This window comes from Yersinia aleksiciae, from assembly GCF_001047675.1.
Classification (GTDB): Bacteria; Pseudomonadota; Gammaproteobacteria; order Enterobacterales; family Enterobacteriaceae; genus Yersinia; species Yersinia aleksiciae.
The window spans coordinates 2,129,882-2,591,254 of the sequence record NZ_CP011975.1 but is presented as its reverse complement, the minus strand read 5'-3'; the positions used below and the strand labels follow the sequence as shown (position 1 = coordinate 2,591,254).

Sequence of the window (461,373 nt, the reverse complement as noted above, 5' to 3'; positions counted from 1 at the left end):
TTCATCAGCAGTCTGATTACACGCTAATGAGATCCCCGCTAACAACCCTGCAGCTTCAGGGTCAAAGGGGATTCCCCAAAGTCATTGGAGTTGCAGGTAGGCAGCAAGTAAACAAATCCCGATGAGCTTACATCAGTAAGTGACTCGGGTGAGTGAACGTAGCTAACAACCCTGCAGCTTCAGGGTCAAAGGGGATTCCCCAAAGTCATTGGAGTTGCAGGTAGGCAGCAAGTAAACAAATCCCGATGAGCTTACATCAGTAAGTGATTCGGGTGAGTGAACGTAGCTAACAACCCTGCAGCTTCAAGGACAAAGGGGAATTAGTGACGCTTACCGTCGTCATCCTCATCCACCAACTCTTCATCGTCCAACTCACCATCTTCATCATCTTCTGCGTCAGGATCTTCGTAGTAAGTACCCCAACCGTCGTAATTTACGCCGCACTTTTCAGCCAGTGCGATTAACTGTTCAACCTGTGCATCAATAATTTCAGCATTCAGCGCCACTTCACTGATCACATCACAGCACATCACCATAGAGCCATCTTCCACTTCCAGCTCTTCAGCATCTGTCACTTCATAACCCAGCTTGAATGCTTCAACAGCGGCTTTCTCCAACACGTCGAACTTTTCAGCAGAGAGGTGGTGCTCAATTGTGTACAGCGCATCGGGATCGCTACCATCGTCTAGCAGTTCTTCGATGATTAGGCGGGTTTCGTCACGTTGTTCGTCCAGCATTTCGCGGTTTGCCATGCCTTTATCCTCAGTCAATGGGCTTAGTATGGTGCTATTTTCCCACACCCACGCAGTTGCCTCCACTATAAACGAGAAAGATTTATTGATGGGGGTTGTAATTGCATATTTATACGTATAAATTGAATTTAAATTCAAATAAGCCATTTGAGTTATATGGAGATGAACAGATGAATCAGTTCTATAAACGTCACTTTTTAAGGTTACTGGATTTTACCCCCACCGAGATTACCGCCCTGCTGGATTTGGCAGCTGAGTTAAAGCAAGCCAAGAAATCCGGCTGTGAACTGCAAAAACTGGCAGGTAAGAATATCGCGCTCATCTTCGAAAAAGACTCGACCCGTACTCGATGCTCTTTCGAAGTTGCCGCATATGATCAAGGTGCGCGCGTGACTTACCTCGGCCCAGGCGGGAGCCAGATTGGGCATAAAGAGTCAATTAAGGATACCGCTCGGGTATTAGGCCGCATGTATGACGGTATCCAGTATCGCGGTCACGGCCAGCAAGTGGTTGAAACATTGGCCGAATATGCGGGAGTTCCGGTGTGGAATGGCCTGACCAATGAGTTCCACCCGACTCAATTACTGGCGGATTTATTGACCATGCAGGAGCACCTGCCGGGTAAGCCATTGAGTGAAATGAAATTTGCCTATCTCGGCGATGCGCGTAACAACATGGGCAACACCATGTTAGAAGCCGCCGCACTGGTAGGGATGGATTTACGTCTGGTCGCACCAAAAGCGTGCTGGCCGGAGGCCAAACTGGTGGCTGATTGTCAGGTGCAGGCGCAAAAAACGGGCGGTAAAATCACGCTGACAGAAGATATTGCCGAAGGCGTGAAAGGCGCTGATTTCCTGTATACCGATGTTTGGGTCTCAATGGGTGAGCCAAAAGAGGTGTGGCACGAACGTGTAGCACTGCTGAAACCCTATCAGGTCAATATGGATGTGGTGAAGCTGACCGGTAACCCGCAGGTTAAGTTTCTGCACTGCCTACCCGCATTCCATGATGATCAAACCACGCTGGGCAAGCAGATGGCAGAGCAGTACCACTTGCCGGGCGGAATGGAAGTCACCGATGAAGTGTTTGAATCCGCGCACAGCATCGTGTTTGATCAGGCCGAAAACCGCCTGCACACCATCAAAGCAGTGATGGTCGCCACACTCAGCCAGGCATAAAAATTGGGGCCGATGCGTTATCGGCCCTAAATCATTTCACACCCAACCAATAGGCGTTATTGGCGCAGGCAGATTGAGTGCGGACAGCGCACTGCCCGAAGCTCAAACTGGCAAGCAAAATAGCCTATTTCACCGCCATCTTCACGACGGCCTTGCGCACGTTAGCCGGCTCACCTACGGCACATAGTGGCTTATGCACTTCACCGGGGTAAAACACCACAAAATCGCCGATTTGCATGACAAATTGCTTCTCATCGACACCCGCCGGTAAAAAAGCAATATCTTTGTCCGCCAACCAGTCGGTATCTGGCTTACCGGCAGGCTGATTACTGAAGGTCATCCCCTCAACGCCCGCCAAAACAATCTGGATATCCAGATACTTGGCATGATATTCCGCTCGGCGATTTTCCAGATAGTCAGTGCTGTCATTAGAAATCAGCACGAACAGATTATTGCCATCAATATCATGCTTACCCAAAGGGGTTTCTGCGGTGATATGACTTTTCACATATTCGATGGCGTCTTTCAATGGCGTAGGCAGATAAGGCAACAATTCCAAATGATGAATATTTCCGGTAATCATGGCTTTCCCTTTCGTGAAGGTAAAATGAAATAACGTTCCATTATAACCAATTCATCGTTCATGGCGTCGGAAGATTTGCGATAAATAAGGGGTTTTATTGTCAGCGCGAAATCCCCTCATAATCATTACTTTTCTGTAATATTTACTTATCACTTATTGTTATAACAAATAACTGTTGAGACTTTGACCACAGACAGCAAAGCCACTATCGTGAGAAACTGCGATTAAATATTCGAAAAAACAATAATTTCTTCGCGAAGTTAACGGGCGCTACTTGCTATCAATGCAAAAAGCATTGGTGGTCGAATCCATGTCAGGGAGTCTCAATGAAAGCTAAAATTCTGTCATTACTGGTTTTGACAGCACTATCTGGCAGTGTACTGGCCGCAACGCCAGCAGATACGTTGGTGGTTGTACAATCCCTGGATGATATTGTCAGTCTGGATCCGGCAGAAAGTAATGAACTGTCCAGTATTCAGACCGTACCAAGTCTCTATCAGCGCCTGATACAAGCGGATCGTGATAATCCGGAAAAGATTGTGCCGATTCTGGCTGAGAGCTGGCAAGGTGACGCCGCAGCCAAAACCCTGACCGTGAAATTGCGCCCAGACGCCGTTTTTGCATCCGGTAATCCGGTGCAAGCTGATGACGTGATTTACTCCTTCACCCGCGCAATCAAGATGAACCGTTCACCGGCCTTTATTCTTAACGTTCTGGGCTGGGACGCGAGCAACATCGATCAACATCTGAAAAAGATCGACAAAAATACCCTGCAGCTGAGCTGGAGCGCAGATGTCAGCCCAGCGGTTGCCTTGAATATCTTATCAACGCCGATCGCCTCGATTGTTGATAAAAAGGTGGTCACCGCCAATGTAAAAGACAACGACTACGGCAATGCTTGGCTGAAAATGCATTCAGCCGGTAGTGGCCCATTCAAAATGCGTGTTTATCAGCCGCATCAGGCTATCGTGTTGGATGCCAACCCAACATCGCCGGGTGACAAGCCGCTGATTAAAAACATCATTATCAAAAACGTACCGGACCCAAGTGCTCGCCGTCTGCTGATTCAGCAAGGTGATGCCGATATCGCCCGCGAATTAGGGCCAGACCAAACCGCCGCGCTGAAAACACAAGCTGGCGTCAAAGTGGTTGAGATCCCATCAGCAGAGCAAAACTATTTGGTCTTTAATACCGCTAACCCAGCCAACCCGCTGCTGAGCAAACCAGAGTTCTGGCAGGCCGCACGCTATTTGGTTGATTATCAGGGCATTACCAAAGACCTGCTGAAAGGCCAATATTTCGTGCATCAAAGCTTCCTGCCTGTTGGTTTGCCGGGTGCGCTGGAAAGCAATCCGTTTACCTTTGATCCGGCTAAAGCTAAAGAAATTCTGACCAAAGCGGGCATTAAGGACGCAACCTTAACGCTGGACGTTGAGAACAAACCGCCGTTTATCACCATCGCCCAATCGTTACAGGCCAGCTTCGCCCAAGGTGGCGTGAAACTGGTGTTGCTACCCGCCGCCGGCAGCCAGGTGTATGGCCGAGTGCGCGCCAAGCAGCATCAGTCCGCTATCCGCTTGTGGATCCCGGATTATTTCGATGCACACTCCAATGCCAGCGCCTTTGCCTATAATGATGGTAAGAGCAGCACTGTTGCCGGTTTAAACGGCTGGGTTATTCCTGAGCTAAATAAACAGACACTGGCAGCGGTGGCAGAAGCCGATCCAGCTAAGCGCACTGCGCTCTACACCCAGTTGCAACAAGAGCTGCAACAGAACTCGCCTTACATCTTTATTGATCAAGCCAAAGCACAAGTTGTGCTGCGAGATAATGTTAAGGGCTACCAACAGGGCCTGAATGCAGATATGGTCTATTATGACCGTGTCAGCAAATAGTCTCTGTTAGCTGACTTATCAATAAAGTTTTTATGAAATATAAGTAGGTTGATAGTCGATGTCTGTCGCACTAAATCAAACGCCGGGAACCCAATCCCGGCGTCGTCTTTGGGGGGTTTTACAGGGATTATTGACCCTGGCCCTAACCCTATTCGGTCTGCTGGTGATCACCTTTTTCCTGTCGGCAATGTCGCCAGTGGATCGGGTGCTACAAATTGTGGGCGACCACGCCAGTGAGGCCACATATCAGCAGGTCAAGCACCAGCTCGGGCTGGATCAGCCATTAGTCGTACAGTTCTGGCACTATTTGGTGCGGTTGGCCCATGGTGATTTGGGGCTTGCCAGTGCCAGCGGTCAGCCGGTATTGCAAGATTTGCTCACCGTTTTCCCTGCATCACTGGAACTGGCGACGCTATCGCTGATCATTGGTGCCACACTCGGGGTTATCCTCGGTTTATTGTGCGCCCGCTGGGCTGGTAGCAAGCTGGATGCCGCGATTCGCTTTATCACTTTGCTGGGTAACTCAGTACCCATCTTCTGGCTTGGCTTGCTGATGCTACTGCTGTTTTATGCCCGCCTGCAATGGAGCCCCGGCCCCGGTCGCCTCGATGACATTTATCAATATACCGTGGAAGCGAAAACCGGTTTTGCCCTGATCGACACTTGGCGTTCTGGCGATGCTGGCGCCTTTGGCAATGCCATCGCCCACCTGATTCTGCCGGTTGCCCTGCTCTCTTACTATGCGCTCGCCAGTATCACCCGCCTGACCCGTTCGGCCTGCCTGAGTGAACTGAATAAAGAGTACATCACGCTGGCGAGGGCCAAAGGTGCCGGTGAGATGCGCATTCTGTTGATGCACGTGCTGCCGAATATCCGTGGCACCTTGCTCACGGTGATTGCGCTGGCGTATACCAGCATGCTGGAAGGTGCGGTGTTAACCGAAACCGTCTTTGCCTGGCCGGGGATTGGCCGCTACCTGACCAGCGCTCTATTTGCCGGGGATACCACCGCCATTATGGGCGGAACCCTGCTGCTCGGTGTGTGCTTTATTTTGATTAACAATGTAACGGATCTACTGGTCCGCTTGCTGGACCCGAGAACACGCTGATATGTCGATGATACTAATATGCAAATAGCAAAAGTCTGCTACGCGCTGAAGCGTTCCCCCTCCACCAGCATTGGGCTGTTTATTCTCTCCCTGCTGGTGATTATTGCGATTTTTGCCCCGTGGCTCGCACCACAAGATCCTAACTGGCAAAACGCTGCTGATCGGCTGCTACCGCCCGGTGCCGCAGGGCACTGGTTAGGGACTGACAGCTATGGCCGCGATATGCTGTCGCGCCTGATTTATGGCACTCGCCCAACGCTGGGCTTGGTGCTGCTGGTCACGGTGATCACGCTGCCGCTAGGGCTGCTGGTTGGGGTACTTTCCGGCTATTACGGCGGCTGGCTCGAACGTGTTCTGATGCGCGTCACTGATGTGGTGATGTCGATGCCACGGCTGATTTTGGCTTTTGCTTTTGTGGCGATGCTCGGCCCCGGTTTGATTAATGGCGCACTGGCGTTGGCGCTGACCACTTGGCCCGCCTATGCCCGTCAGGCGCGCGCCGAGATTCAATTACTACGTCAAAGTGACTATCTGGCGGCGGCTGAAATGATGGGTATCAAGGGGCTGCGTCTGCTGTGGGGCCATATTTTACCCATGTGCCTCCCCTCGGCGGTGGTGCGACTGGCGCTGGATCTGGCCGGGATTATCCTGGCAGCCGCCGGGTTAGGTTTCCTCGGCTTGGGGGCTCGCCCACCCATGTCTGAATGGGGATCGATGGTCGCTGACGGTATGCAGGTTATCTTCGATCAGTGGTGGATCGCCGCCATTCCGGGCTGCGCTATCTTGCTCAGCAGCATGGCATTTAATCTGTTAGGCGATGGCCTGCGCGATATTTTGGACCCTCACCATGACTGATAAAATTTTCGCCGTAGAGAATTTGTGTGTCGATTTTCAGCAACAGCGGGTGGTGGATAACATCTCCTTCCAACTGGGTCACGAGCGCGTCGCGTTAGTGGGCGAATCGGGCTCCGGCAAATCCATTACCGCCAGAGCGCTGATGGGATTGGTCCGCTCACCGGGAAAAGTCAGCGCCCAAAAACTGAGTTATTACGCGGATAATACCGATGACCACGGGGGATCCGGCCAGGTCATTGAACACGATTTATTGCAGTTGAAGCCCAAACAATGGGGCGCGTTACGTGGCAAAGAGATCGCCATGGTGCTACAAGATCCTCGCTATGCGCTGAATCCAGTGCGCACTGTGGGCAAGCAAATTGAAGAGTCCCTGCTGCTACACAATGCCCTGTCCGGTGCTGATACCCGTGAACGCGTGTTAAATGCGCTGGCATCAGTCGGGTTAAATGAAAGCGCCTACCACCAATACCCCGGCCAACTTTCTGGCGGTATGGGGCAACGGGCCATGTTAGCTATCGCTTTGGTGAATAACCCGAGAGTATTAATTGCTGACGAACCCACCTCAGCCTTAGACGCCAAACTGCGTAACCAGATCCTAGAGTTGATCGTCGAGCAGACTGAGCAGCGCAATATGAGTTTACTGCTGATCAGTCATGATCTGCCGTTGGTATCGGAGCATTGCCACCGCGTGTTGGTGATGTATCAGGGGAAACTGGTGGATCAGGGGCTGGCCGCCGAGTTACCGCACTCGACCCACCCTTATACCCACACTTTATGGGCTTGCCGCCCAAATGCCAGCACTTATGGTACTGATCTGCCGGTATTGGATCGCAGCGCAGATTTTTCAGGAGGCTCCCGTGGCACTGATTGAAGTCAATAACCTACGGGTCAGTTTCGCCCAGAAAAATCAGGTAAAAACGGCAGTGGAGTCGGTGAGCTTTGCCGTTGAGGAGGGCGAGACTTTCAGCCTGATCGGCGCATCCGGCTGTGGTAAATCCACCGTGTTACGGACACTGGCCGGTTTACAACGGGAGTGGCAGGGCGAGATAACCTTGTTGGGCCAGCCGTTGCGGCCGGGGCAGCGCTTCACCGGCCAGCTGCGCAAAGAGGTGCAGATGGTGTTTCAAGACCCTTATGCCTCACTCCACCCACAGCATAATATTCAGCGCACGCTGGGTGAGCCGCTAAAGATTCACGGCGAGCAGCATATTCAGCAACGGATTGACCAAGCTTTGGCGCAAGTGGGCCTGCCTGCTTCTGCGGCGCAACGTTATCCCCATCAATTCTCCGGCGGCCAACGCCAGCGCATTGCCATTGCTCGCGCCCTACTCTTGCGACCAAAACTGCTGCTGCTAGATGAACCCACCTCGGCGTTGGACATGTCGGTTCAGGCCGAGATCCTCAATCTGCTCAATCAGTTAAAACACGAACACGGCATGACCTATCTGCTGGTGAGCCACGATAGCGATGTGGTGGCACACATGTCCGAGCGCGCGGCCATGATGGAGAGTGGCAAGATAGTGAGGGAGTTCTCGCGGCGAGATTTGGAGTTGGCGGAACATTTTATGGGGTAAGGGGTCGGGTTCGGTTGCTAGGAGGATCGGCGCTGCTTTCGGTTGATAGCCGTTCTGTGTTCACTTGATCTTCGTCTCCCAACTGAGTCGGGCCGCAGAGCGGCGGCCCAACACCCGCGCCTTTATAGGCAAAACCAGTCGTGATGGCCGTCGACCCACGCTATCGAAACATAAGATATCGGTACAGAACCCTTTCCAAATCTTGTTTCATACTGACAAAAGCCAGTATTTCCAAGGTTTGACCATCATAGTCATATATGACGCGATACTCACTTTCGGGATCCAGCCGCTCACGAAATTGTACGCCGCTATCTGATAGCATTGAGTTAAAACGATAGCGGATTGGATCTTCACTGATCGCCGTTATTGATGATATCAATAAATTATCGACGAATTCTCCAGCCTTAACGGATCCCATCGTGCCGCTTTTAAAGGATTCAATATCCTTAAGAGTCCATTCTGCTGCTGGTGATATAATTATTTGGGGCATTCCTAACCTCAATATTACTTGCGCGCTTCGCGCAGCTTCCTTAGCGTCTCTTCAGGCGACATACCTTGCTGGTTTTTAATATCCTGCTTAGCCAACATGACTAGCTTCAGCAGGGCATTTGATTGGCGTTCAAGATTACGTTCCCTAATTTCAGCCTCCCTTTCCGCTGCTGGCTGGACAAACAACTCAGCAACGCCATTTTTTGTGACAAAAACACCGCCATCAAAAAGGTCAGGCGATCCCAGTCCTTCCCTCGCTGCTTTTTGAGACATTGTGGTGGTCATAGTCATTTCTCCTTTAATTGCCGCTCATACTCTAGGCAAGCTATCATCCACGCAGTGAAATATCAAATTTATACTAAATTTGTACACGCTCTCTTCCACAGAAAATTCCCATTTTGTCGGCCACTGAGCAGCAAATAACCCTAACGCCAATTTCCTTGCTCTACGTCAATTTAGTTTACCGCCACCTATATATAGTGCTTGTAGGAACACAAACACCTATATGTAGTAGTTATCCACAAAAGCATCCACACCCCCTCGCAGCCCTTATGTGCTGCGGGTCGGCTTGTGGATAACCCTACGCGGCAGGATACAGGAGCGACATTGTGAAAACAGTAGTGATTAAACGGGACGGTTGTCAGGTACCTTTTGATGAGGTGCGTATCAAGGAAGCCGTCGAGCGCGCAGCTTTGGCTGTTGGCGTTGTGGACGCAGATTATTGTGCAACTGTTGCCCGTGTGGTCGCTCAGACGATGGAAAACCAGCCGAAGGTTGATATCCGCGATATCCAAAATGCGGTCGAAAACCAACTGATGGCCGGTCAATACAAGCAGTTAGCCCGAGCTTATATCGAGTATCGTCATGACAGAGATATCTCGCGGGAACTGCGTGGTCGCCTGAATCAGGAAATCCGGGGCTTGGTAGAGCAAAGTAACAAAGCGCTACTGAACGAAAATGCCAATAAAGACAGCAAAGTGATCCCGACGCAGCGCGATTTGCTGGCCGGTATTGTCGCCAAACACTACGCCAAACAGCATATCTTGCCGCGCGATGTGGTACTGGCCCATGAGCGCGGTGAGATCCACTATCACGATCTGGATTACGCGCCATTCTTCCCGATGTTCAACTGCATGTTGATTGATCTCGATGGCATGCTGACGCAGGGTTTTAAAATGGGTAACGCGGAGATTGAACCGCCTAAATCCATCTCGACTGCCACTGCCGTCACGGCACAAATTATCGCGCAGGTCGCCAGCCATATCTATGGCGGCACAACCATCAACCGTATCGATGAAATTCTGGCTCCGTTTGTCACCGAAAGCTTCAATAAGCATAAGTCTGTGGCGCAAGAGTGGCAGATCCCTGATGCCGCCGGCTATGCCATGTCGCGCACCGAAAAAGAGTGTTATGACGCCTTCCAGTCACTGGAATATGAAGTGAATACCCTGCACACCGCCAATGGTCAGACACCTTTTGTCACCTTCGGTTTCGGACTGGGCACCTGTTGGCAGTCGCGCATGATCCAGCAGGCTATTCTGCGTAACCGCATTGCCGGCTTGGGCAAAAACCGTAAAACCGCCGTCTTCCCGAAATTGGTATTTGCTATCCGCGACGGTCTGAATCACAAATTTGGCGATCCTAACTACGATATCAAACAGTTAGCGCTGGAGTGCGCCACCAAGCGCATGTACCCCGATATTCTGAATTATGACCAAGTGGTGAAAGTTACGGGCTCCTTTAAAACGCCAATGGGCTGCCGCAGCTTCCTCGGCGTTTATGAAGAAGAGGGCAAACAGATCCACGATGGCCGTAATAATCTGGGGGTCATCAGCCTTAACCTGCCGCGCATCGCGCTGGAAGCCCAAGGCGACGAAGAGAAATTCTGGCATTTGCTGGATGAGCGCCTGCTGTTAGCCAAGAAAGCGCTAATGACCCGCATTGCCCGTCTGGAAGGGATCAAAGCACGAGTCGCGCCTATTTTGTATATGGAAGGGGCTTGCGGCGTGCGCTTACAGGCGGACGACAATATCTCTGAGATCTTTAAAAATGGCCGCGCATCCATCTCACTGGGCTTTATCGGTATCCATGAAACCGTTAATGCGCTATTTGGCCATCAGACTCATGTCTTTGATGATGAAAAGTTACGTGAAAAAGCTGTAGCGATCGTCGAGCGCATGAGACAAGCAACGGATAACTGGAAAGATGAAACCGGTTACGCCTTCAGTCTGTACAGCACGCCAAGTGAAAATTTGTGCGACCGCTTCTGCCGCCTTGATACCGCTGAGTTTGGTGTGGTCGAGGGGGTGACAGACAAAGGTTACTACACCAATAGTTTCCATCTGGATGTCGAGAAGAAAGTGAATCCCTACGACAAACTGGACTTCGAAGCGCCATACCCGCCATTGGCGAACGGGGGTTTCATCTGTTACGGCGAATACCCTAACTTGCAGCATAACCTTCGCGCACTGGAAGATGTGTGGGACTACAGCTACAGTCGAGTGCCTTATTACGGCACCAACACGCCGATTGATGAGTGCTACGAATGCGGCTTTACTGGCGAGTTCTCCTGTACCAGCAAGGGCTTTACCTGCCCGAAATGCGGTAATCACGAGCCATCGAAAGTGTCGGTCACCCGCCGGGTGTGCGGCTATCTGGGTAGCCCCGATGCGCGGCCATTCAACGCCGGTAAGCAAGAGGAAGTTAAGCGCCGAGTGAAACATTTGGCTAATGGGCAGTTGGGCTGATTGAGATAAGGGGCGGTCTTACACCGCCCATGAATGGAGCTAATACGATCAATTTTCATCAATACTACCCAGTCGACGTCATCAACGGCCCCGGCACGCGTTGCACGCTGTTCGTCTCCGGCTGCGTGCACGAATGTGTGGGCTGTTATAACAAAAGTACCTGGCGGCTTAATTCGGGTAAGCCGTTTACCGCCGAAATGGAGGATCAGATTATTGCTGATCTGAATGACTCTCGCATTCCGCGTCAGGGGCTATCCCTCTCTGGCGGTGATCCACTGCATCCGCAAAATTTGTCCGCTATCCTGCAATTGGTAAAACGGGTACGTGACGAGTGCGACGGCAAAGATATCTGGGTCTGGACTGGCTACACCCTCGCCGAGCTCACCCACGAGCAAAAACAAGTGGTTGATTTAATTAACGTTCTTGTCGACGGAAAATTCGTGCAAGATCTGAAAGATCCCTCACTTATCTGGCGCGGCAGCGGTAATCAGGTGATTCACCACCTGCGTTAGATGGCCCAATCTCTCTGTTGGGCCATAAACTAATTCGCAAAGTTATAGGTCAAGGTCGCATTAAACCGCCAATCCCGACGGTGACTATCACTGGGCAGGTCGCCAATCGGCCTCGCCCCTTCCAGTGATAGCGAATAGTGTTTGTTGTCGCCAAAAGTCACGCCCACCGCGTAAGAAGCCAGTTTTTGTGCACGGAATATCGGCGAGTTGTACCAGGTATGTGCAGTATCTACCACCACATAGGGCTGGATTGATTTCAGCCAGACGCCATTTTCTCGCGTGTGCATGTAACGCATTTCAACCTGTCCACCGTAGCCATAATCCCCCGTCGCTTCACTGTCTGGATAACCACGGCCAAAGCGTAGACCACCGAAGGTGACATGCTCGGCTTCCGGCAAATCATTGTCAGACCAATCACCTTCTGCTGCCGCACTTAACCGCCATTTTTCGTCCATCAGATATGCGCCATCGCCAGTGAGCTTCCAGCGGGTAAAGTCCAAATTGCCCCAAGGAACCGAGCTGGATGCGAGACCGCCGTTGATGCCTTTGCGCACACTGGCGCGGGTGCTCCAGTAGGCTTGCTTATATTCACGGTAACCGCTCAGCGCCAATTCAGCCGCTGGATAACGCATACGTTGATTATTATCCTCCAGATCGACCAATAAGTTATTTTGGCTATTCAGTCTGGCGCGTTGTTTGAGGGTATAGCTTTTTTCCAAATAATCGAGGCCACCACTGACTGTCCATTGGCGCTTGCGGGTTAATTCCAACGGATAGCTTAACACCACGCCACCGGTATATTGCGTCTGCTCAGTGCGGCCTGCCAAAGTTATATTTTGGGGGTAGATAGTCAGTAAATCGGTATAATCTTTCGGGTCCTGTTTATAATAGCTGCCGCGAGTTTGCAGCAATAATCCATTACTGCCTAAATATTGCTGATAGTTTACGCCCAGATATTGATCTCTATTTTTATTATTGAGCGGCAACAGTGTTGCGATGCCAAATTGCTCGGCATAGGGGGTAAAACCACTTAAAGTCGCATTAAGCACCCCGCTATATACCCCTTTACGACTATCCAGTGCGGTACTGACATTCCAGTTGCGCGGATGATCCGCTTTAATATCCATCAGCGTCGCGCCATAAATATTGTCCGGATTTTTTGCCGTAGCGATCACTTTGGTGTCCGGCGTGCGACTCATCAAAATATTGTAGTGCTCGAAGGTATCCTGCGTCAGCGGCTTCTCGGCCATGATGCGCTGGGAGAGTTTGGTCAGCCAGCGGCCGATCATCGCATTGTCACTTTGAATACGGGTATTCGCGATATAGCCCTCAACCAATCCTATTTTTAATGTTCCATTGGCGAAATTATCGGAGGGCAAATAAGCATAAGAGAGTACATAACCCTCTTGCTGATAGCGCTGAGTAATAGACTGCGTTGCCACCAGCAGACGCTTTAACGGGACTTTTTTGCCAATATAAGCGTTAAATGGCTCGCTCAGCAGTTTAATATCGTAACGGGTGCCGCCAATAAACTGAATATGTCGCACATCAATGAGTGTATCTAGGGTCAATTTAGGGCCGCGTGCGGGAGTTGAAATAGCCGGTGGGGTTGTTCGTGCTGGTTGTGGCTTGGTAATATCACGGGATATTCTGGAGGGGTTATTTTGATCGATTAACATCGGCACGGTATTGGCCCACGCGCTGTATTGCCATCCAAAAAACAATAATAGCCACGCTCTATTCGTCATAGAATATTCCTTCTGCGCACACAAAATTATAATTTTAATAATCTATTTTTATTATCTTTAGATTAGGTGCTCCCCTCAGGAGTGGGAGGGGAGCGAATTTTGCTTTCAATTAGTTTTAGGTTTCAACAACCCGCCGACTAAGCTCCCCCCTGTGCTGGCATTCGTATTGGCAGAAACCCCTGCCGTCAGCCCGCCGGTGACCCCACCCACAGTGTTATTCACTCCAGCCAATAAGCCATTGGAGCCACTGGTGGACGTGGGTGATGCCACCAAGCCACCCGCACTGGAAACCGCTTGCCCGGTGCCTTGCAGCACTTGGCCTACTCCCGCTAAAGCGGGTGCATTGGTACCCACCTGTGTACCCGTGGCCGAAACGGTGCCACCCACCGCTGTCAACAAATTATTCACTGGCGCACCAATACCGGTGGTGGCACCCACTGATTGAGTCACATCTTGTACCTGACCCACCACCGGCGTCACGATCCCAGTCGCTGCCGTCGTCAGCTTACTGGTGGTGCCAGTTTGCAGATCTTGCGCCAATCCATTGCCGATAGCACTGACTGTCCCGCCAGTCTTATCGACCAATCCACCCGCAGTACCGGTCACGCCCGCTAATGGCGTATTGGTGCCAATACCTGAAACTGTGCCACCTAATCCTGAAACACCGGTACCCACATCCGCCACCGCTTTCGGTACACTGGCCGCTGTCGTGCCTAAAGCATTAGGATTATTTCCTAATTGACCGACGCCGGTCTGTAATCCGGTCCCAACTTCGCTGACCGCATTACCGGCGCTATCGACCACCGTGACCAGACCCGAGCCAACAACGGGCAAGCTGCCAACTGGGGTTTGACTGACCACATCACTGACCGTATTACCCACACCATCTACTGCGGTGCCTACGCCACTGACTACATTGCCAGTGGCGGAATTATTGGTCGTCGTTCCACCACCCGTTCCACCGCCGCCCGTCCCGTCGTCAGAGCCACCTCCAGAACCTCCGCCAGTACCGCCGTCAGTCCCTGAACCACCCGTAGTTTGGCCTGAATTATTCTTCGCCGCATTGTAAGAACCGCCGCCACTTCCGCTGCAGGCGGCAAGGGAGCAAGCAAGCAATATTGCCAAACTTATCTTGCTCAGATGGCTGATATTATTAGGGCGCATAGTATAAACCCTCAGAGAGAACGCCACAGCGGCGTAAAATAACTATAAGAGACACTTATGTTTCCCTCAAGTTGCAATAATGTTTATTTTTTGTTTTAAATGATTAGTTATTGGCTGTAGATGTATCGAATTGATAATGCGATAAATCTTTTTCGTATAAACAGTTCACTTTTACCGATAAAAAAACCGTTTTATCATCATAAAAGTTCACCGTACCGCCATCTCAGCTTAACCCTACTGTCATGAAAAAAAGCCAGCATAGCGGTGAGATCACTTACCGGTTATCGCCATGACAATCACCCCGCTGTCCGACCGTTTGACGCTTTCTGCTGCTGCATTTTGTGCGTCCATCAAGGGGGGTTGTGTTGAGAGAGGTATATCTGCCATGCACTTATCTAGACCACCGACCAGCTTCCCCACCCGCTATCAACAAATTGCGGCCCAGTTAGAACAGGAGCTACGCGGTCACTATCGCTGTGGTGATTACCTGCCTCCCGAGCAGCAATTGGCGGATCGTTATCAGGTCAACCGCCATACCCTGCGCCGTGCCGTGGATGAACTGGTTGAGCGCGGCTGGCTACAACGCCGCCAGGGTATCGGCACTCTGGTGTTGATGCGCCCCTATGACTACCCGCTACATGCCAATGCACGCTTTAGCCAAAACTTGCTGGATCAGGGCAGTGACCCCACCAGTGAGCGCTTACTAGCGGTCTTACGCCCTTGTGTAGAGCATGTCGCCAAAGCACTCTCCCTGGAAGAGGGTGCGCCAGTGATCCACTTACGCACCTTGAGGCGGGTCAATGGCGTGCCGGTCTGCCTGATCAATCACTACCTACCCGACCTCAATTGGTGGCCCGCACTGCAACAGTTCAACTCCGGCTCGCTGCATCAATTCATCACGCAGCATCTGCAACAGCCACTCAGCCGTAGCCAGACGCGCATCAGCGCACGCCGCGCACAGGCCAAAGAGAGCCGCTTGCTGGAGATTGCCACCCATGCGCCGCTGCTGTGTGTGCGCACCTTAAATATCTGTGTCGATAGCCAACAGGTGGCGGAATACTCCGTCAGCCTGACCCGCGCTGACATGATTGAACTGACCATGGAGCACTGAATGGAAAGCACCTCGACCACTCGGCAGAGCTGGATGTCAGTGTTGGCACATAGCCAACCGGCTGAACTCCTCGCCCACTGGCAGCCACTGAACTTGTCACCGACCTATCAAGTGATCCGCGCGCCGGAGATTGGCTTAAACCAATTGCAGGCCAGAATGGGGGCCACTGGCCGCCGCTTTATTCTCGGCGATATGACCCTCACCCGTGCGGTCATTATGCTGAATGATAACCCCGATATTTACGGCTACAGCTACATTGCCGGGCGCAATAAACCCCACGCCGAACTTTGTGCACTGCTGGATGCCTTGCTGCAACTCTCGACTCTCAACAGAGATCCGGCCACCGCCCACGGCAAGCCCGCCGGACTGAATAAACTGCTACTGAGCGCGGTGATTTACCCACTGGCAGCGGCACAGCAAGAGCGGCGGCAGCTACGCGCCCGCGCTATCGCCTCCAGCAAAGTGGATTTCTTTACCCTAGTGCGAGGTGAGGACTGATGCGCTTACTCACCCATTTTGACCAGCCCGTTGATGATGCTCAGCACAGTTTTCGCCGCATTCTCAAAGCGTTGAGCGAACCCGGTGTGCTGGTCACGCTACCTCTTGTCACCGGTTGGCAACCGCTGAACCCCGCCACTACCGCTCTCTTGCTGACATTGGCGGATCAGGAAACCCCGCTCTATCTGGCTGCTGCGTTAAGCAGTGACGAGGTGCAACAGAATCTGCGCTTCCATACTGGCACCCCCTTGGCAGCAAGCAGTGCTGCGTCCAGCTTTGCGCTATTTAGTGATGCCGTCACGGCAGAGCAACTGGCCGCCTGCCCAGCCGGTGACGAGCTATCGCCGGAGCACTCCACCACGGTCGTGATTCAAACCGACAGTCTGCACCACGGCATAGCATTACGTCTGCGCGGGCCGGGCATTGAACACCACCGCAGAGTCGCGCCGCAACTGCCCGCCGCCGTACTGGACTACCTGCTTAACCGCCCCGTCGCATTCCCTGCGGGTATCGATTTTCTGTTGACCTGTGGTGAGAAGCTGATGGCGATCCCACGCACTACCCATGTGGAGGTGTGCTGATGTACGTTGCAGTCAAAGGGGGCGAAAAAGCCATTGCGGCAGCCCATCAATTGCTGGAGCACCAGCGGCGCGGCGACACCCAGATCCCAGCGATCGATTGCGAGCAGATCGAGCAACAACTGGGGCTGGCGGTGGATCGGGTGATGACCGAAGGGGGTATCTACGATCGCGAACTGGCTGCCCTGGCGATTAAGCAAGCCAGCGGTGATCTGGTTGAAGCTATTTTCTTGCTGCGCGCCTATCGCACCACCTTGCCGCGCCTCGCGGTTAGCCTGCCACTGGCGACGGAGAATATGCGGCTAGAGCGGCGCATCTCCGCTATTTACAAAGATTTGCCCGGCGGGCAGGTGCTCGGCCCGACCTACGATTACACCCATCGGCTACTGGATTTCACCCTGTTGGCCTCCGGTGACGCCCCCGCAGCCCCTGATGGCCGCGCAGTACCGCCGGATGACCTATTGCGGGATCGCTGCGCCCATGTGTTTGATTTACTGACACAAGAGCAGTTAGCGCACGCCGAGCAAGATGACGGCACTGCACCGGAAGATATCACTCGTCATCCACCCGTATACCCCTGCCATCGTTCGGCGCGGCTGCAACAATTGGTGCGGGGCGACGAAGGTTTTCTACTGGCGTTGAGTTACTCCACTCAGCGCGGCTATGGCCGCACCCACCCATTTGCCGCCGAAATTCGTACCGGTGACCTGACCATCTCCATCCAGCCGGAAGAGTTGGGCTTTGCTATCGATATCGGCGAGATCCTGCTGACCGAATGTGAAATGGTGAATGGCTTTGTCGATCCGGCATCAGAACCGCCACACTTTACCCGTGGCTACGGTTTGGTTTTTGGTCGCGGCGAGCGCAAGGCGATGTCGATGGCGCTGATGGATCGCGCCCTGCAAAGCCGCGAATATGACGAGAACGTCACCAGTCCGGCGCAGGATGAAGAGTTCGTGCTCGCCCATGCGGATAACGTTGAGGCCGCCGGTTTTGTCTCGCACCTCAAACTACCCCATTACGTCGATTTTCAAGCTGAGCTGGAGTTGCTCAAGCGCCTGCGCCGTGAGCACCTCTCCTGCGCAGCACAATCCTCGGTAACACCATCCTCGGTAGCACCATCCTCCGCTGAACCCACCCCAACACAGGAGCCGCACCATGACTGAGGTTCTCACCGGTTACAATCTGGGGTATCTGGATGAACAGACCAAGCGGACATTACGCCGCGCGCTGCTGAAAGCCGTGGCGATCCCCGGTTATCAGGTGCCGTTTGCTGGGCGGGAGATGCCGATGCCTTATGGTTGGGGCACGGGCGGTATTCAACTGACCGCCTGTTTGATTGGCCGTGCAGACGTGCTGAAAGTGATTGATCAAGGGGCGGATGACACCACCAATGCGGTGTCGATCCGCCGCTTCTTCCAGCGGGTCAGCGGCGTGACGACCACCGAAAAGACCGCCGACGCCACACTGATCCAGACTCGCCACCGCATTCCGGAGACGCCACTGGGCGCAGATCAGATCCTGATCTATCAAGTGCCGATCCCAGAGCCGCTGCGCTTTATCGAGCCACGGGAGACCGAAACCCGCAAAATGCATGCGCTGGAGGAGTACGGCGTAATGCAGGTGAAGCTGTACGAAGATATCGCCCGCTACGGCCATATCGCCACCACCTACGCCTATCCGGTTAAAGTGAATGATCGCTACGTGATGGACCCCTCGCCGATCCCGAAATTTGATAATCCCAAAATGCACATGATGCCCGCCCTGCAACTGTTCGGCGCTGGCCGCGAGAAGCGCCTGTATGCCCTGCCGCCGTTTACCAAGGTGGAGAGTCTGGATTTCGACGATCACCCCTTCACCGTGCAGCAGTGGGATCACCCCTGCGCCCTCTGTGGATCCCGTCACAGTTATCTCGATGAGGTGGTGATAGATGATCAAGGCAGTCGGATGTTTGTTTGCTCGGATACCGATTTCTGCCAGCAGCAACTGGCGCAGATAGCCGCACAAGATAGCCTGACGCACGAGGTAAACACCCGATGATTTCTGCATGCTCAGTTTCCACCTCCGCCGCCCACCCGCTGCTGTCGGTGGAGAATCTCACCCACCTCTATGCGCCGGGCAAGGGATTCAGTGATGTCTCTTTCCAGCTCTATCCCGGCGAAGTCTTGGGGATCGTCGGTGAGTCTGGTTCGGGGAAAACCACACTGCTGAAATCCATTTCGGCGCGACTCGCGCCGCAACAGGGGCAGATTATTTACCACCCTGACACACAGCAACCGGTTGATTTATATCAGATGGCTGAGAGTCAGCGCCGCCGTTTACTGCGCACAGAATGGGGCGTGGTGCATCAGCATCCGCTAGAGGGTTTGCGGCCGCAAGTCTCGGCGGGCGGCAATATCGGCGAGCGCTTAATGGCGATCGGCCAGCGCCATTACGGCGAGATACGCCAACAAGCCGGCCGCTGGCTGGAGGATGTCGAGATCCCCCTGTCCCGTTTGGATGATCTCCCCACCACCTTCTCCGGTGGCATGCAGCAGCGGCTACAAATTGCCCGTAATTTGGTGACCCATCCGAAGCTGGTGTTTATGGACGAACCCACTGGCGGACTGGACGTCTCGGTACAAGCGCGGCTGTTGGATCTCCTGCGCAATCTGGTCGTAGAGATGCAGCTCGCGGTGGTGATTGTCACCCACGACCTCGGTGTCGCCCGCCTACTGGCACACCGCCTGCTGGTGATGAAAGAGGGCCAAGTCATCGAAAGCGGCCTCACCGACCGAGTCTTGGACGACCCCCATCACCCCTACACCCAGCTACTCGTCTCATCAGTACTGCAAAACTGACTTTTTAGATTTTAGCCGTTGTTTTTGCTATTTATTTTTACCCTGGTTTTGATTTTGACCTTAACCAGCGAATCGGCCAACGCCGACGGAAGAACGCAGGCAGGGTGAACCGACAGGACGTCGGCGAAAGGCGTCAACCTACAGGGATGTAGGTTAAAGCCGTCCCGTTAAGCCGAAGAGATGAAAGAGGGAACCCACGCAGTGGGCGATGGATGTTGAGCGAAGCCGCAGGTGCAGGAGGGCCGGCCTGCCCTCCTGCTCGATTGCTAACACTGAAGTCACATGGATCACCGCAGCCCTAGCAAGCGAAATCATTTAAGCGAAACCAGCACAGCAGCACCGAAACCACGGCAGCAGCACACAAAAAAACAACCACGAGAACTCACCATGAACCACCTGCAACTCAAAGTCGAAAACCTCAGTAAAACCTTCGTGCTACACCACCAGCACGGGATTCGCCTGCCAGTACTGCATCACACCTCCCTCGAGGTTAGCGGTGGCGAATGTGTGGTGCTGCACGGCCATTCCGGCAGCGGCAAATCCACTCTGCTACGCTCTTTATATGCCAACTATCTGCCTGACAGCGGCCATATCTGGGTCAAGCATCAGGGGGAGTGGCTGGATATGGTGGCCGCCGAAGCGCGGCAGATCATGGCAGTGCGCCGTCATACGGTGGGTTGGGTTAGCCAGTTCTTGCGGGTGATCCCACGGATCAGTGCCTTGAATGTGGTGATGCAACCGCTGCTAGAGTTGGGTGTCGATCGCGCAACCTGCCAGCAGCGGGCGCAGGATCTGCTGACGCGCCTGAATGTCCCGCCAAGACTGTGGGATCTGGCCCCCTCGACCTTTTCCGGTGGGGAGCAGCAACGCGTCAATATCGCCCGGGGTTTTATCGTCGATTACCCCATTTTGTTGCTGGATGAGCCAACGGCATCACTGGACAGCACCAATAGCGCCGCCGTGGTCAGCCTAATCGATGAAGCCAAGCAGCGAGGGGCCGCCATTGTGGGGATTTTCCACGATGAAAACGTGCGCCATCATGTCAGCGACCGCTTACTGGTCATGACGCCACCCCCCTCTCATGTCAGCACGGAGATCTCAGCATGATCCTTAATAACATCCATCTTATTTTGGAAGATCAGGTGATCAATGGATCGCTGGAAATCAAAAATGGTGAGATCAATAGTTACAGTGATCGCCCAACCCAACTTTCAGCCGCAATAGATGGACAAAATGGCTGGCTGTTACCGGGGTTGATCGAGCTGCATACCGATAATTTGGACAAATTCTTCACCCCACGGCCCAATGTTGATTGGCCCGCCCATTCAGCCATGAGCAGCCACGACGCACTGATGATCTCCTGCGGGATCACCACGGTGCTGGATGCTGTGGCCGTTGGAGATGTACGCGATGGCGGCCATCGGCTGGATAATCTACAAAAAATGATTAATGCGGTGGTGGATAGCCAGCGGGCGGGGCTAAATCGCGCGGAACACCGGATCCATTTGCGCTGTGAGCTCCCCCATCAAAGCACCCTGCCGCTGTTTGAAGAATTGATGATGCAGCCGGAGCTGTCATTGGTGTCGCTGATGGATCACTCACCGGGTCAGCGCCAGTTTGCCTCTCGGGCCAAGTATCGTGAATATTATCAGGGAAAATATCACCTTAACGATCAGCAAATGGCTGAATTCGAGGAGGAGCAAGTCACGCTGTCGGCCCGTTGGTCAGCGCCGAATCGAACCGCCATTGCAGCGCAGTGTCGTCAGTTGGGCATCCCGCTTGCCAGCCACGATGATGCGACCACCGAGCATGTGGCGGAATCGCGAGCGCTGGGCAGTGTGATCGCCGAGTTCCCGACCACCGAGGCGGCTGCCAGCGCCTCCCATCAGCAGGGTTTGCAAGTCTTGATGGGCGCGCCAAATATCGTCCGTGGCGGCTCCCATTCAGGAAATGTCGCCGCGCACCAACTGGCCTCACTGGGGGTATTGGATATTTTATCGTCTGATTATTACCCAGCCAGCTTGCTGGATGCGGCATTTCGCATCGCGCAGGATGCCAGCAATGACTTTAGCTTGCCACAGGCGGTCAATCTGGTGACGCGCAACCCCGCCCGCGCTCTGGGGCTGGAAGATCGCGGCGTGATTGCGGAAGGTAAACGAGCTGATTTGATTTTGGCCCGTGAGCATCAGGGTTTGCAGGCTAAGCATATTTACGTGCAAAACGTCTGGCGTCAGGGAAAACAGGTGTTCTGATGGCGCGTTTAATTTATCTAATGGGCGCGTCTGGCGCAGGGAAGGATTGCCTGTTGTCGGCGCTGCGAGCGGAGAAACCGACAAATATTATCGTGGCTCACCGCTATATCACCCGCGCGGCCCATGCAGGGGCGGAAAATCATGTCGCGCTGAGTGAGCAGGAGTTTTTCCAGCGGGTAGCGCAGGGATTGTTCGCCCTACACTGGCAGGCGCATCAGCACCTCTATGGGGTGGGCATCGAGATCGATCTCTGGTTGCAGCGTGGGTTAGATGTGATGGTCAATGGCTCCAGAGCTTATCTACCCGAGGTCGAGCGGCGCTATTCAGGCCAATTGCTGCCACTGTGTCTGACCGTCTCACCCGCCATTCTGGCGCAACGATTGCAGCAGCGCGGGCGAGAAAACAGTGAGCAAATTAGTGAGCGCTTACAACGGGCGCAGCACTATCAGCAGCAGTTGCCAGCTCACTGTTTGCAACTTTGCAATGATGGCGAGTTGCACCACACGCTGGGGCAGTTGCAACAATTACTGGCCACTCACTCCGCCTCAGCCAACGATATTGGGGGTCAAAAATGGAGCTGACATTGTTAGGCACAGGATGCGCCCAGCAGGTGCCGGTCTTTGGTTGTGACTGTGTGATTTGCGCCAACGCCAGAGTGCAACCCGCATTGGGCCGTAAACCTTGCAGTGCCATGTTGCGTTATCAGGGGGAGACGACCTTAATTGATGCGGGGTTGCCGACACTGGATCAGCAGTTTGCTGCGGGGGAAATTCAGCGTTTTTTGCTTACACATTACCACATGGATCACGTTCAGGGGTTATTTCCGTTGCGCTGGGGGTGCGGAAATTCGATCCCGGTCTACGGACCGCCGGATCCAGATGGCTGTGACGATCTCTATAAGCACCCCGGAATACTGGCCTTTCAGCCGCCATTGCGGGCATTTCATGAGGTTAGATTTGGTCAACTGCGAGTGACTCCGGTGCCGTTGAATCACTCCAAAATCACCTTCGGCTACTTGCTGCAAAGCCACAACCGCACCATCGCCTACCTGACTGACACTATCGGGCTACCTGCTGATAGCGCCCTGTTTCTTACCAGCAAAAACATTGATTTACTGGTGATAGATTGTAGCCATCCGCCACAGGTTCCGCTCCCACGTAATCACAATGACGTGACCATGGCACTGGCTATCGGCGATTTGCTAATGCCAACCACGATGCTATTGACCCACATTAGCCATCAGCTTGACCAATGGTCACTCGACAACGATCTCCCCGCTGGAGTCGCGATCGCCCATGATAATCAGACGATCGTCCTGTAATAATTTATCCCGATGAGCTGACTCAAGTCAGTGATTCGGGTGTGGAAACGCAGCTACCCCCTGCAACTTCAAGAACGACGGGTATTCTGCATTTCAGCTGATGACAGGATGGTCACCCCCTCTTTCGGCGGCGCGAAAGCCTGATCCAACATCGCCTGCGCCACATCTTTGCCCTTAATCAACCGCCACTTATCGGGCAATAGCGCAAATAATGGCGCGCTGAGACTCTCCATTAACCGAGGTGTAGCGCGCTGCCCTGCCAGCATGGAGGGGCGAGCAAAGGTGAGTTGTGGCCAGCCCTGAGCCTGTAAATCCCGCTCGGCTTCACCTTTGGTGCGATTATAAAACAGCCATGAGCTAGGGTTAGCCCCCATCGCGCTGACCAGCAGGAAATGCCGCGCCCCCAAGCGCAGACCGGTTTCACCCGCCGTCAGTACCAGTCGGTAATCTACCTGTCGAAATGCCGCCTGACTGCCCGCTTGCTTGCGAGTGGTACCCAGGCAGCAAAAGACCAGATCTACCGGTTCATGCAGTGTTTTCAGCAGTTCGCCGATATTTTCGCCCTGCGGGTTGATCAATTTATTCATGGTAGGCAATGGCTTGCGGGTGGGTGCAATGATGGATGTCACTCTGGCATCCAAACGGAGCAGGCGCAGTAATTCGCCCCCCACCAAGCCACTTGCCCCCAGTAATAATACCTTCGCCATCTGACCTCCCGATAAAAGCGCTAACGCCTCCCAACCTCAGGAAGCAATCATTCAATCAATTGTTACGAATAATGCATACCAGAAACACTATGACATAACACCGAAAAACAGCCAGTTATAATCAAAACGGATTGCCCCATGCCCAACGTCATTGGCGTTATAGATTCGGGTGGTGAGCGAAGCTAACACCCCTGTAGCTTCAAGGACGAAACCATGCCCAAAGTCATTGGAGTGACAGGTAGGCAGCAAGCGAACTCATCCCGATGAGCTTACTCAAGTCAGTGATTCGGGTGAGTGAGCGAAGCTAACACCCCTGTAGCTTCAAGGACGCAGGGCATGCCAATAGAGTTTCTTGCCAAAACCGAGGGTATTGTTAGTCATTTTAATTTCTAGCAGATTCAACTGCCAAATAGGGGCAGAAGCGAGCTTAGCCACAGGGAAACGGCGGCAATAGCGTTGGCGGGCGGTCTGTTCGGCATCACCACTTAACGCGACGATTTCACCGCGATATTGGATGCCTTTGATCAGGGTAACAGTGCGCGGCTGGGTGGCAATCGTCCCGACAACCTGCGGGTTAACGTGCATCAGTTCGCCATGGCGGGTGTGCTTTTCGGTCATAAGATAGAGCGCCATCTGCTTATCATCAAAGACGTAAAAACAGTTGGCGCACCACATATCCATACCGCTGCCAGCGCACAGCGTCAGCACATGCTGCTGGCGTAAGAAGCGGATAATTATCGACAGATCATCAGGCGAGTTCAGGACACTCATGAGTCACAACACCTTACGGCTTAAAAATAGCCTTGAGTGTACATCAACTCTGCCACAACAGACGATCGCGGGATGTCAGGGTTTCTGTTGGGAAGGTCGCGAGCACCGCTTGATAGCGTTTGGCATCATTTGGGTAGCCCCGCGCTGCCTGTAACAGCAGCCGCAATGCGCTGTCATAGTCGATGCCGCGCAAGTCACGGTAAGGCCAGAGTTCAGGTTCAGCAATAAATGGCAGCAGATAATCAATCCCTTGCTGCACATTACGGCCATCTTGCACTCGCTCCCAACGTTCAATGTCGACATGTTCGCCATAGCGGCACAGCAACAGATGCGCCTCCAGATTGAACAGCGAGTAGTGGAACGGCACAGTGCGTTCCAGCTCCATCCACTGCTTGCCGTCTTGGGCTATCTGAGCCGCCAATCGCTGGGTAATACCTTGCTGGATAATGGTGGAAACCAACCCACGATCGCCGTAAAACATCGCATTGACTGCGCGCTGTACGTCATACCAAGTGCCGTGGTTGTTATGCCAGACATACTCGGAGTGGCCCACTTCGCTGTGGAACATCCAGTGGTTAAAGTCGCGGAACCACTGCTGCAATACTGCCGTATCTTCGGTATCCAGTAGCTTGGCGGGCAAGATCAAACCGATGGTATCAATCACCATCCACATCAGCCGGGTATCAATCAGCCCCGTCCCACGGCCAGAGACAATACCGGGGATCGCCTGACCATAATTAAGGTGTGGATTCATTCGGGTTTTGGCATCTAAGAACCAGCAGCGGATCTGTTCTGCTGCCACCTGTGCATAACGGCTGTTACCGGTGAAATAGTAGGCTAATCCTAGGGTTAGGCAGCGATCACACATCCGCACAATGCGCTGTGTGTCGGTGTCATCATTCTGGCTTTGCGGGTTGGTATGGCCGTCGCGGCGCACATAGGGCAACCCGTTGGGCTTGCGCGGATTCGGCCACCAGTAAGTGCCAAAACTGTAGTAATCGTGAATATCGCCACTGACCGGCAGCAAGGTTTTGTGGGTGACACTCTCCGGCTGTTGGTCACGCAAAGCATCAGCTTCACTTAATAACCGGCGTAATGCCGGTTGCAAAGGTGAAAAAGGTTGCTGTAATACCGCTTTTGCCTTAATCAGGCACTCCACATCCAGCGTGTATAATTTCATTGGCGTCAAAGACGTCTTCATGGGCGTCATAAATGTGGCTTCCTTATGCGGCCTGACAGGCAACCCGCACACCGGTGGTGGCATCAAAAATGTGGATACCGGCGAGTTTAGGTTGCAGGTAGACGGTTTCTCCGGCATTTACCGCCAGCCGCTGTTTAAACACCGAGGTAAAGCGCCCGCCACCGGTACTGCAAAACAGCTGCATATCTGAGCCGGTATTCTCAATGGCGGTAATGGTGGCTTTCAGGGCGCTGGCACTGTGAGTGACATCCACCACATTGACCTGCTCTGGACGAATGGCGTAGACCACACTTTGCCCGTCGGTGACCTCCAACCCAGCGGGCAGTGTCAGCAAGGAGCCATCCTCCAATCGCAGCAGGAACTCACTGCCCTGTTGCACTACCGTGCCTTTCAACTGATTGATCTCCGGCGATCCGATAAATCCGGCGACAAACAGATTGGCGGGGCGATCGTAGAGATCGAGCGGTGAACCAACCTGCTCAATCCGCCCATCACGCAGCACCACGATCATCTGCCCCATGGTCATGGCTTCTATCTGATCGTGGGTCACATAGACTGAGGTGGTTTTCAGTCGCTGATGCAGCTCGCGGATCTCACCACGTACCTGAGTACGCAATTTGGCATCCAGGTTGGATAAGGGCTCGTCGAACAAAAACACTTGCGGGTTGCGCACGATGGCGCGGCCCATAGCAACCCGCTGGCGCTGCCCGCCAGAGAGATCTTTTGGCAGGCGTTCCAGCAAAGCCTGCAAGCCCAATAGCTCGGCGGTGGATTCAACCTTTTTGCTGATCTCCGCTTTGGACATTTTGGCCATTTTCAACGCAAAGCCCATGTTCTCACGCACCGTCATTTGCGGATAAAGGGCATAGCTTTGGAACACCATGGCGATGTCGCGCATCTTGGGTTCAACGTCAGTGACATCGATATCATTGATGCCAACCGTGCCGCCAGAGATCTCCTCTAGCCCGGCAATCATGCGCAGTAAGGTGGATTTTCCACAGCCGCTCGGGCCGACCAGCACACAGAATTCACCGTCAGGGATCTCCAGCGATACATCGCGGATCACATGGGTGTCACCGTAAGATTTACAGACATTTTTAAGTACAACCGATCCCATTTTGTTTCTCCCTAGCCTTTAACCGCGCCAGACATGATCCCGCGATTGAAATGTTTTTGCAGACCCAGATACACGATGATGCTCGGCAACATCGCCAACAGGGTGATGGCAATAAAGATGTTTGGTGTGATGCTCTCGTCAGTACGTAGTGTGCCGAGGATCACCGGAATGGTATTTAGACTGTCCTGATTCACCACAATCAGTGGCAACAGGTATTGGTCCCAAATCATGATGAAGCCGAAAGTCACGACGGTACCCAGTGCGGGCTTAACCAGCGGCAGAATCACATGGAAGAAGATTTGCCATTCACTGGCACCATCAATACGTGCCGCCTCTTCCAGCTCTTTCGGGATAGCCGCCATAAATTCGGTCAGCACAAAGATGGAAAAAGCCCAGCCCACCACCGGCAGAATCATGCCCAGATAGCTGTTGTAGAGCGAAGCGTCGATCACCGGCAGTCGCCAATTGATGATCATATAGAGCGGGATAGCGATCACCTCTTCCGGCAGCATCATGGTCGACAGAATAACCAGGCTGGTGAGAGAGACCCCGACAAACTTTTTACGCGCCAGCGCATAGGCCGCCAGCGCACTGACGGAGACCTGCAACACCGTGCCAAAGAACACCACGATGATCGAGTTCAGCAGATATTGCCAGACGCCAATATCCATCCAGGCGAAGATAAAGTTATCCCATGAGAACTGATTGGGCCACGCCAGCAACTCGCCTGGCTTGACTGGCGCACCGCTGAATGCGGTCGCAATAATGCCCCAGTACGGGCCAACGAACACCACCAGTAGCAGACCATAAATTATCCAGCGGCCGATGCTGTTCCAACTTTTACTTTTCATTACCAGTCTCCGGCTCGGGTTAGTAACGGGCGATGCGTTTTTTCAAGGTGAGATGACAAATCGTCAAGACCACCGTGAAGGCGAATAACAGGAAGGAGACCGCTGACGCATAGCCATAGTCAAACTGTTCAAAGCCCAGTTTGTAGATATGGGTCATGATCATCTCCGTCGCATTAGACGGGCCGCCGCCAGTGGTGGCATACACTTCGGCAAACACGCGGAAGCCACGGATAAAGGAGAGCATCAACACCACAGAAAGTGCGGGGATCATGCCCGGCAAGGTCACATAACGCAGGCGGTTCCACCAGTTGGCCCCATCCACATTCGACGCGTCATATAAATCGCGGCTAATCCCGACCAATCCGGCGATAAAGATCACCATGTTGTAGGGCACCGCTTTCCAGATATGCAGCAGCATGACCGTCCACAGCGCTTGATCGGTATCCGCCAGAAACCCCTGAGCTTCGATACTGAACCACGACAGAATGTGGTTCACCACGCCATTGCTGGTCGGGTTAAACAGAATTCGCCACATTTCGGCGACGATCGCCGCACTGGTGACCGCAGGCAGGAAGATAGCGGTACGGATAAAGCGGAGATGCCGCGCTGGCCCTTCCAGCAACATTGCCAGAAAGAAGGCGATAAAAGCGGCCACCACCATGGTGACCACCACATATAACAGAGTATTGAAAACCGCCGAGTGCAGCGCTTCATCGCCCATGGCGCGGGAAAAGTTGTCAAACCCGACCCACTCATTTGGCTGGTTAAAGTTGACCTTGTAAAAACTCATCACCAACCCTTGTAGCATCGGGATGAATTTAAACCAGGTGAAGATGACCAGTGCCGGGGCCAGGAACAGCCACGGAACCAGATTACGTTTTAGTCGGGGGGTTAGCGTTATCATGGTTTACTCACTGCCCTAAGACATTCTGTTTAGCCAGCTCATCATTCACCTTCTGATTCACGGCTTTTAATTCAGCAGGGATATCACTGTCACAATTGGCCAGGATGCGGTTGAAGCCTTCAGCCGTCACTTGACGAATTGGTGTCCAGTTAGGCACTTGCGGAATATAGCGGCCATGTTCGGCATACAGATCAGCAAACATCGCCCAGCGCGGGTCGTTATAAACCGCTTTGGTATCCACTTGCTTGTTAATCGATAAGCGCACGACCGGCATATTATTGCTGCCCATCCCCATGCCAATTTGCTGCCCTTCTGGTGAGATCATAAATTCGATGAATTTCTGTGCCGCTTCTTTTTTCTTGCTGCTCTTCATCATAAATACCGTGGTGCCTTCAGCCAGAGTTGCCTGCCCTTTGGGTCCCGTTGGTGGCGGGATCACTTCAAAAGCGTCTTTACCGGGATCTTTATCGAATAGAGCAATGTGATACGGGCCGGAGAAGAACATGCCGCTTTGGCCAGAACGGAATGAAGGGATGGCATCCGCCGTGGTGGCGTTAATAGCACCCGGCTGTACCGTTTTGTCACACACCATGCCACGCATGAAACTCAGGGTTTCAGTGGCGGCTGGCTCCTCCAGTGAGGCTTTAAATTTGCCCTCACCCGCTGGACGAATGAAGTCACCACCGGCTTGCCAGAGATAGGAACTGATAAACCAACTGGCATAGCCGCGAGTGGTTGAACCCGGCAGAATAAAGCCATAGGTGTCACTCTTGCCGTTACCATCGGGGTCATTAAAGGTAAAAGCTTTTGCCAGTGTGGCGATATCTTGCCAATTTTTCGGCTGATCTAGGCCCAGCTTTTCCCGCCAATCTTTGCGCACGAACAGGGCAAAGGTTTGGGCTGAGGTCGGTACACCATAATATTTACCATCAATATATTGGGCGCTCTTCCAAGCGGTATCGAAGATATCCTCTCCACCAATGATATTTTTCGGCTCAATCTGTTCAACAATATCCAGTTGGACAAACTGCCCAATGGCCACTGCATCATTGAAAATGAGGTCCGGCAGCGCATTACCCGCGGCGGCTCGTGCCAGGCGCTGCTCAAAATCGGTCGTCGCATTGAAATATTCAATTTTGATACCGGTTTTCTTCTCAAAAGTTTCAGCTTCTGTTTTATAAATATTCTTGGAATCATTACTGGCGCGAATCCATACCTGTAATGTTTCTGCTGCGTGGAGAGACGGGACTCCCATGGCTAAATAAGTTAACAACAGCAAAGATTTTATTTTTACTTTTGACATTATCATTTTTTTCTTCATCTCAGCGTCCTCGTTGAAATCTAATTTTTACGGATTTACCCAGAAGGTTAAATAGCAGAATAAAATCACGAAACACTCGATAACATTAGAACTCAGAGCAAAGCAAAAAACCACACCATAAAAAATAAAACTTAATTCCATTTTTAAATTTCTGCTTGAGATCACACTTGGAAAATGATTGAAAAAAACGTAAAAGCAATATTTTTTATATAAAACAATAAGTTAAAATATTCATTTTAAAAATTAAAAAAATGACACAATGATTAAAATTGACTAAAAATCGTCTAAAACAGAGTTTTAATTTGATGGCGCTCACAATTTAAGTCATTTATTCATAGAGAATTTATAATATAGACTTGAGTCACAAAAACCCCGAAACTTTACCCTAGAATTCAAATCCATCTGAAATGGAACCGCGTACTTTTTATAAAACAAGTGGGCTACAGATTGCATAACCTTTTTATTATTAGGTGTAATTCTATTTTTAAAAAATAGGGGGATACATCTCCCCAACTCCGTGACTTTATTTTTATTAATGTAAACCATCAAGAATAAGGAAAGTAATGATGAACATACCGGGGAAGAAAAATCTATTATTGGCTATTCTCATGGGGGCTTCACCTTTTATTTATGCCGCTGAGAGCCATCCACTATTATTGAAAATGGATGATATCAATTACAGCATTGCCCAGGTTAAGCAAAACAACCCTCTATATGAAAAATCTTATAAAAATCTTATAGCTAAGGCTGACAAAGCGCTGGGAAAACCCCTGTACTCGGTGATGGATAAAAACTTGCTGGCCGCCAGTGGTGATAAACACGACTATTACAGCTTCCCGCCTTATTGGTGGCCAGACCCAAGCAAGAAAGATGGCATGCCTTATTTGCGTAAAGACGGGGAAACAAATCCGGATGCCAATAGTGACGCAACAGATAAAAAACGCATGAACAGCTTCAGTGACGACGTCTATTATCTGGCATTAGCCTATAGCTTTACTGGCAAGCCTGAGTATGCCGAAAAAGCGCGCGACCAATTGGTCAATTGGTTCGTCAATCCCGATACCCGAATGAACCCGAATCTACAATATGCCCAAGCTATTCCGGGCATCAATGAAGGTCGTGGCATTGGCTTAATCGACAGTCGGGCGCTGGTAGATGTCATTGACGCGGTTGAATTGATAAGACCAGCGAATGTACTTAAGGATACCGATTACCAGGCAATTAAGGGCTGGTATAAAGATTTTTATCAATGGATGACCACCAGCCAAAACGGGTTCGAAGAGGACAATTGGCACAATAATCACGGCACCTATTTTGATATGCAGGCCGCCTCTTTTGCCCTGTTTAGCGAGCAAAAAGCAGCAGCTCAAAAACGACTGGAGATCACGCAACTGCGCCGCATCCCATCACATTTTGATATGCAGGGGCGACAAAATGCCGAGCTGGAGCGCACTCGTCCGTGGCACTACAGTAATTTCCATCTGGAAGCCTACAACAAACTGGGTCGACTAGGTGAAGTCGCCGACAAAGATATCTGGAACTTCACTCTCGACGAACATAGCCTCAAAAAAGGCTATCAATATGTCGCGGGCTTTATCAATACCGACCAAGTTTGGCCATACAAAGATCTGGATGGTGTTCAGGACAAAAAAGCACTGGTCAATATGATCACCGCCGCTCGTGCCTACCCGACAGACCCTGATTTCCAACAGAAAGCGCAATATCTGATGGCCAAATACCCGGATGCTGTTGAAATCCTGCTCTACCCGATAACACAGCCCCTGAACGCAAAAAAATAAGCATCGTCGAGGACACATCAGCTATGAAGCAGTTTACGGATCGGCAGATGGTTAAAATCCGCCAGCGGGTCGTGCAGCAGCCGGAGATTATCACCACGCTGATTGCAGGTAATCAGGTTGTTTTGAACTCAAAAACCCTGGTTCCTGTCACCGGTATTGCCACCTGGAACCACTACTATTATTGCCCCGATCACGGTGTGCAGTTGGAGTGGGATCGCGACTCGCCCACCCAGCACCACTGCCCGGTAGATGCACATCTCTTTAGCGGCGAACCCTATGATGGCGCTTGGTGGCGGGCGCTTAACGGCCTGAACGCCAAAGCCTGCAATCAGCTCGGCTTGCTGTGGCAACTGACCGGAGAGATAGGCTACTTCAATAAAGTGCGGGATATTTTGATCGATTATGCCCGCTACTATCCTGACTATGAAGTGCACGGCGGTATTCCGTACAACGGACCGGGCAAAGCCAATGCACAGACATTGTGTGAAGCGAATTGCCTACTCGATTTCGCGCTGGGATATGATTTTATTGCCGATGCCCTCAGTCAGGAGCAACGCGACTGCATCGCCGGGCGGTTATTGCGGGAGGGCGCGGATTTTCTGATGCAACACCGTACCCGCCAGTTACATAACCATGAAGTGAAAATCAACAGTGCTATCGCCGTCATTGGCTTAATCCTCGACGATGAGCACTATATTGAGTCTGCGGTGAATGCCGATTATGGTCTGCGCTATCAGTTAGAGCACGGGCTATTCAGTGAAGGAATGTGGTTTGAAGGCTCGGTGCATTACCATTTTTATGCGTTACAAGGCTTCTGGTCATTTGAAAAACTGGCCGCAGGCAGTCGCTACAGCTTGTTGGCTCTCCCCTATTACCGCGACATGCTCAGCTTCCCACTCAAACTGTTGATGCCAGATGGTACATTCCCCCGAATAAATGATTGCACCGCCGGACAGGAGCAGCTCAACCATACACATTTATATGAATTTGCTTTCAAGATTTATGGCTATGATGAATATGCCGCAGCCCTGCAACATATTTATCGCCAACAACCGCGCCTAAATCTGGATGCGCTGCTGTATGGCGTTGACCAGTTACCACCACAGATCATTGATGTCATCCCGACGGATACACTCCATGCACCGGACTGCGGATTAACCATCTTGCGTCAGCCACAATCCGGTCGGGCACTGCTGGTAAAACACAGCCCCTATGGTGGTGAGCATGATCACTATGATCGGCTGAACTTAATCCTGTTTGAGCAAGGGCAAGAGATCCTGCCCGATTTAGGCACCACGGGCTATGGTGCACAGTTGCATTATGGCTACTACAAAAATAGCTCAACCCACAATACGCTCAGTATCAACCAGACGAATCAACCTCCAGCGGTACCGATTATTCATAACTGGCATCAATCGGCGGTTTTCAGTTGGCTGGACACCGAGGTGGATTGGAGTCAAAAAGCGCCAGAGCTGGATAGCCATACCCGCATCCAATGGGATTGCGAAGCTTATCGTGATGTCAAATTCCGCCGCCGTATTTTGTGGCTGGATGATGCCATCATCGATCTCAGCAGCATTATCAATCCACATCAACAGCAGTGGGACTGGGCACTGCATCTTGATGGTATGGCAACAGAGCGCTTGGGTGAACCTGTGACTTTGAGTGACCACGGGCCAATGCAATACTTGCATCAAGTCACTGCCCAACCATTGAACGGCGTGCTCCAGTGTCAGTATCAGACGGCCGCTCGCCCACTCTCACTTTGGTTAGCCGCCGATGCTATGCTTTTCCAAGGATTGGCACCGGCAAATCCATCAGTGCGTGATATCAGCTACCTGATTTTGCGTAACTGCCAGCTGGAAGCACAGGTGGCGTGCGTCTTTGATTTGAATGATCACGACCCACTATTGCAGGTCAGGGTGGAGAATGATGGCGAGATATTCTCTCTCGAATTAACCCGTCAGCAGCAGGTTATACAGGTGAAAATTCCTTTTACCCGCAATAGCCTACCGCTATTCAGTTAACGTTATCCATGTCGGGGCAGCCATTGCCCCACTTTCCCCGTACTTATCGCTAATGAGGGGAGCATTCCCAGCATATCCTCCCTAAGAATAGGGTCACTGGCGAGAAAGTGCCTGATAACGTGATTTAGCTAACATTTACTGCATAAGATGATTATGAATTTATATGCAAAATTTGCGTATAACTGAGTCTGTAACAAATAATTATGGATTAACAAATAAAATACAAAATATATTAAGAACCCGCTCTCATTACGTATGTTGGATAATAATAAGCCAGCCAATGTATCCTGCGTGTTAAATATAGCCCTACTGTTTTGCATAACATACAGTACAGTTTTGAATAAAAACCGTTTAAAACGAATAAAATCGATTATTTATTCATTTTTTAGTCAAAGTGCATTTTAAAATAGAATAAAAACATGACGTGCGTCACAGAATGAATAAGTGTTATGACTAAAATAGCCGCCATCAGCTCGTTTTTTGTCAATCTTACTTAAAACGAAAACCTTGTTTAAAACCAAAATTTGTTTAAAAAAACAGAGATCTTACGCAAATGGAAAATAACAACAAGAAAATGGCGCATATAAGGCGGACCACGCATTTAATGATGCCGGCACACCGTAGTTATTTTAGCTTTTCCTATTTCCATTTTAGATAATACCCCTCTTGCGATGACATCCGTTTTTATTGGATAGTCATTGTCTATGCGCAATATTTGACAGATACGAAAAGTGATTTTCTGAACTTTGCGTAATGTTAACTATTGTCTGCGTTCTCAGAAGATGCTAATGCTCGGTTTTATTCTTATTGCTATCAGCGCAAGTGATGCTATTACTTAGCCGATAGAGACCCAGTGTTAATTATCTTCCAGCAGAAACATAGCTATCCCGTGAAAATTTAATGTCACCTCTGTCATTAATGCCAAATGACATAAGGATCACTGCGCCTGAGATTCAGCCGTTGTGTTTCGCAGAAAAGAGCTAAAGCAGAAAAAATATCAATGAACATTATTTCATTGATACGGCCTGCTATACATCGAATTTATTAAACGACTGAATCCAATTTGCAAAAATGTTGGACGGGTTTATATACCCTAAATAAAATAAAAGAGAATCTATAATGAAAAAATTAAATATTGCGGCAAGTACTTCGGCTATACCCTGCTTTGAATCTCAGCGCGAAGTTGTGGATGTTTTACACACAGATTTTACCGATGTTGCGGCGGTCGTGCTTTCAGTCCAAGACATTAATAATGGTGTCATTGATAGCATTCATGCCTTAGGACTAGAAATCCCGATTTTTGCGGCGGTTTGCTGTGAAGAAGAACTCAATTCCGATGTATTACCCTCATTAAATGGGGTATTTGAACTCTGCGGTGACAACACTGATTTTTATGGTAAACAACTGGAATCAGCGGCAGAAAAATATGAAAAAGATCTGCTGCCCCCATTCTTCAGTACATTAAAAAAATATGTTGAAATGGGGAACTCGACCTTTGCTTGCCCAGGGCATCAGGGGGGGCAATTCTTCCGTAAACATCCAGCGGGTCGCCAATTCTTTGACTTCTACGGAGAAACTATTTTCCGCTCTGACATGTGTAATGCTGACGTCAAATTAGGTGACTTGCTTATTCACGAAGGCGCACCTTGTGATGCACAAAAACATGCAGCGAAAGTCTTTAATGCCGACAAAACTTATTTCGTCCTGAATGGGACATCTGCCTCAAATAAAGTGGCAACCAATGCGCTGTTGGCACGTGGCGATCTGGTACTGTTTGACCGTAATAACCATAAATCCAACCACCATGGCGCCCTGATTCAAGCGGGTGCAACACCGGTATATCTGGAAACTGCCCGTAACCCGTTTGGTTTTATCGGTGGGATTGACGCCCACTGTTTTGAAGAGAAATACCTGCGCGAACAAATACGTAGCGTAGCGCCTGAACGCGCTAACGAAGCACGTCCATTCCGCCTGGCAATTATCCAACTGGGCACCTATGACGGCACCATTTATAACGCTCGTCAGGTCGTGGATAAGATTGGTCACCTTTGCGACTATATTCTGTTTGACTCCGCTTGGGTGGGCTACGAACAATTTATTCCGATGATGAAGGATTGTTCACCATTATTACTTGAACTGAATGAAAACGATCCCGGTATTATCGTTACCCAGTCAGTCCATAAACAACAAGCGGGCTTCTCACAAACCTCGCAGATTCATAAGAAAGATAAACACATTAAAGGCCAGGATCGCTACTGCAACCACAAACGCTTTAATAACGCTTTTATGCTGCACGCCTCCACCAGCCCATTCTATCCGTTATTTGCTGCATTAGATGTCAACGCAAAAATGCATGAAGGGAAAAGTGGTCAACGTATGTGGCTGGATTGTGTTAAGACCGGTATTGAAGCACGTAAAATGATTTTAAATACCTGCAACATGATTAAGCCTTTTGTTCCGGTCGAAGTTGACGGCAAGCCTTGGCAGCAATATGACACCGAAGCTATGGCACAGGATTTGCGTTTCTTTAACTTTATTCCCGGCGAAAAATGGCATGCGTTTGAAGGTTATGAAGCGTCACAATACTTTGTCGATCCATGCAAACTGCTATTAACTACACCAGGGATTGATACTAATACTGGCGAATATACTGCATCAGGTATTCCTGCCACTATTCTGGCTAATTTCTTGCGCGAAAATGGTATCGTGCCTGAAAAATGCGATTTGAATTCAATTTTGTTCTTATTAACGCCAGCAGAAGACTTGGCGAAAATGCAACATCTGGTCGCGCAAATTGCTCGATTCGAACGTTTCATTGAAGAAGACGCCATGTTAAGCGATGTATTACCGACCGTGTATCGCAATAATGAAACTCGCTACAAAGGTTATACCATCGGTAAATTATGTCAGGAAATGCATGATCTTTATGTCAGCTATGATGTTAAGCAGCTGCAAAAAGAGATGTTCCGTAAACAGTATTTCCCTAAAGTCATGATGAATCCACAAGATGCCAATATTGAATTCGTCCGTGGTCATGCTGAATTAGTGCCACTGTGTAAAGCAGAAGGTCGAATTGCCGCTGAAGGTGCGCTTCCTTACCCACCGGGAGTATTGTGTGTGGTCCCTGGTGAAGTTTGGGGCGGCGCAGCCCAACGTTATTTCCTGGCATTAGAAGAGAGTATTAACTTGCTGCCAGGTTTCGCACCTGAATTACAAGGTGTTTATTTGCAAGTCGATGAAGACGGATGGAACCGCGCATACGGTTATATGATGAAACAATCAATAAAATGAGATGATTTTTTATTTCTACAACACCAACTATCGCTCAATCTGCGGGGATAACTTATTCCCGCAGTCTCTGAAATTAAAAAAGAGATAATAAAAATGAGTAAAACAAATAATAAGATGGGAGTCGTACAGCTGACTATTCTGACCGCCGTCAATATGATGGGGTCTGGCATAATTATGCTGCCAACCAAACTCGCCGAAGTTGGGACGATTTCTATCGTTTCATGGTTAGTCACCGCAGTAGGTTCTATGGCGCTGGCCTATGCCTTCGCCCAGTGCGGTATGTTCAGTCGTAAATCAGGTGGGATGGGGGGTTATGCAGAGTATGCTTTCGGTAAGTCCGGCAACTTTATGGCTAACTATACCTATGGTGCTTCACTGCTGATTGCCAATATCGCCATTGCCATTTCAGCCGTGGGTTATGGGACCGAATTACTGGGTGCAACGCTGACACCACTGGGTATCTGTATCGCGACCATCGGTGTTCTGTGGCTGGCTACCGTGGCTAACTTTGGTGGCGCACGTATTACCGGTCAAATCAGTAGTGTGACTATCTGGGGGGTAATTATCCCAGTAGTGGGTATCTCTATTGTTGGCTGGTTCTGGTTTAGCGGCTCAGCCTATATGGCGGCGTGGAATCCACATGGCGTGCCAACCTTTGAAGCTATTGGATCTTCTATCTCAATGACACTGTGGGCTTTCTTGGGCCTGGAATCTGCTTGTGCGAATACCGATGCAGTAGAAAACCCTGAACGTAATGTTCCGATCGCCGTATTGGGTGGGACTTTAGGTGCAGCGGTTATCTATATCATCTCAACCAACGTGATTGCCGGTATTGTGCCGAATATGGATCTGGCTAACTCTACCGCGCCGTTTGGTCTGGCGTTCGCTTATATGTTCACCCCAGCAGTCGGGAAAATCATCATGGCATTGATGATTATGTCCTGTGTGGGTTCACTGCTCGGCTGGCAGTTCACCATCGCTCAGGTGTTCAAATCCTCTGCCGATGAAGGCTTCTTCCCGAAAATCTTCTCTAAAGTCAGTAAAGCAGATGCACCAGTCAAAGGGATGTTGACCATTGTTATCATCCAGAGTGTGTTGTCGCTGATGACCATTAGCCCGTCGCTGAACAAGCAGTTCAACGTGCTGGTCAATCTGGCGGTAGTCACCAATATTATCCCTTATATTCTGTCGATGGCCGCACTGGTGATTATTCAGAAAACCGCCAATGTCGCACCGGCGAAGGCCCGCAAAGCAAATATCATTGCCTTTATCGGCGCGATGTACAGCTTCTATGCACTCTATAGCTCAGGTCAGGAAGCCATGACGTGGGGGGCGATTGTGACCTTCCTCGGCTGGACACTGTACGGTTTGGTTTCACCACGCTTTGAATTTGCAGCAAAGACTAAATAATCAGTAAAAACAAAATAATCAGTACGTTGATTTAGCAGGATCAGGTGCCAGCAGATAAAAAAGTCAGGATACGGCCCGCAATTCCGGTAATAATGTTCCAAACCGCTACCCCCGGACTGGAAGAAGATTATGACGGATAGCCTTTGGTATCTCTATCTGCTGCGCACCGCCTCCGGCATGCTGTATACCGGCATTACCACCGATGTTGCACGGCGGTTGGCACAACATCAGAGCGGGAAAGGGGCAAAAGCGCTGCGAGGGAAAGGCGAGTTAACGCTGGTATTTCAATGTGAAGCAGGGGATCGCTCGACAGCATTGAAGCTGGAATATCGGGTGAAACAGCTCAGTAAACCGCAAAAAGAGAAGCTGGTGATGAGCCAGCCTCCTTCACTGATAGCCATGCTTAGCGATAACAGCGTGGGCGATCAGGCGTTAACGGTTAGAACCGACTGAACGGGGCAGAGAATACCACTTCGCCATCAGCATCAGCCAGGGCATCTTCCGCCAAAGCATAAACCTGAAAAGCCTCTTCGGTGCCAGGCCAGCGGCAAGTCAATTGGTGACGGGCAGCCGGAACAAAACCGAAGCGCTGATAGTAGGCAGGATCACCCAACACCACGACAGCGGCATAGCCGAACTCATTAAGCGAATCGAGTCCCTCATATACCAGCTTTTCAGCCAAACCTTGCCGACGCAGACTCTCATCCACTGCCAGTGGTGCCAGCGCGACCCATTGACGATCTTCACCGCCAACTTCGACCGGGCTGAATGCCGCATAACCGACCACTCCGCCTTCGTCATCCGTCGCCACAATCCCCAGCGTCAGCAAGCCATCTTCGCGCAGTTGCTGCACCAGCTCTGCTTCGTCATTGCTCTCAAATGAGTGGCGTAATAGCGTGTCGATCCCCGGTGCATCCACCGGAATTTCTACCCTGATCAACATGATGCTAATGTGCGGGAAGCACTTGCCGCACCCTCTTGCTGACCCGCCTCAATAAATTCTGCCAGTTGTTGCAGGCCCACTCGCAGCAGGGTTGGCATGGATTCCAACTCAATGGCATCCATCAGATTTTTCACATACAAGCCCAATTCGGTATCCCCTTCAATTCGTAACCGGCGCTGGAAAAATAGCGTATCCGGATCTTCTTTACGGGCAGCGATCAAAATCAGATCGTTGGCATCACCACTAAAGCTCACATCCGCTTCAGCCTGTTGGCTCACCACCAGCCTACCGTTTTCTACCGTCATAAACCATTGCAACGCGAGATCGCGCACTTCAATTTTTAACCAGCGGGACTCCAGAAACGCCAGATCGCCGTCCAACAATGCCTGGCGGAATTGCCACCCCAGAACTTGCTCTATGACCTGCCGCTGTAAGGCAAATGGTGTCAACTTTAGCGGCCCCCGCAACAGCGCAGGCCCTTGACGCACAAGACGTGCTCGTAGTTCTCCCAACACAGGCTGGACTCCTTATTTGGTGATATACCCTCGTCCTTGACGCCGCAGGGATGTTAGCTGCAACACCAATGACTTTGGTTTTAGATCTCGATAATGACGTTTATTTTGCCACATTGGCAAAATCGGAAAGCGCGTTAAATCAATAAAATTGGCATCAGAACTTGGCTAAATATCAGAAGAATGCCACCAATGCGAAAGAAACTGCCTTACATCAAGGTCAGTTCAAAGTAGGTTAACTAAAATCGCCACTCGATAAAATACGAATATCATCTTCGGATGGGGAAAATTCTATGGAGCTGCTTTGTCCTGCCGGCAATTTACCCGCATTAAAAGCCGCAATCGATAATGGTGCCGACGCGGTGTATATCGGCTTGAAAGATGATACTAACGCCCGCCATTTTGCTGGCCTTAATTTCACCGATAAAAAGCTACAGGAAGCCGTTAACTACGTTCATAGCCGTAAGCGTAAATTGCATATCGCCATCAACACTTTTGCTCACCCTGACGGCTACTCCCGTTGGCAGCGGGCCGTGGATATGGCGGCGCAACTTGGGGCTGACGCCCTGATTTTAGCGGATCTCGCCATGTTGGAGTATGCCGCCGAACGTTATCCCAACGTGGAGCGTCATGTCTCGGTGCAAGCCTCGGCGACTAACGATGAGGCCATCCGCTTTTATCAGCGCCATTTCGATGTGGCGCGGGTGGTTCTACCGCGCGTACTGTCAATGCATCAGGTGAAACAGCTATCACGTACCAGCCCGGTGCCGCTGGAAGTCTTCGCCTTTGGTAGCCTGTGCATTATGGCGGAAGGCCGCTGTTATCTCTCGTCCTATTTGACGGGTGAATCACCCAATACCGTCGGTGCCTGCTCACCCGCGCGCTTTGTCCGTTGGCAGCAGACGCCACAAGGGATGGAGTCACGCCTCAATGAGGTGCTGATCGACCGTTATGACGACAATGAAAACGCCGGTTATCCCACGCTGTGCAAAGGGCGCTATCGGGTGGATGGTCAGCGCTACCATGCGCTGGAGGAGCCGACCAGCCTGAATACCCTTGAGCTGTTGCCAGAATTATTTGCCGCGAATATTGCCTCGGTGAAAATTGAAGGCCGCCAGCGCAGCCCCGCTTATGTCAGTCAGGTTGCCAAAGTCTGGCGACAAGCGATTGACCGCTATCAGGCCAATCCAGCGCAATTTACCGCTAAAGCGGAGTGGATGGAACAACTGGGCGCAATGTCCGAAGGGACCCAGACCACGCTGGGCGCTTATCATCGCAAGTGGCAGTAGCCGGAGGAAATATGAAGTACGCCTTAGGCGCAGTGCTCTATTACTGGCCAAAAACGGATATTGAAACCTTCTATCAGGCAGCAACCAATAGCAGCGCCGACATTATTTATCTGGGCGAGAATGTTTGTACCAAGCGCCGTGAAATGAGAGTGGGCGACTGGCTGGCCTTAGCCAAGGAGGTCGCCGCCAGCGGCAAGCAGGTGGTGATTTCCACATTGGCGCTGTTACAGGCCCCGTCCGAACTGAATGAATTGAAGCGCTATGTGGAGAACGGCGAGTTCCTGCTGGAAGCGAATGATTTGGGTGCGGTGAATATGGCAGCTGAACGCGGCCTGCCTTTTGTCGCGGGTCACGCCCTGAACTGCTACAACGCCTATACTCTGCGGATTTTGCATCGTCAGGGCATGATGCGCTGGTGTATGCCGGTGGAGCTTTCCCGCGACTGGCTGAGCAATGTTTTGCAGCAGTGCGAAGAGCTGGGTTTTCGTCATCAGTTTGAGGTGGAGGTGTTGAGTTATGGCCATCTGCCGCTGGCGTACTCTGCCCGCTGCTTTACCGCCCGCTCAGAAGACCGCGCCAAAGATGAGTGCGAAACCTGCTGCATTAAGTACCCACAGGGGCGCAAGGTGTTGTCGCAGGAGGACCAGCAGGTCTTCATCCTAAACGGTATTCAGACGCAGAGTGGTTACTGCTATAACCTCGGTAATGATCTGATCTCTATGCAGGGGTTGGTGGATATCATTCGTCTTTCGCCACAAGGTATTGAGACACTGGATGTTATCGATCAATTCCGGGCTAACGAGCAGGGTCTGGTACCGCTGACGTTGACGAATAAAGCGGATTGCAACGGCTATTGGCGGCGGCTTGCCGGGCTGGAACTGGTCTCCTAGCCCCTTAAGTGCCTATAAATGGGGAGCACACTGGCTCCCCCTGTTATTTAGGCTATTTGTTTTTGATCACCACAGCTGATACTCAATCACAACGGCATTTTTGGGCCATGATCTCAATGATCTGACGATCTGTTTGCCGCATCGCGCCACAAGCTAATGCACACAGATTGGCAATCGACTGATCAACATCATGCGCTACGATCCCCTCATTTCCAGTAACACCACTGCTGTCTAACGCCATCAGCACCGCTTTATAAGCCGCACTGACACTGGTGGAGACTTTCATTGCGCAGCTGTTGGCGGCACCATCACAGATAATCCCGCTGATATCGCCAATCATGCTGCCAATCGCCAGTGCTATCGGCTCATAGCGCGGCTCAAATAACCAGGCCATCCCTGCCGCCGCGCCCATGGCCGCCGTGGTAGCAGCACATAAAGCAGAGAGTGTCGGTAACTGGCTGTGGATATAAATCGCCATCAAATGGGAGAGGATCAGCGCCCGCGCCAACGCCTCCTCATCAGCCCCCAAATACTCGGCCACCACTAGCACCGGCAGGGTGGCAGCAATACCCTGATTACCAGAACCGGAGTTACTCATGGCGGGCAGCATCGCTCCGCCCATGCGAGCATCCGACGCCGCCGCTGAACGGATCATAATATCCGACAGTAAATCCTTCACTAACAGGCCTCGTTCGCGCTGGCGCATCAGTGAGGTGCCGATATGTAGCCCATAGTTGCCGCTCAGCCCCTCTTGGGATAATGCGCCGTTCAGCTTGGCGGCCTGCAAAATAAAGGCAATCTGCTCAAACGGCACTTCGGTGGCAAACTGGTAGACCTGCCGAGCAGTGGCCTGCTTCAGACACTCATGAGGGCCGCAAGCCACTTGCTCCTGCGAGCTATCCTGTGCAACTTCAAACAGAATATTGCCATTGACGACGACCTTCATCACTTGGGTATGCCCCCCGGCGATGGTCACACATGCCCATTGAGAGCCCTGATGCACCTTAGCTTCGGCAAACAGAATCTCATTACCAGAGTGCATCTCTACCCGCACATCCCCCCTTGCCAGCATAGATTTAGCTTCTGCCACCTGCTGTTGACTCAGGTTTTTCAACACCGCCAATCCCCCCTCAGGATCCCCCCCTAACGCCCCCACGGCAGCGGCGATAGGCAGGCCAACCATACCGGTGCCGGGCACGGTCACACCCATCCCATTTTTCATTAAGTTAGGTGAAACCCGCGCTTCAATGCGCTCAGCTTGACCGGGCAGATAAGAGGCCGCTATTGCCGAAGCCAGTGCCAGCGCGATCGGTTCAGTACAGCCTACCGCGGGTTGCACATCTCGTTGAACGACGCGGATAAACGCGCCCCATACAGCAGAATCAGTTGTGCTATTCATAATAATACCTTCAAACATTTACAGCAGGTAATGTCAGATGCCGTTATTTCAGGAGAATGCCAGGAATGGGGAGATACAGAGTAAAACACCGGTAATGATAATAATTGTCAGGGAGAGTCCTTTATATTTATGTAGCGCTGGCACTTTGTAGACTAAATAAGCTGGAATCAAACAGCCCACCATGCCGAATATTGGGCTACAAATAGAGGTGAAACTTAATACCGGCGCGTTTAATATAATCGCTCCCCAAGCTAATAATACGGCAAACACCATAATACCGTTTTGCACCCAGCGCTCATTGATATTTTCGACTGGCATCATGCGGCGCAGAATATTAAGCACAATTCCTTGTGTGGCCTCACGAAAGCCTAAATAAACACCAAAGAAGGCGGTCATCACGGCAAAGATATTTAAAATAACACTGACCACTGTCGCCCAGCCGCCGGGGAAAAATTTCGCCGCAATCGCCAGAGCGGAAATATTCTGCTCATAGGCTTTAACCGCTTCATCGTGACCCATTGCCAGCGTAAAGGAGACGGCATAGAAAAAGACCGTACAGAATAAGATACCAAAGGCGATATTCATCGCCCGTAAGGCTTTATGGCGGGCAACTTCCAGTGATTTCTCTTTTGCTCGGTATGAAATAACCATCGGACTGAGTGTCTGAATAAACAGAATTGACGTTAGGGTAAACGGCAGTGTGATTATCGCATTTTTGATTAGCAAGCCCGCTGGTGGCAGCATGCCAACATTGTACAAGTGCCACATCCCGACCATCGACACCCCTAGGGCAGCCACCACTAACAGCTTGGTTATCACCATAAAGCTCGACAGTTTGAACAGCAATTTCTCACCACGGGAGGATATCGCCACCAATACACAAATCAGTACTAAACCATAGAATGGATTATCCGATAGCAACCCTTCAGTCACGCCAAAGGTTTGTAAATAGGAGGCACTGTCATTGGTGATGGCGGTGGAATAAACAAACATCCAGATCACCAGCATAATAAAATAGAGTGCGCCTAACACGATCCCCCAGTTTTTGCCTAAATAACCACTAATAACACTCGGGTAATCTTTACACTCTGGTGATTCTGCCAATGTATTAATGAAGAGGCGCTGAAAAAGATACATGGCGGGATAGCCAATAATAGAGGAGAGTAAAAACACCCATAATCCCATTAAGCCCACCTGCACAGGTAAAAAAACAATACCCGCGCCGATAGCCATGCCAATACTCATTATTACCCAGCCAAAATCTGTACTGTCGAATTTAATGGCTTCACGCCACTCTCTTTCGCTCATATTGGCATTCTTTGCTGCTGGAGAGTCAATTAATATGACACTCTCACTTATTTTTGCCGTTTCCATAATAGGTCTCGCCTTAATCGCTGATAAGTAGGTTTTATTGTTATAAAAATGTACAGAGCGAGTTATCCGCTATTTATCTTATTGCCAATAAATAGCAGGGGCAGGTGTTCTTATTTTTCGGCTATATTACGCTGAGAAATAGAGAATGTTTTTTTAACTTTACTGTTTTTGGTGGGTCGCAATAGAAATTTATTCTACCAAAAGAGTCTTATCCTGAATTTTCATCTACAAAAATAATCACATTGCAGTATATTATTTCGAAAAACATCAAGTGACAAAATAACATATTGATAAATAACAAATATATTAATAAGGCCAGCATTTCAGCACAGTTATTTCTTACTCTTCCGACAGGAAATGCGTGACGGCCATCAATATTGATTAACCACTTAAATTAAAAGGTTAATAGAAGATTTGCCGATACCGTCACATCCACCTCAGTAAAAAGGGCTTGAAACAGCATTAAATGTTTTATAAATAAGTTATTAAGCTAAAAAGCAGAGTAATCAACTAGACAAATGAGTGAAGAGTGACCGACTGGCTCCGCACTTTCAGTGTCACTTCCGCCAGCGCCAATTGATTCTGGTCAGCCGCCAGTGTCACCCACGCCGTCGCCGTGTCGGCAATCAGCGTAATGCGGGTAGTTTTCGCCGCCTCTTCGGTGGCCAGATAGGTTTCAAACTCTGCATGAGACAAACTGCGTTTCTTGCCGAATAAATCCTGCTCAAAGGCGCTGATAATCCGGATCGAGGGAAATACCCCCAGCAAACAGCGCGGGAAGTAGCACAATCAAAATACGGCTGAAATAGCGAGTCAATCTGCGCTCAGTGTGGGTCAGTTCTACCGCTACTTCCCCAGTAAAAATGCCATCCCCCTTGGGCCGCATTTATTCCCCTTCTTAAAGCCGCTATTTCGATTATGCTCTTATGCGTGTGTGACGTGTATTCCACGCCATCTATTCGGAAAATGAATACCAGTCACACTGGCTTATTTCTTAAAATCAATGCGTTTGTTGATAAACGCACTCGCCCTTCAAGCGACTCGACACAAGGTTAAGATGGACGATTCTATGATTGATAATAATGTTTCTATCACTGATAAAAATACAACTCCCCTGTCGGTGCTCGATTTATCACCGATAGCACAGGGTAAAACCCCACGGGATGCCTTCCATGCTTCATTGGATTTGGCGCAACATGCCGAGAAATGGGGATATCACCGCTACTGGCTTGCCGAACACCACAATATGACGGGCATTGCCAGTGCGGCAACCTCGGTCCTGATTGGCTATATTGCCGGCGGTACCAACACCATCCGCGTAGGCTCTGGTGGTGTCATGCTGCCAAACCATTCACCACTGGTGATTGCCGAGCAGTTTGGTACCCTCGCCTCCCTCTACCCTGATCGTATCGATCTCGGTCTTGGCCGTGCGCCCGGCAGTGATCAGCGCACTATGATAGCACTGCGTCGCCATCTGTCCGGTGAAGTTGATAATTTCCCATCTGATGTACGCGAGCTGCAAAACTACTTTGCTGAAGTGCAACCAGGACAGGGGGTGCAAGCGGTGCCGGGTCAGGGCTTACATGTGCCGCTGTGGCTGTTAGGTTCAAGCCTGTACAGTGCGCAACTCGCCGCCGCCATGGGCCTGCCGTTTGCCTTCGCCTCACACTTCGCACCGGACATGCTGTTCCAGGCACTCTCCCTGTATCGGGAAAACTTTAAGCCGTCAGCACAGCTGTCAAAACCTTACGCCATCGTCTGCGTCAATGTGGTAGCTGCGGATACGGAGCGTGATGCACGCTTCCTGTTTACCTCGATGCAGCAGCAGTTTGTCAGTCTGCGCCGTGGCACACCGGGTCAGTTGCCACCGCCAGTGGAAGATATGGAGAAGATTTGTTCGCCAGCGGAACAGTTTGGGGTCGATCAGGCGCTGCGTTTATCCATCGTTGGCGACAAAAGCAAAGTACGCCATGGGCTACAGTCACTGTTGCGAGAAACTCAGGCCGATGAGTTGATGATCAATGGCCAGATATTTGATCATCAGGCACGATTGCACTCCTTTGAGATAATTGCCAGTTTGCAGCAAGAGCTGATACACAACTCAGCGTTATAATAACGTTAGCAATTCATAAACCGCAGACTAAAAAAACCAGCCCGAGGGCTGGTTTTACTTTTAACCATCAAAATAACCCAGCAAATATTTTATATTAGTCTAGCCACGAAATTAAACCGTACCAGTTTTCTGCTGGTCTCACTCCACTCTAATTTTTTACCCATAGGATTAAATGGATAGAAAATGAGATGACCAACGTCACCGATAATAAAATAGAGAGCGGACAGCCGGATTTATTATTGGGCTATCCTGCTAGCTTGAGTATTTATTTTGTTTTATAGCGTGATCGTTAATCACCCTCGCAATATAAGTAGGATTTCCCTTTAATCATCCAGGCTTCGGCACAGCGATCTGTGGCCAGTCACTAAAGACTGGGCAGGCTAGTCAGACTGTACTTCCGCTTCGGCATCTTTTTGCGCAAAGGCAGCCATATTCTTTGCCCTTACCGCGTCACACTGTTCTACTGAGATAGTCCCTTTCTGTTTTCTCACTTGGTACTCTTTAAAGGTAGGATCCCAAATCCAGTTATTTTTAAAGTATTCACCTTCGGCTAATTTGGCACAAAGTGCTTCATCATCCAGAGCGGTGACAGGGGTTGAACATGCGGTAAGAATAAAAGAGAGGAGAGGAATAATAATATAAACTTTCATTTTGAAGTCCTTACAATAAACAAATCATTGTTTTTTTCGTTTCAAAACAAATCTATCACAGCAGACTGTAATTATTCTTAGCACAAAATAAAATATATGTAAACTCGCTATCAATTGTGGAGAAATTATGATGCGCAGTAATATACAACCAAAATATCTAATTACAATTAAATGATATAAGCAGGGGTATTTTACCGCACTAATTAATACATATTGGTAGCTGCCAAAAATACTATGTCATAGTTGATAATACTTATTATAAAAATAAGCTTTTCACGATGTTAGCACTGACATAGCCCGATATCCGACAAATAGCAGACATAAAAAAACCAGCCCGAAGGCTGGTTTTTTACGTTTAATCATCAGAGATGACTAAGACTTATGCATCACCGAAACGACGACGCGCTGGCGCTGCTGCTGCTGCTGGTGCAGCGGCATCATCACGACGTGGTGCAGCTGAACGCTGACCATCACGGCTACCACGACGTTCGCCACCGCCATTACCGGCTGGAGCACGATCGCTGCCGAATGAACGACGAGGAGGAGCACCTGCGCCATCACGACGTTCGCCACCGGCGGAACGAGGACCGCCACGACGCTGCTCACCACCGTTACCGCCAGCTGGACGCTCACGACGTTCGTGTGGCTGTGCATCACCCAACAGCTGCATGTTCAGCGGCTTATTCAGGATACGGGTACGGGTGAAGTGAGATAGCATTTCGCCCGGCATACCTTTTGGCAGCTCGATAGTGGAGTGAGAAGCAAACAGCTTGATGTTACCGATATAACGGCTGCTGATATCGCCTTCGTTAGCGATAGCGCCAACGATATGACGAACTTCAACACCATCATCACGGCCCACTTCAATGCGGTACAGCTCCATCTCACCAACATCACGACGTTCGCGACGTGCTGGACGCTCGCCACCATCACGGCTGTCAGCACGAGGCTCACGACGGCTATCACCACGATCACGGCCACGATCATTACCACGATCGCTACCACGGTCATCACGGGAATTGAATTCACGTTGCGGACGACGCGGTGCTTCTGGTGGCAGAATCAGAGGACGTTCGCCCTGTGCCATTTTCAGCAGCGCAGCAGCCAGAGTTTCGAGATCAAACTCTTCTTCTGGTTGAAGCTTAGCCAGCAATGCACGGTACAGATCTAAATCACTGCTTTCCAGCTGTTGGCCGACTTTAGCAGCAAACTGCGCTAAGCGACGTTCGCCCAGCAATTCTGCATTTGGCAACTGAACTTCTGGAATGGTCAGCTTCATGGTGCGTTCAATGTTCTGCAACAAGCGACGTTCACGGTTCTCAACGAACAGCAACGCACGACCGGCACGGCCAGCACGGCCAGTACGGCCGATACGGTGAACGTAAGACTCTGAATCCATAGGGATATCATAGTTTACAACCAGGCTGATACGCTCAACGTCCAAACCACGTGCAGCAACGTCAGTTGCGATCAGAATATCCAGACGGCCATCTTTCAGGCGATCCAGTGTCTGCTCACGTAAAGACTGGTTCATATCGCCGTTCAGTGCAGCGCTGCTATAACCACTGCGCTCCAAGGCTTCTGCAACTTCCAGCGTCGCGTTTTTGGTACGCACGAAGATGATGGCTGCGTCGAAATCTTCAGATTCCAAGAAACGAACCAAAGCTTCTTTTTTGTTGTAACCGCCACCCACTCTCCAGAAACTCTGGCTGATGTCAGGACGAGTTGTCACGCTAGACTGAATGCGCACTTCCTGCGGGTCTTTCATGAAGCGACGGGTAATGCGACGAATCGCTTCTGGCATGGTTGCAGAGAACAGCGCGGTCTGATGTTCAGCCGGGATCTGCGCCATGATAGTTTCAACGTCTTCGATAAAGCCCATGCGCAGCATTTCATCTGCTTCATCCAACACTAAACCGCTCAGGTTGGACAAGTTAAGGGTGCCACGTTTCAGGTGATCTAACAGACGACCTGGGGTACCAACAACAATTTGTGGACCTTGGCGCAAAGCGCGTAATTGAACGTCATAACGCTGGCCGCCGTACAGGGCCACGACGTTGACGCCATTAATGTCTTTAGAGAAGCTAGACAGTGCTTCAGCGACCTGAATAGCCAACTCACGGGTCGGTGCTAATACCAGAACCTGTGGCGCTTTCAGCTCAGCTTTAATATTGTGTAACAGCGGCAGACCAAACGCGGCTGTTTTGCCACTGCCTGTTTGCGCCATGCCGAGAACATCACGGCCGTTTAACAGGTGTGGGATACATTCTAACTGGATTGGCGATGGTTTTTCATAACCAAGGCTAGTTAGAGCGGAAAGAATAGGAGCGGACAGCCCCAGATCAGCAAAAGAGGTTTCAAGCTCAGTAGTCATGTACACGTGCCTCATTAATAATGGCAGCCAGTCTACATAACTCGTCGAGAAAATTTTCAGTCATTTTCATTGAAAAGTGTGAACCGGCTCAAATTAGATTATAAAACGAACAAAAAGGCCATCACCTGTTAGGGTGATTAACGTTGGTAAAAACCAAGGTATACAGGCTGATAGTTGTTCGTCAGCTATTGCTGGTCCGATTCCGATAGGTCGTCTTGTTCTTGGCCCAAAAGCGCCAATTCCAACAATGCATAGCGGTGCTCAACAAAGTTATGAACGTTGTTAGCTACCGTCAGTTTGAACAGCGCCGAAGCGGTGTTCTTGTCCCCCAGACTTAGGTAATGTTTACCTAAATAGAAGTCAGTTTCACTGAGATGCTCAGCGAGCGAAGTGTTATCCGTTGCATCTGCCTTGAGCCTTTCCATCAGCGTTTTTTCGCTGATCGTGCCCAGGTAGAATTCGACAATATTCCATCCCCATTGCCCTCTGTCCGATTTCTCATAGCGCTGTTGTAACGCTACTGCCGCTGTCTTGGGATCGATTTCTCTTTCCACCAGATACAGCCACAACGAACGGAAGGGATCATTTGGATCGTCTTGATAAAACGCCTGCAGATCATCCTGCGCCAACGGGAGTCGACCGCCATAATACAGAGCGATACCCCGGTTTAAACGCGCGTAATTGTAAGTTGGATCAAGCTCTAGTACAGAATCAAACGCTTCATAGGCAGCATCAAAATTGCCTGCCTGCGTTAAATAAATGCCCAGATAGTTAAAAACTTCTGGCATATCAGGACGAATAGCTAACGCTTGCGAAAAATCATTTCGCGCTAGTGCCCGTAGCCCGAGGCTATCATACAGCACTCCGCGCTCATATAAAAGCTGTGCGCGCTCATCATCCGTAAGTGCCCGACTTGCAAGGATTTGTTCCATGCGAGCCAGAATCACTTCCTGCTGCAACGTCGGTTGCAACGGGATAGCCAACACCTCGTCTTTACGCCAATCATGGTTGCTGCATCCTGCCAGCATGAGTGCTGTCGCAACGTAACACCAGCGCAAGAAAGGCTTCATTTCCTACTCCCGAAGACAAACATTGGATAAATATCCTTTCATCCATTTGTTTAACACAAGAGCATCCTGCCCTCGAGATAACATAGCCCCTCACTCATAAGTCAGGGGCTATGGAATACTTTATTACTCTGCTGCTTCTGGTGCCGGAGCTTCTGCGTCAGGAGTCGTGGCTTCTTTGATGCTCAGGCGGATACGGCCCTGGCGATCAACTTCCATTACTTTAACTGGCACTTCTTGGCCCATTTGCAGGTAGTCTGTCACTTTCTCTACGCGCTTGTCAGCGATTTGAGAAATATGAACCAGACCTTCTTTACCGCCGCCGATTGCCACAAATGCACCGAAATCAACGATACGAGTCACTTTACCCGCATAGATACGGTTCACTTCGATTTCAGCAGTAATTTCTTCGATGCGACGAATAGCGTGTTTTGCTTTGTCGCCATCGGTAGCTGCAATCTTAATGGTACCATCATCTTCGATTTCGATCGTGGTGCCCGTTTCATCAGTCAGCGCACGAATCACAGAACCGCCTTTACCGATCACATCCTTGATTTTCTCAGGATTGATTTTCATGGTGTAGATACGTGGAGCAAACTCAGAGATATCACCACGAGGTGTGCTGATAGCCTGTTCCATAACACCCAGAATGTGCAGACGCGCACCCTTGGCCTGGTTCAGAGCCACCTGCATGATTTCGCGGGTGATACCTTCAATTTTAATGTCCATCTGCAATGCGGTGATACCGTCACGGCTACCGGCCACTTTAAAGTCCATGTCGCCCAAGTGATCTTCGTCACCCAGAATGTCGGACAGAACCACAAAGTTTTCGTTTTCTTTAACCAGACCCATCGCGATACCCGCAACAGCGGCTTTAATTGGCACGCCAGCATCCATCAGGGCCAAGGAAGCACCACAAACAGAAGCCATTGAGGAAGAACCGTTAGATTCGGTGATTTCAGAAACCACACGAACAGTGTAAGGGAACTCGCTCGGGCTTGGCATAACTGCCAACACACCACGTTTCGCCAGACGGCCATGGCCAATCTCACGACGTTTAGGTGAGCCAACCATACCAGTTTCACCAACGCAATATGGAGGGAAATTATAGTGTAGCAGGAATGAGTCAGTACGCTCACCCATCAGCTCATCAATATTTTGCGCGTCACGTGCAGTACCCAGTGTGGCAGTAACCAGTGCCTGAGTTTCACCACGGGTGAACAACGCAGAACCATGGGTACGTGGCAATACGCCAGTACGCACATCCAGACCACGGATCATGTCTTTTTCGCGACCATCGATACGCGGTTCGCCACGCAATACGCGGCTACGAACGACGTTTTTCTCAACATCGCCCAGAATGTCCTGAATTTCAGACGCATTCAAAGATTCGTCTTGTGCCAGCAACGCCTCAGTCACGTCTGCTTTGATAGCATCAACTTGAGTATAGCGCTCTTGTTTCTCAGTGATGCGATATGCGTCACCCAGACGAGCTTCAGCCAGCTCAGCAACGCGCGCGTGCAGCGCTTCGTTAACTGGCTCAGCATGCCAATCCCACTTCGGTTTGCCCGCTTCGGCAACCAGAGCGTTGATATTTTCAATCACAACTTGTTGTTGCTCGTGGCCGAAGACCACCGCGCCCAACATTTGATCTTCAGACAGAATGTCTGCTTCAGATTCAACCATCAGTACTGCGCCCGCAGTACCAGCAACAACCAAGTCCAGACGGCTCTCTTTCAGTTCGTCCGTTGTTGGGTTCAGCACATACTGGTCGTTGATGAAACCAACGCGAGCAGCGCCGATTGGGCCGTTGAATGGAATGCCTGACAGGCTCAGCGCAGCTGATGCACCAATCAGTGCCACGATGTCTGGGTTAACTTGTGGGTTAACAGAAACAACAGTCGCAATCACCTGAACTTCATTCAGGAAGCTATCTGGGAACAATGGGCGAATCGGACGGTCAATCAGACGTGAGGTCAGTGTTTCGCCTTCACTTGGGCGGCCTTCACGACGGAAGAAGCTGCCTGGGATACGGCCAGCAGCGTAAGTACGCTCCTGATAGTTAACCGTCAGCGGGAAGAAGCTCTGACCTGGTTTAGCTTTCTTTTGGCCAACAACAGTCACGAATACTGCGGTGTCGTCCATGCTTACCATAACAGCAGCAGTTGCCTGGCGAGCCATCATGCCCGTTTCGATGGTTACGGTATGTTGGCCGTACTGGAATTTACGAATAATCGGAGTCAGCAAAATAGTATCCTTATACTATGCGGTGCCGGATCGTATTGACGACCTCATCCACCTGTCACTATTACCTTCACACTGCATCCTCGCGACTAATGACAATCCTTAACCCTCATTGAGTTAAAGTCTCTCATTAGCCGCGCGAACCTCTGCACCGGAAGATCCTATTTTAAAAATTTACTTTTCTTACTTTTTACTTTTCTTACTTAAGTAATAAGCAACAACAATATACTAGCGTATTTTATCATTGCGTCTTAGAAAAAAGGGGCCTATTGGCCCCTTTTTCCCGAAACTCGCAGACTTAGCGACGCAGACCCAGACGCTCGATCAGGGAAGCATAACGCGCTACATCTTCACGCTTCAGGTAGTCCAGCAGCTTACGACGCGTGGATACCATACGCAGCAGACCACGACGGCTATGGTGGTCTTTTTTGTGCTCGGAGAAGTGACCTTGCAAATGGTTAATTTGAGCAGTCAACAGAGCAACCTGAACTTCGCTTGAACCGGTGTCATTTTCACCGCGACCGAAGTCAGCAACAATTTTAGCTTTCGCTTCAACACTTAGAGACATGATACAACTCCAAATATATAGATAAATTAAGACAGGCGCCGATCTCTAATTCAGCAACCCAATATGTAAGCCGCACTATTCTACTCTTTGAGCCGAGGGATCGCAAGGAAGGCCGCTAGGCCCTACTCGGCGTATTCCACAACCAAACGTTTCGGTGCGACTCGACCATCCTCAGCAATGATGCCGATACCAATGAAGTTACGCTCTTCGCCTTCAGTGATACGGACCATTCCTTCATCCGGTGCACCAGATACATGCACCGGTTGCCCCTGCTTAACATAGGCAGCCACTGCGGGTAACAGATTAACTTCAGGGAAGTTTAATACCGCACTGTCCATCGGGAGCAGCAGGAGATCCAGTTCTGGATTTGGCGAGCGCTCTTCAGTTTGCGCCGTTTCAACCATGGTTTTCAACTGTTCTAAAGTCACCATGCGGTCACTTGGGTAAGTGGCTACCTGTAACCGGCGCAGATAACTCACATGCGCACCGCAACCTAACAATTCACCCAAATCATCAATGATAGTGCGAATATAAGTGCCTTTGGAACAGTGGATTTCCAGCTCGAGATCGTTGCCTTCCCAGCGGATAAAGAGCAACTCGTACACTGTAATGCTGCGGGCTTCACGCTCTACTTCAATCCCCTGACGGGCATATTCATACAGCGGTTTACCTTGGTGCTTCAGCGCAGAATACATAGACGGAATTTGCTGGCTATCGCCACGGAAACTCTCCAGAGCGGCATCCATCTGAGCCTGAGTCACCTTGACCTCCCGCTCGCTGATTAATGCACCTTCGGCATCCGAAGTATCAGTACGTTGCCCTAAACGAGCAACGACACGATAGCGTTTATCTGAATCCAGCAAAAATTGAGAAAACTTGGTCGCTTCGCCCAGACAGATAGGCAGCATACCGGTCGCCAGTGGATCAAGCGCCCCCGTATGCCCTGCGCGGTTAGCGCTAAAGAGGCGTTTTACTTTTTGTAAAACGTCATTAGAGGAGAGGCCCAGCGGCTTATCCAATAACAGAACGCCGTTAATGTCACGGCCGCGACGACGTGGACGACCCATTACTTCTCCTCGTCGCTACCTGGATTAACCTGACGTTCTGCATCATTTTTGATGACATTTGTCACCAGGTTAGACATCCGCATCCCTTCAATCAGAGAGTTATCATAAGCGAAGGTCAGTTCTGGCACGATACGCAGACGCATCGCTTTACCCAGCAAAGTGCGGATATAACCGGAGGCATCTTGCAGTGCTTTAATGCCATTTTTTACCGTATCCGGATCTGCGTTATCGGTTAATACGTTCAAAAAGGTCACAAAAACTTTAGCGTAAGCCAAATCACGGGATAGCTCGATACCGGATACGGTAGCCATGCCAACACGGGGATCTTTGATTTCACGCTGTAAGATGAGTGCGATCTCTTTCTGCATTTCCTGCGAAACACGCTGAGAACGGCTGAATTCTTTTGCCATTTGGATTCTCCAGACAAGTTGGGGGGCCAAGGCCCCCCAAATGGATATAAGCAGATCTGAGGCGATTAATCGATAGTACGTTTGATTTCGATAATTTCGAAGACTTCGATTACATCACCAGCACGGACGTCGTTGTAGTTCTTAACGCCGATACCACATTCCATGCCGTTACGAACTTCGTTAACGTCATCTTTGAAGCGGCGCAGAGATTCCAGCTCGCCTTCATAGATAACCACGTTGTCACGTAGAACACGGATTGGATTATTACGCTTAATCACACCTTCAGTAACCATACAGCCTGCAATGGCACCAAATTTCGGTGATTTAAACACATCACGCACTTCAGCCAAGCCAATGATTTGCTGTTTGTACTCAGGCGCCAACATACCGCTCATCGCCTGTTTGACTTCATCGATCAGGCTATAAATTACTGAGTAGTAACGCAGATCCAAACCTTCGGTTTCTACCACACGACGCGCTGAAGCATCAGCACGAACGTTAAAGCCAAGGATGATCGCGCCAGAAGCAGCAGCCAGTGTTGCATCAGTTTCGGTGATACCACCAACGCCTGAACCCACAATGCGGACTTTCACTTCATCGGTAGACAGTTTTTCCAGTGAATCACAGATGGCTTCACAAGAACCCTGAACGTCAGATTTGATAACGATATTCAGTTCAGAAACTTCGCCTTCGGTCATGTTAGCAAACATGTTTTCCAGCTTGGATTTCTGCTGACGAGCCAGCTTAACTTCACGGAATTTGCCCTGACGGTACAGTGCAACTTCACGGGCTTTTTTCTCGTCACGAACAACGGTAACTTCATCACCAGCAGCAGGAACACTGGACAGACCCAGAATCTCAACCGGAATAGATGGACCAGCAGACGTGATATCACGGCCTAACTCGTCACGCATCGCACGCACACGGCCATACTCAAAGCCACACAGTACGATATCACCTTTGTTCAAGGTACCTTGTTGAACCAGCACGGTAGCGACAGGGCCACGGCCTTTATCCAAGAAGGATTCGATAACAACACCGCTTGCCATGCCAGTACGAACCGCTTTCAGTTCCAGTACTTCAGCTTGCAGCAGAATAGCGTTCAGCAATTCATCAATACCGATACCGGCTTTCGCAGATACGTTGATGAACTGAGAGTCACCGCCCCACTCTTCTGGCTGGATACCGTACTGAGACAGTTCGGTTTTAACGCGATCTGGATCAGCTTCTGGCTTATCGATTTTATTTACTGCAACCACAACCGGCACTTTCGCCGCTTTGGCATGCTGAATAGCTTCGATAGTCTGTGGCATCACGCCATCGTCAGCTGCAACAACCAGTACCACGATGTCCGTTGCCTGAGCACCACGAGCACGCATTGAAGTAAACGCGGCGTGTCCTGGGGTGTCCAGGAAGGTAATCATGCCGTTTTCAGTTTCAACGTGATAAGCACCGATGTGCTGAGTAATGCCGCCTGCTTCACCTGACGCCACTTTCGTGGAGCGGATGTAGTCCAGCAGAGAGGTTTTACCGTGGTCAACGTGACCCATGATGGTCACAACAGGTGCGCGGTGCTCGGCAGCAGCTTCAGCGCCAGTATCACGGTCGCTCATCAGTGCTTCTTCCAGTTCGTTTTCACGACGCAGGATGACTTTGTGGCCCATCTCTTCAGCAACCATCTGTGCTGTTTCTTGATCGATAACCTGGTTAATGGTTGCCATTGCGCCCAGTTTCATCATCGCTTTGATGACCTGAGAGCCTTTAACAGCCATTTTGTTCGCCAATTCAGCGACAGTTACGGTCTCGCCAATCACTACATCGCGGTTAACCGCAACAACAGGCTTGTTGAAGCTCTGCTGTAATGTGCTTGGTTTACGTTTGCCTTTACGACCAACGGCACGTGCTTCTTCGCGATCAGCTTTAGACTCAGAGAGTTTATTGCCTTTCTTCTGCTTGGTTGCCTTTCCACCACGAGTGCGGCTACGGCGATCACCTTCAACTTTGGCGTCGTTTTCATCTTCCGCGGCGCGTGCATGTTGTGAAGTGGTGACATGGTAGTCAGCAGATTCGGTTTGTTCTGCCACAGGTTCTGGCCATTTACCTTCGTTTTCGGCTGCCATCTTACGGGCTTCCTCAGCAACGCGTTTAGCGTCTTCCTCGACCTTACGGCGTGTTTCTTCTTCTACTGAGCGTTTCAGCTCGGCAGCTTCAGCTTCACGGCGTGCTTTATCAGTCTGAGCTGGCTTGGTTTTTTCGTCGGTTTGTTGATTCGTCACTTTTTCTTTTTCCGCTGCTTGGCGTTTAGCTTTTTCAGCGGCCTCACGTTTGGCTTGTTCTTCGGCCGCACGTTTAGCTTTTTCTTCAGCGATTTTCTGCGCTGCGGCTTCCGCTTCACGTTGTGCCTGCTCTTCCGCTTCACGCTGTGCCTGCTCTTCCGCTTTCGCTTGTTCAGCTTCCGGCGTATTTACATAAGTGCGTTTCTTGCGGACCTCGATTTGCACCGATTTACTTTTTCCGCCGGTGCTCGGAATATTCAAGGTGCTACGCGTTTTGCGTTGCAACGTGAGTTTATTAGGCGCGCTACCGTGTTCACGGTTTAAGTGCGCCAGCAATGTTTCTTTTTCTTGCTGGGTAACTGAGTCTACTTCAGATTTGTTGATCCCTGCATCAGCAAATTGCTGTACCAGGCGATCAACTGGTGTCTGAATCTCAGCGGCCAGTGATTTTACGGTTACATCTGTCATGCTGTTCCTTCCTGCTACAGTTTATTACGCGTTATCGCCAAACCAACAGATATTACGTGCGGCCATAATCAGCTCGCCGGCTTGCTCATCGCTAAGCCCTTCAATATCTGCCAGATCGTCGATACCCTGCTCGGCAAGATCTTCCAGCGTACACACACCGCGCGCAGCTAATTTGAATGCCATGCTACGTTCCAGACCCGCTAGGTTCAGCAGGTCATCAGCGGGTTTTTGGTCGCCAAGACTTTCTTCTTGTGCCAGGGCCAGCGTGGTCAATGCAGCTTTGGCGCGATCACGCAGCGCTTCAACCGTATCTTCGTCAAGACCATCGATTTCCAGAAGTTCTTTCATTGGCACGTAAGCCAATTCTTCCAGAGAAGAGAAACCTTCCTCTACCAATACAGTGGCAAAGTCCTCATCGATATCAAGATATTTGGTGAAGGTATCAATAGCGGCATGAGCCTCGGCCTGATGCTTCGCCTGAAGATCGTCCGCCGTCATTACGTTCAGTTCCCAGCCACTCAATTGTGCTGCTAAACGTACGTTCTGACCGTTACGGCCAATTGCCTGTGCCAGGTTACTGGCTTCAACGGCAACATCCATCGTGTGTCTGTCTTCATCAACCACAATAGACGCAACATCAGCTGGCGCCATAGCGTTAATAACAAACTGGGCTGGATTATCATCCCACAATACAATATCAATGCGCTCACCACCAAGTTCGCTGGAAACAGCCTGAACACGGGCACCACGCATCCCAACGCAAGCACCGACGGGGTCGATACGTTTGTCGTTGGTTTTAACCGCAATTTTAGCACGCGAACCCGGATCACGGGCAGCTGCTTTAATTTCGATCAATTCTTCGCCGATTTCCGGCACTTCAATCCGGAACAGTTCAATCAGCATTTCAGGACGTGAACGGCTGACAAATAACTGTGCACCGCGAGCTTCTGGACGCACATCATACAGAACGCCACGGATACGGTCGCCTGGACGGAAGTTTTCACGCGGTAGCATGTCTTCACGGCCAATCACGGCTTCAGCGTTGTTGCCAAGATCCAACGCAATACTGTCACGGTTAACTTTTTTCACGATACCAGTGACAATTTCGCCCAAGTACTGGCGGAACTGTTCAACAACCATTGCCCGCTCAGCTTCACGCACTTTTTGTACGATAACTTGCTTGGCCGTTTGAGTAGTAATACGGTCAAAAGTAACAGACTCAATCTGGTCTTCGACATAATCGCCCAACTGGAGCGAAGGGTCTTCATACTGAGCCGCTTCTAACGTAATTTCACGTGTTGGCATCGTAACTTCGTTAACGGCGACCCAACGACGGAAAGTGTCGAAATCACCGGTTTTACGGTCAATGCTGACGCGAACTTCAATTTCTTGTTCGTATTTTTTCTTGGTCGCTGTCGCTAGAGCGGTTTCCAACGCCTCAAAAATCTTTTCGCGCGGAAGGGATTTCTCATTGGAAACTGCTTCTACAACAGCCAGAATCTCTTTGTTCATCCTAGTTGCCTCATCCAAACTTTAAAAGTGGGGTACCAGGTTCGCTTTCTGGATGTTGCTCAGCGCGAACACTTCATCTTTTCCATCCACAGTAACCGTGATCATTTCACCATCAACGGCTTTGATAATGCCCTGCCATTTACGGCGGTTCTGCATTGCCATACGCAAAACCAGAGTGACTTCTTCACCGAGGTAACGAGTATAGTGTTCAGCGGTGAACATAGGGCGATCAAGGCCCGGAGAGGAAACTTCTAAGTTGTAAGCTACTGTAATTGGATCTTCTACGTCCAATACAGCGCTGACCTGGTGGCTGACATCAGCACAAGCATCAACAGTGATTCCGTCGTCACTATCAATATAGATTCGTAGCGTCGATTGGCGCCCCCGGATGAACTCGATGCCGACTAATTCGTAGCCCAAGGCCTCAACCGGTGCTGAAATTATCTCTGTTAACTTTTGTTCTAATGTGGACAAGCCCACCCCCAAGACATAAAAAAAGGGCCTAATAGCCCAGTGATTCTGCTGTCAAATAACAAAAAACCCCGAAATTCGGGGCTTTATGCAACTGGACCCTGTTTGCCGCAAAGCGGCTTCGGTACAACTTTCTGACAAGTATTTTTTTCAAATTGAAATCGAAAGTATCTGAGGTCTACCGAATACAACATTTGAAAAAAAACACTTTAGGAAAGTGGTTGCGGGGGCCGGATTTGAACCGACGACCTTCGGGTTATGAGCCCGACGAGCTACCAGGCTGCTCCACCCCGCGTCCGAAAACGTGGCAAATATTACGTTGATCAAGACAAAAAAGCAAGTTATCTGACTTATTTGGTACCGAGGACGGGACTTGAACCCGTAAGCCCAATCGGGCACTACCACCTCAAGGTAGCGTGTCTACCAATTCCACCACCCCGGCACTGATTTAAATGGTTGTTTTTACTGTTTAAGTCGTTGCAACCATTTTAAAACTTTCTTCTTGTCTTTTACTACTAACTACTTTTAAAACATTATTTCGGGATATCACTACTCGGCGTCACTGGTGCTGCCGGAGCTGTAGTCTGCTCAGTTTTTGCTGGCTGACCCAGGTTTTCCCACTCGCTGCCTTTATGGCCCTGGTTGGTGCTCATGTTGCCCAGAATCAAGCTAATGACGAAGAACAGTGCCGCCAATACAGCCGTCATGCGGGTCATAAAGTTACCGGAACCATTCGAACCGAACAGAGTTGCAGATGCACCTGCTCCGAATGAGGCTCCCATATCCGCGCCTTTACCTTGCTGTAACATGATTAGAGCGACTAGCCCAATCGAAATCAGCAAGAAAAATACCAGAAGAGCTTCGTACATAGTTGTACCTGTATCCTTGCGGGTTCACCGCATGCTAAATGCTTCTCACCCATCAGCGGGGGACTTATTCACCCACTTAAGCGGGTGTGAATACTAACCAAAGCGTCTAGTACACGCAAGGGCAATTTCATTACGCCGTTCTATTTGCAGAAAAAATCGTCAAGTTACTCAACCTCGACGTATTTTTCAGGGGGAGAGTGACCCCTCCCCCACAAAACTGATTAACCTGCTGCTTTCACCGCATCAGCAATTCGGTTAGCCATTTCAGCAATCAGTGACTCTTCGGCATCGCCTTCAACCATGACTCGGATTAATGGCTCGGTCCCTGATTTGCGCAACAGCACTCGGCCACGATCACCCAGTTCTTTTTCAACTTGGCGGGTAATATCTTCAACGCTATCTGATTTTAGTGGGTTATGCTCACCAGAGAAGCGTACGTTCACCAAGATTTGTGGCAATAACTTCATGCCACTGCATAGATCATGCAAACTCATATGGTTGCGTACCATCGCGGTGAGTACTTGCAAACCAGCCACAATACCGTCACCGGTGGTGGTTTTATCCAACAGGATCACATGGCCGGAGTTTTCAGCGCCAATGCGCCAGCCTTTTTCCTGCATCGCTTCCAATACATAGCGGTCGCCCACTTTGGCACGAACAAAAGGAATACCTAGCTCTTTCAGCGCCAGTTGGAGGCCCATGTTGCTCATCAACGTGCCAACAGCACCACCTTTAAGTTGCCCTTGGCGTAACCCTTCACGGGCAATGATATAAAGAATTTGGTCGCCATCAACTTTGTTACCCAGGTGATCGACCATCATCAACCGGTCACCGTCACCGTCGAATGCCAAACCAACATGTGCACCTTCGGCAAGTACCCGCTCTTGTAGCAAGCGGACATCCGTAGCACCACACTCTTCATTGATATTCATACCATCCGGCTCACAGCCGATGGCGATCACTGTTGCACCGAGTTCACGTAAGACACTTGGTGCGATGTGGTAAGTTGCCCCATTAGCGCAATCGACCACAATTTTCAGCTCATTCAAACTGAGTTCACTCGGGAATGTTCCCTTACAAAACTCGATGTAACGGCCAGCCGCATCAACGATACGGTTGGCTTTACCCAATTCAGCAGATTCTACGCAGGTTAATGGTTTTTCCATCTCTGCTTCAATCGCCTCTTCAACATCATCAGGCAGTTTGGTGCCATCAATGGAGAAGAATTTGATGCCATTGTCATAGAAAGGGTTGTGGGACGCTGAAATGACGATCCCCGCCTCAGCACGGAAGGTTCGGGTCAGATAAGCAACAGCAGGCGTTGGCATCGGGCCGGTGAATGATGCTGATAGGCCAGCGGCCGCCAGACCAGCTTCAAGCGCTGATTCCAACATATAGCCTGAAATACGTGTATCTTTACCGATAATAATCTTACGAGAACCATGTCGAGCCAGCACCTTACCGGCAGCCCAGCCGAGCTTTAATACAAAATCAGGCGTAATCGGACTCTCACCCACTTTGCCGCGAATGCCATCTGTACCAAAGTATTTACGGTCGCTCATAATTTATCTCTATTCCTTCGCTGAAAGTGTTGCCTCGACGATACGCATCGCCTCGACGGTTTCTTTGACATCATGCACTCTGACAATCTGCGCGCCTTGCATTGCTGCAATGACAGCGCAAGCGACACTCCCGATAACCCGCTGTTGTGGCGGAACATTTAGTATCTGACCAACCATCGTTTTTCGCGACATCCCCACCAACAGTGGCAACTCAAAATGGTGAAGTTCGGCCAAACGTGCCAAGAGCTGATAATTATGCGCCAGATTTTTACCGAAACCGAAGCCTGGGTCGAGTAACAATTTGTTTTTTGCGATACCGGCCGTAACACAACGTTCAATATGGTGCTCAAAGAACTGGTTTATATCGGCCAGTAGGTCGTCGTAATGAGGTGATTGCTGCATGCTTTTCGGTTGCCCTTGCATATGCATTAGGCATACTGGTAACCCGGTCAATGCCGCTGCTTCAAGTGCACCAGGCTCTTGCAATGAACGAATATCATTGATCAAGTGGGCACCAGCACGGGCTGATTCTGCTATTACCGCGGCTTTCGATGTATCGACAGAGAGCCAAACATCAAAACGGTTTGCCAGCGCTTCAACTACCGGCACAACCCGGTCAAGCTCTTCTTGCTCGCTAACTTCCTTAGCACCTGGGCGCGTAGACTCACCACCGATATCAATCAGCGTAGCACCTGCTGATAACATCAGTTGAGCATGTTGCAATGCTTTATCGAGATTGTTGTGATGTCCGCCGTCCGAAAACGAATCCGGAGTGACATTCAAGATACCCATAACTTGTGGGTGAGAGAGATCCAAAACTTGATCTCTAGCGGTTAAATGCATGCGTTCACGCCTTAAAAGTGGCAATTCACTTTGGTGCTATATCGATAGAAAAAGAAAAACCCCGGGCAAGCCCGAGGTTTATATTAATCACAACGCTTTTAGATGCCAACTGTTGACTTACTTATCGCCCAACTGCTCTGGCATGCTATTTGTGTTGCCTGGTGTTGTATTGCCCGACGTTGGCGTATGTGGTTCTTCAACCGCCGTAGGTGCCTTTGGCGTGCTGTCATTATCAGATGATTTAGCTTTGGTCGCATTGTCCCAACCCGCTGGCGGGCGAACTTCTTTGCGATTCATCAAGTCATCAATCTGTGGCGCATCAATCGTTTCATACTTCATCAGCGCATCTTTCATGGAATGCAGAACATCCATGTTTTCTAACAGTAACTTACGTGCACGTTGATAGTTACGCTCGATGAGTAATTTAACTTCCTGATCGATAATACGCGCTGTTTCATCGGACATATGCTTAGCTTTTGCGACAGAACGGCCAAGGAATATTTCGCCCTCTTCTTCAGCATACAGCAATGGCCCTAACTTCTCGGAGAAACCCCACTGTGTCACCATGTTACGCGCGATAGACGTAGCAACCTTGATATCATTCGATGCACCGGTAGAGACTTTTTCCGGGCCATAAATGATCTCTTCAGCAAGACGGCCACCATACAAGGTAGAGATCTGGCTTTCCAGTTTCTGGCGGCTAGCGCTAATCGCATCACCTTCTGGTAAGAAGAAGGTCACACCCAGCGCACGACCACGTGGAATAATGGTCACTTTATGTACTGGATCATGCTCAGGTACCAGACGACCAATGATCGCGTGCCCTGCTTCATGGTATGCCGTAGATTCTTTCTGTGCTTCTGTCATTACCATGGAGCGACGTTCCGCACCCATCATAATTTTGTCTTTCGCTTTCTCAAACTCAACCATTGAAACAACACGTTTGTTACCGCGAGCGGCAAACAATGCGGCTTCGTTGACCAAGTTCGCCAGGTCTGCACCAGAGAAACCAGGTGTACCACGAGCGATCACAGAAGCATCAATATCCGTATCTAATGGTACGCGGCGCATGTGGACTTTCAGAATCTGTTCACGACCACGAACATCCGGTAAACCTACCACAACCTGACGGTCGAAACGGCCTGGACGCAGTAACGCTGGGTCAAGAACGTCTGGACGGTTAGTTGCCGCGATGACGATGATGCCTTCGTTACCTTCAAAGCCATCCATCTCAACCAGCATTTGGTTCAGCGTTTGTTCACGTTCATCATGACCACCACCCAGACCAGCGCCACGCTGACGGCCTACCGCATCGATTTCATCAATAAAGATGATACAAGGCGCGGCTTTCTTAGCCTGTTCAAACATGTCACGGACACGGGATGCACCCACACCAACAAACATTTCTACAAAGTCAGAACCGGAAATGGTGAAGAATGGCACTTTGGCTTCACCTGCAATGGCTTTCGCCAGCAAGGTTTTACCTGTCCCTGGAGGACCAACCATCAACACGCCTTTCGGAATCTTACCGCCCAGTTTCTGGAAACGGCTTGGTTCACGCAGATATTCAACCAATTCACTGACTTCTTCTTTTGCTTCGTCACAGCCAGCAACGTCAGCAAAAGATGTTTTTATCTGATCTTCGGTCAGCATTCGGGCCTTGCTCTTGCCAAAGGACATTGCCCCTTTGCCACCGCCGCCCTGCATTTGACGCATAAAGAAGATCCAGACCCCAATCAACAACAGCATTGGGAACCAAGAAATAAAGATAGAGGCCAGCAAGCTCGGCTCTTCCGGTGGCTCACCAACAACTTTCACATTTTTAGTCAATAATGTATCTAACAGCTTCGGATCGTTGACCGGAATGAAAGTCGTGTATTTGCTGTTATCTTTCTTACTGACGTTGATTTCACGTCCGTTGATACGTGCTTCACGAACCTGCTCTTGGGTTACGTCGGACATGAAAGTAGAGTAATCCACTTTACGGCCATTCGATTCGCTGGGTCCAAAGCTCTGGAATACAGACATCAGTACGACTGCAATAACTAACCAGAGAATTAGGTTTTTCGCCATGTCACTCAAGGGATTAACCTCATATTACAACTGTGTTAACAAACAGCGTTAGGGTACTACAGTTTCCGCCCTGTCGCTACAATGTACACTTCACGCGATCGCGCACGAGAAGCGTCTGGCTTACGAATCTTAACTTTCGTAAACAGGGAGCGAATTTCCCGTAGGTATTCATCAAAGCCATCTCCCTGGAACACCTTCACCAGGAAACTTCCGCCTGGTGCAAGTACATCACGACACATTTCTAAAGCTAATTCAACCAGATACATTGATTTAGGTATATCGACTGCCGGAGTACCACTCATATTCGGGGCCATATCAGACATGACCACCTGAACTTTTTTATCCCCAACTCGCTCAAGTAAAGCTTTCAGGACCAGTTCATCACGAAAATCGCCCTGAAGGAAATCGACACCAACGATAGGATCCATTGGCAGAAGATCACATGCGATGACCCGCCCTTTACCACCGATCTGGGTTACAACATACTGGGACCAACCACCGGGTGCAGCGCCTAAATCGACAACTGTCATGCCGGGCTTAAAAAGTTTATCGTTCTGTTGTATTTCATCAAGTTTAAACCAGGCACGGGAGCGTAGCCCCTTTTTCTGTGCCTGAATGACATATTTATCGCTAAAGTGTTCTTGCAACCAGCGACTGGAGCTACCCGAACGCTTTTTATTAGACATCTCTTTTTCCAACTATCTTAATTAAGAGCCCGCGCATCTGTTGCTTAGCTCGCGTAAACTCCCCCATCGACGTAGACCGATTTGGTGATACACATGAGATGGCGGTAGAATGAACCGTTTTCAATCCCAACTTAAGCAAAAAAGACGATGAATCTGAATAACAAACAAAAACAGCACCTGAAAAGCTTGGCCCATCCGTTAAAACCAGTAGTGATGCTGGGCAATAACGGATTAACCGAAGGGGTGCTGGCTGAAATCGAACAAACGCTGGAACATCATGAACTTATCAAGGTGAAGATCACTGCTGAAGAGCGTGAAACCAAAGCCCTAATTGCTGATGCCATCGTGCGTGAAACCGGTGCCGTTAACGTCCAAATCATCGGTAATATTTTAGTGCTTTATCGCCCAGCGAAAGAGCGCAAAATTATTTTACCGCGTTAATGACGCTTGTTTTAGAGAAAAGGTGCCATGCACTTTGTTCTGATAAAAGGCCGCATGCGGCCTTTTACTTTTCTTTACAACTTCATTTTTGAGAAATAATGCGTAATGCCTGCTCAGATGAACAAGTATTACACATAATCCACGCTAAGAATTTCATATTCTACTTCGCCGCCTGGAGTTCGAATGACAACAACGTCATCGACTTCTTTACCAATCAGGCCACGAGCGATAGGTGAGTTAACTGAAATAAGATTTTGTTTAAAATCAGCTTCGTCATCACCCACAATCCGGTACTGCTGCTCTTCTTCAACATCCACATTTAATACACGCACGGTGGCACCAAAAATTACGCGGCCATTATTTGGCATTTTGGTGATATCAATCACCTGCGCATTAGAGAGCTTCGCTTCAATCTCTTGAATACGGCCTTCACAGAACCCTTGCTGCTCGCGGGCTGCGTGATATTCCGCATTCTCTTTCAAATCGCCATGCTCACGGGCGGTGGCAATATCAGAAATAATTTTAGGGCGACGAACGCCTTTTAAAAAATCCAGTTCTTCACGCAGCTTATCTGCGCCACGTACCGTCATCGGAATCTGTTTCATCTTTTAAATACCTCTAAATCTATCCTGTTCAAAAAACCGTCATCCTAACGTCATCGAATGAAAATACGGTTAGCTTGATATCCTACCCGTCTCCTGGTGATAAACAAAAATAGTCACCCTTGGAGCAAAAAACCCAAGTCAGGATCAATTTTGCATTTTGATATGCATTTTAACGTAGAGTTCCTTTAGGGTCATCGTTTACTTTCGCCCTCGTTGCACCGTAGTATGGCAACACATTATCCAGCAGTTATACCGAAATTATGCATTTTTCACGAATTGTCAGTGGATTGGCCTGTGCTGTTGCACTCAATATCAGCATATCTAACGCCAATGCGGCTCAGGTCGAAAATTACACACAGTATCTGCCTGATGGGGCAAATCTTGCATTAGTTGTACAAAAAATTGGTGCGACAAGCCCAGCAATAGACTATCACGCCCAGCAGATGGCGTTACCCGCCAGTACGCAAAAAGTACTGACGGCATTAGCTGCATTATTGCAGCTCGGCCCAGACTTTCGCTTTGTGACTACGTTGGAAAGCCATGGCACTATAACTGATGGTGTCTTGCAGGGTAACTTGATTGCCCGTTTTGATGGTGATCCCACGTTAACACGCCAACAGTTGCGAAACATGGTCGCCACCTTAAGAAAAGCGGGTGTTAAGCAAGTTGCCGGTGATTTGATCATCGATACCTCCGTTTTCGCCAGCCATGACAAAGCGCCAGGCTGGCCATGGAACGATATGACGCAATGCTTTAGTGCGCCTCCTGCTGCGGCCATCGTCGATCGTAACTGCTTCTCCGTCTCTCTTTACAGCGCGCCGAACCCAGGCGATATGGCATTTATCCGAGTCGCCTCCTATTATCCGGTGCAGATGTTCAGTGAAGTTCGCACCTTAGCCAAAGGCTCACCTGATGCGCAATATTGCGAATTGGACGTCGTTCCTGGCGAGTTAAACCGCTTCACCCTTACTGGCTGCCTAACTCAGCGTAGCGAGCCGCTACCGCTGGCTTTCGCCGTGCAAAATGGGGCCAGCTATGCTGGTGCTATTTTGAAAGACGAGTTAAAGAAAGCGGATATCCAGATTGATGGCAACCTACGCCGCCAGACAACACCGAGTCCAGTGGGAAATGTGTTGGCACAAACCCAATCAGCGCCGCTGCATGATTTGCTGAAAATTATGCTAAAAAAATCGGACAATATGATTGCCGATACTGTTTTCAGGACAATTGGCCATCAGCGCTTTGGGGTACCCGGCACATGGCGTGCGGGTGCTGATGCAGTACGACAGGTTTTACGTCAGAAAGCAGGAGTCGATCTGGGCAACAGCATTGTCGTGGATGGATCTGGCTTATCACGCCATAATCTGATTTCACCAGCAACCATGATGCAGGCTTTGCAGTATATCGCTCAGCATGATCAAGAGCTTAATTTTATTTCGATGCTGCCACTGTCTGGCTATGACGGCACGTTGCGCTATCGTGGAGGGCTGCATGAAGCAGGTGTTGACGGTAAAGTGTCGGCGAAGACGGGGGCATTGCAAGGCGTGTATAATCTGGCCGGATTTATTACCACAGCCAGTGGGCAACGCATGGCATTTGTACAATTTTTGTCTGGCTACGCGGTCCCACCAGAAGATCAAAAAAATCGTCGGGCGCCATTGGTTCGCTTCGAAAGTCGCCTGTATAAAGATATTTATCAGAATAACTGAGAACCATGAAACTACTGATTGTTGAAGATGATGAATTGCTGCAACGCGGCATCGCGATGGCACTGACCAGCGAGGGCTACGCCTGTGACTGTGCCGGTACCGCAGCAGAAGCGCAGGGTTTGTTACAAAGCAGTCAGTACAGCATGATTATTCTTGATCTCGGCTTGCCCGATCAAGATGGCACCGTATTGTTGCGCCAATGGCGTCGCCAGCATGTCACGCTGCCGGTGCTGATACTCACCGCCCGTGATGCACTCGAAGATAGGGTTGACGGGCTGGATGCCGGTGCGGACGATTATCTGATCAAGCCATTCGCGCTCGCTGAGTTACTGGCCCGTGTCCGCGCATTAATCCGCCGCTATCAAGGGCAGAGTGACAATCTGGTGCAACAAGATGATCTGAGCCTCAACTTGTCCACCCAACAAGTATGTTTGCAGGATCAACCGCTGGAGATCACACCCAAAGAGTTTGCGATCCTCTCGCGCTTAATTATGCGAGCTGGCCAAACTGTTAATCGTGAATTATTGCAGCAGGATCTCTACACTTGGAATGATGATCTCGGCTCCAATACGCTGGAAGTGCATATCCATAATCTGCGCCGTAAATTAGGCAAAGATCGTATCCGAACCGTCCGGGGTATCGGCTATCGCCTGGAATCACAATCATGATCAGTATGCGCCGCCGCCTGATCCTAATGCTGGCGCTAATATTGCTGGTGACCCAGTTGATCAGCGCCTTCTGGCTATGGCATGAAAGTCAGGAGCAAATTAGCTTTCTGGTTGATGAAACCCTGAGTGCCAAAGTGCGTAATGAGCGAGTTGATACTGAGATAGCGGAAGCCATTGCTTCACTCCTTGCCCCCTCACTCATCATGATGACCATCACTTTATTGCTCTCTTTCTGGGCGATCAGTTGGATTATCCGCCCGCTCGATCAGTTACAGCAAAAATTGGCGGAACGTTCAGCTGATAATCTCACCCCAGTGGTGGTTAACAGTGATATGCAAGAAATTGTCTCTGTGACTTCGACACTGAATCAGTTGTTATCCCGCCTCGCGAATACCATCCAGCAGGAGCGCCTGTTCACCGCAGATGCGGCCCATGAGCTGCGCACGCCACTTGCCGGGATCCGCCTGCACCTTGAGTTAATGGAACAACAGGGAATTGCGGAAAGTAAGTCGCTCATTAACCGCATTGATTTGTTAATGCATACCATCGAACAATTACTGATGTTATCCAGAGCGGGACAGAATTTTGCCAGCGGCCTGTATCAGACACTGGATTGGGTTGAAAATGTGGTGCAACCGCTGCAAGAGGAGTTGGAGGAGATGTGTGCGCTTCGCCAACAAGCCATCATGTGGGAGCTTCCCTCTCGCGCCCAGACACAGGGGGACGCCACCTTGCTGCGTTTGATGCTGCGTAATCTGGTTGAAAATGCGCATCGTTATAGCCCACCAGGTAGCCAAATTTGGGTCAAACTCTCCACTGAAACTCAGGGCGCACTGTTACAAGTCATTGATGAAGGACCGGGAATAAAGCAAGAACAAGCCGGTGAACTGACTCAGGCTTTCCGTCGCATGGATCAACGTTACGGAGGCAGTGGTTTAGGATTGAATATCGTAATCCGCACCGTTCAGTTGCACCAAGGCAGGCTAACGCTGGAGAATCGTACTGACCGCTCTGGGTTGAAAGCGCAATGCTGGATACCTGCAACCACGCACAGCACGGTTTTGCCTAAATTTAGCTGATATCAGCTCAAACAAAAGGGCCACCATAAATGGCAGCCCTTGTTCAAATCATACGGTATAACCGACTAATGATGGGGGAACTTAACGTTCGTAGATGAACTCTACGCCGTCATCGTCCTCTTCGTCCCAATCATCATCATCATCGTCTTCTGCTGTCGCTTCTGCTTCCACTTCAGCCAGTTGTTCACGGTGATAATCATCCCACATGAATTCAACTTTTTCTGGCGCGCTTTCAGCAATCGCCATCTCTTTGGGTTGTGAATTGATGAAGTTCATTACATCCCAGCACAGCGCATTCACGTTTTCGCGATTCGCGGCAGAGATCATATAATACTTATCTTCCCAGCCCAGTGCTTCTACAATGGCTTTAGCGCGGGTTTCAGCTTCTTCTGGGTCTATCAGGTCAATCTTATTGAAAACGAGCCAGCGTGGCTTCTTAGCGAGGTTCTCGCTGTATTGCTGCAACTCATTGATAATGACTTTGGCATTATTGACCGGGTTAGATTCATCAACCGGTGCCAAATCCACTAAATGCAGCAGTACGCGGCAACGTTCTAAATGCTTCAGGAAGCGAATACCCAGACCCGCACCTTCGGAAGCGCCTTCAATCAAACCAGGAATATCGGCAACCACAAAGCTCTGCTCGTAATCCATACGCACCACACCCAAGCTTGGGATCAGGGTAGTAAATGGATAATCAGCAACTTTTGGTTTAGCGGCAGAAACAGCGCGGATAAAGGTAGATTTACCCGCATTAGGTAGCCCCAGCATCCCGACATCAGCCAGCAACAATAGCTCTAACGTCAGATCACGAGTCTCGCCTTCAGTACCCATCGTTTTCTGGCGCGGGGCACGGTTAACTGAGGATTTGAAACGAGCATTACCTAATCCGTGGAAACCCCCTTTTGCTACCATCAGGCGCTGACCATGGCGGGTCATATCACCCACAATCTCACCGGTTCCCTGATCCAGTATGCGTGTACCGACTGGGACTTTAATGGTGATATCTTTACCACGTTTGCCCGTGCAGTCACGGCTCTGGCCATTCTGCCCACGTTCAGCACGGAAAGATTTCACAAAATGGTAATCAATCAGTGTGTTGAGGTTTTCATCGGCCAGCAGATAAATGTCGCCACCGTCGCCACCGTCGCCGCCATCAGGGCCACCATTCGGGATATATTTTTCACGGCGGAAGCTAACACAACCGTTACCACCGTCACCGGCTACAACTAAAATTGTAGCTTCATCTACAAACTTCATTCACTTTCTCCGTAAAAAACCAATAGATTTTATCTACTTGTTTTACATTAACTTTATCGGTTCTTTTCGGCGTATTTTCTAGCTCTCGTGATACACCAAGCTTATACGGTATATCGAAAAAACACGAACGCACCAGAACCGGCACGAACAAGGGCGCGTATTATACTCGCTTCTATGGGAAATTTCATCTGTATTAAAAGTAGACAATCAATCCGAAAAAAGCGCCCTTTTGGCTGGAATGGCTGCAAGCAGCCTGCCGATACCTCGGCAGACAGCGCAAACCGGTGGCGTTTTACAGCAACATTCGGCGTTTACTTATGGATTGCGTAGGAAATGTCACAAGGGATACGATGGTAGCTACCTTCTTCAAGACGCAGTGTCTCGAAATGATCTTCGCTATATTGCAGTGCCAGCCAGATGCGGCCATCTTCATCAATATAGTCGACAGGCCAGACAAGACCTGAGTCAACAAAGAAGCTGTAGCAACGCTCATCATCACCAAAAATTCCCGACGGTCGAGCAGTAACTTTTACCTTATAATCCAGCCAGCGTAAGGGTTGGCTGGTATCTTCAAAACTCTGTGTCATTTGTTATTCACTCGTCATTGGCTGCATTAATCCTGCGATGCTAGCCAGTTAAGATGAGCACAATATACATGCAAAGGTGACATTTCTGAATTGGAAATCCGGCACCACCAGCGATACTTTTTGGCAGAATCACAATTAAATTGATGCCACAAAAACCGTCAGAAAATGAGACGCCATAACTCATTCACTGAACTACTATTTTTGCGGTGTAACCAAGGTGATTTCTGCCCGACGTGGCCACCAACGATGTCCAATGGCAGAGAACATGGCTCCTGCCACCACGACAAATGCACCTACATATCCCACAAGGTTGAGGGGCGGTGCGACAAAGTTATCGGGCCAAATCAGCGCCAATAAAATTGAAAAGAACAAGGTAAACAGCGGCGTTAACGTGACAAGTGCGCTCACCTGTGCGGCCTGCCAGCGCGCCATAGCCTCAGCTAAAGCGCCATAACCGACCAGAGTATTAACCCCACAAAACAGTAAACAGGCGAACTGCCACCCATTTAGCTGGAAAATAACGGCGGGCTTCGCCATCGGGAACAGTGCAATCGCACACAAAACGTACAGTAATAATAGTATTTGTTGCGATGCCATACGTCTTAATAGCACTTTCTGGGCAACGCCATAACTCACCCAGACGGTGGCTGCACAGACGCCCAATACCACGCCAAGTGTGTAATCAGTCAAGCGGGTAAAAATTTCGTGCAAACTGGTATTAAAAAACAGTAACAGACCGCAAATCAGCATAACCGCGCCAATAACCTGAGTGACACGCATCCGCTCTTTTAGAATCAGTACACTGGCAATCATCATCCCTACAGGTGAGAGCTGTCCAATAACCTGAGATGTCGTCGGGCTAAGGTATTGTAAAGATGAGCTGAAAAAGATGAAGTTCCCCAGCAGGCCGCAGGTCGCAACTATCAGTAATAGCAGCCAGCGACGTTGGCGAAAAAGTTTAAGGGAGGGCAATTGACGACGCGAAGCCAGAATGACCCCTAAGCCAATAGCCGCCATCGAAAAGCGGTACCAGACAATAGTGAAAGGCTCCATAACTTCGAGCACTTGCTTCATTGCGATCGGCAGCGCACCCCAGAATACGGCAGTGGTTAGTGCCAGAAAAATACCTAAACCAGCCTGCTGTTTCGTATCCATTTTTTACCGGGTGGGGAGAACTAGAAATGTAAAAAGCCCCGCAACAAAATTGCAGGGCTTATATCTATTTACAAGACGCGAAAGGCTTATTCAGCTTCGATGCTGATAAACTTACGGTTTTTCGGGCCTTTAATTTCGAACTTGACTTTACCGTCAGACAAAGCAAACAGAGTATGGTCTTTGCCGCAACCTACGTTGGTGCCTGGGTGGAATTTAGTTCCACGCTGACGAACGATGATGCTGCCTGCCAATACTGCTTCGCCGCCAAAACGTTTTACGCCAAGACGTTTACTTTCGGAGTCACGACCGTTACGGGTCGAGCCACCAGCCTTTTTATGTGCCATTTGTCCGCTCTCCTAAATCTTAAGCGCTGATGCCGGTGATTTTAACATCAGTGAACCACTGACGATGACCTTGCTGCTTACGGTAATGCTTACGACGACGGAATTTAACAATCTTAATCTTCTCGCCACGACCGTGAGCTACCACTTCAGCTTTGATCTTGCCACCATCGACTAAAGGAGCGCCGATATTGATTTCTTCACCGTTAGCAATCATCAGAACTTGGTCAAACTCAACAGTTTCACCAGTTGCGATGTCCAGCTTTTCCAGGCGAATGGTTTGACCTTCGCTTACTCGGTGTTGTTTACCACCACTTTGGAAAACCGCGTACATATAAAACTCCGCTTTCCGCACACTCCACTTTTGTAGTCCAGAGCGCACTATAAATATTCACAATAGGGCGCGAATTCTACGCAAAAACGTAGTGAATGACAAGTATATAATCAGTCCAAGAGAAGAAAAAAAGCACAGTTTATTACATCTCATTTATTTGATGGATTTTTCAAGTACAATCATGGCCTCAGGGAGCGTCATGTAATAATGTGGGCGGTAATCTCATCGCAGTTAAAGAGAAAAACAGCTGAATATAACAATGAACCTAGAAAAGATTATCGAGTTAACCGCGCCAGATATGGCGGCAGTAAACACAACAATTCTCGAGCAATTGAACTCTGATGTCGTCCTCATCAATCAATTGGGCCATTACATTATCAGTGGTGGCGGAAAACGCATTCGCCCCATGATCGCCGTTTTGGTTGCCAGAGCACTGCGCTATCAGGGCAGTAAACATATCACCGTCGCAGCATTGATTGAATTTATCCACACCGCAACGCTGCTACACGATGATGTGGTTGATGAGTCCGATATGCGCCGAGGTAAAGCGACGGCAAACGCGGCATTTGGTAATGCTGCTAGTGTATTGGTGGGTGATTATATCTATACCCGCTCATTCCAGATGATGACTGGCCTGGAGTCACTGCGCGTTCTTACATTGATGTCAGAAGCAACGAATGTCATTGCTGAAGGTGAAGTATTGCAGTTAATGAACTGTAATAACCCTGATATCACTGAAGAAAACTATATGCAGGTCATTTACAGCAAAACTGCCCGCTTATTCGAAGCCGCTTCACAATCAGCAGCAGTATTAGCGAATGCCAGTGAAGAGCAAGAGTTGGCGTTGCAGAATTATGGCCGCTATCTGGGAACCGCTTTCCAGTTGATTGATGATCTGCTGGATTACAGTTCTGATGGCACCACTTTGGGCAAAAATACCGGTGATGACCTGAACGAGGGCAAACCGACACTCCCATTACTGCATGCGATGCGTAATGGTACCCCAGAGCAAGAGGCGATGATTCGGCAAGCTATCGAGCAGGGGAATGGCCGCCATCTACTTGAGCCCGTCCTGGCAGCCATGCAGCAGTGTGGTTCATTGGACTATACACGTCAGCGTGCTGAAGAAGAGGCGGATAAAGCCATTGCCGCGTTACAGATTCTGCCAGAAAGTGAGTATCGACTGGCGCTCGAAGGGTTGGCTCATATCTCTGTACAACGCGCATTTTAAGAAACCATTAAGAAACTCGGGGCATAACTTCCCGAGTTTATCTTTGCTCCCCGATTTCACCATTCAAACCAAGCGTTTCATTAGCGCCCCAACCCCTTCACGCAGTAAAAATGCAATGACCTGTGCACGTTCAGCTTCGGTGAGTTGGTAATAGGCTTCTATCCATATGTTCACTGGATCTTGCCGTACCGGCATGTATTGTGCTGGTTCTTCCCTTAGCTGCAATGAATTCAGTATCGTACTGGGCAAGCTTTCAACATGATACTCCACAGCCTTTCCCTGAACACCACGGCGGCGACGCTGTTCCCATCCCTCACGTTTGGCCATGAGGTTTATTCCTTGTGGTGATGACGGTAACCCCTCAAGACCTGCCAATTCCTTAGCGGCAAACCACTCTTTTTTCATGGCGTTGCTTCCTAGTATGCGTTGTGACACAAAAAAGGAATATTTAGAAAACATTTAAAATTTTTCAGAAAATAAATGATATGATCTTTCTAAATGGTTACTTTGTGTTCACGTTCCGATTAACAATGTACCGTTATTTATATCACTAACGCGCCAACTGCTTAGAAAAAAAAAGGATTAAAGATGATTTTAAGGAAATCTGATTGGCACCCAGCCGACATCATTGCCGCACTACGTAAGGAGGGGACAACTCTGGCCGCACTTTCTCGCAAAGCGGGATTAAGTTCATCTACATTGGCCAATGCATTGACTCGCCCCTGGCCAAAGGGGGAATGGTTGATTGCAGAATGTCTGAACATTCATCCTTCTGAAATCTGGCCAACACGCTATTTTGATGCCAAAACAGGGGCACTTATTGACCGAAAGGTGAGGATACGGCAGCCTATTGTTTCGGCATAAAAAAACCGCCGATGAGTCGCTTCGGCGGTTGATCATGTCATTTTAGGGGCAGTGCTACCCCAACTTCCACACAGTGTTACTTATACCTAAAATCATTGGCGTTGCAGTAAGGCAGTAAACGAACAAAACCCAACAAGCTAACTCGAATCAGAGAGTCGGTGAGCGGGTGTCGCTTGCACCTTTGCAACGCCATGTAAAAGGTATATTACTTATTGACGAACTTCTCGCCCAACTCGATATCTTGGTGCAATACATCAAGCATACTTTCCAGCGCTTTCTGCTCAAAAGCACTCAGTTTGCCGATATCTTTACGTTCTGCAACGCCATTTTTGCCCAGCAGAATTGGTTGAGCAAAGAAGCGGGCATATTTGCCATCGCCTTCAACGTAAGAACATTCAACAACATTGCTTTCGCCTTGTAGAGCACGAACCAGAGAAAGGCCAAAACGTGCCGCAGCCTGACCCATAGAGAGTGTTGCTGACCCGCCACCGGCTTTTGCTTCAACAACTTCAGTCCCTGCGTTCTGAATGCGCTTAGTCAGAGAGGCAACTTCCTGCTCTGTAAAGCTAACACCTGGAATTTGTGACAGCAATGGCAGGATGGTTACCCCAGAGTGACCGCCGATAACAGGCACTTCGATATCCTGAGGCTGCTTACCTTTTAATTCAGCAACGAAGGTGTTTGAGCGAATGGTATCCAGTGTCGTAATACCAAATAATTTGTTTTTGTCGTAAACACCGGCTTTTTTCAGTACTTCTGCTGCGATCGCGACAGTCGTGTTAACTGGGTTGGTAATGATGCCAATTAAAGCGTTAGGGCAAGTACGCGCAATTTGCTCAACCAGATTACGAACGATACCGGCATTAACATTGAACAGATCTGAACGATCCATGCCTGGCTTACGAGCAACACCAGCAGAAATCAGAACAATATCGGCCCCTTGTAGTGCTGGGGTAGCATCTTCGCCGCTGAAGCCTTTGATATTAACAGCGGTCGGGATATGGCTCAGATCAACCGCAACACCAGGGGTTACCGGTGCGATATCATATAAAGAAAGATCTGAACCTGAAGGAAGCTGGGTCTTGAGAAGAAGAGCGAGGGCCTGGCCGATACCACCAGCGGCACCGAGAACTGCAACTTTCATCCTATACTCCTTGTTATATTTAATTTAAATTTGCCGTGAATTCATCTAGTTACGCACCTTAATTTATTGCCATTTTAAACACAATCTATTAACAGTCAGATTGAGATATCACGCATCAAAAAGGCGCATAGGGCCTATGTATTTTAGATTAAATCGCTTATTCGTTAATGATATAGCGCACATTATTCTAAAATTTACTGGCGTATTCATGACAGGTTAATCCGCGGTTACATTACACCCTTCCGCAACACCAAAACAACATCATTTTAATAACATTTTGGTTACTCAAACCGGATATCAACAAATACTGATTTAGCATAACTGTAACAGTATGATGATGTTAAAATTTCGCCATACCTTGATATCAATGCTTTTATCACCAATACTCCACAGCCATGTTGAATAAAAATTCATTTATATGCATAATAATCCTATTCACTGTAGACCACTCAGGGCATAACAAATGCGTAATCCCGCAAAGCAAGAAGATCTTATCAAGGCGTTCAAAGCGTTATTGAAAGAAGAGAAATTCAGTTCTCAAGGTGAGATCGTTTTGGCCTTGCAGGAAGAGGGTTTTGAAAATATTAACCAATCCAAAGTTTCACGCATGCTGACCAAGTTCGGCGCAGTTAGAACGCGTAATGCAAAAATGGAGATGGTTTACTGCTTACCCGCAGAGTTAGGCGTGCCGACAACCAGCAGCCCGCTAAAGAACCTGGTACTTGATGTTGATTATAATGATTCAGTGGTTGTGATTAATACCAGCCCTGGTGCAGCCCAACTGATCGCCCGCCTGCTGGACTCATTAGGCAAGGCTGAAGGTATTCTGGGAAGTATTGCCGGTGACGATACCATCTTCACCACACCGGCCAGAGGTTTTACCGTTAAACAGCTGCATGAAGCCATCCTCGGGCTATTCGATCAAGAACTTTAATTCCACTTTTTAATATTATGCGGCCATATGTGCCGCATAATTTCTATTTAACACCTATCGTCCCTGCCCCCTCATCCTGACTTTTCATAGTCAAATAGGGCATATCACTATCCATTACCTCTAAAACCGCAAGATAACACTGATTTTTATCTCTCAATGGTCAAACTCACCGCATCCGTTCGCACTTTTAGTCAAAAACACTTATCCATTTGAAAATATTAACTTTTAACTAAAACCTGTTGTTTTTTAGTCATTTTTTATTCCTTTTTGTTCTTAAAAAGTAGTAACCATCGATAAAGTGACGTTAAATATTATTAGCGCGCTATTAATATTCTCAGTTACTAGATGTATACTCATTTTCGTGACGTAAATCACACTTCCTTTGAAGTGATAAAAGAATAAATAGAGGTAATAACATGAATATTAAAACTACTATCGCAACCATGAGCATTCTATCTGCACTGTCATTTGGTGTGTTTGCAGCTGATTCTATCAATGACACTCAAGCCGCTAGCATGCAGCCAATTGGCACTATTACCGTTAGTGGCCTGAATGGTGCACCATCTGATATTCGTCAGGCACTGTCTGATAAAGCAGATGCCATGGGCGCTAAAGCTTATAAAGTCATCGAAGTGCGTGAAGAAAATAACTGGCACGCCACGGCTAAAGCTTACAAATAAGATTATGTGCTAAGAATGAAAGTATATGCCCCGTTCGAAGGGGCATACTTTCGAGTTTGATGGTTTACTCAATCGGTTGAAAATAGAGAGAAAAGTCATTTTCAGCCTATTGAATAGAGTATTAATTGAATCGGTGAGCTAAGTGAACATCGCAACTGAATAATCCCTCGTCGTCTATCCGACGACCCCTTTACCCCCGCTATGCGGGGGATTTTTTTATCCTGCTTAATCCTGAGACTCAGCCTCTAACTCCGCTTTTTTACTCAGTGAACTCAATAGCTTGTCATGAATACCACCAAAACCGCCGTTACTCATTACCAAGATGTGATCACCGGGTTGGGCTGTCTTCACAATCATATCGACTAGAGTATCGATATCAGCACTCCAATGCGCAGGCTGAATACAGGCTTCCGCTACTTCCACCACCTGCCAAGGAATATGCTGCGGTTGGAACAGGAACACTTCATCCGCACGACCCAATGAAGGGGCCAGTTCGTTCTTGCATAACCCCAATTTCATGGTGTTAGAACGCGGCTCTAAAACAGCTAAAATCCGTGCGGTGCCACCAACTTTACTGCGCAGTGCCGCCAAAGTCGCGAGTATGGCGGTTGGATGGTGAGCAAAATCATCATATACCGTGACACCATGGGCTTCGCCGCGTAACTCCAGCCGACGGCGAGCATTAATAAAATCACCCAGCGCCCGGCAAGCATCTGCTGGCAAGACCCCCACATGACGAGCAGCGGCAATAGCCATCAGCCCGTTATGCATATTGTGTTCACCCACCAGTGACCAACTGACTTCGCCCACTAATTCATTATCGAGAAACACTTCATAAACGCTGGCATCGGTCGACACTTTACGTGCAAACCAACTGCCCGTTTCCCCCACCAACTCTTGCTCGCTCCAGCACCCCATAGCCATCACTTGCTTCAGATGATTATCATTATCTGGCACGATGATTTTGCCTTTTCCAGGGACTAAGCGCACCAGATGGTGGAATTGCTTCTGAATCGCTTTAAGATCATCAAAGATATCCGCATGATCGAACTCAAGATTATTCATCACCAGCGTTCTTGGGCTGTAGTGAACGAATTTAGAGCGCTTATCAAAGAAGGCGCAATCATATTCATCAGCTTCTATTACAAAGAATGGGCTGTTACCTAAACGCGCTGAGACATCAAAATTGCCCGGCACTCCACCAATCACAAAACCTGGCTCATAGCCGCACGCTTCCAGTATCCATGCAACCATTCCGGCCGTGGTGGTCTTGCCATGAGTGCCGGCTATCGCCAAGACCCAGCGCTCTGGCAACACATGGTCATGCAGCCATTGTGGCCCCGAAACATAAGGAATTCCTTGCTCTAATACCGCCTCGACACAAGGGTTACCACGGGTCATGGCATTGCCGATGATGACCAAATCTGGTGCGGGATTCAGTTGAGCCGGATCATATCCCTGGATCAGGTCAATCCCTTGACTCTCCAGCAGTGTGCTCATCGGTGGATACACGTTAGCATCCGCTCCCGTCACTTCGTGACCTAATGAACGGGCAAGCATTGCCAGGCCGCCCATAAAAGTGCCGCAGATACCTAATATGTGAATGCGCATAAATTTTCCGTATTAATAAGCTTCGAGTTTGTAGCCATTCTACCGCTCAGAATCAAAGAGAAGAAATGGAATTGCCTATGAATCATTCTTATCTTTGGGCTACACTGCTGCCATCAGGTGAGTTGTTCGTTAATAAATCGATATTTAACCGTAGATCCAGGGATTGAGTCATGAAAACGTTAGGCGAATTCATCGTTGAGAAACAGCTAGACTTCTCTCACGCCACCGGCGAATTAACTGCATTACTTTCAGCAATCAAACTCGGCGCAAAGATTATTCATCGCGATATCAACAAAGCAGGTTTGGTTGATATTTTAGGTGCCAGCGGTGTTTCCAATATTCAGGGCGAAGACCAGATGAAACTGGATCTGTTTGCCAATGAAAAATTGAAAGCGGCCCTGAAAGCACGCGGTGAAGTTGCCGGTATCGCCTCAGAAGAAGAAGATGACATTGTTATCTTTGATGGCGGGCGGGCAGAAAATGCCAAATATGTGGTTCTGATGGATCCGCTGGATGGCTCATCAAATATTGACGTGAATGTGTCCGTCGGTACTATTTTCTCTATCTATCGTCGCATCACCCCATTTGGTACACCGATTACTGAAGCTGACTTCTTGCAACCGGGCACCAAGCAGGTGGCGGCAGGTTATGTGGTTTATGGCTCTTCAACTATGTTGGTGTATACCACAGGTTATGGCGTTCATACTTTCACTTATGATCCATCTCTGGGTGTTTTCTGTTTATCCGGCGAAAAAGTGCGTTATCCCGCAACCGGTTGCATGTACTCCATCAATGAAGGGAACTACATTAAATTCCCGCTAGGTGTGAAGAAATACATCAAGTATTGCCAAGAGCAAGATGAAGCGACCCAACGGCCATATACCTCGCGCTATATTGGGTCACTGGTTGCCGACTTCCATCGTAACCTTTTGAAAGGCGGCATCTATATTTATCCAAGCACTGCCAGCCATCCTCAGGGGAAACTGCGTTTACTGTACGAATGCAACCCAATGGCATTCCTGGCAGAGCAAGCCGGTGGTAAAGCAACTGATGGGGTTAACCGCATTCTGGAGATCGTGCCGGAGAAACTGCACCAGCGCGCTCCCTTCTTCGTGGGAACTAAATCCATGGTTGAAGACGCGGAAGGCTTTATAGCCAAATTCCCGGATGAAGAAGCCAAGTAATTAGCGAATAACAATGAAAAACAGCGGCTTAGGGGCCGCTGTTTTTTTATGCTTCAAGCGCCAATTTATCTCCCTGTAATTTAAATACCGCCATACTGGCTGATAAGGCATCGGCTTGTTCCTCTAATGAGCGCGTTGCTGCCGCAGCTTGTTCAACCAATGTCGCATTCTGCTGGGCAACCTGATCCATTTGCGCGATAGCCACATTCACTTGCTCAATACCGCTACTTTGTTCATAACTTGCAGCTGATATTTCGCGCATTAATGCCGTCACCCGACTCACTTCGCTGGCGATCTCATGCATGGTTTTACCCGCAGACTCCGCCATATCCGCGCCTTCTCGCACTCGATTTTGTGATTCCACGATGAGATCTTTGATCTCTTTAGCCGATTGCGCGCTGCGCTGGGCCAGATTACGGACCTCGCCAGCGACCACAGCAAAACCACGTCCCTGCTCACCGGCTCGGGCCGCTTCAACCGCAGCATTCAACGCCAGAATATTGGTCTGAAATGCGATACCGTCGATCACGGCAATGATGTCGGAAATACGTCGTGAACTGGAAGTAATGGCCTGCATCTTATCAACCACATGGCTGACAGCTTCACTGCCCTTATTGGCAATGTCCGAGACACTCATCGCCAAGCGATTCGCCTGATCGGAGTTTTCAGCATTCATTTTTACCGTCGAGGTCAACTGCTCCATACTGGCCGCCGTTTGCTCCAGTGATGACGCCGACTCCTCTGTGCGTTCAGCCAAATGCGTATTTCCCGCCGCTAACTCCCGTGAACCAATACCGATCTGCCCACCAACATCACGTACATTGCTGACTGACGCCACCAGCGATTGCTGCATGATCTGCAACGCTTTGGCTAGCCGCGCCAGCTCCGTATTGCCCTCACTGTTGATGCTGTGGGTCAAATCACCAGAGGCTATAAATTCCAGCTGATGAATTGATTGCTCCAAAGGCTGCAAAATAATGTATTTGAGTGCAAACCATGTCAGTACTGCGGAGATCAAAGTGATCACACCCGCCGCAATAATGATCGCCAACTTAATTTTGGCGGCACTGTTAGCTTGATCGATTTGCAATTGACCGGCATTCAGTGCATAGCTGCGAAAGGTTGCAACATCATTATTAAATGCTTTGCTGATATCAGTGATACTCTTTTCCAGCACATCGTAATACTCATCAGCATAACCCGCCTTGATGGCAGCCAGCATCGGCACTACGCCTTTATCCACATAATTTTTATAACTTTTCTGAATGTTAATCGCCAGTTCCTGTCCGTCTCCTCGGTCAGATACCGCGCTGACAAAACGTGCCATCTCTTTTTGCGATAATGCCAGTAAACCTTCTGCCTGCTTTGCTGTTTGCAACGACTCATCAATCAGACCAATCTCTAGTTGATGGATTGCCAGTGCTGCTTCAGTTCTGGCGCTCAATGTGGCATTGAAGCTATTCGATAAAGACCCCAGTTCCTCCCCCTGGATTTGATTGATGATTTGTAATGAGCGTGAGCTTTCCTGAATTGAATTAATTCCGATCACACTGACAACTAATAGAATCAATGACATAAGGCATAGCTGGGCAATAAGCCCATTCTTAATGGTAATCTTTTTTAACATCGGTTTTTTTCCGGTTGTGTGCAAATGGTTAAGATTACAAAGCGTTAGCAGTACAGCGGACTCTCTTATTATTTGATTAAGTTATCGGCTATACGTGGGTCGGCTTGAACTATCACCGGAAAAACAGCTTAAAATAGATACATTTAGCTAATGACGGGATTTTATCTCAATGAAATGGCCCTGATTCAGGCAATCTCACCGTGGTATGACAGTGAAAAGGGCGGGAATTCACATAAGACTTGGCTATAATAGCCAGCACTCCATTTCTGGTTTGATAAAAGGAAACCGACATGAGCTTGAACAACGTACCCGCAGGTAAAGACCTGCCAGAAGATATTTATGTTGTGATCGAAATCCCTGCTAACGCTGACCCGATCAAATATGAAATCGATAAAGAGACTGGCTCTCTGTTTGTAGACCGTTTCATGTCTACCGCCATGTTCTACCCATGCAACTATGGCTACATCAACAACACCTTGTCATTAGATGGGGACCCGGTTGATGTGCTAGTGCCAACACCGTATCCATTGCAGCCTGGTGCAGTGATTCGTTGCCGCCCAGTTGGCGTGTTGAAAATGACGGATGAAGCGGGTGAAGATGCTAAGTTGGTGGCTGTTCCGCACAGCAAACTGACCAAAGAATATGATCACGTTAAAGACGTACAAGACCTGCCAGAACTGCTGAAAGCACAGATTAAGCACTTCTTTGAGCATTACAAAGATCTGGAAACTGGCAAGTGGGTGAAAGTTGACGGTTGGGAAGATGCCGCAGCGGCTAAAGCCGAAATCTTGTCTTCTTTCGAGCGTGCGAAGAAGTAATTCTTTGTTTTGCTGATAAAAAAATACAGAGCCTGTACATAGATTTGTGTAATTACCTAATTTTGATATGTTCAATTAAGCATCAAAAACAGGTGAATTTATGGATCAAAAACAGTTGCAGGCTCTGGCTAATGAAATGACGACCCGTGATATCGTCGCTGTATTTAAGGAAATGTATGATGCGGACGTCTCATCGGTGCTGATATCGAAAGTCACGGACGCAGTAAAAGAGCATTAATATTGATTGTGCTGAAGATGAAAGCATCATTCAGCACAATTAAATAACCGAAAGTTAGTTGTCACCAAACAAATCACGGGTATAAACTTTATCTTTTACATCATTTAATACATCAATCATCCGGTTACTGATGATTATATCGGACTCTTTCTTAAATTTATCTAAGTCAGTCAATACTCGTGAGTTAAAAAACTCAGATTCTTTTAGTGTTGGTTCATAGATAATAACTTCAATACCTTTCGCTTTAATGCGTTTCATAATCCCTTGAATACTAGATGCCCGAAAATTATCAGATCCACTTTTCATTATGAGGCGATAGACACCAACAATCTTTGGTTTACGTTGCAGAATTTCTGCTGCTATAAAATCTTTTCGTGTCGTATTGGATTCTACAATGGCATTAATAAGGTTTTGTGGGACATGACGATAATTTGCCAAGAGTTGCTTAGTATCTTTAGGTAAACAATAGCCACCGTAGCCGAACGATGGATTGTTATAGTGCTCCCCAATTCTAGGGTCAAGACATACGCCATCAATAATTTGGCGTGTATTCAAACTATGGGAGGCCGCATAAGTGTCAAGCTCATTAAAATAGGAAACACGCATAGCTAAATAGGTATTTGCAAAGAGTTTGATCGCCTCAGCTTCAGTGGGATCAGTAAACAGAGTTGATATATTCTCTTTAATTGCGCCTTCTTTTAATAAGTTAGCAAATACTTCAGCACGCTGGGAGCGCTCACCCACGACAATACGAGAAGGGTGTAAGTTATCGTAGAGAGCACTCCCCTCACGTAGGAATTCAGGCGAGAAAATAAGATTATCACAACCAAGATTTTTTTTGGTTTTAGCAGTGTAACCTACTGGCACAGTTGATTTTATAATCATCACAGCGTTAGGATTAATCGCCATAACATCCTGAATAACGGCCTCAATAGATGTTGTACTGAAATAATTAGTTTCAGGATCGTAGTCGGTAGGGGTAGCAATAATAACATAACTTGCCCCCTCATAAGCTTCATGCTTATCTAGCGTGGCCCGAAAATTAAGCGGTTTATTTTTTAAAAAGTCTTGTAACTCAGTATCAACAATTATAGATTCTTTGCGGTTAAGCATCGCAACTTTTTCTGGAATAATATCCAATGCTACGACTTCATGGTGTTGCGAAAGCAAAACACCATTAGATAAACCTACATAACCTATACCCGCTATTGCAATTTTCACAGTCAATACTCTCAGTTACAAAATATATTAATGATTAAATTAAAAACATAATTCTATGTTCTTTTGCCGCTTAAATTATTTAAAGTAACTACGATACCAGTCAACGAAATATCCAATACCCTCTTCAATTTCCACCTTCGGTGTATAGTGAAAATTTTCAACTAGATCATCAATGTTTGCATAAGTGTCAGTTACATCTCCAGGCTGTAATGGTAGAAATTCTTGTTTGGCTTTTTTACCCAGTGTTTTTTCTAATGCAGTAATATAGTCCATTAATTCCTCAGGCTTTTTATTGCCAATGTTATAAACGCGCCAAGGTGCTTTACTTGTGGCTGGGTCTGGAGTATCGCTATTCCACCCCTCATCCTTTTGGGCTGGTTTATCTAATACACGAACAATGCCTTCGATAATATCGTCGATATAAGTAAAGTCACGCCGGTGTTTTCCGTGATTAAATATCTGTATAGACTCACCTGCCAAAATCGCTTTGGTAAATTTAAATAGGGCCATGTCAGGACGACCCCATGGACCATATACTGTAAAGAAACGAAGCCCAGTGGTTGGTAGCCCATAAAGATGGCTATATGTATGCGCCATTAATTCGTTCGATTTTTTTGTCGCCGCATAAAGACTTAGTGGATGGTTTACACTTTGATGAACGGAGAAAGGTACTGATGTATTTGCACCGTAAACACTTGAGCTGCTGGCATAAACAAGATGCTCTACCGCATTGTGGCGGCATCCTTCTAGAATATGCGCAAAACCGAGAATATTGCTATCAATATAGGCGAGTGGGTTATCGATGGAGTAGCGAACACCGGCTTGCGCTGCTAAATTGACGACTCCTTGTGGTTTATGCGCGACGAAACAATCCTGGATGGCTAACCGATCAGCAAGATCAACTCGCAGATGAGTATAGTTTGGATGATTGATGTGTCTTGCAAGGCGAGCTTCTTTAATTGCTGGATCGTAATAATTATTATGATTATCTACCCCAATAACAGTATCACCCCGCTCTAGCAGTCTAAGAACAAGAGCAGAACCGATAAAGCCAGCAGATCCGGTTACAAGTACTTTCATTTATTCATTCCTAAAGCATTAATCCCAAGTATCTCAATGACGGTGCCGGGAACATGGCATCCCTTCCATGATCAGAGTGAAGCATAATGTATTACCCCGCATTCCATAGAATTTGGGGTATTATATCATTCTAAACTCATCGATCTTTCGAAATAAATTCAAGTTAGTTAATGCTATTAACTAACCGCGTTCTTAAGCCGTCTCAATCGATTTTTGATCTTGTGTGTAATATTTGGTTTCTGGATCACTATGGCAGGTGCTTTTGCCTTTACGGTAGATACCAATAACGGTATTAAGGGTGCTTCTTTCTGCTGAATAAGACTTGCGCTCCGAACATGTATACCCAGCAAACGCCAATCATTCACGCCAAATTGCGAAGGAGACTTAGGATTCTCTATCCTGAGTTCAACCTTTAAATTACGGGATGATTGCAGAACTGATAATGGTATTGGAGCTAAGAGATCAGAAGCGACGCCATCAACAATCCATTTTGCGACTATTACACCATTAACCAGTACGGTCACATTGATCGCTTCCCCTGCCGGAGAGTAGCCGAACGCAGAAAAGCACAAAGCTAACGTGCTAATATGGGCTTGATCAAACTGGAATCCTAGTATTGCTTGATTACCGACAGTCCAAGTCCCTCCATTTTCATTGTTAGACCAACCCTTGAGAGTGAACTTGTTACTTTTGAGTGAGCGAGGTTCAGCATTCAGCATAAAGCTAATTTCATCACCAATACTTAACGAAGACATTCGCTCAGTTGTATGAATATCATCTATTGATTCAATTACTTGCTTAGCAGTTAATTGCCAGTCTGTTGGTTTATAACTTTTCGCTAGTTGAGTTTTTTCTGCCAATAACTCAGGGTTAAAACAATATTTCTGCAATGCTTTATACCAAGCAATACAATCTAAGGGGTCAATGTATTCAACATGGTCAGGTGCGACTTCGGGTAATGAACCTGCATTTGAAGAAATACAAAACTTACCATATCGGCAACTTTCAGCGACAGGTAATCCCCAGCCTTCATAGCTAGAAGGAAAAACAGTGAAGAGACAATGGGTATAAAGCCAGTCTAAAGTCGCATCTTCAATGCCATGCAGCATCAGGACCTTATCTTTGAGGATTGGATTGTGATTAAGGATACTTACTGTTTCTTCACCACGCCAGCCTACGCCACCAACCAAGACTAGTTTAGGTACTGCATCACCATATTCACTGATCAACCCTTTCCATAACATCAGTAAAAGAGAGTGGTTTTTTCGCACATCAATAGTACTGACAAACATAACAAATTTATCATCGCTCGCTAAATCTGTTAGCCCTTCTCTCTGAAGTTCAACATCTGCTTCAGGGTTAGAATAAACAGCTTCATCTCCTAATCTGAAAACAGAAATTGGGCATAATGGTGTTTGAGTTTCAAGGCAGAAGTCCACAATATCTTGGCGACTTTGGTTGGAGCAAGTCAGTACCATGTCAGAAATCGTTAATATTTGACGGCAATTTACGGCAAATTGATCACCAACCCCTTCAGGGAATAAGAATTTCAGTTTATGTTGAATAACATCGTAAACTGTAGTGACAAGTGTTATGCCAAACATCAGTTTTAATGCCCGTAGATCTTTTAGATAGTGAGTGTTTCTTATCCATGCACCACCGAAGACGAGTAGTATGTCATCTTTTTGGAAGTTGCAGATAGAGCGTGGAATACTATCGTTAGTACTGGCATTTTTTTTGCCAGCAAAACTTCGTATATTACCATTTTCAAATTCAGAGAAACTAACTTTGATAAACTTACGATAGAATGAGTTCCAGACAATATAATGTATTTCTGACTTATAATATTTATGCAATTCATTTGCTAGCCGACTTTCAACACGTGCAATACCTGTTGGTGTCGCGTTATGGTGTGCCATTGTTGTTAAATCAACAAAAACACGTTTCTTTCTTTGTCCAATGATCGGTAATGATAATAGCTTCTCAGCTTCTACTTTTAATGCTGATTCATAAGCGTCTTTAGTCTGAATAGCATAATTTTCCCAACTATGCTGGGTACGCATTTTTTCTTTAAGTTGTTCTGAACGCTCAGATTTGAGTGTGTTGGAATCATTCCACGCATCTAAAATTTTGGCTCGTATGTCATCAGGATTCGCCGGGTCAATATACCGAGCTAAATCGCCGAAATACTCTGACTCTGATGATCGGTTACTCAGAACCATATTACAACCTGCAGCGGCAGCTTCCAGAGCAACTAAGGGCGCACCTTCACTCCAAGATGGTAGACAGAAGACTTTTGCACCGGCAAATGCCGAAGCCAGCATTGGGCTGTTAGCTTCAACCCGGCCAGCAAAAATAACATTATCACCGCCCCATTTTCTTATTAAATCTGCATATTTAGAATCAGCTTCGTGTCCGATAAGGACCAGTGGAACATTAGTATCTCGTAGCGCGAGTGCAAGAAGTGCCTGGTTCTTTCTAGATTCAATTCTACCGACACAAAGTACATAATCCTCAACCCCGATGAGTTCTCTGAATAATTTGGGATCACCGTGATTAAATACCGAAGCATCAACTGGATTTTTGACAATGCTTATTGAGGGATGCGAAACACCAATTTGCTCAAGGAGGGTTTTCTCAAGATCACTTAACAGAATTAAATGATTGGCATAAGAGGCTAAACGGCGGACAGATGCAAAATAATTGGGAAGAGGTTCACGTTCGAGCATCGGTTTCTTTCGGTGAGCTGTGATTTCACGCCGTAAGGCGGAAAGCTCTTTGTTAACATCGACAATATCTTCATTGTTTGACAGGATTTGTCTAACTTTGATGTTATAAAAATTCAACTCAGAAAGATCAAGGAATATTGGCGATAGTACAGAGGGGCGATTATTTTTTTCTATTTGTCTTAGTAATACTTCACATTCAGTAGGATGCCAAACATTCAAAACATGAACGAGATCGACATTGTCTACAGAGAAATTACGGTTTGAGATAAAATCAGCCGTTAAACCAATATTGCGCAAAGCTGCGACTGTTTTCGGTGCCCGTATTGAAGGGCCCCCCAACGAAGCCGTCATTTCTTGACCATGAACCGCAACAAGTGCGCTGAGCTTATTAGTTGTATTAACAGTTTTCATTTTAGTATCTAGTATCTGTAGTTGATTTTCTTTGTTACCTAAACAGGGATCGCGTCCTAGCAATTGACTAAAAAGGTTATGATGGTTTTTGGCCCATGATTCCCAAGTATAATCTTCAACACTTCTTCTTAATACCAGTTTTTCTTCAACGACTTGCAGTAGCACCCGGCGCAAATCTGCAGCATCGCCCAGTTTAAATCCGATATGTGGAAATTGAGGAACCCAGCCTACGGGTGAAGCAATTACTTTACAGCCACTTGCCAGAGCTTCAAGTACACACATAGGCCCGCCCTCAATTAAAGCGGGCACGAGTATATAATCTAGTGAGCGATAAAATTCAGGCAGTTTATCTTCGTCAATAAAACTGGCGGGACCTGGCCAACCTGTACCTGTGAAGTGCCATTCAATACCAGGAATATCCATTACTTGAGCAACAAGTTTTTCGCCTTTGCGCCCAGTATGATATGTCCGTCCAACGACCCCAATGCGAACTGTTGGAGAGAAGCGATTTAAATCAACACCAGGAGAAATAGTCTGGACGTTTGTCAGACCAATTTTACGGATAATATCTTCTGTTTTCAGCGATTGTGCTATGCAAAAATCGACCTCTGATGCAACAGAATCAAATTTCGCGGCCGCGGCTGCCACTTCCTCTTTATGGGTAAATAAAGCGAGTTCAATAGGGGAAACTCTTTCCTGCCGACATCCGTATGTCATGTAATATTGAATTTCAGCAGAGCTGTTTGTGTCAAGACCAAAACTAACGTAAGGCAATCGATTGGTTATCTCACTTGCTAGTTTTTCAAGGATCCAACCTGAATCAGAAATCTTGATATGTACTATTTTTTTCATAATATCCCGACTTAATTATCAAAAATAAGTATATCCAAATGTTACTATTGAACTTTAATGACATAATGTAATTATTTCTTGTGCATACAGTATATTTATTTAGATATTCCCGAGAGGTGCTCGACGATCGTTGTTAGTTTGAAAGACGTTGAAGCAGCTTTTCAAAATCAGAATTATTGGATGTTAATTGATTAGCTCTGCGCGCAGAGCTAATTGCTTCATTTAAAAGCCCGGATTTTTCGCACATAAGTGCCAGCCTATAGTGAAAAATAGAAACATCATCCTGCAATAGAATGGCTTTACGTAAATATTCACCCGCCTGTATTAAATTATCTGAAGCTAGATATAACTCCCCAAGAAAGGAAATATAATGGGCATTTGTTTCGAGTAGGTTAATGGATTGTAACGATGAAGTTAATGCCTCTTCAATGTTTCCTGCTCGATATTGTAATACAGATAAATGGTGGAACAGTTTAGCTGATTCAGGGAAAACAAAAGTAGCAGAATGTAGCATTTCTAAATGAGCGGGAGAATTTGGATGGCGGGAAACAATGCGGATAAGCTCCTCGATAAAATCTTGATGACTACTGCTTTTTGTGAAGTTGGTTGTAGTCAAATTCATTTGATCAAAAGCTCGCTGAAACTTTCTCCCCCAACTAGAGCCATACTCATTGCCTATAGAAGAAGCTATCTTCACAAGGATTGAAGGAGTAATCTTTGCTTCCCAAGGTGTATAGGTCGTATTTAGTAGGAGCGTAAGAAATTCCTCATCGATCCTTTGGGGCATTCTAACAGCGCCAATCATGGGTAGGTATTGCGAAGAATGAAGTTTTTCAAAAGGCCAACATTCATATAAATATTTCGGACCTCTATTAGCTTGATTATGCCGCTCATAGGTAGAAAGATTTAAATCGTGTATCAGTACATATGCAGATGGACTAAGCGTAGGCATTAACGACAAAAAATCTAATATCGCCCAAGGATGCATATGATTACCATCGATAAACGCTAAATCGACATCGTTACCAATCTCTTTTTGTAGATCAATAGCAAAAGAACCAAGCAAGAGTTTAGCGTTAATTGGGGAGCTAGGAAATAACTCTGAAATGGCTGCCCCAGTTTTTCTTGAAGGGTCGATATAATAAGTTGGAGAAAGGTCGATGCCAATGTATTCAGCTGGCTGACCATTCGCCTCAAGAATATCCATAAAGAGGCACCCACTCCAACCACTGGCGACCCCGATTTCAACAACCTTTTTGGGGCGCGTTAATTTGGTGAGCCCCATCAGTAGTGGTTGGTCAAACTCCGAGATATTTCCGCTAACCCATAAAGGTTTCTTCTCTAACATTACTCGTGAAGCTGTTTTTGCAACAAACTCACATAACTCGGATGTAATGGTCATACTAACCTTCCCAACTATTATATTTTTCTAACCAAAATAGCTAGAACATACTGATTCGACATCTCCATCCATGAAAATTTTCCCGTGTTCTAACCATATTGCCCTATTGCATGTTTTCATCACTAGACTTCTGGAGTGAGATGCAATAACTAAAATATTGGTCGCTTGCACCATTTCACTTAGTCGGGTTTCAGCTTTTTGTTTAAACCCTTCATCACCAACAGAAAGCCACTCATCCATCAACAGAATTTCTGGGCGAACAATAGTGGAAACAGCAAAAGCAAGACGCAGATGCATACCAGTAGAGTATGTGCGTACGGGCATATCAACGAAATCACCTAATTCTGAAAATTCTATAATTTCATCTAGCCGAGCTGTAATTTCTGCACGAGTACGGCCTAATAGGCCACCGCGTAGATATATATTTTCTCTACCAGTCGCTTCAGCATCGATACCGAGAGAAATATCAATCAGTGACCCAATTTCACCAGATGTTTTTGCCGTTCCTGATGAAGGTTCATATGCACCACTTAGTAGGCGGAGAAGTGTACTTTTACCGGCACCATTATGCCCCAAAAGACCGACTCTATCGCCGTCTTTAAGCGTAAATGATAAGTTATCAATTGCACGGACAACAACTCTTCCTTGTTGGTCCGAACCTAACTGCCCACCCGTAGCCACTTGCAGTAGCCGCTTTTTCAATGATCGACCATCTGCATTGTAAATAGGGAAATCTACGCAAACGTTATTAAACTCAACAAAAGCCATATATAAGTCTTCTTATAACCAGTAAGCGATTCGACGCTTATAGCGCCCATAAACTATAAGTGCGAATGACCATCCAAGCACAGCAAGTGCAAGTGCCATACCCCAACTAGCCATTCCGGGTAATTGGCCAAGTAATGGGGCTCGTACAATATTGATCAAATGAAAAACAGGGTTAAAACCTAGAATATATACCCCGACTCTCTCTGGTACTAAATGTGGCATCCACATTATCGGTGTGAAATAAAATATTACATTTAGTAGGCTGGCAATAATTTGGGGAAGATCTCTATATCTTGCGCACAATATACCCAGTACAAGTGCTACCCATGTTAAATTTAGTACGGTTAGCATAAATCCGGGAATAGCAAGAAAGGCATAAAGAGTTAATGGTTTACCGACAGCCAAAAATACTAACGGAAGGATAACGATATTATGCCCCAATATAAGAATATTACGCCAAAGAATCCTTAATATATGCACAAATAAAGGTATTGGAAGTTGCTTAATTACACGTTCTGCACTTATAAACCCAGCACAGCCTTCATTGATGACTGTGGTGAAAAAAGTCCAAAGAATCATGCCGCAAGCGAGGAATGGCAAAAACTCGGCAAGTGGTGCTCTAAAGATAGAACCAAACACTATACCAATAGTACCAATTATTACCCCCATACTGATAGTCAACCAGAAGGGTCCTAATGTTGAGCGGCGATACCGTTGTCTCACGTCCTGCCAACCCAGCATTCCCACTAATGAGAAACGTCTTATTGCAGCAATAATATCTTTTAGGGCGACTTGTATAGAACTACCTTGCATTAGTTTAATCCAGCGATGAAAGTCAGGTATTTTAAACTGTAGCGTAGTGTAGTCAACTTCTTTATATTCCGCATTGATGCGTCTCAAAAATACAAAAAATAAAAATATTGTCACTAAATAAAGCATTATAGTGAGCTCAGTCATAATTTTAGTTTTTGTGATAACTAAAAGCATAATGACATAATAAAGGTAATGCCAGTCAGTTAAGCATCTGACTGGCTGTTTTTCATGGCTTTTTCCCGTATTTATGCGGCCTTTCTTTGACCTATCTCGGGAAGGCCCTTTCTCTTCGCTCTGGCAGCTTCACCATCTTGCTTCTCAGTGTCAGTCTGCTCAACTGCATTGTTTGCATGCTCTCACGGTAAACCAGTTCTATTTCCCACCGGTGACTGTACAGCTCTGCCATTTCGGCCCCGGGATAGCGCATAGCATCAGTCATGGATATCAGCAGATGACAGACTTTGTGTTTGCAGATAAATGTCTGCGTGTTATCTCCCGTCTGCTCTATCAGTTGCTCTGCCAGCGTGCACTCACTTTCTTTCATCGTTCCGAAGGCAGCAGCCGTCAGCAGATGGCTACTCAGCTCCATCTGTCAGACCATTTTTACCTGAGGATAAAGCCCGGGGTTCCCTGCATAAGTCTGGCGCGGGAAAGCGACATCATTCTCTGGCCAGGAGCGTCAGCCCACACCAATTGGGGTGCGTGACAGAGTTGTGCCATAACTGTGCTGTTTGTGAAAACACCCGGCGGACAACATTGCTTCCCAGTCGCTGACGAGCCTGGATAACGGCGCTCGGGGCAACAAAAGGACGATGACCCGGTAGCATGATATCCAGGCGATTAACGATTTGATGAAGCAGCTCTTTGCGTTCAAGAACCATGCCGACAATACACCAGACCATCATTTCCAGCGGAAGGCGGCGCTTGCGCAGTGTCACGGTTCCGGACTCAGCAAGGCAGCGGGAAATGAGTTCAGGGTAAAGAAAATTACCGAGTGAAGTCAGAGGATTACGTGTAGAGTCGTAGCAGGAAACAAGGTCGAGAGCCTGAGCAGTGCGCATAAAAAAATCCGGAAACGAACAACATTTCCGGATTCTTACACAGCCACTGGATCGGTTAACTGATCGGCATTACGCTCATTGGGCGGTGTTTTTTTATTTCAAACTTGTGGTTATTTCACACTCGTATTAGTGACAATCAAAGGTTACGGCTTATCGTCTTCTTCATGGCGTTTGAGCCAATCGCCACTGTAGATACGTGGCACCCCTTCGATCGGCAAACGATAAAGATATATCCACGCACTGCCATAAGGCGTCTGAATCAATTCGCGCCGATAATCTTTGGTATTACTTTTAAGCTCATCTAACTCATTCATAATCGACGAGTTAATTCGATAAACTTCACAATGCACAGTGCCGTCTCCGGGGATAACCGCCGGATAGTGGCCTAAATTGTACATTTCATAGCCTTCGAGATCATGTTCGCCCAGCAACTGAGCGTCCGTCATCCAATGACTATTACCTTGTTTGCGCCGTAAACTACCGTAGACAATAATTCGCATTGTTAGAACTCAAACTGATAAAGCACATCTAATGCCTGATCAATACCAGACACCGCTTCCAGATACAACCTTGGCATCAACCGATAACGTAATGTTAACGTTGCCAGCGAGTCAAATATACCCACACCGTATTTTACTTGCAGGTCTTTGGTGACATAGCCACTCACCACCACTTGCGAGCTATCGCCAACCCCCTGAGTATCTAGAGCTAGGTTGCTAACACCAAATGCCTCGCCGATTTTACCCACAAGTTTACCACTTTGCGCAACCCCCATGCCGACCAGCATTGAGGTCATCAGGCCGCTGTCAGCCCCTGAATTGCCCAGCCCCTGCCCACGTAGCAGATAAGATAGCGCCTCTTGCTGTGACATTGATGGGTCTGAGAATATCTCCAGCCGTGGTGAGTCCGCCATCCCTGTCACCCGCACACCTGCGGTCACACCGTCAGCGGTCGCATCAGGATTTCGTATCGCTTCAATATTAAGTAACGGCTGGTCCGGCGGGCCAGAGAACAGCAATACCCCTTTATTGACGATCAAATCCTGCCCATAAGCCCGGAAGCTACCGGATGGGATGTTAATTTGCCCGTTCAGACCTAATCCGCGCTGATCTTGAACCATTTTCAAATCGCCCTGCAAGCGGGCTTTCAGGCCAAAGGCGTTCAGGCGCACATCGTTACCCACCCGAATAACCAGATTGCTGTTGATAGGGATGCTGGTTGAGCGCGGCGAGATTGGCTGCAGATCGTTATTGAGCATCACTTCGTCTGACGAGACACCGACCGCCGTTTCGGGCACTTCCTGCACGGTGATACGCGCCCACGGGATATCCACCGAACCATTAAGAGTAAACAGCTGTGGTGTGGCTTCAAAAACAATGTCTGGAGAGACATCTATTCGTACCATCGGTGGGATCGTGACACGCAACTTGTTGCCTTTGGCCGCGATCCGGGCGCGCCAGGCATTGATATCACGCCAATCGGCATCGCCAGACAGATTGAGCTGCCCCTGAGAAGTCCGAATTAAGCCATCCAAGGTTGAGGTCATACCGTCGAAATTCATCGCCAGCCGCCCTTCGGTAATATCAAATGGCATAAAACTGCCATCGACATCCACATTATCTAGCGCTAAGCGACCGAAAACTAACGGACTTTTGGCATTACCCCCCAGACGTAGATTGGCATTTAATAGGCCAGCGGCTTTTTCGCCATCACTGAGAATCGGGTTAATCATTGCCAACGAGATATTATTGATAGCAATGTTACCGGATAAATTACGCCGCCCTTCCGGGTCTGCGACCTGCACCTGCCCCGAGAACTGACCGTTATTTACCAGCTTGATAAGCCAGTCGGCTCGCACTTGCCCATTAGCCAATCCGCCATTTAAATTCAACGTTTCAAATGCGATTGGCAGCGGATTACCCTGCACCACCTGCTGTACTTTAACACCGTTGCCACTGAGTGATACCCGCACATCCGGCAGGCTGCTCCCCGCTTTCCAGCTCACATCTGCCCGCCCAGTGAACACCCCACTCATGGTGGTATCTGGGCCAAGGAAAGGTTTTATCATCGCTAAATCAAAACGGTTGAGCACTACACTCGCCTGCCCGCTAGGGCCAGCTTCGATCGCCCTTGGCACACACAACTCCGCATTCGGGTTCAGCCAGCAATGCGGCCCGATGGTGACCCGTTGTAACGTATTTTGGTAATCCAAGGCGATGGCACGACTTAAACGCCATTCACCGACCGGCGTGTCGAAACGCGTATTATTGAGGGTGCCGCGCCAACGCTCTTGCTGACGGTCAAAACTGCCCTCCAACGCCAGTTGCCCGGACACCGGTTCACCCTGCATGTTCAGCCGTAACTGATGCTGTTTTTCACTGCCACGGGCATCCAACGTCAATAGGCTGACCACTAAATCAGCTTGCTTGAGCTGCTCAACCCTGACGGCTAGCTGGCCCTGAATTTGGTCGGCTGAGCGAACATCGCCCTCGACCCTCACCCGATTGATGCTCAACTCTTGCCATTGCAGACGGTTGGCGGTGAGGTCCGCCAGCAGTTGCGGCGCTTTAAGGTTGCCGCGCAATCTCAACGTCCCTTTTACCACACCGGCTAGCCCCGGCAAGGCACCGTCTAGCTGTGGTGCATCGACATTGGCATCAAGCTGCCATTGATCGTTAAGATCACCTCTCACATCCAGCTTATTACGCCCCAATGCCAGATTAATGCCCGGAATATGCCACTGACCCGCAGCATTCCCGGTCAATGAACCACGAGCCGTCACCCGGTTTTGTTTCACATTACCGTCCAGTGTCAGCTCCGGCACCTGTAACTGCCAGCTACCGCCGTGGATACTGCCGCGCGTCACAATCTTGCCACTCAGTTTTGCTGGCCACTCCGGCCACTGTTTCGCGGTGTTAATGCCCGACAGAGTCAATACCGAGTTCCAACTGACCGCCTTGCTCCAGTCCACCACACCGCTCAGGTCAGTGTTGCCTTGCAGCGCCGCCAGACGTAAACGTGTCAGATTGAATTGCTCGACATTGCCTTTACCATCGAACGTCAATACCGCAGGTGGCAAGTCAATGCCTTTCAAATCAGCGCGAATCGAGAGCGCGTAATCCGTCGCCTCCCCGTTGAGGCGCATTCGGAGATTATCGATTTGATACTCAGCTTCACCCGCTAGCGGCCAGCGCAGTTGCTTGCTTTGCAGGGTTAACGCCAATGGTAAACCTGCCTGCGCCAGTGAGGTCTCCGCATCCAATTGCGCACTGACTGGGCCAGATAAATTCAGCGCCACCTTGAGTTGCTCGCGTAGTGCGCCGCCGATGGTTAGCTTCACTTTTTCGCCTTTCAGCGGCTCCACATTCAACGTGCTGTTGACGACCATACTCAGCGGCCACTTATCGGCCAGCATCGCCTCACCCTGGGCTGATAGCCCACCCTGTGGCGACTTAATCTCCAGCGTATCCAGTGTGATGCGCTGATCCTGAGTGCTGGCTTGCAACAAGAGGCTGCTGATCAGCACATCGGTATCACCCGTTAGTCTAAGCTGCTGCCCAGTGATCGATTTAATCTGCAAATCCAGTGGCAAACGGAAGTCTGGCAGCTCGGGTAATAACGGCTTGGCAAACAGGGCTTTTAAGCTTTCACCGAGCGGGGTTTCCGGCGCGGCAGGAACGGGCGCTGCGGCTTGCTGCTCAGCCGCTTCTTTTACCGCGATGGCGGTTTCCACCGCGGGTTTGGCGGCATCAGGAACAATGGCGGGTACGGTTTTCGGCAACGCAATTAACAAGCCACTGATCTTCGTCGGCATTAAGTCCAGCGCCCGCTGCTGCCAGTGTGCGCCAGTGCGGAATTCATCCAACGAAATCGCGGTGTCATCAATGGTGACTTTGACATTATTCAGCGACAACATGCGCAAAGTGATGGGATACGGGGTGCTCAACTCGCCCATCGGCTCAGTGCTGGCGGGGGTTTCTACCGCCGGAGGCATAGCTTGGGTATCCACTACCACATCCACATCTTGCGCGGTCAGGGCATTAACGCATAGCTCGCTACGCTTAAGGCAAGAGAGCTGCAATGAGAGATGAAATTGACCCGCTTTGACGGTGACACCCGGCATTTGGTACTGAATGCCTTTTAGGGTGAGGTCACGCCAGCCGCCACTGACACTGGCAATATCCAGGCCCGGCACCCAACGCGCAGCGCTGTTGATCAGGAAATGCAAACCACTGGTGGTGCCAAGCAGGCCCGCTAGCGTTCCCACCAGCAGCAGGATAATGAGCAAAAATGCGATGCTGAGTCTCTTTACCCACCTCATAGTTCAGGCCCCAAACCGATGTAAAATTGCACGCCATGTGCGGTGTTGTCACCAATAGGTTTCGCGATATCCAGCTTGATCGGGCCGACCGGAGAGGCCCAACGTACCCCGACCCCAGCACCGGTTTTGAAATCACTCTTGCGAATGTCATTAACGGCTTCACCTGAATCGACGAATACCGCGCCCCACCAGCGGCCCGTCACATTGTATTGATATTCCAGTGTACCGGTGGCCAGTTTAGAGGCCCCAGTCAATTTACCTTCACTGTCACGTGGTGAGATATCACGGAATTTATAGCCACGAATACTGCGGTCCCCACCAGCGAAGAAGCGCAGTGAGGGCGGTACGCGGTCAAAGTTATTAGTTTCGATCCAGCCCAAATTGCCACGCACCACAAAGCGGTTTTTCTCACCCAAAGTCCGAATCCAGACGTTTTGCGCCTGGAATATGCCGAAATCGACATCAGACCCCCATGTGGTATCAGACCAGTCGATGGAGTAGTTTTGGCTGTCCCCCCAGACTGGCATCGCCCCACCTCGCTGGCGGGTACGGCTGATACTCACCCCCGGATACAGCAGCATGGTGGTGTCTGTAACACTACCTTGGGTAAAGTGGTCCAGACTCCAACGCAGGTTAACCGAGCGCTTCCAACCACTGGACATATCCCAGAATCGGGCCACGTTCAGCGTGGTGGTATCAGAGTTTGTGTCATTGAGGTCAGTGCGCTTAAACCCGCCCTGTAGCAGGTAATACTGTTCCAGCGGACTTTTCAGCAGCGGGATTCGATAGCTGAAATCCAACGTCTGCTCAGGTGCGGAGAGCGTGGTGCTGGTGGTCAGACTGTGCCCATAGGAGTTCATCCACGGCTTACGCCAGCTGCCGGTCAGGCGTGGCCCCACATCCGTAGCGTAACCGCCCCCCAGTTCGATGGTGTTTTCTGTTCGCGGGGTGACGACCGCATCAAGCGGCAGGACTTTGGTTTTTCTCGCATCACGAAAATCTGGCGAGACCACCACAGAGTTAAACCAGTTCGTCGCCGCCAGACGGCGATTTAGCTCGGCCAGCTCATCAGAGGTGTAGTATTCACCCTCATGAAAAGGCACTAAATTTTGCAGAAAATCCTCGCGGATCTGCGATCCCTGGAAGACAACTTTACCGAAGCGGTAGCGCTCTCCGCTGTCAAAATCGATATCCCAAAATGCTTTGCGCAGCTCGGCAGCCACGCCCAACTGGCTTTTAATCATATTGGCATCGAAGTAACCACGGCGTAGCGCCAAACCGGTCAGCGAACTTTTGAAATTATCAAAATCGCCATGATTGAGGATCGAGCCTATTTTTGGGGTATCGCGGCGCACCAGTGCCAAATAGTCGGGGTCCGTTTTCGCTCCGCCTTGCAGGACAATATCGACGCCAGCAATCAAAACCGGCTCGCCGGGAACCACTTTGGCAATTAATACAGAACGGGCAGGCGCTGGACGCGCTTGCAACTCAAAGGTGATGGTGGGGTCGTAATAGCCTAAAGCGCGTAGCCCCTGACGAATAGCCTCATCCACCCGCGAGCGGAAACGGCCATCGGACGTGACTTCATCAGTCCCAATGGTGGATAAACGCGCCCTGACGTTTCTCTCCAAATCCCCGCTAAGACCTTCAACCTGCAACCGCACATTAGCAGCGTAGGCGAGAGGTGTGGCGAGCAATACACACAAAAAACACAAGATTGGGTATCGTGGCACGCGCGCTCCTAATTAATTTTATCCCTTTCATATTTCAGGCTGCTGGTGTTTGGCTGCGTTCGCGCACCACCTTCCGCATCTTGAAACCTATTGGGTATACTTTCCTGTAAAAAAACATCTCACGGGCGTTTCATCACTGACACAATCATCCCGCACTTAAAGCCCGATTTAAGCGCGTTATGCCTAAAATTCTACTTTAAACCGCTACATTATCGCAGGGCGGCTCTTATTGTGTGCAAACTCGTAGTCAGATACAACTGTCTATCGCCATTCACTGTAAACATCTTGTTAGCAATTTACTGTAAACTTAGGATTCACTGTACACATCGGAGACTATTTTGGTGCAAAATTTTGATAAATCTGCCGTCATTGATGCGGCGAATGCTTTGCCGGGACGACTGACACCAATGCCGGTCGCAACTCTCCATGTAGTGAATGGTCACTCAATGACGCATATCCCTGAGGGGATGGATGTTGCCATTTTCGCCATGGGTTGTTTTTGGGGTGTCGAGCGCCTGTTTTGGCAACAACCGGGCGTCTATAGCACCGGAGTCGGTTACAGCGGTGGCTACACGCCGAATCCAACCTATCATGAAGTTTGCAGTGGTCGTACAGCCCATGCAGAGGTGGTTCGTGTGGTCTTTGATCCCGCGATTATCAGCTATAAGCAACTATTGCAGATCTTCTGGGAAAATCACGATCCGGCCCAGGGAATGCGTCAGGGGGGTGATATCGGCACACAATATCGTTCAGCGATTTACGTTTTGACGCCTGAGCAGGAAGCACAAGCTAACGAGAGCAAAGCCCAGTTCCAGCAAGCCATGGCGCAAGCCGGTGATCATCGTGCGATTACCAGTGAGATTGCCGTTGCCCTGCCGTTTTACTATGCCGAGGACGACCACCAGCAATATTTGTACAAAAATCCACATGGATATTGTGGACTAGGTGGCATTGGCGTTTGTATGCCGCCCAATTTGTAAGGCTGGCGGCGCTCTTATCGCTGCTGCTATACTCTTTTCGGGTTGTTCACTCAGCCCGAAAACGGTTTTCTACCGTTATCTTGAATTCAACAATGAACCAATTGAATTAACCCAATTAAACAGTATGGCCCTTCCTTACGATCGCCGGCGCATCGTCGGTACGACACGGATAGATTATGTTAAACAGTATTTTACTGATTCTTTTTTTAATCGCGGTGAGCGCCTTTTTCTCGTTATCAGAGATTTCATTGGCTGCTTCGCGCAAAATTAAGTTAAAACTTCTGGCCGACGACGGTGATATCAACGCCGCGCGGGTACTAAAATTGCAAGAGACGCCGGGGATTTTCTTTACCGTCGTGCAGATTGGCCTGAATGCCGTCGCAATCCTCGGGGGTATCGTCGGTGATGCTGCGTTTTCACCCTCTTTCAGAGTGGTGTTTGAACGCTTTATGTCACCTGAACTTGCCGACCAGGTCAGCTTTATTTGCTCGTTCGTTTTGGTCACCAGCTTATTTATCCTGTTTGCCGACTTAACCCCGAAACGCATCGGTATGATTTCACCGGAAGCGGTTGCCGTTCGGATCGTCAACCCGATGCGCTTCTGTCTGATGATTTGTCGCCCATTAGTTTGGTTCTTCAATGGGATGGCCAACCTGATCTTCCGCTTATTCAAGCTACCAATGGTCCGCAATGATGACATCACCTCGGATGATATCTATGCCGTGGTGGAAGCGGGGGCATTGGCGGGCGTGTTACGCAAGCAAGAGCACGAGCTGATTGAAAACGTCTTTGAACTGGAGTCACGTACCGTTCCCTCCTCCATGACTTCGCGCGAGAGTGTGATCTATTTCGATCTGCGGGAGAGTGAAGACAGTATAAAAGAGAAGATTTCCACCCATCCACACTCAAAGTTCTTGGTCTGCGATGGTCATATCGACCAAGTAGTGGGCTACGTTGACTCCAAAGACCTGCTGAACCGAGTCTTGGGTAACCAGAGTCTGGTATTGAGCAGCGGAGTGCAAATCCGCTCAGCACTAATTGTTCCGGACACCTTGACACTCTCTGAGGCACTTGAGAGCTTTAAAACTGCCGGTGAAGATTTTGCCGTTATTCTCAATGAATATGCATTGGTGGTTGGGATAATCACCCTGAATGACGTGATGACCACGTTGATGGGGGATTTGGTGGGGCAAGGGCAGGAAGAACAGATTGTCGCTCGTGATGAAAGCTCATGGTTGATTGAGGGCGGCACCCCAATTGAAGACGTCATGCGCGTACTGCATATCGATGAATTCCCGCAATCGGGCAACTATGAAACCATCGGTGGCTTTATGATGTACATGCTGCGCAAAATTCCAAAGCGCACTGATTTCGTCAAGTATGCGGGCTACAAGTTTGAAGTGGTGGATATTGATAGCTACAAAATTGATCAGCTACTGGTAACCAAACTCAGTGACCTGCCCGCGCCGATCCTGCCAAAAGCCCCACACGAAAGCAGTGATGCGTAAATTCATTGTTTGAATGAGTGAGCCTTTAAAACATTAGCGGCCCCATATTAGGGGCCGCAATTAATTTGTTCAGGATAATGTCATACCCTAATTCATTGGAGTTACAGCTAGACAGCACCTGTGCCGCTAACCACGCCGCCACTCCAATTAAGAAGGGTGTCAGCCCATTTCAGACTGCAAACGCATCACTTGTCGATTGACTTCCGACATCACTTCAAAGTGGCGCTTATCCCTAACTTTCGGGATTAAGATCTTACCTTTATCGAACTCAAAAGCCCCCATATCCTTGATGTACAGACGGCCACGGAATAACGTTTTAACATACATCGCGACTTTTGCCGGATTGTAACGTGGGAAGATCCTCATTGTTTTACTTTCCTCCATAACACCAATACACACCTTCTGTCGCCTTAGCGACCAAGATCACAGGTAGCGTAAGATAATTGCAGAGTAATAGACTTATGGTATGGGCTTAAGTTCCCTCAAATTCAGTCATTGATGCTGTATTTACATAAAATTACAGTCTCAGGCGGGGATAATTACAGTTATTAACAGAATAACCATCTAGTTACTGTCGGAAATAATTTTTTTCAACTAACAGGACAGACCACTGATCAGCACCTATTATTGGAAAACTTACCTGTGACCTACATTCAAGGATAAGTCGAGTCTACCCATAAGATCCCCAAGGACATTACATGATAAAAAATAGCCTGCTTATACTGTCGCTACTATTCACACCGCTACTGGTCAGCGCCCATTCCATTCAGAATAACCAGCGAGTGCCACCGGTTGGCGTCAGCGATAAAGGTGAACTGGATTATGATAAGGCTACTGATCAGTTTAGCTATAAAAACTGGAATAGCTCGCAATTGCCCGGCAAAGTGCGAGTGATCCAACATATTGCTGGGCGTACCTCGGCAAAAGAGCTGAATGCACCCTTAGTGGAAGCCATCAAGCACGCTAATCTGCCACACGAACATTACCAAACGACGACAATCGTCAATACTGATGACGCCATTATCGGAACCGCCATGTTTGTGCGTAATAGCATTGAAAGCAATAAGCGCGAATTCCCTTGGTCGCAGTTTGTGGTCGACAGCAACGGGAATGTCAAAAAGGCTTGGGGCTTGGCGGATAAAAGCTCCACCATCGTGGTGCTGGATCAGCAAGGAAATGTCAATTTTGTCAAAGATGGTGCACTGACACCGGAGGAGGTGCAGCAGGTCGTCAACCAACTGCACCAGCTTGTTAAGCAGTAGACTAGAATAGCGACACTCTAAAGCCGGGGTTCAGGAATGATTCACGTGGGGTATAAGAGAGCGGTCTACCCTGCCAATCGTGAACCTGTGCTCCGGCTGCAAGAGCGATGGCATGACCCGCTGCAGTGTCCCACACATTGGTTGGCCCAAAGCGGGGATACAGCTGGGCCTTTCCTTCTGCCACCAAACAAAATTTGAGTGACGAACCGACTGATATCGTCTGATGCTCGCCCAGTTGCGCCAGATAATCCTCCAGCTCAGCATCACTGTGGGAGCGGCTCACGACGACCAGCGGCGGCAGTGCATCACGCACCTGAATTTGCATACGCCGACCACACTCCTCTTTCCATGCTTGGCCATTTTCTGCGCTATACATCACTTCGGTCACTGGGGTATATACCACGCCCAGTACCGGCTCACCTTTATCAATCAACGCGATATTGACGGTGAACTCGCCATTACGATTCAGAAACTCTTTGGTGCCATCCAGCGGATCAACCAACCAATAGCGCTGCCAATGCTGACGTACCTCCCAAGCAGGCGGGTCCTCTTCAGATAACAGCGGAATATTGGGGGTCAATGTGGCTAATCCGGCCTTGATAATCTGGTGAGCCGCGAGATCAGCGGCGGTCACAGGCGAATCATCTTTTTTATGGGTCACATCAAGGGGCTTTTCACCCTGATAGACCGCCATAATCGCCACGCCTGCCTCGCGGGCTAACTGGCAAATTTGCTCTAACATCATCCACCCCTTGGAATTGAATATTGATAGTCAGAATACACTTTATCGATTGTGGCTCCTGATCGTTTTCACTTGTCTTATATCTATTTTAGAACCTAAAGCATTAATCATCTCAAGAGTTACTACCCAACCTGAAGACTAATAATATTCCCGGTAAATAGCCATGTCCGTGAGAAAACTCCTTATAAAATCAGTGGTATTAACCTGCTACAACTGTGAACTTCTGCGCGGTATCCGGTGCTATTTTCTGCCAAACTTCACACTTTGTTTTAGCAATTATTTAAAGTTACATATTCTTTTGCGATACATGTCTAATAGTTCTTAATGGAGAAAGCCATGATCAAGCGTCCGCTAACGTTATCCCTCCTTGCCAGCCTGATTGCTGTTGCGACATCTGTGTCGGTGACCACGGCACAGGCCGCCACCCTTGACCTGCGAGTTTTGGAAACCACCGACCTGCACAGCAATATGATGGATTTCGATTACTACAAAGATAAGCCTACCGAGAAGTTCGGCCTGGTGCGCACCGCAAGTCTGATTGAGGCAGCTCGCCAACAAGCAACCAACAGCGTACTGGTGGATAACGGCGATCTGATTCAGGGCAGCCCGCTTGGCGACTATATGGCTGCAAAGGGATTGAAGGCGGGTGAGATTCATCCCGTTTATAAGGCAATGAATACGCTGGATTATGCGGTAGGTAACATCGGTAATCACGAGTTTAACTACGGTTTGGATTACCTAAAAAAATCACTGGCGGGCGCAAAATTCCCCTATGTGAATGCCAACGTGATTGATGTTAAGACCGGTAAGCCGCTATTCCAGCCCTATTTGATTGTCGACACGCCAGTGAAAGATCGTGAAGGGAAAAACCATAACCTGCGTATCGGCTATATCGGTTTTGTGCCTCCGCAAGTGATGATTTGGGATAAAGCGAATCTAAGTGGCAAAGTCACCGTCAACGACATCACCGAAACCGCTAAAAAGTGGGTACCGGAGATGCGCAAGCAAGGGGCTGATTTGGTGGTGGCGATCCCACACTCAGGCCTCTCCAGCGATCCCTATAAAACCATGGCTGAGAATTCGGTTTATTATCTCAGCCAAGTGCCAGGCATTGACGCCATCATGTTCGGCCATGCCCATGCCGTCTTCCCAAGCAAAGATTTTGCTGCCATTAAAGGTGCTGATATCACTCAGGGCACGTTAAACGGTGTTCCGGCGGTGATGCCGGGCCAGTGGGGTGACCATCTGGGGGTGGTCGATTTTGTACTGAATAACGACAAAGGCCAGTGGCAGGTGATTCAGGCCAAAGCGGAAGCGCGCCCTATTTACGATAAAGCCGCGCAAAAATCGCTGGCGGCAGAAAATGCGAGTTTGGTAAAAGTGCTGGCGGCTGATCATCAGGGGACGCGGGATTTTGTTAGCCAGCCGATCGGCAAAGCCTCAGACAATATGTACAGCTATCTGGCGCTGATCCAGGACGACCCAACGGTTCAGATCGTGAATAATGCTCAACGTGCCTATACCGAACACTTTATCCAAGGCGATCCTGATTTAGCTGAACTGCCAGTACTCTCTGCTGCCGCGCCATTTAAAGCCGGTGGCCGTAAAAATGATCCCGCCAGCTTTGTCGAAGTCGAAAAAGGAGAATTAACCTTCCGCAATGCCGCTGATCTCTACCTTTACCCGAATACGCTGGTGGTGGTGAAAGCCAGTGGTGACGAGGTAAAACAGTGGCTGGAGTGCTCGGCTGCGCAATTTAATCAAATTGATGTGAATAGCAGCAAGCCACAATCACTGATTAATTGGGATGGCTTCCGCACCTATAATTTCGATGTCATTGATGGTGTCAAATATGAGATCGATGTCAGCCAACCTGCGCGCTATGACGGCGAATGTGCGCTGATCAACGCTAAAGCTGAGCGTATTAAAAATCTGACATTTAATGGCAAACCTATTGATCCCAAAGCCACGTTCCTGATCGCCACTAATAATTACCGTGCTTACAGCGGTAAGTTTGCGGGAACGGGTGATAGACATATTGCTTTCGCGTCACCGGATGAAAACCGAGCCGTACTGTCCGCTTATATCAGCGCGGAAACCAAAAAACATGGGCAGGTGACCCCACAAGCTGATAACAACTGGCGTCTGGCAACACTGGAGAGTAAACAGCCACTGGATATCCGCTTTGAAACCTCGCCAAGTGCCAAGGCCGCTGAATTTATTAAGCAAAAAGCACAGTACCCAATGACAGCACAGGGGACTGATGAGATTGGTTTTGAGGTTTATCGTATCGATTTGCAACACAAATAATCACTGACCACAGCGCTTTAACGGGCGCTGTGGTCCCCTCTAATACCTCTTTAGAGTTATATCACATTCTATAACATGTATTTACTATGCATGTTATAGATATTTAATTACTCAATGAGGTGTCATTATGGATTACCGCAATCAATCTCTGGGTGCGCTGGCTATCGCCATTCCACGGGCTACAACGCTATTTCGTCATTATCAACTCGATTTCTGCTGTGGGGGTAAGCAAACACTATTACGCGCAGCGAATAAGTTAGAGCTAGATATTGATGAACTGGAAGTGCAGTTGCGTGCATTACAAACCGAGCCGCAATCATCTGAAGATTGGCAACAGCAACCGCTGACAAAACTCATTGATTTCATTATTAGCCGCTACCATGACCGCCATCGCGAGCAGCTACCGGAATTGATTCTGATGGCTGAGAAAGTTGAACGGGTACACGGCGAAAAACCGGCATGTCCACGGGGGTTAGCCACCGAACTCACCGCTATTTTAGAAGAGCTGACCCAGCATATGTACAAAGAGGAACAGGTCTTGTTCCCGATGATCCGGCGAGGCATGGGCTCTCAGGCGGGTGGCCCGATATTTGTGATGGAAGCTGAACACGATGCAGTTGGACTACAGTTGGAAGTGGTAAAGCAGCTCACGCAAAATGTGACCCCACCAGAAGGCGCCTGCAATACCTGGCGCGCGCTTTACACCGGTATCAATGAATTCATCACTGATCTGATGGAGCATATTCATCTGGAAAACAATTTGCTGTTCCCTCGTGCGCTAAAGGGAGAATAATTTAGCGGGCAGTGATTATCATCGAAAATAAAAGCCAAAGGGCGACATCGCGTCGCCCTTTGTCATCACACTGCACGTAGAATTCTCAGAACTTACAGAATTTCCAGCAGTTCCACTTCAAACATCAATGCGCTGAATGGCGGGATAGTTGCACCTGCACCACGCTCGCCATAGGCCAGATTGTGTGGGATGTATAACTTCCATTTAGAGCCAACCGGCATCATGGACAGCGCTTCAATCCAGCCAGGGATAACACCGCTGACCGGGAACTCGGCTGGCTGACCACGCTCAACAGAGCTATCAAATACCGTACCGTCAACCAAACGACCAGTATAGTGCACACGGACACGATCCTGGCGGGATGGGATTGGACCATCGCCAGCCTGTAACACAGAGAACTGCAAGCCAGATTCTGTGGTGGTAACGTCATCACGCTTGGCATTCTCTTCCAGGAAGGTTTTCCCTTCTTCTACCAATGCTTGTTGGCGCTCAACACGCACTTTATCAGCCTTTTCATGCACTTCTTGTAACGCGCGATGTATCACATCAACAGGGACAGTCGGTGTATTCCCTTCCATCGCGTCACGCAAACCTGCCAACAGTGCTTCTGGCAATAAACCTTCCAGCCCGGACTCTTGCAATTGCTGCCCGATTTGTAAACCAATCCCGTAGCTCGCTTGCGCTTCAACGCTATCAAAAGAAGGGGTTGTCATGGATTTTCCTTTAGTCGCTTATTCATCTCGAAGCCGCAAGCATAACAGCAGCAGGGGAGCGCGGTAAAATCTTGCGTTGTGAATGATGACTTTTGTCGAAGAAAAAGAAACAATGGCAGCAGGCTAATGGGAAATACCCCTTTTAGGTATGATAATCTTCTGCCTTTTGCCATCAAGCAGTTAGCAACGCGGCAAATTCAGGTAGGAAGGGTATATACTTAGAAGACTATAGGACTCACCGCCATATTATTATTTATGTCGTTTTACGCCGTTGAAGAGAGGTCACCATGGGCAGAATCGCGCCCAGGAGAAGGAAGAGTAATCGGGTTTATCAGCCATTGCTGCACACTTGGCTGACGATCAGGCAGAAGATCCTACCGGATCAGAAAGTGGCCGATAATCAAAACCTGATGTCCGAAGTGAGTGCATCCGAACACATCTCCCCTGTTGAGGATATTGCCGCTGCAGAAAATAGTGTCGCCCCTGAAGCTGTGACTACAGCCACACCGGAAACCGGCATCAAAGGGCTACTGCTGAAAATCTGGCATTTGCCGGACAATTTTCAGTGGATGGAGCCATTACCGCTCTTTCACCGTCGCTGGATCATTATCGTCACCGCTGTATTGCTGCTGGCACTGCTGTGGCCCGTGTCACGCGATAATACTGACCGTTCCTTCCCTATTAGCGCGCCATCCACTGACGTGCCACTACAGGCCCAATTACAGGACAATCTTGATGCGCCACCACCCCCAACGGTGGCTCCCCCAGTAACGCCGAATACTTTGCAAGGAAACTGGCAGAGTTATCAGATTCAATCGGGGAAAACACTGGCGCAGCTATTCCGTGATAATAATCTGCCAGTCAATGAAGTCTTTGCCATGGCACAGGTTGAAGGCAGCGATAAGCCACTGAGTAATCTAAAAGCGGGGCAAGAGGTCAAAATCATGCTGGATGCTCAAGGCGTGGTCGCCGCGCTAGCCATTGAAACCACCGCTAACACAGAAGTGCTGTTTACTCGACAGAGCGATGGCAGTTATCGCCGCGACCGTTAATCACCGCACCCTTAGCCACTTCTAGCTCACCCCTTATCTTCTTTGATATTGTCACTCAGTCCCTCCCGAATTAGGTTGTTTTCTGGGTGGTTAACGCCATCCACTGACAGAGAGCCGTATTCATAAATAAAGGGAGTGATTATGATATGAAATATCATTTATCTTTTGTATTACTACTGACACCATTTAGTGTGTTCGCAACACTACATTGCCCGGAGATTGATTCCATCTCACAGAGAGGGGGAATCTATTTGGCGGCAACCACAGAGGGGGGGCAATGGGTTGGCACCTTGCAGGGCGCGGTTTCCCCACCCATTCCGGTTAAAGATTTCAACGAAGCTCTTTTAATTCTGAATAGTGATAAAAGCAGTTTCGTTGATCAGGGGAATTTCCAAAAGTGTACTTATAATTTGGAGGCCGAAGATAAGCAGATAGACATGTACTACGAAAATAGAAGTTGGTTGGCATCCATTAGTGGAAAACCTCACTGGGTGCATCAAAAGACGCCGCTGTTTGAATTTTACCGCTGTTCAGGCGTGGCTGCCGAGGAGTGCGAATTTGAAATTTTACCGCAGGACCCTCTCCCCTGATACCGCTGCGTAGTTAATGATGAAATTCCTATTTACCAAAAAGCAAAACGCCAGCACGAGGCTGGCGTTTTAGCAGGTTAACAGCAGCGTAACTTACGCTTCTGCAACCACGTTCACGTTCAGTTTTGCGAATACGTCGCTGTGTACCTGGAAGTGAACTTCATGCTCACCAGTGGTACGCAGAACGCCATTCGGCAAACGAACTTCGCTCTTGGCCACGGCAACACCAGCTGCTGTTACAGCATCAGCGATGTCACGAGTACCGATAGAGCCGAACAGCTTGCCTTCATCGCCAGATTTAGAAGCGATGGTGACACTGACCAGTTCGTTAATTTTAGTTGCGCGAGCTTCAGCGGCAGCCAGAACGTCAGCCAATTTGGCTTCCAGTTCTGCACGACGTGCTTCAAAGAACTCTACGTTTTTCTTAGTTGCCGGAACAGCTTTAGCTTGTGGAACCAGGAAGTTACGAGCGTAGCCCGCTTTAACGTTCACTTGGTCACCCAGGCTGCCCAGGTTTGCTACTTTATCAAGCAGAATAACTTGCATTACCTTATCCTCTCAAAGTCGTTAATGGACAGTGGCCGATTACTGATGACGATCAGTGTACGGCAACAAAGACAGGTAGCGAGCGCGCTTGATACAACGAGCGAGCTGACGCTGGAATTTTGCACGAGTACCGGTAATACGGCTCGGGACAATTTTACCACTTTCAGTAACATAGTTTTTCAGCGTAGCGATGTCTTTATAATCAATCTCTACAACGCCTTCCGCGGTGAAACGGCAGAACTTGCGACGACGGAAATAACGTGCCATTAGGCTAGTCTCCAGAATCTATAAATTCAATCTGCTCGGCATGCAGAACCAGTTTATTCAGCCCATTGCGACCTTGATGGCAGCTAATGAAGCCTTCAACGGTTAACTGACTGCCGACCGTTATACTGTGAGTTAATGCTTGTGACGTTTGTCCGCTAACAACAATGGGCATTCTGCACCATGTTTGTCGGCTAAATCCGGCTTCCTGCTGTGTTGATCGATGCTCAAGCACAAATTGACAATGCGGGATACCAGAAGGACTTACTTTTCGAACCGGGGTCTTGCACACAGTGCCAGAGAGTACCAGACGATTAGTGGTCACCACGGCAATTACTCTTCAGAATCCCCAGCTTCGGAATCATCATTGGCTTCTGACGCGAAGTCGTGACGCTCACGGCGTTCGTCTTTCGCTTTAACCATTGGTGATGCTTCAGTTACCGCGTGTTTAACGCGCATAACCATGCTACGGATAACGGCGTCGTTGAAGCGGAAGTTTGTTTCCAGCTCATCGATCGCTTCCTGCGGGGCTTCAACGTTCAGCAGAACGTAGTGAGCTTTGTGCAGTTTGTTGATCGGGTAAGCCAGTTGACGGCGGCCCCAGTCTTCCAGACGGTGGATCGTACCAGCAGCATTAGTGATAGTTGCACTATAGCGCTCGATCATGCCCGGAACCTGTTCGCTTTGGTCAGGATGGACCATAAAAACGATTTCGTAATGACGCATCGATTATTGCTCCTTACGGATTATTCAGCCTCCTGATAGGGTCAACCGCGGCCCATGGAGGCAAGGAACGTGTTTGTGTGCGGCTGAAAAATGACGCGTAACTATACTTGCGGGCCGCTGGAAACTCAAGGACTGACGGGGATTTATTCTTATTCTGACCATTACTCAGCTAAAAGCGCACTTTTTGTTCGTTAATTAACCAATGGTTATCGATCCATTAGTCTGCTAAATCTTCCAATAAAATCATTAGCTCAACATAAATATTGTTCACTTTTTTTGACCAAGTGAATCAATCTTCGTGTATTTTTTAATTAACAAAAGCGACTAGAATTATTTACATCCACCGCATAACAAGCGGCGAAGCAAACTGAAAGTTATTCAAAGTAAGTAAATAAGATATTGGAGTCACCTATGAAATCAACACTCATCATCGCAGCCACACTGAGTTTACTACTCTCCGCCAACACCTTTGCAGCCACAGAGATCAGTCGTCAGGAAGCTATGCAGCAGCAACGTGTCAGCATTGGCGAAATTTCCCTTAACCACAATGTGGTTTCACCGGACGATGCCGTGGCACAAATCAGCAAAATGGCTGATGAGCGCGGCGCAACCGCCTACCACATAACCCAAATGCATGAGCCGGGTAGCAATACCTCCATTCGGGTGAATGCCGAGATTTATCGTTAGACCTAGCAGTAAAAATACAACACCAGTGAATACGACGACCAATAACCAAAATAGCCTGTTATATGCCCTTCCCCCCGGTTTACCGGGGGGCTTTTATCCCCTTAGTTATTGAAAATACAGGGGGACTCCTCAAGATTTATAAATGTTTAGCGAAGAATCTAACCCCAGCACTGAGTGCCGTCGGGGTGATTTTATGACCAATCCCCGCTTCGGTCAGATAGGTTAGATGCTGAGCTCGCCCACTGGCCCTCAACGCCTGCACCAATCGCTCACTCTCTGCGGCGGGCACCACATCATCCGCTTCCCCATGCCAAACCAATAATGGCCGCTCGGCAATGACTTCCAACTGATGAGTAAGATCATAATCTGCCAGCGGTGCTAAACGGCGCTCAAATGCCGCCGTGCTGACCACCTGCCCCGCCTCCAGAGGAGGAAACAGGCTGTGCGCCAGTGAGGTGAAGTAACCTGACCCCATAAAGTCTGCGGCGACACTCACCCACGGATAGCGGGCAAACGCTCCCAATGTGGTCATCCCCCCCATTGATGCGCCCGCCACACCGATGCGATCGCCATCAATCAATCCAGCCTGCTGATAATGCTGTTTAAGTGCTGGCAGCTCATCAATATTTGATTTTAGAATCTCCCAAAAGTGGGATAAGCGCTGGGTCTCATTGCCGTTAAAGCGCGCACCGTGCATATCGGCATCGGGTGCTATAGTGCGAAAACCGGCTTGTGCGAAGGCATAGGCGAAATAGGAATAGACCTCTTTTGACGAGGTGTAGCCATGATAGAAGAAAATGGTGGGTAGCGGTTGCTGGCGTTGACCCGCAGGGGCAGAATGTATCACCTCAATACCATTAATGTTTTCCAGCGACATCTCAATCATGGCGACAATCCTTTCTTTATCAGGCGGAGTATTTATCAGGCGCAATGTAAGCAGGGAAACAGGCTTATACTGGATAAATGCAGTGTGCCTAAATAGGGTTATAAAGTCTTAAATCAATTTCTTTCAAGATATTACCCTTTATACACAGCACGGCACCCAAATCAGTAACGAAGAGGCAAAGATGACAATAAAACGTGCGATGGTGTTTTTACTGCTCACTTTGGGGCTATCGGCTTGCAGTGCTTTTCATGTCACGCCTGTTCCCCCACCTGCGATTCAGCCTTATGCACAAGAAATCACCCGAGCCCAGAGCCTCAACTTACAAAAAGTGGGGAGTGTCTCAGCTCAAGTATTTGGCAGCCCAATGGATGTAGAAGCAGAAATTAAGCGTAGGGCCAACGCCAGCGGCGCGCCCTACTATTTAATTATCATGATGTCTGACAGTATTTATCCCGGCACTTGGTATGCCAATGCACTGTTATACAAGTAGCGATAATATCGGTAAATGTTATATCGATAGCCCCGTTGCGCGGCTCAATAGCGGCGCACAAATAGCCTCAGGTAACATATATTGGTCACGGTGATCGAGTGTCATGCGGCACCAGGCATCGGCCAGTGGCGGCGAAGCAAAGCGCAGTAATTGGGCAGCGCAACACAGATCAAAGAGTTGCTGAGTGAGCGCTCGCCCCTGCTCTTCCTTAGGGTTTTTCAGCCGCTGTTGCAACTGCCGCCATGCACGATCAAACAACCGATTCTGCCCACGTACCGGGTAAAACTCTTGCTGTAGCATGTCGATAGCGGTAGGCAGCTTGCGAAATGTCCGCAGCACATCAAGGCACATAATGTTGCCGGAGCCTTCCCAAATGCTGTTGACCGGCATTTCCCGATACAGCCGTGGCAGCTCACTCTGCTCGCAATAACCGATCCCACCCAGCACCTCCATCGCCTCGGCGACAAAGGCACTGCCCTGCCCGCAAACCCGATATTTTGCCGCAGGTGTTAGCAGACGGCTGAATATCTGCTCATGGGCCTCATGGGGTTTCTCCCATGCGCGGGCTAAGCGCATCAGTAATGCGGTATGCCCTTCCAGACGTAATGCCATGCGACTCAGCACTTGGCGCATTAAGGGTTGATCGACCAATGCCTTACCAAAAGCCTGCCGCTGCCAGGCATGGTACAGCGCGACAGAGAAGGCGCGGCGCATCAGGCCATGGCTGCCCAGCGCACAATCAAAACGGGTATATCCGCCCATTTTCAGGATTTGTCGAATGCCTTCGCCCTCATCCCCCAAGAGCCAAGCGGTGGCCTGATCAAATTCAACTTCACTACTGGCATTGGACCTGTTGCCAAGTTTATCTTTCAGCCGCTCTAATCGAATGGCGTTATAAGTGCCATCAGGTAATATTTTGGGCAAGAAGAAGCAGGATAACCCTCCCTCGGTCTGCGCTAACACAAGGTGCGCATCACTTTGCGGCACGGAGAAAAACCACTTGTGGCCCACCAAGCGATAAGCCTCACCATTGCCGCGTGCTGCCAGCGGCTCAGCGCGGGTGGTATTGCTGAGCACATCAGAGCCCCCTTGTTTTTCCGTCATACCCATGCCAATCAGTAAGCCCCGCTTCTGACTACCGACGGTCTGATGGGAGTCATAGCGATCTGAAAGCAACGGCGGCAGCCAGTTTTGAAATAATGGTGGGAGAGATTGTTGCAACAACGGAATGGCACCAAATGTCATGGTGATGGGGCATAGTGATCCTGCTTCTACCTGTGCATGTAGGATAAAACGTGCTGCCCGTGCCACAAAGGAACCAATGCGTGCATCTTCTTGCCAAGGCAGATTGTGCACCCGATGCTTGACCAACTCCTGCATCAACACATACCACGCAGGGTGAAATCTTACCTGATCCAAGCGTTGACCCGCGGCGTCGTAACGTAATAATTCAGGCGGATTATTGTTTGCCAGCCGTCCTAACTCCAGTGACTCCTGCGAACCAAGTTGTAACCCAATCAGAGAGAGTTCCTCTCCATCCCAACCCGCATGCTCCCGCTTCACGGCTTCCCGCAATGCCATATCAGACAGAAATAAATTACTGTTCGATAATGGTTCAGGCTGATTGAAAACCAAGTGAGTCTGCCACTCCATACCTTCCTCCATTCCGGTACTCATTGCGAAATCGGCATTCATAAATCAGGGTTAAGTATGGTGTAGGCGGGGTTTTTTGCTGACAGACTCATCACAAACAGGAATCAAACAACGATATATCGCTGATAATTTGGATTAATTCCCGCGATTAAAAATACAAAAAAAGCCAACATCGGTGAATGTTGACTCTTGAAGCGGCGTGGAGAAAGAAGAGTTAAGCTTTCAGCGCTCGCTGGCGCACTGCTTCAAATAAGCAGACCCCAGTAGCAACCGACACGTTCAGCGAAGAAACGGTTCCCGCCATCGGAATGCTGATTAACTCATCGCAGTGTTCGCGCGTCAAACGACGCATACCTTCGCCTTCAGCCCCCATCACCAGCGCCATCGGACCCGTCATTTTGCTCTGATACAGCGTGTGGTCAGCTTCGCCCGCCGTGCCGACAATCCAGACATTGTGCTCTTGCAGCACTCGCAGGGTACGCGCCAGATTGGTCACTTTAATCAATGGCACATTTTCGGCAGCACCACTGGCCACTTTTTTGGCAATGGCATTGAGCTGTGCGGAACGATCCCGTGGCACGATAACCGCGTGGACACCAGCGGCATCCGCGCTACGTAAGCAAGCGCCTAGATTATGTGGATCAGTGACGCCATCCAGCACCAGCAGGAAAGGCATCTCCACGCTTTTCAGCAACGCCGGCAGATCATTTTCCTGATACTGACGCCCTTCACGTACTCGCGCCACGATCCCCTGATGGACTCCGCCCTCAACCTGCGCATCCAACCATTGGCGGTTGGCAACCTGAATCACTAAACCGGCAGCTTCCAGTTCCGCGACCAGCGGCTGTAGGCGACGATCGTCACGGCCTTTCAGGATAAAAACTTCCAGAAAACGTTGTGGATCGTTGTCTAGCAGGGCTTTGACGGCGTGAATGCCGTAAATAATTTCGCTCATGATGCTCTTTTATAAATGATTAAGTATTAATGAATAAACGAATGCGGGCGACCGGGGCCGCCCGACAATCAACAGGCCATTACTGATCGCTGCTGGTTTTCTTCTTCGCGCGCTTGGCCTTGGTGGCAGCGGCAATTTTTTTCGTTTTCGCAGAGGCTCTTTTCGCTTTCGCTTTGGCTTTTTTCTCAGCGATTGCTTTGTCATCCAACGTTACTGCGGCCTCTAGCGGACGGAAAGCACTGTCCGGCTCGAAGTTCGCTGGTTTTTTAGCGCGACGAGGCCGTTTTTGCCCAGCCCCTGCTGCGGCACGATCACCCGTTGGCGCACGTTCACGGCGCGGTGCACCGGATGAGCTACCACGACCGCCACGGCTTGAGGAGGTGTCGCGCATGCTACGTTGACCATCGGCTTTCTTCGCCTTATCACGGGCGGTTTTGCCTTCGCCACGCGGCTTACGCGCACTGGAAACCAGAGCAAAATCAATTTTGCGCTCATCCATATGCACCGCTTCCACGCGGATTTCCACGGTATCACCTAAGCGGTAAACCATACCGGAAGATTCGCCGATCAGACGTTGGCCGATATTGTCATAACGGTAGTAGTCATTGTCCAGGCTGGAAACATGCACCAAACCATCAATAAACAGATCGTCAAGGCGCACGAAGAAGCCAAAACCAGTGACACTGGCGATAATACCAGTGAACTCTTTACCCACCTGATCCTGCATGAAGTCGCACTTCAGCCAATCCGCCACATTGCGAGTGGCTTCATCCGCACGACGTTCAGTCATTGAGCAGTGTTCGCCCAATTGCAGCATCTCTTCGTACTCACTGTGCCAGCCACCCGTCGGTGTCCAGCGCTCTTTCACATTACCCTGCTCTTTGGCGAGCTGGTACTTGATAGCCCGATGCATCGCCAAGTCCGGATAGCGGCGAATTGGCGAGGTAAAGTGACCATAGGAGGCTAGCGCTAAGCCAAAGTGACCTCGATTTTCTGGATCGTAAATCGCTTGTTTCATCGAGCGCAGCAACATGGTTTGCAGCATCTCATGATCCGGACGGTCGGCCACTTCATCCATCAGCACCGCATAGTCTTTCGGCTCGGGTTTTAGACCTCCCCCCAGTGTCAGGCCCAACTCATTGAGCACGCTACGCAGCGCTGAGATATGGTCGTCGCTTGGGCGGTCATGCACGCGGAACAGGGCCGGCTCGTTATGTTTTTCCACAAAACGCGCAGCGGCGATGTTCGCCAAAATCATGCACTCTTCAATCAGTTTATGTGCGTCATTACGCACCGTCGATTCGATGCGTTCAATGCGTCGTTCAGCATTGAAAATAAATTTGGCTTCTTCGGTTTCAAACGCAATACCGCCACGTTCGGCACGCGCCTGATCCAGCGCCTTGTACATGGAGTGCAGCTCTAACAGATGCGGCACCAGCGGTTTATACTGCTCACGCAGCGACTCTTCGCCATCAATGATGCGCCACACTTTGGTGTAAGTCAGACGCGCATGGGAACTCATCACCGCTTCGTAGAACTTAGAGGACGAAAGCTTGCCCTGTGAGGAGATGGTCATCTCGCACACCATACACAGGCGGTCTACCTGCGGATTCAGGGAGCAAAGGCCGTTGGACAGCACTTCCGGCAGCATCGGGACCACTTGCGATGGGAAGTAGACTGAGTTACCCCGGCTGCGGGCTTCATCATCCAGTGCCGTGCGCGGACGTACGTAGTAGCTAACATCCGCAATGGCAACCCATAAGCGCCAGCCGCCACCACGTTTTTTCTCGCAATACACGGCATCATCGAAGTCACGGGCGTCTTCGCCATCAATAGTGACCAATGGCAGGTTACGTAAATCCACCCGCCCTTTTTTCGCCTCTTCCGGCACTTGTTCTTTCAGGTCTGCGACCTGTTTTTCCACCTGAGGCGGCCAAGTGTGGGGGATTTCATGGGTGCGCAGTGCAATATCCACCGCCATGCTGGTGCCCATATTCTCGCCAAGAACTTCAACGATTTTACCTACCGCTTTGGTGCGACGAGTCGGGCGCTGGGTCAACTCGACCACCACCATATAACCCATTCGTGCACCGTTGATCGCCTCTGGCGGGATCAGAATATCGAAACTCAAACGACCATCATCAGGCACCACAAAACCCGTGCCCGCATCGGTAAAGTAGCGGCCAACGATTTGGCTGGTTTTCGGCACCAGTACCCGCACGATACGCGCTTCACGGCGGCCTTTGCGATCAGCGCCAACGGCTTGGGCCAATACTACATCGCCATGAATCGCAGTTTTCATCTGCTCTGCGGAGAGATAGAGATCGTCTTTGCTACCTTCAACCCGTAAAAAGCCAAAACCATCACGGTGACCAATAACAGTACCGCGTAGTAAGTCCAGGCGCTCCGGCAAGGCGTAGCACTGGCGACGGGTGAAGATTAACTGCCCATCACGCTCCATCGCGCGCAGGCGGCGACGCAGAGCTTCTAGAGCCTCTTCGCCGGTGAGATTAAGTTCATTGGCCAGCTCTTCACGGCTGGCAGGTGTTTCGCGCTTGGCGAGATGAGCCAGAATGAACTCCCTGCTAGGGATCGGTGACTCATATTTCTCTGCTTCTCGTTCCAAGAATGGATCTTGTGACATTGCGGTTCCTCCGTTGTCAGCAGCAGGCTGTACACCCTACGGACTTAAAGTTGCAGGGGGTTGGCTGCACCTTGCAAACCTATTAGGCATACACATGTTTTATTATAAAAACTACTCAACAAGTAATAGCTTATAGAGCGGGGCATTATCTTGGACCATGTCAGCCAAAGTATAGTTATCCAGCTCGTTAAGGAAACTCTGTACCGCCTGATTAAGCACCTGCTTTAGGCGGCAAGCGGGTGTTATGTGGCAAAAATCACTACTGCAATTCACCAAAGAGAGTGGCTCAAGTTGGCGTACAACGTCACCAATTCGAATCTGCTCGGCAGGTTTACCCAACCGTATTCCACCGTTTTTACCCCGCACCGCCGTTACCAACCCAACACGGCTCAACTGATTGATTATTTTAACCATATGATTGCGAGACACGCCATAGACCTCAGTAACCTGAGAAATGTTAGTCATTTGGCCTTCAGGTAGCGAGGCCATATAAGTAAGCGCTCGCAAACCATAATCAGTAAAACTTGTTAACTGCACGTATACCCCTGAGTATCAGTTTACCCGGCTTGAACCCATCTAAGATGACACATTTTTGATCGGTCATAAGTGTGATTCTAGGTGCTATTTAGAAAACTTATACTTGGGATGATAAACCAGCCATAAAGCTTGCGACTAATCATTTAGGTGATGGGTGAGTTTTTTGATGTAAAACGGCTTGTCGGGGCAATTTCAGCATACATTTTATACCCAAATTCATTGGCGTTGCCGATAAGCAGCAAATGCAAGAGGGGGAGAAACAATAAAGCCGGACGCAAGCCCGGCTATGACTTCAAACACGCACATCTGAATGCTGATTTTTGGCGGTAAGCCAATTAATCATAAATTATGCATCAAATGGGTCGCGCAGGATCATGGTTTCGTCACGATCAGGACCGGTAGAGATGATATCAACCGGAACGCCTGTCAGCTCTTCTACACGCGCGATGTAGTTAAGGGCTGCCTGTGGCAACTTGCTGTGTTCTTTCACGCCAAAGGTGGTCTCTGACCAGCCTGGCATGGTTTCGTAGATTGGCTCAATACCTTCCCAACCTTCAGCAGCCAGTGGGGTCGTATCCACTTCGCGGCCATCTGGCATGCGGTAGCCAACACAGAGTTTCACTTCTTTCAGGCCATCCAGCACGTCCAGTTTGGTCATGCAGAAGCCAGACAAGGAGTTGATCTGCACAGCACGGCGCACTGCAACGATATCTAACCAGCCAGTACGACGGCTACGGCCAGTGGTCGCGCCATATTCGTTACCTTGCTTACGCAGGAATTCGCCGGTTTCGTCGTTCAGTTCAGTCGGGAATGGACCTGCACCTACACGAGTCGAGTAAGCTTTAACGATACCCAGCACATAATCAACATAACGTGGACCCAGGCCAGAACCTGTCGCTACGCCACCAGCAGTGGTGTTAGATGAGGTCACGTACGGATAAGTACCGTGGTCGATGTCCAGCAAGGTGCCTTGTGCGCCTTCGAACATCATGAAATCGCCACGTTTGCGGGCACTGTCCAGCAATTCAGAAACGTCAACCACCATGGCGGTCAGAATATCGGCGATAGCCAATACTTCATCCAGCACAGTTTGGTAGTCTACCGCGTCTTCTTTGTAGTAATGCACCAACTGGAAGTTGTGGTAATCCACAATTTCTTTCAGCTTGATCGCGAAGGTTTCTTTGTTGAACAAATCACCTACACGCAGGCCGCGGCGGGCAACTTTATCTTCATAGGCAGGACCGATACCACGACCGGTAGTACCGATAGCTTTTGCACCACGTGCTTTTTCACGCGCATTATCCAGAGCCACATGATAAGGCAGGATTAATGGGCATGCTTCGGAGAGTAACAGTCGCTCACGAACAGGCACACCACGCGCTTCAAGTTCTGTCATCTCTTTCATTAAAGCGTCAGGTGCCAGGACAACACCGTTGCCGATGATGCTGGTTACGTTTTCACGCAGAATACCTGAGGGAATTAAATGAAGAACGGTTTTCTCACCGTTGATAACCAAAGTATGGCCAGCGTTGTGACCACCTTGATAGCGCACAACATATTTAGCCCGTTCAGTCAGCAGGTCAACGACCTTGCCCTTACCTTCGTCACCCCATTGGGTGCCCAGTACGACGACGTTCTTACCCATCTCAAAAATCACCAGGTTGCTTAAAAAAGGATTCTAACATCTCATCCGGCGGCTTTCAGTACTTTTTAACACATAACTGAACAATTTTTGTGCTTACATTTAGCCACCCATGCGGCTACGCAACATGTAGTAGATAACAACGCCTGCAACCACTAATCCACCGCCAAAACGGCGCAAAGTGGTATCAGGTAATTGAGTCATCGCCTGAATCATTTTGCGCCAGGCTTTGGGATAAAGCATCGGACCAAGTCCTTCCAGCACCAAAACCAGTGCCAATGCTAACAAAATGGTTGAATTCATCATCTGTCTCAAAAGGTAAAAATGGCTCAAATAGAAAAGGCCCGCGTGAACGGGCCTTGCTGTTTCGGTCAAAACGCGCTGTAACGACAGCCGTTATGGACGTTTACTGGAGTTATCCGGTGATCTCATGTAGCGGAAGAAATCACTGTCTGGGCTAAGCACCATCACATCGTTACCGCTGTTGAAGCTGTTTTCATACGCACGTAAGCTACGGATGAAGGCATAGAAGTCGGGATCTTTGCTGAATGCATCAGCAAATAGACGGGCCGCTTCTGCATCACCGCCACCGCGAGTAATACGCGCCTGACGTTCTGCTTCTGCCAGTGTACGAGTTACTTCATAGTCAGCCGTTGCACGCAACTTCTCTGCTTCTTCCTGACCTTGTGAACGGTGACGACGGGCTACCGCTTCACGTTCAGCACGCATACGCTGGAAGATGGCATCTGACACTTCAGCCGGTAAGTTGATTTGCTTGATTCGCACGTCAACCACTTCGATACCCAACGCCGCCATACTGTTCGGGTTAACCGCTGGCTGTTTGCCACGGGTTTCCTGTTCAACACGGGCCGCTGCCGAAGCAATCGCATCATCCGCTTCCGTTGTGACAGCTTCATCACCAACGCTACCGGTATTCAGCGCATCACGCACATCTGAAGTCAGACGTCCACGTGAGTCGGTTACGATGTCGCGAACATTCAGGCGACCAATTTCAGAACGCAAACGGTCACTGAATTTACGTTTCAACAGCACTTCAGCCTGAGATACATCACCACCACCGGTGGCCAGATAGTAACGGCTGAAATCACTGATACGCCATTTCAGGTAGGAGTCAACAATCAGGTCTTTCTTCTCGTTAGTCACGAAACGGTCAGCCTGGTTATCCATGGTCTGAATACGAGCATCCAACGTCTTCACTGTTTCGATAAACGGTATCTTAAAGTGCAGGCCCGGTGCATACACCAGTGGCTTGTTATCACTATCACGCAATACCTTACCAAAGCGCAGCACGATCCCGCGCTGACCTTCTTGTACCACAAACAGCGAAGCGTAGAGTGCGACTAACACCACAACGACGATAAGTAAAATAGACTTACGCATTGGTTATTCTCTCCCTACGCGAGTGGAAGTATCACGCTGAGCATTCGCTCGGCGCTGATCCATGATAGAGCCACTGGTTGAGCTTGAATTACTTGCACCAGACTCTTGGCTGCTATTAGCAGAGGAAGGAGGATTCAAACGAAGCAGACTGGTGTCTTTGTTGCCATCCGCTTTATCTACCCCTTGACCGCGCAGCATTTGATCCAATGGCAGCACCATCAGACTATTGCCTTTGTCATTAGCCAGCACTTTGCGCGTTTTGCCCAAGACCTTCTCCATGGTTTCTATATATAGACGCTCACGGGTAATTTCTGGTGCAGCCTTATACTCAGGCAGCAACTTGGCAAAACCAGCTACCTCACCTTGCGCTTCCAACACTTTACGTGCGGCATAAGCACGAGCATCTTCTAACAGACGCTGCGCCTGACCATTAGCACGTGGCTGGACTTCGTTGGTGTAGGCTTCCGCTTCACGAATATATTGCTGTTCGTTTTCGCGGGCTGCAATCGCATCATCAAATGCCGCTTTAACTTCTTCCGGCGGACGAGCTGCCTGGAAGTTAACGTCCAGCAGCGTTATCCCCATGTTGTACGGACGAATAGTCTCTTCCAGTACACGCTGAGTATCGCTACGAACGATGGTACGGCCTTCGGTGAGAATTTTGTCCATGGTGTATTTACCAATAACACCACGCACTGCGCTGTCTGTTGCCTGACGCAGACTATCATCCGGATTCGTCACGCTAAACAGATAAGCGGCCGGGTCTGTCACGCGATACTGCACGTTCATTTCGATGCGAACTACGTTCTCATCGGAGGTCAGCATGACACCAGAAGCGGCCAATTCACGTACGGATTCCACGTTAACCGGGGTCACTTCATCGATAAAGGTGGGTTTCCAGTTCAAACCAGGCTGCACGATATGGCTTAATTTACCCAAGCGAGTCACAACACCGCGCTCAGCTTCTTTAATTGTATAGAAACCACTTGCTGCCCAGATAACCACAACCGCAACTACTGCGATACCCACAATACGACCACTGAAACCAGGGCCTTGTGTCGCGCCGTTGTTGCCATTACCACTTCCGCCACCTTTGCCACCGAGACTACTCAGTTTTTTGCTCAGTTTACGGAAGATATCATCCAGATCAGGCGGCCCTTGGTCACGGCCACCTTTATTATTGTTATTTCCGCCAGAGTTGCCGCCATTATTATTGCTGCTCCCCCACGGATCGCGGTCCTGTCCGTTATTACCGGGCTGATTCCACGCCATGTTTTAGCTCCATTCTTCTATGATTGGTTTTCTTCAGGCCAAGAGCACATGCCAAAAACGCTGGCTCTTAATTTCACAAGAAAGATCTGATAATCAATGACTTTGAATATAACTGATCAATTCTTGCTCTTGTTTACAGAGACGACGCCAATCCACGATAGGCATTCTTACCACCATACCGACGTTCCCGTCCTCGTCTATCCACTCTTTTTCAATTGCCTGAAGCTGGTAAAAACGGCTACGTAGACGACCTGCCTGAGGCGGCAAACGCAATTCATAGTGTGCGATCTCACCTGAAAGGCGCTCCGTCAACGCTTGAAAGAGCAACGGGATCCCTGCGCCGGTTTGAGCTGAAAGCCAAACTCTGACTGGCAGATTGTCTTCGTTGCGATCAATTCGCGGGACAAAATCATCCAACAAATCAATTTTATTCATTACTAATAATGTAGGTATTTCATCGGCTTCGATTTCTGCCAAAACAGTATCGACGGCGGCCATATTCTCAGTTACCCGAGGATCAGCTGCATCAATAATGTGTAACAGTAATGAAGCCTGCCGCGTTTCTTGTAATGTCGCTTTAAAAGCAGCAACCAGATCGTGCGGCAGATGCCGGATAAAACCTACCGTATCCGCCAATACTGTATCACCCACATCAGCCACATTAATGCGGCGTAATGTTGGATCCAGCGTGGCAAATAATTGGTCAGCCGCATAAACATCAGCTGCCGTAATTTTGTTAAATAGGCTGGATTTACCGGCGTTGGTATATCCCACCAAGGATACTGTCGGAATATCAGCACGGGTACGCGCACGCCGCCCTTGCTCACGCTGCTTAGCCACACGCTCTAAACGACTTAAAATCAAAGTGATACGGTCGCGTAACAGGCGGCGGTCAGTCTCCAACTGGGTTTCACCTGGCCCTCTTAGGCCAATCCCCCCCTTTTGACGCTCAAGATGCGTCCAGCCACGTACCAAACGGGTCGCGATATGGCGCAATTGCGCTAACTCGACCTGTAATTTACCTTCATGGGTACGGGCCCGTTGGGCAAAAATATCTAAAATTAGCCCAGTACGATCAATGACTCGACACTCACACAAACGCTCAAGATTTCGCTCTTGCGCTGCGGATAGAGCATGATCGAACAAGACAACAGACGCGCCACTGGCTTTTACCGCGTCAGCAATTTCTACGGCCTTTCCTTCGCCAACAAAGTACTTAGGGTGCGGTGCTTTGCGACTACCCGTCACAATTTGCAAAGCCTCTACGCCCGCAGAAGATACCAACGCTTCAAATTCACGCAGATCTTCTGAGTTTTTGTCTTGCGAGAAATAGATATGGACCAGTACGGCCTGCTCACCGGCTTCATAGCGGTCAAACAAACGTGCAACCTCTCAAACGGATCAAAACCGCTAGTGCGGAGAACATAAGCCCGAATCCGTTGCTTATGTTCCCCGTCATGGTCGACCAACAATGCGCTTTATTCAGCGTCATCGCTATCCTGCTGCGGCTGTTGCGGCGCAGACGGATTACTACCATGATAATTATTGGTGCTACCACTCGGATTATTGCTGTGATGCGAAACCGGGCGGGAAGGCACTACAGTAGAGATGGCATGTTTATAAACCATCTGGCTGACTGTGTTTTTTAACAGAATGACAACCTGATCAAAAGACTCAACTTGGCCCTGCAGTTTAATGCCATTCACTAAATAAATAGAAACCGGAACACGTTCACGACGCAATGCGTTCAGGAACGGATCTTGCAAAGATTGCCCCTTAGCCATTCTATGTTTTCCTTATTTGCTTGTTGTTTTTAACTAAGAACCTATCGGCTCAAAAATAAACTGCGTAAAAAAAAAATCCGCGCGTTGAGTACTAATCAATTGTACACAATCATTCAACCTATGCACTAACAACCTGTATTACAGAGTCTAAAGCCTCTCCCGGCTTATCACTGTCGAGCCACTGAACTGAACTCCAGCCCCGTAACCAGGTCATTTGGCGCTTTGCCAGTTGACGTGTCGCACAAACTCCGCGGTAAACCATTTCGTTGTAATCAATCTCACCGGACAGATAAGACCACATCTGCCGGTATCCCACACAACGAATGGCAGGCAAATCCGTATGCAAGTCACCGCGGTCAAAAAGCGCCCTAGCCTCTGCTTCAAACCCTGCCGCCAACATCTGATGAAAACGTAATTCAATCCGCTGGTGCAGAAGCTCCCGGCTAACAGGCGCAATCGCAAATTGGTGAACCCGATAAGGTAAGGTTTCACCCGAAATTTTAGTCAGTTCCGTTAAAGTTTTACCTGAAATAAAAAAAACTTCCAGTGCTCTAGAGAGCCGTTGGGGATCATTAGGATGAATTCGCGCCGCCGAGACAGGATCAATGTCAGCCAATTGCTGGTGCAATGCCTCCCAACCCAGCTCCGCTGCCTGCTCTTCAATACGCTGGCGTATTTGCGGATCGGCAGAGGGCAACGGCGATAAACCGTCCAATAGCGCTTTAAAGTACAACATCGTCCCCCCCACCAGCAGCGGAATTCGCCCGGCAGCGGTAATGTCGGCCATCTCTTTGAGAGCATCTTTACGAAAATCAGCGGCTGAGTAGGATTCAGCCGGGTCGCGGATGTCAATCAGGCGATGTGGTGCTAACGCCAGCTCTTCTGCGCTGGGCTTAGCCGTGCCGATATCCATACCTCGATAGATCAGGGCAGAATCGACGCTGATTAACTCCACAGGTAGCCGCTGTCTCAGCGCAATTGAGAGCGCTGTTTTACCTGAAGCGGTTGGCCCCATGACAAAGATTGCCGGTGGCCGGTCTCTATTTTCAATATCATTCATGAGTCAGGGTTGCCAATGCAGCCTTTATATCAATAGGTTGTAATAGCCCAGCAGGGGGTGATTGCACCAACTGCGGACAAAGACGCTCAACGTCCGTCAATAACTGTATCGCTTGAGACACATTCCAAACCTCATGTTCACTGCCAAGGTGGCGGGCAATCCATGTGGCCAAAGCATCTGGCGATATCTCTTCATGCTGCGACAGATAGCCTAACAGTTCCGGTATCAGTTTTTGTAAATTTTGTTGGCGTAATGGTAAAGATACGGCACGTAAGGTCGCTTTTCCGTGTTCGACAGCCAGCTCTATCCCCATAGTCACCAACAATTTCTGATGGCGCTGGCAAGCCGCGGCCTCATTTTTATCCAGTGTCAGTTTTAATGGGATGAGTAACGGCTGAGGGCGTAACCCCTCTGGTGGCGGATTCAACTGAGCTTGTTTTAACCAACGCTCGGCAACCTTCAGTGCAAGTAATGCGACGCCTTGCTTATATTCAATTAGAGCATAGCAAGGTGGGAATACGGTTAACACCCGACCAAAACTGTAATGATCTCCCTGAAGAGGTGCGTCAGCGGGCGTTTGCCGTGGTAGCGGTGGTGCGGCTGCGGGTGGGCGCGGTTCTGCGGAATGACTCACGGCAGCCGGTTGTACCAGTTGGCGATATAACTCGCCTTGTTGTTTTTGGTAAGGCTGGCCTGTGCTATAAGCTGTGGCCGCCTGTTCGCGGACCGGTGATACCCGTTCAGGGGCCGCGTTTCGCTCTGCCGGAAGGGGTTTAGCCGGTTCCGGTTGCGCATATTTATTCACCCCTGCCGCCACGCGGTTTTCTGGCTGCCAGCGTGGTGCCTCGATCTCTTCGCCATCTTCATTGACGTTCAGAACTGGGGTGGCGGTTTGTTGTAAAACCGTGGTCACGGCTTGATAGATAAAGTCATGCACCAGACGCGCCTGATGGAAGCGCACCTCATGTTTCGCCGGATGCACATTGACATCTACCTGATGGGGGTCGATATCCAGATACAAAACGTAAGCGGGCTGCTGGTCATCCTTGAGTAAATCCTGATAAGCCTGACGGATCGCATGGTTGATCAGTCGGTCGCGCATCATACGGTTGTTTACGTAGCAATACTGCATTTCACCGAGTGTGCGACTCGCCGCGGGGTCCGCCACCCAACCACGGATGGTCAAATCACCATGCTGCCAAGAGATCGCCAGTGCATGCTGCAAAAACGCCGGACCACAGATACCGGCCAAACGGCGCTCATGTTGAGAAGGGTCGGTTGCCGCGCGGTACTGGCGCATTAATTTACCGTTATGACTCAAGTTGATAGCCACATCGAAGCGCGCCAACGCAATGCGCCGCACCACTTCATCAATATGGCCAAACTCGGTTTTTTCGGTTCGCATAAATTTGCGGCGGGCGGGCGTATTGTAAAACAGATCCAGCACTTCAAGGGTGCTACCCACGGGATGCGCAGCCGGTTTGATAGTCACCGCCATATCGCGACCTTCCGCATAAGCCTGCCAGGCTTCATTTTGCTCGGCAGTCCGTGACGTCAGAATCAGACGCGAGACGGAGCTGATACTGGCCAGTGCTTCACCACGAAACCCCATACTGAGGATGGCTTCCAGATCCTCCAGCGAGCTTATTTTACTGGTGGCATGGCGTGCCAATGCCAGCGCCAAGTCCTCTTTGTTAATCCCGCAACCGTTATCACGGATACGAATAAGTTTCGCCCCACCGCGCTCAATATCAATATCAATCCGCATCGCACCCGCGTCCAGACTGTTTTCTACCAACTCTTTCACTACCGATGCAGGCCGCTCTACCACTTCACCGGCGGCAATTTGGTTAGCGAGCTGTGGTGGCAGAATCTGAATCGGCATAGCAGTTCCTTTCGCTTATGACTGTGGAATCGTCAGGGTTTGCCCCAGTTGGACATTACCTGATTTTATCTTATTCGCCCGCTCAATCTCGCTCATCGACACACCGTATCTGGCGGCAATGGCGGACAGCGTATCGCCACGTTTTACCTGATGCTTAACGGGCTGGCTTTTACTCGGTTTCGCTCTAACTGACGCTGTTGCTTTTGGCGTGACTGCCGCAGCCGCACTGCCCGAAGCAGGGACTTTCAGCCGCTGTCCGACCCAGACCACATCATTTTTCAGCGTATTATTCTGCCGCAACACCGCCATGCTGACACCGTATTGACTGGCGATACCGGATAAGGTTTCACCACGCTGCACTTTATGGACATGGCTTTTACCCGTCACGATCGGTTTGGCGGCAGATCCCCTGCTGCTTTGCGCATTGCTGATAACCGGATCGGGTTGATTAACACTTGAACGCTGTGAGGATGAATCAACCGCCGCGGTTTCGATTCGCGGACGGTTTTCGACCTTTGGGTCGGCTTGTAGCGGATGCGCAAGGAAATAACTGCGCAAGCCTTTATAAATGGCCTGAGCAATCTTCTCCTGATACGCGCTACTGCCAAGCAGCCGCTCCTCCGTACTATTACTGATAAAGCCGGTTTCCACTAACAACGACGGAATATCCGGTGAACGTAACACCCCAAGACTGGCGTGTTCAGGGAGGCGTTTATGGATGTCGCCAATGGTTTGCAACTCACGCAGCACTTTGGTAGCAACGTCATACCCTACCCGCTGGGAGTGACCAAATTGCAGATCCAGCACCGCCTGACTCAAATAGGGGTCCGACGCCGTGTTGGCTAACACATCACCCGCGCCGCCCAGCAGTTCGGATTGCTTCTCATGTTGCTCCAGCCAACTCCCCATTTCACTGTTAGCACGGCGGTTAGAGAGTACCCAGACCGAGGCCCCAGTGGCACTGCGGTTAGGTGCCGCATCGGCATGAATGGAAACCAGTACGTTAGCACTCTGTTTACGTGCCACGTCAGAGCGACCCATCACTGAAATGAAGTAATCGCCATTGCGGGTTAACACCGGTTTAAACATCGGATCGCTGTTAAGCAGCGCCTCAAGCCGACGCGCAATGGCGATAGTGACATTCTTCTCTTTCAGGCCATTTTGCCCGATAGCACCAGGGTCCTGACCCCCGTGCCCCGCATCAATAGCCACCACCACACGATCGCTGTTGGCGACACTGGCGGTTTTAATCGGGCGAGCAGTATTCGTCGTCGTGCTTTCGCTGCTCACCACCACTGTGGGCTTATTGTTAAACGGGTTCTTCGCCACCGAAGTGGTGTTGGAATGGGTTATCCGTGCGGCGCTAGTCGGATTCGTCGCCTGTGACGCCAATCGCCCCGCATTAGGGCTAGGTGTATTAGTCTGACTTAAGACCTGTGTCTGACGAGCAGGGGCGCTATCGGTGGCGGTCATGGTAATGACTACCGTGTAATTGTTACCCGACTGCTGAGTGACCGCACGAGTTTTCACTTTTTGCGTCAGTTCCAGCACCAGACGGGTGCTTTGCTCATCTTTAGGGGTACTGGAGCGAATTCTTTTCAGCAGATTCTGTCCGCTAAATTCAAGCGGTAAACCTGAAAGATTGCCACTTTGGCGGACATCCAACACCACACGTTCTGGCCCGTTTAAGGAGAAAAAGGCGTAGATCGGTTTGCCATCAAAACTGAGCGTAACCCTGCTCTCAGTTGGGCCATTGTTGACTTTAATATCGGTCAGTTTCATCGCCAATGCTGAAGGCAGGGTGAACAACCCCACCATCACCAGCACTACAGCGGTCAATGCACGTTTCCAGTGATTCAGTCGCGCTATGCCATTCAATTTTATTAAGCCATGCATCATTATCAAATTATCCTTGCACAGCCGCTAAACGGCGCAACACATCAGCACCCGCATCAGAAATAGCCATCAGGCGAGCTTCACGCCCTTCGTCCTGATAAGCCAAATGCAGCTCAACATCCGCCTGAGGCAGGAAGCCAGCCCCTTGCTGCGGCCACTCCACCAGACAAATTGCCTGTTTATCGAAATAATCGCGAATCCCCATAAACTCCAGCTCTTCAGGATCAGCCAGACGATAGAGGTCAAAATGGTAAACCGGCCTTGGGGTCAACGCATAAGGTTCAACCAAGGTATAAGTGGGGCTTTTAACATGCCCAAGGTGGCCAAGGGCCTGAAGGAAGCCACGGCTAAAGGTCGTTTTTCCGGCACCTAAGTCGCCGAAGAGATAAATAACGCTGGCGCCATTGAAGGCATGGGCCAAAGTGGCCCCTAATGCAACGGTCGCTGCCTCATCAGGCAAAGGTAAAACGAGTTCTTTCATTCTGTGATATCTATCTTGCTAACTCAGGATTAACGTACTTCGGAATAACTGGCAGCAAATCTGTGGCCAGTAAACCCCGGGTGCCTTGAACTTCAGCCAGTTTGTCTGCGGCAACGCCATGCACAACACAACCCGCGCAGGCAGCATCATACAGCACCAGCTTTTGTGCTATCAAACTACCAATAATGCCGGACAGAATATCCCCCATGCCGCCGGAGGCCATACCCGCATTACCGACATCCGCAATCGCCATCTCACCCTGCTCACTGGCAATCAGGGTACCAGCCCCTTTCAGAACCACCACACCACCATATTGTTTAACGATGTTACGGGCGGAAAGTAAGCGGTCACTCTCAATATCAGCGACGCGGCACCCAAGCAGACGAGCGGCTTCCCCCGGATGCGGGGTCAATACTCGATTCTGACGCTTCAGCGGATTTAATGCCAGTAAGTTGAGTGCATCTGCGTCCCATAATGCTGGTTTATCACTTTGTTGCAATAAATTCAGCGCATTCCTGCCCCAGTCCGATTGCCCCAGCCCCGGACCGACCACTAATACATCAGCCCAGCGAATACTTTGCTCAAGGGTTTCATCGGTTAATTCCTGCACCATCAACTCTGGACGAGCGGCCAGAATCGGTGCCACATGCTCAATGTGAGTGAGCACTCGCACCAGCCCAGCGCCGCTACGCAACGCAGCCTCACCTGCCATCCGAATCGCGCCCCCCAGTCCTTTGTCACCACCGACCAATAACAATCGTCCATGTTCTCCTTTATGGGCGCAGGGGCGGCGCGGTCTGAGCCATTGCGGCAGATGCTCAGCGGTCATGCGCTCAATTTGCACCGGTTGAGCGGCCAGCCATTGCGTCAGCCCCAAGTCATTGCAGTGTAAATGGCCCACCCAGTCACGGGCCTGCCCAGTGAGTAAACCAGGCTTCAGCGCAACAAACGTCAAGGTGTGGTCCGCGCGAATGACAGAACCGGGGGCGGCACCACTGTCAGCGCTGAGTCCGGAAGGAATATCCAAGGCAATCTTCGCCGCCCGATGGCGGTTCGCGGTATCAATGAGGGTCGCATAAACGCCTTGCGGCGCGGCACGCAGGCCAATACCCAACAGGCCATCGATAATCAAATCGACATGTGACGGCCATGGTATATCAGGCGGATTAATAACTCCCCCTGCCGCTAGCCACTGGGATTGTGCCTGATGCGCTTCGGCAGGCAGTGGACGGTTGCCCGGACAGGCGATGAGTGTCACATTCAACCCTGCCGCCAATGCCCGATTAGCCACGATATAACCATCGCCGCCGTTATTACCGTGACCGCATAAAATGAGCCAATGACGTGCAGTTGGGTACTGTTTACGTGCCAATTCAAACGCCGCATCACCGGCTCTGACCATCAGATCAAATAGGTTCAGGGAGAAGTGTGCCGCCGCGATAGCCTCGTTCTGACGCACCCAGTCCGCAGAAAAAACAGAGTGTGGTAAACTAACCCCGATTTGTTTCTTACTATGGTCCGTCATGACACACCCCCTCGATTTGAATCAATTAGCCCAACATATCAAGCAATGGGGGCAATCGCTAGGTTTCCAGCAAGTTGGTATTTGCGATACTGATTTGTCTGCGGAAGAACCGCGTTTGCAGGCTTGGCTTGATAAACAATATCATGGTGAAATGGCTTGGATGGCCCGCCACGGTATGTTGCGCGCCCGGCCCCATGAGTTATTGCCAGGGACGTTACGGGTGATCAGTGTGCGGATGAATTATCTGCCAGCCAAGGCGGCATTTGCCAGCACATTGAAAGATTCATCTTTAGGTTATGTGAGCCGTTACGCATTGGGCCGTGACTACCATAAATTATTGCGCCAGCGGCTGAAAAAATTGGGTGACCAGATCCAAAGCTATTGCCTTGAGCAGCAAGCGATCAATTTCCGTCCGTTCGTCGACTCTGCGCCAATTATGGAGCGCTCATTGGCAGCCAAAGCGGGAATTGGCTGGGTTGGTAAGCACTCACTGATTTTAAATCGTGATGCTGGCTCCTGGTTCTTCCTGGGTGAGTTGCTAATTGATCTGCCGCTACCCGTCGATAAACCGCAAGAAGAGCAATGTGGCCGCTGTGTCGCCTGCATCACCACCTGCCCGACGGGGGCCATCGTTGCCCCCTACACCGTTGATGCGCGCCGCTGTATCTCCTATCTGACCATTGAGTTAGAAGGGGCGATACCTGAAGAATTTCGTCCACTGATGGGCAATCGCATTTATGGCTGTGATGATTGCCAGCTCATCTGCCCTTGGAACCGCTTCTCCCAATTAACGGATGAAGAAGATTTCAGCCCGCGCGCCGTGCTGCATACGCCAGAGTTACTGGATCTATTTGCCTGGAATGAAGAGAAATTTTTGCGAGTAACAGAAGGTTCTGCCATCAGGCGTATTGGTCACCTACGCTGGCTACGCAATATATCAGTCGCGCTGGGGAATGCGCCCTATCTCGATACTATTGTGTTGGCACTGGAAGCGCGCCGAGGTATGCACCCGATGCTGGATGAACATATTGATTGGGCAATATCACAACAATTGAAAAGACGGTCTACACTGATTGTGGATGTCCAATCACCACAGAAAAAACGGCTGGTGAGGGCCATTGAAAAGGGCCTGCCACGCGACGCCTGAGATCCCCCCTTAATAACCTGAAACTAAATGCGGTTAGGTATCACTTTTTCTATTATTTCGGTCATGAATAAGCTCGGACTTTTCCTGTGCATAAAAATAAAAACGCCTTGGCAATCAAGCGCAAAAAAAAGCACAAGTGATCAGCATAACGTTTTCACATAAAAATATATTTCGTTAAATCAAACAGATAAAAAACAGGAAATAGAATCGTTCAAATTATGAGCTGAATACAAAAAGAACAGAAATTGTGGATAACTCTGTTGAAGAAGTTAATACATTGTGTGTAGAACGCGGTACAGCACATGACATGGCTGTGGATAATTAAGTTAGGATTGAATAAAAAATTTGGAGCGGGAAACGAGACTCGAACTCGCGACCCCGACCTTGGCAAGGTCGTGCTCTACCAACTGAGCTATTCCCGCATTGAGATGCTGTTGCACCCTGCTGTCATCCGACGGCATTTGGTATTCATGGCTGAAGATTGGAGCGGGAAACGAGACTCGAACTCGCGACCCCGACCTTGGCAAGGTCGTGCTCTACCAACTGAGCTATTCCCGCATCACATGTATTAGTGAGGGTTCACTGATACTGTTAGCTTCTGCCACTACTTTTAAATATTTGGAGCGGGAAACGAGACTCGAACTCGCGACCCCGACCTTGGCAAGGTCGTGCTCTACCAACTGAGCTATTCCCGCTCGGGATACTATTTTCCTGTACTGAATCGGTCCGCGCATGCTTGCGAATTCTTCATCGGTACGGGGTGCGCATTATACGAGAAATCCGTTTTGCCGCAAGCCCCTGAAAGCAAAAAAATCATTTTTTAGTTCAAGTGCTGATTAAAACAGCAATACGATGTTTTTACCAGCACCGTCTGATTAAGGTTGAATGAAATGCTCGCGATAATAGGCCAGCTCTGCCACCGACTCACGAATGTCATCCAGTGCTTGATGGGTGTTCTGCTTCTTGAAACCGGCCAAAATTTCAGGTTTCCAGCGGCGTGCCAGCTCTTTTAAGGTGCTGACATCGAGATAGCGGTAATGGAAATAGGCTTCAAGCTCCGGCATGTAGCGGAACAGGAAGCGGCGGTCTTGACCCACGCTGTTACCACAAATCGGTGAAACACCTGCCGGTACCCACTGTTGCAGGAACTCAATGGTTTGCAGCTCAGCATCATGGTCACTGAATGGGCTGACTTTTACCCGCTCAACCAAACCACTGCCGGTGTGAGTACGTACATTCCACTCATCCATTAGCCCAAGCTGCTCATCCGACTGATGAACCGCCATCACTGGGCCTTCTGCCAAGATATTAAGATTAGCATCGGTGACCAGCGTTGCGATCTCGATGATCCGATCTCGTTCAGGATCAAGACCGGTCATTTCCAGATCAATCCAGATCAAATTATTTTGGTTCTCTGCCATTTTATTTCCTGCCTGTTAGCGGGTGAGTCAACCGAACAAAGGGTTAATTGATAAAATTATGTGTATCATAGCCCTTTTGGTCGCAACCAGCGATATATGCGAAATCAAGTGAGGCACAGTGAGTAAGAATAAACTGTCCAAAGGTCAACAACGCCGTGTGCAGGCGAACCATCAGCGCCGGCTACGCACTGATAGAAAACCTGAGTTAGATGACTCTCAGCTTGGCGATGCGCAAGAAGGTATCGTAATCAGTCGTTTCGGTCAGCATGCCGATGTTGAAGCCGCTGATGGCGTTCAGCACCGTTGTAATATCCGCCGCACCATCAAGTCACTGGTGACGGGTGACCGTGTGGTCTGGCGTCCCGGCCTGCAAGCGCAGGAAGGTGTGCGGGTTAAAGGTATCGTCGAAGCGGTTCATGAGCGGACCTCCGTTCTGACGCGCCCTGATCTTTATGATGGCGTGAAACCGATCGCCGCCAATATCAATCAGATCGTGATCGTATCGGCGATTTTACCTGAACTTTCCCTTAATATTATCGATCGCTATCTGGTGGCCTGCGAAACACTGGATGTCGAGCCATTAATCGTGCTGAACAAAATCGATTTACTGGATGCCGATGGCCGTAAATTCGTTGATGGCATGATGGATATCTATCGTCGCATTGGCTACAACGTGCTCGAAGTCTCTAGCCAAACCCGTGAAGGTATGGAGGCCTTTGAGCAGGCACTGGCTGGGCGAATCAGTATCTTCGCCGGTCAGTCTGGCGTGGGTAAATCCAGCCTGTTAAATGCCCTGTTACCACCAACGGATAACGAAATTCTAGTGAATACCGTTTCGGATAACTCCGGCCTAGGCCAACACACCACGACCGCTGCTCGCTTGTATCATTTCCAGCATGGCGGCGATGTGATTGATTCACCGGGGGTGCGTGAATTTGGCCTCTGGCATCTGGCTCCGGAACAAATCACCCAAGGATTTGTCGAATTCCGTGATTATCTCGGTCATTGCAAGTTCCGTGATTGCAGCCATACCAATGATCCTGGCTGTGCTCTGCGTGAAGCGGTGGAACAAGGCAAAATTGCCGAAGAGCGCTTTGATAATTACCATCGAATTCTGGAAAGTATGGAGCAGGCGAAACCTCGCAAGACATCAGATAGCGACGAGAAATGATGTTTTAATCGCGGGCTTCCTCTGAGATACCCATAACCCAAAATACTTGGCGTTACCGCTAGCAACCGGTAACGCCAAGTAAAAGCGTACTTACCTAATGAGGTCGACGTGCTAGACAGTATCAAAATCAGATTACAATATTTGCTCCCAAAACAGGGCCTGACCCGTTTGGCTGGCTGGGGTGCAGATAAACAAGGCGGCTGGTTGACTCAACTGGTTATCAAAGCCTTTGCCCGTTATTACAAAGTCAATATGACAGAAGCTCAGGACCCTGAATTCTCCGCTTATCGCAGCTTTAACGAATTCTTTGTGCGCCCGCTACGCGCAGGTGTACGCCCGATCGCGGCAGAAGATAACCTCCTGGCCCAACCCGCTGATGGTGCAATCAGCCAATTAGGCGCGATTCGTGAGGGGCAGATTTTGCAGGCCAAGGGCCACAACTACAGTCTGGAGGCTCTGCTGGCAGGTAACTATATGCTGGCCGCCGAGTTCCAGAATGGTCAGTTTATAACAACCTATCTGGCCCCGAGTGACTACCATCGCGTACATATGCCGTGTGACGGTATGTTGCGTGAAATGATTTATGTGCCAGGCGACTTGTTCTCGGTCAATCCATTGACTGCGGCGAATGTGCCGAATCTGTTTGCCCGTAATGAACGCGTGATCTGCATCTTCGATACTGATTTTGGCCCAATGGCACAAATTCTGGTCGGTGCCACTATTGTTGGCAGCATTGAGACCGTCTGGGCAGGCACCATTACTCCACCGCGCGAGGGTGTTATTCGCCGCTGGACATACCCGCAAGCAGGCACTGAAGGCGCGGTTGTACTGGAGAAAGGGCAGGAAATGGGCCGCTTTAAGTTAGGTTCTACGGTGATTAACCTGTTCGCTGAAGGTAAAGTGTATTTAGCGCCACAGCTAAACAGCGGCACTATCACCCGCATGGGTGAAGTCTTAGCCGAAGCCGTCCCTACCACTCCGCCGTGCTAGTTTTCTGCTGATGTTAAGGAACCCTTACGTGCGACCCATAATTTCTCGGCCTTTTGCCAAGCTCATGTCGTTCAGTAAATTCATGATTTCTGGCGTATTACTGTCATTTGTCATGGTGCTCTCCCTGCCGCTTTATGCGGCAACCCAGCCCAATGAAGATCAGCTCCGGCAGGAGCTAAAGCAGGCTGAAGCTAATAAAGGGATGGCCAATCAGGCAGAAATTATTCAGGCGTTACAAGGGGCCTTAAGCTGGCTGGCGGATGCCAAAGAGTCTGATATCCGCGCCCAGCAGTATCAAAAAGCGATTGATGACTTCCCCAAGCTGACCCGCGAATTACGCCAAGAACTGGCGCAGGAAGGGGATAAACCCCTGCCTGTACCCAGCAATTTGTCCACGTCCGAGCTAGAGCAGCAAGTGTTGCAAGTCAGCAGCCAGTTGCTGGAGTTGAACCGCCTATCGCAGCAAGAGCAGGATCGTGCACGCGAGATCAGCGAGTCCCTCAACCAACTGCCACAGCAGCAATCAGAAGCACGACGTATTCTGACCGAAATCAGTACGCGGCTTCAGGCGCAAAGTAACCCAGCAAACCCTGTCGCACAGGCGCAGTTGGCGTTATTGCAGGCGGAAGCCGTGGCCCGCAAAGCAAAAGCCAATGAGTTAGAGCTTTCTCAGCTTTCAGCCAATAACCGGCAGGAGCTGTCACGGCTACGGGCTGAGTTGTACAAAAAACGCCAAGAGCGGGTGGATATCCAGCTTCAAGCTTTACGTAATACATTGAATAATCAGCGCCAACAGGCGGCGGAACAGGCGCTGGAACGCACCGAACTGCTGGCCGAGCAAGGCGGTGATTTACCTGAATCCATTATCCAGCAGTTGCAGATAAACCGTGAGTTGTCTCAGGCACTGAACCAGCAAGCGCAGCGCATTGACCTAATCTCTTCACAGCAACGTCAGGCGGTATCGCAGACGCAGCAAGTCCGGCAAGCACTCAGTACCATTCGTGAGCAAGCCCAGTGGCTGGGTGTTTCCACCGCTTTGGGAGAGACACTACGTGCGCAGGTCGCCAGATTGCCCGATGTGCCGAAATCACAACAGTTAGATCGCGATATGGCGCAGTTGCGGGTTCAGCGCCTGCAATACGATGACATGCTGGATAAGTTGCAGCAGCAAAATACTAAATTAAAACAAAATGATGGGACACCACTGACCACTGAGCAACAACGTATTCTGGATGCCCAGTGGCGCACGCAGCGCGAGTTGCTCAATTCTCTGATCTCCGGTTATGACACCCAAATTCTCGAGCTAACCAAGCTGAAAGTCGCGAACAGTCAGTTGGTCGATGCGCTGAGTGAAGTCCGCGAGGCCACCCACCGTTACCTGTTCTGGGTTGCGGATGTCAGCCCGATATCACTCTCCTACCCGATTAACGTCGCCCATGACCTCACCCGCTTGCTATCGCTGGATACCCTTTCACAGCTGAGCGGCGCATTCGTCATGATGATGACCAGCCAGGAGACATTGCTGCCAATTATTGCCGCCCTGCTGTTTGTTGGCTTCAGTATCAGTTCACGCCGCCACTATCATGCCTTCCTTGAGCGCGCCAGCAGCCGAGTGGGTAAAGTGACACAAGACCATTTTTCGCTGACATTACGTACCGTATTTTGGTCGATTCTGATGGCCCTGCCGCTGCCTGTTTTATGGGCGGCTCTCGGTTATGGCCTGCAAAATGCCTGGTCCTACCCAATGGCAATTGCCATTGGTAATGGGGTCACCGCTACCGTGCCAGTGCTGTGGGTGTTTATGATCAGCGCCTCATTTGCCCATCCCCATGGCCTGTTTATCACCCATTTCCGCTGGTCACCGGCGCAAGTCGGGCGAGCAATGCGCTTCTATCGCATGTCGGTGTGGCTGATTATTCCATTGATGATGGCCCTGATCACTTTTGAGAATTATAACGACCGTGAATTTGCCGGCACCCTTGGTCGGTTATGCTTTATTTTGCTGTGTATCGCCTTAAGTCTGGTGACCAACAGCCTGAAACGGGCTGGCATCCCGCTCTATCTGGATAAAAAAGGGTCAGGGGAAAATATTGTTAACTCGGCGCTGTGGGGGCTGTTGCTCTCCGCGCCGTTGATTGCCGCGCTGGCATCAGCACTGGGTTATCTCACCACCTCGCAGGCACTGCTGGCGCGTCTGGAGACCTCGGTCGCCATCTGGTTCTTCCTGCTGGTGGTTTACCATATTATCCGCCGTTGGATGCTAATTCAGCGCCGCCGTATTGCCTTTGACCGCGCGAAACAACGGCGAGCCGATATTTTGGCGCAACGTGCGCGAGGCGAAGATGATTCGCCGCACAATAACAGCACCGAAGGTTCCATTGATGTCGAAGAGCCGGTCATTGATCTGGACGTGATCAGCGCCCAGTCGCTGCGGCTAGTACGATCAATCCTCACCATGATCGCCTTGGTTTCGGTGATCGCCCTGTGGTCTGAGATCCACTCCGCGTTTGGTTTCTTGGAAAACATTCGCCTGTGGGATGTTTCATCCACCATTAATGGGATTGAGTCGGTACAAGCGATCACCATGGGATCACTGTTGATCGCCATTTTGGTGATGATAGTCACCACTCAGTTAGTGCGCAATCTGCCCGCCCTGCTGGAACTGGCACTGTTGCAGCATTTGGATCTAACGCCGGGGACAGGTTATGCCATCTCCACCATCACCAAATATCTGTTGATCCTGTTTGGCGGTTTGCTCGGCTTCTCGATGCTGGGGATCGAGTGGGCGAAATTCCAATGGCTGGTTGCCGCACTGGGTTTAGGGTTGGGCTTCGGTTTGCAGGAGATTTTTGCCAACTTCGTCTCTGGCCTGATCATTTTGTTCGAAAAGCCGATCCGTATTGGCGATACCGTGACTATCCGTGATCTCACCGGTAGCGTGACCAAAATCAATACCCGCGCCACCACCATCTCTGACTGGGACCGCAAAGAGATCATCGTGCCAAATAAGGCATTTATCACTGAGCAATTTATTAACTGGTCGCTGTCGGACTCGATTACCCGTGTGGTACTGACAGTGCCAGCACCGGCTGAAACCAGCAGCGAGGAGGTGACGGAAGTGTTACTGACCGCCGCCCGCCGCTGTACGCTGGTATTGGATAACCCGCCACCGGAGGTCTATTTGGTTGACCTCCAGCAAGGGATTCAGATTTTCGAACTGCGAATTTACGCCGCCGAAATGGGCCATCGTATGCCGCTGCGCCATGAGATCCACCAGCTGATTCTGGCCGGTTACCGCGAGCACGGCATTACTCTGCCATTCCCGCCATTCCAGGCGCGTCTGGAAACACTGGGGCGTGGCCGTGTGGTTTCGTCAAACCGTACCCGTACTCCGGGCAGTTTGTAATATCAATCAGTGAGTAAGAAACAAAAATGCCCTGACCTGTGAAGGTTCAGGGCATTTCTTTTCACAACGCTGCGGCGCCAGGGATACCCGCATTCCTCAAAGTCATTGGTGTTGCAGCAAGGCAGCAAGTGAGCGCATCCCGATGAGCTTACTGTAGTAAGTGATTCGGGTGAGCGAGTGCAGCGAACACCGCTGCGGCGCCAAGGACACTCGCATTCCTCAAAGTCATTGGTGTTGCAGCAAGGCAGCAAGTGAGCGCATCCCGATGAGCTTACTGTAGTAAGTGATTCGGGTGAGCGAGTGCAGCGAACACCGCTGCGGCGCCAAGGACGAAGAGGAATTAGGCAATATCGACTGGGAAGGCAATAACATCACTCAACCTTTCTGCACCCAACGCCAACATCACCAAACGATCAACCCCTAGCGCTACGCCAGAACAATCCGGCAAGCCATGTTTCAGGGCGGCAATGAGATTCATGTCTATTGGGTTCTGCGGTAAACCGCGTTTAGCGCGACTGCGATTATCTTGCTCAAAACGTTGCAGCTGCTCATCACCATCAGTCAGCTCATGGAAGCCATTCGCCAGCTCAATGCCTTTGAAGTAAACCTCGAAACGCTCGGCTACACGGTGATCTTCAGTGCTGATCACGGCGAGAGATGCCTGTGATGCAGGGAAATGATAAACAAAAGCGGGTTTATCACGGCCAATGTGTGGCTCGACCCCGACAGTAAACAGCAGTTGCAGCAGCGTATCGCGATCTTCTTCGGTATCCGCGATATTGCCTAAATCCAATTTTGCTGCCGCTTCACGTAATTGCGTTTTTTCTGCCGATAGTGGGTCAATCCCCAGATGACGCTGGAAAGCCTGCTGATAAGAGAGTGTTTCCGCACTATTGCAATCCAGAATTTGCTGCAACAGGTCATCAACCTCATTCATTAAGCGATACATATCATAATGCGGGCGATACCATTCAAGCATGGTGAATTCAGGATTGTGATGACGGCCCGCTTCTTCATTACGGAAACTGCGGCCCAACTGATAGATAGAGCCACTGCCCGCCGCCAGCAGGCGCTTCATGTGGTATTCCGGACTGGTCATCATGTATAGCGTCATACCATCGGCAGCGCCCGGGCCAACAAACCGGGTTTGGAATGGGACTAAATGAATGTCCGTCACTGTCGCTTGGCTCATGGTGGGCGTTTCAACTTCTAATACGCCACGATCGGCAAAAAAGCGCCGGATCTCTGCCATTATTGCTGCGCGCTTCAACAAATTGGCGATAGGTGCACTCGGCTGCCAGCTTGCCGTTTCGCTCATGGTGGTTAACTCCGAAATCAAACAGGGGATGCAGTCTACTCGCATCTACTCCCTCAGACAAATCTGTCCCCCTTCCCGGCAGTTTCTCCGACGAATTCAGCATTTCACTCTGCGAAAAATGAATATACCCAGCAGATCCTGTTTGGGATCACGTTTTTGGCAGTAATGCCCTTGAGGCGGTTCAAATAAAACAAAACAATCGATCACATCAAATTTCTGCCACTTAGCATTGGGTATAATTATTCCCATACAAAAAGTAAGAAATAGCTATTCTTAATACCATGATTCTCGTTACCGGCTAATAAGTTAGCCAGATAATAATACTAAAAAGCCTATTAAGAATAGAGATTCACTTTATATAGCCGAAGTCGCTGACGTCGCAGCTAACTCGCTGTGGCATCAAGGACGAAGGGTATAAGATTTTCACTTGAACAATGGAGAAGCGCAGTGCAAACCTTTAACGCCGATCTTGCCATTATCGGGGCCGGGGGCGCTGGTTTACGTGCAGCAATAGCCGCAGCGGAAGCCAACCCTCAGCTGAAGATTGCTCTGATCTCGAAAGTATACCCGATGCGTAGCCATACCGTGGCTGCCGAAGGGGGATCAGCCGCCGTCACGCAGGACCACGATACCTTTGACTATCATTTCCACGACACCGTAGCCGGTGGTGACTGGTTATGCGAACAAGATGTTGTTGACCATTTTGTCCACAGCTGCCCGGAAGAGATGGCGCAGTTGGAAATTTGGGGCTGTCCGTGGAGCCGCAAACCTGATGGCTCAGTTAACGTTCGCCGCTTTGGTGGGATGAAAATTGAACGTACGTGGTTCGCCGCTGATAAAACCGGCTTCCACATGTTACATACCCTGTTCCAAACCTCGTTGAAATACCCGCAAATTCAGCGATTTGATGAGCATTTCGTCCTAGATATTTTGGTCGATGATGGTCAAGCGCGTGGCGTTGTTGCCATGAATATGATGGAAGGCACCCGAGTACAAATCAGAGCGAATGCCGTGGTCATGGCTACCGGCGGTGCGGGCCGTGTTTATCGTTATAACACCAACGGCGGTATTGTTACCGGTGATGGTATGGGGATGGCATTCCACCACGGCGTTCCGCTGCGGGATATGGAATTTGTGCAATATCACCCAACCGGCCTGCCGGGTTCTGGCATCTTGATGACCGAAGGTTGTCGTGGTGAAGGCGGTATTTTGGTCAATAAAGATGGCTACCGCTATTTGCAGGATTACGGCATGGGGCCAGAAACCCCGCTTGGCGAGCCAAAAAACAAATACATGGAATTAGGCCCACGCGATAAAGTTTCGCAAGCCTTCTGGCATGAATGGCGGGCTGGCCGCACTATCGCCACGCCACGTGGTGATGTGGTCTATCTGGATCTGCGCCATTTGGGCGAGAAGAAACTGCTTGAGCGCCTGCCGTTCATCTGTGAACTGGCAAAAGCCTATGTCGGCGTCGATCCGGTAAAAGAACCGATCCCAGTGCGGCCAACCGCGCATTACACCATGGGCGGTATCGAAACCAACCAGCAGTGTGAAACCCGCATCAAAGGGCTGTTTGCCGTCGGCGAATGTTCTTCTGTTGGTCTGCACGGTGCTAACCGCTTAGGTTCCAACTCACTGGCTGAATTAGTGGTCTTTGGCCGTGTGGCAGGCGAACAAGCCGCACTGCGCGCCATGGAAACTGGCCCAGCAAATGGCAGCGCGCTGGATGCCCAGACTCGAGACGTCGAAACTCGCCTGAGCAACCTGATGAAACAGGAAGGGACGGAGAATTGGTCCAAAATCCGCGATGAAATGGGTCTGTCGATGGAGGAAGGTTGCGGCATTTACCGCACACCGGAACTGATGCAGAAAACCGTGGATAAACTGGCCGAGTTGAAAGAGCGCTTCAAACGCGTGAAAATCACCGATAACTCCAGTGTTTTCAATACAGACCTGCTGTACACCATTGAACTAGGTTACGGCTTGGATGTGGCTGAATGTATGGCTCACTCAGCACTGAACCGCAGAGAGTCTCGCGGTGCTCATCAACGTCTGGATGAAGGCTGTACCGAGCGTGATGACGTTAATTTCCTTAAACACACGCTGGCCTTCCATACCCCAGGCGGCGCACCACGCCTTGAATACAGCGACGTAAAAATTACCAAGCTGGCACCGGCAAAACGTGTTTATGGTGGTGAAGCCACAGCACAAGATGCGAAAGATGCAAAAGATGCAAAAGATTTGAAGGATAAGGAGCAGGCGAATGACTGATATGAAAGTCCTGAAAATGGAGGTCATGCGCTACAACCCAGAACGTGATAGCGAACCTCACTTCGAAACCTTTGAAGTGCCTTACGATGAGCAAACTTCTCTGCTGGATGCGTTGGGCTATATCAAAGATAACCTGGCACCGGATCTCTCTTATCGCTGGTCTTGTCGAATGGCGATTTGTGGTTCGTGCGGCATGATGGTCAACAAAGTACCGAAGCTGGCCTGTAAAACCTTCCTGCGCGAATATACTGCCGGGATGAAGGTCGAGGCGTTGGGTAACTTCCCAATCGAACGCGATTTAGTGGTTGATATGACTCACTTTATCGAAAGTTTGGAAGCCATCAAACCGTACATTATTGGCAACGAGCGGAAACCGAAAGACGGCCCGAATAAGCAGACGCCAGCTCAGATGGCAAAATACCATCAGTTCTCCGGCTGCATTAACTGTGGTCTGTGCTACGCCGCTTGCCCGCAGTTTGGCTTGAATCCAGAGTTTATCGGCCCGGCCGCCATTACGCTGGCTCACCGTTACAATCTGGATAACCGTGACCACGGCAAGAAAGAGCGTATGCCTCAGCTTAACGGTAAAAATGGTGTCTGGAGCTGTACCTTCGTCGGTTACTGTTCTGAAGTTTGTCCGAAACACGTTGATCCGGCTGCTGCTATCCAGCAAGGCAAGGTCGAGAGTGCCAAAGACTTCATGATCGCCATGTTGAAACCACAATAAGGGAGGGGAGACAAAAATGACGACTAAACGTAAAGCTTATGTCCGCACCATGGCCCCCAACTGGTGGCAAAAGCTCGGTTTCTATCGCTTTTATATGTTGCGTGAAGGGACATCGGTACCGACAGTCTGGTTCAGTGTTCTGATGATTTACGGCGTATTCGCGCTGAAAAGTGGCCCTGCTGGGTGGGAAGGTTTTGTCGGCTTCCTGCAAAACCCATTGGTGCTACTGATCAATATCGTTACTTTATTGGCCGCAGTGTTACATACCAAAACGTGGTTTGAACTGGCACCCAAAGCCGCCAATATTATCGTGAATAGCGAAAAAATGGGTCCAGAGCCAGTTATCAAGGCGCTGTGGGTTGTGACGGTCGTGGCTACCGCGATTATTTTAGCCGTTGCCTTACTCTAACCCGGAGGAAAATAAGATGAATCAAGTCCCTAAGCGCTCCGATGAACCTATCTTCTGGGGTCTGTTTGGTGCTGGCGGTATGTGGAGTGCCATTATTGCACCTGCGGTTATTCTGCTGGTCGCCATCCTGCTACCACTGGGCGCCTTTCCAGGTGATGCGTTGAGTTATGAGCGCATTCTGGCGTTTTGTCAGAGTTTTATTGGCCGGATATTCCTGCTGCTGATGATTATTCTGCCACTGTGGTGCGGTTTACACCGTATCCATCACGCTATGCATGATTTGAGAATCCACGTCCCAGCTGGGAAATGGGTGTTCTATGGCTTAGCCGCCATTCTGAGTGTGGTTGCTATCATCGGTGTCCTGACGCTGTAATCACCCATGCCCTATCAACGGCCCGCGCCTCTGCCGGGCCATTTTTTTGCTCATCGCCAATAACTCAGATTCATCCATTTGCTTCTTCCATAGATGATAGCTATTCTCAGTTGCAAGTTAACAACTGAAACATTGAGGAATACCAATGCGTCTGTGGTCAAAATTATCTGTGTTGACGGCAACACTGCTCTCTGTCGCTTGCAATATCACACCACCAAAAGACGTGAAAATCGTCGATAATTTCCAATTACCACGCTATCTCGGTACATGGTATGAGATTGCTCGACTAGACCACTCTTTTGAACGCGGCCTAGATCACGTCACCGCCAATTACACGCTCCGCGATGATGGTGGCGTAAAAGTGATTAACCGAGGTTATAACGCGAAGAAACAGCAATGGCAGGAGAGTGTCGGCAAAGCCTATTTTATTGGCTCCCCACAACAAGCCTCACTTAAGGTTTCATTCTTCGGGCCTTTCTATGGCGGCTACAACGTCATTGATTTGGATGATGAATATCAGCATGCCTTAATTGCCGGCCCTAACCGAGATTACCTGTGGATCCTGTCTCGCACGCCAACCATTGATAGCCAAACACGCGATCGTCTGGTCGCCGTAGCGAAGAATTATGGATTCCCGGTGGAGGATTTGATCTGGGTTAAGCAGACGCCAGCTTCAACCCAATAATCCCCGCCAAAATCAGCCCCAAACTAAACACGCGTGCCAGACTGGCGGACTCCCCTAGCAGCGCAATGCCTAAAATGGCGGTACCTATCGCGCCGATACCCGTCCAGACCGCATATGCCGTACCAGCCGGTAGCGTTTTCATGGCATAGGCCAAAAGAAAAACACTCGCCGCCATCGCCACAAGAGTGATGACACTGGGTGTCAGCCGCGTAAAACCATGGGAATACTTCAGGCCAATAGCCCAAATAACTTCTAACAAACCCGCAATAACCAGAATAATCCAAGCCATGGTAACCACCTCGCTCAGGCGGGGTCGTCCCCGGAAAACAGATGCGTGTTCAGGTCGTCCCGAACAGCAGAAAGATTAGAGGGATAAATTATCACGCCCAATAATAAGCAGCAATACATTCAATGTAGGGATTGGAGATGCGAAGAGTCGTTTGCGGCAAAAAATTCGGCGGCGATTACCGCCGATGACAGCATAAAAAACGGCTTATTCAGCGCTGCGTTCAATAGCACTGCCAGCACTTTGAACATCTTTACCAACACCCTTCGTGGTGTTACAGGCACTCAATGAAGAGATAACTAACAATGAGAAAATAATCGCGATGCTTTTCTTTACCATTATGAAAGTTCCTTATAGAGCTTTGAGTATATTCGCTTTATAAGCATAGTCATAAAAACAGTATTACGCTTTCCTCAGGCTGAAGCGACGGCAAAACCGAGTGATGCCAGTCGGCTCCAATCAACCCAGCCCAGATAGCAGAAAACCGCTTTTAAGCGGTTTTCTTTAATTCTCAGCACAGCTTGTTTATCAAGCTTACTTCACGCGAGAAACATATTCGCCAGAGCGGGTATCAACTTTGATGACTTCGCCAACCTGTACGAATAATGGCACTTTGACCACTGCACCGGTGCTCAGTGTCGCAGGTTTGCCACCAGTACCGGCAGTATCACCTTTCAGACCTGGGTCAGTATCAACGATTTCGAGTTCAACAAAGTTTGGTGGGGTGACCGCGATAGGCAGGCCATTCCATAGAGTTACGATACATTCAGCCTGATCAACCAGCCATTTGCCGTTGTCGCCAATCGCTTTTGCATCAGCTTGCAGCTGTTCGTAAGTCTCGTTATTCATGAAGTGCCAGAACTCACCGTCGTTGTACAGGTAAGTCAGGTTCAGGTCGTTAACGTCAGCGCCTTCCAGAGAATCTGTTGATTTGAAGGTCTTCTCAACGCGCCCGCCGGTCAGCAAACGACGCATCTTAACACGAGCAAAAGCTTGGCCTTTGCCTGGTTTTACGAACTCGCTGGACTCAACTGAATAAGGCTCGCCCTCGAACATGATTTTAAGACCGGGACGAAAATCGTTGCTATAATAACTGGCCATGATGGTCCTCAAGAAACTGGTAGTAAGCCTAAAAAATGGCAAGTATTGTAACCCGAAACATGCCAATTAGAGAAGATTGGTTGCAACAACTCGCCGATGTAATTACCGATCCGGACGAATTGCTAAGAATTCTGCTATTAAATGAACACCCTAACCTGCAACAAGGCACTGCGGCACGTCGTTTATTCCCGCTTAGAGTACCACGTGCGTTCGTCGCACGTATGCAGCCAGGCGATCCATTAGACCCTTTATTGCTTCAGGTGCTCACCGCACGTGAAGAGTTTATCGCTGCCCCCGGTTTTACCAACGACCCGCTGGATGAACAGCGCAGTGTCGTACCCGGATTGTTGCATAAGTATCGCAACCGCGCGCTATTACTGGTCAAAGGTGGTTGTGCCGTCAATTGCCGCTACTGTTTCCGCCGCCATTTCCCTTATCAGGATAACCAAGGCAATAAAGCCAATTGGCATCAGGCGCTGAATTATATCCGCCAACATCCTGAGTTGGATGAGATCATCTTTTCGGGCGGCGATCCATTGATGGCCAAAGACAGCGAGCTGAGCTGGTTATTAGATGAACTAGAAAGCATCAGCCACATCAAACGGTTACGTATCCATACCCGTTTGCCAGTGGTGATCCCTGACCGAATCACTGCGGCTCTGTGCCAGCGGTTAAGTGATTCACGATTGCAGGTGTTGATGGTCACACATATAAACCATGCCAATGAAATCGATCAGCCCTTGCGAGACAGTATGGCGCAGCTGAAACGGGCGGGTGTGACGCTATTAAACCAGAGTGTGCTGCTACGTGGCGTCAATGATGATGCAGATGTACTGGCAACATTAAGTAATGCTTTGTTTGATGCAGGGATTTTGCCTTACTACATTCATGTTTTAGATAAAGTGCAAGGCGCTGCTCACTTTATGGTCGATGACGATGAAGCGCGGCAATTAATGAAAGGCTTGCTCAGCCGCGTTTCCGGTTATTTGGTCCCACGTCTAGCCCGAGAAATCGGCGGGCAACCCAGTAAAACACCACTGGACCTGCGATTAATGCAGAATGAGTAATTCGGGTGATTGAATCCAGCCAACACTGCTGCAATTCAAAAGATGACAGGTATAAAGGGGATGCCATGGCATCCCCTTATTTCAACTTGTGCCTAAGCTTTAGCTATCAAGGGCACTTATAAACTTCGCCAACCATTTTACTGTCTAGTGGCGCAAAGCTTGATAAGAAGGTTTCGCTCGGGCTGGTCGCACCATAAATCACGTTGCCGCCCATGGCTGCTGCTTTATTACGCAGGTCATTTGCTGCACCGCGCATAGAGCTGCTTTCACCGCCGCCACCTGAGAACCAGTTGCTCTGAACCCCAGTCACCTGGCCGACCAACTGACATTCACTACCCGGTTTGGTATCGGAGAACTTCACTTGCTCGCCTGCCGAACTCAATTGGTTAGTGGAGCTACAACCTGCCAGCAACAGTGCCGCTGAAAGACCGAGTAACACTTTAATCCGCATTTTTTTCCCCATTCGAAGTTGAGAATCACGCTAAAGATTACCAGAAAGCACCGCCGCCGCTTAAGCATCCGTTGCCGAAATCATCCAGATACCCGATATCGAGACTGATAGCCAATAGTTTACACATTAAATTAGCGCAGAAGCTAAAAAAAGTCCTGCAATCATCACACTGAATGAAATAAAACCGCTTTTATGGCGTTAGGTTGCAAAATTTGAATCAGATAATACTGAGTATAATGCTCTATTGGGACGGGGTTATGACAGGTTTGGGAATAGCAGGTTTAGTATCATAAATAAAAGCGAGCAGGTCACCCCACTCGCTTTTATCAACAGCTTTACCTTCCGTTACCGTTATCTCAACGGCGACCGAAAGATTGGGAGCATTACATCATGCCGCCCATGCCGCCCATACCACCCATGCCGCCAGCGCCCATATCGCCGCCTTTGTCATCACGTGGCAGGTCAGTGATCATGCACTCAGTGGTGATCATCAGACCAGCAATAGAGGCTGCGTACTGCAGAGCAGAACGAGTCACTTTAGTTGGATCCAAGATACCCATCGCGATCATGTCGCCGTATTCTTCGCTGTATGCGTTGTAACCGTAGCTACCTGAACCCGCTTTTACGTTGTTCGCGATAACTGAGGCTTCTTCACCGGCGTTAACCACGATCTGACGCAGTGGAGATTCCATCGCACGCAGAGCAACTTTGATACCCACGTTCTGGTCTTCGTTGTCGCCTTTCAGGCCAGAAGCAGTGATAGCAGATGCCGCACGAATCAGCGCAACACCACCACCAGCAACCACGCCTTCTTCTACTGCTGCGCGGGTTGCGTGCAGAGCATCTTCAACGCGTGCTTTCTTCTCTTTCATTTCAACTTCAGTTGCGGCGCCCACTTTGATAACGGCAACGCCGCCAGCCAGTTTAGCAACACGCTCTTGCAGTTTTTCTTTGTCGTAGTCAGAAGTCGCATCTTCAATTTGCTGACGGATCTGAGTAACACGGCCCTGAATTGCAGCTTCGTCACCTACGCCATCGATGATGATGGTAGTGTCTTTGTTGATAACAACACGTTTCGCCTGACCCAGATCTTCCAGAGTGGTTTTTTCCAGTTCCAGACCGATCTCTTCAGAAATAACAGTACCGCCAGTCAGAGTTGCGATGTCTTGCAGCATGGCTTTACGACGATCACCGAAACCAGGTGCTTTAACCGCAGCCACTTTTACGATGCCGCGCATGGTGTTAACAACCAGAGTCGCCAAGGCTTCGCCTTCAACGTCTTCTGCAATGATCAGCAGTGGTTTACCGGCTTTCGCGACGGCTTCCAGTACTGGCAGCATTTCACGGATGTTAGAGATTTTCTTGTCAGCCAACAGGATGAATGGGCTTTCAAGTTCAATCGAACCCGTTTCTGGCTTATTGATGAAGTAAGGAGACAGATAGCCACGGTCGAACTGCATACCTTCTACAACGTCCAGCTCGTCTTGCAGGCCAGAGCCTTCTTCAACGGTGATAACGCCTTCTTTACCGACTTTCTCCATCGCTTGTGCGATCAGCTCACCCACGGTTGAGTCGGAGTTCGCAGAGATGGTACCTACCTGAGCGATGGCTTTAGAGTCAGAGCAAGGTACAGACAGTTTTTTCAGTTCTTCAACCGCAGCGATAACGGCTTTGTCGATACCGCGCTTCAGGTCCATTGGGTTCATGCCGGCCGCAACTGCTTTCAGACCTTCAGTGATAATGGATTGAGCCAATACAGTTGCAGTAGTGGTACCGTCACCCGCCGCGTCATTCGCTTTAGAGGCAACTTCTTTAACCATCTGTGCGCCCATGTTCTCGAACTTGTCTTCCAGTTCGATCTCACGTGCAACTGATACACCGTCTTTGGTGATAGTTGGAGAGCCGAAAGACTTATCCAGAACTACGTTACGGCCTTTCGGGCCCAGGGTCACTTTCACTGCATCAGCAAGGATGTTTACGCCGCGTAGCATTTTGATGCGTGCGTCGTTACCGAATTTTACGTCTTTAGCTGCCATTGGTATTTCCCTTAACTCGTTCAGTTCAGAAGATTAGAGAGCGTGATTACGCTTCAACAATTGCCAGGATGTCGCTTTCGGACATGATCAACACTTCTTCATGGTCGATCTTCTCTGACTTCACGCCGTAACCATCGTTGAAAATAACGACGTCGCCTACTTTCACATCCAGCGGCTTGATCTCACCGTTATCCAGGATGCGACCATTGCCGACTGCCAGAACTTCACCACGGGTAGATTTACCCGCTGCAGTGCCAGTCAGAACGATGCCGCCAGCAGATTTGGATTCAACTTCTTTGCGCTTGACGATAACGCGGTCATGCAATGGACGAATTTTCATTGATAGCTCTCCTATGAGAAGGTCCGTATCAGATTTAGGATTAATATCGGTCTGCCTTCATAACCGATACCGTGGCTTTCTTAATGGGGGCGATATCTTATCGCTTCAAGGGAGACGACAAAAAAAATTTCATTTTTTTGTCGCCTGAAAGCGGGTTGTTTTATCCACTTCATCACCCTTACCCCAAAGAAAAGCCTGTCATTTACATGATTAATTTATGATTAATAAACAACCAATTAGAAAAAATCACCGCTTACCTATCATCTTTAAAACGATTATCTGTAGGTTTATCATCCTCATCCGGGCGATGCTCTACGGTGTAGCGATCATCAGCTTTACGCTGAAACTCGCCGTCAAAGGTATTTCCGCCGCCCATTGGACCACTGCCGGTACCAAAACCGCCGCCACGATAAATGTTCAGATGTGGCATCAGCTTTAGCGTTAACGATTTTTGAATCGGTGGTAATAGCAGCAGCAAACCGAGGAAGTCGGTGAAGAAGCCGGGGATCAGCAACAAGAAGCCAGCTAAGATCAGCGAGACGCTCTTGACCATTTCTGCCGCTGGGCTTTCACCTGCCGCCAGTTTTTGCTGCATCTGCATAAAGGTTTTGATCCCTTGGTTACGCACCAGAGATATCCCTACGCAGGAGCTGAAGATCACCAGCAGCAGGGTCACTAAGACCCCCAATACAGCTGCGACCTTGATAAATATCGATATTTCTATGTATGCCAATAAAAATATCAGCGCTAACGGTAACCAACGCACCGCGTTCTCCTTATTCCAATCATTCAGTACCCCTCATCAGGTCACCCTGCCTGACAGATACCATGAAAACCTTAACCCAACTGATGCTGGCTCTGCTCTTATTTCCCCTTACTTGCGGATTTAGGCGTCAGCTCCCCCTTTCAACTTGGGTCGACACTTATGAAATGGTGGTAGTTGACAGACTTTTCAAGCTGGGTAGATACTTTTATTACTAATTAGTCTAACTGTGAGTGAAATCACAGATATCAGATCATCTCAATTAATTACGACCATATAGTGATCCTAGTTCAAGGCTTTTTATTATTAGGCAGCATATGATCCTGTCAGCAAGAAGATGAATGGTTAATCTTTCCGCACGAGAGGTTCATCACGGCATCATATTGCGTCCACGGCGGCATAATTTAGTTAACAAATACAAAACAAGACAGCACATTAGAGAAGGTTCTCATGTCAAATAACATTCGTATTGAAGAAGACCTGTTAGGTACACGAGAAGTCCCCGCAGAGGCTTACTACGGTGTTCATACCCTGCGTGCGATTGAAAACTTCTATATAAGTAACAGCAAAATCAGTGATGTTCCGGAATTTGTTCGCGGCATGGTTATGGTTAAAAAAGCGGCGGCAATGGCGAACAAAGAGCTGCACACTATCCCGCGTAAAATTGCTGACATCATTATTCAGGCATGTGACGAAGTCCTGGATAAAGGGAAGTGTATGGATCAGTTCCCGGTAGACGTGTTCCAAGGCGGCGCCGGTACTTCTTTAAACATGAATACCAACGAAGTTCTGGCCAATATCGGTCTGGAGCTGATGGGTCACCAGAAGGGGGAGTATCAATACCTTAACCCTAACGACCATCTGAACAAATGTCAGTCCACCAACGATGCCTACCCAACCGGCTTCCGCATTGCGGTCTACGCCTCCATTATGAAGTTGATCGACGCGATCAATGAATTAGGCGAAGGTTTCGGTAGAAAATCCAAAGAATTCGAGAAAATTCTGAAAATGGGGCGCACCCAATTACAGGATGCAGTGCCGATGACATTGGGTCAGGAGTTCCGTGCTTTCCAAGTGCTGTTGAACGAAGAGACCAAAAACCTGCAACGCACCGCCGAGTTGCTGCTGGAAGTTAACCTAGGTGCAACCGCTATCGGTACTGCGCTGAACACACCAGAAGGCTACTCAGAGCTGGCAATTAAGAAACTTTCTGAAATCAGTGGCTTGCCATGTGTTCCAGCAGAGGATTTGATTGAAGCGACCTCCGACTGCGGTGCTTATGTGATGGTGCATAGTGCCCTGAAACGTCTGGCCGTGAAGATGTCAAAAATCTGTAATGACTTGCGTCTGCTGTCATCAGGTCCACGTACCGGTTTGAATGAAATCAACCTGCCAGAGTTGCAGGCCGGTTCTTCTATCATGCCAGCTAAAGTGAATCCGGTGATTCCAGAAGTCGTTAACCAGGTTTGTTTTAAGGTGATCGGTAACGACACTTGCATTACTATGGCGGCCGAAGCAGGTCAGCTCCAGTTGAACGTCATGGAGCCCGTGATTGGCCAGGCAATGTTTGAGTCCATCCACATCCTGACAAATGCTTGTTACAACTTGTTGGAAAAATGCATTAACGGCATTACTGCCAACAAAGAGGTTTGCGAGCGTTACGTCTTTAACTCTATCGGTATCGTCACCTATCTCAACCCATTCATTGGCCACCATAACGGTGACATTGTGGGCAAGATCTGTGCGGAAACCGGTAAAAATGTACGGGAAGTGGTTCTGGAACGCGGCTTATTAACTGAAGCCGAGCTGGACGACATTTTCTCTGTTGAGAACCTGATGCATCCGGCCTATAAAGCGAAACGTTATACCGATGAAAATGAACAATAAAATAATCATCCGGTAGCCCGATAAGGCACGCATGCTCCTCTGGACAGCGTGCCTTTTTACTTTCTGGCAAATACAATTTTTTAACTTTAATTTTTCATTTGGATCAAGGAGTAAACACTATGATAGCCGTAGAATTAGTCATCGTTCTGCTGGCCATTTTTTTAGGGGCCAGGTTAGGCGGTATCGGTATCGGCTTTGCGGGTGGGATTGGTGTTCTGGTATTGGCGATTATTGGCGTCAAACCCGGCAGCATTCCCTTCGACGTTATTTCAATCATCATGGCCGTTATTGCGGCAATCTCTGCGATGCAGGTCGCAGGCGGTATGGATTATCTGGTGCAGCAAACTGAAAAGTTACTGCGCAAGAACCCAAAACACATCACTATCCTTGCACCGCTGGTCACCTATTTTCTGACCATCTTTGCTGGGACAGGTAATATCTCTCTCTCAGCCCTGCCGGTGATTGCAGAAGTGGCAAAAGAACAAGGCATCAAACCTTGCCGCCCGCTCTCTACCGCAGTAGTTTCCGCGCAAATCGCCATCACCGCCTCACCGATTTCTGCGGCAGTGGTCTACATGTCTTCTGTCATGGAAGGTCACGGCGTCAGCTACTTGCATCTGCTGATGATTGTCATTCCATCCACCCTGTGTGCGGTGCTGGTGATGTCGTTTATCGTCTCCTTGTGCTTTAACTCCAAACTGTCAGATGACCCAATCTACTGTCAGATGACCCAATCTATCTGAAACGTTTGGAAGAGGGCTTAGTGACGTTACGTGGCGACACCGTAAAAGTGATCAAACCACGGGCTAAAACCTCAGTGCTGCTGTTCCTGGCAGGCGTATTGTGTGTCGTGGCTTATGCCATCATCAACAGTCCAAGTGTCGGTCTGGTGGCAACACCGCTGATGAACACCACCAATGCTATCCTGATCATCATGCTGAGTGTGGCAACCATCACCACGCTGGTCTGCTCGGTTGATACCGATTCAATCCTGAATTCCAGTACTTTCAAAGCCGGTATGAGTGCTTGTATCTGTATCCTTGGTGTCGCCTGGTTGGGTGATACCTTTGTGCAGCACAATCTGGAGTGGATTAAAGAGACCGCAGGTAGCTTGATTCAAGCTCACTCATGGTTGCTGGCGGTTATCTTCTTCTTCTGTTCAGCACTGCTTTATTCCCAGGCGGCAACGGCCAAGGCATTGATGCCAATGGCGATGGCGCTGAACGTTTCACCACTGGCAGCCATTGCGTCCTTCGCAGCGGTTTCTGGTCTGTTCATTCTGCCGACCTACCCAACACTGGTCGCCGCAGTACAAATGGATGACACTGGCACCACCCGTATTGGTCGCTTCGTGTTTAACCATCCGTTCTTCATCCCAGGCACCATCGGGGTGGCACTGGCCGTCTGTTTTGGCTTTGTGATGGGCGGTTTGGTACTGTAATTTGTGATCTATCAATGGGGCGCGTCATGCGCCCTGTTTTCTCCGCTCTATCCCGCCGTGACATAAATCATCTTCTGGCCTGCCCCCACTCGCGTTATAGTGTTCACTTCTTCAGCTAAGTCACACAACCCACGAGGTTAAGATGTCTGATTGTGATGCAATTATTTGTGATGCAATTGTGGTATTGTGCACCGCCCCTGATGAAGCCAGCGCGCAAGATTTAGCCGCGCAGGTTCTGGGTGAAAAACTGGCCGCCTGCGCGACTTTGTTGCCCGGTGCGACCTCGATTTACTACTGGGAAGGCAAGCTCCAGCAAGAGTATGAAGTCCAGCTATTGTTCAAAAGCAATGTGGATCATCAACACGCACTTCTCAGTTTTATCAAACAGCATCACCCCTACCAAACGCCGGAATTGCTGGTGTTACCGGTACGGGACGGAGATAAAGATTACCTGTCATGGCTCAACGCTTCCTTACTCTGATTCTGCTGCTGTGCAGCATTTTACTCACGCCGCACAGCGCGCAGGCCTCCCTGTTTGGTGACAATGCCGCTTTCGACCAAAAAAGCAGCCAGAGCCGATTTATTCCGGTTGATCAAGCATTTGCCTTTGATTTTCGCCAGCAAGGCGACCAACTCACGCTGAGTTGGCAGATTCACCCCGACTATTATCTCTATCGCCAGCAAATTAAAATCGTGCCGCAAAATGCCACTCTTGGCGCGTTTACCCTGCCGGAAGGCATCGCGCATCATGATGAATTTTATGGTGAAGTAGCGATTTTCAAGCAGCAATTAACACTGAGTATCCCCATCACCCAAGCGGGTGATGGCGCGAGCGTCAGCGTGACCTATCAGGGCTGCGCCGAAGCGGGCTTCTGCTATCCGCCGGAAACACGGATCGTGCCGCTGGCGGCGGTCCTCGCCGGAGCCCCCCCCGCAGCCGCAGCCACGGCATCGACTGTAAATGATGTGGCACCCGCTCCGGCTGAACTGCCCTTCTCACCATTGTGGGCGCTGCTGATTGGTATCGGCATCGCCTTCACCCCCTGCGTGTTGCCGATGTACCCCCTGATTTCAGCCATCATTCTTGGCCGCGAGAAGCCCCACAGTCAGCGGCGGATCTTGCTGTTGGCGGTGGTTTATGTGCAAGGGATGGCGCTGACCTACACCTTGCTCGGCTTGGTGGTGGCAGCGGCGGGGTTACAGTTCCAGGCTGCGCTACAGCACCCTTATGTGTTGATTGGGCTATCGGCGCTGTTCGTGCTGCTGGCGTTATCGATGTTTGGCCTCTATTCGCTGCAACTCCCCTCGTCACTGCAAACCCGGCTGGTACAGTGGAGCAGCAGCCAACGTGGCGGCTCACTGGCGGGAGTTTTTGCCATGGGCGCACTGGCGGGCCTGATATGCTCGCCATGCACTACCGCCCCGCTCAGCGCCATCCTGCTGTATATCGCGCAAAGCGGTAATATGCTGGCCGGTGGCGGCACGCTTTATTTGTATGCGTTAGGGATGGGCATTCCTCTGGTGATTGTGACACTGTTCGGCAACAAACTGATCCCACGCAGCGGCCCATGGATGCAGTATGTTAAAGAGGCTTTCGGCTTCGTGATCCTGGCACTACCAGTCTTCTTGCTTGAGCGGGTGCTCGGGGATCTCTGGGGCCTGCGCTTATGGAGCCTGCTGGCGGTCGCCTTCTTCGGCTGGGCCTTTGTCTTGAGCCTAAAAGCGCACTCGGGTTGGGCGCGGGCTTGCCAGCTATTACTGCTAGCCGCCTTGCTGATCGCCGCCCGTCCGCTACAGGATTGGGCCTTTAACGGCAACACCTCGCAAAATGAGATTAAGCACTTGGCGTTTCAACCGATCGCTAATTTGCCGCAGTTGCAAGCCGCATTGGCCCAAGCACAGGGCAAGCCCGTGATGCTGGATCTGTACGCCGACTGGTGTGTCGCCTGCAAAGAGTTTGAAAAATATACCTTCAGTGATGAGCAAGTGCAGCGTCAGTTAGCCGATACCGTCCTCATTCAGGCTGATGTGACGGCTAACAGCACCGAACATGCGCAGATGTTGAAAAAATTGAAGGTGTTGGGCCTCCCAACCATCCTATTTTTCGATGCGCAAGGGAATGAAGTGAGCGCCGCCAGAGTGACCGGTTTTATGGATGCCGCTGAGTTTTTGCAGCATTTAAAAACTCAGCGGTAGTAACATATCAGTTCATCTTCTCGCCGACCGCCTGCTACAAGACATTAAGATAATACGCAATACTTTCGGCCGCTTTGCGCCCCTCGGCAATGGCGGTCACAATCAGGTCAGCGCCGCGCACGATGTCACCCCCGGCGAAGATCTTGGGATTACTGGTTTGATAGGGATAACCGGAAATGGTCGGCGCGACCACTCGCCCCTGTTTATCCAGCACCACATTGTGCTCGGCCAGCCACGACATACGATGCGGGCTGAAACCAAATGCCATGATCACGGCATCGGCAGGAATGATATGTTCGGAACCGGCGATTGGCCGGGCTTGCTGCCGCCCTTTGGCATCGACCTGCCCCATGCCGGTTCGCACCATTTTGATGCCTATCACCTGCCCCTGCTCATCCACCTCAATCCGTTGTGGCTGGAGATTGAACATAAATTCCGCCCCCTCCTCGCGCGCATTTTTGACCTCGCGTTTGGAGCCAGGCATGTTCTTTTCGTCACGACGATAGGCGCAAATGACGTTAGCGGCCCCATGGCGCAGCGAGGTGCGCACACAATCCATCGCCGTATCGCCGCCGCCTAACACCACCACTCGCTGATTTTCCATGCTGACATAGGGGTGAGCGCTGCTGGCGGAATAACCCATCAAATGTTGGGTATTACCAATCAGGAAGGGTAAAGCATCGTAAACCCCTGAAGCCTCTTCGTTTTCCAATCCAGAGCGCATTGAACGGTAGGTGCCGACGCCGAGGAACAGTGCGTCAAAATCACTAAGCAGGCTCTCCATGGTGATATCGCGGCCAATTTCGGTATTCAGGCAAAACTCGACCCCCATCTCGCTGAAAATCTCGCGCCGACGAGTCATTACCCCTTTTTCCAGTTTGAACGCCGGGATACCAAAGGTCAGTAAGCCGCCGATTTCGGGATAGCGATCAAACACCACAGGGGTGATGCCATTACGCACCAGAATATCCGCGCAGCCTAAGCCCGCTGGCCCTGCGCCAATAATCGCTACCCGTTTGCCGGTCGGTTTAACCTGCGACATATCGGGCCGCCAGCCCGTTGCCAATGCGGTTTCCGTGATATGTCGCTCAATCTGACCAATGGTGACCGCGCCGTCATGGTCATTCAGTGTACAAGCCTGTTCACACAGACGATCTTGTGGGCATACGCGGCCACAGATCTCCGGCAAGCTGCTGGTTTGATGGGATAATTCTGCCGCCTCATGAATGCGTCCTTGATGGACCAAGGCGATCCATTTCGGAATCGCGTTATGCAGCGGGCAAGTCCACTGGCAGATCGTTTTATCGCCACAATTCAGGCAGCGCTCAGCCTGCTCATTGATCTGACCGTCAGTGAACGGCAGATAGATCTCAGCAAAACTGCTCTTCCGCTCCGCCAGAGGGATCTTTTTTGGCTCCAGCCGTGGAGTCCGAGGGCGCTGCAACCCATTGACCGGGGCAGTATCGCGGATATTTTTGCTTAACGGGCTGAGAGTATGAGTCACGCCAGCAGGAGTGGCGCTGCTAAACAGGCGGCCATTGTGCTCATTCAGTGCCGCACGCTGGCGTTTTAGCTGCTGTTGGTTCAGCAGATAATGTTGATCGACCAGTGTCAGCGCCTGAGTTGGGCAAGTTTTGATGCAGGCGGGGCCATCCGGTTGGTCAACACAGAGGTCGCATTTCTGTGCCTCAGTGCGCTGATAAACATCGGCCAGACGATGGCTGGCAGGCTGAACAGTCTCTGTTACCACCGTCATCATGCCAAATGGGCAGGCGATCATGCAGGTTTTACAACCGATACATTTTTCCTGAATAACCTGAATGCTGTTATTCATTTCAACAATGGCCCCATTGGGGCAAGTACTGGCACAGGGAGCATCTTCACAGTGATGGCAAAAAACCACCGTCGCACTTAACCTGTCATGAGAAACTTGTTTGTCATTAACACGTTGCTGGCCTTTAAATACCTTAAGCCGTGGCATGAAATATTCAGGCTTATCAGGGAATTTGCCCTCATGATGTGCCACCACACAAGCCACTTCACAACTCCGACACCCAATGCAGCTTTCGGCGTCAGCAATAATAAATGGATTCATCTTATTTCTTCCCAGAAGTCATACCATTGCTGGATAAATAATTATTATTTGCAATAACGCTTCACAACTCTATCAATTCATTAACCACACAAATATAGTGGCCATAATACTCTATTATTACAATTAATTTTTAATGCAAAAGAATCTGACTATTGCCGAGATTTTTTGGCTAATTAAATTGGCAGATGTACAAATGAAAAAAGTATTAAACTGAGGGGGAATAGATTCAGAATAGGGAATTACCCCATTTACAGCTAATTATAAAGGAGATTAATTTGTTTAGTGTGAACTGATTACCTAATAAACCGCTGAGTTTTACCGAATAAAGAGTGATCTGGATCACTTTAATTTCCAAGTTCAAACACATTTTATTAAAAACAAGATGAATTGTGATGTTAACCCCATTGCGCTGTACAGCCACACAACAATTAAATAATTTACCCGCAATTTTTTGGGCCGATGCACAATGCGATTTATGCCCCTACTCCATATAATGTCTACAGCGCTAACGAAGACATTTTTGAGAGTTAAAATTTGCATTTATATAACACCAAATAAAAAATAGGTTATTGCATCTTATTCATAACGAACTTAAATGCGGCAACCTTAAAAAATGATTTATAGAGGGTATTAATATGAGTCTGGAAGCCGCTGTAACTGAGAAACGGACCCACGTCCGATATATAATATTATTTATTATCTTTATTGTGACTGCAATTAACTATGCTGACCGGGCAACATTATCAATTGCGGGCACTGAAGTTGCAAAAGAGCTGCAATTAGATGCAGTTGCCATGGGATACATCTTCTCTGCATTTGGTTGGGCTTACCTGCTGATGCAAATACCGGGTGGCTGGCTGCTGGACCGCTACGGTTCTAAACGTGTCTACACCTACAGTTTATTTTTCTGGTCTCTCTTTACCTTTACCCAAGGCTTTGTTGACATGTTCCCGATAGCTTATGCCGCTATCTCGATGTTTATCATGCGCTTTATGTTAGGTTTCTCTGAGGCACCTTCTTTCCCAGCTAACGCCAGAATTGTCGCGGCCTGGTTCCCGACCAAAGAGAGGGGCACAGCATCCGCAATATTTAACTCCGCACAATACTTCTCACTGGCGCTCTTCTCTCCACTGCTAGGTTATTTAACCTTTGCCTGGGGCTGGCAGCATGTATTTACCGTCATGGGCGGGTTAGGTTTTGTATTAACCATCGCTTGGGTTAAATTTATTCATAACCCAACCGACCACCCTGATATGTCTGCTGCTGAGCTTGAATACATAAAACAAGGCGGTGCCGTTGTTGATATGGATCACAAAAAACCTGATGGTCATAGAAGTGGTCCTAAATTAGCTTACATGAAACAATTGTTATCCAGTCGAATGATGCTGGGCGTATTCTTCGGGCAATACTTCATTAATACCATCACCTGGTTCTTCCTGACGTGGTTCCCTATTTATCTGGTGCAAGATAAAGGGATGTCTATTCTAAAAGTGGGGATGGTGGCGTCTATTCCAGCCTTATGCGGATTTGCCGGTGGGGTATTAGGCGGCGTATTTTCTGACTCACTCATTAAACGTGGTCATTCACTGACCTTCGCACGTAAAGTGCCGATCGTATTAGGCATGTTATTAGCATCCAGCATTATTTTGTGTAACTACGTCGACAGCGACTTTGTGGTCGTGGCACTGATGGCATTGGCCTTCTTCGGTAAAGGTTTCGGTGCCTTGGGCTGGCCAGTGATTGCCGATACCGCACCAAAAGAGATTGTCGGCCTGTGCGGAGGGATGTTTAACGTCTTTGGTAACGTCGCTTCCATCGTCACACCTTTGGTGATCGGCTATCTGGTGAAAGAGTTACACTCCTTTAATGCCGCGTTAATCTTTGTCGGTTGCTCTGCCATTATGGCGATGTTCTGCTACTTATTTGTCGTCGGTGATATCAAACGCTTGGAATTGAAAACATCTTAATAGAATAAAAATCCATATTTTTAGCAAGGATAATATGATGAGCACTTGTAATAGCCCTGTAGACAACCCGCTTTATATTAAAGTACAGGACGCGGATAACGTTGCCATTGTGGTGAATAACAATGGGCTTTGTGCTGGCACCCGGTTTAAATGTGGTCTCGAGCTGATTGAGCATGTCCCGCAAGGCCATAAAGTCGCCTTGGTTGATATCCCTCAAGGCGCGGCGATTATTCGCTATGCTGAGGTGATTGGTTTGGCGGTCCGTGATATTGCCCGTGGTGGCTGGATAGATGAATCACTGGTCGAGTTGCCCGCCGCACCTGCGCTGGAGACATTGCCCCTTGCCACCGCTGTCCCTGAGCCGCTGCCGCCACTGGATGGTTACACTTTTGAGGGCTACCGTAACGCAGACGGCAGTGTCGGCACCAAAAATCTGCTCGCCATTACCACCAGCGTACATTGCGTCGCGGGCGTGGTGGATTATGTGGTCAATATCATTGAGCGCACGCTGCTACCGAAATACCCCAATGTCGATGGCGTGGTCGCACTCAATCACCTCTATGGCTGCGGCGTGGCAATCAATGCACCGGCGGCGGTGGTACCCATCCGCACTATTCACAATCTGGCACTCAATCCCAATTTTGGTGGTGAAGTGATGGTGGTGGGCCTCGGTTGTGAAAAACTGCAACCTGAGCGTCTCTTAGAAGGGACGCCGGATGTGCAGGTTATCTCACTGGATGAGAGCAATATTGTGCGCCTACAGGATGAGAAACACGTTGGCTTCCGCTCCATGGTCGATGACATCCTGCAAGTGGCCGAAAAGCACCTACAACGCCTGAACTTGCGCCAGCGTGAAACCTGCCCAGCTTCTGAACTGGTGGTGGGTATGCAGTGTGGCGGCAGTGATGCTTTCTCCGGTGTGACCGCTAATCCTGCGGTAGGCTACGCCTCTGACTTGCTGGTGCGTTGCGGAGCGACCGTGATGTTCTCGGAAGTGACCGAAGTCCGCGATGCCATCCACTTGTTAACGCCACGGGCCATTAACGAGGAAGTGGGTAGAAGGCTGCTCGAAGAGATGAAATGGTACGATGACTATCTCGAAACCGGTAAAACTGACCGCAGCGCCAACCCTTCGCCGGGTAACAAAAAGGGCGGGCTGGCTAACGTGGTTGAAAAAGCGCTGGGTTCGATTGCCAAATCTGGCCGCAGCGCCATTGCGGAAGTGCTCTCCCCAGGCCAGCGCCCAACCCAGCGGGGGTTGATTTTTGCTGCTACGCCAGCCAGTGATTTCGTCTGCGGCACACAACAACTGGCATCTGGCATTACCGTGCAGGTGTTTACCACCGGACGCGGTACCCCATATGGTTTAGCGGCGGTGCCTGTAATCAAAATGGCCACGCGCACCGATCTGGCCAATCGCTGGCATGATTTGATGGATATCGATGCCGGAACCATTGCTACCGGTGATGCGACAATCGAAGAGGTCGGTCAGCAATTGTTTGAATTGATTCTGGATATTGCCAGTGACCGCAAACGCACATGGTCAGATCAATGGGGGTTACGCAATGCTCTGGCGGTGTTTAACCCCGCACCCGTGACCTAAAACCTTCTGCATCCCACTCTGGCCGGGTCACCTCCCCGGCCACTTTTTGTTCACTCGCGGTTTTACCTCACGTCACCCTACGACTCCTGTTCACCCAACTACTCCTGCTCACCCAACTGCAAGGCGACATACAGCAATAGGCGGTCATCGAAATTCGCCAAATCCAACCCCGTCAGCTCCGAAATACGGTTCAGCCGATACTCCAAGGTGTTGCGGTGAATAAACAGCGCTTTTGCCGTGGCCGTCGGTTGCACGTTATTGCGGAACCAGCAGGCCAAAGTGCGGCGCAGCAGGCCATTGCTGTCCATGGCCCGCAATTTGGCTAACGGCAGGGCCAGCTCATTGGCTTGCCAGCCACCGCGCAAACTGTCCAGCAGAACGGGTAGCACCAAATCCTGATAGTAGTAGCTGCGTTGCTCCGGCATCCGCTGTTTACCCACCGCCATTGTGGTGCGGGCGGTACGATATGAGCGAGCAATGCTGCCGGGGCCGGTGAAGAAGTTCCCCAATGAGAGCCGCACCCGCAGGCGCCCTCGTTCTGTCATGCGAGAGAGCAGTGACTCCATCCGCCGCCGATGGTCGATGGCATCCCAGCGGCCATGGCTGTTCAGCGCCGGTTTCAGCACCACCATTTCGGTCAGGGACACAATCGCAATCAAGTTGTTACGCTCCGGCGTTGTCAGCAGGGTTTGTAGCTCCTGCAATTCTGACATTGCACCGTCAACACTCAACTGGCCACTGTCCACATCCACCACCGCCACCACACGCGGCTCATTGATATCAACCCCAAGGCGCTGCGCCCATTCAATAAGCGCGGGTGATATCTCTTCAGTACGGATTAGGTTGAGTACCAGCTCTTCACGCAAGCGGCTATCCTGCGCCAGCAAATGCACTAACCGCGCCTGCTCCATCATCATTTCTGCGGCCATGCACACCAGTTCGCCATACTGACGCAATTGACCCGGATTGCCGGTCAAACCAATCACACCGACGATCTCACCCTCAAGGCGCAGCGGCAGGTTGATCCCCGGCCTCACACCATGTAACTGGCGAGCAACAGCATCATCAATATCGACGATACGGCCATGAGAGAGCGATAATAGCGCCCCCTCATGCAGCTCGCCGAGGCGCTCTTCATCGCCGCTGCCAATGATCCGCCCTTTACCATCCATCACATTGATATTGGTATCAATGATCTTCATGGTACGGGTGACGATCTCCTGGGCTAGCCGGGGGTCAAGATTATATACACTCATGAAAGGGCCTCAGTCTGGGCTGATGCACCAGCTTATGCGGTCTGATGGGGGATGACATTGGACAAATGCCCAACTTACATCACAAAGCGAGAGAGTTGTGGTGAGGGTCACAAAAAAGGCGAATGCTGGCGAAGTGTTGCAGGAAAATATTGAGCGATCCGGCGGTCAGGGCTAATCATTCGTCAACCCTGATCGACAGAAAATTAAGCTTTGCCCGCCGCCATGCCAATCGCCAGTGTCGCGGCAATGTTCCGCGCCGTCCTGAACACATTATCGGCGGCATTATCTAGCGCCTGCTCTAAAGTACAAATACTGTAGATCACACTAAATACCGCATCCAGACCATGCTCATACACCACATCCACATCGTCGGTCAGGCTACCAGCAATACCAATCACGGGTTTGTTATAACGCTTGGCGACTCTTGCCACCCCAATAGGTACCTTGCCATGAATGGTTTGGCTATCGATACGCCCCTCACCGGTAATCACAAAAGTTGCGTCCCGAACCAGCGCGTCCAGACCGAGAGCGTCAGTCACAATATCGATGCCGGGGCTTAACGTCGCCCCACAAAATGCGAGCAGTCCCGCACCTAATCCCCCCGCAGCCCCTGCTCCTTCGACCTGATCAACGTCAATATCCAGATAACGTTTAATCACGCCAGCGTAATGCAACAGCCCCGCATCCAGCAGGGTGATCATCTCAAGTGTCGCGCCTTTCTGTGGCCCGAAAACAGCCGAGGCCCCTTCGCTGCCTGTCAGCGGATTAGTGACATCACAGGCAACATCGATTTGGCACTGCTGAATACGTGGGTCGAGGGCGGTAATATCAATCACATCCAGTTCTGCCAGTTTCTCGCCACCAAACCCCAGTTGTTGGCCCTGCTTATTCAGCAGTTTGACCCCTAGCGCTTGCACCATACCTGCGCCGCCATCATTGGTTGCGCTGCCACCGATACCGATAATGATATGTTTCACCCCTTGATTCAGCGCATGAAGAATCAGTTCACCGGTGCCATAGGAGGTGGTTTTCAGTGGATTACGCTGCGCCAATGGCACCAGCTCTAGCCCACTGGCGGCAGCCATTTCAATAAATGCGCACTGTTCATCACCAGATATCCCGTAAAAAGCATCAACGTTATCACCTAACGGGCCAGTCACATCGACCTTGATAATCCTACCGGAGGTCGCCGCGACCATGGCTTCTACCGTGCCTTCGCCACCATCAGCAACTGGCAACTTGATATATTGCGCGTCAGGAAACTGGGTGCGAAAACCCGCTTCAATCTGCACCGCAACGTCTAGCGCGGATAAACTTTCTTTATAAGAGTCCGGGGCGATGACTATTTTCATAAATGATTCAATCTCATGAGCTATCCGACGTCATGCAGGCGCCAACTTTATCAACCAGCCGCTCAGGATATCGGGATGCTTATCAGTATCGTTATGCTACCCAAGGCCGACACCGACGGGTGCCGGCACCACTGACTAACGTGTCACTTCAACTTTAGCTAATTTCTCGTAGTAGCAGGCCAGCGCACTGTGATCGGCGCTACCCAATCCATCTGCTTTCAATGCCTGCATCATCTCCATGACGGCCGCAGTCAATGGCAATTGCGCCCCCACGCCGTGGGAGGTGTCGAGGGCATTTGCCAAGTCTTTGATATGCAAATCAATGCGGAAGCCCGGTTTGAAGTTACGATCCATCACCATGGGCGCCTTGGCTTCCAGTACAGTGCTGCCCGCCAACCCACCACGAATGGCTTGGAAGACCAGATCCGGATCCACGCCCGCCTTGGCCGCCAATACCAGCGCTTCAGACATCGCCGCAATATTCAGCGCCACCACCACCTGATTCGCCAGTTTAGTCACATTACCGGCACCGATACCACCGGTATGCACCACGGAGCCGCCCATCGCCTTCATGATGTCGAAGCACTTGTCGAACACCGTTTTATCGCCGCCAACCATCACTGACAAGGTGCCATCAATGGCTTTGGGTTCGCCACCACTGACCGGTGCATCTAACATGGCGATCTGTTTTATCGCCAGCGCTTCGCTAATTTCACGACTGACCAGCGGGGCAATCGAGCTCATATCAATCAGCACAGCGCCCGGTTTGGCACCGTCAATCACGCCGTTTTCACCCAATACCACCTCCTTCACATGGGGTGAGTTAGGCAGCATGGTGATGATAATGTCACACTCTGCTGCCAGCGCTTTTGGCGTCGCCGCCGCAGTGGCACCGGCACTGAGCAGCTCATCCAGTGCAGCAGCATTCCGATCAAGGACAATTAATGAGTAACCTGCTTTCAGCAGATTTTTACTCATTGGCTTTCCCATAATCCCTAATCCAATAAAGCCGATTTTCATTTGTTACTCCTCAATTAAGTCGCAAGGCCGTCAATACGGCAGCGCTGAATGTTTGAAACAGACCAACACTATTTTTTAAATTTGTCGCACAGCGCCTGAGTGGCACTGCGGAAGATGCCCAAATCACTGCCGACCGCCACAAAGGTTGCGCCCCACTCCAGATAACGACGGGCATCGGCATCCACTGGTGCCAGAATACCGCTCGGCTTACCCTGCGCTTTTGCACGGTCAAAAATATGGCGGATCACTTTTTGTACTTCGGGATGGTTGGGTTGTCCCAAATAGCCCAGCGCAGCCGAGAGATCCCCCGGCCCGACGAATATGCCATCCACCCCCTCTACAGCGGCGATAGCATCCAGATTATCGACCCCAAGCTGACTTTCGATTTGCACCAGCACGGTAATGTTGTCGTTGATGGTCGCGAAGTAGTCCGGCACGGTGCCGTAATTATTGCCACGGTGAGACACGGAAACGCCACGTATACCGGCTGGCGGATAACGGGTTGAAGCCACCGCACGGATCGCCTCTTCCTCACTCTCAACGAAAGGAATCAGGAAGTTGTAGAAACCGATATCCAATAATCGCTTGATAATAATTGGTTCATTGCAAGGTGCACGCACCACTGGAGCGCTGTGACTGCCTTTTAGTGCCATAAGCTGCGGAATAAATGTCGTGACATCGTTCGGGGCGTGCTCACCGTCCAAGACCAACCAGTCAAAGCCCGCCAGACCCAGCACTTCAGCTGAAATATGATTTGCCAACGCACTCCAGCAGCCGATAAGGGTTTGCCCTTCTTTTAGGCTGCGGCGGAACTGATTAGGATAATTTTGGAGACTCATTTTCGATCCTTATGATAGAACGCCCGGTCTGAACGAAGGCTCGATGCAGGACGTTATGCAATTCAGGTTACCAGCGCACTCGGCAAGCATTTTGTTGCTTAATCTTGCGCCTGTTTCAGTACGATTCGGTATCGCTACGATTCACGATAATTATTATAGAAACCACGTTCCAATAAACCATCGGGCAAAAGAACAAGAATATGAAGTTATTAGCGAAAGGTTATAGGCAGATGCACAATAAAATGCGCACTGCTTCACAGACTATGGCGTGCTGAAAATAGCATCACACTTCGGATGCTATCGACAAGCGACGAAAGAGTTCGCCAAATAACAGCACAGTAGTGATAAGGTACGGAGTCAGCAGGTGGATAGAGCCGACCCGAGTTGAGGGTCTGTCGTTTGATCTATTGGCGCACTTTAACTATTTACGTATTTTAACTATTTGCGCAATAGACTGCGGTAAACCACACTTGCCAGAGACGAAGTTGGAGGAGAGCAACGTGCAACGTGAACAAGTATTAAGCAGTGCGCTCAATCTGTTAGAGCAACAAGGACTGGCAAATACCACTCTGGAGATGCTGGCAAAAGAGGTCTCTGTCGAAGTCAGTGACCTGACCCGCTTTTGGCCCGATCGCGAGGCATTACTGTATGACTGCCTGCGCTACCATGGTCAGCAGATAGATACCTGGCGGCGTCAGTTGCAGCTAGACGAAACCCTATCGCCGAAGCAAAAGCTCTTGGCACGCTATCAGACGCTCAGTGAACAAGTGCAAAATCAGCGCTACCCCGGCTGCCTGTTTATTGCCGCGTGCAGTTTCTATCCCGATGATGAGCACCCGATCCATCAATTGGCAGAGCAACAAAAGCAAGCGTCGCTACTCTATACGCAAGAGCTATTGCATGAGATGGATGCTGATGATGCGGGCATGGTCGCACAACAAATGGAGCTGATTCTGGAAGGTTGCCTAAGCAAGCTGCTGATTAAGCGCCAACTACAGGATGTTGAAGTGGCTAAGCAACTGGCGGAAGATATATTGGATGTCGCGCAATGCCGTAAAAATGGTGCGCTGAGCTAGCGGCTTAAAACAGAATTTGATGGCAATTTAGGTCGATTTCACCTGTTCTTGTCTGAAAAGAGAGCGATCAGCACAGTTTTAACGGTTTTAAGCTATAAATTCGTTGACGATCAGCGGCCAATACGGTTTAATGCGCCCCGTTGCCCGGATAGCTCAGTCGGTAGAGCAGGGGATTGAAAATCCCCGTGTCCTTGGTTCGATTCCGAGTCCGGGCACCACTATTTAAAGAAACCAGCCTAACAGCTGGTTTTTTGCTTTCCGGCGTTTGGACTCTACATCGAACTCCGTTCGATTATTCGCCCTGCAAGCAGGACTCACCCCTTCGGGGCCGTCGCAAGCGACGTTCAACACCGCTTCGCGGGTTGTCCGAGTCCGGCACCACTATTTAAAGAAACCAGCCTAACAGCTGGTTTTTTGCTTTCCGGCGTTTGGACTCTACATCGAACTCCGTTCGATTATTCGCCCTGCAAGCAGGACTCACCCCTTCGGGGCCGTCGCAAGCGACGTTCAACACCGCTTCGCGGGTTGTCCGAGTCCGGGCACCACTATTTAAAGAAACCAGCCTAACAGCTGGTTTTTTGCTTTCTGGCGTTTGGACTCTCCATCGAACTCCGCTTGGGAACGCACGATCGCCTGATTCCAACATTATCTCACCAGAGTATCAAACAGGTCTGCGCTAATCAGATAGTGTTAGCCTTTTGCGCCATTTCACCTGATTTGAACACTTTCCACCCTTATTTTCTGACTTAGATCAACATATCTCACCTTAGCTATTGATTGAGTGATTATGATTATCATTTAATTTCGCATCTATAGCTTGGCGGATTAACTATGAATATTGATCTAGTTCCATATCATGCACAACCGGGGCTACTGCCTTTCCCCAAGCGCTGGGCAACAATGCCGTGGCGCGACAGCCTACCGCTTCCCGCGGAGTCGCTCCAGGATAGTTGGCAATCCCTGCTACAAAAGGCGCTTCCCCGCAATAAACGTTTGCTCTACTTACACATTCCTTTCTGCACCACCTTCTGCGGCTTCTATCAGAACCCTCTGCAACCGGAAAGCACCGCGCGCTATACCGATTATCTGCTGCGCGAACTGAGCATGGAGGCCAATAGCCCACTGCTGCAAGGGGGCCAATTCATGCAATTTACTTCGGGGGCTGGACGCCAAGTGGGTAGCGATGACGCCCGGGGCGTTTAGCTACCAGTAATAAGTTTTTCATTATCTGCCGAACGCGGTATCTCCCCACGTTAAAACCTTGTTCTAGTAACTAGATGCACCTGCTGCCATATGTGACGTCCATTTCAGCGTGAACATGCCTAGCCGCCGCGTGCAACATCAGAACATCGGGCTTGATCATTGGCCGAAGACTACGGGCATAAAATACGCTGCGCGTGAGCGATAAGCAACGGCAGACCTGTTGGATATTTGCGCCGACCTTCTTCAGTTTCACCGTGACTTTTTGTCGTTGTTCATTTCCATAGCGAAGAAGGCCGATGTAGATTCAATTGGTCAACGCAACAGTCATGTGAAAACATGGGGTTGCGGAGGGTTTTTGAATGAGACGGACATTTACAGCAAAGGAAAAAGCATCTGTTTTTGAACTGTGGAAGAACGGAACAGGCTTCAGTGAAATAGCTAATATCCTGGGTTCGAAACCAGGAACAATCTTCACTATGTTAAGAGATACTGGCGGCATAAAACCCAATGAGCGCAAGCGGGCTGTAGCTCACCTGACGCTGTCTGAGCGCGAGGAAATACGAGCCGGTTTGTCAGCCAAAATGAGCATTCGTGCGATAGCTACTGCGCTGAATCGTAGTCCTTCGACGATCTCACGTGAAGTTCAGCGTAATCGAGGCAGGCGCTATTACAAAGCTGTTGATGCTAATAACCGGGCCAGCAGGATGGCGAAAAGACCAAAACCGTGCTTACTGGATCAGAATTTACCGTTGCGAGAGCTTGTTCTGGAAAAGCTGGAGATGAAGTGGTCTCCTGAGCAAATATCAGGATGGTTAAGGCGAACGAAGCCGCGTCAAAAAACACTGCGAATATCACCGGAGACAATTTATAAAACGCTGTACTTTCGTAGCCGTGAAGCGCTACACCACCTGAATGTAAAGCATCTGCGCCGGTCGCATAGCCTTCGTCATGGCAGACGCCATACCCGCAAAGGTGAAAGAGGTACGATCAACATAGTGAACGGAACGCCAATTCACGAACGCTCCCGGCATATCGATAACAGACGCTCTCTGGGGCACTGGGAAGGCGATTTAGTATCAGGCACAAAAAACTCGCATATAGCCACACTTGTAGACCGAAAATCACGTTATACGATCATCCTTAGACTCAGGGGCAAAGATTCTTTCTCAGTGAATCAGGCTCTTACCGACAAATTCCTGAGCTTGCCGCCTGAACTCCGGCAATCACTGACATGGGACAGAGGAATGGAGCTGGCCAGGCATCTGGAATTTACTGGCAGCACCGGAGTTAAAGTTTACTTCTGCGATCCTCAGAGTCCCTGGCAGCGGGGAACAAACGAGAACACTAATGGGCTAATTAGACAGTACTTTCCCAAAAAGACATGCCTTGCCCAATATACTCAACATGAGTTGGATCAGGTTGCAGCTCAGCTAAACAACAGACCAAGAAAGACACTGAAGTTCAAAACACCGAAAGAGATAATTGAAAGGGGTGTTGCGTTGACAGATTGAATCTACAGAAGCCTTTTTTAACAAGTCATTATCGCTCAGCAACTGCCGTACCTGCTTTTCAAGTTCTTGTATCCGCCGTTGTTCCGGTGTGGTGTTATAGCACTGGCTATCGGTGTGTTCCCGCGGATCTCTCCGCGATACTGCCGTAGCCAGCGTTGAAAGGTTGAAAGGTTGAAAGGCCAATATTCATTGTTTTAGCAGCCTGAATCACCGGATACTTATGCTGAAGAACAAGATTGACACATTCCTGCTTGAACTCAGGGGTAAACGTTTTTCTACGCATTATCACCTCGTTAGCATTGCTCATTATATCTCTAACAAAGTGTCCGGAATGATTAGACCATTACAAGGTCGCATGATTAGCATTAACAATGACAACCCCTAAATAGATAGTATATTATAGTAGCCTTTCAAAATTCGAATCCGGTAATCCATGGTTTCAGTAAAACTTCACAACGGGCAGACATTCAGTTCCGACCTTGGCACCTCGCTGCTGGACAGCGCCAAAGCAGCGGGCATCACCTTGGAATACAGCTGTCGCACGGGTCGTTGCGGTGTGTGCAAAGCCACCGTACTCAGCGGTGATACTGAAGCTCACAGGGAAGAAACGTCACTGACTACCGAGGAAGTTGCAGCCGGAATAATTCTCACCTGCTGCCGCCATGCCATAAGCGATGTCGAGATTGATGCCGAAGACATTGGCGCTCTGGGCGACGTCGAGGTCAAAACTCTCCCTTGCCGCATCGATACGATCACCCGTCTGACAGATAACGTTGCGGAAGTGATCTTGCGGGTTCCTCCCGCCAGCAAGCTGCATTACCTTCCGGGTCAATATCTGGACGTGATCGGTGATGGCGGCCTGCGCCGCAGCTATTCCATTGCCAATGCCCCACGCACCGACGGCAAACTGGAACTGCAGATCCGTGAAGTCAAGCAAGGCGCGATGTCAAGCTATTGGTTCGGCAGCGCCAAACCGAATGACCTGCTTCGCCTTGAAGGCCCACTCGGCACCTTCTGCTTGCGAGACAAAGACGCCAACACAATCGTGTTTCTCGCTACCGGCACCGGCATTGCGCCAGTGAAGGCGATGCTTGAGCAACTGCTAAACAACCCGGATCTGGCAGCAGGCAAGAAAATTCTCATATATTGGGGCGGGCGTACCGTAGGCGACATTTATTGGGTTCCTCAGTTCGAGAGGCTGAACGCGGTGTTTATTCCGGTATTGTCGCGAGCCAGCGCGGACTGGCAGGGGCGTACAGGCTACGTACAGAACGTCCTGCTGGATGATGGAATCGACCTCACTAAGGCGGTGGTTTACGCCTGTGGTTCGGAAAGCATGATTCATTCCGCCCGCGAAGCATTGACTATTGCTGGGTTACCTGTCAAACACTTTTACTCCGATGCTTTCGTGAGTTCGAACTAATACTAATAAGGAACGGTTATGAAAGCGGTCATTCTGGCTGGTGGGCTCGGCACTCGTTTAAGCGAAGAAACTGGTACGCGGCCCAAGCCTATGGTTAAAATCGGCGGTAAGCCGATTCTGTGGCACATCATGAAAATGTACTCTTCCCATGGCATCAATGATTTCATCATTTGCTGTGGCTACAAGGGTTACATGATCAAGGAATACTTCGCCAACTACTTCCTGCATACGTCGGACATCACGTTCAACATGCGTGAAAACACCATGAAGATTCACGATCAGCGAGCTGAAGACTGGCATGTGACGTTGGTCGACACAGGCGAAACATCGATGACCGGTGGCCGCCTGCGCCGTGTGGCAGACTATGTGCGCGATGAAGAGGCTTTTTGCTTCACCTACGGTGATGGCGTGGGAAGCATGGACATCAGCGCTGCTGTCGCCTTCCACAAGAGCCACGGTAAAGCTGCTACGCTCACCGCGACTTTTCCACCAGGCCGCTTTGGCGCGCTGGACATGAGTGAAGGTCAGGTCCTGAACTTCAAGGAAAAACCTAAAGGCGATGGCGCCATGATCAATGGCGGCTTCTTTGTGCTTTCTCCTCAGGTGCTGGATTACCTGGAAGGGGACAGCACGGTCTGGGAACAGGGCCCGCTGATGAGCCTCGCCGAACAGGGCCAACTGATGGCCTTCGAGCACCCGGGTTTCTGGCAACCAATGGACACCCTGCACGACAAAAATCTGCTTGAGAAGTTGTGGCAGAGCGGCAACGCACCTTGGAAAACCTGGGACTGAGAACGATATGAAAGCTTCTGTCTCCGCTGACTTCTGGAAAGGCAAAAAGGTCTTCCTCACCGGCCATACTGGCTTCAAGGGTAGCTGGCTGGCTTTATGGCTACAGGGCATGGGTGCTCAGGTGAAAGGCTTTGCCTTGGCGCCGCCAACTACGCCTTCATTGTTCGAACAGGCACAGGTTGAACGGGGTATAGAGTCGCAGATAGGCGACATTCGCGACCTGCATGCCGTTACTGAGAGCATGGTTGCCTTCAATCCGGACATCCTGATTCACATGGCGGCTCAACCGCTGGTTAGACTGTCGTACCGCGAGCCTGTCGAAACTTACTCCACCAACGTCATGGGCACCGTTCATGTGTTGGAGGCCGCGCGTAAGTGCCCCGCCCTACGTGCCATCGTGAATGTCACTACCGACAAATGTTACGAGAACCAAGAATGGGAATGGGGCTATCGCGAGAATGAGCCCATGGGTGGCCACGATCCGTACAGCAACAGTAAGGGCTGTGTGGAATTAGTCACCAGTGCTTATCGCAACTCGTTCTTCAATGCCGAACACTCCGCTGCATTGGCCTCGGCACGCGCCGGCAATGTCATCGGGGGGGGCGATTGGGCAGACGATCGGTTGATTCCGGACATCCTGCGTGCTGTCGAACAGAGCAAGCCCGTTGTCGTGCGTAATCCGAAGGCCACCCGCCCTTGGCAGCACGTACTTGAGCCGCTAAGCGGTTACCTTGTCCTGGCCCAGCATCTATGGGAGCATGGCCAGTCATTTGCTCAGGGCTGGAACTTCGGTCCTCGCGACGAAGATGCTCAACCTGTCGAATGGATACTCGATCACATGGTGCAGGCGTGGGGGGATGGCGCTAGCTGGCAGCTTGACAGCGACCCGCAGCCCCACGAAGCACGCTACTTAAAACTGGATATATCCAAGGCCCGCACTCACCTGAAGTGGGAACCAACATGGGGCTTGGAGACGACGCTCACTCGCATCGTCAACTGGCATCGCGCTTGGTTGCAGAGCGATGACATGCATGCCCGTTGCATCGAAGAAATCAATAGCTACATGGCAGCCATGCCACTGGCACCTAACCGATAATTAGCTTGAACAGGAAATACTATGACCCCCGATATGCTCCGTCAGGAAATCAGCCAACTCGTTGAGCGCTACGCCCAGACTGCCTTGGCGGCTAAACCTTTTGTCGGGGGCGAAACCGTCATCCCTCCATCGGGTAAGGTAATCGGCGCACGTGAACTGCAACTGATGGTTGAGGCCTCGCTGGACGGCTGGCTGACCACTGGTCGTTTCAACGCTGAATTCGAGAAGAAACTGGCTGCATTCCTGGGCGTGAACTACCTGCTGACCGTGAACTCAGGTTCTTCGGCCAACTTGGTTGCGTTCAGCACCCTCACTTCACCGAAACTGGGTGATCGTGCAATCAAAAAAGGCGACGAAGTCATTGGCGTCGCTGCGGGTTTCCCGACTACCGTTAATCCGATCGTTCAGTTCGGCGCGATCCCTGTGTTCGTCGATGTTGAAATGAACACCCACAACATCAATGCAGACTTGATCGAAGCGGCCATCACGCCGAAGACCAAGGCCATCATGCTCGCTCACACCTTGGGCAACCCATTCAATCTGAGCAAGGTGAAAGCACTGTGTGAAAAGTACAACCTATGGCTGGTCGAAGATTGCTGTGACGCGCTGGGTGCGACATACGACGGCAAAATGGTCGGCACCTTTGGCGATATCGCCACGCTCAGCTTCTATCCTGCCCACCACATCACCATGGGTGAAGGCGGTGCAGTGTTTACTAACAACGCTCAGCTGAGACTGATCGCCGAATCATTCCGTGATTGGGGTCGTGACTGCTACTGCGCGCCAGGTTGCGACGACACCTGCGGCAACCGTTTCGGGCAGCAATTCGGTAGCCTGCCACAAGGTTACGATCACAAGTATGTATACGCACACTTGGGCTACAACCTGAAAATCACTGACATGCAAGCCGCCTGCGGCTTGGCCCAGTTGGAGAGCGCGCCGAAGTTCATCGAGACCCGCAAGCGCAACTTCAAACTGCTGAAAGAGCGTTTAGCCAGCCTCAGCGCCTTCTTGGAAATCGCCGAGCCTACGCCTAACAGTGACCCATCTTGGTTCGGTTTCCCAGTGACCTTGAAAGAGACTGCTGGCGTCAAACGTGTAGATTTGCTGAAGTTTCTTGATCAACACAAGATCGGCACTCGGCTTCTTTTCGCAGGCAACCTGACTCGCCAGCCGTACTTCCATGATGTGGAGTTCCGCGTGGTGGGCGAGCTGACCAACACCGATCGCACCATGAACCAGACCTTCTGGCTGGGCGTACAACCGTCGTTGGGTCAGGAACATTTCGATTACGTTGGTGAAAAACTGGAAGAGTTCTTTGGGATCGGTTTCTAACTTATGAAAGCATCAGATGCAGTAGCAAAAGTCCTAGCGGACACCCAAGTCATTTATGGTTTTGAGCTCATTGGTGGAATGATCACCCATTTGGTGGACAGCATTAACTTGCTTGGCAAAACCAAATTGGTATCAATGCACCATGAGCAAGGCGCCGCCTTCGCTGCATCTGCTGTCGCACGTGCGACAAATCACAAAGTAATGGGCGTGGCATTGGGCACTAGTGGCCCAGGTGCCACGAACTTAATCACGGGAATTGCCGATTGCTGGCTGGACAGCCACCCGTGTCTGTTCCTGACCGGCCAGGTCAATACGCATGAGCTCAAAGGAGAACGGACCATCCGTCAACAGGGTTTTCAAGAGCTCGATAGCGTCGCGTTGGTGAGGAGTATCACCAAGTATGCTCATCAAGTCGGGCACATTGATGAACTGATTCCCTGCTTGCTCAAAGCGATTGCCATCGCTCGATCAGGTCGTCCAGGCCCTGTATTGCTGGACATACCCATGGACATCCAGCGAGCCGAGGTGGACGACGCGGTATTGGATGAATTATTAAGCGTCTGGGCCTACGAGTCTTCGTTGGCACCGGAGCAAAGCGCCCCGTACGACGACGTATGGGCGTTGTTGGAAAAAGCGCAGAAGCCAGTTTTCCTTATTGGTGGCGGCGCAGTAAATATGCCAGGGTTCAGCCAATGGTTGAGCGAGGTCAGTAAACTGGGCATCCCTCACGTCGCAAGCCTTAAGGGTGCCGAGAAACTACCTGCCAGCGAGAATTACCTTGGAATGCTGGGGGCCTATGGCACCCGAGCGGCTAATTATGCAGTGCAGAACTGCGACCTGCTGATCGTGTTCGGCAGCCGCATGGATGTGCGCCAAACCGGCGCAAAAACGGAAACCTTCGCGCACAATGCGCATATAGTGCAGTTCGATCTGGACGCTGCCCAGTTGGATAACAGGGTAAAGGCGCAACAGTCGATCAATGCCAACCTTGAGGCGGTATTTGCCTCTTTCGTCACTCATGCTCCAAACCTGCGATCCGTCCCCACTGCTTGGCAAGCGCACCTAGCGCAGGTGTTCGAGCAGTCGTTCAAGGACGAGTACACTGACTGGAGTATCAGCCCTTTCGAATTGTTCAGTACCCTCAACGAACTGGCTGAAGGTCAGGCACTAGATTACGTTGTCGATGTGGGCAACAACCAGATGTGGGCCGCGCACACCTTGCGCCTAGGCTCTCGTCAGGCCATGCACCATTCCGGTGGCCTGGGTACGATGGGTTTTGCCATTCCGGCTGCGGTGGGTGCCTGCATCGCTGGCAGCAAGCCAGTTGTGGTGATTACTGGTGATGGCGGCGCCCAACTGAATATCCAGGAGTTGGATATCATCGCCCGTGAGCGTCTCCCCATCCTCACTGTGGTATTGAACAACCACTCCCTAGGCATGGTGCGGGGCTTTCAGGAAATGTACTTTGAGGGTCGTAACTCCTCAACTTACTGGGATGGCTACACATCGCAATTCCAAGCACTGGGTGCTGCCTATGGCATCGATTCGCGGAGCTTGAACGACCTGGAAACCTTCAAGGCTGCGGTGTCTGAGTTCCTAGCGAATGGAAAACCGATGCTGATTGAGGTATTGATGCCAGATGCGCGGGAGTGCCGACCACGTCTGGAGTTCGGCCGCCCCATCAACGAACAGTCACCGCTACTGGAATTAGGTCAATGAGACTCGCCATCCTGGGAGCGAGCAGCCATATCGCGAAGGACCTGATAGCCAGTATCCAGTCTACGACTTACCAGTGCACCTTGTTCGTCCGTGCGTCCAGCACGTTGGATGCCGAGCTTCAAGAGACTGCGGCGCGCAAGGGGTTTGCCGTCGTCACCTACGACAGCTTTGATGATAGCGACCAGTTCGATGCGATCATCAACTTCGTTGGCGTAGGCGACCCAGCCAGAGCGTTACAAATGGGTCAAGCCATTTTTACCGTCACCGAACACTATGACAACCTTGCCTTAGCCTATCTGCGCAGCCACCCTGAGTGCAAATACATCTATCTCAGTAGCGGCGCCGCCTATGGCTCCAATTTTACAACCCCGATCACCGAGACCTCGACGGCAGTTTTTCCAATCAATGCCCTGTTGCCCCAACACTGGTATGGCGCTGCCAAATTCCAGACCGAGTGTCGCCATCGAGCACTGCCGGATGCGGCTATCGTCGATGTTCGTGTATTTAGCTACTTCAGTCATCGTCAGGCGCGCGAGGCACGGTTCTTCCTTAGCGACATTCTAAGGGCACTGCATGATGGGACGGTTCTGGAAGTTGCACCAGACGACATGCTGCGGGACTACCTTACCCCTGCTGACTTCATGCAGTTAATTGACCGAATACTGCAAGCTCCTGCGTGCAACAGTGCAGTGGACTGTTACAGCCTCGCGCCCGTAGGGAAATTTGAGTTGCTCGCAGCTTTGGGCGAGCAGTTCGGCCTGAACTTTACGATTGTAGGTGAGCAGTCCCAGGTGAATGCCACAGGCCAAAAGGCTCATTACTATTCGTACAATCGCGAGGCCGAGCAATTGTTCGGTTATGTACCCGCCGATTCTTCGCTGAGCGGTGTGATGCATGAGATCAGGCTGGCGCTGCATGCAGAAGACTGAGAAAGCATGGCCACGGATTAGCGCGCTTCTGAAGGTAAAGCTAGTCCGTTTTTTGTTGGTGGGGGTGATGAATGCGGCGTTCGGCTACGGCTGTTTTGCTGCCTTTCTCTACCTCGGTCTGCATTACAGCATGGCTCTGCTACTGGCCACTGTCCTCGGCGTCTTGTTCAACTTTAAAAGCATCGGTGCCTTGGTGTTTGGCTCGAAAAAAAATAGTCTCATCTTCCGTTTCGTGGCCGGGTATACCTTTGTCTACGGTGCCAACGTAGCAGGTATTGCTGCGCTTACATCACTGGGCGCGACCCCCTATCTAGCTGGCATCGCATTAATTGTGCCGATGGCTCTACTCTCATTTGTCATTAATAACAGGTATATATTCAATCATGCGTAAACTCATCAGCATAGTGACACCTTGCTACAACGAAGAAGCCAATATTGATGAACTTTACCAGCGCATCGTCGACGTTATGGCACGCCTTGACTACGATTACGAACATATCTTCATCGACAACTGCTCAACTGATAACAGCCTCGTCAAGTTGCGTGCATTGGCTGCCCAAGACAAGCGGGTAAAGCTCATCCTGAACGCGCGAAACTTCGGCCATATCCGCTCGCCGTACTATGCTTTGCTTCAGGCTCGGGGCGATGCCGCAATATTGATTGCCTCTGACCTGCAAGACCCGCCTGAAATGATCGAAGAGTTCGTGAAAAAATGGGAGGAGGGCTTCAAGACAGTCATGGCAGTGAAACCGGAGAGCGAAGAGTCGCGCCTAATGTTCATCGCACGCCGTATCTACTATCGCTTCGTCACGCGTATCTCCGAAGTGCCATTGGTGCAGAACGCCACGGGAGCGGGTCTATTCGACCGGGCCGTTCTGGACATACTGAAGAAGATTGACGACCCTTACCCGTATTTCCGTGGTCTGCTGTGTGAGATAGGCTTCCCGATCGCGACCGTGCCATTCAAGCAACCGCGGCGCATGCGTGGCATAACCAAGAACAATTTCTACACGTTGTATGACATTGCCATGCTTGGTATTACCAATCACTCCAAAGTGCCACTACGGCTGATGGTGATAGGCGGCGCAATGCTCGCAGGGTTCAGCCTATTAGCCGCATTTGGGTTCTTGATTGCGAAGTTGGTATTCTGGGACTCCTTCCAAATGGGTATCGCGCCATTGCTCATTTCTCTGTTCTTTTTCAGCTCGGTACAGATCCTGTTCTTGGGGATGCTTGGGGAGTACTTGGGATCGGTTCACACCAAAATCCGCAATATGCCGTTAGTCATCGAAAGCGAACGCGTGAATTTCGACTAATAGCTCTGGGGAATGCATTGAAATCCACAATTAAAACAAATACATACAGTGAGACTAAAATGAGCGTTTATCCAACATGGCGGATGACGTTTGCCGCCGACTGGAAGCTGATAATCATCGGGGCGATTGCAAGCTTCTTCCTCGCAAGCATTCTCATGAGTGGCCTGCCCGGCGGCTTGATGCCAAACCTGACAACCCCCTATGCCTATTCGCGTGATGGATTGTTCCATGCTTGGATGGCGCAAAGAGTCACGGAAGGCTGGCTATTCGATAACGTCCGAAGTGGTTATCCATTCGGTTCAAGCTTCCTAGATTTCCCAGGTTCAGATTCGGGCGCTCACTTATTGATCAAAGTATTCGCTCTGATGAGTGGCGGCTGGGTGGGTGGCACGAATCTATTCTTTTTATTTGGATTTGCTTCCTGCTTCGTTGCCACCTACGTGACCGCTCGGGCTTTCTCTCTGAATCGCAGTTTTGCCGTGGCGATGAGCGTCCTTTACACGTTTGTCCCCTTCCACTTCCTTCGGTTAGAGCATCTTTTTTACACTTGCTATTTTGTCGCCCCGCTGTTTTTCTATCTGGCATTAGATATATATCTGACCCGCGGGCCTACCTATTACACGGGACTTAAATCGACGCTTCGCAAACTCGTGGCATCCGCTGCAGGTATGCTGGTTCTGGCCTCTTTCGGAGTGTATTACGCTTTGTTTGGGGTGATTATTCTCGCCACAGCCGGTGTCATGAGCGCTATCAAATCTCGAAGCTCCCACGGTGCGAAAAAAGCGGCGCTACTCATCAGTGCAACCATTTTGGGTGTGATGATAAACCTCGCGCCTAACGTGCTAGGGACTTATAAGGACGGTCCTAACCGGGAGATGGCTCTGCGTTCAATTAGCGAATCTGAAACCTATGGGCTGAAGATGATGCAGTTGTTGATGCCGCGGATAGACCACCGGATTTCGCAATTTAGACAGGTCGCCCAGAAGTATCAACATAACCCTTTAACCAACGAAAATGCGACTTCGTCGCTGGGTATCATCGGTGCTGCGGGCTTTATGATGGCGTTGCTTTACCTAATCTTCATCCCTGCACGGACGAGATCCGATGATAAGCTTCGCCTTCTGGCGGTCACAACATTTGTGCTATTCCTGTTTGCAACTGTAGGCGGCTTAGGTTCGCTATTTGCAATGGTCATTTCCCCGTTGATAAGGGGTTGGAACAGAGACAGCATTTTCATCGCTTGCGGCGCCTTACTTTTCTTCTTCATTTCGCTCCAGCTTTTATTGCAGAAGAAAGCACCTCGGCTTGCCAATCAGTCGGTAGCCATTGCAGTAGTACTGATGTTCGTGGGCTTGTACGACCAGACCGTGCCAATCCGCAAAAACTATAATTCGCCCGCTAAAGCTTCGTTCGACAACGACAGAGACTTTATCCAATCTATCGAAAAAGCGCTCCCTGCGGGGGGGGCGGTTTATCAGTTGCCTTACATACGCTTTCCTGAAACACCGGCAATACACCACTTGCGCAGTTACCAAATGATGGCTGGTGTGCTGCATTCGAAAGACCTGCATTGGAGCTACGGCGGTACGAAGGGGCGGCCAGGTGATTTGTTCTATCGTGCGCTGGGACGAGAGCCAATATCGCATCAGATTGAGGTCATCCGCAGACTCGGCTTCGATGGCATTTATATTGATCGTCGTGGCTATGCAGACAACGGCGAAGCGATTATTCAAGAACTATCTCAGTTGCTACAGCAACCGCCGCTGCTTCAAAGTGACGACAAAAAAATGGTGTTCTATAAGCTGGATAACAGCGCGCATCCAGACTTGGCAAGTCTGACAGCAAAGCAAATTCAGCGAGAGGCAGGGTACATTGCAGACGCTTTAGGCCCACGCTATAGCGGAGACTTGATGAGCGGAATAGATTTTACCCGGGGCAACTTGCCTGACTTTATAGACGACGTCCAAGGTCTGTATGGGCTCGAGCGGTGGGGACGCTGGTCATCCCAACAAGCCGTCTTCAAATTTACCGACCCACTGCCGCAGAAATTCTCTCTTATACTAAAGGCTCGGGCTTTTGGCACGAATGCTAATGAACCGACTCTCGTCAGGATAGGCAGTCGTGAATACAGTATTCCGCTCACTGCAGGTTTCTCTGAAACCCGTCTGGATGTTGACCTCGCAGGCGAGAGCGCCGATAGCATCACCTTCATCCCACCCAAAGCTGTATCGCCTATGCAGCTTACTGGAAGCTCAGATAGTCGGATTCTTGGCATAGGTTTCGTATCAATGCGAATAATCCAATGACCAAATCGACCTGACGAATGAATCGGTATTCTTGAGTGTTAGCCGTTTTATCACCAGGAAATCTCTGATCAACCTGCCACGCCAGCGTGGCAGGTTGAAAAACTTCATTACATTCAGCGTTATGTCCGCGAAATTTCCTGCGCGTACTGAGGGTGTCCTGACAAGATCGGACAGTCCCGCCTTAAGCTGCCTGAGCATTTTGCCAATACTGCTTGGTAAACTCTGCCGGGCTGACATTGCCAAATCGTGAGTACCGACTGTAACGGTCAACTAAAACCGGACACGGATTTAGGCACATTTCTGTAGTCGGCGTTCATATTCTGTTGACGAAGCAAAACGGCTGGCATTTGAACACGAATTAATTTCTGATCCGCATTTTTACAGCGCGGACTGCATTCGGTGCTGAATTATCCCGGATTAGTGGTCATTGCAGATTTTCTACCACAGGGCCAAGTCCGACGTTAAAAGCCATGCAGAGAATTGCCGATATGCATTTGGTTGGGATGCTGGCAGATACCGCGTCTTTATCGCTACTGCCTCAAGTGGAGAAAGGTAAACTCATTGACGCTCCTCTAGATAATAAAGTGGGCACCTATTTCATGGTTAACCAAAGTAATAATCGTCGCCAAATTAACCATGACGTTTCTCAATTCTTCGAACAACGCTTAGGCGATAAGTTCTTAGGGATGATCCATCGGGATTTTTTATCTTCTGTTATTACTTTTATTCCCAATTGCTATATTGGTTATCGTTACACCGATGGACAGTAATAAGCAGTATATCTTTGGGATATTCAGCATTGCAGCCTTCTTTTTGCTTGGATTAAGCAAAAGCAGGAAAGTCACAATTGTAATGACAGTATTGTCATTCTTGATGTCATCTCGCTATATCTATTGGCGCACGACTGAGACACTTCATTTTGGCTCAGTGACTGAAACTATATTGGGTATTCTGCTTTATACGGCTGAACTTTATATTTTGGTAATCCTCTCATTCAGCTATTTGCAGACAATTTGGCCGCTAAAAAGATCGATCGACCCCTTTCCCGAAGATACGAGTTTATGGCCAACCGTTGATGTTTATATCCCGACTTACAATGAAAGTCTCGATGTGGTTCTAGATACTATCCTTGCGGCTCAGTGCATTAATTATCCAAAGCTGCAAGCACAACTTGAACAATATGTCCGTGACGGTTATAGCACCGAATCCCGTTATGCTGCACAAAGCAAAAATGGTATCGGGTATAACTTTAAGGCGGATGGCAGCTATAACTGCCAGCAAAATATACAGATCGGCAGTCAGGTTGGCTACGATACTTTTGGTGACTACTCCGAAACCACTGCGTTAATCTATTTTAGATACTTGTTGGATGGGAAATAATCATGCTAATCAAGAAAACAACACGTCTTGTTTTTACCGCCTGTATCTTATTTGGCCTGCTATTTTCGGCAGTTGTACAGGTACAGGACCCCGGTTGGTAGCAATTCAAAAATCGTTTTCTTAAGCCCAATGGCCGCATTGTCGATACCGGCAACCACGATATTAGCCATACCGAGGGGCAAGGTTTTGGTATGCTGTTTGCGGTATTTAATGATGATAGCCTACCTTTGATGGCAGTTTTACTCCAGCTAATAGCTGGCCCGCCCGCTTTAGTTTTGATGCTGTTCGTATTCCGCTCTACCTCAGTTGGGAGCAAATAATAAAAGCGTATTGGCAAGGATTCGCACGGACGGAAACCCCCGCTTGGGTCAATGTGGTGACAGCTGCCAGAAGAGGACTATTACTCGTCTTGCTTGCGCCTACTCTCTTGGTGGGCAGCAAAACAGTCCTAAGTGAATATTGATTCTCTACTTTGCAGCATGGTCTGCGCTAATCAGATAGTGTTAGCCTTTTGCGCCATTTCACCTGATTTGAACACTTTCCACCCTTATTTTCTGACTTAGATCAACATATCTCACCTTAGCTATTGATTGAGTGATTATGATTATCATTTAATTTCGCATCTATAGCTTGGCGGATTAACTATGAATCTTGATCTAGTTCCATATCATGCACAACCGGGGCTACTGCCTTTCCCCAAGCGCTGGGCAACAATGCCGTGGCGCGACAGCCTACCGCTTCCCGCGGAGTCGCTCCAGGATAGTTGGCAATCCCTGCTACAAAAGGCGCTTCCCCGCAATAAACGTTTGCTCTACTTACACATTCCTTTCTGCACCACCCACTGCACCTTCTGCGGCTTCTATCAGAACCCGCTGCAACCGGAAAGCACCGCGCGCTATACCGATTATCTGCTGCGCGAACTGAGCATGGAGGCCAATAGCCCACTGCTGCAAGGGGGGCCAATTCATGCAATTTACTTCGGGGGCGGGACGCCAAGTGCGCTGTCCGCACAACAGTTGCACCGCATTATCAGCGAGTTACGTAACACCCTACCACTCGCACCGGACTGTGAGATCACCGTTGAAGGGCGTATTTTTAATTTTGATGATGAGCGGATTGATGCCTGCTTAGAAGCGGGGGCCAACCGTTTCTCGGTGGGTGTCCAAACGTTCAATACTCGTATTCGTCAGCGCATGGGGCGCAAGGCTGATCGCGATCAGGCGATCCGCTTTCTCACCGATCTGGCGACCCGCGATCGTGCAGCGGTCGTTTGTGATCTGATGTTCGGCTTACCCCATCAAACCCCCGAAACCTGGCAGGAAGATTTGGCTATCGTCCGCCAATTGCCACTGGATGGCGTTGATCTCTATGCCCTTAATCTGTTGCCGACGACGCCATTGGCGAAATCGGTGGAAAATAACCGGATAGAGCTGCCTACGCTGGTGCAGCAGTGCGACTTTTACTGTAGCGGTGCCGATAGCCTTGCTCAGGCGGGTTGGCATCAACTGAGCAATAGTCACTGGGCGCGCACCACCCGTGAACGCAATCTGTACAACCTGCTGATCAAGCAAGGGGCCGATTGCCTTGCGCTGGGTAGCGGGGCCGGAGGCTCCTTACAAGGGCATGCGTACATGCAGCATCGCAGTCTGGATAACTACTATCGATTAATCGATAACGGGCAAAAACCACTGATGATGATGACGCAAGCCAGTGGTGAACACCCGTGGCGCGCCAAACTGCAAAGCGGCATTGAGTTGGGTCGCTTGGATCTGAGCGAACTGATTGCCAATCCCTACCCCTTAATGCCCTTAGTGGCGCAATGGCACCAGCACAACCTGCTGAGAGATAATACTTTCTGTCTACGCCTGACCGACAGTGGTCGTTTTTGGGCCAGCAATATGATGCAAGCGCTGCAACAGCTTATTCCTTCACTTATCACTACGGAAAATCACTCATGAGCACACCATCATTACCACTCGCGGAATTCCTGGCCACACAACCGGATGGCACACTGGAGCAAATTGCGCAGGATTATCAGGTCAGCCCACTTGAGGTGGTACGTGCATTACCGGAGCGAGTTCTGGTCGATGCCGACCAATTTGACCGCATATGGGACAGCATGACCGAATGGGGTGATGTCACCACCTTGGTGCATACCGCCGATATTATTCTGGAGCACAAAGGCCCACTGCCGAGTGGTTTTCATCGTCACGGCTATTTTAATCTACGAGAAAAACAGGGTCTCAGTGGTCATCTCCGGGCGCAAAACTGTCAGGCGATCGCCCTGCTGGAACGTCCATTTATGGGAATGGCAACCGCATCAGTGCAGTTTTTCAATCAGCAAGGTGAAGTGATGCTAAAGGTGTATGTCGGCCGTGATGAACATCGCCAACTGCGCACGGATGGCCTGGCTGCCTTCCATCAATTGGTCCAACAGCTCACCACTGAAACCGCCGAGGAGACGCCATGAAACCCTGGTTAATCTTTGGTGCAGGCCATGGCGTAGGTGCACACCTGCTGGCCTTGGCCAACCAACATGCCGATAACGCATCGCCCCCCCGCTCCGTCACCCTATTGATCCGCAATCCGCAACAAGCAGAGGCACTGCGCAGCCAAGGTCTGACCGTGGTCTGTGGTGACGCCTGCGATCCCGCCAGTGTGCTTGAAGCTTGCCAATTAGCCGGGCCAGAAGCCGCCATCATTTCGACGCTAGGCAGCCGTAGTGCCGACTATCAGGGCAACCGACTGATCATTGATACTGCGGAGAAGCTAGGGATTAAGCGCATGCTTTTGGTGACATCCATTGGCTGCGGTGATAGTTGGCCGACCCTATCCCCCGCCGCCCGGGCGGCTTTCGGTCAGGCAGTTCGCGAAAAATCACTGGCGGAAAGTTGGCTACAAACCAGTGGACTGACTTATACCCTGATCCGCCCCGGCGGCCTGCTGGACCAACCGGCCACTGGCAACGCTACCTGTTTACAAACTGAGGCCCATGGCTTGGTCACCCGCGCGGACGTCGCGCTCCACCTGAGTCAGATGATTGAGGACAGCGCCACATATCATCAAATTTATGCCTTGGTGGAGCCGGGATTAATTCGCAAATTAAAAATCAATTAACAATAAATATGTCTTGATGTAACACCGAATAATGATTGATAATAATTATCATATTGATATAGATTATCATTACCATGTTGATTATATGGACAAACAGTTGAATAAAACACCCATACTGAATGATAAAGCTGCTGTTGAACATCCAACGGCAAGTAAGCCCTTGTCCGTCACCAGCGAGCAACTGCTGGGGGAGCACGGTGTCGCCTTTATCATCCATCAGGGCGAAAGCTACCAACTGCGCCAAACCAAAGCAGGAAAACTGATACTGACAAAATAATGCGTACACATTACCCAAAATCATTGCCGCTAACGCAGCTGTGGCGTCAATGACTAAGGGTATAATGCAAGCCACCCAGATTTCTTTTATCAAGGCAGCCAGCATCTATCTATTTGTTTTTGCATAAAAACACGGAGAATTGCCGACATGCCTCGTTCCACTTCCAACCGTTTCCGCTGGTCCCCTCTCAGTTTGGCAATCGCTTGCACCCTGCCTTTTGCCGCGCAAGCGGCTGAGACAACCACAGTGCCAACTGCTGAGACAACCACCGCTCAAACCACCACCACTCAAACCAATAGCAAAAAGCACAGCACCGACACCATGGTGGTGACGGCAACCGGTAACGAGCGTAGCAGCTTTGAAGCACCCATGATGGTGACCGTGGTTGAAGGCAACACCCCAACCAGCGAAACCGCGTCCAGCGCTGCTGATATGCTGCACAATATCCCGGGGCTGACAGTCACGGGCAGCGGGCGGGTGAATGGTCAGGATGTGACACTGCGTGGCTATGGCAAGAACGGCGTACTGACACTGGTCGATGGCATTCGCCAAGGGACCGATACCGGCCACCTGAATTCGACTTTCCTCGATCCGGCGCTGGTGAAACGCATTGAAGTGGTGCGCGGCCCATCTGCTCTACTGTACGGCAGTGGCGCACTGGGTGGCGTTATCGCCTATGAAACTGTCGATGCCGCCGATCTGTTGTTCCCGGGCCAAAACAGCGGTTACCGGGTTTACAGCTCCGCCGCCACCGGCGATCACAGCTTTGGTCTAGGTGCCAGTGCCTATGGCCGTACCGATGATGTCGACGGCATTCTCTCCTTTGGGACGCGCGATATCGGCAATATCCGTCAGAGCGATGGCTTTAACGCCCCCAATGATGAAACCATCAGCAATGTGATGGCCAAAGGCACTTGGCGCATTGACCAGATTCAATCGTTGAGCGCTAACCTGCGCTACTACAACAACAGCGCACTCGAGCCAAAAAACCCGCAAACCAGCGCAGCATCCAGCAGCAACGTCATGACCGACCGTTCGACGATTCAACGTGATGTCCAGCTTAAGTACAACATTAAGCCGCTTGACCAAGAGTGGCTGAATGCCACAGTGCAAGTTTACTACTCCGAAGTCGAGATCAATGCACGGCCACAAGGCACAGCAGAAGAGGGCCGCGAACAGACCACCAAAGGCGCGAAGCTGGAAAACCGCACTCGTCTGTTCACCGACAGCTTTGCCTCACACTTGCTGACTTACGGCACCGAAGCCTATAAACAGGAACAAACGCCGGGTGGCGCGACCGAAAGCTTCCCACAAGCGGATATCCGTTTTGGCTCTGGCTGGATGCAAGATGAAATCACCTTGCGCGACCTGCCAGTCTCCATTTTGGCCGGTACCCGTTATGACAACTACCGCGGCAGCAGCGAAGGTTACGCCGATGTGGATGCAGATCGCTGGTCATCACGCGGTGCACTTAGCGTGACACCAACCGACTGGCTGATGCTGTTCGGCTCCTATGCACAGGCGTTCCGCGCCCCGACCATGGGCGAGATGTACAACGACTCAAAACACTTTTCCATGAATATCGCGGGTAAAACCTTAACCAACAACTGGGTGCCGAATCCAAATCTGAAACCAGAAACCAACGAAACTCAAGAGTACGGTTTTGGTCTGCGCTTTAGCGACCTGTTGATGGCGGAAGATGAGCTGCAATTCAAAACCAGTTACTTCGACACTAATGCTAAGAACTACATCACTACCGGCGTAACCATGGACTTTGGCTTCGGGCCAGGTGGGTTGTATTGCATAAACTGCTCTACCTACTCAACGAATATCGATCGGGCAAAAATCTGGGGTTGGGATGCTACTTTAAGCTATCAGACTCAATGGTTTAACTGGGGTCTGGCCTATAACCGCACCCGTGGTAAGAACCAGAATACTAACGAATGGCTCGACACCATCAACCCAGATACGGTCACCAGTACCATCGACGTCCCTGTTGCTAACAGTGGCTTTGCTGTCGGTTGGATTGGGACATTTGCCGATCGCTCTAGCCGGGTTTCCAGCTCTGGCTCACCGCAAGCCGGTTATGGCGTCAATGATTTCTACGTCAGCTATAAAGGCCAGGAACAGTTGAAAGGCGTGACCACCACCGTGGTGCTGGGTAACGCCTTCGACAAAGAGTATTACGCCCCGCAAGGCGTGCCACAGGATGGCCGCAATGCAAAACTTTTCGTGAGCTATCAGTGGTAACTCATTGGAATAAAAAATAGTCTTAAAAATAACCCAGCACACCCATAAATAGCACTGCTGGGTTATGATTTAACGCTGTCACCTGCATATAAAAAATCAATAGAAAGAGGAAGTTATAATGAGCAAATCAATACATGAGCAATACTTACAGGCCAAAGCGGATAATCCGGGCAAGTACGCGCGCGATTTAGCTACGCTGATGGGTATTTCCGAAGCTGAACTGACCCATAGCCGCGTTGGTCACGATGCTAAGCGTTTACAGGCGGATGCCCGTACACTGCTGGCCGCATTGGAAGCTGTCGGTGAAGTCAAAGCCATCACTCGCAACACCTATGCCGTACATGAGCAAATGGGCCGTTACGAGAACCAGCATCTGAATGGTCATGCCGGTTTGATCCTCAATCCGCGTCATTTGGATTTGCGTCTGTTCCTCAATCAGTGGGCTAGCGCATTCACCCTGACAGAAGAGACCCGTCACGGCGTCCGCCACAGTATCCAGTTCTTCGACCATCAGGGCGATGCATTGCACAAAGTGTACGTCACTGAACAAACTGACATGCCAGCTTGGGAAGCGTTAGTGGCAAAGTTTGTCAGCGCAGAAAACCCAGCATTGCAGTTAGAGCCGCTGAACGCACCAGAAGTGACCGAACCCACTGCCGATGATGCCACCGTGGATGCTGAGTGGCGTGCCATGACTGATGTGCACCAGTTCTTCCAGTTGCTTAAGCGCAATAACCTGACCCGTCAACAAGCCTTCCGTGCCGTGGGTGATGATCTGGCTTACCGCGTTGACAATAGCTCACTGACACAACTGCTCAATATTGCCCATCAAGACCAGAACGAAATCATGATTTTCGTCGGCAACCGTGGCTGCGTACAGATCTTCACCGGTTTGATTGAGAAAGTCACTCCGCATCAAGAGTGGATTAATGTGTTCAACAAGCGGTTTACCCTGCATCTGATTGAAACCGCCATTGCTGAAAGCTGGATCACGCGTAAGCCAACCAAAGACGGTTTTGTCACCAGTTTAGAGCTATTTGCCGAAGATGGCACCCAACTTGCTCAACTTTATGGTCAGCGTACTGAAGGGCAACCAGAACAAAATCAATGGCGTGAGCAGATTGCTCGCCTGATCAATAAGGATATTGCCGCATGAGACTAAGGCTACTGTCACTCCCTTTCATTCTGTCGCTGAGCACCTGTATTCTGCCGCTAAATACGTTTGCTGCAGATACATCAGCTACGAATACGTCGGCCGCAGAACGTATTGTGACCATTGGTGGTGATGTAACAGAAATCGCCTACGCACTGGGTGCTGGTGACAAGATTGTGGCCCGTGACAGTACCAGTCTACAACCACAGGCAGTGCAGAAGCTGCCTGATGTGGGTTATATGCGCATGCTCAATGCCGAAGGCATTCTGGCGATGAAGCCGACCATGCTGCTGGTCAGCGCACTGGCACAGCCGTCACTGGCGCTGAAACAGGTCGCTGACAGCGGTGTGAACGTGGTTACCATACCGGGCCAAACGACGCCAGAAAGTGTACCGGCGAAGATTAGCGCGGTCGCCATGGCGCTTCATCAGCCAGAGCAAGGGCAAAAACTGATTAAAGACTATCAGCAACGATTAGCCGCTGTGAGCAGCACGCCACTGCCGGTTAAAGTGCTGTTTGTCATGAGCCACGGGGGCCTCACCCCGATGGCCGCAGGTCAAAATACCGCCGCAGATGCCATGATCCGTGCTGCCGGTGGCAGCAATGCGATGCAGGGCTTCAGCCGTTATCGTCCACTCTCTCAGGAAGGCGTTATCGCCAGCGCACCCGACTTACTGCTGATCACCAGTGATGGTGTGAGAGCGTTGGGTGGCAGTGAGGGGATCTGGAAATTACCCGGTATGGCACTGACGCCAGCCGGTAAGCATAAGCGTTTGTTGGTCGTTGATGACATGGCGCTACTTGGCTTTGGCTTGGAAACACCGCAAGTGCTGGCGCAACTACGTAAAGGCATGGAACAAGCACAATGAATGGTCGTGTCCATCCGCGTCTGATGCTAAGCATCTTGCTGATGATCCTCATTATATTAGCGCTCGGCTCGGCCAATATGGGGGCATTGACCCTCTCGTTCCGCACCTTATGGCATGCATCATTAGATGATGCCATGTGGCATATCTGGCTGAATATCCGCCTGCCCCGCGTGCTGTTAGCCGTGGTAGTTGGCTGCGCACTGGCCGTCTCCGGCGCTATCATGCAAGGGCTATTTCGTAACCCGCTGGCCGATCCCGGCTTGTTAGGTATCAGCAGTGGCGCAGCGCTATGTGTCGGGCTGATCATCATCATGCCTTTCAGCTTGCCACCTCTACTGGCGCTATACAGTCACATGGTCGGAGCCTTTATCGGCAGTCTGGCCATTTCTGCCATTATCTTCACCCTTAGCCGTTGGGGACATGGCAATTTATCTCGTTTGCTGCTGGCTGGTATCGCCATTAACGCCTTGTGCGGTGCCGCCGTCGGCGTGTTGACCTATATCAGTGATGATCAGCAATTACGCCAGTTCTCACTCTGGAGCATGGGCAGTTTGGGTCAGGCGCAATGGTCAACACTGATGGTGGCGGCATCATTGATCTTACCGGCTTGCGTGCTGGGCTTAATGCAAGCGCGGCAACTGAATCTGTTGCAACTCGGGGATGAAGAAGCGCACTACCTCGGGGTCAATGTGCGGCAAGCCAAACTGCGTTTACTGCTACTCAGCGCTATTCTGATTGGTGCAGCGGTGGCCGTCAGTGGGGTTATCGGTTTTATCGGGCTGGTGGTGCCACATCTGATCCGTATGCGTATCGGGGCCGACCACCGTTGGTTACTGCCCGGTGCCGCACTGGGTGGAGCTTGTTTGTTACTGACCGCGGATACCTTGGCTCGGACCCTGGTCGCACCGGCTGAAATGCCCGTCGGCTTGATCACCAGCCTGCTGGGTGGCCCCTATTTTCTATGGCTGATTTTACGTCAGCGGGAGCAACGTAGTGGTTGATATCACTGGGGCTGATATGGCTGAGGTTAATTTAGTCGGGGCGGATATCGCTGAAGCTGAGATGGCAAAAGCACCCGCTGCGTTATTGGAGGCGACCCACCTCTCCTACCATGTGCAAGGGCAGCAGTTGATCAATGACGTCTCGCTGCAAATTGCCAGCGGTGAAATGGTGGCGATTATCGGGCCAAACGGCGCGGGAAAATCGACCCTGCTACGGTTGTTAACCGGCTATCTTGCCCCCTCCGGCGGCGAGTGTCAGTTACTCGGTAAAAACCTGAATAGCTGGCAGCCACAGGCATTGGCCCGTACCCGTGCGGTGATGCGCCAATACAGCGATCTGGCATTTCCCTTTAGCGTCAGCGAAGTGATTCAGATGGGCCGTGCTCCTTATGGCAAGGCACAAAATAGCCAGGCTCTGCAAGAAGTGATGGCGCAAACGGACTGTCTGGTACTGGCTCAGCGCGACTACCGCGCACTCTCTGGCGGCGAACAGCAACGAGTGCAATTGGCTCGCGTATTGGCGCAACTCTGGCAACCGGAACCCACACCGCGCTGGCTGTTTCTGGATGAACCGACATCCGCATTGGATTTATATCATCAGCAGCACACACTGCGCTTGCTCCGCCAACTGACCAATCAGGAGCCGCTGGCAGTCTGCTGTGTGCTCCACGATCTGAATCTGGCGGCGTTATACGCCGATCGCATTCTGTTGTTAGCGCAAGGTGAACTGGTGGCCTGTGGTACGCCAGAGGAAGTGCTTAACGCAGAGACGCTAACCCGCTGGTATCAGGCAGATCTGGGGATCTCACGCCATCCGGAAACCGCCCTGCCGCAGATCTATTTGCGCCAATAGAACTATTTGCACCAATAGTTCTATTTACGCCAAGGATGGCGTGGTTCGAGCCTCCATGGAGGCTTATTTTTACAAAGGGAATACGGCGTCTTTACGATCTGCCTGTACTCTCCGTCACTGACACTTTATCAACAATCTCACCCTCAGACCGCTGACAACGTTGATTAGCGGGGAAATGTGCCGAATGGGTCGTCACGGCGTAAGCCGTCGGAGCGGCCATAGGTGCAGTCGCCCCGCCAGTCACCAAGCTATAAATGAGGTTCGTCAGCAACCAAAGTCACCTTCGGCTCACTCTCTGCCAGTAACTCATAAATCACCTTGCCCACTTTTTGTACTGCCCGCTCAATTTCTGCGGTCATCGGCTTGCTGTAGCTGAGCCGCAAGCAATTGCGATATTTCCCCGAAGCAGAACTGATAGAGCCAGCCGCAACCTGCACTCCCAGCGGCAGCAAACAGCGATTAAGACGCAGGCTATCGAATCCGTGTGGCAACTCAACCCATAACATAAAGCTGCCCTCGGGCCTGCTCAGGCAAGTGTTCGGTGGGAAATACTTCATGACCCAGCCAGTCATAATGTCGCGGTTACGCTGATATTGGCGGCGCATCCGGCGCAAATGCTGCATGTAATGCCCTTGCTTGATGAACTCCGCCATCGCCAATTGCGGTAATGTGGCCACCCGTCCGGCAGAAATGTATTTCATATGCAGCGCTTTTTCTAAATAACGCCCCGGCGCAATCCAGCCAATACGTAAACCGGGGGCCACCGTCTTAGAGAACGAGCTGCACAGCAATACTCGCCCATCATCATCAAACGAAGCAATGGTCGGTGGACGCGGATACTGATACGCCAGAGCGCCATACACATCGTCTTCAATAATCGCGATGTCATAGCGCTGGGCTAAGGTCAGCAGGGCTTTTTTGCGTTCATCTGGCATGTTGTAGCCCAGCGGATTATTGCAGGTTGGCGTCAACTGAACTGCCTTAATCGGCCATTGATCCAGCGCCATTTCTAATGCTTCCAAACTGATCCCTGAGATCGGATCGGTTGGGATCTCAATCACCTTCATGCCCATCCCTTTCAGGGTTTGCATCGCACCGTGAAAACAGGGGGAATCCACCGCAACAATGTCACCGGGTTGACAAACTGACCCTAATGCCACCGCCAGCGCCCCATGGCACCCCGAGGTGATGATGATATTCTCTGCTGATTGATGATTACCGCTGTCCAACATCAGCCGAGCAATCTGCTCACGTAAAACCGGTGAGCCATAAATATTGTCGTATTCCAGCACTTCCGCGCTCTGATGGAGGCTAACACGGCTAAGGAGGCGGCTGAGTATTTTTAGCCCCGGTCCGGAGAGATCGGGCGAACCCACCCCAAGATGAATGACATTCTCCTGATCACCACGGGTCAGAAACGCCAGCGTGTTCTCCCACTGAGATATCTCGACGGGCCGCTGTGCATGGCTGCATATCGCGGGCAATGAAGGCAGGTTTGAACTGCAACGCACGAAATAGCCTGATTTTGCCCGCGCCTCGATCAACTGGCACTCTTCCAGTTGCCGATAAGCCTGCTGCACAGTACTGATACTGACCCCATGCTCGTCACTCAACACTCTGACAGAAGGGAGGCGCTCCCCTGCGATATACAGCCCTTCTTTGATTCGCTGACTCAAAATGTCAGCCAATTGTTGATAACGTGTCATGGAGTTCACCTGAGAAATTATTGATAACCAGTACAGATGGCAGGAATTTACGCCATTCAGATCATATATCTCATATCTGTATGGAAATAATAGTCACAATTTGCATCTGTAATGTTTTTTGCCAAAGTCTCATGCTAATGGCTCACCTACTGACGGGGAGTCGATGATGAATAATATAATTGAAGATCAAATAGATGAATGCTGCTCGTCAACTGTGCGAGCCACAAAAAGCCGCCACAATATTTTTATCAAGTTATGGCTGAAAGCATACAGATACGGATATCAATGGAATGAGCAGCGTAAAACAGCCAACACAATGGCACGTTTGAGTTCAGACCAATTAAAGGATATCGGCCTAACACGGGAAGATATCAAGCGGGATTACAGCCGCCCGTTTTGGCGCTGAGGAGAGATGATTAGAATAGTGCTGGATGGGCTGGCCCCGACGCGATACCCGTGTCGAGGTCAGCCCTATTTTTATCAGAAATCGTAACCCACTGTCGCCAAGACAGAACGCTCAGCACCCCAGTAGCAATAAGAGGTGTTGTAACACGCGGCGATGTATTTCTTATCGGCAATATTATTCACATTCAATTGAACAAATGCGCCTTTCAGCGAGGTAGCCCAAGTGCCAAGATCCGCGCGAACCGATGCATCACCCAGGGTATAAGAAGGCACACGCAAGGTGTTGGCATCATCGGCCCACTGCTTACCAATGTACCGGATACCCGCACCGATATTGATGCCATAACCTGCCTCATACTGCGCCCACAGCGAGGCCATATTTGACGGAGCTAATACTGGCGTATTGCCATCATTACCATCAATAGCATCTTTGAATTTGACTCGGTTGTAGGTATAGCCCGCGATCACACTTAAACGATCGTTAATCTGGCTTCTGGCTTCCAACTCTAGCCCTTGCGAATTCACCTTACCGGCCGGCACATAATAGGTGGCCGGCACGGCGCGGTTTGCCACATCATTTTGTGTCAGGTCATATAAGGCGGCGGAGTAAAGTGAGGTGCTGCCCAGCGGCTGGTATTTGATACCCACTTCATACTGCTCGCTGGTCATCGGTTTCAGTAATTTTTGCTGCGCATCCGGGAACAAACTTGGCGTGATGGCCTGACTGTAACTGACATATGGCGAGATGCCACTATCGAAGCTATAGAGCAAGGCGGCGCGCCCGCTGGCGTGATTGTCTGTGCGCTCATCACTGCTGTTCGCCGTTTTATTAATATTTTCTGTTTTCATCCGGTCATAACGACCAGACAAATTCAGGTGCCAATTATCCAGCGTCATTTCATCTTGCAGGTAAACCCCACTCTGTTCATAGCGGCGGTTTAAGTAGGAGGTGGTGATACCGGGCGTGGTCAGTAGGTAATCACGATACAGCGTGCTGCCGCCAGAAACACCAGTGTAAGGGTTAAGTGTGGTGGCATAAGCACTGTCGCTGCGTAGATTATTGCTGAACTTCTGGAAGTCAAAGCCCAGCATCACCTTATGTTTAATGGCGGCAGTGGCAAAATCCGCTTCCAGTTGGTTATCCACGGCAAAGGCATTGAGTGAGGAGTCCTCACCGGAATAGTAGCGATTCATCAGCGTACGATCGCTATTCCAGCCGCCTTGATAAACCTGTTCCAACTGGGTGTTGGAATGGGTATAGCTGGCATTCTGGCGGAATGACCAGACATCATCAAATTTATGCGAAAACTCAGAGCTATAGATTTGCTGCCAGCGTTTAAATACGTTGCGGTCACTCTCACCATCAAAGAAGCCACGGCTCAGCTTCTGCCCGTAGATACTGCCATCCGCCGGAACTGAGCTGTGGGAACCACCGGAGGGATCTTTTTGCAAGTTAGCCCGCAGCAACAACGAGGTATTTTCATCCGGTTGCCACAGCAATGACGGTGCGATCGCATAGCGTTCTTCACGCTGATGGTCATACATGGTGTCACTGTTGCGAGTAATCCCGGTGAGGCGAAACGCCCAATGTTCCGATATCGCATCGGTATAATCAAATGCCGCAGATTGTGTGTTGTTATTACCGTCGGTCAGGCGGAAATGACCTTCAGAGGTAAACTGCGGGCGCTTGGATGTCATCATCACCACGCCGCCAGGGATGCTCTGACCATACAACGCCGAAGAGGGGCCTTTGATCACATCAATGCGCTCAAGGAACCACGGATCTACCTGCAACACATTATAGCTGCCGCCATCACTGAGTAAGCGCAAACCATCGAGGAAGGTGTTGTTCACATCACCGCCGTGGAAACCGCGCAGGGCAATGGTGTCATAGCGGGTCGCGCCACCGGAGAAGTTAGTAAAAACGCCCGGCGTATAGTTCAGCGCTTGGTTAACTGTAGCGACGTTTTGGTCGTCCATTTGCTGGCGCGTAATGACTGAAACCGCCTGTGCCGTCAAAATTAACGGCTGATCGGTTTTGGTTGCCCCTTTGGTGGTTTTGGCGGTGTAACCCAAGGTGGGTAAATCGGCTTCATGACCCGCTTTAGCGGTCACTTCTATCGTATCCTCGGCAACCGACGCCAATGGAATAAATATCGCCAATGAACACAGAACAGCAGAACGCTTTATAATAAAAGCCGAGAGCATGGTTATCTTCCCCAGATAATTAGACATATAAAATAGAGGGTTATTGAGTAGCTTCCATTGCTATTTCCGCCTCGCAAATACTCTTGCCTGCGCGCCACATCTCGTGGGGTCCATAATTGCAGCGGACAATTTATTAAATACAACTGATAATTACAATGAGAATTATTATCTTTATTGTTTGGTTTAGAAAAGTAATTATCAGAGTAAGATTATTCAGGAATAGGTTGTGTGTGCCACAATGGCCGCCAGACCCTGCGTCTACACTAAATTCTTGGGATAATCGTGGCACTCACTTTCGGGCTAACCGGTTTTATGAAAAAGATTGGGTACGTTGTTTCGCGTCAATACTCTCCGCTGATCTGTCTACTGCTCGCGCTGGTTTTTACCTCTACAGCCGGAGTGGCCTTTGCCGCGACAGCAGCAGATAGCGCATCGGAAAGCAGTGAAGAGCCCGCAAAACCGGCAGTATCGGTACAGCTGATTAGCCTGCAAAAACAACTCGATAAGCTGAAGCAGAGTATTTCTGTCAGTGCCTCCGACAATCAGCTCAGTGTGCTGAATGAAACCGCATTAGCGTTGGTTCGCGATGCCGATATATTGCTCGCCGATCTGAAACCCAAGCGGGAACAACTGCAAGCGCAGCTGGATGTGTTAGGCCCGCCCCCAGTCGTTGGTGCCTTAGCCGAAACCTCGGTGGTGGCCCAGCAGCGGCGGATATTGAATACCCGAAAAGTCCAATTGGATGGCCAGAATGATCAGGCTCAGGCGATTAAAACCAATGCGGAAAACCTGTCCACCCAGATTACCTCGTTACGACGTACCGCACTGAAATCACAAATCGCCTTAAATTCCGGCAGCATTCTGGGGGCCAATTTCTGGGCACCGATTGTCAATCCGAATAGCGATGATGACCAACGATTAAAAGATTTTATGCAGGAACTTGGCGATGCCTGGAGTGCAGCTTGGGAACCCGAATGGCGACTCGGCACCTCGATGTATCTGCTGCTGACACTGCTGCTCGGCGCATTTGGCTTTAAGTTTCTCGATATTCTGACCGCCTGGTTCTGTACCAAATGTCTACCGCAAGGCCCACTGCGCCGCAGTTTTATGGCGTCAGCAACCACCTTATCGACCGTGTTCATTACCGTGACGATAGCGCAATGCATCACGCTCGCCTTTACTCGCACACCGGATGTATCACAGGTGGTGATGGATTTCTCGCTGGCTTTTGTTCAGCTCATGTTTTTCTCGGCGTTAGTCGCGGGTCTGGGGCGAGCATTTTTATCCAATCAGCGCCCCTCATGGCGTCTACCCGCCATTGCGGATGAAGTCGCCATCTCGCTGAAGCTGTTCCCACCGCTATTAGCCAGTTGCATTATGATTTTTGGCGCGATTGATCAGATGAATAACATGATCAATATCAGCGTCTCTGGCGCCATTTTTGGTAATGGCATCTCGGCGCTGCTGATGGCACTCACCGCCGCGATTATTCCGTTACGGGCCAATCGAGTGCGCCGTAATCTCATTATTAATGGCGAGAAACCTGAAGCCTACTCCACAGTGGCGGGGCTAATTCATTTCGCCATCGGTATTACGGCTATCGCAATATTATTATCACTGCTGGTCGGTTATATCGCGCTGGCAAAATTCTTAAGCTATAAACTGGTCTGGAGTTGTCTGGTACTGGCCTGCTTATATTTACTGATTCACCTGTTCGTTGATTCAGCGGAAAGTCTCTTCTCCCCCACCAGCAGCGCCGGTAAAGCCATTAAGCAATCGCTGAATATTGACGATCGCCATTTAGCGCAAGCGGCGACGTTATTATCTGCCACCAGCAAAGTGATCCTGATATTGCTGGCGATCATCGCCCTGCTCAACGGCACCTTTGGCACTACTACACCGATTTCGTTGCTGCAAAAAGCCATGGAACTGTTAAGCGGTGAAGGGCTGGAAAAATTAAATATTGTTCCAACCAATTTACTGAATGCCGCTATCTGCCTGATCGTCGGGCTCTATGTATTAAAAGCGGCACGCCGCTGGCTTAATAATGAATTCCTGCCCAAAACCCAGATGGATAACGGCATAAAAACCTCGGCGGTGACCCTATTCAGTAATATCGGTTATGTGCTGGTGATATTACTGACGTTATCGGTGCTCGGTATCCAATGGAATAAGTTAGCCTGGATTGTCAGTGCGCTGTCGGTCGGGATCGGTTTTGGTTTGCAGGAGATCGTGAAGAACTTTATTTCCGGTATCATTTTGCTGACCGAGCGGCCAGTTAAAGTGGGGGATTTGATCAGTATCAGTGGGGTGGAGGGTGATATTCGCCGCATCAATGTTCGCGCCACGGAAATCCAGCTCAGTGACCGCTCAACGGTTATCGTGCCCAACTCCCAATTGATTTCGCAGAATGTGCGCAATGCCACCATGGCCCATGCCCAAGGGGTCGTCACCATCGCACTGACCTTTCCGCTGGATTTGGATGTGGAACTGGCGCGGTCGTTGCTGATAGAAGCCTATGAAGAGCACGAATCCATACTCGCCACCCCTGCGCCTTCGGTGAAGTTTAGCCAGTTAAGCCCAGAGGGTATCGTGCTCAGTGTGACTGGCTTGGTACCTAGCCCACGTATGGTGAGTGATACCAAAAGCGCCTTATTATTCAGCATATTAACGCGGCTGCGGGCCGCAGGTGTTTCGCTGGCGGTGGCGACTAACAGAGTCGCACCGACGGCGAATTAGCGCCTAATAAAAAGAAACAGCCATCCGTGGCTGTATTTCTCCACCGATGACACTAGCTCTAGCATCTCTAAAGAATCAAGATGCAGATAGATAATCAGCCGCGATTACATATCAATTCTTTGTGCCTGCCCCACATAGGTGCGGATCTGCGCTAACTCACTCAAGAGCCACCATTCTTTTGAGTACTAACGTGGGTCGCCCTCACTGATGGCCGCACTCTCCTTCGGGCCGTTCCTCGCATTCAGTAGCTGGCTTTTATTCCTACAGTACGACCATTAACAGGGTAGGTAACAGCGTCGCATCACCCGATGTTGCGCTGTGCCTCATCGACAAAATCAACCATCAATAAGTTGAGTTCTGAACATAAGGACTTTTCGGCGTCGTTTTCTTTCTCCAGCGCTTGATAGCGTTCCTGGCTATGCTCACCCAGCAATTTATACGCGGGTACGTTGGTATCCCAATGCCGAGATACCGCCAGCTTCAGCGCCGTTTTGACCAGCACCGCCTCATCAGGCACTTCCACCCGCAGGCAATTCTTCTGTAGATAGTGCGCCCCAGCAATCAATGCTGACAATTGTTTGATTTGCTGTTGAGGGGTGGGATTAATCGTTTTATTCACCGGTTGCTGGCAGCCCGTTAATAAAACCATCGACAAGAACCAGGATAATTTGTGTATCGTTGATAACATGGATTAACTCGGTATCAATAAATAAAATAATAGATAACTCTAAATCAAAGAATAAACTCAACACACCATTATTCCCTTATTAAAGAAGATAAAGCACCTCCATTTTTTGGAATACATTAATTATTTATTATTAAGGTCACCCCAACCCCTTTAAAGCTTCACGCATCTTATCTCTCATTCATCTAAGTTTTGTCCTGCTGGTAATATTATTCTGCAACAAAATATATTCCAGCAAAATATGGCCGCACCGGATGACGCACCGCCAGAGAAGCTGCCTGAAGAGTTGCCGAAACTCACCACCTCCCCCGTCGAGCTACTGAAAAACGGGGTCATTGAGTTGATCGCGCCCATTGCTTATAACGTGAAGAGTTGAAGCCGCACCTCATTAGGGATCATCGTGCTGTTCTGGTTGATAATCCAACGCCAGCGCCATGCGCAGGATAGCGGCGACCGGCTCGAAGAATTGCTCGGGGATGGTCTCACCACAGGCCACGCCCTGGTGCAGCGCCCGCGCCAAGGCGATGTTTTCCACCACCGGAATCCCTTGCTGCTCAGCCAGTGTGATAATCAAGGCCGCCCGCTCACCTTGACCCTTCTCAATCACCAGCGGCAACGGCGCATCCTCAGGGTGATAAAACAAGCAGACGGCAAAATGAGTGGGGTTACGCACCACCGCTGTGGCGCGCTGGACATTTTTAGCGAAACTGCCACTTTGTACCTCCTGCTGCAATTGGCGACGCTTCTGCTTAATGTGCGGATCGCCCTCGGTGTCTTTATGTTCTCGTTTGACCTCTTCGAGAGACATTTTCAGCTGTTTCATGGTGTTGTAGCGCTGAAAAGAGTAATCCATCAGCGAGAAAACCACGTAACACGCAATCAGCGCACCCAATAGCCAGCCCATTAATGTGGCGAATACAGGGATAGCACATTGGCTACCGCAGTAAGTCAGGTAACCAAATGAAGTGGCATAGTGCATCAACAAATAGCCGAAAATCAGGGTAAGCACCGAGACTTTCAGCAGTGACTTGGTCAACTCAAACAGACTACGCAGTGAAAAAAGCTGTTTGGCATTATTGATGGGATTGATGTGTTCGCCTTTGAACTCCACCGCTTTGGTCGCTAATAACGGCCCGACCTGCGCCAAGCCAGAAAGAATCGTGATTAAAACCAGCGCGCCCCCCAATACCCCCATAATGTGGAGCAGTACCGCAAAGCATTCGCTGCCAATACGGGCCAGCGCCATAGTCACTGGCTGATGTAATTGATCAATGGTATCGCGAATAAGTACCTTAGCTTGATCGACCAAGGTGTATCCGGTCAGCAGAAAGTAGATGACCAGCACCACCAGTTGTACGCCGGAGGTTATCTCAACACTTTTAATCACCTGCCCTTTCTCTCGGGCCTCTTTCAGGCGCTTGGCCGTCGGTTTTTCGTTCTTTTGACCACTGCTCTCACCGCTCATGGACATCCTTATTAATCAGCGAGAACAGTGAGATTAATTTCTGTTCGGTATGGGTAATACCGACCAGATAGTGATGTAGCGCATAAGGTAGGCTAATAAGTAGCAGCAAAAGTGCTAACGCGCTTTTAATCGGCATCGCCAGGAAGAAAACATTCAGTTGTTGGGCCGAGCGATTGATTAACCCCAAGGATAAATCCGCCAGTACCATCACCAATATCGCGGGTAACGCAAAGCTTAGGCAAAGCTCATACATCAGTTCCCATTCACTTTGCAGAAATTGCAGCATCGCCGGTGAGGGATGAATGCCACTGCCCGCAGGTAGAGTGCTATAGGAGCCGTAGAGTGCCACGAGCACCAAGTTGAACCCGCCGGAGATCAAAAACAGCACGGTTAATATCTGGGTAAAGAGTACGCCAAAAATAGAAGATTCCATGCCCATACTGGGGTTGAACAAGGTCGACATCGTTGCGCCACGCAAGGTATCAATCAGGAAACCCGCCATGTCGATGGCCCAGAAGGGTAAGGCGGCAACAAAGCCAATGATTACCCCAATCAATAACTCAATGCATATCAGCCCAAGCCACGCAGTCAGACTCTCGTGGGTCATGAGTGGCGAGCTAAAGAAAAGGGGGGTAACGGGCAGGGCGATAGCGAAAACCAAACCGTTACGCAATAAGGCGCTGCCCAAACTGCGGGCGGTAAATAGCGGCAATATCAGCAACATGCCATAAGGCCGCATCATCGCTAACCCTAGGGCCTCCAACCAATACACGGGATCCTGCATCTTAGGTCCGCATACTGGTGATTTGTAAAAAGGTTTGCTGGGTGTAATTTAGCAATGTCGCCCCCGTCCAATGATAGGTCATCAATAACGTGGCTGATACTGCCAACAATTTAATCAAAAACTGTAATGTCTGATCTTGTATTTGAGTCAGCGCCTGCAATAGGCTGACGACTAACCCGACCACCGAGGCCACCACCACCACCGGCATCGACAGCAGGAGTACAATCCATAACAGTTGGGTCGCCAGATGAACAACAATGGCATTGCTCATTAATGCCTCCTCTGGATGTTGCGGATGAGATTCATAAGTAAGACCCCACCAACTGACCCATCAATAACCCCCAACCATTAACAAGTATAAATATCAGCAACTTGAATGGCAGCGAAATGGTAATGGGTGACACCATCATCATGCCCATCGCCAGTAATATATTGGAGACAATCAGATCGATCGCGACAAAGGGCAAGTAGAGCAACAGGCCGATTTTGAATGCTTCTATCAGTTGGCTCAGGGTGAAGGCGGGCATTAATATCAACAGTGAATTGGGTTTGATGACGTCGCGATAGCGCTCCGGCCATTTGGTTTTAACGATATCGTTAAAAAAAGCCACTTGCTCAACATCGGTATTACGTTGCAAGAAATCGCGATATGGCACCAGCGCATGCTCATCAATATGCTGTAGCAACGGGCCGATCTCGTTGGGCAGCGGCTCATCCTGAAGGCGGGCATGCACGTCCAATCCGACCGGTGCCATGATAAATATGGTCAATACCAGCGCCAAGCCATAAATGGCGATATTAGGAGGGACTTGCTGCACCCCCAACGCATTCCGCAGCAGTGAAAAGACTATCGATAACTTGAGAAATGACGTCCCCATGACGACCAGCAGTGGTAGCAATGACAGAAAAAAAAGCAAAGCAATCAATTGAGAGGACGAATTCAGTAACTCCATAATCTGTTCCGCAAGAGGCTCGCCTGTTGAGTAAGAAATGAGTTCCCGCAGTATTCATGTCACCCGCTTTTTCAGGAATCAGGCTATAACCTGAATAACATTATTCGGTCTTATTTTTACTAAAAATTCATATGTCGTTTCAGGCTCGCTAGAGCCGATGAGCTGACTCCAGTCAGTGATTCGGGCGCGTGAGTGCCGCTAACACCGCTGCAGCGTCAAGGCCGCAGGGCTTACCACTTACCCAAAGTCATTGGCGTTGCAGCAAGGCAGCAAATGAGCAAGTCCCGATGAGCTGACTCCAGTCAGTGATTCGGGCGCGTGAGTGCCGCTAACACCGCTGCAGCGTCAAGGCCGCAGGGCTTACCACTTACCCAAAGTCATTGGCGTTGCAGCAAGGCAGCAAATGAGCAAGTCCCGATGAGCTGACTCCAGTCAGTGATTCGGGCGCGTGAGAGCCGCTAACACCGCTGCAGCGTCAAGGCCGCAGGGTAAGGTGCCATTGATCGATCCTCACCACCAGATCCTCACCACACTGCAACAAACTCCCACTCCCGACGGACTGACCATTGAGGCGAATATTCACCTCCCCGTAGACGCTGGCCTGGCAATTTAGGGTTTGCCCGACAGCGAGCTGTTTGATCTCCCCTAGCGGCACGGCCACTCGGCCAATCTCCATGACTAACGTTTGCGGTAAATGATCGAGCGCCACGGTCTGTGGCACCTTAGGTATGGCGGCAGTATCGAGTGACAGTAGGCGGTCGATATCGTCATTAACCTGCTGAATGGTCATTCTATTTTCCTCCTCCAGCTTGATATAAATCTGCGGCGATGCCATTTGCCATAACCAGCAATTTCCCTGTTCTAGCGCGGCGGCAGCGGCAACCCGCAACCCATCACCAGGCCTCAGTTGCTGCAATTGGCTCAGGGATAAGCGGCACCAGCCCACCACCAAACCGGCCTGCCAGTGCATGTCTTGCTGGGGAGCGGGTTCACCCTGCCCATTTTTACACTGCCAATGAGATAAGGTGTCTGCCAATACCGCCAGTGGCCAGTCGAACAACACCACACTCAGTGGCTGCTCCTCCAGCTCGAACGTCAGCATCACCGCCCATTGGCTTAACAGTGTCATCGGCTGAGGTGGTTGGCTTTGGATCACCAGATCCGGCAGCGGGGCTAGCAATGGGCTAACCACCCAATTCGCCATAGCAATCACCAATTCTGTCGCCAGAAAATGGGTATCGTCCGTCGCCAGTGAGGATACCAGCCAGTTTTGCCAGCAGGCCCGAGAGATCCAAATACCGCAGGCTTGACTACCATAGTGCGACGGCAGATAAACCCCCTCCCCCTCAACCTGCATCATCGTGGCAGTCACCCCTACACGGTGTCGCCCACTGCCAATTAGGGTGCTGAGTTGGCGTGATTCAGCCGTCAGGTTCCCCAACATGAGTGACCTCCAACAGACAGGGAAAGCCTAAGGCATGCAGTTGTCGCTGCCAACGAGTCTGCACGCGTTGCAAACGTTCAATTAAGTCGCGATCGACATGGCTGAGCACAATGTTTAAGCCGTGAATTGCCAAGCTGACACTGATCCGAGTGCCGGACAATGGCCCGCTGACAATGCAATACTCGGTCTGCATCGGGTTGCCATCCCCTGTCGAGGCCATGGCCTGGGCCATATCCTGCGAGGATCTTGGTCGTGGTGGAAGGTAGCGGGCAAATTGCTGCTGTTCCCGCTTAGTGCCTAAACGCGGTGGCGCATCCCCAAAGTGGACGCCACTGAGCAGTGATAGTGCGCCTTCAATATCGATTCGGCTCATCGGTTATTAGTATCCTTAACTTTTCTTGTTCACGCTGATTACGTCGTAATAGCGCCAGTTGTGACTCAATCGCGGCCCGCTGCTGCTGCTCCAGCACCAGCCACGCGCGAATCTGTTTTTGCCGCTGCCGTTCTGCCTGATACAGCTCGTGTTGCAACACTCGCTGCTCATCCGCCTGCGCGGGTAGTAGCTCGCCGCGCCACTGCGCCAGATTTTGTAGTTGCTGACATAGCTGCTGCCGTTCGATGCGACAATCCGCTAATCGCTGCTCCCGCTGCTGATATTCCCGTTGTAGGCTCACCAGTTGCTGGCGTAACCGACGTTCTTTATGTTGTCGCAGCACCAGCAGGCGCTGCAAAATCACTAACTGCGGATTGTTTAGCCCAGTGCCCGCGCGAGTTGCGCGAGTGTATGCTTGAGGCTGACGGCGTCGGAATTGCACGATAAGCGGTTCTCCTGTTGCAAGAAGGCACAGATGGCGGGGTAACGCGCAAGTGCCTCATCGGCCTGCGGATCATGTCCGGCCTGATATTCGCCCACCCGCACCAGTAGTTCTATCTCCTGATAGCAGGTTTGCATTTGGCGCAGTTTTTGCGCCAATGCCAGATGTTCACCCGTGACAATTTGCGGCATGATGCGGCTGACACTGGCGGCAATATCAATCGCCGGATAGTGGCCCGCCCCCGCCAATTTTCGCGACAGCACAATGTGTCCATCTAAGAGTGAACGCACCTCATCAGCCACTGGCTCATTCATGTCATCCCCCTCCACCAGCACAGTATAAAATGCGGTAATACTGCCCTGCGCGCTATTGCCTGCCCGCTCTAATAGCCGAGGTAATGCAGCAAAGACGCTAGGGGGGAAACTGCCCGCCGCCGGTAATTCCCCTGCCGCCAGACCTATCTCGCGGGCCGCTCGGGCATAGCGGGTCAGGGAGTCGGCCATTAGCAGAACTTTCAACCCGCGGTCACGGAAGTATTCGGCGACGCGGGTGGCGGTATAGATGCCTTTTAGCCGTTCCAGCGCCGGACGATCAGAGGTTGCCACTACCACTACAGTGCGGGCGCGCGTTTCGACTGTCAGCACTTGTTCCAAAAACTCCCGGACTTCACGGCCACGTTCACCAATCAGCGCCAGCACCATCACATCCGCGTGGCTACCCGCGCATAGCATGCTCAGCAACGTACTTTTCCCAACGCCAGCGGCGGCAAAAATGCCGATCCGCTGCCCTTCACCGCAGCTCAAAAGGCCATCCACCGCGCGAATACCCGTAGTGAGAACCTGCTGTATCGGCTGACGAATCAGGGGATCTGGCGGTGATCTGTCCAGTTCGCACCAATGTCCGTTCAGGGGCGGGCCGCTGTCCATCGGGACACCCAAGCCATCCAAAATCCGTCCGAGTAAATCAGCCCCAACCTGGACACGGTGGGTATGTCCAAGGGGTCGCACCCACTGACCACAGCTCAACCCCGTGGAAGCGGCAAAAGGGGAGAGGAGAGCAGTTTGCTGCTCAATGGCGACCACTTCCGCTAACATGTTCGGTGATTCGATCTGGCATAGCTCCCCTAACTTCACTCCGGGTAGATGAGCGCGGATCAGGGTCGGGCCAACATCCAGTATCGGGCCACAACACTCTATGCCATCTGGCGGGGAGGACGATAAGCGCAACTGTTGCTGTAACTTGGCGCTTAAATTTGAGATATCAGGCAATTGCATCGATTTCATCTCTGATGCCCTCATCAAGTTCATCGCCGATAAGTTCAATGGTGTCTACCACCTTAATATTCATCTCATCGCCCAACTCCTGCCAGGAGAGTACCGGTAACGTGAAAATATCTCGCTCAACAATTTTGCGCAGAAAACGCCGCACATCAATGGATGCCAGCAGTACCGCATCACCGTTTTTAGTAAAGGCGGTTTTTATTTTGCTGAGGATTAGCCGCGAGTGTTTATCCCCCAACGCAGAGTAGGTGCCTGCCGACGTCTGGCGGATAGATTCGCGGATCAGGTTCTCTGCCCCCTCACCCAGCCGCAATACTGGCAGCCAAGTTTTATTCTTGCTGAACCGACCACACACATGGCGGCGCAGAGCGATACGGACGTATTCGGTCAGCATCACATTGTCTTTCTCCTTCGGTGCCCAGGTCACCAGCGCACCAAAAATGGTGCGTAAATCGCGGATCGAAACATCCTCTTCCACCAGCCGTTGCAGTATTTCAGCCACTTTGCCGACCGGCAGCTGGCGCTGTAACTCTTTGACTAATTCGCCGTAGCGCCCCTCCATCGCGTCCATCAGATAGCGAGTCTCCTGCACACCGATAAACTCAGCCGTATGCCGCTCAAGCACCCGCGTCAGACAATAAATAATCCGTTGGTGCCCTTGTGCATAAGGGATACCCAAGGTACTCGCGTGGCTACCCTGTTCGGCGGTCAGCCACTCAAAGCTGCCCATTTTCGCCCCTAGATTCTGGCTACGCGTCTCTAATTGGGTTGTGGGCTGAACCAATAACAGCTCATCGGACGGTAACCTCAATGTCAGCACCGGTTCCTGATAAACGCGAATCGATAAGGTATTTTCAGCTAATTCCGGATCACGTTGGATAATCACTTCCGGCAAAGGCACGCCAAGATGCTCAAACCAGCGCCATCGCAAGCTATTGATGTCCTGCGCCAAATGGGGATAGTGCAAATTGGTGGCGCAACAGAGCATCAATGGCACCGCTCCTGGCGTCATTTTGTCAGCGGATGAAGCACCGCTCTCTTTGGTACCATCAATCTCACCGTCTCGCTGGCGGGACCGACTCTTTCGGTACAGGAGAAACGCCGGGGTCGCCACCAGCAGTGCCAGCGTGATAAAGACCAGGAAAGGGAAACCCGGTAGCAGGGCAAAAACCGTCAGGATGGCGGCGGCTAGCCATAAGGCATCTGGCTGACGCCCCACCTGTACCGCCAAGTCTTTGGCTAAACTCTGTTTCTCGCCGCCAGGCACTCGGGTCACAATAATCCCGGCCGTTATCGAGATGAGTAATGACGGGATCTGCGCACACAGACCATCGCCAACGGAGAGCACCGCATAAGTGAGCATCGCCTGCTCTGCTGACATGTCATGTTGCAGCACACCAATAGCGATGCCGCCAAAAATATTCACCAGAATGACAATGATCCCCGCGATGGCATCCCCTTTAACAAATTTCATCGCCCCGTCCATGGCACCAAACAGGCGGCTCTCTTTTTGTACCCGTTCTCGCTGCCGCCCGGCCTCGGCAGAGTCGATCACACCAGCTCGCATGTCGCCATCAATGCTCATTTGCTTACCCGGCATGCCATCGAGGGAGAAGCGGGCACTGACTTCCGCCACCCGCTCTGAGCCTTTGGTGATCACGATAAATTGGACCACGGTGATGATGGTAAAAATGATCAATCCCACTGCCAGATTGCCGCCAACCACAAATTGACCAAATGCCTCAACAATCTGGCCAGCATCATGCTGTAGCAGTACTAAGCGCGTCGTACTGATGGTCAGCGCCAGCCGATAAAGTGTGGTGATCAGCAAGAGCGAGGGAAAGACCGAGAATTCGAGCGGATCGCGCAGATAAATGGAGATCATCAACAGGATGACGGAGAACGCCAGATTGATGGCAATCAGCACATCGACCATTACCGTAGGCAGTGGCAGGATCATCATAAAGATCGCCACCAGCAGCATGATCGCCAGAAAAACATCCTGCCGCTCGGTGATCATCATTAAACCGCGCTTGAGTGCGGACTCCCTCATGGGCACTCTCCCAGCAGTTGGCGTAGCAAGGCACACTGTTGGCGATAGAGCTGATACCAAAATTCGGCACCGGACTGCGGGGGCGGTGAACAACTGACCATCATGCCTGTGTTCAATAAGTAGATGCGCTGTGGCACGCCATTAAATCGCTCGAGCCGCCAGCATTGCTGGAGCCGCAGCAGGTCATCTGTCGTGTAACGCCGATGCTGTAGACCGCAGGTCAACAGTAGTTTTGATGCCCGCCACTCAAGGAAAACGACCCGCTGATCGAGCTGCCACTGCATACAGGAGGTGATTACCGAACAGGGCAACTCAGCCATGCGGGTAAACAGCTGTAGGTTACGGGTAACAACCAAATCCATCTCCATAACCAATGCCCCATTGATGCCAGTTATTAGCTTAATTCTTAATAAGTCGAATAATAGTAAGTATATTAATGGTGAGCATACGAAGCCCGCGAGCTAAGCGCTATCGGGCGTTCGCCTGAAGCAGGAAATCAGATCTCTAGCAATACCGTCAGAATTTGCGCTTGGTGATCCTCATCGTTGAAACACTCGACGGGCATCAGCTTGAATAACTCATAGAAACGACGAATAAATCCCCGCCGTGTTTTAGCATCCGGGCCTGTAATTATCTCAACCCGTGGCTGTAACCAGTTATTAAATAGCCAGGGCTGCCCGACCACCGCCAGGACTTCACTGAGGATCACATCCCCAGAGACCCCACAGGCACTTCCCACACGATCACAATGGTCCTCCAATCCCAGAAACATCAGCAAACGGCGTAATTGGTAGAGGGTAGCGGCCAGTCGTTCGCCATGCTTGGGTGGCGGCTGGCAGGACAAATCAAACGCCATCGCGCGCATCAAGATCCGAATTCGTTGCTGGCGTTGCGGCCAGCGACTGACTCGCGTAAACCACTCCGCGACCGATAACTCACTTTGATGGATGCTTTGCTGAAATAGCTGTTTTAGCGCGCCCAGTGAACGACTGCCCGCCATACCAAATTCCAGCAAGCCAAATAGCTCGATCTCCCACCCCTCACTCTCCAGTAATGGTCCCAGTAATTGCGATAAGCTGCGGCGTCGTAACGGATTATTTTGGTGGTACGACATCATGCTGGCCAAAAGCAAAATTTGCTGCCCTGCCGATAAGCCCCCTTGGCGGAGCTTGCTGGCCAACAACGCCATATCTATATCCGGTGGGATGCTCTGCGGCAATAGGTTGCTAGCGCTATCGGAAAGCTGTGCAACCAGTTTCATCAGTAAGTGTTGGCGGCGTTGATTACGCTCCTCCGCTTCTACAGACTTTTGATCTTTCAGCCGAGAGCCCAAACTCAGCCCAATTTCCTCCATAGTCTCTACCATGCTCTCACCCAACACCGCTTGTCTGATTTCGAGTAGTTCCTGGCTGGCTAAGGTCATTACCGAGTGAGCGGGGGTGACTTCAGCTTGTAACTTCCCGCTGTCCAACGGGGAACCCTGCACAATGGCAGCATCGGACACATTATTCGCATTGATCATCGGCGGGCTCCTGATGGGACAATGGTTCAGCTTCAGCTTCAGGTTCTGGCGCGGCCTGTAGCCAAAGAAAAAGTTGCGATAAATGGCGGTGAAGAGAAAAACTGAGTTGCAATAGGGGTGAGCCTAATAGCGCTTCATCCTCAGCCAGACTCTCATCCTCGACACACTGCACTCTCCCCCCCAGCGTGGCTATCACCGCAGGAAGGTGCTGCGGATGAACCCGTAAAACCAAGTCGTCTTGGTGTGCCAGCGCCTCCACTTGCGTCGCCAGATGATGAATCAGAGTCTGATCCACCGCTTGCTGAGTGGCCCACGCGGTGACCACCGAAGTGATCGCCGCCAAAATACGCTGACGAGCTTGAGTCACCAGCGAGGCGGTTAATTGGTCCGCAGTCACTAACCAACGGATATGCTGCGCCAATACATCGGCTTCGATCTGGTTACGAGCCTCATGAACCAGCATCTCTGCCTGCTGTTCCGCTTGTGCCAACTGTTGCGCTTTCTCCGTGTTTGCCACTCGTAGAATCTCTGCAGCCTGCGCACGGGCAGCGGACAAAATATCGCAACACAGCGCCATTTCCTGTAACTGCGCTGCGGGGATAATCACGCCTGTAGGTAGCGCGTAATCGAGTTCCTGCACCCGAATATGAAAGGGGTTCATAGCAGACGCTCCAACCGTGTTAACCAGTGATCCGCTGAAAGAGATAACGCCGAAGAGAGAGAGAGTGCACGGGGCTGGGGGGGTAATGTAATGGATATGGCCCGCCAGACTACGTCGTCATGACGAATCTGATGCGCGAGACTATGCCCAAAACGCAACGCAACGTTCAGCAGGTGCTGCGGGCTTAATCTGGCCGGGAGGTGGCCGCAATAGCCCAAACCAATCAGTTGGTGAATGTTTCCCTCATTCAATAGCGGTGCAAGCACCTCTCGGTAACGGCGTAAGCGCAGATAGTCAGCACATTGTAAGTGAACCAGCCCCAGCGCCAGACAGAGAGCCGGTAGGCGTTGATACCCTGCCATTTGCTGTTGCTGCTGTTGACTCAGCACCGCAGGCAAGGAGTACAGTGGAAATTTTCGCTGCCGAATGAGTGCCCGATTCAAAGCACTATCCAGCGCATCACTGCGACCATAATGGTAATACTCAGCCTTAACCCCTATTGCTGTCAGCCATAAAGGATGAGCAAATCTGGCGGGCTGCCAGGCTAACTGATGCAAATGTCGGATATCAGTCGTTAACGGCAAAATCATGGTTTTCCCCCGTTAGCCCCTTATCGGCGCAGGTAGCGCACCAAACCGGCTGTCGACAACCCAACCAACAAAATCAACAACGAACCTAAAACTATCTGTACCGTTCCGCCGTGACGGAGCAGCCATTGCAGCCCCACACCTACCCCATGTTGCTGCTGTGGCGCGGCACTAAAACGATAATTGGCGGGTTGCATCACCACACTAATTTGTGCGTAATCAATGCCCGGTACCGCATCGCGGATCAAGTTTTTGATTTGCGGTTGATAACTTTGCAAATTGACCTCAGGCGAATACTTGATAAACACCGAGGCGGCATGGGGAACGCTGCTTTTACCGTCGGTGGGTGCGGGCATGGCGATAGTCACATCGGCATGAATCACCCCCTCCATATGGCTCAACATGCCCTCCAACTGCTGCTCTTTCAAATAGACCATTTTGGCCTGCTCTTGACCGGGCGAAGTCACCAACTGATTCGAGGGAAACAATTGATCCACCGTGGCGAATTGTTGGCGCGGGAAACCATTTTGTCGCAGCAGTTCAACGGCATTAATAAACTGGCTCTTATCGACACTCAAGCCTACCGTTCCCCCTTTCTCTGGCTGTTTTTCGGCTTTAATTTGATGCAACATCAGCAACGCCAGCATCTGGTTAGCTTCCCCCTCCGAAAGCCCGCTATACAACTCCATGCCACAGCCGGAAAGGGACACAACAATCAGCGATATTGCGACCATGCGCCGCAACTGTCTCATTGCATATTAACCAGCTTATTAATGTTCTGCCCGACGGTACCGGCCACTTTAGCCGTCAGGTCAACAGATAACGTACCGCGCATCCATTCAGACTGCGCATCCAGCAATTGATCGGGCGACATCATCGGGGGGGCAGGTTCAGCTTGCTGCATCAACTGCGTAAACTTGGCGACTTGCTGCATGTCACTAGGCTGTGGTAACGAATTGCCCTGCATTAAAGCTGCCTGAATAGCATCAATGTTCATCAGGTGATCTCCTGTTAATAAAAACGTTATGCCGCTGCGGTTTTACACTTTTGTCGTTGCCAGCCATGCCTTGTTGCAGCAATTCCAGCATGGCCTGTGCATCCTCCGACTGGGACGCTGCCAGTAATGCCAAAGCGTCATCCTGCTGGTTCAGCCCAAATAGCAGCATCGCCTCACAGACCAGACGCACCGAGGGGTCGGGGATCAGTTGAGGTAGAACATTCAGGATGTTGCGGGCCTCGTCCAGTAGACTGTGATTCACCCCTGCCAAGGCGGCTTCCACCACTAATTGGCGACAGGGTGCTGAAAGTAAAATCATATTTTTGCAATGATTCCGCTGGTCATATCTTTAATCCCCTTCATCAAAGCACTGCTAAAGTTGATGTAAGACGAATACTGCTGCATGGCAAATTGCATCTTCAGCATATGCTCAGGATCCGAAGGGTTGCCAGAAGCCATCTGGCTTTGAAAATCCTGACCAATCTTATTGATGCTTTGCGTCAATTCATTGACTAGCGCGTTTATATCCATCGGGTTCCCCTTATTCCATCAGTGTCCGCATATGGGACGGGCACTGTTGAAAACGGCGACGAAAACTATCAGAAAAATGCGCGTGATTGCTAAAGCCGCACTCCATGGCAATATCTGCCACCCGTAGTCGGGTGGAGAGCAGCAGCTCGCAGCCTTTTTTCAACCGTTGGTCCAGCAGCCACTGTTTGGCCGACATCCCGAATTTCTCGTAGAACAAAAAATTCAATTTACGGGTCGAAATCCCTAACTCATCGGCATAACGCGAAACGGTCCATGGATTGAGGCGATTTTTCTCAAAGAACTCCAGTAACTCGTTGTTCGTCCCTACAATTGACTCTAATAATCGTGAGAAATAAACAGGATCCAAACCCAAGCAGTAAAGGTAAATAAATTTTAATGATGTGGTCTTTTCGATATTAACCAATTGTTCAGTCGCATAAATGACATCACTACTGACTGGCAATATTTTGTAACCGTCAGACACCTTGCTGGGTAATCTGAATTTATTCGGCTGCACCATTTTACTCGCGAGATCTTGATATATGGGTAAAAGATCGATGGAATGGCACATTATTGAAGTAACAGAGCTTTGGCAAAAAGAAGATACCGTTGCCAACTCGTCAACAACAACCAGATTCCCCGCAGGAACAGTATTACATTCCCCTTCGTGGCGTAATATTCCCTCTTGCCTAAATAAAATGAATTGGATTGTTTTCATTATATTTTCCCTAAGGATGTTGTTAACCTTATACAAGATTGACAAATATTATGGGAAACGGATATCCGGTTTAGACCTGAGGTATGATCAATAACATTGGCATCTATTATGTTCTGACAAGGTCATTTTTCCTTCCCTGCCAGTTAATACATTAAACATGCCTTCCAATAAGACTAGGTGACTGATAACGTCTTTTTCATTTTGGCTTAGTTTCATTGATATATCATTCATTTCATCAGTATAATTATTTATCCAAGAGCCTAAAAAGTTAAGAGCGAAAGCACTAAGAATAGATGTTAATATCGGTGCATAATGCTCAGCTAATAGGCATGCCCCGTCCTTGATCACCAGATGAGCAGTAGCACCTATAACGGCCATAGTAGCAGTAATTCCAATTTTAATAATAGGCGCGGCGTAACGGGAAATTATTTTTGCATTAGAGTCAGATGCCTGAAAATATTTAGCCAGATAGAAAATCGCCTGTTGCAGCCCGTCATTTCCCATTGCTAACTCTTCTTTATTTTTACTCACACAATTCCAGTTATAGGAAGCACAGGCCAAATTTGAGAGTGATGACATGAGATTCAATCCTGCAAACACAGCGATGGGTATTGCTAAACCACCACTGCCAACAGCAACGACTGCAGTGATAGAGAAAGTAATGGAAGCAACAATCACGTCAATCGCATTAATTATAAATTGTTTCCTGGCAAGCTTAACACTGACACTGGTTAATTCAGCTGAATATTTCTCCTGAGCATCTAGAAGATGATTAACTTTCACTTGAGTTTTATTCAAAAAGGTCATGTCCTCGGGAGAGGTGAGCACCGGTTTTTCATTATTATGTCCATCAATATTCTCTTTTTTAATTGGAGGTTCATGTGTATGATGATTATTTATGCTTATGGTGCCATCAATAAATTTCATATATCACTCCTTAAATAATCGCCATCGCAACCAAAGGACCTGTTTTATATTTGATTCAATAATAGCGATGCTTTTTCGGCTATAGGGGCGTATTCAGGACTCAGATAACTCATTTCAATGGCGGTTTGTAGTGCTTCTCTAGCATCAGCCCCCTTTTCCAAAGCCCGCAAACATATTGCCATCTGGTAGACAGGTTCGGGGTCTTTTGCCTCCAGCAATAGAGCGCAAGTATAGGCGCTCAGCGCCAGCCCATACTCCTGTTGCATTTGCATTGCCCCGGCTAACGCCAAATGGAATCGAAACTCTAACGGGCAATGTATTGTGAGCCAGGAGAAATCAGCCATCGCCGCAACATAATCATCCGCGAGCCAGGCTTGATAACCCTGCGCATAGATTCTCTGCACCTCTTGCTGGCTGGCTGGCTGATGGTTATCTATTATCTCCTGGCTAATGATGCCTTGCTCCTTTAAAGCATTATTTATTTGAATACTCAGAGCCTGTAAGCCCTCAATACCGAAGTCAGCCATTTCCCCTCCAATATTCTATTCTCTAGAGCTAACATCAAATACCAGCCAATCGTTATCCTCTATGCTTTTACTAAATGCCCCTTTGGCCTTTAAAATATTAATTAACCGATGCCGATTTAAATGCAGCGTTGGGTTAGCGACATTATCAATTACCAACATTCTGATAATTGAAAGTTCATTAGTACGCTTACCTAAGCGGTATAAAAAATTAAAGAGTTTTAAAAAATCACCGGGCAATTCATCTTTATGACGTTTTTCCAGATAACAAATAATCATCTCGCTGCGTTCAATGCGATAAATCACCCGATAACCATAGAGATAAAACTGGTAGCCTATTTTGATTGCGCTACTTTCAAAATAGGCCGTTTTAATAACACAGCCTTTACTGCGTAAGTCGTGTGTAATAATATCCATTAGCTAAATTTCACGGCCATGGCAATTTGGTTAATGATGTTAGTTATGTCTTTACTCAGCTCTTTTAAACTTTGTCGGCTTTCCCCCAGAACGTTGAGTAAATCCATGCTGCTTTTGGCATAAGATTGTGAATTGCTGCTTTGCAGTTCGCTGATCATACGGGATATATCTGCATCACGTGTCTTCCCGCCCTCCCAAAATTTAAAGCCACCCACAAAAAGCCCTCCTACACCAGTGCCAATGTGGCCAGCTAATTCACCACAAAAAATACTTGCGCCGCCTCCTGCCGAACTAAAAAAGCCAGAAAGCATGCTAGCCCCCCCACTTATAGCGGATGCACTGTACGAATCATTGATGCTTTCTCGTCGCTTACTCATTGAACTCACTTGTAGATCCCAACCTAATTCTTGTTGTTTCTGATTATAAACGCTCAGTAAATCGCGCATTTTTTTAAATAACTCGAACATTTCAGAAATGATCTTGGATAAGGAAGAAAGAACATCATTGGTATTACTATTGTGGTAATCGCCCCCATCGATAGATGGGGTATTCTGCTCAAGCAATTTTATTTGATGATCGACAGAAATACTCATAACCACCTCCACTATATTAATGAATTGGCAATTTTTGTTTGTAACATGCCGTTCTGATGAATATTATCGTTTAATTGAGATAGTGTTTCTTGTGCATCTTGTGAAATACTTTTTAACTGTGAATTTTGTTGTTGCTTATTTTTTTCGACCCAATCATCCATAAACTGAGTGAAATCTTGATTCATAATTAACTCTTCAATCTCTTTTTGCAGAGCTGCTTTTTGAATAGATAATATCCCAGTATTGATTTGGCTGACACCTTGAGTGCATTGTTGAAGAATAGACAATGGCGAAATACTAATATCTTTTATTATCTGCTTGACCATCTTTTTCATAATCGCTTTTACACATTGGCGCTCAAACTCTTCAGCCGTCAGCGTAGCACCTTGCTTAAGCACATCTTTCACCAATGCCTTAGTGGTCTCACCCACCAATTTTTCTATTCCTGCGTGAGTAAAAGATTTGGTGATATTGCGTGTTAAGGTCATTTCCGCTTCAATAGCTTGCTTAGCTGCGGCAGAAGCCATATCACTGGCCTCAACCATCTCAATTTCTCCTCCTTGCATGGCCACCTCACTGCTGACCTGTTTGCTGACATCCTTGGCAAACTGCTCGGCCAACTGTTCTAGCTCTTCGCCAGCACCACTCTTGATAGCATCAAGCAACACTTCACTCGTACCGGCTTTCAGCACATCACCTGCGCCTTTGGTTACCACGCGGGCCGCATTGATGGCACGACCAGCTTGCAACACATCAACCGCCATCGCAAAGCATTCACAACCGAGCTGGACTTTACCTGCGACATCAATGACTTCTTGGCATTTTTCTTTTGATGCCCCTAATAGCATCGCCGTTTCTGCCGCCGCTTTAACAAGCCCAGCAGTGCCCGCAGCCAGATATGCTGCACCAGAGGCTAACGCCAACGGGTCGCCGGTTAGTACCCCTTCAGCAACCTTAATGGCACCATAAATCACCTCAACCGCACCGACGATCCAATCGCATACTGCGCCGAAAATGCCTGCTTTTTTAGCTTTATCAGCCTGTTCAATGGCTTTATCGATCTGTTTTTGGTATTCCGCGATACGCTTATCACGCAGAAAAGTTTGCACTTCTGTTGCATGTTCCATCTGTGTGCCGATGGATTTACACAAGTCAGAGAAAACGCCAAGACTAAGATTACCGGCCATCGCGACAATCAGTTGCATATCAATATGCTCTAGCCGATCGAGATACAATCGATCATCATCATCTCCTTTTTTTGCATTGAACGGCAGCAAAGAAACCAGCAAGCGATCCAATGCTCCTTGGGCTTTTTGTTGTGTCACTTTGGGTGACGTTATATTGATATCCTCCGATGAGCGTAGACCAGCGATCGCTCGCCAATCGGGCATGGTAGCCAATGATAATGGTGGTGTTTTCCCTACCATTGCCGCTGTCCAATCAACCGTCGTATCTGCTTTAGCTGTTACGATATTAGACATCGCGTACCTCCAATAATAAAGCAGCTAAACCTCGCTCAGCTTGTTGCCTTATATCTGCCAGCTCTGGATGTGTATGGCACCAATTAAGCGCTGCGCGAAAGGCTTTTTCGGCATAAGTGGCATTACCACAAGCTAAATAACACTCTCCTGCCGAACATGATGGGCGTGGATTATCCACCTGGATTTGTCCTGCACGACTGAAACAATAAATCGCCTGATGAAAATCAGCAGTTTGTTGGTAGCACAAGCCGAGTGTCATCCAATAAGCGAAATTCCAATGGTCAAAGCGTACCAGCAAATTTAATAACTTCTTGGCACTGTCGAACTCCCTTCCTTGACAAAGTTGCACAGTATATTCATAGAGCAGCGCCAGATCTTGTGGGGCCATTTTAGCCAGCATATGCAACGAACCACCGCGCCTCATAAAATTAAGCACTGCATCACTTGGTTGAATATTCATTTCAAACCGTCCTTGAGGCCACGAGCCAATTAACAGAAATTGCGGGCAATGGTCATCAGTAAATCTTTTAAACCTGACTGCAATGTACTGATGTTGTTGGCGCAAACGTTATAGCCCTGCATCGTTTTCTGTAACTGCAGCTGATCCTGACTCATGGTGTCTGTTGCACTACTCTTCTCATTATCTAATGCTCCTTTCACTGCGGCTAATTCCCCTTTATCCAGTGTAGGGCCGTTCTTTTTTAAATAATCATCAATGCTCATGCCATCAACTTTGATGCCATTTTTTCGCATAAACTCAACAACTGAATCAGGTAATGGTTCTCTAGTCTTATCATCACCTTTCGAAGCCTCCGCAATAACTTCATCAACCTGATTGGCGTTATCTTGCACTTCACGGGCATACTTGGCGCGCTCTTGCATAGCTTTAAAATCATTCGCTGCAATGTAGTTAAGCGCTGCAAGAAATGCGTAGAGGACACTCAAACCCGAGCTAAAGATATCGTGGCCCTCATCAACAGCATTAGGGGATGAACCATCAATACCGTAATGATTATCACTATCAACCGACTTTGCATTACCAAACGATTTAACAGCGTTAGTTGAAAAACCTACTGGTTCATGTCTTGTATAGGTAAGATCTCCCATATACACACTCCTAGATTCAAAATGTAAATAACAGAGGATTAATTATTAACTACATAACACCCTGATCAGAATTTATGTTTCTAAGCTGCGTCTCCAATTGCTTAAATTGTATTTTCATCTGTGAAATACATGCCATCATTTTGTATTTCTCCTCCGCCAATCCATTCGGAAAGACAGCATCCAGTCGGCATAATACCTCCCGCGCACCAATATCATTAGCAGCCCGCTCTCTCAGCATTTCAATTTTTTTCTGAAAGAATTTAAGCTTGTCAAAATCAGACATCAACTTATTATATCGACCTTGTAAGTCAACCAGCATATATTGAATAGGATTATTTTCAATCATAGGATGCTCCTTTAAATATTTACTAGCCTTTAAGTTTATCCTCACCTTTTCCATTCATTCCGTCTTTTATATTTTTATAACTAATTTAAAAAAACTACCACAGTAAGTAAATTTAATTTTTAAAACGAAAAGTCAGCGTCTCAATTATTTTTTCGGCGCTCTTCAACGCCAGCATAACATTATTAAGATATTTATAATTATCGGGTGTTTGCATTAGAGACAATTGACAAGAGATTATATTTTTTTCTTTTATCAATAACTCTTTCTTATGCTGAATTTCCCTGGGCTTATATTTAATGCAGTATTCCAATTCAGTAATATCCCGCATCATCTCACTTCCTTATTTATTTTTAAAAACTCATCGGTATATGTATCAAATTGTTAGTTTTCAATAGTGATATACCTTGCTCCCCGATAAAAATCACTTTATAACCATTTTCCAGAACACTCCCTTGCTGTAAGCGTAATCCATTTGCCAGTTGCACAAACCCTGAATGCCTATTTCCTCCATAACTGACAATAGCAGCGGGGAGCAACCTAGTCGCTTGATCTGAGATAGGAATGTTCTGATATCTTACCGCAAGAAATTCGGGTTGCTGCTGGGCCAATATTGCCAGCATTTCCGTTAACTTGCGTCGTTGGTCAGGCGCTAATAGGCCGCTGATAGTCACTTCCTTATTATTTTGCACCATGCTGAGATAACCTAGCAGCCCCAGTTCTCTTAAGCGCTCAACTAATTGCGAAATTTGCCCATCGTGAGTGTTAACGACTTTCCAGCTTTTTAAACCCGTAATACTTGCCAGAGCCTCTTGCGCTTTTGACCATTGCCCCCCCATTTCAATAGCACCATGGATAATAACAACTCCCGGTTCTTTACCTGCGTGAATATCGGTATCTTGGTAGCCATACTGCTGCAATACATCGCTGACATTGGTGATTAAATGGTCATCGCAAACTAGCTGATTCCGAAATACAATATGATTCAATACCAAGAAATTCTGCAAGTTAATAACAGCTGAAGAAGATGTACAGTGACCACTTAACATCACACTACCGTCCGATAACCAACCTGCTTTTACGCCCTGCAAAGCAGGTTTATTCAGCTGTTCAGATAATTGTGTGGGTAGATCGGGAGGAAGATAAGCCAACAGCACTTTAGGTTGCTGCATAACCCAAAATATCAAAATGAATATCAGTGATAACAACATCAATGTCACCATGGATAACCACAGCAATACCTGCGATCCGGTCCGTGGCGTCATTTTGACATCACTTAAGCTATCGTTTTCCTCGCCTAAGGCCAATACCAATCCAGAGGTTTCAATTGCTTGTCTGAGCGGAAGTGCATGCTGTAAGTCATGTTGTGAACCATTAACCCAAACCTCACCAGATACCCGCATCATTATTTGGTATTCACTGATAACCAAGGTCACTATCTTCCCTTGAGACAGTGGTAATAGAACATCACAATCCTGTTCTCCCAGAGTAAATTCGCCCTCAGGTAGCGTCAACTCACGCCCCTTAAGTTCACCGCTTAACAGGCGGAGTTTAAATCTTACTGCCATGTTACTCCCCTATATTAACCGGTACTGCCTTGATCAAAAATAACCTGACAACACTGTGTGATTGTTTATCAGTACTACGGAACAATCCGCCGACTAAAGGGATGTCACCTAACAGGGGGATTTTATTTTGCGATTCAATTTGTTTATCTTGAATGAAGCCGCCCAAAAGCAAACTTTGCCCGACACGTAATGTCGCCTGGGTCGAAATATCCGAATTCTGTATCTCTGGTAACGGCTCACTACTGCTGATAGGAGCCTGTTGTTGACCATCCTGAATATTAAGGTTGAGCAAAACTTCTTTTACGCCATCTGCATCAATCATTCTCGGTGTCACTCGTAATAACGATCCAGAGGTAACAGATTCAAGTTTTGCTACTTTGTCGCCCTCCAACTTAGTATAAAATGTGATGTTTTTATCAAGTACCGCTTGGATATTGTTTAGAGTAACCACCGAAGGTCGTGATAATACTCTGGCGCGTGAATTTCTTTGTAACGCATTTAGGCGCACCATAAAGTTGCTGGTATCACCAATTACAGTAGAGAATCCATCAGCACCATTTTTTCCCATGTCTTTATTAAATGAAATCCCTGTCCCTCCAATAGATGTAGACGCTGACCAATCGATACCCAGTTGGCTGATATCCCCAGCATCAACATCAATAATGGTCACGGAAATTTCTATTTGAACAGGTCGCTGATCCAGTTGCTTAATCAGACTACGGTACATTGGCATATTGACCTGGCGATCACGAATAATGATGGCATTTTGCCGAGGGTCTGCCGAGAAGAGTGGCATGCTGGAGGGAGTATTATCTTGTCCTTTTCCGCCCACCAGAGGTAAATTATTTCCCATCGTCATTTCACGCAATACACTCACTAAGCCTGGTAGCTTAACTTGTTGATCACGATACTGATAATCTGAATCAGCCGCTGAAGCATATTTGAGTTGGAAGACTTTCACCGTTTCTTTACTTTCGTTTTGACTACGAGCTTGCGAAGAGAGCATTTTGCTCAACGTCGTCACTCGCTCAATACAGATAGGAACACCTGTAACCTCAATAGCACCAAGGCGAGAGATCGCCTTAACAACGCAGTTTTTATCCGCCGGTACACCGCTGCTTTGTAGATACTTCAGGAGAGTGGTAGTTGATAGTCCGTCGGGCGATATAAATTCCCTTCGGATGGATTGAGCCTTGTAGAAGTAGAGTGTTCCCCCATCATAATACCAAGTAATATTATATAACCCCGCAAGCTCTGATAGTATTTCTTCTGGTTTTTTATCGCGGATTGTCCCACTAAAATGTTCATTTATATCTGGGCTAACCACAACAGGAATACCATAGTTCATGCCTAAATCTTTTAAAAGATTGGATACGGGCATACCTCGGCTATAAATAAAGAAAGGCTCACCTTGCCAAGGAATAACTTGTCCATAGGCCAGTGATGCGAAAAAAAACAATAGTAAACCAGCAATTTCCTTCATGAGATGACCCTGCTAACTTTTCGTTCCTGCCCAGTTAAATTTTTTGTTTTAGATGAGTTAACTGTAATAACCAAAGAATTAAGATATTGAATGACAGAATGAATCTGTTCCAAATTTATTGATAACGTTTGATGTTTATCTTCACTGGTTACATTATCATCGACAGTATATCGGAACCATAACCACCAATAACCATCGTTAAGCTGCAAGGCAAAATCCTGCGTCTCTTCAAGCAACACCAGCATGAGAGTAATATATCGAATAGTTACATCAGATATCATTTTTCTGTCTATAAAAAAAACACCAATACAGATAGAATGATTATAATCCATTGCTTTGGATGGAATATCCATTAATGTAAACTCCACAATATTAATATCCGACGAATCAATATTGCTGATTAAGGGTTGCATTCTCAACATTTCCTGCATCTACGGCGACTCCTGTAATGCTTCAGTGTAATTATCCTCTGTCGTTGAGCCTTGGCTACAAGGCGAAAACCTGATTCCAATCCTTTCCAGAATTAAATGAATCTATAACGAGTAGTAATGAAATCAGTGTAATTCTTGATATCAATTTTTGACTGTGGCGTACTAAAAAAAACAGTCAGGTGACTTTATGGACAATTCATCATCACTTGTCACGCGATTGACATTAATACTAGGCATTACGTTAATGGTCATTTGGCTAATTTCAATTTCGGCGACGGCATTCTTTTCATATGAAGATACACGCCAACGGCTGGTGAATGAATTAACGCATATGGCATCATTACGTGCAGATTTAAGCAATTACCAATTTGAAGGAGCCGAACGTGATGCAACCTCTTTAATCACCCATCAGATAAATTATCAGCCCACCTGGCGACTCCCTATTACCCAAATAGAAAATGACGTCGGTAATGGTACTCCTTTCAATTCAGGGAGCTGCAGCTCTGTCCGAACCAGGCATAATCCTCGAATAACTCAAACTTACGGTACTTCCGGACAAACTTATTATCTCGACAGTTTTACCATTAACAACAAAGAAGGCATTACAATATTTCGGCCACAATCAGTATCAAGTGATTATTTAAACCAGCGGCGTAAGGAGTTGCTTCTACTGCCAATATTTCCTACCCATGACAACATTTTCTGGGGTATGCCCACTTATTCTGCGAAAAGTGGCTGGCATGTTTCTGTTGCTGCATGTGATCAAAATGGCGCGTTAGCTGGTTTTTCATTAAAACTGAATGAATTATTCACTGATAGCGAGTCGATAGGGCAACGAGATATTAATTTATGGCTGGACAAAAATGGCGAGTTATTACCAATATCTCAACAAAATATATCGTCAAATCAGTTAAATGACATTCTTCGTCAGTTGAGAAATAGTCATTTACATGATGGTTGGCAACAAACACCTGATTATCTGGTATTGAGAACCCAGCTAAAAGGCCCGGGTTGGCAGCAATTAGTCGTTTATCCCAGAGTCGGTTTTGCCTGGGAAGCAGCAAAACCCGCCCTACATCAACTGCCTATTGCATTCGCTATTTTGTTGCTACTCACGTTGGCGCTTTCATTATTACTGCGTTATTACCTGGCAATCCCCCTTTGGAACTTCGTTAATATTATTGGTGCCACCGGTCCACACGCCATGGAGCCGCGCTTACCCGTTAAGCGCATGGATGAATTAGGGCAGATTGCTCGTGCTTATAATAGCTTGCTAGATACTTTGAATGAGCAATACGACACGTTGGAAATGAAAGTCAAGAAACGCACTCTGGCACTAGCAAAATCAAAACAGGCTGCTGAACAAGCTAATCGCCGCAAGCGCGTGCATCTGACGACTATTAGCCATGAGATTCGTACCCCTCTCAACGGTGCTTTAGGCGCGGTCGAGTTATTACAAAATACCGAACTAACAGCCGAGCAATATCGATTGACGGAGACGGCTCGCCAATGCTCACACTCTTTACTGGCAATCATTAATAATCTATTAGATTTCTCTCGCATTGAATCGGGCCAAATGACGCTGTCTCAGGAGAAAACCGCGCTATTACCTTTATTGGATCAGGCCATGCTGACTATTCATAGCCAGGCCTCAAGTAAATCACTCCTTCTTTCCACCAATGTCAGCTCAGACGTTCCTTTATCACTTGAATTAGATAGCCAACGCTTAAAGCAGATTTTGATTAATTTATTGGGTAATGCAGTTAAATTTACCCAGCAGGGCCATATTAGTCTCAATGTCGAACGTCTAGACAAACAACTCTGCTTTACTGTTGAAGATAGTGGCTGCGGCATTGACACACAGCATCAACAAGCGATATTCAACCCCTTTGTCCAAACCTGTGACCATAGACATGGCACAGGATTGGGGCTAACGATTGCAGATAATTTGGCCAGAATGATGGGCGGACAGATTACGCTTTTCAGTCAGTTTGGCCTAGGGAGCCGTTTCTCGTTAAGCTTGCCGTACCACGGGATAACACCCGTAAAGCCTTTTAAAGGCGAATTATGCGCACCACTGTCATTACACACGCAATTATCCGCCTGGGGTATTCTCTGCCGACCCGTAAATAATGAGTCATTTCCCTCGCAGCCGGGACCCTTTAGCGATAAAGAGTTGAGCTACCTGCCAGGCCGCTTATATACCAAAGTAGAAAAGTATCTGAGCAGTCATCATTCTCCCATATCCTCTGCACAGGGGTTACAGCAAAATCTTCCGCTTCAGTCTTGGCACATGTCTATATTGTTGGTCGATGATGCAGAAACGAATCGTGATATTACCGGCATGATGCTGCGACAGTTAGGGCATCAAGTCACCTTGGCTGAAAGTGGCGAAGTGGCACTGCATCTCGGTCAGAGTCAGAGTTTTGACTTAGTACTGATGGATATTCGTATGCCGGGTATGGATGGACTGACGACCACTCGATGTTGGCGTGAGGATATTAATAACCGTGATAATCGCTGCATGATAACGGCACTGAGCGCTAATACTAACCCTGATGAAAAGATAAAGGCCTATCAAGCCGGGATGAACCATTATCTCTCTAAACCCATTACTTTTTGCCAATTGGCAGAAGTGTTGGACCTGGCCGCACAATTTCAGCTTGAGCGCGATATTAGTCTCAGCCCACACATCTCAACCCCTAGACCCTTATTAAATCTGGATGATGACTTGCTTCGCCTGGAATTATCCCAGTCTCTAAAAGTGCTCGTGCAGCAGGCGAGCGAATCTCTCACTCATACTCCCACTTTGTCGCACGTGATCCACACGCTAAAAGGCTGTGCCGGTCAAGCGGGGTTCATTGAATTACAAGAGGCAGCCATTCAACTGGAAATAGCGATCGAGGCACAAGACACCATTACACAGCAAGATATCACTCGTCTTAGCGAGATGATTCATTCGCTATTTTAACTTCGGAGTTACTGCAACTCCATCTCAATCATTATGTAAAGGGAACGACTTTATGAATACGAAGTTACTGATCGTCGACGATCACGAACTGATTATTAATGGTATTAAAAATATGCTCGCGGCTTATCCACGCTATCAGATTGTCGGTCAGGCTGAAAATGGGCTAGACGTCTACAACTTATGTCGTCAGACCGAACCCGACATAGCAATCATTGATTTAGGTCTGCCCGGTATGGATGGTCTTGACGTTATTATTCAACTTCTTCGCCGCTGGCCCACCATGAAAATCTTGGTATTAACGGCACGTCATGAGGAACATTACGCGAGCAGAACACTAAACAGTGGTGCACTAGGTTATGTTTTAAAGAAAAGCCCACAACAGATCTTGATGGCAGCGATTCAAACGGTCGCCGCAGGTAAGCGCTATATTGATCCTGCGCTGAATAGCGCATTGATGAGTAAGCTGTCGCAAGGCACTGAGAATAGCCAACCCATTCTTACGCCACGAGAGAGGCAAATTCTAAAACTGATTACCGAAGGTGCCTGTAACCGTATTATTGCGGACCGACTTTCGATCAGCCAGAAAACAGTTGAGACTCATCGGCTTAATATGATGAAAAAACTGGATGTGCACAAAGTGGCCGAGCTTATTCATTGGTCATATCGTTTGGGATTAAATGCATAATCACGGCAACTTAACTGGTGCGGTATGGATGATAAACAACAATAAAAACCCCCTATCAGTATTGCTCTGATAGGGGGCTCATTGCCGAGCAGTATCGTGCGAATCTTAATGAATCAATGATTCATTGACTGAAGCGTGCCTGATATTAGCCTTGGCTAACAGGTGTCTGCTTCGGTGCAAACAGCGCTTTTTCATAGGCCTTGGCTTTCTTATGGTCAAACTGGTGTTCCCACTTGGCGATAACCAGCACTGCTAACGCGTTACCCACCACATTCAGCGCCGTTCGGGCCATATCCAGAATACGGTCCACACCGGCAATAAAGGCCAAACCTTCCAATGGAATCCCCACGCTGCCTAATGTTGCCAGTAAGACAACAAAAGATACCCCAGGAACACCGGCAATGCCTTTTGATGTCACCATTAAGGTCAGCACCAGAATAATTTCTTGTCCGATAGAGAGTTCAATACCGTACAACTGGGCAATAAAGATGGCCGCAATACTTTGGTATAGCGTAGAGCCATCGAGGTTAAATGAATAACCTGTCGGCACCACAAAACTGGTGATGGATTTAGGTGCGCCATAAGCTTCCATTTTCTCAATAATTCGCGGCAATACTGTTTCAGAGCTGGCCGTAGAATAGGCCAGAATCAGCTCATCCTTTAGGATTCGAATTAATGTCCAAATGCGCAATTTACACAATCTTGCCACGGTACCCAGTACCACTAACGCAAAGAAGAGAATGGCGGCATAAACCAGAATAACCAGTTTGGCGAGAGGAATAAGTGAGGCAAATCCAAAATTGGCCACAGTCACCGAAATCAAGCCAAACACCCCAATAGGCGCATAGCGCATTATCATGTGGGTGACTTTGAACATGCTTTCTGAAACAGCTTTAAACACATTCAACAGTGGTTCTTTGGTTTCTTTTGGCAATGAAGATAGCCCTAAACCAAACAACACTGAGAAGAAAATAATCGGCAACATATCGCCTTTCGCCATAGAGGCAAAGACGTTCGCAGGGATCAGCGACAAAATGGTACTCACCAGACTGTGGCTGCCACTTTGTACTTGTTCGGTGGTTTTTTCATACTGGGAGATATCCACCACGGTCAGTGCCGACATATCAATGCCATGTCCCGGCTGGAATACATTCGCTAAGGTGATCCCGACAATAATAGCGACGGTTGTAATAACTTCAAAATAGATGATGGTTTTTAGACCAATGCGCCCGAGTTTCTTCGCATCACCCACACCGGCAATCCCTACGATCAGGGTTGAAATAACAATGGGGACAACAATCATTTTAATTAAGCGGATAAATATATCGCCCGCCGGACTTAAAACGTTACTGACTAACCACTCTCTGGACTCAATTTGATTATGCAGAATCGCACCAACCAAAATACCTAATACCAGCGCAATGAGTATTTGCCAGGCCAGACCTATTTTTACACTTTTCATACCCTAAAAATCCCTCAAAGCATGCCATGAAATGCAAGTTACCAAGCATTTCAAATGGAATACTTAATCATTAAATACGGGGCTATAGTTGATGGAGCTTATGGTACGGCCTCCCGCCAGCCGTCCACGTTATAAATCAGTATCATTTTTGGACACACTTCTGCAAGTCTTGTTTACATCAAGCCCACATCGGGTCGAGATATAATATCAGGCAAAAAATCGGTCAAGATGCAGTAAATAATTGTTATTAAAAAAGTAAAATGACTTAATGGCAAATAATAGCTTGGTGCGTCAGTATAAAAAACAAACTAAATTAATTGACAAGAATAATCCTATTTATGTTCTATTTTTTGACGCATTGTGTTTCTGCTTTGTTAAATTCAACTATCATAAGTCTCCGCTCATTTTAGATATTTTACAACCAGAGTCATGTTTTTTTCAAAGCATAGAATGAAATTGACCTAAAATAGGAAAATATAAAAATTCATAGTTATGTTATTCATTTTTTATTTCTATGCCCATATTCTCCTCTGGAATATATATCTCACTTTAATTACCATCCGATATTAAAATAGTCTGACTCCACTGTTGTAAATTTAATTTCTATTTTTTGGTTAGCCAGTTGCATTAGATTGCATTAATAACGCTACGTTATTTCTCTAGATTATACATGCGCTTGAATATCTCCCTTTCACACCAGAAATGAGCTGATGAGCACATTTCTTTCCTTTATTGCATGGCCTCAATGTCTCTCTCCTATCATTAAGATATCGATTCACCACGCAGCACGTTAAGTAAGTCTCTAAATCAACATCTTTTATGCGTGATCTGTCGCCCAAAAAAGAAACAAAACGTCCTCTCGCACTATAATTAACCTTTGATTGACATATTATTAACAATCTCAAGGAGAACTATTATGAGCCAAATACATAAACACCCTATTCCAACTGCAATTGCAGCGCATGCCCTGATAAACCCAGAACAATATCACCAATACTATCAACAATCGGTGCAAAACCCGGATGAATTCTGGGGTGAACATGGCAAGATTATTGATTGGATTAAGCCGTATACCACGGTAAAAAACACCTCCTTTGACCCCGGCCATGTGAGCATCCGCTGGTTTGAAGACGGTACGCTAAATCTGGCAGCTAACTGCCTTGACCGCCATTTGGCTGAACGTGGCGATCAAACCGCGATTATCTGGGAAGGTGATGATCCTAACCAGTCAAAAACCGTCACTTATAAGCAACTTCACCATGATGTCTGCCAGTTTGCCAATGCGCTGAAAAAACTGGGCATCAAAAAAGGTGATGTGGTGGCTATCTATATGCCGATGGTGCCAGAAGCCGCTGTTGCCATGCTGGCTTGCGCACGTATTGGCGCAGTGCACTCTGTTATTTTTGGTGGATTCTCACCTGATGCCGTCGCTGGCCGCATCATCGACTCTAACTCAAAATTGGTGATTACTGCCGACGAAGGCATCCGTGCTGGTCGTGCAATTCCACTGAAAAAAAATGTCGATGAAGCACTGAAAAATCCAGCCATCACCAGTATCAAAAATGTGGTCGTATTCCAGCGCACCGGTAATGCCAGCTATTGGAAAGATGGGCGGGACTTGTGGTGGCATGACCTGATTAAAGATGCCTCCGCCGACTGCCCTGCAGAGGAGATGAGCGCCGAAGATCCGCTGTTTATCCTTTATACCTCCGGCTCTACGGGCAAACCGAAAGGGGTATTACATAGCACTGGCGGTTATCTGGTTTATGCCGCGCTGACCTTTAAGTATGTTTTCGATTACCACCCCGGCGATATCTACTGGTGCACCGCCGACGTCGGCTGGGTGACCGGCCACAGTTATCTGCTCTATGGCCCATTGGCTTGTGGCGCGATTACACTGATGTTTGAAGGTGTACCGAACTATCCGGGCGTCAATCGCTTGGGTCAAGTTATCGATAAGCATCAGGTCAATATTCTGTATACCGCCCCAACCGCCATTCGCGCCCTGATGGCGGAAGGTGATAAAGCTATAGAAGGAACCAAGCGCGATTCACTGCGCATCATGGGCTCGGTAGGTGAACCTATCAACCCAGAAGCTTGGGAGTGGTATTACAACAAGATCGGCAACAGCAAATGTCCGATTGTCGATACCTGGTGGCAGACTGAAACCGGCGGTTTCATGATAACCCCGCTACCGGGAGCGACTGAGTTGAAAGCCGGTTCCGCGACTCGCCCATTCTTTGGGGTACAACCCGCGATCGTCGACAATCTGGGCAATCCGCTGGAAGGTTTGGCAGAAGGCAATCTGGTCATCACGGACTCTTGGCCGGGTCAGGCCAGAACCCTGTTTGGCGATCATGATCGTTTCGAACAAACCTACTTCTCCACCTTTAAAGGCATGTATTTCAGCGGTGATGGCGCTCGCCGTGACGAAGATGGCTACTACTGGATCACCGGCCGAGTTGATGACGTGCTGAACGTTTCAGGCCACCGCTTAGGCACCGCCGAGATTGAATCAGCCTTAGTCGCTCACCCAAAAATTGCCGAAGCCGCAGTTGTTGGGGTTCCACACAGCATCAAAGGGCAGGCTATCTATGCCTATATCACCCTAAATCACGGGGAAGAGCCAACACCAGAGCTGTATACCGAGGTTCGTAACTGGGTACGCAAAGAGATCGGCCCGATCGCCACACCGGATATTCTGCACTGGACGGATTCGCTGCCAAAAACTCGCTCCGGCAAAATCATGCGTCGGATTCTCCGTAAAATTGCGGCAGGGGATACCAGCAACTTAGGAGATACCTCTACGCTGGCCGATCCGAGTGTTGTGGACAAATTACTGGAAGAAAAACAATCAATGCAAACACCGTCGTAAATTGTGCCGCCTGCGGGCGGCAACCTTAATTAATGCCTCAAAGGAGAAACTCTGATGAATGACAGCATTTATCAAGAGATTGAAAATAACCCGCGTTTCAAAGAGTTGGTGCAAAAGCGTGGTCGCTTTGCTTGGCTACTTTCGCTGATTACTTTGGCGCTGTATGTCGGCTTCATTTTCCTAATTGCTTTCGAACCACAATGGCTCGGCACCCCGCTCTATGCCGGATCCAGCATTACTCGCGGTATTCCCGTTGGTGTAGGGCTGATTGTTATTTCTTTTGTTCTTACTGGCATTTACGTAATTCGTGCTAATGGCGAGTTTGACCGTCTGACGGCAGAAATTCTTCGCGAGGTGAAGCAATGAAGATCCGCCATTGGTCCGCACTTTCCTTACTGGCTCTGCCTGCGCTGTCACAGGCAGATGCAATTACTGGCGAAGTTCATCGCCAACCGCTGAATATTCAGGCGATCATCATGTTCGTTCTGTTTGTCGGCGCGACACTGTATATCACCTACTGGGCGTCAAAACGGACCCGCTCCCGACAAGATTATTACACCGCAGGTGGGCGGATTACCGGCTTCCAAAATGGCCTGGCAATCGCCGGTGATTTTATGTCGGCAGCATCGTTCCTCGGCATTTCTGCGTTAGTTTATACTTCCGGCTACGATGGTTTGATTTACTCCATCGGGTTCTTAATCGGCTGGCCAATCATTCTATTCTTAATCGCGGAGCGTCTGCGTAATCTAGGCCGCTATACCTTTGCCGATGTGGCTTCTTATCGATTGAAACAAAAGCCCATCCGGACCTTATCCGCCTGTGGTTCATTAGTGGTAGTTGCCTTATATCTGATCGCCCAAATGGTAGGTGCAGGTAAGTTGATTCAGCTGCTATTTGGCCTGAACTACCATGTCGCAGTGGTGCTCGTTGGCATCCTGATGGTGCTGTATGTGCTGTTTGGTGGCATGTTGGCGACGACATGGGTACAGATAATCAAAGCGGTCATGTTGTTGGCTGGTGCATCATTTATGGCCCTTATGGTCATGAAGTCCGTTAACTTCAACTTCAATACGCTATTTAGCGAAGCTGTCAAAGTTCACCCTAAAGGCTTGGCAATCATGAGCCCTGGCGGATTGGTCTCTGACCCAATATCAGCGCTATCGCTTGGTCTGGCATTGATGTTTGGTACGGCCGGTTTACCTCACATCCTGATGCGCTTCTTTACGGTAAGTGATGCGAAAGAGGCCCGTAAAAGTGTGTTCTACGCCACTGGCTTTATCGGCTACTTCTACATCTTAACCTTCATTATCGGGTTTGGTGCGATCCTATTGGTTGGCCCGAATCCCGCATTTAAAGATGCAGCAGGTGCATTGCTAGGCGGTAACAATATGGCGGCAGTCCATCTGGCTGATGCCGTTGGCGGCAGCTTCTTCTTAGGCTTTATCTCAGCGGTAGCCTTTGCGACCATTCTCGCCGTCGTCGCCGGACTGACATTAGCAGGTGCATCGGCGGTTTCCCATGACCTTTACGCAAGTGTGATTAAGAACGGTAAAGCGAATGAGCGCGATGAGTTAAAAGTCTCAAAAATCACGGTCGTGGTGTTAGGATTTGTGGCTATTGGTTTAGGGATTCTGTTTGAAAAACAGAATATTGCCTTCATGGTCGGTTTGGCATTCTCTATTGCAGCCAGCTGTAACTTCCCTATTATTTTCATCTCCATGTATTGGGAAAAACTGACCACCCGTGGTGCCATGATTGGCGGCTGGTTAGGGCTATTGACCGCAGTTATCCTGATGATTTTAGGCCCAACCATCTGGGTAACGATTCTGGGGCATGCAAAACCAATCTATCCGTATGAATACCCTGCATTATTCTCAATGATAGTGGCGTTCGTCGGGATCTGGTTCTTCTCGGTCACCGATACTTCAGAAGCAGGTCAGCAAGAGCGTCTGCGCTTCAAAGCTCAGTTTGTTCGTTCACAAACAGGTTTGGGCGCATCACAGAGCAGCTCTCACTGATAGCGTTTAGAGTGACAAAGGCCCCTCGGGGCCTTTTTTTATGGCTTGAGCCAACGGTCCAACCACGGGAAAACCACATCTTGCTGCTCTTGGTAAAATACATGCCCAAGATCCGGCCAACTGCGAGTGACCAGCCGCGACTCCGCGTTCTGCGAACGCCAGATTGCATGGGCTTTACCGTAAGCCTGCTCGACTGCTTCCGACGGGAATAATTTGTCTTTTCCACCGTTAAAGAGCAGCATCGGTTTTGGTGCCGCTAAGCTGGCAATATCAGGAAAATCCAACTTATTGGCGATACCGGGATGCAGCATGTAGAAAGCTGACTGTCCGCGCAGTACATTGTTGCCAGGCGTCATCAGACCTTGATAGTTGCCAAACCAAGATATGGCTGCGGTTGCGGCCACCTTATCTGACAGTGCTGCCAGTTGCCATGCGCGGTAAGCCCCCATAGAGAAACCGAGTGCCCCAATACGTTGGCGATCAACCGATGGGAGTGTCGCCAGAAAATCAACCGTCCGCATATCCTCATAAGCCATATTGCCAGCTAATGAGCGGCCGAGGTTAAAGAAATTACTGGCTAAAGCCTGCTGCTGCTCATAGCTCATCGGGCCTCTATCACCCCAGCCAATAGCATCAATGGAGAGCACAACATAGCCACGTTTTGCTAATTCATCGCCGACAAACTTACCGCTAAAAAACTTATCTGACCACGCCTGCGCAGAGGCCAATTGCGCGCTATTCCCCCAAGGGCGGATCATTTTCTCTTTACCAATATCAAACTTAGAGCCGTGATCATGCAGCAGAACAATCGCCGGATGAGGGCCTTTCCGTTTAGGGGTTAACAGCAACCCCTGAACACGGCTTTCATCCGTGATATTTAATGCTACTTTTTCAGCGACATAACTCCCACGATCTTGCTGATCTATCTTCTCTGCGGCAAACGCAATTGTTGAGTCGGGGGTGAGCAATGCTTGTCGGAGGATTTTTCGGGTATCATTTTTCCATAGCGCGAAATCTGTATATTTTCCGGCGAGCCATGAGCTTTGGTATGTCATCTATTTTTTTAACTGCGGGTAGAAAACGGGGAGATTGTTTTCGGTAATGGCTTCTTTTTGATGTGTCACTGAACTCGCCTGCACTGTTGTCGCGGCAAGTATTGCAGATAGTGCGAAAGTGCGTACGAAGAGACCTGCATTCATTCAAACCTCACAATCAAAACATCGTTCCAATTTCAGACTGAGTGATTTTAAAGAAATAAAGGTTATTTTCTGTGGCGTGGACGATAAAAATGGGGAAAAACTAAAAGAAAGAATGAGTTTGACTCTTTCGAGAGGCCAGCAGTATGCCAATGGGGCCAGCGCAGACGCTGTCCAAACTGCATTCGCAGTTTGTCGCATGTCATGCTCCAGTCGCTCGCTGTTAGAACCCATAAACAAAAAAGGCCACCCGTTAGGGTAGCCTGTTTTGTTTATTTGATGCCTGGCAGTGTCCTACTCTCGCATGGGGAGACCCCACACTACCATCGGCGCTACGGCGTTTCACTTCTGAGTTCGGCATGGGATCAGGTGGGACCACCGCGCTATGGCCGCCAGGCAAATTCTGTTTTAACCAACCCGTTCAGTATCAAAATACTAAACCAATTAGCTCAATCTCGGAACTTCGCTGAAAATCAAGAGTATATGTATCATACCGATACTCACCCCTTCGGGTTCGCCACTCACGGCGCTCAAAATCGTTTCACTCGATTTTGTCTCAAATATCAAAAACACCTTTGGTGTTGTAAGGTTAAGCCTCACGGATCATTAGTACTGGTTAGCTCAATGCATCGCTGCACTTACACACCCAGCCTATCAACGTCATAGTCTTTAACGTTCCTTCAGGGGGCTTAAAGCCCCAGGGAAGACTCATCTCGAGGCAAGTTTCCCGCTTAGATGCTTTCAGCGGTTATCTCTTCCGAATTTAGCTACCGGGCAATGCCATTGGCATGACAACCCGAACACCAGTGATTCGTCCACTCCGGTCCTCTCGTACTAGGAGCAGCCCCTCTCAATCTTCCAACGCCCACGGCAGATAGGGACCGAACTGTCTCACGACGTTCTAAACCCAGCTCGCGTACCACTTTAAATGGCGAACAGCCATACCCTTGGGACCTACTTCAGCCCCAGGATGTGATGAGCCGACATCGAGGTGCCAAACACCGCCGTCGATATGAACTCTTGGGCGGTATCAGCCTGTTATCCCCGGAGTACCTTTTATCCGTTGAGCGATGGCCCTTCCATTCAGAACCACCGGATCACTAAGACCTACTTTCGTACCTGCTCGAGCCGTCACTCTCGCAGTCAAGCTAGCTTATGCCTTTGCACTAACCTCACGATGTCCGACCGTGATTAGCTAACCTTCGTGCTCCTCCGTTACTCTTTGGGAGGAGACCGCCCCAGTCAAACTACCCACCAGACACTGTCCTCACCCCGGATTACGGGGCCGAGTTAGAACATCAAACATTAAAGGGTGGTATTTCAAGGTTGGCTCCATGCAGACTGGCGTCCACACTTCAATGCCTCCCACCTATCCTACACATCAAGGCTCAATGTTCAGTGTCAAGCTATAGTAAAGGTTCACGGGGTCTTTCCGTCTTGCCGCGGGTACACTGCATCTTCACAGCGAGTTCAATTTCACTGAGTCTCGGGTGGAGACAGCCTGGCCATCATTACGCCATTCGTGCAGGTCGGAACTTACCCGACAAGGAATTTCGCTACCTTAGGACCGTTATAGTTACGGCCGCCGTTTACTGGGGCTTCGATCAAGAGCTTCGCCGTAAGGCTGACCCCATCAATTAACCTTCCAGCACCGGGCAGGCGTCACACCGTATACGTCCACTTTCGTGTTTGCACAGTGCTGTGTTTTTATTAAACAGTTGCAGCCAGCTGGTATCTGCGACTGGCTTCGGCGCCGAGAGCAAGTCTCTTTACCTAATGCCAGCGTGCCTTCTCCCGAAGTTACGGCACCATTTTGCCTAGTTCCTTCACCCGAGTTCTCTCAAGCGCCTGAGTATTCTCTACCTGACCACCTGTGTCGGTTTGGGGTACGATTTAATGTTACCTGATGCTTAGAGGCTTTTCCTGGAAGCTTGGCATCAACTACTTCTGCACCGTAGTGCATCGTCATCACACCTCAGCGTTGATAAGCAACCGGATTTACCAAGTCACTCCGCCTACATGCTTAAACCGAGACAACCGTCGCCCGGCTAGCCTAGCCTTCTCCGTCCCCCCTTCGCAGTAACACCAAGTACAGGAATATTAACCTGTTTCCCATCGACTACGCTTTTCAGCCTCGCCTTAGGGGTCGACTCACCCTGCCCCGATTAACGTTGGACAGGAACCCTTGGTCTTCCGGCGTGCGGGTTTTTCACCCGCATTATCGTTACTTATGTCAGCATTCGCACTTCTGATACCTCCAGCAACCCTCACAGGTCACCTTCAACGGCTTACAGAACGCTCCCCTACCCAACAACACCTAAGTGTCGCTGCCGCAGCTTCGGTGCATGGTTTAGCCCCGTTACATCTTCCGCGCAGGCCGACTCGACCAGTGAGCTATTACGCTTTCTTTAAATGATGGCTGCTTCTAAGCCAACATCCTGGCTGTCTGTGCCTTCCCACATCGTTTCCCACTTAACCATGACTTTGGGACCTTAGCTGGCGGTCTGGGTTGTTTCCCTCTTCACGACGGACGTTAGCACCCGCCGTGTGTCTCCCGTGATAACATTCTTCGGTATTCGGAGTTTGCATCGGTTTGGTAAGTCGGGATGACCCCCTAGCCGAAACAGTGCTCTACCCCCGAAGATGAGTTCACGAGGCGCTACCTAAATAGCTTTCGGGGAGAACCAGCTATCTCCCGGTTTGATTGGCCTTTCACCCCCAGCCACAAGTCATCCGCTAATTTTTCAACATTAGTCGGTTCGGTCCTCCAGTTAGTGTTACCCAACCTTCAACCTGCCCATGGCTAGATCACCGGGTTTCGGGTCTATACCTTGCAACTAGACGCCCAGTTAAGACTCGGTTTCCCTACGGCTCCCCTATTCGGTTAACCTTGCTACAAAATATAAGTCGCTGACCCATTATACAAAAGGTACGCAGTCACACCACGAAGGTGCTCCCACTGCTTGTACGTACACGGTTTCAGGTTCTATTTCACTCCCCTCGCCGGGGTTCTTTTCGCCTTTCCCTCACGGTACTGGTTCACTATCGGTCAGTCAGGAGTATTTAGCCTTGGAGGATGGTCCCCCCATATTCAGACAGGATGTCACGTGTCCCGCCCTACTCATCGAGTTCACAGAATATGCATTTTTGTGTACGGGACTATCACCCTGTACCGTGCGACTTTCCAGACGCTTCCACTAACACATAAACTGATTCAGACTCTGGGCTCTTCCCCGTTCGCTCGCCGCTACTGGGGGAATCTCGGTTGATTTCTTTTCCTCGGGGTACTTAGATGTTTCAGTTCCCCCGGTTCGCCTTGCATGGCTATGTATTCACCATGCAATAGTGCAACGAATTGCACTGGGTTTCCCCATTCGGGTATCGTCGGTTGTCACGCTTCATATCAGCTTACCGACGCTTTTCGCAGATTAGCACGCCCTTCATCGCCTCTGACTGCCTAGGCATCCACCGTGTACGCTTAGTCGCTTAACCTCACAACCCGAAGGTGTCTTTACAGACATCTTGCGCTGTGATTATTTGAGAGACTCTAATACAGGTTACTCCTCATCTCAGTACATCTACGGAGAGATAAGTTTCAGCTGCATTGTTTCAATTTTCAGCTTGTTCCAGATTGTTAAAGAGCAATATCTTAAACACGACTCGTTAAAGTCATCTTTAAGATATTCAGTGATAATGTCTTTCACACATTATCGGATTGGCGTCCCCAAGGGGATTCGAACCCCTGTTACAGCCGTGAAAGGGCAGTGTCCTAGGCCTCTAGACGATGGGGACACGAAGTACCGATTAAACCGAAATCTAACCGTTCGCGTCAGCATGAGTCGAAACTCACGACATCAACAGGTGCTCTTGCTCATTACATTCATCAGACAATCTGTGTGGACACTACGCAATGCGTATCGTTAGGTAAGGAGGTGATCCAACCGCAGGTTCCCCTACGGTTACCTTGTTACGACTTCACCCCAGTCATGAATCACAAAGTGGTAAGCGCCCTCCCGAAGGTTAAGCTACCTACTTCTTTTGCAACCCACTCCCATGGTGTGACGGGCGGTGTGTACAAGGCCCGGGAACGTATTCACCGTAGCATTCTGATCTACGATTACTAGCGATTCCGACTTCATGGAGTCGAGTTGCAGACTCCAATCCGGACTACGACAGACTTTATGTGGTCCGCTTGCTCTCGCGAGTTCGCTTCACTTTGTATCTGCCATTGTAGCACGTGTGTAGCCCTACTCGTAAGGGCCATGATGACTTGACGTCATCCCCACCTTCCTCCGGTTTGTCACCGGCAGTCTCCCTTGAGTTCCCACCATTACGTGCTGGCAACAAAGGATAAGGGTTGCGCTCGTTGCGGGACTTAACCCAACATTTCACAACACGAGCTGACGACAGCCATGCAGCACCTGTCTCACGGTTCCCGAAGGCACTTAAGCATCTCTGCTAAATTCCGTGGATGTCAAGAGTAGGTAAGGTTCTTCGCGTTGCATCGAATTAAACCACATGCTCCACCGCTTGTGCGGGCCCCCGTCAATTCATTTGAGTTTTAACCTTGCGGCCGTACTCCCCAGGCGGTCGACTTAACGCGTTAGCTCCGGAAGCCACGCCTCAAGGGCACAACCTCCAAGTCGACATCGTTTACAGCGTGGACTACCAGGGTATCTAATCCTGTTTGCTCCCCACGCTTTCGCACCTGAGCGTCAGTCTTTGTCCAGGGGGCCGCCTTCGCCACCGGTATTCCTCCAGATCTCTACGCATTTCACCGCTACACCTGGAATTCTACCCCCCTCTACAAGACTCTAGCTTGCCAGTTTCAAATGCAGTTCCCACGTTAAGCGCGGGGATTTCACATCTGACTTAACAAACCGCCTGCGTGCGCTTTACGCCCAGTAATTCCGATTAACGCTTGCACCCTCCGTATTACCGCGGCTGCTGGCACGGAGTTAGCCGGTGCTTCTTCTGCGAGTAACGTCAATCAATCGTGCTATTAACACGACTGCCTTCCTCCTCGCTGAAAGTGCTTTACAACCCGAAGGCCTTCTTCACACACGCGGCATGGCTGCATCAGGCTTGCGCCCATTGTGCAATATTCCCCACTGCTGCCTCCCGTAGGAGTCTGGACCGTGTCTCAGTTCCAGTGTGGCTGGTCATCCTCTCAGACCAGCTAGGGATCGTCGCCTAGGTGAGCCATTACCTCACCTACTAGCTAATCCCATCTGGGTTCATCCGATGGCGTGAGGCCCGAAGGTCCCCCACTTTGCTCTTGCGAGGTCATGCGGTATTAGCTACCGTTTCCAGTAGTTATCCCCCTCCATCAGGCAGATCCCCAGACATTACTCACCCGTCCGCCGCTCGCCGGCAGAGTAGTAAACTACTCCCCGCTGCCGCTCGACTTGCATGTGTTAGGCCTGCCGCCAGCGTTCAATCTGAGCCATGATCAAACTCTTCAATTTAAGATTTGTTTGATTTGCTATGAGTTAACATAGCGATGCTCAAAGATTACTTTCTGCAAATATGCATTCGAACCGAAGTTCAAATGTGTACTGCTTTGGTCACTCTTCAAGACTTTGATATTTCTTCTGCCTGTCGAAACAGGCTTCGATATCGTCTTGCGAGTGCCCACACAGATTGTCTGATAAATTGTTAAAGAGCGTTCGTTACCCGTTTGCCTTTCAGCGAATCTTACGGTAACGCGGGAGGCAGATAATACGCTTTCCCGCTGAAGAGTCAAGGTTTTATTTGATTTCTTTCGAACTCAAACGCGTTCTTTTCTCTTCCTGACCCGGCGAAGTATGTTTCGTTGTTCCCGGTCAGTGGAGGCGCATTATAGGGAGTTCCTGACAGGCTGCAACCCCTAATTTGAAAAAACTTTTCAACCGTGTTTTATTTCAACGATTTGCTGTGATAATCAGCGGTATTGCTATTTTTCGTACTGTAGTGCCGAGAAATCCTGAGTAAAACTGCTTACTTGTTGCCAATCGGTATATTCAACTTCTTTACTTGTATCGGTTTCTCCGCCAGTCATTCGCATAATCAGTTGAATCATCACCCTATCTATCCAGCGATAACGAGGATAGCGGAGAGCACCCGCAAATACTGTACAGAGCGTGGGTTGCCAAGGTGTACTGAGTAAGAACTTGCGCACATAGGCATTCGTTTGTGGAGAACGCTTTTCTGGCTTACGTGCTGTCAGATTTACCGCAAAAAAGGCACTCGGCATTTGATTTAGCTGTTCGACGTGTTTGCTAACGAATTTACTCAATACCGGACTGAAGTGTCCATAACGCACAGATGCGCCAATCATGACTTGTTGATATTGGTTCAAGTCGATTTGTCCAACCTGAGACAGGTCCTGTATTTCACAAGTCGCCGTCGCCGATAATTGCTTAGCTATATAAGAAGCGATTGCATGTGTTTGGCCATCTCGGCTAGAGAAGAGTATCAGTACGTTCAAAGCAATGTTCCTTATGCAGAATTACTCTCGCCAGAATGTTGGGGTGAAAAGCACTAGCAAGGTGAAGACTTCCAATCGGCCAAACAACATCGTTATCACTAATATCCATTTAGCCGCCGGATTCATAGAAGTGAAGTTATCAGCAACGACTCCCAGACCTGGCCCGAGATTGTTAAGCGTTGCAGTGACAGCAGCAAAGGCTGAGAACTCATCAACTCCGGTTGCGATGATCGCCAACATACTGATGATGAAAACCAATGCATAAGCTGAGAAGAATCCCCAAACCGCTTCCAGTATCCGTTCCGGTAACGCCCGCCTCCCCAGTTTGATGGTATAAACCGCATTCGGGTGGACTAACCTTTTTAGTTCACGCGAGCCTTGCAGATAAAGCAGCAGGATGCGGATAACTTTCAAACCGCCCCCAGTGGATCCCGCACATCCCCCGATAAAAGCAGAACATAATAAGAGTATCGGTAGGAACAGCGGCCACTTAGAAATGCTGTCGGTCGTGAAGCCCGCAGTTGTCGCCATGGAGACCACTTGGAAGAATGCCTGATTTAAGGTTTCCATCCCCGATTTGTACACATTATGTTGCCAAAGTACCAAGGTACAAACGATAACCAGCGTCAATTGTACAAAGATAAACATACGGAATTCGGGATCGCGCCAATAAACTTTCAAACTGCGACCACTCAGAACCGCAAAATGCAGACCAAAGTTACAACCAGAAATCAGCAAGAAAATACCAATAATAGTGTTAATGGTGGGGCTGTTGAAATAGCCGATACTGGCGTCATGGGTTGAGAAGCCGCCAATGGCTATAGTCGAGAAGCTGTGAGAGATAGCATCAAACACTGACATCCCCGCCCCCCATAGAGAAAGCGCACAAGCAATAGTCAGTAAGACATAGATGAGCCAGAGCGTTTTCGCTGTTTCAGCGATTCGGGGCCGCATTTTATTGTCTTTCAGCGGACCGGGCATTTCTGCCCGGTAGAGCTGCATACCCCCTACCCCCAAAATAGGCAGGATAGCCACCGCCAACACAATGATCCCCATACCACCGAGCCATTGCAACATTTGCCGATAGAACAGAATGGCTTTGGGTAATGAATCCAATCCCACCAAAGTAGTCGCACCGGTAGTGGTCAGCCCAGAGAATGATTCAAAGAATGCATCAGTGAGTGAAAGATTTGGCCGTTCTGAGAATAGGAAAGGTAATGCCCCCACACTGCCCAATACCGTCCAGAAAAGTACCACAATAAGAAAGCCCTCACGGGGCTTGAGCTCATGCTTCTGTTTTCGGTTCGGTAGCCAGAGCAAAAGACCTATCGACAGGGCAACAAAAAAGGTTTCGCTGAAGGCACGGCCGGCACCATCACGATAGATTAAGGCTACCAGTCCGGGAATGAACATTGTTCCGGAGAATAATATGACCAGCAGACCAACAATACGGGTTATGGCACGAAAATGCATTCCGGCACGTTCCTTAGCAATTCACTTGGATGGGGATTATTGCGAAATGGGCGTCAATTGCAACGTACCACGACTGAGATCACGCAATTTATCCCCGACCTGACTGGCTTGAGTTGCTGGCAAAGAGAGATGAAGTATCACGAGTTCCGCGTATTCACTCCGTAAAATCTGGCCTTCAACCTGCTGTAATAGTGTTTCGACCATGGCAAGCTGCGCGTAGTCACATTGCAAAGTATATTCTACCTGCGGGACTTTATATTTTACTTCGATCTGTTTTAACGCCTGTTGAACGCCGCTACCGTAAGCCTTTACCAGCCCGCCCGTTCCTAGCTTGATGCCGCCATAATAGCGCACGACGACTGCGGTTATTTCACCAATACCGCTGCCCATCAACTGGGCCAGTATAGGTTTACCCGCAGTGCCAGATGGCTCTCCATCATCGGAAAAACCTAATTGCTGTGAATCCGTCGGCTTACCCGCAACAAAAGCCCAGCAGTGATGCCGGGCAGTTGGATGTTGTTGCTTAACCTGCTGAATAAAATCTTTCGCTTCACTCACTCCACAGGTATGTGCCAGTAAGGTGATGAAACGACTTTTTTTGATCTCTTCGCTGATTGACACCAGAGCGGCAGGTATCAGATAAGGCTGCATCAGGCTAATTTCAGATCACGCGTCATATTCTCAACCCGATTATCGTGAATAACAATATTGTCCTCTATACGTATACCACCATAAGGCTTCAGCGCATCAATACGTTCCCAATTGAAATGCTTACTGAACTCCCCAGCACGCCACGGTGTCAGCAGAGACTCAATAAAGTAAAGGCCGGGCTCGATAGTCAGTACCATACGTGGTTGCAGAATTCGCGTGCAACGCAGGTAAGGATACTTGGATGGCGCACTAAGGTGGGTACCTTTATCATCCTGCATAAAACCAGCAGTATCATGCACTTGTAATCCAAGCGGATGCCCCAAGCCGTGCGGTAGGAATGGACAAGTGATGCCTTGCTCAACCATCGCCTCTTCGCTGATACCCGTCACCAGATGATGAGTACGCAGCAGCTTGGCAATACGCTGATGCATCTGAACATGATAATCGGTGTAGCGTTCACCACTTTTAATGGTTTTGATCAGTTCGAGTTGTTCTGTATTCAGGTCTTTAATTAATGCAGCAAAATCACTGTCACTGTCTGCGGCATAGGTGCGTGTTAGGTCGGCAGCATAGCCGTTGTATTCAGCACCCGCATCCATGAGGAAACTACGCATTTCTGCCGGAGGCTGATGCTGTAACGTGGTGTAGTGAAGTACCGCTGAGTGTTCATTCAGTGCAACGATATTATCGTAAGGTACATCAGTATCACGATGACCGGTCGCCATCAGATACGCCAGGTTGATATCAAACTCACTCATGCCAGACTGGAATGCTTCATGAGCCGCACGATGTCCAACAACAGCTGTCTTTTGCGCTTCACGCATGCACGCCAGTTCGTAATCCGTTTTATACGAGCGGTAGAAATGAAGGTAGTCCAACACCGGTTGTGGATTGATGTTTTCGGCACTGAATCCCAATGCCTGAGCACGTTGTTGGGCATACCCAATGTAGGCCACCCGTTCACGCTGCACCGGTAATTGCTGTGCAATGTCATCCGCATTCGTTAACGGCTGGATATCAATAGCCTTCGTCCAGAAGCTGTCCGGCAATGGCTCGACACAATGCCAATAATCTACTGGAGAATAAAACCATAACTTTGGAGTATTAACCCCATCTACCCATAACCAGCAATTTGGAACTTGAGTGACAGGTACCCAGGCCTTGAACTGCGCGTTTGCTTTAAAAGGATAATCACGGTCATCGAGGAAAATTCGTTGTAATTCACCAGAATGAATCAGTAAAGCATCTAACTGATGACGCTCCAGCACATCGCGGGTGCGCTGTTGTAGGGTGGATAAATGTTCGTTATATAAAGAAGCCAGCGTTTCCATCACAGTACCCTTCGCTATTAGAACTTAATTTTTTAATCTTATCATAGTCACCGAAGCCATGTTTCACCGACACTCATTCCATGACGTGATAACAGCGATATCCAAAATAACTGACGCGGCGACCCGATCGCAAGTAGGCAATAAACCCGTTTTTCAGCCCCTCGAGACGCCTCGAATAAAATTGATGAAAATCAATTAACCCATCCGATTGACTGTGATCTTCACTGCAAAAAATCAATCTCTTATTTGCAATTCATTAACAAAATATCCACACTTCCTGAATATCTGGTCATACCAGATCACATGCGCTTATTCAGGAGATAGATATGCTCTACCAAAGCGAAACATTACAGCTTCACTGGCTAGAAAACGGCATTGCCGAGTTGGTGTTTGATGCACCGGGTTCAGTTAATAAGCTGGATACCAAAACCGTAGCCAATTTGGGTGAAGCCCTGGCTGTATTGGAAAAACAAAGCGAACTCAAAGGGTTGTTGCTTCGTTCTGCTAAAGCGGCTTTTATTGTCGGTGCTGATATCACCGAGTTTCTGTCTCTGTTTAATGCCCCACCAGAAAAACTGCACCAATGGCTGGTTTTTGCGAATGATATTTTCAATCGTTTGGAAGACTTACCGGTGCCGACCATTTCTGCAATCAATGGATACGCATTGGGTGGCGGATGTGAATGTATTCTCGCCACAGATTTCCGTGTTGCCTCGCCGGAAACTCGAATCGGCCTGCCAGAAACCAAGCTGGGCATCATGCCGGGCTTTGGTGGTTCGGTGCGTTTACCACGCTTATTAGGTGCGGACAGTGCCCTGGAAATTATCGCTGCGGGCAAAGATATTGTTGCCAAAGACGCCTTAAAAGTTGGGCTGGTTGATGCGGTTGTCACCGCCGAAAAGCTGACGGAAGCTGCGTTGGTCATGCTGAAGCAGGCTATTGATGGCAAGCTCGACTGGCAAGCCGCACGCCGCCCAAAACTGGAACCGCTGAAACTGAACCCTACGGAAGCAGCCATGTGTTTCACCATTGCCAAAGGCATGGTGATGCAAGTGGCCGGGAAACACTATCCAGCCCCACTGACCGCCGTAAAAACCATCGAAGCCGCGGCAAAATTTGGCCGTACCGAAGCGCTGAAACTGGAAACCAATAGTTTTGTGCCATTGGCCGGATCCAATGAAGCCCGTGCTTTGGTTGGTATTTTCTTAAACGATCAATATGTTAAAGGACAGGCGAAAAAACTGTCTAAAGGCGTCAACGCGCCAAAACAAGCCGCAGTATTAGGTGCCGGGATTATGGGCGGTGGGATCGCCTATCAGTCGGCATTGAAGGGCGTGCCAGTCATTATGAAAGATATTAATGACAAATCTCTGACCATTGGGATGAATGAGGCCGCTAAGTTGCTGAATAAGCAGCTAGAGCGCGGCAAAATTGATGGCCTGAAAATGGCGAATATTTTGGCGACCATCCAGCCAACCTTGGATTATACCGGCATTGAACGCGCCCAACTCATCGTGGAAGCGGTGGTAGAAAATCCAAGAATTAAAGCCGCCGTGCTGGCAGAAACAGAAGCGCTGATCAGCGAAGACGCTGTTTTGGCCTCTAACACCTCGACGATTCCGATCGATCAATTGGCGAAATCCCTTCAGCGCCCAGAAAACTTTTGTGGAATGCACTTCTTTAATCCAGTTCATCGGATGCCGTTGGTTGAGATTATTCGTGGTGCGAAAACCTCAGACAAAACTATTGCTGCCGTAGTGGCATACGCCACGCAAATGGGTAAAACCCCGATTGTGGTTAATGATTGCCCAGGTTTCTTCGTTAACCGCGTATTGTTCCCGTATTTGGCCGGGTTTGGCATGTTAGTCAGAGATGGCGGCGATTTCCGTCAGATTGATAAAGTGATGGAAAAACAGTTTGGCTGGCCGATGGGCCCAGCTTATCTGTTAGATGTGGTGGGCATTGATACCGCGCACCATGCACAAGCTGTAATGGCGGTGGGTTTCCCTGATCGAATGAATAAAGATTATCGCGACGCAGTAGATGTGATGTTTGATAACCAGCGTTTTGGTCAGAAGAACGGTCAAGGGTTCTACCGCTATACGCAGGATGCAAAAGGTAAACCGCGTAAAGAAAATGACGAGCAGGTGGATACCTTGCTGGCAGCAATCAGTCAGCCCACTCAGAAATTCAGCGATGACAATATTATTGCCCGCACGATGATCCCGATGATCAATGAAGTGGTGCGTTGTCTGGAAGAGGGCATTATTGCCAGCCCAGCCGAAGGGGATATCGCGCTGGTTTACGGCCTTGGTTTCCCGCCATTCCACGGGGGCATCTTCCGTTATCTTGATACCATCGGTAGCGCCAATTATGTCGAAATGGCCCAGCGTTACACCCATCTTGGTGCGTTGTATCACGTCCCGGCGGGGCTGAGAGCCAAAGCTGAACATAACGAAAGCTATTATCCTGTGGCAGCAGCGCTGCTTGATGTTTCTACCAGTCAACCGGCATGAGGTCTGAAAACATGGAAAACGTAGTCATTATTGACGCCGTCCGTACACCGATGGGCCGCTCGAAAGGGGGCGCATATCGCCAAGTACGGGCTGAAGATCTCTCTGCCCATTTAATGCGGGAAGTGCTGAGCCGCAATCCGGGGCTGAATGCCGCAGAAATCGACGATATCTATTGGGGCTGTGTGCAGCAAACGCTGGAGCAGGGTTTCAACATCGCCCGCAATGCATCTTTGCTGGCAGAGATCCCGCACAGCGTACCGGCTGTCACGGTTAACCGCCTGTGTGGTTCATCAATGCAAGCTTTGCATGATGGTGTCAGAGCTATCATGGTGGGTGATGCACAAGTGAGTTTGATTGGTGGCGTGGAACATATGGGCCACGTCCCTATGAATCACGGCGTGGATTTCCATCCTGGCATGGGGCGTACTGTCGCTAAAGCCGCCGGTATGATGGGGTTGACCGCAGAAATGCTGGCAAAGATTCACAATATTAGCCGCCAGTCACAAGATGAGTTTGCCGTCCGCTCTCATCAACGTGCTTATGCTGCTACTCAAGCTGGTCACTTCGCCAAAGAGATTGTCGCCACCAATGGGCATGATGCCGATGGAATATTGAAACGCTTTGATTTTGATGAAGTTATTCGCCCTGAAACCAATCTGGCAGGTCTGGCTGCGCTGCGCCCCGCCTTTGATCCGGTAAACGGCACTGTGACAGCTGGCACCTCATCAGCACTTTCCGATGGCGCATCTGCCATGCTGATCATGAGCGAATCCCGAGCAAAATCATTGGGTTTAACGCCACGCGCCCGTATTCGCTCAATGGCGGTGGTGGGTTGCGATCCATCAATTATGGGTTATGGCCCAGTGCCTGCAAGCCAACTGGCATTAAAACGTGCTGGGCTAAAGCTGGAAGATATTGGTTTATTTGAATTAAATGAAGCTTTTGCCGCTCAATCGCTGGCTTGTCTGAAGGGTTTGGGGTTGCTGGAGAGCATGGATGACAAAGTGAACCTCAACGGCGGCGCCATTGCATTAGGCCATCCATTGGGTTGTTCAGGGGCGCGCATTTCTACTACGTTACTCAATTTGATGGAGCGCCGCGACGTGCAGTTCGGTCTGGCCACCATGTGCATCGGTTTAGGTCAAGGCATCGCTACTGTCTTCGAGCGCGTATAGCTTCCGAACATATTTGTCTGAAATAACATTAAGGGCCTGAATACAGGCCCTGATAACCGCTGTACCTGGTGTTTAGTTGCCGTTTTCCCGCCTGTCAGGGGCGGGTTTTTTTATCTATTTTCTAGCTAGATAAAGGCAAACGCATCACCAAATATATGGGCTTCTTGCGCGCCACGTTCAGCACAAAAACGCTCACGAGCAATCTTCGCCATCTCAAAACGGCCAGCAATATAGATATCTTGCTCAGCAAGAGAACCGTAATCTTGCAGTACAGCACTCAGTACCGTTCCGGTTCGACCACGCCAACCCTCCTCCGGCTGCTCCACAACGGGAATCACTTTCAACTGTGGATACTTAATTGACAGTGCTTCCAGTTCGCTTAGGTCATAGAGATGCACAGCTTCGCGCCCGCCCCAATAGATAGACACTTCACGGTTAGGCTGTTCTGCCAAGGCAGCCAACAAGATTGAACGCGCATAGGAAAAACCTGTGCCGCCAGCAATCAGCACCAACGGACGATGACTACCTTCGCGGAACCATGCCTCACCATGCGGAATATCCACATCTAAGGTTTTCTCTTTTAGAATCCGATCCATCACGGCCATGGCATACAGATTCAGTTCCGAAGCACCGATATGCAACTCAATGAAATCTTGCTGCAACGGCGTGGATGCCATAGAAAATGGCCGTTTATCACGCTCGTCCATGACTACCATCAAATACTGCCCAGCACGGAAAGAAAACGCAGATGCAGGCACCAATTGCACCCGGTACACCGTATCGGTAATGGCCTCTACGGAGGTTACTTTACAGCTTAAAGTTGTCATGCCTTCCCTCTGTCGGGTCATCAAATGCAAAACTAAGGACAAAATCTAACGCCGGTTAGCGTTTGGTTTTATTATCACTGAAAATGGCGAGCTCGTCCCAAATAGCATCAACGCGAGCGCGGACGTCTTCATCCATTTTAATTGGACGCCCCCATTCACGCGGGGTCTCAGCTGGCCACTTATTGGTGGCGTCCAGCCCCATTTTCGATCCTAAACCGGAAACCGGTGAGGCGAAATCCAAATAATCTATTGGTGTATTTTCAATCAATACCGTATCGCGGGATGGGTCCATTCGGGTCGTAATCGCCCAAATGACATCATTCCAATCACGGGCATTAATATCATCATCACAAACAATAACAAATTTTGTATACATAAACTGGCGTAAAAACGACCAAACGCCCATCATCACGCGTTTGGCATGGCCTGCATACTGTTTTTTGATAGTCACCACCGCCAGCCGATATGAACACCCTTCTGGTGGCAGATAGAAATCAACAATTTCTGGGAACTGCTTTTGCAAAATAGGGACAAAGACTTCATTCAGCGCAACCCCCATCACCGCAGGTTCATCCGGCGGACGGCCAGTATAGGTTGAATGATAGATCGCGTCTTTACGCTGAGTAATATGTGTGACGGTAAATACAGGGAAACTGTCTATCTCATTGTAATAACCGGTGTGGTCGCCATAAGGACCTTCCGGAGCCATATCACCCTGCTCAATATATCCTTCCAATACAATTTCTGCACTTGCAGGAACTTCAAGATCATTGGAAAGACACTTCACCACTTCCGTTTTATGCCCGCGTAATAAACCGGCAAAAGCATATTCAGACAGGGTGTCAGGAACTGGCGTAACGGCGGCCAAAATAGTCGCAGGGTCTGCCCCCAAGGCAACGGCAACCGGGAAGCGTTCACCGGGATGTGCTTCGCACCACTCCTGGTAATCCAAAGCACCACCACGGTGGGATAACCAACGCATGATTAATTTGTTTTTGCCCAAAACTTGTTGGCGATAGATGCCTAGATTCTGCCGCTCTTTATGCGGACCTCGAGTGACCGTCAGCCCCCAAGACACAAGTGGTGCGGCATCCTCTGGCCAGCAGTGCATAACGGGGATTCGGCTAAGATCGACATCATCACCCTGCCAGACTTGCTCCTGACACGGGGCTGAGCTTAAGCATTTCGTCGGCATATTCAATACCTGCTTAAATTTCGGCAGCTTATCGAATAAATCACGGAAGCCTTTCGGCGGATCGGGTTCTTTCAGAAAAGCCAACAGCTTACCAACATCTCGCAGTGCGCTAACATCTTCTTGCCCCATCCCCATTGCCACGCGTTTGGCCGTACCAAACAGGTTGCACAGCACGGGCATGTTGTATCCCTTCGGATTTTCAAAAAGCAGCGCTGGCCCACCGGCACGCAAGGTGCGATCGGCAATCTCTGTCATTTCCAGATAGGGATCAATAGGCTGGCTAATACGTTTAAGTTCGCCCCTCTGTTCCAGCAACGAGAGGAAGTCACGTAAGTCACGGTATTTCATGCTGATCATTTCGGCGGCTAGGTGATGCGCCATTATAGGCTGTCTTTATAGCAGTTGCTGTCTTTTTGTTAAAAATGAACACAACCTGACTCAAAAAGTTGCCAGCGGTAGGTTGCCGTTAATTATCACCAATACAAACATCATTTTATCGATATAGAATAGACTAAACCTTTGTATAACAAACTATATATCCAAAGTGATGATTTCTTCCTCACTATAAATACCCCACCACTTTTGCTATGCTGCCAAACAGGATCTAAAGGCATGTGACATTATGAAACAGTGGCATTTATTATATTGTAAACGTGGCCAGCTTTTGCGCGCTAAAGAGCATTTAGAGCGGCAAGCAGTGAACTGTTGGACACCGTTAGTGATTATCGAAAAAATAGTGCGCGGGAAACGTACTGAGGCGACAGAGCCTTTATTCCCCAACTATCTGTTTGTAGAGTTCGATGCAGAAGATATTCATACCACGACGATCAGCGCAACTCGCGGTGTAAGCCACTTCGTCCGTTTTGGCGCACAACCAGCAGTGATACCCGCAATCGTTATTACTGAAATGCAATCCCATACAGCGGACAAAATCATTGCGCCAGAAGTACCTCTTCCTGGTGATATTGTGACGATTACTGAGGGTGTTTTTGCCGGATTACAGGCGATTTATACTGAACCTGATGGTGAAGCGCGGTCAATGCTGTTACTGAATATGCTAAACAGCCAAGTGATACAGAGTCTGGACAATCGCCAGTTCGAGAAGCAATAGTATTGCTGTATTGAGTAATGCAAACCGCATTCTAGGTAGGCACATTTGTACCTACCTTCTTATTTATACCAAGTGAGCTATACCAGAGACATTAACGCTGCATTTGGTCGTCGTGTAGCCATTGTGCTACCTGCTTCGCGAAATAGGTTAATACTCCATCGGCACCCGCACGTTTAAAGCACAATAGTGATTCCATCACAGTCGGTTTTTCTTGCAGCCAGCCATTCTGAATTGCAGCCATGTGCATGGCATATTCACCCGAAACTTGATAGGCAAAGGTCGGTACACCGAAAGTGTCTTTCACCCGACGCACCACATCCAGATAAGGCATACCAGGTTTCACCATCACCATATCAGCCCCTTCCTGCAAGTCCTGCGCTATCTCTTGCAAAGCCTCATCACTGTTAGCAGGATCCATTTGATAGGTTTTCTTATTGCCACCTTTCAAATTACTGCTAGAGCCAATTGCATCGCGGAATGGGCCATAGTAACAAGAGGCATATTTTGCTGAATACGCCATGATTTGTGTATTCACCAGACCTTGTAGTTCCAGTTGATCGCGAATAGAACCGATACGGCCATCCATCATATCGCTCGGAGCAATAATCTCAGCGCCAGCTTCAGCGTGTGACAATGCCTGACGGACTAAAATCTCTTTCGTAATGTCATTAATGACATAACCATCAGCATCAATCACGCCATCTTGCCCATGAGTGGTGTAGGGATCTAGGGCAACATCGGTAAGAATACCTAACTCTGGTACGGCGTCTTTTAGTGCGCGCACGGTGCGTTGTACCAAGCCATTCGGGTTATAGGCTTCTTCCGCGTGTAATGATTTTGAGCCGGACTCAATAACTGGGAATAACGATATGACCGGGACGCCGAGCTTGGCAATGGCCTCCGCTTCTTTCACCAACAGATCGATCGTCATGCGCGAAACACCCGGCATAGATGAAACGGCTTGCTGCTGGTGAGATCCCTCCATGACAAACACCGGATAGATCAGGTCATTGACTGTCAGCTGATTTTCAGCGACCAAGCGACGACTGAAATCATGACGGCGCACACGGCGCATACGGCGACCAGGAAAGGTGCCTGGGAATGCATAGCTCATATTGTTCTCCTAACTCAAACCAACCGGAAAATCCGGCGGGCGTTTTCATCAGCTTTCTGCCCTAGCCATTGAGGGTCTTCTTGTCGCCAGACAGCAACCTGCTGGACGATATGGGGCAGAAAACAGGGTTCATTGCGACGGGATGCAGGTTTAGGATGTATATCCCTTGGCAATAAATAGGGGGCATCTGTTTCTAATAACAGCTGTTGCGCGGGAATGTGTGGCAACAGTGCTCTCAGTTCAAGCCCACGACGTTCATCGCAAACCCAACCGGTGATACCAATAGATAAGCCCAAGGCCAGACAGGAATCCAATTCATCAGCAGTGCCGGTAAAGCAATGGACAACCGCGGCGGGGATTTTGTCTAACCAAGGCGAAAGCAGCTTGATAAAACGTTCGTGGGCATCGCGGCAATGTAAAAACACCGGTAAAGAAAGCTCGGCAGCCACTGCCAGTTGGGCGGTAAATGCAACTTCTTGCTCTGCCGGGGTGGAGAAGTTGCGGTTAAAATCTAATCCACACTCACCAATAGCCACTACTGATGCATTAGTAGCTAATGTTCTGATTTGCTGTTCGACAGTGGTTTGCCAAGTGCTGGCCTGGTGAGGATGAACACCGGCGGTTGACCAGCAATATCCCAAATTCTCGATAGCAAGTTCAAGTGCGGCCTGACTTTCTTCCGCATCAGTACCCGTGATAAGCATACCGGTAACCCCGGCATCTTTTGCGCGAGCAACGACCTGCGAGTGATCTTTTGCAAATTGTGAACTTGTTAAATTCACGCCAATATCAAACATGAGCGTTCCAAAACAGAAGCCGCCCAAAGGACGGCTAAAACATCAAGGTAACGATTTAGGGTACTTTCGGATGGTTATCAGCTTCTTCATCCTCTTCCTCTATATCTGTGCGGCGTTGTTTACCGGTATAAAAACGGGCAAAGAACACACCGACTTCAAATAACAGATACATCGGGATCGCCAATAATGTCTGTGATAGCACATCTGGGGGCGTAAGAAGCATGCCGACAACAAAAGCACCGACAAACACATAAGGACGTTTTTTCTTCAATGCCTCAGGCGTTGTTACCCCTGCCCAGCACAAGAGAATTATCGCAATCGGGACTTCAAAAGAGATACCAAAGGCCATAAAAAGCGCCATAACAAAATCAAGGTACTTGGTGATATCCGTTGCGATCAACACACTTTCTGGCGCGGTCTTGGCAAAAAAACCAAAGGCTAGCGGGAAAACGATAAAGTAAGCAAACGCCATACCCAGATAGAACAAGAAGCTACTGGAGATCAATAGCGGAACCATCAAGCGGCGTTCATGCTTATACAACGCAGGGGCAATAAATGCCCAAACCTGATAAAGGATCATCGGTGCTGAGACAAATACCGAGACCATCATCGTCAACTTAATCGGGGTAAAGAAAGGTGATGCAACATCGGTCGCAATCATACTGGAGCCAGCAGGCAGTTGTTTGATCAAGGGTGCTGAAACCAGATGATAAATATCATTGGCAAAAAAGACCAATACCAAAAAAACCACTAAAACAGTGATTATGCAATTCAATAGCCGCTTACGCAGTTCTATCAAATGTGTGATAAGGGGTTGGGTATCATCAACAGCCATGTTTACCGATCGCCGCCAGGTTGGTGAGTTCGAGGTTGGTCAGCGCTGAGTGAGTCAGTGCTATGGGAGTCAATTGTGGCAGATTGTATCTTGCTGGTTACGTTTGCCTTAGTAACAGGCACGGGATCACCGCCTACAGTGTGAATAGGCTTAGTAAATACCTCAACCTGAACAACCGGTTTCTCAACACTATCAGACGCCGTCTCAACCGCAGGCTTAGTTTCTAACGGCATACTCGCATCACTCATCTCCAGTACTTGCGGTGACGCCGAAGCTTGAGTTGCTGACTCAGCCGGTGTGACTCCATCATGAATAGCTTCAGGCTCAGTCACCAATGGATTATGGATCGTATGCGGCGCTTCCGAGCTTGTATCAGATTGATAAGAGCGCTTCAGCGCTTCAGCGGCTTCTTTGAGTTCATCCATTGAAGCTTTCAGCTCAGGTGTCAGGTTTTGCAAGCCAGCCTGTTCAACTTTCTTCAAGCTATCTTGTAACTCTTGTACCTTAAGCTCTTGTGCCAATTCGTTTTGCACTGTGGCTGCAAGTGAACGCAATGTACGAATCCAGCCGGAGACAGTTCTGACAGCCACAGGCAACCGTTCTGGCCCAAGGACGACCAGACCGATGACAAGAACCAGTAGCAGTTCACTAAACCCAATGTCAAACACAGCTTATCCCTGCTCTTTGTCGTGACTCTTAGTTTCTTCAGCTTTGACTACCGGCTGCTGTTTTTCAGTAATTGATTTTGCAAAATCAGCATCGTTGCTGGTTTTGTCAGCATTCGTTGGAGGGGTTTGTGGATCATCACCTATGGCCTTTTTAAAGCCCTTGATAGACGCCCCCAGATCTGACCCCAGCGTCCGCAGTTTGTTTGTACCAAACAGCAGAACGACGATCACGGCAATGATTAACAACTGCCAAATGCTTATACCACCCATTACATACACCTCTATTTACAGGGGTTATTCCACAGAAAACCATATTATACGTTATATAGCTTTTGTGAATACTAATCTAACTTACCGCACTTTGAACTAGCCCATAATCTGGCACTTTGAGCGATAAATATTTTAACGAGTACGTCGCCAACCAACGAACCAAGCCAGTACTCCCGCAGCGATGAACCCTATAGATATTTCGGCTGCATTGGCCAAGAATAAAATAGTACCGCTCACTAATAGTGTAGCGCCAACACCAAACAAATACCGTGACTGTCCCTGACGTTGTTGCTGCCCTTGTATCTGTATAGTGAGTTTATCCACACTTTGTTGTAATAATTTATGCTGCTGTAAGCTGTCGTAAACCAGTTCTGGCAACTCAGGAAATTTTTCAGCCCAGAAAGGCGCTTTTTCTTTCAATGCACGGAGCACTGCCGGTAGACCGACTTGATCCCGTAGCCAACTTTCAAGGAAAGGTTTGGCCGTCGTCCAAAGATCAAGCTGAGGGTATAACTGACGCCCTAAGCCTTCGACATATAACAAGGTTTTCTGCAACAGCACGAGCTGCGGTTGCACTTCCATGTTAAAACGGCGCGCAGTATTAAAGAGATTCAACAGCACATGCCCGAATGATATCTCTGCCAGTGGTTTTTCGAAAATAGGCTCACAAACAGTGCGGATAGCGAACTCGAAATCTTCAACATTGGTATCACGGGGAACCCAGCCTGAATCAACATGTAATTCCGCAACCCGTCGGTAGTCGCGGTTAAAGAAAGCAATAAAGTTTTCAGCAAGATAACGCTTATCCGCTTTATTCAGTGAGCCGACGATACCGCAGTCAATGCCGATATAAAGTGGATCATGAGGATGCTCATAGCTGACAAAAATATTCCCTGGATGCATATCTGCATGGAAAAAACTGTCGCGGAAAACCTGAGTGAAGAAGACTTGAACCCCGCGCTCAGCCAGCAGTTTCATATTTGTGCCTTGAGCTTCCAAAGCAGCAATATCAGATACTGGGATGCCGTAAATCCGCTCCATCACCAAGACACTTTCCCGGCAATAGTCTGAATAGACTTCGGGGATATAGAGCATGGGACTGTTTTCAAAATTACGGCGCAATTGAATGGCGTTAGCCGCTTCACGCAGCAGGTTTAGCTCATCAAGCAGTGTTTTTTCGTATTCACGCACCACTTCGCGTGGACGCAATCTACGTCCATCGGGTAGAAGTTTGGGGACCCAGCCTGCCAAACGGTACATCAAGCGCACGTCAGCCTTGATAATCGGCAAGATATCAGGGCGAATAACTTTAAGCACCACTTCCTGACCGTTATGCTTTAAGCGCGCGGTGTGTACTTGAGCAATAGAAGCGGAAGCCAGTGCTTGCTGGTCAAAATCGTCAAACCATGTTTCTAAAGGCCCACCCATCGCGATTTCAATGTGCTTTCTGGCAAGTGCGCCATCAAAGGGAGCAACCCGATCCTGTAACATTGCAAGTTGATCGGCTATTGTCGGTGGAAAGAGATCTCGGCGGGTGGACATCATCTGACCAAACTTGATCCAGACTGGTCCTAATTCTTGCAAGGCAAGGCGTAAGCGCTCACCCAAAGGCATCTCTTTATGGCGATTTGGCAGCCAGAAAAACAGATAACGACCAATGCGTAGTGGTAGCGTCAAACGTATTTTCGGGATTAATTCATCCAGCCCATAGCTCAAGAAAACCCGAATAATTAGATACAGGCGCCGAAGTTCTCCTGGCGTCATTGTTTTGTCTCCATGGTTGCCAATCTGGCACTCAAAGCCTCAGTCGCTCGGGCTGTGGCATCAACTTCTTCGTTAAACCACACCACTTCCAGTGGCGCTGGAGCCATTTTCCATTCTTCAGTTATCGCTTCAGCAAGATAGTGTTTCTGCTGTCGCAATTGCTCACGGAAAAAATGGCTACTCTTATGTACCACCTGCCCAATGGTTTCTGCTGCAATATCACCGATATAGGGTGCCAGCCATTCAGCAGGATCCCACTCAGCGAGGTCCAAAAGAGCAACAAGTTGTTGAACGACCTGAATGTCACCTTCGACGATCAGTTCACCACTACGCATTAGAGGTGAAAGTTGCTGCCGATCACGCAGTTTTGCCAACACAGCAACTTCCGTTTTTACTATGCAGTCCGCATCACCATCCCATTGACTTAAAACATCCACCTGTCGTTCGCTGAATATGAGTAGCAAAGGAAAGCTCATCTCACGTAGTTCGATACGCAAGACCTTCCCCACCAAACGTAAACGCGCAGCTTTCATACTCTTATCGCGAAATAGCACACTATTTAATGATGTTTCTATAGTGGCTGTTACGAGTGGCGACAACCGTCTTGGTTTTAATGAAAATGGCTTAAATAACAGTGTTCTTAGCGGCATATCCATATTCCTGTTAAAACTTAAAGCCCCGATGTAAGGCAACAATGCCACCGGTTAAATTGGAATAAGTTACGTTTTCGAACCCAGCATCAATCATCATGCCTTTGAGTGTTTCTTGATCAGGGTGCATCCGAATAGATTCCGCCAAATAACGGTAACTTTCAGAATCCTGAGCCACAAGCTCACCAATTTTGGGCAAGATATGGAAGGAGTAAGCATCATAGGCTTTGCTCAAAGGCTCCAAAAGCGGTTTGGAGAATTCAAGAACGAGTAAACGACCACCGGGTTTTAAGACTCGAAACATTGAACGCAGCGCTTTTTCTTTTTCGGTGACATTTCTCAAACCAAATGAAATAGTAATGCAATCAAAGTAATTATCAGGGAAAGGTAGTGCCTCAGCATTGGCCTGCACATAGCTGACATTACCAACAATACCTTTGTCACGCAGCTTTTCACGGCCCATACGCAACATAGATTCATTGATATCAGCTAGAACCACTTCACCTTGCTCACCTACAAGGCGAGAGAACTTGGCCGTCAAATCTCCAGTGCCACCAGCTAGATCTAATACCCGCTGACCGCGACGGACACCGCTACAGTCAATGGTAAAACGCTTCCAAATACGGTGAACGCCGAACGACATCAGGTCATTCATCAGATCGTATTTAGCGGCTACGGAATGAAAAACTTCTGCCACCATGCCTTCTTTTTTTTCTTTGGCTACGGTGCGGAAACCAAAATGAGTGGTTTCCTTCTCCTGATCTACCATTTTTTATGCCTGCTTTTCAGTCAATCTTTCGAGGAAGTGTACCAGAACTCCAATGAAAGCCCCACTTCACCTGGCATTAAGGCGACTACTTAACCGCAGTCTTCTCGACATCCTTTAGAAGAGGAGCATGCAACTAACCCTGATACTTCAGCGGTGTGGGATCATCTATACCCGTCTTACTGGGGTATGCTTCTGATTCCGCATCATCGGATAGCGCTAAATCACCCTCTGGTTGATCTTCCATGCTGGCTTTCTCTGCCAATGATGGACTGATAGGCCGTTTTACTTCGACCCCCAGAGTGCGAAAACCTTCAACTTGCCCTATCAGATTACCACGGCCTTGCGACAGTTTGTTCATTGCCTGACGATAACTTAGCTGTGCTTTATCGAGGCTTTGCCCCAATGACTCCATATCATCAACAAATAAACGTAATTTGTCATAGAGTTTGGCGGCCCTTTCAGCGATACGTTGTGCGTTTTGGCTTTGATGCTCGTAGCGCCATAAATTAGTGATAGTCCGTAAAGCCACCAGCAATGTTGTTGGGCTAACCAACATAATGTTGTGCTGTAGCGCCTCACTGATCAATTCGGGTTGGCGGTCGATAGCCACCAAAAAGGCAGGCTCTACTGGGATAAACATCAATACATAATCCAGTGAGCGTAAGCCAGGCAGTTGTTGATAATCCTTGCGACCTAACATTCTGATATGGGCACGCAGCGACGATAAATGTTCATTCAATGCGACTTCTCGCTCAGCATCATCCTCACTATTAAAGTAACGCTCATAAGCCACCAGCGACATTTTGGCATCAATAACAACATCTTTCCCCTGCGGCAAGCGGACGATAACATCCGGCTGCATACGGCTATTGCTATCAATTTTTACACTCACCTGAGTTTGATACTCATAACCTTCACGCAGCCCTGATGCTTCCAACACTTTAGCCAGCACCACTTCGCCCCAGTTCCCCTGAGTTTTATTATCTCCTTTTAGAGCCTTGGTGAGGTTTAGTGCTTCTCGTGCCATTTGGGCATTGAGTTGTTGTAGGCTACGAATTTCATGGGTCAGCGTGTGGCGTTCTCGAGCTTCCTGCCCAAAACTGTCCTGAACTTGGCGGCGGAAGCCATCTAGCTGTTCCCGTAAGGGCAACAACAAGCGGTCCAAACTCTGCTTATTTTGTTCATCTGCCCGCCGTCCCGTCTGTTCAAAAATACGGTTAGCCAGATTTTCGAATTGCGTGGTCAGCCGCTGTTCACTGTTAAGGAGTAAACGCTGCTTCTCTTCTGCGGTCAGGCGCGTCTCTTCAAGGCGAATGGTCACTTCCCGCAGCTCTGCCTCTTGGGCGCTATTCACTTCTCTTTGAGCACGCAACTCTTGATTGAGTTGATCACATTCACTACGCCAATGAGCCAACTGTTGCAGTTTTTCAGCATTGGCTGCGAGTTGACTGTGCAAATTGCGCAGCTCCAACTCATCTTGCCGTAATTGCTGCTCATTACGTTGCAAGGTCACCTGTAAATCCAGCGTATTCTGCTGAGCTTGCTGTAGTGTCTGCTCCAGTAATCGCCGCTCAATATCTTGTTGTGCTTTGTTGCGCTGCTGATACAAGCTGGCAATCAACCAACCTATCAGCCCGCCAATTAAGCAGCCCCCCAGCCCATAAAATAAACTGATATCCACGGTTATCTCCCCATTAACCTAATGTCAGTCAAGGTAAGGGGATACTGTATGGATGTCCAGAGTGTTTTTCCGTTACATTCCGTCTTGCGAAGCTGTGCGCATAAATAACAAGCAGATAAAAAAGCACTCGCTATTTTGCGCAAGATTAGGCTAAAACTGTCACCCGTTGGCCACCGGCATGCCATTTATGGACTTAATCTATCCAGCGAGAAAACCACTGAATACCGAATGCGCCTGGGGCCAGAATGCCAAATGCCCAAATAAGGGCAGAAGTGATATTAGCTAATTGGAAATAGAATTTTGGCATGGCACAGATGCCCGCAACCAAAGGAACGACTGCGCGTAATGGGCCAAAGAAGCGGCCAATAAAGGCACCAAAGAACCCCCAGCGCTCAAAAAACGCATGGCCGCGCACCAGTAACTGGGGATTGCGGGAGAGTGGCCACAGGGTGCTGACACGGTCTTTGTAATGGATGCCAACCCAGTATGAGACCCAATCGCCAAAAAAAGCACCGGCGGAGGCGGCGGCCCAAATTGGCCAGAATGAGATACCACTTTCACCAATTAGCGCCCCCAGTCCAAGCAAGATAACCGTTGCAGGCAGCAGTAAGGAAAGGAAGGCGAGGGACTCACCAAAAGCGAGAATAAAGACGATAGGCATGGCCCATGACTCATGTTCGCGAACAAAATCAATAGTGATAGTAATGATGTCATTCAGTGTCACATGCGTTTTCCTATTGTTAATAAGGTGACCATTAGCATACTCAATGTATTGCTAACTTGGCTTAACAAATAATAAACGGCCGGAAGATTCCGACCGCTTATATAGGTTAACGCAGGAATCAGTAAAAACAGAGATATCAGGCGTTCGCAGTCACCACTTTATTGCCAGTCATCTCGGCAGACCTGCGAATCCACAGTTCACGCCATTTTTTCAGTGCTGATATCAGAATAATGACACCCAGCGTCATCATGATAATAGAGATAATGCCGTTGAACAGGTTGTAACCCTTCGCTGCTGAGTTGAAGTACACGTGAGTGATCATCCAGTAGCCCGCGTAGTTTACGGTCACGAACAGATAAGCGAGAGGAATCACACAGGTCAGCATATATATACGCTTGGTTGCCAACCGCAGAATAATAGTGGCACCAATGATTAAACCAACAGAGGCCATTAACTGGTTAGATACACCGAATAGCGCCCAAACCGAGTTGATGTCACCCGAGTTAAGGAGATAACCCCATAACGCACAAGCGATAACACTACATGCCAAGGTGCCAGGTAACCAGTCGGTACGTTTCAGTGGTGCCCAGATGTCACCCAAGAAATCTTGCAGTAAGTAGCGGGCAACACGAGTGCCGGAGTCAACGGCGGTTAGGATAAATACAGCTTCAAACATAACAACAAACTGGAAGAAGTAAGCTGCCATGCTACTGAACCATGGCACACGAATAAAGATATCCGTCATACCAACCGCTAAGGTGACAGCACCACCAGTACGGCCATAGAGATCCAGACCAATTTCTTGGCTCAACTGTGGCAGGTTAACCACTTCCATACCCAGCAAGCTCCAGGCTTCGGCGGAAGAGTTAATTGCAAAGTAGTCAGCAGGATGCAGAGAAGTTGCCGCGATCAGGGCCATAACCCCAACCATACATTCGGCCAGCATCGCACCAAAGCCAACGGGTAAGATATCGCTCCACTTGTCGATCTGTTTTGGCGTTGTCCCTGAGCCGATAAAGGCATGGAAACCAGAAATAGCACCACAAGCAATGGTGATAGAGATAAACGGCCAGACTGGGCCTGCCAGAACTGGGCCACCACCATGGATAAATTGTGTTAATGCTGGGAATTGAATTTCGGGGTTAATAAATACAACACCAACAATCAGCGCGCCGAACACACCGATTTTCATAAAACTGGAAAGGTAACCACGAGGAGTCAATAACATCCAAACAGGTAAGGCAGTCGCAAAGAAAGCATACATAGGCAGAATAATACTTACAGTATCTGCTTTCAGCATTAACCAGTCGCCGAGCCAAGTGCCTTCAATGTAAGGGCCGACAAATACGCACACCATAATAGCGGCGATACCGACATAAGAGGCCCCTTTCATGCTTCCGGTCATGCGCTCCCATAAACCTACGCAGATAGCGATCGGGATTGTCATGAATACCGCGAAAGTACCCCAAGGGTTACGTTCCAAGGCATGTACCACAACCATCGATAACCCGGCCATGGTGATAGTGATAATGAACAGCATTGCAAGACCGGTGCACCAGCCAGCGACCGGACCAAGTTCTGATTTAGCGACTTCAGACAGGGATTTCCCTTGATGTCTCATCGACGCAAACAGAACCACGGTATCGTGAACGGCACCGCCGATAACACAACCGATCAGTAGCCACAGGAAGCCGGGTAAATAGCCGTATTGGGCTGCCAGCACAGGGCCAACCAAGGGACCAGCCGCAGCGATTGCTGCAAAGTGGCTACCAAAGTTCACCCATTTTTTAGTCGGAACGTAATCTTTACCATCTTCAAAGGTGTGGGAAGGTGTTACTTCACTGTCATCGACCCGCAGTACCTTACGAACAAAAAAGATACCGTATAAACGGTAGCAGATTGTCAGGATACACGCGGACGCGATAACAAAGGTAATCGCATGTTGCATGAGCATTCTCTCCAGGGAATTTGTCAGGCGTTAACATACGCCTGACGCCTAAGAGAAATATCAGCGATCTGGTTAAGCGGTAGTTTGTATTATTAAGCGGTTAAAAAGAGCCACTCAGTGGTGGCTCAGTGCGAGATAAAAACGGATGAATGGCGAGCAGGAAAACAATTACTCTAAGAAATAGGACTGTAACTTTTCACGCTCGAGGCTGCCTAGACCAAATTCATGTTGCAGCCAATGCTCGCGACTACCATATCGCTCTTGAATGCTACGCAGCGCAGTTTGAATAAACTCTTCTCTAGCTGACAGCACGAAAGCAAATTGTCCTAGCGCCTGATCGTTGAGTTTCAGTGATAGCTCAGCCAGCATATGTTCACGGAAAGGCGTCAGTGTGGTTTCGGTCAACAGGTAGTCTTCTAATACCGTTGATTCATCGGCACCTAGCGCAAATAGCACCAGCGCAGATCCCACACCGGTGCGATCTTTGCCTACAGCGCAATGCTGCACGACACTGGCAGCAGCATGCTCTGATGAAGCACAGTTTTGCAGCAAACCTGTCAGTTGCTTATAAGCCTGATTATTAAACGGCAATCGGTGATAAAGCTCTAACATAAAGGCGCGGGCATCAAATGCCGCTAGCGTCTCATTAGTCAGTTTTTCCAGATTGGCATTCACCTCGCTACTGAGCGGGTTGGCTGGGGTGTTGAGGTAGCTGGCCCCTTGCCACACCACATCGGGTTTGGCCTGAACCTCATCAGCATCACGGTAATCAAGAATTTGAGCAGCAGGGCCGCGACTGAGAACATCACAATCTTTGGCACTCAAGCGATCGAGTGAACCGGAGCGGAATAGCAAGCCTCGCTTGATGCGCCGAGCATCAGCGGCAAGGTTACCCCCGAGATCACGAAAGTTAATGCCACCATCCAGTGGCAACAGGGAAGGATGAGAGAGCGCAGGTTTCGTCATGTTTTCCTCTTATTATTGTCCTTTATGTGAGCTACGACCTTACCAGATAACCGGATAGAATAAAAAACGGGCCAGTAAACTGACCCGCTTCAGACTGCTGACAAACCTCGATGACTCGATCTGGAGCGGTGAGGACGGGCAGAAGAGTAAAGCGTCCGCGCCAGGGAGGGCGCGGTTCGAGCCTCCAGGGAGGGATTGATGGCGTCTTTACGATCTGCCTGTTCTCTCCGCCGCTGGCACTTTGCCAATAACCTCAACGGGCCAGTAAACTGACCCGTTTGTTGCGATTTGATTGGCACTTGGTCCATAAACAGCGAACAGTTACAGCAGGTGGCGCGCCGCTTCTACCACAATTTTCACCGCATGACTTTCGGTCGCTTTCATGGTTTCTTCGTTCGGGATCTCTTGCTGGGTACGGTTGACAATCACCCCGGCGACCATACCGGCACGCAAGCCCTGGCTGGCACACATGGTTAACAAGGTTGCAGATTCCATTTCATAATTCATCACGCCCATAGATTGCCACTCTTCCATGGAGCCTTTAAAACGGCGAACAACACGGCCTGAGAAAGTGTCGTAGCGCTCTTGCCCTGGATAGAAGGTATCTGAAGAGGCGGTCACGCCAATGTGGGTAGTTGCGCCCACTGATTTTGCAGCATTAACCAGTGCGGTTGTGCAGGCAAAATCGGCCACTGCTGGGAACTCCATGGGGGCAAAGTGTAGGCTGGCACCGTCTAAACGCACCGCCGCCGTGGTCACCAAAACATCACCAACATTAATATGTGACTGAATAGCGCCAGTAGTACCAATACGTAGGAAAGTCCGAACACCGAGCTGCGCTAACTCTTCAACGGCAATCGACGTCGAAGGGCCGCCAATACCGGTTGAGCAAACAATTACCGCTTTGCCGTCTAACTCAGCACGCCATGAGGTAAATTCACGATGAGAAGCCAGATGTACTGGGTTATCCATCAATTTAGCGATTTTCTCAACACGCTGTGGATCACCCGGCACGATAGCCAGAGTTGCCCCTTGCAGATCATTTTTAGTCAGGCCCAAGTGAAAAACGTCGGATTTAGCCATGTGTGAGACTCCTCTTTCATGAGAGATGTTGTAGGGAGGTATAAAGGAATACTTTACTCAAAATCATCACATTATTTCGTGACGATAGTCACTTTGATAAAAGAAATGATAATACCGAATACATTACAATCGTGACCAATATCACACTAAATATTAATTCAGGTTATTTATCATCCAAAAACAGTCGCCAGTAGTAGTTATTTTGTATGCAAATAGCAATGATAGAACTCATTGATTAATGTTGTACCAATATCTTTTCAGTATTTTTAGCCTAACTTATCGACCCCCTTTTATGTCACCGCAAAGTGACCGATCACGACAAAACCTGATCCCATTAATCTCAAAGATTACCTATAGTTAAAGTCGATAACGGACAACACCGCAGCAACAGTTTATTGGGTAACTTTTCCTCATCTGCAAGGAGACCACAGTGAAAACTGATCTACTTATGACTCTCAGGCAGGCAGCAGGCGGCTTCACACCTGCGGTAGCGCCATTGGCCTCGACGACCCGCCATACCGATCAACAAGGTATTCACTGCGGAGAAACCACTATTCCGTCTCAGGGTGATGAGTTACCGGCTTATATTGCCAAGCCTGCCCAACACACCGGACCATTTCCCATAGTGATAGTCGTGCAGGAGATTTTTGGCGTACATGAGCATATGCAGGATATCTGCCGCAGGTTGGCGAAGCAGGGATATCTGGCTATCGCACCAGAGTTGTATTTTCGCCAAGGTGACGCCAAAGAATATGACGATATCAATGCGTTAGTTAAAAATCTGGTGAGCAAAGTACCAGACCGTCAAGTCATGGTCGATCTTGATCACACAGCGCACTGGGCCTCTCGCCATGGCGGTGATACCAATAAATTGGCGATTACAGGATTTTGCTGGGGTGGCCGAATCGCCTGGCTGTATGCTGCCCATAACCCGCAGCTCAAAGCCGCCGTAGCTTGGTATGGCAAATTGGTGGGTGAAAAAACCTTACTGCTACCGAAATATCCGGTTGATGTCGCTATCGATCTCAGTGCGCCAGTACTGGGACTGTATGGCGGTAAAGATGGCAGTATCACGCCAGAGCATGTCGACATCATGCGGCAAGCATTGCGCGCCGCAAATGCTGACGCCGAAATCATTGTCTATCCGGAGGCCGGCCACGCGTTTAATTCGGACTATCGCCCCAGCTATCATGCGGAGTCAGCGCTGGATGGCTGGCAGCGAATGCTCGATTGGTTTGCTCAACACGGCGTGGCCGCTAATCCGGTCCCTGAAGAGGGTAAATAGTGCCCACAAAGTGCTGACAAAGTCGATTGAAGGGAAATGTTCCGTTGGGGTCGTAGTCGCGTAAGCGACCGAAGCGCCCCTTCACGTACCTGGCTTGATGCTGAGTTTGTCAATAACCTCAAGGGCGCAATATGCGCCCAAGTCGACAACACAAATCAATCAGATCTGCTCTTCACGTAAACGCTGTGCGGCCAGCACCATGTTTGCCAATGCTTGACGGGTTTCCGGCCAGCCACGAGTTTTCAGACCGCAGTCTGGGTTAACCCACAAACGTTCTGCTGGGATGCGCTGAGCCGCTTTGCGTAATAGTGCTTCAATCCATTCCACACTTGGCACATTCGGCGAATGAATATCATAAACGCCGGGACCAATTTCATTCGGATAGGCGAAATCTTCGAATGATTCCAGCAGCTCCATATCTGAGCGGGAAGTTTCGATGGTAATCACATCCGCATCCAGCGCAGCAATAGAATCCATGATGTCATTGAACTCGCAGTAACACATGTGGGTATGAATTTGGGTATCGTTTTGCGCGACAGCCGCATTCAATTTAAAGGCATCGACCGCCCATTGCAGATAAGCTTGCCAGTCGGCACGGCGCAACGGTAACCCTTCACGCAGTGCTGGCTCATCAATCTGGATGATACCAATACCTGCCTTTTCAAGATCTTCCACTTCATCACGCAGTGCCAGCGCAATTTGTTTGGCGATGGTTTCGCGGCTGACATCTTCGCGTGGGAATGACCAGCACAGAATGGTGACCGGCCCGGTCAACATGCCTTTTACTGGTTTATCCGTCAGCGACTGAGCATATTTCGCCCACTCAACCGTGATGGCTTCTGGGCGGCTGATGTCACCAATAATCACTGGTGGCTTCACACAGCGTGACCCGTAGCTCTGCACCCAACCATTTTGTGTAAACACAAAACCGTCCAGATGCTCGCCAAAATACTCCACCATGTCATTACGTTCAGCTTCACCATGCACCAGCACATCCAGACCCAAACGCTCCTGTTCCGCGATAGCTTGCTTGATATGCTCGCTGATACCGGTGCGGTAGTTTTTCCCGTCCAAACGGCCTTGCTTGAAGTCCAGACGCAGGCCACGGATCTCGGTGGTTTGTGGGAATGAACCGATAGTGGTGGTCGGCCAGGCTGGCAAGTTAAAACGTTTACGCTGCGCTTCAGCGCGGGCTGCATAAGGCAGTTGGCGCTCAATATCTTGGGCAGTGATCGCCGCCAGACGTCGCTCAACTTGTGCATTATGTACACGGCTGGAAGCATGGCGGGCGCGGATTGGCGCACTGTAAGCGGCCAGTTCTGCCAGCTTGGCTTCACTCGGTGCATTCAGCGCCTGAGTCAGTAATGCCAGCTCAGCACATTTTTGCAGGGCAAAGGCGAACCAGCTTTTCACTTCGGCATCAAGACGCGTCTCTTCACTTAAGTCAATCGGGCTATGTAATAGGGAACAGGAGCTGCCAAGCCATAACGGGCGGCTATTAATCAGCGGTTGCAAGCGCTCGAACCAATGACTGAGATCAGCACGCCAGACATTGCGGCCATTGATAACCCCCAGTGATAGCAGCCACTCTTTTGGCAGTTTTGTATTCAGCACCGCAATATCATCCTGACCAGCAACCACATCAACATGCAGACCTTGCACTGGTAGTGCACGGATAGTGTCGAGGTTATGACCGATGCTGTCGAAATAGGTGGTCAGCAGCAATTTAACTTGGCCCTGCAATGCTTGATAAGCCGGTTGATAGGCATCCAGCCACTCTTGCGGAAGTTCCAACACCAGTGCTGGTTCATCAATCTGTACCCACTCGATACCGCGTTTAGCCAGTTCGGCCAAGACTTGCTGGTAAACCGGCAGAATATCTTTCAGCAATGAGAGACGGTCGAACTGTTCACCTTTCACTTTACCCAGCCACAAGTAAGTCACTGGGCCGAGCAGCACAGGTTTAATCTTGTGGCCCAAGGCCAGTGCTTCATCCACTTCATCCAGCAGTTGAGTCCAGCCCAGTTTGAACTGCTGGCCTTGCTGGAACTCCGGCACCATGTAGTGATAGTTGGTATTAAGCCATTTGGTCATTTCTGCTGCAGCCGCTGGCTTGCCAGTAGGTGCGCGGCCACGGCCAATGCGGAATAGGGTATCCAAATCAATTGAGCCATCGGTATTTTGATGGCGATCTGGGACGTTACCCAGCAGCAAACTGGTGGTCAATACATGGTCATACCAAGCAAAGTCGCCCACTGGCACTAAATCAACGCCAGCTTGCTGCTGTTGTTGCCAATGGCGGGCGCGCAATTCACGACCCACATTGAGCAATTCTTCTTGCGTGGAGTTGCCTGCCCAGTAACTTTCTTGTGCTTTTTTCAGTTCACGTTTCAGACCTACACGCGGAAAACCCAGTGTGTGATTTAAAATTGTCATCGTCATATTTCCCATTTAGCCATCCAGATGTTTACACATCCATAATCAGCAGGTACTGTATAATCCACAAGCGCAATTTGTTCACTGTCACTGTGAAGGACTCTCATGATCGAACTGAAACACTTACGCACCTTGCAAGCTTTGCGTAATACCGGCTCGCTGGCGGCGGCGGCGACACAACTTCATCAGACCCAATCGGCCTTGTCCCATCAATTCAGCGATCTGGAACAACGTCTGGGCTTTCGTCTGTTTGTGCGTAAAAGCCAGCCGCTGCGTTTCACCACGCAGGGAGAGATCCTATTGCAGCTGGCAGAACAAGTGCTGCCACAGATAAAACAGGCGCTGCAAACCTGCAACGAGCCGCACCAAACTGCGCTGCGTATCGCCATCGAGTGCCATAGCTGCATTCAATGGCTGACGCCCGCGTTGGATAACTTCCACAAAAACTGGCCGCAAGTGGCGATGGACTTCCAATCCGGCGTGACCTTCGACCCGCAACCCGCCCTGCAACAAGGGGAGCTGGATCTGGTGCTGACATCAGATATTTTGCCGCGCAGTGGTTTGCACTATTCGCCGATGTTTGATTTTGAGGTGCGTTTGGTACTGGCACCAGATCACCCATTAGCCAATAAAGCCCGCATCGAGCCAGAAGATTTAGCGCCAGAAGTGTTGATGATTTACCCGGTGCAGCGGCAGCGATTAGATATCTGGCGGCATTTCCTGCAACCGTCAGGCGTCAATCCGGTGCTGAAAAATGTCGATAACACCTTGCTGCTGATCCAAATGGTGTCCGCAAGGATGGGGATCGCCGCACTCCCCCATTGGGTGGTGGAGAGCTTTGAACGTCAGGGGTTGATTACCACGAAAACACTGGGGGATGGCTTATGGAGCCGGTTATACGCTGCCGTCCGTGATGGAGAGCAGCGACAACCGGTTACTGAGGCGTTTATTCGTTCGGCCCGGCAGCACGCTTGCGATCATCTGCCCTTTGTAAAGAATGCGGAGCGACCCAACGCCGGTGCACCCACAGCGAGGCCATTATCACCGTTGCCCCAATAATAAAGCTGGGCCAATGGGGTTTCTCCTGCCAGATGGCCAGATTCACCAGTAACCCAGCCGGAACATGCACGTTATTCATGATACCCAAGGTGCCGGCATCAACCTGTGTCGCGCCGTAGTTCCACATGAAATAGCCTAAGCCAGAAGCGCCTACCCCGAGCCATACCAGCACGCCCCACTGTAATTCCGTGGTCGGCAGTTTTTGTGGATTGCCAAAAGCAAACCAGGCAAAGACTGCCACTAAAAATGCCCCGACGTAGAACCATGAGAAGGCCACATGCTGCGGGATCGGGTGGACCTCCATTAGCCGCTTGTATCCCACCTGCCCGATGGCAAAACAGAGATTTGCCGCCTGTACCAGCACCAATCCCCACCAAAAATGCTCGCTCAGGTGGTCATAACGAATGATTGCCGCCCCCACTACCGCCAATAATGCACTGAGGGCATAACCCCAACGCAGGCGCTGACGGCGCAGTAAATCATAAATTAAGGTGACATACAGCGGGGTCATCACGGTGAACAGCAAAAATTCCGGCACCGTCAGGTAGAGATAAGCGCGGAAGCTGAATAGGTACATGATACCTAGCTGAATGGCACCCACCACCATGTACAGCAGGATCACCCGCCAGTGGATATTGCGCCAGCGCAGGAATGGCAAAAAGACCAGCGTCGCGAGTCCAACCCGCATCAACACGGAGAACCAGCTATCCACCTGCCCTGCCAGATATTCGCCAATCAGGCTAAAAGAAAATGCCCACAAAATGGTGGTAATGACCAGTAACGGCACGATAATTTGGCTCAATGAGATGATAAAGTGCAATTGTAACGGAAGCGGGACACAAGTTTTTCACCAAGTGCGTTTACATCAGTACAAAAAAGAAGCAATTAGTGTCTCCTCGCAAAAACCCTCAAATACCGGGGCAAGATAGTGAGCGAATTAGGGGTAATACCTGATATTAAAACTCAAGGGCCAGAGCCTACTATTTAGTTAGTGCATCAAGATCTGTTAAGAAGAATTGAGTATTGATTACTTACCTGCACCAGGGAGTACTTATGGATCATCGTCTTTCAGTAATGATATCCGACTTGAGCAAACGACTAGAAATTGAAGAGCTCTCTTTTGATGAAAGAGGTTGCCTGACTTTAGCCATTGGCGACAAAGCGCTTTTGATAGAGGAGGCTGGCGATGGGCTAGTGCTTACAGGGTATGTCGCCTCGCTTCAGGATTGTTTATCAGAACATTTGCTCACACTATGTTTAATATCGAACCTCAATGCCTTAAGACTAAGAGCCGCAGTGCTCTGCATTGAGGAGACCACAATGTCTTTGATCTTACAGCAGCGTGTTTACCTTTCCGATTATTCTGCACAAGAGCTACTGGCTGCAATTGAGTGTTTTATCAAACAGCTAGTACAAATGAGTGACACAATTAGCGATTCAAGTTTTTTGAGCTCAACTCCCCCCGCTTTGGCAGTGAAGTAACACCGTGAATATCCTTGATACGCGACTTAACACTGAAGCTAGCCCATCCATTACTCGGCATTGAACCCAATCATGAGCAAAATAATGCGAGCTTCAATAAGGTTATTGATGGGAAAATGGTTTCGCTAACCAAAAGCCCACCAGACTAAATCTTAGCAGCGACTATGTACCCATTGGGGGCTACATGCCAACCCCGATAATGGTCAAAATCAGCGGGGTGGTGACCGCGGCTAGAACCGTGGACATCACCAGACTGGCGGCGGCGGGGCCGGTTAGCACATTGAACTGGCGCGACATCAGATAAACATTCACGCCAGTCGCCATTGAACCCAGCAATACCACCACCTGCGTTTCCAGCACGGGTAGATTCATCGCCCACGCCAGCGCCCAAATCACCATCGGCTGAACAATCAATTTAAGGAAACAGATAGCACTGCTGATTTGCCAACCCTCGGTGACTCGATACTCCGCCAGCCCCATGCCCAACACGATCAGTGACAGCGGTGGCGCGACCTGCCCCAGCATGGTGACGGGCTGGTCGATAAACTGCGGCAGTTGCAAACCGGTCAGGCTGAATAAGGTGCCGGAGATAATCCCGATAATCAGCGGATTGGTCAGCACACTACGTGCCGTTTTCACAAAACCCGCCATAGTCGGCGATCCATTGCGCGCCCACTCCACCGAGATTGTCACCAATGTCCATAAAATTAGGCCGTTAAATACCAATACCAACGCCACTGCCGGAATGGATTTCTCCCCCAACATAATGGTGGCGATGGGCAGCCCTAACATCACGTTATTGGAGAAAATCCCACCGAGGGCAAATACCGAACCGGATACACCATCCAGATGAAATACCCGACTGGCGATAATTCGGCCGATAACAAACACCACCAGGCAACTGCCAAAAAAGGCGATCAGCAGGCGGGCATCCACCGCTGGACGCTCGGAGAAATCGCACATCATACGAAACAGCATGGCGGGTAGCGCGAGGGAGAAGACAAAGCGGGTCAGACCATCGGTGATAGTGGATGGCCACTTACCGAATCGCACCAAACAGTACCCCAGAGCAAGCAGAACAAATAACGGTGAAGACAATACAATCTGGTGCCAGAGCGAAATAACAAAGGCGGGCATGAGTCACGTCCTGTCAAACTGGGCCAAGTCAGCCCATAAGCATTAAGAATGGCTAGCCTGGCCTGGCCTGCTCTGTTTAGATCAAAGTCATTGGCGTTACAGGTAGGCAGCAAGCTAGCTAATCCCGATCAGCATACTCAAGTATGTGATTCGGATTAGTGCGCGCGGCTAACGCCCCTGTAGCTTCAAGGACGAGGATAGATTAAATCTATACGGTCGGTACAGACACAGTCAACGCCCCAATTTAACAATTCTTGCGCGCGATCAGGTTGGTTGACGGTATACACCAAAATACGCAGCCCAGCGGTCTTGATCAACGCCACTCGCTCAGCCGTCAGTTGTTTGTGGTTGATGTGCAATGAGGCGCAATCTAGCTGCTGGGTCAGGGCCCGCCAATTATCATCCCATTTATCCAGCAATAGCCCACGCGGCAGCTCAGGTGCAGCCTGCTGCGCGGCGGCTAAAGCCTCGAATGAGAACGACGACAGTAGCGGCGCTATCGCCTGATCTTGCCACAACTGACGAGCCGCCAGCGCGATAGCTCGCCCAGTGACCACTTCCGCACCGGTAGTCGGTTTAATTTCGATATTCGCCGCCATGCCGTACTGCGCACAACGAGCCGCCACTTCTGATAGCAGTGGTAAGTGCTCACCCCGAAACTTCGGGCTATACCAGTCGCCAGCGTCCAACTGAATCAGTTTTTCCCACGGCAAGTCGCCTGCGATGCCCCAACCATTGCTGGTCCGCTCCAGCGTGTCATCGTGCAGCAGAAATATCTGGCCGTCTTGCGATAGCTTGGCGTCGAACTCAATCATTTTGTGACCATGACGCGCGCCGACATCAATGGCCGCCAAGGTGTTTTCCGGTGCCAATGCGCCGCCGCCCCGATGGGCAACAATGGTCGGATAAGGCCAGTTTTTACTCATGATTCCATCCGTAGTCCGCTATCTGAATCAAAAAAGTGCAGCGCCGCTGGTGGGAGGGATAAGTGCAGCACACTGCCCGCTACCGGCATCTCTTCGTGGGATAAACGGGCGATGATACTTTGCCCGCCCCACTGGCCGTGCGCCAGATTGTCCGCCCCCAATAACTCCAGAGTTAACAGCTCCATCGGCACACCCAACGCTGAAGTGGTTTGCTGAATATGCTCCGGACGGATACCCAGGGTCAAGCGCCGAGCGGCCCATTGTGGCCGAGTCATTTCCAGTGGCAAGCGCATCCCATCCGATAAAATAAACGCGCTCCCGTCCGCACTGACAGTTCCGGCGAACAGATTCATGGCGGGTGAGCCGATAAAACTGGCGACAAACAGTGACGCGGGCCGCTGGTAAACTTCGCTCGGCGTACCAATTTGCTCCGCCACGCCTTTGTTCATCACAATGACCCGCTGAGCGAGGGTCATCGCCTCCACTTGGTCATGAGTCACGTACAAACTGGTGGTTTTCAGCCGACGGTGCAGCTGTTGCAGTTCCAGTCGCATCTGCACTCGCAACTTAGCATCCAGATTAGACAGCGGCTCATCAAACAAGAAAACCGCCGGTTCACGCACGATGGCACGCCCCATCGCCACCCGCTGTCGCTGACCGCCAGATAACTCGCGCGGTTTGCGTTTGAGTAGCGGCTCCAGCTCCAGAATCCGAGCGGCTTCGTCAACGCGCTGGCGGATCTGCTCTTTGCCAAACCCCCGGATTTTCAAGCCATACGCCATGTTGTCGAACACGCTCATGTGGGGATACAGCGCGTAGTTCTGGAATACCATGGCGATGCCGCGATCTTTCGGTTCCAGATCGGTAACCCGCTGATGATCGATATAGATATCGCCGCTGGTGGTGCGCTCAAGCCCCGCAACCATACGCAGCAGTGTCGATTTGCCACAACCTGAGGGGCCAACCATCACGATGAATTCACCGTCGGCGACATCCAAATCAATCTGTTTAATCACTGGCGTGATGCCATCGTAAGATTTAGTGACTGCCTGAAGCTTTAAACATGCCATATCAGATTACTTCTCACTGTCTACCAGGCCGCGTACAAACCAACGCTGCATTATAAGGACCACCACGACCGGTGGAATTAAGGTCAGAATCATCGCCGCCATCACCTGATTCCACTGGGTGGGTGCACCCGAGCTAGAGATCATGCTGCGGATCCCCGCCACCGCCGTGCCCATGGAGGCATCGCTGGTAATCAGGATTGGCCAGAGATATTGGTTCCAACCATAGATAAATGTGATAACAAACAGCGCGGCCAAATTGGTTTTTGACAGCGGCAAGACGATGTCCCAAAAAAAGCGCATCGCCCCTGCGCCATCGATGCGCGCGGCTTCCAATAGCTCATCCGGCAGGGTCATAAAAAACTGACGGAAGAGGAACGTGGCGGTGGCTGACGCCATTAGCGGCAGAGTCAGACCGGTGTAGCTGTCGAGCATATTCAGATCCGCAATCACCTGAATTGTCGGGAAAATCCGCACCTCGACTGGCAACATCAACGTCAGAAATATCAGCCAAAAAAACAGATTGCGCAGCGGAAAGCGGAAGTAAACGATGGCGTACGCCGAGAGCATCGACACCGTGATTTTGCCGACGGTAATCGCAAACGCCATCACAAAACTGTTCAGCAGCATCAACCCGAAAGGTGCGCTGTTATTGCCCACCCCCGCGTGCCAAATGTGGCTGATGTTCTGCCACAAATGTGGCCCAGGGATCAGGGTCATTGGCACCTGAAACACCTGAGTGTCATCCAGAGAGGCCGCCACAAAAGCCACATAGAGCGGGAACAAAATAAGAAGCACGCCGATAATCAGCATAATGTGGCAAAAAATATCCAGCCCACGACGATTTTCAATCATTGGTAACGCACCTTACGCTCAACAAAGCGGAACTGGATAACCGTCAGGCCAATCACCAGCAACATCAACACCACCGATTGGGCGGCAGAGCTGGATAAATCCAGTCCGGCAAAACCTTCGCGATAGATTTTATAGATCAGGGTGGTGGTCGCCTGCACCGGGCCACCGCCGGTCGCCGCGTCAATAACCGGGAAGGTATCGAAAAAGGCGTAAACCAGATTCACCACCAGCAGGAAGAAACTGACCGGGGATATCAGCGGCAAGACCAGATTGAAGAAGCGCCGCACCGGTCCGGCACCGTCAATAGCGGCAGCCTCAACCAGTGAGCGGGGTATGGATTGCAAAGCTGCGAGGAAAAACAGGAAGTTATAGCTGATTTGCTTCCAGACCGAGGCTAACACCACCAGAAACATCGCCTGCCCGCTATTCTGTGCATGGTTCCAGTTGTAACCGAGCGTAGCAAGGAAGTGGGTGATCAAACCCAGCCCCGGATTGAATAAAAAGATCCATAAAACGGCAGCCACCGCAGGGGCCACAGCATAGGGCAGAATCATTAAGGTTTGATAGATACGGCTGCCGCGCACCACGTAATCCACCATTGCAGCCAGAAATAGCGACACAATCAGGCCGATCCCCGCCACCAATGAACTGAAAATCAGCGTGGTGTAAAACGAGGCTAAATAGTATTCGTCCTGAAAGAGCTGAATAAAGTTGCTCAGCCCAACAAATTCACTGGAGAGGCCGAATGGGTCCAGCATTTGCACCGAATACCACAGGGCTTCACCCGCAGGCCATAGAAAGAAAACCGCCGTGATAGCCAGTTGAGGAAACACCAACAGGTAAGGCAACCAACTACAGGAGAAACCGGGACGGGAAGATGACATAAAATTAACCGTTTATCTGACAGGGTGCTCGTGCGACACAAAACCATTTGCCGTGACTGGCGCTGCCAGTTTGGGTACGAAAACCGCGCCCCAAACTGGCCAGTAACCTCGCTGAATAACCTTTACTTATTCGCTTGTTCGAAGCGGCGTAACAACACATCACCCCGTTTCACTGCAGCATCCAAGGCTTCCTGGGGTGTCTTTTTACCGGTCCACACCCCTTCCAGCTCTTCATCAACCAGGGTACGAATCTGCGGCATATTGCCCAGACGCAAACCCTTGGTGTAAGGCAATGGCGGCTTGTTCAGCATTTGGCGCGTAGCAACATCCGCACCGGGGTTCTTCTCATAGAAGCCCTGCTGCTTGGTTAGCTCATAGGCAGCGGTAGTGATCGGCAGATAGCCGGTCTTCTGGTGCCATTCGGCCGCGATTTCCGGTTGAGCCAGATATTGCAGGAATTCGGCCACACCCTTGTAGGTCTCTTTATCTTTGCCGTCCATCACCCACAAGCTGGCACCGCCGATAATGGCGTTTTGCGGCGCATCTTTCGCATCGGCATCGTAAGGCATCATGCCAACACCATAGTTAAACTTCGCATATTGGCGAATATCCGCCAACGAGCCAGAAGAGGCGGTGGTGATGGCGCAATCGCCATTATAAAACTTGGCAGTCGATTCATCTTTACGACCAAAATAGGTGAAATCCCCCTTCTTATTCATATCCGACAGCAATTGAATATGCTTCACCTGCAAGGGCTTATTGAACTCCAGCACTGCATCTGTGCCATCAAAACCATTATTACGGCTGGCGATGGGCTGACCATGCCAGGCACTGAAGTTCTCGATTTGGATCCACCCCTGCCAGCCACTGGCGTAACCGCAGCTCGAACCAGCAGCGCGTAACTTGGCGCTATCTGCCGCCAACTCTTGCCAGGTTTTCGGCGGTTGATCTGGGTTCAGACCGGCTTTTTTGAAGGCATCTTTGTTGTAGTACAGCACCGGAGTGGAGCTGTTAAAGGGCTGGGACAGTAAATGGCCGCTTTTGGCGTCAGTGTAATACCCGGCGACTGTCGGCACGAAAACAGACTCATCGAAATTAATATTGGCGTCTTTAAACACTTGGAATACGGGCTTGATCGCCTTGCTGGCCATCATGGTGGCCGTACCCACTTCATAAACTTGCAAAATGGCAGGCGCTTTACCGGAACGGAAGGCGGCAATCCCTGCTGCCAGACTCTGCTCGTAGTTGCCTTTATAGACAGGGACGATTTTATAATCGCTGTGTGATTGGTTAAAACGATCAGCTAATGAATCGACCTCTTTACCGAGCTGCCCTTCCATCGAATGCCAGAAAGGAATTTCAGTGACGGCCATGGCATTGGCACTGAATGCCAAGCTTAGTGCGATGCAAATCGACGTTTTACGGATGGTATTGTCAAACATATCTGGCCCCTGAATAAATCTGTATGGCTCACATTAATGAATAGCAGCAGGTGAGCGAAATAAATCAGTTTTTGTTCGGAAGCCAACATGACACCATTTCATTACAGAAATATAACTTTTATGTGACAGAAAAATGGCAATCCAATAAACATAAAGTGACGCTCTCCTGCTAATACGCTTTTTAATTAACATGGCGAGTAACACTAATTAACCACATCCTAGATCACAGAAGGGATTAACAATAGAAATATAAATTAGACATTCATTAAATCAATTATTTAAATTATTTTCTTTCCTTAATTTAATAATATGATTATTGAGCCACTTTAAATGACGTGTTAATGTTCCTCCGCTTTGTGAGTGGCACTCTATTAATACAGCATTATTAACACCCTGCTCATCGTTGTATATATATATGTGAATCACAAAAGGCATTAAGTAAATTAGTGTTATTCCAATTGGAATTAACCTCCATTCAAACAAGAGATTTTTAGGTATTCATGATGAAAAAGACTCTATTATCTATTATGACAGTTGCCGCACTAATTAGCAGCGCGAGTGTTTATTCTCAAACTGTCGATAAAAACATTCAAGTTGAAGCTGAAATACCAGGAATGATCACCATAACCAAGAGTGGTGGTGGTGTAATTCCAACGCTTAAGCTATTGCCTGTTGAAAATGGCGCCAAAAAATACACCGTTAGTGAAGATATTCAAATAGTAAATAATTTCAATAACGACACTAAGGTAAAAATTAGTATTAATGGAGACTTCGCACTGACAGAGAGCGTCGATAAAGTTAAAGTCTTTTCTGGATTAGAAGTGAAATTAAAAGATACTATATTAACAAACGCCGGGAATGAATTTTTATTAGCTGATGTCAATAACTCAGTTAAACTAGCTATAACGGGAGAATCACCAGACAATGTTTTAAGCGAGGAAAGATACACAGGAGAACTTAAACTGACTGTAGAGTCTGTGGCTTAATTATAAAGCAAGATCTCAAAGTGAGATTTTATTAGCAAACCCGGTCAAATAAACCAATATTTGGCCGGTTTGGGGTTTTTATTTCAGGGTTAGTGATTATATGAAGCACGTTTACAGACTGATGATTAGCACGGTGATATTACTCACTAGCACTACTGTTCACTCCGCACCAGTTGAGAAGATAATACCAGTTGAAGCAACTATTGAAGATGTAATCTTCATAACAAAGGCCGATGGCACACCACTCGATGTGATTAATTTAAAACATATACGCCATGAAAAAAGTGGAGATATTGCATTCGGTAGAATAGTACCTATTAAGATAACAACAGGTCTTAATACGTATTACTCTATTAAACTCAAGAATTATTTAATACTGAAGGCGAAAACACAGCAAGGAGTTGCGAGGGTTTGGCTTGACAATAATGAACTCAGCACAAGTAAGCTCAGTGGAAAATACCCATCAGGTGACCGCAGAATGCTATCGCTATATGCCTCCCTTCCAAATTCAGCAGGTGAAGTATTTAAAGGAACGCTTGAACTTATTATCGAATCTCAAGCTTAGCTATAGCTATAAGACTATATGATTAATTTATCAAAATAACTATTCGACTCATTTTTCGGCTAAATAAGCCCTTATTGTAAACATGCAAATAAACCTCATCTTTATAATTTAAAAATGGAATGGAATCCAATGGCAAAGCCCCTAAACATTAACCAGATAATTTCATCTATCTTACTTTTTTTCACGTTTAATTCAGCACGAGCAGAAGACCTCATTATTGAGCATCTGGTCCCCGCTGGGTTCTCAGCGCTTGAAGAACATAATACATTGCAGTTGTTGGGCGTATTAAATGGTAAAACACTGCCCGCCCCATTCTTATTCTCAGAAGAAGAACAACAATTAACCTTCGACAAGCAGAAATATCGGAATAACAATATTAATGAGCAATCAATTCTCTTGTTAGAGAATATTTTATCGCAAATTCCTTATTTACAATGCCAAACAGGTTGTGACTATATTTTGTCAGGTCATAACATCATGTTGGATAAAGCGAATAACGTTATCACTATAACCAATAACAGCAATCGCTACCTAATGCCAGCCACCACTTGGGGGCTGGTACATAACCAATCTTTTGACCTGCGCATGACGGCAAAAAACTACCGTGCCATGTCTGGCCGTGGGCAAGGCTATATTGGTTTACCTCTGCAATCTTATGGCTTTATTAATTGGTTCTATAACACCACGCGCTCGAAGAGTAGTTATCAACAGTGGGATAGCGCCCCATATCAACAGCAAACCCAAAAAGGGATTGATAGCTGGTATCTGCAAAAGAATTTTCAGGCACTCTATTTACGGGCGGGAAGGCAAAATAATCTGGATAACAGTGCAGGCAGCATTTACACCCTGATCAACCCCTCTTTAGCCCAATTTATGACCTTGGGTAGCCAAAGCTATCTGGCCCTTGATAAACCTTCAGCGGGTAGTTTGGTGTTATATGCCACCACTGACGGGGACTATGAGTTTTACCGCGATAATCAACTGATCCGCCGTATTCCCGCGCAATTGGGCCGCAATGAAATTGATTACAATCAGCTCCCCGGTGGCTATTACAACATTGAAATTCGCTTAGTGGACAATACCGGTCGCGTTATCAGTCAGGAGACCCAGATCATCAGTAATATTGGCACACCAAACAATAATGGCTGGTTTGTGACCATGGGCAAAGGGAGTGTCCAAAATGATAAAAATCATCCTCATTTGGTGCAATTTGGTCGCAGTATGAAGATACACAACCTACAAACTAATATCTCGCTACTGAAAGACAATGCCCACCATTGGGCCGCGGAAGGAAACATATCGCGCCCATGGGGTTTCTCCGATCTAACTATCACTCCCACTCTTGGTATGTTATCTGGCGAAAAACACGGTGGTGGCTATCTGCGCTTGAACGGCGGGAATACAACATTAGGCTATTTCTCTGTAGCCCGCTATCAAACGCCAGATGTATCAATATATGCGCCAAACTACGGCAGTACATCCGCTTCTTATAGTCGCCGTTTCGGACCAACCCAATTCAGCTATCAATTTAATCAATATAAGCACAACAGACAGCATCGCATCCAAAGCAGTTGGGATTGGCGGCGGCCACAGTTTGGCCTAAATCTGTCTCTCGGCGTGCAAAAGGGGGGGCAATGGATCAGCCAGAATAACGCTGGCACTAATTACTTCAGCGCTAGCAATTACAGTGTTTTTCTCAATACCACACTCTCTTTCCGCCAAAGCAGCGCCAGCATCAACAGCGCCTATGCGCAGCAACAGCTGACCACCAGTGCCAATTACCAGAAAGAGTTCACTGATAACCATGGCACCAGCTCTTTGGGTATCAACGGTAGCACCAGCGGGGGCAGCAATAGTATCGGCAGCTTTGCTCACCGTAGTGGAAGCCGTGGCGATATGTCTGCCCGAATGGGTATTGATAGCAAAATAGCCAACGGTGGGATCAGTTATAACGGCATGTTAGCTATCAGCCCACAAGGGGCGGCACTGGGGCGCAGCAGTTACAGCGGTTCAGCATTACTGATAGAAACACCTGAATTATCAGGTACGCCATATAGCTTCCAGGCAGAAGGTCATCCGATAACGGGCGAGGGTCTCTATGCCATCCCGCTTCCACGCTATCAAGATCGCTTCTTTATCCGTACACATAATGACCGCAGTGATCTGGATATGCACATCCAACTGCCGGTCAATATTGTGCGTGCGCACCCTGGACAGGTCTTCTCCAGCAAAGCCGATATCACCTTAGACCTGCTTTATAACGGATTCCTCAAAGATGTCAGTGGATTACCCATAACCGGGGTGATTCATGAAACTGGCGATAGGATTCACCCTAATGGGCTGTTCTCCATCAGCTCAAATACTATTCTGCGAAATATTACTGTCCAAAATGGCTCAATCAATTACCGCTGCGATATGCGCCAGCAACGTGATCACATTTACCTCTGCTACCCCGATAAATCTCAACAGGAATGACCATGAAACACCGTAAGTTATTTTTAAGCGCCATTTTACTGCTCACACCGATAACCGCGACGTATGGGCAGCTAGTCGCGATCCCTGTCCGCACCACGGTTGAGGCGCTGGATCAGCACCGCACAATACAAGTCTATAACAGCGGTGATAAGCCACTCTATTTGGATATCTCACTGCAACGGGTCGATAACCCAGGGGCGAACCCAGAGATTAAAACGCCAATTAGTGAGATTGCTCACCCTGAGATAATTTTTAACCCCAGCCGGATTACCTTAGGGCCAAAGCAGAAGCGGGATATCAAGTTGCTGCCATTAACATCACCGACACAGGAGACCTTGTATCGCCTGTATATCGACCCGATTGTCGAGACAAAAGTCGTTGGCAGCAGCGAAGATAAAAGCAAAATCCATGCGCCGATGACCGTCAGTATTGGCTATGGGGTACTCATTCACCACGTGCCCCCCTTAGCAGCACAGACTCGTCATTGGCAACATCAATGTATGCCTGACAACAACCTAATGATCAGCTCCACAGGTAGCGTTCACAGTAAGTTTAAGGAACTGATATCGCAAGATAATGCCAAGCTGACTGATAGCCTGAATTTGTACCCTGGCACACCGGTGACCTTGCCAGTCAAGCAACTTAGCGGAAAAGTAGATAATGAACCTTTTACTCTTCATTGCCGCTAGCTTGCTACCGTTCAGCGCTTTGGCAGCAATAGACATTCAACCGCATGTCTTGGAAATGCGGCAAACAAATGCCGTGGTGAACGTGATCAACCACAGTTCGATGACCGAGTATGTCACTGTTCAGTTGTATCAGATCAATAACCCCGGCGTATCACCTGAGCAAGAGTCATTAACCTCTGTTGGCGAGCAGCCACGACCATCGTTATTTGCCGTCCCTGCCAAACTGACACTCGGCCCAAAACAGAGCGGAAGAATATTGCTTAAAGCGCTACAACCGCCGGAGAAAGAACAGATTTATCGGTTATCCGTGGTTCCTGAAAAAAACCTAGGTATTAGCGGAGGGCATGGGGCGGTATTGGGCGTGCAGCTGAGTTACATGGGGTTAATCAGGCACTTGCCAACATCGCCGCAATATCAGTGGAAACACCGCTGTATCGAGGGGGCATTAGAATTGCAGAATACCGGTAATACCCGCCTACGGTGGCACCAGTTAAAAACCAAAGAGCAGGATATAGCGGATTTTAATCTCTATCCCGAGCAACGCCGGCAACTGGCGGTCAACGATGTACAGGGCATGATTGAGGATGAAACCTTTAGCCTGCGTTGTAATGCAGATCCAAAAACGGTGGATTAACGACAAGGAGCGTTATGAACATGATTAAAATAGTCGTCATATCACAATTACTCTTCTGGCAAGCGGCTTCAGCGACACTTCCGATTCCGCTCGGGAGCATTGATGTCAAATTAGAGGTCACCGCACAACCTAGAATTGAGATCAAAAAACCAGGAGGTGCAAGAAATGACTGGTATGACAATATTAAGCTGAATAATAGCCCGGAAAATTTGTCTCTCTTTCAGGTAGAAGTACCCGTGAATGTCACACTGCGGCGGCAAGAAGGGTTCAGGGTTTCGGTTAAAAACCCATTAATACTCAGTCGGGTAACAGGAGCTGCCCATCAAGTGCAACCGGCCTTCTCACCTGCCACAGTGAGTTGGGGCAGGGATCGCACTAATCTGAAGCCATTATCAGCGACACCAGAAATATTCACTGTCGAAAAGGGTGCCGTCGGTCAGACGAGCACTGACTATCTATTGCATATTTCGGCATTGGCACCGAGTGGGCAAGATATTGCAGGGAAATATCAGGGTCAGCTAACATTAATCTTTGAAACAAACAGCTAATAGTTATGGAGCGACACCAAGTGAAGGTTAAAAATAAGTCTTTATTTTTTGGGCTATTACTATTGATACTGTCCCCCACAGCAATGGCGGCACCCTATTTTTACAGCAACTACGTTAAAGGCTACTCCAATTGCTCAGTAAAACTATTAGATGATGACAGTGTGGAAGTGAGTTTTCTGGCAAATCTGGCAGATAATATGTCTGAACGACGACGAAAAGATGATGGCGAGTATATCAGTGAACATGATAATAATAAGTATGACCTTCATACTGAACATGCGCGCCAGTGGGGGAAGTTAATTGGTGAGCCTAATATTGAAGATATTACTTTGAAGCACCAAGAAGCTCTACTTTCGCTCTATTTTTATGACTCCAATAATTCTCCAGACACCAATATTCAACTTAATGATATTAGTGATATCTCGCTCAATAAAACACCGCCGATAAATTCAAACAATAGCATTAGAAACATAAAGTTTAAGACTATTAACCTTATAACTTATCGCGTCTCATTTAGGGTCTCCCCGCATGTGCTGAAGAGTATAAGAATCGGTGCAACGGTTGGCGGTACACTGGCTTCCAATAAGCAGGAATATCCTCTACTTTCAACAAGAGGTGTCTCTTTTCACCCATCAGGTAATGGGTGCGTATTTTTTGATCCTCAATCAGGTATTGCGCCACCCGCGTTGAAAGTGGATCCTAAATTCAGCTTAGCATCGGCGATATGGCAATTAAAACCTGTCGATCTAGATCACTTACTTAATAATACATCCGAAGATAAAGGTTTACATGCTCTGCTGGTAAACCCACAAGCTAATGAATTCTGTATCAGCTATCACGCCATGGGGACGAAAGACACCCGTTATATGATTAACGCTAGTAATAGCCATGGTTTGTCGGCAGATAATCAACAATTTAGATTAATTGAAAAATCAGGCAAGAATATAATTAACTACCATTTAGAACTAGAAGGAGGTGGAGGAACTAAATTAAGTTTTTCATTACCAGAAAATAAGAAATTTATTCAGTTGAGAGATACCGGTGGTGGAATGGAACAGATGTGCTGGTCACCCAAAATACGGCTTTACCGTACCGCAACCACGGATAAGGGTCACTATAGTGACACACTGAATTTTACGATTACCCCTCAGGCATAAGGTTAGTTACATTAGCAACAGGAATATTATTCATCAGAAAATAAGGCCCACAATCGGGCCTTAGAGAAGATTCAGTTTACGATGACTTCGCTACCTAAACCTGACTATCTATTGCAGATTTATGCATCGGCACCCAGTGGATAAGAGATCACGGGTGAATATCACAGACAGCTGGCACTACCTTATGAAACAAACAGCTGACAGTCATGGAGAGACACCAAGTGAACATTAAAAATAAATATTTTTTTATGGGGACATTACTATTAATACTGTCCCCCACAGTGATGGCAGCACCTTACTTTTACAATGACTATGTTAAGAACTACTCTAATTGCTCAGTAAAACTATTAGATGATAATAGCGTTGAGGTCTCTTTTCAGGCAAACCTGGCAGATAATCTCTTTAATCTGCAAAATGCAGGGAGACATTTAGGCCGATGGAAAGAATTAATTAAGCTACGGAAGTCTGTGCCTATGCCGGCATTGAATCGGCACAATGCACTACTTTCACTCTACTTCTACCATGCTGATGGTTCGCCAGATTTAAATATTCAACTTAGCCATATTAGTAATCTTACTCTTAATGGTGCTTTCCCCCGAAACTCTAATAACAACATTCAAGAGATAAGATTTAATAGCGGCTCTGCTCCATTCAACAGGACACACTATTCTGTGTCATTTAAAGTTGCCGCTAATGCACTAAAAAGTATCAGAATTGGAGCAACGGTGGGTGGCGTACTGATTGCCCGTTCCACTAAGCAGGAATATCCTCTGCTTTCATCAAAAGGTGTCTCTTTTAGCCCATCAGGTAATGGATGCGAACTTTTTGACCCTCAATCAGGCATTACGTCACCCGCGTTGAAAGTTGATCCAAAATTCCAATTAATATCGGGAGCTTGGCAATTAAAGCCTGTCGATTTAGATCATTTACTTGATCATATAGCAGTTGATCCTCCCACTCCCTTACACATCCAATTAGTTAACCCAAGAGCAAGTCGATTTTGTATCAGTTATCGTTCACTAGGGGTCGAAAATAACAGCTATATGATTAAAGCCACGAATCTAAATGGGATATCTACCAATAGTCAGTATTTTCAATTAAGGGAAAAAGCCGGAAATAATAGCATTAATTACAAAGTGAGAATGAAAAACACTGAAAATGCTGACACAGATTTCGAGCTACCAAAAGACCAAAAATTTATTAAGTTTAAAAATAGCAATAATGATACGGAACAGATGTGCTGGTCACCCAAAATACGACTTTACGGCACTGATACCACTATCGATAAAGGCAGCTATAGCGATACGCTGAATTTTACCATTACCCCTGAAGCCTAATATAACTTATTAACCCAGTGATAATGTCATCTTGTTGCCATAAATAAGGCCCGAAAACGGGCCTTATACCTATGACTTAACCGCCTAGATACGCTGAGCGTACAGCCTCATTCGCCAGCAGAGCAGCACCGGTATCTTCCAAAACAATATGGCCATTTTCCAACACATAACCACGGTCAGCCAATTTCAGTGCTTGGTTCGCATTCTGCTCAACCAAGAAGATGGTCATACCCTCTTCTCTTAGCTGCTGAATAGTATCAAATATTTGCAGAATAATAATCGGCGCCAGCCCCAGTGATGGTTCATCCAAGAGCAGTAACTTAGGTTGACTCATCAGCGCACGACCTATCGCCAACATCTGCTGCTCACCACCGGACATGGTACCCGCCCGCTGAATACGCCGTTCAAACAACCGTGGAAATAAGTCGTAAACGCGCTCAATACGCTGCTGATATTGTTGACGATCAGCGAAGAACCCGCCCATTGCCAGATTCTCTTCAACCGTCATGCGAGAAAATACTCGACGGCCTTCCGGTACAATCGCAATCGCCTCACGCATGATGCGAGCCGTCTGCCAATCAGTAATATCCTGCTCACCAAAAACGATACTGCCTTCAGTGGCGCGAGGCTCGCCGCATAATGTCCCCAGCAGTGTGGTTTTACCCGCACCATTGGCCCCAATCAGCGTGACAATCTCACCTTGTTGAATATGCAAACTGACCTGATGCAGTGCCTGAATTTTGCCGTAATGGGCTGAAACTTGATTAAATGACAACATGTTATGTTTATGCCTCGCCCGCTTTCCATTTACTCAACATAAGGTTACTCACCCAAATAGGCCCGAATCACATCCGGGTTGTCACGGATTTCAGCGGGGGTGCCTTGTGCCAACGGCGTTCCCTGATTCACCACATAAATGCGGTCAGAGATGCCCATCACCAGTTTCATATCATGCTCAATTAACAAGACTGAAACTTGATGCTCGCCCCGCAACTCCATAATCAGCTGATTCAGCTCATCAGTTTCTTTGGGGTTCAGACCTGCCGCAGGTTCGTCGAGCATCAACAACTCTGGCCGAGTCACCATGCAGCGGGCAATTTCCAAGCGCCGTTGCTGACCATATGCCAGATTCCCAGCCTGTCGGTTTGCCAACTCTAACAGCCCAACCCGCTCCAACCAGGTCGCGGCACGTTCTAAGGCATCAGCCTCTGCACGACGAAAAGCAGGGGTTTTCAGCAAACCGGCAAAAACACCGCTTTTAAGATGCTGATGTTGCGCCACCAGCAGGTTCTCTACCACCGTCATTTCGCGGAACAAACGCACATGCTGGAAAGTACGAATCACCCCCATACGGGCAATCATCTGGCCGGGTAATCCTTCCAAATGGCGATCACGTAATTTAATGGTGCCGCCAGTGGGGCGGTAAAACCCGGTCAAGCAGTTGAAAATGGTGGTTTTACCCGCTCCATTTGGGCCAATCAGCGAGACAATCTCCCCCTGATTCAGGGTCAATCCCACATTGTTGACCGCCAGTAATCCACCAAAACGCATCGACAGCCCTTCAACGGCTAACAAAGGTTGCGTACTCATGCTTTCTCCCCCTGTTTAGCGTTGATCTCTGCGACTTTCAGCTTCAGCTGTGGCCGTTTCATTGGCAACAGACCTTGTGGTCGCCAAATCATCATCAAGACCATCAATGCCCCCAACAGCAACATGCTGTAAGCATTGAGGTCACGCATTAACTCGCGTGAAACCACCAGTAATACCGCAGCCAGAATGACCGCGAACTGCGACCCCATGCCACCTAATACCACAATCGCCAGCACAAAAGCCGACTCAACAAAGGTAAAAGATTCTGGGCTAACAAAACCTTGCCGTGCTGCAAATAGCGTACCGGCAAAACCCGCAAAGGCCGCACTGATGGTAAACGCCGTCAGCTTGATTTTTGTTGGGCTAAGGCCCAGTGAGCGGCAAGCAATTTCATCTTCGCGCAGCGCTTCCCATGCTCGGCCCAGCGGCATACGCAGCAGTCGGTTAATCACAAACAGGGTCAGAATCACTAATAGCAGCGCCACCATATAGAGGAAAATGATGCGGTCACTTGGGTCATATGTCAGGCCAAAGAAGTTGTGGAAGGTATCCCAACCGCCATCTTTCGCGGTGCGGCTAAACTCCAGACCAAACAGTGTTGGTTTAGGAATTTGGCTGATACCATTCGGGCCGCCAGTGATTTCGGTATTATTGAGCAGCAAAATACGCACAATTTCACCGAAACCGAGGGTTACGATCGCTAGATAATCCCCACGCAATCGTAGGACGGGGAAGCCCAGCAAGAAGCCGGAGAGCGCAGCGACAATTCCCGCCAGCGGTAAACTCTCCCAGAAACCTAAACCGTAATAGTGATTTAACAGCGCATAGGTGTATGCACCAATGGCATAGAACCCACCGTAGCCTAGCACCAGCAAGCCCGATAAGCCCACGACAACGTTCAATCCCAGACCCAACATGACGTAAATTAGCGTCAGGGTGGCAATATCAACTGACCCTCGAGAGACCAGAAACGGCCAGGCAATTGCGGCGATAATAATCGCGGCCGCTAATAATTTCTGGCGGGGTGTGGTGCCGTCGAAACTGGGCAATACCCAAGCTGGCCCCGAGATTTTTTTGATGCCTTGTTGTATGACTGGGCGCACTAACTGGAAGAAAAATACCACGATACAGGCTGCACCAATCCACAGCCAGCGGACTTCCGACGCACCTTGCACGATCAGTTTGGTACCATCCAACTGCAACTGTAGCCCCATGACAAACGAGGCGAGAACCAACAGGACGAAACTGGAGATAATGGCGTTGACGAAGTTGAGCTGCTTCATACTTTTTCAACCTCCGGACGACCTAAGATCCCAGTCGGCATGACTAACAGCACCACAATCAATAGTGCGAATGAAACCGCATCTTTGTATTCGGTGCTTAGATAAGCCGAGGTCAGTGCTTCGGCAACCCCTAGAATCAAGCCGCCGATCATCGCGCCAGGAATACTGCCGATGCCGCCCAACACTGCCGCAGTAAAGGCCTTCATGCCGGCCATAAAGCCGATGTATGGGTTGATGACACCATAGAACTGGCCGAGCAATACACCCGCGACCGCTGCCATCAATGCCCCGATCACGAAGGTCAGTGAGATGACGCGATCCGTATTAATGCCCAGCAAGCTGGCCATTTTCAAATCTTCAGCACAGGCACGGCACGCGCGGCCCATACGGGAGTAACGGATAAAGAGTGTCAGCGCTAACATGGCGAGGAAGGTGACTATCCAAATCGTCAGCTGCATGGTGCTGATCGTGGCGGCGAAACCATTGGTTTCAGCCAAGGTCCACTGGCCGGTCACCAAACTCGGCAGCGCCAGATCCCGTGAGCCTTGCGTCAGGCTAACGTAGTTTTGCAGGAAGATAGACATCCCGATCGCTGAGATCAATGCAATCAATCGCTTAGAGCTACGAACCGGCTTATAGGCTACCCGTTCAATACTCCAGCCATAAGCACTGGCTATCACAATTGAGACGAGGAAGGCACAACCAATCAATAGCCAGCTGGCATCAATCCCCATCATCATTAATGCGGCGATCACGATAAATGAGACGTAGCTGCTGATCATATACACTTCGCCGTGAGCAAAGTTGATCATGCCGATAATGCCGTACACCATGGTGTAACCGATGGCGATCAACGCATAGGTGCTACCCAACGTAACGCCATTGAACATTTGTTGCAGAAAATACAGAAACTGCTCTGACATACCCTAACCCTTTGATTCACTTGCCTGGCTGCCCTAGCCAATTGCGTCTAATCTACTGTGTGCAGAGAGGAAAATCCCCCCGGAATATGGGGGGATGCAATTGGTAAAAGGGGCCGGGTTGCTGCGGGAGCAACCCTACAACTTGATGTTTCTAATATTATTGTTATTTGACTGCGGTAGATGAACCATCCGCATGCCATTCAAAAATACCGAACTCAAACCCTTTCAGATCGCCTTTTTCATCCCAACTCAATGGCCCCATCACTGTTTCGACCGGTTTGCCGGTTTTCAGATCTTTGACCAAATCGGCTGGCTCCTGGCTACCGCTACGCTCCATCGCTGTGGTCAGCGATTGCAGTGCGGCATAGGTGGTCCAGACGAATGGGCCAGTTGGGTCCAGTTTCTTCGCTTTCAATGCATCAACGATAGGTTGGTTAGTCGGTACCTGATCATAACGTTTCGGTAATGTCACCAGCATGCCTTCAGAAGCATCACCGGCGATGTTGGACAGTGAGGAGTTACCCACGCCCTCAGGGCCCATGAAGCGTGCAGTCAGACCTGCTTGCTTAGCCTGACGCAGGATTTGGCCCATCTCTGGGTAGTAACCACCGAAGTAGACGAAATCGACGTTCTCTTTCTTCAGACGAGCAACCAGTGTGGAGAAATCTTTATCACCGGCAGTCACGCCTTCAAACAGCACAGGTTCTGTGCCTTGTTTTTTCAGGCTGTCACGCACTGAACGCGCCAGACCTTCACCGTATTGCTGCTTATCATGCACAACAGCGATACGTTTAGGTTTGATGGTCTCAAGGATATATTTAGCGGCGGTTGGGCCTTGATCAGAATCCAGGCCGGTGGTGCGCATAATCATTTTATAACCACGGGTGGTCAGATCAGCGTTTGTCGCGGCAGGGGTGATCATAATCACGCCTTCATCTTCATAAATGTCTGAAGCAGGCTGAGTAGAAGAGGAGCAAAGGTGACCGATAACGTAGCGGATACCGTCGTTAATCACTTTGTTGGCAACAGCAACGGCTTGTTTCGGGTCGCAGGCATCATCGTATTCTACGCCGACCAGTTTATCGCCTTTAATTCCACCTTTGGCATTGATATCAGCAATAGCCTGACGTGCACCGGTAAATTCCATGTCACCATATTGGGCAACCGGACCGGACATTGCGCCAACAATGGCAACCTTAATGTCTTTCGCCAGTACAGAATGGCTCATCGCCATCGCGATACACCCAGCCAGCAACACTTTACCTTTTGTTAATTTCATCCGCGAATTCCCCATCTGTCATTGTGAACGTGCTTGTTGTGTTGGTCTTAACGTTTTATCGTGCCGCTACGTTTTATTCATATGTAATAATGATTTAGTCTCAAAAGTGACACTTTTTTCTAATAAGACTTTATTTTTCATGTCATTAAACAGGAGTTTTATGCTGTAAATCAACTCAGACAAGCAGAAACAAGCGGTGTAAACAGCATAAAATTAGGATTAAATTGAATGGGTTTTACTCAAATGATAGTGGGTTATGCTGGTTATGTGATCATTTACTCAGTTAAAACTCGGAAAATGCAGTATCGAAAAAACATTTTCCCCCAAGGACGTACAGAAAAACTTACACAACGCTCTGGTCTGTGATCTAGTACAATAAACCACAGCACAATACCCTTTACTTTCCTATGGCCTCTCGACGATGAAACTGACTATAGAACGATTAACAGACCTGACTCATCAGGATTTTATCGATTTAGCGAAGATCTGGCCTGAGCAGCAGCAAGCCAGCTGGCAACAATGGATTATCGGCGGTAATCCGCTCTTTGCTGCGCGCTTTAATGAGCGCCTGTTAGGTGCAGTGAAAGTGGCCGTGGAGGGTCAAGAGGGCAAGCTTCAGGATTTGTGTGTCAGAGAGGTGACGCGTCGGCGCGGTGTGGGATTATACCTGATTGAAGAGACGCTGCGTCAGCTGCCAGCAGTTCAGTGCTGGGCGCTGAGTGATGAGCAGATCACAGCCGAAAATCGCGCGGCCATAACAGGTTTTATGCAGGCTTGTGGTTTTAGTCGTAGCACGCAGGGCTGGCAGCGATAACTCGCAGCAACCATAGCGGTAGAAGTGGCCGGATGAGGAGATGACCGGTTATTTTCACCAGCCCAGCCATGAATGCCAGAAAAGCAAAAGGGCGATATCTCTATCGCCCTTTCAGTCGTATCACAATCGCTGAATCGCCCTATTAGGCTTCAATTGCCATACGTAATTTTTTCATCGCATTTTTTTCAAGCTGACGAACACGCTCAGCGGATACACCGTACTGATCGGCCAGCTCCTGCAACGTAGACTTGTTGTCATCGTCTAACCAACGTGCGCGGATAATATGCTGGCTCCGCTCGTCCAAACCTTCCATCGCATAAGCCAGTTTGTCTGCTGCGTGGCCATCCCAGTTATCCTCTTCAATGCTATCGGCAAAATCAGAGGTTTTATCCTGCAAATACAGGACCGGGGCCATAGATTGGCCGTCACGTGCTTCGTCATCTGGAGATGGATCGAAGGTCATATCCTGTGCGGACATGCGGGACTCCATCTCGCGAACGTCTTTACTGGTCACACCCAGTTCTTTGGCAACCAACTCGACTTCATCTTGGTTAAACCAGCCCAAACGCTGCTTGGTTTTACGCAGATTAAAGAACAGCTTACGCTGAGCTTTAGTGGTTGCGACTTTAACAATCCGCCAGTTGCGCAGAACATATTCGTGAATTTCTGCTTTGATCCAGTGTACCGCAAAGGACACCAGACGCACCCCAACTTCAGGGTTGAAACGACGAACTGCTTTCATCAAGCCAATATTACCTTCTTGGATAAGGTCGGCCTGTGGCAAACCATACCCAGAATAATTACGGGCAACATGAGCGACAAAGCGCAGGTGAGACAGGATAAGCTGTTTAGCCGCTCCCAGATCGCCCTGGTAATGCAGCCGTTCAGCCAGCTCCCGCTCTTCCTCTGCAGTCAGCATTGGATAGGCGTTGGCAGCCCGAATATAGGCTTCCAGACTACCTTGGGGTACTAAGGCTAAAGTTTGCATTTCTTTGGTCATTCAAAACCCTCTCATTGCATTGGCTATAGTGCAGATTTCTCTCAGCGCCGATATTTTAGCATCTGCTTAGACAGATTCAAGCGCTGGGCACCTTATCATTTCACTGTGTTTTTCGACCGGATATTGCCATAAAAGTTCACGTTGGATCACATTTTTTGCAGTGGATCGTAGCAGATAACCGGTAATACACAGCAGGAAGCGTCGATGGGATTAACGGGCAAATAGCGCCTCTTTCCCTGCCGTAACTGAACACCGCAGGGAAAGAGTATAACAAACATTCTTTACTGCGGTGTAAATCGGCGTAAATGTTGCACCGTCGCCAGCCAGGCTGCGATCCAGCCAATCATAGCGGAGATCAAGACCAATAGCAGGCACTCATCCCAGCTTAGGCCATGCAGTGTGAAGCTGGTGCCGAACACCGTCGCCACCTGTGTGACCACTGAACCAAGCTTCCAAACCAGCGCTTCAGAGAGAATCAGCGACAAAACTGCGCCACCGAAGCCCAACATCGCGCCACCGTTCAGAAACGGCCGCAGGATGAATCCATCAGTAGCACCAATCAGCTTCATCACATTGATAGTATCGCGCCGACTGAAAATACTCAGACGCACACTGTTACCAATAACCAGGAACACGGCAACCACCATCAACACGCCAATCATCGCCGCTACCTGCCCAACCAAACCCGTGAGGGCGGCCAAACGGGCAAACCAGCTGTCGTCCATGCGGACCTCAGCGACCCCTTCCACTTTGCTGACTCGGTCACGCAAGGTATCCAGTGTCCCTGAACTTTGGAAATCCAACTTAGGTGTAATAATAGCGACAGCGGGCAGCGGGTTCTCTTCCAGCATATCCAGCGCACCACCAAAGCCGGACCAGTTACGGAACTCACCCATCGCTTCTTCCCGCGACAGGTAATTGACCTTCTCGACACCGGCTTCTGCTTTCAGCGTGGTGACCACATTTTCAGCCGCGTTATCATCCAGTGCTTTATCCAGATAAACCGTCAGTTGCGGGGTTGGATACCACTGTTCTGCCGCCTGACTGACGTTCTTCCACACGATATAGCAGACACTTGGCAGTGTCAGTGAGATGGCAATCACCATCACCGTCAAGAGTGTTGCCAGTGGTTGGCGCATCATATCGGCGATCGCATTGACCCACGAATAGCGCCACTGTTCACGCCAACCGCCTTTCAGCGCCTTGGTTTTAGCTTTCTGTGCATTATTCGCCATGGTGCGCTCCTGACATCCGCCCCTGACTCAGAGTCAGAATCGGGTAGCGCCGCCGGGCAATCAACGACGTATCGTGAGTTGCCATCAAGACGGTAACACCCACACGGTTAAACTCTTCAAATAAGCGCAAGATACCTTCGGATAACGCATCATCCAGGTTACCAGTGGGTTCATCCGCCAGTAATACCGCCGGTTTGTTCACTACCGCTCGGGCGATGCCAACGCGCTGTTGCTCACCACCGGAAAGCTGAATCGGGAAGTTCTTCGCCTTATCCAGCAGCCCCACCTTATCCAGCGCCGCTGACACGCGACGACGAATATCTTCGGTACTGGCACCAGCAATAATCAATGGCATGGCGACGTTGTCATATACCGTCCGGTCCAGCAACAGATGGTGATCTTGGAAGATCATGCCGATCTGGCGGCGCAGGAAGGGTACTTCGCGGTTTTTCAGGCGGCTGATATCGTGACCACCAAACCAAATATGGCCAGCACTGGGGCGCTCGATACCACAAATCAGCTTCAGCAGCGTACTTTTCCCTGCGCCAGAATGGCCGGTAAGAAACGCCATTTCCGCCGGTCGCAGATGAAAATCTACTCCTTGCAGCGCCTGTCGTCCGCCTAGATAAGCTTTACTGACCTGTTCAAAGCGAATCATCCGTATTAATCCTCTCGGGCAAAAAGAGCCTCAATAAAATCGTCAGCCTTGAATGGCCGTAAATCTTCTATACCTTCCCCAACACCGATATAACGGATTGGAATACCAAACTGATCTGCGATGGCGAAAATCACCCCGCCTTTGGCGGTACCATCCAGTTTAGTCAGGGTAATCCCAGTCAGACCCACTGCTTCATTAAAGAGTTTCGCCTGACTCACCGCATTTTGTCCGGTACTGGCATCTAACGTCAGCATAACCTCATGGGGGGCATCGCCGTCCAGTTTTTTCATCACCCGGACAATCTTCTTCAACTCTTCCATCAAGTGGGCTTTGTTCTGCAAACGCCCGGCGGTATCGGCCAGCAGCACATCAATACCACGGGCTTTAGCGGCTTGAATAGCATCGAAAATCACCGAGGCGGAGTCCGCGCCAGTATGTTGAGCCACCACGGCAATTTTGTTGCGTTCACCCCAAACTTGCAGTTGTTCTACCGCAGCGGCGCGGAAAGTATCTCCCGCAGCCAGCATGACGGATTTACCTTCAGCCTGAAATTGACGCGCCAGTTTACCGATGGTGGTCGTTTTACCTACACCATTAACGCCAACCATTAAAATAACAAATGGGTTTTTACCACTAACATCCAGTGGTTTGTCTACTTTAGACAGAATTTCGGACATTTCCTCTTTGAGCTTGCCATATAAGGCTTCGGCATCTTTTAGCTGCTTGCGGCTAGCATGCTCAGTCAATGAGGTAATGATTTTGCGAGTGGTTTCGACACCAACGTCGGCGATCAGGAGCTGTTCTTCCAACTCTTCAAACAGATCGTCGTCGATTTTTTTACCGCTGAACAGCCCCATAAAACCAGAGCCGAGATTCTGCTTGGTTTTAAGTAAACTGCGTTTTAACCGCGCGAAGAAGCCCTCTTTGGTTGGCCGCTCTTGTTCCTGCGCCACAAACGGAACAATGACCTCTTCAAGCTCTTCTTCCGGTTCTTCTTTCGATTCAATGTCGTCGTCAACGGCAGCATCTTCTTCAATAGCCGTATTTTTTTCAACGAGAGTATCTTCTTCAACGACAACCGTTTGCTCGATAATCTCAGTCAACGGCAGTTCCACAACAGCCTGTGGTACCACACTATCGGTAACGATATTCTTTTCTGTTATCGGCAGTTCTGGCGCGCTGACAGTCCCTTCATCCCATTCAGCAGCATTGTTATCATCACTCTGAGATTCAGAGAAATGATGCTGTAAGTACTCAGGTTCTGAAGATAAATTGATCGGCTCGTCGACGATTTGAGCAGTAGGTTCAGTACCCACCTCTGGCAGAGTTTCAGCCGCGGCTTCACTGATAGCAGCGCTATCCCACTCACCTGGCGTTACCGCAGATTGTTCATGTAGCTCTACTTCCGCAGGCGCACTTTCAGATGTTACTTCAGGTGCAACTTCGGCCTGTTTTTCGCTGATAACTTGCTCTTCAGCTGGCTCAGCAACACCTTTTTTCTCAGTAGCCAATGGCTCTACTGCTTGTTCTTCACTCTGACGGCCAAGACCCAGCCAGGAAAAAAATCCACGTTTTTTTTCTTTTGCCATTTTGGACTCTAATTACTTTGGGTTTGCATAAATAAGATAATAGTTCGCAAGTCTATCACTTTCCCCTGAACAGCAACACGCGCACGATGCTGCTTTCTATTGTGAATTCAATCAACAAAAGTTTAACGTTTCCCCCTAGGAGGAGCTATAGGTAGAATAGACGCTAACTCTCTTATCCAGTGCTGCAATACTGGCCGATTTTCAAGCAAAGCGATCTATGGCAAAACGACCGATAGCAAAAGAAAAACAAGCACCACAACAGTCCGCAGGACAGATCAGGATTATTGGTGGCAAATGGCGAGGGCGTAAATTGCCGGTGCCAAATAGCCCTGGACTGCGCCCTACAACAGATCGGGTCAGGGAGACACTGTTTAACTGGCTGGCCCCCATGATTCAGGGCGTTCGCTGCCTGGATTGCTTTGCGGGTAGCGGTGCCTTGGGGCTGGAAGCACTATCCCGTTACGCAGGCGAAGCCGTATTGCTGGAAGCCGATCGCCATGTTGCTAAGCAATTGAGCAATAATCTGACGCTCTTGAACGCCGAAAATGGGCAAGTGGTGAATACCAACGCCTTACAGTGGCTGGCCCAACCTGGGCAATCCTTTGATCTGGTATTCCTTGATCCTCCGTTCCGTAAAGGTTTGTTAGCGGAAACCATCAATTTACTGGAGCAATTTAACTGGCTGACGACCGATGCCTGGATTTATGTCGAAGCCGAGGCCGAAAGTGCCGCTACCGATGTCCCAGCCAGTTGGCAGTTGCATCGTGAGAAGATTGCTGGACAAGTTGCCTATCGCCTCTATATTCGTCGTAAAGGGGCTCACCAAGATGGTGGATCAGTTGAAGAACAGGAGCAACACCATGTGGATTAATCTCGGCCGATTATTGATGTTAGGAGTATGGTTCTTCTTGCTGCTGAATCTGTTCCAGCCATTCCCTACCCCCCTAAAATATTTTGTTAATGTTGCTCTGATTTTTATGGTGTTGATGCACGGTCTACAACTGATATTGCTCAAATCCACCCAACCAAAAGATCAACCGATCAGTGGATTGCAGCAATTTAAAATTTTTGTCTTCGGGGTGTTCGAATTGCTGGCTTGGCAAAAGAAACAACCGCCACTGCCTAAAAAATAGCGCTTCTGCCGCGATGCTGTTGCCTAAGCTGCCATTGCTAAGGGTTATGGCAGTACTGGCTTATTTAGCGGCTGAATTTGGGGTAAAACCAATATAGCGGGTGCCTTGTAAACGCAATGTTCCCTGCGCGCCTTGCTCTATACGGTTATATTCCTGTTTTGGCAGTATCATTTTGATTTTACTGTCATTTTCCACCATTATACCGCTGAGAAGTGGTTGAAAATAGACCTCATAGCGCTTCTCTTCGGCGACAATCTCTTCGCGCTGACGCGAGCGGCGATTAGGGGCCAATACTTCCCGCTTTTCGACCACTTCAACTTGTAGGCTGCGCACCGGTGCGCGGTCATTTTCTGCATCCTGCCGTTTTTTCTGCCAGTATTGACGAGTCGCCAGCACAGCGATCAATACCACCACGGCAATCAATAATAACGGAGGTTTACTCATAAGGGATTACCTGAAAGATCTCACTCGATAGCAATATTAGGTTTATGACCCAACCTTTAAGGCTTATTACCCGGCAAATAAGGGAAACTCATCACGTTACTGCCCAATTCGGAGATCCGGGCGCTGCCCTTTTCCGTCACGGCATCAATGCGAATAACCGAATGCAGGGGAATATAGCTACGGTTAACACCTGAAAACTCAGTCTTCAGCTTTTCCGTTGAGGGGTCGACCAGCAATGTTGATTGGCTATCGAAGACAAAATCAGCAATTTCAATAAATCCAAAGAGGTGACTTGGCCCTACCTCGCGGACATAGAGCTGATAATTCTTACCGTTATTTATAAACTGAATACGATAAAGCAACTGTTCATTGGCCATGGCGTTACCTGCCTCTATCCCTTGATTTAGCGAAAGGAAATCGGCGTTAACATAACATGTGAGCCAAACAAGACCAAGACCTGCACAGGTTGATTCTGCCGCTAAATCTGATTATGCGCACTGCCGCGCATTAAGTGTCATAAAACATACAAATCACTCTCGCATCGCTATCACTCTGCTCTTCCTTCCTTTACACTTATTCAGTGTATATACCCAAAGTTATTGGTGTTGCGTCTTTTTATTACAACCCAGGTATCTCGCTGAAACCTGCATAGAAAAAAGGATAAATAATGAGCTGGCCATTCCTTGCCGTATTCTTTTCTGGTTGGTTGTTTGTCGATGCTACTTATCGTGGCCCACGCTGGCAGCGTTGGGTATTCAAACCCGTCACTCTACTGCTGCTACTCTTACTTGCCTGGCAAGCGCCAATCCTTGGCCCTATGGGGTATCTGATTGTATTAGGCTTGTTGGCGACCTTGGCCGCCGATGCCCTATTGCTGCTACCCAGTGAGCGCTTACTTTATGCGCTAGGGGCATTTTTCCTCTCACATTTACTCTATACCGTCAGCTTTGCCAGTCAGATGACCTTCACGCTGTTTTGGCCACTTCCTCTGGTTTTGATCATTATCGGTGTATTGCTGTTAGCCACCATCTGGACAAAGCTGGCAGAGATGCGCTGGCCCGTCGTGGCGTTTGTTGGCATGACGTTATTGATGGTGTGGATGGCTGGTGAGCAATACTTTGCCCGCAGTACTGACCTGAGCTTCTCATTGCTGGCAGGGACAGTGTTACTGCTGATTTCACACAGTATTTGGCTACTAAACCGCTATCGTTTCTCTTTCCGGGCTTCAGACGCCATCGTCGCGGGATGCTATTTTGTCGGGCACTTCCTGATTGTCAGATCACTATATTTGTAACTGAGTAACTGAGTGAGTACAGCAATACATTATTTAGCAGATTGATGTGACTCATGGCTCCAGGGAAGGAGCTAAGCCCTAAAGCGTGGGATGCGCTCCCTTTAGTCATGCCCTTCCTGATAGTAAAAACCCTTTTTAGCAATTATTCTCATTTACACTATTGACTCTGGAGTTGACTCCAAGGTGTAGAGTGCCGTCATACCTGCTAAATCCTATTAAGGGGTCACTACTATGCATTCACATTCTGAACATAAGCACTCAACTGAGACACAGGGTAACTGTGACTGCGGTCATACTCATGCCAAAAAACAGGTCGGTTGCAGCAGTCAGCACGCAGCCAATACCAACAATGACAGTGTAAAATCAGTGAGTGAGCACTCACATAAGGATGGAGATTGCTGTAGTCAGAGCCATGCAGATGAAGGTGATGACGAAAGCGACATACCTGCGGCAGCTGTGCCTGCGGGGAGTCAGCGCTTTAGCTGGCAAGTCAAAGGGATGGACTGCCCAAGCTGTGCTCGAAAAATTGAGAATGCCGTCAGTGGTCAGGTTGAGATTGAAAATGTAAAAGTGCTCTTTGCCACGGAAAAACTGGTGGTGGACGCCCGCACGGATATTCGCCTGCAAGTCCAGCAGGCAGTTAAGCAGGCCGGATTCACTCTGGTAGATACCCAGTTATCTGCCGAAAATAAGGTCGATGCATCCGAATCGCGCCTTCGCGAATATCTGCCAATCGCGCTATTAACCCTGCTGATGCTAATCAGTTGGGGAATCTCTTTATTCAGCACCGAACTGGCGGAATTTGCCTTCGCCGCGACCACCATTGTCGGGCTGATTCCCGTGACCACCAAAGCCTGGAAGCTGATTCGCTCAGGCACACCTTTTGCCATTGAAACCTTGATGAGTGTCGCCGCTATTGGGGCGATGTTTATTGGCGCAACCGCTGAAGCAGCAATGGTATTGCTGCTGTTTATGATCGGTGAATTGCTGGAGTCCTACGCGGCAAACCGCGCCCGTCGTGGGGTAAAAGCGCTAATGGCGCTGGTGCCAGAAGAGGCGTTGCTACTGAAAAATGGCGAGCGAGTCTCAGTTCCAGTCGCCAGTTTACGCCCCGGCGACATCATTGAGATCGCACCGGGAGGTCGCCTACCCGCTGATGCCGAATTAATGACCCCATTCGCCAGCTTTGATGAGAGCGCCCTCACCGGGGAGTCAATTCCTGTTGAGCGCCTGCAAGGTGAAAAAGTTGCGGCGGGCTGCTTATCTGTCGATCGCGCCACTGAGATGCGGGTGATTTCAGAGCCGGGTAATAACGCCATTGACCGTATTCTGCAACTTATTGAATTAGCAGAGGAACGCCGTGCCCCCATTGAGCGCTTTATTGATCGTTTCAGCCGTATTTATACCCCTGCGATTATGTTGCTCTCGGTGCTGGTGATGCTGGTGCCGCCGTTGGCTTTCGCCGAGCCTTGGGAAAGCTGGATTTACCGTGGCCTGACGTTGCTGCTAATTGGTTGTCCGTGCGCACTGGTGATTTCTACTCCTGCCGCAATTACCTCCGCACTGGCGGCGGCAACGCGGCGTGGTGCACTGATTAAAGGGGGTGCGGCGCTAGAACAACTTGGGCGCATTCAAACCGTGGCTTTCGACAAAACCGGCACGCTAACGGAGGGTAAACCGAAAGTCACCGATATTCTGCCTGCCGCTGGTGTAACTGAAACCCGCCTGCTGGCCTTGGCCGCAGCGGTCGAAGGCGGATCACACCATCCGCTGGCGATCGCGATTATGCAGCGAGCACAACAAAACACCCCACTGCTGCCGCTGGCTGAAGGGCGTCGCGCCCTAGCCGGTATCGGCGTTGAAGGCCGAGTGAATGGTCTGGCGGTACGTGTCAGTGCACCTGGTAAATTGCCCGCAGGGCTATTGACCGATGAGTGGCAAACGCAGCTCGATCAGTTGGAGAGTCGTGGCAAAACTGCCGTGGCCGTACTGGAGGATGAGAAGTTTATTGGCTTGTTGGCGCTGCGCGACACATTACGTACCGATGCTAAGCAGGCTATTGATTCGCTGAAAAAACTGGGCATTAAAGGTGTGATGTTAACCGGCGATAACCCACGGGCGGCGGCGGCGATTGCCGGTGAGTTGGGAATTGATTACCGCGCTGGATTGTTGCCCGCTGACAAAGTTCAGGCGGTGATGGCGCTGAATGAAGCTCAGCCGACAGTGATGGTCGGGGACGGTATCAATGACGCACCCGCGATGAAGGCCGCCAGCATTGGTATTGCCATGGGCAGTGGCACTGATGTGGCACTGGAAACAGCCGATGCTGCGCTGACCCATAACCGGCTTACCGGGCTGGCAGAGATCATTCTGTTATCGCGGGCGGCAAATGCCAATATTCGCCAGAACATTACTATCTCGCTCGGGCTGAAAGGGATTTTTCTGGTGACGACACTGCTGGGCTTAACCGGCTTGTGGCTGGCGGTATTAGCGGATTCAGGCGCCACCGCATTAGTAACGGCTAACGCATTGCGGTTATTGCGAAAAAGAGATGTTTAAGCGCTGAGACTAAAGGGGCAAATTACCCCGCCTTTGCCCCTTTTTTCACCAGATACCGATAGGGGGTCTGTTGGGTATCTTGGGCCAGCAACTGGTGATCCATAAAGCGGCAGAAGCCGGGGATATCACGAGTGGTGGCTGGGTCGTCAGCAATGATCAGCAGTGTTTGGCCCTCTTCCATGTGTCGGACCGTTTTACGCACCATCATCACCGGCTCTGGGCAGCGCAGGCCCAATGCATCAAGTGTTTTATCTGGATGAGCAAAAATATCGGTCATGGCGGTTCTCTTGTGGGTCAGCACACGGTGGCGCGAAAAGTATAGGGGCTTATTATATTTGCTTGCGAAGTCGTAGAGTTTACGAAGCCGCCTAGTTTGCAAGGAGGCGTAGTTTGCAAGGAGGCATAGTTTACCCCGCTCATTTTTAGGTGCAAGTAGCACTCACCTTTGCGTTAAAATTAACCATTGCATTCGTTGCGCAAACGGGTATCATGCCGCCGCACCGTAAAATTACGGTACATTTTTTTTGGGTTCCCTCACCCCAATAACCAAAAAGGTCACATTTATGTTTTCGTTTACTCCCCAACAGCGGATGACCGCTTTGGTATGGCTGTCGCTATTCCATATTGTCATCATTACCTCCAGTAACTATCTGGTGCAATTACCGATCGCTATCTTCGGTTTTCACACCACCTGGGGGGCCTTTACCTTTCCGTTTATCTTCTTAGCCACCGACCTGACTGTGCGGATTTTTGGTGCCCCTTTGGCGCGCCGGATTATTTTGTCGGTGATGGTGCCGGCGCTGCTGATTTCATACCTGATTTCGGCCCTGTTTTATCAGGGAAGCTGGCAGGGATTCCCAGCGTTAACCACTTTTAATCTGTTCGTAGCGCGTATCGCGGCTGCCAGTTTTATGGCCTATGTGCTTGGGCAGATTCTGGATGTTCAGGTGTTTAACCGCCTGCGTCAGCGCAGTGCCTGGTGGGTTGCCCCAACGGCAGCAATGTTCTTTGGCAATATCAGCGATACCATGGCGTTCTTCTTTATTGCGTTCTACCGCAGTAGTGATCCGTTTATGGCCGCAAACTGGGTGGAGATAGCCCTAGTGGATTACAGCTTCAAGCTGCTGATCTGCATGTTGTTCTTCCTGCCAGCTTATGGCGTGATGCTCAATGTATTACTGAAATACTTTGCCCGCAAAACTGACCAGCAAGCATTGGCGACCGCCAGTTCTGCGACACATTAATGAGTATTCAGGCAGCCACGCCCCTGTGGTTGCCGCCCTCTTGCCAACCACCGCTGCTGGATTGTTCCTAAAACCGCCCGCCTCTTCGTGACCTGCTGAACAATAGGTTGCTTTTAGCGACTGAATAAGGTGCGATATACTTATTAATCATTAATAACTGATTAGTTATCGGTGACGGTGAGTCATCGCATTTAACACGCGCTCAGCATTAATAAGGAACTCCCATGCATAAAATTACCCAGTTTCTCGCCGTCGGCCTGCTGGTTGTCGGACTCAGTGCCTGTGATAGCGGCAGCGATAGCAATGTCGGCCAGCCGGTCAGCTTGATGGAAGGTAAAGTCGCGTTGAGTTTGCCCGCAGATTTATCGGACCAAAGCGGGAAGATGGGCAATCAAGCCAATAATATGTATGTTTTCGCCAATAAAACCGGTGATAAAGCGGTGATCGTGATTTTAGGCGATAGCACCGATGAAGCGCTGGATGTACTGACTGCCCGTTTAGCCGATCAACAACGTGCGCGCGATGCCAACCTGCAAGTAGTGACAAATAAAGCGATTAAAATAGACGGGCAGCCCTTCCAGCAGTTGGACAGCATTATTACCAGCGGCGGCCATAAAGCCTACTCATCCGTGTTGATGGGGAAAATCGATAACCATTTGATGACCATGCAAATTACCCTGCCGGCTGACAATCAGCAGCAAGCGCAAGCTGAAGCAGAGTCCATCATCAGCACCTTGAAACTGAAATAGCCTTCCTCAACAGAGCGCGGTCAATCGCGCTCTCAGACTGTTGACAAAGTTGATTGGCGGGGAAATGTGCCGAATGGGTCGTAACGGCGTGAGCCGTCGGAGCGCCCATCGGTGCAGTCGCCCCGCCCGTCACCGAGCTATAAATGAGGTTTGTCCGCAAGCTCAGAGCGCGGTCAATCGCGCTCTGTCCCCATAGTTCTATACCAAAGAGAGTGCTAATAGCGTAATAGGATGCTCACACTTCTTGCTGGTCGACATCTCAATCTGCCATTTGCAGGTTTCGCAGTCGGTAATCACCAGATCGACGCCGCTCTCTTCAATTTGCTGGAAGAGCGATGCGCCTATCCCTTGCGCTGTGGCGTAATTCTCTGATTTAAAACCATAAGTTCCGGCGATACCACAACACTGAGAATCCAGCACCACCAGCTCGATATTGGGGATCCGCTGCAATAAAGCCAAGGTATAGGCGGTCCAGCCCATTTTCTCCATGTGGCATGGCGTGTGGTAGGCGATGCGCAGTGGCTTGTTTTCTGAGGAAAAAAGAGGTTTTAGCGGTAATTCGCGCCCCTGATCCAATAAGCGGTAGAGGTAGCGCGTTGCCAGCTCCACTTTGTCGCGCACTGGCGCAGTATCAACATCCAACAGATGTGGATATTCATCGCGCAGTGTAAAGGTACAGCTGGAGGAGGTGGCAACCACCGGAATATCCCGCTCAATCACGGCGTCCGTCAGTGATTCCAGATTGACCCGCGCCTGTTTTTTCGCCTGCTCAATAAAGCCGTTGGCGATCAGCGGCACGCCGCAGCATTTCTCCCGCTTAAGCAGTTGCACGCCAATGTTCATCGCGTTGAATACGCTGACTAAATCTTTCCCCAGTTGCGGGTGATTGTAGTTAACGAAGCAGCCATGGAAAAACGCGACCTGCTCCGCATATTGCTGCTGTTTCTCGGCCTGTTTGTGATACCAACGGCGGAAGGTGCCGAACGAATATTTCGGCAATTCACGGCGGTGGTCGATCTTCAGCGCTTTATCCAGCAAGGTCCGCACCGGTTTCAAACCAGTGACTGCATTGATAACGGGCGCGAATGGCGTCGAGAGAGTCCCCATGAAGTCGGTATGACTGAGGATCGCGTCGCGCAGTTTCGGTTTATGGCTACTGTAATTGGCTTTAGCGCGCTGGATGATGTCACCGATTTTGACATCTGACGGGCAGGCGACCTCGCAGCGTTTGCAGTTGGTGCAATACTTCAATGCATCGTCGTATAGTGCCGGATCTTTCAGGCGCAGGCGCTCACCGTCGGGACCCGCTTGCTTCGGCCCTGGGTAGAGCGGGTTGACCTTCGCCACTGGGCAATAGGTGGTGCAAACGGTGCATTTGATGCAACTTTCAAAACTGTTATCCCGTGCCAAGTGCTTATCCTGCGGTAGATCCTGAGAAAAAGTGCCGCTCTCTTCATGCTGTGGCAACCCTGTCATAATGTCACCTCCATGGCGCTGACAATCTGCTCTGCGACGAACAGTGCGCTCGTCAGTGATACCCCCGCGCCACAGCCCTGTTGCAGCGGATCGTATCCCCCCAATACCGCACCGATCACATGCAGATTATCCAGTGCAACACCGCCACGCAGCGCCCGAAGGCGGTTGTCGGTGTTGACACCAAATTGCAGGTAAGGCTGCGGGGCAAACATATTGCTGCGGCTCCAGTCAGCTCGGTTCGGCAGCGATAAGATATCCAGATCCAGTATCGGCTCGTAGACATGCTCGAAGGTGGCGACCAGCCCATTGCTGAAGAAGCTGCCGCTGGCGAGCACTATTTGGGCCGCACGCAACGGAATGTCACCGTGGTTGCGGCTATACAGTCCGGTAATTCGGTTGCCCACCAGTTCGGCGCGCAGTACCGCGTCACCCGGCATGGTGATGCCACCCAATTGCTGGAAGCGCTGGCGCAACGCCTGATGTAAACGAATGCCGAGTAACGAAGGCGGCAGTGTCGGCAGCAGTTGAATGGGTTTGCCGACTGCCGCACGCAGGGCCTCCAGCGGCGCGGACTCATCCAGCCCGATACAGGCTGGCAGTAAAATCATTTCCGCATCCGATGATAAGCGCGACAGTTCATCGGCCAGTGGTTGCCGATTCTCCGGCAGATCCAACAGGCGGGCGATGTTCACCGCACGGAATTCACTGGGGTTATCGCGCAAGCGGTCGAGTGCCGGTAAGTGCAGATAATCCGCCGTGGCTTCGACACCCTGCTCCTGCAAAGCACTGGCGACCATCTGTGGCTGAAAATCGAGGAAGCCTTCGATGCCGATGACCGCGACATTTTGCCATGGCAGTGGGCCTTCCAGTGGTGCAACCGGAATATCCGCCGGGCTGAGCCAAGTGGGTCGGCAGCCGCCTAATGGCGTCAAGCGCAGGTGATTTTTTGCCGCACTGCCCACCAGTTTCAGGCCACAGCGCTGTAATAGGGCTTCGGCTTGCGGGGCTAATTCACTCAATTCGCCCACTGATCCGGCTTGGCGCATTTTGCTGTAGGGATGTTCAGGGGCCAATTCGGCCAACGCATTTATTGCCGATAACGGCTGGCTGACCGCTCGCCCGTCGGGTAATTTTGCCAATAGATCCAAAGAGCCAGAAGAGAAGTGCAGCGCATTTTGGCCCGCGCTGACAATCGCACAATATTTGCCTTGCTCGGCCAGTCGTATCCCACAAGCCAAGCCCGCTAACCCACCACCGATGATAATGACATCAAATTTCATCGTGTTTCTCCTGAACAGGGGCCACGGACGGGGTGTCATCCAGACCACACAATCCCTGATATACCCAATGGGTAAACTCACTCTCCCGCAGCGCATCGCCCCAAGCTATCGGGCGCACACCTTTCCAACGCTCATTGAGAAATTGCACCAGTTGTTCGCGGGATTGTTGCGGTGTCGTCACTTTAAAGTGGCTAAGTAAGCCAGCAGCCCGACAGGCGCAGAGTTCGCCCTGACAGGTGCCCATGCCAACGCGGGTGCGGCGGCGTAAATCCAGCAGGTTGTTCACGGAGAGCGATTCAACGGCATAACGCACTTCCCCCGCAGTGACCGCTTCACATTCGCAGACCAAGCTGTTATCGAGGCGATTCCCCGCTAACAGCTGTGTCGCGCGGTCACCGTGGCGATAGACCGCAGAACCACGAATGCTGGCAGGCAGCGAAATCACTTTGCTGAGGGTCTGTTCCGCCGATTGTTGCGAACCGGGTAGCGGCTCTTGGGCAGTGGTGCAGTTCGCGGTCACGCCCAGTTTTTCGCACACTTTGTCGGTGGCCCACTCCGCCATCAGGCGGTAGGTCATCAGTTTGCCACCCGTGATAGTGATGAAGCCCTCCAGCCCATCACGGCTGGCGTGATCCAGTAGCACGATGCCACGACTGACGTTGCGCCCTGACGGGTCATCATCACTGGCCACCAGCGGCCTAACACCCGCGTAAGCCCGTAGAATGCGAGTTTGCGCCAGTTGCGGCGAGAGTTTGGAGCCTTCGCGAATTAAGGTATCCACCTCTTGCGCGGTGACCACCATATTGTCGATTTGGTCGTATTCGATGTGTGTAGAGGTGGTGCCGATCAATGAGATGGTATCGCCGGGGACCAAAATGTCCGCATCCGCCGGTTTACGGCAGCGGTTGATCACCATGTTATTGATCCGATGGCCGAGGATCAGTAGCGCGCCTTTGGCAGGGAACATGCGGATACGAAGATCGGCATATTCGGCAATGTGTTGCCCCCAGATCCCGGCAGCATTTACCACTATCTGCGCATGGATTTCATATTGGCGGTGATTTTTATGATCGTAAACGCGCACGCCGCTCACGCGATCACCTTGGCGTAATAGCCCGATAACCTCGTGATAAGTCAGTACATTGGCACCGTGCTCACGGGCATCCAGCATATTAGCGGCGGTTAAGCGGAAGGGATCAACGGTGCCATCTGGGACGCGGACGGCGGCAATCAATGCAGGATTGACGGCAGGTTCCAGTCTTAGCGCCTGCTTGGGATCAATGGCCTGCGCTTCAATCCCCGCCTCCTGACAGCGGGCGATAAATTGCTGCTGATAGTCCAGAGAGTCTTCCGGCAGGGTGATAAACAGGCCATCGGTTTGTTCAATACAGTGGCGAGCAATACGCTTGAGAATCCGGTTCTCTTCAATACATTCACGAGCAGATTCGCCATCAGTCACCGCATAACGTGCGCCACTGTGCAACAAGCCGTGGTTACGGCCCGTCGCGCCAGTGGCAATGTCATGTCGTTCCAGCAGGGTACAAGCCAAACCCCGGCGGGCGCAGTCACGCGCGATCCCTGCGCCGGTTGCGCCGCCACCAATAATGATGACATCCGTTTCTGTGTAAGGAGAACTGTTCGTCATGAAAGACCCCGCATGATTAGACAGCCGCTTGGCGGCTAATTATGCGTCTATTGAGCCACAGTCTTTATGGGTATTGTTTGATAAGGAACAAAAACGAACCGAAAACGAAAATATTGTGGTGCTTTAAAACCATGATTGTGATCAAAGTCACAGGTATTTTCTCATTACTGGTTTCAAAATGTTAACCAATCGCTCAAAATTGCCCCCGCTTTCATATAACTGTAACAAATGCGCCATCACTCACAGATAAGTGGAGCGAATTTATCTAGCATGGTGTTCGTTATAGAACATAAACGAGAGCACGTTAGCCGTTTAACCACCGGGTAGAGACACCGGGGTAAAAAACAACAAAAAGCCATCGGAGGCACTCATGTTGAGTATTTTCAAGCCCGCGCCACATGTGGCACGGCTTCCCACAGACCAGGTCGATCCAACTTACCGCCGCTTACGCTGGCAAATATTCATGGGCATTTTCTTCGGTTACGCTGCCTACTACCTCGTGCGTAAAAACTTTACTTTGGCCATGCCGTATTTGATCGAACAGGGGTTCTCTCGCGGGGATCTGGGTTTCGCACTATCCGGTATTTCTATCGCTTATGGTTTCTCAAAATTCATCATGGGGTCGGTTTCTGACCGCTCGAATCCACGGGTGTTCCTCTCCGCGGGTTTGATCCTCTCAGCTGCCGTGATGCTGTTTATGGGCTTCGTGCCTTGGGCAACCTCCAGTATCGCCGTGATGTTCGTGCTGCTGTTCTTGTGCGGCTGGTTCCAGGGTATGGGTTGGCCGCCGTGTGGCCGGACCATGGTGCACTGGTGGTCGAAGAAAGAGCGCGGCAGTATCGTGTCAGTCTGGAACTGCGCCCATAACGTGGGTGGCGGTTTGCCGCCATTACTGTTCCTGCTGGGGATGGCGTGGTTTAACGACTGGAAAGCAGCACTCTATATGCCTGCTTTCGGTGCCATTCTGGTAGCATTGATTGTCTTTGGTCTGATGCGTGATACCCCTCAATCCGTGGGCCTACCACCGATTGAAGAGTACAAAAACGACTATCCAGACGACTACAGTAAAGAAGCAGAAGAAGAGCTGACAGCCAAGCAGATCTTCATGCAGTACATCTTGCCTAACAAGCTATTGTGGTACATCGCGATTGCTAACGTTTTTGTTTATTTGCTGCGTTACGGCATCCTCGACTGGTCACCGACCTACCTGAAAGAAGTGAAACACTTCGCGCTGGATAAATCATCGTGGGCATATTTCCTGTATGAATACGCTGGTATTCCAGGGACGCTGCTGTGCGGTTGGATGTCCGACAAAGTGTTTAAGGGCAATCGTGGCGCAACTGGCGTGTTCTTTATGACGCTGGTGACTATCGCAACCATCATTTACTGGCTGAACCCGGTTGGTAATCCGGGTATCGATATGGCCTGTATGATCACCATCGGTTTCCTGATCTATGGTCCAGTGATGTTGATTGGTTTACATGCCCTTGAATTAGCACCGAAAAAAGCAGCAGGGACGGCCGCAGGCTTCACCGGTCTGTTCGGTTATCTGGGCGGTTCGGTCGCAGCGAGTGCCATCGTCGGTTACACCGTTGACTACTTCGGTTGGGATGGTGGCTTTATGGTCATGATCGGCGGCAGCATTCTGGCCGTTATATTACTGATCGTCGTGATGTTCAGCGAGAAGAAGCATCACGAAGAGTTGGCGAGAAAGCAGGACTTATAAGTTCTGATAGTTCAGAGAGTTAAGTTGTATATGGGCTGTGCCGTTATTTATGGATTGGATAGCGACATAGCCTTTTTTTACCGTTTTTTCACACCCTAGCCTATACCCAATAGCTTTCGCGACGCAGCTAACACCGCTACTGTTTGAAAGATAAAGGGGAAAAATGGAGCACTATCAATGCAAACCCACATCAAAACCGTGTTGGCGAGTATTATTCTGGCATCCTCAGTCGCGAGCATCGCGCATGCAGCAGAGTCATCCTCCGCTGATAAATCTGCCCTCACAAAACCATCAGTAAATAAAGTCGTTATCGCGCATCGCGGTGCCAGTGGTTATCTACCTGAGCACTCCCTGCCCGCTAAAGCCATGGCTTACGCGCAAGGCGCTGATTATCTGGAGCAAGATCTGGTGATGACCAAAGATAATGAGTTGGTGGTGCTGCACGACCATTATCTGGATCGCGTCACGGATGTCGCCGATCGCTTCCCCGATCGCGCACGCAAAGATGGCCGCTATTACGCCATTGATTTTACACTGCCGGAAATCAAGTCACTGAAATTTACCGAAGGCTTTGATATCGATAAGAACGGTAAAAAAGTGCAGAGCTATCCGGGCCGTTTCCCGATGGGCAAATCTGACTTCCGTGTGCACACTTTCCAGGAAGAGATTGAATTTGTTCAGGGGCTGAATCATTCGACCGGTAAGAACATCGGCATTTATCCTGAAATCAAAGCACCTTGGTTCCATAAGCAGGAAGGCAAAGACATCTCCACTAAGGTGTTGGAAGTGTTGAAGCAGTATGGCTACACCAGCAAAGCCGATAACGTTTATCTGCAATGCTTTGATGCGAATGAGTTAAAGCGCATTAAAAATGAGCTGGAACCGAAGATGGGCATGAACCTGAAACTGGTTCAGTTGGTGGCTTATACCGATTGGAATGAAACCTACGAACAGAAGCCAGACGGCAAATGGGTGAATTACAGCTACGACTGGATGTTCAAGCCAGGCGCCATGAAGCAAGTGGCACAGTATGCTGACGGCATCGGTCCTGACTACCATATGCTGGTTGTTGAGAGCTCCACGCCGAATAACATCAAGTTGACGGATATGGTTAAGGAAGCCCATGCCAACAATATGATGGTTCATCCGTTCACTATCCGTGCGGATAAACTGCCTAAATACGCCACTGACGTGAATCAACTGTTCGACATTATCTACAACCAAGCGCAGGTTGATGGGGTATTTACCGACTTCCCAGATAAGGGTGTGCAGTTCCTGCAAAAGCAGGGGCAGCATCAGTAAGTTAACGTCCGTAAGTTAAAATAAGAAAGGGGTGCGATAACGATTATCGCACCCCTTTTTTGTTTACTGCCAATGATGGATTAACAGGAAAGCCGCCGTTACTTATCGGTGCCTAAAAACATCTTGCGCAGATAGTGTGGCACCGCATCATCCGCATTCGAACCAATCACTTCCAGATTCGGCAGCATATCTTTCAGGCGCTGATGTGCATCTTGCATGATACAACCTTTGCCGGACATAGAGAGCATCTCTAAATCATTCATGCCATCGCCAAACGCGATGCACTCTTTAAGTGAATAGCCGATGATTTTGGCAACTTGCTCCAGCGCATGGCCTTTGGATACCCCGCCCCCCATCACTTCCAAACAGGTCGGGAAGGAGAAGCTGACATTCACGCGATCGCCCCAACGTGCGTTGATGGCCTCCTCCAAAATCAATAACTTGTCATGATCTTCGCAAGTAAAGTAAACCTTGCACACCCCTTCGGTCGGCAGCAACGCCGGTTCAAATACCTGATAGTTGAACACTGATTCGCGGAAGAACTCTTTCTGCGCTGGGCTTTCGCGGTTCATGTACCAGTCATCGTTCAGATAGACGTTGGTCAGAATATCGGGGTTGTGGTGCTCAATATTGTACAAATCACGGGCAATGTCGGCATCGAGGTTATGGGTGAAAATCAGCTCCCCCTCAGTGTTATGTACGCGGGCGCCGTTGGAGGTGATCATAAAGGCGCTGATCTCCAGGCTGTCACGGATTTGCGCCACATCGATATGATGGCGGCCAGTGGCAAACACAAAGTGCACATCACGCTGAGTCAGTAACTTTAGGGTCTCTTTGGCATAAGGCGTCAGAAGGTGATCTGGTGATAGCAGCGTGCCATCTAAATCGGAAGCAACGACATGATACATAACGGTATGTTCTAACCTCTGGTGGCGTCGGGGCCTTCATGGCCGACTGATGGTTGATATGGCACAGAAAGTTGATGTTGCGCAAAAAAGCGCAATATGGCGCTGAGCGCCTCGGCACGCAGTGTGTCCCGCTCGAACAGGATCTCATGGCGTGCACCTTGAATGACCTTAGGCTGCCCCCCTTCGCAAGGGTGCCCCGCCAGCGTCATTGCCTGAGAAAAGGCATCATGGGCTGGGTTATGTACCACCCGATCTTCACTAGCCTGTAACAACAGTACCGGTGTGGTAATTTTATCTGCTTCGGCGATAATTTGCTCACCCACCAGCAGACTCTCACGAATCCAGTGATAGGTTGGCCCGCCGACGCGAATTTCAGGGGTGTCGGCATATTGGCGCAAATAGCGGCGATAGCGCTCACGGCTATGGGTCAGCATATTGACCACATAGGGCAGTGGCCGCCACTGCCCAGTGCCAATCGCGTAATAATCCCGCATCTTCTGATGCCGTTCGGCCCAATCAACAATCCGGTGCGCCAGCCAACCCGGCATCGGTAAGTGGATGCCAAACATCGGCGCACATAAAGCCACAGCATCAAAGGCTGTCGGCTCTTGGGCCAGAAAACGCGTCAGAATCGCCCCCCCCATGGAGTGGGCGAGTGCAAAACGCTGCTGATAATGGCTATGGGTAATTTCGCGCTGCACCAACAGTGCAAAATCCTGAATATAATCATCGAATTTGATCACATGACCACGGTGGTGATCGGCGAGCATCCGCCCGGATCGGCCCTGCCCGCGATGATCCAGCACGATGACATCATAGCCTTGCTGGAACAGATCATAAGCGACTTCAGGATATTTGACGTAGCTTTCGATGCGGCCAGGCACCACCACCACTACGCGAGTATGTTGCGGCGCGCAAAAGCGGACGTAGCGGATAGGGATATTATCGACGCCGATAAACTCATCTTCATCCCGCTGTTGCCAGAAATCCAATAATGGCCCGTTCACAAAAGCGGCAAACTGCGCTTCGCGGTTAAGCCAATTATTCATGTGATTATCTAACGGCATAGTGTGATTGATTGCATCCTTAAGCCGATGGAAACTGCGATTATGTGAGCCATAGCACAACAATGAGCAATGGAGTATTGTGGCATAAAATAACGCGTTCAGGGAACTTTGCCGATGACCTTAGACTGGTGGTTAACCTATCTGCTGACAACACTTATCCTCAGTCTCTCCCCCGGCTCGGGTGCCATTAACACCATGAGCACCACCATCAGTCATGGCACTCGCGGGGTTATCGCCTCGATTTGCGGCTTACAACTGGGGCTGGCCGTTCATATTGTATTGGTTGGCGTGGGACTTGGCGCACTCATTTCACAGTCACTACTGGCATTCGAAATATTAAAATGGCTCGGTGCGGCTTACTTAATCTGGCTCGGTATTCAACAGTGGCGGGCGGCGGGTGCACTGGATTTACATGCGCTAGCCAACAGCATGCCACGGCGGAAACTGTTTAAACGTGCGGTGTTTGTTAACCTCACTAACCCGAAAAGCATTGTTTTTCTCGCCGCGTTGTTCCCGCAATTTGTGCTGCCACATCAACCGCAAGTGGCGCAATACCTGATTCTCGGCAGCACCAGCGTGATTGTCGATATCATTGTGATGATGGGTTACGCCACCCTCGCCACCCGCATTGCGGGCTGGATTCGATCACCCCATCAAATGAAATTGCTGAACCGAATTTTTGGTGGCTTATTCATGCTCATCGGCGCGCTATTGGCAACCGCCAGAAAAGTGTAATGCGGCCATTAAAAAATGAGGCACCAACCGGGACAATCCACCGGTTGGAATATCATGACAGTCGCCATAGAATTTAGCGGGATAAAATCAGGTGGATACCAAAACCGGCGAACAAGACGCCAGCCAAGCCATCAATCCATTTGGATAACCGCTGATAACCACGGCGCATCACTGGCAGGGCAAAGACACAGGCCACCACGCTAAACCACACGAAGGTTTCAGCCACGATCAGTACAAACAATCCCCAACGCGCGCTGGCGCTGACATCATCGCCAACAAACAGTGAGAACACACTGCCGAAATAGATCACGGCTTTCGGGTTCGAGAGATTGGTCAGGAAGCCTCGCAGGAAAGTCCGGCCACGCGCAGGCAATGCCACTTGCACCTCACCGTCAATTCCATGACGTTTGGCACGGGCAGATTTCAATAATTGCCAGCCCATCCAGCACAGATACAAGCCGCCACCGACCATGATAATTTGGTGCAGCCACGCCATTTTCTGCAAGATCAGATTCAGCCCCATCAGTGCTACACCCGCCCAGACAACAATGCCGAGGGAGATCCCGATTACGCCTTTCATCGCCTCACTGCGCGAACGGCTGGCGGCGGTTTGTGAAACAAAAAAGAAGTCAGGCCCTGGACTCATCAGCGCGACCAAGTGAACCAGTGCAACGGTCAGAAATAGCATTAGCATGAGAATGTTCTCTTTGCAGGGAAAGCGGCATGTTAATCATCGTTGTTGTCGACATGGTCGCGGATCATTGCCATAAACGACGCACCAAAGCGCTCGAGTTTGCGTTGCCCCACACCCGTGACACTCAACAGTTCGCTGGCAGTAATCGGCATCTGTTCTGCCATCTCCAGCAAGGTCGTATCGTTAAACACCACATAAGGCGGAATATTGCCTTCGTCAGCGATAGATTTGCGCAATTTGCGCAATTTGGCAAACAACTTGCGATCGTAGTTGCCGCCATAGGATTTCTGATTGGCGCTGCTGCGCACCTTCAGGCTTTGAATACGCGGCACCGCCAGTTGCAGCGGCAATTCAGCACGTAATACCGGACGCGCGGCCTCGGTCAATTGTAAGGCTGAAAACTGGGCAATATTCTGGCTCAGTAGCCCCAGATGAATCAGTTGGCGCAATACACTGACCCAGTGTTCGTGGCTCTGCTCGCGACCCAAACCGTACACCGAGAGTTTGTCATGACCAAACTCGCGGATGCGCTGGTTATTGGCCCCACGTAGCACTTCGACGATATAACCCAAACCAAAGCGCTGCCCAACGCGGTAAACACAAGAGAGGGCTTTTTGTGCATCAGCCAGGCCATCGTAACGCTTGGGCGGATCGAGACAGATATCGCAGTTGCCGCACGACTGCTGTTTACCCTCACCAAAATAGTTGAGCAGCACTAATCGACGGCAGGTTTGCGCTTCAGCAAACGCGCCCATGGCGTTTAATTTATGCCGCTCGATATCTTGCTGCGCACCCGCCGGTTTCTCTTCCAGACAGCGGCGCAACCACGCCATGTCAGCCGGGTCATACAGCAGCACCGCCTCGGCGGGTAAACCATCACGCCCAGCACGTCCCGTCTCCTGATAGTAGGATTCGATGGTACGTGGGATATCAAAATGGACCACAAAGCGGACGTTGGGCTTATTAATCCCCATGCCGAAGGCCACGGTAGCGACCACCACCTGCAAGTCATCACGTTGGAAAGCTTCCTGCACCTGTGCGCGCCGTTCGTTATCCAGCCCCGCGTGGTAAGCGGCGACACTCAAGCCACGGCTTTGCAGACGGGCAGTGGTGTCTTCCACTTTGGCGCGGCTGTTGCAGTAAATAATGCCACTTTTTCCGCGCTGGTCTTGGACAAAGCGCCACAATTGATCGAGCGGTTTGAACTTCTCTACCAAGGTGTAGCGGATATTCGGGCGGTCAAAGCTGCTAACCTGAATCAGTGGCTGATCCAGATTGAGTAAACGCACGATATCGCCCCGTGTGGCTTCATCAGCCGTGGCGGTTAGAGCGATAACGGGTAGATTGGGGAAACGTTGCTTAAGCTGCCCAAGGGCGCGGTATTCCGGGCGGAAGTCGTGACCCCATTGGGAGATGCAGTGTGCTTCATCCACGGCTAACAGCGCAGGACGCCATTGATGCAGTTGATCGAGAAAACTCTCCATCACCAGCCGCTCTGGCGCAATATACAGCAGTTTAATCTGACCACTGCGGCACCCGTCCATCACCGCCAATTGCTGCTCGCGCGTTTGTGATGAGTTTAAGCACCCCGCACCCACGCCATAGGCCAGCAGTTGGTCAACCTGGTCTTTCATCAGGGAAATTAAGGGAGATACCACCAGCGTTAGCCCGTCGGTCACCAGTGCCGGGATCTGGTAACACAAGGACTTACCACCGCCCGTTGGCATCACGACCAGACAGTCTTGTCCTGATAGGGTGGCGTTGATAATTTCCTGTTGTCCGGGCCGGAACTGCTGATAGCCGAAAGTATCTCGCAATACTTGCACGGCCAGTAATTCCCTATTTATCACTGCTGCGGTCGACACACGGTTCCCCAACTATAAGATCTGCACAGGCCGGTTAACCGGCCTGTGTCTGAAACTTTTCTAACGCCGGATGACGTTAAAGGACATCATTCAACATGATACCCACACCCACCCGTGTTTGCCTAAAGTTATAGTCAATCATTGACTCACCATAGCCGCTGAACACTTGCGTGTAGAAGCGAACATGACTGGTGATTGGGTAGCTCCAGCCCATCTCCGCGCCACCGAAACCGGTATTCCAGTTATAGTGACCATCAATGCTGAACACGCTATCACCCAAGGCATAACCGACTTTCAGACGATAATAACCCATGTATTTATTGATATCTGGGTTGTCATCTTTGGCATCATTTTCCGGCAGACGATACCAAGGCTTCAGGTCAATTTCCAAATCGCCACGCTGTGCCATCACACGGGTATAAACGCGATCCCAGCTCCGTGAGGTGGGGTCTGCTTTCCCGTTGGATTGGTGGTTATAACCAAACTCCACTTCACGGAAGGTCCAGCCCGCCACTTCGTAATCTGTTGCCCATGCCAGGAACAGTTGCGGTTCATAGTTGGTTTCACGGAATGGCGAGGATTCATCGCTATTCGACGCCTGCCACCAAGAACGCTGAGTATAGGATGCACCCAGCAGTGAGTTCTCGCCGGCAATACCGCGCCAGATAGGGAAACCTAAACTCAGCTGAAATTTAACTTCATCTTTCTTGGCTTGCTGAGCCCAATCATAAGAGCTAATCGCGTCTTTATTGATATCGCTGGTATAGGTATATAACAGGTAGTTTGTTTCATACGGATAGAGCAGGAACGGATTATCGTGGTCCTGTAACATTGCCGCGATAATACTGCCGCGCACCGTAGGTGCATCATGAATCTTTTCAACCGTTGCTGGCTCCGCCTGTACCAAAGTGGGTACCAAGAATAACCCTATCAATATCCGCCACAATCTGCCCATTATCATCCCCTATCATCTTACGGATTATTTCTATTTGTAATGAAAACAGCTCATTCTACACACAAATGTTATCTGGCTTTAGCATTGTTTGGATTTATGGCTCAACGACTGGAAAACAACAAAATAGAAGCATAAAATAAACAATCAATTAACTTATGACTTTGTTACCCGTGGGTAATATCGAAGAGAAAAGAGCGCAATGTCAGTCACCCCCTTAACACTGGACGATGCTCGCCGCATGATCGGCGAAGTTTTTGTGTATCACATGCCATTTAATCGTGAGTTAGGGCTGAAGTTAACCCGTTTCGAGCAAGATTACGCTGAAATCACGTTTGATAATAATGACAAATTGGTCGGCAATATCGCACAACGCATTCTGCACGGAGGGGTTATCGCCGCCGTATTGGATGTCGCCGCTGGATTGGTTTGTGTCGGTAACAGTCTGGTGCGCCATGAACCGCTAATTCAAGAACAACTGCAAATGAAGTTAGCCAAAATGGGCACGATCGACCTGCGTGTCGACTATCTGCGCCCCGGCCGTGGCGAGCATTTTATTGCCAGCAGCAGTATTTTACGCAGTGGCAATAAGGTGTCTGTCGCCCGCGTCGAGCTGCATAATGACCAACAAATGCATATCGCCAGCGCAACCGCGACCTATCTGGTTGGCTGATTTGATTTTCTGCGGTGATGATTCGTAGCCAGAAGTTGAGTACACTCACAGCATCTCCTCTTGTTCTGAGCCACACCATGGATAAACAACGAACCCGTCAGGGCATTTTTTTTGCTCTGGCTGCCTATTTTATTTGGGGTATTGCCCCGGCTTATTTCAAGCTGATTCAGCAGGTGCCAGCAGATGAAATTCTGACCCATCGGATTATCTGGTCATTTTTCTTTATGCTGATTCTGCTTACGGTTAGCCGTAATTGGCCGCAAGTCCGCAATGCCTGTAAAAATGGTAAGCGCCTGTTATTGCTGGCGGTGACTGCAGTGCTGATCGCCAGTAACTGGCTCATCTTTATCTGGGCGGTGAACAATAACCATATGCTGGAAGCCAGTTTGGGTTACTTCATCAATCCGCTGGTGAATGTGTTGTTTGGCATGATCTTTCTTGGTGAGCGCTTTCGTCGTATGCAGTGGGTGGCGGTCTCATTGGCTTTCGCTGGGGTATTGATTCAGCTGTGGCAGTATGGTTCTCTGCCGGTGATTGGGCTGAGTCTGGCGATTACCTTCGCGTTGTATGGCCTGATACGCAAAAAACTGGGGGTTGATGCCCAAACCGGGATGTTGGTTGAAACTATGTGGCTGTTACCGATTGCCGCAGTCTATCTGTTCTTGATTGCCGATAGCCCAACCAGCCACATGAGCGCCAATGCCTGGTCACTCAACGTGCTATTAGCCGCCGCTGGGGTGATTACCACTATCCCGCTGCTGTTCTTCACTGCCGCCGCCTCACGTTTAAAGCTGTCGACACTGGGTTTCTTCCAATATCTCGGGCCAACCCTGATGTTTATTCTGGCGGTCACCTTCTACGGTGAAACCATTGGCAACGATAAAATGGTGACCTTTGTCTTTATCTGGGCCGCTCTACTGCTGTTCACTCTGGATGCGCTCTACACCCAACGCAAAAGGCGTCACGTAAAAGACGTCTCGCAAAAAAGCGCCTAATACTCGTCGCCCCACGCACCACAAAACAAAACGCCCGCTGACGAAATCAACGGGCGTTTTTTATCGCAGCAAAGGTTATAACCAGTTTTTGCGCTTAAAATAGAGATAGGGTGCCAGTCCCGCAATAATCATCAGCCCAATCGCCGCCGGATAACCGAACGACCAGCGCAACTCAGGCATAAACTCAAAGTTCATCCCGTAGCTGGACGCCACCAGCGTTGGCGGCAGAAAGACCACCGAGACCACCGAGAAGATCTTGATAATGCGGTTCTGCTCGATATTGATAAAACCCATGGCCGCCTGCATCAGGAAGTTCACTTTCTGGAACAGGGATTCATTGTGTGGCAGCAAGGATTCGATATCGCGCAGCACTTCACGGGCCTGCTCCAACTGACCGCTGGGCAACCGCGCCTTACGTACCAGGAAATTCAGCGCTCGCTGGGTATCCATCAGACACAACCGCACTTTCCAGCCGATATCTTCCTGCTCTGCCAAGGTAGAGAGCGCGGCATCATACTCATCACCCTGTTGGCCTTCCATTATGACGCGGCTGAGCGCTTCCAGATCGCTGTAAATGTTTTCGATTTCATCAGCCAACTGCTCAATTTTGGTTTCGAACAGATCCAACAGCAGCTCATAAGCATTGCCATCAACCAGCGTCTGATTACGTGCTCGCATACGATATAGCCGGAAGGCCGGTAATTCACGCTCACGCAGGGTATACAGGCGACCATCACGAATAGTAAATGCCACGGTTGAGTTACCGGCGTGGTCTTCCGCATCTTCGTAATAAAAGAAGGAGTGGATATGCAAACCATCTTCATCTTCAAAGAAACGGGCGGATGCTTCGATGTCGTCCAGCTCTGGCCGGGTTGCCAGGCTTTGCCCTAACTCAGACTGGACGCGTTCCCGCTCGCCCTCTTCCGGCTCGACTAAGTCGACCCAAAGTGAGGTGGTCAGGTCATCTGCTTCATCCAACTCCAAACGGGATAAGCGATTGTTGCTTAATTTAAATGCGCTTAGCATGTGCCAAAACTCCCTTGCGGTGAAGGATAGGGATAACGCATTGAAGCACAGAAACAGATCAGTATTGAGAAATACTCTATGTTTCAGACCATTAAGGAGATCTGACTCACAGCGACGATTTAGCGGGGCCGCTGACAACCACGAAGGCTATCAGCAAATAGGAGGATAGCCTTAGAAGTTGCACCATATGAACAGGTTATTGAGCCAGCATCTACTGGGTGTGTCCAAGGCGAATGTCCTCATAAAGAATAGTGCGCGCATGTTACGCCGAGAAGAAAAAGACTGTCAACAGAGCGTTCAGAATTCTGTACTCAATTCATTATGATAATGCGGGATTTTCTGCCTGCCGACACTCATCCTAATAGAATAGGATACCCCCAGCCGAGACTCGCTGGCACGACGGTCACAAAAATTTAATTAAAGAGTGATGTGTAAAGTTGGCGGGTTAAGGCTTAACGCCCGTAATAATACTGAAATAGCCTGCCGCAGGTAATATCTCGATATCACGAAACCCCGCGCTGTAAAGTATCTGTTTCATTTCGGAACGAGAATACTGCTTGCCTTGGCTCCAAATTAACATAGTGACATTTAATGCAGCGACCGCCAATGGGCCAGCTACATCATCATCAAATAACATTTCATGAATAATAATCCGGCCACCATGGGGTAAGGCGTCGTAGCTTTTCTTAGTCAGAAATAGATTTTTCTGCGCTGGCCAATCATGAAGTACATTGGAATAGAAATGAAGATCAGCATCGGGATAAGGTTCAGACCACATATCGCCAATATGAATTGAGATATTCTCTTCCAGGCCATAGGATTTTATAAATCCGGACGTAATACGTCCGACTGGGGCAAGATCATAAATAATGGCGCGAAGATGAGGCCAGCGAGTCACCGCCCCCACTGAATGCACCCCCGAGCCACCACCAATATCTAACATACAGTGGTAATCCGCTAAATTCAGTTTATCTGGCCACACACTCGCCGCGCCAACACTGATGCCATGCATCGCTTTAGTAAAAGCTTCTGCTTTTTCAGTGTTATATATGCTCTCTTCAAATAGTGTCACCTGCTCCTCATCTTGCGTTTCGCGCGTTCTCACCACCTGTTCTAAATTAGCCAGGGAGAAATTATCCCCAGTGCTATAAATCAGATCCCAATAATGGCCACAATAATTAGGACTTTTTTTAAGTAAAAACTCTTCGGTGACCTTGGTGAGTTTATAGCGACCATCCTCTAGCTCGACCAGTTCCAGCGCCACGACCACCGCCATGACGACCTCAACAGACCTCAATTCAATGCCAATAAACGCACAAATTTCGGAGGCATTTTTATTATCTTTAGCAATAAATTCAAATATACCGAAATGGTGCGCCAGTATTGCGGTCGGATATAAATATAAGCTGGTCGCTATATTGAATAGCGTTTTATCGTCACATTGTGCTTTCTTAATCACTCTAATCATATAATCTCCACAGTAATAGCAGTCATATAAATTAACTTTCGTGAAAAATAGCCTGAATCAATATCAGAAAATAAATCCTGATGCTGGATTGACTAATTCCAAACAAATGACGGTTAAAACTATACGTATATTTCTCATATAGCCGCATTACTCTTTTTTAGTTAAATTATGATATAAAAAAAACCGAGGTCATAATTGACCTCGGTTTTACGTATCCTGCATCTTCGTTTAGCCGATAACTTAGCAGAACTCAGACACAGGCTTTCCCTTAAGTATTGGCAAGAATATCAACGTTTTATTTTTTTAAACTGTCTGGTCGTGTCCGTCAGTGCAATTTCTGTCGGTAACCGTTCCATCGAACTGGCACCGTAGAAACCGTCACATTGCGGACAGTTATCCATAATATATTGGGCATCTTCAGGCGTAGATATTGGCCCGCCGTGGCACAGCACAATCACATCTTCACGTACCGCTTTGGCAGCAGCAGCCCAGTCGTTAATTAAAGGCACACAGTCCGCCAGCTTCAGCGCCGTATCCGCGCCAATATTACCGCCCGTGGTTAGCCCCATATGAGGAACAATAATATCGGCCCCCGCTTGCGTCATGGCGACCGCATCGGCGGCACTGAAGACATAAGGTGTCGTCAGTAAATCTTTTTCGTGGGCCAGACGGATCATATCCACTTCCAGGCCATAGCCCATGCCGGTCTCTTCCAGATTAGCGCGGAAGTTACCGTCGATTAAGCCCACGGTTGGGAAGTTCTGTACGCCAGAAAAACCCAAATCCTGCAAGTGGTCTAAAAAGTGGTCAAATTGGCAGAAGGGGTCGGTGCCATTAACACCGGCCAGCACTGGGGTGTTTTTCACCACCGGCAGCACTTCTTTCGCCATATCAACCACAATCTCATTGGCATTGCCGTACGCCAGCAGACCCGCTAACGAACCACGACCGGCCATGCGATAGCGGCCTGAGTTGTAGATAACGATGAGATCAATTCCACCAGCCTCTTCACATTTGGCTGACAGCCCTGTGCCCGCACCGCCGCCAATAATCGGCTCACGGCGGGCAATCATTTCCCGGAATTTGGCCAAGATGGCCTGGCGTTGAAATTTTGACATTTGCTTCTCCACAATAAATTGGCCCTATACCCGTCATACTTCAAGCTGCATGTGCGTTGGTTGCCTGCCTGCAACTCGAGTTATTTAGGGTGGGATGGGCTCTTTGCTATTTCTTTAAAGTTCTCTACCGCGGCTTGTGCGAACCGTGGGTCGTTAATGTTGAACGGATAATGCACCAAGCGGCGTTTATCAGTTTGAATCACAGTGGCTTCCAGCGTCTGGATAAAGGCGTTCAGCGCCTTCTCATCCCAGAAGAGCTGACCGAGAGCATCCAGTGCCGAGAACCCGCCCGTTGGAATCAGGAAGCGCACTTCGCCTTCGCAGCGATTTAACTTCTCGCCAATCCAGCGCGCCATTTGAATGTTCTCCTGCTCAGTGGTGCGCATCAGCGTGACTTGCGCGTTGTGCTTATAGAACAAGCGATCAGCATATTTAGCCGGAATGGTTGCCGGACTGCCGAAGTTGACCATATCCAGCGCGCCGCAGGAGCCAACATAAGGGATATTGGTATGGGCAATGGCATCGAAGCGCTCTGGACCACAGGCCAATACGCCATCAAATAACAGATCGCAGACTTCGGTGGTCGTCAGGTCAAGCGCCCCTGCCAGCAAACCACTTTCAGCCAGTTTCTCCATTGCTTTGCCGCCGCTGCCGGTGGCGTGGAACACCAGACAGTCATACTCTGCGGATAAGGCGGCGCTGACCGCCTGAATGCAGGGGGTGGTCACACCAAACATGGTCAAGCCCAGCGCCGGTTTGTCCTCAACCTGCGACTCTTCTTTGGCGAAATAGACCGCGCCAGCCATTTGGTGGGCTGCATTACTCAGCACCCGCCGCGAGATACGATTTAGCCCAGCAATATCAGTTACGGAATACATCATGGCAATGTCACTCGCGCCGATGTAGCCAGAAACATCGCCAGAAGCCATGGTCGACACCATCAGTTTAGGAATACCAATAGGTAAGCTCTGCATGGCGGGGGTGATCAGCGCGGTGCCACCGGACCCGCCCAAACCTAATAGTGCGGCGACATCATCTCGACTCACCAAAAATCGCTCAAATGCCACGGCCATGGCGCTAATTGCCCGCCCTCGGTCACCACAGAAAACCGCCTGAGCCCCATCAGGATGGTAGCTCGCGACGACCTGTGCGCTGATATCCGCGCCACTGTCGCGTTGACCCTCTTTGGTCGACAAATCAACCGTGACGGTCTTCAGCCCGGTTGCATTAATCAATGCGCTGACATAGGCCAGCTCTTCGCCTTTGGTATCTGTGGTAGTCGCGATAAAAATATGACGAGGCATCTGAACATCCTTCTATGAATGCGGAATGTCGCAAAAATTTAAGCAGCTCACTTCTTTTTTATTGGAGGTTTTTTTTTGCTTACAGCCGAACAACGAAGCGAGTTGGTTAAGATAGAATCATATTGAGACTAGCGTATCATTTCCGCAAAGAGCATTGCTGAAATATGAGACGGTAGTCTCAAAATTAATTTGAGCGCGGCATGCTTTCATAGTGGTTTGTGTTAGCGGTTTGCTATAGTGGGCGAAAATAGGATTTGTACTGTGGAGTGACCGTGAACAATCAAGATGAACAGGACAGCGCCCCTCCATCGTTAACCACCATCAGGGCGAGAACCCGGCGGTTACTTATCGATACCGCCATGTCGATGTACGAGCAAGGGACGTTTCCATCGATAACCGAGGTGGCAAACGCCGCCCAACTTTCCCGTGCCACGGCGTACCGCTATTTCCCGACACAAAGTGCGTTGGTCTCTGCCATGGTCGATGAAAGTCTCGGCCCGATACTGGCATGGCAACCCACCCAACCCGATGCACGGCAGCGCATTGCCGAGCTGCTCTCTTTTGCTTATCCGCGCATGTTGCAACATGAGGGCGTGCTACGTGCCGCACTGCATCTGTCATTGCAGCAATGGGCCGATAACCGCAGCAATCCGAACAATGAAGAGAAATTAGTCCGTGGCAACCGTAAGCGGTTGTTAAAACTGGCGGTAGAGCCGCTGGAGGGGAAGCTAACACCGGAGGCCCTACAACGGGTGGTCCACGCATTTTCGCTCATTTATGGCTCAGAAGTGTTTATGGTGCTGAAAGATATTTGGCATCTGGATGAGGCCGGGATTCAAGATGTTACCCAGTGGATGGGGAAAGCCATTTTATTGCAGGCCGAAACCGACGCCCAGAATGAGAGCCACTAACGCCGCTGCGGCGTCAAGGCCGAAGGGTGTTAGCCTACGGCTTCTAATCGCGCATAGGCCGCCACTAACCACTTAATCCCCTCGCCAGGGAACGCCACCTGCAAGCGGCTATGCTCGCCGCTGCCTTCCAAATTCACGATGGTGCCTTCGCCAAATTTAGGGTGGCGCACGCGCTGACCCAATGAAAAGCCGCTATCATTCTCATTCATCGGTGTCCCCATACTACGGTGATTCACCGGACGTGAGACTGTCGCGCGCAGCCGAACCTCCTCGACACACTCCGGTGGCAGTTCGCCAATAAAGCGTGAGGGGCGGTGATTCACCTCTTTGCCATACAACCGGCGGCTCTCGGCATAACAGAGTGTCAGTTTTTGCATCGCCCGAGTGACACCGACATAGGCCAGTCGGCGCTCCTCTTCCAGCCGCCCGCCCTCGTCCAATGACATCTGGCTTGGGAACATCCCCTCTTCCATACCCACAATAAATACCTGCGGGAACTCCAAACCTTTGGCTGAGTGGAGCGTCATGAGCTGCACCGCATCCTGATAGGCATCCGCTTGCCCCTCTCCCGCTTCCAAAGCCGCGTGAGAGAGAAATGCCTGAAGTGGCATCAGATCCTGATCTTCATCCTGATAGCTGTATTGGCGGGTCGCATTGACCAGCTCTTCAAGGTTTTCTACCCGCGCTTGACCCTTTTCGCCTTTCTCTTGCTCGTACATCGACCACAAACCGGAGTCACGGATCACCCGGTCAGTTTGGACATGCAATGGCATATCTGCGGTTTCATGGGCCAGTGAGTCCACCAGCTCGACAAAACGTTGCAGCGCAGAAGCGGCACGGCCCGCCAGCACTTTTTCCTGCAACATGGCACGGGTGGATTGCCACAAGGTTAACTGGCGGTCACGAGCGGTTTGGCGCACCACATCCAGCGTGCGATCGCCGATGCCACGGGTTGGCGTATTGACTACCCGCTCAAAGGCGGCATCGTCATTGCGATTAGAGACCAGACGCAAGTAAGCCAGTGCATCTTTGATCTCCTGACGTTCGAAGAAGCGCTGACCGCCATAGATCCGGTATGGCATCGCGGTCTGCAATAGCGCCTCTTCCAATACGCGCGATTGGGCGTTGCTGCGATACAAGATGGCGCAATCATTCAGCGCGCCGCCGTTGTCGCGCCAGGCGCGAATACGGCTTACCACAAAGCGGGCTTCGTCCAGCTCGTTAAAGGCGCAATAGATCGAGATTGGCTCGCCTTCGGCCCCTTCGGTCCACAGGTTTTTCCCCATGCGGCCATCATTGTGGGCAATCAGGGCGTTCGCCGCCGTCAAGATATTGCTGGTTGAGCGGTAATTCTGCTCCAGCCGGATGGTTTCGGCACCGGGGAAGTCTTTCAGGAAACGCTGGATGTTTTCGACCTGCGCCCCGCGCCAGCCATAAATTGACTGGTCATCGTCGCCGACGATCATCACATTGGCGCGGTCACCCGCCAGCAGGCGAATCCAGGCGTATTGGATGTTGTTGGTATCCTGAAACTCATCCACCAGAATGTTGGTAAAGCGTTCACGATAGTGGTTAAGAATATGGGGTTTGTTGAGCCACAGTTCATGGGCACGCAGCAACAGCTCGGCAAAATCCACCAGCCCCGCGCGGTCACAGGCTTCCTGATACGCCTGATAAATACGCAGCCACGTGGCTTCAACCGGATTACCGTAGCTCTCAATGTGCTGCGGACGTAATCCTTCATCTTTTTTGCCGTTGATGTACCACATAGCCTGACGCGGCGGCCACTGTTTTTCGTCTAAATTCAGCGCTTTGACCAGACGTTTTAATAAGCGCAGTTGGTCGTCGCTGTCCAGAATCTGAAAATCTTGCGGCAGGTTGGCATCCAGATGGTGGGCGCGTAGCAGGCGATGCGCCAGCCCGTGGAAAGTGCCGATCCACATGCCGCCCTGACTGGTGCCAATCAGATGCTCGATACGGTGGCGCATCTCCGCCGCCGCTTTATTGGTGAAGGTGACCGAGATAATTGAGTAGGGCGAGGCGTTTTCTACTGAGAGCAACCAAGCAATACGATGCACCAGCACTCTGGTTTTGCCACTGCCTGCACCGGCCAGTACCAACAGGTTGCAGCGTGGCGCAGCCACGGCTTCGCGTTGTTTTTCATTCAGGCTGTCGAGCAGGTCAGAAACGTCCATAGGCACCGTTTTTCGGATAAGAGAAGAGAGGAAAATCACCGATTATTCGGGTATTTTACCACCATTCCACTGTGAATTTATACAGAGTTATTGCAGGGGATTATAACAATGCTGTCAGGGATGCCAACTGAGAAATCTCAATATGGGGCAATAATCGGCTATCACTGGCGGTCATTAGGTTCTGTTGCCGGTCATTAATCCAGCATGCCTGCATGCCGCAACGCAGTGAACCAGCGACATCCGTGGTCAGATCATCCCCCACATGCAGGATATGTTTCAGCGGGATATCCAGATGATTCGCCGCTTTATGGTACATATCGCGGTACGGCTTGGCGCGACCATGGGGGCCGGAGCGCAGCACAAACTGAAAATAGTGGTCGAGGCCGCAGGCTTTAGGATCAGCATTGCCATTAGTGATCGCCACCAGCGGGTAGTGCTCAGCCAGCGCGCTCAGCGTGTCATGAGTCTCTGCTGGCACATAAATGCGGCTGCGCCACAGGGAGAAGTTCTCCATAGCAGCATCGGCCCCACATTGCGCCTCTGATTTGCTCAAGCCATGGCGGAGCAGGCCCAGCTCAATGGCATGCCAGCGCCACTGGGTGACATCGTGGTAGATATCAGGGTCTTGCGCCAGTAACTCGCTGCGAAAACGCTGGAAATCTGCTGCTTGCAACTGCGCCAAATTAGGATGGTACTGCTGCAAAAAAGCCACTGACTCTTGTTCAGTGCGGGTGATTACCGGGCGATTGTCATACAGCGTGTCATCCAAATCGAAGGTAATGGCGGAAATACGTTCAAGTGGACGATAAAAATGCATCAGGATTTGCCTCGTTTGGCCCGTGGATGAGCAGCATCATACACTGTCGCCAGATGTTGAAAGTCGAGATGGGTATAAATTTGTGTGGTAGTCAGATTGGCATGGCCCAGTAGCTCTTGTACTGCGCGCAGATCGCCGCTGGATTCCAGCATGTGGGTGGCGAAGGAGTGGCGCAATTTATGGGGGTGGATATGGCTACTGACCCCTTGCTTCACCCCCCACTCTGCAAAGCGTTTTTGCACATTACGCGCTGAAATTCGCTTGCCGGTATTGGCTAAGAAGATGGCGTCATCTTGCGGCTCAAACAGTTCGCGCAGCGCCAGCCAGTGATTCAACCAAGTCACTGCCGTTCTGCCGATCGGCACTTTGCGCTCCTTGCTGCCCTTACCTATCACCCAGACTTCACCGCTGGCGAGGTCCACGTGTTTGCAATTCATACCCACCAGCTCAGAGAGACGCAGACCCGCACCGTACATCACTTCCAGCATCGCACGGTCACGTACCGCCAGTGGATCGTTGAGGTCAATATCCAGCAGTTTATCCACTTCGTCGACATCAATGTTTTTCGGCAGATGGCGACCAGAGCGTGGCGTGCTCACCCCTTTGGCGGGATTGGCCTGCAATACGCCTTGGCTGACCAGCCAATTGAGGAAACTACGCAACGCCGAGAGCCGCAATGCCAGACTGGAGGAGTGCAATCCCGCACGTTTGCTGCGGGAAACCAGTGAGCGAACCTGCGCCGCATCCAGCGTTTGCCAGTGCGCAAGGCCCATCTGCTCGCCCATCGCCATAAGCGCCTGTAACTGGCGTCGATAACTGGTGATGGTGAGCGGGCTGAGTTGACGCTCAACTTTGAGATAACGCAGAAAAGCCTCGACCTGCGGGGCAAGCGAGGCGCTGAATTCGGTCATACCGGCTCGATCCAACGCTCCAGCAGGCTTGGCAATAACGTGGATAGCTGATTCAGCATCACGGTGCCCATGCCTTGCTGATAGTGCTGTGTGTCGCGACTGCTGAAGATAATCACGCCCAAATCGCCCGATTTACCCAGCAATGAGAGTGCCACCGAACCCACTTGCTTCGCCTGTGGCAATAGCAGCAGCAGTTCTGGCCCATTCAAGCTGCCGAGATAATGGTTATCGCTGCCTAGCCGTTGAATGCGGAGTGGCTCGAAGGCTTGGCGGGAAAGCCCTAGATGGGTGAAGTCAGAGGGCGCACCAATATGCCAGCGGTCGCTGAACAACCTAACATTGGCACCGCTCAGCCCGAAATCTCTGGCCCAGCGCTGTAAGCGGTTGAGCATATCTTGCAAGCTGCTGGCCGCCGCCAGATGACTTTGCAGTTGCAGTAAGCGGTTGAACAGCACTTCGTTCAGGCCAGCCTGCTCCATCAGCAAGGTGATCTCCTCTTCCAACTGGCCAATCTGGTTACGTTGTCGCCCCAGTTGCCACTCCACCAGCGAGACACTGCCTCGAACCGGATGAGGAATATGCATCTGTTCGACCAGACGAGCATTGCGGATAAAGAAGTCGGGATTTTGCAATAAGTACTGCATGACAGCGTCATCGTCTAACTCGATGGCCGCTAACGCCTGCTCCTCATAACTTTTCATGTCACACCCGTCATAATGAACACTTATACCCTAGATAATTCAAGTTGCAGGAAGGCGGCAACTGAGTAAATCCCCAGGAGCTTACATCAGTAAGTGACTGGGGTGAACGAAGGCAGCCAACGCACATGCAGCTTGAAGTATGACGGGTATATTATAAATGAATAAATCCGTCATAGACATGGGTTGCTGGCCCCGTCATATACAGTGGATAGCCTGGCCCTTTCCAACTGATCAGCAAGCTACCCCCTGGCAACTCCACCGTCACCTCTTCATCCAACAGCTCTTGCTGGATGCCGACGGCCACGGCAGCACAAGCGCCACTCCCACAGGCTTGGGTTTCACCGGCTCCGCGCTCATACACCCGTAAGCGGATATTTTCACGGCTCACCACCTGCATAAAACCAATATTGGCCCGCTCAGGGAAGCGCTCATGGCTCTCTAATACTGGCCCCAGCAACGCGACATTGGCAACCGAAACATCATCAACTTGCAGCACACAGTGCGGGTTGCCCATTGACACCACACCGCATAGTACCGTGTGTTCGGCCGCGCGGAAAATATAGGTTTTCTCCGCTTTAGCCGCGCGAAAAGGGACGCTTTGTGGGTCAAAATTGGGTTCACCCATGTTAACGCACACGTCTTCATCTTCCGTGACACTCAAGATCATGCGGCCAGTTTGGGTGCTCACACTGATGTCGCGCTTGTTGGTCAAGCCCTTCAGCCGGACAAAACGGGCAAAACAGCGCGCGCCATTGCCACACTGAGAAACTTCGCTGCCATCAGCATTAAAAATACGGTAGTGAAAATCCAGTTCAGGATCATAAGGAGGTTCAACCACCAACATCTGATCAAAGCCCACGCCAGTGTGCCGGTCTGCTAATCGGCGGATTAACTCCGGCGAAAAGTAAACATTTTGGGTAACTGCATCGACAACCATAAAGTCGTTGCCAAGACCGTGCATTTTGGAGAACTGCATTTCATACTCCGCTGACTTTCATTTTATTACTGGCTAAATTCGGTACTGGCTAAGCTCGGTACTGACACTATCTGGCTGCGATAGGGCTAATCACTGTGGCCCGGCGATCGTCTGGCTCTGTTTTGCGCCAGATAAATCCTGCTGATTACGTTCTGTCTTGCCACTATCGGGTTGCGCTGTTTCTGTTTTTGGTTTGTCTGACGGCGGAAAGTATAGCGGACCTTTCAGGCCACAGCCGGAGAGTGCGAGTACCATCATCGCCACCAGTGGCCAACCGAGTTCTTTTTTCATTTATAACGCCTGTAAATTGTTTTAGCGCATTAATGCCTGTGATTCATGCGCCCAAGGTCTCTATAATCGCAGGTGGATCATGAAAAGCAATAGGAATTGAATATGAACGATAGCGAGTTTCATCAGTTAGCCGATCAATTGATGCTTTGCATTGAAGAAACACTGGATGCTTTTAGTGGCGATAGTGATATCGATTATGAAACCAATGGCGGGGTGATGACCCTGACTTTCGAGAATGGCAGCAAGATTGTGATCAATCGCCAAGAGCCATTGCATCAGGTCTGGCTGGCCACCAAAGCGGGCGGTTACCATTTTGATTACCGTGATGGCCACTGGTATTGCTCACGTAGCGGCGTAGAATTTTTCACCAAACTATCTGAAGCCGCCACCACACAAGCGGGCGAAGAAGTGAGTTTTGGTTAATTGCGCTGGGATCAATAAGGGACACGATTTTTGCGTGTCCCTTTTATTTTTTATCAGATAATGACTTATCCGAGTGTTAGTGCAGTTGGAACTGCTGCACCGGCAGGCTGGCTTCTTTATCCGCAATATACAGATGAGATAACGTATTACTGCGGAACGGAATCACTTGCGTACGGCCATCTAACTGCACAATTTGGTAGAACTGCGGCAGGTTGAAGTTGATAAAGCTGGAGCCGTAAGTAAAGCGGTCATGGGAAGACGAATAGAACCTGCTGACGTCCCGCACCAACTCCTCTTTACTGCCCTCGCAGTGGTGATAAACCTCCACGCGGTTTGACTCATCCAATATGTAAATATTAAAGCCTTTTTCATCTGCGGTGCCTTCGAAGAAGAACTGAATGATCCCTTCGCTGGCAAAACCGTCGACAACCGGCGGCAGATGAATTTGATCGGTTTCGACCTGAATCGATAACCCATGCAGTTTGTTATTGGAGATCGCCCCGTAGAATTCGACCGCGTTTTCCAGCTTCTGCACTGACACACTCAGACGCTCGAAGAACAGCCCCCACGTCTGGCCGGAAACGCGTACCGCTTTGAAGCGGCCTGGCTCTTGACGAGTGCTGGATAAGCGCAGCTCAATGCATTCAGAAACCAGTTGCTGAATTCGGGTGCGAATCAAGCCACGTAAATGCTGGCTATAGCAGAATACATCCACCGACTCTGGTGGCGCGGCATCTTGATGCATCTTGCCTAAAATGGTTTTCAGCGCCTCCAATACCGCCTGTTCACCGCTGAAATGCAGGGTACGCACTTCGTTCCACGAGTTGCGGTACAGCAAATCGATACTGCCGACTAAGCACTGCTGCTGCTCGCCAAAACTGAATACATCCAGTTTACGGAAATCAAAATGCACCACCTGATTACGGAAAGCCGCAGTCGGATCATGTTCCAAATTGACGATAATCGCCAAGTGGCGAATCTCGCACGGGCTGTACAGTGCCTTCGGCGTTGGCGCAGGTAGGCGCAGCGGGAAGTGGTGGGAGATATCCGTCACCAACTCTTGCAGTTTGGTGGTATTGCACAGATTGGCGCTTTTAATGTGTAGTCGAGTCTTGCTGGTCAACAGGCCGTTGAAATAGGCCCACGACACCAGTTTGTTCAGGTAGCGGTTATATTCCAGCGGCTGATGGCTGACGATAGCATCCATGGAGGGCGCTTGATTATACAAGTACCAGCCAGGACGGTTTGCACGGCCAGCCGGCACATGAATAAAGGTCAGGTGCTCTTCTGAAAGATCCGGTGAAATTTGCGGGTTAACCAGCGTCACTTTACCTGGCAACGCTTCAAAAGCTGCGTAGAGTTTACGGGTCAGAACCCCGATATCTTGCGGGCTGGCGCTGACACTCAGGTTGTTGCGGCGGGCAAAGCGAATCAAATTACGATAGCTCTGCATCATCGCATCTAACAACTCGTTATGCGCTTCACGCACCCGTTCAATCTTCCAGTTGGCGCGATTATCCAGCACTGCCAGACTCTCATCGCTCCAGCCCCACTCACTGACCAGTTGGCTGAGGATTTCACGCCGCCAGCCGATGCTCGCTGGGGTGCGCGAGAGTTTTTCGCATACTTTCAGATAGAAGCAGCGGCGCACCAGATTCAGTCGGGTGGTGTCATTGATTTGGGTTAGATAGCGGGTGACGCGATCGAGCATCATGCAGTAAGCATCGAGGCCAAAGGCGACAATTTCACCGGCATGTAAGCGCTGTTTGATCTCCATCGCCAATAATTGGGAATTAGGATATTCCCAAGAGTAAGCTTCCAACAGCAGGGTTTTCAGCACCGCTTTATACGGCGAATCGATACTTTTATACAGTTGCCACAAACTGGCACCGAAATACTCTTCCGCCGACAGGGTGCTCAGGCCGCCCAAGTCCAGCCATTCATTCGGTGTTAATACGCCCTGCGCATAGAGCGACAGCACGTAATCATCGTAATTATTCTCTTCTTCAACCGGAACCATATTCCACAGAATACGTTTCCCCGCCAGACGAACCGCGCTGCGGTAAAATTCATCCAGCAATAAAATATGTTGGGTCGAACCGCAATCTTCGCCACCCAAACTGCCGCTGGCGTTGTGACGGAAGCGGTTTTCATCAATCAGGAAGAAGCTGACCTCAACCCCCATTGATGCCGCCCATTTCTCCAGCAGGCTGCATTTTTGCTGTAGGCGATGGCGCTCTTCAGTATCGAGCCAAGCCTGATGGCACACCCAGATATCCAGGTCCGAGGTATGGCACTGCCCAATGGAGGAGGTGCTCCCCATCGAATAGACGCCAGTAATCGGCAGTTCACCGCCAGCACTCTGCTCTAGAGGTGCGCCCGACTTGGCTTCAACCTCAGACAGATAATTCTGTTGCGTTTCATTAGGCGTGAAAATGCAGACGCCATGGGGAACGTTACCATCAAGGTAACCCGGCATCAGTGGATGATGATGATGTAGTAGGGTCGGTAGCAGACTGTAAACCTTTTGGAAGGCTGGCCCCATGGCCGCCAAGGCGCGATCGACTCGTAATTGGTTGATCGCATCCAGTCGCTGTTTCAGTGTCTCGATGTAGAGGTACAAGACGTCTCGCCTGATTGTTCCGGTGCTTAGAAAGAAACCCGCGTTCCACATTCGTTTGTTGCTTACTTGGCATTATCAAAAAATCTGTACTTTTTATTGAAATGACCAAAAAACAGTTTGTTTGAAGAATATTTAACGAATGATTGCTGGAAACGTGATCAATCTAACACCTTGCCGATTGACCGTAAAGAAAGTAAAGCTATCCCTACAATTATAACGTCTCTTTCTCTGAGCAAAATCATGGGCGTTGCAAGCGGGCAACGGGGCCCATGCATTTCAGCGAAAGCCGCTGGCAAGGCAGCAATGTGCGGAAGGAGAGTATAAACCCCTTATCCCGCCACACATTTGTTACAATAGTTGCTTTCTTGTACTCTTACCCGCCTTGATCATGTGGCTACCGCACTGACAGTACTCGTCGGTCAATGGTAGGATGGGCCGCAAAATAAATAAAACGGTAACAAGCAATGTTAGACAAAATTATTCGAATTGCCACGCGACAAAGCCCGCTCGCCTTATGGCAAGCACATTATGTTCAACATTTACTGCAAGTCAATCACCCCGGCCTGCACGTTGAGTTGGTCCCTATGGTGACTCGCGGGGATATCATTCTGGATACGCCACTGGCAAAAGTGGGTGGTAAGGGCTTGTTCGTCAAAGAGTTAGAGTTGGCGCTCCTGGATGGTCGGGCTGATATCGCCGTGCACTCCATGAAAGATGTGCCGATCGCTTTCCCTGACGGCTTGGGTCTGGTCACCATTTGCGAACGTGATGACCCGCGTGATGCGTTCGTCTCATCACATTATGCCCACCTGGATGATCTCCCGGCTGGCAGCATCGTCGGCACTTCTAGCTTGCGCCGCCAGTGCCAGCTGCGTGAACGTCGCCCCGACCTGATTATCCGCGATCTGCGGGGTAACGTCGGTACCCGCCTTGCCAAGCTGGATAACGGCGATTATCACGCGATTATTCTTGCCGTTGCGGGCCTTAAGCGCCTTGGACTGGAAACCCGTATTCGCTATGCCATGCCTGCCGAAGAGTCATTACCCGCGGTGGGTCAGGGTGCCGTGGGTATCGAGTGCCGTCTGGACGATGATTTCACCCGTCAACTGTTAGCGCCACTCAATCATCGCGACACGGAATTGCGGGTCTGTGCAGAACGTGCCATGAATACCCGCCTTGAAGGTGGCTGTCAGGTGCCAATTGGCAGCTATGCCGAATTGGAAGGTGACCAGCTGTGGCTTCGAGCTTTAGTGGGCGCACCCGATGGTAGTGAGATCATTCGCGGTGAGCGCCGTGGCCCGGCGGAGAATGCCGAGCAAATGGGGATCGAACTGGCCGATGAGCTGCTTTCACGAGGTGCGCGGGAGATATTGGCCGCTGTTTATCAGGATAACCCACCACTATGACCATTCTGGTGACCCGTCCCTCCCCCGCTGGGGAGCAGTTAGTCAGTCGCCTGCGTGCACTGGGTCGGGTTGCCTATCATGCCCCCTTGATTGATTTCTCACCCGGTGATGACCTGCCCAAACTGCCTGCCTTGCTGCAAGAAATGCAGGCGGGTGATCTGGTTTTTGCACTATCGCAGAACGCCGTGCGCTACGCTAACCCGCTGTTAAAAAGAAATAACCTGTCATGGCCTGCGCAGTTATCTTATTATGCTATTGGTCGTGGCACCGCGTTGGCACTGCATACCGCCAGCCGCTTGCACGTCACGTTTCCGCCGATGGGTGAGACCAGCGAGATGCTGCTATTATTGCCCGATCTGCAAAAACTGGCGGGTAAAAAGGCGCTGTTATTGCGCGGTAATGGTGGGCGCGAGCTGCTGGGTGAGAGCCTTGCGCAGCGCGGGGCAGAGGTGACCTTCTGCGAATGTTATCAACGCAGCCCGATCTTTTATGATGGCAGTGAACAAAGTGCTCACTGGCAACGTGCTGGCGTCAATATTCTGGTGGTGACCAGCGGCGAAATGTTACAACAGATCTATACTTTAGTTCCTGATTACTATCGTTCTTCCTGGTTGCTGCGCTGCCACTTAGTGGTGGTCAGTGATCGTTTGGCTACCTTGGCCGCCCAAATGGGCTGGAGTGATATCCGGGTGGCAGAGAATGCTGATAATGACGCGCTGATCCGCGCGCTACAAGACCTAAAACACACCTGAAACCTGACTATGGGATGCCCAATATGACGGAACAAAATACCCCATCCGCACCAGTGGAAGAGACAACCACTGCGGTTGAGAGGCACCAACAGCCAGCACCTGAAAACCGCCGGGAAAAACGCTCCGGGCCAATTCTGGGGGCTATTGCTATTGCACTGGCTATCGCGCTGGGTGCCGGGCTTTATTATTACGGACACCAGCAGGCCCAGTTACAAGATGCAGCGACTCTCACACTGCAAGAACAGCTGGCTGAACTGAAACAGAGCCAGTTGCAAGAAAAACAACAGCTTGAGTCATTATTGCAGCAGCAAGGCAAGGCGTTGGAGGCAGCCGATCGCCAACAGACCTCGCTGATTCGCCAACTCAATGAGTTGCAGGAAAAAGTCGCCACTATCTCAGGGAGCGATGCCAAAACCTGGCTACTGGCACAGGCTGATTTTCTGGTGAAAATGGCCGGTCGCAAACTGTGGAGCGATCAGGACGTCACCACCGCCGCCACATTATTGAAAAGCGCCGATGCCAGCCTCGCTGACATGAATGACCCGAGTCTTATTGATGTGCGCCGCGCCTTGACCGAGGATATCAGCGCCTTATCAGCGGTCAGTCAGGTGGATTTCGACGGCATCATCCTCAAATTAAATCAGCTCTCCAATCAGGTCGATAATCTGCGTCTGGCTGATAACAATATTGATGATTCGCCGATGGATGCCGATAGCGATGAACTCTCCAGCTCACTCTCTGAATGGCGGCAGAATTTGACCAAAAGCTGGCACAGTTTTATGTCTGATTTTATAACTATTCGTCGCCGTGATAGCAGCGCCGAGCCACTGCTGGCACCAAATCAGGATGTTTATCTGCGCGAGAATATCCGCTCCCGCCTGTTGGTAGCGGCACAAGCGGTGCCTCGCCATCAGGATGAGGTCTATAAACAGTCGCTCGAGACTATCTCCACCTGGGTTCGCGCCTATTTTGATGTGAACGACCCAAGCACCAAGGCTTTTCTGGATGAATTAGATAGCCTGAGTCAACAGTCCATATCAATGGATGTGCCTGATCAATTGAAGAGCCAGTCGATGCTGGAAAAATTGATGCAAACTCGGGTTCGTAACTTACTGGCACAAGCGCCAGCTGCCGCACAGGGGGAATAAGTATGCTGCGAGTTTTACTGTTATTCCTCATTCTGACCGCTGGGATCGTCCTTGGCCCCATGTTGGCTGGCCATCAGGGTTATGTGTTGATCCAGACCGACAACTATAACGTTGAGACGAGCGTGACCGGTCTGGTCATTATGCTGGTGCTGGTTTTGGTCGCGTTCCTGATCGTGGAATGGGTACTGCGCCGGATTTTCCGCACCGGTGCTCGTACCCGTGGCTGGTTTATGGGCCGTAAACGCACCCGCGCCCGTAAGCAAACCAAAGCCGCGCTGATCAAGCTGGCTGAAGGTGATTTTAAGCAGGTGGAGAAGTTGCTCACCCGCAATGCCGATCACGCTGAACAGCCGATGGTGAACTATTTGCTGGCGGCGGAAGCGGCCCAGCAGCGCGGTGATGAGTTCCGCACCAATCAATATCTGGAGCGGGCGGCAGAAGTGGCCGATAACGACCAACTGCCGGTGGATATCACCCGTGTGCGCATTCAGCTGGCACAGGGCCACGTTCATGCGGCACGCCATGGTGTCGATCGTCTGCTGGATCAGGCACCGCGCCATCCAGAAGTCCTGCGTTTGGCGGAACAAGCCTACCTGCGCTCTGGCGCTTACAGCTCATTGCTGGAGATTTTACCAGCGATTGGCAAGGTTCAGCTTCATACGTCAGAGGAGATCGCCGCGCTGGAGCAGCAAGCTTACATTGGCATAATGAATCAATGTATGGCAGAAGAAGGCAGTGATGGCCTGAAGCGCTGGTGGAAAGATCAGAGCCGTAAAGTTCGCAACGAGATCCCGCTGCAAGTGGCGTTAGCTGAGCATCTGATCGAGTGTGATGATCATGATGTTGCCCAGCAGATCATTTTGGATGGCCTGAAGCGCCAATATGATGAGCGCTTGGTGCTGTTGATCCCGCGTCTGAAGTCAGGTAATCCCGAGCCGCTGGAGAAATCATTGCGCCAGCAGATCAAGCAGCATGGCGCGACACCGTTGCTCAATAGTACTTTGGGTCAGTTGATGCTGAAACACGGTGAGTGGGAGAAAGCCAGAGAAGCCTTTGCCGCCGCCCTTGCGCAGCGCCCAGACGGGTATGATTACGCATGGTTAGCGGATGCCTTGGATAAGCTGCATCGCCCTGAGGATGCCGCCCAAGCTCGTCGTGAGGGGTTGTTATCAACCCTGCGGCAGAGTGGTGAATCACTCTAAGCATGGTGAACGCGGCGGAGAGTCATCGAGGTTTGTCAACATCAAGCTAGGTGGATGAAGGGGCGACTATCCCTAGGGGCGCTTACGCGACTACGACCCCAACGGAACATTTCCCCTTCAATCGACTTTGTCAGCGGTCTGAAAGCTCCTACGGGAGCTTTTTTGTTATCTCCTTTGCCAAAAAAAACGCTTGCCGGTTTCGGCAAGCGTCTAAAATTTTCAGGTCTACAGACAACATGTTGGCGCCTCACTCAACGTTATGTCCGGTATGTGATGAAGATATTCAACATCGTTTACATGGACAATAGGCACCCTAAAATCGGCTCTGCATCATCTCTGGGTTTATGAAGTGGTTATAAAGCCAAGCTGTCATAATAAGTGAGATGAGCATCTACGAGGTAGATATTGCAGTTAGCGTGCCAAATTGCGTAATCGGTGGCAGTTTCATCTAATCATCCGCAAATAATCCCCTAATTATCTGATAAACCATAGATTTATTTTTATGTCCATTTGGCATGCCATACCCTCCTCTGCCGACCCTGATGACGACACACCCCGAGTGATCTGTCGCTACAAAACGACGCTATCCGCCCTCATTAATTTTATTCTTATTTATCAATATATTATGTGTCTCTCTTTAGAGACAAAGCATGGGTCTTTTGTCGCGGAAAACCAACACTTATGATCTGAGAGGATAAATCACAGGCCAAGCCAGTCTAACCGTCTGATTTGATCAAAGGGTGGCAACAAAGTTTGGGGCAAAAGAAAATGAGCGTGATAGAGCGCCGTTAGCCGTGAACAAGGCTGGGATAGGATTAATGGATATGAGTGGTTATGGATGGGAATTATGGGAACGTGAGATTATCCAGACAAACTAGAGACGAAAAAAAACCCCGCATTGCGGGGTTTCTTCTGAAATTGGTCGGCGAGAGAGGATTCGAACCTCCGACCCACTGGTCCCAAACCAGTTGCGCTACCAAGCTGCGCTACTCGCCGATTTCTTGCTTCTTACTCTACAAGGTCTTTCGACCTATGTCCATGTAAATCTTAATAAAATCTACATGTTTGTGTGGTGCGAAGGGAGGGACTTGAACCCTCACGTCCGTAAGGACACTAACACCTGAAGCTAGCGCGTCTACCAATTCCGCCACCATCGCATGTTCCACAAAATTTGGGGTGGCTAATGGGGCTCGAACCCACGACAACTGGAATCACAATCCAGGGCTCTACCAACTGAGCTATAGCCACCATAACTTCTTTACAACTTACTTCGTACTCGTCGTACGCGGCAATCTTACCACCGCAGCTCTTGCACACAAAATTAATGGTGCGCCCGACAGGATTCGAACCTGAGACCTCTGCCTCCGGAGGGCAGCGCTCTATCCAGCTGAGCTACGGGCGCTTAGCGCCGTTGCGGGTGAGGATACTACGGTTTTAATACTTGGCTGTCTAGTGCTTTTTTAGAAGAAATGGCGTGTTTGCTTACGCTTTGCACAGTCTGCCACAAAAGTCAGCCATTGGTAGCCCTCACCTCACCTCGTTCGCTGGTTTTATAGGCGTTCTATCTCCTTCGTCCTTGAAACCACAGGGGTGTCAGTTGTGCGTACTTTTAGGCCGAAATAGCCTACCGTCACTAATCCTAAGAAAATTGCCCCCGCTAATAGCGATAGACGCGTCTCTGGGTTAATCCCCATCCCCACCAGAACACAAAGCAAAAAGGCGATGGTGAGGTAGTTGACGTACGGGAACATGATCGATTTGAACGGATGCTGTTTCAGTGCCTCTTTATGTACCTGCCGGAAACGTAGCTGGCTCACCAGCACCACAAACCACGGTACCATGCCCGGCAAGACGCTGGCGCTGTAAACATACACAAACACCTGCTGCGGATTTGGAATGATGTAATTGAGGCTAGAGCCCACCAGCAGGCACAAGATCGTGACTGCAATGCAGTTAACCGGAACACCATTAGCCGAGAGTTTCGTCAGGCAAGCGGGTAACTGGCGGTTTTTCGCCAAGGCATACAACATGCGTCCGCCACTGTACATGCCGCTATTACAGCCGGATAGCGCGGCGGTCAGCACCACAAAGTTGATAATCCCTGCGGCAGCGGTGATCCCTATCTTGGCGAAGGTCAGCACAAAGGGGCTGCCTTCCGTGCCGATGCCGTTCCACGGGAAGATGGTGACAATGACAAATATCGCGCCGACATAGAAAATCAGAATGCGCCACAAGATATTATTGATGGCACGTTTTAAGGTGACTTGCGGGTTTCGGGCTTCACCGGCGGTGATGCCGACCAACTCAACACCCTGATAGGATGCCACCACAATACACAGCGCGAACATAAACCCTTTCCAACCGCCCGCAAAGAAGCCGCCGTGGGCCGTCAGGTTATCAAAGCCAATGGGCTGGCCGTGATTGCCAAAACCGAAGAAGATGACCCCTAGCCCCACCAGAATCATCACGATGATAGTGGTAACCTTGATCATCGCAAACCAGAACTCTAACTCGCCATATAATCTGACCGCCGCCAGATTCGCCAGTGCGACTATGGCGACCCCCGCGATAGCAGGTAACCATTGGGGTATTTCCGGGAACCAAAACTGAACGTAGACGCCAATAGCGGTAATCTCGGAGATCCCCACCGCTATCCACATAAACCAATAACCCCAAGCGGTCAGATAGCCGAAATAGGGGCTGAGATATTTATGTGCATACACAGCGAAGGAGCCGGCTACTGGCTCCAGATAGAGCATTTCGCCCATTGCGCGCATGATGAAGAACACAAATAAACCAGCAATAATGTAAGCCAGCAATACCGATGGCCCGGCCCATTGCAATGTGCTGGCGGATCCCATAAACAGCCCGACACCAATAGTGCCACCTAGCGCTATCAACTCGATATGCCGAGCTTCCAGCCCACGGTGTAATCCTTTTTTCGCTTCGTTGTCTGCCATATATCCCTCTGTCAATCGACTGGTGTGTATCCGCTCCGGATCCCCGGTTGTAGTAGTTATAAAAAATAAATTACGCAGCTGAATAAGGTATTCAGCTTAATTATTAATAACGACAAATTAAAAACGTAATAAGAGCGAGTGACTGTAAAGCCCTAGCCGGCCCGTATCGTTCCGTATCTGCGGCAGATTAGCAAACAGGAAACTAAAACTTTATGGAATAAAAATAATTAAATTGATTCCATAATGGAATTACAGTGAGGGGGATTAGTGAGGGGGATAAATGAAATCGTTATCATTGCAGGGCCTTAGGTGGCCCTGCTTAGTTTAGAATATTACAAACGGCCACTGTAATAGTAACCCACAAACTTCAGCAGTTTGAATTGGCGACGGATGCGGCTGGGTTGTGCCAGTAGGCGATAAAGCCACTCCAGCCCCAGGTTCTGCCAGATCTTCGGCGCACGCTTGACGTGCCCCGTAAAGACGTCGTAAGTCCCGCCAACACCCATATACAGCGCATCAGGGTAGAATTTACGGCAGTCGCGCATAAACATCTCCTGTTTAGGTGATCCCATGGCAACCGTGACAATCGCCGCGCCACTGGCCGCAATACGGGCAAAGAGTGCCTCACGCTGTTCTGGCGTGAAGTAACCATCCTGACTCCCCACCAAATTCACATTCCATTGTGCTCGCAGCTTGGCTTCCGTTTCAGCCAGAATTTCCGGCTTGCCACCGACTAAAAAGACTGGCGTCCCTTGCTGGCCTGCGCGTTGCATCAAGGCTTCCCATAAGTCCGCCCCTGCAACCCGCGAGAGCTGCGCCTGCGGGTATTTGCGGCGAATAGCCCGCACCATGCTGATACCATCGGCATACAGGTATTCAGCCTCGTTAATCAGTTCACGTAGTGCGGCGTCGTCTTCGGCTTTCAGCAATTTCTCTGCATTCATAGCCACCAGTGTGCCGGTTTTGACCGGGCCGCTGCTCAGCAGGTGATCCAGCGTCTGAGCCATGTCACGAAAACCCCAGATCTCGAAACCACGGACATTATATTTTGGAATGTCAGTTTGTTGGGTTGGAATAGCAGTATTCGGTTCCATTACAATCCTTACAGTTGATTGCCCGCTTCAGGCATGGACAGGCGCTTAGATTTGCTAACACGACGCTGAACGCGCTGCGTGATCAAACCCGCCGTATCGAACAACCAGTACAACAATTTTGCCAGTACCAGACAGGCACCAAAAATCACGCAGAAAAACACCACCCGCGAGACAAAGGAGTCTAACCCTTCCCGTGCCAAGACGATGATGTTAAATATCGCACCAAAACAGAAGCTTTGCAGAATGGCCGCTTTGTAGCGATTCTTTTCCGCTTTGCCCTGTTCATAAAGCCAGTCGAACCATTTAATGATTAACCCAACCACAATGGCACCCAGCGGGATAAACAGTACCCCACCCATCACCACCAAAGAGCCTATCAGCGTGGGGGAGATTGCCAGTCCTGAGTGGTTATCCAGCACATCCCAGGTAAAGTAGTTGGCGGTATTCAGCACCAAGTCTGGCCGCTCCGGCCACAGGAGGCTGGGAATAAACACATAAAAATCACGGATTATCGGCGCTAAACCTTGGAAATCTATTTTGTCGTAGTTCTGGAGCAGCAAGCCGAGGTTTTCCCACGGCGAGAAGGTATCCCGCGTCAGGTAGAGGAAAGTGTAAAACGCCTCTGCCCCGTTAACATCCAGCCCATAACGTTTCAACGCCAGCCAGAACATCCCGACAATGCCAAAGACTCCCGCGGCCGCCAACATCCACAACGTGATCCAGCCGCGCACTATGCCGATAAACAGGAACAGTGAGAAGGCGATAATGATGTTAGCCCGCGTCCCACCGACGATAACATAGGTCAGGATGCCAAAAGCCACAGTGCTTGCGAGGAAGAAGAACCACGCGCGCATGTCCTGTTTCAGGAAATAGACCACCAACATGGCGGGGATAAAGAAGTAGAAAAAGCGCTTCAATGCGACGCCCGAGACATCACTGGAGAAGATTTTGCTGTAGGAGTCGAGCTTAAACAGCAGGAAACCATTCTGCATAAAGAAGATGCCCACGGTGCCGATCGCCACCAGCGCCAGCAGCATCCAGGTCAGATTGGTTTCCACCCGATTCATCGTGAAAATCGGGGTGCGCGGCTGAGTGCGTGGCTTGGTCAGCCGGGTTTTGTAGCTCACGTAGTAAATAGCATAAAACGCCGTGGCGGAGAGCATGGCATACAGCAAGTACTCAACCGGCACCACCGCCACCCCAAACTGGAACACCAGCATGCAGGTCAGCGGGAAGCCAAAATAGAAGGTCAGCAAGTAGAGCATGGAGAACAGCACGTTGAAGTTAAAGCGGACGCGCCGAAACTCCTGATACGTCAAGATCAGGATAAAAATGACCGCGATTAAGTAGACGCCGAACAGACCGCCAAATTGCCCCAGTGTCATGGGTGTTCTCCTGCGGCCATTGCCAGTGCTTGCAGCCAACCCTCAATGTAATTGGGGTTAAAGAAGGCGATCGCGTGTTTATCCAGCCCGGCTAATTGGCGCTGTGCCTCGCGAATCAACGGCTCATCCAGTGAGTCGCCATAGAAAAGCACCGGGATATGCTGCTCGGCCAAATCTTGCCAGAAGGGATTTTTACGGCTCAACACAAAAGGCACGCCAAATTGCGTTAACAAACACAGGGTGCCGATGCCTTGCTGACGATTGAAAATAAAATAGCCTAAATCGCATTCGCGCAGGATATTCAGGTAGTCATCAAAGGGGATCTGATCCGTCAGGATGCGCAGATTTTCGGGCGCGAAGAGTGCCAACCCCGCCTGCCTAACTTGCTCGATATACAGCTCATTATTTGCCGGATAACCCATCGGCAGAATCACTCTGGCATCCGGGCCAAACTGCTGATGAATCGCTTTCAGCGCTTCAATATGGCGGTTAGTGGTGTCGCCAGAGTTGCCCACTAAAATCGTCATTGGCCCCGCCAATGGCTTCTCCACACTGATACTGGTTAATGCTGGGTCCATGCGGGTCGGGAAGTAGAGCAGTGACGCTGGCACCCGAGGATGACGCTGCTGGAAATAGATTAAGTCGCCACGGGTCGCAAAGACATGGCCCACTCGCCCTTGAGCAAGGCGGCGCAAGACGTAAAACAGGCGAAACTTCCAGCTTTTGGCATCTTCATAAAGATCAGCACCCCAGACATGCCAATAGACCTGTCGTGGTTTGATTTTGCCGCTCAACAGCGCCAGCCACAAGGTGGCATTAAACTGGCCGTGCCAGAAGAAGCGCGTGCTGCGATCCGCCTGTGCGCGGGCGATCACCGCCTCGGCCAAGGTTTTCTTATTTTCGTGCGTTTCAATATCCAGCTGCGTGAATGATGAAAAAGCTGCCGTCTCTTTTGCCGCCACCATAAAGTGCCGCACCTGTTCTGTGGGCACACGCGTTGCCAGCACATCATTAAAGAAGCGCAGCACGGTCAGATTATGGTGCGGGATATCAGATCCCAGTACGTGAATCAGGGTTGTCATTTTTTTCTGCTGTAAAGAGTGTTTACGGTGATGAATGTCTACGATACATAATGAATACGCAGCTACAGAGCGCAAAATAGACAATATAAGTCGCCATATAGGCTTGTGCCGCGCCCAACGAGCCATTCATTGGGATTAACCAATGGGCAAACCCGGTCAACAGTAAGAACTGGCTCACTTCCGTCAAAATGTAAAAGCGCAGCGAGGCTTTGGCAATAACCAGATAGCCGAACACGTACGACCCCACTTTCAACACATCACCCACCAGCTGCCAAGCGAAGAGATCACGCATCGCCGTGAACTGATGTGAGAACAGCAGCCAGATAGCAAAGTCACGTAACAGCCAGACCATCAGACTGGCGGTCGCCACTGCCGGTAAGACAAATTTCAGTGAGCGCAGAATTTCGCGGGAAATATCTGCTTTCGCTTTGAGTCGCGACAGTGTTGGCAGCAAATAGACGGTAAATGACGCCGTAATAAATTGTAGATAAGCATCGGAAATACTGCTCACCCCTTGCCAGATCCCCACCGCATCCCAGCCATATTGGTCAGCCAGCAAGTTTCGCATCATCACGTAGGCTACCGGCAAGGTCACTGAGGTAATCAGCGCCATGATAGTAAATTTGCCTAAATGGCTGGCGATGGCTTTATCCCAGTTCAGTTTGAGATAGCTCAGCGGAATGGTTTTACGGCGAATCAGCATGGCTGCCGCAGGGATCACCACCAGCGCAGGGACCAATGCCAAGCCCACTAATGCGCCGGGATACCCGCCAATGCGGAAGCAGATATAGTAAGCCACCACCCCAATCAGGCTGCCGCCGATCACCGCTAACGCATTGCCCATCGCATCGCGATAGCCTTTGAGGATCGCCAAGAACAGGTTAGCGTAGGCAATCCCCATCTGGATAAGCGCTACCGCGCGCACCACATTCTGGAAATCACCATGACCAAATAACGCTATACTGACGGGTTTCGCCGCCAGCAGGAAAATCAGTGCCAGCAGTGTCGAGAACCCCAGCACAATGGCGGATGAGGTACCTAGAACCGCGCGCAGACGTTCAGGTTGCTGATGATATTCAGCAACATATTTGGTAATTCCGTTAAAGATACCCGCGCCAGAGAGCACGCCTAATACCGTAATTAGCTGGCGGAAATTCCCCGCCTGCCCAACACCGCTGGGGCCAAAGGTCACCGCCAGCAGTTTCACCACTAACAGCCCTACGCCGATCTTAATCAGCGTAGAGCCAGCAGTCCAAATCGATGCTTTTGCCAGAGACATATCAGGCGAAGTAACTCAGAACAGTATCAATGACCGTTTTCTGATTGATATCAGTCAGGTTATAGAAGATGGGCAGGCGAACCAGACGCTCACTCTCTTGGGTGGTAAAGCGATCTTCACCCGCCATGCGGCCAAACTCTTCACCCGCCGGACAAGCGTGCAGTGGAATGTAGTGGAAGACCGCCATGATCTCAGCTTCTTTTAGGAAGCTGATAAATTTAGAGCGATCGTCGATGTCGCGCAGTTTGAGGTAAAACATGTGCGCATTTTGTTCTAAATCGGCTGGAATCACCGGTAAATCAATGCGCCCAGCATCAGCCAGCGGCTTGAAGGCATTGTAATAGGTATGCCACAGCGCCAGACGGCGTTCGTTAATTTGTTGCGCAGCTTCCAACTGGCCCCACAGGTAAGCGGCCTGTAAATCAGACATCAAATAGCTGGAGCCAATATCACGCCAAGTATATTTGTCAACCTGACCACGGAAGAACTGGCTGCGGTTGGTGCCTTTTTCGCGGATGATTTCCGCGCGGTCAATCAGTGACGGGTCATTGATCAGCGTCGCGCCGCCTTCACCGCCTGCGGTGTAGTTCTTGGTCTCATGGAAGCTAAAGCAGCCAATATGACCAATAGTGCCCAGTGCTTTGCCTTTGTAGGTGGACATCACACCTTGAGCGGCATCTTCGACCACAAACAGATTATATTTTTTCGCCAGCGCCATAATGGTATCCATCTCGCAGGCAACACCCGCGTAGTGGACCGGCACGATCACTTTGGTTTTATCGGTGATCGCCGCTTCAATCTTGGTTTCATCGATATTCATGGTGTCTGGACGGATATCAACAAACACCATTTTCGCGCCACGGAGCACAAAGGCATTGGCCGTCGAAACGAAAGTGAAGCTTGGCATGATGATCTCATCGCCAGGCTTGATATCCAGCAATAATGCCGCCATCTCCAGCGAGGCGGTGCAAGAAGGTGTCAGTAAGACTTTCGGGCAAGCGAAATGCTGCTCCATCCACTGCTGACAGCGGTGGGTAAATCCACCATCACCACATAATTTCCCACTGGCCATCGCGGCCTGCATATAACCCAGTTCAGTACCCACTACCGGTGGAGCGTTAAATGGAATCATTTTATCCCCTGCATAACCAATACGCGGTGCTCTCAATCGACGCACCACTGCGAATATAAAGACGCAAAGCAGCAATATTGCTCATCTGCGTGGCCACCCGTAACCGTGGTAACCCGTGACGATGGCACCACTGCTTGGCCGCCAACATTAATGATGTACCTATACCTTTACCCTGCGAATCAGGGAATACCCCTAACAGGCCGATACGTGCGCTGCCATCTTGCAGATCCCGTAACGTCACAAAACCCGCAGGCTGCCCCAACGAATTCATCACCAATAAGCATTGATGATCGAAGGTGCCCAATACCGCCTTTTCAGCCCACAACGCATAAAATCGCCCGCTGTCTTGTGGGTCATACCAAGGTGCGCGAAAACGGCTTAATGCGAAGGTGCTAGCAGCGACACTGCGCAAGAGCGGAATATCCGCAGCAGTGGCGACCCTAGATTTGTCATCTGCCTCAGGTATAGCATTTTCCGTGCCAATCCCGGTGTTGATATCGACGGCCAGTGACAGATCGACTTCCCCTTCAACTAATTTGAAGCCGAGTTGACCAAGGGAATCAATGAGATCAAGGCGATGGGTAGGCACTTTGGCTTGGGTAAGGGTATAAGCATCCAACTCAGCCGGATTAAGTTGCGGGGCTGAGTCGGAGAAAATCAGTTTTGCACTGCGGCGCTGGAAAAATTCACTTTCCCAGGCCAAAGGCTCAATACTGGCGTGGACGGGCATGTAACAGATCCAACAAATATTTGCCGTAACCGGTTTTGGCTAGCGCGGTGGCTGCGCGTCTTACGCCGTCATCATCCAGCCAACCATTGCGCCAGGAGATCTCTTCCAGACAGGCGATTTTGAAACCTTGCCGTTTTTCAACGGTTTGCACAAAGGTGCTGGCTTCAATCAAGCTGTCATGGGTGCCGGTATCCAACCAAGCGAAACCACGGCCTAACAGTTCAACGGTGAGCTCACCGCGTTCCAGATACATCTGGTTGATGCTGGTAATTTCCAACTCACCACGGGAAGAGGGCTTAACCTGCTTAGCGAAGTCAACCACCTGATTGTCATAGAAATAGAGCCCAGTCACCGCCCAATTGGATTTCGGCTGGCTCGGCTTCTCTTCGATAGATAAGGCGCGGAAGTTGTCATCAAACTCCACCACACCAAAACGTTCTGGGTCCATGACCTGATAGCCAAACACTGTCGCCCCGTGCTCACGGGCCGCCACGGCTTTCAGTTTCGGGCTAAAGCCTTGACCGAAGTAGATATTATCGCCCAGCACTAAGCAGCATGGTTCATTACCGATAAACTCTTCGCCGATAATAAAGGCCTGCGCCAGCCCATCGGGGCTAGGTTGTGCGGCATAACTCAGATTAATACCGAACTCGTCGCCATTACCCAGCAAGCGCTGGAAAGATGGCAGATCTTCTGGCGTCGAGATGATCAGGACATCACGGATCCCAGCCAGCATCAGCACTGACAGCGGATAGTAGATCATCGGCTTGTCATAAACGGGAAGCAGTTGCTTAGAGACGCCACGGGTGATGGGGTGCAATCGGGTGCCAGAGCCACCAGCGAGAATTATGCCTTTCATTCGATCTCCTGAAACATACAATCTCCTGAAACCATCAGGCAGATGTTATACATCGGCAAAAACATCATGCAACTTACTGAATGACGTCATCCCAATGATTGATAGACTCCGAACCTATCGTCAGTCACGCAACGAGATACCCGTCAGCTTTCCAGGCCTAGACGCTCACCGGCGTAAGAACCATCCTGAACACGACGCCACCAAGATTCGTTATTCAAATACCACAGTACGGTTTTGCGGATGCCACTTTCGAAGGTCTCCTGTGGCCGCCAGCCTAGCTCACGCTCAATTTTTCCCGCATCAATGGCATAGCGCATATCGTGACCCGGCCGGTCTTTGACGTAGGTAATCAAGTCATGGTATTGAGTAATACCCGCAGGTTTTTCTGGCACCAGTTCGTCCAGCAGCGTACAGATAGTTTCAACCACTTCAATATTTTTGCGCTCGTTATGACCGCCAATATTGTAGGTTTCACCCACCACACCTTCGGTCACCACTTGATACAGCGCTCGCGCGTGGTCTTCGACGTACAACCAATCACGGACTTGTGCGCCATTGCCATACACCGGCAGCGGTTTGCCCGCCAAGGCATTCAAAATCACCAGCGGGATCAATTTCTCAGGGAAATGATACGGACCGTAGTTATTTGAACAGTTGGTCACCAGGGTCGGTAAGCCATAGGTTCGTAACCAGGCGCGGACTAAATGGTCGCTGGATGCTTTAGAGGCCGAATAGGGGCTGCTAGGCGCATAAGGGGTCGTTTCGGTAAACAGATCCTCGGTGCCATGCAGATCGCCATACACTTCATCGGTTGAGATGTGGTGGAAGCGAAACGCCAGTTTGGCCTCAGCACTGAGTTGCTGCCAGTAGTGACGCGCCGCCTCTAACATGGTGTAAGTGCCCACCACGTTAGTTTCGATAAAGGCCGCTGGCCCATCAATTGAGCGGTCAACGTGACTTTCCGCTGCCAGATGCATCACCACATCCGGCTGATATTGTGCAAAAACGCGGTCTAACTCAGCGCGATCACAAATATCGACCTGCTCAAATGCATAGCGCTCGTTTTTTGCAACCACCGCCAGTGACTCCAGATTACCGGCGTAGGTGAGTTTATCCACCACCACCACGCTATCTGGAGTGCCATCGATAATATGTCTTACCACCGCAGAGCCGATAAAACCGGCCCCACCTGTGACTAGAATACGTCTCAACGCCATACTCCTTTGGTGTCCACAATCCACGCTTGTTTCACATCTTCAGGTTTGATGGCCTTGAACTGGCTGTGATCGACCAACATCACCAGCACATCAGCCTGCTGTAATGCTGTTGCGGTATCTTTCAGGGTCACGTGGCCTGCCAGTGATTTTGGCAGTTGCTCTACATTGGGTTCAACCACCAATGTTTCGCCGGAGTGCCATTCAGCGATCAAATGAGCGATTTCAACGGCTGGGCTTTCGCGCAGATCGTCAATGTTTGGCTTAAAGGCTAAGCCAAAGCAGGCAATTTTCACTTCAGACGCGCGTTTGTCCGTTGCGGCCAGACAATCGGCCACTGCCGCTTTCACGCGGTCAACCACCCACAGCGGTTTGCCATCATTCACCAGACGTGCGGTGTGAATCAGGCGAGCCAACTCTGGATTCTGGGAAACGATAAACCATGGGTCAACCGCGATACAGTGACCGCCAACACCCGGGCCGGGTTGCAGGATATTCACGCGTGGATGACGATTCGCCAGACGAATCAGTTCCCACACATTGATGCCCTGCGCGTCACAAATCAGTGACAGCTCATTAGCGAAAGCGATGTTAACGTCGCGGAAGCTGTTTTCAGTCAGCTTACACATCTCAGCGGTGCGGGAGTTGGTCACCACACATTCGCCTTCCAAAAAGATTTTATACAGTTCACTGGCGCGAGCAGAACATTTTGGCGTCATACCCCCAATCACACGGTCGTTCTGAATCAGCTCAACCATCACCTGACCCGGCAACACGCGCTCAGGGCAGTAAGAGATGTTCACGTCAGCATCTTCACCCGCATTCTGTGGGAAGCTCAAGTCTGGGCGGGCTTCAGCCAGCCATTGTGCCATTTGTTCAGTGGCACCCACTGGCGAGGTGGACTCCAGAATGACCAAGTCGCCCTTTTTCAGTACCGGTGCGATAGATTTAGCGGCGGACTCAACATAAACCATATCGGGATCATGATCGCCTTTAAAAGGTGTCGGCACGGCAATAAGAAACGCATCTGCGGCCAGTGGCTTGGTCACCGCCTGAAGGTAGCCCCCTTCAACCGCAATTTTCACCACTTTGTCTAAATCGGGTTCGACAATATGGATCGCGCCGCGATTAATGGTTTCAACAGCATGGGCGTTGACATCGACACCAATCACTTTCTTCTTGCGCGAGGCAAACGCAGCCGCCGTTGGCAGACCAATATACCCAAGACCGATAACAGAAATAGTTTCAAAACTCATAGCGTCACCTGATGATTCTTTAAAGCTTCAAGGATGCGTTGACAGGCGTGCCCGTCACCGTAAGGATTATGTGCCCGAGTCATCTGATGATAGGCAGATTCATCAGTCAGCAAGCGGGTCACTGCATCGACTATCTTATTAATATTAGTGCCCACCAGCAGAACCGTACCTGAATCGACAGCTTCCGGACGCTCGGTGGTATCCCGCATAACCAAGACCGGCTTACCTAATGAAGGGGCCTCTTCCTGAATACCACCGGAATCCGTCAAGATCAGGTAGGCGTGATTCATCAGGTAAACGAATGGTAGGTAATCTTGCGGGTCGATCAGAATGATATTATCAATCCCTTTCAGGATGCGGTTGACCGGCTCACTGACGTTAGGGTTGAGATGCACCGGATAAACCACCTGCACTTCAGGGTGTTTACGCGCAATTTCCGCTAAGGCGCTGCAAATCCGCTCAAAACCACCACCAAAACTCTCGCGGCGATGGCCAGTGACCAGAATCATCTTTTTACTGGTATCGAGGAACGGGTAACGTTGCGCCAAGCTAGCCCGCAGTTCCGGGTTGTTCATCACCCGATCACGGACCCAAAACAGCGCGTCGATCACCGTATTACCGGTCACGAAAATGCGGCTATCTGGCACCATTTCACGTAACAGGTTTTGCCGAGAATTCTCCGTCGGCGCAAAATGGTACATAGCAAGGTGGCCCGTCAGTTGACGGTTGGCCTCTTCTGGCCACGGGGAGTAGAGATTCCCGGTGCGCAAACCCGCTTCGACATGGCCGACAGGAATGCGGTGATAAAACGCAGCGAGACTGGTCGACAGTGTCGTGGTGGTATCACCATGAACTAAGATCACGTCTGGCTTAAACTCAGCCAGCACCGGCTTTAACCCCTCCAGAATACGGCAGGTTATTTCCGTCAAGTCCTGTCCCGGTTTCATGATATTCAAATCATAGTCCGGCTGAATCTCGAATAAACGCAGCACTTGGTCCAACATCTCACGATGCTGAGCCGTCACGCAAACTCGCGATTCAAAGGCTTCATCCTGAGCCAAAGCATGCACCAGAGGAGCCATTTTAATGGCTTCAGGCCGGGTGCCAAAAACAGTCAACACTTTCACAGTGAATCTCTTTAAGGTCAGTTAGCCGCAGACAACGCCTGCAAGTTGGACGCACGATGCGCCCATTAGCGATTTATACGCTTCTTACCTGACGTCGCAGCATGACTTTTTTTGTCTGGCTGCAACGCCAATTTATTAAGATCTAAACCACACGGCCAATTACGGCTGTGTGCTGGTGCGACGAACCAATACCACACCTGCGCCGACCAATGCCCCAATCGCGCCCCACATAATCAGTAGGAATACACGACGTGGACTATCGCGAGTCACTGGATCTTCCGGTGTACGCAAGTAGCGGTAAGTTTGGAATGTTTTATCCAGTGTCGGACCCACATTCAAGGTTGCCAGCATGGCGCGGTTTTGATCGTAATCGATATCAAAACTTGGGCCGGTAGCCTGCAATGTCTCTAGACGAGCTTCAAGCATTGGCTTGCCTAACATAAACATTTTGGAGTCTGGCAACTGCTCAGCCGGGGTATCCGTTTGATTACGGTTAATCCCTTGCTGGCTCGCGACTTTCAATGCTTGTTTCACCGCAGTCACTTCACGATCAAATACCGCTTGTGCCACCGCTTCCTGCCGTTTGACTTGTGCTTTCATTGATTGAGTACGAGCAGCCCATGCCCCCTCAATCTCGTCATTCAAATGGCTGGCCGCACGTTGGCTGGCAAAATCAATGTAACTGCGAAGTAATTTGTTGGAATCTGTCGCCGTTTCTGCCGTCAGCTTAATGCTGTCGTTCAGTATTTTTTTGTCATCACGCGGAGTGAAAACAATGTTATTCACCAGCTCATCCAGTAATGCCGCGTCTGCTTTGGCATCACCTTCCAACCGTTGCTTGTAGTAATCACTTTGTAGCCAGAACTCACGACGGGTGTCGTAGGCCGCTAACTGGGTAATAAACTCGCTGTAGGCCTCGTCAGAAATTCCCGGCTGCTCACTGGCAACACCGCTATTAATCCGGGTATCCAGATTACGCAAAAATTGCTGCTGAGAATAAAAGCCACCCAGATTATTGACTGTTGGTCGGTCAGTAATGGCCGTTGCGCTCCACTGTTGCTTCACCAGATAGGACACCCCTACCGCCAGTGCAGCGAAAAGAATGGCCATACCGATAATCCACACCTTGCCACGCCAAAGCGTGCGGCACAGGCTACGGAGATCTAATTCGTTATCCACAGTAGGCTCATTATGGGTAGATCCTGTTTTATCCGACGACATAGATTCTGATTTCATCACTGCCTAAAAGCCTCTGATTAAGATTCATGCTTATTTTGCGATGCACGACGCATCCGGCGTTTCATACGCTTGATAAAACGCGCCACTCGCCATGCCCGTTTGATGCAGTAGTCGTACAACAGAAATGCAAGCAAGAATAATGCCAACATGACCCATTCAGGGATAAATGTTAGTCGTTCGCCAATAACACCTACCGCCGCTAACAGCGCCGCAGCCAGAGTGATTAAGACAAAAGCCTGCCGTGAGGTAAAACCCGCACGCATAATTAAGTGGTGGATATGCTGACGGTCTGGGGAGAAAGGGCTCATCCCTTTACGTAAGCGCCGATACATGATGGCGATCATATCCATCAATGGTATGGCGATAATCCATAATGCGGTAACCGGATTAATCGGGTGTGAATTCCCTTGAGTGGTTTGCAGCAGCATCCAAATCGCCGTGAAACCAATCAAGGTGCTACCAGCATCGCCCATAAAGACTTTATAGCGACGCCCTAACAACCCGAGGTTAAGCAAGATATACGGCAGGATCGCGGCAATCATGGCGAAACACCATAGTGCCAATGCCATCTGCCCGCTTTGATAGAGCAAAATACCCATCGCGCCGAAAGAGACGCAGGAGAGGCCGCCGAGCAAACCATCAATACCATCCACCATATTGAAGGCATTGATTGCCGCCCATACCGCGAACAGCGTCACGACATAACCGAAAGGCCCTAATACCATTTCCCATGGGCCAAAAGTATGCCCTAGGCTGCGCAAATAAAGCCCCCCGATCGCCATCATGGCGATGCCGACCAGTGCTTGAACAAAGGCTCGGATTTTTACGCTGATATCAAAACGATCATCTAACGCACCGACAAATACCAATAATCCGGCGCAGCCAAGATATAAACGGAAATGGGGGATCTGCTGATTGGTAACCAGAAAAGTAAAGCAAATACCCGCAAACACAGATATGCCACCCACTAATGGGATCAATCCTTGGTGGCGTTTACGATAATTAGGTTTATCGACTAATCCAATTCTCTTGGCAACTTTGCGAGCAACAAATAAAAATGCCAGAGAAAACAGGAAGATAACAAATATTTCAGTACTCATAGTGAGTAAGTTCACGTTTAACCGCTCTCTGCAAATAGATACAACAGCTTAGCATGTAGGTTGGCGCAAACCATGCCTTAGCCACGCTTTCAGTTATTTCTGAATATGATGACAGTCTTGCTTGTTATTCCCAACTCTATTTTTGGTATTTTCTCGCTGCCAGTGAGAATAAATATCAAAATAACCGTTAGTTCGATCTTGTAATCCGCTGAATGAATAGCAAACCCGAGTATCCTATATTCCAAAAGCAAAAAACGCCACGACTGAGCGTGGCGTTTTAACTAATTCCGAGAAACTTACGAACGTCTCATATTATCGAAGAACTGATCGTTTGTTTTTGCTGTTGCCAGCTTGCTGATGAGGAACTCCATCGCATCGATTTCACCCATTGGATGAAGGATACGGCGCAAGATCCACATTTTTTGCAGCTCTTCAGTGGTTGTCAACAGCTCTTCTTTACGTGTCCCTGAGCGGTTGAAATCAATGGCTGGGAAGACACGTTTTTCCGCAATTTTGCGGGACAGGTGCAATTCCATGTTGCCGGTACCTTTAAATTCTTCATAGATAACTTCATCCATTTTAGAACCGGTATCAACCAACGCGGTAGCAATGATAGTCAGGCTTCCGCCCTCTTCAACATTACGTGCAGCACCAAAGAAACGTTTTGGACGATGTAAGGCATTCGCATCCACACCACCGGTCAGTACTTTGCCTGAGGCAGGTACCACGGTGTTATAGGCACGGGCTAAACGGGTAATGGAGTCCAGCAAAATGATAACGTCTTTTTTGTGCTCAACCAGACGTTTTGCTTTTTCAATGACCATTTCAGCAACTTGAACGTGACGGGATGCAGGTTCATCAAAGGTAGAAGCAATCACTTCGCCTTTAACCAGACGTTGCATCTCGGTCACTTCTTCCGGACGCTCATCAATCAGCAAGACCATCAATACGCAATCAGGGTGGTTGTAAGCGATGCTGGTTGCGATGTTCTGCAACAGCATGGTTTTACCCGCTTTAGGCGGTGCCACAATCAGACCACGTTGACCGCGACCGATTGGCGATGCCAAATCCAGGACACGGGCAGTTAAATCTTCTGTCGAACCATTACCACGTTCCATGCGCAGACGAGAGTTGGCATGTAATGGGGTTAAGTTTTCGAACAGGATTTTATTACGGGCGTTCTCCGGTTTGTCATAGTTAACTTCGTTAACTTTCAACAATGCAAAATAACGCTCACCTTCTTTAGGCGGACGAATCTTACCGGCAACGGTATCACCAGTACGGAGGTTGAAACGGCGAATTTGGCTTGGGGATACATAGATGTCGTCAGGACCGGCGAGGTAGGAGCTGTCAGCAGAGCGGAGGAAACCAAATCCATCCTGCAATATCTCCAATACACCGTCACCGAAGATATCTTCTCCACTTTTCGCGTGCTGCTTAAGAATAGAGAAAATAATATCTTGTTTACGCATCCGGGCCAGGTTTTCCAGCCCCATATTTTCGCCAAGTGTTATCAGATCAGAAACCGGCGTGTTCTTTAATTCGGTAAGATTCATAATGGTGGGTTCTTAAACTCGGGGTATGTCTCGAACTATGGTCGTGAATGGTATGGCAGCGTCATCCGTGCCTGTTTAATGGGACATTCAATCACCGGCCTTAGGCAAACTACGTAAGTCATCACTTACGCGAGATTTGCGCGACACAACGGTAAAAAGATTGAAGGTGCCTTCGACTGATTTTGTAAAACCGTTAGACTGTCAAAAAACTGATTGAGTTCATAATTATTCTCAACACACATTATTTCGACATAGAGTAAAACGTTAGATTTAAACTTTTTAGATGCTACAGACTATTTATTAGATACTAAAGAATAAGCTAGATGCTACAAACCTGGACTCTGTACACAGGAATGTTTTATGCGCAGTGGAGTAAACTTAACACGCTTCTTTGCAGGCGTCTAGCGGTCAGTGTGAGAAATCACAACCGCCACTAAACTCCCCTACGTCCTTGACGCCACAGCGACGTTAGCGGCACTGACTCACCCGAATCACTGACCTGAGTCAGCTCATCGGGCTTTGTTCGTTTGCTGCCGTGCTGCAACGCCAATAACTTGGGTTATCGGCGGCTAATTACAGATTGGCATCCAAGAATGCTTTTAACTGGCCTTTAGACAATGCACCCACCTTGGTGGCGACCACTTCACCGTCACGGAACAATAACAATGTCGGGATACCACGGATACCATACTTAGGTGCCGTGCCCTGATTGTCATCAATATTCAGTTTAGTGATGGTCAGTCTGCCTTCGTACTCTTCAGCAATTTCATCCAAAATCGGAGCAATCATCTTGCACGGACCACACCATTCAGCCCAGAAATCGACCAGAACCAGGCCGCTGGCTTTCAGCACGTCAGTGTCGAAGCTTTCGTCACTCAGGTGAATAATTTTATCGCTCATGTTCTACTCCAAAGGATTGTGTCTACCTCGTTGGTGTAGCATTAACCAACAATAGGATGACTTTATTTCACCGGATACGCTTTCGTAAAGCAATAGTTAGCTGATATTCTACCACACTATGAGCAAAACACACTTGACCGAACAGAAGTTTTCCGACTTCGCCCTGCACCCGCTAGTTATTCAAGCCCTTGAAAACAAAGGGTTTGAGTATTGCACGCCGATCCAGGCGTTAGCATTGCCACTCACCCTCTCTGGGCGTGATGTAGCGGGTCAGGCGCAAACAGGAACCGGCAAGACGCTAGCTTTCTTAGCGTCTACTTTCCATTATTTGCTTTCTAACCCCGCTGAAGAGGGTCGCCAGACTAATCAACCACGCGCTTTGATTATGGCACCAACGCGTGAATTAGCCGTGCAAATCCACTCCGATGCAGAGTCACTTTCCCAGATGACCGGGCTGAAATTAGGCTTGGCTTATGGTGGTGATGGCTACGACAAACAGCTTAAAGTGCTGGAAAGTGGCGTTGACATTCTGATCGGGACGACTGGCCGTTTAATCGATTACGCTAAACAAAATTATATTAACCTCGGTGCGATTCAGGTTGTGGTCTTAGATGAAGCCGATCGGATGTACGATTTAGGCTTTATCAAAGATATCCGCTGGCTGTTCCGCCGTATGCCTTCCGTTGATAAACGTTTAAACATGCTGTTCTCTGCCACCCTCTCGTACCGGGTACGTGAATTGGCCTTCGAACAGATGAACAATGCAGAATATGTTGAAGTGGAACCGTTACAAAAAACCGGCCACCGCATTCAGGAAGAGCTGTTCTACCCTTCAAACGAAGAAAAAATGCGTCTGCTTCAGACGTTGATTGAAGAAGAGTGGCCAGACCGCTGCATTATTTTTGCCAATACCAAGCATCGTTGCGAAGAGATCTGGGGCCATCTGGCGGCTGACGGCCATCGTGTTGGTTTACTGACCGGTGATGTCGCGCAGAAAAAACGCCTGCGGATTCTGGAAGATTTCACCAAAGGTGATTTGGATATTCTGGTTGCGACTGACGTTGCCGCTCGTGGTCTGCACATTCCACTGGTGACCCACGTCTTCAACTATGATCTGCCTGACGATTGCGAAGACTATGTTCACCGCATTGGTCGTACCGGCCGTGCTGGCGAAAGTGGTCACTCCATCAGCCTGGCATGTGAAGAGTACGCACTAAACTTACCGGCTATCGAGACTTACACCGGCCATAGCATTCCGGTCAGCAAATATAATAGCAATGCGCTATTAACCGATTTACCAGCACCAAAACGTCTGGCCCGTACCCGTACTGGGAATGGCCCACGCCGTAACTCTGCCCCACGTCGTAGTGGTGCACCACGGAATAATAACCGTAAGCGACCGAGCTGATAAAACGATGCTAAGTTCCACCTCACTTTATGCTGCCATCGATCTTGGCTCCAACAGTTTTCATATGTTGGTGGTACGTGAGGTGGCAGGGAGTATCCAGACACTGGCCCGAATCAAACGGAAAGTCCGTCTGGCGGCAGGTCTGGATAGCCAGAACCACTTATCACAAGATGCGATGGAACGCGGTTGGCAATGCTTGAAGCTTTTTTCAGAGCGTTTACAGGACATTCCTCGGGATCAGATCCGCGTGGTCGCTACGGCTACCCTGCGTCTGGCCTCTAACGCTGAGGAATTCCTGCAAACTGCAACCGAGATCCTCGGCTGCCCCATTCAGGTCATCAGCGGTGAAGAAGAAGCTCGGCTGATTTATCACGGGGTAGCGCATACTACCGGTGGACCAGAGCAGCGTCTGGTGGTCGATATTGGCGGCGGCAGTACGGAACTGGTGACTGGCAATGGCGCGCAGGCAAATATTTTAGTTAGTTTATCAATGGGTTGTGTCACTTGGCTAGAGCGCTATTTCGGCGACCGCAACCTGGCAAAAGAGAATTTTGAACGTGCTGAACTGGCCGCACATGAGATGATCAAACCGGTCGCGGCGCGTTTTCGTGAGCACGGCTGGCAAATCTGTGTCGGGGCTTCGGGTACGGTTCAGGCCCTGCAAGAGATCATGGTCGCCCAAGGCATGGATGAGCTAATCACCTTGCCCAAATTGCAGCAACTCAAGCAAAGAGCCATTCAGTGCGGCAAATTGGAAGAGTTAGAAATTCCCGGTTTAACACTGGAACGGGCGCTGGTTTTCCCCAGTGGCTTGTCTATCTTGATTGCGATATTCCAAGAGTTGGCGATTGAGAGTATGACACTGGCGGGCGGCGCACTGCGCGAAGGGCTGGTCTATGGCATGCTTCATTTACCGGTTGAGCAGGATATTCGCAGTCGCACTATCCGCAATTTGCAGCGCCGCTATATCCTCGATACCGAGCAAGCCAAGCGTGTCAGCAAACTGGCCGATAACTTTTTGCTACAGGTCGCAAAAGAGTGGCATCTCGACAACCGATGTCGAGAGTTATTACAAAATACCTGTTTGATTCATGAAATTGGCCTCAGCGTCGATTTTAAGCGCGCTCCCCAACATGCGGCTTACCTGATCCGCAATCTGGATCTCCCCGGTTTTACCCCCGCGCAAAAGTTACTGCTCTCTGCGCTCTTACAAAATCAGTGCGATACCCTCGATCTGACGCTGTTAAATCAGCAAAATGCCTTGCCAGTGGATATGGCGCAGCACCTGTGCCGTTTGCTGCGTCTGGCGATTATTTTTGCTAGCCGTCGGCGGGACGATACACTGCCAGCCGTCAGATTGTCGGCCAAAGGTGAAACACTCTATGTGCTGCTGCCTCAGGGCTGGCTGCAACAGCACCCTTACCGAGCGGAAGCTTTGGAACAAGAAAGTCATTGGCAGAGCTATGTCCAGTGGCCCCTCTTCCTTGAAGAGTTTAACTAATTCTTTGCTGTTGGGCGGCTCCGGTCGCCCTCTCATTCTCTCCTCCCCCGACCCTCTGAGTGACTCCCCACAAAACCATCAGATTGTGATCGCCTTCAGTTTAAAAAAGAAACATTGTGTGTATTTTTATAAAACAGCGTTTCTTTTTAATAAGGGATCACAATGCGATTAACGTTTCAACGTCCATATACCGCCAGTCTGTTGGTGATAATGTCCAGTCTGATGGTCTGCACCCCTCTCGCAATGGCCGCTAAATCAAGTCACCACGACGCCCCTCAACAGCTACAAGTCCCCACTCTCGCTTATGACGAGAGCAGTATTGTGCTGGTATGGAAAGCCCCAGAAGACACCCGGAAGATTGTCGACTATCAAATTTACTCTGCGGGTAAATTGCTGGGTAAAGCCAGTGATAACAACGATAAATTCTCCCCCGCCAAGCCCTATATCGACCACTTCTATGCTAATGATAAAGACGATTTCCAGCATAAAATTGTGCTACAGAACTTCACCGTTGATGGCTTGAAACCCAACACCCGCTATCAGTTTACGGTCAAAGCCCAGTACGCCGATGGCTCGTTATCTGCCGCCAGCACCCCGATTAATGCAAAAACCACGGCTAAGCCACAGATTGTGAATGTGCGTGACTTTGGTGCCATCGGCGATGGCAAGGCATTGAATACCAAGGCTATCCAGCAAGCCATTGATAGCTGCAAACCGGGTTGTCGGGTCGAGATCCCCTCCGGCACTTACAAAAGTGGCGCGCTGTGGCTGAAAAGTGATATGACCCTCAATCTGCAAGCGGGCGCAACACTGCTCGGTTCAGAAAACCCGGATGACTATCCCGCCGGTTACCGCCTCTACCCTTACTCCACGATTGAGCGCCCAGCCTCACTGATCAATGCTATCGACCCCAATCACAGCCAGCCCGGCACCTTCCGCAATATCCGCATTACCGGATCGGGGATCATTGACGGCAATGGCTGGCAAAGAGCCAAAACCGCCGAAATTACCGATGAGTTAGGCCGCCCGCTGCCGCAATACGTGGCGAGCAAAAACAGTAAAGTGCAAGAAGATGGCATTTTGGCGAAAAATCAGGTTGAGAAGGCCGTTGCCGAGGGCATGGATTTAAAAAATGCCTACGGTCAACGCCGCTCCAGCCTGATGACACTGCGTGGGGTAGAGAATGTTTATCTGGCGGGTTTCACCGTCCGTAACCCCGCTTTCCACGGCATTATGAATCTGGAAAACCACAATGTGGTGGCGAACGGCTTAATCCATCAAACCTATGATGCGAATAATGGGGATGGTATTGAGTTCGGTAATAGCCAGAATGTGATGGTGTTTAATAACTTTTTTGATACCGGTGATGATTGCATCAACTTTGCTGCCGGCACTGGGGAAAAAGCGCAACAACAAGAGCCCATGAAAGGCGCATGGCTGTTCAACAACTACTTCCGGATGGGACACGGTGCCATTGTGACCGGCAGCCATACCGGTGCCTGGATTGAAGATATTCTGGCTGAAAATAATGTGATGTACCTGACTGACATCGGCCTGCGCGCCAAGAGCACCAGCACGATTGGTGGCGGTGCACGTCAAGTTACCTTCCGCAATAACGCGATGCGTGATCTGGCGAAACAAGTGATGGTCATGACACTGGATTATGCCGACAGCAACGCCAACATTGATTATCCACCGGCCAAGATCCCTGCCCAATTCTATGATTTCACGTTAGAAAATGTGACAGTGGATAACACCACCGGCAAAAGTGCATCAATTGAGATCAAAGGGGATACGGCGAATCAAGCTTGGCACCGGTTAGTGCACGTCAATAATGTGCAGTTAAAACAGGTCGCCCCAACCGCCATCAGCGACTTACGAGACAGTGAGTTTAACAAGGTGATCTTCACGGAACTGCGCGGCGAGACGCCATGGCATTTCAGCGACGTGAGAAACGTCACTGTTGATGGCAAACAGGTCACCCCATAATCAGGCTACGAATGGGCAGTACACCACCCATTACTGTTTTTTGGCGTTAGCTAACTGAGCACGAATATTGGCCAGATGACTCTGGCCTTTTTGCATCCGCTCTTGTGGGCTAACCACTTGGCGCTCATTGTCCCACTTCAAATCATCCTGCGGTAACTCCATCAGGAAACGACTGGGTTCTGGGCGAATCAACTCACCATACTGCCGCCGCTCTTTGCACAAGGTAAAGAACAGCTCACGCTGGGCGCGGGTAATCCCCACATACGCCAACCGCCGCTCTTCATCGACATTATCTTCGTCGATGCTACTTTGATGCGGCAGTAACCCCTCTTCCATGCCGACTAAGAACACGTAAGGGAACTCCAGCCCTTTGGAAGCATGCAGCGTCATTAACTGCACTTGATCCAGCTCGCCGTCACTCTCCCCCCGCTCCATCATGTCGCGCAGGGTAAAGCGCGTAACAACCTGCGTCAGCGACATTGGCTCATTCAGCTCAGACCCTTCCAACATTTCGGTCATCCAACTGAAGAGTAGATTGACGTTCTTCATCCGCATCTCTGCAGCCTTCGGGCTAGGCGAGGTTTCGAACAGCCAGCTCTCGTAATCAACACCGTGGATCAGATCTCGCACCGCCGCCACCGGCTCGCGTTCCACTAACCGAATAATGCCTTCCATCCAATGGGTAAACCGCTGCAATGACTCCAGACCCCGGCCTTTTAGATGCTCACCCAATCCCAAATCGAAGCTGGCACGAAAGAGGCTTTTATTACGCAGATTGGCCCATTCACCCAGTTTCTGGATGGTCGCTGATCCTATCTCGCGCTTTGGTGTATTAACGATGCGCATAAATGCACTGTCATCATCCTGATTGGTCAATACTCGCAAGTACGCCAGCATATCTTTGATCTCTGGCCGTGAGAAAAACGAATCGCCACCGGAGATACGATAAGGGATACGGTTTTGCATCAGCAACTTTTCAAACAGCCGCGACTGGTGGTTACCGCGATACAAAATGGCATAGTCACTGTATTGCGTCTTTTTAACAAAGTGATGGGCGATAAGCTCACCGACCACGCGCTCGGCCTCGTGATCTTCATTATTGGCGGTAATGACTTTTAACTCGTCGCCATATTCCAACTCAGAAAAGAGCTTCTTTTCAAAAACATGGGGGTTATTGGCGATCAAAATATTCGCGGCTTTCAGAATCCGGCCCGAGGAGCGATAGTTCTGCTCCAGCTTAATCACCTGCAACTGTGGGAAATCTTCATTCAGCAGCACCAGATTCTGTGGTCGCGCCCCACGCCATGAATAGATCGATTGGTCATCATCACCCACCACCGTAAAGCGCGCCCGACTGCCCACCAACAATTTCACCATATGATATTGGCTGGTGTTGGTATCTTGGTATTCATCGACTAACAGGTAACGCAGGCGGTTTTGCCAACGCTCTCGCACTTCTGGATTATTTTGCAGCAGCAATGTCGGCAGGGAGATAAGATCATCGAAGTCCAGCACATTACAGGCTTTCAAATGGGCGTCATATAAACCATAACAATGAACGAACAGCTTATCGCGCTCAGATCGTGCCAGTGCCGCCGCCGCAGCGGGATCGAGCAGATCATTTTTCCAGTTGGAGATCTGGGATATCAGCTGTTGCAGCAACGTTTTATCGTCTTCCAACCACTTGTGGGTCAGATCTTTCAATAAACCCAGCTGGTCCTGCGCATCAAATAACGAGAAGTTAGACTTCATCCCCAACGCGACATACTCTTTTTTGATGATCTCCAGTCCCAATGTATGGAAGGTGGCAATCATCAAACCACGGGACTCTTTGCGCCCCAACGTCTGGGACACACGCTCTTTCATCTCACGCGCGGCTTTATTGGTAAACGTCACCGCGGCAATGTGCTTTGGCTGATAACCGCACTGGCGAATCAGATGGGCTATCTTGTTGGTGATCACGCGGGTTTTACCCGATCCCGCACCGGCCAACACCAGGCAGGGTCCAGTGACAAATTCGACGGCTTGTTGTTGGCTGGGATTTAATCGCATGGGTGCAGAGTCGCTCTGTGGGTTATCAGGGGAACAGGATTGTAGCAGAAAGCCGCCGCCGACAAAGAATCGCCTGTGCTTTTGAATTGTAAAACCCGCGCCACAGTGGCCCCATCACCAGAAAAATAGGCTACACTGGCGCGCTTCTAGACCCTAATGAAGATAACCTTCGTTTAAATAACATTGTGGTGATTGTGACTATGGCAAACAAAGCTTCTGCGCTGCACATTCTGGTAGATGATGAAAAGCAGGCAAACGATATTCTGGCACAGTTGAATAACGGTGCAGATTTCCAGGAGTTGGCGAAAAAATTCTCCAACTGCCCGTCAAAACGTAACGGCGGCGATCTGGGCGAGTTCAATAAAGGGGATATGGTCCCGGCTTTCGATAAAGCGGTATTTAGCTGCGAACTGCTACAACCTTATGGCCCGGTAAAAACTCAGTTCGGTTATCACATTATTAAAGTGCTATATCGTAACTAAGTTAGCAGTGCGCCTCCTTAATAGGTGGCGCAAATACCCACCATCAAAATAGCTATTAACATAGCAACCTATAATTAATAACATGACAATATTCCTACATATAATTTCCCCGCCAGCTATTTCTATACAAAATCTTTACTTAACTATATAAAACGTTCGATGAATTAATATCAAAAATAGCCTACATTTATGGGCCAAAACAGCCATAAACAAGCATTATCAATAAAAACAACAAGAAAGATCTTATTAATGAATTCATTCGATCATCTGTAACTGATTGTAATGCAAGAAATTATCCAAAATAATCCTTCAAAATACCAAAGGTAGGAATTTTCCCACATAAATTGGTTCTCTTGTCTTATGTGCAATAACAGCCACCTTCTATATTATTGTCGTCATCAAGTAAGGGATGCAGCGGGAATAAATAACCACTGAATCACTTTAAATGAAAACCCTTGTGGAAAGCTGACGAATATAATCGAATAACATTCGCCATATAGTCATTCACCACTTCATCTTTATTAAGTTAAATTCTCAATATTAATTAGATACCCATGAGAGTCTGACCTATTTTAAATTATCGCATTGGAGTTTCAAATGAATAAAATTACTTTGGCTATGGCATTATTCGCAGCAACTACCACCGCTTCAATGGCAGCAAGCAATAATACCATTACTTTCCAAGGCGAAGTCACAGGACAAACTTGTTCAGTTACCGTAAATGGCCTTGAAGCTAACCCAATGGTTTTATTGCCGACAGTATCAAGCACTGATCTGGATGCTTCAGGTAAAACAGCTGGTAAAACAACCTTTACTCTGGGTGTTTCTGGTTGTACTGCCGATGCCGCAGATATTGATATCAAAACTGTTTTCGTTGGTAATCAAGTGTCTGCTTCTGGTAACTTAAAAAATACCGGCACAGCGGCGAATGTTGAGCTTCAATTATTAAAAGACGCGACAACAACAACTGGTATCGATTTAAATAGTGGTTTGGCGCAAGATGGTATCGTATTGGAAGCAGGCAAAACTTCAGCAGAACATGATTTTGCAGTTCAGTACTTTGCTACTGGGCAAACAGCACCAGGTACTGTAGTTGCATCTGTACAATATGCGGTTTCTTACCTGTAATATCTGTACTATCGGGTGGGTGACCCACCCGATAAATTTCTACAGAGGATATACCCATCATGTTTAATACACATAGCTACAGCTTTCGTTATCTGTTCGCCACTTTATTAATGTTTATGGGTATCTCTTTTGCCAACGCCAGTGTCGTCATGGGCGGCAGCCGTATTATATATTCGGCGGGTGAAAAAGAGCACACAGTACAATTAACCAATAATGACAATTTTCCTAATGCTGTTCAGGTTTGGTTAGACAGTGGGGATGCTAAATCCACCCCTGAAACGGGCAAAGCACCCTTTCTTGTCACCCCTCCCTTCTTTCGTATTGAAGCCAACGCTGGCCAAACATTACGACTGAAATATACCGGCAGCGGCCTACCAACAAATAAAGAATCTGTATTTTATCTTAACTTTTTGCAGGTGCCGCCCGTCAATAAAGCAGAGAAAAACAATAAAATGTTAGTCCTGCTACGTAACCGTATTAAAGTATTTTATCGGCCTGAAGGCATTGTCGGCCGGGCTGATCAGGTTCCCAGTGCACTGACGTTTAGTGTCCGTCAACAAGGCAGTAATGTGGTTGTCACCGGAAAGAATCCAACCGGTTTCTTTGCCACTATTGCCAGCGGTGAAGTGGTGGGGAGTGGTAAAAATCTTAAAATGAAATCAGAGATGATCCCACCGATGTCTCAAGTTGAGTGGGTTATTCCAAATTCATCAGCCCCAGCTAATCCAGTTATTAATTTTCGGGTAGTTAATGATTTCGGTGGACAAGATGCCGGTACTTATCGGAGTTAATTGTCATGTTCCGGTAAAGGAATATTTATGGGTTTCGCACGCATTATTCTAAAAAAGAGATTTTCCGGACGGAAGAAAGCATTAACATTATGCATCAGTTTAATCCTACATGTTGATACAGTATTAGCGCAGGAAGAGTCACAGAATCTTGAGTTTGATGAATCTCTCTTTTTAGGCACCAATTTTGCCTCTGGATTGAATCAACTGAATAAAGAGAACTCTGCGACGGCTGGGGATTACGATGCTGTAGACGTCCTGATCAATAACAAGCAGTACAAGCGCATGACCATTAGATTTGTTAAAAATTCTGACTCTTCAGAGGTTTACCCCTGCCTGAGTGATGAGTTTTTAATGGGCGCGGGTATTGAATTAACTCCTAAAGCGGGGGTTACTGCCAAAGATCCTCAAGCTGCCGTGGCAGATTCAACTCCTCCTGACACCGCGTCTGAAAACGCGGCCGAGACCGCAACTGATGTCCCAACAGGGCAATGCGTGCCGCTATCTGAACGAGTCAGAGGGGCCTCCTTCCACTTTGATCAGGCCAAATTGCGCCTGGAACTCTCTATTCCACAAGCGGTATTGAAAAAGCAGCCTCGCGGCTATATCGAGCGGACGGAGTGGCAAGAGGGTGAAAAACTCGCCTTCCTCAACTACAGCACCAACTTTTATCGTAGCGAGACACAAGGTCAGCAAAGTAATACTTCTGATTACGGCTTTATTGGCATCAAGGGTGGCTTGAACTTAGGCTTGTGGCAACTGCGCCAGCAATCAAACGTGCGCTATGCCAGCAATACCAATAGCAGCGACACACAATGGAATAATATCCGCACCTATTTGCAGCGCCCTATCCCACAATTGGATAGTCAATTAACGCTGGGCGAAACCTTCACCGACAGTTCATTATTCGGCACCATGTCATTTCGTGGCGCGAAAATGGCAACTGACCAACGTATGTGGCCAGAATCAATGCGCGGCTTTGCACCAGAAGTTCGTGGTGTTGCCAGTACCAATGCCCGCGTGGTTATTCGCCAGAATGGGCAGGAAATATATGAGACCAACGTCGCCCCCGGCCCCTTTGTTATTAACGATTTATACAGCACCACCAGCCAGGGTGATCTCAATGTTGAGGTAATTGAGGCCAATGGTAGCCGCTCAACATTTACCGTGCCATTTAGCGCCGTGCCAGACTCAATGCGTCCTGGGGTGAGCCGTTATAATGCCGTTATTGGGGAATCACGCGATTTCACCGATATCGATAATTATTTCACCGACTTTACCTATGAGCGCGGGCTGACCAACCAGTTAACGGCGAATACCGGTGTGCGCTTAGCGCAAGATTATACGGCACTGCTCGTGGGCGGTGTTATCGGCACCTCGGTCGGCGCTTTTGGTCTGAACACCACCTATTCCCACGCCAAAGTTGAAGATGATAAAACGCAGGATGGCTGGCGGATGCAGGCCACTTATAGCCAAACTTTCAGTGAAACCGGCACTACATTCTCATTGGCGGGATATCGTTATTCCACCAAAGGCTATCGCGATTTAAATGATGTTTTCGGTGTGCGCTCAGTAGAAAAAAATGGCGGGACTTGGGATTCATCCACCTACCAACAGCGCAGCCAATTTACCACCACGGTCAATCAGAATTTAGGTCATTTTGGCCAACTGTATGCATCTGCTTCGACCAATGATTATTATAACGATACGCAACGCGATACACAGTTACAGTTGGGCTATTCCAATAGCTATCGGGATATCAGTTATAACGTGGCGATTAGCCGCCAGCGCAGTGTTTATACCTCAACACTGTATAACTGGGATACCGACGAGACCAATCCAACGACGACGACAACACGCTACGGTAATACCGAGAATATCGCGACCTTAACTGTCTCTATTCCACTGAATATTGGCAGCAAAAATCAATACTTATCGATGTCAGCCAGCCGTAACCCAAAAAGCGGCAACAGTTACCAGACAGCACTTTCAGGCACGGCGGGTGAACGAAATACCTTTAACTACTCCGTCAATGCCGGTTATGACGATAGCAATTTCGGCGGCAGCTCAAATACTTGGGGGGCGAATGTGCAGCAGCAATTCCCTAATGCCACGGTTAATGGGAGCTATTCTCGCGGCAATAACTACACCCAATATGGTGCAGGTGCGCGCGGTGCCGCGGTCATCCATAGCCAAGGCCTGACACTGGGGCCATATTTGGGCGAGACGTTTGGCATCATTGAGGCGGACGGTGCTCAGGGCGCAGCAGTGCGTAATGCACAAGGGGCGAGAGTTGATAGCAACGGTTTTGCCTTGGTGCCTTCATTAACACCGTATAATTACAATACCATTGGTTTGGATACCAAAGGCATTAACCGCAACACTGAACTAAAAGAGAATCAGGGCCGCGTTGTTCCGTATGCTGGGGCCGCAGTAAAAGTGAAATTTGAAACACTGACCGGTTATGCGGTGCTGATTCAGACCCAAACGACGGGGGATGACGGGTTACCACTGGGTGCCGATGTCTATAACGGCAAAAATGAGCTGGTCGGTATGGTGGGTCAGGGCAATCAGATCTATGCACGAGTCAAAGACAAAGAAGGTTCACTCTATGTTCGCTGGGGTGAAAACAGCAGCGACCAGTGCGAATTGCCTTATGCATTTGCATCTAAAGATACTGAGCAAGATATTATCCATTTAACAGGCAGTTGCCGCCGTTAACGATGTGAGAAAAATAATGTTAAGACCAACAGCGCCATTAATATCTTACGACGTTTCGCGGGCAGCCACTGCTGCCTATTCCCGCCGCCAGCGAGTTCTGGCTGGAATGGCACTAGTGATAGGATTATGCAGCACCTCTGCATGGTCCGCCTGTACCCGAATTACGGCGCAAAACCAACTGGGCGCGGGTGATGGTACGGCAGCAGCTTGGGCGGGGTCACTGGATTACAACAATGGTTCGCTTGGCTTACCGGGTATCATTGACCTCAGTACCAATGCAAACTTTCAACCAGATGGCACCTTATTGGCGGCAGCAACCTCTGACTTTACCTCTTTTGCCCTAAATACCGGTTATGACCCTGATCGGGTACTCTTCCGCTGTGAAGCTGCCGATGCCGATCAACTGTTCGAGATGTATGCCACTAACGGGGATAATGATTTTGGGGGTAAAAATGAAGATGGCTTAATTGCGGGCAACGTTCCCTCCGGTTTTGCCACCTATGTCCGCAACGTGGTTATCAGACTGACCAACCTCTCCACTGGTGAGTATTACTCTCGTCTATGGAAAGGCCGTCGCTTAACCGATCTGGATAAGGACAGCAGTGGGCGGATTTTAGTCAAAGCGAAAAATTTCAGTAATCTGTATACCGAACTGTTCCGCGTTGATTATGTCCGCACCAGTACCAATAATGCGGCCTCTTATCTCTATGCTTATACCCAACCGAACGCCTATATCGCCTTTAAAGGGCCTGGCGTCAGTGGCCCTATTGAAGGTACCGACTCAGTAACCAACTGGCCCGGTTGGTATACCACCTGGCCGGCCTCCATTGGGTTGTACAACTATGTCACTTTCCGCCGAACCACCATTTGTGCGGTCACCAATTTTACTCCGACGGTGGTATTACCCCGAATTTCGGTGGCCGAACTCAATACTGGCCATACCAGCGCCGCTGATTTTAATGTCGATTTTCAGTGTCAGACTGGCGTGACCTCGGGCGTAACCGCAGGCACGGTAGCGATGGGCTTTTTGGTCCCCGCCGCCAATGTCGCCAAAGCACAAGCATTGGGTTTAATCAACGGCAGCGGGGGTATCAGCCATTTAGTATCGGACAATTATGGTGCGGCGGGTATGGCAAGTGGAGTGGGCATCCGTATCTACCGTAACAATAGCCCAATGAATCTGCTGTCAAAAAACGTGACTCAAACAGGTAATAGTGGTGGCTGGTATGGCATATTCCAAGGCGCGCAACAGCAGACCGGCGCGGTGACGGGAGGGAATAGCTATACGGAGAATTTTCGGGCTGAGTTAAGCAAAATCAGCGGGCAAACTGTGACGGCGGGAGCAGTGAATGCGCATGCGCAAGTGGTTATACGTGTCCAATAATGTGCTTTTCAAAGGCATAAATCGCGGGATCAGCAGCGTGCTACTGTTGCTTATGATGGCCTGTAGTGTGCCGGCGATGGCGAGTGTGATTGCGGAAAGGACACGGGTTATCTTCAGCGGCGGCAGCACAGAAGAGTCACTGCAACTGGTGAATAGCAACAACTATCCGGTGGCCGTGCAGGTCTGGGTGGATGATGGCAATTTAATGGCGACACCGGAGAAAGCGATTTCGCCGGTATTAGTGCTGCCGCCGCTATTTCGACTACAGCCGCAGGCACAACGCAGTTTGCGGTTAATCCTATCTGGTGCCAGTAAATTACCGGAGGACAGAGAATCTGCATTTTGGCTCAACGTTTACGAAATTCCGCCTAAATCAACCACCAAAGTCGAGGATGAATCTTTCGTCACGCTAGCCTTACGTATGCAGTACAAAGTATTTAATCGCCCTAAGAGCATACCTGCGCCGGGGGACACGCTGGCAAAAGCGTTAACCTTTACTTTGGCACGTAACGCCGATAATGCCGTGGTTAAAGTGAATAACCCGACACCCTATTTTGCGTCATTAGCGTCACTTAAATTAGGTTCGGCAGAAGCCTTGCCGGATATGGTCGCACCTTTTTCAACACTCGATGTTCCACTTAATCACCCACCTGCTGCGGGGAGTGCTACCCTCAATTTTGTCTTAATCGATGATTTAGGCAACAGTAAGGCTTTTAGCAGCAATATAAAATAGTGGGGATGTGTTGTGAGGGGAGTTCAGAATAACGAACGACTTATATTTAAAGCTGATCTTAGCGCCTTCGGCTCGCCATTGACTGGTGAGCCAATGCTATTAATAGTCATAACCTCAGTCAAATCTATTAATTTATTCTCTTCTTTGGCCCATAAACTCAATCACCTCATCCAGTCGCCCTTTGCAAATCTGTAGCTCTCGTTTTAAAACCAAGGCATAAATTCCGCTGTCACTCCAACTCACACCCGTAAACTCTGGTATTTCACAGGTGACTAATGCGGATGCGGGTGGAAATAATCGAATGACTTCGGCGACTTTTGGTGCAGGTGGATTACTCTTGCAAGAGGTTAATAATAGGGTCTGGCATGCGCTGAACAGCACAAGGATCGCCAATGGCCTCAGCCCCAAACTGTCTGATTTTTTCCTCACTTTCATTACGTATCACCCTCTCACTCTCTAATTGACGGGTAATGGCAACGCGGTTGGCACTATTATTCTCCTGATAAGCATCGATAATATGACCCAATGTCGCGTTAATTGCCCGTTCTGCTGTTAACTCTTTTTCTGTTTTCTCTAGCCGATTTGACAGGCTATTCCAATGAACAAATAGCACCAGAAAAACGGCTACCAGCACGGTTATTATCCCACCGACAATTTTATAAGGCATAGCCCCCCTGTGAATTCATTGGTGATATATAAATAGTCAATATTTGTACTCTATGGCCCATGTACTCCAGAACTTTAATTCAATTTTAATATTTATCTGATTGGTTACTTTACATAATACAAACCGCCTTAAAGGCGGCCTGTATTATGATTTAGCAAACTTATTTATTCTTTAAAGCCAGGCTTGCCATTCTCGGCCCGCCATTTTTTTATTTCAGCTAAAATACCCTCAGGACTATCCTCTCGATCACTATTAGGATAATAAAATAAGTCTGAGCCATCTGGATGCTCTGTTAGATTTTCAAACTCCGCAACTGCGGCTGAATGTGCATTTTCCGTTGGAAAAACAACTTTATTTACATAGTAAATGTCTGTTAGAAAATCCAAAAATTCCAGTTCTGTATAATCGGATAACTTTTTATTTCCCATCTATGAATCCACCTTTTTTTGAATGAATCTCAATATGACGTTTAGGTGTGACTACATTAATATTATCAACATTGTAAACATCACCACCTTGAGATATTGGAATTTTATGATGAAGCTCATTCCTCACACGCTGGCCAGCTTTATCTGATTTCTTAACAAAAGGAGCATATTCATTCTTCATTAGCTCTTGATTACCCGGAATCTGCGGGGAACCAAATGATGTAATCGTGGAAATCCTGCTCCTCCAGCGCTGGCTGCGGGAACACAGTATGAATGACCGTATGCCGAATGACTGTTTCACCGGTGTGCAATATTCAGACTGTTAATATAATAATAGTCACCATAAATATAATACAAACCGCCATAAAGGCGGCCTGTATTATGGTTTCGCAAACTTATTTATTCTTTAAAGCCAGGCTTGCCATTCTCGGCTCGCCATTTTTTGATAACATTTAGGACACCCTCTGGGCTAGCTTCCGCCTCAGTCTCGGGATAAAAAAGAACCCCATTACCTTGTGGATGTTCAGTAATCTTTACAAAATGACGAATAAGATCATCATGTTCATTTTCAGAAACATCAACAGCAAAAATTTTATTTAAAAAATCTAAGAATTCAGATTCCGTATATTCAGCTATGCTATTTTTTAATTTCATGATTTACCCCCATTTTTTGAGTGAATATTAATGTGGTTTTTCGGCGTTACTACTCGTAGGTTGTCCGCATCATAAACTGCTCCGCCATCTTTAATTGGAATAAAATGATGAAGTTCAAACTTCTCTCTCCCAACTATCTGTTCAATTGGTACTGGATAAGGAGCATAACCCTTCTTCATCCTATTTTGGTTCAGAGGTGAAAACTGCCCAGATAGTTCAGGATCATGCCCGACGGCGAGCCAGAATGCCTCTCTAAATTTATCAAAAGTGCTGAAGCGTCTGCCGCGTAATTGATCCGCAATATGTGCGGGAATCGGTACGCCTGAATCCTTACCCGCCCCTGCCAACCAAATTCCAGAAACAGGTTGCCCGCGCCCCGTCACTGTACCCGGTTCATATCGTGGATTTTTAAAGTAAACATACACCGGCTCCAGCCCGGAATCTGCGGGGAACCAGATGATGTAATCGTGGAAATCCTGCTCCTCCAGCGCTGGCTGCGGGAACACAGTATGAATGACCGTATGCCGAATGACTGTTTCACCGGTGTGCAACGGAGCGGCGGGTGCACTCGCCGGTTGTGGTAAGGCCGGACTGAGATCCGTACCCGGTGGGGCTGTCGGTGTAAAGGTAAACGTCCGGGGTGGCTGGTTATCTGTGGTGAATGTATAACTATTTTTGTCTGCATCATATTGCGCAGCAACGACTTTGACTTTGGCAGGGACTCCCTCCATACCGGTTTTTACCGCATGGACCTCCATCAAGCCATCAGTGTCAGTGATTAACATTCGAACAGGGAGTTCAATGTCATCTTGCTTCGCTGACCCCGTTTCAGGTGCTAACCCCATATTGCTTAAAGGAATGCTACCCGCTAAAAGTGGCCGATCCCAACCCGGTGGTTGATCTGAGCCTTCGCCGACTTTCACGGGGTAGAAAGCAGCCGCAACAGTCACCGCCAGTGGGCCTGCTACCGAGAAGGTGGCAACCGCACTGAGTTTGACCAATGCCATTCGTAGTGAGGCAGCTAATCCCTGCATGACCTCTTGCCCTAGCGCCAGAGTACCCATTCCGGCGACAGCAAAACTGGGTGGGTAGGCACTCCCTGCCGGATGAGCAGGTAAAGAGTAGGTATTTTGACGAATGACTTCCTGTCGTTCGGCCTGTACTTTTGCTGTCTCTACAGCCAGCCGTTCGTTCTCAACACGCTGCCGTTCTGCTGCTTCTGCTGCCAGCCGTGCATTTTCAACACGCTGCCGCTCTGCTGCTTCTGCCGCCAACCGTGCATTCTCAACACGCTGCCGCTCTGCTGCTTCTGCTGCCAGCCGTGCATTTTCAATACGCTGCCGCTCTGCTGCTTCTGCTGCCAACCGTTCATTCTCAACACGCTGTTGCAGCGCCAATAGCGCTGCTTGCTTGGCTCCTAACTCCGCAATCCCTTGATTGAGAGTATTTACCTCACCTTGCTGGATCAGAGCGGTGGCCTTTAGCCTACGCATTTCGGGAACGTACTTGAATGTCCTTCTATTTTCAGGACTTAAAACGAAAGCAAGGCGCTGCTGCACCTTCGCAACTTCCTGGTTTAACAAGATCAGGTTTTTTTCCAGCAGCAGGATATGTGCTGCAACTTCTGCCACTTGCTTGTCTACCAAGGTTCTTTTCCGCCCCAGCTCCTCTGTTACTGAGTTGAAGGGCCCCTGCACCAAAGAACTTTCAACAGCTTCCCGCTCACCTCGCGCAATGTTATAGGCATTACGCGCTTCCTCCCTAAGCTCATGGTGGCTGATTATTCGAATCATTGAGATATACAAGGGTTCAATATTTGTGCCATCGGGAAAGACGATGATGGCATCGCGAGTATGGCGGCCCACAGAGACCGTCACCGATTTAACGGGCGCATTCTCAATCGGGGTTACGGTAGGCTTTCCGGCGACGACAGGGTGCGTTTGATGACCAGGCTCAGCACTATCAACCACATTAATATGTACCGGCGTAACTCCGGGAACCGGTGCGGTATAGACATTGGGTGTCGCTGTTGGAACAGCCCTCACCACCGGAACCCGTTGTGTAACTGTCGGATTCTTGATCAGAACCACCTGTTGCACGCCCTCTTCCATCACATCATTGAGCTGGACATTGACCACCACATCATCAAGGGTTTTTAGTGTCTCTTTCGGAATATCAGTGACTCTGTCGGCAGGAAGAACTGGGGTCGTAAAGTAATGTTCCATCGGAGGATCAGGAGCAATGCTTGAGGGCATCATGCCCATCACCACCACACCAATGGGGCTAGTGCGCGCTGCCCATTTCCCTATGCTAACTAAATTAGTTTCTATAAAGGTAGCCACAACGGACAATCGGCTTAAGGTTATGCCCCAACTCCCGTCAATTAATGTGACAACGGCAGGTACCCCCCCTACGGCCATATAAGCTTGCATATCAGGTCGTTGTGTCAGGCTCGGTGTCTGACTACCGCTTTGGGAATGACGATTCCCTCCCCGATTCCCCCTGCGATTGTTATGACCAAATTGGCTCGGGCTATAATGATGAAGCTTGCCGTAGGGCGTGTTTGAGGTTCCCCACCCACTTCCCCGATTCGAATTTCCACTGCCTGACCCTGTTGGCCCACCTTTGATGCCGCCAGTGGGACCTCGGCTGCCATGGCCTGTGACATTACTGTGTCCTTCACCCATATTTAATTTCCTTATTTAGAGTTGAATTTCATCACTAACGAAAATACCTATTAATCTATTTTTGTTTCATACCTCCTGATATTTCTGCACCATCTGAATTAGTCTTTATGCATTTCCAACGCGATATTTGATTGCGTCATGCACCCATCAATAAAACTTTCAGCGATCTGTAATTGACGCCGTATTTCCCGCTCATTACATTTTTTCAATCGGGCAATTGAAGTTTTAGATTGTCCATAAACATAGTGCCGGATAATAAGCTCCAGCTCTTTCTCTCTGGCCGCGCGTTTTAAATACCCCACTGTAATATCAATTACCAAACCATCATGATCACTACAGGACTCAAGCGATTTCCCTCCGGTGGTTATCCCCCTAAACCCACTGGCGATATGTGGGTAGTCTAGTCGGGTATTATCTCTGGCCCATACACCCCAACGCGCCAGCACAGTTTGAATATCACCCATAACATCTCTCCTTGTTATATTTGAGTCCTTTTGATTTATTTTTAATATAATCAGAAACCATTTACATAAACAAAAAGACCTCACTAATTAGCGAGGTCTTTTATTATTGATAATAGTTGTTGTGTTACTACGGGAATAAAAAGAATAGGTTGTTCGCGATGGGCTTAACCACGATTAACACCTTACAAGAGTTTTTTCGGGCCGTGATAGCATTAATTTAATAATTTTTTCGCCACGAAACAGACAAAATCTAAAATAAAAAAAACCGCCGCCATTAATCAATGGCAGCGGCTTGTTTTGACGAGCGAGAATACTCGACGTCATTGGCGTTGCAGTAAGGCAGCAACGCTCAAGGGCTCTAATATCTTAGCCAGCAACGGCGATACGTTTCATATCGGTCATATACCCACGCAGCTTATGGCCTATCGCTTCGATTGGGTGATTACGGATAGCTTCATTTGCATCACGCAGTTGGGCATTATCGACCGCCGTACCAGCAATACTTTTACCTAAATCGCCCGCTTGCAGTGAATCCATAAACTTGCCTTTCAGCAAAGGAACCGCAGCGTTAGCAAACAGATAATTACCGTATTCCGCAGTATCAGAAATAACCACGTTCATTTCATACAGGCGCTTACGGGCAATGGTATTCGCAATCAGTGGCAGTTCATGCAGGGATTCGTAATAAGCGGACTCTTCGATAATACCGGAGTCAACCATGGTTTCGAATGCCAACTCAACCCCCGCTTTTACCATGGCAATCATCAATACGCCGTGGTCGAAATATTCTTGCTCAGAGATTTTGCCTTCAAACTGGGGCGCATTCTCAAAGGCCGTTCTGCCGGTCTCTTCACGCCAGCCCAGCAATTTAGCATCATCGTTAGCCCAGTCAGCCATCATGCCGCTAGAGAACTCACCGGAAATAATGTCATCCATGTGTTTCTGGAACAGCGGAGCCATAATGCCTTTCAGTTGCTCAGACAACGCATAAGCACGCAGTTTCGCTGGGTTGGATAAACGATCCATCATCAGCGTGATCCCGCCTTGTTTCAGCGCTTCGGTGATAGTTTCCCAGCCGAATTGAACCAGTTTTTCAGCGTAGGCCGCGTCAGTACCTTCGGCAACCAGCTTGTCGAAACAGAGCAGAGAACCGGCCTGCAACATGCCACACAGGATAGTTTGCTCGCCCATCAAGTCAGATTTCACTTCAGCCACGAAAGAGGATTCCAATACCCCAGCACGGTGGCCGCCAGTGGCTGCCGCCCACGCTTTAGCGATTGCCATGCCTTCGCCTTTAGGGTCGTTTTCTGGGTGAACCGCGATCAGTGTCGGCACACCAAAACCACGTTTGTACTCTTCGCGCACTTCAGTACCAGGGCATTTTGGCGCAACCATCACCACCGTGATGTCTTTACGCACTTGCTCGCCCACTTCAACGATATTGAAACCATGGGAGTAGCCCAGCGCTGCGCCATCTTTCATCAATGGCTGAACCGCCTGAACCACTGCGGAGTGCTGTTTGTCTGGTGTCAGGTTAACCACCAAATCCGCCTGTGGGATCAACTCTTCGTAAGTGCCGACTTTGAAGCCGTTTTCCGTCGCTTTGCGCCATGAAGCACGTTTCTCGGCAATAGCTTCTTTACGCAGCGCGTAAGTCACGTCCAGACCGGAGTCACGCATATTTAAGCCTTGGTTCAGCCCTTGTGCGCCACAGCCCACGATCACCACTTTTTTCCCTTTCAGGTAGCCGGCTTCATCGGCAAATTCGTCGCGTGCCATAAAGCGACACTGACCTAATTGCGCCAACTGCTGACGCAGGTTCAATGTGTTGAAATAGTTAGCCATGGTATTACTCCGTTCAGATGCTGTTTTGTGGGTGTAGGGGATAACCTTGGATTCACTATATGACAGGAAACACATTGCTGAAATTGATATATTAACAATGTCATGTTGCAGATTCTGCAATACAGCCTATTCCTGATGCAATACAATGGACATTCTTACTCAAGAGGCGGTCGGTGATGGATTTACGTGACTTAAAATTATTCCTGCATTTGGCCGAAAGCCGCCATTTTGGCCGCACCGCCAAAGCCATGCACGTCAGCCCATCGACCCTTTCACGCCAGATCCAGCGGCTGGAAGAGACCATCGGCCAGCCACTTTTTTTACGTGATAATCGTACCGTGCAACTGACGGATGCGGGCACCCAACTGAAATCCTTTGCGCAGCAAACCTTGCTGCAATATCAGCAATTGCGCCATGCCTTAGGCCAACACGGGCCATCGCTGAGTGGCGAACTGCGGCTATTTTGCTCGGTCACCGCCGCATACAGCCATCTACCGCCGATTCTGGATCGCTTCCGCGCCCGCCATCCGCTGGTTGAAATCAAACTCACCACGGGTGATGCTGCCGATGCGGTCGATAAGGTGCAGTCCAATGAGGCTGATCTTGGGATTGCGGGCCGCCCTGAGGTGCTCCCCAGCAGCGTGGCCTTTACCCAAATTGGCGAAATTCCGTTGGTGCTGATTGCCCCCGCTCTCCCTTGCGCGGTGCGATCGCAGGTCTCCGTCGATCAGCCCGATTGGGCCACCATTCCTTTTATATTGCCGGAGCACGGCCCATCACGAAAACGCATTGATTTGTGGTTCCGTCGCCAGCGCATCACTAACCCCTTGATTTACGCCACGGTTTCCGGCCATGAGGCGATTGTGTCGATGGTAGCATTGGGCTGTGGTGTGGCACTGATCCCGTCAGTGGTGGTGGATAACAGCCCGGAACCGGTGCGCAACCGTATTTCCCTACTGGATGATGTCTCATTGGTGGAGCCGTTTGAGTTGGGGGTTTGTGTCACGAAAAAACGGCTCAATGAGCCGTTGATTGAAGCCTTTTGGGGGCTGCTGTGATGTTTACCCCTTAAACAGAGTAAGAGATAGGCTCGTAAGAGGGCGAATGTGAGTCACTCATCGTAATCCCAACGGCCGCACGATTTGGTTGCCCAATAGTGGCGACAACAGGCGCTCTGTTAAGAGTGCCAAAACCATTCATCGCACTCACCAATTGATCGGATTTCACTTCGAAACGAGCGTGACTGCTAACGTTAGACGTCATTTTTCCAGTAGCATCGTACGCACGATTAGAACAGGAAGTTTCCTCTCCAACAGAATTAAATTTTTGCGATAGCTCAGCTCTGGAGTTAAAAACTCCATCAGAGTCAAAGTTATAATTTTCTGTCATCTTGGAGATCAGATTTTCACTAGGATCAAATTGCTGAGATACCCGAACGACGCCAGTTCTTTCTTTAAAGAGATTCCACTTGAAACTCTGCACCTCCTTAAAGGTACTCACTAACTTTTCATTAGCATCATATGTTTCCTTCTCTTGCTGAGTCCGATAACCAAAAAAATTAAACTCCTGCTTTATTTTAACCATATCGACTAGATTTTGATGGCCATCAAAATTTTTCTCAGTGCTGGCAATCAACCGACCTTTTGAATCGACAGACTGATTTAAAACACTCTTCGACACTAATTTATCCGAAATATCATATTGGTTAGTTATAATATCTTTCTGCGTAAGCTTACCATTGTTATTATACACTTTATTGATTTCAGACTTTACAACACCGTTATTACCGTACGTATATTCATTTTCACTTAATATTTTCCCGCTAAGATCCATGGTCGTTTTAACTTCTGAGGCTACCTCGCCACTCTTTTGGTATATGGTTACAGTTCTTATTTTACCATTCTCCGTTTCTATAACTACCTCACTACTATTACTAATAGTAGATTCCACCTGCCGAAAGCCAGAGTAACTATTATTCATACAGATACCTATATAATTTATCAGATTAAAATAACTTTATTTTATGGATATAAACCATCTAAGCACACAATAAGCCAAAAGATGGGGCTATTTTGCGTAACTTATTGCGGCTAGATGCTAACGATTTTAGCTCTAAATATCGCAAAAAATTAAAATCCATAAGCAAACAAAGGAAATAATATAAAAAACAAGTAAAAAAAATAAGAGACATGAATTTATTTGCGTGATGATTTATCTATCATGAATAAAGCTGCCTATAAGCCATAGACTTAGCAGAGTTGAATTGAAGGAATAAAAAAGGCTCAATGGGCCGTTGCAGACAGTGGACAAAGTTGATTAGCGGAGAGATGTGCCGAATGGGTCGTAACGGCGTAAGCCGTCGGAGCGACCATCAGTGTGGTCGCCCCGCCAGTCACCGAGCTATAAATGAGGTTTGTCAGCAAGCTCAATGAGCCGTTAAGTGATATGTTTCTTAAGTTGCTAACTGTAAGGATAATGATATGTTAACAATGAATGTTCGAAAGACCCTTCGCCTCATAAATATATACCAATGACGGTACTCGAGAGAGTCGCCACATATCTGATATTACTTGCGATAAAAGTATTTTCGATGTCAATGTCGACGCCTTGTAGCGGGAAGCTATTAATTGATTCAGCTAATACCCCCCCTATTTCCGCAGTAGGCTCGGCAATAATATCACGTTGCATTCCACTTTTACCATGATCGTAATCGAGAGTGGTTCCATTTGCATCCAATTGACTCTCGACATAACCCAATATATTCCCTGTAGTATCAAACTCAGTATATCGAATATGATAGCCGCTTATACTACCGGAACTATATTGTGCTTCAATATAGATTCTCACTTGATTAATACCATTAGCACTCGCTTCTTCAGTAGCGTAGGAGTGGAAAGAGCCATCACTATTCTCTTGATAATGTCCATTAAGCTGGCTGATAGACTCTTTATTCTTCGATCTAATCGTTTCTAAATCAGACAAAATACGGTCTAAATGCCCTTCATTCACTTTTACCGCCGTATTATCTTCAGGAAACTGTGTTGAATTAATATCGGAGTGAGCATTTCCAGCCTGATTGTTTATATTATTCATAAATAGCCTCCATATATAATCATCATTTCCATGCCCGTATACGAGCACTAAAATTAATAACACAAAACCACCATCACTCAATAAACAACCATGGAGTAAAATGAAAATAATATTATTAAGGTTTGCGAGGGATTTATTGGCGAGTTAATTGTTGAGGCAGTGTCGGACAATGTGGATTGAGCCACTATCGATAATAAGATAGTGACTCGGCCCTTATGACGCTTAATTAACCCGCGAGGAAAAATTTAAATGCGGGGTTATTGGTCTCATCGTGGCAATCGTAGCCCAAGGCGGTCAGGTGCTGCTCAAATTGCGGTTCAGATGCCGACAACTCAAACCCGGCCAAAACTCGGCCAAAATCAGTGCCATGACTGCGATAGTGGAACAGCGAAATATTCCAGTGCGTGCCGAGCGTATGCAGGAATTTCAGCAAAGCCCCCGGAGATTCTGGGAATTCAAAACTGTACAGGCGCTCACGCAGCGGCTTGGATGGGCGGCCCCCCACCATATAACGCACATGGAGCTTCGCCATCTCGTCATCAGACAGATCCACTACCTGATAGCCCTTCTCCTGCAACTCGGACAAGATCTCAGCCCGTTCAGCATAACCGCGGGTCAAACGTACCCCGACAAAAATGCAGGCGTTATCCGCATCCGCATAACGGTAATTAAACTCCGTCACGGAACGGCCCCCCAGCAACTCGCAGAAACGCAAGAAACTGCCTTTTTGCTCAGGGATAGTGACCGCCAGCAAGGCTTCGCGCTGCTCACCTAACTCACAACGTTCTGATACATAACGTAAACCGTGGAAGTTAACGTTAGCACCCGAGAGCACATGAGCCAGACGCTCACCTTGAATATTGTGCTGCTGCACATATTTTTTCAGACCCGCCAGCGCCAGCGCACCTGAAGGTTCAGCAATCGCGCGCACATCTTCAAAGATATCTTTGACGGCTGCACAGATAGCATCACTGTCGACGGTGATCACCTCATCCAGATACTCTTGGCACAAGCGGAAAGGCTCATCGCCAATGCGTTTCACCGCCACCCCTTCGGCAAACAAGCCGACACGCGCCAGATCCACCGGCTGGCCTGCATCCAGCGCAGCACGTAAACAGGCTGAATCTTCCGCTTCAACGCCGATCACCTTAATTTGCGGCATCAATTGCTTGATCAGCACCGCGACACCTGCCACCAGCCCGCCACCACCAACCGGCACAAATATCCGGTCAAGATGGGCGTCTTGCTGGAGTAACTCCAGCGCCAACGTTCCCTGCCCAGCGATCACCGCAGGGTGGTCAAAGGGAGGAATAAAGGTATAACCCTGCTGCTGGGAGAGCGCGATAGCTTTGCCTTTGGCCTCATCAAAATTGGCACCAAACAGCAGCACCTCGCCACCAAAACCCCGCACTGCGTCAACTTTGATGTCAGCGGTTGCCACTGGCATCACAATCAGCGCCTTAATCCCCAACTTGCTGGCCGACAGCGCCACACCCTGCGCATGGTTACCCGCAGACGCGGTAATCACACCACAGGCTTTCTGCTCTTCTGTCAGACTCGCCAGCATCGCGTAAGCGCCACGCAGCTTAAAGCTGTGCACTGGCTGCCGATCTTCGCGTTTCACCAAAATGGTATTGCCCAAGCGGGAGGAGATCTTTTCCATCACTTGCAGTGGGGTGACTTGTGCCACCTCATACACTGGCGCGCGAAGTATCGCACGCAGATATTCTGCCCCACAGGGGGCAGCGGGTAAGGGTTGTGATACCGCCATGGGGATTAGCCTCCCAGCTTACTTTTGTCGCGCACCGCACCTTTGTCCGCGCTGGTTGCCAATAGGGCATAAGCACGCAGTGCATAAGAAACCTGACGTTCGCGGGCTTTCGGTGACCATGCAGCAGCGCCACGGGCCTCTTCAGTTTCACGACGAGCAGCCAGCTCAGACTCACTCACATCCAATACAATGCTACGGTTTGGAATATCGATATTGATAAAATCGCCATCCTGCACCAAACCAATCAAGCCACCACTGGCGGCTTCGGGTGAGACGTGACCAATCGACAAGCCCGAGGTACCACCGGAGAAGCGACCATCCGTCAGCAGTGCGCAGCTCTTGCCCAAGCCCATGGATTTCAGGTAAGTGGTCGGGTAGAGCATCTCCTGCATCCCCGGCCCGCCTTTCGGCCCTTCGTAGCGAATCACCACCACATCACCGGCCACCACTTTGCCGCCGAGAATCGCGGCTACCGCATCATCCTGACTCTCATACACTTTGGCCGGGCCACGGAAAATCAGACTCTCTTTATCCACGCCCGCGGTTTTAACGATACTGCCGTTTTCAGCAATATTGCCGTACAACACCGCCAAACCACCGTCTTGGCTGTAGGCATGTTCACGAGTGCGGATACAACCCTCTTCGCGGTCGGTATCCAGTGAGGGAAAACGACAATCCTGCGAGAAGGCTTTGGTGGTGCGGATACCGGCTGGACCGGCGGCGTACATCTGTTTCACGCCTTGGTCTTGGGTCAGCATCACGTCATAGGCTGACAACGTTTGTGTCAGATTCAGCCCCAAGACGTTTTTCACTTCTCGGTTCAGCAGGTTAGCGCGATCCAGCTCGCCTAAAATCCCCATCACCCCACCCGCACGGTGTACATCTTCCATATGGTATTTCTGGGTACTCGGCGCAACTTTGCACAGATGTGGCACTTGGCGAGATAAACGGTCGATATCGCTAATATCGAAATCAATGTCCCCTTCCTGCGCCGCGGCCAGTAAGTGCAGCACGGTGTTGGTCGAGCCGCCCATGGCGATATCCAGCGTCATGGCGTTTTCAAATGCCGCTTTGTTGGCGATGCTACGCGGCAAGGCAGTGACATCATCTTGCTCGTAATAACGTTTGGTCAACTCAACGATATGCCGACCGGCATCAAGGAATAGCTGTTTACGGTCAGCATGAGTCGCCAACAGTGAACCGTTACCCGGCAAAGCCAGACCCAGCGCCTCATTCAGGCAGTTCATCGAGTTGGCAGTAAACATCCCAGAGCAGGAGCCGCAGGTTGGGCACGCTGAGCGCTCAATCTGTTCACTGTCGGCATCGCTGACATTAGGGTTAGCGCCCTGAATCATGGCATCCACCAGATCCAGCTTGATAATTTGGTCTGACAGCTTGGTTTTACCGGCTTCCATCGGGCCGCCAGAGACAAAGATTACTGGGATATTCAGTCGCAGAGACGCCATCAGCATCCCTGGGGTAATTTTGTCGCAGTTAGAGATACACACCATGGCATCCGCGCAGTGGGCGTTAACCATGTACTCAACGGAGTCAGCGATCAATTCACGCGAAGGCAGAGAGTAGAGCATGCCGCCGTGACCCATGGCGATCCCATCATCCACCGCAATGGTGTTGAACTCTTTCGCCACACCGCCAGAAGCTTCAATTTGCTCCGCGACCAGTTTGCCTAAGTCGCGCAAATGAACGTGGCCCGGGACAAACTGGGTAAATGAGTTAACCACGGCAATAATTGGTTTGCCGAAGTCATCATCGGTCATACCGGTAGCGCGCCACAGAGCGCGGGCGCCGGCCATATTGCGGCCATGGGTGGTGGTATGGGAACGGTACTTAGGCATTGTCTCTTTACTCCGCGTTTTTTATTTTGCACATCAATTCGGTGCTGCAAATGATTCGGTGTTGCAAATGAATGTTATTTTTCAAAAGTAAGCTGTATGGCAGGTGGCGAACGAACCACCTGCGGTTTGCTACTAACAATTATTTCTATTTCGCTAATGACGCTTATTTCGTTGAAGACGCTTATTTCGTTGAAGACTCTGGGTAAACCTGATCCAACCAACCCCATTTGTCTTCAGTTTCGCCAGTAAACAGGCCGAAGAACGCTTGCTGGATTTTTGCAGTGATCGGGCCACGTTTACCAATACCCACCTGAATGCCATCAACACTGCGTACTGGCGTGATTTCTGCCGCTGTACCTGACATAAACACTTCGTCCGCCAGATAGAGAGACTCACGTGACAACACTTGCTCACGCACTTCCAGCCCCATATCTTTCGCCAGTTTGATAATGGCGTCGCGGGTGATACCCGGCAGCGCAGAAGAGGTGAATGGTGGCGTGAACAGAATCCCATCTTTCACTTCAAACAGGTTCTCACCGGCACCTTCAGACAGGAAGCCGTGGATATCCAGCGCAATCCCTTCTTGATAACCATGGCGGCGTGCTTCACTGCCCACCAGCAAGGAGGAGAGGTAGTTACCACCGGCTTTTGCTGCCGTTGGGATGGTGTTAGGGGCAACACGGTTCCACGAGGAGACCATGGCATCAATACCCTGCTCCAGCGCTTCTGGGCCAAGGTATGCACCCCATGGAAACGCCGCGATAATCACATCAGTCTTATAGCCATCTGGCGGGTTCACACCCATGCCCACATCACCGATAAAGACCAATGGGCGGATATAAGCGCTGGTCAGCTTATTGGTACGCAGTGTCTCGCGGCAAGCTTCCATCAGCTCATCTACTGACTGAGAAACCGGCATACGATAAATTTTGGCTGAGTCATGCAAACGCTGCATGTGTTCGCGGTGACGGAAAACCACTGGCCCTTTATGGGAGTCGTAGCAACGAACACCTTCGAAGACTGACGTGCCGTAGTGTAACGCGTGAGACATCACGTGAACTTTGGCCTCTGCCCACGGAACCATTTCACCGTTAAACCAAATAAAATCAGCTTTCTTCGTCATTCTTTTCTTTCCTTGTGGCGCATCAGGCGCGTATCTGTAATGAATTAGGTTGTAGGATCTCGACGCAGGCGACATCCATAAGCTTACTCAGCTGAGAAGACAGTAAATCGACAGGGCGTTGGCTGGCAACGGTCAATTCAATATTAATATTCTCAGCATTAATCATTGGCGACATATTCATAGCACAAACCTGAAAGCCGCGGTGCCGCACAACCCGCAATACGCGCTCTAACATCTCAGGGCGGAAGCGGGCTTGGATAGAGAGTTGATGTTGTATCATGAGACTTTCTCCAGCATGGTTTCATTACCTGCGCCTGGCGGCACTAACGGCCAAACGTTTTCGAGTTCGTCGATAGAAACCTGGAGCAAATAAGGGCCTTCGCTGTTAAACAACGCATCCAGTGCGGCTTCGACTTGGTCTTTTCGGGTGATACGTTGGCCGGGGATATTGAAAGCACTGGCCAGAGTGATGAAATCGGGATTATCAGAGAGATTGGTTTCGCTATAACGTCCATCAAAAAACAGCTGCTGCCACTGTCGAACCATCCCCAACCGCTGGTTATCCAACAAGACGATCTTCAGCGGTAACTGTTTTCGTTTGATCGTACCCAACTCCTGAACATTCATCATAAACGAACCGTCGCCGGAGACACAGATAACCATGTCATCAGGGCGGGCCATCTGTGCGCCAACCGCCGCCGGAACGCCGAAGCCCATGGTGCCCAAGCCGCTGGAGGTGATGAAATTTTCAGGACGGGTAAAGTTCATATGTTGCGCCGTCCACATCTGATGCTGACCCACATCGGTGGTCACCACGGTTTGCGGCGCTTTACGCTCAGAAATCTGCTTCAGCAACAACGGGGCATAGATCGCCTGCCCTGGGTGGTCGTAACGCCAGCTATGTTGCTGCTTTAACGCCATAACCTCATCACGCCACGGTTGGATATTCAGCGGCTGCTGTAAGGCGGGCAGTAACACCCTCAAGTCGCCCTGCAAAGCCACGTGAACCTGGCGCAATTTACCCAGCTCAGCCGGATCGATATCCATATGGATAACTTTTGCTTTCGGGGCGAATGTATTCAGCTTGCCGGTGACGCGGTCATCAAAACGGGCGCCAACTGCGATCAATAAATCACAATCCTGTACGGCAAAGTTCGCCGCTTTGGTGCCATGCATTCCCAGCATCCCCAGATAGCAAGGATGCTCAGTATCCGGTGCGCCCAAGCCTTTCAGAGTCGCCACCGCAGGCATACCGGTCGTCTCAATAAAATCACGCAGCGCGGGAACCGCCTGTGCCATACCAACGCCGCCACCAACATACAGCATCGGTTTTTTAGCCGCCGCCAGCATATCCCAGGCTTGTTGCAACTCGGCGGCAGAATCCACCAAATGCTCTTCAACCGGCATCAAATGCGGGGTCAATTCCCCCACTGCCAGCTGAATATCCTTAGGAATATCAATTAAAACCGGACCAGGGCGGCCACTGGTGGCGATGGCAAAGGCTTCAGCCATGATCCCCGGCAGCGCATCCAGTGATTCAACGAGAAAACTGTGTTTGGTGCAGGCCAGTGACAAGCCCAGTACGTCGATCTCTTGAAAAGCATCGGTGCCGATCAGCGCAGAACCCACCTGACCGGTGATCGCGATGACGGGTACGGAGTCCAGCAAGGCATCAGCCAAACCGGTGATCAGATTCGTGGCCCCCGGGCCGGAAGTGGCGATGCACACCCCGACTTTGCCGGTTGCACGTGCATAACCGATAGCGGCAATCGCAGCGCCCTGCTCATGGCGACAGAGTAGATGCTCGACGCCCCCATCATACAAAGCGTCATACACCGGCATAATCGCACCACCTGGGTAGCCGAATACCGTATCAACACCCTGCGCACGCAACGCTTGAACCACCCACTGAGCACCATTCATAGTTATTTCCCCGACCTTTTGCGGGAGGCACAGGATTTTATTCTGTTGTGCATTTTATGTTCCTCGCGTCTTTAACGTACCAATAAAAAAACCCCCGGACCTTTCGGTGCGGGGGTTCTCTTGAGATTAAGGCTTGATTTTTATGCCTTTCTTCGTCCAAGTGCAGCCCCGCACGGTGGGATAATAATCACCACCACGCTAATTAGGACTAGGTTAATCACTTGGACAATCGCTTTCATAATTAGGTTGTTCATCTGTCTAGTGTCGAACGAATACCTACAGAGTTATCACAGTTATCGGTTGCCTGACAATATTTATTTAAATTATTATTTTGTGAACCTACCCACGAAACGCCACAAACGTATTATTTATCAACCATTAAAACCCACATCGGCGAGCTGGTCTTTTTTGCGGGCCATACCGCAACTTTTAATTTTGGTGCAGCCGTTACACCGAAACTTCTCGCGATATTTCGCAAGTCCATCATTTCCCTGTGCACTGAAAAAAAACCTGAGGCACTCTCTGGCTGGCGGCAATCACGGCAAAGGAATGCATTATGTCACTGGCAACTATTCACACTCGCGCCACCTTGGGTATTCAGGCTCCCAATGTCACGGTAGAGGTCCATATCAGCAATGGGCTACCCGGATTAGTCTTGGTTGGCTTACCGGAAACCACGGTAAAAGAGGCGCGGGATAGAGTTCGGAGCGCATTAATCAACAGCGGTTTTAGCTTTCCCGCGAAACGGATCACCGTCAGTCTGGCACCGGCAGATTTACCCAAAGAGGGCGGTCGGTATGATCTGCCTATCGCATTAGCGATACTGGCGGCGTCAGAACAGATTCCTGCGGATAAGTTAGCGGGCTATGAGTTCTTGGGTGAACTTGCCCTGTCAGGGGCGCTAAGGCGGGTTAGCGGCGCAATTCCGGCAGCACTCGCCAGTCGTGAGGCCCAGCGGCAGTTAATCCTCCCCACCGCCAACCAGCTTGAAATCGGTTTGATCCCGCAAGGTAACAGTTGGGTCGCCGATCACTTACTGGCGGTGTGTGGTTTCTTGCAGGGTGAAAACAACCTCGCTCAGGGTCAACCCCTTGAATCTGCCCCATCTTGGGATAACAGCCTCGACCTGCAAGATATCATCGGTCAATCACAGGCAAAGCGCGCCTTAGAAATCGCTGCGGCTGGTGGCCATAACCTGCTACTACTCGGGCCTCCGGGAACTGGAAAAACCATGCTGGCTAATCGGCTTACCGGATTACTGCCGCCGCTCACCGATCAAGAAGCGCTGGAGGCAGCCGCCATCAACGGCCTGCTACACAGCAACGAACTCCCCGCCCAGTGGCGCTGCCGCGCTTTTCGCGCACCGCATCACAGCGCATCCATGGCGGCACTGATTGGTGGCGGCTCCATCCCCCGGCCCGGTGAGATATCGCTGGCCCATAATGGGGTACTGTTTCTGGATGAGTTGCCGGAGTTTGAGCGGCGGGTACTGGACTCACTGCGAGAGCCGCTGGAGTCAGGCGAGATCATTATCTCCCGCGCCGCCGCCAAAGTATGTTTCCCCGCGAAAGTGCAACTGATAGCCGCGATGAATCCCAGCCCTAGCGGCCATTATCAGGGCATTCATAACCGCACGCCACCACAGCAAGTTCTGCGTTATCTGGCAAAACTGTCGGGTCCATTTCTGGACAGATTTGATCTCTCGATTGAAGTCCCATTGCTACCCGCAGGTATGCTCGGCGCACAGAAAAGTCAGGGAGAGAGTAGCGAAACCGTTAGGCTGCGAGTTTTACAGGCGAGGCAAAGACAACTGGATAGAGCCGGAAAGATAAATACCCAACTGAGCAGCCAAGAAGTTGCTGAACATTGCTATTTAGCACCGGAGAACGCCGCTTTTCTGGAACAGGTTCTGCTGACATTGGGGTTGTCGGTGCGCGCATGGCACCATATTTTGAAAGTCGCACGTACCATCGCGGATTTGGCTCAGGAGAATAACATCCAAAAAAGTCATCTTTCGGAAGCACTAAGCTATCGTTGCATGGACCGATTGCTGTTGCAGCTACATAAGAGCCTAATGTGAATAGAGAGCAGAAGCCCCCTATTATCCATCACCGCACTTGTACTGCTGCGACTTCGAGAACGAAGGGTATACCCAAAGTCATTGGAGTCGCAGGAAGGCAGCAAGCAAGCAAATCCCGATGAGCTTACATCGGTAAGTGATTCGGGTGAGTGCGCGCAGCTAACACCCCTGCGGCTTCAAAGGCGAAGGGTACTAGTCGTCGCTATCCGTATAATCTTCCACCGCATCCATCTGCGGCTTACCGCCTGACAGCGTGTGGAAGCGCTTAGGACGACGAGTCCGGGTCACATATTTTGACCAGACTTTTTCCTCGGCACTGACTGGTTCACGTTCGCCGCGACAAACAGCCACAAACTGCTGCTCTTCTTCCGTTGCAGGCTCGCGCTTGCCAAGGTCGAGTTCGTTAAAGGCGTAACCATGACGCTCTAGCAATTGTGCCTCTTTAATGGTGAAATCGCCGTGACGCGAGAACCCGCGAGGATAATGTTTATTATCAAAAAAACGATTGGTCGTGATGAAGCTATCCGCCATCTGACACGCTCCTAATTCTCTCATGGTCGTGCTGTTTATGGCGCGGAGTATTAGATAGGCTTGACATCGTGTAAAACAAAACATTTAAATCTTAACGATAAAAAAAATTGGAGATGGGTGTGGATACTGAATTACTGAAAACCTTTTTGGAAGTCAGTAGAACTCGCCACTTTGGTCGCGCTGCTGAATCTTTGTACTTAACGCAGTCAGCGGTGAGTTTTCGTATCCGTCAGTTGGAAAATCAATTAGGTGCAAATTTATTCACTCGCCATCGCAATAATATTCGTCTAACACCGGCAGGTGAACGACTGGTTCCCTATGCTGAAACACTGATGAGCACCTGGCAACTGGCTAAAAAAGAGGTTGCACACTCACTGCAACATACTGAATTGTCTATTGGTGCAACCGCGTCGCTTTGGGAGGCTTACCTCACCCCTTGGTTGCAACAGTTATACCAACAACGAGGCTTATTGCGCCTTGAGGCACGTATTGCCCTGCGGCAATCGTTGGTGAAACAGTTGCACGAACGGCAACTGGACTTGCTGATAACAACCGAGCCGCCGAAAATGGACGAGTTAGCCAGCCAGCTATTAGGGCATTTTTCACTGCGACTTTTCTCGTCAATGGCTCTTGATTTGTCGAAAGAAACTGACGCCGAGAATGAGCATGAAAATGCAAATGAAGCGCCCTATATCAAACTTGAGTGGGGAGCTGATTTTCATCAGCAAGAGAATCGACTGCTTGATAGCGAGCAGATGCCAGTACTAACCACCACCTCGGCCCATCTAACCCGGCAGCTATTGGAAACCACCGGAGGTTACGCATTCCTGCCGGAACATTGGCAAAAAGAGTACCCTCAGTTGGCGCTTAACACGGATATACCCGCGATCGTGCGGCCACTGTATGCCGTTTGGTTGCAAAACAGTGACCAACAACCCTTGATCCGACAACTATTAAAAACCCCTATGAATAACGCCACCCAGAGCGCTATACCGGATTAAGAGGTGGAGACTGAGGGCGAGCTCGGCGATTCAAATAAAAGGCACTCATCATCTTCTGAATCGCAATAAAGCTAAACAGCAAAATTCCGATGACAATCTTGGTCCACCATGAGCTGAGCGTGCCATCGAAAGTGATGTAGCTCTGGATCAGCCCCTGAATCAGCACCCCAAACAGGGTGCCGAAGACTGTTCCGATACCGCCAGTGAGTAACGTGCCGCCGATAACGACGGCAGCAATAGCATCTAACTCGACACCACTGGCCGCCAGCGCATAACCCGCAGAGGTGTAGAGCGAGAAGACAATGCCCGATAACGCCGCAAGTGTGCTCGATAGCATGTAGATTTTAATGGTGGTTTTTCTAACAGGCACGCCCATCAGTGCTGCGGAAACACTGTTGCCTCCGATGGCATAGACGTTATGTCCAAAACGGGTACGGTGGGCCAGCAAGACCCCAAATACCACCACCATCAGCATGATGAAGGCGAGTAACGTAAATCGCCCGCCTCCGGGGACTTTCCAGGCATAGTTCGCTAGCGTGGCATAGATCGGGTGATCAATGGGAATGGACTCTTCAGACACGATAAAACTCATGCCCCGCACAAAGAACATTCCCGCCAAAGTGATAATGAAAGCTGGGAGTTTCAGGGAGTCGATAATCCACCCCATCAACGCGCCAAACATCGCCCCCATAAATAAGACGATGGCAAAGGCGTATACCGGATGAATACCATAAGTGCCGATTAACTTCGCCAGCAGCACGCCGGTAAAAGCAATGACTGAGCCAACAGATAAATCGATCCCACCCGATAAAATAACGAAGGTCATACCCACGGCAACAATGCCCAGAAAGGCATTATCGGTCAGTAAATCACACCATACGCGGGTGGACGAAAAGCTGGGGAATTGGCTAAGACAAAAAGCATATCCCAGAATAAAAACGGCGATAGTAATCAGCAAAGGAATATTACGCTTTAACATTATTTTCGCCTCCGGAAGACATGGCTAAACGAGATCATCGGTGACTGCACCACCAAGACGGCTAAGACCACAATGGCTTTAAGCACCAGATTAAACTCCGGCTGATAACCTGAAAGTAAGATCCCAGTATTCATCCCTTGAATAATCAAAGCGCCGATCACCGAGAGCAGAAGATTAAAACGCCCCCCCATCAAGGATGCACCACCAATCACTACCGCCAGAATCGCATCCAACTCCAGCCATAAACCGGCATTATTAGCATCAGCACCACGGATATCTGCGGTCACAATAATGCCCGCGACGGCAGCGCAGATACCACAAATCACATAAACCGCGATCAGCACCAGCCGAGTACTCACTCCTGCATTTCTTGCTGAGCGTAAGTTAATGCCTACTGACTCAATAAATAGCCCCAGTGCTGTTTTGCGGGTCAATAACCACACAATAATCAGCATGCTAAATGCGATGACCACAGACATCGGCAAGTACATCAAGGTACTACTGCCTAACTTCGCCAGACCACCACTATCAAAAGTAACAATTTGCCCTTCTGTAATCAGTTGGGCGATACCTCGCCCAGCCACCATTAACATCAAGGTGGCAACAATGGGTTGGATTTGTAATACCGCTACCAAGAAGCCGTTCCATAATCCGCATAATGCGCCAACTGCAAGCGCGGCGACTAAGACGGTCGGTAAAGGATGCCCCGCACTGGTTAATGTCGCGGCTGTTGCCCCAGCAATAGCCATCACCGCCCCGACAGATAAATCAATGCCGCCAGTGGCAATCACTAATGTCATTCCCAGCGCCAATAACGCGACAGGCGCGCCTCGATTTAAGATATCAATGACACTGCCAAACAGCCGTCCATCCTGAATATGAATCGAGAAAAAGTGTGGAGCGACCAAACTATCAATTAATAAAATGACCGCCAGAGCGCCAAATTGAGTGGCACCTTTCGGTAAGACCCATTTAACTTTGCGCGGTCGTTGCGGCATCGATAGGCTCCTATTCACCATGAGGTAACTCCTTATTACACCGCAATTGCCTGCATGATGGCAGGAACGGAAATCTCACCATGCTCAAGCTGTGCAATATGCCGACGATCACGCAGCACAATGACGCGATCAGCATAACCCGCTAACTCTTCTAATTCAGATGAGATAATTAACAGTGCCAACCCTTCGTCACACAGTTTCTCAATGAGTCGAATAATCTCAGCATGCGCCCCCACATCAATTCCACGTGTTGGCTCATCCAAAATTAAAAATCGTGGTTTTGTGGCCAGCCAACGGGCGAGTAATACCTTTTGCTGGTTTCCACCGGAGAGATACTGAATTTGCTGCTCGGGGCCAGGGGTACGAATACCTAGTTGCTGAATGAACTCCTCAGCGATTTGAGTTTGTTCGCGCATTGAGAGAGGTCGCAGCCAGCCACGTTGGGCCTGTAAAGCCAGGATAATATTTTCCCGTACCGTTGCCGCCCCGACAATACCATCCGTTTTGCGATCTTCCGGACAATAGCCAAAACCGAATTTTGATGCTTTACGGGGGGTTCTGATTTTGACCGGTTTGCCCTGAATTTTGGCTTCGCCAGTATCCGGTGTGGTGACACCGAAAATGAGCTGGGCGGTTTCGGTACGCCCTGAGCCTAATAACCCTGCCAGCCCGACAATTTCACCGGGAGAAACCGATAAATCAAAACTCTCAACCACACCCCGTCGACCATAATTTTTAAACTCTACCAATGGGTTACTTGTCGCAATATTATGCTCACCGCGTTTCAGTAATTGCTCATCAAAACTGTGGCCCAACATCATCTGCACCAGATCAATGCGGGGGAGTTCTACGGTGTTTTTTGTGCCGACGAGTTTGCCATTACGAAAAACGGTAATGCGATCACTGATCCGATAGACCTGATCGAGGAAATGGGTCACGAATACCATGCCAATGCCTTGGTCTCGCAATTGGCATAAAATATCCAGTAACATACTGACTTCTTTGGCGTCCAGACTGGCGGTCGGCTCATCTAAAATCAGTACTTTTGCTGAGAGATCGACGGCTCGCGCAATCGCGACAATTTGTTGTATCGCAATCGAAAAGTTGGCTAAAGGCTGCTGCACATCTAATGCTAAGCCATAACCGGTCAGTAGCTTTTCCGCCTGCTGGTTCATCGTCCGGTGATCAATCATTCCCCAATGCAATGGCTCACGACCAATAAAGAGATTTGCCGCAACCGATATGTTAGGCAGTAAATTAACCTCTTGATATACAGTGCCAATCCCCATTTTTTGAGCATCAGCCGTATCAATCGGACAGATGGCTTTGCCATCCAAATAAACCTCGCCGGCGCTGCGCTTATAGACCCCAGTTAATGCTTTGATTAAAGTCGATTTTCCTGCGCCATTTTCCCCCAACAAGGCAACAACTTCACCGCGATGCAGAGAAAAATCCACCGAGTCCAATGCCTTAACACCAGGGAACTCAACTGACAAGCCACGGACTTCTAGCAGTGTATCCATCAGATGTACCTATGCTAAAAACGACTATTGCCCAAATACAGGTGACGAAAGTAGGCGGAGCAAGCCCCGCCTTTTGAATCAATAACCCAAGCTTTTCTTAGACTCATACTCCTGTTTAGCCGTGTCAGGTTGTAACAGGCGAGATTCTGTCTGGATAAATTTAGCCGGTTGAGTGCCGTCTTTCTTCAGAGCAATTAATGCGTCGAAAGCCGGACCCGCCATATTTGGCGTTAACTCAACGGTAGCGTTTGCTTCACCGCTACTCATTGCTTTGAAGATGTCAGGAACGCCGTCGATAGAGACGATTTTGATTTCTGTACCTGGTTTCAGACCCGCTTCTTTAATGGCTTGAATGGCACCAATCGCCATATCATCGTTATGTGCATAAACGGCGCAGATATTCTTGCCGTTTTGCTCAGCCTTGATAAAGCTCTCCATGACTTCTTTACCTTTACTGCGCGTAAAATCCCCGGATTGAGAGCGGATAATTTTCACGTTAGGTGCCGAAGCTATCCCATCCGCGAAGCCTTTTTTACGGTTAATGGCCACACTGGAACCCACAGTGCCTTGCAGTTCAACGACATTACAAGGTTTGCCTGCCACGTCTTTCAGTAGCCATTCACCCGCAACCTTGCCTTCATAAACGCTATCTGAGGCAACGGCAGCTGTGTATAAGGAGGGATCATTGACTTCAATCATACGGTCGAGCAAGAATACCGGGATTTTGGCTTCTTTCGCTTCCTGTAGTACTGGCGTCCAACCCGTTGCGACCACTGGTGCAATAAAAATGGCATCAACACCTTGAGCGATAAATGATCTTACTGCTTTTATTTGGTTTTCTTGTTTTTGTTGAGCATCCGCTATTTTTAATGTTATCCCGCGTTTTTCCGCTTCTTGTTTAGAAACCTTAGTTTCCGCAGAGCGCCAACCGGATTCTGAACCTATTTGAGAGAAACCCACGACTAACGGAGCCGCCTGAACTGCACCACACATTGCCGTTGTTACAGCTGCTGCTAACAGTAAACGCCTGTACATATTTATCTCCTCACTTGCCATCGTCGAGCCGTTGATTCATTACCATTCCAAAGAACAGTTCAGATAATCGTTCAGGCTATTAACTGCCCTGAAGTTCGGCCAATTTGCAGATAATGTCGTTCGAAAAACAGCTAATGTTTTTTAAGGTGAGCTTCCTGATAACTAAAATGTTAATTAGTTTTAGTACATTTTGTAAAAGTAATAATGAGCAGCGTCACACCACAGAATAACAATCGTTTTGTACATAAATTCAGCTAAATAGGTATACATTGGGAACGTTACCTTTTGAAATTTTGTGATGACAGGAAAAGAAATAGGATCAATAAGAGGAGTGTTCACGCCAAAGATATTTGCTGGATTAATCAAATAAGTTGGGGGATATAAGGCAAGAATAGAAGAGTAACGGTCATTACAACGATGAGGGAAAGAAGTAAGAATAGGGTGAGAACATGACTAGCAGACGAGACCAACGTTTTGGTACCAGTACAGAAATTAGTATTATCAGCTGATTTCAACTGTTTAATTAAACATCAGAAACAGGTGTGATTATGGACGATAAGATCGAAGATTCTTGTTTCTAGCCGCTAATTTGGAACAGCTAACAGGCGATAAATGACGTGATGATCGAGTTGATGCACATTTAGTGGTTATCTAAAACTTGAAGTCATGGGATGTGATGGCGATGGCGATGGCGATGGCGATGGCACAATATCGTCGTGCATAAACGTTGATTTTTGAACATAAAAAAAACCCCTCGCTTTCGCGAAGGGTTATTTATATGGCAGGGGCGGAGAGACTCGAACTCGCGACACCCGGTTTTGGAGACCGGTGCTCTACCAACTGAGCTACGCCCCTAAATTACGCTTAACATTATGCCTGCTAAGATAAGCAGGCATAATTTAAATAAGTGGCGGAACGGACGGGGCTCGAACCCGCGACCCCCTGCGTGACAGGCAGGTATTCTAACCAACTGAACTACCGCTCCACCGATTCTTTTACGTGTACCTTCCCGATACTTACCCTTGACAGGGCCAACGCTCCGCGCTGTGCAAAACCGCCTCTGGCGATTTTGTTAGTTACCAGATGTCACTCTGATAACTCGTGTTTGATGCCTGGCAGTGTCCTACTCTCGCATGGGGAGACCCCACACTACCATCGGCGCTACGGCGTTTCACTTCTGAGTTCGGCATGGGATCAGGTGGGACCACCGCGCTATGGCCGCCAGGCAAATTCTGTTTTAACCAACCCGTTCAGTATCAAAATACCAAACCAATTAGCTCAATCTCGGAACTTCGCTGAAAATCAAGAGTATACGTATCATACCGATACTCACCCCTTCGGGTTCGCCACTTATGGCGCTCAAAATCGTTTCACTCGATTTTGTCTCAAATAGCCAAAACACCTTTGGTGTTGTAAGGTTAAGCCTCACGGATCATTAGTACTGGTTAGCTCAATGCATCGCTGCACTTACACACCCAGCCTATCAACGTCATAGTCTTTAACGTTCCTTCAGGGGGCTTAAAGCCCCAGGGAAGACTCATCTCGAGGCAAGTTTCCCGCTTAGATGCTTTCAGCGGTTATCTCTTCCGAATTTAGCTACCGGGCAATGCCATTGGCATGACAACCCGAACACCAGTGATTCGTCCACTCCGGTCCTCTCGTACTAGGAGCAGCCCCTCTCAATCTTCCAACGCCCACGGCAGATAGGGACCGAACTGTCTCACGACGTTCTAAACCCAGCTCGCGTACCACTTTAAATGGCGAACAGCCATACCCTTGGGACCTACTTCAGCCCCAGGATGTGATGAGCCGACATCGAGGTGCCAAACACCGCCGTCGATATGAACTCTTGGGCGGTATCAGCCTGTTATCCCCGGAGTACCTTTTATCCGTTGAGCGATGGCCCTTCCATTCAGAACCACCGGATCACTAAGACCTACTTTCGTACCTGCTCGAGCCGTCACTCTCGCAGTCAAGCTAGCTTATGCCTTTGCACTAACCTCACGATGTCCGACCGTGATTAGCTAACCTTCGTGCTCCTCCGTTACTCTTTGGGAGGAGACCGCCCCAGTCAAACTACCCACCAGACACTGTCCTCACCCCGGATTACGGGGCCGAGTTAGAACATCAAACATTAAAGGGTGGTATTTCAAGGTTGGCTCCATGCAGACTGGCGTCCACACTTCAATGCCTCCCACCTATCCTACACATCAAGGCTCAATGTTCAGTGTCAAGCTATAGTAAAGGTTCACGGGGTCTTTCCGTCTTGCCGCGGGTACACTGCATCTTCACAGCGAGTTCAATTTCACTGAGTCTCGGGTGGAGACAGCCTGGCCATCATTACGCCATTCGTGCAGGTCGGAACTTACCCGACAAGGAATTTCGCTACCTTAGGACCGTTATAGTTACGGCCGCCGTTTACTGGGGCTTCGATCAAGAGCTTCGCCGTAAGGCTGACCCCATCAATTAACCTTCCAGCACCGGGCAGGCGTCACACCGTATACGTCCACTTTCGTGTTTGCACAGTGCTGTGTTTTTATTAAACAGTTGCAGCCAGCTGGTATCTGCGACTGGCTTCGGCGCCGAGAGCAAGTCTCTTTACCTAATGCCAGCGTGCCTTCTCCCGAAGTTACGGCACCATTTTGCCTAGTTCCTTCACCCGAGTTCTCTCAAGCGCCTGAGTATTCTCTACCTGACCACCTGTGTCGGTTTGGGGTACGATTTAATGTTACCTGATGCTTAGAGGCTTTTCCTGGAAGCTTGGCATCAACTACTTCTGCACCGTAGTGCATCGTCATCACACCTCAGCGTTGATAAGCAACCGGATTTACCAAGTCACTCCGCCTACATGCTTAAACCGGGACAACCGTCGCCCGGCTAGCCTAGCCTTCTCCGTCCCCCCTTCGCAGTAACACCAAGTACAGGAATATTAACCTGTTTCCCATCGACTACGCTTTTCAGCCTCGCCTTAGGGGTCGACTCACCCTGCCCCGATTAACGTTGGACAGGAACCCTTGGTCTTCCGGCGTGCGGGTTTTTCACCCGCATTATCGTTACTTATGTCAGCATTCGCACTTCTGATACCTCCAGCAACCCTCACAGGTCACCTTCAACGGCTTACAGAACGCTCCCCTACCCAACAACACCTAAGTGTCGCTGCCGCAGCTTCGGTGCATGGTTTAGCCCCGTTACATCTTCCGCGCAGGCCGACTCGACCAGTGAGCTATTACGCTTTCTTTAAATGATGGCTGCTTCTAAGCCAACATCCTGGCTGTCTGTGCCTTCCCACATCGTTTCCCACTTAACCATGACTTTGGGACCTTAGCTGGCGGTCTGGGTTGTTTCCCTCTTCACGACGGACGTTAGCACCCGCCGTGTGTCTCCCGTGATAACATTCTTCGGTATTCGGAGTTTGCATCGGTTTGGTAAGTCGGGATGACCCCCTAGCCGAAACAGTGCTCTACCCCCGAAGATGAGTTCACGAGGCGCTACCTAAATAGCTTTCGGGGAGAACCAGCTATCTCCCGGTTTGATTGGCCTTTCACCCCCAGCCACAAGTCATCCGCTAATTTTTCAACATTAGTCGGTTCGGTCCTCCAGTTAGTGTTACCCAACCTTCAACCTGCCCATGGCTAGATCACCGGGTTTCGGGTCTATACCTTGCAACTAGACGCCCAGTTAAGACTCGGTTTCCCTACGGCTCCCCTATTCGGTTAACCTTGCTACAAAATATAAGTCGCTGACCCATTATACAAAAGGTACGCAGTCACACCACGAAGGTGCTCCCACTGCTTGTACGTACACGGTTTCAGGTTCTATTTCACTCCCCTCGCCGGGGTTCTTTTCGCCTTTCCCTCACGGTACTGGTTCACTATCGGTCAGTCAGGAGTATTTAGCCTTGGAGGATGGTCCCCCCATATTCAGACAGGATGTCACGTGTCCCGCCCTACTCATCGAGTTCACAGAATATGCATTTTTGTGTACGGGACTATCACCCTGTACCGTGCGACTTTCCAGACGCTTCCACTAACACATAAACTGATTCAGACTCTGGGCTCTTCCCCGTTCGCTCGCCGCTACTGGGGGAATCTCGGTTGATTTCTTTTCCTCGGGGTACTTAGATGTTTCAGTTCCCCCGGTTCGCCTTGCATGGCTATGTATTCACCATGCAATAGTGCAACGAATTGCACTGGGTTTCCCCATTCGGGTATCGTCGGTTATAACGCTTCATATCAGCTTACCGACGCTTTTCGCAGATTAGCACGCCCTTCATCGCCTCTGACTGCCTAGGCATCCACCGTGTACGCTTAGTCGCTTAACCTCACAACCCGAAGGTGTCTTTACAGACATCTTGCGCTGTGATTATTTGAGAGACTCTAATACAGGTTACTCCTCATCTCAGTACATCTACGGAGAGATAAGTTTCAGCTGTATTGTTTCAATTTTCAGCTTGTTCCAGATTGTTAAAGAGCAATATTTCACAACCCACTGAGTCTTGCGACCGCAGTACGTTTTGAAATAGTTTTTTATATGGTGGAGCTAAGCGGGATCGAACCGCTGACCTCCTGCGTGCAAGGCAGGCGCTCTCCCAGCTGAGCTATAGCCCCATATAAAAAGCAAATCACCTTATTGCTGCAACTCAACAGGGAATGGTGAGTTGGTGGGTCTGAGTGGACTTGAACCACCGACCTCACCCTTATCAGGGGTGCGCTCTAACCACCTGAGCTACAGACCCAACAAGGTACTAAAGCCCGACTAATTTCTCAGTCCGGCCTTATTTGCTCGTTACTTTCTATCAGACAATCTGTGTGGACACTACGCAATGCGTATCGTTAGGTAAGGAGGTGATCCAACCGCAGGTTCCCCTACGGTTACCTTGTTACGACTTCACCCCAGTCATGAATCACAAAGTGGTAAGCGCCCTCCCGAAGGTTAAGCTACCTACTTCTTTTGCAACCCACTCCCATGGTGTGACGGGCGGTGTGTACAAGGCCCGGGAACGTATTCACCGTAGCATTCTGATCTACGATTACTAGCGATTCCGACTTCATGGAGTCGAGTTGCAGACTCCAATCCGGACTACGACAGACTTTATGTGGTCCGCTTGCTCTCGCGAGTTCGCTTCACTTTGTATCTGCCATTGTAGCACGTGTGTAGCCCTACTCGTAAGGGCCATGATGACTTGACGTCATCCCCACCTTCCTCCGGTTTGTCACCGGCAGTCTCCCTTGAGTTCCCACCATTACGTGCTGGCAACAAAGGATAAGGGTTGCGCTCGTTGCGGGACTTAACCCAACATTTCACAACACGAGCTGACGACAGCCATGCAGCACCTGTCTCACGGTTCCCGAAGGCACTTAAGCATCTCTGCTAAATTCCGTGGATGTCAAGAGTAGGTAAGGTTCTTCGCGTTGCATCGAATTAAACCACATGCTCCACCGCTTGTGCGGGCCCCCGTCAATTCATTTGAGTTTTAACCTTGCGGCCGTACTCCCCAGGCGGTCGACTTAACGCGTTAGCTCCGGAAGCCACGCCTCAAGGGCACAACCTCCAAGTCGACATCGTTTACAGCGTGGACTACCAGGGTATCTAATCCTGTTTGCTCCCCACGCTTTCGCACCTGAGCGTCAGTCTTTGTCCAGGGGGCCGCCTTCGCCACCGGTATTCCTCCAGATCTCTACGCATTTCACCGCTACACCTGGAATTCTACCCCCCTCTACAAGACTCTAGCTTGCCAGTTTCAAATGCAGTTCCCACGTTAAGCGCGGGGATTTCACATCTGACTTAACAAACCGCCTGCGTGCGCTTTACGCCCAGTAATTCCGATTAACGCTTGCACCCTCCGTATTACCGCGGCTGCTGGCACGGAGTTAGCCGGTGCTTCTTCTGCGAGTAACGTCAATCAATCGTGCTATTAACACGACTGCCTTCCTCCTCGCTGAAAGTGCTTTACAACCCGAAGGCCTTCTTCACACACGCGGCATGGCTGCATCAGGCTTGCGCCCATTGTGCAATATTCCCCACTGCTGCCTCCCGTAGGAGTCTGGACCGTGTCTCAGTTCCAGTGTGGCTGGTCATCCTCTCAGACCAGCTAGGGATCGTCGCCTAGGTGAGCCATTACCTCACCTACTAGCTAATCCCATCTGGGTTCATCCGATGGCGTGAGGCCCGAAGGTCCCCCACTTTGCTCTTGCGAGGTCATGCGGTATTAGCTACCGTTTCCAGTAGTTATCCCCCTCCATCAGGCAGATCCCCAGACATTACTCACCCGTCCGCCGCTCGCCGGCAGAGTAGTAAACTACTCCCCGCTGCCGCTCGACTTGCATGTGTTAGGCCTGCCGCCAGCGTTCAATCTGAGCCATGATCAAACTCTTCAATTTAAGATTTGTTTGATTTGCTATGAGTTAACATAGCGATGCTCAAAGATTACTTTCTGCAAATATGCATTCGAACCGAAGTTCAAATGTGTACTGCTTTGGTCACTCTTCAAGACTTTGATATTTCTTCTGCCTGTCGAAACAGGCTTCGATATCGTCTTGCGAGTGCCCACACAGATTGTCTGATAAATTGTTAAAGAGCGTTCGTTACCCGTTTGCCTTTCAGCGAATCTTACGGTAACGCGGGAGGCAGATAATACGCTTTCCCGCTGAAGAGTCAAGGTTTTATTTGATTTCTTTCGAACTCAAACGCGTTCTTTTCTCTTCCTGACCCGGCGAAGTATGTTTCGTTGTTCCCGGTCAGTGGAGGCGCATTATAGGGAGTTCCTGACAGGCTGCAACCCCTAATTTGAAAAAACTTTTCAACCGCTGTTTCTTTAGTCAAAACGCCGTTAAATTGGCAGTTTTTGCAACGTTGGGAAGCCATAACCCTGTAAAACGGGCAATAAAGCGTCAGTGTCTGCGTTAAGCGCCATGCAATATGCCATGTTCTCATCTTGCGAAGAAACCACATTTTCCTGAGAAGAGATCAGCCAGGCGGTTCGGCGAGCAATAGCAGCACCGGAATCAACCATGCGAGTGCCTTCCGGCAATACTTGCGCTAGCTCTTCTGTTAATAGAGGGAAATGGGTGCAACCCAATACAATGGTGTCTGGGGGTTCGCGCATTGCCAGCCATGGATGAAGGATTTTCTTTAAGGCTTCGGCAGGAACGATGCCGCCGTGCAGTTTGGTTTCTGCCAGCTCCACCAGCTCAGATGAACCCAATAGCTCAATTTTGCAATCTGTGGCAAAGCGCGCAATGAGATCTCGAGTATAAGAGGCATGAACTGTGCCACGGGTCGCCAGTAAACCAACCACACCATTGCGGGTGAGCCGCACGGCAGGTTTGATAGCAGGAACCACGCCAACGACGGGGAATGCAAAGCGCTCACGTAAAGCAGATAGGCAGACGGTGCTGGCGGTGTTACAGGCAATGACCACAATCGCCAGTGGATGGCGCTGCTGTACTGCGGTGACAATCTCTAATACGCGTTCAACGATGAATTCGCCGGACTTCTCGCCATAAGGGAAGGCGACGTTATCGAAAGCATATATATAGTGGAGATCCGGCAGTAACTGCCGAATCTCTTGATAGACAGATAGCCCGCCAACACCGGAGTCAAAAATCAGCGCTGTCGGGCGAGGAGCAGTATCAGCCTTAGAAGTTATAGCTTCCTGTGAGGTAATACTCTCGTCCAGCGGTTTTATAGCCATAAGCCGTTTCGTAATCTTTATCAAACAGGTTAGCAATTCTACCACGAACTGTTAGATGAGAAGTAACGGGATAAGCAATCGACGCGTCGACGGTGCTGTAACTCGGCAATTCGCGCTGAGTCGTACTATAAAGAGAGGTGTTATTGTCATAGCGCTTGCCGTAATACTGGTAAGACACATCCATATCAAAATTGAACATTGTCCAATCCAGTTGATACTTGGCCTGATGTTTAGAGCGGCGGGCTAAGACTTCGTTATTGAGATCATTACGCGGGTCAATATATTGCAATGTGACCTGATGGGTGAAGATGCCAGTATCGAAGTTTCCGTTCCACTCCACACCTTTTATCGTCGCGGAGTTAACGTTGTAATATTGCCCAATGTAAGTCACTGGGTTTGAGTCGTAGTCGATCAGGTTTTCAATTTTGTTGTGATAAGCAGACAAACGCCAGTCCAGCGGACCAGTCACCCCTTCTAGCCCGGCTTCCCATTGACGAGACTCCTCAGGCTTCAAATCGCTGTTTGATATAATGTCGAAACGCTGCGAACCATACTGTTGACCCAACGACGGCGCCAGGAAGCCAGTGCCATAAGATAAGGTCACGCGGTAGTCAGGAACGAATTCCCAGCCCGCTGCAGTTTGCCATGTCTCATGCCAGCCAAATTGTTCATCTTTATCGGCACGGCCCGAGGTTTCTATCGTTACGCTGTCGAATTTTTGCTGGCCGCTGAGGTATAAGCCGGTGTTATCCCGCTTATAACTGTCAGAAATCGTGGTATTGGATGAGGTCAAACGTTGCTGCTGCCAGTCAAGCCCTGCGCTTAGCGTCGCACTTTCGAAGCTATAAGTGTTGCCCCATTGCAGATTGCGCTGTTCCATATCGTCCAGTGTGGTCGCTACCCCATAGCGGCCATATTGGCTGCTGTAGTTGTAATCTTTATATTTCTGGTAGCTGGCAATTAATTGGGAAGAGTAAGCGCCCGCCGTATAACGCAGACCGGTATCATAAGTGTGGTTATATAACCGCTCTTTATCACCACTGTATTCAGGGAGGTAAGGTGTGCTGCCGACATCGTAATCCGTGCTATTGGTATAGCCATAACCTCGGATAAACCCAGAAAACGCTTGGTTGAACTGATGATCCAGCCCGGCCCAGAAGTTTTTATTGCGAAAGCCGTCGCGGTCACTGTCTACCGAGTAGTTTGAGCCCGGTTTGATATTGAAGCCGTTAGTGGTTTGATAACCCCCCGCGACCGTCGCCAATGTATCGCCAAAGCGCTGACGGACACTGCCATCATATTGCTGGTAGCCTTTAGACCCGACACCCGCATTAATTTGTGCGCCTTCTTTATCTGTTTGCGTAATCACGTTAATGACACCGCCAATCGCACCTGAGCCATACACCGCCGATCGCGGCCCACGGATATATTCAACTCGCTGCACTAAGGAGACTGGTATTTGATTAAAGTCGACGCTGTTGAGGATACCGGTGCGTGCAAGGGGAATACCATCAACCAGTACCAGTACATGCCGGGCTTCAGTGCCACGGATATACATAGAAGAACCCTGCCCTAAACCACCAAATTGCGCGATATCCACACCCGGTAAGCGGCGCATCACTTCATTGAGGCTTTTGGCCTGCCAGCGATCGATATCATCCCGAGTCACGACATCTGTGGGGGCCAATACGGTGGAAACTGGCTGTTTAAAACGGCTGGCTGTCACCACCATTTCGTCATTATTACCCGTGGTGGAGTTGCCCTGCGCCCAGCCAGAAAATGCCGTCACAGAGAGTGCTGTGAGCAGCGTATATTTTTTAATTGTCATAAAGCATCCAAACTCAATTGGCGGATGCCGCAGTGCCATGGCCGGTAGTACGCGACGACCACGAATATTGCGACGTAATACCGGCAGGTCTTCGGGCTTGGGATCTCTGAGAACAGAGCGGGCGATGACTTCCCATCCTTGCGGACAGTGTCTGGTTGAAACCTATCGCCGTAACTTCCCCTTACCGCTGCGCGTCAGCTCCGGATTTACACCGGATTCCCTTTTAACTCGTAGGTGTTTAAGTACCGCATGAGGCCGGACCGCAATGTTACGATTAAGTAAAATGGATGTCTAGACTTCCATTCTTGGAGCGAGGGATAAATACGACAAAACTGGACATCAGTGCCACTTTCCCTACAATCCGCAGGAATAACCCTCTTTTATTATGTGCAAACGAGAAGAAACATGACTCCCAACATCCTGCCGACTGACGGCTATGATTACCAATTGGCGGAGAAATCGGCCCGTCTTCAGGCAATGATGTTGCCGTTTCAGGCCCCTGCTCCGGAAATATTCCGCTCTCCTGCCGAGCATTACCGTATGCGGGCAGAGTTCCGCGTTTGGCATGATGAAGATGATCTGTACCACATCATGTTTGACCAACAGACCAAGCAGCGTATTCGGGTCGAGCAATTCCCGGTCGCTAGCCTGTTAATCAATCACCTGATGAGCGCGCTAATGACCGCCATCCGGGCCGAGCCGATCTTGCGCCGTAAACTATTTCAGATTGATTACTTATCGACGCTGAGCGGTAAGCTGATCGCCTCTTTGCTGTATCACCGTCAATTAGATGAAGAGTGGCGGCAAAAGGCGCTGGAATTGCGTGATCAGTTGCGCGAGCAAGGTTTTGATCTGCAACTGATTGGGCGAGCATCGAAAACCAAAATCATGTTGGATCACGACTACATCGATGAAGTGTTACCGGTCGCGGGTCGCGAGATGATTTATCGTCAGGTAGAGAATAGCTTTACCCAGCCGAATGCGGCGGTGAATATTCATATGCTGGAATGGGCGATTGATGTCACCCAACAGGCGACTGGGGATTTACTGGAGCTGTATTGCGGTAATGGCAACTTCTCGTTGGCATTAGCACGTAATTTTGATCGCGTTCTCGCGACCGAGATTGCTAAACCGTCAGTGGCGGCGGCGCAATACAATATTGCCGCGAATAATATCGATAACGTGCAAATCATTCGTATGTCAGCGGAAGAGTTCACCCAGGCAATGCAAGGTGCCCGTGAGTTTAATCGCCTGAAAGGCATTGATTTGACCAGCTATAACTGCGAGACAATTTTTGTCGATCCACCACGTAGCGGGCTGGATGACGAAACCGTCAAACTGGTGCAGGCTTATCCGCGCATCCTTTATATCTCCTGTAACCCAGAGACACTGTGCGCCAATCTGGAACAGTTGCAGCACACTCATAAAATCAGCCGGTTAGCGCTCTTCGATCAGTTCCCTTACACCCATCATATGGAGTGTGGGGTCTTGCTGGAAAAACGGGACTAACGCATCACTTGAATCGCAGATAAATAAAAGGGCAACGCTATGTTGCCCTTACTGTTTCTGCCGCCAATGAAGCCAGTCGCCCGAACGCTACTGCGGCTGCTGGGTATCGCTATTATCCGACTCAGATTCTGTGTTCGCCTGCGCCGATTTACGCGCTTTTAGCTTAAACAAGATCCAGAACACCAGCGCCACGCTAAGAATAGAGGGGACGAAGTTGGAGCCAATCGTCGGATGCTCGACCCGCACAATGGCGCTGTAGACTAAAATGCCTAGCAAGAAACAGGCTGAAGCCAGCACTGGTAAGCCCAGTGGCATAGCAAAATTGAGGTAGCGCTGATGCAAGCAATAAACCGCCAATATTAACGTCAGCAGCGGAAAGATTGAAAAAGGGACCAGCGCGCTAAATAGTGCATTAAATGAACCATTGACGGCTAAACCCGTGATCAATGCCAGCAGCAGAGTGCCAATTTCACGGCGAGACTGTTTTTCTGGGTTAGAGTGTTCCATCATTTTCCTCTCCTTATTAAGTTCGGGACACTGCAAGCTTCTCCTGCTCGCGACGATACCAATAATAAGCGCCTTTGGAGATCATCCGCAGTTGTAGGACCAAGCGTTCTTCTAACTGTCGCCGTTGTTCACTGTCCACGTCCAGCGCTTCTGCACCGGCACTAAAGACAATTGTGACCATGGCCTCAGCTTGCGCTTCGGTGAAGCTGCGCGGCATATGGTTTTCCAGCTCGAGATAATCGGCCAGCTCGGCAATAAAATGCTGAATTTCACGCGCAACAGCCGCACGGAAAGCCGCAGAGGTGCCAGAACGCTCCCGCAGCAATAAGCGGAAGGCATTGGGATTATTGCCGATAAATTCCATAAATGTAGAAACTGACGTACGGATAACACTGCCGCCCTTGGCAATCCGCTGACGTGCCTGACGCATCAGTTGGCGTAACATCAGGCCACTTTCATCGACCATTGTCAGGCCAAGCTCGTCGACATCACGGAAATGCCGGTAAAAAGAAGTCGGTGCGATACCAGCTTCGCGGGAGACTTCCCGCAAACTCAGGCTGGCAAAACTCCGCTCAGCACTCAGTTGGCTGAACGCCGCTTCGATAAGGGAACGACGAGTCCGCTCTTTTTGTTGTGCTCTGACGCCCATAATCGTGCCCAAGGGATATCCAAATTCTCAATCTAAGACATATAGTCAGCAATATACCAAACTTTATAGTAACAACCGTTATACAAACGTATCATCCCAAGACGGAATTGCCGCTTTACAGCACCCATCACGGTGATTTACCTATTGTTGATTGGGTTATACTTGGGATGATGTTAATATATCGTTGTAATTTTGTATAATAATAGGTCTCTCCTACATGCAACAGCACTTCCATTTTGATGCCATTGTCATTGGCTCGGGTCCTGGCGGTGAAGGTGCCGCTATGGGGTTGGTCAAGCAAGGCGCCCGCGTTGCCGTGATTGAACGGTACAATAATGTGGGCGGTGGATGTACCCATTGGGGCACTATCCCATCCAAAGCTTTGCGCCACGCCGTTAGCCGTATTATCGAATTCAACCAAAACCCACTCTACAGCGACAATGCCCGAACCATCAGCTCCTCTTTTGCTGATATTTTAAGCCATGCGGATCGCGTGATTAATCAGCAAACCCGTATGCGCCAAGGTTTTTACGATCGTAACCACTGCCAGATGTTCTCCGGCGATGCTAGCTTCATCGATGCCAATACCATCAATGTGCGTTATGCCGACGGCACCAGCGATACACTGCGCGCGGATAACATCGTCATTGCGACTGGCTCACGCCCTTATCGCCCAGCAAACGTTGATTTTACCCACGAACGCATTTACGACAGTGATACCATTTTGCAGCTCAGCCATGAGCCACAACACGTCATTATCTATGGTGCGGGGGTGATTGGCTGCGAATATGCGTCTATCTTCCGTGGTTTGAGTGTCAAAGTGGATTTGATTAATACCCGCGACCGCCTACTGGCTTTCCTCGATCAGGAGATGTCAGATGCTCTCTCGTACCACTTCTGGAATAACGGCGTGGTTATCCGCCACAACGAAGAGTTTGAGCAGATTGAAGGGACGGTGGATGGGGTTATCGTTCATTTGAAATCAGGCAAAAAGGTGAAGGCGGACTGCTTGTTGTACGCCAATGGCCGCACCGGAAATACCAGTGGATTAGGGTTGGAAAAGATTGGGTTGGAAGCAGACAGCCGTGGCCTGCTGAAGGTCAATAGCATGTATCAGACCGCGCTATCCCATGTGTACGCCGTCGGCGATGTGATTGGTTATCCGAGTTTGGCCTCCGCGGCTTATGATCAGGGGCGGATTGCGGCACAAGCGATGATCAAAGGTGAAGCTAACGTTCACTTGATCGAAGATATCCCGACCGGTATTTACACCATTCCCGAGATCAGTTCGGTAGGTAAAACAGAGCAAGACTTGACTGCGATGAAAGTGCCTTACGAAGTCGGTCGCGCGCAGTTTAAGCACCTGGCGCGCGCACAGATTGTCGGGATGAATACCGGCAGCTTGAAAATCCTGTTCCATCGGGAAACCAAGCAGATCCTCGGCATTCATTGCTTTGGTGAACGCGCGGCTGAAATTATCCATATCGGGCAGGCGATCATGGAGCAAAAAGGCGAAGGTAATACGATCGAATATTTCGTTAATACTACCTTCAACTACCCAACGATGGCTGAAGCCTATCGCGTTGCGGCGCTCAATGGGTTAAACCGCCTGTTCTAGCTTTTCGTTTATCACTTCTGGGCTCATGCGCGGTTGCATGTGCTCACGTATCGCCTCGGCAAGTTGCTCATAGCGGCCACGCAATGGGGAGCCGGGGCGGTAGACCAAAGCAATAGTGCGCTTGGGTACTGGCTTGTAGCACTCCAGATAGCATACACCGTCACGCTCTCTTTCATTTGGCACCGCCAGTGAAGGCAATAGCGTGATGCCGCTGCCTGCGGCGACCATATTGCGCAAAGTTTCTAAACTGGTGGCACGGAAATGGGTGTCCTCTTCAGCGCCAGCCTGGAAGCAAAAGCCCATCGCCTGATCGCGTAAACAGTGGCCATCTTCCAGCATCAGCAACTTCTCGCCAGCCAGTTCATGCATCTGTACCCGCTCACGACCTGCCCACGGATGATCAGCGTAGATCGCCAGTTGCATCGGTTCGTCAAACAGCGGGACTTCAATAAACGCTTCGGTCTCTTTGACCAGCGCCAAGATGGCACAATCCAGCTTGCCGCTGTCCAACTGAGCCAGCAGGTTTTGGGTCTGCGCTTCATGCAGATACATTTCCAGTTTTGGGAATGTTTGATGCAGCGTAGGAATGATTTGCGGCAGCAGATAAGGGCCAACAGTTGGAATCAACCCAATATGCAGCGGGCCAGACATGCTTTCACCCTGCAAACTGGCCATCTCTTTCAGTACCTTAACTTCCCGTAGCACCGTTCTGGCCTGCTCCACCAGCAACAATCCAGCCTGCGTAAACAAGACTTTACGGCTGGTGCGCTCTAACAGCATGACGCCCAGCTCATCTTCCAGTTTGCGGATCTGGCCGCTTAACGTGGGTTGGCTGACATGACAAGAGTCGGCAGCACGCCGGAAATGCCTGAATTCAGCCAGCGCCACCAGGTATTCTAGATCTCGAATGTTCATCGGTGCTCCGTTTTATGATAGCCATTGACGATAGATAAGATAGCAATCAGTGATTAGAACTATCAAGCGATAAAATGAATAATGTATCCCAACAATGAGACACACCGAAAAATTAAAATATTTTAGTTTTCAATTAAGGAGTTACAGATGCTCGCTAGCCAAGAAGGTAAAAAAATCCCACAGGTGACCTTCCATACCCGTCAGGGCGACCAGTGGATTGATGTCACTACCGACGAATTATTCAACAACAAAACTGTTATCGTGTTTTCACTGCCGGGCGCGTTTACCCCGACCTGTTCTTCCAGCCATCTGCCACGTTATAACGAGCTGGCCGGCGTGTTTAAACAGCACGGTGTTGATAGCATTCTCTGCGTGTCCGTCAATGACACCTTCGTGATGAATGCCTGGAAAGCGGATCAGAGCGCTGAAAACATTACCTTTATTCCAGACGGCAACGGTGAATTCACCAAAGGCATGAATATGCTAGTTGAGAAGGCGGATCTGGGCTTCGGGCCGCGTTCATGGCGTTACTCCATGCTGGTACGTAACGGCGTGGTTGAGAAAATGTTTGTCGAGCCAAACAAGCCAGGCGACCCGTTTGAAGTCTCTGACGCCGACACCATGCTGAAATATCTGGCCCCAGATTTTAAAGTGCAGGAATCTGTTTCTGTCTTTACCAAACCGGGCTGCCCGTTCTGCGCCAAAGCGAAACAGATGCTGCAAGAGCGCGGCATTCAGTATGAAGAGATCGTGCTGGGCAAAGACGCCACCACTGTCAGTCTGCGTGCCGTTACCGGTCGTGGGACTGTGCCACAAGTCTTTATCGGCGGACGACACATCGGTGGCAGTGATGATTTAGAGAATTACCTGTCTGCCTAATAGCATTAATAAATATGTGCATCATTAAAATGAAAATAGACCCAAAGTAATTGGATTTGGTAGGCTCCGGCCTACCCTTTTTTTCTATTTTTTCTGTTCTGGCTGTTTTCCCTGTTAGGAGTAGACATGAAAACCTTAAACGTTGATGTCGCCGTGATCGGCGGCGGCACTGCTGGGCTTGGCGCTTATCGCGCTGCCAAACTTTCGACCCCAAGTGTGGTGATGATTGAAGGTGGCGAGTACGGCACCACCTGTGCACGCGTCGGTTGCATGCCATCCAAACTACTGATTGCGGCGGCTGACGCCGTGCATCACATTGAACAGGCCCCTGGATTCGGGATTCATCCGCAAGGCGAGACCCTGATTAACGGCCGTGAAGTGATGGATCGCGTTAAGAGTGAGCGCGACCGTTTTGTCGGCTTCGTACTGGAAGGCGTCGATAACATTCCGGCGGCGGATAAAATTCAGGGCTATGCTCGCTTTATTGATGACAATACCCTGCAAGTTGATGATCACACGCGCATTGTCGCGCAACGAATCGTGATTGCTACCGGCTCCCGCCCAACCTGGCCTGCGGCCTGGAATGCGTTAGGTGATCGGCTGATCGTGAATGATGACGTGTTCAACTGGGATGATTTACCAAAATCAGTTGCCGTTTTCGGCCCCGGCGTTATCGGGCTGGAGCTGGGTCAGGCACTGCACCGGTTAGGTGTTGAGGTAAAAATGTTCGGCGTGGGCGGTGGTGTTGGCCCGCTGACAGACAGCATTGTGCGCAATTACGCGGCGAAAACGTTGGGTGAAGAGTTCTATCTCGATCCAGATGTGAAAGTTGAAGTGATGCAGCGTGAAGGGGATAACGTCTTTATCCGTTATCTGGATAAAGCCGATAAGCCCCAAGAGATAATGGTGGATTATGTGTTAGCCGCCACCGGTCGCCGTCCGAATGTCGATAAGCTGGGTCTGGAAAATACCTCGCTGGTTCTTGATGAACGTGGCGTCCCCCCTGCCGACAAACTGACAATGCAAACCAGCGTGCCACATATCTTTATCGCGGGTGATGCCAGTAACCAATTGCCACTGCTGCATGAAGCGAGCGATCAGGCTCGTATTGCTGGCGTGAATGCCGGTGGCTTCCCCGAAGTGGTGCCTGGCTTACGTCGCAGCCCAATCTCGGTGGTGTTCTCTGATCCGCAAATTGCAATGGTAGGCTCTACTTTCCGCGAACTGACGCAAAAATTCAGCGCCTGCGGTTGTTTTGACATCGGTGAAGTCTCTTTTGAAAATCAGGGCCGTTCGCGAGTGATGCTGAAAAACAAAGGTATTTTGCGGGTTTATGGTGAGCAAGGTACAGGCCGTTTCTTGGGTGCCGAGATGATGGGACCCAGTGCCGAGCATATTGCTCACTTGTTGGCTTGGGCACATCAACAACAAATGACTATCGACCAAATGCTGGATATGCCGTTCTATCATCCGGTGATTGAGGAAGGTTTGCGTACGGCGCTGCGTGATTTACAGTCCAAACTCAGACTGGGCGCCGATGAGGCCGAACGCTGCCTGCGCTGCCCTGGCGAATAGTATTTCTAGCTGACCAGGATCGTCTCTCCAAGCCGGGCTTTTATGCCCGGTTTTTTTATGCCCTATTTTTGCGCACCGTCTCCACAAATTTAATCGTCTTGCTTAGCAAGCCAGTCGGTAATGCTCACTGTTTGCCCAGTTCCAACCGCTTAATCGCGAGTTTGAACTGGGACATTGATTTGATATCGATAGTGTTCGCTGTCTGAATCGGAATTAACGGGAGTGACATTTGTCACCCCCGTAGCATTAAATCATCGAATTTATGAATTTGGTTTGTTCATAGCAACGTTCATCGGCTTTTGTTTTTCAGGTCAAAACCAATGGGTAGCGCCAATGTTATCTGCCCATGGGATAGCAGCTCGGTAGGGGGTTTGGGGAGGGGTTGAGCCCGTTTGATCAGTGCCAAGGCTTCGTGATCTAAAATAGCGACCCCACTGCTTTTGATCAGTTGAGCCGAGAGAACATGTCCCTCTTTATTGATCACAAAACGGATAACGGCGGTACCTTGTTGGTGCTGTTTTTTGGCCATAGGGGGATAACGTTTAAACCCCATCAAGTGCCCTTGTAAGCGGTTTCTCCAATTTATTTGGATCCGCTGCACATGCAAAGCATCACTGTTTGTCGCAGCTGTCATTCTCTTACTCTCACCAGACAATGCAGTGCTGGTTGTCGCTGCGGGGGGCGATGGTTGACTGCGGTTCACCGTTGTTTCTTCACTAATGGGTTTACGTGGTTTGATTGCGTCTGGTTGTGGCCGTTTTGCTTTGATCGGCTCTTTTTTAACGATCTCCCGTTTTTTTTCAACGATCAGGAATGCATTGGGTTGCTCGGGGGCGGTCAATTCGCTCACTTGCTCTGGCTGGATGTTCGAGGATTCAGCTGCCGGTTCGCTGACATTTTGAGTCATACCCACGACTGGGTTTTCCTCTACATTGGGGGTGAACTCTGGCTCAGCTGACAACCCGAGCACCACCGCCGCAGGATACGGGTATGGCGGCGTTACCGCTACAGCTGGGGAACTCAACCGCCAAAGCAGGTATACATGAACACAACTCGCAAATAAGGCACTTCCCAACCAAAGTAGAATACGGCTGTTATTCTGTCGTATGATCATCAATTAAATCACTATATTTCTTTATTATTAATAAGTTATAAAAAATCGCCACTACGATTACTCTTCGGTAAACGCGACATGCAGACGATCGATTAGCGGCTTAAACAGATAATTGAGCAACGAGCGCTCCCCTGTACGGATAAAAACATCAACCGACATACCCGGTCGAATTTTCAGCGGAGTTTGGTTGATATCCATCGCAATAGTTAAGGGGTAGTAAGGCTCTAAAGTCTGTGGATGCTGTATGCGATCAGCCCCGACCCGTAATACCGAGCCATATAATCGTGGGGTTGTGCTTTGATTAAATGCAGAAAAATTAAGGTCGACCGGTAAACCCACCATGGCTTTATCAATCAACGCCACTGGCAGTTGGGCTTCAACGAGCAAGGGTTGCCCACTGGGGACTAATTCCATCAATGTTTGCCCAGTACTCACCACGCCGCCTATAGTGTGTTGCGCGAGCGCGATAACCGAACCGCTGACGGGCGCGGTAATACGGGTATTTTTCAATTCAAATTCTGCAACGCTCAAACGCTGCGCTAACTCTTGGGTGCTTTGTTGCGCTTTGGCTAATTGTTCGCGATTCTCACTTTGATACTGTTCATGTCGCTGTGAAATATGCTGCTCTGTTTCATCAATTAGCTTATAAGTTTCGGCGATGTCGCTGGCGTCCTGCTCAACTTGGGTGCGCAATGAAATGGCCTGACGCTCCATTTCCAACAACTGATTTTTGGCAACGTGACCATTTATTGCCAGCGACTGCACGCCATGCAATTGTTGTTGGAATAGATCGAGTTGATGCTGGTTATTATCTTTCAGCCTTTGTAATCCACTCAGCCGACTCTGATGACGAGTAATTTGCGCAGACAGGCGTGCAATCTCGCTCAATTGGGCTTGGCGACGATGCTGAAAAAGCTGTTGCTGCAAAACAATAATGCGCTCTACCAGATGTTGCGCAGAGTCCTGAAGCAGTGCCTCAGGGAAATGAATATCAGTTAAATCGTGTTGCTCGGCGATTAAGCGGGACTCCTGAGCCAGCGCACTGAGGTACTGATGCTCTAGATTATCCCGATGGCTGCGTATTGCAGTATCATCCAGCGTGATGAGTAATTGCCCCTCAGTAACTTCATCCCCCTCGACGACATGTAATTGCTGAATACGTCCACCTTGCAACGGCTGGATCACTTTACGGTTTTCGGCAACGACAATTTGCCCCATAACAGCAATCCCTTTATCCAATGGTGCCAATCCAGCCCAAAGCAAAAAACCGATAAAGCCCGCCAAAACCAGTACGCCACCAAGGCTGAGATATTGCCCGCTATTGGTTTGCACTGATTGTGGGCTTTGCTGCTGGTTGCCCACCGCTGTCGCCGGGTCATGAGTTGTTTCAGGTGACATCGGTTACCTCCCATCCGTGGTTTGTCTATTTAACATCATGATTTTTGTGATGCCGTGCGAGCGGGTGTAACGCCATATGACATACCGTTGCCCCAACTCTTTTTACTGTTAAATGCTTTTACATCAGCGTTAGGCTTATCCTTAGCACCCTGTAAAACAGCCTGAGTACGATCAAACAACTCCATCCGCCCATTATTGAGAAACAACAGATAGTCACTGCCGGATAATAACTCTGGCTTGTGGGTAATCATCACAATGGTGCTACCCTGTTGTTTTAGCTGGATAATGCTTGCCAGTAGGGCCTTCTCACCCTCTTTATCCAAGCTGGCGTTGGGTTCATCTAACACGATAAGCCGTGGCATACCGTACATGGCTCGTGCCAAGGCAATTCGTTGACGCTGGCCGCCGGATAGCCCCTCACCGTCATCACCGAGTTGAGTGTCATACCCTTGCGGCATATGCAGGATTAGGTCGTGCACATCAGCGAATTTCGCTGCTGCGATGACTTTTTCGGTATCAATCTGACCAAAGCGCGAGATATTTTCAGCAATCGACCCACGAAACAGCTGGATATCTTGCGGCAGGTAGCCAATAAACTCCCCTAAGCGAGTTTTATCCCATTGCGAAAGATCAGCACTGTCCAAGCGAACCGAGCCGCTAAAGGCGGGTTTACAGGCGACCAACAGTTTTGCCAAGGTGGATTTGCCACTGCCTGATGGCCCCAAAACACCCAAAATATCACCGGGTTGCAACTCAAAATTGATGGACTGTAATACCGGAGTATGAGTGCCTGGTTTGCAAACAGTCAGCTGTGTCACACTTAGCTTCCCTGTCGGTGGGGAGAGAAGCATGCCCGTGTTTACCGGCGGGTGTTGAGCTAACAAATCGGTGAGGCGCAGGTAGGACAACCGCGCATGATTCCACTGCTTCCAGACGGCGATGAGTTGATCAATAGGGCTTAATACGCGCCCGATTAAAATTGATCCCGCAATCATGACTCCCGCTGTAATAGCACCATCAATAACCAGTAATGCGCCTAGCCCGAGCATCATTGATTGCAGCGCCTGACGGCTAGATTTGGATATCGCGGTCACTCGGCTACTCTTATCACTGGCAAGATTCTGCTGATAAAGAAAGTGGGAATGCTGCTTCAGCCAGCGCCCGCGCAGCGCTTTTAGCATCCCCATCGCTTCAATAGAGTCTGCATTCCGTAAATTTGCATTCGCCTGCTGGGTGGCTTGCGAAGTGATGATGGATGCAGCTTTCAGTGGTTTTTTACACACTTTTTGGTTAAGCCAAGCGAGGAAAATCAACAAGCAAGCTCCCGCAGTGGCTAATGCACCGAGCCAAGGGTGGAGCAGAAAAATCACCAGTAAATAAAGGGGGAACCAGGGTGCATCAAAGAAAGCGAAGAGTGCGTTGCCCGTGGCAAACTGACGTAAAGAGGTGAGATCATTCAATGCTTGGGCCGCTGGCGCTTTATGGCCCATAAGTTGGGAAGCAAAAGCAGCATTAAACACCTGTTGATTCAGTTGCATATCAATGCGCGTTCCCAAACGGATCACGACGGCACTGCGAACCCACTCTAATAAACCAATAAATGCAAATATGCCGAGCACCAGAATAGTGAGCATCAATAATGTCATGGTATTAGCTGAAGCAAGAACGCGATCATAAACTTGCAGCATATAAATCGCCGGGGCCAACATCAGTAAATTTATTACCGCAGTAAAGAGTCCGATACCCCAAAGGCTTTTTTTGTGATCGGCTAGGACAGAGAGAATAGTCGGAGAAGCCGACGAATGACCGGAGGGAGTTTTGCTAAATTCCATGGCGTCCATTTCCATACTGAAAGTAACGTGACAGTCAGATTTAAGTTCAGGTTGTTTGTTTTTCAACTTTCAAAGCTATGGCAATCTAAAATACCGCCAATATATATGCTCCAATTGAATGTCGATGACATTACCTATCCAGTTCAAAAAATAACCTTGCGGTTGATTTTGTTAAGCGGCTAATAATGCTTCGCTATCATCCACTACACCCACAGTGTTACTCATTGGTATATCAATAATAGAGTCGTACGGTTTGGCAATGTCCAGATCTTTAATCGCTGTATTCATATCAATACCTGCGCTCTGAATTATTTCCATTAACGGATTGATATCACCTCTTATTAATCCGTCAATAACCTTATGAACCTTGCCTTGGTGGTTTTCAGCCATTGTCTTACTAGCATCAAATTGGCTGGTAATATTCAACCCACTAAATTTCAAATGCAGTTCATCAATGTTCATACCATTAGAGCTAGGGCTAAAACCTTTACCTAGCAACACACTATCTATCTCGCCGTAAAAAGTATGTTGAGGTGCATTTGAATACATTATTCCCTCTTTGACTTTTCCTTTGATAATCATCTCATGGTCACTTTTGCAGCTACCATTTTTATTGATTCCAATAAACTCGTAGCCAACTGTGTCATTAGTCGAGCAATCACACATTCTGGCTAATGCCTCTGCTTGTTTGGCTGACTCTAGGGCTTGGATTGTCTCTGCGGCACTCCCATTATTATTGGTTGTTGTTGTTTGACTAACGCTTCCAATATTAAACTCCTCACTGTACTGACCGAGAGTATTACTCCCAACTTTAGGGCCAAAACTTATACTTATACTTATACTATTTTCATTAATCATAGTGACATTCCTTATTCAAGAATATAACACTCATTATTGAGCTATATTAACCAATAAAAATTTATATTTGAAAACAATCTAAATAGTTTAATCACGATTTTATTTAAAATAAAATGAACCACCACCATAGCCATATACAGAGTCACCTAGAGTACAGCGGTGATCCACTTTACCCAGCCAGAAAATCCTTTCCTGGCTGTCTCCCTAAGACTGCAATCAGCCTTAGGCTGCCATCAGCATTCCTTCGCTATCCTCATATACCCCAACAGTATCAACAATTGGTGCATCGGCCATAGTGTCAGTAAACTGGCTGGCGATCGCCATGTCTTTCAGTGGTGTCGTTGTTTCAATGCCTTTGGCTTTGAGTATTTCCAATAATGGATCTGCGTTGCCTCTCATTAAGCCATAGGTAGCTTTATGCATTTCACCTTCGTGGTTCTCTGACATTTGTTTTGCAGGGTCAAATTCACCGGTGATATCCAAGCCGCTCAATTTCAGTTGCACTTCACTCAACTGTTGACCAACACCGTCAGGGTTATTGATTATACCTTCACCCAACTCCAAACTTTCCATTTTGCCGAAGAAAGTATGCTGGGGCATAAAGGAGTACTTTAAGTCACCCTCTACAACCATCCCAGTGCCACCGTTATGGGAGCTTGGTAGAATATATTTGGTGCCTTCAAAAGCAGAACCACCTTCAAACTGGCCATACTTTCGTGCTGTTCTCGCTACCTCTGTGATATCCCCATGTTTTTCTGCCCACTCGTGAGTATAAGAAGTGAGAGTGTAATCAGCAAATTGGCTGTCATATTTTATTGTTACTGTCATAATAATTTCCTTATATTATTTAACAACGAATATGTGACTCTTCATTGAGTCACCGTGACCCACAGGCGAGATTTATTATCTCACCTGAAGACTAAAATTTTATATCTACATTAATAGTGCATATTGAATATTTTATTTAAATAATTAAAACTTATATTCAAACCCACCCTGAATCGTTCGGCCCCGATTTGGGGAGAAAGAGAGTGAATCACCATAACTAACAATATAGGCTCGATTGGTTATATTTTCTATTGAGCTACGTAAAATTAAATTATTTGTTAGCTTATAACTGGCATAAACATCAAATATAGTATATTTAGGCCAGTCGGCGACATAAGCGACATTAACATTGCCATCACTACTTAGCACCGTATCATCCTGACGTCCTTTGTTATAACGGATAATAGTGCCGAGATCCAGCTTTTGATCAAATATTCTTCCACCTAAAGTTAAACTGCCACGATCACCGGGTAAATATGCTGAAGAACCAAATAGATTATTTGCCTTCTTACAAACCACGAAATTATCTACCGCACCAAATTCAGTAGCATAATAATTATTATTTTTATCTCGTATGACTCCCTGCACACCGCCTAACCAAGCATATTTTGAGCAAATACTATTCACGCCAATCATTCTGGTATAATTTAAATTGGTATAAATAAAACCTGCATCATAATTTAACTGATATTCTAGTCCGCGAAATTGGGTTTTTAGTAAATTATTAATGTAGGTAGCATTAGCAAAAGAAACATCACCAAGCTTTGGTTTCCGCTTAGATAATTCAAGGTTTATATAATTAGTCACGCGAGTATCAAAGTATGCCAGCTTGGCAACCAAACGATCTTCATTGATAAACAGATTCTGGTGCTGAATATTAAGACCCGCCTCCCAAGCTTTGGCGTGCTCCGCCGCCAGAATAGGATTCGGCAAAATCCAACCGTGTCCATGTGCACTGCCGGTAGCTAGCACTTCAGTGATCGCCGGGGGCCGCCATGATTTACCGTAATTGCCAAAGAACTCCAGCCACTGCACCCCGGGCTTGATCCCCATCGCCAACGTTGGCGAAAGCTGTCGTTCACGGCGATCCACATCCCAAGTCATTTTTTCAGAAACGGTTGCATAACATGAAGGACCTTTCGGTACCTTGCGGCAGGGATTATCTCGGGTGTGGAGTGATATATCGGTCCACATCCAAGTATCGCCTTGCAAACGGAATTGATCGTAACGCAAGCCACCGTCCAAACGTAACCAGTTATTGTAATCGTAATTAAGCTGCGCAAAGGTACTGGTAATCGTACGTTTGCCCGGTGGCGTAACCCCCTGCATTGTCGGGTGGGTTGAGTTGCCCCTAGAGCGGTCACTAAACCACTCCAGACCATAATTAATACGGAATTGATGTTGATCGGCGGGGGTAAATAAGCTGGTATTTTGCAGTTGTAACCCGTGAGTCGTTAAACGGGTTTGTGTCCAGAATGGATCGCGGAAAACGGCACTTGCATTATGGGTATCGGTTTTATCATCAGTATCAACGTAATAAATTTTTGCCGTCATATCTAGCCAGGCGATATGCTCCGGCTTTAGGTTATAATCCAGCCCGATATTACTATTCATCACATCACTTACGCTGCTGCTTATCCAGCCAAATCGTGCAGTACGGTACGGATCTGCCTTATTATAAATCTTAGTGAACATGCCGGCATTCGGGCTATGTATTTGCGCTTGCAGATAATTAAATACTAAGCGCTGATCGGGGGATATATTCCAGCCAATTTTTGCCAACTGCGAATGCATTTTATAGTTGGTAAATTCTACTTTAACATTTTTTATTGCATCACCAAGTTTTGTTGAACCGGCTCCAAAACGAATTTTACCAATATTACCTTTATTTCCCGGCCAGTACTCTTTCAAATTACGTTCACTGGCAGCCAATAATATATCACCATATTCATTCCCCACCGCCAGTGCCGCGCTACCAATAAACTGAGTGCCGTTATCACCGGTTATTACGCGGACTTTACCGCCAATCTCTTTGCCCGGTTCGAGAAAATCACTGGCATTGATAGTCTTAAAAGTGGCAATCCCACCAATAACGCCTGCACCGCCAATACCACTGGAGGCACCCTTTTCAATCACGACATTACTCAATATTTCTGGGTCGATATACATTACACCATGGCGTTGCCCATGACCGCTTTTCATAAAATTCTGGCGCATACCGTCAATATTCATATTGATGCGGCCATAATCCTGCATGCCACGGATATTGACCGACAACCCAGGGTCTTGCTGGCTAACGCTGGAGTAGACTCCCGATGTTTGCTCTAATATATCCGCGGCGTGACGTGCTGGGCGGTTATCCATCTCTTCACGGGAGATTTCACTGACTGAGCGAATTTCATCATAGACCCAGTCACCCTCATGCGCATTGCTCGCCTCCTCGACTTTGAGCTTATCCAACACCATGTCATTTTTATTCGGCACTGCCACTGTGGTCTCTGCTTTAACACTCTCTGAATACCCTTGCGTTGTCAGCGCCAAAAATAGACCTAGTGTGATTTTATTCATCGAGATTATTGCTTTTTTTCCATTCCCAACTATATTATCCATTTATGATATCTCATCCTTATTAATACAAAACAATACATATGCTAATTATTATCTTAATGAAATTTACGATGATTTTGGCAATATAACACCGTGCCGAATAATAGGATTTTCGGGTAAATAATATGTTATTATTTGCTATAAAACAGACAAATAAATTAACCCACACAAAAGAAAGTTAAATATAAAAAATAAGCAGAAATTTTATATTAGTGGATAAATTAATATTTCCGATTAAGCTTTCCAGCTATTAAAATTGTGTTGAGTTTCTTTAATCTATTAATGCTAGTCGAGGTTTTACTGCTACGCCACCAATTGATAATGATTATCATAATCATTTGAGGTTATAAACTCAATGAGATTTAAGTATAAAACAGTATGTAACTGAGAATATTGATTTTATAGAAAGTTTAAATAATCACTAAATAAGCGTTGCTGTAACGTTAATTAATTTTTTCTAAATCGGATGATTAGCAGCGAGAACATATAATTAAGTGCCTATAAACAAAATGGGCCACTGTAAAAGTGACCCATTATCGATATTAATACTCGGCGAACTAAAACAGGCGCGCTTTAGCCTCAGCAATCGCCGAAGCCACCTGCTGTGGTGAAACCCCACCTTTAGCGACACGTTTATCCAGACAGGATTGCAGCGCCAGGATCGGATACACATCATCGCCAATGATTGCACTGAACTTCTGCAAGTCACTGAGTGATAACGCTTCTAATGCTTTACCCTGACGAATAGCTTCAACCACCGCCTCACCCACTATGTGGTGCGCTTCGCGGAATGGCACGCCTTTGGCGACCAGATAGTCCGCCAGTTCAGTGGCGTTGGCATAGCCCTGCTCAGCCGCTTCTTTGCAACGTGGGCGTTTGACCTGAATGCCATCCAATACCAGCGCGGCCATATGTAGGCAGTCGAGCCAGGTATCCAGCGCATCAAACAGCCCTTCTTTATCTTCTTGCATGTCTTTGTTATAAGCCAAAGGCAAGCCTTTTAGCGTCATCATCATCCCGGTCAATGCACCTTGGACTCGACCACACTTACCACGGATTAATTCCAAGGCATCCGGGTTTTTCTTTTGCGGCATCAGGGAAGAGCCTGAGGTTACGCGATCAGATAAGTCGACAAACGCCGCTTCGCCACTGTTGAAGAAGATTAAGTCTTCTGCAAAACGCGACAGATGCACCATACCGATACTGGCATCGGAGAGTAATTCCAGCACGTGGTCGCGGTCAGACACGCTATCGAGACTGTTGCGAGTTGCGGAAGCAAAACCTAACCAACCCGCCAGTTGTTCGCGGTCAATGGCATACGCCGTTCCCGCCAATGCGCCACTGCCTAGCGGGCTGACATCAAGGCGTCTTAGGGTATCTTGCAGGCGACTTTCATCACGGGCGAGCATTTCGACGTAGGCCAGACACCAGTGCGCAAAGGTCACTGGTTGGGCGCGTTGCAAGTGGGTATAACCCGGCATCACCGCATCCTGATTGGCTTCAGCGGTGATAACCAGCGCTTGCTGCAACTGCTGTACAGCAGTTTTTAATTCGGTTATCTGGAGTTTGCACCACAATTTTAGATCAGTCGCGACCTGATCGTTACGGCTACGCCCAGTGTGCAGTTTTTTGCCTAAATCGCCCACTTTGCCAATCAGTTTGGTTTCAACCCAGCTATGGATATCTTCCGCATCACTGGTCAAAATGGCCTGTGGATCGGACTGCACCTCTTCCAACAAGACTGAGAGTGCCTGCTCAAGTTGTAACTGCTCAGCAGCCGTTAATACACCCACCGTGACCAGTGCTTTCGACCAAGCAACAGAACCAATGATATCCTGCTCTGCCAGTCGGTAATCAAACCGCAGTGAATCATTGAATTGCTTAAAACGCTGATCTGCTGCCTGACTAAACCGTCCGCCCCACAATGCCATAATCTTGCTTCCCTAAGTTCTGAATAAAAATCGTTTTGATATGGAGATAATAGCCCGTTACGCCAGAATACGTGTACCAATTGGCACGCCGTTAAACAGTGCTGGCAGTTGATCGGCATGACGCCAGCTGGCGATATCCACCGGGCGGCCCAATGAGCGTGCGGCATCCAGCGCAGCATTCACTTTAACAATCATGCCATCAGTAATAATTCCTTGGGCAATTAATTGCTCGGCTTTCTGTGCCGTCATTTCAGCAATTCGCTGGCCTTTACCATCCAGAATGCCGCTCACATCAGACAGCAGAATCAGATCCGCCCCCAGTGTCGCCGCCAGTGCGGTTGCCGCCTGGTCGGCATTCACATTCATCAGTTTGCCATCTACAGTGATACCAATTGAGCTGATGATTGGCATGTAATCCGCTGCCAACAAGGTTTGCACCAAGGTCGGTGAGCCTGGTTGTGCTTTACCCACATGTCCCAGCTCTGCATCCAGCGGCGTGACCGAAACAGTATTGCCATCACCCAGACAGAGACCAACGGCATTAATCTGATGTTTTACCGCCCAAGCCAGCAGCGTTTTGTTGGCGGTTCCTGCCAGTGCGCCAGTGATAATGTCAATCTGGTCAGCCGGCGTCACACGCAGGCCATTTTTCTTCACCACCGGCAATGCGAGTTTTTTCATCAGGTCATCAACCAGACAGCCACCACCGTGCATAATCACAAGCGGGCGCTCATGCTTCTCACGATAGGTCACTAATGCAGTAAACAGGCGTTCCAGCGCTTCTTCGCTGTCCAGCAACACGCCACCTAATTTAATGACCAACGGGTTCATCATGTTTCGCCTCAATATAATTGGATAAAGTATCTGTCTCTGCCCACTCTGGCTCGGTTACCGCCCCTTTGCGACTCACAATAGGGACTGGGTTTCCGTAAAGCCAAAACGGATATTCATGCATTGTACGGCCTGCGCCGCTGCGCCTTTCAGCAGGTTGTCTTCTGTCGCGACAATGATTAAATGCTCGCCCTGTACAGAGAAACCAATATCACAGAAAGGCAGGCCGACCACGGCTTTTAGTGCCGGTACACCTTGCTTATATAGCCGCACCAGCGGTTTATCTTGATACGCGTTGTGGTACGCCTCGGCGATATCTTCCGCCGTGACACCGGCTTTCAGGCGACAAGTGATGGTCGCCAAAATGCCGCGCGCGAAATTCCCCAAGTGCGGGGTGAAAATCACCGGCGTACCGAGATGAGCAACAATCTCCGGCTGATGACGATGGTTAAACAAGCCGTAGGGTTGCAAGCTCACTTCGCAAAAACTGTTACCGATGCTGGCTTTACGCCCCGCACCGCTGACGCCACTGACGGCGTTAATCACTGGCCATTGTGCTTCATTGAGCAAGCCGCCATCGACCAACGGCTTCAGCGCCAGTTGTGAGGCGGTTGGATAGCAGCCAGGGACGGCAATCAATTGTGCCTGCTTAATCTCTTCGGCCTGCCATTCAGCCAGCCCATATACCGCTTTGTCTAACCAATCAGCATGCTGATGTTCAAAACCGTAATATTGAGTGTAAAACGCCGCGTCCTGAACCCGGTATGCACCAGAGAGATCAAACACTACGCAGCCCGCAGCCAAAAATTGCGGGGCCAAATCGTGGCTGACTTCATGGGCTGTGGCGAGGAACACCACATCAACGCCTTTTGCCATCTGAGCCACATCCACCAAGGGTTGCAGCGGAAGATCAATGATGGTTTTGAGCTGCGGATGCAGGTCAGAAAGTAATTTTCCTGCATCTGCACTTTGCGCTGAAACCGCTAAAGCGGTTATGTTCATATGTGGGTGACGATTTAGGTAAGCCGTAAGCTCCGCTCCGGCATAGCCGCTGGCACCAACAATCAGCGTATTTAGCATGGGTTCAGTTCACCTCAATGTAATCGGGTATAAAGACATAAGTAGTCAAAACCGGCATTTGGGTGGTCAGCAAGGTTTTACTGTTCCCCACGTGATTGAGCATTGACATTTTCGTAAGTTTAAGGGTGTTTTTAGGTTCCCTTACGCTTAAGCTTAATGTATTTTTATTCATAATTATTGCATGAATATTGATACTATCCTAACCAAAGGCTGTCAACAGTGAAGATGAAATTACCTCCATTTATTGAGCTGTATCGGGCGTTAATCGCCACGCCATCGATCAGCGCGACCGATAGCGCCCTCGATCAAAGCAATGAGGCGTTAATCAACTTGTTGGCCGGATGGTTTGCTGATTTGGGTTTTCGTATCGAAATCCAACCAGTACCCGATACACGCCACAAATTTAACCTGCTTGCCAGCATTGGCGAAGGCAATGGCGGATTACTGCTGGCCGGGCATACCGATACTGTGCCTTATGATGAGGGGCGTTGGACCCGTGATCCCTTCACGCTGACAGAGCACGATAACAAGTTATATGGTTTAGGCACCGCCGATATGAAAGGCTTTTTTGCCTTTATTCTGGATGCGGTACGCGATATCGATGCCAGCCAGCTGAGTAAGCCGCTGTATATTCTGGCAACCGCTGATGAAGAGACCACCATGGCAGGCGCGCGCTACTTTGCCGCCTCCAGCCAGTTACGCCCTGACTTTGCCATTATTGGCGAACCTACCTCACTGCAACCGGTGCGGGCGCACAAAGGGCATATTTCCAGCGCGATCCGCATTACCGGCCAGTCTGGCCATTCCAGTGATCCGGCGCGTGGCGTCAATGCCATTGATTTGATGCATGAATCCATTACCGAGCTCATGAAGCTGCGCACCACACTGCAAGAGCGTTACCACAATCCAGCGTTCACCATCCCTTATCCGACGATGAATTTCGGTCATATCAACGGCGGTGATGCTGCAAACCGTATTTGTGCTTGCTGTGAATTACATATGGATATCCGCCCGTTACCGGGTCTGACATTAAGTGATCTGGATGAATTGATGACCGAAGCGCTCGCGCCAGTCAGCCAACGCTGGCCGGGTCGCTTGAGCATTGATGAGCTGCATCCGCCGATTCCTGGCTATGAATGCCCGACAGATCACCATATGGTGGGGGTTATCGAAAAATTATTGGGTGAGCGCACGGCGGTGGTGAACTACTGCACCGAAGCGCCATTTATTCAGCAAGTTTGCCCAACATTGGTGTTGGGGCCAGGCTCGATCAATCAGGCCCATCAACCGGATGAATTTATTGATATGGCGTTTATTGAGCCAACTCGCGAGCTGATTGGTCAGTTAGTTGACCATTTCTGCCAGCAGAAATAACCCTAATGAGGTAGGCGGATCAATATTGTCCATAAGCCAGACTGATAACCTAACCTCGGTAATTAAATTTCAGAAATATCCCTAAAATTGATGTTTTTTTGCTGAAAATAGTGTCAATTGGGGTATGGAATTGAACGTGGCGAGTGGAATTGTCCATCTCAGCCTTTTGGGTGAAATTAATTTACAAAAAGAAACCATAAAAGTTTATACCCGAAGTCATTGGCGTTACAGGTCGGCAGCAAGTGAACGAATCTCGATGAGCTTACATCAGTAAGTGCTTAGGGTGAGTGAACGTCGCTAACCCCCTGCGGCGTCAAGGACGAAGGGGATAATAGGTCAGGGGTCATATGAACGAACAATATTCCGCAATGCGAAGTAACGTCAGTATGCTCGGCAAACTACTCGGGGAAACCATCAAGGAAGCGCTCGGCGAGCACATTCTTGATCGGGTAGAAACCATCCGTAAATTATCTAAATCTTCGCGTGCTGGTAATGAGGCGAGCCGTCAGGAACTGCTGACCACGCTGCAAAATCTGTCCAACGACGAGTTACTGCCGGTAGCCCGTGCTTTTAGCCAATTCCTCAATTTGACGAATACGGCAGAGCAATACCACAGTATTTCGCCACATGGTGAAGCAGCAAGTAACCCGGAAGCCCTGGCCCAACTGTTCACCCGCTTAAAAGATAAAAAGCTGAGCGAGCAAGATATGCGCAGCGCGGTTGATGATTTATCCATCGAACTGGTGTTGACCGCTCACCCAACCGAGATTACTCGCCGTACTTTGATCCATAAACTGGTGGAAGTGAACACCTGCCTGAGCCAGTTGGATCACAATGACTTGGCCGATTACGAACGCAACAAGATCATGCGTCGTTTACGGCAGTTGGTTGCACAATCATGGCATACCGACGAAATTCGTAAAATTCGCCCTTCCCCAGTGGATGAAGCCAAATGGGGCTTTGCTGTGGTCGAAAACAGCCTATGGGAAGGCGTACCCGCTTTCTTGCGCGAGTTTAACGAGCAGTTGCAGAACTCCCTCGATTACCGTTTGCCAGTTGAAGCCGTGCCGATTCGCTTTACTTCATGGATGGGTGGCGACCGCGACGGTAACCCGAATGTGACCGCTGAAATCACCCGCCACGTGCTGCTGCTGAGCCGCTGGAAAGCCACTGATCTGTTCCTGCGTGATATCCAAGTGCTGGTATCAGAGCTGTCAATGTCGGAGTGCACGCCGGAACTGCGTGAGCTGGCCGGTGGCGACGAGGTGCCGGAACCTTATCGCGAGCTGATGAAGCGCGTCCGTACTCAGTTGACCAATACCCAGGTTTATCTGGAAAAACGGCTGAAAGGCGAGCGGGTCTTACCGCCGACTGATTTGCTGGTCAGCAATGACCAACTGTGGGATCCGCTCTACGCCTGCTATCAATCCTTGAAAGCCTGCGGCATGGAGATTATCGCCAACGGTCAGTTGCTGGATACCCTGCGCCGTGTGCGCTGCTTTGGCGTGCCATTGGTGCGTATCGATGTGCGCCAGGAAAGCACTCGCCACACTGACGCCATTGCAGAGTTAACCCGCTATCTGGGCCTCGGCGATTATGAGAGCTGGTCCGAAGCGGACAAACAAGCCTTCCTGATCCGCGAATTGAACTCCAAACGCCCACTGGTCCCACTGAAATGGGAGCCGAGCGCCGATACGCAGGAAGTGCTGGAAACCTGTCGGGTGATTGCTGAAGCACCGGAAGGCTCAATCGCTGCCTATGTTATCTCCATGGCGAAAGTGCCATCGGACGTGCTGGCAGTACATTTGCTGCTGAAAGAAGCGGGTTGCCCGTTCACCCTGCCGGTAGCTCCTCTGTTCGAAACCCTCGATGACCTGAACAACGCTGACGACGTGATGACGCAGTTGCTGAGCATCGACTGGTATCGCGGCCTGATCCAAGGCAAGCAGATGGTGATGATTGGCTATTCTGACTCGGCGAAAGATGCCGGTGTGATGGCAGCGTCTTGGGCGCAATATCGTGCGCAGGATTCTTTGATCAAAACCTGTGAGAAAGCGGGGATCTCCCTGACGCTGTTCCATGGCCGTGGCGGTTCTATCGGTCGCGGTGGCGCACCTGCTCACGCCGCACTGCTCTCTCAGCCTCCGGGCAGCCTGAAAGGCGGTTTACGTGTGACTGAACAAGGCGAGATGATTCGCTTTAAGTTTGGTCTGCCAGAAGTCACCATCAGCAGTCTGGCGCTGTACGCCGGTGCCATTCTGGAAGCCAATCTGCTCCCACCGCCAGAGCCGAAGAAAGAGTGGGTTGAGGTGATGGAAATTCTGTCGAATGCATCCTGCAATATGTATCGCGGCTATGTGCGCGAAAATCCAGAATTTGTCCCTTACTTCCGCTCTGCCACGCCTGAGCTGGAGTTAGGTAAGCTGCCACTGGGTTCACGCCCAGCCAAACGTCGCCCGAACGGCGGTGTTGAGAGCTTACGTGCCATTCCATGGATCTTCGCCTGGACACAAAACCGCCTGATGCTGCCCGCTTGGTTGGGTGCCGGAGCCGGTTTACAAAAAGCGATTGATGCCGGTAAGCGCGATGCGCTCGCCACCATGTGCCGTGACTGGCCGTTCTTCTCGACCCGCATTGGTATGCTGGAGATGGTGTTCGCCAAAGCCGATTTGTGGCTGGCAGAGTATTACGATCAGCGTTTGGTAGATAAATCTTTGTGGCCGCTAGGTCAGCAACTCCGTGATCAGTTGGAAGCGGACATTAAAGTGGTGCTGGCAATTGCCAACGATGATCACTTGATGGCTGATTTGCCGTGGATTGCGGAGTCTATCGCGTTACGTAACGTGTATACCGACCCGCTGAACGTGCTGCAAGCGGAGCTGTTGCACCGTTCGCGCCAGCAAGAACACCCGGATGCCCGCGTTGAGCAGGCATTGATGGTGACCATCGCGGGTGTCGCGGCGGGGATGCGTAATACCGGCTAATTTTAGCGGTCAGACGTTAATCTTTGAGTTCGATGGTTAGGTCAGTGGGTATGTTATTTATGCCCACCGACCGCCAATAGCGAGATCATCAGCACTTACCAGTACTGCTCGCTGGTCATATGCCCCGGTTTACGGCGCAAATGTTTGCGCATCTCACGTTGTTCTTTCAGCAATTGCTGGGTGTCTCGCACCATTTGCGGGTTACCGCACAGCATCACATGACTATCCTTCGCGTCAATACTCAAACCAACCGCCGCTTCCAGTGAGCCATTTTCAATCAATGCTGGCACCCTGCCGGTCAACGAGCCGGGAGATCGCTCGCGACTCACCACGGTCTGGATGCGGAGCTTGCCGTTATAGCGCTGCTCCAGCTGTTGCATCAATGGCAAGTAGCTGAGATCACGGGCAAAACGTGCCGCATGGACCAATACCACATGCTTGAAGCGCTCAAGATCGCGCCCTTCCTGCAAGATAGAGAGATAGGGGCCAATAGCGGTGCCCGTTGCCAGCATCCATAAAGTATCGCAATCCGGTATTTCGTCCAGCACGAAGAAACCTGCGGCCTGTTTGGTCACCATCACTTCACTGCCCACGGCCAGTTGATCCAACCTTGGACTGAGTTTCCCTTCCGGCACAGTGACCAGATAGAACTCCAGATTGTCGTCGCTCGGTGCATTGACGTAAGAGTAGGCCCGTTGTACCCGCTCGCCATTAATATCTAATGCCAGCTTGGCAAATTGACCGGCGGTAAAGGGATCGACGGGTGCATTGACCCGAATACTGAACAGCGCGTCTGTCCAGTGCTCGACGTGAGTAATCTTGCCACTAACCCATTCAGCCATCGTTATGGTCCCCATTAGAAGTCATGCCAAAAGCGCAGGGGGTATTTTAGGGGATTTGGCTAAAAAGTATTATCGATTAAATGTTATAGCGCTGTTTTACTTAGCAGATTTACGCCGCCACTGTGAATTTGGACACTTTAGTTTACGTCAGTGGTGGTTTTATCTGCCAGTCGCCGACTTTGCAATATGTCGTGCTGACTCGCTAAAAAATCTAAATTTGTTAGCTTATGCGCCGATAGTGAGGTGTGCCGCAAAAAACGGCACGTATTACGGCTAATTGACGCATTAAGATAATGAAAAAAATAGAGAATTTTCACCTGCTGGTGATGTTGATCCTGTTGGTTGCCGTGGGTCAGATGGCGCAAACGATCTATGTGCCGGTTATCGCGGATATCGCCCGTGATTTATCCGTTCGTACGGGTGTGGTGCAGCGCGTGATGGCGGCCTACTTGCTGACCTATGGCTTCTCACAGCTGATTTATGGCCCGCTCTCCGACCGGATTGGCCGTCGCCCCGTCATTCTGGCGGGCATGATGATTTTTATGTTAGGCGCATTAGGGGCGTGGCTGGCTGGTAGCTTGACCATGCTGGTAGCGGCCAGCGCTTTGCAAGGCATGGGGACAGGTGTCGCGGGGGTGATGGCGCGAACCATGCCGCGTGACCTCTATTCCGGCACCGCCTTACGTTACGCCAACAGCATGTTAAACATGGGGATTCTGGTCAGCCCGCTAATGGCTCCGGTTATCGGCGGGGTGTTGGCGAATCTGTTTGGCTGGCGCGCTTGCTACGCATTTCTGCTGTTTTTATGCGGTAGTATCGCATTTTGTATGTTCCGCTGGCTGCCAGAAACCCGTCCGCAGCAAACCGAAAAACGGCGAATGTTAGCCAGCTTCCGTCTGTTGTTATCTGATAGCGCCTTTAGCTGCTATTTGGTGATGCTGATTGGCGCATTGGCGGGGATTGCCGTGTTTGAGGCCAGTGCGGGGGTGTTGATGGGCGGCGTGCTTGGGCTAAGCGGCGTGACTGTCAGTATTCTGTTTATCCTACCGATTCCAGCGGCATTTTTTGGCGCATGGTATGCCGGTCGCGACGGCAAAACCTTCCATAGCCTGATGTGGCATTCGGTTATCAGCTGCTTGTTAGCCGGGTTGATGATGTGGATTCCGGGCTGGTTTGGTGTGATGAATATCTGGACGTTGGTGATACCGGCGGCGCTCTTCTTCTTTGGCGCAGGGATGTTATTCCCACTGGCCACCACCGGAGCGATGGAGCCTTTCCCTTATCTGGCGGGCGCGGCGGGGGCATTGGTCGGCGGGCTACAGAATGTGGGATCAGGGCTGGCGACGTGGTTATCAGCCATGCTGCCGCAAACGGGTCAATTTAGTCTGGGGTTGCTGATGTTCGCCATGGCGATTTTGATTTTGCTCTGTTGGTGGCCGTTATCCCATCGGATGCAACCGCAAGAGCATCGCGTTTAAGCGATTGAAAATGTTGGGACTAAAACGGGTACTCAATGCAGTACCCGTTTTTTTACTGACATTTCCTGAGCCGAATTACAGTAAGAACTCGTGTAATGACGGGTCTTTGCGATCCAAGAAATGGGTCGAGCGGATGCGGCGAATGGTGCGGGATTTGCCGCGGATCAGCAGAGTTTCAGTGGTCGCCATGTTCCCTTTGCGATAAATCCCCTCCAGCAGGTCACCTTTGGTAATCCCAGTGGCGGAGAAAATGACGTTGTCATTGCGGGCCATATCCCCTAGTAACAAGACTTTACCCGCTTCGATACCCATAGATTTACAACGTGCCAACTCTTGCTCACCCATGCGGCGGTTTTCTTCGTTATCACCTTTCACCTGATGGCGCGGCAATAAACGGCCTTGCATATCGCCATCCAATGCACGGATCACCGCAGCAGAGATAACCCCTTCAGGCGCACCGCCGATGCAGTACATCACATCCACCTCGCTTTCTGGCATGCAGGTCAGAATGGAGGCCGCAACGTCGCCATCCGGAATGGCGAAGACTTTGACGCCAAGTTGCTGCATTTCGGCGATGATACCGTCATGACGTGGTTTGGCTAGTGTAATGACGGTTAACTCCACCAAGGGCTTATTCAGCTTATTGGCGACATTGCGCAGGTTCTGTTCCAGCGACAAGCTAAGGTCGATAGCCCCTTTCGCGCCTGGGCCAACCACCAGCTTCTCCATATACATATCCGGCGCATGTAAAAATGTGCCTTTATCGCCCACCGCCAGCACTGCCAATGCATTAGCCTGCCCCATGGCGGTCATGCGAGTACCCTCAATGGGGTCAACCGCGATATCAACAGCATCCCCTTGACCCGTGCCGACGTGTTCACCGATAAACAGCATCGGCGCTTCATCGATTTCGCCTTCACCGATAACAATCTGCCCATCAATATTGACCTGATTGAGCATAATGCGCATGGCCTGTACAGCCGCGCCGTCGGCGGCATTTTTATCGCCTCGACCCAGCCACTTATAACCTGCCAGCGCGGCAGCTTCGGTAACACGGGAGAACTCGATGGCTAATTCACGTTTCATGGTTAGACCTGTTGATTGCGGAATGGAAGATTTGAATTGAGTATGGGCGGGAATTCTACCACCCTTCGCGGTTGAAGTCGTAAAGGGGTTAAGGCGCAGCAGTGAGCACATAAAAAAAACGCGCCATCGGGGGACGATAGCGCGTTGATTGCAAAACACGTTCAGCGTAAAACAGGCGGACCGTTACTCTTCGTGCTCTTCCCATGCCTGAGCACGGGCCACGGCTTTCTTCCAACCTTTGTAGCGGAAATCGCGTTCAGTGGTTTCAATCCCTGGGCGGAATTCACGCTCAATGGTGGCCTTGCTTTTCACTTCATCCAGATCATTCCAGAAGCCCGTTGCCAGACCCGCCAAGAATGCCGCACCCAGCGCAGTACTTTCGCGCACAGCCGGACGCTCAACGCGTGTGCCCAGAATATCGGCTTGGAACTGCATCAGGAAGTTGTTGGCCACTGCACCGCCATCGACACGCAGTGATTTCAGGCGAGCACCGGAATCCGCTTGCATCGCATCCAGCACATCACGAGTTTGGTAAGCAATTGACTCCAGTGTTGCGCGGATAATGTGGTTGCTGTTAACACCACGGGTCAGGCCGAAAATCGCACCACGGGCATACGGGTCCCAATAAGGAGCACCCAACCCAGTGAAGGCAGGCACCACGTACACGCCGTTGCTGTCTTTCACTTTAGTCGCGAAGTATTCGGAGTCGGTGGCATCACTGATCAGTTTCAGCTCATCACGCAGCCATTGGATAGATGCGCCGCCGATAAATACCGCACCTTCCAGTGCATAGTTAACTTCACCGCGCGGGCCACAGGCGATAGTGGTTAGCAGCCCATGATTAGACTGAACCGCTTCTGTACCTGTGTTCATCAGCAGGAAGCAGCCCGTGCCATAGGTGTTTTTCGCCATACCGGGTTGCACACAAAGCTGGCCGAACAAAGCCGCTTGTTGATCACCGGCGATCCCCGCGATAGGAATACGCGTCCCGCCTTTACCACCAATGTTGGTCTGGCCGTAAATTTCTGAGGATGGGCGAACTTCAGGCAGCATGGCGCGCGGAATGTTCAGCGCCGCCAACATACGTTCATCCCACTCTTTGGTGCGGATGTTAAACATCATGGTACGTGATGCGTTGGTGTAATCCGTTACGTGTACGCGGCCCTGTGTCATGTTCCACACCAGCCAGGTATCCACGGTACCAAACAGCAACTCGCCGCGCTCAGCACGCTCACGCGCGCCTTCTACGTTATCGAGGATCCATTTCACTTTTGTACCGGAGAAGTAAGGGTCGACCACTAAGCCGGTATTGTGGCGAATGTACTCCTCCAGCCCCTCTTTCTTCAATTTTTCGCAGATATCAGCCGTACGACGGCACTGCCAGACAATAGCGTTATACACCGGCTTACCGGTCGCTTTATCCCAAACAATGGTGGTTTCACGTTGGTTGGTGATGCCGATACCGGCTATCTCATCAGAACTGATACCGGCTTTCGCCAGCACTTCAACCAGGGTGGAACTTTGCGTTGCCCAGATCTCCATTGGGTCATGTTCGACCCAACCCGCTTTCGGGTAGATTTGGGTAAATTCGCGCTGAGAAACACTCACGATATTAGCATCATGATCCATCACCACAGCTCTGGAGCTGGTGGTTCCTTGATCAAGCGCGACAATATATTTTTTTGGAGTCGTATTTTCAGTTGTCATAATAAGCTCACATTTTAAGTTGCCATTTATACCCTTAGTGCTTGAAGTCGCAGGGGTTAGCTGCCTATCTGCCACACCAATGACTTTGGGTATATTTCAATCTATTATTCGATATTTATGCTTTATGTTCTGTGGTCGTGACCGTAGTTTCTTCTTCTTCATCGGCCACACACACATCACATGGCAAATGGCGGCCAATCAGCGCACGATAACCGAATGCACCGAGCAATGCGCCAGCAATAGGCCCGAAGATTGGCACCAAGAAGTAAGGAATATCACGCCCGCCAGTGAAGGCGATTTCGCCCCAACCTGCCAGATAAGCAAATGTTTTTGGACCAAAGTCACGTGCTGGGTTTAACGCGAAGCCAGTCAATGGCCCCATTGATGCACCGATAACGGCGATCAAAATACCAATCAGCAGCGGAGCCAGTGGGCCACGTGGAATACCGTTGCCATCGTCAGTCAGTGCCAAAATCAGGCACATCAGAATGGCGGTAATCACGGTTTCAACCAGGAAAGCCTGGAAAACGGAAATGTGTGGATTTGGATAGGTAGAGAAGATACCCGCCAGATCCAAGCTCTCGGCGCTGCCGCGAACCATCTGATGGGTTTGTTCAAAATCGACGAACAGGTTGTAGTAGAGGCCATACACTAATGCGGCAGCACAAAATGCGCCGGCAACCTGTGCCAAAATATACGGAATAACTTTACGGCGATCAAAGCAGGCGAATAACCACAATGCGATGGTTACAGCCGGATTAAGGTGTGCACCTGAGATTGCTGCTGTCAAATAGATGGCCATGGCAACACCCAGGCCCCAAATAATACTAATTTCCCACTGCCCGAAACTGGCGCCTGCCAACTTCAACGCAGCAACACAACCCACACCAAAAAAGATGAGTAGACCAGTACCGAGGAACTCGGCAATACACTGACCCTTCAAGGTCGAACTAGCGGTTTGGCTCATAGTAGATGTCCTACAGACAGAGATTTATAGGGTATTTCTTATTTTTGCCCTTCGGACCGCGAAGGGAGTGATGTAAATTTATCGTTAACGAGCACAAACGAGAAATAGCGAAATCAAAATGTGTGTAGTACGTCATAAAAATGAGCGATTTCGCGTTATTCATGGCTGTTAAGAGACTTTAAAAGTGTGATCAGACCAGTGGTTTCTGTCCCGCTTGTTAAAAGAATGTATGATTTTACAAGATAGGCTGCCGCCGTCTTTCAGTTTTTACCGATATCTCCTTACACGAAATTGCTACAGAGTGTGGTTTGTGTCCGTATGGCGCTAGACAGGGGGAGACTGGCTACATACAATCGGTTTATCAAGAGCATCGTTTTTATCAAGCTGCGTTGCCTTTATGAAAGAACGCGTTAGAACATAGCGCTTGTTACACTAGTTCGATAGATATATAGCGCGATAAGTATTCACAGCAGTCTCATCTACCGAGGGTTGCTTTAGTCGATAGGGTTATGTCGTACATGGGGTAACTTCGGCGAAGAGTGATGACTGCGACTAAAAGTTGTACGCCTTGCTACCAGAAGGGGACCGAAGAATGTCATTTGAAGTATTTGAGAAATTGGAAGTTAAAGTTCAGCAGGCGATTGATACCATCACTTTGTTACAGATGGAAATTGAAGAGCTGAAAGAGAAAAATAACACCCTGTCCCAAGAAGTTCAGGATGTCGCGGGTGGCCGTGAAGCCTTAGTGCGTGAAAATGAGCAACTAAAGCAAGAGCAGCACGTCTGGCAGGATCGTCTGCGGGCACTGCTGGGAAAGATGGAAGAAGTCTAAGTACTGACTGGCTTTGACGAACTCTTCCTGCTTGAAGTGGCAGGAAAGCAGAAGGGCGATATTGATATCGCCCTTTTTTATGTTTTTCGCTGAGAGATACGTGGGATGTTATTCAATATCCAAGGGTTCTTCTGACAGGATGATACCTGTGTTGTCAGCGTACAAATGGTCACCGGAGAAGAAGGTCACACCGCCAAAGTTAACGCGGATATCACTCTCGCCAATGCCCTCATCGGCAGCACCGACAGGGATCGCGGCCATTGCCTGGATGCCAATATCCAATTCTGCCAGCTCATCAACCTGACGGACGGCACCGTAAACGACAATGCCTTCCCACTCGTTTTTCAACGCCAAATCAGCAAGTTCAGCATTGACTAATGCACGGCGCACCGAGCCACCGCCATCGACGACCAAGACGCGGCCCAGACCATTCTCTTCAAGCAGGTCAAACAACAAGCCGTTATCTTCGAAACATTTTACAGTAGTAATCTTGCCACCAAATGAAGTACGTCCGCCAAAATTGGAGAACAGTGGTTCTACCACATTTACCTCTTCGTGATAGATATCGCAGAGATCGGAAGTATCATATTTCATAGGATTAACGTCTGGTTGCGGCTGGGATGCTAAGTATATCCCTTTCTGGCGGCTGTTGGCAAAAGCATCAATTGTTAAATCTATCCGAGCTGGCCTTCGCATCAGCCCGCTCGGACAAAGAAAGCGGCGGGATTAACTGAATACTAAGCCGACAGCAAACAGGATATTGGTCAGGAGCGCGGCCTTTACCATATGTTCGAGCATCGGGCGCATGCCCGCCGCTGTTGGCTCGCGCAGAACAAACAGTGCATGTTTGACCAGCAATGGGACCGCCAGAATAAAGATCCATCCCGTCCAGCTATGCAGATTCAACGAGCTAAAGAGCGCCAGACAAAAAATAGCGGCGGCAATCAGCAAGGCATGATAATAACGCGCGACAACCGGGCCTAGCCGTACTGCCAGCGTATTTTTGCCATTCGCTCTGTCATTCTCGATATCGCGCAAATTATTGATATTGAGTACCGCAGTAGCCAGTAAACCACAGGCGGTGGCTGGCAGCATGACAATGCTGTCAAAGTGCCCGGCCTGAAGGTAGTAAGTCCCGGCGACACTCAGCCAGCCGAAGAACACCAATACTGAAATATCACCCAACCCCATATAACCATAGGGTTTAGTACCCACGGTGTAGGTAATGGCCGCCACTATGGCCATCAGTCCGAGCAATAAGAAACCTAAAACATCACTGGGTTTTTCACAGGCGATGGCGATAAGTGAGATACCAGAAATAACCGTTAGGCTCACAGTGACAATCAGCGCGACTTTCATTTGATGGCGGGTAATCATCCCTTTCTGCATACCACGCAACGGCCCAATACGCTCTTCGGTATCACTGCCTTTAATCGCATCGCCATAATCATTGGCCAGATTGGATAGAATTTGCAGCAGGCCAGCAGTTAACAAGGCAAGTAAAGCGACGGCGGGTTTAAAACTATCGAGCCAGACAGCCAGTGCTGAGCCAGTGACGATAGAGGCAAAAGCCAGTGGTAGGGTTCGTGGCCGTAGGCTTTCCAGCCAAGCCTGAGTTTGGCTGGTATTGGTTGATAGGCTCATTTTTCGCTTCATGTTATAGGAGTCTGGTCCGCCCATATTGGCGCGTTAAAAAGATTCATGTCTGCCAAGAATAATATCGTCAGAAATAATGTCATCAAAAACAAGAGTGGGAGGCTATGCCTCCCACTCGATATTTATCGGCGGACCATTTTATCCAGCATAAGACTATAAAGCGAATTATAGGATAAAACGACTCAGATCTTCATCTGCAACCAATTCATCCAGATGCTTACCAACATATTCCGCATCAATTGTGATGGATTGGCCATGGCTTTCGCTGGCGTCATAGGAGATATCTTCCATCAAACGCTCCAACACGGTATGCAAACGACGTGCGCCGATATTCTCGGTGCGCTCGTTAACCTGCCACGCTGCTTCGGCGATTTTGCGGATACCTTCGCGAGTAAACTCAACGGTCACACCTTCGGTCGCCATCAATGCTTTGTACTGCTCAGTTAACGAGGCACTCGGTTCAGTCAGAATACGTTCGAAATCATCCGTAGTCAGCGCCTGCAACTCGACGCGAATTGGCAAGCGGCCTTGCAATTCTGGAATAAGATCTGACGGGCTGGAGACCTGGAACGCACCGGAGGCAATAAACAGAATATGGTCAGTTTTTACCATGCCGTGCTTGGTTGAAACGGTGCAACCTTCCACCAGTGGCAGCAAGTCACGCTGTACCCCTTCGCGGGACACATCCGGGCCGGAAGTCTGGCCGCGCTTACAGATTTTATCGATTTCATCGATGAACACGATCCCGTGTTGCTCCACCGCATCAATCGCCTGCTGTTTCAGCTCTTCCGGGTTAACCAGCTTCGCGCCCTCTTCCTCAATCAGCAGTTTGAATGCGTCTTTGATTTTGATTTTGCGCGGTTTCTGTTTCTGACCAGCGATGTTCTGGAACATCGATTGCAGCTGGTTAGTCATCTCTTCCATGCCCGGAGGTGCCATAATCTCAACACCCATCGGTGAAGCAGCCAGATCGATTTCAATCTCTTTGTCATCTAACTGACCTTCACGCAATTTTTTGCGGAAAGCTTGGCGGGTTGCGGATGGCTCTTGGGTTTCATCCGGCTGGCCCCAGTTGTTTTTGGCTGGCGGGATGAGCACGTCCAGAATACGCTCTTCGGCTAACTCTTCTGCCCGATAACGCATTTTCTCAATGGATTGATGACGAACCATTTTTACAGCGGCGTCAGTCAGATCGCGGATAATCGAGTCCACTTCCTTACCAACATAGCCAACTTCGGTGAATTTGGTGGCTTCAACTTTGATGAACGGCGCATTGGCCAGTTTTGCCAGACGGCGGGCAATTTCAGTTTTACCGACACCGGTAGGACCGATCATCAGAATATTTTTAGGGGTAACTTCGTGGCGCAGCTCTTCGTTGAGCTGCATACGACGCCAGCGGTTACGCAGGGCAATGGCCACTGCACGTTTAGCTTTATCTTGGCCGATAATGTAGCTATCAAGTTCGCTGACAATTTCACGTGGGGTCATTTCAGACATGTCACTCTATCCTTACGCTTTGCTCGTTAATAACGCCTGGTACGTTAAAAATACTTAGTACGTTAATTCTTCAATGGTTTGGAAGCGGTTGGTATAGATGCAAATATCCCCCGCAATGCTCAGTGATTTCTCAACAATGTCCCGTGCACCTAATTCGGTATTTTCTAGCAGCGCACGTGCCGCAGACTGGGCATAAGGCCCACCGGAACCGATAGCAATCAGATCATCTTCAGGCTGAACGACATCGCCATTACCGGTAATGATGAGTGAGGCGGTTTCATCGGCAACAGCCAGCAGTGCCTCAAGCTTGCGTAGCATACGGTCTGTGCGCCAGTCTTTGGCTAACTCAACCGCCGCTTTCGTCAGATGGCCCTGGTGCATCTCCAGTTTACGCTCAAACAGTTCAAACAGCGTAAAGGCATCAGCGGTCCCCCCCGCAAACCCCGCAATGACTTTATTGTTATAAAGACGGCGCACTTTTTTAGCATTGCCTTTCATTACCGTATTACCCAGAGTGACCTGGCCATCACCACCGATAACAACATGACCATTACGGCGAACACTTACAATTGTTGTCACGAGCGAACCCTCGTTGCAGACTGAATGGACCCCCATACTGTCTTTCAGAAAAACAGTATGGGGTATATTGAGATTATAAATGGGGGAGGATTACGACTTTTCAACCCCCGACAGCGAGGGGAATGCATCCTGATTGACCAGCATCTTTCAAACGCTGCAAGGTTTTATCTGCCGCCGCTTTGCTGCTGTATGGGCCGAGCACCACGCGATTCCAGCCACCGCCAGCGGTAATGCGGCTTTCGATACCACCAAATGCCAGTTGGGCGCGGATAGATTCAGCCTGATCAACGGCTTTGAATGAACCACATTGCACCATCCAACGTTGCGCTTTTTCTTTCTCTTTTTCCGGCTTCGGCGGTGTAACAGCGGGTGTTACCGGCGCTACAGGCTGGGTACGCGGCGGTGTAGTCACCTGCGACGGTACTGGCGTCTGTGGCTGTGTGGTCACTTGACGTGGCTGCGTTAGCGGTTGTGTCGGTGTGGTCACTTGACGTGGCTGTGTTAGCGGCTGCTGCATATTGGTCGGCGGCGGAGTGATAGTCACCGCTGAACGTGGTACCGAGAGCCCTTGGTTATAAGGCACCTCTGACAGCTGTGTCGGCTGCTGACGCATATCCGCCTGCATCTGCTCAAGTAACTGCCGCTGCTCATTCGTCAGTTGAGTCTGGGAATTAACTTCGCCACCCGCAGAAGGCTCTGTCGGTGTCGGTACGCCAATTTGGCGATTTTCCAGCTCTTTAATGTAGCGCCAGCGCTCTTCCGGCTTAGGTGGTAGCCCATTGCCCGTGCGTGGGTCATGGCTGGGCAACAGCGGAAGTTCACCCGGTTTATTGTGGGTGATGAAATAGAGGCCACCAACAAATACCACTAACAGCGCGACGGCCAGCGCCACCACGGTTTTAGATATTGCTGGAGCACTGCGTTTTTTCCGGCTGGGGCTTTTGCGCCGCGCTCCTGAGCGCCCTCGGCTTACATAATCTCTTTGTGCCACTATCGTTTCGCTGCGTCGTAATGATGGGATAAGTCCGTCATGTTACTGAACCCCTGAATATTTGCCTAGCTTTTAGGCGCAGCAGTACTTTCCCTGATGATTAATTCGGTGTCTAACAAGCGGGAGCCACTTTGTACTGAATGCCCTTGTAACTGCTCGAGTAATAGTAACATGGCTTGCTGACCAATTTGATAACGAGGTTGCGCGACCGTGGTTAAAGGGGGATCGCAATACTGCGACAGCTTGAGGTTGTCAAACCCGACCAGCGAGACATCCTGCGGCACACTTAGCCCCATTCTCTTCGCCTGCCACATGGCCCCTATCGCCATCACATCATTGTGACAAAATATTGCTGTGGGCGGATTGGGTAGTGCCATCAGAGTTGCAAAGGTTTCAGCGCCCGCTTCATAGCTGAAGTCACCACGCAGAATATAGTCGCTATCGACTGCGATACCATTGCGACGCAGTGCTTGAATATAGCCCTGTAGCCGATAATGGCTCAGCGGCAACGTCTCAGGCCCCGCCACACAGGCAATGCGTTTGTGCCCCAACTCATGCAGATAGTTCACCGCTTCATAGGCGGCGGTCAGATTATCGATATGTACCGTGGGCAGCTCCAGCTCAGGTGAGAACTCGTTCGCCATCACCATTGGCGGCAGATTGCGCTGCTCCTCTTTGCTGGCATCAAACGGCAGATTAGAGCCTAACAGCAGCATGCCATCGATCTGCTTGGTAATGATCAGGTTAACAAAGGTGCGCTCTTGCTGGGTTTGTTGTGCGCAGTCGCCAATTAAGATCAAATAATCTTGTTGGGCTGCCGCATGCTCAATGCCCTGAATGATGTCGGCAAAAAACGGATCACTGATATCCGGTACGATGACCAGGATCGTGCGCGATTCATTACGTTTAATGTTGCGAGACAAAGCGTGAGGAGAGTAACCCACAGCCAGAACAGCTTGCTCCACCTTTTGCCGAGTCACTGCTGAAACCTTTTCTGGATTCATCAGTGCGCGTGACACCGTTGCAGTTGAAACGCCTGCCATTCCAGCAACGTCTTTCATGGTGGCTACCGTGAATTCTTTCTTCTCTTCCAACGCCTTTCTCCTTGCTTTGGCTCCCTGCCAGCACTAATTGTTTTGAGATATCCCGAGGCCAATGGCTCAGGATATTAACGAGTTGTCACACGTCAACCTTGGTTATCGGTTAGCCGCACTCATATCCTTTCATGGCAGTGTGGTTTCGGTTAAATACAGACTTTGCGACATTCTATACAGATAGTGGGGGCAATTTGTTACCTAATTTGCATTAAAAGTGTGACATAAGTAGGTTTTTTCGAACTGGCTCGCAGAAAGCAGGGTAAACGATTGCTTAGAGATACAGATCAAATCGCAAATCACCCATTTACGTGACAAATAAGACGAAGAGTTCCTATTACCCAAAGTCATTGGCGTCACAGCTAGGCGGCAAACGAATAAGTCCCGATGAGCTGACATCAGTCAGTAATTCGGGTGAGTGAGTGAAGCCAACAACGCTGTGGCGTCAATTAGGAAGGGTATTACCCAAAGTCATTGGCGTCACAGCTAGGCGGCAAACGAATAAGTCCCGATGAGCTGACATCAGTCAGTGATTCGGGTGAGTGAGTGAAGCCAACAACGCTGTGGCGTCAAGGACGCAGGGTAATTAGCTATCGATGGGATCGACGTCCAACGTCCACTTAACTTTTCGTGCTTGTGGCAACGTATTGATCAGTGGCTGAGAGGTTTTAATCAGCCGTTGCAGCAACTGCCTTGAGGGGTGCTGTAGCAAGAGTTGCCAGCGGAAGCGCCCACCCCGTTTGGCTTGCAAGGCGGGCACTGGCCCCATGATCCACAGGGCATCATCTTTGAGCGGGCTGGCTTCCAATAAATTGCGCAACTGTTGCAGGAAAAGTGCTGATTGCTGATTATCGTGGTCTTCACTGCGCACGATGATATGGCTGGTGTAGGGCGGTAAAAATACACTTTTACGCTCTGCCAGTGCCTGTTTAGCAAAGGCATCGTAGCCCTGTTGCAGCAGGATTTGCAGCAGTGGGTGCTCAGGGTGATGGGTTTGTAAAATGACTTCACCCTGCTTACCGGCGCGGCCCGCGCGGCCTGACACCTGCGTATAGAGTTGAGCAAAGCGCTCCGCTGAGCGGAAATCCGCCGAGAATAGCGCGCCATCGACATCCAATAATGCCACCAGCGTGACATCGGGGAAATGATGCCCTTTCGCCAGCATTTGTGTACCAATCAAAATACGTGCCCCGCCTTGATGGACATCCGCCAAATGCTGCTCCAGCGAACCTTTGCGGCTGGTGGTATCGCGATCGATGCGGGTAATTGGCGTGTCGGGGAACAGCGGAGCCAGCTCATTTTCCAACTGTTCAGTGCCGACGCCCACCGAGACCAGATGAGTGGTGCCGCATTTCGGGCATTGCTGAGGCACGGGCCGCTGGCTGTCGCAATGGTGGCAACGCAACTGGCGGTGATTCTGATGCAAGGTGTAATAGTGGTCGCAGCGCTGGCATTCTGCAATCCAGCCACACTCATGGCACAGTAAAGCCGGTGCATACCCTCGGCGATTCAGGAACAAAATCACTTGGTTATCAGCCTGCAAATGGGCTTTCATCCGTTTCAACAGGGGCTGAGAAAGCCCCACTTTGAGCGGCAGCCCTTTGAGATCCAGCAAGTGCTGCGCGGCGGGTTTGGCATTACCGGCTCGTTTGCTCAGTGTTAATTGGCGATATTTACCCATTTGCACATTATGCAGGGTTTCCAACGCAGGAGTGGCCGTGCCCATCACGATAGGAATGCCCTCTTCACGGGCGCGGAATACCGCTAAATCCCGCGCATGATAGCGCCAACCTTCCTGTTGCTTATAGGAGCTGTCATGCTCCTCATCGATAATGATGACCCCCAGACGGGAGAATGGCGTAAACAGTGCAGAGCGCGTACCAATCACAATCGCGGCTTCGCCATTACGCGCCCGCAACCAGACCGATAAACGCTCACTGTCGTTTAAGCCAGAGTGCAGCACCTCGACTGGCGCATTAAACCGCTCGCGAAAGCGGGCGATAGTCTGCGGGGTTAGGCCAATCTCAGGTACCAACACCAGCGCCTGGCGGCCCTGCGCCAGAATATTTTCCAGCACACTCAGATAAACTTCCGTTTTACCGGAACCCGTCACCCCCGCCAACAACCAAGCGGCAAACTGGGTATCTTCGCTGCGGATCGCGCCTACGGCGGTGGCCTGCTCGGTATTCAGCCGCAGGCGTTCACCCAGTACGGCAAAACCTTGACGCCAATCGGTGGTTGCCACTGCTTGCGAGCGCAGGTCAATCAGCCCCTTGCTGCGCAGAGCTTGTAACGCGCTTTCGGTTAATGCCATTTCATTCACTTGATGGCGATAGACCGGTTTTTGCAATAATGCGGCAAGCGCCTGTTGCTGCTTGGGCGCACGTTTTAAGCTGTCCGGCGGAGTCGCACGACCCTGCTCGGTGGCAAACCATTGCCACAAAGGGGCCGATTGCGCTGGCTTCCCTTGCCGCAACAAAATCGGCAGGGCATGAAACAGCACTTCGCCAATCGGGTAGTGATAGTACTCGGTTGCCCAGCAGAGAATGCGCCACAAGCTGGGTGGAAATAAGCTGCGATCATCCAAAATGGCATCAATGGCTTTCAGCTGCTCAAGGGGGAATACGCTGGTATCACTGATACCCACCACAATGCCGATAGCTTTGCGTTTACCAAACGGCACGCTGACACGAGCACCCACCACCGGGCAGGCCATGGCGCTGTCTAATCGGTAATCAAAGGTACGGGCCAGCGGTACGGGTAAAGCCACTTGAACCACGGACATGTGTTGTCATCCTGAATAAAAAATTGGCCTGAATAAAAAAGATTGAACAGTTTACACCGCATGCTTCACAATGTGCGGATTCGATTGCGCGGCTTTGGCAAATTCTGTATGATTCGCCGCCTTTGGTATAATTCGATATCAAATCCTGTTAACAAGCGTTGGTTACTTTATCAGCGATTGTTAGTTATCAATCGTGTGGTGTCTGGCGGAACAGGGCTGGATAGCGACACGGCCTAAATATAGAGGTTTCCATGAAACAAGGTATCCACCCTAAATACGATTTAGTTACTGCTTCTTGCTCTTGCGGTAACGTTATCAAGATCAACTCTACTGTTGGTCATGACCTGAATCTGGACGTGTGCGGCGAATGCCACCCGTTCTACACTGGCAAGCAGCGTGATGTTGCGACCGGTGGCCGTGTTGACCGCTTCAACAAGCGTTTCAGCGTGCCAGGTGCAGCTAAGAAGTAATCTCTGCCCGTCAGACGAAAAAGGCGCCTTAGGCGCCTTTTTTCATTTCTACTCCCCCATTCACATGCATTGATGAGCAGGGTCGTCGTGGGAAATCAATATTCCCAAGTATCGGGATCAACACCCAATTCACGCATTAAAATCTTCGCGGCTTCCGGGATTTCATCACTGCGCTCTTTACGCAGATCTTCGTCATTCGGCAGCGGCTGTCCAGTAAATGCATGCAAAAAAGCCTCACACAACAGTTCACTGTTGGTGGCATGGCGCAGGTTATTCACCTGACGGCGGGTTCGCTCATCCGTAAGGATTTTTAACACCTTCAGCGGAATGGATACCGTAATTTTTTTGACCTGTTCGCTTTTCTTGCCGTGTTCAGCGTAAGGGCTGACATACTCGCCGTTCCACTCAGCCATGGGACACCTTAAATTTATCGGAAAAATACTAAATTCTGAAAACGGGCCAATTATGCCCGATCTTCGCTGTTCTCACTAAGTAAATGTCAATTTTACTAGACTAACATCACTCATTTAATCATTTTCGCTATTTATTAATAGCCCATACCTTTCTCTGTCGCCTTTGCGATGAAACAAAACCTCACCGAAACCTGACTGACATCATTAAGATATCTAAAACCTCTATAATTTTAGCGGTTATTATTCCATTGCTCAATCTATACGCAAAGAAGTTTAGATGTCCAGATGTATTGACGTCCGTAATTTGTGCGTCTACTCTGACGTAACATTTTCTCGATCCCGGCTGGTGGAAATCCATATGACGCGTAAACAGGCAACAATAGCAGTCCGTAGCGGGTTGAATGACGACGAGCAATACGGCTGCGTTGTCCCCCCGATTCACCTCTCCAGTACTTACAACTTTATCGATTTCAATCAGCCACGCGCCCATGACTATTCACGGCGTGGTAACCCGACGCGTGATGTGGTGCAGCGGGCTTTGGCTGAACTGGAAGGGGGGGCCGGTGCGGTCATGACCAGCAGCGGGATGTCGGCGATTCATTTGGTTTGCACCACCTTTCTTAAACCGGGCGATCTGTTGGTCGCACCCCATGACTGTTACGGTGGCAGCTACCGTTTATTCGATAGCCTGAGCAAGCGCGGGGCGTACCGCGTGCTGTTTGTTGATCAGGGTGATGAAGTGGCCCTAAGCCGCGCATTAGCTGAAAAACCTAAGCTGGTATTGATTGAAACACCCAGTAATCCGTTACTGCGGGTGGTGGATATTGCCGCCATCTGCAAAGCAGCCCATGCTGTCGGCGCACTGACTGTTTGCGACAATACCTTCCTCAGCCCAGCCTTGCAGCAGCCGCTCGCTTTGGGCGCGGACCTGGTGGTGCACTCCTGTACCAAATATCTAAATGGCCACTCCGATGTGGTGGCCGGTGCGGTGATTGCCAAAGATCCTGAGCTGGCAGTCGAGCTGGCCTGGTGGGCGAATAATATCGGTGTCACTGGCGCGGCCTTTGATAGCTACCTGTTATTACGCGGTTTGCGTACCTTGTCGCCACGTATGGCTCAACAGCAACGGAATGCCGACGACATCGTTCGTTATTTACAGCAGCAGCCTTTGGTGAAAAAGCTGTATCATCCTTCTCTGCCACAACATCCCGGCCACGAAATTGCTTGCCGTCAGCAGTCAGGTTTTGGTGCGATGCTCAGTTTTGAGTTCGATGGTGATGAGCAGGTGTTACGTCGTTTCCTCTCTGCCCTTGAGCTATTTACCTTGGCGGAGTCTTTGGGCGGCGTGGAGAGCCTGATTTCCCATGCGGCGACCATGACCCATGCCGGTATGGCGCCAGAAGCGCGCACTGCCGCAGGGATTACTGATAGCTTGTTGCGTATTTCCGTGGGTATTGAAGACAGCGAAGATTTGATTGCCGATTTGGAAAATGCCTTCCAGTTGGCGGGAACGAGGTAAGCATGAATGCAACAGCGGTAGCAGCGGCGGTCACTGGCCGTCAGCTGCATAAGTTTGGTGGTAGTAGCCTTGCGGACGTGAAGTGTTACCTGCGGGTGGCTAATATTATGGCCAACTACAGTCACCCCGGCGATCTGATGGTGGTGTCTGCGGCAGGGAGTACCACCAACCAACTGATCAGCTGGTTGAAACTCAGCCAAAGCGATCGTCTTTCTGCCCATCAGGTGCAGCAAAATCTGCGGCGTTATCAGCACGACCTGATCAGCGGTTTATTATCACCAGAAATGGCTGAGCCACTGATTAGCGAGTTTATCCATGATTTGGAGCGACTGGCCGGTTTGCTGGATAACAAAATCGACGATGCAACTTATGCCGAAGTGGTTGGGCATGGCGAGATTTGGTCCGCCCGCCTGATGGCTGCGGTGCTGAACAAGCTGGATATGAAGGCAAGCTGGCTGGATGCGCGCAGTTTCCTGCGTGCTGAGCGGGCGGCACAACCCCAGATCGATGAAGGCCGCTCTTACCCGTTGTTGCAACAATTGATCACGCAGCACCCGCATCAACGTTTAGTGGTGACCGGCTTTATTTCGCGCAATAACGCCGGTGAAACCGTGCTGTTAGGGCGTAACGGCAGTGACTATTCCGCGACGCAAGTTGGCGCGCTGGCGGGTGTCGAACGGGTCACCATTTGGAGTGACGTTGCTGGGGTCTACAGTGCTGACCCGCGCAAAGTGAAAGACGCCTGTCTGCTGCCTCTGCTGCGGTTGGATGAAGCCAGTGAACTGGCCCGTTTGGCCGCGCCAGTGTTGCACACCCGCACATTACAGCCAGTTTCAGGCAGCGATATCGATTTGCAGCTGCGTTGTAGCTATCAGCCGGAACAAGGCTCCACCCGTATCGAGCGCGTATTGGCCTCTGGCTCGGGTGCCAAAATTGTCACCAGCCATGATGATGTCTGCCTGATAGAATTACAGATTGCCGGCCATCATGACTTCTCACTGGCGCAAAAAGAGATCGATTTGCTGCTCAAACGCGCGCAAATCAAGCCGCTGGCGACCGGTATTCACCCGGATCGCAACCTGCTGCAACTTTGCTATACCTCAGAGGTGGTGAACAGTGCGCTCCGCGTGCTGGAAGATGCCACGCTGCCGGGAAGATTATCCCTGCGCGAAGGACTGGCACTGGTGGCACTGGTCGGCGCGGGGGTGAGTAAGAATCCACTGCACAGCCACCGCTTCTACCAACAGCTTAAAGATCAACCGGTTGAGTTTATCTGGCAAGCAGAAGACGGCATCAGTCTGGTGGCTGTTCTGCGCCTTGGGCCGACAGAACACCTGATTCAGGGTCTGCATCAGTCGTTGTTCCGCGCGGAAAAACGTATCGGTCTGGTTCTGTTCGGCAAAGGCAATATTGGTGCCCGCTGGCTGGAGCTGTTTGCTCGCGAGCAAAAGAATATTTCAGCCCGCAGTGGTTTTGAATTCGTGTTGGCAGGGGTGGTGGATAGCCGCCGCAGCCTGCTGAGCTATGACGGATTAGACGCCAGTCGCACATTGGCCTTTTACGATGACGAAGCCATAGAGCAGGATGAAGAGTCACTGTTCTTGTGGATGCGCGCGCACCCGTTTGACGATTTGGTCGTACTGGATGTGACCGCCAGCGAGTCACTGGCAGAGCAATATTTGGATTTCGCCAGCTACGGCTTCCACGTTGTCAGCGCCAACAAGCTCGCCGGGGCGTCCAGCAGCAATAACTATCGCCAAATCCGCGATGCTTTCGCCAAAACGGGCCGCCATTGGCTATATAACGCCACCGTCGGCGCAGGTTTGCCAGTTAACCACACGGTGCGTGACCTGCGTGACAGCGGCGACAGCATTCTGGCAATCAGCGGTATTTTCTCCGGTACACTCTCTTGGCTGTTCCTGCAATTTGACGGTACCGTGCCCTTCACCGAACTGGTGGATCAAGCTTGGCAGCAAGGGCTGACCGAGCCGGACCCGCGGGTGGATCTCTCCGGTCAGGATGTGATGCGCAAGTTGGTGATTTTGGCCCGTGAAGCGGGTTACGACATCGAACCGAATCAGGTACGGGTGGAGTCGCTGGTGCCTGCGGGTGCCGATGTTGGCTCCGTGGATCAGTTTTTCGAAAACGGTGAAGCATTGAATCAGCAAATGGTTCAGCGCTTAGAAGCCGCGAATGAAATGGGTCTGGTGTTACGTTACGTGGCACGCTTTGATGCCAATGGTAAAGCGCGGGTGGGCGTTGAAGCCGTACGTGCTGACCATCCACTGGCTTCCTTGCTGCCGTGCGATAACGTCTTCGCCATTGAGAGCCGTTGGTATCGCGATAATCCGCTGGTGATCCGTGGCCCAGGCGCTGGCCGCGATGTCACTGCCGGTGCGATTCAATCTGATTTAAACCGCCTGTCTCAACTGCTGTAACCTGCATTAACTCGCCTCTTCTGCCCACCGCAGTCGAGGCGAAGCCCCCACTTTATCCCCTCGATCCACGTTGCAGACCTACAGCGCGTACACCGCTAATACCCCTATCGCGTTCAGGGCGCAGGGTGAACATGAATTTTCCGCGTAATGCGTGTGAATAATCATCATCGGCCTAAACTTATTTAAACGTTGACTCTTTAGTCAACTTCCGGCACCTTCTATTTAGCCATCTAAACGTATAGACGCTCACAAGTGGGCGGCAACAGATAACATAAGTCGTTATAGCGACAATGGAGTGACAGGGTATGAGTTTTTTTCACGCAAACCAGCGGGAAGCGCTAAATCAAAGTTTGGCAGAGCTGCAAGGCCAAATTAATGTTTCTTTTGAGTTTTTCCCGCCACGTACCAGCGAGATGGAAGAGACCCTGTGGAGCTCGATTGATCGTCTGAGCACCCTGAAACCGAAATTTGTTTCAGTCACTTATGGCGCTAACTCCGGCGAGCGCGATCGTACTCACAGCATCATCAAAGGGATTAAGGATCGCACCGGTCTTGAAGCCGCACCGCATCTGACCTGCGTGGATGCCTCTCCAACTCAGTTACGTGAGATTGCGGCTGATTACTGGAATAGCGGTATCCGCCACATCGTGGCCCTGCGCGGTGATTTGCCACCGGATAGCGGCAAGCCAGAAATGTACGCCTCTGATTTGGTGACCTTGCTGAAAGACGTGGGTGATTTTGATATCTCGGTAGCCGCTTACCCGGAAGTTCATCCTGAAGCGAAGAGCGCGCAGGCTGACCTGATTAACCTGAAGCGCAAGATTGATGCGGGCGCTAACCGTGCCATTACGCAGTTCTTTTTTGATGTCGAGAGCTACCTGCGCTTTCGTGACCGCTGTGTCGCCACCGGAATTGACGTCGAGATCGTGCCGGGCATCTTACCGGTTTCCAACTTTAAGCAGCTTCAGCGCTTCGCTACCATGACCAATGTGCGGGTGCCTAATTGGATGACCACCATTTTTGAAGGTCTGGATAACGACCCAGAGACACGTAAAATGGTCGGTGCTTCGGTGGCGATGGATATGGTGAAAATCTTAAGCCGCGAAGGCGTGAAAGACTTCCATTTCTATACCCTGAACCGCGCTGAGTTGAGCTATGCTATTTGCCATACCTTGGGGGTCAGACCTTAGGCGTTTAACGTATTTGGCTAATAGGAGGGGTTAGTCGCACCTGAACCCTCCTTCGCCTCTCCCCCGCGCAAACCGACCTTATGCTTTATCTGCCAGAAACTTTACCGGCACCGCCGGTGGGCCAAAACGGTTATCGCCGTCAGTCCCCAGAAACGCGCCACAGTCGATAAACATCATGACAATAATCAGCGTAGGGATAAATCGCCCGACGCCCCATTGCCAGATAGGGGCCAACATCTGCCAGTTACCCGCCATCAGCATCCAGGCCAGCACTACCAAGAATGCCCACCAGCCGGCTTTATTGCGATCATGTAATCGCTTGACCACCACTGCCGCCGTTGGCCACAGTAAAAAAACGATGGCAAAAGCGGCGGTCTGAATAGGTAGAAAATCTTGCCCGGCGAGCGTAAAAATAACCAGCATCGCCATAAGCCACAGGCCAATCCAGATCCAAAAATCCCGCCGCCCGATACGGCCTTTAAATGAAAAACACCACTGCTGTATTGTCATCGATGAACTGATCCACTGGCCTAATTTAATAGTGCCAGAGTGTAACTCAACCACACAGCCAACCGATAAACTTTGCAGCGAATTTTGACAATCACCCCCGATTACCGTTTTAATCCCCTCACACACTTCTAACGACGGCGTAAGTCATGAGAAAAGAAATTGCCGCAACGTTAACCCAACTGCTGCTAATGGCAACGGTTAGCCACGCTCATGCCGATCCCGCAGACGACAGTGGTCAACCAACGGAAGAGGCACAACCGACGGCACCATATCTGCTTTCCGGTGCGCCAACCTTTGATTTAACTTTGGTTAAATTCCGTGAAAGTTATAACCGCGCCAACCCGACACTGCCCATCAGTGAGTTTCACGCCATTATCGTCAAAGACGATGCGCCACCACTGACGCGGGCGGCCAGCAAGATTAATGAAAATCTCTACGCGTCAACCGCACTGGAAAAGGGTACCGGTAAGATTAAGACCTTACAAATTACCTATTTGCCGATAAAAGGGAGCGAAGAGAAAGCAGCCCGACTGGTGGCCGTCAACTATATGGCAGCCCTGATGCGGCAGTTTGAACCGACACTCACGCTACAGCAGAGCATTGAGAGCGTGCAGCAGTTGCTGACCAAAGGTAAAGGCTCAACTTTCTACACCCATGCTGTTGGCGCAATTCGCTATGTTGTAGCAGATAACGGCGAAAAAGGACTTACCTTCGCTGTTGAACCGATTAAGCTATCACTATCTGAAGCATGAACTCACCGCAATTAATGACGAAAAGCAAAGCCATTACCACTAATCATCTCTATACTGTTGGACAGGTAAACTGCCTGTCGGGCAGTCATTATTATTGACCCTCGTGTCCCTTTGTTGGAGGAAGAAACATGCGTCATCCATTAGTTATGGGTAACTGGAAGCTGAACGGTAGCACTCACATGGTTAACGAGCTTATCGCTGGCCTGCGTAAAGAATTGAGCACCGTTGACGGTTGTGGTGTTGCCATTGCCCCACCGGCTATCTATCTGAATCAGGCTAAACATGAGCTGTCAGGTAGCCGTATTACTCTGGGCGCACAGAACGTTGATGTGAATCTGTCCGGCGCATTTACTGGCGAAACCTCTGCTGAAATGCTGAAAGACGTGGGTGCCCAATACATCATCATCGGTCACTCTGAGCGCCGCACTTATCACAAAGAAAGTGATGAGCTGATCGCCAAGAAATTCGGCGTGCTGAAAGAGATCGGCCTGATCCCAGTCTTGTGTATCGGTGAATCCGAAGCAGAAAACGAAGCGGGCCAAACTGAATCGGTTTGCGCGAAACAACTGGACGCCGTGCTGAATACCTTAGGGGTGAAAGCGTTCGAAGGCGCGGTTATCGCTTATGAACCCATCTGGGCTATCGGTACGGGCAAATCAGCCACCCCAGCACAAGCTCAAGCGGTTCACAAATTCATCCGTGACCATATTGCTAAGCAAGATGCCGCGGTTGCAGAACAAGTGATCATTCAGTACGGCGGTTCTGTTAACGACAAAAACGCAGCAGAACTGTTCACCCAGCCTGATATCGATGGCGCGCTGGTTGGCGGTGCTTCACTGAAAGCAGACGCATTCGCGGTGATCGTGAAAGCAGCAGCCAAAGCTAAAAAAGCCTAATTTAGCTTTTACGCTACTGATTAAGCCGGGGCAGACGTTCCGGCTTTTTTATGGTCCGGCACCTCAAAATCTTTCTTATATAAATCAATTCCACCTGCCCCTACCGAGCCTAAGAAGCGACTTATCTCTTTGCCCCTCGCTGAGAGTTCCTCCTGCTTATAGCTTAAATACTTTCTCTTCTGCGTATCAAGAAAATGAATGGTATCGCTGTCTTTAAATTTAATCACATTGCAGGCATGTCCTCGAATCGCGCCAGGCAACATAGTCCATAAAGCCGGTCGATGAATCACCAGAACCCCAAAGAGTGCTGTATTGGGCTCATACTCTTTTAACTTGGTGATCAGTTCAGCCGCCGATTTAGCATCATCACATGGCAATCCCATGATTCCTTTTACATCCGCGCCTCTTAGTGTTGGCATCGCGAGATGCAATCTACCCTTCTCTAAAGTATCAATCACAGCAGTCGCACAAGATGCACAGTTGGTTTGCCCGAAACCATGAATACCGAACTTCGCCAGCAAATAGGCCAAAGGCCGCAGAATAAAAGGCGGTTTACCCTCGCGATTTACCTCTTTTAATAAGGCATCGAAATATTCTTTAGTATTTGTGGTGTAGTCCGGCAGTGTTACCGTCACATCTTGATGGTTTTGTATATTCACTGGCAATGGCGGTGGCGATGAGGGGGTTGAACTGCTTTTTACGTCGTCGTTGTGTGGAAAATACTCAAATGAACCAAAAGAGCTATTTCTTGTTAATGGCGCATTCGGGGGCATTGGTGCTGAAACAGGCGGAGTGGTTACCCCCCCAGAAATACGACCAATAGTCATAATCTTCCCCTATAAGCTATGTAGCCTTATTGGCTGATATAACTCAATAACGCATTTAGCACCGGTTGGCGAATTGGGGAGTGGGGATATATAAGAAAGGAAATAATTATGAAAATAAAAAATAGAGTTGGGGCGATTAATAAAACAAAACGCCCATCAGTATTAACCTACGGGCGCTTAGTTAGCAGGTAGTTATCAGTACACTCTTTTAACGTTTACTGATCTCATCGAACACCCCGCCAGTGGCGAAATGTGTCTGCTGTGCTTTGGTCCAGCCACCGAACACTTCATCGATAGTAAACAGCTTCAGTTTCGGGAACTCATTGGCAAACTTGGCAGCTACCGCCGGGTCACGTGGGCGATAGTAGTTCTTAGCCGCAATGGTCTGGCCTTCTGGTGAGTAGAGATACTTCAAATAGGCATCGGCAACGTCACGGGTGCCGCGCTTATCAACCACTTTATCCACTACCGACACTGTCGGCTCTGCCAGAATCGACACACTTGGCGTGATGATATCGAACTTGTCTTTGCCCACTTCATTTACGGCCAGCAGGGCTTCGTTTTCCCAGGCAATCAGCACATCACCAATGCCACGTTCAACAAAGGTATTGGTCGCCCCACGTGCGCCAGAGTCCAATACTTCCACATTCTTATACAGGGTTTTGACAAACTCTTGCGCCTTGGCCTGATCGTTATTGTTATGCTCTAACGCATAACCCCACGCCGCCAGATAGTTCCAGCGTGCACCGCCGGAGGTTTTCGGGTTAGGGGTGATCACTGAGATGCCTGGTTTTACCAGATCTGACCAATCATGAATTTGCTTAGGATTCCCTTTGCGCACCAAAAACACGATGGTTGAAGTGTAAGGCGCGGAGTTATCCGGCAGGCGCTTGATCCAGTTTTTATCAATGCGACCACGCTCAGCAATAGCATCGACGTCATAAGCCAGTGCCAGTGTCACCACATCGGCTTCAATACCATTAATTACCGAGGTCGCCTGCTTACCAGAACCGCCGTGGGATTGACGTACTGTCACCTTGTCGCCGGTTTGTTGTTCCCAGTGTTTACTGAACGCCTGGTTATATTCCTGATAAAACTCGCGTGTCGGATCATAAGACACATTCAGTAATTGAATATCTTTTGCCATGGCGCCTGATGCCAACAGCAGTAACGACAAACCCACACCCCATTTACGCATTGACCCGCTCCCCAGAATAATTGTTATGAACCTGAATGGTTTTAACTTAAATGGTAATCAACCCAATTGGTTGGCTTGATACAGAGCGTGCCAGAAACTATCCTTTCAATTAAAGAATAAAAAACTTCTGATTATATCAATACGAAATATACAGCCCCTGGAATGCAAAAAGCCCCCGCAAGCGGAGGCTCTGTTATCGCGTGATAGCCTGTTTTAGAACAGTTTTTTCGCGGTGTCGTACCAATCTTCTTTGAATTTACTTTTCTTGTTCTCTGGCGCGATACAAACGGAGATTAATTCATGCACCATTTTCTCGTTCTGTATACCGACGCAGAAGCCGCCTTGGGTGAAATCATGATCCTGCAACAGCAGATCAACCGCATAAGACCCCATACGGGAAGCCAGAATACGGTCATAAGCCACTGGTGCGCCGCCGCGTTGGATATGACCCAACACAGTGCCACGGGTTTCACGGCCGGTCTCTTTCTCGATGTACTTGGCCAATGAATCAATGTCATCCAGCTTTTCAGTAATCGCCACGATAGCGTGCTTCTTACCTTTCGCGATGCCAGCTTTGATTTCAGCGACCAAATCTTCACGTTTGAATTCAACTTCAGGGATAGCGATAAACTCGCAGCCCCCAGCAATGGCAGCAGCCAAAGTTAAATCACCGCAGTAACGGCCCATCACTTCAACGATAGAGATGCGCTGATGTGAAGAAGAAGTATCACGCAGACGGTCAATCGCTTCGACCACTGTTTCCAAGGCGGTGAAGAAACCGATGGTGTAGTCAGTCCCTGCCACATCGTTATCGATAGTGCCCGGCAAACCCACACAGTGAATGCCACCTTCTTTGGTCAGCAAATCTGCACCAGCATAGGAACCGTCACCACCGATAACCACCAGGCCATCGATACCACGGTCTGCCATATTCTTAAGGGCAACTTGACGCACTGCGGGATCACGGAATTCAGGGAAACGCGCAGAACCGAGGAAAGTACCGCCGCGGTTAATCATATCTGACACGCTATAGCGATCCAGTTTTCTCATGCGATTTTCATGCAAGCCAAGGTAGCCATCTTCAATACCGTAAACTTCCAATCCTGCTGACAAAGCGGCACGAACCACCCCACGAATGGCTGCGTTCATACCAGGCGCGTCACCGCCGCTTGTTAGTACACCGATTTTCTTGACCATGACTACCTCTGAACTTGTAGATGCGATTTTTTAAAATGCGTTATCTGCTGATTTATGTCTTGCACAGGTGAAGAGTACAGAAAATCAACTTTATGAGCTTAATATCGGATATTATAGCAAAAACACCAAGCTGAATTGATTCAAGTCATGCCATTTAGCGGTATTTTCTTCATGAACGAACCGTTAATGTAACCACAGTTTACCTGTCGTTAATGAAGCATTTATTTATTAAGCAATTATAGTTCCCAATGCGCGTGACGCTCTTTCGGCACCACCGAGCAGGGATCTTGATGGATAAGCACATCAGCGCCGGGAAAACGGTGTAGCAATGCACGCTCAACTTGCTCAGCTAAAATATGTGCCTCCATCAACGGCAGTATATCTTCCATTTCAAGATGGACTTGAATAAAGCGTGTTGGCCCCGACTGACGGGTTCGCAAGTCATGAGCGCCAATCACGCCCGGCCATGACATCACAATATCGATAATTTCCTGTCGCTCGTCATCAGGCAAAGCACGATCCAGTAAGGCTTGCACCGCTTCATAACCCATACGCAATGCACTGTAGAGAATATAAACGCCGATACCCAACGCAAACAGTGCATCCGCGCGATGAAAACCATACCAACTTAATGCCAACGCAATAAGGATAGCACCATTCATCATGACGTCAGATTGATAGTGCAACATATCGGCGCGAATCGCCTGACTGTGGGTTTTTCGTACCACCCAACGCTGAAAAGTGACTAATATCAGTGTACTGAATAGTGCGATTAACGTTACCCAGATACCGACACCGAGATCTTGCAAGGGCTCCGGTGACGCTAAATGCTGGAATCCGGTCAAGAACAGGAATAGCGCCGAACCGGAAATGAACATACTTTGCGCCAACGCTGCCAGTGACTCAGCTTTGCCATGACCAAAAGTATGTTCTTCATCAGCAGGTTGCAGTGAATAGCGCACCACAAAAAGGTTGGTCAGCGAGGCCGCGAGATCCACCAGCGAGTCAACTAATGCGGCCAATAAACTCACCGATCCAGTGTGCCACCAAGCAAAAATTTTAATCAGCAGTAAAATTGAGGCCAACACCGTCGCACTGAGCGCAGCAGCTTTAACCAGTCGCGCATATTGCGGGTCCATAAACTCATTCCGAATAATATTCAGGGCTTATTAGTATATACCCTAAATAATTTGAGTTGCAGCGAGAGAGCAATTGGGGGGCGTGACAAAAAAAGCCCTCCATCATGGAGGGCGAAAGACAGGGATGGTGTCTATGGCAAGGAAAACAGGGTATTACTTGGTACTACTTACTTCTGGGCAGAAGAGGGTTGTGCTGCTGGCGCCTGCTGCATTTTCTCAATGCGCTGCTGGTGCTTTTGATTCAGGGCCGCTTTTTGCTCTGGAGTGAGCAAGTTGTACATTTGGTTGCGAACTTTGGCCATTTCGACCTGACGTTCAACCTGATCTTTGGACATTTTCTCGGCTTGTGCTCTTACCGCGGCTTCGTCAAATTTATCGGCAGTAACCAGCTTGTGCATGGCTTCACGGTCAGCAACATCAAGGCGGGGCTGCCCTTGGCGAGACTGGCGCATCAGGTCACGCATTTGCTGACGCTGCTGCTCGGTCAGATTCACACCGTCAAACATGTTATGGTGACCACGACCGTCTTTCTTGTTCATCATCGCACCGTCACCGTTACCGTGGCACCAGCCATCTGCGGCTTCGGTCTTATCGGCGGCGAAGGCGGCTGAAGAGCCGAGAACTAACATTGACGCCATGATTAACGTTGAGACTTTAGTTACTTTGCGCATCATTTAACTCCTGGTTTCTATCTGCTAAGCGATTTACTGCTATGCGATTCATTGAGAAGCAGTCTATCGGTCCGGCTGCAAACATGCGTCAGCTGGATGTAAAATTGGAGTCAGGGCATGTAAAGCTAAGTAAAGTCATGGAATAGCGGCAATTGTTAACGTATTTTGCGTCAAGAGGAGAAATAAATATGCATAAAATCCTATTAGTTGATGATGACCGTGAATTGACGTCGTTGTTGAAAGAGTTGCTGGAAATGGAGGGCTTTAATGTTGTGGTTGCCTATGATGGCGAACAAGCATTGAACCAGCTAGACAGTTCTATCGACTTGTTATTGCTTGATATTATGATGCCACGTAAGAACGGTATCGAAACGCTCAAAGAGCTGCGTCAACATCACCAGACACCGGTGATTATGCTGACAGCTCGTGGCAGTGAATTGGATCGGGTGCTGGGTCTTGAGCTAGGCGCGGATGATTATCTGGCAAAACCCTTTAATGACCGCGAGCTGGTAGCACGTATCCGCGCCATTTTGCGCCGCTCTAACTGGAGCGAACAGCAGCAAAATGTCGATCAGGGGGCACCAATACTGGAAGTTGATTGCCTGCAATTGAATCCGGGCCGTCAGGAGGCCAGCTTTGAAGGCCAATCGCTGGAATTAACCGGCACTGAATTTACCTTACTCTACCTGCTGGCCCAGCATCTCGGTCAGGTGGTCTCGCGTGAGCATCTCAGCCAGGAAGTGCTGGGTAAACGATTGACGCCTTTTGACCGCGCCATTGATATGCACATTTCAAACCTGCGCCGTAAGTTACCGGATCGCAAAGATGGACTGCCGTGGTTTAAAACCCTACGTGGTCGCGGGTATCTGATGGTATCCGAAACATGATCAACAGTTTAACGACGCGAATTTTTGCTATTTTCTGGTTTACCTTAGCGCTGGTATTGATGCTAGTGCTGATGGTGCCAAAGCTGGATTCGCGTCAAATGACCACCTTGCTCGAGAGCGAACAGCGTCAGGGGACGATGCTGGAGCAACATATTGAAGCTGAATTGGCCAGCGATCCCGCCAATGACCTCATGTGGTGGCGCAGACTTTATCGCGCCATTGAGAAGTGGGCACCGCCGGGTCAGCATTTGGTGTTGGTGACCACTGAGGGCCGAGTCATTGGTGCTCAGCGCCACGAAATGCAAATAGTCCG

At 49.7% G+C, this 461,373-nt stretch carries 406 protein-coding genes, 15 tRNA genes, 6 rRNA genes, 6 pseudogenes and 1 riboswitch (1 of these 434 running past the window's edge); of the genes and pseudogenes, 158 read left to right on the top strand and 275 right to left on the bottom strand.

The genetic code is table 11. The features are described 5' to 3' along the window. Window positions 1–320: 320 nt before the first annotated feature. On the bottom strand, window positions 321–752 hold the full coding sequence (gene rraB / locus ACZ76_RS11735) for a ribonuclease E inhibitor RraB (RefSeq protein ID WP_048619089.1): 432 nt from the start codon (window positions 750–752) through the stop codon (window positions 321–323). A gap of 170 nt (window positions 753–922) precedes the next feature. Between rraB and argF the strand changes: the two genes are divergently transcribed. Next, window positions 923–1,930, top strand: coding sequence for an ornithine carbamoyltransferase (gene argF, locus ACZ76_RS11730; protein ID WP_048619088.1), 1,008 nt, complete (start codon window positions 923–925; stop codon window positions 1,928–1,930). A 124-nt stretch (window positions 1,931–2,054) separates the two neighbouring features. On the opposite strand, the gene ACZ76_RS11725 is transcribed toward argF, so the two are convergent. Beyond that, window positions 2,055–2,513 carry a YhcH/YjgK/YiaL family protein gene (locus ACZ76_RS11725; protein ID WP_048619087.1) on the bottom strand — a complete coding sequence of 153 codons (459 nt, stop codon included), beginning with the start codon at window positions 2,511–2,513 and terminating at the stop codon, window positions 2,055–2,057. Between the two features lie 326 nt (window positions 2,514–2,839). On the opposite strand from ACZ76_RS11725, the gene ACZ76_RS11720 reads away from it, so the two are divergent. Genes ACZ76_RS11720 through ACZ76_RS11700 form a run of 5 tightly spaced genes read left to right on the top strand, consistent with a single transcriptional unit; the run spans window position 2,840 to window position 7,945 of the window. Next, the gene (locus ACZ76_RS11720) at window positions 2,840–4,408 is read left to right on the top strand and encodes an ABC transporter substrate-binding protein (RefSeq protein ID WP_048619086.1); all 1,569 of its coding nucleotides are present in this window, start codon (window positions 2,840–2,842) and stop codon (window positions 4,406–4,408) included. A 58-nt stretch (window positions 4,409–4,466) separates the two neighbouring features. Then, on the top strand, window positions 4,467–5,516 hold the full coding sequence (locus tag ACZ76_RS11715; protein WP_048619085.1) for an ABC transporter permease: 1,050 nt from the start codon (window positions 4,467–4,469) through the stop codon (window positions 5,514–5,516). Between the two features lie 18 nt (window positions 5,517–5,534). Then, window positions 5,535–6,371 carry an ABC transporter permease gene (locus ACZ76_RS11710; RefSeq protein WP_048619084.1) on the top strand — a complete coding sequence of 279 codons (837 nt, stop codon included), beginning with the start codon at window positions 5,535–5,537 and terminating at the stop codon, window positions 6,369–6,371. Further along, entirely contained in the window at window positions 6,364–7,242 is an 879-nt protein-coding gene (locus ACZ76_RS11705; RefSeq protein ID WP_048619083.1) for an ABC transporter ATP-binding protein, read from the top strand. Before ACZ76_RS11710 ends, ACZ76_RS11705 begins: the two co-directional genes overlap by 8 nt. Beyond that, complete coding sequence (locus tag ACZ76_RS11700) at window positions 7,229–7,945, top strand: ABC transporter ATP-binding protein (RefSeq protein ID WP_048619082.1); 717 nt, start codon at window positions 7,229–7,231, stop codon at window positions 7,943–7,945. The genes ACZ76_RS11705 and ACZ76_RS11700 overlap by 14 nt, the downstream gene beginning before the upstream one ends. Before the next feature lie 160 nt (window positions 7,946–8,105). On the opposite strand, the gene ACZ76_RS11695 is transcribed toward ACZ76_RS11700, so the two are convergent. Further along, the gene (locus ACZ76_RS11695) at window positions 8,106–8,435 is read right to left on the bottom strand and encodes a type II toxin-antitoxin system RelE/ParE family toxin (protein ID WP_048619081.1); all 330 of its coding nucleotides are present in this window, start codon (window positions 8,433–8,435) and stop codon (window positions 8,106–8,108) included. 14 nt (window positions 8,436–8,449) lie between these two features. After that, a complete protein-coding gene (locus tag ACZ76_RS11690; protein ID WP_048619080.1) occupies window positions 8,450–8,719 on the bottom strand; it encodes a hypothetical protein in 270 nt (89 codons plus the stop codon). A 323-nt stretch (window positions 8,720–9,042) separates the two neighbouring features. Here ACZ76_RS11690 and nrdD point away from each other — a divergent pair, with 323 nt between their 5' ends. Together nrdD and nrdG are read left to right on the top strand one after the other, a co-directional pair. Beyond that, entirely contained in the window at window positions 9,043–11,181 is a 2,139-nt protein-coding gene (gene nrdD / locus ACZ76_RS11685) for an anaerobic ribonucleoside-triphosphate reductase (protein ID WP_048619079.1), read from the top strand. A 47-nt stretch (window positions 11,182–11,228) separates the two neighbouring features. Then, the gene (gene nrdG / locus ACZ76_RS11680) at window positions 11,229–11,693 is read left to right on the top strand and encodes an anaerobic ribonucleoside-triphosphate reductase-activating protein (protein WP_048620273.1); all 465 of its coding nucleotides are present in this window, start codon (window positions 11,229–11,231) and stop codon (window positions 11,691–11,693) included. Between the two features lie 29 nt (window positions 11,694–11,722). Here nrdG and ACZ76_RS11675 read toward each other — a convergent pair whose 3' ends face one another. Beyond that, window positions 11,723–13,441 carry a ShlB/FhaC/HecB family hemolysin secretion/activation protein gene (locus ACZ76_RS11675; protein ID WP_048619078.1) on the bottom strand — a complete coding sequence of 573 codons (1,719 nt, stop codon included), beginning with the start codon at window positions 13,439–13,441 and terminating at the stop codon, window positions 11,723–11,725. 105 nt (window positions 13,442–13,546) lie between these two features. Further along, window positions 13,547–14,605 (bottom strand): collagen-like triple helix repeat-containing protein, encoded by a 1,059-nt coding sequence (locus tag ACZ76_RS11670; RefSeq protein ID WP_048619077.1) that lies wholly within the window; start codon window positions 14,603–14,605, stop codon window positions 13,547–13,549. Window positions 14,606–14,990: 385 nt separating this feature from the next. Between ACZ76_RS11670 and phnF the strand changes: the two genes are divergently transcribed. From phnF to phnP, 10 genes are all read left to right on the top strand, one after another. Further along, on the top strand, window positions 14,991–15,716 hold the full coding sequence (gene phnF / locus ACZ76_RS18840) for a phosphonate metabolism transcriptional regulator PhnF (protein ID WP_048619076.1): 726 nt from the start codon (window positions 14,991–14,993) through the stop codon (window positions 15,714–15,716). Continuing rightward, the gene (gene phnG, locus ACZ76_RS18835) at window positions 15,717–16,214 is read left to right on the top strand and encodes a phosphonate C-P lyase system protein PhnG (protein WP_048619075.1); all 498 of its coding nucleotides are present in this window, start codon (window positions 15,717–15,719) and stop codon (window positions 16,212–16,214) included. Next, window positions 16,214–16,795 carry a phosphonate C-P lyase system protein PhnH gene (gene phnH / locus ACZ76_RS11655; RefSeq protein ID WP_048619074.1) on the top strand — a complete coding sequence of 194 codons (582 nt, stop codon included), beginning with the start codon at window positions 16,214–16,216 and terminating at the stop codon, window positions 16,793–16,795. The genes phnG and phnH overlap by 1 nt, the downstream gene beginning before the upstream one ends. Then, on the top strand, window positions 16,795–17,958 hold the full coding sequence (locus tag ACZ76_RS11650) for a carbon-phosphorus lyase complex subunit (RefSeq protein WP_048619073.1): 1,164 nt from the start codon (window positions 16,795–16,797) through the stop codon (window positions 17,956–17,958). Before phnH ends, ACZ76_RS11650 begins: the two co-directional genes overlap by 1 nt. Continuing rightward, complete coding sequence (locus ACZ76_RS11645) at window positions 17,951–18,832, top strand: alpha-D-ribose 1-methylphosphonate 5-phosphate C-P-lyase PhnJ (RefSeq protein ID WP_048619072.1); 882 nt, start codon at window positions 17,951–17,953, stop codon at window positions 18,830–18,832. The genes ACZ76_RS11650 and ACZ76_RS11645 overlap by 8 nt, the downstream gene beginning before the upstream one ends. After that, window positions 18,829–19,632 carry a phosphonate C-P lyase system protein PhnK gene (gene phnK / locus ACZ76_RS11640; RefSeq protein WP_048619071.1) on the top strand — a complete coding sequence of 268 codons (804 nt, stop codon included), beginning with the start codon at window positions 18,829–18,831 and terminating at the stop codon, window positions 19,630–19,632. The genes ACZ76_RS11645 and phnK overlap by 4 nt, the downstream gene beginning before the upstream one ends. A gap of 387 nt (window positions 19,633–20,019) precedes the next feature. Then, entirely contained in the window at window positions 20,020–20,739 is a 720-nt protein-coding gene (gene phnL / locus ACZ76_RS11635; protein ID WP_048620272.1) for a phosphonate C-P lyase system protein PhnL, read from the top strand. Beyond that, a complete protein-coding gene (phnM, locus tag ACZ76_RS11630; RefSeq protein WP_048619070.1) occupies window positions 20,736–21,884 on the top strand; it encodes an alpha-D-ribose 1-methylphosphonate 5-triphosphate diphosphatase in 1,149 nt (382 codons plus the stop codon). Before phnL ends, phnM begins: the two co-directional genes overlap by 4 nt. Continuing rightward, window positions 21,884–22,465 (top strand): ribose 1,5-bisphosphokinase, encoded by a 582-nt coding sequence (gene phnN / locus ACZ76_RS11625; RefSeq protein ID WP_048619069.1) that lies wholly within the window; start codon window positions 21,884–21,886, stop codon window positions 22,463–22,465. Before phnM ends, phnN begins: the two co-directional genes overlap by 1 nt. Continuing rightward, window positions 22,456–23,205 carry a phosphonate metabolism protein PhnP gene (gene phnP, locus ACZ76_RS11620; RefSeq protein ID WP_048619068.1) on the top strand — a complete coding sequence of 250 codons (750 nt, stop codon included), beginning with the start codon at window positions 22,456–22,458 and terminating at the stop codon, window positions 23,203–23,205. The genes phnN and phnP overlap by 10 nt, the downstream gene beginning before the upstream one ends. Before the next feature lie 68 nt (window positions 23,206–23,273). Here the strand turns inward: phnP and ACZ76_RS11615 are convergent, their stop codons facing one another. From ACZ76_RS11615 to ACZ76_RS11585, 7 genes are all read right to left on the bottom strand, one after another. Further along, window positions 23,274–23,912, bottom strand: coding sequence for an NAD(P)H-binding protein (locus tag ACZ76_RS11615; protein WP_048619067.1), 639 nt, complete (start codon window positions 23,910–23,912; stop codon window positions 23,274–23,276). A 321-nt stretch (window positions 23,913–24,233) separates the two neighbouring features. Next, window positions 24,234–24,683 (bottom strand): YhbP family protein, encoded by a 450-nt coding sequence (locus ACZ76_RS11610; RefSeq protein WP_048619066.1) that lies wholly within the window; start codon window positions 24,681–24,683, stop codon window positions 24,234–24,236. Between the two features lie 43 nt (window positions 24,684–24,726). Then, a complete protein-coding gene (locus ACZ76_RS11605; protein ID WP_048619065.1) occupies window positions 24,727–25,893 on the bottom strand; it encodes an alginate lyase family protein in 1,167 nt (388 codons plus the stop codon). Window positions 25,894–25,906: 13 nt separating this feature from the next. Further along, window positions 25,907–27,001 carry an ABC transporter ATP-binding protein gene (locus tag ACZ76_RS11600; RefSeq protein WP_048619064.1) on the bottom strand — a complete coding sequence of 365 codons (1,095 nt, stop codon included), beginning with the start codon at window positions 26,999–27,001 and terminating at the stop codon, window positions 25,907–25,909. A gap of 11 nt (window positions 27,002–27,012) precedes the next feature. Then, window positions 27,013–27,852 (bottom strand): carbohydrate ABC transporter permease, encoded by an 840-nt coding sequence (locus ACZ76_RS11595; protein WP_048619063.1) that lies wholly within the window; start codon window positions 27,850–27,852, stop codon window positions 27,013–27,015. 19 nt (window positions 27,853–27,871) lie between these two features. Then, entirely contained in the window at window positions 27,872–28,756 is an 885-nt protein-coding gene (locus ACZ76_RS11590; protein WP_005156239.1) for a carbohydrate ABC transporter permease, read from the bottom strand. A gap of 7 nt (window positions 28,757–28,763) precedes the next feature. Next, complete coding sequence (locus ACZ76_RS11585) at window positions 28,764–30,077, bottom strand: ABC transporter substrate-binding protein (protein ID WP_048619062.1); 1,314 nt, start codon at window positions 30,075–30,077, stop codon at window positions 28,764–28,766. A 563-nt stretch (window positions 30,078–30,640) separates the two neighbouring features. On the opposite strand from ACZ76_RS11585, the gene ACZ76_RS11580 reads away from it, so the two are divergent. The 6 genes from ACZ76_RS11580 to ACZ76_RS11560 all read left to right on the top strand — a co-directional run bounded on the left by ACZ76_RS11580 (window position 30,641) and on the right by ACZ76_RS11560 (window position 39,057). Further along, on the top strand, window positions 30,641–31,876 hold the full coding sequence (locus ACZ76_RS11580) for an alginate lyase family protein (protein WP_048619061.1): 1,236 nt from the start codon (window positions 30,641–30,643) through the stop codon (window positions 31,874–31,876). A 23-nt stretch (window positions 31,877–31,899) separates the two neighbouring features. Beyond that, window positions 31,900–33,903 carry a heparinase II/III domain-containing protein gene (locus tag ACZ76_RS11575; RefSeq protein ID WP_048619060.1) on the top strand — a complete coding sequence of 668 codons (2,004 nt, stop codon included), beginning with the start codon at window positions 31,900–31,902 and terminating at the stop codon, window positions 33,901–33,903. 553 nt (window positions 33,904–34,456) lie between these two features. Next, a complete protein-coding gene (gene speFL, locus ACZ76_RS19175) occupies window positions 34,457–34,561 on the top strand; it encodes a leader peptide SpeFL (RefSeq protein WP_108088099.1) in 105 nt (34 codons plus the stop codon). Window positions 34,562–35,022: 461 nt separating this feature from the next. Continuing rightward, window positions 35,023–37,194, top strand: a complete 2,172-nt coding sequence (speF, locus tag ACZ76_RS11570; RefSeq protein ID WP_048619059.1) for an ornithine decarboxylase SpeF — start codon at window positions 35,023–35,025, stop codon at window positions 37,192–37,194. A gap of 93 nt (window positions 37,195–37,287) precedes the next feature. After that, window positions 37,288–38,604, top strand: a complete 1,317-nt coding sequence (gene potE / locus ACZ76_RS11565; RefSeq protein WP_048619058.1) for a putrescine-ornithine antiporter — start codon at window positions 37,288–37,290, stop codon at window positions 38,602–38,604. Window positions 38,605–38,733: 129 nt separating this feature from the next. Continuing rightward, complete coding sequence (locus ACZ76_RS11560) at window positions 38,734–39,057, top strand: GIY-YIG nuclease family protein (protein WP_048619057.1); 324 nt, start codon at window positions 38,734–38,736, stop codon at window positions 39,055–39,057. Here the strand turns inward: ACZ76_RS11560 and ACZ76_RS11555 are convergent. After that, window positions 39,044–39,547, bottom strand: coding sequence for a GNAT family N-acetyltransferase (locus ACZ76_RS11555; RefSeq protein ID WP_048619056.1), 504 nt, complete (start codon window positions 39,545–39,547; stop codon window positions 39,044–39,046). The genes ACZ76_RS11560 and ACZ76_RS11555 overlap by 14 nt on opposite strands. After that, window positions 39,541–40,062 carry a ubiquinone anaerobic biosynthesis accessory factor UbiT gene (gene ubiT, locus ACZ76_RS11550; RefSeq protein ID WP_048619055.1) on the bottom strand — a complete coding sequence of 174 codons (522 nt, stop codon included), beginning with the start codon at window positions 40,060–40,062 and terminating at the stop codon, window positions 39,541–39,543. The genes ACZ76_RS11555 and ubiT overlap by 7 nt, the downstream gene beginning before the upstream one ends. 290 nt (window positions 40,063–40,352) lie before the next feature. On the opposite strand from ubiT, the gene ubiU reads away from it, so the two are divergent. After that, window positions 40,353–41,348 carry a ubiquinone anaerobic biosynthesis protein UbiU gene (gene ubiU, locus ACZ76_RS11545; RefSeq protein ID WP_048619054.1) on the top strand — a complete coding sequence of 332 codons (996 nt, stop codon included), beginning with the start codon at window positions 40,353–40,355 and terminating at the stop codon, window positions 41,346–41,348. A gap of 11 nt (window positions 41,349–41,359) precedes the next feature. After that, window positions 41,360–42,238: a U32 family peptidase gene (locus ACZ76_RS11540; RefSeq protein ID WP_048619053.1), complete on the top strand. Its 879-nt coding sequence runs from the start codon at window positions 41,360–41,362 to the stop codon at window positions 42,236–42,238. Between the two features lie 82 nt (window positions 42,239–42,320). Here the strand turns inward: ACZ76_RS11540 and ACZ76_RS11535 are convergent, their stop codons facing one another. The 4 genes and pseudogenes from ACZ76_RS11535 to ACZ76_RS19370 all read right to left on the bottom strand — a co-directional run bounded on the left by ACZ76_RS11535 (window position 42,321) and on the right by ACZ76_RS19370 (window position 45,897). Continuing rightward, window positions 42,321–43,637 (bottom strand): L-cysteine desulfidase family protein, encoded by a 1,317-nt coding sequence (locus tag ACZ76_RS11535; protein ID WP_072080897.1) that lies wholly within the window; start codon window positions 43,635–43,637, stop codon window positions 42,321–42,323. A 48-nt stretch (window positions 43,638–43,685) separates the two neighbouring features. Continuing rightward, on the bottom strand, window positions 43,686–45,011 hold the full coding sequence (locus ACZ76_RS11530; RefSeq protein ID WP_048619051.1) for an SLC5/6 family protein: 1,326 nt from the start codon (window positions 45,009–45,011) through the stop codon (window positions 43,686–43,688). A gap of 525 nt (window positions 45,012–45,536) precedes the next feature. Continuing rightward, window positions 45,537–45,749: pseudogene (locus ACZ76_RS11525) on the bottom strand (transporter); the annotation flags it as partial. Then, window positions 45,736–45,897 carry a hypothetical protein gene (locus ACZ76_RS19370; RefSeq protein WP_162489026.1) on the bottom strand — a complete coding sequence of 54 codons (162 nt, stop codon included), beginning with the start codon at window positions 45,895–45,897 and terminating at the stop codon, window positions 45,736–45,738. The pseudogene ACZ76_RS11525 and the gene ACZ76_RS19370, both read right to left, overlap by 14 nt. Between ACZ76_RS19370 and ACZ76_RS19765 the strand changes: the two genes are divergently transcribed. After that, window positions 45,841–45,981, top strand: a complete 141-nt coding sequence (locus ACZ76_RS19765) for a hypothetical protein (RefSeq protein WP_158506219.1) — start codon at window positions 45,841–45,843, stop codon at window positions 45,979–45,981. The two genes, ACZ76_RS19370 and ACZ76_RS19765, sit on opposite strands and share 57 nt — an antisense overlap. A gap of 87 nt (window positions 45,982–46,068) precedes the next feature. Continuing rightward, complete coding sequence (locus ACZ76_RS11520; protein WP_048619049.1) at window positions 46,069–47,124, top strand: luciferase-like monooxygenase; 1,056 nt, start codon at window positions 46,069–46,071, stop codon at window positions 47,122–47,124. A gap of 380 nt (window positions 47,125–47,504) precedes the next feature. On the opposite strand, the gene ACZ76_RS11515 is transcribed toward ACZ76_RS11520, so the two are convergent. From ACZ76_RS11515 to rlmE, 18 genes are all read right to left on the bottom strand, one after another. Next, the gene (locus tag ACZ76_RS11515; RefSeq protein ID WP_048619048.1) at window positions 47,505–47,774 is read right to left on the bottom strand and encodes a hypothetical protein; all 270 of its coding nucleotides are present in this window, start codon (window positions 47,772–47,774) and stop codon (window positions 47,505–47,507) included. Between the two features lie 379 nt (window positions 47,775–48,153). Then, entirely contained in the window at window positions 48,154–50,148 is a 1,995-nt protein-coding gene (locus ACZ76_RS11510) for a DEAD/DEAH family ATP-dependent RNA helicase (protein ID WP_048619047.1), read from the bottom strand. Further along, window positions 50,138–50,212, bottom strand: a complete 75-nt coding sequence (gene yrbN / locus ACZ76_RS19760; RefSeq protein ID WP_223499600.1) for a protein YrbN — start codon at window positions 50,210–50,212, stop codon at window positions 50,138–50,140. The genes ACZ76_RS11510 and yrbN overlap by 11 nt, the downstream gene beginning before the upstream one ends. A gap of 121 nt (window positions 50,213–50,333) precedes the next feature. Next, window positions 50,334–51,218, bottom strand: a complete 885-nt coding sequence (nlpI, locus tag ACZ76_RS11505; protein WP_048619046.1) for a lipoprotein NlpI — start codon at window positions 51,216–51,218, stop codon at window positions 50,334–50,336. Between the two features lie 123 nt (window positions 51,219–51,341). Beyond that, on the bottom strand, window positions 51,342–53,462 hold the full coding sequence (pnp, locus tag ACZ76_RS11500; RefSeq protein WP_004875408.1) for a polyribonucleotide nucleotidyltransferase: 2,121 nt from the start codon (window positions 53,460–53,462) through the stop codon (window positions 51,342–51,344). A gap of 295 nt (window positions 53,463–53,757) precedes the next feature. Next, entirely contained in the window at window positions 53,758–54,027 is a 270-nt protein-coding gene (rpsO, locus tag ACZ76_RS11495) for a 30S ribosomal protein S15 (protein ID WP_004875409.1), read from the bottom strand. A 122-nt stretch (window positions 54,028–54,149) separates the two neighbouring features. Then, window positions 54,150–55,094 (bottom strand): tRNA pseudouridine(55) synthase TruB, encoded by a 945-nt coding sequence (gene truB, locus ACZ76_RS11490; protein WP_048619045.1) that lies wholly within the window; start codon window positions 55,092–55,094, stop codon window positions 54,150–54,152. After that, the gene (gene rbfA, locus ACZ76_RS11485; RefSeq protein WP_048619044.1) at window positions 55,094–55,504 is read right to left on the bottom strand and encodes a 30S ribosome-binding factor RbfA; all 411 of its coding nucleotides are present in this window, start codon (window positions 55,502–55,504) and stop codon (window positions 55,094–55,096) included. Before rbfA ends, truB begins: the two co-directional genes overlap by 1 nt. Before the next feature lie 65 nt (window positions 55,505–55,569). After that, window positions 55,570–58,248, bottom strand: coding sequence for a translation initiation factor IF-2 (gene infB / locus ACZ76_RS11480; protein WP_048619043.1), 2,679 nt, complete (start codon window positions 58,246–58,248; stop codon window positions 55,570–55,572). Between the two features lie 24 nt (window positions 58,249–58,272). Continuing rightward, on the bottom strand, window positions 58,273–59,760 hold the full coding sequence (gene nusA / locus ACZ76_RS11475; protein ID WP_004875413.1) for a transcription termination factor NusA: 1,488 nt from the start codon (window positions 59,758–59,760) through the stop codon (window positions 58,273–58,275). A gap of 21 nt (window positions 59,761–59,781) precedes the next feature. After that, window positions 59,782–60,234, bottom strand: coding sequence for a ribosome maturation factor RimP (rimP, locus tag ACZ76_RS11470; protein ID WP_002222054.1), 453 nt, complete (start codon window positions 60,232–60,234; stop codon window positions 59,782–59,784). Window positions 60,235–60,449: 215 nt separating this feature from the next. Next, window positions 60,450–60,526, bottom strand: a tRNA-Met gene (locus ACZ76_RS11465). Between the two features lie 60 nt (window positions 60,527–60,586). Further along, window positions 60,587–60,673, bottom strand: a tRNA-Leu gene (locus ACZ76_RS11460). A 91-nt stretch (window positions 60,674–60,764) separates the two neighbouring features. Further along, on the bottom strand, window positions 60,765–61,100 hold the full coding sequence (gene secG, locus ACZ76_RS11455) for a preprotein translocase subunit SecG (RefSeq protein ID WP_032897119.1): 336 nt from the start codon (window positions 61,098–61,100) through the stop codon (window positions 60,765–60,767). Window positions 61,101–61,321: 221 nt separating this feature from the next. After that, window positions 61,322–62,662, bottom strand: a complete 1,341-nt coding sequence (gene glmM, locus ACZ76_RS11450; protein ID WP_048619042.1) for a phosphoglucosamine mutase — start codon at window positions 62,660–62,662, stop codon at window positions 61,322–61,324. Between the two features lie 9 nt (window positions 62,663–62,671). Beyond that, entirely contained in the window at window positions 62,672–63,505 is an 834-nt protein-coding gene (gene folP, locus ACZ76_RS11445) for a dihydropteroate synthase (RefSeq protein WP_048619041.1), read from the bottom strand. 117 nt (window positions 63,506–63,622) lie between these two features. Further along, window positions 63,623–65,578: an ATP-dependent zinc metalloprotease FtsH gene (gene ftsH, locus ACZ76_RS11440; RefSeq protein WP_048619040.1), complete on the bottom strand. Its 1,956-nt coding sequence runs from the start codon at window positions 65,576–65,578 to the stop codon at window positions 63,623–63,625. A gap of 56 nt (window positions 65,579–65,634) precedes the next feature. Next, complete coding sequence (rlmE, locus tag ACZ76_RS11435) at window positions 65,635–66,264, bottom strand: 23S rRNA (uridine(2552)-2'-O)-methyltransferase RlmE (RefSeq protein WP_032819268.1); 630 nt, start codon at window positions 66,262–66,264, stop codon at window positions 65,635–65,637. A 147-nt stretch (window positions 66,265–66,411) separates the two neighbouring features. Here rlmE and yhbY point away from each other — a divergent pair, with 147 nt between their 5' ends. After that, window positions 66,412–66,705 (top strand): ribosome assembly RNA-binding protein YhbY, encoded by a 294-nt coding sequence (gene yhbY, locus ACZ76_RS11430; protein WP_004389225.1) that lies wholly within the window; start codon window positions 66,412–66,414, stop codon window positions 66,703–66,705. 128 nt (window positions 66,706–66,833) lie between these two features. On the opposite strand, the gene greA is transcribed toward yhbY, so the two are convergent. Then, the gene (greA, locus tag ACZ76_RS11425; RefSeq protein ID WP_048619039.1) at window positions 66,834–67,310 is read right to left on the bottom strand and encodes a transcription elongation factor GreA; all 477 of its coding nucleotides are present in this window, start codon (window positions 67,308–67,310) and stop codon (window positions 66,834–66,836) included. Between the two features lie 260 nt (window positions 67,311–67,570). Here greA and dacB point away from each other — a divergent pair, with 260 nt between their 5' ends. The 3 genes from dacB to pmrB are packed head-to-tail and all read left to right on the top strand — an operon-like array spanning window position 67,571 to window position 70,766. Next, complete coding sequence (dacB, locus tag ACZ76_RS11420) at window positions 67,571–69,019, top strand: serine-type D-Ala-D-Ala carboxypeptidase (protein ID WP_048619038.1); 1,449 nt, start codon at window positions 67,571–67,573, stop codon at window positions 69,017–69,019. A gap of 5 nt (window positions 69,020–69,024) precedes the next feature. Beyond that, a complete protein-coding gene (gene pmrA / locus ACZ76_RS11415; protein ID WP_048619037.1) occupies window positions 69,025–69,687 on the top strand; it encodes a two-component system response regulator PmrA in 663 nt (220 codons plus the stop codon). Continuing rightward, window positions 69,684–70,766, top strand: coding sequence for a two-component system sensor histidine kinase PmrB (gene pmrB / locus ACZ76_RS11410; RefSeq protein ID WP_048619036.1), 1,083 nt, complete (start codon window positions 69,684–69,686; stop codon window positions 70,764–70,766). Before pmrA ends, pmrB begins: the two co-directional genes overlap by 4 nt. A gap of 81 nt (window positions 70,767–70,847) precedes the next feature. Here pmrB and cgtA read toward each other — a convergent pair whose 3' ends face one another. From cgtA to rplU, 5 genes are all read right to left on the bottom strand, one after another. Further along, complete coding sequence (gene cgtA, locus ACZ76_RS11405; RefSeq protein ID WP_048619035.1) at window positions 70,848–72,026, bottom strand: Obg family GTPase CgtA; 1,179 nt, start codon at window positions 72,024–72,026, stop codon at window positions 70,848–70,850. A 311-nt stretch (window positions 72,027–72,337) separates the two neighbouring features. Continuing rightward, on the bottom strand, window positions 72,338–72,613 hold the full coding sequence (locus ACZ76_RS11400; protein ID WP_048619034.1) for a hypothetical protein: 276 nt from the start codon (window positions 72,611–72,613) through the stop codon (window positions 72,338–72,340). Window positions 72,614–72,808: 195 nt separating this feature from the next. Next, window positions 72,809–73,768, bottom strand: coding sequence for a DMT family transporter (locus tag ACZ76_RS11395; protein ID WP_048619033.1), 960 nt, complete (start codon window positions 73,766–73,768; stop codon window positions 72,809–72,811). 86 nt (window positions 73,769–73,854) lie between these two features. Next, the gene (gene rpmA / locus ACZ76_RS11390; RefSeq protein ID WP_005272614.1) at window positions 73,855–74,112 is read right to left on the bottom strand and encodes a 50S ribosomal protein L27; all 258 of its coding nucleotides are present in this window, start codon (window positions 74,110–74,112) and stop codon (window positions 73,855–73,857) included. A 19-nt stretch (window positions 74,113–74,131) separates the two neighbouring features. After that, the gene (gene rplU / locus ACZ76_RS11385; RefSeq protein ID WP_004707048.1) at window positions 74,132–74,443 is read right to left on the bottom strand and encodes a 50S ribosomal protein L21; all 312 of its coding nucleotides are present in this window, start codon (window positions 74,441–74,443) and stop codon (window positions 74,132–74,134) included. A 259-nt stretch (window positions 74,444–74,702) separates the two neighbouring features. Here rplU and ispB point away from each other — a divergent pair, with 259 nt between their 5' ends. Next, complete coding sequence (ispB, locus tag ACZ76_RS11380) at window positions 74,703–75,674, top strand: octaprenyl diphosphate synthase (RefSeq protein ID WP_048619032.1); 972 nt, start codon at window positions 74,703–74,705, stop codon at window positions 75,672–75,674. A gap of 63 nt (window positions 75,675–75,737) precedes the next feature. Here the strand turns inward: ispB and ACZ76_RS11375 are convergent, their stop codons facing one another. Then, complete coding sequence (locus ACZ76_RS11375) at window positions 75,738–76,079, bottom strand: DNA-binding protein (RefSeq protein WP_048619031.1); 342 nt, start codon at window positions 76,077–76,079, stop codon at window positions 75,738–75,740. Between the two features lie 183 nt (window positions 76,080–76,262). On the opposite strand from ACZ76_RS11375, the gene ACZ76_RS11370 reads away from it, so the two are divergent. Next, window positions 76,263–76,538 carry a helix-turn-helix domain-containing protein gene (locus tag ACZ76_RS11370; protein WP_048619030.1) on the top strand — a complete coding sequence of 92 codons (276 nt, stop codon included), beginning with the start codon at window positions 76,263–76,265 and terminating at the stop codon, window positions 76,536–76,538. A 205-nt stretch (window positions 76,539–76,743) separates the two neighbouring features. On the opposite strand, the gene mdh is transcribed toward ACZ76_RS11370, so the two are convergent. After that, on the bottom strand, window positions 76,744–77,682 hold the full coding sequence (gene mdh / locus ACZ76_RS11365; protein ID WP_048619029.1) for a malate dehydrogenase: 939 nt from the start codon (window positions 77,680–77,682) through the stop codon (window positions 76,744–76,746). A gap of 463 nt (window positions 77,683–78,145) precedes the next feature. On the opposite strand from mdh, the gene argR reads away from it, so the two are divergent. Both argR and yhcN read left to right on the top strand, forming a co-directional pair. After that, window positions 78,146–78,616, top strand: coding sequence for a transcriptional regulator ArgR (gene argR, locus ACZ76_RS11360; RefSeq protein ID WP_004875431.1), 471 nt, complete (start codon window positions 78,146–78,148; stop codon window positions 78,614–78,616). A 416-nt stretch (window positions 78,617–79,032) separates the two neighbouring features. After that, entirely contained in the window at window positions 79,033–79,296 is a 264-nt protein-coding gene (yhcN, locus tag ACZ76_RS11355; protein ID WP_048619028.1) for a peroxide/acid stress response protein YhcN, read from the top strand. 225 nt (window positions 79,297–79,521) lie between these two features. On the opposite strand, the gene mpl is transcribed toward yhcN, so the two are convergent. After that, window positions 79,522–80,907 (bottom strand): UDP-N-acetylmuramate:L-alanyl-gamma-D-glutamyl-meso-diaminopimelate ligase, encoded by a 1,386-nt coding sequence (mpl, locus tag ACZ76_RS11350; protein ID WP_048619027.1) that lies wholly within the window; start codon window positions 80,905–80,907, stop codon window positions 79,522–79,524. Between the two features lie 170 nt (window positions 80,908–81,077). Here mpl and fbp point away from each other — a divergent pair, with 170 nt between their 5' ends. Beyond that, window positions 81,078–82,091, top strand: a complete 1,014-nt coding sequence (gene fbp, locus ACZ76_RS11345; RefSeq protein WP_048619026.1) for a class 1 fructose-bisphosphatase — start codon at window positions 81,078–81,080, stop codon at window positions 82,089–82,091. Window positions 82,092–82,137: 46 nt separating this feature from the next. On the opposite strand, the gene ACZ76_RS11340 is transcribed toward fbp, so the two are convergent. Next, complete coding sequence (locus ACZ76_RS11340) at window positions 82,138–83,718, bottom strand: methyl-accepting chemotaxis protein (protein ID WP_048619025.1); 1,581 nt, start codon at window positions 83,716–83,718, stop codon at window positions 82,138–82,140. Window positions 83,719–84,008: 290 nt separating this feature from the next. Here ACZ76_RS11340 and ppa point away from each other — a divergent pair, with 290 nt between their 5' ends. Beyond that, complete coding sequence (gene ppa / locus ACZ76_RS11335) at window positions 84,009–84,536, top strand: inorganic diphosphatase (protein WP_048619024.1); 528 nt, start codon at window positions 84,009–84,011, stop codon at window positions 84,534–84,536. A 100-nt stretch (window positions 84,537–84,636) separates the two neighbouring features. Then, window positions 84,637–84,774 (top strand): transposase, encoded by a 138-nt coding sequence (locus ACZ76_RS19165; protein WP_158506217.1) that lies wholly within the window; start codon window positions 84,637–84,639, stop codon window positions 84,772–84,774. Window positions 84,775–84,828: 54 nt separating this feature from the next. Here the strand turns inward: ACZ76_RS19165 and ACZ76_RS11325 are convergent, their stop codons facing one another. From ACZ76_RS11325 to tamA, 10 genes and pseudogenes are all read right to left on the bottom strand, one after another. Then, on the bottom strand, window positions 84,829–85,995 hold the full coding sequence (locus ACZ76_RS11325; protein WP_048619023.1) for a nucleotide sugar dehydrogenase: 1,167 nt from the start codon (window positions 85,993–85,995) through the stop codon (window positions 84,829–84,831). 75 nt (window positions 85,996–86,070) lie between these two features. Next, window positions 86,071–87,075: an NAD-dependent epimerase gene (locus tag ACZ76_RS11320; RefSeq protein ID WP_048619022.1), complete on the bottom strand. Its 1,005-nt coding sequence runs from the start codon at window positions 87,073–87,075 to the stop codon at window positions 86,071–86,073. A gap of 176 nt (window positions 87,076–87,251) precedes the next feature. After that, complete coding sequence (locus ACZ76_RS11315; protein WP_048619021.1) at window positions 87,252–91,067, bottom strand: glycosyltransferase; 3,816 nt, start codon at window positions 91,065–91,067, stop codon at window positions 87,252–87,254. 133 nt (window positions 91,068–91,200) lie between these two features. Next, the gene (locus ACZ76_RS11310; protein ID WP_048619020.1) at window positions 91,201–92,469 is read right to left on the bottom strand and encodes a class I SAM-dependent methyltransferase; all 1,269 of its coding nucleotides are present in this window, start codon (window positions 92,467–92,469) and stop codon (window positions 91,201–91,203) included. 27 nt (window positions 92,470–92,496) lie between these two features. Further along, entirely contained in the window at window positions 92,497–93,237 is a 741-nt protein-coding gene (locus tag ACZ76_RS11305; RefSeq protein WP_048619019.1) for an ABC transporter ATP-binding protein, read from the bottom strand. Window positions 93,238–93,249: 12 nt separating this feature from the next. Continuing rightward, complete coding sequence (locus tag ACZ76_RS11300; protein ID WP_235428195.1) at window positions 93,250–94,194, bottom strand: ABC transporter permease; 945 nt, start codon at window positions 94,192–94,194, stop codon at window positions 93,250–93,252. Between the two features lie 145 nt (window positions 94,195–94,339). Continuing rightward, window positions 94,340–95,111 (bottom strand): annotated as a pseudogene (locus ACZ76_RS18825) (transposase domain-containing protein); the annotation flags it as partial. Window positions 95,112–95,254: 143 nt separating this feature from the next. Continuing rightward, on the bottom strand, window positions 95,255–95,611 hold the full coding sequence (locus ACZ76_RS11290) for a gamma-glutamylcyclotransferase family protein (RefSeq protein ID WP_048619018.1): 357 nt from the start codon (window positions 95,609–95,611) through the stop codon (window positions 95,255–95,257). Between the two features lie 2 nt (window positions 95,612–95,613). Next, the gene (gene tamB, locus ACZ76_RS11285) at window positions 95,614–99,432 is read right to left on the bottom strand and encodes an autotransporter assembly complex protein TamB (RefSeq protein ID WP_048619017.1); all 3,819 of its coding nucleotides are present in this window, start codon (window positions 99,430–99,432) and stop codon (window positions 95,614–95,616) included. Then, complete coding sequence (gene tamA / locus ACZ76_RS11280; protein WP_048619016.1) at window positions 99,429–101,165, bottom strand: autotransporter assembly complex protein TamA; 1,737 nt, start codon at window positions 101,163–101,165, stop codon at window positions 99,429–99,431. The genes tamB and tamA overlap by 4 nt, the downstream gene beginning before the upstream one ends. Window positions 101,166–101,506: 341 nt before the next feature. Here tamA and msrA point away from each other — a divergent pair, with 341 nt between their 5' ends. Continuing rightward, the gene (gene msrA / locus ACZ76_RS11275) at window positions 101,507–102,145 is read left to right on the top strand and encodes a peptide-methionine (S)-S-oxide reductase MsrA (RefSeq protein ID WP_048620269.1); all 639 of its coding nucleotides are present in this window, start codon (window positions 101,507–101,509) and stop codon (window positions 102,143–102,145) included. Between the two features lie 176 nt (window positions 102,146–102,321). Then, window positions 102,322–103,653 (top strand): polyamine export protein PaeA, encoded by a 1,332-nt coding sequence (paeA, locus tag ACZ76_RS11270; RefSeq protein ID WP_004875441.1) that lies wholly within the window; start codon window positions 102,322–102,324, stop codon window positions 103,651–103,653. 159 nt (window positions 103,654–103,812) lie between these two features. Here paeA and ACZ76_RS11265 read toward each other — a convergent pair whose 3' ends face one another. Beyond that, the gene (locus ACZ76_RS11265) at window positions 103,813–104,019 is read right to left on the bottom strand and encodes a DUF1107 domain-containing protein (RefSeq protein ID WP_032897150.1); all 207 of its coding nucleotides are present in this window, start codon (window positions 104,017–104,019) and stop codon (window positions 103,813–103,815) included. A 332-nt stretch (window positions 104,020–104,351) separates the two neighbouring features. On the opposite strand from ACZ76_RS11265, the gene ACZ76_RS11260 reads away from it, so the two are divergent. After that, window positions 104,352–104,915, top strand: coding sequence for a YtfJ family protein (locus ACZ76_RS11260; RefSeq protein WP_048619015.1), 564 nt, complete (start codon window positions 104,352–104,354; stop codon window positions 104,913–104,915). Between the two features lies 1 nt (window position 104,916). On the opposite strand, the gene cysQ is transcribed toward ACZ76_RS11260, so the two are convergent. Then, window positions 104,917–105,657, bottom strand: a complete 741-nt coding sequence (gene cysQ / locus ACZ76_RS11255; protein ID WP_048619014.1) for a 3'(2'),5'-bisphosphate nucleotidase CysQ — start codon at window positions 105,655–105,657, stop codon at window positions 104,917–104,919. Between the two features lie 324 nt (window positions 105,658–105,981). Between cysQ and ACZ76_RS11250 the strand changes: the two genes are divergently transcribed. Further along, window positions 105,982–107,967, top strand: a complete 1,986-nt coding sequence (locus ACZ76_RS11250; RefSeq protein ID WP_048619013.1) for a bifunctional 2',3'-cyclic-nucleotide 2'-phosphodiesterase/3'-nucleotidase — start codon at window positions 105,982–105,984, stop codon at window positions 107,965–107,967. 127 nt (window positions 107,968–108,094) lie between these two features. Continuing rightward, complete coding sequence (gene ytfE, locus ACZ76_RS11245; RefSeq protein ID WP_048619012.1) at window positions 108,095–108,760, top strand: iron-sulfur cluster repair protein YtfE; 666 nt, start codon at window positions 108,095–108,097, stop codon at window positions 108,758–108,760. Window positions 108,761–108,852: 92 nt separating this feature from the next. On the opposite strand, the gene ACZ76_RS11240 is transcribed toward ytfE, so the two are convergent. Next, window positions 108,853–109,473, bottom strand: a complete 621-nt coding sequence (locus ACZ76_RS11240; RefSeq protein WP_004875448.1) for a peptidylprolyl isomerase — start codon at window positions 109,471–109,473, stop codon at window positions 108,853–108,855. A 287-nt stretch (window positions 109,474–109,760) separates the two neighbouring features. On the opposite strand from ACZ76_RS11240, the gene ACZ76_RS11235 reads away from it, so the two are divergent. Both ACZ76_RS11235 and ACZ76_RS11230 read left to right on the top strand, forming a co-directional pair. Next, on the top strand, window positions 109,761–110,525 hold the full coding sequence (locus tag ACZ76_RS11235; protein WP_048619011.1) for an OapA family protein: 765 nt from the start codon (window positions 109,761–109,763) through the stop codon (window positions 110,523–110,525). 146 nt (window positions 110,526–110,671) lie between these two features. Further along, on the top strand, window positions 110,672–111,115 hold the full coding sequence (locus tag ACZ76_RS11230) for a DUF3757 domain-containing protein (protein ID WP_048619010.1): 444 nt from the start codon (window positions 110,672–110,674) through the stop codon (window positions 111,113–111,115). 93 nt (window positions 111,116–111,208) lie between these two features. Here the strand turns inward: ACZ76_RS11230 and rplI are convergent, their stop codons facing one another. Genes rplI through rpsF form a run of 4 tightly spaced genes read right to left on the bottom strand, consistent with a single transcriptional unit; the run spans window position 111,209 to window position 112,651 of the window. Further along, the gene (gene rplI / locus ACZ76_RS11225) at window positions 111,209–111,661 is read right to left on the bottom strand and encodes a 50S ribosomal protein L9 (protein WP_048619009.1); all 453 of its coding nucleotides are present in this window, start codon (window positions 111,659–111,661) and stop codon (window positions 111,209–111,211) included. A gap of 39 nt (window positions 111,662–111,700) precedes the next feature. Continuing rightward, the gene (gene rpsR, locus ACZ76_RS11220; protein WP_048619008.1) at window positions 111,701–111,928 is read right to left on the bottom strand and encodes a 30S ribosomal protein S18; all 228 of its coding nucleotides are present in this window, start codon (window positions 111,926–111,928) and stop codon (window positions 111,701–111,703) included. A 4-nt stretch (window positions 111,929–111,932) separates the two neighbouring features. Next, window positions 111,933–112,253: a primosomal replication protein N gene (gene priB, locus ACZ76_RS11215; protein ID WP_048619007.1), complete on the bottom strand. Its 321-nt coding sequence runs from the start codon at window positions 112,251–112,253 to the stop codon at window positions 111,933–111,935. 5 nt (window positions 112,254–112,258) lie between these two features. Next, window positions 112,259–112,651 carry a 30S ribosomal protein S6 gene (gene rpsF / locus ACZ76_RS11210; RefSeq protein ID WP_002210153.1) on the bottom strand — a complete coding sequence of 131 codons (393 nt, stop codon included), beginning with the start codon at window positions 112,649–112,651 and terminating at the stop codon, window positions 112,259–112,261. Between the two features lie 411 nt (window positions 112,652–113,062). Between rpsF and ACZ76_RS11205 the strand changes: the two genes are divergently transcribed. Further along, a complete protein-coding gene (locus tag ACZ76_RS11205) occupies window positions 113,063–113,338 on the top strand; it encodes a YdgH/BhsA/McbA family protein (protein WP_048619006.1) in 276 nt (91 codons plus the stop codon). Window positions 113,339–113,474: 136 nt separating this feature from the next. On the opposite strand, the gene yjfP is transcribed toward ACZ76_RS11205, so the two are convergent. After that, window positions 113,475–114,224 (bottom strand): esterase, encoded by a 750-nt coding sequence (gene yjfP / locus ACZ76_RS11200; RefSeq protein WP_048619005.1) that lies wholly within the window; start codon window positions 114,222–114,224, stop codon window positions 113,475–113,477. A gap of 181 nt (window positions 114,225–114,405) precedes the next feature. Here yjfP and bsmA point away from each other — a divergent pair, with 181 nt between their 5' ends. After that, window positions 114,406–114,714 (top strand): biofilm peroxide resistance protein BsmA, encoded by a 309-nt coding sequence (gene bsmA, locus ACZ76_RS11195; protein ID WP_048619004.1) that lies wholly within the window; start codon window positions 114,406–114,408, stop codon window positions 114,712–114,714. An 18-nt stretch (window positions 114,715–114,732) separates the two neighbouring features. Here the strand turns inward: bsmA and ACZ76_RS11190 are convergent, their stop codons facing one another. The 15 genes from ACZ76_RS11190 to nnr all read right to left on the bottom strand — a co-directional run bounded on the left by ACZ76_RS11190 (window position 114,733) and on the right by nnr (window position 133,449). After that, window positions 114,733–116,379 (bottom strand): isovaleryl-CoA dehydrogenase, encoded by a 1,647-nt coding sequence (locus tag ACZ76_RS11190; protein WP_048619003.1) that lies wholly within the window; start codon window positions 116,377–116,379, stop codon window positions 114,733–114,735. A gap of 202 nt (window positions 116,380–116,581) precedes the next feature. Further along, the gene (gene rlmB, locus ACZ76_RS11185; protein WP_048619002.1) at window positions 116,582–117,322 is read right to left on the bottom strand and encodes a 23S rRNA (guanosine(2251)-2'-O)-methyltransferase RlmB; all 741 of its coding nucleotides are present in this window, start codon (window positions 117,320–117,322) and stop codon (window positions 116,582–116,584) included. 79 nt (window positions 117,323–117,401) lie between these two features. Next, window positions 117,402–119,966 (bottom strand): ribonuclease R, encoded by a 2,565-nt coding sequence (rnr, locus tag ACZ76_RS11180; protein ID WP_048619001.1) that lies wholly within the window; start codon window positions 119,964–119,966, stop codon window positions 117,402–117,404. A gap of 111 nt (window positions 119,967–120,077) precedes the next feature. Then, window positions 120,078–120,503: a nitric oxide-sensing transcriptional repressor NsrR gene (gene nsrR, locus ACZ76_RS11175; RefSeq protein WP_048619000.1), complete on the bottom strand. Its 426-nt coding sequence runs from the start codon at window positions 120,501–120,503 to the stop codon at window positions 120,078–120,080. 346 nt (window positions 120,504–120,849) lie between these two features. Then, window positions 120,850–122,148: an adenylosuccinate synthase gene (locus ACZ76_RS11170; protein WP_048618999.1), complete on the bottom strand. Its 1,299-nt coding sequence runs from the start codon at window positions 122,146–122,148 to the stop codon at window positions 120,850–120,852. 99 nt (window positions 122,149–122,247) lie between these two features. Next, window positions 122,248–122,448 carry a DUF2065 domain-containing protein gene (locus tag ACZ76_RS11165; RefSeq protein ID WP_004875463.1) on the bottom strand — a complete coding sequence of 67 codons (201 nt, stop codon included), beginning with the start codon at window positions 122,446–122,448 and terminating at the stop codon, window positions 122,248–122,250. Window positions 122,449–122,541: 93 nt separating this feature from the next. After that, window positions 122,542–123,546 (bottom strand): protease modulator HflC, encoded by a 1,005-nt coding sequence (hflC, locus tag ACZ76_RS11160; RefSeq protein ID WP_004875464.1) that lies wholly within the window; start codon window positions 123,544–123,546, stop codon window positions 122,542–122,544. 3 nt (window positions 123,547–123,549) lie between these two features. After that, the gene (gene hflK, locus ACZ76_RS11155) at window positions 123,550–124,818 is read right to left on the bottom strand and encodes an FtsH protease activity modulator HflK (RefSeq protein ID WP_048618998.1); all 1,269 of its coding nucleotides are present in this window, start codon (window positions 124,816–124,818) and stop codon (window positions 123,550–123,552) included. Between the two features lie 93 nt (window positions 124,819–124,911). Further along, window positions 124,912–126,198 carry a ribosome rescue GTPase HflX gene (hflX, locus tag ACZ76_RS11150; RefSeq protein ID WP_048618997.1) on the bottom strand — a complete coding sequence of 429 codons (1,287 nt, stop codon included), beginning with the start codon at window positions 126,196–126,198 and terminating at the stop codon, window positions 124,912–124,914. Window positions 126,199–126,296: 98 nt separating this feature from the next. Beyond that, window positions 126,297–126,602 carry an RNA chaperone Hfq gene (hfq, locus tag ACZ76_RS11145; RefSeq protein WP_048618996.1) on the bottom strand — a complete coding sequence of 102 codons (306 nt, stop codon included), beginning with the start codon at window positions 126,600–126,602 and terminating at the stop codon, window positions 126,297–126,299. A 118-nt stretch (window positions 126,603–126,720) separates the two neighbouring features. Continuing rightward, window positions 126,721–127,662 carry a tRNA (adenosine(37)-N6)-dimethylallyltransferase MiaA gene (gene miaA / locus ACZ76_RS11140; RefSeq protein ID WP_048618995.1) on the bottom strand — a complete coding sequence of 314 codons (942 nt, stop codon included), beginning with the start codon at window positions 127,660–127,662 and terminating at the stop codon, window positions 126,721–126,723. Next, on the bottom strand, window positions 127,655–129,547 hold the full coding sequence (mutL, locus tag ACZ76_RS11135) for a DNA mismatch repair endonuclease MutL (RefSeq protein ID WP_048618994.1): 1,893 nt from the start codon (window positions 129,545–129,547) through the stop codon (window positions 127,655–127,657). The genes miaA and mutL overlap by 8 nt, the downstream gene beginning before the upstream one ends. A 15-nt stretch (window positions 129,548–129,562) precedes the next feature. Then, window positions 129,563–131,446, bottom strand: a complete 1,884-nt coding sequence (amiB, locus tag ACZ76_RS11130) for an N-acetylmuramoyl-L-alanine amidase AmiB (protein WP_374700733.1) — start codon at window positions 131,444–131,446, stop codon at window positions 129,563–129,565. A 7-nt stretch (window positions 131,447–131,453) separates the two neighbouring features. After that, window positions 131,454–131,924, bottom strand: coding sequence for a tRNA (adenosine(37)-N6)-threonylcarbamoyltransferase complex ATPase subunit type 1 TsaE (tsaE, locus tag ACZ76_RS11125; protein ID WP_048618993.1), 471 nt, complete (start codon window positions 131,922–131,924; stop codon window positions 131,454–131,456). A 10-nt stretch (window positions 131,925–131,934) separates the two neighbouring features. Further along, entirely contained in the window at window positions 131,935–133,449 is a 1,515-nt protein-coding gene (gene nnr, locus ACZ76_RS11120) for a bifunctional ADP-dependent NAD(P)H-hydrate dehydratase/NAD(P)H-hydrate epimerase (RefSeq protein ID WP_048618992.1), read from the bottom strand. Here nnr and queG point away from each other — a divergent pair. After that, complete coding sequence (queG, locus tag ACZ76_RS11115; protein WP_048618991.1) at window positions 133,448–134,596, top strand: tRNA epoxyqueuosine(34) reductase QueG; 1,149 nt, start codon at window positions 133,448–133,450, stop codon at window positions 134,594–134,596. The genes nnr and queG overlap by 2 nt on opposite strands. A 346-nt stretch (window positions 134,597–134,942) precedes the next feature. On the opposite strand, the gene ACZ76_RS11110 is transcribed toward queG, so the two are convergent. The 4 genes from ACZ76_RS11110 to orn all read right to left on the bottom strand — a co-directional run bounded on the left by ACZ76_RS11110 (window position 134,943) and on the right by orn (window position 136,017). Continuing rightward, window positions 134,943–135,018, bottom strand: a tRNA-Gly gene (locus tag ACZ76_RS11110). Between the two features lie 60 nt (window positions 135,019–135,078). Then, window positions 135,079–135,154: transfer RNA gene (locus ACZ76_RS11105), tRNA-Gly, on the bottom strand. 61 nt (window positions 135,155–135,215) lie between these two features. Beyond that, window positions 135,216–135,291 (bottom strand) — tRNA-Gly (locus ACZ76_RS11100). 180 nt (window positions 135,292–135,471) lie between these two features. Then, window positions 135,472–136,017 carry an oligoribonuclease gene (orn, locus tag ACZ76_RS11095; RefSeq protein ID WP_048618990.1) on the bottom strand — a complete coding sequence of 182 codons (546 nt, stop codon included), beginning with the start codon at window positions 136,015–136,017 and terminating at the stop codon, window positions 135,472–135,474. 118 nt (window positions 136,018–136,135) lie between these two features. On the opposite strand from orn, the gene rsgA reads away from it, so the two are divergent. The 3 genes from rsgA to mscM all read left to right on the top strand — a co-directional run bounded on the left by rsgA (window position 136,136) and on the right by mscM (window position 141,584). After that, window positions 136,136–137,188, top strand: coding sequence for a small ribosomal subunit biogenesis GTPase RsgA (rsgA, locus tag ACZ76_RS11090; RefSeq protein WP_005275771.1), 1,053 nt, complete (start codon window positions 136,136–136,138; stop codon window positions 137,186–137,188). A 108-nt stretch (window positions 137,189–137,296) separates the two neighbouring features. Further along, window positions 137,297–138,178 carry an archaetidylserine decarboxylase gene (gene asd / locus ACZ76_RS11085; protein WP_048618989.1) on the top strand — a complete coding sequence of 294 codons (882 nt, stop codon included), beginning with the start codon at window positions 137,297–137,299 and terminating at the stop codon, window positions 138,176–138,178. A gap of 28 nt (window positions 138,179–138,206) precedes the next feature. Then, on the top strand, window positions 138,207–141,584 hold the full coding sequence (mscM, locus tag ACZ76_RS11080) for a miniconductance mechanosensitive channel MscM (protein ID WP_374700735.1): 3,378 nt from the start codon (window positions 138,207–138,209) through the stop codon (window positions 141,582–141,584). Window positions 141,585–141,924: 340 nt separating this feature from the next. Here the strand turns inward: mscM and epmA are convergent, their stop codons facing one another. Beyond that, a complete protein-coding gene (gene epmA / locus ACZ76_RS11075; RefSeq protein WP_048618988.1) occupies window positions 141,925–142,902 on the bottom strand; it encodes an elongation factor P--(R)-beta-lysine ligase in 978 nt (325 codons plus the stop codon). 447 nt (window positions 142,903–143,349) lie between these two features. On the opposite strand from epmA, the gene frdA reads away from it, so the two are divergent. The 5 genes from frdA to blc all read left to right on the top strand — a co-directional run bounded on the left by frdA (window position 143,350) and on the right by blc (window position 147,367). Next, window positions 143,350–145,173 (top strand): fumarate reductase (quinol) flavoprotein subunit, encoded by a 1,824-nt coding sequence (gene frdA, locus ACZ76_RS11070; protein WP_048618987.1) that lies wholly within the window; start codon window positions 143,350–143,352, stop codon window positions 145,171–145,173. Then, window positions 145,166–145,900 (top strand): succinate dehydrogenase/fumarate reductase iron-sulfur subunit, encoded by a 735-nt coding sequence (locus ACZ76_RS11065; RefSeq protein WP_032898196.1) that lies wholly within the window; start codon window positions 145,166–145,168, stop codon window positions 145,898–145,900. The genes frdA and ACZ76_RS11065 overlap by 8 nt, the downstream gene beginning before the upstream one ends. A 16-nt stretch (window positions 145,901–145,916) precedes the next feature. Next, window positions 145,917–146,309 carry a fumarate reductase subunit FrdC gene (gene frdC / locus ACZ76_RS11060; RefSeq protein WP_048618986.1) on the top strand — a complete coding sequence of 131 codons (393 nt, stop codon included), beginning with the start codon at window positions 145,917–145,919 and terminating at the stop codon, window positions 146,307–146,309. 16 nt (window positions 146,310–146,325) lie between these two features. Then, window positions 146,326–146,682, top strand: coding sequence for a fumarate reductase subunit FrdD (gene frdD / locus ACZ76_RS11055; protein WP_004873939.1), 357 nt, complete (start codon window positions 146,326–146,328; stop codon window positions 146,680–146,682). A 145-nt stretch (window positions 146,683–146,827) separates the two neighbouring features. Beyond that, window positions 146,828–147,367: an outer membrane lipoprotein Blc gene (blc, locus tag ACZ76_RS11050; protein WP_048618985.1), complete on the top strand. Its 540-nt coding sequence runs from the start codon at window positions 146,828–146,830 to the stop codon at window positions 147,365–147,367. On the opposite strand, the gene sugE is transcribed toward blc, so the two are convergent. From sugE to efp, 3 genes are all read right to left on the bottom strand, one after another. Further along, window positions 147,339–147,656, bottom strand: coding sequence for a quaternary ammonium compound efflux SMR transporter SugE (sugE, locus tag ACZ76_RS11045; protein ID WP_048618984.1), 318 nt, complete (start codon window positions 147,654–147,656; stop codon window positions 147,339–147,341). The genes blc and sugE overlap by 29 nt on opposite strands. A gap of 204 nt (window positions 147,657–147,860) precedes the next feature. Next, complete coding sequence (locus tag ACZ76_RS11040; protein WP_048618983.1) at window positions 147,861–147,992, bottom strand: entericidin A/B family lipoprotein; 132 nt, start codon at window positions 147,990–147,992, stop codon at window positions 147,861–147,863. Window positions 147,993–148,187: 195 nt separating this feature from the next. Then, on the bottom strand, window positions 148,188–148,754 hold the full coding sequence (gene efp / locus ACZ76_RS11035; protein WP_004873942.1) for an elongation factor P: 567 nt from the start codon (window positions 148,752–148,754) through the stop codon (window positions 148,188–148,190). Window positions 148,755–148,789: 35 nt separating this feature from the next. Here efp and epmB point away from each other — a divergent pair, with 35 nt between their 5' ends. After that, window positions 148,790–149,821: an EF-P beta-lysylation protein EpmB gene (epmB, locus tag ACZ76_RS11030; protein ID WP_048618982.1), complete on the top strand. Its 1,032-nt coding sequence runs from the start codon at window positions 148,790–148,792 to the stop codon at window positions 149,819–149,821. A 106-nt stretch (window positions 149,822–149,927) separates the two neighbouring features. Here the strand turns inward: epmB and ACZ76_RS11025 are convergent, their stop codons facing one another. The 4 genes from ACZ76_RS11025 to ACZ76_RS11010 all read right to left on the bottom strand — a co-directional run bounded on the left by ACZ76_RS11025 (window position 149,928) and on the right by ACZ76_RS11010 (window position 153,414). After that, the gene (locus ACZ76_RS11025) at window positions 149,928–150,272 is read right to left on the bottom strand and encodes a DUF4156 domain-containing protein (protein WP_048618981.1); all 345 of its coding nucleotides are present in this window, start codon (window positions 150,270–150,272) and stop codon (window positions 149,928–149,930) included. A 383-nt stretch (window positions 150,273–150,655) separates the two neighbouring features. Continuing rightward, window positions 150,656–152,308: a chaperonin GroEL gene (groL, locus tag ACZ76_RS11020; protein WP_032813274.1), complete on the bottom strand. Its 1,653-nt coding sequence runs from the start codon at window positions 152,306–152,308 to the stop codon at window positions 150,656–150,658. 46 nt (window positions 152,309–152,354) lie between these two features. After that, the gene (locus ACZ76_RS11015) at window positions 152,355–152,648 is read right to left on the bottom strand and encodes a co-chaperone GroES (RefSeq protein WP_048618980.1); all 294 of its coding nucleotides are present in this window, start codon (window positions 152,646–152,648) and stop codon (window positions 152,355–152,357) included. 253 nt (window positions 152,649–152,901) lie between these two features. Next, window positions 152,902–153,414, bottom strand: coding sequence for an FxsA family protein (locus ACZ76_RS11010; protein ID WP_048618979.1), 513 nt, complete (start codon window positions 153,412–153,414; stop codon window positions 152,902–152,904). Between the two features lie 447 nt (window positions 153,415–153,861). Here ACZ76_RS11010 and aspA point away from each other — a divergent pair, with 447 nt between their 5' ends. The 4 genes and pseudogenes from aspA (at window position 153,862) to ACZ76_RS10990 (ending at window position 158,935) form a co-directional block, all read left to right on the top strand. Further along, on the top strand, window positions 153,862–155,298 hold the full coding sequence (gene aspA / locus ACZ76_RS11005) for an aspartate ammonia-lyase (RefSeq protein ID WP_048618978.1): 1,437 nt from the start codon (window positions 153,862–153,864) through the stop codon (window positions 155,296–155,298). A 119-nt stretch (window positions 155,299–155,417) separates the two neighbouring features. Continuing rightward, window positions 155,418–156,739 (top strand): annotated as a pseudogene (locus ACZ76_RS11000) (anaerobic C4-dicarboxylate transporter). Between the two features lie 142 nt (window positions 156,740–156,881). After that, entirely contained in the window at window positions 156,882–157,220 is a 339-nt protein-coding gene (cutA, locus tag ACZ76_RS10995) for a divalent cation tolerance protein CutA (protein WP_048618977.1), read from the top strand. After that, on the top strand, window positions 157,196–158,935 hold the full coding sequence (locus tag ACZ76_RS10990) for a protein-disulfide reductase DsbD (protein ID WP_048618976.1): 1,740 nt from the start codon (window positions 157,196–157,198) through the stop codon (window positions 158,933–158,935). The genes cutA and ACZ76_RS10990 overlap by 25 nt, the downstream gene beginning before the upstream one ends. Before the next feature lie 34 nt (window positions 158,936–158,969). Here ACZ76_RS10990 and aegA read toward each other — a convergent pair whose 3' ends face one another. Next, window positions 158,970–161,030, bottom strand: coding sequence for a formate-dependent uric acid utilization protein AegA (gene aegA, locus ACZ76_RS10985; protein ID WP_048618975.1), 2,061 nt, complete (start codon window positions 161,028–161,030; stop codon window positions 158,970–158,972). 635 nt (window positions 161,031–161,665) lie between these two features. Between aegA and ACZ76_RS10980 the strand changes: the two genes are divergently transcribed. Further along, the gene (locus tag ACZ76_RS10980) at window positions 161,666–162,997 is read left to right on the top strand and encodes an MFS transporter (protein WP_048618974.1); all 1,332 of its coding nucleotides are present in this window, start codon (window positions 161,666–161,668) and stop codon (window positions 162,995–162,997) included. A 37-nt stretch (window positions 162,998–163,034) separates the two neighbouring features. After that, window positions 163,035–164,600, top strand: a complete 1,566-nt coding sequence (garD, locus tag ACZ76_RS10975; RefSeq protein ID WP_048618973.1) for a galactarate dehydratase — start codon at window positions 163,035–163,037, stop codon at window positions 164,598–164,600. Between the two features lie 98 nt (window positions 164,601–164,698). Here the strand turns inward: garD and ACZ76_RS10970 are convergent, their stop codons facing one another. The 4 genes from ACZ76_RS10970 to garL form a co-directional block, all read right to left on the bottom strand. Continuing rightward, complete coding sequence (locus ACZ76_RS10970; protein WP_048618972.1) at window positions 164,699–165,856, bottom strand: CdaR family transcriptional regulator; 1,158 nt, start codon at window positions 165,854–165,856, stop codon at window positions 164,699–164,701. Between the two features lie 203 nt (window positions 165,857–166,059). Further along, a complete protein-coding gene (locus ACZ76_RS10965) occupies window positions 166,060–167,208 on the bottom strand; it encodes a glycerate kinase (RefSeq protein WP_048618971.1) in 1,149 nt (382 codons plus the stop codon). Between the two features lie 135 nt (window positions 167,209–167,343). After that, the gene (gene garR / locus ACZ76_RS10960; RefSeq protein WP_048618970.1) at window positions 167,344–168,228 is read right to left on the bottom strand and encodes a 2-hydroxy-3-oxopropionate reductase; all 885 of its coding nucleotides are present in this window, start codon (window positions 168,226–168,228) and stop codon (window positions 167,344–167,346) included. Window positions 168,229–168,296: 68 nt separating this feature from the next. Then, window positions 168,297–169,067, bottom strand: a complete 771-nt coding sequence (gene garL, locus ACZ76_RS10955; RefSeq protein WP_048618969.1) for a 2-dehydro-3-deoxyglucarate aldolase — start codon at window positions 169,065–169,067, stop codon at window positions 168,297–168,299. A gap of 500 nt (window positions 169,068–169,567) precedes the next feature. Between garL and ACZ76_RS10950 the strand changes: the two genes are divergently transcribed. From ACZ76_RS10950 to ACZ76_RS10830, 25 genes and pseudogenes are all read left to right on the top strand, one after another. After that, window positions 169,568–170,143: a transcriptional regulator gene (locus ACZ76_RS10950; RefSeq protein WP_048618968.1), complete on the top strand. Its 576-nt coding sequence runs from the start codon at window positions 169,568–169,570 to the stop codon at window positions 170,141–170,143. Between the two features lie 142 nt (window positions 170,144–170,285). After that, a tRNA-Phe gene (locus tag ACZ76_RS10945) sits at window positions 170,286–170,361 on the top strand. A gap of 613 nt (window positions 170,362–170,974) precedes the next feature. Further along, window positions 170,975–171,318, top strand: a pseudogene (locus ACZ76_RS19155) (heme anaerobic degradation radical SAM methyltransferase ChuW/HutW); the annotation flags it as partial. A 387-nt stretch (window positions 171,319–171,705) separates the two neighbouring features. Beyond that, window positions 171,706–172,857: an IS30 family transposase gene (locus tag ACZ76_RS10935; RefSeq protein ID WP_048617478.1), complete on the top strand. Its 1,152-nt coding sequence runs from the start codon at window positions 171,706–171,708 to the stop codon at window positions 172,855–172,857. A 433-nt stretch (window positions 172,858–173,290) separates the two neighbouring features. After that, on the top strand, window positions 173,291–174,280 hold the full coding sequence (locus ACZ76_RS10925) for an FAD-binding oxidoreductase (RefSeq protein WP_048618965.1): 990 nt from the start codon (window positions 173,291–173,293) through the stop codon (window positions 174,278–174,280). Window positions 174,281–174,298: 18 nt separating this feature from the next. Then, the gene (rfbF, locus tag ACZ76_RS10920; protein ID WP_048618964.1) at window positions 174,299–175,072 is read left to right on the top strand and encodes a glucose-1-phosphate cytidylyltransferase; all 774 of its coding nucleotides are present in this window, start codon (window positions 174,299–174,301) and stop codon (window positions 175,070–175,072) included. Window positions 175,073–175,079: 7 nt separating this feature from the next. Beyond that, a complete protein-coding gene (rfbG, locus tag ACZ76_RS10915) occupies window positions 175,080–176,168 on the top strand; it encodes a CDP-glucose 4,6-dehydratase (RefSeq protein ID WP_048618963.1) in 1,089 nt (362 codons plus the stop codon). 21 nt (window positions 176,169–176,189) lie between these two features. Next, entirely contained in the window at window positions 176,190–177,503 is a 1,314-nt protein-coding gene (gene rfbH, locus ACZ76_RS10910; protein ID WP_048618962.1) for a lipopolysaccharide biosynthesis protein RfbH, read from the top strand. A gap of 3 nt (window positions 177,504–177,506) precedes the next feature. Continuing rightward, complete coding sequence (locus ACZ76_RS10905) at window positions 177,507–179,222, top strand: thiamine pyrophosphate-binding protein (protein WP_048618961.1); 1,716 nt, start codon at window positions 177,507–177,509, stop codon at window positions 179,220–179,222. Continuing rightward, a complete protein-coding gene (locus tag ACZ76_RS10900) occupies window positions 179,219–180,151 on the top strand; it encodes an NAD-dependent epimerase/dehydratase family protein (protein ID WP_048618960.1) in 933 nt (310 codons plus the stop codon). Before ACZ76_RS10905 ends, ACZ76_RS10900 begins: the two co-directional genes overlap by 4 nt. After that, complete coding sequence (locus tag ACZ76_RS10895; RefSeq protein ID WP_048618959.1) at window positions 180,138–180,542, top strand: GtrA family protein; 405 nt, start codon at window positions 180,138–180,140, stop codon at window positions 180,540–180,542. The genes ACZ76_RS10900 and ACZ76_RS10895 overlap by 14 nt, the downstream gene beginning before the upstream one ends. Next, window positions 180,535–181,467, top strand: a complete 933-nt coding sequence (locus tag ACZ76_RS10890) for a glycosyltransferase family 2 protein (protein WP_048618958.1) — start codon at window positions 180,535–180,537, stop codon at window positions 181,465–181,467. The genes ACZ76_RS10895 and ACZ76_RS10890 overlap by 8 nt, the downstream gene beginning before the upstream one ends. A 59-nt stretch (window positions 181,468–181,526) precedes the next feature. Beyond that, the gene (locus ACZ76_RS10885; RefSeq protein WP_048618957.1) at window positions 181,527–183,773 is read left to right on the top strand and encodes a DUF7024 domain-containing protein; all 2,247 of its coding nucleotides are present in this window, start codon (window positions 181,527–181,529) and stop codon (window positions 183,771–183,773) included. Window positions 183,774–184,095: 322 nt separating this feature from the next. Then, window positions 184,096–184,474, top strand: a pseudogene (locus ACZ76_RS19560) (cellulose synthase operon protein YhjQ); the annotation flags it as partial. Beyond that, window positions 184,467–185,153: a cellulose synthase subunit BcsC-related outer membrane protein gene (locus ACZ76_RS19555; RefSeq protein WP_144413908.1), complete on the top strand. Its 687-nt coding sequence runs from the start codon at window positions 184,467–184,469 to the stop codon at window positions 185,151–185,153. The pseudogene ACZ76_RS19560 and the gene ACZ76_RS19555, both read left to right, overlap by 8 nt. 2 nt (window positions 185,154–185,155) lie before the next feature. After that, window positions 185,156–185,371: pseudogene (locus tag ACZ76_RS19755) on the top strand (glycosyl hydrolase family 8); the annotation flags it as partial. Window positions 185,372–185,797: 426 nt separating this feature from the next. Further along, entirely contained in the window at window positions 185,798–187,111 is a 1,314-nt protein-coding gene (gene hutW / locus ACZ76_RS10870) for a heme anaerobic degradation radical SAM methyltransferase ChuW/HutW (RefSeq protein ID WP_048618955.1), read from the top strand. Continuing rightward, window positions 187,108–187,623, top strand: coding sequence for a heme utilization cystosolic carrier protein HutX (gene hutX, locus ACZ76_RS10865; RefSeq protein ID WP_048618954.1), 516 nt, complete (start codon window positions 187,108–187,110; stop codon window positions 187,621–187,623). Before hutW ends, hutX begins: the two co-directional genes overlap by 4 nt. Next, window positions 187,620–188,270, top strand: a complete 651-nt coding sequence (locus tag ACZ76_RS10860; protein WP_048618953.1) for an SDR family oxidoreductase — start codon at window positions 187,620–187,622, stop codon at window positions 188,268–188,270. Before hutX ends, ACZ76_RS10860 begins: the two co-directional genes overlap by 4 nt. 85 nt (window positions 188,271–188,355) lie before the next feature. Continuing rightward, on the top strand, window positions 188,356–188,547 hold the full coding sequence (gene hemP, locus ACZ76_RS17955; protein ID WP_235428194.1) for a hemin uptake protein HemP: 192 nt from the start codon (window positions 188,356–188,358) through the stop codon (window positions 188,545–188,547). A gap of 147 nt (window positions 188,548–188,694) precedes the next feature. Then, window positions 188,695–190,797 (top strand): TonB-dependent hemoglobin/transferrin/lactoferrin family receptor, encoded by a 2,103-nt coding sequence (locus ACZ76_RS10850; protein ID WP_048618951.1) that lies wholly within the window; start codon window positions 188,695–188,697, stop codon window positions 190,795–190,797. 118 nt (window positions 190,798–190,915) lie between these two features. Continuing rightward, complete coding sequence (locus ACZ76_RS10845) at window positions 190,916–191,953, top strand: hemin-degrading factor (RefSeq protein ID WP_048618950.1); 1,038 nt, start codon at window positions 190,916–190,918, stop codon at window positions 191,951–191,953. After that, window positions 191,950–192,819 (top strand): heme/hemin ABC transporter substrate-binding protein, encoded by an 870-nt coding sequence (locus ACZ76_RS10840; protein WP_048618949.1) that lies wholly within the window; start codon window positions 191,950–191,952, stop codon window positions 192,817–192,819. Before ACZ76_RS10845 ends, ACZ76_RS10840 begins: the two co-directional genes overlap by 4 nt. Then, window positions 192,816–193,820, top strand: a complete 1,005-nt coding sequence (locus ACZ76_RS10835) for a FecCD family ABC transporter permease (protein ID WP_048618948.1) — start codon at window positions 192,816–192,818, stop codon at window positions 193,818–193,820. The genes ACZ76_RS10840 and ACZ76_RS10835 overlap by 4 nt, the downstream gene beginning before the upstream one ends. Before the next feature lie 61 nt (window positions 193,821–193,881). After that, window positions 193,882–194,673, top strand: coding sequence for a heme ABC transporter ATP-binding protein (locus ACZ76_RS10830; RefSeq protein WP_048620266.1), 792 nt, complete (start codon window positions 193,882–193,884; stop codon window positions 194,671–194,673). Between the two features lie 248 nt (window positions 194,674–194,921). On the opposite strand, the gene ACZ76_RS10825 is transcribed toward ACZ76_RS10830, so the two are convergent. Beyond that, window positions 194,922–196,379: an aminotransferase-like domain-containing protein gene (locus ACZ76_RS10825; RefSeq protein WP_048618947.1), complete on the bottom strand. Its 1,458-nt coding sequence runs from the start codon at window positions 196,377–196,379 to the stop codon at window positions 194,922–194,924. Between the two features lie 166 nt (window positions 196,380–196,545). On the opposite strand from ACZ76_RS10825, the gene ACZ76_RS10820 reads away from it, so the two are divergent. Beyond that, window positions 196,546–196,785: a DUF1127 domain-containing protein gene (locus ACZ76_RS10820; RefSeq protein WP_048618946.1), complete on the top strand. Its 240-nt coding sequence runs from the start codon at window positions 196,546–196,548 to the stop codon at window positions 196,783–196,785. A gap of 74 nt (window positions 196,786–196,859) precedes the next feature. Here ACZ76_RS10820 and ACZ76_RS10815 read toward each other — a convergent pair whose 3' ends face one another. Further along, on the bottom strand, window positions 196,860–198,992 hold the full coding sequence (locus ACZ76_RS10815; RefSeq protein WP_048618945.1) for a TonB-dependent siderophore receptor: 2,133 nt from the start codon (window positions 198,990–198,992) through the stop codon (window positions 196,860–196,862). Window positions 198,993–199,304: 312 nt separating this feature from the next. On the opposite strand from ACZ76_RS10815, the gene ACZ76_RS10810 reads away from it, so the two are divergent. Further along, entirely contained in the window at window positions 199,305–201,731 is a 2,427-nt protein-coding gene (locus tag ACZ76_RS10810; RefSeq protein ID WP_048620265.1) for a DUF3772 domain-containing protein, read from the top strand. A gap of 301 nt (window positions 201,732–202,032) precedes the next feature. On the opposite strand, the gene gspS is transcribed toward ACZ76_RS10810, so the two are convergent. After that, entirely contained in the window at window positions 202,033–202,380 is a 348-nt protein-coding gene (gene gspS / locus ACZ76_RS10805; RefSeq protein WP_235428192.1) for a type II secretion system pilot lipoprotein GspS, read from the bottom strand. Window positions 202,381–202,657: 277 nt separating this feature from the next. On the opposite strand from gspS, the gene ACZ76_RS19650 reads away from it, so the two are divergent. Then, window positions 202,658–202,792 (top strand): hypothetical protein, encoded by a 135-nt coding sequence (locus ACZ76_RS19650; protein ID WP_258954487.1) that lies wholly within the window; start codon window positions 202,658–202,660, stop codon window positions 202,790–202,792. A gap of 12 nt (window positions 202,793–202,804) precedes the next feature. Here the strand turns inward: ACZ76_RS19650 and ACZ76_RS10800 are convergent, their stop codons facing one another. The 30 genes from ACZ76_RS10800 to ACZ76_RS10655 form a co-directional block, all read right to left on the bottom strand. Beyond that, window positions 202,805–203,881 carry an EscU/YscU/HrcU family type III secretion system export apparatus switch protein gene (locus ACZ76_RS10800; RefSeq protein ID WP_048618943.1) on the bottom strand — a complete coding sequence of 359 codons (1,077 nt, stop codon included), beginning with the start codon at window positions 203,879–203,881 and terminating at the stop codon, window positions 202,805–202,807. After that, window positions 203,871–204,665 (bottom strand): EscT/YscT/HrcT family type III secretion system export apparatus protein, encoded by a 795-nt coding sequence (locus ACZ76_RS10795; RefSeq protein ID WP_048618942.1) that lies wholly within the window; start codon window positions 204,663–204,665, stop codon window positions 203,871–203,873. Before ACZ76_RS10795 ends, ACZ76_RS10800 begins: the two co-directional genes overlap by 11 nt. A 1-nt stretch (window position 204,666) precedes the next feature. Next, complete coding sequence (locus ACZ76_RS10790; protein ID WP_048618941.1) at window positions 204,667–204,936, bottom strand: EscS/YscS/HrcS family type III secretion system export apparatus protein; 270 nt, start codon at window positions 204,934–204,936, stop codon at window positions 204,667–204,669. Window positions 204,937–204,967: 31 nt separating this feature from the next. After that, a complete protein-coding gene (gene sctR / locus ACZ76_RS10785) occupies window positions 204,968–205,618 on the bottom strand; it encodes a type III secretion system export apparatus subunit SctR (protein ID WP_048618940.1) in 651 nt (216 codons plus the stop codon). A gap of 475 nt (window positions 205,619–206,093) precedes the next feature. Then, window positions 206,094–207,062 (bottom strand): YscQ/HrcQ family type III secretion apparatus protein, encoded by a 969-nt coding sequence (locus tag ACZ76_RS10780; RefSeq protein ID WP_048618939.1) that lies wholly within the window; start codon window positions 207,060–207,062, stop codon window positions 206,094–206,096. Further along, the gene (locus ACZ76_RS10775) at window positions 207,040–207,435 is read right to left on the bottom strand and encodes a hypothetical protein (protein WP_048618938.1); all 396 of its coding nucleotides are present in this window, start codon (window positions 207,433–207,435) and stop codon (window positions 207,040–207,042) included. Before ACZ76_RS10775 ends, ACZ76_RS10780 begins: the two co-directional genes overlap by 23 nt. Then, on the bottom strand, window positions 207,416–207,793 hold the full coding sequence (locus tag ACZ76_RS10770) for a hypothetical protein (protein WP_048620264.1): 378 nt from the start codon (window positions 207,791–207,793) through the stop codon (window positions 207,416–207,418). The genes ACZ76_RS10775 and ACZ76_RS10770 overlap by 20 nt, the downstream gene beginning before the upstream one ends. 20 nt (window positions 207,794–207,813) lie before the next feature. Then, window positions 207,814–209,151: an EscN/YscN/HrcN family type III secretion system ATPase gene (locus ACZ76_RS10765; RefSeq protein ID WP_048620263.1), complete on the bottom strand. Its 1,338-nt coding sequence runs from the start codon at window positions 209,149–209,151 to the stop codon at window positions 207,814–207,816. Continuing rightward, window positions 209,138–211,210 (bottom strand): EscV/YscV/HrcV family type III secretion system export apparatus protein, encoded by a 2,073-nt coding sequence (locus ACZ76_RS10760; protein ID WP_048618937.1) that lies wholly within the window; start codon window positions 211,208–211,210, stop codon window positions 209,138–209,140. The genes ACZ76_RS10765 and ACZ76_RS10760 overlap by 14 nt, the downstream gene beginning before the upstream one ends. Next, complete coding sequence (locus tag ACZ76_RS10755) at window positions 211,207–211,578, bottom strand: type III secretion system protein (RefSeq protein ID WP_048618936.1); 372 nt, start codon at window positions 211,576–211,578, stop codon at window positions 211,207–211,209. Before ACZ76_RS10755 ends, ACZ76_RS10760 begins: the two co-directional genes overlap by 4 nt. A gap of 128 nt (window positions 211,579–211,706) precedes the next feature. Beyond that, window positions 211,707–212,732 carry a TyeA family type III secretion system gatekeeper subunit gene (locus ACZ76_RS10750; protein ID WP_048618935.1) on the bottom strand — a complete coding sequence of 342 codons (1,026 nt, stop codon included), beginning with the start codon at window positions 212,730–212,732 and terminating at the stop codon, window positions 211,707–211,709. Then, complete coding sequence (sctL, locus tag ACZ76_RS10745; RefSeq protein ID WP_048618934.1) at window positions 212,716–213,393, bottom strand: type III secretion system stator protein SctL; 678 nt, start codon at window positions 213,391–213,393, stop codon at window positions 212,716–212,718. Before sctL ends, ACZ76_RS10750 begins: the two co-directional genes overlap by 17 nt. Next, window positions 213,390–213,983, bottom strand: coding sequence for a type III secretion system domain-containing protein (locus ACZ76_RS10740; protein ID WP_048618933.1), 594 nt, complete (start codon window positions 213,981–213,983; stop codon window positions 213,390–213,392). Before ACZ76_RS10740 ends, sctL begins: the two co-directional genes overlap by 4 nt. Before the next feature lie 20 nt (window positions 213,984–214,003). Continuing rightward, window positions 214,004–214,732, bottom strand: coding sequence for an EscJ/YscJ/HrcJ family type III secretion inner membrane ring protein SsaJ (ssaJ, locus tag ACZ76_RS10735; protein WP_048618932.1), 729 nt, complete (start codon window positions 214,730–214,732; stop codon window positions 214,004–214,006). Next, window positions 214,729–214,977 carry a type III secretion system inner rod subunit SctI gene (sctI, locus tag ACZ76_RS10730; protein WP_048618931.1) on the bottom strand — a complete coding sequence of 83 codons (249 nt, stop codon included), beginning with the start codon at window positions 214,975–214,977 and terminating at the stop codon, window positions 214,729–214,731. Before sctI ends, ssaJ begins: the two co-directional genes overlap by 4 nt. Further along, window positions 214,967–215,296 carry an EscG/YscG/SsaH family type III secretion system needle protein co-chaperone gene (locus ACZ76_RS10725; RefSeq protein WP_048618930.1) on the bottom strand — a complete coding sequence of 110 codons (330 nt, stop codon included), beginning with the start codon at window positions 215,294–215,296 and terminating at the stop codon, window positions 214,967–214,969. Before ACZ76_RS10725 ends, sctI begins: the two co-directional genes overlap by 11 nt. Continuing rightward, window positions 215,293–215,508, bottom strand: a complete 216-nt coding sequence (gene sctF / locus ACZ76_RS10720) for a type III secretion system needle filament subunit SctF (RefSeq protein ID WP_005278146.1) — start codon at window positions 215,506–215,508, stop codon at window positions 215,293–215,295. Before sctF ends, ACZ76_RS10725 begins: the two co-directional genes overlap by 4 nt. Window positions 215,509–215,518: 10 nt before the next feature. Then, on the bottom strand, window positions 215,519–216,226 hold the full coding sequence (locus ACZ76_RS10715; RefSeq protein ID WP_048618929.1) for a helix-turn-helix domain-containing protein: 708 nt from the start codon (window positions 216,224–216,226) through the stop codon (window positions 215,519–215,521). A gap of 87 nt (window positions 216,227–216,313) precedes the next feature. Next, window positions 216,314–217,153: a hypothetical protein gene (locus tag ACZ76_RS10710; RefSeq protein WP_048618928.1), complete on the bottom strand. Its 840-nt coding sequence runs from the start codon at window positions 217,151–217,153 to the stop codon at window positions 216,314–216,316. A gap of 44 nt (window positions 217,154–217,197) precedes the next feature. Further along, on the bottom strand, window positions 217,198–217,680 hold the full coding sequence (locus ACZ76_RS10705; RefSeq protein WP_048618927.1) for a SycD/LcrH family type III secretion system chaperone: 483 nt from the start codon (window positions 217,678–217,680) through the stop codon (window positions 217,198–217,200). Between the two features lie 15 nt (window positions 217,681–217,695). Then, window positions 217,696–218,094 carry a type III secretion system effector protein SseE gene (gene sseE, locus ACZ76_RS10700; protein ID WP_048618926.1) on the bottom strand — a complete coding sequence of 133 codons (399 nt, stop codon included), beginning with the start codon at window positions 218,092–218,094 and terminating at the stop codon, window positions 217,696–217,698. Beyond that, window positions 218,094–218,687 carry a type III secretion system translocon protein SseD gene (gene sseD, locus ACZ76_RS10695; protein WP_048618925.1) on the bottom strand — a complete coding sequence of 198 codons (594 nt, stop codon included), beginning with the start codon at window positions 218,685–218,687 and terminating at the stop codon, window positions 218,094–218,096. The genes sseE and sseD overlap by 1 nt, the downstream gene beginning before the upstream one ends. An 11-nt stretch (window positions 218,688–218,698) precedes the next feature. Next, window positions 218,699–220,168 carry a type III secretion system translocon subunit SctE gene (gene sctE, locus ACZ76_RS10690; RefSeq protein ID WP_048618924.1) on the bottom strand — a complete coding sequence of 490 codons (1,470 nt, stop codon included), beginning with the start codon at window positions 220,166–220,168 and terminating at the stop codon, window positions 218,699–218,701. Further along, complete coding sequence (locus ACZ76_RS10685) at window positions 220,161–220,628, bottom strand: SycD/LcrH family type III secretion system chaperone (RefSeq protein ID WP_048618923.1); 468 nt, start codon at window positions 220,626–220,628, stop codon at window positions 220,161–220,163. Before ACZ76_RS10685 ends, sctE begins: the two co-directional genes overlap by 8 nt. A gap of 29 nt (window positions 220,629–220,657) precedes the next feature. Continuing rightward, on the bottom strand, window positions 220,658–221,275 hold the full coding sequence (sseB, locus tag ACZ76_RS10680; RefSeq protein WP_048618922.1) for a type III secretion system translocon protein SseB: 618 nt from the start codon (window positions 221,273–221,275) through the stop codon (window positions 220,658–220,660). Between the two features lie 49 nt (window positions 221,276–221,324). Beyond that, the gene (locus ACZ76_RS10675; protein ID WP_048620262.1) at window positions 221,325–221,621 is read right to left on the bottom strand and encodes a chromosome partitioning protein ParA; all 297 of its coding nucleotides are present in this window, start codon (window positions 221,619–221,621) and stop codon (window positions 221,325–221,327) included. A 112-nt stretch (window positions 221,622–221,733) separates the two neighbouring features. Then, window positions 221,734–221,949: an EscE/YscE/SsaE family type III secretion system needle protein co-chaperone gene (locus ACZ76_RS10670; protein ID WP_048620261.1), complete on the bottom strand. Its 216-nt coding sequence runs from the start codon at window positions 221,947–221,949 to the stop codon at window positions 221,734–221,736. Between the two features lie 22 nt (window positions 221,950–221,971). After that, on the bottom strand, window positions 221,972–223,186 hold the full coding sequence (gene sctD / locus ACZ76_RS10665) for a type III secretion system inner membrane ring subunit SctD (protein WP_048618921.1): 1,215 nt from the start codon (window positions 223,184–223,186) through the stop codon (window positions 221,972–221,974). Window position 223,187: 1 nt separating this feature from the next. After that, window positions 223,188–224,669, bottom strand: coding sequence for an EscC/YscC/HrcC family type III secretion system outer membrane ring protein (locus tag ACZ76_RS10660; protein ID WP_048618920.1), 1,482 nt, complete (start codon window positions 224,667–224,669; stop codon window positions 223,188–223,190). Beyond that, the gene (locus tag ACZ76_RS10655) at window positions 224,666–225,100 is read right to left on the bottom strand and encodes a hypothetical protein (protein ID WP_048618919.1); all 435 of its coding nucleotides are present in this window, start codon (window positions 225,098–225,100) and stop codon (window positions 224,666–224,668) included. The genes ACZ76_RS10660 and ACZ76_RS10655 overlap by 4 nt, the downstream gene beginning before the upstream one ends. Window positions 225,101–225,287: 187 nt before the next feature. On the opposite strand from ACZ76_RS10655, the gene ACZ76_RS10650 reads away from it, so the two are divergent. Both ACZ76_RS10650 and ACZ76_RS10645 read left to right on the top strand, forming a co-directional pair. After that, entirely contained in the window at window positions 225,288–228,071 is a 2,784-nt protein-coding gene (locus ACZ76_RS10650; RefSeq protein WP_048618918.1) for a hybrid sensor histidine kinase/response regulator, read from the top strand. Between the two features lie 52 nt (window positions 228,072–228,123). Then, window positions 228,124–228,756 carry a two component system response regulator gene (locus ACZ76_RS10645; protein WP_048618917.1) on the top strand — a complete coding sequence of 211 codons (633 nt, stop codon included), beginning with the start codon at window positions 228,124–228,126 and terminating at the stop codon, window positions 228,754–228,756. Between the two features lie 145 nt (window positions 228,757–228,901). Here ACZ76_RS10645 and gltP read toward each other — a convergent pair whose 3' ends face one another. Then, entirely contained in the window at window positions 228,902–230,218 is a 1,317-nt protein-coding gene (gltP, locus tag ACZ76_RS10640) for a glutamate/aspartate:proton symporter GltP (protein ID WP_004874053.1), read from the bottom strand. A 916-nt stretch (window positions 230,219–231,134) separates the two neighbouring features. Here gltP and acs point away from each other — a divergent pair. The 3 genes from acs to actP are packed head-to-tail and all read left to right on the top strand — an operon-like array spanning window position 231,135 to window position 235,111. Next, window positions 231,135–233,093 (top strand): acetate--CoA ligase, encoded by a 1,959-nt coding sequence (gene acs / locus ACZ76_RS10635; RefSeq protein ID WP_048618916.1) that lies wholly within the window; start codon window positions 231,135–231,137, stop codon window positions 233,091–233,093. A 54-nt stretch (window positions 233,094–233,147) separates the two neighbouring features. Continuing rightward, window positions 233,148–233,459, top strand: a complete 312-nt coding sequence (locus tag ACZ76_RS10630; protein WP_004874055.1) for a DUF485 domain-containing protein — start codon at window positions 233,148–233,150, stop codon at window positions 233,457–233,459. Further along, entirely contained in the window at window positions 233,456–235,111 is a 1,656-nt protein-coding gene (actP, locus tag ACZ76_RS10625; protein WP_048618915.1) for a cation/acetate symporter ActP, read from the top strand. The genes ACZ76_RS10630 and actP overlap by 4 nt, the downstream gene beginning before the upstream one ends. A gap of 38 nt (window positions 235,112–235,149) precedes the next feature. Here the strand turns inward: actP and ACZ76_RS10620 are convergent, their stop codons facing one another. From ACZ76_RS10620 to pepQ, 9 genes are all read right to left on the bottom strand, one after another. After that, a complete protein-coding gene (locus ACZ76_RS10620) occupies window positions 235,150–236,166 on the bottom strand; it encodes a dienelactone hydrolase family protein (RefSeq protein WP_048620260.1) in 1,017 nt (338 codons plus the stop codon). A 422-nt stretch (window positions 236,167–236,588) separates the two neighbouring features. Next, window positions 236,589–236,704 (bottom strand): 5S ribosomal RNA (gene rrf, locus ACZ76_RS10610). A gap of 188 nt (window positions 236,705–236,892) precedes the next feature. Continuing rightward, window positions 236,893–239,799: ribosomal RNA gene (locus ACZ76_RS10605) — 23S ribosomal RNA — on the bottom strand. Between the two features lie 224 nt (window positions 239,800–240,023). Further along, window positions 240,024–240,099: transfer RNA gene (locus tag ACZ76_RS10600), tRNA-Glu, on the bottom strand. Window positions 240,100–240,232: 133 nt separating this feature from the next. Further along, window positions 240,233–241,775: ribosomal RNA gene (locus ACZ76_RS10595) — 16S ribosomal RNA — on the bottom strand. The 16S, 23S and 5S rRNA genes sit together here with 1 tRNA gene alongside, the layout of an rRNA operon. Window positions 241,776–242,242: 467 nt before the next feature. Next, window positions 242,243–242,776, bottom strand: coding sequence for a menaquinone-dependent protoporphyrinogen IX dehydrogenase (gene hemG / locus ACZ76_RS10590; RefSeq protein WP_048618914.1), 534 nt, complete (start codon window positions 242,774–242,776; stop codon window positions 242,243–242,245). Between the two features lie 21 nt (window positions 242,777–242,797). Continuing rightward, window positions 242,798–244,249: a Trk system potassium transporter TrkH gene (gene trkH / locus ACZ76_RS10585; protein ID WP_005274737.1), complete on the bottom strand. Its 1,452-nt coding sequence runs from the start codon at window positions 244,247–244,249 to the stop codon at window positions 242,798–242,800. A gap of 36 nt (window positions 244,250–244,285) precedes the next feature. Further along, window positions 244,286–244,900: an IMPACT family protein gene (locus ACZ76_RS10580; protein WP_048618913.1), complete on the bottom strand. Its 615-nt coding sequence runs from the start codon at window positions 244,898–244,900 to the stop codon at window positions 244,286–244,288. Further along, window positions 244,900–246,231 carry a Xaa-Pro dipeptidase gene (pepQ, locus tag ACZ76_RS10575; protein WP_048618912.1) on the bottom strand — a complete coding sequence of 444 codons (1,332 nt, stop codon included), beginning with the start codon at window positions 246,229–246,231 and terminating at the stop codon, window positions 244,900–244,902. The genes ACZ76_RS10580 and pepQ overlap by 1 nt, the downstream gene beginning before the upstream one ends. A 326-nt stretch (window positions 246,232–246,557) precedes the next feature. Here pepQ and fadB point away from each other — a divergent pair, with 326 nt between their 5' ends. Next, window positions 246,558–248,747, top strand: a complete 2,190-nt coding sequence (gene fadB / locus ACZ76_RS10570) for a fatty acid oxidation complex subunit alpha FadB (protein WP_048618911.1) — start codon at window positions 246,558–246,560, stop codon at window positions 248,745–248,747. An 11-nt stretch (window positions 248,748–248,758) separates the two neighbouring features. Then, window positions 248,759–249,922, top strand: coding sequence for an acetyl-CoA C-acyltransferase FadA (gene fadA / locus ACZ76_RS10565; protein WP_048618910.1), 1,164 nt, complete (start codon window positions 248,759–248,761; stop codon window positions 249,920–249,922). Window positions 249,923–250,047: 125 nt separating this feature from the next. Here fadA and fre read toward each other — a convergent pair whose 3' ends face one another. Both fre and ubiD read right to left on the bottom strand, forming a co-directional pair. Next, window positions 250,048–250,749 carry an NAD(P)H-flavin reductase gene (fre, locus tag ACZ76_RS10560; RefSeq protein WP_048618909.1) on the bottom strand — a complete coding sequence of 234 codons (702 nt, stop codon included), beginning with the start codon at window positions 250,747–250,749 and terminating at the stop codon, window positions 250,048–250,050. A gap of 55 nt (window positions 250,750–250,804) precedes the next feature. Further along, window positions 250,805–252,301: a 4-hydroxy-3-polyprenylbenzoate decarboxylase gene (ubiD, locus tag ACZ76_RS10555; RefSeq protein WP_048620259.1), complete on the bottom strand. Its 1,497-nt coding sequence runs from the start codon at window positions 252,299–252,301 to the stop codon at window positions 250,805–250,807. 265 nt (window positions 252,302–252,566) lie between these two features. Between ubiD and rfaH the strand changes: the two genes are divergently transcribed. Next, window positions 252,567–253,055, top strand: a complete 489-nt coding sequence (rfaH, locus tag ACZ76_RS10550) for a transcription/translation regulatory transformer protein RfaH (protein WP_048618908.1) — start codon at window positions 252,567–252,569, stop codon at window positions 253,053–253,055. A gap of 91 nt (window positions 253,056–253,146) precedes the next feature. Here the strand turns inward: rfaH and hemB are convergent, their stop codons facing one another. The 13 genes from hemB to udp all read right to left on the bottom strand — a co-directional run bounded on the left by hemB (window position 253,147) and on the right by udp (window position 266,324). Then, complete coding sequence (hemB, locus tag ACZ76_RS10545; RefSeq protein ID WP_048618907.1) at window positions 253,147–254,169, bottom strand: porphobilinogen synthase; 1,023 nt, start codon at window positions 254,167–254,169, stop codon at window positions 253,147–253,149. Window positions 254,170–254,183: 14 nt separating this feature from the next. Beyond that, window positions 254,184–254,966 carry a 3'-5' ssDNA/RNA exonuclease TatD gene (gene tatD, locus ACZ76_RS10540; protein ID WP_048618906.1) on the bottom strand — a complete coding sequence of 261 codons (783 nt, stop codon included), beginning with the start codon at window positions 254,964–254,966 and terminating at the stop codon, window positions 254,184–254,186. 55 nt (window positions 254,967–255,021) lie between these two features. Next, window positions 255,022–255,801, bottom strand: a complete 780-nt coding sequence (gene tatC / locus ACZ76_RS10535) for a Sec-independent protein translocase subunit TatC (RefSeq protein WP_048618905.1) — start codon at window positions 255,799–255,801, stop codon at window positions 255,022–255,024. Window positions 255,802–255,803: 2 nt separating this feature from the next. Next, complete coding sequence (gene tatB, locus ACZ76_RS10530; RefSeq protein ID WP_048618904.1) at window positions 255,804–256,469, bottom strand: Sec-independent protein translocase protein TatB; 666 nt, start codon at window positions 256,467–256,469, stop codon at window positions 255,804–255,806. A gap of 3 nt (window positions 256,470–256,472) precedes the next feature. Beyond that, window positions 256,473–256,739, bottom strand: coding sequence for a Sec-independent protein translocase subunit TatA (gene tatA, locus ACZ76_RS10525; RefSeq protein WP_048618903.1), 267 nt, complete (start codon window positions 256,737–256,739; stop codon window positions 256,473–256,475). A 132-nt stretch (window positions 256,740–256,871) separates the two neighbouring features. Continuing rightward, window positions 256,872–258,503, bottom strand: a complete 1,632-nt coding sequence (gene ubiB, locus ACZ76_RS10520; RefSeq protein WP_048618902.1) for a ubiquinone biosynthesis regulatory protein kinase UbiB — start codon at window positions 258,501–258,503, stop codon at window positions 256,872–256,874. Beyond that, window positions 258,500–259,153 (bottom strand): ubiquinone biosynthesis protein UbiJ, encoded by a 654-nt coding sequence (ubiJ, locus tag ACZ76_RS10515; protein WP_048618901.1) that lies wholly within the window; start codon window positions 259,151–259,153, stop codon window positions 258,500–258,502. The genes ubiB and ubiJ overlap by 4 nt, the downstream gene beginning before the upstream one ends. A gap of 13 nt (window positions 259,154–259,166) precedes the next feature. After that, window positions 259,167–259,922: a bifunctional demethylmenaquinone methyltransferase/2-methoxy-6-polyprenyl-1,4-benzoquinol methylase UbiE gene (gene ubiE / locus ACZ76_RS10510; protein ID WP_004875874.1), complete on the bottom strand. Its 756-nt coding sequence runs from the start codon at window positions 259,920–259,922 to the stop codon at window positions 259,167–259,169. Between the two features lie 133 nt (window positions 259,923–260,055). Further along, a complete protein-coding gene (gene rmuC / locus ACZ76_RS10505; RefSeq protein WP_048618900.1) occupies window positions 260,056–261,603 on the bottom strand; it encodes a DNA recombination protein RmuC in 1,548 nt (515 codons plus the stop codon). Between the two features lie 193 nt (window positions 261,604–261,796). Then, the gene (locus tag ACZ76_RS10500) at window positions 261,797–262,327 is read right to left on the bottom strand and encodes a DedA family protein (protein ID WP_048618899.1); all 531 of its coding nucleotides are present in this window, start codon (window positions 262,325–262,327) and stop codon (window positions 261,797–261,799) included. A gap of 136 nt (window positions 262,328–262,463) precedes the next feature. Next, complete coding sequence (locus tag ACZ76_RS10495) at window positions 262,464–264,275, bottom strand: carbon starvation CstA family protein (protein ID WP_048618898.1); 1,812 nt, start codon at window positions 264,273–264,275, stop codon at window positions 262,464–262,466. Window positions 264,276–264,443: 168 nt separating this feature from the next. Beyond that, entirely contained in the window at window positions 264,444–265,241 is a 798-nt protein-coding gene (locus ACZ76_RS10490) for a tyrosine-protein phosphatase (protein ID WP_048618897.1), read from the bottom strand. Window positions 265,242–265,562: 321 nt separating this feature from the next. Beyond that, window positions 265,563–266,324, bottom strand: a complete 762-nt coding sequence (gene udp / locus ACZ76_RS10485; protein WP_004875869.1) for a uridine phosphorylase — start codon at window positions 266,322–266,324, stop codon at window positions 265,563–265,565. A gap of 430 nt (window positions 266,325–266,754) precedes the next feature. Here udp and ACZ76_RS10480 point away from each other — a divergent pair, with 430 nt between their 5' ends. Beyond that, window positions 266,755–267,609, top strand: coding sequence for a dienelactone hydrolase family protein (locus tag ACZ76_RS10480; RefSeq protein WP_048618896.1), 855 nt, complete (start codon window positions 266,755–266,757; stop codon window positions 267,607–267,609). Window positions 267,610–267,768: 159 nt separating this feature from the next. Here ACZ76_RS10480 and metE read toward each other — a convergent pair whose 3' ends face one another. After that, a complete protein-coding gene (gene metE, locus ACZ76_RS10475) occupies window positions 267,769–270,045 on the bottom strand; it encodes a 5-methyltetrahydropteroyltriglutamate--homocysteine S-methyltransferase (RefSeq protein ID WP_074007643.1) in 2,277 nt (758 codons plus the stop codon). 105 nt (window positions 270,046–270,150) lie between these two features. On the opposite strand from metE, the gene metR reads away from it, so the two are divergent. After that, a complete protein-coding gene (gene metR, locus ACZ76_RS10470) occupies window positions 270,151–271,104 on the top strand; it encodes an HTH-type transcriptional regulator MetR (RefSeq protein WP_048618894.1) in 954 nt (317 codons plus the stop codon). On the opposite strand, the gene ACZ76_RS10465 is transcribed toward metR, so the two are convergent. Next, window positions 270,992–271,891, bottom strand: a complete 900-nt coding sequence (locus tag ACZ76_RS10465) for a carboxylate/amino acid/amine transporter (RefSeq protein WP_048618893.1) — start codon at window positions 271,889–271,891, stop codon at window positions 270,992–270,994. The two genes, metR and ACZ76_RS10465, sit on opposite strands and share 113 nt — an antisense overlap. A gap of 266 nt (window positions 271,892–272,157) precedes the next feature. Between ACZ76_RS10465 and ACZ76_RS10460 the strand changes: the two genes are divergently transcribed. Then, window positions 272,158–272,586, top strand: coding sequence for a type III secretion system chaperone (locus tag ACZ76_RS10460; RefSeq protein WP_048618892.1), 429 nt, complete (start codon window positions 272,158–272,160; stop codon window positions 272,584–272,586). 180 nt (window positions 272,587–272,766) lie between these two features. Here the strand turns inward: ACZ76_RS10460 and ACZ76_RS10455 are convergent, their stop codons facing one another. The 6 genes from ACZ76_RS10455 to ugpB form a co-directional block, all read right to left on the bottom strand. Then, a complete protein-coding gene (locus ACZ76_RS10455) occupies window positions 272,767–273,723 on the bottom strand; it encodes an AEC family transporter (RefSeq protein WP_048618891.1) in 957 nt (318 codons plus the stop codon). A gap of 185 nt (window positions 273,724–273,908) precedes the next feature. After that, window positions 273,909–274,649, bottom strand: coding sequence for a glycerophosphodiester phosphodiesterase (gene ugpQ, locus ACZ76_RS10450; protein WP_048618890.1), 741 nt, complete (start codon window positions 274,647–274,649; stop codon window positions 273,909–273,911). Then, window positions 274,646–275,719: a sn-glycerol-3-phosphate import ATP-binding protein UgpC gene (locus ACZ76_RS10445; RefSeq protein WP_048618889.1), complete on the bottom strand. Its 1,074-nt coding sequence runs from the start codon at window positions 275,717–275,719 to the stop codon at window positions 274,646–274,648. The genes ugpQ and ACZ76_RS10445 overlap by 4 nt, the downstream gene beginning before the upstream one ends. Before the next feature lie 6 nt (window positions 275,720–275,725). Next, window positions 275,726–276,571 carry a sn-glycerol-3-phosphate ABC transporter permease UgpE gene (ugpE, locus tag ACZ76_RS10440; RefSeq protein ID WP_048618888.1) on the bottom strand — a complete coding sequence of 282 codons (846 nt, stop codon included), beginning with the start codon at window positions 276,569–276,571 and terminating at the stop codon, window positions 275,726–275,728. Next, window positions 276,568–277,455 carry a sn-glycerol-3-phosphate ABC transporter permease UgpA gene (gene ugpA / locus ACZ76_RS10435; RefSeq protein ID WP_048618887.1) on the bottom strand — a complete coding sequence of 296 codons (888 nt, stop codon included), beginning with the start codon at window positions 277,453–277,455 and terminating at the stop codon, window positions 276,568–276,570. The genes ugpE and ugpA overlap by 4 nt, the downstream gene beginning before the upstream one ends. A 122-nt stretch (window positions 277,456–277,577) precedes the next feature. Further along, window positions 277,578–278,897: a sn-glycerol-3-phosphate ABC transporter substrate-binding protein UgpB gene (gene ugpB / locus ACZ76_RS10430; protein WP_048618886.1), complete on the bottom strand. Its 1,320-nt coding sequence runs from the start codon at window positions 278,895–278,897 to the stop codon at window positions 277,578–277,580. Window positions 278,898–279,397: 500 nt separating this feature from the next. Here ugpB and ACZ76_RS10425 point away from each other — a divergent pair, with 500 nt between their 5' ends. The 8 genes from ACZ76_RS10425 (at window position 279,398) to ACZ76_RS10390 (ending at window position 287,288) form a co-directional block, all read left to right on the top strand. Beyond that, window positions 279,398–279,883, top strand: coding sequence for a CS1 type fimbrial major subunit (locus tag ACZ76_RS10425; protein WP_071840497.1), 486 nt, complete (start codon window positions 279,398–279,400; stop codon window positions 279,881–279,883). A gap of 100 nt (window positions 279,884–279,983) precedes the next feature. Beyond that, complete coding sequence (locus ACZ76_RS10420; RefSeq protein WP_048618884.1) at window positions 279,984–280,448, top strand: hypothetical protein; 465 nt, start codon at window positions 279,984–279,986, stop codon at window positions 280,446–280,448. A 129-nt stretch (window positions 280,449–280,577) separates the two neighbouring features. Continuing rightward, window positions 280,578–282,923, top strand: coding sequence for a TcfC E-set like domain-containing protein (locus tag ACZ76_RS10415; protein ID WP_082146901.1), 2,346 nt, complete (start codon window positions 280,578–280,580; stop codon window positions 282,921–282,923). Between the two features lie 2 nt (window positions 282,924–282,925). After that, window positions 282,926–283,612 carry a fimbrial biogenesis chaperone gene (locus ACZ76_RS10410; RefSeq protein ID WP_048618883.1) on the top strand — a complete coding sequence of 229 codons (687 nt, stop codon included), beginning with the start codon at window positions 282,926–282,928 and terminating at the stop codon, window positions 283,610–283,612. Beyond that, a complete protein-coding gene (locus ACZ76_RS10405) occupies window positions 283,584–284,246 on the top strand; it encodes a hypothetical protein (protein WP_048618882.1) in 663 nt (220 codons plus the stop codon). The genes ACZ76_RS10410 and ACZ76_RS10405 overlap by 29 nt, the downstream gene beginning before the upstream one ends. 14 nt (window positions 284,247–284,260) lie before the next feature. Further along, window positions 284,261–284,794 carry an alpha-related fimbriae minor subunit 2 gene (locus ACZ76_RS10400; protein WP_048618881.1) on the top strand — a complete coding sequence of 178 codons (534 nt, stop codon included), beginning with the start codon at window positions 284,261–284,263 and terminating at the stop codon, window positions 284,792–284,794. A gap of 20 nt (window positions 284,795–284,814) precedes the next feature. Then, the gene (locus tag ACZ76_RS10395) at window positions 284,815–285,951 is read left to right on the top strand and encodes a hypothetical protein (protein ID WP_071840496.1); all 1,137 of its coding nucleotides are present in this window, start codon (window positions 284,815–284,817) and stop codon (window positions 285,949–285,951) included. Between the two features lie 221 nt (window positions 285,952–286,172). Next, window positions 286,173–287,288, top strand: coding sequence for a hypothetical protein (locus ACZ76_RS10390; RefSeq protein WP_048618879.1), 1,116 nt, complete (start codon window positions 286,173–286,175; stop codon window positions 287,286–287,288). Between the two features lie 76 nt (window positions 287,289–287,364). Here ACZ76_RS10390 and livF read toward each other — a convergent pair whose 3' ends face one another. From livF to ACZ76_RS10365, 5 genes are all read right to left on the bottom strand, one after another. After that, entirely contained in the window at window positions 287,365–288,066 is a 702-nt protein-coding gene (gene livF / locus ACZ76_RS10385; protein ID WP_048618878.1) for a high-affinity branched-chain amino acid ABC transporter ATP-binding protein LivF, read from the bottom strand. Window positions 288,067–288,110: 44 nt separating this feature from the next. Then, window positions 288,111–288,878 (bottom strand): high-affinity branched-chain amino acid ABC transporter ATP-binding protein LivG, encoded by a 768-nt coding sequence (livG, locus tag ACZ76_RS10380; RefSeq protein WP_048618877.1) that lies wholly within the window; start codon window positions 288,876–288,878, stop codon window positions 288,111–288,113. Then, window positions 288,875–290,161 carry a high-affinity branched-chain amino acid ABC transporter permease LivM gene (locus tag ACZ76_RS10375; protein WP_048618876.1) on the bottom strand — a complete coding sequence of 429 codons (1,287 nt, stop codon included), beginning with the start codon at window positions 290,159–290,161 and terminating at the stop codon, window positions 288,875–288,877. Before ACZ76_RS10375 ends, livG begins: the two co-directional genes overlap by 4 nt. After that, window positions 290,158–291,084, bottom strand: coding sequence for a high-affinity branched-chain amino acid ABC transporter permease LivH (livH, locus tag ACZ76_RS10370; protein WP_005274815.1), 927 nt, complete (start codon window positions 291,082–291,084; stop codon window positions 290,158–290,160). Before livH ends, ACZ76_RS10375 begins: the two co-directional genes overlap by 4 nt. Before the next feature lie 163 nt (window positions 291,085–291,247). Further along, a complete protein-coding gene (locus ACZ76_RS10365; protein WP_048618875.1) occupies window positions 291,248–292,363 on the bottom strand; it encodes a branched-chain amino acid ABC transporter substrate-binding protein in 1,116 nt (371 codons plus the stop codon). 421 nt (window positions 292,364–292,784) lie between these two features. On the opposite strand from ACZ76_RS10365, the gene panM reads away from it, so the two are divergent. Then, the gene (gene panM / locus ACZ76_RS10360) at window positions 292,785–293,177 is read left to right on the top strand and encodes an aspartate 1-decarboxylase autocleavage activator PanM (RefSeq protein ID WP_048618874.1); all 393 of its coding nucleotides are present in this window, start codon (window positions 292,785–292,787) and stop codon (window positions 293,175–293,177) included. Window positions 293,178–293,319: 142 nt separating this feature from the next. Here panM and rpoH read toward each other — a convergent pair whose 3' ends face one another. From rpoH to ftsY, 4 genes are all read right to left on the bottom strand, one after another. After that, entirely contained in the window at window positions 293,320–294,177 is an 858-nt protein-coding gene (rpoH, locus tag ACZ76_RS10355) for an RNA polymerase sigma factor RpoH (protein WP_048618873.1), read from the bottom strand. A gap of 281 nt (window positions 294,178–294,458) precedes the next feature. Further along, window positions 294,459–295,412, bottom strand: coding sequence for a permease-like cell division protein FtsX (ftsX, locus tag ACZ76_RS10350; RefSeq protein WP_048618872.1), 954 nt, complete (start codon window positions 295,410–295,412; stop codon window positions 294,459–294,461). Next, the gene (gene ftsE, locus ACZ76_RS10345; RefSeq protein ID WP_004391337.1) at window positions 295,402–296,070 is read right to left on the bottom strand and encodes a cell division ATP-binding protein FtsE; all 669 of its coding nucleotides are present in this window, start codon (window positions 296,068–296,070) and stop codon (window positions 295,402–295,404) included. Before ftsE ends, ftsX begins: the two co-directional genes overlap by 11 nt. A gap of 5 nt (window positions 296,071–296,075) precedes the next feature. After that, window positions 296,076–297,659, bottom strand: coding sequence for a signal recognition particle-docking protein FtsY (gene ftsY, locus ACZ76_RS10340; RefSeq protein ID WP_048618871.1), 1,584 nt, complete (start codon window positions 297,657–297,659; stop codon window positions 296,076–296,078). Between the two features lie 217 nt (window positions 297,660–297,876). On the opposite strand from ftsY, the gene rsmD reads away from it, so the two are divergent. Then, the gene (gene rsmD / locus ACZ76_RS10335; protein ID WP_048618870.1) at window positions 297,877–298,530 is read left to right on the top strand and encodes a 16S rRNA (guanine(966)-N(2))-methyltransferase; all 654 of its coding nucleotides are present in this window, start codon (window positions 297,877–297,879) and stop codon (window positions 298,528–298,530) included. Continuing rightward, complete coding sequence (locus tag ACZ76_RS10330) at window positions 298,520–298,792, top strand: DUF1145 family protein (protein WP_048618869.1); 273 nt, start codon at window positions 298,520–298,522, stop codon at window positions 298,790–298,792. The genes rsmD and ACZ76_RS10330 overlap by 11 nt, the downstream gene beginning before the upstream one ends. A 60-nt stretch (window positions 298,793–298,852) precedes the next feature. Here ACZ76_RS10330 and ACZ76_RS10325 read toward each other — a convergent pair whose 3' ends face one another. Together ACZ76_RS10325 and ACZ76_RS10320 are read right to left on the bottom strand one after the other, a co-directional pair. Beyond that, window positions 298,853–299,236 (bottom strand): DUF2500 domain-containing protein, encoded by a 384-nt coding sequence (locus ACZ76_RS10325; RefSeq protein WP_048618868.1) that lies wholly within the window; start codon window positions 299,234–299,236, stop codon window positions 298,853–298,855. A gap of 56 nt (window positions 299,237–299,292) precedes the next feature. Beyond that, the gene (locus ACZ76_RS10320) at window positions 299,293–299,613 is read right to left on the bottom strand and encodes a DUF1820 family protein (RefSeq protein ID WP_048618867.1); all 321 of its coding nucleotides are present in this window, start codon (window positions 299,611–299,613) and stop codon (window positions 299,293–299,295) included. Between the two features lie 290 nt (window positions 299,614–299,903). On the opposite strand from ACZ76_RS10320, the gene ACZ76_RS10315 reads away from it, so the two are divergent. Beyond that, the gene (locus tag ACZ76_RS10315) at window positions 299,904–300,530 is read left to right on the top strand and encodes a lysoplasmalogenase (RefSeq protein WP_048618866.1); all 627 of its coding nucleotides are present in this window, start codon (window positions 299,904–299,906) and stop codon (window positions 300,528–300,530) included. A 231-nt stretch (window positions 300,531–300,761) separates the two neighbouring features. Then, window positions 300,762–303,089: a zinc/cadmium/mercury/lead-transporting ATPase gene (locus ACZ76_RS10310; RefSeq protein WP_048618865.1), complete on the top strand. Its 2,328-nt coding sequence runs from the start codon at window positions 300,762–300,764 to the stop codon at window positions 303,087–303,089. A gap of 22 nt (window positions 303,090–303,111) precedes the next feature. Here the strand turns inward: ACZ76_RS10310 and tusA are convergent, their stop codons facing one another. After that, window positions 303,112–303,366, bottom strand: coding sequence for a sulfurtransferase TusA (gene tusA, locus ACZ76_RS10305; RefSeq protein WP_048618864.1), 255 nt, complete (start codon window positions 303,364–303,366; stop codon window positions 303,112–303,114). A gap of 286 nt (window positions 303,367–303,652) precedes the next feature. Here tusA and ACZ76_RS10300 point away from each other — a divergent pair, with 286 nt between their 5' ends. Together ACZ76_RS10300 and ACZ76_RS10295 are read left to right on the top strand one after the other, a co-directional pair. Next, entirely contained in the window at window positions 303,653–304,333 is a 681-nt protein-coding gene (locus tag ACZ76_RS10300) for a 7-cyano-7-deazaguanine/7-aminomethyl-7-deazaguanine transporter (RefSeq protein WP_048618863.1), read from the top strand. Window positions 304,334–304,557: 224 nt separating this feature from the next. Beyond that, on the top strand, window positions 304,558–305,082 hold the full coding sequence (locus tag ACZ76_RS10295) for a DcrB family lipoprotein (RefSeq protein ID WP_048618862.1): 525 nt from the start codon (window positions 304,558–304,560) through the stop codon (window positions 305,080–305,082). A 198-nt stretch (window positions 305,083–305,280) separates the two neighbouring features. Here ACZ76_RS10295 and glpC read toward each other — a convergent pair whose 3' ends face one another. The 3 genes from glpC to glpA are packed head-to-tail and all read right to left on the bottom strand — an operon-like array spanning window position 305,281 to window position 309,483. Beyond that, complete coding sequence (glpC, locus tag ACZ76_RS10290; protein WP_048618861.1) at window positions 305,281–306,558, bottom strand: anaerobic glycerol-3-phosphate dehydrogenase subunit GlpC; 1,278 nt, start codon at window positions 306,556–306,558, stop codon at window positions 305,281–305,283. Next, window positions 306,555–307,838: a glycerol-3-phosphate dehydrogenase subunit GlpB gene (gene glpB, locus ACZ76_RS10285; RefSeq protein ID WP_048618860.1), complete on the bottom strand. Its 1,284-nt coding sequence runs from the start codon at window positions 307,836–307,838 to the stop codon at window positions 306,555–306,557. Before glpB ends, glpC begins: the two co-directional genes overlap by 4 nt. Beyond that, on the bottom strand, window positions 307,828–309,483 hold the full coding sequence (gene glpA, locus ACZ76_RS10280) for an anaerobic glycerol-3-phosphate dehydrogenase subunit A (RefSeq protein WP_048618859.1): 1,656 nt from the start codon (window positions 309,481–309,483) through the stop codon (window positions 307,828–307,830). The genes glpB and glpA overlap by 11 nt, the downstream gene beginning before the upstream one ends. 370 nt (window positions 309,484–309,853) lie before the next feature. Between glpA and glpT the strand changes: the two genes are divergently transcribed. Both glpT and glpQ read left to right on the top strand, forming a co-directional pair. Then, on the top strand, window positions 309,854–311,209 hold the full coding sequence (gene glpT / locus ACZ76_RS10275) for a glycerol-3-phosphate transporter (RefSeq protein WP_048618858.1): 1,356 nt from the start codon (window positions 309,854–309,856) through the stop codon (window positions 311,207–311,209). A 177-nt stretch (window positions 311,210–311,386) separates the two neighbouring features. Further along, on the top strand, window positions 311,387–312,511 hold the full coding sequence (gene glpQ, locus ACZ76_RS10270) for a glycerophosphodiester phosphodiesterase (protein WP_048618857.1): 1,125 nt from the start codon (window positions 311,387–311,389) through the stop codon (window positions 312,509–312,511). A 98-nt stretch (window positions 312,512–312,609) separates the two neighbouring features. Here the strand turns inward: glpQ and yigL are convergent, their stop codons facing one another. Further along, window positions 312,610–313,419 (bottom strand): sugar/pyridoxal phosphate phosphatase YigL, encoded by an 810-nt coding sequence (gene yigL / locus ACZ76_RS10265; protein ID WP_048618856.1) that lies wholly within the window; start codon window positions 313,417–313,419, stop codon window positions 312,610–312,612. Window positions 313,420–313,430: 11 nt separating this feature from the next. Then, window positions 313,431–314,486 (bottom strand): lysophospholipase L2, encoded by a 1,056-nt coding sequence (gene pldB / locus ACZ76_RS10260; protein WP_048618855.1) that lies wholly within the window; start codon window positions 314,484–314,486, stop codon window positions 313,431–313,433. A gap of 114 nt (window positions 314,487–314,600) precedes the next feature. Here pldB and rhtB point away from each other — a divergent pair, with 114 nt between their 5' ends. After that, window positions 314,601–315,221: a homoserine/homoserine lactone efflux protein gene (gene rhtB, locus ACZ76_RS10255; RefSeq protein WP_048618854.1), complete on the top strand. Its 621-nt coding sequence runs from the start codon at window positions 314,601–314,603 to the stop codon at window positions 315,219–315,221. A gap of 73 nt (window positions 315,222–315,294) precedes the next feature. Here the strand turns inward: rhtB and rhtC are convergent, their stop codons facing one another. From rhtC to pldA, 3 genes are all read right to left on the bottom strand, one after another. Beyond that, window positions 315,295–315,915 carry a threonine export protein RhtC gene (rhtC, locus tag ACZ76_RS10250; protein WP_048618853.1) on the bottom strand — a complete coding sequence of 207 codons (621 nt, stop codon included), beginning with the start codon at window positions 315,913–315,915 and terminating at the stop codon, window positions 315,295–315,297. 32 nt (window positions 315,916–315,947) lie between these two features. Continuing rightward, on the bottom strand, window positions 315,948–317,780 hold the full coding sequence (gene recQ, locus ACZ76_RS10245) for an ATP-dependent DNA helicase RecQ (protein WP_048618852.1): 1,833 nt from the start codon (window positions 317,778–317,780) through the stop codon (window positions 315,948–315,950). 76 nt (window positions 317,781–317,856) lie between these two features. Next, window positions 317,857–318,735: a phospholipase A gene (gene pldA / locus ACZ76_RS10240; RefSeq protein ID WP_048618851.1), complete on the bottom strand. Its 879-nt coding sequence runs from the start codon at window positions 318,733–318,735 to the stop codon at window positions 317,857–317,859. Window positions 318,736–318,934: 199 nt separating this feature from the next. On the opposite strand from pldA, the gene ACZ76_RS10235 reads away from it, so the two are divergent. Next, window positions 318,935–319,405: a thioesterase family protein gene (locus ACZ76_RS10235; protein WP_048618850.1), complete on the top strand. Its 471-nt coding sequence runs from the start codon at window positions 318,935–318,937 to the stop codon at window positions 319,403–319,405. A 77-nt stretch (window positions 319,406–319,482) separates the two neighbouring features. After that, window positions 319,483–320,400: an EamA family transporter RarD gene (gene rarD / locus ACZ76_RS10230; protein WP_048618849.1), complete on the top strand. Its 918-nt coding sequence runs from the start codon at window positions 319,483–319,485 to the stop codon at window positions 320,398–320,400. Between the two features lie 75 nt (window positions 320,401–320,475). Here rarD and corA read toward each other — a convergent pair whose 3' ends face one another. The 4 genes from corA to ACZ76_RS10210 all read right to left on the bottom strand — a co-directional run bounded on the left by corA (window position 320,476) and on the right by ACZ76_RS10210 (window position 325,316). Next, the gene (corA, locus tag ACZ76_RS10225) at window positions 320,476–321,426 is read right to left on the bottom strand and encodes a magnesium/cobalt transporter CorA (protein WP_048618848.1); all 951 of its coding nucleotides are present in this window, start codon (window positions 321,424–321,426) and stop codon (window positions 320,476–320,478) included. 445 nt (window positions 321,427–321,871) lie between these two features. After that, window positions 321,872–322,894, bottom strand: coding sequence for a methyltransferase (locus ACZ76_RS10220; protein ID WP_048618847.1), 1,023 nt, complete (start codon window positions 322,892–322,894; stop codon window positions 321,872–321,874). Window positions 322,895–323,181: 287 nt separating this feature from the next. Next, complete coding sequence (locus tag ACZ76_RS10215) at window positions 323,182–324,012, bottom strand: phosphoenolpyruvate hydrolase family protein (RefSeq protein WP_048618846.1); 831 nt, start codon at window positions 324,010–324,012, stop codon at window positions 323,182–323,184. Between the two features lie 80 nt (window positions 324,013–324,092). Next, window positions 324,093–325,316: a Tm-1-like ATP-binding domain-containing protein gene (locus tag ACZ76_RS10210; protein WP_048618845.1), complete on the bottom strand. Its 1,224-nt coding sequence runs from the start codon at window positions 325,314–325,316 to the stop codon at window positions 324,093–324,095. A 266-nt stretch (window positions 325,317–325,582) separates the two neighbouring features. Between ACZ76_RS10210 and ACZ76_RS10205 the strand changes: the two genes are divergently transcribed. Beyond that, window positions 325,583–326,227 (top strand): TetR/AcrR family transcriptional regulator, encoded by a 645-nt coding sequence (locus ACZ76_RS10205; protein WP_374700781.1) that lies wholly within the window; start codon window positions 325,583–325,585, stop codon window positions 326,225–326,227. 29 nt (window positions 326,228–326,256) lie between these two features. On the opposite strand, the gene uvrD is transcribed toward ACZ76_RS10205, so the two are convergent. The 6 genes from uvrD to lptM form a co-directional block, all read right to left on the bottom strand. Then, on the bottom strand, window positions 326,257–328,422 hold the full coding sequence (uvrD, locus tag ACZ76_RS10200; RefSeq protein WP_048618843.1) for a DNA helicase II: 2,166 nt from the start codon (window positions 328,420–328,422) through the stop codon (window positions 326,257–326,259). A gap of 100 nt (window positions 328,423–328,522) precedes the next feature. Next, window positions 328,523–329,239 carry a 5-amino-6-(5-phospho-D-ribitylamino)uracil phosphatase YigB gene (yigB, locus tag ACZ76_RS10195; protein ID WP_048618842.1) on the bottom strand — a complete coding sequence of 239 codons (717 nt, stop codon included), beginning with the start codon at window positions 329,237–329,239 and terminating at the stop codon, window positions 328,523–328,525. Continuing rightward, the gene (gene xerC, locus ACZ76_RS10190) at window positions 329,239–330,150 is read right to left on the bottom strand and encodes a tyrosine recombinase XerC (protein ID WP_048618841.1); all 912 of its coding nucleotides are present in this window, start codon (window positions 330,148–330,150) and stop codon (window positions 329,239–329,241) included. The genes yigB and xerC overlap by 1 nt, the downstream gene beginning before the upstream one ends. Then, window positions 330,147–330,851 carry a DUF484 domain-containing protein gene (locus ACZ76_RS10185; protein ID WP_048618840.1) on the bottom strand — a complete coding sequence of 235 codons (705 nt, stop codon included), beginning with the start codon at window positions 330,849–330,851 and terminating at the stop codon, window positions 330,147–330,149. The genes xerC and ACZ76_RS10185 overlap by 4 nt, the downstream gene beginning before the upstream one ends. A 151-nt stretch (window positions 330,852–331,002) precedes the next feature. Continuing rightward, a complete protein-coding gene (gene dapF, locus ACZ76_RS10180) occupies window positions 331,003–331,827 on the bottom strand; it encodes a diaminopimelate epimerase (protein ID WP_048618839.1) in 825 nt (274 codons plus the stop codon). A gap of 90 nt (window positions 331,828–331,917) precedes the next feature. Beyond that, window positions 331,918–332,118, bottom strand: coding sequence for an LPS translocon maturation chaperone LptM (lptM, locus tag ACZ76_RS10175; protein ID WP_048618838.1), 201 nt, complete (start codon window positions 332,116–332,118; stop codon window positions 331,918–331,920). A gap of 102 nt (window positions 332,119–332,220) precedes the next feature. Here lptM and cyaY point away from each other — a divergent pair, with 102 nt between their 5' ends. Further along, a complete protein-coding gene (gene cyaY, locus ACZ76_RS10170) occupies window positions 332,221–332,541 on the top strand; it encodes an iron donor protein CyaY (protein ID WP_048618837.1) in 321 nt (106 codons plus the stop codon). Between the two features lie 76 nt (window positions 332,542–332,617). Here the strand turns inward: cyaY and ACZ76_RS10165 are convergent, their stop codons facing one another. After that, a complete protein-coding gene (locus ACZ76_RS10165; protein ID WP_048618836.1) occupies window positions 332,618–335,164 on the bottom strand; it encodes a class I adenylate cyclase in 2,547 nt (848 codons plus the stop codon). Between the two features lie 117 nt (window positions 335,165–335,281). On the opposite strand from ACZ76_RS10165, the gene ACZ76_RS19750 reads away from it, so the two are divergent. The 5 genes from ACZ76_RS19750 (at window position 335,282) to hemY (ending at window position 339,672) form a co-directional block, all read left to right on the top strand. Continuing rightward, window positions 335,282–335,488 carry a hypothetical protein gene (locus ACZ76_RS19750; protein ID WP_071840495.1) on the top strand — a complete coding sequence of 69 codons (207 nt, stop codon included), beginning with the start codon at window positions 335,282–335,284 and terminating at the stop codon, window positions 335,486–335,488. Window positions 335,489–335,628: 140 nt separating this feature from the next. Beyond that, window positions 335,629–336,570, top strand: coding sequence for a hydroxymethylbilane synthase (gene hemC, locus ACZ76_RS10160; RefSeq protein WP_048618835.1), 942 nt, complete (start codon window positions 335,629–335,631; stop codon window positions 336,568–336,570). After that, window positions 336,567–337,322, top strand: coding sequence for a uroporphyrinogen-III synthase (gene hemD, locus ACZ76_RS10155; RefSeq protein WP_048618834.1), 756 nt, complete (start codon window positions 336,567–336,569; stop codon window positions 337,320–337,322). Before hemC ends, hemD begins: the two co-directional genes overlap by 4 nt. A 23-nt stretch (window positions 337,323–337,345) precedes the next feature. Then, the gene (gene hemX, locus ACZ76_RS10150) at window positions 337,346–338,470 is read left to right on the top strand and encodes a uroporphyrinogen-III C-methyltransferase (protein ID WP_048618833.1); all 1,125 of its coding nucleotides are present in this window, start codon (window positions 337,346–337,348) and stop codon (window positions 338,468–338,470) included. Between the two features lie 2 nt (window positions 338,471–338,472). Beyond that, window positions 338,473–339,672 carry a protoheme IX biogenesis protein HemY gene (hemY, locus tag ACZ76_RS10145; RefSeq protein WP_048618832.1) on the top strand — a complete coding sequence of 400 codons (1,200 nt, stop codon included), beginning with the start codon at window positions 338,473–338,475 and terminating at the stop codon, window positions 339,670–339,672. Window positions 339,673–340,591: 919 nt separating this feature from the next. Here hemY and ACZ76_RS10140 read toward each other — a convergent pair. The 19 genes from ACZ76_RS10140 to trxA all read right to left on the bottom strand — a co-directional run bounded on the left by ACZ76_RS10140 (window position 340,592) and on the right by trxA (window position 358,585). Further along, window positions 340,592–340,668 (bottom strand) — tRNA-Pro (locus ACZ76_RS10140). A 74-nt stretch (window positions 340,669–340,742) separates the two neighbouring features. Continuing rightward, window positions 340,743–340,829: transfer RNA gene (locus ACZ76_RS10135), tRNA-Leu, on the bottom strand. Between the two features lie 15 nt (window positions 340,830–340,844). Then, a tRNA-His gene (locus ACZ76_RS10130) sits at window positions 340,845–340,920 on the bottom strand. 77 nt (window positions 340,921–340,997) lie between these two features. Beyond that, window positions 340,998–341,074, bottom strand: a tRNA-Arg gene (locus tag ACZ76_RS10125). A 148-nt stretch (window positions 341,075–341,222) separates the two neighbouring features. Beyond that, window positions 341,223–342,632 (bottom strand): bifunctional threonine/serine APC transporter ThrP, encoded by a 1,410-nt coding sequence (thrP, locus tag ACZ76_RS10120; protein ID WP_048618831.1) that lies wholly within the window; start codon window positions 342,630–342,632, stop codon window positions 341,223–341,225. 332 nt (window positions 342,633–342,964) lie between these two features. Continuing rightward, on the bottom strand, window positions 342,965–343,726 hold the full coding sequence (gene wecG, locus ACZ76_RS10115; protein WP_048618830.1) for a lipopolysaccharide N-acetylmannosaminouronosyltransferase: 762 nt from the start codon (window positions 343,724–343,726) through the stop codon (window positions 342,965–342,967). A gap of 8 nt (window positions 343,727–343,734) precedes the next feature. Next, entirely contained in the window at window positions 343,735–345,111 is a 1,377-nt protein-coding gene (gene wzyE, locus ACZ76_RS10110) for an ECA oligosaccharide polymerase (RefSeq protein ID WP_048618829.1), read from the bottom strand. Beyond that, window positions 345,108–346,193 carry a TDP-N-acetylfucosamine:lipid II N-acetylfucosaminyltransferase gene (locus ACZ76_RS10105; RefSeq protein ID WP_048618828.1) on the bottom strand — a complete coding sequence of 362 codons (1,086 nt, stop codon included), beginning with the start codon at window positions 346,191–346,193 and terminating at the stop codon, window positions 345,108–345,110. The genes wzyE and ACZ76_RS10105 overlap by 4 nt, the downstream gene beginning before the upstream one ends. A gap of 22 nt (window positions 346,194–346,215) precedes the next feature. Next, complete coding sequence (gene wzxE, locus ACZ76_RS10100) at window positions 346,216–347,472, bottom strand: lipid III flippase WzxE (RefSeq protein WP_048618827.1); 1,257 nt, start codon at window positions 347,470–347,472, stop codon at window positions 346,216–346,218. Window position 347,473: 1 nt separating this feature from the next. Continuing rightward, the gene (gene rffA / locus ACZ76_RS10095; RefSeq protein WP_048618826.1) at window positions 347,474–348,604 is read right to left on the bottom strand and encodes a dTDP-4-amino-4,6-dideoxygalactose transaminase; all 1,131 of its coding nucleotides are present in this window, start codon (window positions 348,602–348,604) and stop codon (window positions 347,474–347,476) included. Between the two features lies 1 nt (window position 348,605). Beyond that, window positions 348,606–349,334 carry a dTDP-4-amino-4,6-dideoxy-D-galactose acyltransferase gene (rffC, locus tag ACZ76_RS10090; protein WP_048618825.1) on the bottom strand — a complete coding sequence of 243 codons (729 nt, stop codon included), beginning with the start codon at window positions 349,332–349,334 and terminating at the stop codon, window positions 348,606–348,608. Then, the gene (rfbA, locus tag ACZ76_RS10085; RefSeq protein ID WP_005275694.1) at window positions 349,312–350,193 is read right to left on the bottom strand and encodes a glucose-1-phosphate thymidylyltransferase RfbA; all 882 of its coding nucleotides are present in this window, start codon (window positions 350,191–350,193) and stop codon (window positions 349,312–349,314) included. The genes rffC and rfbA overlap by 23 nt, the downstream gene beginning before the upstream one ends. A 143-nt stretch (window positions 350,194–350,336) precedes the next feature. Beyond that, the gene (gene rffG / locus ACZ76_RS10080) at window positions 350,337–351,410 is read right to left on the bottom strand and encodes a dTDP-glucose 4,6-dehydratase (RefSeq protein WP_172684444.1); all 1,074 of its coding nucleotides are present in this window, start codon (window positions 351,408–351,410) and stop codon (window positions 350,337–350,339) included. Further along, on the bottom strand, window positions 351,401–352,663 hold the full coding sequence (wecC, locus tag ACZ76_RS10075) for a UDP-N-acetyl-D-mannosamine dehydrogenase (protein WP_048618824.1): 1,263 nt from the start codon (window positions 352,661–352,663) through the stop codon (window positions 351,401–351,403). Before wecC ends, rffG begins: the two co-directional genes overlap by 10 nt. Further along, window positions 352,660–353,790 (bottom strand): non-hydrolyzing UDP-N-acetylglucosamine 2-epimerase, encoded by a 1,131-nt coding sequence (gene wecB, locus ACZ76_RS10070; RefSeq protein WP_048618823.1) that lies wholly within the window; start codon window positions 353,788–353,790, stop codon window positions 352,660–352,662. Before wecB ends, wecC begins: the two co-directional genes overlap by 4 nt. Window positions 353,791–353,949: 159 nt before the next feature. Next, window positions 353,950–355,026, bottom strand: coding sequence for an ECA polysaccharide chain length modulation protein (gene wzzE / locus ACZ76_RS10065; protein WP_071840494.1), 1,077 nt, complete (start codon window positions 355,024–355,026; stop codon window positions 353,950–353,952). 20 nt (window positions 355,027–355,046) lie between these two features. Continuing rightward, a complete protein-coding gene (gene wecA / locus ACZ76_RS10060; protein ID WP_072081099.1) occupies window positions 355,047–356,144 on the bottom strand; it encodes a UDP-N-acetylglucosamine--undecaprenyl-phosphate N-acetylglucosaminephosphotransferase in 1,098 nt (365 codons plus the stop codon). 281 nt (window positions 356,145–356,425) lie between these two features. After that, window positions 356,426–357,685 carry a transcription termination factor Rho gene (rho, locus tag ACZ76_RS10055; RefSeq protein WP_004704159.1) on the bottom strand — a complete coding sequence of 420 codons (1,260 nt, stop codon included), beginning with the start codon at window positions 357,683–357,685 and terminating at the stop codon, window positions 356,426–356,428. Between the two features lie 573 nt (window positions 357,686–358,258). Then, window positions 358,259–358,585, bottom strand: a complete 327-nt coding sequence (gene trxA, locus ACZ76_RS10050; protein ID WP_004877077.1) for a thioredoxin TrxA — start codon at window positions 358,583–358,585, stop codon at window positions 358,259–358,261. Window positions 358,586–358,703: 118 nt separating this feature from the next. Between trxA and rhlB the strand changes: the two genes are divergently transcribed. The 3 genes from rhlB to ACZ76_RS10035 all read left to right on the top strand — a co-directional run bounded on the left by rhlB (window position 358,704) and on the right by ACZ76_RS10035 (window position 363,483). Then, a complete protein-coding gene (gene rhlB / locus ACZ76_RS10045; RefSeq protein ID WP_048618820.1) occupies window positions 358,704–359,993 on the top strand; it encodes an ATP-dependent RNA helicase RhlB in 1,290 nt (429 codons plus the stop codon). 7 nt (window positions 359,994–360,000) lie between these two features. Then, window positions 360,001–361,494, top strand: coding sequence for an exopolyphosphatase (gene ppx, locus ACZ76_RS10040; RefSeq protein WP_048618819.1), 1,494 nt, complete (start codon window positions 360,001–360,003; stop codon window positions 361,492–361,494). A 162-nt stretch (window positions 361,495–361,656) separates the two neighbouring features. After that, window positions 361,657–363,483, top strand: coding sequence for a glycosyl hydrolase family 28 protein (locus ACZ76_RS10035; protein WP_048618818.1), 1,827 nt, complete (start codon window positions 361,657–361,659; stop codon window positions 363,481–363,483). Between the two features lie 30 nt (window positions 363,484–363,513). On the opposite strand, the gene rep is transcribed toward ACZ76_RS10035, so the two are convergent. After that, on the bottom strand, window positions 363,514–365,535 hold the full coding sequence (gene rep, locus ACZ76_RS10030; RefSeq protein WP_048618817.1) for a DNA helicase Rep: 2,022 nt from the start codon (window positions 365,533–365,535) through the stop codon (window positions 363,514–363,516). 200 nt (window positions 365,536–365,735) lie between these two features. Between rep and ppiC the strand changes: the two genes are divergently transcribed. The 6 genes from ppiC to ACZ76_RS10000 all read left to right on the top strand — a co-directional run bounded on the left by ppiC (window position 365,736) and on the right by ACZ76_RS10000 (window position 372,771). Next, window positions 365,736–366,017, top strand: coding sequence for a peptidylprolyl isomerase PpiC (gene ppiC / locus ACZ76_RS10025; RefSeq protein WP_005275718.1), 282 nt, complete (start codon window positions 365,736–365,738; stop codon window positions 366,015–366,017). Between the two features lie 597 nt (window positions 366,018–366,614). Beyond that, entirely contained in the window at window positions 366,615–367,145 is a 531-nt protein-coding gene (locus ACZ76_RS10020) for a fimbrial protein (RefSeq protein WP_048618816.1), read from the top strand. Window positions 367,146–367,204: 59 nt separating this feature from the next. Next, window positions 367,205–367,936: a fimbrial biogenesis chaperone gene (locus tag ACZ76_RS10015; RefSeq protein WP_048618815.1), complete on the top strand. Its 732-nt coding sequence runs from the start codon at window positions 367,205–367,207 to the stop codon at window positions 367,934–367,936. A 27-nt stretch (window positions 367,937–367,963) separates the two neighbouring features. Beyond that, entirely contained in the window at window positions 367,964–370,654 is a 2,691-nt protein-coding gene (locus tag ACZ76_RS10010) for a fimbria/pilus outer membrane usher protein (protein WP_048618814.1), read from the top strand. Between the two features lie 106 nt (window positions 370,655–370,760). Continuing rightward, window positions 370,761–372,038 (top strand): fimbrial usher protein StbD, encoded by a 1,278-nt coding sequence (gene stbD / locus ACZ76_RS10005; protein WP_048618813.1) that lies wholly within the window; start codon window positions 370,761–370,763, stop codon window positions 372,036–372,038. After that, the gene (locus ACZ76_RS10000) at window positions 372,004–372,771 is read left to right on the top strand and encodes a fimbrial biogenesis chaperone (protein ID WP_048618812.1); all 768 of its coding nucleotides are present in this window, start codon (window positions 372,004–372,006) and stop codon (window positions 372,769–372,771) included. The genes stbD and ACZ76_RS10000 overlap by 35 nt, the downstream gene beginning before the upstream one ends. A gap of 132 nt (window positions 372,772–372,903) precedes the next feature. Here the strand turns inward: ACZ76_RS10000 and lysC are convergent, their stop codons facing one another. From lysC to ilvC, 9 genes are all read right to left on the bottom strand, one after another. Further along, a complete protein-coding gene (gene lysC, locus ACZ76_RS19795; protein ID WP_425281667.1) occupies window positions 372,904–373,206 on the bottom strand; it encodes an Rz1-like lysis system protein LysC in 303 nt (100 codons plus the stop codon). Beyond that, window positions 373,103–373,438, bottom strand: coding sequence for a DUF2570 domain-containing protein (locus tag ACZ76_RS09995; protein ID WP_048618811.1), 336 nt, complete (start codon window positions 373,436–373,438; stop codon window positions 373,103–373,105). The genes lysC and ACZ76_RS09995 overlap by 104 nt, the downstream gene beginning before the upstream one ends. 164 nt (window positions 373,439–373,602) lie before the next feature. Beyond that, entirely contained in the window at window positions 373,603–373,866 is a 264-nt protein-coding gene (locus tag ACZ76_RS09990; protein WP_048618810.1) for a bacteriocin immunity protein, read from the bottom strand. Next, window positions 373,856–374,068 (bottom strand): HNH endonuclease signature motif containing protein, encoded by a 213-nt coding sequence (locus ACZ76_RS19680; protein ID WP_412179161.1) that lies wholly within the window; start codon window positions 374,066–374,068, stop codon window positions 373,856–373,858. Before ACZ76_RS19680 ends, ACZ76_RS09990 begins: the two co-directional genes overlap by 11 nt. Further along, entirely contained in the window at window positions 374,058–374,132 is a 75-nt protein-coding gene (locus ACZ76_RS19745; RefSeq protein ID WP_390621180.1) for an S-type pyocin domain-containing protein, read from the bottom strand. The genes ACZ76_RS19680 and ACZ76_RS19745 overlap by 11 nt, the downstream gene beginning before the upstream one ends. Window positions 374,133–374,265: 133 nt before the next feature. Beyond that, on the bottom strand, window positions 374,266–374,520 hold the full coding sequence (locus ACZ76_RS09980; protein ID WP_048618808.1) for a bacteriocin immunity protein: 255 nt from the start codon (window positions 374,518–374,520) through the stop codon (window positions 374,266–374,268). Further along, a complete protein-coding gene (locus ACZ76_RS09975) occupies window positions 374,517–377,207 on the bottom strand; it encodes an S-type pyocin domain-containing protein (RefSeq protein ID WP_048618807.1) in 2,691 nt (896 codons plus the stop codon). The genes ACZ76_RS09980 and ACZ76_RS09975 overlap by 4 nt, the downstream gene beginning before the upstream one ends. Window positions 377,208–377,305: 98 nt before the next feature. Then, entirely contained in the window at window positions 377,306–377,671 is a 366-nt protein-coding gene (locus tag ACZ76_RS09970) for an antiterminator Q family protein (RefSeq protein WP_048618806.1), read from the bottom strand. Between the two features lie 366 nt (window positions 377,672–378,037). Next, a complete protein-coding gene (ilvC, locus tag ACZ76_RS09965) occupies window positions 378,038–379,516 on the bottom strand; it encodes a ketol-acid reductoisomerase (protein ID WP_048618805.1) in 1,479 nt (492 codons plus the stop codon). Window positions 379,517–379,692: 176 nt separating this feature from the next. On the opposite strand from ilvC, the gene ilvY reads away from it, so the two are divergent. Then, window positions 379,693–380,574, top strand: a complete 882-nt coding sequence (gene ilvY / locus ACZ76_RS09960) for an HTH-type transcriptional activator IlvY (RefSeq protein WP_048618804.1) — start codon at window positions 379,693–379,695, stop codon at window positions 380,572–380,574. Window positions 380,575–380,584: 10 nt separating this feature from the next. Here the strand turns inward: ilvY and ACZ76_RS09955 are convergent, their stop codons facing one another. From ACZ76_RS09955 to ilvL, 8 genes are all read right to left on the bottom strand, one after another. Further along, window positions 380,585–381,496 carry a hypothetical protein gene (locus ACZ76_RS09955; RefSeq protein WP_048618803.1) on the bottom strand — a complete coding sequence of 304 codons (912 nt, stop codon included), beginning with the start codon at window positions 381,494–381,496 and terminating at the stop codon, window positions 380,585–380,587. Between the two features lie 534 nt (window positions 381,497–382,030). Next, window positions 382,031–382,609, bottom strand: a complete 579-nt coding sequence (locus tag ACZ76_RS09950) for a hypothetical protein (protein ID WP_048618802.1) — start codon at window positions 382,607–382,609, stop codon at window positions 382,031–382,033. 226 nt (window positions 382,610–382,835) lie between these two features. After that, a complete protein-coding gene (ilvA, locus tag ACZ76_RS09945) occupies window positions 382,836–384,380 on the bottom strand; it encodes a threonine ammonia-lyase, biosynthetic (RefSeq protein ID WP_048618801.1) in 1,545 nt (514 codons plus the stop codon). Window positions 384,381–384,385: 5 nt separating this feature from the next. Beyond that, complete coding sequence (gene ilvD / locus ACZ76_RS09940; protein ID WP_048618800.1) at window positions 384,386–386,236, bottom strand: dihydroxy-acid dehydratase; 1,851 nt, start codon at window positions 386,234–386,236, stop codon at window positions 384,386–384,388. A gap of 181 nt (window positions 386,237–386,417) precedes the next feature. Beyond that, the gene (locus tag ACZ76_RS09935; protein ID WP_048618799.1) at window positions 386,418–387,359 is read right to left on the bottom strand and encodes a branched-chain amino acid transaminase; all 942 of its coding nucleotides are present in this window, start codon (window positions 387,357–387,359) and stop codon (window positions 386,418–386,420) included. A gap of 22 nt (window positions 387,360–387,381) precedes the next feature. Beyond that, window positions 387,382–387,639, bottom strand: coding sequence for an acetolactate synthase 2 small subunit (gene ilvM, locus ACZ76_RS09930; protein ID WP_032815498.1), 258 nt, complete (start codon window positions 387,637–387,639; stop codon window positions 387,382–387,384). Next, the gene (gene ilvG, locus ACZ76_RS09925) at window positions 387,636–389,282 is read right to left on the bottom strand and encodes an acetolactate synthase 2 catalytic subunit (RefSeq protein ID WP_048618798.1); all 1,647 of its coding nucleotides are present in this window, start codon (window positions 389,280–389,282) and stop codon (window positions 387,636–387,638) included. Before ilvG ends, ilvM begins: the two co-directional genes overlap by 4 nt. Before the next feature lie 140 nt (window positions 389,283–389,422). Then, window positions 389,423–389,521, bottom strand: a complete 99-nt coding sequence (gene ilvL, locus ACZ76_RS18360) for an ilv operon leader peptide (RefSeq protein WP_071822504.1) — start codon at window positions 389,519–389,521, stop codon at window positions 389,423–389,425. Window positions 389,522–389,838: 317 nt separating this feature from the next. On the opposite strand from ilvL, the gene ACZ76_RS09920 reads away from it, so the two are divergent. Beyond that, window positions 389,839–391,362, top strand: coding sequence for a YifB family Mg chelatase-like AAA ATPase (locus ACZ76_RS09920; protein WP_048618797.1), 1,524 nt, complete (start codon window positions 389,839–389,841; stop codon window positions 391,360–391,362). Between the two features lie 192 nt (window positions 391,363–391,554). Here the strand turns inward: ACZ76_RS09920 and ACZ76_RS09915 are convergent, their stop codons facing one another. Then, a complete protein-coding gene (locus tag ACZ76_RS09915; protein ID WP_005279710.1) occupies window positions 391,555–391,893 on the bottom strand; it encodes a MaoP family protein in 339 nt (112 codons plus the stop codon). Between the two features lie 119 nt (window positions 391,894–392,012). On the opposite strand from ACZ76_RS09915, the gene hdfR reads away from it, so the two are divergent. Continuing rightward, entirely contained in the window at window positions 392,013–392,894 is an 882-nt protein-coding gene (gene hdfR / locus ACZ76_RS09910) for an HTH-type transcriptional regulator HdfR (protein ID WP_048620256.1), read from the top strand. Here hdfR and yjfF read toward each other — a convergent pair. The 13 genes from yjfF to btuB all read right to left on the bottom strand — a co-directional run bounded on the left by yjfF (window position 392,881) and on the right by btuB (window position 406,950). Next, window positions 392,881–393,873: a galactofuranose ABC transporter, permease protein YjfF gene (gene yjfF / locus ACZ76_RS09905; RefSeq protein WP_048618796.1), complete on the bottom strand. Its 993-nt coding sequence runs from the start codon at window positions 393,871–393,873 to the stop codon at window positions 392,881–392,883. The genes hdfR and yjfF overlap by 14 nt on opposite strands. Next, the gene (gene ytfT, locus ACZ76_RS09900) at window positions 393,873–394,871 is read right to left on the bottom strand and encodes a galactofuranose ABC transporter, ATP-binding protein YtfT (protein WP_048618795.1); all 999 of its coding nucleotides are present in this window, start codon (window positions 394,869–394,871) and stop codon (window positions 393,873–393,875) included. The genes yjfF and ytfT overlap by 1 nt, the downstream gene beginning before the upstream one ends. Before the next feature lie 35 nt (window positions 394,872–394,906). Next, complete coding sequence (gene ytfR / locus ACZ76_RS09895; protein ID WP_048618794.1) at window positions 394,907–396,394, bottom strand: galactofuranose ABC transporter, ATP-binding protein YtfR; 1,488 nt, start codon at window positions 396,392–396,394, stop codon at window positions 394,907–394,909. 78 nt (window positions 396,395–396,472) lie between these two features. After that, window positions 396,473–397,429 (bottom strand): galactofuranose ABC transporter, galactofuranose-binding protein YtfQ, encoded by a 957-nt coding sequence (ytfQ, locus tag ACZ76_RS09890; RefSeq protein WP_048618793.1) that lies wholly within the window; start codon window positions 397,427–397,429, stop codon window positions 396,473–396,475. A 779-nt stretch (window positions 397,430–398,208) separates the two neighbouring features. Continuing rightward, a tRNA-Trp gene (locus tag ACZ76_RS09885) sits at window positions 398,209–398,284 on the bottom strand. A 53-nt stretch (window positions 398,285–398,337) separates the two neighbouring features. After that, window positions 398,338–398,414: transfer RNA gene (locus ACZ76_RS09880), tRNA-Asp, on the bottom strand. Window positions 398,415–398,539: 125 nt separating this feature from the next. After that, window positions 398,540–398,655 (bottom strand): 5S ribosomal RNA (rrf, locus tag ACZ76_RS09875). 188 nt (window positions 398,656–398,843) lie between these two features. Then, window positions 398,844–401,750, bottom strand: a 23S ribosomal RNA gene (locus tag ACZ76_RS09870). A gap of 210 nt (window positions 401,751–401,960) precedes the next feature. Further along, a tRNA-Ala gene (locus ACZ76_RS09865) sits at window positions 401,961–402,036 on the bottom strand. 51 nt (window positions 402,037–402,087) lie between these two features. Continuing rightward, window positions 402,088–402,164: transfer RNA gene (locus ACZ76_RS09860), tRNA-Ile, on the bottom strand. A 102-nt stretch (window positions 402,165–402,266) separates the two neighbouring features. Continuing rightward, window positions 402,267–403,809 (bottom strand): 16S ribosomal RNA (locus ACZ76_RS09855). A gap of 449 nt (window positions 403,810–404,258) precedes the next feature. Next, a complete protein-coding gene (murI, locus tag ACZ76_RS09850) occupies window positions 404,259–405,122 on the bottom strand; it encodes a glutamate racemase (RefSeq protein ID WP_048618792.1) in 864 nt (287 codons plus the stop codon). Beyond that, on the bottom strand, window positions 405,067–406,950 hold the full coding sequence (btuB, locus tag ACZ76_RS09845; RefSeq protein WP_048618791.1) for a TonB-dependent vitamin B12 receptor BtuB: 1,884 nt from the start codon (window positions 406,948–406,950) through the stop codon (window positions 405,067–405,069). Before btuB ends, murI begins: the two co-directional genes overlap by 56 nt. Window positions 406,951–407,015: 65 nt before the next feature. Beyond that, a riboswitch (cobalamin riboswitch) is annotated at window positions 407,016–407,225 on the bottom strand. 130 nt (window positions 407,226–407,355) lie between these two features. On the opposite strand from btuB, the gene trmA reads away from it, so the two are divergent. Continuing rightward, entirely contained in the window at window positions 407,356–408,459 is a 1,104-nt protein-coding gene (gene trmA / locus ACZ76_RS09840; protein WP_048618790.1) for a tRNA (uridine(54)-C5)-methyltransferase TrmA, read from the top strand. Between the two features lie 87 nt (window positions 408,460–408,546). On the opposite strand, the gene ACZ76_RS09835 is transcribed toward trmA, so the two are convergent. After that, entirely contained in the window at window positions 408,547–408,966 is a 420-nt protein-coding gene (locus ACZ76_RS09835) for a YijD family membrane protein (RefSeq protein ID WP_072081169.1), read from the bottom strand. A 16-nt stretch (window positions 408,967–408,982) separates the two neighbouring features. Then, window positions 408,983–409,615 carry an HTH-type transcriptional repressor FabR gene (fabR, locus tag ACZ76_RS09830; protein WP_005278214.1) on the bottom strand — a complete coding sequence of 211 codons (633 nt, stop codon included), beginning with the start codon at window positions 409,613–409,615 and terminating at the stop codon, window positions 408,983–408,985. A gap of 217 nt (window positions 409,616–409,832) precedes the next feature. Between fabR and sthA the strand changes: the two genes are divergently transcribed. Continuing rightward, a complete protein-coding gene (sthA, locus tag ACZ76_RS09825; RefSeq protein WP_048618788.1) occupies window positions 409,833–411,233 on the top strand; it encodes a Si-specific NAD(P)(+) transhydrogenase in 1,401 nt (466 codons plus the stop codon). Here the strand turns inward: sthA and oxyR are convergent. Then, entirely contained in the window at window positions 411,216–412,148 is a 933-nt protein-coding gene (oxyR, locus tag ACZ76_RS09820; protein ID WP_048618787.1) for a DNA-binding transcriptional regulator OxyR, read from the bottom strand. The two genes, sthA and oxyR, sit on opposite strands and share 18 nt — an antisense overlap. Before the next feature lie 147 nt (window positions 412,149–412,295). On the opposite strand from oxyR, the gene ACZ76_RS09815 reads away from it, so the two are divergent. Then, on the top strand, window positions 412,296–413,027 hold the full coding sequence (locus ACZ76_RS09815; RefSeq protein ID WP_048618786.1) for a glutathione peroxidase: 732 nt from the start codon (window positions 412,296–412,298) through the stop codon (window positions 413,025–413,027). 126 nt (window positions 413,028–413,153) lie between these two features. Continuing rightward, window positions 413,154–414,602, top strand: a complete 1,449-nt coding sequence (locus tag ACZ76_RS09810; RefSeq protein WP_048618785.1) for a dihydrolipoyl dehydrogenase — start codon at window positions 413,154–413,156, stop codon at window positions 414,600–414,602. Between the two features lie 289 nt (window positions 414,603–414,891). On the opposite strand, the gene ACZ76_RS09805 is transcribed toward ACZ76_RS09810, so the two are convergent. From ACZ76_RS09805 to argC, 9 genes are all read right to left on the bottom strand, one after another. Beyond that, the gene (locus ACZ76_RS09805) at window positions 414,892–415,716 is read right to left on the bottom strand and encodes an energy transducer TonB (RefSeq protein WP_048618784.1); all 825 of its coding nucleotides are present in this window, start codon (window positions 415,714–415,716) and stop codon (window positions 414,892–414,894) included. A 57-nt stretch (window positions 415,717–415,773) separates the two neighbouring features. After that, complete coding sequence (locus ACZ76_RS09800) at window positions 415,774–417,114, bottom strand: HlyD family type I secretion periplasmic adaptor subunit (protein WP_048618783.1); 1,341 nt, start codon at window positions 417,112–417,114, stop codon at window positions 415,774–415,776. 35 nt (window positions 417,115–417,149) lie between these two features. Further along, window positions 417,150–418,961, bottom strand: a complete 1,812-nt coding sequence (locus ACZ76_RS09795; RefSeq protein WP_162489031.1) for a type I secretion system permease/ATPase — start codon at window positions 418,959–418,961, stop codon at window positions 417,150–417,152. Between the two features lie 156 nt (window positions 418,962–419,117). Next, entirely contained in the window at window positions 419,118–419,804 is a 687-nt protein-coding gene (locus ACZ76_RS09790; RefSeq protein WP_235428191.1) for a heme acquisition protein HasA, read from the bottom strand. Between the two features lie 222 nt (window positions 419,805–420,026). After that, window positions 420,027–420,632: a heme acquisition protein HasA gene (locus ACZ76_RS09785; RefSeq protein ID WP_048618781.1), complete on the bottom strand. Its 606-nt coding sequence runs from the start codon at window positions 420,630–420,632 to the stop codon at window positions 420,027–420,029. 144 nt (window positions 420,633–420,776) lie between these two features. After that, window positions 420,777–423,242: a TonB-dependent hemoglobin/transferrin/lactoferrin family receptor gene (locus ACZ76_RS09780; protein WP_048618780.1), complete on the bottom strand. Its 2,466-nt coding sequence runs from the start codon at window positions 423,240–423,242 to the stop codon at window positions 420,777–420,779. A 554-nt stretch (window positions 423,243–423,796) separates the two neighbouring features. After that, window positions 423,797–425,170 carry an argininosuccinate lyase gene (argH, locus tag ACZ76_RS09775; RefSeq protein ID WP_048618779.1) on the bottom strand — a complete coding sequence of 458 codons (1,374 nt, stop codon included), beginning with the start codon at window positions 425,168–425,170 and terminating at the stop codon, window positions 423,797–423,799. 57 nt (window positions 425,171–425,227) lie between these two features. Continuing rightward, window positions 425,228–426,001 (bottom strand): acetylglutamate kinase, encoded by a 774-nt coding sequence (argB, locus tag ACZ76_RS09770; protein ID WP_048618778.1) that lies wholly within the window; start codon window positions 425,999–426,001, stop codon window positions 425,228–425,230. Between the two features lie 75 nt (window positions 426,002–426,076). Continuing rightward, entirely contained in the window at window positions 426,077–427,081 is a 1,005-nt protein-coding gene (gene argC, locus ACZ76_RS09765) for an N-acetyl-gamma-glutamyl-phosphate reductase (protein WP_048618777.1), read from the bottom strand. A 225-nt stretch (window positions 427,082–427,306) separates the two neighbouring features. On the opposite strand from argC, the gene argE reads away from it, so the two are divergent. Continuing rightward, window positions 427,307–428,455, top strand: a complete 1,149-nt coding sequence (argE, locus tag ACZ76_RS09760) for an acetylornithine deacetylase (RefSeq protein ID WP_048618776.1) — start codon at window positions 427,307–427,309, stop codon at window positions 428,453–428,455. 347 nt (window positions 428,456–428,802) lie between these two features. Then, window positions 428,803–431,439, top strand: a complete 2,637-nt coding sequence (ppc, locus tag ACZ76_RS09755) for a phosphoenolpyruvate carboxylase (RefSeq protein ID WP_048618775.1) — start codon at window positions 428,803–428,805, stop codon at window positions 431,437–431,439. Window positions 431,440–431,534: 95 nt separating this feature from the next. On the opposite strand, the gene fpr is transcribed toward ppc, so the two are convergent. Beyond that, window positions 431,535–432,281 carry a ferredoxin--NADP(+) reductase gene (fpr, locus tag ACZ76_RS09750; protein WP_048618774.1) on the bottom strand — a complete coding sequence of 249 codons (747 nt, stop codon included), beginning with the start codon at window positions 432,279–432,281 and terminating at the stop codon, window positions 431,535–431,537. A 293-nt stretch (window positions 432,282–432,574) separates the two neighbouring features. Here fpr and emrD point away from each other — a divergent pair, with 293 nt between their 5' ends. Then, complete coding sequence (gene emrD / locus ACZ76_RS09745) at window positions 432,575–433,759, top strand: multidrug efflux MFS transporter EmrD (protein WP_048618773.1); 1,185 nt, start codon at window positions 432,575–432,577, stop codon at window positions 433,757–433,759. A gap of 75 nt (window positions 433,760–433,834) precedes the next feature. Here emrD and glpX read toward each other — a convergent pair whose 3' ends face one another. The 3 genes from glpX to ACZ76_RS09730 all read right to left on the bottom strand — a co-directional run bounded on the left by glpX (window position 433,835) and on the right by ACZ76_RS09730 (window position 437,519). Beyond that, window positions 433,835–434,845, bottom strand: a complete 1,011-nt coding sequence (gene glpX, locus ACZ76_RS09740) for a class II fructose-bisphosphatase (protein WP_048618772.1) — start codon at window positions 434,843–434,845, stop codon at window positions 433,835–433,837. A gap of 183 nt (window positions 434,846–435,028) precedes the next feature. Continuing rightward, window positions 435,029–436,552 (bottom strand): glycerol kinase GlpK, encoded by a 1,524-nt coding sequence (glpK, locus tag ACZ76_RS09735; RefSeq protein WP_048618771.1) that lies wholly within the window; start codon window positions 436,550–436,552, stop codon window positions 435,029–435,031. Window positions 436,553–436,667: 115 nt separating this feature from the next. Next, a complete protein-coding gene (locus tag ACZ76_RS09730) occupies window positions 436,668–437,519 on the bottom strand; it encodes an MIP/aquaporin family protein (protein WP_048618770.1) in 852 nt (283 codons plus the stop codon). 592 nt (window positions 437,520–438,111) lie between these two features. Between ACZ76_RS09730 and zapB the strand changes: the two genes are divergently transcribed. Next, window positions 438,112–438,351, top strand: a complete 240-nt coding sequence (gene zapB / locus ACZ76_RS09725; RefSeq protein ID WP_004876124.1) for a cell division protein ZapB — start codon at window positions 438,112–438,114, stop codon at window positions 438,349–438,351. 108 nt (window positions 438,352–438,459) lie between these two features. Here the strand turns inward: zapB and rraA are convergent, their stop codons facing one another. From rraA to priA, 7 genes are all read right to left on the bottom strand, one after another. Further along, window positions 438,460–438,945, bottom strand: a complete 486-nt coding sequence (rraA, locus tag ACZ76_RS09720) for a ribonuclease E activity regulator RraA (RefSeq protein WP_025379983.1) — start codon at window positions 438,943–438,945, stop codon at window positions 438,460–438,462. Window positions 438,946–439,077: 132 nt separating this feature from the next. After that, window positions 439,078–439,995 (bottom strand): 1,4-dihydroxy-2-naphthoate polyprenyltransferase, encoded by a 918-nt coding sequence (locus ACZ76_RS09715; RefSeq protein ID WP_048618769.1) that lies wholly within the window; start codon window positions 439,993–439,995, stop codon window positions 439,078–439,080. Between the two features lie 177 nt (window positions 439,996–440,172). Then, window positions 440,173–441,504 carry an HslU--HslV peptidase ATPase subunit gene (hslU, locus tag ACZ76_RS09710; protein ID WP_048618768.1) on the bottom strand — a complete coding sequence of 444 codons (1,332 nt, stop codon included), beginning with the start codon at window positions 441,502–441,504 and terminating at the stop codon, window positions 440,173–440,175. Between the two features lie 54 nt (window positions 441,505–441,558). After that, on the bottom strand, window positions 441,559–442,083 hold the full coding sequence (hslV, locus tag ACZ76_RS09705; RefSeq protein ID WP_004714422.1) for an ATP-dependent protease subunit HslV: 525 nt from the start codon (window positions 442,081–442,083) through the stop codon (window positions 441,559–441,561). A gap of 100 nt (window positions 442,084–442,183) precedes the next feature. Beyond that, window positions 442,184–443,074: a cell division protein FtsN gene (ftsN, locus tag ACZ76_RS09700; RefSeq protein ID WP_048618767.1), complete on the bottom strand. Its 891-nt coding sequence runs from the start codon at window positions 443,072–443,074 to the stop codon at window positions 442,184–442,186. A gap of 65 nt (window positions 443,075–443,139) precedes the next feature. Continuing rightward, entirely contained in the window at window positions 443,140–444,168 is a 1,029-nt protein-coding gene (gene cytR, locus ACZ76_RS09695; protein WP_048618766.1) for a DNA-binding transcriptional regulator CytR, read from the bottom strand. Window positions 444,169–444,754: 586 nt separating this feature from the next. Continuing rightward, window positions 444,755–446,953 (bottom strand): primosomal protein N', encoded by a 2,199-nt coding sequence (gene priA / locus ACZ76_RS09690; RefSeq protein ID WP_048618765.1) that lies wholly within the window; start codon window positions 446,951–446,953, stop codon window positions 444,755–444,757. A gap of 251 nt (window positions 446,954–447,204) precedes the next feature. Between priA and rpmE the strand changes: the two genes are divergently transcribed. Continuing rightward, complete coding sequence (gene rpmE / locus ACZ76_RS09685) at window positions 447,205–447,423, top strand: 50S ribosomal protein L31 (protein ID WP_004876115.1); 219 nt, start codon at window positions 447,205–447,207, stop codon at window positions 447,421–447,423. A 95-nt stretch (window positions 447,424–447,518) separates the two neighbouring features. Here the strand turns inward: rpmE and metJ are convergent, their stop codons facing one another. Continuing rightward, entirely contained in the window at window positions 447,519–447,836 is a 318-nt protein-coding gene (metJ, locus tag ACZ76_RS09680) for a met regulon transcriptional regulator MetJ (protein ID WP_004392248.1), read from the bottom strand. Between the two features lie 358 nt (window positions 447,837–448,194). On the opposite strand from metJ, the gene metB reads away from it, so the two are divergent. The 3 genes from metB to metF all read left to right on the top strand — a co-directional run bounded on the left by metB (window position 448,195) and on the right by metF (window position 452,983). Next, window positions 448,195–449,355 carry a cystathionine gamma-synthase gene (metB, locus tag ACZ76_RS09675; RefSeq protein WP_048618764.1) on the top strand — a complete coding sequence of 387 codons (1,161 nt, stop codon included), beginning with the start codon at window positions 448,195–448,197 and terminating at the stop codon, window positions 449,353–449,355. Window positions 449,356–449,357: 2 nt separating this feature from the next. After that, complete coding sequence (locus tag ACZ76_RS09670) at window positions 449,358–451,793, top strand: bifunctional aspartate kinase/homoserine dehydrogenase II (protein ID WP_048618763.1); 2,436 nt, start codon at window positions 449,358–449,360, stop codon at window positions 451,791–451,793. Window positions 451,794–452,098: 305 nt separating this feature from the next. Then, window positions 452,099–452,983, top strand: a complete 885-nt coding sequence (gene metF, locus ACZ76_RS09665; protein ID WP_048618762.1) for a methylenetetrahydrofolate reductase — start codon at window positions 452,099–452,101, stop codon at window positions 452,981–452,983. Between the two features lie 78 nt (window positions 452,984–453,061). Here the strand turns inward: metF and ACZ76_RS09660 are convergent, their stop codons facing one another. Next, on the bottom strand, window positions 453,062–453,493 hold the full coding sequence (locus ACZ76_RS09660) for a DUF805 domain-containing protein (RefSeq protein WP_048620254.1): 432 nt from the start codon (window positions 453,491–453,493) through the stop codon (window positions 453,062–453,064). A gap of 146 nt (window positions 453,494–453,639) precedes the next feature. Between ACZ76_RS09660 and ACZ76_RS09655 the strand changes: the two genes are divergently transcribed. Both ACZ76_RS09655 and tpiA read left to right on the top strand, forming a co-directional pair. Then, window positions 453,640–454,245: a DUF1454 family protein gene (locus ACZ76_RS09655; protein WP_048618761.1), complete on the top strand. Its 606-nt coding sequence runs from the start codon at window positions 453,640–453,642 to the stop codon at window positions 454,243–454,245. 128 nt (window positions 454,246–454,373) lie between these two features. Continuing rightward, window positions 454,374–455,141, top strand: a complete 768-nt coding sequence (tpiA, locus tag ACZ76_RS09650; RefSeq protein WP_048618760.1) for a triose-phosphate isomerase — start codon at window positions 454,374–454,376, stop codon at window positions 455,139–455,141. 20 nt (window positions 455,142–455,161) lie between these two features. Here the strand turns inward: tpiA and ACZ76_RS09645 are convergent, their stop codons facing one another. The 5 genes from ACZ76_RS09645 to cpxP form a co-directional block, all read right to left on the bottom strand. Continuing rightward, window positions 455,162–455,968: a toxin glutamine deamidase domain-containing protein gene (locus ACZ76_RS09645; protein WP_050126409.1), complete on the bottom strand. Its 807-nt coding sequence runs from the start codon at window positions 455,966–455,968 to the stop codon at window positions 455,162–455,164. 208 nt (window positions 455,969–456,176) lie between these two features. Beyond that, window positions 456,177–457,166 (bottom strand): sulfate ABC transporter substrate-binding protein, encoded by a 990-nt coding sequence (locus ACZ76_RS09640; protein WP_048618759.1) that lies wholly within the window; start codon window positions 457,164–457,166, stop codon window positions 456,177–456,179. A gap of 213 nt (window positions 457,167–457,379) precedes the next feature. Continuing rightward, complete coding sequence (pfkA, locus tag ACZ76_RS09635; RefSeq protein WP_048618758.1) at window positions 457,380–458,363, bottom strand: 6-phosphofructokinase; 984 nt, start codon at window positions 458,361–458,363, stop codon at window positions 457,380–457,382. 236 nt (window positions 458,364–458,599) lie between these two features. Further along, window positions 458,600–459,502, bottom strand: a complete 903-nt coding sequence (gene fieF, locus ACZ76_RS09630) for a CDF family cation-efflux transporter FieF (RefSeq protein WP_048618757.1) — start codon at window positions 459,500–459,502, stop codon at window positions 458,600–458,602. Window positions 459,503–459,669: 167 nt separating this feature from the next. Next, window positions 459,670–460,173, bottom strand: coding sequence for a cell-envelope stress modulator CpxP (cpxP, locus tag ACZ76_RS09625; protein ID WP_048618756.1), 504 nt, complete (start codon window positions 460,171–460,173; stop codon window positions 459,670–459,672). A 188-nt stretch (window positions 460,174–460,361) separates the two neighbouring features. Here cpxP and cpxR point away from each other — a divergent pair, with 188 nt between their 5' ends. Together cpxR and cpxA are read left to right on the top strand one after the other, a co-directional pair. Further along, window positions 460,362–461,060 (top strand): envelope stress response regulator transcription factor CpxR, encoded by a 699-nt coding sequence (cpxR, locus tag ACZ76_RS09620; protein ID WP_048618755.1) that lies wholly within the window; start codon window positions 460,362–460,364, stop codon window positions 461,058–461,060. Further along, window positions 461,057–461,373, top strand: the beginning of a protein-coding gene (gene cpxA, locus ACZ76_RS09615) for an envelope stress sensor histidine kinase CpxA (protein WP_048618754.1). 1,060 nt of this gene lie beyond the right edge of the window; 317 of the gene's 1,377 nt are visible here — the first part of the coding sequence; its start codon is at window positions 461,057–461,059; its stop codon lies off the right edge, out of view. Before cpxR ends, cpxA begins: the two co-directional genes overlap by 4 nt.

Excerpts from the sequence above, each read along its gene's own strand:
- tatA (WP_048618903.1), bottom strand. The coding sequence starts at position 256,739 with ATGGGTGGTATAAGCATTTGGCAGTTGTTAATCATTGCCGTGATCGTC.
- ACZ76_RS11695 (WP_048619081.1), bottom strand. The coding sequence starts at position 8,435 with ATGCCCCAAATAATTATATCACCAGCAGCAGAATGGACTCTTAAGGAT.
- ACZ76_RS11305 (WP_048619019.1), bottom strand. The coding sequence starts at position 93,237 with ATGGCTTTTGTTGAGTTTAATAACGTTTGCGTAGATTTCCCTATTTAC.
- greA (WP_048619039.1), bottom strand. The coding sequence starts at position 67,310 with ATGAAACAGATTCCGATGACGGTACGTGGCGCAGATAAGCTGCGTGAA.
- glpA (WP_048618859.1), bottom strand. The coding sequence starts at position 309,483 with ATGACGAACAGTTCTCCTTACACAGAAACGGATGTCATCATTATTGGT.
- rpmE (WP_004876115.1), top strand. The coding sequence starts at position 447,205 with ATGAAACAAGGTATCCACCCTAAATACGATTTAGTTACTGCTTCTTGC.
- pmrA (WP_048619037.1), top strand. The coding sequence starts at position 69,025 with ATGAAACTACTGATTGTTGAAGATGATGAATTGCTGCAACGCGGCATC.
- rarD (WP_048618849.1), top strand. The coding sequence starts at position 319,483 with ATGGATAAACAACGAACCCGTCAGGGCATTTTTTTTGCTCTGGCTGCC.
- ACZ76_RS10490 (WP_048618897.1), bottom strand. The coding sequence starts at position 265,241 with ATGACGAAACCTGCGCTCTCTCATCCTTCCCTGTTGCCACTGGATGGT.
- frdC (WP_048618986.1), top strand. The coding sequence starts at position 145,917 with ATGACGACTAAACGTAAAGCTTATGTCCGCACCATGGCCCCCAACTGG.
- ytfQ (WP_048618793.1), bottom strand. The coding sequence starts at position 397,429 with ATGTACAGGCGTTTACTGTTAGCAGCAGCTGTAACAACGGCAATGTGT.
- ugpA (WP_048618887.1), bottom strand. The coding sequence starts at position 277,455 with ATGTCATCTTCCCGTCCCGGTTTCTCCTGTAGTTGGTTGCCTTACCTG.
- rlmE (WP_032819268.1), bottom strand. The coding sequence starts at position 66,264 with ATGTCTAATAAAAAGCGTTCGGGTAGCTCCAGTCGCTGGTTGCAAGAA.
- ACZ76_RS11340 (WP_048619025.1), bottom strand. The coding sequence starts at position 83,718 with ATGTTAAAAAAGATTACCATTAAGAATGGGCTTATTGCCCAGCTATGC.
- ACZ76_RS11515 (WP_048619048.1), bottom strand. The coding sequence starts at position 47,774 with ATGAAAGTTTATATTATTATTCCTCTCCTCTCTTTTATTCTTACCGCA.
- ACZ76_RS10415 (WP_082146901.1), top strand. The coding sequence starts at position 280,578 with ATGGCAAAGCCCCTAAACATTAACCAGATAATTTCATCTATCTTACTT.
- bsmA (WP_048619004.1), top strand. The coding sequence starts at position 114,406 with ATGACAATAAAACGTGCGATGGTGTTTTTACTGCTCACTTTGGGGCTA.
- ACZ76_RS10445 (WP_048618889.1), bottom strand. The coding sequence starts at position 275,719 with ATGGCATGTTTAAAGCTTCAGGCAGTCACTAAATCTTACGATGGCATC.
- argC (WP_048618777.1), bottom strand. The coding sequence starts at position 427,081 with ATGCTAAATACGCTGATTGTTGGTGCCAGCGGCTATGCCGGAGCGGAG.
- ACZ76_RS10420 (WP_048618884.1), top strand. The coding sequence starts at position 279,984 with ATGAAGCACGTTTACAGACTGATGATTAGCACGGTGATATTACTCACT.
- glpQ (WP_048618857.1), top strand. The coding sequence starts at position 311,387 with ATGCAAACCCACATCAAAACCGTGTTGGCGAGTATTATTCTGGCATCC.
- ACZ76_RS10970 (WP_048618972.1), bottom strand. The coding sequence starts at position 165,856 with ATGAGTGTATATAATCTTGACCCCCGGCTAGCCCAGGAGATCGTCACC.
- murI (WP_048618792.1), bottom strand. The coding sequence starts at position 405,122 with ATGGCTATAAAACCGCTGGACGAGAGTATTACCTCACAGGAAGCTATA.
- nlpI (WP_048619046.1), bottom strand. The coding sequence starts at position 51,218 with ATGAAGCCTTTCTTGCGCTGGTGTTACGTTGCGACAGCACTCATGCTG.
- ugpE (WP_048618888.1), bottom strand. The coding sequence starts at position 276,571 with ATGATTGAAAATCGTCGTGGGCTGGATATTTTTTGCCACATTATGCTG.
- metE (WP_074007643.1), bottom strand. The coding sequence starts at position 270,045 with ATGACAATTTTAAATCACACACTGGGTTTTCCGCGTGTAGGTCTGAAA.
- ACZ76_RS11615 (WP_048619067.1), bottom strand. The coding sequence starts at position 23,912 with ATGGCGAAGGTATTATTACTGGGGGCAAGTGGCTTGGTGGGGGGCGAA.
- ACZ76_RS10330 (WP_048618869.1), top strand. The coding sequence starts at position 298,520 with ATGTGGATTAATCTCGGCCGATTATTGATGTTAGGAGTATGGTTCTTC.
- ACZ76_RS11585 (WP_048619062.1), bottom strand. The coding sequence starts at position 30,077 with ATGAAGAAAAAAATGATAATGTCAAAAGTAAAAATAAAATCTTTGCTG.
- ACZ76_RS11690 (WP_048619080.1), bottom strand. The coding sequence starts at position 8,719 with ATGACCACCACAATGTCTCAAAAAGCAGCGAGGGAAGGACTGGGATCG.
- ACZ76_RS09995 (WP_048618811.1), bottom strand. The coding sequence starts at position 373,438 with ATGCCTTATAAAATTGTCGGTGGGATAATAACCGTGCTGGTAGCCGTT.
- ACZ76_RS11675 (WP_048619078.1), bottom strand. The coding sequence starts at position 13,441 with ATGACGAATAGAGCGTGGCTATTATTGTTTTTTGGATGGCAATACAGC.
- rsmD (WP_048618870.1), top strand. The coding sequence starts at position 297,877 with ATGGCAAAACGACCGATAGCAAAAGAAAAACAAGCACCACAACAGTCC.
- rhlB (WP_048618820.1), top strand. The coding sequence starts at position 358,704 with ATGAGCAAAACACACTTGACCGAACAGAAGTTTTCCGACTTCGCCCTG.
- speF (WP_048619059.1), top strand. The coding sequence starts at position 35,023 with ATGAAAAAATTAAATATTGCGGCAAGTACTTCGGCTATACCCTGCTTT.
- fadB (WP_048618911.1), top strand. The coding sequence starts at position 246,558 with ATGCTCTACCAAAGCGAAACATTACAGCTTCACTGGCTAGAAAACGGC.
- glpB (WP_048618860.1), bottom strand. The coding sequence starts at position 307,838 with ATGAAATTTGATGTCATTATCATCGGTGGTGGGTTAGCGGGCTTGGCT.
- hfq (WP_048618996.1), bottom strand. The coding sequence starts at position 126,602 with ATGGCTAAGGGGCAATCTTTGCAAGATCCGTTCCTGAACGCATTGCGT.
- ACZ76_RS10835 (WP_048618948.1), top strand. The coding sequence starts at position 192,816 with ATGAATGGTCGTGTCCATCCGCGTCTGATGCTAAGCATCTTGCTGATG.
- livG (WP_048618877.1), bottom strand. The coding sequence starts at position 288,878 with ATGAGTACGCAACCTTTGTTAGCCGTTGAAGGGCTGTCGATGCGTTTT.
- ACZ76_RS10990 (WP_048618976.1), top strand. The coding sequence starts at position 157,196 with ATGGCTCAACGCTTCCTTACTCTGATTCTGCTGCTGTGCAGCATTTTA.
- ilvY (WP_048618804.1), top strand. The coding sequence starts at position 379,693 with ATGGATTTACGTGACTTAAAATTATTCCTGCATTTGGCCGAAAGCCGC.
- groL (WP_032813274.1), bottom strand. The coding sequence starts at position 152,308 with ATGGCAGCTAAAGACGTAAAATTCGGTAACGACGCACGCATCAAAATG.
- ACZ76_RS09670 (WP_048618763.1), top strand. The coding sequence starts at position 449,358 with ATGAATGCAACAGCGGTAGCAGCGGCGGTCACTGGCCGTCAGCTGCAT.
- speFL (WP_108088099.1), top strand. The coding sequence starts at position 34,457 with ATGGAAAATAACAACAAGAAAATGGCGCATATAAGGCGGACCACGCAT.
- truB (WP_048619045.1), bottom strand. The coding sequence starts at position 55,094 with ATGGGTCGTCCACGTCGTCGCGGCCGTGACATTAACGGCGTTCTGTTA.
- ACZ76_RS10215 (WP_048618846.1), bottom strand. The coding sequence starts at position 324,012 with ATGTCAAAATTTCAACGCCAGGCCATCTTGGCCAAATTCCGGGAAATG.
- sseE (WP_048618926.1), bottom strand. The coding sequence starts at position 218,094 with ATGGATATTATTACACACGACTTACGCAGTAAAGGCTGTGTTATTAAA.
- ACZ76_RS09980 (WP_048618808.1), bottom strand. The coding sequence starts at position 374,520 with ATGAAATTAAAAAATAGCATAGCTGAATATACGGAATCTGAATTCTTA.
- rho (WP_004704159.1), bottom strand. The coding sequence starts at position 357,685 with ATGAATCTTACCGAATTAAAGAACACGCCGGTTTCTGATCTGATAACA.
- ACZ76_RS11320 (WP_048619022.1), bottom strand. The coding sequence starts at position 87,075 with ATGAAAGTACTTGTAACCGGATCTGCTGGCTTTATCGGTTCTGCTCTT.
- ftsH (WP_048619040.1), bottom strand. The coding sequence starts at position 65,578 with ATGGCGAAAAACCTAATTCTCTGGTTAGTTATTGCAGTCGTACTGATG.
- ACZ76_RS09715 (WP_048618769.1), bottom strand. The coding sequence starts at position 439,995 with ATGAGCCTATCAACCAATACCAGCCAAACTCAGGCTTGGCTGGAAAGC.
- ACZ76_RS11230 (WP_048619010.1), top strand. The coding sequence starts at position 110,672 with ATGAAATATCATTTATCTTTTGTATTACTACTGACACCATTTAGTGTG.
- rfaH (WP_048618908.1), top strand. The coding sequence starts at position 252,567 with ATGAAACAGTGGCATTTATTATATTGTAAACGTGGCCAGCTTTTGCGC.
- ACZ76_RS10815 (WP_048618945.1), bottom strand. The coding sequence starts at position 198,992 with ATGCTCTCGGCTTTTATTATAAAGCGTTCTGCTGTTCTGTGTTCATTG.
- ACZ76_RS11235 (WP_048619011.1), top strand. The coding sequence starts at position 109,761 with ATGGGCAGAATCGCGCCCAGGAGAAGGAAGAGTAATCGGGTTTATCAG.
- gltP (WP_004874053.1), bottom strand. The coding sequence starts at position 230,218 with ATGAAAAGTGTAAAAATAGGTCTGGCCTGGCAAATACTCATTGCGCTG.
- sthA (WP_048618788.1), top strand. The coding sequence starts at position 409,833 with ATGCAACAGCACTTCCATTTTGATGCCATTGTCATTGGCTCGGGTCCT.
- xerC (WP_048618841.1), bottom strand. The coding sequence starts at position 330,150 with ATGACCGAATTCAGCGCCTCGCTTGCCCCGCAGGTCGAGGCTTTTCTG.
- ACZ76_RS09790 (WP_235428191.1), bottom strand. The coding sequence starts at position 419,804 with ATGATTAATGAAAATAGTATAAGTATAAGTATAAGTTTTGGCCCTAAA.
- tatD (WP_048618906.1), bottom strand. The coding sequence starts at position 254,966 with ATGTTTGATATTGGCGTGAATTTAACAAGTTCACAATTTGCAAAAGAT.
- ACZ76_RS09915 (WP_005279710.1), bottom strand. The coding sequence starts at position 391,893 with ATGGCGGATAGCTTCATCACGACCAATCGTTTTTTTGATAATAAACAT.
- emrD (WP_048618773.1), top strand. The coding sequence starts at position 432,575 with ATGAAAAAAATAGAGAATTTTCACCTGCTGGTGATGTTGATCCTGTTG.
- ACZ76_RS11240 (WP_004875448.1), bottom strand. The coding sequence starts at position 109,473 with ATGACAACCCCTTCTTTTGATAGCGTTGAAGCGCAAGCGAGCTACGGG.
- ispB (WP_048619032.1), top strand. The coding sequence starts at position 74,703 with ATGAACCTAGAAAAGATTATCGAGTTAACCGCGCCAGATATGGCGGCA.
- ACZ76_RS10840 (WP_048618949.1), top strand. The coding sequence starts at position 191,950 with ATGAGACTAAGGCTACTGTCACTCCCTTTCATTCTGTCGCTGAGCACC.
- lysC (WP_425281667.1), bottom strand. The coding sequence starts at position 373,206 with ATGAAAGTGAGGAAAAAATCAGACAGTTTGGGGCTGAGGCCATTGGCG.
- ACZ76_RS11575 (WP_048619060.1), top strand. The coding sequence starts at position 31,900 with ATGAAGCAGTTTACGGATCGGCAGATGGTTAAAATCCGCCAGCGGGTC.
- tsaE (WP_048618993.1), bottom strand. The coding sequence starts at position 131,924 with ATGAAAGAACTCGTTTTACCTTTGCCTGATGAGGCAGCGACCGTTGCA.
- garL (WP_048618969.1), bottom strand. The coding sequence starts at position 169,067 with ATGAGTCTCCAAAATTATCCTAATCAGTTCCGCCGCAGCCTAAAAGAA.
- phnG (WP_048619075.1), top strand. The coding sequence starts at position 15,717 with ATGGAAAGCACCTCGACCACTCGGCAGAGCTGGATGTCAGTGTTGGCA.
- ACZ76_RS11315 (WP_048619021.1), bottom strand. The coding sequence starts at position 91,067 with ATGAAAAAAATAGTACATATCAAGATTTCTGATTCAGGTTGGATCCTT.
- ACZ76_RS10900 (WP_048618960.1), top strand. The coding sequence starts at position 179,219 with ATGAGACTCGCCATCCTGGGAGCGAGCAGCCATATCGCGAAGGACCTG.
- ACZ76_RS10685 (WP_048618923.1), bottom strand. The coding sequence starts at position 220,628 with ATGAATATTCAACCAAGTGATGCAGTGCTTAATTTTATGAGGCGCGGT.
- ACZ76_RS10495 (WP_048618898.1), bottom strand. The coding sequence starts at position 264,275 with ATGCAACATGCGATTACCTTTGTTATCGCGTCCGCGTGTATCCTGACA.
- epmA (WP_048618988.1), bottom strand. The coding sequence starts at position 142,902 with ATGAGCGAAACGGCAAGCTGGCAGCCGAGTGCACCTATCGCCAATTTG.
- fpr (WP_048618774.1), bottom strand. The coding sequence starts at position 432,281 with ATGGCTGAATGGGTTAGTGGCAAGATTACTCACGTCGAGCACTGGACA.
- uvrD (WP_048618843.1), bottom strand. The coding sequence starts at position 328,422 with ATGGACGTTTCTGACCTGCTCGACAGCCTGAATGAAAAACAACGCGAA.
- ftsX (WP_048618872.1), bottom strand. The coding sequence starts at position 295,412 with ATGGCGAATAATGCACAGAAAGCTAAAACCAAGGCGCTGAAAGGCGGT.
- hemD (WP_048618834.1), top strand. The coding sequence starts at position 336,567 with ATGACCATTCTGGTGACCCGTCCCTCCCCCGCTGGGGAGCAGTTAGTC.
- sseB (WP_048618922.1), bottom strand. The coding sequence starts at position 221,275 with ATGGGAGATCTTACCTATACAAGACATGAACCAGTAGGTTTTTCAACT.
- hutX (WP_048618954.1), top strand. The coding sequence starts at position 187,108 with ATGAGCACACCATCATTACCACTCGCGGAATTCCTGGCCACACAACCG.
- ACZ76_RS10725 (WP_048618930.1), bottom strand. The coding sequence starts at position 215,296 with ATGATTTTACTTTCAGCACCCTGTCGCCAATTAGTGGTGGAAGCCGCC.
- rplI (WP_048619009.1), bottom strand. The coding sequence starts at position 111,661 with ATGCAAGTTATTCTGCTTGATAAAGTAGCAAACCTGGGCAGCCTGGGT.
- hslU (WP_048618768.1), bottom strand. The coding sequence starts at position 441,504 with ATGTCTGAAATGACCCCACGTGAAATTGTCAGCGAACTTGATAGCTAC.
- rffA (WP_048618826.1), bottom strand. The coding sequence starts at position 348,604 with ATGATTCCATTTAACGCTCCACCGGTAGTGGGTACTGAACTGGGTTAT.
- thrP (WP_048618831.1), bottom strand. The coding sequence starts at position 342,632 with ATGGCAGACAACGAAGCGAAAAAAGGATTACACCGTGGGCTGGAAGCT.
- ACZ76_RS10885 (WP_048618957.1), top strand. The coding sequence starts at position 181,527 with ATGAGCGTTTATCCAACATGGCGGATGACGTTTGCCGCCGACTGGAAG.
- ACZ76_RS11590 (WP_005156239.1), bottom strand. The coding sequence starts at position 28,756 with ATGATAACGCTAACCCCCCGACTAAAACGTAATCTGGTTCCGTGGCTG.
- ACZ76_RS10715 (WP_048618929.1), bottom strand. The coding sequence starts at position 216,226 with ATGAAAACAATCCAATTCATTTTATTTAGGCAAGAGGGAATATTACGC.
- ACZ76_RS10460 (WP_048618892.1), top strand. The coding sequence starts at position 272,158 with ATGGATCATCGTCTTTCAGTAATGATATCCGACTTGAGCAAACGACTA.
- ACZ76_RS10965 (WP_048618971.1), bottom strand. The coding sequence starts at position 167,208 with ATGAAAATAGTCATCGCCCCGGACTCTTATAAAGAAAGTTTATCCGCG.
- ACZ76_RS10925 (WP_048618965.1), top strand. The coding sequence starts at position 173,291 with ATGGTTTCAGTAAAACTTCACAACGGGCAGACATTCAGTTCCGACCTT.
- ppc (WP_048618775.1), top strand. The coding sequence starts at position 428,803 with ATGAACGAACAATATTCCGCAATGCGAAGTAACGTCAGTATGCTCGGC.
- nusA (WP_004875413.1), bottom strand. The coding sequence starts at position 59,760 with ATGAACAAAGAGATTCTGGCTGTTGTAGAAGCAGTTTCCAATGAGAAA.
- ACZ76_RS10765 (WP_048620263.1), bottom strand. The coding sequence starts at position 209,151 with ATGCAATTGCCTGATATCTCAAATTTAAGCGCCAAGTTACAGCAACAG.
- ACZ76_RS19165 (WP_158506217.1), top strand. The coding sequence starts at position 84,637 with ATGGATCAAAAACAGTTGCAGGCTCTGGCTAATGAAATGACGACCCGT.
- yigB (WP_048618842.1), bottom strand. The coding sequence starts at position 329,239 with ATGCATTTTTATCGTCCACTTGAACGTATTTCCGCCATTACCTTCGAT.
- frdD (WP_004873939.1), top strand. The coding sequence starts at position 146,326 with ATGAATCAAGTCCCTAAGCGCTCCGATGAACCTATCTTCTGGGGTCTG.
- sseD (WP_048618925.1), bottom strand. The coding sequence starts at position 218,687 with ATGAGTATTTCTGTCGATCATCAAATAAAATTGCTTGAGCAGAATACC.
- wzyE (WP_048618829.1), bottom strand. The coding sequence starts at position 345,111 with ATGACACTGGGGCAATTTGGCGGTCTGTTCGGCGTCTACTTAATCGCG.
- ACZ76_RS10315 (WP_048618866.1), top strand. The coding sequence starts at position 299,904 with ATGAGCTGGCCATTCCTTGCCGTATTCTTTTCTGGTTGGTTGTTTGTC.
- ACZ76_RS09950 (WP_048618802.1), bottom strand. The coding sequence starts at position 382,609 with ATGAATAATATAAACAATCAGGCTGGAAATGCTCACTCCGATATTAAT.
- ssaJ (WP_048618932.1), bottom strand. The coding sequence starts at position 214,732 with ATGAGACAGTTGCGGCGCATGGTCGCAATATCGCTGATTGTTGTGTCC.
- hemX (WP_048618833.1), top strand. The coding sequence starts at position 337,346 with ATGACGGAACAAAATACCCCATCCGCACCAGTGGAAGAGACAACCACT.
- ACZ76_RS10845 (WP_048618950.1), top strand. The coding sequence starts at position 190,916 with ATGAGCAAATCAATACATGAGCAATACTTACAGGCCAAAGCGGATAAT.
- ACZ76_RS09975 (WP_048618807.1), bottom strand. The coding sequence starts at position 377,207 with ATGGGTGAAGGACACAGTAATGTCACAGGCCATGGCAGCCGAGGTCCC.
- rpsO (WP_004875409.1), bottom strand. The coding sequence starts at position 54,027 with ATGTCTCTAAGTGTTGAAGCGAAAGCTAAAATTGTTGCTGACTTCGGT.
- phnK (WP_048619071.1), top strand. The coding sequence starts at position 18,829 with ATGATTTCTGCATGCTCAGTTTCCACCTCCGCCGCCCACCCGCTGCTG.
- ACZ76_RS11510 (WP_048619047.1), bottom strand. The coding sequence starts at position 50,148 with ATGACTACTGAGCTTGAAACCTCTTTTGCTGATCTGGGGCTGTCCGCT.
- tatC (WP_048618905.1), bottom strand. The coding sequence starts at position 255,801 with ATGGCTGTTGATGATACCCAACCCCTTATCACACATTTGATAGAACTG.
- ACZ76_RS11610 (WP_048619066.1), bottom strand. The coding sequence starts at position 24,683 with ATGAGTGTCCTGAACTCGCCTGATGATCTGTCGATAATTATCCGCTTC.
- ACZ76_RS10850 (WP_048618951.1), top strand. The coding sequence starts at position 188,695 with ATGCCTCGTTCCACTTCCAACCGTTTCCGCTGGTCCCCTCTCAGTTTG.
- ACZ76_RS09970 (WP_048618806.1), bottom strand. The coding sequence starts at position 377,671 with ATGGGTGATATTCAAACTGTGCTGGCGCGTTGGGGTGTATGGGCCAGA.
- tusA (WP_048618864.1), bottom strand. The coding sequence starts at position 303,366 with ATGACCGATATTTTTGCTCATCCAGATAAAACACTTGATGCATTGGGC.
- hemY (WP_048618832.1), top strand. The coding sequence starts at position 338,473 with ATGCTGCGAGTTTTACTGTTATTCCTCATTCTGACCGCTGGGATCGTC.
- livF (WP_048618878.1), bottom strand. The coding sequence starts at position 288,066 with ATGTTGTCATTTAATCAAGTTTCAGCCCATTACGGCAAAATTCAGGCA.
- rffC (WP_048618825.1), bottom strand. The coding sequence starts at position 349,334 with ATGCCCGTCCACGCCAGTATTGAGCCTTTGGCCTGGGAAAGTGAATTT.
- ACZ76_RS10310 (WP_048618865.1), top strand. The coding sequence starts at position 300,762 with ATGCATTCACATTCTGAACATAAGCACTCAACTGAGACACAGGGTAAC.
- ACZ76_RS10365 (WP_048618875.1), bottom strand. The coding sequence starts at position 292,363 with ATGAAATTAACAAAAGGTAAAGTGTTGCTGGCTGGGTGTATCGCGATG.
- ACZ76_RS10780 (WP_048618939.1), bottom strand. The coding sequence starts at position 207,062 with ATGTTGGGGAACCTGACGGCTGAATCACGCCAACTCAGCACCCTAATT.
- ppx (WP_048618819.1), top strand. The coding sequence starts at position 360,001 with ATGCTAAGTTCCACCTCACTTTATGCTGCCATCGATCTTGGCTCCAAC.
- ACZ76_RS09645 (WP_050126409.1), bottom strand. The coding sequence starts at position 455,968 with ATGACTATTGGTCGTATTTCTGGGGGGGTAACCACTCCGCCTGTTTCA.
- ACZ76_RS11670 (WP_048619077.1), bottom strand. The coding sequence starts at position 14,605 with ATGCGCCCTAATAATATCAGCCATCTGAGCAAGATAAGTTTGGCAATA.
- ACZ76_RS10210 (WP_048618845.1), bottom strand. The coding sequence starts at position 325,316 with ATGCCTCGTCATATTTTTATCGCGACTACCACAGATACCAAAGGCGAA.
- ACZ76_RS10220 (WP_048618847.1), bottom strand. The coding sequence starts at position 322,894 with ATGATTAGAGTGATTAAGAAAGCACAATGTGACGATAAAACGCTATTC.
- gspS (WP_235428192.1), bottom strand. The coding sequence starts at position 202,380 with ATGGTTTTATTAACGGGCTGCCAGCAACCGGTGAATAAAACGATTAAT.
- ACZ76_RS10760 (WP_048618937.1), bottom strand. The coding sequence starts at position 211,210 with ATGAGGGAGTCCGCACTCAAGCGCGGTTTAATGATGATCACCGAGCGG.
- yigL (WP_048618856.1), bottom strand. The coding sequence starts at position 313,419 with ATGTATCATGTCGTTGCTTCCGATTTAGATGGCACGCTGCTATCACCA.
- ppa (WP_048619024.1), top strand. The coding sequence starts at position 84,009 with ATGAGCTTGAACAACGTACCCGCAGGTAAAGACCTGCCAGAAGATATT.
- wecG (WP_048618830.1), bottom strand. The coding sequence starts at position 343,726 with ATGGAACCGAATACTGCTATTCCAACCCAACAAACTGACATTCCAAAA.
- rhtC (WP_048618853.1), bottom strand. The coding sequence starts at position 315,915 with ATGCTAATGCTATTTCTGACCGTTGCACTGGTTCACTTGGTCGCGCTG.
- ACZ76_RS09955 (WP_048618803.1), bottom strand. The coding sequence starts at position 381,496 with ATGAATAATAGTTACTCTGGCTTTCGGCAGGTGGAATCTACTATTAGT.
- ACZ76_RS10660 (WP_048618920.1), bottom strand. The coding sequence starts at position 224,669 with ATGAAGGAAATTGCTGGTTTACTATTGTTTTTTTTCGCATCACTGGCC.
- phnP (WP_048619068.1), top strand. The coding sequence starts at position 22,456 with ATGGAGCTGACATTGTTAGGCACAGGATGCGCCCAGCAGGTGCCGGTC.
- ACZ76_RS10010 (WP_048618814.1), top strand. The coding sequence starts at position 367,964 with ATGGGTTTCGCACGCATTATTCTAAAAAAGAGATTTTCCGGACGGAAG.
- ACZ76_RS10320 (WP_048618867.1), bottom strand. The coding sequence starts at position 299,613 with ATGGCCAATGAACAGTTGCTTTATCGTATTCAGTTTATAAATAACGGT.
- hemP (WP_235428194.1), top strand. The coding sequence starts at position 188,356 with ATGGACAAACAGTTGAATAAAACACCCATACTGAATGATAAAGCTGCT.
- fieF (WP_048618757.1), bottom strand. The coding sequence starts at position 459,502 with ATGGACCCGCAATATGCGCGACTGGTTAAAGCTGCTGCGCTCAGTGCG.
- rfbH (WP_048618962.1), top strand. The coding sequence starts at position 176,190 with ATGACCCCCGATATGCTCCGTCAGGAAATCAGCCAACTCGTTGAGCGC.
- ilvA (WP_048618801.1), bottom strand. The coding sequence starts at position 384,380 with ATGGCGGTATCACAACCCTTACCCGCTGCCCCCTGTGGGGCAGAATAT.
- ACZ76_RS10705 (WP_048618927.1), bottom strand. The coding sequence starts at position 217,680 with ATGGCTGACTTCGGTATTGAGGGCTTACAGGCTCTGAGTATTCAAATA.
- ACZ76_RS10620 (WP_048620260.1), bottom strand. The coding sequence starts at position 236,166 with ATGACATACCAAAGCTCATGGCTCGCCGGAAAATATACAGATTTCGCG.
- argR (WP_004875431.1), top strand. The coding sequence starts at position 78,146 with ATGCGTAATCCCGCAAAGCAAGAAGATCTTATCAAGGCGTTCAAAGCG.
- pepQ (WP_048618912.1), bottom strand. The coding sequence starts at position 246,231 with ATGGAAACGCTGGCTTCTTTATATAACGAACATTTATCCACCCTACAA.
- ACZ76_RS10825 (WP_048618947.1), bottom strand. The coding sequence starts at position 196,379 with ATGACACGTTATCAACAATTGGCTGACATTTTGAGTCAGCGAATCAAA.
- ACZ76_RS09785 (WP_048618781.1), bottom strand. The coding sequence starts at position 420,632 with ATGACAGTAACAATAAAATATGACAGCCAATTTGCTGATTACACTCTC.
- hflC (WP_004875464.1), bottom strand. The coding sequence starts at position 123,546 with ATGCGTAAGTCTATTTTACTTATCGTCGTTGTGGTGTTAGTCGCACTC.
- tpiA (WP_048618760.1), top strand. The coding sequence starts at position 454,374 with ATGCGTCATCCATTAGTTATGGGTAACTGGAAGCTGAACGGTAGCACT.
- ACZ76_RS10295 (WP_048618862.1), top strand. The coding sequence starts at position 304,558 with ATGCATAAAATTACCCAGTTTCTCGCCGTCGGCCTGCTGGTTGTCGGA.
- garR (WP_048618970.1), bottom strand. The coding sequence starts at position 168,228 with ATGAAAATCGGCTTTATTGGATTAGGGATTATGGGAAAGCCAATGAGT.
- mutL (WP_048618994.1), bottom strand. The coding sequence starts at position 129,547 with ATGCCGATTCAGATTCTGCCACCACAGCTCGCTAACCAAATTGCCGCC.
- ACZ76_RS10235 (WP_048618850.1), top strand. The coding sequence starts at position 318,935 with ATGTCAGTCACCCCCTTAACACTGGACGATGCTCGCCGCATGATCGGC.
- phnN (WP_048619069.1), top strand. The coding sequence starts at position 21,884 with ATGGCGCGTTTAATTTATCTAATGGGCGCGTCTGGCGCAGGGAAGGAT.
- livH (WP_005274815.1), bottom strand. The coding sequence starts at position 291,084 with ATGTCAGAGCAGTTTCTGTATTTTCTGCAACAAATGTTCAATGGCGTT.
- ACZ76_RS10630 (WP_004874055.1), top strand. The coding sequence starts at position 233,148 with ATGAATGACAGCATTTATCAAGAGATTGAAAATAACCCGCGTTTCAAA.
- sctR (WP_048618940.1), bottom strand. The coding sequence starts at position 205,618 with ATGGAGTTACTGAATTCGTCCTCTCAATTGATTGCTTTGCTTTTTTTT.
- ACZ76_RS11300 (WP_235428195.1), bottom strand. The coding sequence starts at position 94,194 with ATGACTGAGCTCACTATAATGCTTTATTTAGTGACAATATTTTTATTT.
- argH (WP_048618779.1), bottom strand. The coding sequence starts at position 425,170 with ATGGCATTGTGGGGCGGACGGTTTAGTCAGGCAGCAGATCAGCGTTTT.
- sugE (WP_048618984.1), bottom strand. The coding sequence starts at position 147,656 with ATGGCTTGGATTATTCTGGTTATTGCGGGTTTGTTAGAAGTTATTTGG.
- ACZ76_RS11705 (WP_048619083.1), top strand. The coding sequence starts at position 6,364 with ATGACTGATAAAATTTTCGCCGTAGAGAATTTGTGTGTCGATTTTCAG.
- ACZ76_RS19650 (WP_258954487.1), top strand. The coding sequence starts at position 202,658 with ATGGCCGCACCGGATGACGCACCGCCAGAGAAGCTGCCTGAAGAGTTG.
- ACZ76_RS10185 (WP_048618840.1), bottom strand. The coding sequence starts at position 330,851 with ATGAAAAGTTATGAGGAGCAGGCGTTAGCGGCCATCGAGTTAGACGAT.
- ACZ76_RS10400 (WP_048618881.1), top strand. The coding sequence starts at position 284,261 with ATGAACATGATTAAAATAGTCGTCATATCACAATTACTCTTCTGGCAA.
- ACZ76_RS10860 (WP_048618953.1), top strand. The coding sequence starts at position 187,620 with ATGAAACCCTGGTTAATCTTTGGTGCAGGCCATGGCGTAGGTGCACAC.
- ACZ76_RS09795 (WP_162489031.1), bottom strand. The coding sequence starts at position 418,961 with ATGGAAATGGACGCCATGGAATTTAGCAAAACTCCCTCCGGTCATTCG.
- amiB (WP_374700733.1), bottom strand. The coding sequence starts at position 131,446 with ATGATGCATGGCTTAATAAAATTGAATGGCATAGCGCGACTGAATCAC.
- ilvL (WP_071822504.1), bottom strand. The coding sequence starts at position 389,521 with ATGAAAGCGATTGTCCAAGTGATTAACCTAGTCCTAATTAGCGTGGTG.
- ACZ76_RS10455 (WP_048618891.1), bottom strand. The coding sequence starts at position 273,723 with ATGCCCGCCTTTGTTATTTCGCTCTGGCACCAGATTGTATTGTCTTCA.
- ilvC (WP_048618805.1), bottom strand. The coding sequence starts at position 379,516 with ATGGCTAACTATTTCAACACATTGAACCTGCGTCAGCAGTTGGCGCAA.
- ACZ76_RS10755 (WP_048618936.1), bottom strand. The coding sequence starts at position 211,578 with ATGGAGATGGATTTGGTTGTTACCCGTAACCTACAGCTGTTTACCCGC.
- ACZ76_RS11725 (WP_048619087.1), bottom strand. The coding sequence starts at position 2,513 with ATGATTACCGGAAATATTCATCATTTGGAATTGTTGCCTTATCTGCCT.
- udp (WP_004875869.1), bottom strand. The coding sequence starts at position 266,324 with ATGGCTAAATCCGACGTTTTTCACTTGGGCCTGACTAAAAATGATCTG.
- ACZ76_RS10020 (WP_048618816.1), top strand. The coding sequence starts at position 366,615 with ATGAATAAAATTACTTTGGCTATGGCATTATTCGCAGCAACTACCACC.
- mpl (WP_048619027.1), bottom strand. The coding sequence starts at position 80,907 with ATGCGCATTCACATATTAGGTATCTGCGGCACTTTTATGGGCGGCCTG.
- sctE (WP_048618924.1), bottom strand. The coding sequence starts at position 220,168 with ATGTCTAATATCGTAACAGCTAAAGCAGATACGACGGTTGATTGGACA.
- ACZ76_RS09730 (WP_048618770.1), bottom strand. The coding sequence starts at position 437,519 with ATGAGCCAAACCGCTAGTTCGACCTTGAAGGGTCAGTGTATTGCCGAG.
- ACZ76_RS10795 (WP_048618942.1), bottom strand. The coding sequence starts at position 204,665 with ATGCAGGATCCCGTGTATTGGTTGGAGGCCCTAGGGTTAGCGATGATG.
- ACZ76_RS11715 (WP_048619085.1), top strand. The coding sequence starts at position 4,467 with ATGTCTGTCGCACTAAATCAAACGCCGGGAACCCAATCCCGGCGTCGT.
- glpC (WP_048618861.1), bottom strand. The coding sequence starts at position 306,558 with ATGACAGGGTTGCCACAGCATGAAGAGAGCGGCACTTTTTCTCAGGAT.
- rplU (WP_004707048.1), bottom strand. The coding sequence starts at position 74,443 with ATGTACGCGGTTTTCCAAAGTGGTGGTAAACAACACCGAGTAAGCGAA.
- trmA (WP_048618790.1), top strand. The coding sequence starts at position 407,356 with ATGACTCCCAACATCCTGCCGACTGACGGCTATGATTACCAATTGGCG.
- ubiD (WP_048620259.1), bottom strand. The coding sequence starts at position 252,301 with ATGATCAGCATGAAATACCGTGACTTACGTGACTTCCTCTCGTTGCTG.
- rpsR (WP_048619008.1), bottom strand. The coding sequence starts at position 111,928 with ATGGCACGTTATTTCCGTCGTCGCAAGTTCTGCCGTTTCACCGCGGAA.
- ACZ76_RS11265 (WP_032897150.1), bottom strand. The coding sequence starts at position 104,019 with ATGAGGATCTTCCCACGTTACAATCCGGCAAAAGTCGCGATGTATGTT.
- ACZ76_RS11065 (WP_032898196.1), top strand. The coding sequence starts at position 145,166 with ATGACTGATATGAAAGTCCTGAAAATGGAGGTCATGCGCTACAACCCA.
- ilvM (WP_032815498.1), bottom strand. The coding sequence starts at position 387,639 with ATGATACAACATCAACTCTCTATCCAAGCCCGCTTCCGCCCTGAGATG.
- ACZ76_RS11260 (WP_048619015.1), top strand. The coding sequence starts at position 104,352 with ATGATAAAAAATAGCCTGCTTATACTGTCGCTACTATTCACACCGCTA.
- tamB (WP_048619017.1), bottom strand. The coding sequence starts at position 99,432 with ATGAGGTGGGTAAAGAGACTCAGCATCGCATTTTTGCTCATTATCCTG.
- rfbG (WP_048618963.1), top strand. The coding sequence starts at position 175,080 with ATGAAAGCTTCTGTCTCCGCTGACTTCTGGAAAGGCAAAAAGGTCTTC.
- ACZ76_RS10410 (WP_048618883.1), top strand. The coding sequence starts at position 282,926 with ATGAAACACCGTAAGTTATTTTTAAGCGCCATTTTACTGCTCACACCG.
- ilvD (WP_048618800.1), bottom strand. The coding sequence starts at position 386,236 with ATGCCTAAGTACCGTTCCCATACCACCACCCATGGCCGCAATATGGCC.
- folP (WP_048619041.1), bottom strand. The coding sequence starts at position 63,505 with ATGCATTTAACCGCTAGAGATCAAGTTTTGGATCTCTCTCACCCACAA.
- rpmA (WP_005272614.1), bottom strand. The coding sequence starts at position 74,112 with ATGGCACATAAAAAGGCTGGTGGCTCGACCCGTAACGGTCGTGACTCC.
- ACZ76_RS09920 (WP_048618797.1), top strand. The coding sequence starts at position 389,839 with ATGTCACTGGCAACTATTCACACTCGCGCCACCTTGGGTATTCAGGCT.
- acs (WP_048618916.1), top strand. The coding sequence starts at position 231,135 with ATGAGCCAAATACATAAACACCCTATTCCAACTGCAATTGCAGCGCAT.
- cyaY (WP_048618837.1), top strand. The coding sequence starts at position 332,221 with ATGAACGATAGCGAGTTTCATCAGTTAGCCGATCAATTGATGCTTTGC.
- rlmB (WP_048619002.1), bottom strand. The coding sequence starts at position 117,322 with ATGAGCGAAATTATTTACGGCATTCACGCCGTCAAAGCCCTGCTAGAC.
- metR (WP_048618894.1), top strand. The coding sequence starts at position 270,151 with ATGATCGAACTGAAACACTTACGCACCTTGCAAGCTTTGCGTAATACC.
- yjfF (WP_048618796.1), bottom strand. The coding sequence starts at position 393,873 with ATGTTAAAGCGTAATATTCCTTTGCTGATTACTATCGCCGTTTTTATT.
- ACZ76_RS11650 (WP_048619073.1), top strand. The coding sequence starts at position 16,795 with ATGTACGTTGCAGTCAAAGGGGGCGAAAAAGCCATTGCGGCAGCCCAT.
- metF (WP_048618762.1), top strand. The coding sequence starts at position 452,099 with ATGAGTTTTTTTCACGCAAACCAGCGGGAAGCGCTAAATCAAAGTTTG.
- ACZ76_RS10890 (WP_048618958.1), top strand. The coding sequence starts at position 180,535 with ATGCGTAAACTCATCAGCATAGTGACACCTTGCTACAACGAAGAAGCC.
- ftsE (WP_004391337.1), bottom strand. The coding sequence starts at position 296,070 with ATGATTCGCTTTGAACAGGTCAGTAAAGCTTATCTAGGCGGACGACAG.
- wzxE (WP_048618827.1), bottom strand. The coding sequence starts at position 347,472 with ATGTCTCTGGCAAAAGCATCGATTTGGACTGCTGGCTCTACGCTGATT.
- ACZ76_RS11710 (WP_048619084.1), top strand. The coding sequence starts at position 5,535 with ATGCAAATAGCAAAAGTCTGCTACGCGCTGAAGCGTTCCCCCTCCACC.
- trxA (WP_004877077.1), bottom strand. The coding sequence starts at position 358,585 with ATGAGCGATAAAATTATTCACCTGAGTGACGAAAGCTTCGACACTGAC.
- potE (WP_048619058.1), top strand. The coding sequence starts at position 37,288 with ATGAGTAAAACAAATAATAAGATGGGAGTCGTACAGCTGACTATTCTG.
- ACZ76_RS10105 (WP_048618828.1), bottom strand. The coding sequence starts at position 346,193 with ATGACAACCCTGATTCACGTACTGGGATCTGATATCCCGCACCATAAT.
- ACZ76_RS11580 (WP_048619061.1), top strand. The coding sequence starts at position 30,641 with ATGATGAACATACCGGGGAAGAAAAATCTATTATTGGCTATTCTCATG.
- glmM (WP_048619042.1), bottom strand. The coding sequence starts at position 62,662 with ATGAGCGACCGTAAATACTTTGGTACAGATGGCATTCGCGGCAAAGTG.
- ACZ76_RS09810 (WP_048618785.1), top strand. The coding sequence starts at position 413,154 with ATGAAAACCTTAAACGTTGATGTCGCCGTGATCGGCGGCGGCACTGCT.
- ACZ76_RS10675 (WP_048620262.1), bottom strand. The coding sequence starts at position 221,621 with ATGATTGAAAATAATCCTATTCAATATATGCTGGTTGACTTACAAGGT.
- ACZ76_RS10800 (WP_048618943.1), bottom strand. The coding sequence starts at position 203,881 with ATGAGCGGTGAGAGCAGTGGTCAAAAGAACGAAAAACCGACGGCCAAG.
- ACZ76_RS11290 (WP_048619018.1), bottom strand. The coding sequence starts at position 95,611 with ATGCGAATTATTGTCTACGGTAGTTTACGGCGCAAACAAGGTAATAGT.
- cutA (WP_048618977.1), top strand. The coding sequence starts at position 156,882 with ATGTCTGATTGTGATGCAATTATTTGTGATGCAATTGTGGTATTGTGC.
- ACZ76_RS10670 (WP_048620261.1), bottom strand. The coding sequence starts at position 221,949 with ATGCGGGATATTACTGAATTGGAATACTGCATTAAATATAAGCCCAGG.
- ACZ76_RS10000 (WP_048618812.1), top strand. The coding sequence starts at position 372,004 with ATGCGCATGCGCAAGTGGTTATACGTGTCCAATAATGTGCTTTTCAAA.
- ACZ76_RS11645 (WP_048619072.1), top strand. The coding sequence starts at position 17,951 with ATGACTGAGGTTCTCACCGGTTACAATCTGGGGTATCTGGATGAACAG.
- sctF (WP_005278146.1), bottom strand. The coding sequence starts at position 215,508 with ATGGATATAAACGCGCTAGTCAATGAATTGACGCAAAGCATCAATAAG.
- ACZ76_RS11530 (WP_048619051.1), bottom strand. The coding sequence starts at position 45,011 with ATGGAAACGGCAAAAATAAGTGAGAGTGTCATATTAATTGACTCTCCA.
- rpsF (WP_002210153.1), bottom strand. The coding sequence starts at position 112,651 with ATGCGTCATTACGAAATCGTTTTTATGGTCCATCCTGACCAAAGCGAA.
- pfkA (WP_048618758.1), bottom strand. The coding sequence starts at position 458,363 with ATGGTCAAGAAAATCGGTGTACTAACAAGCGGCGGTGACGCGCCTGGT.
- corA (WP_048618848.1), bottom strand. The coding sequence starts at position 321,426 with ATGCTAAGCGCATTTAAATTAAGCAACAATCGCTTATCCCGTTTGGAG.
- ACZ76_RS09805 (WP_048618784.1), bottom strand. The coding sequence starts at position 415,716 with ATGATCATACGACAGAATAACAGCCGTATTCTACTTTGGTTGGGAAGT.
- rhtB (WP_048618854.1), top strand. The coding sequence starts at position 314,601 with ATGACCTTAGACTGGTGGTTAACCTATCTGCTGACAACACTTATCCTC.
- ACZ76_RS11250 (WP_048619013.1), top strand. The coding sequence starts at position 105,982 with ATGGAGAAAGCCATGATCAAGCGTCCGCTAACGTTATCCCTCCTTGCC.
- fbp (WP_048619026.1), top strand. The coding sequence starts at position 81,078 with ATGAAAACGTTAGGCGAATTCATCGTTGAGAAACAGCTAGACTTCTCT.
- hemB (WP_048618907.1), bottom strand. The coding sequence starts at position 254,169 with ATGAGCTATGCATTCCCAGGCACCTTTCCTGGTCGCCGTATGCGCCGT.
- ftsY (WP_048618871.1), bottom strand. The coding sequence starts at position 297,659 with ATGGCAAAAGAAAAAAAACGTGGATTTTTTTCCTGGCTGGGTCTTGGC.
- blc (WP_048618985.1), top strand. The coding sequence starts at position 146,828 with ATGCGTCTGTGGTCAAAATTATCTGTGTTGACGGCAACACTGCTCTCT.
- ACZ76_RS10740 (WP_048618933.1), bottom strand. The coding sequence starts at position 213,983 with ATGATTTTGCCGTTAACGACTGATATCCGACATTTGCATCAGTTAGCC.
- ytfE (WP_048619012.1), top strand. The coding sequence starts at position 108,095 with ATGGATTACCGCAATCAATCTCTGGGTGCGCTGGCTATCGCCATTCCA.
- orn (WP_048618990.1), bottom strand. The coding sequence starts at position 136,017 with ATGGCAGAGAACCAAAATAATTTGATCTGGATTGATCTGGAAATGACC.
- ugpB (WP_048618886.1), bottom strand. The coding sequence starts at position 278,897 with ATGTTTGACAATACCATCCGTAAAACGTCGATTTGCATCGCACTAAGC.
- ACZ76_RS10710 (WP_048618928.1), bottom strand. The coding sequence starts at position 217,153 with ATGAAATTTATTGATGGCACCATAAGCATAAATAATCATCATACACAT.
- mdh (WP_048619029.1), bottom strand. The coding sequence starts at position 77,682 with ATGAAAGTTGCAGTTCTCGGTGCCGCTGGTGGTATCGGCCAGGCCCTC.
- hutW (WP_048618955.1), top strand. The coding sequence starts at position 185,798 with ATGAATCTTGATCTAGTTCCATATCATGCACAACCGGGGCTACTGCCT.
- fadA (WP_048618910.1), top strand. The coding sequence starts at position 248,759 with ATGGAAAACGTAGTCATTATTGACGCCGTCCGTACACCGATGGGCCGC.
- ACZ76_RS11205 (WP_048619006.1), top strand. The coding sequence starts at position 113,063 with ATGAAATCAACACTCATCATCGCAGCCACACTGAGTTTACTACTCTCC.
- cysQ (WP_048619014.1), bottom strand. The coding sequence starts at position 105,657 with ATGTTAGAGCAAATTTGCCAGTTAGCCCGCGAGGCAGGCGTGGCGATT.
- priA (WP_048618765.1), bottom strand. The coding sequence starts at position 446,953 with ATGTCCGTGGTTCAAGTGGCTTTACCCGTACCGCTGGCCCGTACCTTT.
- ACZ76_RS10980 (WP_048618974.1), top strand. The coding sequence starts at position 161,666 with ATGAGTCTGGAAGCCGCTGTAACTGAGAAACGGACCCACGTCCGATAT.
- secG (WP_032897119.1), bottom strand. The coding sequence starts at position 61,100 with ATGTACGAAGCTCTTCTGGTATTTTTCTTGCTGATTTCGATTGGGCTA.
- aspA (WP_048618978.1), top strand. The coding sequence starts at position 153,862 with ATGTCAAATAACATTCGTATTGAAGAAGACCTGTTAGGTACACGAGAA.
- sctD (WP_048618921.1), bottom strand. The coding sequence starts at position 223,186 with ATGGCAGTAAGATTTAAACTCCGCCTGTTAAGCGGTGAACTTAAGGGG.
- ACZ76_RS09660 (WP_048620254.1), bottom strand. The coding sequence starts at position 453,493 with ATGACAATACAGCAGTGGTGTTTTTCATTTAAAGGCCGTATCGGGCGG.
- rraA (WP_025379983.1), bottom strand. The coding sequence starts at position 438,945 with ATGAAATATGATACTTCCGATCTCTGCGATATCTATCACGAAGAGGTA.
- ACZ76_RS10820 (WP_048618946.1), top strand. The coding sequence starts at position 196,546 with ATGAATAATATAATTGAAGATCAAATAGATGAATGCTGCTCGTCAACT.
- ACZ76_RS09780 (WP_048618780.1), bottom strand. The coding sequence starts at position 423,242 with ATGGATAATATAGTTGGGAATGGAAAAAAAGCAATAATCTCGATGAAT.
- ACZ76_RS10655 (WP_048618919.1), bottom strand. The coding sequence starts at position 225,100 with ATGCAGGAAATGTTGAGAATGCAACCCTTAATCAGCAATATTGATTCG.
- ACZ76_RS11605 (WP_048619065.1), bottom strand. The coding sequence starts at position 25,893 with ATGACGCCCATGAAGACGTCTTTGACGCCAATGAAATTATACACGCTG.
- nnr (WP_048618992.1), bottom strand. The coding sequence starts at position 133,449 with ATGACGGACCATAGTAAGAAACAAATCGGGGTTAGTTTACCACACTCT.
- miaA (WP_048618995.1), bottom strand. The coding sequence starts at position 127,662 with ATGAATGATATTGAAAATAGAGACCGGCCACCGGCAATCTTTGTCATG.
- panM (WP_048618874.1), top strand. The coding sequence starts at position 292,785 with ATGAAACTGACTATAGAACGATTAACAGACCTGACTCATCAGGATTTT.
- ACZ76_RS11540 (WP_048619053.1), top strand. The coding sequence starts at position 41,360 with ATGAAGTACGCCTTAGGCGCAGTGCTCTATTACTGGCCAAAAACGGAT.
- ACZ76_RS09800 (WP_048618783.1), bottom strand. The coding sequence starts at position 417,114 with ATGTCACCTGAAACAACTCATGACCCGGCGACAGCGGTGGGCAACCAG.
- argF (WP_048619088.1), top strand. The coding sequence starts at position 923 with ATGAATCAGTTCTATAAACGTCACTTTTTAAGGTTACTGGATTTTACC.
- ilvG (WP_048618798.1), bottom strand. The coding sequence starts at position 389,282 with ATGAATGGTGCTCAGTGGGTGGTTCAAGCGTTGCGTGCGCAGGGTGTT.
- infB (WP_048619043.1), bottom strand. The coding sequence starts at position 58,248 with ATGACAGATGTAACCGTAAAATCACTGGCCGCTGAGATTCAGACACCA.
- rbfA (WP_048619044.1), bottom strand. The coding sequence starts at position 55,504 with ATGGCAAAAGAATTCAGCCGTTCTCAGCGTGTTTCGCAGGAAATGCAG.
- ACZ76_RS10300 (WP_048618863.1), top strand. The coding sequence starts at position 303,653 with ATGTTTTCGTTTACTCCCCAACAGCGGATGACCGCTTTGGTATGGCTG.
- ACZ76_RS10775 (WP_048618938.1), bottom strand. The coding sequence starts at position 207,435 with ATGAGCCGAATCGATATTGAAGGCGCACTATCACTGCTCAGTGGCGTC.
- ACZ76_RS19370 (WP_162489026.1), bottom strand. The coding sequence starts at position 45,897 with ATGCGGCCCAAGGGGGATGGCATTTTTACTGGGGAAGTAGCGGTAGAA.
- ACZ76_RS09815 (WP_048618786.1), top strand. The coding sequence starts at position 412,296 with ATGCTCGCTAGCCAAGAAGGTAAAAAAATCCCACAGGTGACCTTCCAT.
- ACZ76_RS09655 (WP_048618761.1), top strand. The coding sequence starts at position 453,640 with ATGAGAAAAGAAATTGCCGCAACGTTAACCCAACTGCTGCTAATGGCA.
- ACZ76_RS10425 (WP_071840497.1), top strand. The coding sequence starts at position 279,398 with ATGATGAAAAAGACTCTATTATCTATTATGACAGTTGCCGCACTAATT.
- metB (WP_048618764.1), top strand. The coding sequence starts at position 448,195 with ATGACGCGTAAACAGGCAACAATAGCAGTCCGTAGCGGGTTGAATGAC.
- paeA (WP_004875441.1), top strand. The coding sequence starts at position 102,322 with ATGTTAAACAGTATTTTACTGATTCTTTTTTTAATCGCGGTGAGCGCC.
- yhcN (WP_048619028.1), top strand. The coding sequence starts at position 79,033 with ATGAATATTAAAACTACTATCGCAACCATGAGCATTCTATCTGCACTG.
- garD (WP_048618973.1), top strand. The coding sequence starts at position 163,035 with ATGAGCACTTGTAATAGCCCTGTAGACAACCCGCTTTATATTAAAGTA.
- rpoH (WP_048618873.1), bottom strand. The coding sequence starts at position 294,177 with ATGACCAAAGAAATGCAAACTTTAGCCTTAGTACCCCAAGGTAGTCTG.
- ACZ76_RS10650 (WP_048618918.1), top strand. The coding sequence starts at position 225,288 with ATGGACAATTCATCATCACTTGTCACGCGATTGACATTAATACTAGGC.
- ACZ76_RS10750 (WP_048618935.1), bottom strand. The coding sequence starts at position 212,732 with ATGATCAATGCGAATAATGTGTCCGATGCTGCCATTGTGCAGGGTTCC.
- ACZ76_RS11370 (WP_048619030.1), top strand. The coding sequence starts at position 76,263 with ATGATTTTAAGGAAATCTGATTGGCACCCAGCCGACATCATTGCCGCA.
- ACZ76_RS11165 (WP_004875463.1), bottom strand. The coding sequence starts at position 122,448 with ATGAATTCAACCATTTTGTTAGCATTGGCACTGGTTTTGGTGCTGGAA.
- ACZ76_RS11170 (WP_048618999.1), bottom strand. The coding sequence starts at position 122,148 with ATGGGTAAGAACGTCGTCGTACTGGGCACCCAATGGGGTGACGAAGGT.
- ACZ76_RS10035 (WP_048618818.1), top strand. The coding sequence starts at position 361,657 with ATGCGATTAACGTTTCAACGTCCATATACCGCCAGTCTGTTGGTGATA.
- ppiC (WP_005275718.1), top strand. The coding sequence starts at position 365,736 with ATGGCAAACAAAGCTTCTGCGCTGCACATTCTGGTAGATGATGAAAAG.
- glpX (WP_048618772.1), bottom strand. The coding sequence starts at position 434,845 with ATGAAACGTGAATTAGCCATCGAGTTCTCCCGTGTTACCGAAGCTGCC.
- glpT (WP_048618858.1), top strand. The coding sequence starts at position 309,854 with ATGTTGAGTATTTTCAAGCCCGCGCCACATGTGGCACGGCTTCCCACA.
- ACZ76_RS11720 (WP_048619086.1), top strand. The coding sequence starts at position 2,840 with ATGAAAGCTAAAATTCTGTCATTACTGGTTTTGACAGCACTATCTGGC.
- wzzE (WP_071840494.1), bottom strand. The coding sequence starts at position 355,026 with ATGAAATCAGAATCTATGTCGTCGGATAAAACAGGATCTACCCATAAT.
- ACZ76_RS11520 (WP_048619049.1), top strand. The coding sequence starts at position 46,069 with ATGGACGATTCTATGATTGATAATAATGTTTCTATCACTGATAAAAAT.
- argE (WP_048618776.1), top strand. The coding sequence starts at position 427,307 with ATGAAATTACCTCCATTTATTGAGCTGTATCGGGCGTTAATCGCCACG.
- ACZ76_RS11535 (WP_072080897.1), bottom strand. The coding sequence starts at position 43,637 with ATGAATAGCACAACTGATTCTGCTGTATGGGGCGCGTTTATCCGCGTC.
- trkH (WP_005274737.1), bottom strand. The coding sequence starts at position 244,249 with ATGCATTTTCGTGCCATAACCCGTATTGTTGGTCTGCTGGTCATATTA.
- efp (WP_004873942.1), bottom strand. The coding sequence starts at position 148,754 with ATGGCCAGTTATTATAGCAACGATTTTCGTCCCGGTCTTAAAATCATG.
- rnr (WP_048619001.1), bottom strand. The coding sequence starts at position 119,966 with ATGTCACAAGATCCATTCTTGGAACGAGAAGCAGAGAAATATGAGTCA.
- ACZ76_RS09640 (WP_048618759.1), bottom strand. The coding sequence starts at position 457,166 with ATGCGTAAATGGGGTGTGGGTTTGTCGTTACTGCTGTTGGCATCAGGC.
- fabR (WP_005278214.1), bottom strand. The coding sequence starts at position 409,615 with ATGGGCGTCAGAGCACAACAAAAAGAGCGGACTCGTCGTTCCCTTATC.
- phnL (WP_048620272.1), top strand. The coding sequence starts at position 20,020 with ATGAACCACCTGCAACTCAAAGTCGAAAACCTCAGTAAAACCTTCGTG.
- ACZ76_RS09935 (WP_048618799.1), bottom strand. The coding sequence starts at position 387,359 with ATGACGAAGAAAGCTGATTTTATTTGGTTTAACGGTGAAATGGTTCCG.
- cpxR (WP_048618755.1), top strand. The coding sequence starts at position 460,362 with ATGCATAAAATCCTATTAGTTGATGATGACCGTGAATTGACGTCGTTG.
- ugpQ (WP_048618890.1), bottom strand. The coding sequence starts at position 274,649 with ATGAGTAAAAACTGGCCTTATCCGACCATTGTTGCCCATCGGGGCGGC.
- yhbY (WP_004389225.1), top strand. The coding sequence starts at position 66,412 with ATGAATCTGAATAACAAACAAAAACAGCACCTGAAAAGCTTGGCCCAT.
- cpxP (WP_048618756.1), bottom strand. The coding sequence starts at position 460,173 with ATGCGCAAAGTAACTAAAGTCTCAACGTTAATCATGGCGTCAATGTTA.
- hflK (WP_048618998.1), bottom strand. The coding sequence starts at position 124,818 with ATGGCGTGGAATCAGCCCGGTAATAACGGACAGGACCGCGATCCGTGG.
- phnH (WP_048619074.1), top strand. The coding sequence starts at position 16,214 with ATGCGCTTACTCACCCATTTTGACCAGCCCGTTGATGATGCTCAGCAC.
- ACZ76_RS11400 (WP_048619034.1), bottom strand. The coding sequence starts at position 72,613 with ATGACACAGAGTTTTGAAGATACCAGCCAACCCTTACGCTGGCTGGAT.
- ACZ76_RS11310 (WP_048619020.1), bottom strand. The coding sequence starts at position 92,469 with ATGACCATTACATCCGAGTTATGTGAGTTTGTTGCAAAAACAGCTTCA.
- zapB (WP_004876124.1), top strand. The coding sequence starts at position 438,112 with ATGTCATTTGAAGTATTTGAGAAATTGGAAGTTAAAGTTCAGCAGGCG.
- ACZ76_RS10405 (WP_048618882.1), top strand. The coding sequence starts at position 283,584 with ATGAACCTTTTACTCTTCATTGCCGCTAGCTTGCTACCGTTCAGCGCT.
- ubiU (WP_048619054.1), top strand. The coding sequence starts at position 40,353 with ATGGAGCTGCTTTGTCCTGCCGGCAATTTACCCGCATTAAAAGCCGCA.
- ACZ76_RS11025 (WP_048618981.1), bottom strand. The coding sequence starts at position 150,272 with ATGCGGATTAAAGTGTTACTCGGTCTTTCAGCGGCACTGTTGCTGGCA.
- epmB (WP_048618982.1), top strand. The coding sequence starts at position 148,790 with ATGGCAAGTATTGTAACCCGAAACATGCCAATTAGAGAAGATTGGTTG.
- ACZ76_RS11555 (WP_048619056.1), bottom strand. The coding sequence starts at position 39,547 with ATGTTGATCAGGGTAGAAATTCCGGTGGATGCACCGGGGATCGACACG.
- ACZ76_RS10895 (WP_048618959.1), top strand. The coding sequence starts at position 180,138 with ATGCAGAAGACTGAGAAAGCATGGCCACGGATTAGCGCGCTTCTGAAG.
- dapF (WP_048618839.1), bottom strand. The coding sequence starts at position 331,827 with ATGCAGTTCTCCAAAATGCACGGTCTTGGCAACGACTTTATGGTTGTC.
- ACZ76_RS10790 (WP_048618941.1), bottom strand. The coding sequence starts at position 204,936 with ATGAGCAATGCCATTGTTGTTCATCTGGCGACCCAACTGTTATGGATT.
- phnM (WP_048619070.1), top strand. The coding sequence starts at position 20,736 with ATGATCCTTAATAACATCCATCTTATTTTGGAAGATCAGGTGATCAAT.
- phnF (WP_048619076.1), top strand. The coding sequence starts at position 14,991 with ATGCACTTATCTAGACCACCGACCAGCTTCCCCACCCGCTATCAACAA.
- rffG (WP_172684444.1), bottom strand. The coding sequence starts at position 351,410 with ATGGCGTTGAGACGTATTCTAGTCACAGGTGGGGCCGGTTTTATCGGC.
- aegA (WP_048618975.1), bottom strand. The coding sequence starts at position 161,030 with ATGAATCCATTTATTATTGCTGACGCCGAAAGCTGCATTGGGTGTCGG.
- fre (WP_048618909.1), bottom strand. The coding sequence starts at position 250,749 with ATGACAACTTTAAGCTGTAAAGTAACCTCCGTAGAGGCCATTACCGAT.
- actP (WP_048618915.1), top strand. The coding sequence starts at position 233,456 with ATGAAGATCCGCCATTGGTCCGCACTTTCCTTACTGGCTCTGCCTGCG.
- ACZ76_RS10935 (WP_048617478.1), top strand. The coding sequence starts at position 171,706 with ATGAGACGGACATTTACAGCAAAGGAAAAAGCATCTGTTTTTGAACTG.
- pldB (WP_048618855.1), bottom strand. The coding sequence starts at position 314,486 with ATGCCGTTAGATAATCACATGAATAATTGGCTTAACCGCGAAGCGCAG.
- yjfP (WP_048619005.1), bottom strand. The coding sequence starts at position 114,224 with ATGATTGAGATGTCGCTGGAAAACATTAATGGTATTGAGGTGATACAT.
- ACZ76_RS10015 (WP_048618815.1), top strand. The coding sequence starts at position 367,205 with ATGTTTAATACACATAGCTACAGCTTTCGTTATCTGTTCGCCACTTTA.
- dacB (WP_048619038.1), top strand. The coding sequence starts at position 67,571 with ATGCATTTTTCACGAATTGTCAGTGGATTGGCCTGTGCTGTTGCACTC.
- hemC (WP_048618835.1), top strand. The coding sequence starts at position 335,629 with ATGTTAGACAAAATTATTCGAATTGCCACGCGACAAAGCCCGCTCGCC.
- ACZ76_RS11190 (WP_048619003.1), bottom strand. The coding sequence starts at position 116,379 with ATGGAGGAAGGTATGGAGTGGCAGACTCACTTGGTTTTCAATCAGCCT.
- wecC (WP_048618824.1), bottom strand. The coding sequence starts at position 352,663 with ATGAGTTTTGAAACTATTTCTGTTATCGGTCTTGGGTATATTGGTCTG.
- rfbF (WP_048618964.1), top strand. The coding sequence starts at position 174,299 with ATGAAAGCGGTCATTCTGGCTGGTGGGCTCGGCACTCGTTTAAGCGAA.
- btuB (WP_048618791.1), bottom strand. The coding sequence starts at position 406,950 with ATGACAATTAAAAAATATACGCTGCTCACAGCACTCTCTGTGACGGCA.
- glpK (WP_048618771.1), bottom strand. The coding sequence starts at position 436,552 with ATGACAACTGAAAATACGACTCCAAAAAAATATATTGTCGCGCTTGAT.
- oxyR (WP_048618787.1), bottom strand. The coding sequence starts at position 412,148 with ATGAACATTCGAGATCTAGAATACCTGGTGGCGCTGGCTGAATTCAGG.
- ACZ76_RS11375 (WP_048619031.1), bottom strand. The coding sequence starts at position 76,079 with ATGAAAAAAGAGTGGTTTGCCGCTAAGGAATTGGCAGGTCTTGAGGGG.
- ytfT (WP_048618795.1), bottom strand. The coding sequence starts at position 394,871 with ATGCCGCAACGACCGCGCAAAGTTAAATGGGTCTTACCGAAAGGTGCC.
- argB (WP_048618778.1), bottom strand. The coding sequence starts at position 426,001 with ATGAACCCGTTGGTCATTAAATTAGGTGGCGTGTTGCTGGACAGCGAA.
- ACZ76_RS11560 (WP_048619057.1), top strand. The coding sequence starts at position 38,734 with ATGACGGATAGCCTTTGGTATCTCTATCTGCTGCGCACCGCCTCCGGC.
- ACZ76_RS11395 (WP_048619033.1), bottom strand. The coding sequence starts at position 73,768 with ATGGATACGAAACAGCAGGCTGGTTTAGGTATTTTTCTGGCACTAACC.
- ACZ76_RS10645 (WP_048618917.1), top strand. The coding sequence starts at position 228,124 with ATGAATACGAAGTTACTGATCGTCGACGATCACGAACTGATTATTAAT.
- ubiE (WP_004875874.1), bottom strand. The coding sequence starts at position 259,922 with ATGGTAGATCAGGAGAAGGAAACCACTCATTTTGGTTTCCGCACCGTA.
- ytfR (WP_048618794.1), bottom strand. The coding sequence starts at position 396,394 with ATGGATACACTGCTAGAAGTCCGTGGCTTGTCAGTTGAGTTCCCTGGT.
- pldA (WP_048618851.1), bottom strand. The coding sequence starts at position 318,735 with ATGGGCAGATTGTGGCGGATATTGATAGGGTTATTCTTGGTACCCACT.
- lptM (WP_048618838.1), bottom strand. The coding sequence starts at position 332,118 with ATGAAAAAAGAACTCGGTTGGCCACTGGTGGCGATGATGGTACTCGCA.
- rraB (WP_048619089.1), bottom strand. The coding sequence starts at position 752 with ATGGCAAACCGCGAAATGCTGGACGAACAACGTGACGAAACCCGCCTA.
- ACZ76_RS10375 (WP_048618876.1), bottom strand. The coding sequence starts at position 290,161 with ATGAAGCAGCTCAACTTCGTCAACGCCATTATCTCCAGTTTCGTCCTG.
- ACZ76_RS10325 (WP_048618868.1), bottom strand. The coding sequence starts at position 299,236 with ATGAGTAAACCTCCGTTATTATTGATTGCCGTGGTGGTATTGATCGCT.
- ACZ76_RS11015 (WP_048618980.1), bottom strand. The coding sequence starts at position 152,648 with ATGAAAATTCGTCCATTGCATGACCGCGTTATCGTCAAGCGCAAAGAA.
- metJ (WP_004392248.1), bottom strand. The coding sequence starts at position 447,836 with ATGGCTGAGTGGAACGGCGAGTATGTCAGCCCTTACGCTGAACACGGC.
- pmrB (WP_048619036.1), top strand. The coding sequence starts at position 69,684 with ATGATCAGTATGCGCCGCCGCCTGATCCTAATGCTGGCGCTAATATTG.
- ACZ76_RS11040 (WP_048618983.1), bottom strand. The coding sequence starts at position 147,992 with ATGGTAAAGAAAAGCATCGCGATTATTTTCTCATTGTTAGTTATCTCT.
- ubiB (WP_048618902.1), bottom strand. The coding sequence starts at position 258,503 with ATGACGCCAGGAGAACTTCGGCGCCTGTATCTAATTATTCGGGTTTTC.
- ACZ76_RS10580 (WP_048618913.1), bottom strand. The coding sequence starts at position 244,900 with ATGCAGCCTTATCTGATACCTGCCGCTCTGGTGTCAATCAGCGAAGAG.
- ACZ76_RS09990 (WP_048618810.1), bottom strand. The coding sequence starts at position 373,866 with ATGGGAAATAAAAAGTTATCCGATTATACAGAACTGGAATTTTTGGAT.
- cgtA (WP_048619035.1), bottom strand. The coding sequence starts at position 72,026 with ATGAAGTTTGTAGATGAAGCTACAATTTTAGTTGTAGCCGGTGACGGT.
- stbD (WP_048618813.1), top strand. The coding sequence starts at position 370,761 with ATGGCACTAGTGATAGGATTATGCAGCACCTCTGCATGGTCCGCCTGT.
- ACZ76_RS11600 (WP_048619064.1), bottom strand. The coding sequence starts at position 27,001 with ATGGGATCGGTTGTACTTAAAAATGTCTGTAAATCTTACGGTGACACC.
- rep (WP_048618817.1), bottom strand. The coding sequence starts at position 365,535 with ATGCGATTAAATCCCAGCCAACAACAAGCCGTCGAATTTGTCACTGGA.
- rfbA (WP_005275694.1), bottom strand. The coding sequence starts at position 350,193 with ATGAAAGGCATAATTCTCGCTGGTGGCTCTGGCACCCGATTGCACCCC.
- queG (WP_048618991.1), top strand. The coding sequence starts at position 133,448 with ATGACACACCCCCTCGATTTGAATCAATTAGCCCAACATATCAAGCAA.
- ACZ76_RS10830 (WP_048620266.1), top strand. The coding sequence starts at position 193,882 with ATGGCAAAAGCACCCGCTGCGTTATTGGAGGCGACCCACCTCTCCTAC.
- ACZ76_RS09835 (WP_072081169.1), bottom strand. The coding sequence starts at position 408,966 with ATGGAACACTCTAACCCAGAAAAACAGTCTCGCCGTGAAATTGGCACT.
- sctL (WP_048618934.1), bottom strand. The coding sequence starts at position 213,393 with ATGAACCCCTTTCATATTCGGGTGCAGGAACTCGATTACGCGCTACCT.
- ACZ76_RS10905 (WP_048618961.1), top strand. The coding sequence starts at position 177,507 with ATGAAAGCATCAGATGCAGTAGCAAAAGTCCTAGCGGACACCCAAGTC.
- ubiJ (WP_048618901.1), bottom strand. The coding sequence starts at position 259,153 with ATGCCGCTAAGAACACTGTTATTTAAGCCATTTTCATTAAAACCAAGA.
- ACZ76_RS11595 (WP_048619063.1), bottom strand. The coding sequence starts at position 27,852 with ATGAAAAGTAAAAGTTGGAACAGCATCGGCCGCTGGATAATTTATGGT.
- ACZ76_RS10810 (WP_048620265.1), top strand. The coding sequence starts at position 199,305 with ATGAAAAAGATTGGGTACGTTGTTTCGCGTCAATACTCTCCGCTGATC.
- sctI (WP_048618931.1), bottom strand. The coding sequence starts at position 214,977 with ATGAACATTGATGCTATTCAGGCAGCTTTAATGCAGGGCAATTCGTTA.